This window comes from Kribbella aluminosa (assembly GCF_017876295.1).
In the GTDB taxonomy this organism is placed as follows: Bacteria; Actinomycetota; Actinomycetes; order Propionibacteriales; family Kribbellaceae; genus Kribbella; species Kribbella aluminosa.
Genome location: NZ_JAGINT010000001.1, coordinates 2,838,823 through 3,300,195 on the forward strand (window position 1 = coordinate 2,838,823; position 461,373 = coordinate 3,300,195).

A 461,373-nucleotide genomic window follows, 5' to 3' on the forward strand; every position below is an offset into this window, starting at 1 on the left:
GCGCCGCGAGATCGGCCCGGTCGCCGTCTTCGACCCCCAAGGCCTCGGACGCGTTGAAGGTATCCGCTGGTCACCGGTCCGCGGCTGCGAGAACCCGACGACCGCGATGGTCCGAGCCAGCGGACTCGCCGCCGGCGCCGGCTTCACCAAGGGCGGCGTCACCGACGGCGCGTTCTGGCATGGCCAAACCGAAATGGCGCTCCGCGGCCTGCTGCACGCCGCGGCGATCGATGACGCGGGCATCGCTCAGCTCTACCGATGGGGACTCGAACCAGCCTCGGCCACCGAAGCCGTCACCATCCTCAACCGCTCCGACCAAGCAGCCGAAGGCTGGGGCGACACGCTCGACGGGATCGTCCGCATGGACGGCCGTACCCGCGACGCGATCTGGGCGGGTGTCCGCTCGGCACTGTCCGCGCTCGCCGATCCGGCCGTACGACGATCCTTCGACCCACCACCCGGCGAAGGCCTCGACCCCGCCGAGTTCATCCGCGAACGCGGCACCATCTATCTTCTCGGCACCGGAGCCGGCGCCTCAGCCACCTCAGCGTTCATCGCGGCACTTCTCGAAGACATCACGGAAACCGCCCGCCAACTCGCCGCCCACAACCCCGGCGGACGCCTCGAACCACCACTCGCCCTCGTCCTCGACGAGATCGCCAACCTCTGCGCCGTACCGTCCCTGCCCAGCCTCATGGCCGACGGCGGCGGCTCCGGCATCTCCACCCACGTCGTCATCCAATCCCTCGCCCAAGCCCGCGAACGCTGGGGCGAACAAGCCGCCGCCGCGATGTGGGACGCCGCGACCCTCCGCCTCATCCTTGGTGGCTCCGCCCAACCCCGCGACCTCCAAGACCTCGCCGCCGTCTGCGGCGAACGCGACGAGGAGATCCGCAACTGGAGCCGCGGCCCCGACGGCGGCCGCACCACCTCCACCAGCACGCGCCGCATCCCCATCCTCCCACCCGACGTCATTCGAACCCTGCCCTTCGGCACCGGCATCCTGCTCGCCCGCACCGCCCCACCCATCCTTCTCACCATGACCCCCTGGCACGACCGCCCCGACGCCGACCAAATCCGCGACAGCATCGACAAATCCATCCTCCGATGAACCCCGACGACTTCGTCTTCACGGCCCCCACCGACCCCTACATCGTCTGCTGGCGCGACCTAGACCCCACCAGCACCACCGAAGAGCTCGAACGCCTCGCCGACTGGGTCACCTGGGCCACCACCCGCTACAACCTCGACCACAAAGCCATCCCACCCTGCTGGCCCCACCACGGCGCCATCGTCGAGGAACTCTCCGCCCTCCGCACCTTCTGGGAATCCTGCTACCAAGACGATGCCGCACCCTCGGACCCACTGGCCTTCCACCGAGACCTGACGCTGGCTGTCCGCCGTCTCCGCGACTGGACCTCGGTCCTTGGCTGTAGCAGAACAATCCACCGTCCTGAACAAGTGGTTGAAAGCTGAGAGCCTTTGATCCCAAGGTGCGTGGATGCATCGGGTCGACCTGCGCGGGCATTCCCATTGATACCCAATGTATTAGCGTCAGATATAGATGACTTCTTTATCCGAAAAATGTCGATCGCGCAAGAATGCTGCAACTTGTTGCGCATCACGTAACGGGAGTTGTCGGGGAGCGATATAGCGGTCACTGGCCCAGCCCGATGACCCGCCTAGTTGTCGGTGCCTGTCCCCGGGCCGGCGTTAGGTGGGGTTTGTCATGTCTCGTTCCCGGCGTGCCCGAATGCAGTGGCTGTCTCGTGTCACTGCGGCTGTGGTGTCGTTCTCCTTGCTGGCAACGGCGTTGGAGGTGCAGGATCCTGCGGTTGCGGCTCCGGTGACGGATCCGAAGCCGCCGGTGGCGAGGGTGGATTCGCGGCCGGATCTTGTGTCGGCGGTGGTGTCGGCGCGGTCGCAGGGCTCCCGGGTTGAGGTGGAGTCGCTGCGTTCGGAGACGTCGACGACGTGGGCGAATCCGGACGGGACGATGACGACCGAGGCGCATGCGGCGCCGGTCCGTTTCAGGAACGGCACGGGTGGCTGGCGGTCGATCGACCTGACGCTGGCGAAGGGGAGCGACGGTACGGTCGCTCCTCGGGGTCACGGCCACGGTCTGCAGTTGGGGAAACGGAACGGCGCGGCCGGTGGTGTGTTCGCGTCGGCGACCGCTGGAACGGGCCGTCAGGTGGAGTGGATGGCCCCATGGAAGCTGCCCGAGCCAAGTATCGAGGGCACCCAGGCGACGTACGCCGACGTGCAGCCCGGCGTGGACCTGAAGCTCGACGCGCGCCGTAGCGGGTTTGAGACCGATCTGGTCGTCAAGGAGCGGCCTGCGGCGGCGCCGGTGTGGCGGATCCCGTTGCGGACGAAGGGTTTGACGGCCCGGCAGAACGCCGACGGCGCGATCGAGTTCGTCGATGCGAAGAACGTGGTGCGGTCGCGGATCCCGGTGGGTCAGATGTGGGACGCGGTGCTGGACGAGCACACGCAGATGCCGGTGAACAACGTGCCGGTGAAGATGTCGGTCGAGCAGGCGTCGCCGGGTAAGGCGACGCTCGTGATCGCGCCGGACGCCAAGTGGTTCATGGATCCGGCGCGGGTGTTCCCGGTGACGGTGGACCCGACGTACGCGGTGTCGACGACTTTGCCGAGTTTCGACACGTGGGTGCAGTCGGCCTATCCGGACGACTTGTCGGCGACGATCGATCTGCGGGTCGGGATGAACGGGACGAAGACGGAGCGGACGTTCATGAACTTCGCGACCGCGCCGTTCAAGGGCAAGGACGTGGTGTCGTCGTTCCTGTCGGTATACCAGTACGGCGGCGTCTCCTGCACCCCGACGGTCGTCAATGTGCGGGCCGTGCAGCCGGTCTCGACCGCGACCCGCTGGTCCAACCAGCCCACATTGGGTTCGGTGTACGGGTCGCTGAACGCCACCAAGGGCTTCTCGAGCGCCTGTCCGGCTGCGCGGATCGAGATCCCGATGACCAGCCTCGCGAAGGCCTGGTCGCAGGCGACATATGACACCGGCGGTCTGGCGCTGGTCGCGGCGAACGAGGCCGATGTGAACTCGTGGAAGCGCTTCTACGCCTCGGGCGGCCCGGCCGACCCGTACATCTCGTTCACCTGGAACCGGCCCCCGAACGCCCCCGCGACGGTGGAGACGACCGAGGCGGTCGCGTATGCGGTGAAGGATGACTCGAACTCGTACATGTACTCGCCGTCGACGACCCCGTGGGTGCGGACGAAGGCGACGGATCCGGACGGTAACACGGTGAAGTACGTGTTCGAGTTCTTCACCGGCGACGGACCCACCCTTCACGTCTGGGGCACGTGCACGTCATCGGTGTACGCCTCCGGTACGACGGCTGGTTGCCGGCCCTCGACACCGCTGCCGGACAACATGCTGCTGTACATCCGGGCGAAGGCGAACGACGGCAGCATCGACGGCCCGTGGACGAGCTACCAGACCCGCCTGCGGATCGGCGCTGTGACACCGGCGCAACCGGGCGTCTCGTGCCCGAGCCCGTACGTGATCAACTCCTGGCAGGACAACCCGCCGACGGCGGATGTCGTCTGCACGGTGACCGCCACCGGCGACGGCTACAACGCTCCCGGGTACATCCGCCTGACCGTCGACGGCCAGCCGTACGGCGGCGGTGGAACCGATGGGACGGTGCCTGGACAGGTGAAGATCACGCCGTCGAGCGACCCGGCGATCGCGAGAACCACTGTGACCCTCAGCAAGGGCATTCCTGGGTTGCACCGGATCACCGCGACGGCCGAGACGCCGGCGGGGAACAAGTCGGGCGGGAACTCGTACAGCTTCGGCTGGGGCGGCTCGAACATGACCTCCCCGACGGCGAACCCGCAGATCACCACCACCGACAACATCCAGATCACCGCGTCGGGCCCGCCGAAAGGCCAGTCGTCGACCGTGACCGCGAAGGTGCGCTGGCGGACCTCGGGGTACGGCGGCAGCCCGAACGACACGGTCGGCTGGACCACGGACGCCACGGAGCTGAACGTCAAGGACAACGGCACCGCGGGTGTCACCGTCGATGAGCCGTGGAGCACGAAGAAGGCCACGGTCGACGCGTCCCTGGACTCAGACCCCAACACCCCCGGGATCCAGCCGACGACCTTGAGCGACCGGCTGCCGGTCAAGCTGGACATCCAGGTCTGCTTCACCTACGCGTCCTCGACCCAGTGCACCTGGTCCCAAAACCCCGGCACCACAGTGCAACGCCTTCCGCACGCCTTCGGCAACGGTTTCCCGGTCAGCGACGCCGGCCCCGGCCAAGTTGCGCTGTGGACGGGCGAGTTCAACACCGACGTCACCGACATCTCGGTCCCTGGCTACACCGGCGACCTGTCGATCTCCCGATCACACTCGACCTACGCCGGCCCAACCGACACCATCAGCGGCGTGTTCGGGCCGGGCTGGACCGCGCATTTCGACGGCGCGGAGGCCGGTGCGGCCGGGATGCAGGTGTTCGACTCCAGCCGGGTCGACGGCACGATCGCGCTGATCGACGGCGACGGCACCTCGCTGGTGTACGAGTCGCCCACCGGGCGGCGTACCGGTGCTTCCTTGGCGGCGGGGGTGTGGGTGCCGGCCGATGAGGACACCGAACTCGACGGATCCAAGCTGACCGTCACCGGAACGTCGGCCGCGCCGGTGCTGTCCTACATCCAAGACGACGGAACCATCACCACCTGGACCACGACGACCGCGCCCGTGGCAGGCGTCGACGTGAAGTTCCAGGCCGCCGGCGTCGCCGAGCCCGGCGTCGCGGGCAAGACGACCTTCGCCTACGACAACGGCAAGGTAGCGCGGATCCTTGCGCCGCCGGCCCCGGGCGTGACCTGCGGCGCCTACGTCGCCGGTTCCCCGCTAGCCGGGATGACCCCGGGCTGCCGGGCGCTGCGGTTCGACTACGGCACCAGCGGCCCCGCGAACGGCCGGCTCGTGAACGCCTGGCTCGACATCTACAACCCCGACAAGGCCGGCACCGACAAGATGGACTCGGTCAAGGTCGCCACCTACACCTACGATGCGTCCGGCCGGCTCGCGACCGTGACCGACCCGCGCTCGAACCTGACCACGCAGTACGGCTACAACAGCATGAACCATCTCACCTCGATCACCCCCGCGGGCCAGGTGCCTTACCAGTTGAACTACCTGACCAACGACGACTCCGAGAAGCTCGACTCCGTCACCCGCGCCCGACCGGCCGGTGACCCGGCCGGCGGCACGGCGACCCTCGGCAAGTACATCTACGACAACGTCCCGCTATCGGGCGCCGGGGTGGCGGACCTGTCGACCGACGCGGTCGCGAAGTGGAACCAGAACGCCGCACCGACCAAGGCGTTCGCCGTCTTCGGCCCGGACCATCCGCTCAGTGCAGCACCAACCGCAGACGACTGGCAGTACGCCGACCTGCAATACACCGACTCGCTCGGCTACACCGTCAACACCGCCAAGTACGGCGCCGGGAACTGGCAACTGACCGCGACCGACTACAACGCCCAAGGCAACGTCGTTCGGCAGTTCGACGAGCGTGCCCTGCGCGCGGTCATCGACAACAACACGCCCGCCGACCAGCTCGCGACCATCACCGTCTATAACGACGACATCCTGAACGCAGCCAAAGACGCCGTGGTCACGCCTGCGGGGACCCTGGTGACCGACACCTACGGCCCGGCCAGATCGGTCGCGCTGAGGAACGGCTCGATCGCCTGGGCCCGGCCACGCACCCACACCGACTACGACGAGGACGCACCCAACGCCGGCATCAACCCGGACACCACCCTGCCCTACCGTCTCAGCACCACCGTGACGATCACGGCCGAGGACCCAGGGACCGGCAGCAACCTTGAGACCCTCAGCCGCACCCTCACCGGCTACAAGGACCCCGTCAACAACGACATGTCCGGCTGGGCGCTCAGCCTGCCCGCCACCGCGACGACCGACGCCAACCCGACCGCTCCGCGCGACGACGCAACCGGTGACATCGTCAAGGTCACCCGCTACGACGCCGAGGGCAAGGTCATCGAGACGCGGCAACCCAAGTCGAACGGCGCCGACGCCGGCACCACCAAAACGATCTACTACACGACCGCCGCAAACGCCGGCACGCCCGAATGCGGCGCCAAGCCACAGTGGGCAGGCCTCGTCTGCAAGACCTACCCCGCCGCGGCACCGAGCTCGGGCCCAAGTCTGCCGTCAACCACGACATCGAACTTCAGCTACCTCCTCTCACCCACCCTCGTGGAAGAGAAGTCCGGCGCCGTCACCCGACAGTCGAGCACGACCTACCTGGTCGACGGCCGCACCAGCAAGACCACGACGACCGTCACCGGCCCTGGCCGGGTCGACCCCGAATACCACCAAGACCACGACCTACGACCCGATCAGCGGCCAGCCCACCGTGGTGACTGCGACGAACGCCGACAACACTGTTGCCGGCACGATCACGACCGGCTATGACACCTGGGGACGCCAGGTCTCCTACCAGCCCTCCGGCGACGCGGCCACCACCACCGTCTACAACGCCGCCGGTGATGTCGCTTCGGTGACCGACCCGAACGGCACCACCGCCTACACCTACGACGGCACCGACGCCAACGGCAAAACCGAACACCGCGGCCAAGTCACCAAGGTCGACGTCACCACCGCAGGTTCAACCTGGACCTCCACCGGTGCCTACGACTCCACCGGTGCACTAATCACCCAGAAACTGCCCGGCGGCGTCACCCAAACAAGCGACATCGACAACGCCGGCGAGCCAACAGGCCTGAGCTACACCGGCCAAGTCACGACCGTCAACAGCGACGGCTCGACCACCGTCGACCCCAACGGCCCATGGCTGTCCTGGTCCCTCCAGAACGACGTCACCGGCCGAGTCACCCACGAATGGACACCCGAAGGCAGCGCCTTCACCACCACAACCGGCGGCGCCATCCCATACGACCGCCGCTACACCTACGACAACGTCGGCAGACTCATCCAAGTCAACGACCGCACCGCCCCAACCTCTGGCGCCGACATCAACGACCCGTCGGTCACGGCCTGCGTGACCCGCAGCTACGGCTTCGACGCCAACGACAACCGGCTTGCTAAGTCAACCGCACCGGCTGCAGCTGACGGCTCGTGCACCACCGCCGGCGCTGCGACCGTGACCCGCGCCTTCGACACCGCCGACCGCCCCATCACTGGCGCAAACGGCACCGGTAAATACAGCTACGACGCCCTCGGCCGGACCACTACCTTGCCAGCTGCGGACGCCCCCCACCCAACCGACGGCAACGTCACCCTCGCCCACTACGACAACGACCTCGCCCGCACCATCACACAGGGCGGCACCACGACGAGCTTCACCCTCGACGCACTCGACCGCCGAGCCACCGAAACCGTCAGCAACGCGTCGGGCTCGACGGACACAGTCCGCCACTACGCCAACACCTCCGACAACCCCACCTGGGTCACCCAAGGCACCATCACCCAACGCTACGCAGAGCTCATCGGCGGCGACCTCGCCCTAACTGTCAACCAGACCAGCGGCGCCGACCTCACCATCGCCAACCCACACGGTGACGTCGTCACGACCGTCGACATCCCGGCGGCCGGTACCGCTGCAGAAGGCATCGTCGGTTGGAACAACTACGACGAATACGGCAACGTCACCAACCTGACCGCGAGCACAGGCATCCTGAACTACGGATGGCTCGGCGCTAAGCAGCGTGCAGTGTCAGGAGCAGGACTAATCCTCATGGGTGTCCGCCTGTATAACACGGCAACGGGTGCGTTTGCGTCCATCGATCCAGTTCCCGGTGGTAATGCGAACGCCTACACCTACCCTTCTGATCCAATGAATCAGTTCGATCTCGACGGCAAGAAGAAGTGCTCCGGCTGGAAGAAGTGGGCATGCAAAGTCGGCAAGATCGCGAGCTACGTCTCCTTCATCCCAGGCCCGATTGGAATGGCAGCCGGCCTGATCTCAGCCGCGAGTTATGGCATCGGGGGTGACTACCGCAATGCGATGGGAAGCCTGTTCGCAGCCGCAACTTCGTACGTCGGTGGAAAGTACTTCAGTGCAGCCGCAAAGTTGTACAAGGGTCGCTACGGTCGATCGGCTTGGACTGGCGCGAGCAAGATGGCAAGGCGTGCGAAGCGCGGCCGGATCCATCGGATCCGAACCAGGTATGTGTACAGTGGCCGCATCCGAAGCCCCAGAACCGCAGTTTACGGGGCGATCTGGGGGACGCGCGCCTTCGGTGGTTACGGGTTCGGAATCGACTAGGCCACGCAATTCGACAATGATGGTGATGCATATGTCAATGCCGCAATTTCGCAAGTTGTTCTGGGACTTGGGGTGGGGCGGCCGTGGCATGGACGCACTCTTTGCATTGGCTGTCATTGGTGCAATTATGGGCGGTGGCATTGGGGCCATATTTGACGAATGGCTGCTGGGCGCTGGCCTGGGCCTCCTGGTCGGAATGGCCATCTTCGCTGGTCTAGTCATATGGGCGCACCACCGACGGCAGTCGCCTGAACGCAGACATTGATCTCTCCGGGACTCTGGTCGCTGTGCACGTAGACGACAGGGCTCCGGCACGCTGGTGACCGACACCTTCGGCCCGGCCCGCTGGCGGCATTGAAAAATGGGACGTATGCGGGGTCGCGTTGGCAGTCTCAAGTGCATACGACACAGCACGGCCACGTGCGCCAAGGAAACTATCGTGCGGCGGCGTGGGAGGGGTTGGGTTGGTGAGCTTCGGCGTCGGGACCAAGCTGCGGTATGCCGTCAAGGCTGCCAAGGCCGGGTCCAAGTTGTGGCGTGGCAAGATCAAGCGCAATGCGGAAGCCGCGCGGTAAGCAGTACCTTCGATACCTGAATCGGGCCAGGAAGTTCGAGCATCGATTGCATCGGATCCATCGTTGGGAGCGGCGGCTCCAGTGGGGCGACTACGGCCGTTGGGCTGCCAGCACGGTGAGTGATGCGAGAGGATGGAACTAGCCGTTGCAGAGTCTTGCCGAGGTGATGGTGCGTCAGGGCGCGAAGAGCCACGGTCATGACAGAGTGAACCTCCGTCGGGCCTTGAAAGATGAGGTCGGAGCAACGAACGGGACGCCTCGGCGTGTGCTGCTGACGTGGATGGTTCCAAATGCAGTCTTGCTGACTGTGCCGGGGCTTGCAGTTGGATTGCTCGCAGCACTCGGACTGGTGAAGCTCTTCTCGTTGCCGCCGACACCAGTCTATGCAGCAGCGTTCGCGCTTGGTGTCATACCTCCAATGACCGCGTTTGCGGCGATCGTATGGCTAGTTGCCCTGCACGTAAGTGGCACTGAGGAGAGATTGCTGTCGCTATCGGACCGTGAGTGGATGCGGAGATTTTCGGCGCTGAGTTGGACCGGTATCGTACTCGCGATCGTATGTGGACTTCTCGCAGCTGCACTTGGGTTTGATTGATGACTAGCACATGCCACGGGATGCAGGCGATGCGACGTGAGAAAGATGAGACGTCGATGCCAAATACCCTGCCGCTTTACGGTGTTGAAGGTGCACGGTAAGGATCATTCGGGCATCGCGCGTCGGCGGGGGCTCGAGGATTAGCTGACGAGCTCGCCCTCGGATCGATTAGTTGAGTAGTCGCATTGCACCGGTTGGGTGTCTGTTCGTCGACCGGACAGCGGTTGTTCGTTCTGCCAAGCAGCGGGCCCGCGAGATGCAGCAGCTCAACGATGTGCCCTAAGGCGTCGGAGCGCGCTGGTTGCAGGTTCGAAGAGCTCTTGAATGCGAACGCTGACCTGCCGCGGCCCCCGACCTCGACGGCCCTCGGCGTCGGCACGGCGACACCCGCTCGCTGACCGTCGCGGCAAACTGCAGTACGCAGAACGGTCTGCGCGCCGTGCGCGGGAGCTCTGTCCAGTTTGGCCGCACCACGAACTCAGGCTCTACTGCTCGATCGCTCTCGAGGTCGGTGGGTTGTCAGGGGATGGCGGCCTCGAAGGTGTGACGGTGAGCGATGCGGACAAGCGCTTGTTGAGGAGTTCGTGATGTGCGTGTTGGTCGCCTACAGAGGCGGTCGGTGACGGGCCGAGAGGGTGGTTGCTGGAGATCCGATAGCACTCCCTATAGGCGGCGATGTCGCGGATCAGTTGGCGTTGTTGCGCGATCCCAGAGCGCCGATACCGACTTGACCGGGGAGAACGTCAGGTCGAAGCCGGCGACGGCGTGCTTCGTCTTCTGCCGCGCCGCGGCGTTGCGTATCCGCTCGGTCTCGAGGTCACGCAGGGCGGACGGCAGGCCCGGATCGATGGCGCGCACCTGCTCCGCAGTGCTCTGGCTCGGTGACTTGTAGATGCGGTACGGCTCGCCGAGTGTTGTGCCCGTGATTGGGTCTTCTGCTCGCCCGAACAGCGCGGCCATCTGTTCCTCGGTGACCTCCGATCCCGCGGTGAGCTGTCCGTTGCCGAGCCCGCTCAGTCCACGTCCCAACCACCTGCCTGCCGGGTAACCGGACGCCGCATAGTGCGCGGTGAGTGACGTGGCCATACGCCGGTCGACGTCGCCCGCGGCAACGTGTTTGAGCAGATATGCGTAGCCGTCGCCAGCAGTCATTCGGTGGATGCTCAGCACTCGATACCGCGATCCTCTGACGGCATACCGGCTACCAGATTGCTTGACCGTGGTGCGGCGTTCTGACGCTGAAGGCGGATGATCGCGTGCTCGAGTTTCGCCAGTTCGGCGAGGGCCACCCGAACGCGTTCGGCAACAGCAGCCCGTGGGTCGGCATCGATCGGCCCCAGCAGGATCTCGCGGGCAGCCTGAACGTGCGATGCCGCTAAGAGGCCCTCCTTCGCGGCCACGGAAGAAGCTGACTTCTTCGAGCGCCAATGGCGCAGTCGGCAACGATCCGAGCAGAACCGTTGGTCGGATCGACGGGCGATGAAGAACACGGCGCAGTGCTCGCATGCTCGATCGCTGTTGCGTTCGGAGTTGCCCACGGTGTGGCTCATGAACGCTCAACGCCTGGGCCCGCGTCAGGCTGCTTGAAAGCGTTTCGATGACGGAAGACCGGTAGCCAGTCCAATTCGGCTGTCGCCAATCATCGGTGCTCAACAGTTGGCGTTGGTGATGATTCTTGTCAGGGCCTGTGTGGTGGTAGGGGTCGGCCGGCATGGTCGCCGGCGGCGTAGGTCTTCCAGGTGCTGCCGGCCATCCACTTATTCAGTTGCTGCGGCCCGACCTACAGACCGCGGTCCGACGGGCGGGCGGCCGGGTTGTTCTGCAGTCCGAACTGGGGGCGGATCTCGGTGAACCACTGCTCGAGAACCTCGCTCGTCGACGTCCAGACCGTGAGCACGGAGCCGCGTTTGGTGGTGACCCACGTTGGGCTTTGCCGTGCCGGATGCAGCAGACGCCGTACTCGCCGAACTCCGGCCCGTCGGGGTTAGGGCCGAAATCGTTGGCGTCCAGCATCGCGGTTCCGGTACGGCGGGTGCCGTACCGGAAGGCGATCTTAAAGATCGTCGCGTCCCGGAACGCCGGCAGCCAGTCCTAGTGACCGAGGCGGCGTTGCGAGCGACCCTGGTCGTCGGCGTGGTCAACAGCGCCTGCAACTCGGCTCGGGTGAACGCCCGCCGCGTCGGTTCGGCGTCGGAATCCGCCAGGTGCGCGGCCGCGTCAACCTCGTGAATCACCTGGACGAGGTGCGTCCCGAACCACCGTTCGCACTCGCGCAACCAGCCGTAGGCGGGGTCGGTCATGTAGCGGCACAAGCCGCGGACCGCGACCTGGCAGTTGCGCACGGTCGGGCCCGCGATATGCGCGCATCGCGCGCAGATCACTGAACCACTCATCGACTGGATGCGCCGACCACTGCCACGGAAACGTCTCCGCATGACCGGCGAACGCACGCAACCGAAGCTCACGGGCCGGCACGGTCGAGTAGGCCACATCCCTCGCCAGCTGCTGGTTCGCGAACCCTTGAGTATTGCCTCGAACACCTGCTCGTCGCGGCGAAACAGCGACACGCCATCGACCAGAACCAGGCCGGCCGCGACCGGGATCGCACTCTGATCGTCCACCGAAACCAGCGTCCACCCGCCCCGATCGAATGCGGGATCATCGCATCAGATGCGAGCCGCCGTGAAGACCTCAGCTCAGCAAAGGATCGCAGTTCCCGACCGACTCCCGGTCCGATAGGGTCGCATCTGCACGGCGGCAGTGGACTCCCCGCTGACCAGCAGGAACGTCAGAACCCCGCAACATCTCACACCGTCGCCAGATCGCCTCTAATCGTTTCGGCGACGGGATGTTGGCGGATGCAAGAAGTGTGACGGTGCTGATGAGCTCGATTCTGCGATCAGTGGGGCAGCGCCGTTCGCGAGCGATTGGGTGAGTCGTCAACCGCTTAAATGGAGCGCCCCGACAACGGGGGCAGCGAGAGGAACGACAGCGAGGTTGCGACACGCCGGGCGACGGCACACAGCCACCGCCAACATGGGGTTGTCGTGGCCGGTGGCGGGTAACTTACGGAGTTGCCGGTGGCCGGATTCGACAACTACACCTTGTCGTCGTTCATCAGTCACGCTCTGCCTAACTCAAGTACCTGGTGATGTCGGCGGGCAGGCGCCGGCCCGCGCCGCTCGCGGCGACGACATGCGAAAGGTTTCTCCAGACGAGTAGCCTAATGGGCGTGGCGTTCATCGTGCTCAGCTTCGTCTCGATAGCGGTGGTGTCTCCTGGCATGGATGCCCCGGTTCGACTTGTCGACGCCGGGAAGTCCGTCTCGGTGAGTAGCTTGTCGGGCGGGATGAGCCTGAGCTGCTCTTCGGTCATGGCGGCGTTGACGGAGAAGTAGCAGCCAAGGTCTGCCGCACGTTCCACCTCGTTCGCTGATCCGTTGAACCAGTGGAGGATGACGCCAGGATGAGGATGGGCAGCAATTAGGTCGAGCACGACCCCGGTGCGTCCCGTGCTGTGCACGCTGATGAGAACCGGCTCCGTGCTGCATGCGCGCAGCACGCCGCTGAGTACCCGGTGCTGTGCTGCTTGGTCTCCGCGGCGGTCCAGGCCGACTTCACCCACGACGGCGAATGAGCTCATGGAGGACCTGAAGGTCTCTTCGTCGAACTTGTCTAGCGATGCTGGCACGCCGGGGTGGGTTCCCAGGCCCCAGACGACCGAAGGGGATGCTGCGCCCCCGGCTCTGATGGCGTAGGTGGCCTCGCGCTGGGACCTGGTCATCGCGAAGACCACGCAACCCTTGAGCGCGTTCAGCTGGGTTGGGCTGACGTCGCCCGCAATGTGAGCATGGACGTCGAGCGCAGGCAGGCTAGATGGTTGCATCTAGTGCTCCCAGCAACTCAGCTCGTCCCTTCGCGACGACGTTGAGGTGCGCGTCGTAGTCAGTTCCTGGCGGCCACGGCGCGGCTGCGATGAGGTCGTCGACGGTTGGGGTCTTCTCGCCCCAGGACCGAACTGCCCAGATGTCGGACGCGCGTGCGTTCAGGAGCTTCTTACGGCCTCGGGCCGTAACTCGGTCGAGCAGGTACTCGGTCGGGTCGGGGATACCGGCTCCTAGGAATGCGCCACGGCGGACCAGGCACGCGATGCATAGGCCACAGTTCACGTTGGGGCTGCCGCCTTCGTAGCCGAGACCCCCGTCTAGCTTGCTGCACGACAGCGTGTCGGTGATCAGGTCTGAGAAGCCGTCCAGACCAACGCCAGCTGCGGCAGCAAGCATCTCGCCCTTTGACTGTGCCGCATGCGGATTGCGCGCAGTGACAGCGATGCCGAGCTCGGCAAGCAGCGTGTTGACCTGCAGGAACGTCCAGGGATGGGTGGATTTGGTTGACAGGGCACCGCCTCGACTGGGAATGAGAGGGAGGTTAAGGCTGGTGAACCCATTCTCGGGGATGACTACCTCCGAGGACCCGCGTGCTGTTGCGGCGGCCGTCGCAAGTGCCATGAACATCAAGGAGCGAGTGCGCGTTGAGTGGTCTGCGCTGATGCGAGGGGCGAGACGCAGACGCTGCCAGGTGAAGCTGGACGCAAGCCCGGTGAGCGAGTTCGCTAGCCGCTCCTGGCTGCGGACGACTGCTCCAGTCTGGTCGCGATGGCCCAGGTGCAGCGTCTGCTGCTGACGGTCGAAGGCGATCACGGCTCCGCACAGGCTGTCGAGGCCGCCGGAGAGGAGCATGATGGACTGTCGCTGCTCGACAACTGCCGCTTGGGACGACGCACTCGGGTTGTGCGCGACCGGGGTAAGCGTCCATGCATCGCCTGTAAGCCAGGCGAGCAGGTCGACGACTCTCTGACCCGCGGGACTGAGAAATGCCTCGGGCTGGTCAACGTGCACGACGAGTTCGAGCCGACGGGAGAAGTAGGTGCTCGACCGTTTGACGCTGCGGTCTAGGAGGTAGGCGCCGGCGGCGATGCGCACGAGGTCGCGGGAGAGTGGCGTCGGCATGCCAAGTTGGCTCAGGTCCCAGTCGAGGTCGGTCACGACGTCGGTGCCGCTCTGGCTGGTTCCCCACCGCAGGGTTTGTGCGTCCGGGCGTTGCACCGTGTCGTCGGTTGCCAGGACTTCGACGGCGGTCACGATCCGCTCCGCCGGCCGCCGCGCATGACTCGGAAAACGGTTGCGACGAGGCTGGTGGCTTTCTCGATGAACAGTGCGGGCGAAAGATACCGGCCGGCACTCGACAGCTGATGCTTGGCCTTCTTGAAGATGTACGGCTTGAGCCGGTTGTCGAGCTTGGTCACTGCCTCTCTGCTGAGCTGCCTGTTGGCGTGTTGGGAGGTCAGTTCTACGAGCGCCTGCTCGTAGACGTAGGACGCTAGGAGGTAGTCGATCTGCGCGTCTTGTGCAATGTCGGGATCTGCGGCGATGGCCTTCAGGGTGGCGTGGGTCGCGCGTCGCAGAGCCTCGTCGTCAGGGTGGCCGGGAGCGCCCAGGATCTCGTCAAGGATGCGCTGCTGCTGTTCTCGTGGGCTGAGTGTGCGCAGCTCTGCGAGATCCAGGCCCAGTTCCCGCAACGCGTTCGCGTCGCCGCGTGCCAATGCGGCACCGGCGGAGACAGCGGCTGCCCCGCGTGCGGTCGATTGCCTCGAGCTGCGTCCTGACCTCGGGGTGCTGACGAACTTGCTCGTGCCGCTGTGGACACTACTGCCGCCCGCGACGTACTTCGATGGTCGGACGTTCGCCGGTGTGTAGGTGCTCGGAGCACCCGGAATCGGGCGCCGGTCCTGCCCTTCGATGGCTTCGATGATGTGCGTGATGAGCGAGTCGACCGTGCTGTCACCCTCGCCACTTCCACCATCTGGTGGCCCGTCCGTGGCCGCTGGGCTGTCGGATGCAGGTTGCGCATCTAGGACCGCGGTCTCGTCGGCCGCTTCTTCCCAGGGAGCTGTGCCGCTGCCGCCGTAGGACAGTTGAGTGCCCATCAGACGTTGCCCTCGCTGCTGGCGAGTTCCTCGTCAGCAGCGCCTCGAACATCCTCGTCCAGGCTGGCGGTGGCTGCGACCTTGGCCAGCGTTGCATCTGCGCCTTCGACGAGTCCGATGTCGAGCACGCTTGCGGGAGTGAGATGGGGAAGGGCGAAATCGACGATGGCGCTGTGGAAGGCTCCGGCCGACATCTGGTCGGCCTTCGCAACCTCGGCAGCCGTTTCAATGGCCTGGTCGGCGCCGACTGCTCCGGCGCGCTCGATCAGCCGAGTCACGAGGGCTGCCCGAACGTCGGGCTCGAGCGCTCGGGCCCTGGCTGTTGCTCCACGGCGCACGGGCTCGGAGGCGTCCAGCAACTCGTCGAGAATCTGAAGCGCTTCGGTCGGCAGGCCTTGGCCGGCGCTGACCGAGGTGAACGTGGCCGCGACGGTCAAGTAGGTGTCGATCTTGCCTGAGACAGTCTGGAGGCTGGGCGGCGAGGCCGCCCAGGTCCGCGAATCCTCGCTGATTCCTTCGGGTAAGTCAGGGGCCCCGTTGCTCTTGTCCGATGCGGGCGCCTTGGCCCAGGTCTCCCAGGAGTCGAGCAGGGCACCTCGAGCGTCCGGTGGGCACGCGACGAGCACCTCGAAGTCCTTCGGGAACCGGTCTTCGAGGATGTAGAGCTTCAGCATGGTCGCGAGGTCGAGGTCGGCGCCGCGTGCTGACGCCATCGCCATCCGCACGCCCCAGGCGTTGAGGAAACGCTTGATAGCGCGCGGGCTGCTCCACTTGTCGATGCTGATGCCTTGGGCGATCTGCGCTGCGAGCGCGAGGTCCTCGCCTGCTGGAGCGGGCAGACCGGCTGGGTACGGCTCTCCTAGGTAGGGCCGTTGGCCGGCCCCGCGCCGGTTGGCGACGTGCCGCACGAGTGCGTTGATGTTTGTCTCTCCGCGGCGTTCGGCGAGGAGGAGCGCAATGAAGGTCTCAGCATCGTCGCGTGAGAGGGTGGGTAGCCTGACCGGCAACTGGACGATTTTCTCCAGGTAGCGGTCGGAGTAGGTGGTTCGTGCGCCGGCGTTCTCGCTCCGTTCGATCGCGTAGCGGATGAGCGCTTCCTCCGCGGCGAGGACGAACGCCATCTTCCGGACGGAAAGGAAGACCTTGATTGCCTCGAGGATTGCCACGACCGAGTCGGGGCTGCACCGGTCAAGGTCATCGACGAGCACGATGACCTTGTGCAGAGCGGCACCTTCCATGAGCTTCTCGAACTCGTCGTGGAACCCTGCCATCGACGTGGGTTCCTCAGCGTTGGGCTTGAACGCGTCTGCCAGCTTCTCAACATCTACGGTGCGGGCGAGCACCATGTTGCTGATCGTGGCCCCGACCTTGACCCACGCGACTCGCCGCAGGAGGTTCTCAGCCTTCTTGACGAGTCCGGGCTCGCCCACCAGCCGGTTCAATACCTGACCGATTACGAGTGCGCGGACTTCCGACTTCGGGAGGTCGTCGTACTCCCACGGGTCGCAGCGGACTACGACCACGTTGTCGACCTCGCTGAGCCGCATCTCGATGAGCTTCAGCGCGGAGGACTTGCCGCCGCCCCAGGATGACTGGAGTGCGACCGTCACCGGGTCGAGATCCGGCGAGCACACCGCAGCAGCGACCGTGTCGACGACCGCATCGAATCCGAGCATGTCGAGTTCGGTCGGGTTGTCGTCCCACAACCGCAGCTGAATCGGGTCTACCATCCTGAGCACCTCTCTCGTACATGCATGCTCTCGCAGACCCCTGACAAACTGCGGCCACGAAACGCCCACCAACGCTCACAAACTGCTCGGCATCTGAACTCAGGCTTCTCGATGTCGTGACTGGGATAACCCTGAGTCTGCACGGCCTGCCGAGGTTGCGGAGTCCGCCGCATCCCACGCGCTCGACGAAGAGTCGACTACTCGAAGCCAGTGGTTCTGATTGTCCGACGACAACGACCCGCTGGGGTGTACACCGGCATAGTTGTTGGCTCGAGTGCCGTCCTCTCGTGAGGCTGTCGACGCGTCGTCACGCGGCCTGAAGCCGGAGACCTGCGCGATACTTAAAGCATCGGAGCTTCCGCAGTCAGGCACCGTGTGGGAGGGATGGGCCGTTCAGTGTGCCTTCGACCGCCCTCTTGTATTCGGGCCATCCTCCGTTAAGATCGCCAGCCCATTCCCACTCGTAGCGTTTGGCTCCGAATTCGGTCTGGTCGGGAGGCCTTCCGAGAGCCTCCATGAGCTGCAGGTATCTCACACTGGCGGTTGCGAGGCGAGATCTTTGTCGGTAGCCGTCGGCTTTCGGAAAGTCTGTGATCCTTAGGTTCTCCTCGTATGGCTCGCCTCCTAGTGCTGCGTAGACAGCATCGATGAGTTCGTGTGTCGGCATCGAGAAGAGTCGGACTCGTTGCAGGCTCGGTGGTGCTTTCTCTCCGATGGCGGAGGAGAGTCCGGCGAGATCTCCGCCGAACCAGTGAGTGGCGGCTGTGGCAGCGAAGCGTGCGAACTGTTTGACGGTCGGAGGCTTTCCCTTGACCGCGATGGTCCGATGGACTTCTTGGAAGACTCGGGAGAGTTCGCTGGTCCAGCGTTGTTTGAGGTATTCGTCCAGGTGGCGTCCAGCCCAGCCTCTGCGGTGACGGGTGATGATGTCGCGAAGGATCTCGAAGCCGTCGCGGCGTTCTCCGCCTCCGCTGATCCGGATCCCGACTGTTCCGTTCTCCAGTTGCAGGTGGTGCGTGTGTGTCTCGAGACTCTGCGGTTTGCCTAGATACTTCTCGGCGCCGATGAGTTCGTCGAAGAGGCCCGGATGGATCGGGGTGCCTGCCTCTGCGAGCGCGGCGAGATCTCGTTCGTGGTGCGTCCGGAGACCCTCAAGGGACGTTCGTGAATACGGGCCCTCGCAGATGTACCAGGCGGTCAGGGCGATACCGTGCCAGATTGAGACGGCCGATCCGAACGACTCGGCCATGATCTTGTGTGGATAGGGCTCGGTGACGATCGCGTTCGGCCATCGCGGGAGCGTGGTGCCTTCCCAGTACTGCGCGATATCTGTGAGGAGGCCGGGAGGCAGCAGACGTTGGTAGAGCTGGAACGAAGGGCCCTTCTGATATCCGATCATGTAGTCGGTGTCCTCGACGATGCCCCAGAGAGCATCCATCTGCGAGTTCTGTCTCGCGTGCGCGCTGTCGAATTCCGACCACCAGCGCCGCAGGACCTCCACTCTGCGGTCGACGGGAGAAACGGAGTCGCTCTGCCCGAGGAAGGCGGCGAGCATGGCGTGTGCGTCTCCGACGTCGAGTCCGTGCTCGGCCGCTGCTGCCTTAGCCTTCGAGGCGCCGCCGACGAAGAGCTTCGCGGTGGGGAGAGCGGTCGTGACCTCCTCGTTGGGGTTCGGAGGCAGCCCGAGATAGTCGAGGAACGCCATCCAGTCGCCCCCGAAGTAGGCGGCCAGGGTCAGTTGCAGGGGCTTCGTCAAGGTTTGGCGGGCTAGTGGGGTGCCGCGGATCGCTTTCTGCACGGTTCTGGCGGCGAGAGCTTGCAGCCTTTGGGCCCGGAATCGCGTGACGACTTCAACGAGATTATGGGCGGCGAGTGCGTCGAGGAACGCGGCACGGGCTTGCGCCTGACCGGCGCGGTCGAGACGGCTCCATCCTCCGCCGTAGTCCAATACGGCCAAGGCCGGTGATGGGTTGATACCGATGCGATCGAGGCTGGCAAAGACCTCTGCCCACATTGTCCGCTGGGCATCTGCGGGGTCCGGGGAAGCTGACGCACGAATGAAGATCGGCGCGAAAATCGTGTCGAAGAGCGGGATGAGGAGTGCGAGGGCTGCCAGTGCGTCCGGGCCGGCCGCCAGCCGCATGCGGGCTCGGTCTTCAGAGGCGATGCTGATGGCGTGCCAGGGGTGGTGTCGGACGTATGCCGCGAGATTTATGGATCTGCACTTGAGTGAGGTCTGCTCCGGCAGGAACCATGCCCCGCGGGATTGCTGCTCCTCCACGGTGAAGCTTCTGTCGATGAAGGCCCGCTCGCGTTGCTCGACCGCCACGATCGACAGGTGATTTCGCCGGTTTGGGTCGGGGTGCTCCCGAGCAATATCGATGATCTTATTGCCGTTCAATGCTCTTTCGAGGAGGGCCGCGGCAAGGTCGTCGACGTCGGTGAATCGGTCGGCGCCTCCGGAATTTCTCTCGGCGGCGAGAAGCCCGACCGGGGTCGTCGCGCTGATGGACGTGGCAAAGGCCGACTCAACCATGCATCCTCCGGATCACCGCGACGAAAGCTTCGAACGGCTGGGGTGTGGTCGTCGAGGCCACATAGGCGGCGTAGCCCTGAGCGAGGGCGTTTAGCTCTCTTTCTTCTCTGCGCGCTTCGACCTGGTCGGGGGTATGGAGGAACTGTTGATGGGTGCTGCCCTGTTCCTCAAGGACGACCGCGCTCGCTACTTCCACAACTGGGCTGGTTGATCCGTCGTTGTCCGATGCGCGGTCTGGGACGGGTGCGTCGCCGAAGGCGTCGTCGGTATCCGGATGGGGATCCATGTCGTTCTCGAGGCGGAGGCTCTCCAGGTGAGCGTCTAGTCCGAGTTCGCCGTGGTAGATGACATCCAGATGCTGCGCTTGCTCGCGGGCGGCCAACTCAGGGTCGTGGATCATCCTGATGCCGCGGCCGATGAACTGGTAGAACTCCCCGAAGCTGCCGTATGGGCGCATGGGGATAACCACGGTGATTGCAGGCAGGTCGTAGCCATGACCGAGCATCTTGAGCTGCACCACCGCTTGCAGAGTCCCGGACTCTGATTCGAAGCGGTTCCTTGTAGCGGCGATCTCTGTGTCACTCATCGAGTGGTGCAACGTTTTGGAGATGATGCCGTGAGCGTTGGCGATACGTGAGATCTGCTGAGCATGGTTCTGCCCAAGCGCGGCAAACAGTACGCGCGGCCGCACGGGGAACAGCGCGGTCGTTTGAGAGTCCAGGCATTCGCGGACGACCTGCATGATCTGGTGAATGGGCTGCTCGGAGGTAGCAGTGATCCGGGCGAGTTTGCGTTCGTCGTCCATGATCTCGAGGAGCGCCTGTTTGCCGATGATCTCTTCGCGGGTTCCGTCGGGCCAGGTGATCTCGTATTCGGTCTGCTCGACCTCAGGGCTGAAGCGGTGGGCACGAAGGTGCTTGGCGTGGCCGTCGGCGATCGAGTCGATGAGGCGGTATCGGTAGACGACATCCGCGGTGATGCTCGTGCCGTCCGCTCGGCTGAAACAGGCCGACATCAAGAGCCGGCGCGCGTTGGGGAAATGGTCGAACAGCTTCTGATACGAGGTCGCTGCAGCGATGTGCGCTTCGTCAACGACGATGAAGTCGATATCCTCTGGCCTGAGCGCGCCCAGCAGCCCTTGGCCGTCTCGCGTGCTGTTGAGCGAGTGGAAGTTCGTGACGATGATGTCGGACGACAGCAGCGTATCGCGGCTTACGTCCCGGATAGGGCCGTCCTCGCGGTCCAGAACCGTGGTCTTCGGAGGTCGGCATCCGGGGATAAGAGGACCGTCTCTCAACGTGTAGATCACATTCGCGGCCGAAGATTCGTCCAGTGCGGTGGCGAAGGTTCCTCGTACTACCCGGCCAGGGGTCACGATCAACGCCCTGCGCCTGCTAAATGCCAGTGCCGCGGCCACGCCTAGAACGGTCTTGCCGGCGCCGACCGACATCACGCATGCCGCGTTCACACGGCCCCGCCGATAGTAGTCGGCCAAAGCGGTCAGCGCCTCCCGTTGGCAGCCGCGTAGTGGAGTCATGTCAAATCGCTGCCGGACTTCGTCGAAATAGGATGCGTTCGACGGCGCCTGCGGGGGCGGCGGTGTGGCGAGCAAGAGGGGGTTGGCGTACATGTCATTTGGGACCGGCACGATCGGGTCCGCGATCAGGTGAGCGGCGAGCCATGGGTCTTCTGCCAGAACCGATTGCAGCTGTGAGACACAGCCGGCTGTATGATCACGGATCGCGTCGTAGGAGAACCGCAGCACGGTATAGCCGAGGGTCACCAGGTCGTTCTGTCTGATGCGATCGTGCACGAACGCTTGACGGCTGCTGTGAAACGCGAAGCCATCGAGCTCGACCACGACCTGTTTGTGTAACCCGGTGATTAGGAAGTCCAGCGAGTAGCCTCGGTCTGCGACCGCTACGGGATACTGTCCGACCACGTGCGGAAGGATTCCCTCAGCAACTGCCGGAGCCAGGACCCAACGGACGAACGCTTCCTCAAGGAAGGACGCTCCGGAGATCGCGTGGATAAGCCGCGTACCGCTCACCGGCGTTCTCCATCGAGCGCAGCAACCTTCGCCTCCAAGTCATCACGGAGAAAGGCCTCGCCACCGAAGCGTTGAGCCCTGCGGCTCAACGCATGGGCTTCACGCACTGCGCCCTCCTGCTCTAGGAGAGTCAACAGGATGGCCAACGAGCTGATCCGCAGAAAGCCCTGGGACGGACGGGCGATGTCCACCAACGCAATCTGGGGGACGGCCTCGATGAGAGCCAGATCCGTATAGCCGAAGATCTCGACATGCTGCAAGCCGACCGGATAGGACGCCCGCGCCGCCCACAACCTTGTGACCGCACCCTGCAGAAGAAAGTGGTAGTCGGAAGGCTGCCCGGGCACCTCAAGGCCCTCCCACACCCAATGCACTAGAGCACCGGGATCCATCGAACCCATGTCCACAGAAGAACGTTGCTGCGCAGGTGACGCCGAGGTCATCCCGCCAGAGATCGGCCAGTGCAAGGAACCGTACTCCGTGCTCGGCTTCAAATTCGCCTCAGGGAGGCGAGATCGCTCAATGCCCGGACTGCCATGGAACCGAATCCCCGGGATGTCGGCCATCCGGCCGAACCAGACATCCACCCGCAACCCCCAATGGTCGCTTCGACCTACGATTTCCTACTCCACCAACCGTCTCAGTTTCGTGCCCTCGGTCGTCCATGAGGAACTCTAGCTTGGCTCGGACGTGCAGAGCTGGGTAGTCGGGCCCGCAGGCGCACGCCTGGTGACCCGCCAGAAGTCGCTGCGGTCGTCCAGGCGCCCGACGGCTCGACCTGGAAGGCCGACTGGACCGCGCAGTCCGCCTCGCCGAAGGCGCCGCCCGAGACGATCGTCTGGCCTTCCCTACGTACAAGCGACGACCGCAGCGCGCCATCAACTGTCTCTGGGCGATCGGACAGAGCCTGGATGTGTGCCTGCGAACTCCGTTGACCGGGGTCGAGAGCGCGCGGCGCCCGAGAAAGACAGTTGTCCACATCTCCTGACGCTAAGGTGCATGCATGACAACCGCGAGGCTTCGCGCTATCAAATTGACGGCGTTCAAGTCGTTTCGGGACGAGGTCCTGCCTGTCGACGACGTGACCGTGTTGACCGGCCGTAACAGCAGCGGCAAGTCCAATGCCCTTGACGGCATCGAAGTCCTGTCCCGGCTCGCCGGTGGAGAGGAACTGGCTGACGCGCTGGATGGCCGACGCAGGGAAGGCGGTCCAGTGCGAGGCGGCTCGGCCGCCTGTGCGCCGCATGGCACAACCTCGTTCAAGCTAGGGTGCACGGTCGCCCTCGGGGTGGACATTTACCGTATGGATGTCCACGTTCAGGTCAAGCCTGAGCTGCGAATCTTGGAAGAGACGCTCACTGGCCCAGCGCCGGCGCTTGAGTCTGGCGTGGTCGAGGAACGAGTCTTGCTCGCGACGCGCCCTGCAGAGACCGACGATGCTGTCTTGCATGGCGAGATCTTCAATGGAAAACGTGGCTCGAATCCAGTTCTTCTGTTCCGTGACAACCGTCTACTGACATCTCAGATACCGCTGAGAGTAATCGCTGAGAACCGTACGGACCGAGCTGTTATCAGAGGGGCTGAGGCCGTCATGGCCGCTCTGCGTGGGGTCTTCCATCTCGACCCCATCCCACACCTAATGCGCGGGTTCATTCCGGAGCGCGACAGTGACCTCAGACGTACCGGCGAGAACATATCGGCTGCCTTGCAGAAACTTCGCAGGTCGGACGGAACTACATTCGAACGGATAACTCAGCTCGTCCGTGAGGTCGCCGACGAAAGGATTCGCGATCTGACGACTGTGAAGTCTGACCTAGGGGACGTAATGCTTGCGTTGCGTGAAGGTCAGCAAAAATCGGATATCAGTCCGGCGCGGGAGATGAGTGACGGGCTGCTGCGCTTCATTGCTATCGCGACGGCTTTGCTCACCTCCAATCGCGGGTTGGACATCGATGCGGCTGGGCTATCCTCACATCGGCGGCGCATAGATCCTGGCGTCCTGCTGGTGATCGAGGAGCTGGAGAACGGCCTCCACCCGTCTCAGGCGAGTCGGGTCCTTGGTTTGATTCAAGAAGCCAGTCGTGAACTCGAGACTAAGGTCATGGTGACCACTCATAGCCCGGCCCTTTTGAATGCGATGACTGGGCGACTAAACCGCAGCGTGATTGTTTGCTATCGCGATCGAGAAGATGGTAAGAGTCATCTAACTAGACTCCCTGATCTTCCCGGTTATGCGCAGGCGATGGCGCTTGGTGATCTGGGTGATGTCATAGCTCGTGGCCATTTGGTGGCACCCGAAGAGGCTAGTAGCGATTATTCTGAGTTCAATCGACTGTTGGGTATCGACTGACTGTGGCGACTGTCTATTTCATCGATACCTCCGTCTTTTGTAACATCCTACCCATTCCCGGCAGGGCCCAGGATCGTGACGAGGTGCTCGCCAAGCTTATAGAACTTCAGGAGGCGGCAAAGCTGATTCTCCCTGTTACGGCGGTAATTGAAACCGGGAATTTCATTGCACAGTTACCGAATGGTCGCGAGCGGCGGCAAACTGCCGAGAAATTTGTCGCTGTACTCAGGTTGATCATCCAGGGGCGGGCGCCGTGGGTTCTTCACGAATTTTCCTGGGGCCCGTCGATTCTGGAGAACCTTGTCGATGGGGCAGGGACTGGCCTCGATCTGGTTGAACAAGCCGTCATCAAAGTGGGTGCCGGCGACCTGACGATCTTGGCCGAGCGGAACGCTTACGCACGACGCACCGAGACTGCCACAGTCCTTGTTTGGTCGCTCGACTCAGGACTGAACGCGTTCGCATAGGCGAGCGTCCTCCTGTTGCTCGCCTTCGTTGACGCGAGCCGGATGGGTGGCCTGATCTGCGCGGGAGGTAGTGCAGGGCAAGCTCCGCACTATCTCCCACGCAGATCAGCGGCTTGTCGGCAGGCCCTTGACGTACGGCGGCCCATCTACTCGCCCCAGGTGTGGCCGTCCGCGACCTGACAGATTGGACCGCTGACGTTCGGAATTGGAACCCGGCGGTCACGCTTCGGCGACGTGATCCAGACGCCGTTGCTGGACTAGCTTGACTGGCGATGTTCGAAGCTACGACCTGGAACGTGTTGGGGCGGGCAGGCCCCTTTGACGTGGTAGAGCGCCGGGCTGGACTGCTGGCCGGAGCTAAGATTCGCTCCTGAGGTCGGGCCTCTAGCACGCTCGGAGCGTTGCTTTTGGCAACGTCTTGCTCCGTCACAGCTCCGTGAGGCGATGACAAACGACGATCACGGCCGAGCAACGTTGTGAGACAAACATGCAGGTCAGGCCTGGGTTGGGTGCCTTTGGTGCGAACCCTCCGCGAGGCTGGAACAGATCTACACCATCTTCGGGAACGGGTGTTGCGGATTGCGTCGCAGTTCGCGATTGCGGCGCTGTCCGGAGAGGTGCTCCGACGATGGCTCGCGGTCGTTGTAGAAAAGTTGTTGTTGGCATCCGTTGAGTCGCTGTGGTCTGGGACAGACGTCCTGGGCCGTGGGATCCAGGACTGAACGGAGTGGTCAGGTGGACGAGATGGGTTCGAACGGCGGCGACGCGCGGCGGCGTTTGGTCGAGTTGGTGACTCGGGCTGAGGCGATTGTTGAGGGGATCGAGGCTGCGGCGCCGGATGGGCGGTGGGCGATGACGGCGTTCAGCCGGTATCGGTTGTGTGAGTTGCTGGAGGTCATGCCGTACGTCGGGTACGGCGGTGATCTCGATGCGGATCCGGTGGTGCTGCTGGATGAGTCGGCGGGATTGGTGGATCAGATTGAGGTGTCGGTCGAGGACCTGAGTTGGCGGCTGGCGCTGGGGGATGCGTTGCGGACGGCGGCGGCGGACATTCGGGCGGTTCGTGATGCGCGCGACGTATGAGGATCTGCTCCGTACGGCGAGACGGATCGCGGTGAGTGCGCAGCGGGGGATTTATCCGGACGAGTCTGAGGTGATGGGTGACTGGCAGGCGGTGCTGTCTGCGACGAAGCATCATCTGCACTGGCTGCGTGGACAGCTTCGGACCAAGCCGAGAGGAGAGCCCGCTCCAGCGGAACGTTCGGACAATGCGCTCGGCCGTCTTGCTCAGGCGATCGGTGCCGGTGCCGACGTGCTGGCCGTGCAGGACGCTGCGGCAGCCGCAGCTCTGGAGGTCTCTGACGATCTGATTGCGGCGAGGGCCGAAGTTGCGGCTATCGCCCTGATGGCTGCGAGGGTTGTTGTCCGCAACCCCAGGCCGCGGATTCCGGGGCGCTCGCATCTGCGTCGGGTGATGCAGGAGCTGGCGCAGATTGCCGAGGCCGACGTACGACGCTGTGGGCTCGGCGGTCTGGCGGACCTAGCGGCAGGAGGGCCGGCTGCGCTGGATGATGGTCTGTCTATGGTTCCGGTTGCGGCTGCTCGTTGGGAGAGGGCGCATGCCTCGGTGCGTCCAGAGACCGTGCTGACACGGGATCTCCGGTCGACGACGGCGCAGCTCCGTACCGTTGGTGGCTCTCTGTGGCACGTTGCGAGTCAGCTGCTGTCGTCACCATCTGCTGGCCTTGATCCCGATCAGCGGTGTGGCCTGGGAGAGCTCAGGAGTGTGTTGCGTGACTTTGAGTCCAGTGCCGGCGGCGTCGAACGGGCGTGGCGTCGACGCCTCTCGGATCTGAGTGGGCTGAGTGAGTCGCCGGGCGAGGCGGCGTATCTCGATCTGATGCGAGCGGTCGATGGGGTTCTTCGAGATGATCGTGGGCTTCGCGCTCCGCATGGTCTGGTTCCGGATCGGCGAGCCGCCGTGCGATTGATCGATGCCGTCGATGAGGTGTTGTGGTCCGCCGAGCAGGTCTGCAGGCATCAACTGGATACCGTGCGCTGGCTCATTGGCGCGGGTCGCCTGTTCGTACCGCGGCACGAGGCGGTGCATGCGGATATCTACTACCTGCGCCGCCCGACTGGTGGTTCGCGTCCGCTGCAGGCGAAGTGGGTGCTTACTCACAACGCGGGCTGTTTCGATGAGCTGGCTGCGGACCTGGATGAGTCAGCGGATCGTCTGAAGGCTGCATCGAGGGTGGCGCGTGGTCTTGCTGGGACGTCGGCGTTGTCTCGTCGTACCGCGGAGACGGTAGCGCGAATTCCTCAGCGGTGCGTCGGTGACAGCTACCGGATTGAGGATCCAGGACAGGAGTTTGCCGACCTGGTCCGTTGAGCTGCACAACCGATCCACCAGGAGGTTGCTGTGGGCAAGGGACGGGTACAGGCGGAGGATCTCCATCGCGCACTCGATGCGGAGATCAGCAAGCTGCAGACCGGATCTGACTGGTCAAGGTTGCTGGATGTGGCGGCGCTGTTCCCGACGTACGGCTTCGGGAACAGCGCCCTGATCAATCTTCAGATGCCGCAGGCCAGTTTGGTTGCGCCTGCGGACATGTGGGCGAAGCGCGGTCGGCGCGTGCGTACGGGGGAGGCGATCAGAATCCTGCAACCGCTGCGCTCGCAGACTATCGCCGATGCCCTCGGGGATGCCGGCCGGAGGTACGGCGCTGATGGCCTGGTTGAGCGGCAGGTGATCGGGTTCCGCGTGAGCTCCGTGTACGACGTCACGGCGACTGATGGCGCGCCGATCTATCTGCCGCCCACGCCGTCGCCCGCCGACGCCACGGTGGCAAGGGCGCTGTGGGACGGGCTGGCGAGAGAGGCGGCGTCGGATGGCTTCGCGCTCGATGTGCGGCCGACCGGCGATGGGTCGGAAGGTTTCACCGATCATTTGGCCAAGCGGATCGTGGTCGCGGATCATCTCGACGACTTCCGCGCGGTCTCCCGATTGATGCACGAGGTCGCCCACGCTCGGATGCACTCACCGGAAGGGCTTGTCGAGGTCGGCGGGGTGATGTGTCGCGGAGTACGAGAGGTGGAGGCTGAGTCGGTGGCGTACGTCGTGCTCGGGCACCACGGCGTCAGCATCAAGGCGGAATCCTTCGACCACATCGCCCAGTGGGCGAAGGCGGTAGATCCGGATGAGCCGGCGAATGTGATCAAGGCGAGCGGTGCCCGGGTCATCAACACGGCCCGGCAGTTGATCGAGTCGACGGACAAGCACCTGAAAGTTGAGCGGACGCCGCGAGGTCCTGTTCTGGCTCGTCCGCTCGACTCTGCCTTCCTGGCTCGTGACGTCGACGGCCCGACGCGCTGAGGTGAGGCGAGCATGGGAGCCAGTGAGCGCGTCGCCGCACTGCGGCGCGCGTGAGCGACAGGCGAGGATCGAGGCCGCGACGAATCGAACCATCAAAGGCTCAAACGTCACTCGACCGCGCCGTCGAGGCAATGGCGCTCGCGATCGAGCGGTACGACGAACGGGTCGCCGACGCGGAGATGACGTACGAGGCGGTGATCGCCGAACTCGCACGCATCTGCCGGTCCGCCGAGGCGGCGGCGGAGATCTTCAGCTGTTCGCTCGGTGAGGTTCGTCGTGTCGTGAAGGCTGAGCGGGAACGGCGTACGTCGGCTCAGATATTTCCGGGAGGCGCAGATTTCGACGATTGACTCTGATCCGCTTTGGGACATCGACCGGGTTGCGGCGTACCTGAATGTCCTCAAGCGCACGCTCTATCGGTGGCGAACGCTCGGGTACGGGCCACGGGGCAAGAAGGTCGGCCGGCACCTTCGGTACCGCGCGAGCGACGTCATCGCCTGGTTCGCTGAGCTGAGCGACGAGATACTCGACGAGAGGTGGGATTAAATGTCGGCTCCCAACCAGAGGGCTGAGCGAGTCCAGGATGAGTACTCGCCGCAGTGGGTCGGCCGCCGGATTGCGCGCTTGGACGCGAGTCTGAGAAAGGTCGATCGCCAACTTGAGCAACATTTCCTCACACTGGGCGAGACCTCGGTGGTCGAGGACGTGTGGGCGATCCAGATGCTGACTCGGCGACTCGATATCGAGGAGCAGTTGCGCTACTGGCATGACGTCCGCGAAGGCGAGGTCGGCGGCCCGCTGGCGCACACCCCGGAGACGATCCGTGGGGGCGACTACGTCCGCGTATCAGGGCACTGGCGAAAGGTTGCCAGGGTCAATCAGAAGTCGGTCACTGTCGAGACGGAGGACTGCGGGACAGGTCGTGCGCCGTACGGTGACATCACCGGTCATCGGCCTGCTGACGGCCCGGACGAGCCGCTGCTGTAATCGGCGATCGCATCTGGCTCGTTCGTCACGCGCAAGGTGGTGAAGCTGCGGCGGATCGCGTCCTCGAGCTTCGCAGCGGACGCAGGTACGCCGACGTATTCGACGATCAGGTACTCGCCGAGCCAGGCGCAGACCCGATGCAAGGGTTCGCCTGCTTCACTCATTGGATTGGGCCTGGACGGTCCCGTCGCGGACGGGCTCCAGCCGAGGTCAGATGGCGGGTGGACCCTGTCGCCGTGATTCAGGTCGCTCCACTGCACTGGGTTCCTCCGGATTGTTAGGCCCTGCCACCGACAGGGGAGGCGGTGGCAGGGCCAGCCCTCGCCGGGGGCGGCGAGGGTTGGAAGGGCGCGACCGACGCGGAGGTGAGGCTCACACGCCGGCCTCACCGGTCTAGATCGGGACGTCGGCCGTACTGGCGAGTTCTGCGTCCTCGTCAGCGTCGAACGGATCCGGGTCCAGCCAGCGGATGTCTGACGCCCCGAGGTGGCCGTGTACCTCGAGTAGCTCGGCGATTCCGGGCCAGAACGTCATGCACGGATTGGGCCCGAGCCATTTCATGGCTATCCACTGGTGGCCGTCCTCGTTCGGCGGGAACTCCACGAGTAGTGCGACGACGCCCGTCCCGCTGACTCCCGATGGATCGCGGTACCGATACAGCTCGCCACGGCGCATCACTTCCGTCTCCTTGGTCTACTCGGGTGACGGCCCGACGACGGCGCCGAGCGTGCCTCAAGACTCGCCGGTGGGACACGAACAGCAGAACCCCCGTTCCGGACTTTTACGGACATTTCGTGCTACGGTCCGAGAAGACATTTACAGACATCTACCCATGGGTAAGGGTGGGCGATCCCAGTGAACGACGCGCTCCGGCGGGCGATGTACGACGCGAACCTGACGGACCAGGACGTGTCGGTGAAGCTGACCGTCGACCCCAAGACCGTGCGGAGGTGGATGCGCGGTCAGATTCCACATCGCCAAACTCGCGAAGCCCTGACCCGCCTCCTTGGCGTTGAGGAGGACGCGATCTGGCCTGAGCTCCGAGCGCTGGGGCCGGGCAACGGCCGGCCGGCCGAGATCGCGGGCGTCTACCCGCGACGCGGTTCGATCAGCTCGCAGAATTGGCTGACCTTCTTCGAGTCGGCTCAGTCGGAGATCGGGATCCTGGCCTACAGCGCCCTGTTCCTCGCGGAGGACGCCCGCATCGTGCGGCTCCTGCGCGAGAAGAGCGACAGGGTTCGCATCAGGATCGCGCTCGGCTCGCCGGACGGTACCAACGTCGTCGAGCGAGCCGCCGAAGAGGAGATCGGCGAGGCGATGGCGGCGAAGATCCGCAACTCACTAGCCCTGCTCAGGCCGCTTCTGGAACAGGACGGCGTCGAGCTCAGGTTGCACGACACGGTGCTCTACAACTCGATGTACCGCGCGGACGACCAACTCTTGGTGAATCAGCACGCGTACGGCATCCCAGCGGCGCAGTCGCCGGTCTATCACTACCGCCACTCGGAGGCGAGCGAGATGTTCGACTCGTACGTCGCGAGTTTCGAAGCGGTCTGGTCTCGCGGCCAGGTGAGATCAACCACCTGACGGGGTGTTGCGACCGCCTGCTGCCGTCGTACTGTCGGGAAGATGACGACTGCGGACGAAGCAAGATCGCTGGCTCGTCGCCTGCTGGCGGACGAGCTGCCGCGGCGCTGGGCGCACACCCAAGGTGTCGCCGCCCGCGCACGGAGCCTCGCAGGGATCCTCGGCGACGAGTCTGAACTCATCGAGGTCGCCGCGTTCCTGCATGACATCGGCTACTCGTCCGAGGTCAGCTTCACCGGCTTCCATCCGCTCGACGGAGCGCGCTTCCTGAGGGACGAACTCGCTGCCGAGGAGATGCTGTGCCGGCTGGTTGCGCATCACTCCGGCGCGCTGGTCGAGGCCGAGGAACGCGGGATCCGTGAACTTTCGGTCGAGTTTGCCCTGCCGGATCCAGGACTACTCGACGCATTGACGTACTGCGACCTGACTGCCGCCGTGGATGGCCACCACGTCGACGTTGAGGAGCGGTTGCATGAGATCCTCATCCGTTATCCGCGCGAGCATGTCGTTCACCGAGCGGTTGTACGGTCGGGGCCGTCATTGCGGCGTGCGGCGACGAACGTACAGCAACGCCTGAGTGCCTGATCGCCCGATGTGACAGCCGGCGGGGTCGCGACATCGAGCCCTGAGCTCAGTCGAAGTACAAGGTGGCGCCGGGATCGAGGTAGTGCTCGATCCGGCGGCGCATCGTGGGGTTCATCTGCAGCGTGGTGAGTTCGGCCTGTGGAATCCAGCGGACGCGTGTGCTTTCGCTGCTGGGCGTGGGGGTGCCGCCTGTGGCGCGGCCGCGGAGGAGGATTGAGAACTCCTGGCGAGCTTCGCCGTTGCTTGTGTACAGGATGATGTGTTTCGGGTCGGTGTAGATCCCGAGGACGTCGAGGATCTCGCAGTCGATGCCGGTCTCTTCCTTGGTTTCGCGTACGCCGGCCCGGGACATGGATTCGCCGAGATCGATTGCCCCGCCGGGGAGAGCCCAGTTGCCGTTGTCGGAGCGTTCGATCATCAGGATCTCGCCGACATCGTTCTCGATCACGACGTTGACCGACGGCACCATGCTGTTCGCGGCCGGCGCGTCCGGATCGTCGTAGTAGTCGATTCGCCTTCCCATCACGACTCCGTCATCGGGGTTGAGTTGTCCCACACCCGCTCGAAACTCTCCAGATAGTGGCCTGCCAGCTCGCCGCCGGGAATCTTGCGTAAGTGCCACAGTGGCGCCTGCGCGGCAGGCAGTCCGTAGATGTGGGTGTTGACGAACAGCCGATCATCCGCGCGATAGATGGAGTTGTAGAGCACCGTGCGGTGCAGCCGGAACTCGATTCCGGGCGCAGCCACGAGTCCGCGATAGAGAACCTGTACGTTGCGGATCTTGGCGGCGAGCGCGTCGCCGATGCCCTCTTCCTCGCCGCGTTCTGCGACATTCGCATCGTCCGGATCGCCCAGAAGAATCCGGACTCGGGCGCCGGACTTGGCCTTCTTGCGGAGAATCCGTTGGAGTCCGCTGTCCTCAGCCAGGAACAGGCCGGCGTACACCAGGATGCCAATCTCGGCGTCACCTGACTCGAACAACTGCCGCCATTCGTCGGCGGGAACGTCGGCGCGGTGCGGGTAGACGCGCACGAGCTCGCTCTCGGCGAGGGCTGCGGCCCGATCCCGAGTAAGAGCGTCCGGCCACAGATATGACTCGTCTCTGGCCAATCGAGTTGCCAAGCGGTGGCGGTTGCGCGGGAAGGGGACGATGTCCCCGGCTACCCAGCGTTCGACGGACTTGACGTTGACGCCGAGCTCATCTGCCAGTGCATGATGTGTCAGCCCGTGTTCCACCATCGCGGCTCGCAGTCGTTCGTTAGGCACGAAACCTAATCTAAGACATTTGAGGACATCTTGAGGGATCCAAGACATCCTGGAGATGTCTCGCGATGCCGTGACGCTGTCCGGGGCGCGGCGAGCATCCTTGCATGTATGAAGAAGGATGCCAGGCGGCCCAACGTCCTGCTCCGCCAGGCCCGTGGCCGGATGACACAAGGCGAGTTGGCTGACCTGGTGAGTGCAGAGATCTACCGCGCCACCGGCGAGGAGGTCCTCATCACCGCGAAGGCCATCTCCGACTGGGAGTGCGGCTGGTACACCTGGCCGTCAGCTGTGGCTCGGCACGCTCTGTGCCGGGTGCTCCATAAACCCGATTCTGCTGCCCTCGGGTTCTTCTACAAGAGACACGTCAGCGCGCAACCGGTGCCAGAACCGCTCTCCATTCTTGATCTGGTGGCCGGTGGCTCGTCCTCAGTAGGGTCGAACGCCCTGCGACTTCCCGCTGGCCGGTCGTACGCCGGAGTGGATGTCGGAGCTCACTACTGTGAGGTGAAGCTGCCGGGGGAGGGTTGGCTGATGGTCGACCCAGGGCCGGATGCGGTGCTGAACCGTCCGGACCGTCGTTCGCTCGTCGTAGTTGTTGACGACGAGCATCGGCACTACGTGGCGGACGGACGTCGGTTCGTCGACCGCGCTGGGCGCCGTACCGGCCCGCAGCCCATCTCGTCGGCGATGGTTCTCGACGACCTGACGGCTGGCGTCATCTGGGCAGCGACGAATACGGACGTCGCATTGCTCGCGGACGATGCACGGCTGGCGAGCAGCCAGTCACGGCTGGCACACTACGAACGGCGCCGTACGTCCGACGTGCCCCTGACTGAGGTGCCGGCGCTGAGTCCAGTTGCCGGCCACTGGCTCGGGTCTCGGTTCTGCGCCCGGCACGTCAGCCGCAACCTTGATCGGTTGTCGGGTCAGCCGTTCTTCTGGACCCGGGAGAGCAGGGGCGAGGAGGCGGCGTCGTGGCTGCTGTGGCGGCACAAGTTCGAGTACCTCCGGCGTACGTCGCGGTGGTTCCCGGGAATGCGCCGTGGCTTCTGCATCTCGGGGACGGATGTCGCGGACTCGCCGACGTACGAGCGAGTGCTACTGCTGCTCGCGGTCGCGTTGATGGAGGCGTTCGGGATCACGGTGGTGCTGAGCTCGGAGCCTGAGCACGCCGACGTCGAGGGATTCGTGCTGGGCAATGAGGCAATCGTCGCGAACTGGCTCGGTGGCTCAGGACTCTGGTACGTCGATGCGAGCGCGCCGCCGTCGCGCCGGTCGGTGTTCCGCGACGTCGCCAGCGAGGTCTCCACAGCGTGCGTGGTCGCCGGGCAGACGGCGAAACGTCGGCTGGAGGCGACCGCGAGCTATCTGAACGTCTCGTGGCCGTGGTTCCAGAGACGTTGCGAGGAGCTCACGACAGCAGGAGTCGACGACCTGGCTCATCCACGTAGTCGACTGCTGTCGACGCAGGGCCTGAACACCGCGATTCGGTACGTTGCCTACATCGACGATCTGCAAAGGAGCTGAGCTTGCGCGCCGCTGAACTGACGATGGGCCGGACGTTCGCCGTCCATTTCGACCACGGTGACGACTTCTACCCGGTGCTGGCCGAGTTCTGCGCGCAGTACGGCGTACGGCAGGGCTTCATCCCGATGTTCATCGCCGGCCTGCGCGACGTCCAACTCGTCGGCACCTGCGAAAAGCTCGAGGACCCCAACGCCCCGGTGTGGAGCGCCGTACATCTCGAGAACGTCGAAGCGATCGGTGGTGGCTCCCTCGCGTACGACGAGGCGTCCGGTACTGTCCTGCCCCACATCCACGTGTCTGTTGGTCTGAAGGCCCATTCGGCGACGGCTCACACCAGCCATCTTCTCGGCGCTAGGATCCAGTTTCTGACCGAGATGTATCTGGTTGAAGTGACCGCTCCAGCTTTCTCGCGTCCTCGCGATCCAGGTCTGTACAACCTGCCGTTGCTCGCGTTCGACTAGAGTCCGGGATCTTCTCAGCCGGGTTCAGACGCGGGTCGAACCTGATGAGTCTCGTCTCATGGGTACCAGCGAGGCGAACAGGTTTCGGGTGACTGTTGATGATCTCCGCAGAGCTGTCGATGCGGACGTCCGTCGGAACTGGTCTGATCGGCAGTGGATGCGGTGGCTGGAGGCGTCTGCGATGCTGCGTGGCCAGTCGTTCAGGAACGTTGTGCTGATCAAGTTGCAGTTGCCGGATGCCGTGTGGGTGGAGGGGCGGCAGGGATGGCAACGCAGGGGGCGCCGTGTTGTGCGTGGCGCGTCTGGAATCAGGATCGTTGCGCCGACAGCGGACTTCGATCGTCATGCCGGTCCGGTGCAGGGCCACGGCGTCGCGACGGTCTGGGACGTGAGTCAGACCGATGGCGCGCAGATTGTCCGTTCCTCGCTCGGGCCGGTCGTCAGCGTACGGCCGAGGAACGTCTTTGCGGGGCTGGCGCAGGTTGCGGCTGCTGCGGGATACAGCGTCGAACAGGGATCGTTGTCGGCGGACATGCGTGGGGGAGGCACCGATCGCCGGCGCCGGCGGATTGTTGTCCCTGGCGAGTTTGACGACCCGGTGGTGGCGCTGAGACTGGCTCACGAGCTGGCTCACCTGCGGATGCACAAGCTGTCTCGTGATTCGGGCTGTCATGGTCTGGTCCGATTGGAGGCTGCGTCGGTTGCGTACACGCTGCTCGCGCGATTCGGCGTCGTACCAGGCGGAGTGTCAACGGACCTCATACCCAGCGTCTCGGGAATGGTCGGCAGATCCCCCGCAGCACGACTTGTTGAGACGTTGGGTGGTCGAGTTGTCGCCGTTGCGGGACGCCTGATCGATGCCGCCGAGCGGCACATCCCAACTTCCGAGATGCGCCTCGATAGAGCCGGGTCGAAGTCGATCGACCTAGACGCCGAGACCAGGCAGCCTGATCTCGGCTTGTAGGTCCTGCCGCCGCCGCGGTTCAGAGGAGATCGGGGTCTTCGAAGGCTTGTTCAAGGGCTTGGGCGGCGGCTGGGTTGGCGGCTCGGCGGCCGAGGTAGACGTCTTGGGTGATGGAGACCTTGGCCTGGCCGAGTTGGTCTGCGATCTGGCGTGCGGTGTGGCCTGCTTCGTCGAGGGCGGTGGCGGTGGTTTTGCGGAGGGCGTGGGAGCGGATCCAGGCGAGTTTGTCGGATTCGGTGGGTTGGGTGGCGTCGTGGAGTTGGGCTTGTAGGGCATGGTGGTGGTCGAGTTTGATGCCGCACGTCGCGACGAGGGTTGCGATGAGCTGGTGGTCGACTTTGGCGGTGCGGAGGGCGCGGCGGGTGTTGGAGGGGTCGCGGAAGCCGCCGAGGGTGTCGGCGAAGATGGGGTCGTCGAAGCGGATGCCGGCGGCATGTCTGGTGCGGATCATCGAGCCGGCCCAGAGGGGGAGGTGGAGCAGGCGGTTGCCTGCTCGGGACTTGGTGTTCTTGCGGATCAGGCCCTCGCCTTTGACTCGTGCGATGGTGTGGGTGATCGCGACGGTGCCGGCTTCGAGGTCGACTTGGGACCAGACGACGGCGAGGGCTTCGCCGATGCGGAGTTCGCCGAGGGCGGGGCGGATGTGGTTCTTGAGGGCGCCTTGGTAGTTGTCGAGGGTGGTGGGTGATCGTCTGCCGTCGGCGACAGCTTCCTTGAACTTGCGTTCGTACAGGTCGATGAGGTCGTTGATCTTGTGCATCGCGGTCAGTTCGCCGGCGTGCTTGCCGGTCCTGGCGCGGTCCTGGAGCTTCTTCAGCAGGGCTCGCTCGGACGCCGTCTTGGTCTTACCGAACGCGGACACCGGGCGCACGCGGCCGTCGTGGTCGCGGAATCTGGCTTGCGACTTGTGTTTCACGACCTTGCCGTTGTCGTCGGTCTGTACGGCCCAGGTTGCGATCTCGCCCCAGGTACCGAGGGGTAGTGGTGGCCTCGCCATATCAAGCCCCAACCGGTGGAGTGGTTGGAGGCTCAACGCTGGCCGGGGCCTCGAATCCGCGAGGTCGGCAGCGATGCCAACTGTTGTGATGTGACGCACAGTCACGATCAGATGAGGGCCGAGACAGCAGCTTCGATGGAGTGTGCGCAGGTCGGCTCGGCACCGAGACTCGGGACAGTGGTGCGTAAGTGGTGCGCGCCGGACATGAAGGAGCCCAGGGCACTTGCGTGACCTGGGCTTTTGTGCGCCGCCAGGTGTGCGCCGCCAGGGACTCGAACCCCGAACCCGCTGAATTCCAGCTGAGACCGATTATCACTTGTCAATGTTGCTCGGGGTCCGTTACAGGTAACGGATTCCGCAGCCGCATGTTGCGCGTAAGTTCTCATCGGCAACCATTCTGTCGCGCTGATTGAGGTGCGTAAAGAGGTGCGTTGCCGGTTGGTCGCGCTGTTTGCGGACCTGTCGAAGAAGGGCGTCCCGGCGTCCGTGGGGTGACCTGTTGTCCAGGTCCACCGAGCGTTATCTGGATCCCAGTGCATGGCGCGTGCCTCGCCGCTGATGGGTGGGTCGGGGAAGGCGCTGATCACCGCGACCGCATCGGCGAAGCTGGCTGGGTAGCCGATGGCGGCTGGGCCTCGACGTCGTAGCCATGCCGTGTCTACGCCCCGGACGTTGATCCCGATGCGTTCGTCGCGGCCGGCGCCACTGTGGTCGGCGACGTCCTGATCGGAGCCCGTGCCGGCATCTGGTACGGCGCGGTCCTGTGCGGCGACGGTGACCGGATAGAGATTGGTGCCGGAAGCAACGTTCAGGACAACTGCACATTGCATACCGACCCCGGCTTCCCGCCTCGGCCTGGAACCGGCGTGACGATCGGGCAGCAGCCGTGCTGCACGGCTGCCGGATCGGCGACAACTCGCTTGTCGATGCTGATGACGGCGTACAAGGCCGCCGGTCCGGGGATGGGCGCCGTCGTGATGAACCGCGCCGCGATCGGCCCGGAGTCGATGATCGCCGCTGGAACGGTCGTGCTCGAAGGCACGCCGGTTCCCGCGCGGTCGTTGATCGCAGGTGTCCGTGCGACGGTACGCCGTACGCTCAGCGACGACGAAGTCGCGCGGCCGGCGCCACAGCGCACAAACCTACGAAACTCTCCGCCTCCGCCATGCCGCTGCACGCGCGTGAATGAGCGGCACTTGCACCTACCGCGGTCCTGGGCTGCGCAGGGTGAGCTGGTCAACTGGAGGCTGGCAGGGCCTAACCTCAAGTCCGAGGAGTTCGTGTCCGGAGCAGGACGATCGGCGGCTCCGCTCGGGTGCTGTGGGTCAGGGTTGCTCGTTCAGCAGGGCAGTTGCGCGTGTCTTGGGGACTCCCAGGAGCAGCAGGCTTGTGATTGTCGCGGCTCGGACGCCGAGGGTCCCGTTCGACCGGTCGCTGTCCGCGATGGTGAACACGGCGCCGTAGGCAAGCTGGCTCAGAATGCCTGCCGGCAGATGCTGTGCGAACACATCGCTGTCCTGGCCTCGTTGCACGAGGTCGGAGAGGAGATTGTCGAGTGGTCCGAGCAGGCCGTGGATCGCCTCGCCGTACTCGCCGCGGCGCAGCGCCAGCAGCACTCGGTACCGGTGCGCCACCGGCCAGATGCGGGCGACGAATTCGACCCACGTCGCGTCCGCCTCCGCCCCGGAGGCGTTGATTTCGGTGAGTACGGCTGTCATTTCGGTGACGGCCCGTTCCGTGAGTGTCCGAACCAGGTCGAGGCGCGAGGGGAAATGTCCATAGACGGTACGCCGGACGACGCCGGCCGCGGAGGCGATGTCGCCCATTCCGGCGTCGGGGTTCTCTCCCAGGACAGCGAGGGCGACGTCCAGAATGCGATTGCGTGTCTCGGTCATCGAGCGCGCGCGGGAGGACTCGGTGGACACGACATCATCATTGCACACTGGTGTGCAATGAAGTAGATTGCACACCAGTGTGCAGCGAAGGGAGTTGCGCTGTGCTTCGAAGTTCAGGAGAACAGGTCATGACCGCACCGACGCCGCCCGACTCGACCCTCGTCCATCCGTTCACCGTCTCGATCCCGGATGCGGAGATCGACGACCTGCGGCTGCGACTGGCCCGAACCCGATGGCCGGATCCGGAAACGGTGGACGACTGGTCGCAAGGGGTCCGCGTAGCGAACGCCAGATCTCTGGTCGACTACTGGGAGCACCGCTACGACTGGCGGCGTTTCGAGTCCGAGCTCAATCGCTTTCCCCAGTTCCTGACCGAGATCGATGGGCTGGACATCCACTTCCTCCACGTCAGGTCCAAGAATCCCCACGCGATGCCGCTGATCCTCACGCACGGATGGCCGGGATCGATCGTCGAGTTCCTGAAGCTGATCGGCCCGCTGACCGATCCGGTGTCGTTCGGAGGAGACGCCGCCGATTCGTTCGATGTCGTCGTACCGTCGCTCCCCGGGTTCGGGTTCTCCCAGAAGCCCACGGAGACCGGGTGGACCGTATCGCGCATCGCCGGCGCGTGGGTGGAGTTGATGAAGCGTCTCGGCTACCCGAGCTGGGCCGCGCAGGGCGGCGATTGGGGTGCCGTCGTCACCACCGCCCTCGGGGCCATGCAACCTGAGGGGCTGCTCGGAATTCATCTGAACACCCAGTACGCCTTTCCCGCACAGATCCCCGACGCCTTGTCGCCCGAACAGCGCTACGCCGTGGAGACCGTCGCCCTCTACACCGGCGATCTCGGTGGGTCGAGCCATCTGCAGGGCACGAAGCCGGAGACTGTCGGATTCGCCCTGGCGGACTCTCCCGCTGGTCAGGCGGCCTGGATCTACGAGAAGTTCCAGTCCAAGACCGACAACCACGGGCTCGCCGAGGACGCGCTCAGCATCGACGACATGCTCGACGCGATCTCCCTCTACTGGTTCACCAACAGCGCAGCATCGTCCGGCCGCATCTACTGGGAAAACAAGTCGGCCACCCTCGTTGGCCCGAAACTGACGTTGCCGGTGGCGGTAACCGTCTTCCCGAGAGACATTCCACGCCTGCCACGAAGCTGGATCGAAGACACCTACAGCAATCTGATCCACTACGGCGAGGCCGACAAGGGCGGCCACTTCGCAGCCTTGGAACAGCCAGAGATCCTCGTCAGCGAAATCCGCACCGGGCTACGCCCCCTCCGCTCCGGACGTCGTTCGACCAGACCGAGTCGCTCGACGGGCGATGTTCCGACGCTTCCGCATCGGTAGACCGCGCGTGCGGTGACCCACTCGCTTTACGACATCGAGAAGAACGATCCGTCCAACCTCGTCGCCAGGGCACCGGACGGCTTGGTCGCAGGGTAGGCCCAGATCCTCGCCGGCAGCCTTGGGCCACGCGTGAGGACCTGCGGATCGCGATCGTGACCTGGATCGACCGGACTTATCAGCGACGGCGGCGGCAGGACGTGCTCAGGCGGTTGACCCCGGTCGAATACGAGTTGATCATCACGGCGGCCGCCAGACAGGTCGCCTAACCGGACCCTCCTGACGCAGAGACTCAGGCAGACGGGACATTGGAAGCGCTGTCGCGCTTCGGCAAGGCGACTCGTCTGGATCATGCCTTGATATCGCGATTGACGCCGATGTGTGCGGGATTCGACTGAACCGCGTCCAGACCTCTGGCCGCGGGGTTGTGACACCGCCTACTGTCCGGACGGAGCTTGCCCCCAAGCACCTCATCGGATGCGAGCGCTCGCCCGAATCTCAACCCGACACAGGAGTTCGGACAGATGGCGGAGAAGCTACAGCAGGCAATCCCTCTGACCGTTGCCTTCGGCATCCTTGCATTGGGCTGGATCGAGATCGCACTCAACTTCAGCTTTCACTGGAACAGCAACGGCGATCCCGGCAACGGCCTCGGGCTGCCCGCCAGCCTTTGTCTGGTCGCTCCGGCCGCGTTCGTCGCATGGGGCCTGGAGTTCGCAGCCTGCGCCGACGCGGCGACCGTCATCAAGGTGACGATCGGGTCGATCATCGATTCCGTTGCGGGACGCGTGCTGATGGCTGTCGCGCCTGCTACAGCGGAACTCCCGAACTTCTGGGGCATCGCGCTCGGGGTCGGTGTCCTGGGCTTCGGTGCGGTAATCCTGTCGGTCTTCGACCGGTACTACGCGCCAGCTACGCTCGGGGCGTTCGCTGCAGTGGTGTTCTGCTGGACGGCAACGGGCCTCGACCACTGGGCGCAGAAGGGCGGCGGCGTCGGCAGCGGGCTGAAGTCGCCTGCGGCCCCGGCGGCTGCCGGGCACGGGCGCGTTCGGTGGAGTGCTCTCCACGCCGTACGCCTGGGTCGCGGTGAGCTGCGCGGCCTCTCTTCTCGCCGGCCGCCTTCTCGCCTACCTCAACACGGCTCTCGCGGGTCTTGTCGGCGCAGCCGTCGGCAGCGCCCCTGCCCCTCCGCGGGCGTGGGTGTAACGACGCTGTCCGCCGTAGGTCAGCGCATGCCGGCCCACCGCGGTCGTCGTCTCAGAAGCACGCATCCACTCCCAGCAACCTAGAGGAGCCATGACCGTCGTGAAAGACCGCGTCTTGGACGAGAGCACTGACCGCCGCACAGGCATCTACATTGCGGGGAAGTGGGTCGCACCCGCCAACCGAGCCGTCTTCGCAGTTGATGATCCGGCCACCGGCCAGATCGTCCAAGAACTGCTCGACGCCACGCCTGACGATGCTGTGCTCGCGCTCGACGCTGCGGCTGATGCGCAGCGGTCTTGGGCACTCACTCCGCCCCGCGTCCGCAGCGAGATCCTACGGAGGGCGTTCGAGCTGGTCTTGGAGAAGCGCGATGTCCTGGCGTCCACCATCACGAGGGAGATGGGCAAGTCGCTGGCGGAGGCGCATGCAGAGGTGACCTACGGAGCCGAGTTCCTTCGCTGGTTCGCGGAGGAGGCCGTGCGCGTCCACGGACGATCCATGATCACGCCCGAGGGCACCGGGCTCATCCACGTCAGCCGCAGGCCCGTCGGACCTTGTTACCTCGTCACACCGTGGAACTTCCCGCTCGCCATGCTCACGCGCAAGGTCGGTCCAGCACTCGCCGCCGGATGTACGGTGGTCATCAAGCCTGCTGACCTGACGCCGCTCACAGCGCTCCTGGTCGTAGAGATCCTCGCTGAGGCAGGTGCGCCGGACGGCGTCGTCAACCTGGTCACCACCACGCAGCCGGCGCCCATCAGCACGGCGATGCTCGGCGACGAGCGGCTCCGCAAGATCAGTTTCACCGGGTCGACGCAGGTCGGGAGGATCCTGCTCACTCAGGCAGCCCAACGAGTGTTGCGCTGCTCCATGGAGCTCGGAGGGAACGCTCCGTTCATCGTCCTGGAAGGCGCCGACGTCGACGCCGCGGTCGAGGGTGCGATGCTCGCCAAGTTCCGGAACGTCGGTCAGGCCTGCACTGCAGCTAACCGCTTCCACGTCCACCACTCGCTTGCCGACGAGTTCGCCGCCAAGTTGGCAGCCAAAGCTGGTGCGCTGAAGCTCGGGCCAGGCTCTGACCCGGGCGTGGACCTCGGGCCAATGATCTCGGATGCGGCGGTCGAACGAACGATTCAGATCGTCGACGACGCTGTGCAACGGGGCGCGACGGTCCTGACCGGTGGTCGTCGGCCCAAAGGAGAGGGGAGCTTCCTGGAGCCGACTGTGCTGGCCGACGTCCAGCCGGGAAGTCGCGCGCTTGCTGAGGAGATCTTCGGGCCCGTCGCTCCGGTCGCGAGGTTCGACAGCGTCGCGGAGGCACTGGCTGCTGCCAACGACACCGAGTACGGACTGGCGTCCTACGTGTACGCGCCGTCACTCGACGTGGGCCACGCGTTCGCCAGCGGGCTCGAGGCCGGGATGGTCGGAGTCAACACCGGGCTGGTCTCGAATGCGGCCGCGCCGTTCGGCGGAGTGAAGAGCTCCGGCCTCGGGCGCGAAGGCGGCACCGAAGGCATCGAGGAGTACCTCACAACCCGTTACGCCGCGAGCCCCGAACCACGGCTGCGCTGACCGACCCGAATGGCTCGAGGGCGGCTAGCCATCCTCATTGTGACGAGCGCCACATAGGATACTTTGTGCGGCTCACACGGCCACGGGCCGTCGCCGCCCGGCGAGTGGAGGAGATCCATGAACTTGACGTCGCAGATGGAGCAACTACTCACGACCGGCGACCTGATCGCCGAGCTCGCCGCGCGGGCGCCCAAGATCGGGGGCAACGACGGAGGCTGGCCCGGGCTCACCATCTACCGGTTCCACGAGCCGACCGAGCCCAGCTGGGAGGAGATCCAGTCCCTCTCGATCGGCATCGTCGCTCAGGGCCGCAAGGCGGTGATCGCGGAGGGCAACACCTACATCTACGACCCGTTCAACTACCTCGTCCTCAGCAGCCATCTGCACTTCCAAGCGCAGATCCTGGAGGCGAGCCCCCGCAGGCCGTTCCTTTCCTTCGTGCTGCAGGTGGATCCCGGTTTGGTCAAGAAGGTCTCGACCGACATGATCGATCGTCGTACCGCCGTCGGCTTCCCGCCGGTCAAGACCTCACCGGCGTCCGAGAAGTGCATGGTGTCCGCTCTGGATCCGGAGCTGATGAGCGTCGTCATCCGGTTCCTGCAGAGCCTCGACTCGGGCGCCGACCGTCGGGTGCTGACACCGATCTATCTGCAGGAGATCGTCTACCGCGTTCTGCAACGCGAGCAGTTCGCCCGCATGCTCTACATCGCGGCGAAGCAGGCCGGTGGCAATCCGGTGTCCGCAGCCGTGACGTACATCCGCGAGCACTACACCGAGCCGGTCACCGTCAACGACATGGCTGAGCGAGTCAACCTGAGCTGCAGCTCGTTCTCACATCTGTTCCGTGAGGTCACCGGGCGCTCGCCGTACCAGTTCCTCAAGGAGATCCGGCTAGACCGAGCGCGAGCTCTGCTGCTCGAGGGAAGACTCAGCGTCACCGATGTGTCGCGAGCCGTCGGTTACTCCAGCGCCTCGCACTTCATCAAGGAGTTCCGGACAAGGTTCGGGACGACGCCCAGGGCCTACGTGGATGCGCAGGCCCTGGGCATGCAGATGGTTGCGCTGCGGTCAGAGGCCCACTGACGCAACAGCGGCGACCAGCGCGTCGGCGAGGGGCTGCGACGAGGCTGGGTTCTGCCCGGTGTACAGGTTGCCATCGACAACGACGTGGGCCTCCCACGGGTTGAGTCCCGACCCGAACACACCGCCCGCGGCAGCGAGGCGGTCCTCGAGCAGCCATGCCGCCTTGTCGGCGAACCCGACCTGTCCTTCCTCCTCGTTGGTGAACCCGGTGACCTGGCGCCCACGGAACAGCCATTCGCCCGCGTCGCTCGCCGGCAGCAGGGCCGCCGGTCCATGGCAGACGGCGGCGACGGGCTTGTCGTTCGCGGTGAACGCCCAGAGCAGCTGTCCGAAGGCCTGCGACGAGGCCAAATCCTCCATCGGTCCATGCCCGCCCGGCACGAAGACCAGGTCGTAGTCGCCGGCGTCGACTGTATTCAGGTCGACCGGGTTCGCCAGCTCGTCGTCGATGCTGGCGAGGTAGGAGCGGAATCGGTTGCCGGGTTCCTCAGATCCGCCGTTCATCGCTGCGGTGAAGCCAGCCTCGTCCGCTGCCGGAGTCACGGCTCCTGGTGTGGCGATAGTGACGTCCAGGCCTGCATTGACGAAGACCTCGTGGGGCACGGCGAGCTCCTCGGGCCAGTAGCCGCAGGGGTGCTGGGTGCCGTCCTTCAGGGTCCAGAACCGGGACCCGGTGACGGCGAACAGGACACGGGCCATCTTTTTCTCCTCTCGTGGGATGCGTTGTCTCCGGGGGGCTCGGAGCACGCACACGCTAAGCGGATCGCCCCTTCAGGCGATCGCTTCGAGCCGGTTTCCGACACAAGTTCGCTGGACTGCGATACCGCTATCCGAACTGGCGCGGACTGGACACACATCGAGCAGGAATACATCACCACGGGACCTCGAGTTGGACTTTTCTACGAGTAGTGGCCCCAGTCACGGCTCAAGGAATTCGACCGAAGGAAAACACGATGGCTCGCATCGCCTACCTGGTCTCCAGCGCCACCGAGATCACGCTGGCCGACGGCACGAAGCACCCGACCGGCTACTTTGCAGAAGAGGCGCTGAAGCCCTACGAGCGGTTCACCGCTGCCGGCTTCGAGGTCGTCGTCGTCACCCCCGACGGCAAGGCGCCCACCGCCGACCCGTACGGCCTCAACTGGTTCTTCCACTACCCCGACGAGGACAAGGACTACCTCAACAGCGTCGTCCGGACCTTCGCCTTCGACCCCGACGACATCCGGTTCACATTGCACCAGTCAAGCGAGCTCGAGCTCGCCGCGTCCCGACGGCTGGCAGACTCGCTTCGCGTCAAGGGCCTCTCGGCCGATGGTGCGCACGCTGCTGTCAGCAAGGCGGCCAAGGTGGCGTGGCGGCAGGACCGCCGACTCTCCGACGTCCTGGCCGACCCTCAGTACGCCAGCGGCCTGACCGCCGTTGAGGTCCAGGAGGCGATCGCCGGACAGCAGCACGCCAGTGAGAAGCTCGCGGCCGACCGGAAGGCCAAGCTCGACGGGCTCCCCGGATTCCAGCGTCCGGTTGACCTGGGGAGCCTGACTGGCGACGACCTCGCCTCCTTCGACGCCGTGTTCGCACCGGGAGGTCACGGTCCGATGGTCGACCTGGTCGACAACCCGGATGTCGCGAGGCTGCTCGTCGCCCTGCACGAGCGGACGGCACCGATCGCGTCGTTGTGCCATGGTCCTGCACTCCTGCTCTCGGCTCCGGAGAGGTCAGACGGGCAGTGGCTCTTCGACGGCTATCGGATGACCTGCTTCACCGACGAGGAAGAGGACCAGACGGAGCCCGGCAAGCTCGGGCTGCCCTGGTACGTCGACACCGCCCTGAAGAACGCCGGCGCGGTCTTCGACGACGGTCCCTCGGCCTGGGCGAGCCACGTCGTCGTCGACCGTCACCTGATCACCGGACAGAACCCGGGCTCGACCGAGGCCGTCGCCGACGCCGTGATCAAGGCCCTGACCGCCCGTTCAGCACAGGCCGCCTGACATGTCGTTCCTGGGCAAGACACTCTCACGGACGAGGAGCCCCCAAGTGAGAACTACCAGCACAGACCCGGTCGCGGACTTCCTGACCGGCTTCACCAACGCCGACGTCGATGCCGCGCTGGCGGCAGTGGCGGACGACGTCCGCGTCACCTTCCACGGACTGGGCGTCCGGGGCACCGGCACCGACTCGATCCGCCGGGTCCTCGAGGACATCGTCACGGCCTTCCCGGACCTCCGCGTCACCACCAAGCGCGTCGTGCGGATCGGCAATGTCGTGACCGCAGAGATCAAGGTCGAAGGAACGCAGGCTGCCGACTACGCCGGGGCCATCAACCAGGAGAAACACCTCGACCTCGACGAGGCATGGCGCTTCGAGGTGCGCGAAGGACGGATCGTGGCGGTCGACGCGTACTGGTGCCAGCAGCAACTCTACCGCCGCCTCGGGGTGAAGCGGTTCGACCAGATCGCGATCGTGTGAGGAGCACCCGATGACCATGACAACCCAAGCCCGTAGCGCTTCCGACAACGCCGCCGTCGTCACCGAGTTCTTCGACCGCTACCGCGCCCGGGACGTGCACGGCATGGGGGATCTGTGCGCCATCAACGCGGACTTCTCCTACCCAGCCTTCGAGATGTGGGGCAAGCAGCGCGTCGTCCGCGGTGACGGCAAGGTCGGCACCGTCGGGAAGGCCATCTGGGCCGGCCTGATCCAAGCCTTCCCGAACCTTTCCAACTCCGTCCACTCGATCGAGGCCAACGACGAGGGCGACGTCGTCGTCCAGGTCGACATCGGGGGAACCCAGCAGCTGCCCTGGGGTTTCGTACGCCCCGCCGGCCGGACCTACAGCGAGCCCCACCTGTTCATCTTCAAGGTGAACCAGGACGGGCTCATCAGGTCCCTCACCGCCTACTGGAACAACGCCGGGATCAGCCAGCAACTCGGCCACCTCGAAGTCGATTAGGAGATCAACACACCATGGCACTGCTCAAGCGTGAAGAGTGGCAGGGCTTCGTCCGCGACGTGGACTGGACCCCAACCTACGCCGACGACGAGGCCATCTACCCCGAGTGGCACTCGGGCACCGGGAAGGTCCCGCGGGAGGCGTGGAAGACCTGGGAGGAGTCCTACAAGGTCACATACCCCGAGTACGTCGCCACCCAGCGGGAGAAGGAGGCGTCCGCGTACGCCGTCAAGGCGGCGCTGCAGCGTTCGAACAACTTCGAGATCCTCGACGAGGGCTGGAAGTCCGCGACGAAGATGCACTTCGGCGGGGTCGCGCTCGTGGAGTACCTCGCCGTTCTCGGCGAGCTGAAGATGGCCAGGTTCGGACTCAACGGAGCGTGGCGGAACATGGCCACCTTCGGTCAGCTCGACGAGATGCGGCACGCCCAGATCACGACGTTCTTCGGGCACGAGTTCATCGCCAAGGACCCGCAGTACGACTGGACTCAGAAGACCTTCCACACCAACGACTGGGTGCCGATCTCGGCTCGCAACCTGTTCGACGGGATGATGATCGCGCCCAACGTGGTCGATCTGGCGATCGAGCTCCCCTTCACCTTCGAGACCGGCTTCACGAATCTCCAGTTCGTAGCTCTCTCGGCGGATGCCCTGGAGTCCGGCGACGTGAACTTCGCCAACATGATCTCCTCGATCCAGACCGACGAGGCACGCCACTCCCAGCAGGGCGGTCCCACGATGGAGATCCTGGTTGAGCACGACCCGGTCAGGGCCCAGTGGATCATCGACAAGAGCTTCTGGGGCTCTGCCCGCATCTTCAGCGCCCTCACTGGGCCCGCGATGGACTACTACACGCCGCTCGAGCACCGCAAGCAGTCCTACCGCGAGTTCATGGAGGAGTGGATCATCGACCAGTTCATCCACACCATCGAGGACTACGGACTCAAGAAGCCCTGGTTCTGGGACGAGTTCATGCGCGGCCTCGACACCTGGCACCACGGCCTGCACATGGGCCTGTGGTACTGGCGGCCGACGCTGTGGTGGCGTCCGAAGGCCGGAGTCTCGAAGGACGAGCGCGAGTGGCTGCAGGAGAAGTACCCGAACTGGGAGAAGGTGTTCGGCGACAAGTGGGACGTGATGATCGACCAGGTCAACGCGAACAACGTCGAGGCGACCCTGCCCGAGACGCTGCCCTGGCTGTGCAGCACCTGTCACCTGCCGGCCTGCAACGCGACGCAGTCTCGTGACGGCAAGTGGCGGATCCGGAGCTGGCAGCTGGACTACGACGGCAAGAAGTACCACTTCTGCACCAACGCCTGCCGCCAGATCTTCTGGAAGGACCGCGACAACGTCAACCACGAGACGCTGATCGACCGCTTCCTCGCAGGTCAGATCCAGCCGATGGACGTCGGCGGGATCCTCAACTACATGGGCCTCACGCCCGAGGTGATGGGTGACGACCCCGACTACGCCGCCTGGACGCGCGACTACGTCGGCCGACCCACCACCGGCCTCGCGGCGCCCGCTGGAAAGGTGAGCTGATGACCGAGCAGATCCAGCGTGGCGTCGAGGACCGGGCCCCTGAGCTCGTGCCCCTCAACGCGATCTTCGCCACCGACTTCGTGCAGATCCTGGTGCCGGTGACCACCGCCAGCACGATGAACGAGGTCGCCGCTGCTGTCGCCCATCACGTCGAGGGCAAGCGAGTCCGGGCATTGCCGTTCCCGAAGTTCGTCATTCACAACGGCCGCCATCTGCCTGGTGAGATGACGGTCGCCGAGGCCGGCATTGCGCCCCTTGACCACATCGCCGTCGAGTACGACCTCCCGGAGGGCCAGTCATGAAGAATCCCGTCGGCCCGATCCTGCGCATGGGGGATCAGATCGAGGACGTCATCCAGGCGATCCGCGACGACAACCCCGGTCAGGAGATCGAGGTCATCGACCGCGGCTCCTATGTCCGGGTCCAGGGCGACGCGTGTGTGCGCGTCACCCAGGACACGCTCCGGCACTACCTCGGGGCCGACTACGAGATCCGCTCCTTCGGCACGATGATGTCGTCGTTCGCGGGCCGCGTCGTCACCTCCAGCGAAGAGATCGTCTGGGAAAAGATCAAGCGCGACACTCCCGAAGGAGAACTGGTCCGATGACCGAGATCACCCGCTCACGGGCCCGCCGTACCTTCAGCGCATTCGGCGACGTACGCAAGATGCCGACCGAGTACGAGATCGTGACTCAGGGCCAGAACTACACGACCCGCGAAAACCGAGCCGCGGCCTTCGAGCAGAACCCCTCCTCACCGGCGAACCTGTGGTTCCTGACCTACAGGGATCAGTCGCCACTGCAGGCCGAGAACTGGGAGCAATTCCGGGAGCCCGACAGCCTGACCTACCGGATGTACGTCGGTGCCCAGGCAGAGTCCGAGTCCAAGATCCACGGCGTGGTCGAGGAGTACGCGCTCCTCGGGGCCGAGAAGCGCCTTGCCCCTGGATGGGTCGAGCTGCTCGGCACGCTGTACACGCCGTCGCGCTACGCGGTGCACGGCTTCCAGCAGATCCAGGCCTACATCGGATACATGGCGCCGACGGCATACATCACGAACCCGGCAGGACTCTCCACCGCCGACTTCCTGCGCCGCAACACCACCATCGCCTACCGCACCCGCGAGCTTCAGCTCGCACACCCGGACTCCGCGATCGGAACTGACAGCGAGCGCAAGCACTGGCAAGGCTGCGCTGGCTGGCAGGGCACGCGCAAGGCGGTCGAATCCGCATTGATCAGCTACGACTGGGGCGAGGCCTTCACGGCCCTGAACCTGGTGCTGCTGCCAACCCTGGACGACGTGCTGACCCGCCAGTTCGCTGAGGTAGCCCTGGAGAACGGCGACAACCTCGCCTGGCTGGTCCAGAGCTTCCTCGACGCCGACAACCAGCGTCGCAACCGCTGGAGCCACGCGGTCGCCCAGTTCGCGATCAGCCAGAAGCCGCAGTCCGCGGCCGCCATCGAGAAGTGGGTCGCCAAGTGGTCCCCGTACGCCGACGACGCAGCCGCGGGCCTGGCCACGCTGCTCGAGACGCTCCCGGAGGCCCCGCGTGCGGCGGACGACGTGATCGCCGGCGCACGCGCGGCCCGTGAGGCGTTCATCAGCTCGTTCCTCGGCGACGCCAACAAGGCATCGGCATGAGCACCCAGGTGGCGACCACGCAGTGGCACGAGACGATGCACATCGACGACCTGTGGGACGGCGACATGGCCCCCGTCGAGGTCGACGGAACCAAGGTCCTCCTCGTCAACGTCGGCGGGGACGTCAAGGCCTACCTCAACCGGTGCCCCCACCAGGCCTGGGCCTTGGATGAGGGCGACCTCGACGGTGAAACGCTCACGTGTATCCGACACATGTGGACGTTCGACGTCACGGACGGCACAGGCATCAACCCCGACGACGAGTGCCTGACGACCTTCGGGTGCGAGGTCGGTGACGATGGCGTGATCCGAGTGGACGTCGGCTGATGTCCGTCCGACGCCACGTCATCATCGGCGGGGGTGTGGCTGCTGCATCGGCAGCAGCCACGCTGCGCTCCCACGACTTCGACGGAGAGATCGTGATCGTCAGCGACGATCACACCCTGCCGTACGAACGTCCACCGCTCTCCAAGGAATACCTCGGCCATGACGGTGACGGCAGACCGACCTTGGTGAAGCCCGAGAACTGGTACGCCGAGCATCAGGTGACCGTGCGGCTCAACACCCGGGCCACTCGGATCGATCCTGGTGCGAAACGGATCGAGCTCTCGAGCAGTGAGAAGCTGGAGTACACCAAACTGTTGCTCGCCACGGGAGTCCGGGCTCGGAGCCTGCCCCATGTGACGAGCGATCGGGTCCTCACCCTTCGCTCCCTGTCCGACGCGACACGGATCCGTCAGCTCCTCGCCAAGGTCGACACCGTCGCCATCCTCGGCGGCGGCTTCATCGGCTGCGAGGCGGCGTCGACGGCGATCTCCATGGGCAAGCGAGTGACCATCGTGGAGCGAAGCAGCACCCTGATGGAGGCGGCGCTGGGCGCCACACTCGGCGGTGTCATGACCGACGTCCACCGAGCGGCTGGCGTGCACGTGATGACCGGGTGCGTCGTGCATAACATCGAGCAGACTCCAACCTCCCTTGTCGTGCGGACCGATCGCCGCGTCATCGAGGCCGATCTGGTCCTGGTGGGCGCCGGAAGCCAACCCAACATCGACCTCGCCGAGGAAGCCGGCCTGCGTACGAATGGTGGCATCGTGACCGACGAGTACTCACGCACAAGCGCTGTCGACATCTACGCTGCCGGCGATGTCGCCTCGATCCTCCATCCCTTCTATGGCGCGCACCTGCGCGTCGAGCATCACGACACCGCGATGCACCACGGCGCGTCGGCCGCCAAGAACATGCTCGACCTGAACGAGCCGTTCTCCGAGTCACACTGGTTCTGGTCCGACCAGTACACGCACAACCTTCAACAGGCGGGACGTTCCGAGCCCGGCGACGAGGTCATCGTTCGGGGCTCCCTCGACGACCTCGACTTCTCGGCGTTCTCGTTGCGCGGGGCCCGCATCACCAAGGTCATCTCTCTCAACCGCCCTCGCGACGTCCTCGCCACCAGGCGGCTGTTGTTCTCCGAACACCAGGCATCCCCGGACCAACTCAAGGACGAATCAACTCCGCTCAACCGGCTGGTACCCCGCGAGCGGCCGAACCGAGTGGAGGCCTGATGTCCACCCTCACCGACATCAACGTGCACCAGAAGCAGGTCCGCGTCCCGTATCAGGACGCCCGCGCGGCGCTGGCTCGCGTCGCCGGCGATGATGCCGTCTCGTCAGTCGCCAAGCTTCGCCACGGCCCCGGAGTCACCTGCGAACCCGTCGCTCGGGTCCTGGACCGGGCACTCACCCATGCCACCCAAGACGGACTCGATCCCCACGGCCTCGTGCTCAGCGCATTCGTCGTCGAGCCAGGCGAGGGCATCGTGCGGGTCCGGCGCAAGGCCCACGGCAAGGCCGACTGGATCACCAGCGTCACGAGCGACATCAGCATCGCGCTGACGCCCCGCGGGATCTACGAGTCCGCTGTCGTCGAAGACCCCCCGGACCGGTACGCGGTCGAGCCGACACCTCGCCCCAGCTCGTACGACGCCTCCCATCCTTTGGTCCCCGAGATCCGCGAGCGACTCTTTGAGGTCATCGACCCCGATCTCGGCGTGAACATCGTCGACCTGGGTTTCGTTCGGAACATCGGCGTGGAGAACACGACTGCCGTCATCACCATGACACTTACCTCGGCCGCGTGCCCTCTCGCCGGCGTCATGGAGGACCAGGTTCGCACCGAGCTTCTCGGCGACGACGGAATCGTGGACGACTTCCGCATCGACTGGCGTTGGGCGCCGGCGTGGACGCCCGCCGACCTCTCCGCCGATGGCCGTGAGCAGCTCCGCGCCGTCGGCTTCAACATCTGAAATGGAGACAGTGAAATATGGGACACGTCGTCATCGCGACCTGGAAGACCAAGCCCGGGGAACGGGAGAAGGTGATGGACATCTTGGCGGAGATGACGCCGGGCAACCGCGCCGAGCCGAAGATGGTTCACTTCCAGGCGCAGCTCAGCACCGCCGACCCCGACACGATCATCTTGTACGAGCAGTACACCGATCCCTCTGGCTATGAAGACCACCGGGCCACCGAGGCGTTCCAGACGAGGGTTCTCGGGGAGGCGATCCCGCTTCTCGCCGAGAGGAACGTCCAGACGTTCACAACGATCGATGGCGACTCGACGTCGTGACTGCTCGATCCATGGTCGACCATCCATTGGCGGTGGCTGACCGGAGGTCGCCGGAGCCATCGGCCGTGCACGGCAGCGTGACACTCTCGAGTTCACTCAAGCGTTCATCTGGCTGTGGCAGGTGGAGTCCATTTCGGCCGGCGCGCTGGTGGTTTACGGCGGAGGGCATTGCGTCGGCAGGAGCGGGTCGGGTATCCGGTTGCCGAGTCGCAGTACGCCGGCTCCGGTCAGTGCTGCCGCCAGGGCGCCGCCCCACCAGACGGCGTCAGGTGAGGTTGCGAGCAGCGGGCCGCCGACGGCGGGGCCGAGGGCTACGCCTGCCATGAAGGTGAGGCCGTAGAGCGACAGGTAGCGGCCGAGCAGATGCGGTGGTGCGAGGTCGGCGACGATTGGGCCGAGCACGATGAACTGCGCGCACTCACCGATCGCGATCACGATCGCGACCCCGACCAAGACGGTGGTAGCGGTGAGCGTCGAACTTGTCAGCGTTGCGAGCAGGACCGCGAGCAGGCCGATGGCAAAGAGCGCGCTGGTCGCGGCAAGAGCGTGTGTGCGGCGCATCCGCTTGACGACCCGCGTGGCTGGAATCTGCGCGACGACGATGAGGATGGTGTTGATGAAGATGACGATGCCGATCTCGCCCGGCCCGATGGGGGTGTGCGCTTTCGCGAACGGCGGGAGGATGTTGGAAAAGAACGCGCCGCCGGTCATTGTGAGCACGATGTTGGCGGCGATGAGGATGAGGAAGAGCCGATCGTGGGCGACTGCTCGGAAGCCTGTTCCCCTGCCGCTGGCCGGCGCCGCATTCGCGAGGCGGGGGTTCGGGATCCCGACGAGCACAACGAGCGCGAAGACACCGAAGGTGGCGCCGTCGACGAGGTAGAGCGCCTGGAACGCGCGGAGGTCGTTGGCGGAAGCGATGATGAAGCCCGCAACCGTCGCGCCGCTGCCGAGGCCGAAGTTGCCTGCGACTCGGCGGAGCGCGATCGAGGAGGCGCGCTGCTCCGCTGAGACCAGGGTCAGGCTCAGCACCTGGTTCGCGGTGCTCGCGACGCCGAACCCGGCGCCGCCGACGGCCGAGCAGACGAAGGCTTGCCAGGGACGGTCGACGAATGCGAAGCCGGCGTAGCCCAGTGCGCTCGCGAGATTGCCGGTGATCAGGATCGGCTTGGCGCGGAAACGATCGAGCAGCGCACCCGAAGGGGGCGTGACGACCGCGGCCGTGGCCATGACCGCCGCCAGCACGAGCCCCGCAGTCGCGGTTGGGAAGCCGCGGGCCTGGTGCAGGTAGATGATCTCAAAGGGAAGGACCAGTCCGGTGCCGAAGTAGTTGACCGCGGTCCCAGCCTGAAGAACGATGACAGGCCCTGACAGACCCGTCCGCCAGCCGCCGAACACCCGAGCGAGCGTTCTGCCCGGTTGCTTCCCGCGGTTGGCTGCTTTCCCGTGCATGCCTGAGACTCGCACGCTCATCAGCGCCCGTGGCCGCGCGGATCGAGAACGGCGAACGCCACGCGCCCGGCCGATGCGGACGATGCCATCGTCAACCTCCAGGGTGGTTTCCAGCCGCGGCACGATCCGGTGGGCGGTCGTCCGGGCGGTCGCTAGTGCATACACCGCTGCGCTGGGAAACTGGGCGCCTGCGAGCCGCCCAGTTCGCGCCATGGGCGGTGTATATACCGGGCAGAGGCACGACGCAGACGCACGACGCAGAGGCACGACAAGGTGCGGAAGGAGGGAGCGCGGGATGGTGCCAGCGGATCTGCTCTCACGGGCGCGGGCCGGGGATGGCGAGGCGTTCCGGGAGCTGGCCGAGTCCCACCGGCGGGAGCTGCAGGTGCATTGCTACCGGATGCTCGGATCCTTCGCCGACGCCGAGGACGCCGTCCAGGAGACGATGCTGGCCGCCTGGCAAGGCATCGGCGGGTTCACTGAGGAACGCGCGTCGCTGCGCACCTGGCTGTACAAGATCGCCACCAACCGGTGTCTCAACGCGCGCCGCGCGGCAAGCCGGCGTCCGGCCAGGGGGTGGGATATGTCGCAGTTCCAACCGCCGGTGCCGACCCCGCGCGACGAGGCCGCCTGGCTGCAGCCGTTTCCTGACGCGTTCCTCCTGGAGGGCGCCGTCGACCAGCCGCTCGGGCCGGAGGCTCGCTACGAGCAGAGCCAAGCCATCTCGCTGGCCTTCGTGGCCGCCCTGCAGCTACTTCCGCCCCGCCAGGTTGCCGTCGTCATCTTGCGCGACGTCCTCGGATTCCACGCCAGCGAGGTGGCCGGCATGCTGGAGGTGACGGTCCCATCGGTCAACAGCGCCCTCAAACGGGCCCGCGCTAACCTGCGGCGCCGGCAACAAGCCGCCGGCCACCAGCCGCCGCCCGCCGCAGGTTCGCCCGCCGAGGACGCGATCGTGGCCATGTTCACCCGCGCGTGGGAGTCGGCCGATCTCGACGCCCTGGTCGCCCTGCTGACCGACGACGTCTTCATCGCCATGCCTCCGGAGCCATTCGGATACGAGGGCCGGGACGCCGTGGCCCGCTACTGGGCCCGCCAGTTCGCCGCGGGCCGCCGTTTCGACCTCGTGCCGACCCGAGCCAACGGCCAGCCCGCATTCGGGGCATACCTGCGCGTCCCGGCCGGAATCCGCCACGCGGCCGGCTTCTACGTGCTCACCCTGGACGGCGACCGGATCGGCGCCATGACCCGCTTCGAGGCCAGCGTGTTGCCGTGGTTCGGGCTACCGCGATCGCTCCCGGCCCGGTGACCAGCCCTGGAGCAGCGATAGTGAGCAGCAGCGACCCAGGCTGGGGAATACGCCCTCGAATAGGGGTGTCGGTAAGAAACCGGGCGGCGGTGACGAACCGTCGACCGGCTCGCGGCCGGACGGAAAGCCAGCGTTGGCGACAAGTGCTGCGCGAAGGGCAATCCTGTGCCTGAACTTCCGCCGATCTCCCACTGGATGCTGCAACGCCTGACCGCGCGACTGCGTTGTTCGTGCTGTCAATGATCTCGAAGGACTTCGCAACGCGGCCCGAGCGGGCAGGTACACGCAGGGATCGGCCGACGAGTTCGTGCATGTGCGGTCGACGTCGGTCGGGTCACGGCCCCGGCGGGCAGCCTCTACCTTGCCTGGCCGCGGCGATGACTTGCCTAGCGAGGTCGTGCTCAGCCGCGGGGCCGGTTGCACCGTACGGCGGACCGCGGCAACCACTGGTCGGAGTATCAGCCCTAGACCGCCAGGGGCTGGCGGCCGACGCGGCGCCAGGCGACCGCCAGGAACACCACCAACACGACGAACGGGAGCGATCCGACCGCCCAGCTCAGCGCCAGCGGTGGACCGGGCTGACTGAGGATCGCCACGTCGGCGAGCGCTCCCTCACCGTGTCCTTGTGGCCCGTCGATGGCGAATCGGAAGGTGTAGTTGCCGGCGGCGTCGAACGACTTCACGTCCAGACCCCACGAGTCGAGCTTGCGGGGGTGCCGGACCAGCGGGGTGACGGTTTCGTCGGGCTTGACACCCGGGCCGTCGACGGTCAGAGTCCCGGACTTGCCGCCGATGCCGCCGTCGGGAACGAAGGTGAAGTCCAGCGATTTCATGGCCCGCATCGGCCAGACCGAGAAGCCGACGGTGACCTGGTACGGGCCGGCCTGGACGTGTTCGGTGTGGACGATGTTGACGGGTGCGTAAGCCATCGCGGGGCTGGTCCCGGCCAGTCCGAGAGTGGTCAGAACGCCCACGATGACGCCTAGCCGCCGGAACCAGTTCGTGGTCATGAGGCCACCTTCGGAGCGGGTGCGAGCGCTTGCAGCATGGTGGCGAACCTGAGGCCGAGGTAGCCCGCGAGGGCTCCTAGCGGAAGGCCGAGGAACGAGATCAGCAGTGTCTGGGTTCCCGAGATGTGTGAGGTGGGGTCGGTGAGGTTCTGCTGGGGCGGCAGGCCGGCTGCGACGATGAGGCCGGACACCGTGCCGGCGAGCAGCATCAGGTTCCTCGGGGCGAGCCGTCGGCTGCGGGCCAGCCAGAACAGGGTCTCGACGAGCACCGCCGCGACGATGAGGAACATCGGCATGGCGGCGGGGATCTCCGGTGGCTTGGGAGTGAGGCCGTCACGGAGGGGCAGGTCGCTGGAACGGGCGTAGGTCTCCGCCGCCCACGGCGAGAACCACCAGAGAAACCCTTGCAAGGCGCCTAACGCCGAGGCGATGACGACGGCCCCGCCCGGACGTCGCAGCGTGGCTCTTCCGATGATCAGCAGCATGGACGAGAAGAGGATGATCCCTAGGACGGTCGGGTCGATCGGGATCGGTAGATTGCTGAGTGCGTTGGTCGGGATGGGGGCGAAGGTGATCAGGATCGGGATCGCCAGCACGAGGCCGGCCCGGCCCCAGCGCTCGTCCCGGGCGGCGGCGAAGACGATGAAGCTGCCGATCATGGTCAGCGTGATCGACAGGAACAGGGCGACGTGCGACGGCGTGTTCAGGGTGGCATCGAAACCGTAGATCGAGTGCCAGGCCAGGTCGAGCAGCCCGTAGACGAGGAAGGACGCCGCCCCGACCCCGGAGACGAGATAGCCGAGCGGTGCTGTGAAGACGCCACCGAACACCCGGACCGGCGTACCACCGACGGTCCGTGGCAGTGGGTGGCCGGCTCGCTGGTGGGAGGTTGCCAGCAGCACCATGGCGAGACTGGCGATCCCGGACAGTGCGCTCCCGGAGTACAGGGCAAGGTGGGACAGCGTGAAGAAGGTGTCGGGGCCGACTTCGACGTGCCACTGCACGTCCCAGCTCAGACCAACGGTGGTGATCGCGGTGCCGAGGAGCACGATCCAGGCTCCGGCCTGAGCGGCGGAGCTCGCCGGGACTGCGGTCCGGCTCGTGGTGGCCGCGGGTGGGGGAGCGGCTCGGCCGATCGCGCCCGGTGCTGCGGAAGCGTCCATGAGATGCCCTTCTTCGGTGAGATTCAGTGGACAGAGAGCGGGAGTGTGAGGTGCTCGGCGGTGCCGCCGGCCTCGATCGACACCAGCAGTTCCCAGGGCCCGGCCATCATCAGCGGCACCCCGTCGACGCGGTAGCGATCACCTCCGAGTGGTACCGCCCGGATCGACTCGGTGGCATGACCCATCAGCGGCATGACCGCCTCGAGGTCCACGGCTGTGGCGGATGCGGTACTGGCGGTGCGCGTGGCGAAGGCGAATTCGATGGCGGTGACGCCTGTCAGTGGGTTGTCCACGGTCGCGGTGACGATGTAGCGGGCCGTTCCGGTGTGAAGCACTGTCGGTGCGGGTTGCATTGGCAGGAGGAGGACGAGGAGACTGGCGACGAGGACGACAGCCACGCTTGCCGCGAGGATCATTCGCCGTAAGGGCATCCGGCTGCTCATCCGTGCATCCCCTGGCCCGAAGGCGCCGCTACGTCGATGACGAGCGGGACCGTCAGTACGGCGTACCGGAGTTCGACCTGGGACCACAGCCGGTAGCGGCCGGGCGTGGGGAACGTGTAGGTGAACGGGACGTCCGGGCCGTAGGCGGCGACGGTCTCGTCCGGAGCGCTGTCCCCGTTGACCGGCGTCATGCCGACCATGCCGACCATGCCGCCGCCCGAGTCGGACCTGCCGCTCATGCCGGGCATGTCCATCCCGGGCATGGACGGGCCGGTGCCGGGCATCGAGCCCATGGAGTGGGCGTGGGACCACACCGGCGCGAGCTGCACCGCAGTACCGAGGTCCGCGTCGGTGGGCAGTGGTCCTGCCACGATCAGGTGCCCGAGCATGCCCAGCCAGGGTTGAAGCTGAGCCGTGTCCCCTGCCCGGACGGTGACGGTTGTTGGCCGGCCGGCCACTGGGGTCGTCGTGGTGACCATGACGTGAGTGGCTTCGAACATCGTCATCGCGGTGAGGTGAGCTTTGTCGAGGACGAGGGGAGTCGCGGTCGCAGACGTCGCCGTTCGGCCAGGGGAGACGTCGAGGCCGGTTCGTACCAACTGGACCCCACCGCCGCGCCGCACCAACTCCGCGGACACCGCGTAGTGGCCGGCAACCGGCAGAGTCAGATGCTGCTCGTAGTGGCCGGGCGAGATCCTGATCGGGTGCAGGTGCCAGAGTCGCCCACCGGGGCCGATGAGGAGCAGGTGGATCAGCGCGCTGTCGTGGACGATCAGGTCGTCCACGGGGGCCCCGGTCGCGCCGTCGGTGAGATCCAGGCGGAGGTCCCCAGGCTGTCCGGAGCGCAGTGGTGACGAACCGAGCGTGAGGATCACGGCTGGACGCGAGAAATCGCTCACCGGCGGCCGGTTCACGGCGTACGGATTGCCGACGTTGTCGACGGTCGGATCGACTTGGCTTCCCGGTTGGGGTGGCAAAGGCAACGATCCGGACAGCACAGCTCCGGTCACCGCCACAGCCAGCGAGGCGGTCAGCCCGGCGACGGGCAGCAGCGCCCAGATTCCGCGGCGAGCGCGGGTTGCCACGACCACCGTGACGAGCAGCATGATCCCGGCGCCGAGGAACCCGCCGTAGATCGCGCGTTCGGGTGGCGACGTGACCTGCGCCGGTACGACGTACGGGATCCTTGCCACCCGGTGTCCGTCGCCGAGGGCCACTTCCCAGGGGCCGGGGCGATCGACCTGGACCGAGGTGGAGTAGGCGCCGGGGGTCGTGCCCAGTTCGACGGACGAGTGGGCGGTCGGCAGGCCCGGCGCCGGCTCTCGCGCTGAGCCGGTCGTGATGCCTACCGGTGTCACCGCGAGCGTCAACTCGCCCGGGGCGGTCCCGGCGTGGGTGATCACGTCGATCTGCAGCGGACCCGGCACACTCGTGACGCGGCGGAGGACAACCGTGAGCTCGCGGTCACCCAGGCTCTGCGCGACGGTGACGTCCCCGCCGGAGGACGGGCTGTCGGCATAGGCGGGCGCAAGTCCGGCAGACAGGACCACGACGCACCACAATCCGCTGAGCAGTAGCCTGACGGGTCGCGTCGCTGAAACCATGTCCGCAACGGTAGGAACCACGGGCGGCAAGGTCATCACCGTCGGCGGGGAAGCCGTGACGCACCGTCGGGGGATCTGGAGGTCCCCCGCGTGGGGGGTTCGTGGAGAGCGGGTGACCGAGGATGATCGACAAGTGGCGTGGTCGGCGAGCTCCCCTCTTGCCAGGGCCGGACCTTCAGGCGTCCGTGACCTGAGCAGGTCCCTGGCGCGCCAGTCGTTGCTCGTCGCCGCGGTCTGCATGGTCGCCGATGTCGCGGCGATGCTTGCCACCGGCCTGATGTCGCATCCGGGCCCGGCAGCCTGGGCCGTGCTCGTGTGTGTCGCGTTGGTCGATGCGGCCCTGGCTCTGCCCGCCCGGCTTTCAGGATGGGTCGCATTGGCCCATGCGGTCCTGCAAGTGCTTGCCGCCGGGCTGCTGGCCGGCTCGGCCGGCGGTCATCACGTCTCCGACGCGGGTTCCCTGATCGCCGGGTACCGCGCAGGTGCCTGGTTGCGCGGCCGGGTTGCGATCGCCGCGTTGGGTGTCTTGATGCTGGGAGTCGTCGGGGTGCAGTTGCTCAGTCCGTCCCACGACGGCGAGATCCTTCCGGTCGAGCTGCTCAAGAACGCGTTGCTGCCCTGGCTCGTGGGTCGCTACACCACCTCTCGGCGCGCCTACCTCGCCGAGCTCGAGCAGCAGGCGGACAACCAGCGCCGCGAGGCCCTGGTCGCCGTGGAACACGCTGTGGCCGAGGAGCGCAGCGCCATCGCCCGCGACCTGCACGACGTCATCTCGCACCACGTCAGCGCGATCGGGATGCACGCCGGAGCCGCCCGCCTGGCGATGAACACCGAGTCCCCTGCCGACGCCATCGCCGGCTCGCTGACCGCCGTGGAGACGGCCAGCCGAGCAGCCATGGCCGATCTGCGGCGGCTGCTCGACCTGCTGCACGGCGGGACCACCGACGCGAACCGGCAGCCAGGCCTCGACAATCTCGACGAGTTGCTCGACGGCGTCCGCCGGGCCGGTCTGCCGACCAGATTGAACACCCACGGTCTGGCCCGGCCGATGCCCGGGTCGCTCGACATCGCGTTGTACCGAATCACCCAGGAGATGCTCACGAACGCGTTGCGCCACGGTGACCGCACACCAGTCGAGATCGTCTTGTGCTTCGGCGACAACTCGGTGTCGGTGACCATGCGCAACGGAATACCGGACGAAGCCGTCAGCCGGGATCGGGCCCGCAAACGCGGCGGTGGGGCGCGGGGGCTGGCGGGGATCCGGCAGCGAGCCGCACTGTTCAGCGGAACAGTCAGCTACGGACCGGATGCCACCGGCAGCTACTGGGAGACGGTGGCGGCCTTTCCGCTGGCCGGTGAGCGATGACGGTACGCATCCTGCTCGCCGACGACCACGCCATGTTCCGCTCCGGACTGCGTGCGGTGCTGGACACCCAACCCGACTTCGAGTGTGTCGCCGAGGTGGCCGACGGCCGGGCCGCGGTGGCCCAGAGCACCCGGCTGCAACCCGACGTGGCGATCCTTGACGTCCGGATGCCCAAACTGGACGGTCTGGCCGCCGCCGAAGCGATCCTTGCCGATGGCAACATCAGCACGCAGGTCCTCGTCCTGACGACGTTCGACGCCGACGAGTACGTCTATCGCACCCTGGCCGCCGGGGCGAGCGGGTTCTTGCTGAAGAGTCTGCCGCCGGAAGAGCTCGTCGCCGCGATCCGGATCGCGGCCCGCGGAGAGGCCCTCGTCGACCCCTCGGTGACGCGACGCCTGATCGCCCGGTTCGCGGCCGGGATCGCGCCGGGCAAACCTGCGCCGGGACGGGCGCCCGGGCTCGAGCGGCTCACCAGCCGGGAGAACGAGGTGCTCCTCCTGGTCGCTGCCGGTCACAGCAACGCCGAGATCGGCGCCCGGCTCTACATCGGAGACGAAACCGTCAAGAGCCACGTCTCCCGCATCCTCGCCAAGCTCGAGCTCCGCGATCGCGTCCACGCCGTGATGTACGCCTACCGCCATAACCTGATCTCCAATGGTCCGTAGAACGACGCCGAGCCCGCAGTCGGGTCGACGGTGCCGTCCCGCTTCGCCACGCTGCTCCGGCTGGATGTGATGCAGTGACGCCGTCTTCTGTGCGCCACAGGGGTCGCTGGCCGAACACGTCGTGCTCGGAGGGTTGTCGAGTCAGGGTGGCGGCCGAGGTAGGCCAGGAGCCGGTCGCCGGCGGTCGCGAGCGGCTCGACTGCCAACGGGAGGGCGAACTCGGGCAACCGTGCGTTCGGCGGGACGATCACTGCGGCCAGCTCCCGCACCACTGTCGCGAGCGAGTCGGGAACCGGAACACATCGCTTTCGACGTCGCAGAGGATGTGCCCGACTCCGGCCCATCGAGCAACCTCCTCGCCGATCGAGATCGGGCGCAGGCGTGGGCCGCCGAGCGAGAACGGCTTGTCGCAATCCAGGCCGCGGGTCTTCCACACCCGGGGCCGTACGTACTCCGATCCGACGCGACCCAGTGTGTGCAACCGCGCGGCTGCTGCAGCCGGCCGGCGACGAACTTGGCGCTCCGCTGACGATTGCACCCGCGCCCAGGATCACAACGTCATCTCTAAGGGTCTCTTCGTGGGGCTCAGCGGTACAGGTCTGCGTGTGCAGAGGTGATTGCCTGAAGCGTCTCGATGAGTTCGCCGGCCGTTTCCTCGACTTCGGCCCGTGATCCATCAGGCCCGTTGAACCAGGAGCACACCTCCTGGACAAGCTTGCCCTTGAGCTCCCGCTCTTCTTGCCAGCCGACCGAGCGAACGTGCGCGGCTTCGATCGCCGCGGCATGTTCGGCGAAGCGGCGTGGGTAGTACTTCTCGATCGCCGGCTCGTTCAGCGCGATGAAGCGATCTGCCGGCCATCTGCTGAAGGACGCCATAAGGTCCTCGGCCACATCCGACCCAGACTTGTCGCCGTCGACGACCACCCAGGCCCTAGGGGTGGGCTCGGGGTCATCGGACTTCTGGACGAACAGCATGAAACGCCTCAGATCCTCGAAGACCTTCTTGACGCGGCCAGTGCCACCGGCTGCCAGGGTGCGGAAGCCCGCGAGCTTTGGGACAAACCCGGGGATGAGCACTTCGCGGAAGAATCTCTCGGCGGTACTCTCTTCGAAGATCAACCAACCGATCGGTTCGGTGACGTCATACCCGAGGTCGGCCAGAGCTTCCCGGCGATCAATTGCGCTGTCAACGCGCAGGTACGTCGTGGTCGGCACGCCGCCAGTGGCGTGCTCAAGAGTTGTTCGATACACGACGGCGCCTGCGGCGGAGCCCAGAGTCCGCAGCACGAGATCACTGTGCGTGGAGACCACGACTTGGTAGCCGTTCTCGTCGACGGCTTGGAGGATGACACCGAGCAGTTCACGCAAGGCTTCCGGATGAAGATCGTTCTCGGGCTCTTCGAGCAGGAGGACGCGGCGGCCGGGACTCGCGAGCTCCGCGAGAATGGTGACGACGCCGCTGACGCCCTCACCCATCCGCTCCAGAGAAACGCCCTCGTACTGGCTGATTGGCAGACCAGGCTGCTGTCCATGTTGGGTTGCAAACGTTCCGATCGAGGTCCCAGGGCCGAGGACTCGCTTGACGAGTTCACGATAGCGCCTACCTTCCGCGTGGTCACCGGACAGCGAGTGCAACAACGCGGTCAAATCTCGGTCGGTTACACCGACGCTCCTCGAGCGACTGTCGTCCACACCGTTTTCATAGCCGCTGACCTTGCGTCTTGAGAACACGGGGACGAAGAGATGCCGCGGTCGCCAGGCGGCCAGCTCCCCAACGTTCCGTGCAGCCTCACCCTTGTTCCAGACGAGATGTACGTTCGGGGCATTGCCCGGCGGAGCCGCAACCCTTCGCACCACGTCTGGTGGCAGTGCGGTATCGCCGCCATAAGCCGCCTCAACAGGTTCGACCGACGGTGCCGCAAGGGCCATGTCGACTTGCAATCCGTTCGAACTGCGAAGACGGCGGTCGTCGTCTTGGAACTGTGATCCTCCCTGAGCGAGATACATCGCGCGTAGGAGCGCCGACTTCCCGGAGTTGTTGCGCCCGATGAGCACGGTGACGGGACCCAACGCCAGCATTCCAGTGTTGTCGATCGAACGATAGGACTGCACCGTCACCCAGTTGATGATCAAGCCGACGACCTCCTCAGGAATCGCACCGGCAGGCTACTCCCGTCGTTGACGACCGCAGGCTCATTACGACGGGCACGGGCCTGGTGGATGTGTCGAGTAGGTCGCGAACTCGTCAGTGTGTCTATGGATGTGGGCACGGACGCTCGGAGGGTAGGGGACACCGCGGAGCCGCCATGGGGTTGACGGCGAGCGGCAGGCGAGCAACGCTGGTCACAACATCATTGCTCCCAGCATGAAAATAAGTGGGCGCCCTGGACCAACTGGTGTCTCGCTTGGGCAGTCACCAGGGCTTTGGCTGCCAGCGTGAGAGGTCGAAGACTTCGTGCCGGTAGGTGGCCGGCTGTCCACTGTGAATGGAGGGGATTGTGCGAGCAAGAGCGTTCGGACTTGTCATCGCGGTGGCAGCGCTGGTGGTGCCGGTCGTATCAGCGTCGGCGGCCCACCCGCCGGAGGCAGGTGGATCTCACGGCAACGGTCTGCCGAGTGCGCCCAATGGTTTCACGACAGTCTTTGCCGATGACTTCAGCGGCCCGCGCGGACGTTCGGTCGATCGGAGCGACTGGCGGTTCGACATCGGAAACCAGGGAGGCTACGGCAACGGCGAGGCTGAGTTCTACACCGACAGTACGAGCAACGTCGGCCTCGACGGGCACGGCAACCTCGAGATCACCCCGATCCGCACGCCTGCGGGCGAGTGGACGTCGGGCCGAATCCAGACGAATCGCTCCGACTTCACCGCCGGCGCGCACGGGATCCTCAGAGTCCAGGCGTCCATCCGGCTGCCACAGGTCGGGTCGGGCGTCGGTGCGACCGGAATCTGGCCGGCGTTCTGGATGCTCGGATCACCGCTGCGATCTGGTGGCACCTGGCCGGACGCCGGCGAGATCGACATCATGGAGAACGTCAACGGACGTCCGGAACTCTCACAGACGTTCCACTGCGGCATCATTCCCGGCGGGCCGTGCGACGAGTCGAACGGCAGGGGACACGGCACACCTGCACCCGACCTGCAGCAGAGTTACCACACGTACGCGATGGAACTGGACCGCAGTATCACGCCCAACCAGATTCGCTGGTACCTCGACGGGCGCCTGACTTTCACGCTCAGCCAGCAGGACCTGCAGTGGAACGGAAGCGATCAGCTGTGGCAAGACGGCACGAACCACGGATTCTATCTGCTGCTCAACGTCGCGGTGGGTGGGGCGTTTCCGTGGGCGGAGTGCAACTTCTTCCCGCATCCGGGTGGCTGCAGCTTCTCGACCCCGTTCCCGCAGATGGACACGTCGAAGACTGTGTCCGGCAAGCCCATGTCGGTCGCGTATGTCGCGGTCTACCAGAAGAGATGATCTGGTCGCCGTAACTGCCGGCCTCACCGACAGGCGGAGCAGGCGTGCTACCTGCAGGCGGCGCTGCGCCTGCTCCGCCGCATCTCGATCACGTCAGGTCAACGTACGAAGTCTCCCAACAGACTGCTCGCCGCGGATCCGGGACGGCCTGCCTGCAGGTAAGGAGGTGGGCACGGACGAGGTCGTGATCTGGACTTCGTCACCCCCGTAGAAGCACGGGGCGCGAGGCTGACGAGGTTGGCTTACGTACTCGCAGGCGGTGATGAGCACCGTGCGCACGACCTTGTTCAGGACACCACCACTGGCCACACGTACCAGATGCCGGGCGCCAACGGGCGGATCGAGCCGGCCCGCGTGATCATTTGGACCCGGGTGGTAACGAGCATGTGGAGCCCCCGCGTAGATTCCTCCTCCAGACCGTGAACAGGGACGATCTGTCGGGTTTCGTCGAGCCGATGAACGATCCGGACTTCGTGCCGAGCACCCGAGGTGCGGGCTGCACGTGGACGGTCGTTGACAACACGTCAACGACCACGATGAACGTCTTCGGCAAGGACCCTGTGGCAGCCCACCGGGTGATTGACTCCTTGCAACTCGCGCGCCGGTGACGCAAGCAAGGCGGTCGACTCGACGACCCTGATCGTCCCCGGGGGCTCGCTGTGGATAGGTGCCAGATCTTGTGTTGCCCGCGGCCTTCGATTAGTTTCACCCAGGTTGGAAGTAAGAATCCTGGTTTGATGACGCGCGAGTTCCGGTGCTCATGGAGGCGTGGAGTCGTCCGAGAGCGGAGGCGTGAGGGTGATCGCTGGTGGTCTGTCTGCTCAAGTTGTTGATCTGGTCGGCCTGAGCCTGGTCGCTCCGGGCCGAGAGCGGCCGGCTGGGTCCGAGGAGTCCAGCGACCGGGCGGGCCGTGCGACCGGGTACGTCGACGGTGTCGAGTACAACAGGGCGACGCGGGCGACACGAAAGGGCGACTCCCGGATGCTCGATCACCGGTTGCGCTTGCTTCGCAACGTCGCAGTCGGTGGCGGTTGGCCCGGGCATCCGGACTCGTCGTCGACATTCCCGCAGACGGTGAAGGTCGTCTGTGTTCGGGTGTCCGACGGCCGCGGTCAGACGTGACTCGGCGGGAGTGTCTGCGCCTGTTGCGGATGACGCAGTTCGGCTGGCTGGTTTTGCCCGACAGAGTGTTCCTTGCCCTTTGGCCGATCGAGTATCTGGTTGACGACTACCGGCTGCTGCTGGCGGTGATGATCGGTCCCGAACAGCGCGCGTCGCTGTTCGGGACCGTCGCGACGATTCGGATCGATGCGTACGACGCGGATCGGGCGACGGGATCGTCGGTGACCGTGATCGGCAACTTGACGCCTCTGGCCGAGAAGGATGCCGGTCGGTTACGGCAGTGGAGGGCTGGGTCCGAATCAGGTGTGGCGTTTGCGGAGTTCAGGATCTGGTGGCTAGCGGGCAGCCGCGGGTACCGACGACGATGACTCTATGCCTCGCTGGCCAAAAGCTCGTGGACCGCGACAGCCGCGGCGCCGCGGGCCCAGTCGCGGGGGTCGGTGTCGAGGATCGAGACGTCGATCTGTGGGTCGAAGTCGCGGCCCAGGCTGGTCGACGTGCGATCGGTCAGAATGTTCCAGAAGGGGGAGTCTGGGGGAGTTAGGGCCGAGACATCCTCGCCGCCGAGGATCATTTTCCGGGTTTGCAGTGCGCCGGCGTAGGTGGCGACCAGGTGGCCGAGGGCGACGGAGGCCTCGTTGAGGAGTTGCGCGGCGTCGTCTGGGTTGTTCAGTCGGCCGAGGCGGGGGATCGAGCCGGTGGTGAGTGCGTTCCGGATGGCGGTGAACGACGACTGCTGTGGCTTTCCGGAGACCTCGACAACCGCGCTCTGTCGTTCGAGATAAGCGGCCGCGCAGCCGGTGTGTCCGAGATGGCAGGTTCGATTGCCGCCGATCGGGGAGTGGGTCATGAGGTGCCCGTCGTCGATCCGCTCGGGCAGGCGGCCGAGGTCCGCGGAGCCGAAGCCGATCCCGCGGCCGACGGTGATCAGGCCGAAGTTGGGCGCCAGGCGCCCGTCTCCGAACAGGATGTAGTCGTGGCACAGAGCGGCGACGTCGTTGGCGACCGTGACGGGGACCTTGTCGAACGCAAGTCCCAGCTGGCCGGCGAGGTCGGCATCGGGCGCCCAGTCGAGGAACGCCGATCGTTTGACCCACCGGCTCTCGGTGACGACTCCGCCGATGCTGACGCCGATGGCGTCGAAGGTCGGGAGCTCGTCGGCGATCTGCCGGGCCAGTCCTGCGATCCGTTCGACGACCTTGTCGAACGACTTGCCCCTGCCAGGGACGGACGCGGTCGCACGCGTGACGATGCGGCCCTGCAGATCGCAGCCGACGGCGTAGATCGCCCGATCTTTGATCACGATGCCGACCACATGAGCCGCGTTCGGGTCGATCGACAGCTCACGTTGTGGGCGGCCCAGTCGGTCCACGGTGTCGGCCGACTCCTCGACGGCGAAGCCCAGTGACACCAAACGCTGCGCTGCCCTCGACGACGAGGTGTAGGACAGACCGAGCTCGTCGCTCAAGGCAGCCCTCGTCGACGATCCGTGCACGACCAGCCATCGGATCATCGCCAGCTCGTACGGCCTCAACTTGTCCATGCGAACATATTAATGCAGCCAGAAAGTAACGAGCACCGACCCGCGCGTCGTAGGGAGGCGAGTTCCACGGGCGCAATCCAACGCGGCCGTAACCCGAGGGTAGTGCTCAATCGCAATGTGTGGCAGGCCGCCGTTCCTACAGGGTCTACAAGCGCCTCCGCATCCGATCGTCTCGAGTCGGCGGCTGCCCAGGACAGCAGAAGCGCTGGTCGCCCTGTGGCCTTCCTTGTGCGACCCCTGGTTGTGGGTTGATTAATTTCCTCCTGACTGGAAGAAAAGTCAACGGCTGAGTGCGACACGACTTGCTAACGGAGTAGAGCGCTCTCACACGGGAATCTGGTCGCGCAGCCGCCGCATGCGGGGATGTGGTGGCTGGCTGATCCGAGCCCTTTACATCCACTCTTATCCGAGTTAATTTCACCCTGCTCGGAAAGAAAGGGGAGTGGCTCATGATTGCTCGTCGGCAGGTGCTCGCGACGTTCGCGGGGATCGCGGTGGCGGGGCCGTTGGTGGCCTGTTCGTCCGGCAGTTCGTCGGGCTCGACGGATCCGAATGCTCCGGTGAAGATCTCGATCGGGGATCGCCCGACACCGGACAACGCTGCGGCTTTGAAGCAGTACAACGACACGGTGGCTGCCTTCATGAAGGCGAACCCGAACATCACGATCGACACCAGTGAGACGGTGTGGGATCCCCAGACCTTCCAGGCGCAGGTCGCCGGCGGAACGCTGCCGACGGTACTCTCGGTGGCCTTCACGGAGCCGGCGCTGCTGATGGCCAACCGGCAGTTACCGGACATCACCGACCAGTTGAAGTCCATGGGACTTCTGGACCAGCTGAACCCGGCCGTGCTGCCGACGGTCTCCAGGGACAACCGGATCTATGCGGTGCCGATCTTCGTCTACACGTTCGCGCTGATCTACAACCGTAAGTTGTTCACCGCGGCGGGGTTGGATCCGGACAAGCCGCCGACGACCTGGGACGAGGTACGGGCGGCGGCGAAGGCGATCACCCAGAAGACTGGGAAGACCGGTTTCGGTGCGATGACCACGAAGAACCAGGGTGGCTGGGGATTCACGAACATGGTGTACGGCATGGGCGGCCGGATCGAGTCCGGCGACGGCAAGAAGTCGCGGCTGACCGATGAGCCGGTCGTCAAGACCCTGCAGTTGCTGAAGGACATGCGCTGGACGGACAACTCGCTCGGCAGCCAGTTCCTGTACGACGCGAACGGGGTCACGCAGGACTTCGCGGCCGGCAAGGTCGGGATGATGCTGCACCTGCCGGCTGTGTGGAGCGACCTGGTCAAGAAATTCGGTATGAAGGCCGCTGACGTCGGTGTCGGTCAGTCGCCGCAGGCAGGGACCGACCTGAAAGGCGTGCTGACCGGCGGGAACGTCCGGATCATCAGCATCAAGGCGTCCTCGGAACAGGTCAACGCAGCGCTGAAGTGGATCGCCTACAACGACTTCCGGCCGTTCAGCGACAAGGCGGTCGCGGTTGCGAACGTCAAGGCGACGCTCGCGAACAAGGACTTCGTCGGGATCCCCGGCGTCACGCCGCTGGGAGAGAAGCAGTACGACCAGTACCTCGAGTGGATCAAGCCCTCTGTGAACGTTCCAGCTGCCGGTTTCACGGGGTACACCGACACGGTGAAGAAGATGCCTCTGATCGCCGAGCCGCCGAACAAGGCTCAGGAGGCGTACAAGGCCCTGGACACGGTGGTCCAGAAGGTCATGACCGATCAGTCGGTCGATCCGGCGGCGCTGCTGTCCGATGCCGCCAAGTCGCTCGACAGCAAACTGTCGCGCTGATGCCGGTGAGTCACCTGCGGTCCCCGCGCACCCCTGTGCGCGCGGGGTCTGCGATCGAGAGGCTGGAGGGTCCATGTCGAGGAGTGATGTCGTCAAGGTGCTGGAGGTTGCAGACCGGAGACACAGTTCGCGCCGCGACGGCGCGGTCCGCCGGTGGTTTCGCTCGACCGAACCGGCCGCGATCATCTTCGCGGTGCCGGTCGTGCTCTGCTTCGTGTACTTCTCCTGGGGGCCGATCGTCCGGGGCCTGCTGCTGAGCTTCCAGCGGACAAATCTGGTGCAGGCGCCGCAGTGGGTCGGGCTCGACAACCTGTCGTACGTGCTATCGGATCCGCTGCTGCCCAAGGCCGCGCTGAACACCGCCTGGTTCGCGTTGCTTGCGTTGGTGATCGGGTTCCCGGTGCCGATCTTCCTGGCTGTGTTCATGAACGAGATGCGCCGTACCGGCTGGCTCTACAGTGCCCTGGCGTACCTGCCGGCCGTCCTGCCCCCGGTCGCCGCGATCCTGTTGTGGAAGTTCTTCTACGATCCCGGCGCGGGAGGGATCTTCAACACGCTACTGGGCTTCGTCGGTCTCGGGCCGTTCCCCTGGCTGAACTCGACAGCGATGGCGATGCCGGCCATCGTTCTCGAGGCGACGTGGGCCGGCGCCGGTGCGACGGCGATCATCTATCTGGCCGCGCTCGGCTCGGTCCAGACCGAGCTGTACGAGGCTGCCGAGATCGACCGGGCCGGTATCTGGCGGAAGGTCTGGCACATCACGATCCCACAGTTACGCAACATCATCTTGGTGATGATGCTGCTGCAGCTGATCGGCACCTTCCAGCTCTTCGCCGAGCCGTTTCTCTTCACCGGCGGGGGACCGGACAACGCGACGCTGACGATCATGCTGATGATCTACCAGTACGCGTTCGTCAACGGTGACTTCGGCGCCGCCGCCGCGCTCAGCCTGATCCTCGCACTGTTCCTGTGCGTGCTGTCTGGCGTCTATCAGCTCGTCACCAGAAGATGGAGCGATTGAGATGACCACGAACATCGCCCGGCCCCGGGCGGCGTCGCCGGCTGCCCGGCGTGGCGGAAAGAAGCGGGAAGAGCAGAACGAACGCGGACTGCTGTCGGATTCGGACCGCGGCCGGCCGACGGTGCGGGTCGTGCTGATCTGCATGCAGATCATCGTTCTCGGCGGGCTGGTCCTGGGCGGCATCGGACCGATCGTGTGGGCCGCCAAGTCCGCGGTCTCCACCAGCAACGACATTCTGTCGGCGCCGCTGTCGTGGTGGCCGTCAGGCATCCACTTCGGCAATCTGGCCGAGGCCTGGACCCGGGTCCGGATCGGTAAGGCGCTCGGCAACACGGTGGCTGTTGCCGTCGGGTCGACGCTGACGTCGCTGTTCGTGTCCATCACCGCGGCGTACGTGCTGAGCATCCTTCAGCCTCGCTGGGGCAAAATCCTCAGTGGAATGGTGCTCGCCACCCTGTTCCTGCCCGGCGTGATCACCCTGGTGCCTCTGTACCAGACCGTACTGAAGCTGCCCTTGCTGAACATCTCGTTGCTGAACTCGTTCTGGGCGCTCTGGCTGCCGGCCGGCGCGAACGCCTTCAACGTCCTGATCACCAAGCGCTTCTTCGACGGCATCCCCAAGTCGTTCATCGAGGCAGCCCGGATCGACGGTGCCGGCCCGATCCGCGTGCTGTGGTCGGTGATGCTGCCACTGTCCCGGCCGATCATCGGTGTGATGGCGCTGTTGTCACTCATCGGAGCGTTCAAGGACTACCTCTGGCCCCTGCTCGTCATCCCGAACCCGGACAAGCAACCGATCTCGGTCGCGCTCCCACGCCTGTCACAATCGGCCGAGCTGAGCATCAACCTGGCCGCCGTCTTCCTGACCATCGCGATCCCCGTCGTACTGTTCCTGATCTTCCAACGACAATTCCTGCGCGGAGTCGCGATGACCGGAGGAGTGAAGGGATGACTGAACGTCGTTCGGCGCAGGGTCGGTGGCGATACGGGGCTGAACGATGAGCCTCGCAACTCAATTCATACTCGACATCACCGCGGTGCGGATGCAGCACGGCCGCGACGACCTCCGAGGCGTTGAAGCCGTGCGCTGGGAGAGCATCTCGGCAGTGCGCGAGGAGTGCTCCGTGGGCGACCTGATCTGGTGGATGACACGGGGAGGGGGACGAGCATATGTGCGGCTACCGGACGGCGTACGGGGGCCCAGGATCGAAGTGGTGGACGGACGACGCTTCCACCTCCGCAGCGGACCCGCCGACGACGGCTACGACTGCCTTCTCCGGCTCCCTCGGATCTGACATCAGACCGAGGACCACCCGCTCCTGCCGATGGATACGCGCACATCACACCCGGATCCGCAGCAGGGCGGCCGGGCGCTGGGAGCGGCTCAATGCACGGTTTCGAGCCTGGATGGACGAGGACTGATGATCGGACGCCAAGCGATCACTTGAGCATCTGCTGGTGCCCGCCGTGAGCATCGGGCCCGAGCTGACCTCGGCCAGGCGTGGTGTCACCTCACCACCACGTCCGGGCCTGGCCCGCTCGAACGTCCCCGTCCGTTGGAGTCTCCTGACAGCCTGCGGGCGAGGACCTCGCCGGGGGATGTGGTTGCCCGGCGCACGGGAGGGAGCGGCCGGGGCTATCGAACGTCGGTGGTCCCGGCCTTCCCCGATCGCGACGAGACCCTTAGAGAGACGGAGCGGCGGATGGGCGCGAAGAAGGGACCCAGTCAGATGACGCGGCCGGAGGTCATCTCGCGGGCGCAGTACGACAAGGAGTTGGCCAAGCTGCAACTGGAACTGGTCAGACTGCAGGAGTGGGTCGTCCATCAGGGTCTACGGGTCATGGTGATCTTCGAAGGCCGGGACACCGCCGGGAAAGGCGGCACGATCAAGCGCATCACCGAGCGGCTGAATGCGCGCCACTACCGCGTTGTCGCGCTCGGTCCGCCCACTGAGCAAGAGCGCGGGCAGTGGTACTTCCAGCGCTACATCACGCACCTGCCGGCGGCCGGCGGAATCGCCCTCTTCGACCGCAGTTGGTACAACCGCGCCGGAGTCGAACGCGTGATGGGGTTCTGCACCGACGCCGACTGCGACGAGTTCTTCCGTACCTGTCCACAGCTGGAACGTTCGCTGGTCCGCTCCGGGATGATCCTGATCAAGTACTGGCTGTCGCTGAGCGACGACGAACAGGAACGGCGATTCACCGACCGCATCAACAACCCGCGCAAACGCTGGAAGCTCAGCCCGATGGACCTGGAAGCTCGCGCGCGCTGGGTCGACTATGCCGAGGCCAAGGACGAGATGTTCGCGTACACCGACATCAAGGAGGCTCCCTGGTACGTCGTGAACGCGGACGACAAGCGCACCGCGCGGCTCAACCTGATCAGCCACCTGCTCACGGTCGTCCCCTACCAGGACGTCCCGCATCCGGTGATCGAACTGCCGCCGCGCCAGGTGCGCTCCTACCAGCGATCGCCGCTCGACTCCCAGACCTGGATCCCGAATCGGTACGTCGTGTCGAAGTAGCGGCACCCGCGCACGACATCGATCGCAGGCAGACCTGGACGGCTGGGATACCAAGTACTCAAGGAGGAACAGATGGTCCTGTCGAGGAACTTCATCTGGGGGGTGGCCACATCGGCGTACCAGATAGAGGGCGCGGTCGAGGCCGATGGCCGGCTGCCGTCGATCTGGGACACCTTCTGCCGGATGCCCGGCGCGATCGCGGGTGGCGACGTCGGTGACACGGCCTGTGATTCGTATCATCGCTGGCGCGACGACATCACCTTGCTGAAACAGCTCGGCGTCGACGCCTACCGATTTTCCGTTGCCTGGCCGCGGATTCTGCCGACCGGTCACGGCCCGGTGAACTCCGCCGGTCTTGACTACTACGATCGCCTCGTCGACGAGCTGCTTGCCGAGGGCATCGAACCCTTCGTGACGCTCTACCACTGGGATCTGCCTCAGTTTCTGCAGACGGCAGGCGGCTGGGCGAGCCGCTCGACAGCCTACAGATTCGCCGAGTACGCCGCTGTCACCGGGGGACGGCTGGGGGACCGCGTCCGTCACTGGACGACCCTGAACGAGCCGATGTGCTCGGCGTGGATCGGCCATTGGGAAGGGGTGATGGCCCCCGGCATCAAGGACTACAAGGTCGCGATACGCGCGTCGTACCATCTGCTGTTCGCCCATGGGCTGGGAATCGAAGCCCTGCACGCCTCGTGCGCAGCCCCGCCTGATGTCGGGCTGGTCCTCAACCTGAGCCCCTGTGAACCGGCCACGCCGACGGCCGACGACGAGCGCGCGACGCGAGTCGCGGACGGCCACAACAACCGATGGTGGCTCGACCCGGTCTTCGGACGAGGATTCCCGGCCGACATGCTCGAGACCTACGGCATCGACCTGCCGATCCGCCCCGGCGACCTGGCGACGATCGCGACACCGACCGAGTACGTCGGCCTGAACTACTACTCCAGACAGATCATCACGTCCGACGAATCCGTTCCCGTTCTGGGCCTGCGCCAGGTCGACGAACCGGACCGCGAACGCACGGCGCTCGGCTGGGAGGTCCACCCCGCCGGACTCGAACAGCTCATCCTCCGGCTGGCCCACGAATACGGCGCCTCGAAGATCTACGTCACCGAGAACGGATCGGCCTGGGCCGACCACCCCGACACCAGCACCTTCGAGGTGGACGATCCTGAGCGGACGTCTTATCTCGAACGGCACGTCGGCGCCTGCCGCCGGGCCGCCTCGCAAGGCGCACCACTCGCCGGCTATTTCGCCTGGTCCCTGATGGACAACTTCGAATGGGCCTACGGCTACCAGGCCAGGTTCGGCCTCGCCTATGTCGACTACTCCACGGGCGCTCGCGTGCTCAAATCCTCCGGCAACCGTTACGCCGCGCTGATTGAAGCCCACCGCGAGGACTGGGAGCACACACGATCTGCTGCCCGCCCCGCACCAGGCCGTCGAGTTACCGGAGATCTTCCCCCGCCAAGTAGCTGAGACGACCGACACGCAGCGAAACGCCCGATGCCGACAGGGCATTTCTACGCTGTTGGGCCGCGGCGCCGGCCGCATACGGTGATTCGACATCGGGTTCGAAGGAGAGGCGGCCGTGATTACTGTTGCGATGATCGACGATGATCCGGTGGCCCGGATCGGTTTCGCCGACATCGTCGCCAACGAATCCGAGATCGAGTTGATCTCCAGCAGTCCCTCGGTGGAGTCGTTCGAGGCGAAGGCCGAGACTCCGACTGTCGTCGTGCTGAACCTCGGCCTTCGCGGCGGCGGTGCCTCCGGGTGGGCGGCGGTCGCACAGTTGGTTGCTGCCGGCCACCGAGTGCTCGTCTTCACGATCTCGGACAAGGAAGGACCGGTGCTCGACGCGCTCGAGGCCAAGGCCATGGGCTATCTGACGAAGGAGGCGGAACCGGCGGAAATCGTGCGCGCCATCAAGAGCGTCGCGGACGAGAGGCTGTTCATCTCCGCCACTGTCGCCGGATATCTGCTGGTCAGCCTGCCCAAGCTGACTCCGCGGGAGCGCGAGGTGCTGACGCTGGCGGCATCAGGGGAGACCTCACGGGAGATCGCTCATCGGCTCTACATCGACGAGAAGACGGTCAACGGGACCCTTGACCGGATCCGGGACAAGACCGGCCTGCGGCGCCGGACGCAATTGACGAAATATGCAATTGATCGTGGCCTGCTGTGACACCCCGGCCCGGAGCCGGCCCGCCGAATCAGGATTTGAGGACTGATATCGTGGACGACAGCATTGCGGATTGCCTGGTGATCGGCGCGGGCATCGCTGGACTGACGGCGGCCCATCAGCTGCAGAAGAGCGGCTTTCGCGTTGTCGTGACCGAGAGATCGGACTACGTGGGTGGTCGGCTGCGCACCGTCCATCTCAAGGAGGGAGCCGTCGAGGTCGGCGGTGCCTTCATCTCCGACTTCTACGCGGCGACTCTCGACCTGCTGACCCAGGTCGAACTCGAGAAGAGCCTCTTCACCCGGCCGCAGACTGCGTTCGTACTCAGGAATCGGCAGTCCATGCCAAGTTGGCCTGCGGGCGAGCTCGTCAGGAGCCCGCTTCTGACAGTTGGTCAGAAGATCCGGCTACTCGGCCTCCTCGTGCCTCTCGCCCGGCACTGGCGTGCTCTTGACATCGCGCAGCTTGGGCTGCGAGCACAGGCGCTCGCCACACCGGCGGATGTGCTGGTCGGCAAATGGGCAGGGCGCGCGGCCGGAGAGTGCTTCTTCGGCCCCCTGCTGCAAGGGCTTCTGTACTGGCGTCTACCGGAGACAAGCGCCCATGTCATGTTGGCGATCCTGAAAGCCTTCCTCCGGGGCAAGGCGACATACCGCCTGCGCAACGGTATGGCTGAACTGCCAGCGCGGCTGGCCCTTGAAGCAGACGTGCGGGTCGGTTGGGACGTTCGAGGCATCGAAAGGAACAAGTCCGGCCAGTACGACGTGCAAGCGATGGATTCGACGGGAGCGAGCCGCGCGCTGCACGCCCGTTCGGTAGTCGTCGCTACCCGTGCAGGTGCTGCGATGTCGCTGACCGAGTCGATTGCGCCGTGGGCTGTGGCTTTCCTGCAGAGCGTCGAGTACTCCCGCTCAACCACGTTCACTTTCCGGACCGCGCCGGGGGAAACGTGCCCGCTACCCGGCCCGCTGTTGTTCCCGAGCTCCACACTGCCGGGGGTCAGCAGCATCAACCCCTTGGTGTCCGACGACGGGCAGCCGACCCGGATATTCGGCATCAGTATCAACGCTGACTATCGTCGCCCGGCAGGCGCCGGCCTTGATGCGCTGGCGATGAACGTGCTTCGTGTGGTCTGCCTCTCGCTCGGATCGCCCTGGTGGCTCACAAGCGCGAAACCGGTTCATGTTCAGGACTGGCCGGAGGCACTGCCCAAGTTCGATTCGGGCTATCTCGCTCGACTCCACGACTTCAGGACTGCAATGGCATCGGCCGATACTCCAGTCGCGTTCGCCGGGGACTATCTCGATGCGCCATACATCGACGGCGCGGTACGGAGTGCGACCAAGGCTGCCGACCTGGTCCGGAGCCGGCTCGCCGGCGACGCGGACGCATGACCGGCCATGCGTCCCCCCAGCCGACGCCGAACAGCGTCAGTGGTTCTCGACCTCGTGCGCATCCGGTCGACGGGCGGAGCGTTCGGTCTCGCAGGCATCGGATCCTGGAATCTCGCGCGGTCCGGTGTGGACATCGACGTACCCCGGCACGTCGCGATCGCAGTGGCAGCGTTCCTCGGGATCGCGTTCTGCCAGGCTTTCAACGACGTGATCGATCGCGACCTGGATCGACTTGCGGGCAAGACGAGACCGCTCGCCGCCGGACAGCTGTCCTTGGGGACCGCGCGGTGGGTGAGTGGACTCTGCGCCGTAGGGGCCGTTCTTGTCGTCTCGTTCGATCCGGTGTTGTCGCTGGCCGAGGCTGCCGTCGTCGGTCTGGGTGTGTTGTACTCCTGCCGACTCAGGTCGACCATTCTGGTCGGGAACCTGTTGGTGGCCGCTGTCAGCACCAGCGCCTTTCTCCTCCCGTACCTGAGCGTCGGTGAGATCGGCCCTCCGGCCCTGGCGGGCTGGAGCTTCGTCGGCCTCTACATCTTGGGTAACGAGATTTTCAAGACGCAGGTCGATCGTCGCGGGGACCGCGAGTACGGCCTCAGGACAGTTGCGACCGCCGCGCCGTCAGCCGCATCGTCTGCGGCGCTGCTGATAGCGACCTGCGGCATGGCCGGCCTGGCGACTGTTTTGGCTGCGAGGCTGAGATACGGCTGGCGGGTGGCGTTCATCTGCACCGTCCTGCTGGTTCTGCTGCTGCAGTTGGCATCGCTTGTCAGGCTGCTCATATCGACACGAGAGTGGATCGGTCTCGACTGGGAGGGGGCCCAGACCTGGTGGAAGATCCCGTGGGTTCCGGCTGGTCTTCTGCTGCTGATGGTGAGATAGAGGGGGAGTGTGGGGGTGATGTCAGATGAGGTACGACGTGGTCCGACCGGGCCGTTGCGGCTCGTTGGTGTGGCCGAGAGGACTGGTGCGTGGGCAGCCTCGGCGGGATATCTACAGAGGGGCATCGTTACCGCCGCAACCTGTTGGATCGCCTATCGGCTCGGCTGGTCGGGCTGGATTGTTGCCGGATCCTCAGTGATCCTGCTGGCGTGGAATGGCATTGCCGGACTACGCGCCGCCCGGCACGTCTCGCCGGGCCGCCTCGCCGCGGTGCCGGTCCTGGTCGTCGACATCACCATCATGATCGGGCTTGCGATGTTGGTTGCCGCCGCCCAACCAGCGGGGACCATTCTGAACCACGGCGCGGATCTCGCCGGCCAATATGCGGTCGGCACGACGGTCCTCTGGACAGCGCTCCGCGGGGTCAGTGCCGGCCTGGCGGTTGTCCTGAGCAGTTGCCTCATGCAACTGGTGGCCGTCCTGGTCAACGGAGCGGAGGTCGCGGGCCGCGCCGCAGTGGTCGAACTCGTCGTCCGGATAACCTGGGTTGTCGCGGCATTGACGGTCGCGTCGGCGATCATGGCCTACGCCAACCGGTCATGGCGGCTGGCGTTGTCACTCGGCAACGAGTTGAAGACCTACTCGACCATACAGCGGTACCTGGACAGCGTCCACGACATCGTGTTGCAGGACTACGGCCACATCCTGCGAACGACGGCGCGAACCGACATCTCGTCGCAGCGAGTGCTTGATGACATCGGTCGCTGGGCGCGGCAGTCGATCGCGTTGATCCGTGCGAGATTCGCTCAGGAGGACAGCGACGACAGACGTGTGGGTGTTCGCTTCGATGCGCTGGGGGCGGAGTTCCGGCGTCGCGGCCTCGACGTCGACGTCCGGGTGGACGTCGAAGAGATGAATCCACACGTCGGCGGGATCGTGGTCGCTGGCGTCCGCGAATTGCTGTCGAACGTGCAGGTGCACGCCGGCGTCCGTCGCGCCGAGTTGGCTGTGCGACTCGATGCTGGGTCGCTGGTGGTCGACGTTGTGGACCGAGGCTGCGGCTTCACGCCACGGCGGGACGAGTTCGGATATGGCCTGGCGCATTCGGTCGCCGACAGGTTGTCCACGATCAACGGACGCTTCCGGATCGACTCGCGGGCCGGTCTCGGCACCAAGGTGACTCTGTGGATTCCGATCGACGTTGCACTCCGCGTGTCGACGGAGTCAGGCACTCCTTCGCTCGATCACCTCGTCGCGCGGCTCTCCGCGGCGAGCCGGCTGCCGGGAGGCCAAAGTTGCGATCATCGCCCGTGGTGGAAGCGCGATCTGTCCGAGCCCGAGGTACGGGCCATGGTGCACAACCTGGCGCGGGGCTGGCTAGCCACGCCTGTGCTCGTGTATCGGATCTTTGTCGGCCCGGTACAGGTGCTCACGGGCCTGAGCGAGCCCGGCCTCAGCCCCGGTCGCACCATGGTCGTGGCACTTCTCGGATACCAGGCAGTAGAGATCACGGTGTTGATCCTGGCGATCCGTGGTCGAGCCGGTCGGCTGTTGAAGAACCCCGCCGTGCTGCTGGCTGACTTTTCGATCTGCGCGGTGCTCAACGTCTGGGCGGCGCAGGTCGTCGCGACCGCCGGTCTGCCGTTGGATGTCTCGCACCAGTTCCTGTTTGCTTACACCTACGGTGCTGTCGCGTTATGGACCGTCGTACACGGCTCGCGGACCGGACTGGCTGTTCTCGCGCTCGCGCTGGCGCTCGAAGTAGTCCTGACCGGGATGTCACTCGAGGGATTCACCGTCGGGACCGCGCTGACCCAATGTGCAAAGTTGACGGCGGCTGTCCTGGTTGCGGCCAGTGTGAAATGGAGTTCTGACAGAGCAGTGGCTCGGGCCGTGCAGTCGACTGCGGATCTGGGAAAAGTGAACTCGCGGATCGTGCTCATGCACAAGCTCGGCAGCCGATCGGAGTCGGTGCTGAGCCAAGTTTCGCGTTGACGAAGCGCGAGGGCAGAGACCTCGAGCGCAAGGTAACCGCGATTCGCGCGATCACCCTGACTGAGATAGCCCGCCTTCGCCGGGAGCTTGACAGGCCCGGCGAGCTCTTCGAGTCTTCCGCTGACGGGTGGACGAGCGCTGCAGGCGGAGTCCACCCTCCGGGACAGGATGTGACCGCGGCGGATGGGATACGTCGGGAGCTCGCTACGGCCGGTGTACGGGCCGAGCTGGTGCTCGTCGGCGCGGTGGACGACGCTGACGCCGAACTACTGGCCGCGGTGGCCGAGGTCGCGCATCTGGTCGCCGCGGTCCTGCGAAGTCGCCACCTCGTCGTCATAATCCGATCTGGCGCAGGTCACCTGCAGGCGGTGATCCGCGATCGCGACTCGGAGGCGTCCGAGCTGCTCGGACAGCTACTGCCGAGATTCAGGTCTTCTGCACCAGGCATCGAGGTGACGGCAGTCAGCGATCTGAAGACTGCCGAAGGGCGCGGGTCGTGGTCGACGCCCGGACTGCCCGATCGACGCGCGTGTCAGCGTAGGTGAGCGGCTGTGATGATGACGGCGACCGTCGCCACGGTGAATGTCGCCGCGAGACGGTCCGCGCGGTCCGGCCCCACGACTGGTTGGCGGTGTCGATGGAGGACAGAGCCGAGACGACCATTTTCGCAAGGTGCTTCATCATGGCCTCCTTTCACCATCGAGTGTGCCAACTGCCGCGGATCGCCTGTAGAACAGATCTTCCGGCAGTACGAGGGGCAGTTGACGGCCGAGTACATGGGCGCAACTACACCCACCCGAAGGGCATTTCGACGGGGTCTGAACCGACAACCGCGTGCGATCGGCGCTGGCGCCGGCTGGAAGACCGGGGCGTCGTGCGCCTCGGGGTTCGAGCGATCAAGGTTATCGGCGCGCCCTGGTCGACGGGTCGACTGCTGTGCTCCGCGCGCACGTCATGACCTTGCAGTTGGGCCGGGGCGAAGGTGAGATGTGCGGCAGCAGTGACGACCAGGCGGTCCGGGACAGCCTCGGGACGAGGTCTGTTGAGCCGCGTGCCATTTGTGGCTGGGCGTCGTCGACCTAGCTGAGGTGGGCCTCGACGGAGCCGAACGGGACTGGTGCTGATCGAGCGCTGGGTTGTCAGCGCGTCCAGGCCGGTCCGCCCGGAAAGTTGAAGTGGTGGAGCGCCTCGGACGTCATTTGCGCGCTGTAACCGGGCGTGGAAGGGATCACGTAGTGGCCTTGGTGGATCTGGACCGGGTCGACGAAATGTTCGTGGAGGTGGTCGACGTACTCGGTGGCCCGGTCGGTCGTTGATCCGGTGATGGCGATGTAGTCAAAGATGGACAGGTTCTGGACAAGTTCGCAGAGGCCGACGCCGCCGGCATGAGGACAGACCGGTCTGCCGAACGTCGCGGAGAGCAGGAGATTGCTGATGTTCTCGTTGACTCCAGCGACTCGCGTGGCGTCGATCTGAAGAAAGGACAGCGCCCCGGCCTGGAGGAGTTGCTTGACGATGATCCGGTTCTGGACGTGCTCTCCGGTGGCGATGCGGATGGGCGCGACGGCGCGGGCGATCGCGGCGTGGCCGAGAATGTCGTCGGGACTGGTCGGTTCCTCTACCCACCAGACGTCGTACGGCTTCAGCGCTTCGATCCAGGTGATTGCGTCGTCGATGCCCCAGCGCTGATTGGCATCGACGGCAGTCCGCTTGTGGGGTCCGACTGTGTTGCGGGCGAGCGCGAGTCTTCGGACGTCGTCTTGGACCGAGCCGCCGACCTTGAGCTTGACCTGCGCGAAGCCGTCGGCCGCTGCCTGCTGGCACAGCCGCATCAGCTTGTCATCGGTGTAGCTCAGCCATCCCGGCGTGGTTGTGTAGCCCGGATAGCCGGTTTGCCTGATGAGTTGCTCGCGTTCGGCCTTACCGGACTCTGAGCTCCGGAGGATGTCCAGGGTCTCAGAGCGCCCTCGATGTAGCGGAAGTCGACGAGGTCGACGGTCTGCTCTGGCGTGAGTTCGCAGAGCAGCTTCCACAACGGTACGCCGGCGCGCTTGGCCGCCAGGTCCCACAGTGCGTTGACGACCGCACCGACGGCCACATGTGTGACACCCTTCTCGGGACCCAGCCACCTCAGTTGTGAATCATGCACGAGAGATGGCCAGAACCCGCCGAGATCGCCCAGGAGGTCGTCGACATCGCGCCCGACCACCCAGCTGCGGAGTGACTCGATCGCGGCCCTCTGGACGTCATTGCCCCGGCCGATCGTGAAGACGAATCCGTGACCCTCCAACCCGTCGGGCGCGTTGGTGCGGATGACGAGGTACGCCGCCGAGTAGTCGGGGTCGGCGTTCATCGCGTCCGATCCGTCAAGCTGATCGGACGTGGGGAATCGGATGTCAAAGGTGTCGAAGGCAATGAATGTGGTCGGGCCCATGGTGAGAGCTCCTGTTGCCGGATCAGTTGAGGTCGACGTCGAGTTCGACGACCGGGACGAGTACGTCGGGCCGGCGGCGGGGCAGTCGTAGGACGACGCCACCCGCCGGGCTGATCGGGTACTGATGTGGAACCAGGAGTTCGAGATCGCGCGCGTCGTCGAACGCGATCTCGAGACCGTTGTGGACGAGGTTGGCGTGGCGGACCTTGCCCTCCAGATTCGGCAGCACGAGGTCGCCGCCTGGCCAGTCGAGGATGTGCAGGAACAGGCGACCGTCTCGTTGAGTGGCCAGGCAACCCGCGGGTGGTGCGACGGTGGACGGTGACGCGCCGTGGATAGCCTCCGTGTGCAGGTTGAGCCAATCGGCGAGCTGGTCGAGACGGTCCACGGCCTGCTGCTCGATGGCGCCGCGACCGGTCGGTCCGACGTTGAGGAGCAGGTTGCCTGCGCGGGCAACTGTCTCGATGAGAATCCGCGCGAGAGTCCGGGGTTCGAGCCAATCCTGATAGGTGGGTGCGTAGCCTCACGAGCCGTTCATGGTGCGGCAGGTCTCCCAGGGGAGGTCGGGAGTCGTGCTGCCAGGTGAGTATTCCTCGGGGGTGATGAAGTCGGCTGAGCCGGGAAGGTCGAGGCGGTCGTTGAGGAGTACGTCGGGCGCCAGGTCGCGGATCATCGCGACCAGGTTCTCCGAGCCCCAGTCGTCACGCCCCTTCCCGGCGGGCACGAGCGCGTCGCCCGGATAGGAGAAGTCGAGCCACAGGAGATCGGGCTCGTACCGCGTGAGGAGTTCGCGGACCTGATCGTGCAGATACTCCCGGTAGACGGCGAAGTCACGGGTCGCGTCGATCGGCTGATAACGATCGGGATGGAGGCCGTCAATGGTGAAATGCGGATGATGTCATTCGATCAGTGAGTAGTAGAGGCCGATTTTGAGCCCTTCGGCGCGGCACGCGTCGGCGAACTCGGCCACGAGATCGCGGCCGGCCGCCGGAGCCTGGGCGATCGTGAAGTCCGAGACGGGCGACGGCCACAGGCAGAATCCCTCGTGATGATGCTTCGCGGTGAGTACGGCGAGGCCGTAGTGCATGAACAGGCCGAACCGGGCGGCTGTGAACCACTCGTCGGTGCGCTTGCGAGTCATCGACTGTTTCATGGTTTCCTCGAGACGGTGTGGTCAGCGTCCGCCGAAACCGCTGCTGGCGACGCCCTGGACGATCCAGCGCTGCGCGACGATGTAGATGCAGGTGATCGGTACGGCGGTCATGGCGGCGGCTGCCATCATCAGGCGCCAGTCGGTTCCGATGACCGAGCTGAACGCGAGCAGGCCGGCTGCGATCGGACGGGTACGGTCGGAACTGGATATCAGCAGGGGCCAGAGCAGTCCGTTCCACTGTCCGATGAAGGTGAACACGGCCAGCGTGATGACGGCCGGCTTGGCGAGCGGCAGCATGATGCTCCAGTAGATCCGCCATCGGCCGGCCCCGTCGATCATGGCGGCTTCCTCGAGCTCGCGAGGAATTCCGAGGAAGAACTGGCGCAGCAGGAAGACGCCGAAGGCGCCGAACAACTGCGGCACGATGATCCCCTGGTAGGTGTCCACCCAGCCGATCCGGCTGAGCAGGATGTACACCGGGATCAAGGTCAGCTGGAACGGCACCATCATGGTCGCCAGGTAGACGACGAACAGAACGCGACGGCCTGGGAAGTCGAGCCGGGCGAATCCGTACGCCGCCATCGACGACAGCAGCACCAGACCCGTGGTCACCGACACCGCGTAGATGATCGTGTTGCCCAGGTAGAGGCCGAAGGGCGCCGCCTCGAGAGCGTCGCGGAAGTTCTCGGGATGCCAGCTCTTCGGAAGGACCGTGGGTGGAATCTGGGCGATCTCCGAACTCGACTTGAACGCTGTCAGCAACATCCAGACGAGCGGAACTAGCGTACCCACCGCGAGCAGCAGGGCGAGAACCAGCGGGACAATGTTGGGCGGTGTCCTGAACACCCTCGATCGATCAGTCGTCATAGTGCACCCACCGCTTCTGCAAGCGGAGCTGCATGATGGTGATGCTGAGAATGATCAGGAGCAGGACCAGGCTTGCCGCCGCGGCGTACCCCTGCCGGAAGATCTGGAAGCCCTCCTGGTAGATGAACAGCATCAGCGTGGTGGTCGCGGTTCCCGGCCCACCGCCGGTCAGTAGCAGTACGACGTCGAACGCCTGGAATGTTCCGATCACAGACAGCACGAGCACGAAGAATGTTGTCGGCGACAACATCGGTAACGTCACGTGCCGGAACTGGCTCCAGGCTCCCGCGCCGTCGATGCGTGCCGCTTCATAGAGGTTCGGGGGGATGCGTTGCAGCCCCGCGAGGAAAATGACCATGTTGGAACCGAAGCTCTGCCACGTCGCCACCAGGACGAGGGCGGGCATGGCCCACTTGCTGCTGACCAGCCAGGTCGGGCCGTTCAGACCGACCGTGTGGAGACCGATGTTGAGGAGTCCGTCTGGCTGCAGGAGCCACTTCCAGACCAGGCCGACGGCGGTCGCCGTGACGACCGTGGGTAGGAGGAACACCGCCCGGATCACTGCGACGCCATGGAACCGGCGGTTCAGGAGTACAGCGGTCAGGAGTCCCAGCCCGACGCTGAGCGGAATGGTCCCGAGCGCATAGGTAAAGGTATTCAGCAGTACCCGCTGGAAGTTCGGGTCCTTCACGAGCGCGCCGAAATTGCCGAAGCCGATGAACGACGCAGGCTTGAGCGGCTCCCAGTTCGTGAAGGCCAGGAAGAGGGAGGCGATGATCGGCAGGATGACGAAGAGCGCCATGCCGGCCAGGTGCGGCCCGATGAAGGCGGCCGCCGCGGCCACTTCGCGGCGCCGGCGCTTCCTCCGGCGTACGTCCTGGGAACGCCCTGGAGCCCGTCGCGGACTGTCGGTACGCATCGCCCTTCGTCCGGACGGACCCGCGAGGATGCTCATCAGCCCTTCTTCAGCAGGTCGGTGAACTGTGGAGTGACCTTGGCGAGAATGTCGTCGAGTTTGGCGCCGGGGAGCAGTATCGGCATCAAATCCCGCGACAGCATGGTGTTGATCTGCTGCCAGTTCGGCGTCGTGATGTACGGCCGGGTTCCTTTGGCCGTCATCAGGACACCGATCTCGTTGACGTGGGCGGGCGGCTTGCCACCCTGGCTATAGGAGCTGATCGCGGAGGCACGTGCTGGGAAGGCGCGGCCTGCCGATGCCATGATCTGCTGGGCGGCTGGACTGACGAGCGAGGTCAGTGCAGCGAAGGCCGCGTCGATCTGCTTCACGGTCTTCGCGATGCCGAAGCCGGATCCCGAGACCCAGGTCTGGCTGCCGCCGTCACCGGCAGGGAACGGCATGAAGCCCCACGTGAACTTGAGGTTCTGCGTTCGCAGGTACTGCGCGTCCCAAGGACCACCTGGTGTGAACGCGATGGTGCCGCTTGCGAAGTCCTCCAGCGCGTTCGCCTTGGTCAGATCCTTGATCGGTGCGGCGAGACCGTCGCGGTACAGGGATACGACGTTGTCGAGGCCGGTGGTGGCCCCAGGGCTGCTGAGCTCACATGCCGTGCGGTCGGGGTTCATCATTTCCCCGCCGGCTGACCACACCCACGGGATGAGGTAGTCCCAGGCGGGCGGAGTTGCGTAGCCGTAGCGACGGTTGCCTGATTTCGCGACCTTGCTGCAGATGGTCCTGAATTCCGCATACGTCATCGGCTCGGTGGCGGAGGGCTCGGCGACGCCGACGCTTGCGAGGAGATCCTTGTTGTACCAGAGGAAGCACGGCCCGACGTCGTACGGCAAGAGATACTGCTTGCCGTCCCATGACATAGCCTGCCGGATCGCGTCCGGCCAGTCGCCCGCAGCGACGTGGGAATCGTTCTTGATCCGGTCGTCGAGTGGTTGCAGCAGGCCCCGATCAACGAGTGAAGGCAAGGTGGTGCCTTGAGATGTCATCAGATCCGGGCCGCGACCAGCGACGGTTCTGGTGACCAACGTGTCGTAGTAGTTCGTCGCGTACGAGGCGTCGATGGTCACTGTCGTGCCAGGATGGTCCTTCGCTGCCAGAGCGGCGACCCGGTCCCAGGTCTTCTTCTCGTCGCCAACGCCGGCCCAGGTCGCCCATGTGAACGACTTGCTGCCTGAGCTCTGTGATCCGCCGCCTCCGGTCGAGCAGGCGCCGGTGAGAAGACCGGTGCCGGCCGCACCGACAAGGCCGAGGAACGTCCGCCGTCCGGGCAAGGACGACGCGTCGGTCCGGCGCGTGGTGTTGTGAATGGGCATCTGTTTACTCTCCAAGCCTGGGATGAAAGAGGCGATGACGCAGGGCATAGAACAGCCGTGGATGCCGCGTCGAGCCGGGCACCGACGCAGGGTGTGGGGGAACGACAGTCGCGGTCCGCGAGCTGTGGTCCTCTGATCGTGGTGGCCCGTAGCGAGGCCTCGGAGCGCTGAGGGTGTGTCAGGGAACGGATGTCCGGGCGCGTCCGACCGAACGTACGAGCTCGAGCGACGCTGGATCTGGGACACCGGGGTGCCACAGCGCCATGTTGAGGGTGATCGGGACCGACCTCGCATGGGCCGAGTCGATGAGCGATCGCAGCTGCGACTCTGTGTACGGGGCTCTGTCGAGGTGCTGGCCGGCCTCGTGCACACCCCAGTCGTCTTCGAGCCTCAGCATGCCGTGCTCTTGAAGTCCGGCTCTGGGACCAGCACGACGAGTCCCGTTGCCACCGACAAGAGCACTACCGTAGCTGGGCTCGCCGGTGGAGCCTTCACCGAAGTCGATGTCTTGAAAGTCCGTGTACCGGGGCGCGATCCACGAGTTGATGCTGAGCAGGCGGCGTGGGTTCCCGGCACGTGCCGCCGCCGCAAGGCGTTCGAACGGAGCTGGGTAGAAGACGAGTCCGTCGTCGATGAACCAGCCGGACAGACGGTCGCCGTAGCGCTGCCCGAGTTCGCTGACCACCGACGCACAGTTGTCGAAGAAGATCTGACGGTCGCCGCGACCGGTGAGGCTGAACGCGTCCGGCCATTGCTGCGCTCGCCACCAGTCCGTGGATTTGTACCCGAGGTGGCGGTCCTGACCGGTGTGATAGTAGAGGAAGAACAGCATCCCTCGGTCGGTCACGGCGTGGGAGAGCTCGTCGATGAGGTCACGGTCGGCGGTCAGCCCAGAGCGACGGACGATGTTGTTGACGCTCGGTGCGGGCGCGGCGAGTTCATAGGTCCACCAGGTCGCAGACCAGATGAGGTACTCGGCGCCTGTGGAAGCGATCCAGTCCGCAAACTTCTGGACATCGAATTCGGCCACATGCTGATCGATCGAAGGCTTCTCGCCTCTGTGTGGGTACGACCAAGGGCCGTACTGGAACATCAGGCCAAACCTGGACCTGGCGAACTGCGCGCGAAGCGGCGCAGAGCTGGTTCGGAAGGCTGCCAGACGAGCGTCGTACTCCGACATTTCGTCCTCGTGCAGGAGCTCGATAGCCTTGACGGCCACGTTGTGGCCGGAGTCGCACCACAGGCGAAGCTCGGTCGGGCCTGCCGGCAGGTGGATATCGAGCTTGATGCGATCCCAGCCGTCGACGGCGATCGGCGCCGACGCAGTGGACCCCGTCGAAGGAGCCTCCAGGTGTAGGGCCTGCCCACGGCTGCCCCGTGCCAGGACGGCAGCCTGGTATCTCCCGGAACGGCCTGTCGTGAGCTGCCAGCTCAGAGCATGGCCCGGGCCGCCGACGCCTTCCACCCAGAAGTGCTTCGGCGGCTGATCCGCCCCTAGTACGGATGCGCCCGCCGGCAGTCCTGCGGTCGCGGCGAGCAGGACGTCGGTGCTGTCGGGCCCGGTCCGGAATCCGACCGACGCGACGAGCTGGTCGTCATGCATCTGGCTCCTCCTCGACTGTGGCTGCCACGAAGCTAGACATCGGATGTCTGGGCGTCAAGGCTTTACGTCTACGGGAGCGACAAAAATTTTAGGGAAGCGGTTGCTGTGCGGCCGCGAGTCTGTGCAGGACGGCCAAGGCCGCTCCTTCTGTGGCTCCCCAGACGCCTCGGGCGGAGACTTCGAGGTCAGGCATACCGGACTCGGCAATCAGCAGGGACTCCGAGAGGGATGCTCGCGCCGGGCGGAGGATCCATGGCTCGAGGCGGGAGTAGTGCCCGCCGAGGATGATGACGTCCGGGTCGAGGAGGGCGGCGAGAATCGCGGATCCTCGACCTAGCCAGGTGCCGGCGTCGGTCAGAGCCGCCATGGCGGACGTGTCTCCATCGCTTGCCCGCGCCAGCAGGTGATCGATGGCGGCGGCAAGGCCGGCGGGGCTGGATGCCGACCGTCGCGCGGACGGGTCGGCGGCATCGATCAGCGCGTGGATACCGGCACGAGTCTCGAAGCATCCGTTGCGCCCACAGACGCACGGCAGGCCGGAGGACTCCAGTATCAGATGCCCGACTTCGCCTGCCATTCCGCGGGAACCGCGCCACACCTGCCCGCCGGTCACGATTCCGGCGCTGATGCCGTAGGTCCCGGTCAGGTACACGATGCTCGTGCCCTCGACGCCCGCACGCAGCCGGGCCCTGCGCTCCGCCAGTACGGCGAAGTTGGCGTCGCTGTCGATGATGACCGGCACATCGACCCCCAGAGCCTCGACGACGCCCTTCTGCAGGGCAACATCGTGCCAGCCGAGGCTCGGAACGTACTTCACCGTACCGGTCGAAGCATCAACCAGTCCGGGGACGCTGACGCCGACCCCGAGCAGTTCACGCTGCTCGGCGTTGATTCGGCCCAACGTCTCGTGCAGGACGGCGGCCGCCTGCCGCAACAACGCACGTGGATTGGCGACCTCCGAATCGACGACGTGCTCCTGGCGCAGCAACTCGCGTCCGCGAAGACTGTAGACCGCCACCCGGACACGATCGACCGCGATCTCGAGGCCGGCCAGGGCGAAGTTCGAATCGTCGAGATCGAGCCCTGTGGTAGGCCGGCCGCGTCGGCCGTTGGATTCACCTGGAACCTCGGTCACCAGGCCGCGTCGCCTCAAATCGTTGACCGAACTCGAGACTGTGGCCCGAGCGAGTCCGACCGCCCCGCCGAGCACCGGCCGGCTGATCGGGCCGTGGTCGATCAGCTCCCGTAGGACGGTCAGCACGGTCGCATCCGTCAAGTCGCTGCCCCTTCTCTTTCCTGGCACTGAGAATTTTGTCGTCGGCTCAGCTAATATTCGCCGCTTGAGACATCCGATGTCCAGCGCTTGTTGATCGATCGCCGAACGATACGGCAGCTATTGTCCGGAGTCATGAGCGACTGGTACGACGACCTGGGGCTCGGGGTGTTCATCCACTGGGGACATGCGAGCACCCAGGGCTGGGAGCTCTCCTGGCAGATGACCGGGGGAGTCGAGGGCCAAGCCCCGACACTCGCCGCCGTCGGCTGCGAGGAGTACTTCGACAACGCGTCGACCTTCGCGCCCCCCTCCTTCGACCCCGTCGCCTGGGCCGACCTGGCCTGGCGAGCCGGCGCCAGGTACGTCGTTTTCGTCGCGAAGCATCACGACGGCTTCGCCATGTTCGACACCAAGGTCTCGGACTACTCGGTCGTCAACATCTGGGGGAGGGACATTACTGCGGAGGTGGTCGCTGCCTTCCGGGCTCGCGGGATGCGCGTCGGCCTGTACTTCTCGATGGTCGACTGGCATCACCCCGACTATCCGCGCTTCACCGACGAGTCCGTAACCAAGCCGTACAGAGTCGGGAGCTACCCGCGCGGCTCTGACCGCCAGTGGGCCGCCTACCGGCGCTTCATGATGGCGCAGCTCGACGAACTCCTCACGGGGTACGGTGCGCTCGACATCGTCTGGCTCGACGGAGAGTTCGAACACACTGCCGACGAGTGGCGATTCGACGAGGTCCGTGCGCTGATCAGCGGGAGGCAACCGGATGCCCTGGTCAACGACCGCTGCGTCGGCCACGGTGACTTCGTCACCCTGGAGCAACAGATTCCGTACGCGCCACCCGCGAGCAGGTGGGAGGTCTGCATGACGATGAACAGCACGTGGGGCTACGTGCCGTCGGACGACACGTGGAAGACGCCGCGGAGTCTGCTGCAAAGCCTGGTCGAGATCGTTTCGATGGGCGGCAACCTCCTGCTCAACCTCGGACCCACTGGGACTGGCGAACTGCCGCCACCGGCGGTCGAGAGACTGGAGGCGCTCGCACGCTGGACCGTCGACAACGGTGAGAGCCTCCACTCCGCCCAACCTGGCTTGCAACCGTGGCAATACGCCGGCCCGTCAACTCAGCGTTCGCTGCCCAACGGCCTTCTCCGCACCTATCTGTTCATCCCATCCCAACGGCAGCGGACGGTTGTCGTGCATGGTCTGCCGACGTCACAGATCGCGTCCGTCGCGGCCCTGGCCGACGGCGCCCCACTGCCATGGATCGCGCAACTCGACCCCAGCTCACGCGGCTCGGATCCGACCTTCGGCGGACTCCGCATCGAACTGCGACCAGATGCAGTCGACGAACTCTGCACAGTCGTAGCCATTGACGTCCGTCCGCACAATAGGTAGCCGTACCCGCAGCGCCCCACGCTAGGTCACCACCAGGTTCTCATCGAGGCCACCGGCAACGACGAGCCGCCTGCTCTGCGCGACGAGGAGCGCGGGCTGCTCTCGTTAGCTCAGTCCTCCCGTGTCAAGCGGTCGGCCGGCGGTTGTCCCGGCCGCGGTCGGCGCAGGGACGTTGCCTACAACGGGATGAAGACGGAAGGCCCAGTTTGTATTGGGCTGCACGACGACGGTCCGGTGCGCCAGGCGGTCGGGGACGTCAGACACGCGGCGTAAGCAGAGCTCTCGATGTCTGAGGCAGATCCCAAGGAATGCGATTCGGTGCCCGTCTCGGCCCTCCTCTCTGAATCGAGAGCTCATCGTTTTACTGAACGGAATGGATGCGAAGGTTTGGGCCACTCCAATCAACTACGGTCGGGACCCAACGGAGAGTTTGCAGGTCAGCAGCAACTTTCGGCTGTTGACGCGAACCGGCGCGAAGGCTGGCCCGGTAAAGCGGAGTTAGGGAGTGCCCCCGTATGTGGAGGATGCCTCGAGGGCGGCTTGGTCGCTGTGATTCATGCCTCGAGCACGTTGGCCGAAGAGTCCGCGGACGTCGCCGTCGAGTACGTCGCCGCGTACTGAACGGCTTACGGCGTCGGCCTACCTGGTCCGAGCTGACCCGTGGGCTGGGCTGGCCGCATGCCGCCACGACCACGATTATCCGTCATCCCGCGGGCACCGGCAGGTTGGTGACGACTCCCGAGTATCGGCCCCTCAACGTCGGCCCAGCGGGGCGCACAGCCCTCCAGGATTCGTCCGGGCTGCCTTCTCCCAGCTGGTTGAGCGTCCCTGACCACATCTGTGGGCTGATGGTGTCGGGGAAGGTGTGCTCGGTGGCGTCGTTCCACGGCTCGCCGTTGGATCTGACCTCGCACAGAAGCCGCACGGTCTGCTCGGAGATCTCCTCTGCGTTGTAGACCCACAGCCCGCATGTGACGATCGCACCCGCTTCGCCGGCTGGTAGATCGAACGTCGGGCTGATCACTTCGCGATGAGGATCGACCGGTCCCGGACCGTGGCCGGCGAACAGGCGCTTGGTGAGGTACTCGCGTGGCACGGTGATGGTCGCCGACGTACGCCACCGGGTACCGCAGCTCGACAGGAATCCAGCCCTGCGGGGGCGGATCCCCGATCGTCACCTTCACCTCAGGCTTGGCCTGCTGATGGTTCTGCTCTGCCTGAACATCGCGGACGATCTGGTTCGCCTCCGCGGCGATCTGGTTGGGCGTGCTCGGCTGCCACCGCCTGCTTGCTGGTCGCGCGCCATGACAGGCCGGCGACGATGAGCGTGGCCACGGAGATCACCACGGCGATGATGTTGAACCACGGGGCGAGCACGATGATCCATTTCCCCGCGTTGGCGCCAGTGCGCCGGGGGTAGATCGCGGCTCGTACTGAAGTTCAAGCGAGTGATTGTCGCGGCCGACGATTGTCCGTGGCACTGCCAGCGGCGTGGCGGGTGGTGTAGATGAGTGCGATGAGGGTGCGGGCACGAACTCCAGGCTGGTTCTGCCGCTTGGCCCGACCCCTGATTCGCCCGCCGTCGCCCTGACTCCGAAGCTCATCCAAGACGTATCCATTATCTGTGCTGGCGGGAGTAGACATTGCATCCTCGGCTGTGTAATGTTCCTGCTGTCGACAGAGAAGAACAGCGAAGCTGACGTGGACAGCTACCGATCTGTCCAAGGTTGCGCAGTAGGTACGACGGCGGACTCCGCCGGGCCGATCAGTGAAGGGGCTCGGGTTTCACGCCAAGGTCAGAGCCTGTGGAGCCAGTGGTCGAGCAGGGTTCCAGGCTTGACGGATCGAAATGGCAGTTTGCAGTTAGTAGTTGCAGTAGTAGGCAGTTCGCAGTTCTGTACCCGCAGTAGCAATGCGCAGTTGCTGTTTGTAGTTGAGTACCAGTAAGTAGTAGTTGTTCGAGAGAGAAGGGAACGGATTACGCCGTCGGATCGCCCGCCAGTGCCAGTACGTCGCCGGGCGGGTGCCGTAGCTCCATCAGATGGGAAGGTGGTCTTCGGTTACGCATTCAGCGGTCCCCGCAGCGATGGCCTTCACGTGGCGCGCTGCGGACATGCAAGGCCGGCCTCACGGCCGGTAGATGGTGACAATCCAACAACCCCTGGGCCCCGGTGCTTCGGCACCGGGGCCCTTCGGCACGGAGGTGCGATGACCCCAGATCTGCACACGGAAACACGCACGGAGACCACGATGAACTCAACCCCGGCCGGGACGGCCAACTTCGACGATGACGACTACCCCGCCTTCACGATGGGCCGGGCCGCGGAGATGCTCGGCACCACGCCGGGATTCCTGCGGAGCCTGGACGAGGCGAAGCTGATCAACCCGCAACGGTCCGAGGGCGGTCACCGCCGGTACTCGCGCTATCAGCTGCGTCTGGCAGCTCGAGCCCGAGAGCTCGTCGACCAGGGCACCGCCCTCGAGTCCGCCTGCCGGATCATCATCTTGGAAGACCAACTCGCCGAAGCTCTGCGTATCAACGAGCAGCGAGAGGAACAGGGCTAGCGACCAACCACGGAGGACCCGCCACCCGCCCGACGACGAAACTCGGGCGGAACCCGGCGCTCGATTCCTCGAGGACCTTCTCCAGCGTCTGGTCCACCCAGTGCTGGCGAGTCGTCGCATCGTGCGCGTATCCCCAGGGATCTGCAGCCAGCGCACCCGCGGCCCGTCCGGCGCCGTGCAATCTTCTCCCCAAGAGTTTGCTACCGGCGATAACGGCCCGGATGATCGGGAACCTGCCCGCCGGCGGCTGCGAATCCACGATCGACCGGCCACAACACGTCCCGGGAGATCACGACTGCGATTCCGCCGTTATCGCCTGATCCAGCGCCCCGGCGAGCCTGAACTACCTTTGACTCCGACAGCTCCCAGCCACGCACCCCTTGGCTTGGGAGCTGTCGTAGGTGGGCGACCCGGCCTGCCAACTACGCTCGTTCGCGGCTGGTGGCAGCGGTCTTACCGGCACCCCAAAGAACGCTGGCTGAAAGATCGGGGGGCGAGGACGCGATCGGCTGGAAGATCATCAACCGGGCGCTGGCCGGTGCCGACCGCGTCGACGAGCCCTCCGAGCTGGACGGCCTGGCCGTCGGAGAGGTCGGTGACCACCGACACCCAGGGTCAACATGGCCGGTCGACCCTAGGTCAGGCTCCATACGACGACCTTGCCGTCGGAGCAGCCGGCCGCGAGGGTCTTGCCTGAGCGGTCGTAGGACAGTGAGGTAATCTCGCCGCCGCTTCCCTCCAGCGCGCGGATGGGGCTGGCGGTCGTGATGTTCCACTCGATGACCTTGTGGTCCGCGCCGCCGGTGACTGCGGTACGCCCGTCCGGACTGAACGCCACAGCGTTCACGGAATCGTCGTGCCCGTTGTTCAGGCTGGCGAGCAGTTTGCCGTCCGGGACGCTCCAGATCTTTGCCGTCCGGTCGGCACCGCCGCTGATGAGTCGCGTTCCGTCGGGACTGAACGCGACGGCGCGTACCTCATCGGTATGGCCGTCGCGATCATCTGCGAGTTGCCGGCGTTGGCCGTTGTGGCTGACGTCCCAGAGGTAGGGGTGCGCGTCGGCGCTGCCGGTCGCGAAGTACCGGCCTGTGGGGCTGTAGGCGATCGACATGATCCGCCGTCCGTCGGCGGCTTGGTAGGTGTTGACCAGTTTGTGGCTCGCGACGTCCCAGAAGCGGACATCGCTGCCGTCGGGCCACCGGCGCGTGGCGAAGGTCTTGCCGTCCGGCGCGAAGACGGCCGAGGCCGCGGACTGCTCCAGCCCGCACTCATTGCCGGTCTGGTTCCACGGGCGGCGGCCGTCGAAGAACTGCCAGCACGAATCGCCCGCGGTGAGCAGTTGGCGTCCGGATGCGTTGAAGGTTGCCGAGAGCGCACCGACACCGAGGTCCTTCGCCAGCGACGGAGAGCGGCCGCTCCCGACGTTCCAGACGGCCGTGGCGGAGGCATTGGTACACGCCAGCAGAAACCCGTCCGGATGCATCGCGACCACCGCCGAGTTGTCGGTGTCGTCGCACCCGAATGTCGTGGCCGGCTGCAGGGCCTGGACCTGTTGTGCCGTCGGAGTCTTCGTCGTCGGTTGCGGGGCGGGCTTCGACCGGGGTGATGACGGCGGTGCCCCGCTCTCCGGCCCGTCGCCCGGCGACGTGCGGCCGACGAAGCCGACCACCGCGGACACAACGATCAGGACAGCCGCGATCCCGACGACCATGCCCGTCGTGAGTCCAGCCGGTCTGGGAAACCAGTTGGCGACGACACCGGTCAGGAACACCAGCACGGCCGCGAAGAGAATCCCTGCAAACGCCAGCACGGCCGCCCTCTCAGTAGACCTGAGCCACTACTCTCAGTGCACTCAGCGCCACGACTGTACGGTCCCGGAGGTTCGGCGTGAGGCCAGCTTCGGGAATTCCAGACCTACGTGGCCGACGTGGCCGAGGTGGCCCTCCCTCGCCAGTCAGCGGCGTGCGGCGGCGATCTGGGCGGCGACCTGGTAGCTGCAGTGCCGGTCGAGCGTCACCCGGCTGCGGTTGTACTTCTGCGTGGTGGCCAGGTGCTTGTGCCCGAGCAGGTCGCGCCGGCTGCGCTGATCAGGTCCGCTCGTGCGTCGTTCAGTGCTGCCTCCGCCACGGTCCGGGCGGCGCGTGCCTTGCGCGGCTTCCACAGGGTGTCCTTGCTGTAGGCGGCGTTCAGCTCCATCGCCGCGTCAGCCAGGTGAAGTGCCGCCGTGCGTCGAGTACGGCGCCTCCAAAGCCGCGCTGCGCCCGTACGTCGTCGCGCTCGCCGCCGACTTCGGCCCACGCGGCATCACCGTCACGCCGTCGCCCCCGGACTCATCGACCAGACGCCGTTCTTCGGGTCGCCGCTGTCGGACGAGCGGCTCGAGCTGCGGGCCGCCGAGACCGTCACTGGCCGCGTCGGCGTACCCAATGACGTCGCCCAGGCGTTGCACTGGCTGGCATCGGAGAACTCCGGGCACGTCACGCGCAGGTCATCCAGGTCAACGGCGGCGCGGCAAGCGGCCGCTGACCCGATCCCCACTCGGCGACGTTGTCCAAGGCAACAGCAACCCGAGCCGCGCCGCCGCGACCTCCCCGTAATCGAGGCCGGTGAACTGGCGCTGACCGACGATGAGCCTCCTGTGGCGTGCGCCGGTGAGGTCGTAGGGTTTGGGGATGACTATTGAGTTGGTCAATCCGGGTGACCTGCCGACCCCTCAGACGTACAGCCATGTGGCGATCGCGACTGGTACCAGGCTGGTTTTCATTGCTGGGCAGGAGCCGGAGGACTTGCAGGGCGAACTGGTTGGGCCGGGTGATCTCGCTGTCCAGGCGCGGTTGACGTTTGCGAATCTGGGTCGCGCGCTGGCCGCGGCGGGTGCTCGGCCGGATCAGGTCACTCGGCTCGGGATCTACCTGGTCGGGTACCTCCGTGAACATCAGCCGATCATCCAGGAAGCCCGTTACGAGCTGTTCGGTGAGCACAAGCCGGCCGATGTGATGATCGGCGTCGCGGCACTCGCCCGGCCCGAGCAACTGATCGAGGTCGAGGCCACCGCAGTTATTTGATCCCGACGGACCGGTCAGCAGGCCTCGCCTCCCCGGGGAAGTGGGGGTGCCGGTAAGAACGCTGTCACCAGCCGCAAACGAGGGTCGCTACGCGCTCGCCGTGCTGGCGCGGTGGCGTTCGAGAACTGGGTAGACGGCCCAGAGGTCCCGAACGCGTCCCCAGGGGGCGAACTAGCCGCTCTGCGTCCCTGCTGAGGCTGTTTCCCCAAGGGTGCGGCGGGACTGGTCGTGGATGCTCAAGCAACATCGGCACCAGAGTGATCAACGAGCCGCGTCTGGCGATCTTGCCTCTTCTTGAGCCAAGGAGCGTCAGAGCAGGAGGCTAGCCGGCGGTGCTTTCGCGGATTTCGAGGGTGTAGTTGGCCGGGATTTCGGTGGGGGCGGAGCGGTCGCCCTCGAGGCGATTCAAGAGGAGTTGTACTGCGTTCTTGGCGATCTGGGTCTTGTCGGGGCTGATCGTGGTGAGGCTGGGGGTGCTGTAGCGGCCGTCTTCGATGTCGTCGAAGCCGACCAGGGCAATGTCGTCGGGGACGCGGAGGCCGTGGCTGAGGATGGTCCGGAGGGCGCCGAGCGCGAGGAGGTCGTTGTAGCAGAAGACCGCGTCGGGTGGCTGGGGGAGCGCGAGCAGATCGGCCATCGCGGCGGCGCCGTCGGCGCGGTGGAAGAACTCGGTGGGGCGGACCAGCTCCGGAACGACCTCCTGCCCGGCCGCGTGCAGCGCGGCCCGGTAGCCCTGGGTTCGCAGCAGACCGGTCTGCCGGGTCTCGTCGGCCTGGTCGCCGATCGCCGCGATCCGCTGCCGGCCGAGCTCGATCAGATGCCGGGTCGCGAGCTCGGCCGCGCCGACGTTGTCGATCATGATGTGGTCGAGCCCGCCCTCGACGACGCGCTCACCGAGCAGCACCACCGGCGTCGACGACGGCCGGTTGCGGAGGTCGGCGCCGCCGAGCGCGAGCGGGTTGAAGATCAGCCCGTCGAACATCGCCGCCCGGTTTCCCCGCATCACCAGCTCGCGTTCGCGCACCGGATCGCCGTCGGTCTGGTCGACCACGACCGTGTACCCCGCGGCCGCCGCCTGCTCGATCACGGCCCGGGTGAGCTCGGCGAAGTACGGTACGTCGAGCTCGGGCAGGACCAGGGCGATCAGGCCGGACCGGCCGTTCCGCAGGGTCCGGGCGACCGCGTTGGGCTGGTACCCGAGCTCGTCGAGCACCCGCTGCACGCGGGCCCTCGTCTCCGGCGCGACCTGGGGGAAGTCGTTGACGACGTTCGACACCGTCCGGACCGAGACGCCGGCCCGCGCGGCGACCTCGCGGAGTGTGGCGGCCACTGCGCACCTCGTTTCGTGGACGGTGAAGTCTTGACACTTGCAACGTTGCAACCTTAGCGTCTCCAACACCACTTGCAACGTTGCAAGCACTGCAAAAGTCATGAGGACGCGAACATGACCACTTCCCTGTCTCTTTCCCGCCGCACGCTGTTCCGAGGTGCGGGTGCCGCCCTGGTGGCCGGCGGCCTCGGTGCCTGCGCCCCGGGCGGCAGCACCGGAAACAAGTCGCTGCCGAGCAGCAGCGTGACGAAACCACCGTCCGGCGAGATCACCATCTGGGACCGCACCGGCGACCTGTACAAGGTGTTCGACAAGGCGATCGCGTCGTTCACGGCGAAGTACCCGCAGGTGAAGGTCCACCACGTGGCGGTCGACATCAACGCGAAGCTCCCGGCCACGTTGATCAGCGGTGCCGGCGTACCGGACGGCGCGTTCTACGACGACGCGCTGCTCACCGGTGTTGCGCCGCACCTGTACGACCTGAGCCAGCTGATCGAGCAGTACAAGTCGGACATCGCGCCGTACAAGCTCGGTGTGGTGACCGTCGACGGGAAGGTCGTCGCGGTGCCGTGGGACCTCGACCCCGGCCTGCTGTTCTACCGCGAGGACGTCGTCACCCAGGCGGGCGTCGACCCTGCAGGTCTGACGACGTACGACGCCCTGCTCGGCGCGGCTCGTACCGTCCGCGAGAAGTTCCCGAAGGCGCAGCCGATCCACCTCGAGAACGACCAGTTCCTCGCGCAGCTGTGGATCGACATGTTCGCGAACCAGCAGGGCGGCGCGATGGTCGGTGCCGACGGGAAGCTCACGATCGACTCCGACCCGTACCGCAAGGCGCTGACCTGGCTGGACACGGTGCGGTCGGAGCAGCTGGGGACGCTGGCGAAGTACACCCAGCCGACCGATCTGCAGACGCAGGACAACGGCACCCAGGTGTTCGTGCCGTGGGCACAGTGGTTCGTGTTCGCGCCGCAGCAGTTGCTGAAGGCAAGCAAGGGCAAGTGGCGGGCGACCGCGCTGCCGGCGTGGCAGCCGGGCGGTGCGCGGGCGGGGGTGATGGGTGGTTCGTCGTTCGTCATCCCGGCCAAGGCGAAGAACCCTGAGCTGGCGTGGCGTTTGTACGAGCACCTCGTCTTCAGCAAAGCGGGTTACACCGCCGTTTACGGGCCGAACGACGTGTATCCGGGTGGCCTGAACACGTCGATCCCGTCGTACCTGCCGGCGCTCGATCCGAACACGCCGCTGTTCAAGCCGATCGACGCGTTCGGCGGGCAGGACCTGTGGAAGGTCGCCGTCGAGGCGGGGAAGCAGGTGCCGGGCGGGTACATGATTCCCACCTGGTGGGGGAAGGCCGGCGACTACTTCGGCGTCAACGTGCAGAAGCTGCTGGCCGGACAGATGAGTCCTGACGACGTGCTCAAGACCTCGGCGTCACAGATCCAGAAGAACCTGATGGGGCCCAGCTGAATGGCGACCCTCACCGAAGTGGCCACGACCAGGCGATCCGCTCAGCGGGTACGCCGGCGCCGGGTCCCGGTCGCGCCGTACCTGTTCGTCGCGCCGTTCGTTCTCGTCTTCGCCGGGTTCAGCGCGTACCCGATCTTCTTCGCGCTGCAGTTGAGTTTCACCAACTGGCACGGCGCCGGTGCGCTGGAGATCATCGGGTTCGCCAACTACCGGTACTTGCTGACCAGCCCGGATTTCTGGCAGTCGATGGCGACCTCCGGTGTGCTCTGGCTGCTCGTCGTACCGGCGCAGGTGCTGGTCGCGCTGACGATCGCGGTGGCGTTGCGCAAGGCAAAGTTCCGCGGCGTCTTCAGCGCGGCACTGATCGCGCCGTTCGTGACGCCGCTGGTGGCGATGGCGCAGGTGTGGATCATCTTGTTCGACAAGGACTTCGGCGCGGTGAACCAGGGCTTGTCGTCGATCGGATTGCCGGCAATCGGCTGGTTGACCACCTCCGCCGGAGCGAAGGTGACGGTCGCCCTGCTCGTGCTCTGGCGAACTACCGGGTACGCCGTCATCTTGTTGATGGCCGGATTGTCGACAATCCCATCGGATGTCTACGAGGCGGCGACGATCGACGGTGCAGGTGCGTGGCACCAGTTCTGGTCGATCACCGTGCCGCTGGTGACGCGCACGCTGAGCTTCGTCGTCGTGATCGGCACCCTGACCGTCTTCCAGCTGTTCGCCGAGCCGTACGTCGTGACCGGCGGCGGACCGTTCAACGCGACCAGGACGGCCGGGCTGTACCTCTACAAGCACATCACCAACTCCGATCTCGGACTCGGCGCCGCGAACTCGATGCTGCTTGTCGTCATGGTGCTGGCGTTGTCGCTCGCGTCGATCCGGTTGCTGCGCTCCAGGGAGGATTCATGAAACGCCCGGGGACAGGAACGCAGCTCGGAGCGCTCGGACGCTACGGCCTGCTGACGGTGGCCGCCGTCCTCGGCCTGGCGCCGCTGCTGTGGATGATGGTCTCGTCGCTGAAGCCCGGCGCGGACATCATCTCGAGCCCGTTCAGCTTCGACCCGGGTCGGCTGACGCTGACGAACTTCCGGTCGATGCTGGACACGATCCCGATCGGTACCGGGTTCCGGAACACCGCGATCGTGGTTGTTCTCAAGGGCGCGCTGACGATGATCTTCTGCCCGATGGCGGGCTTCGCCTTCGCGAAGTACGTGTTCCCGGGCAAGCGGCTGTTGTTCGCGACCGTACTGACGACCTTGATGTTGCCGACGCTCGTGCTGCTGATCCCGTTGCTGCTCGAAATGAGCCAGCTCGGCTGGGTGAGCACGTTCCAGGCGCTGATCCTGCCCGGCGCGATCGACGCTTTCGGGGTGTTCTGGATGCGGCAGGTGATCCTGGCGATCCCGGACGAGCTGCTCGACGCGGCACGGGTCGACGGCGCGAACGAGCTGCGGATCTTCGTGAGCATCGTCGTACCGGTGATCCGGCCGGGGCTGGCGGCGCTCGGCGTACTGACCTTCATCAACATCTACAACGACTTCGTCTGGCCGGTGGTCGCGGTGAACGACGAGCAGCACCAGACCCTGCAGGTGATGCTCTCGGCGCTCGCACAGAACATCCGCTCGGGTCAGCTCGGCGCGGACTGGACCAGCGTCTGGGGCCAGTTGCTCGCGGCAAGCACCGTGGCCGCGATCCCGGTCCTGATCGTGTTCGTCGTCCTGCAACGTCACCTCATCAAAGGCGTCATGGCCGGCAGCCTCAAGGGCTGAAAGACACCCCCTGCGCTTCGCTCGGGGAAGCTTGGAGAGACAACAGTGAACACACCACGTCCTGAGTACCCCCGGCCGCATTTCGACCGGTCGGCGCGCTGGCTCAACCTGAACGGCGAGTGGGAGTTCGCCCGCGAACCCGATCAGTTCGGCCAAACCATCGTCGTACCGTTCCCGTGGGAGCACCCTGATTCCGGTGTGGTCGCGCACTGGCTGCCGAGGGCCTGGTACCGGCGGCGGATCGAGCGTCCCGCGGACTGGGCGGGGGAGCGGACCATCCTGCACTTCGGCGCCGTCCATCACCACGCGACGGTGTGGGTGAACGGCGCGGTCGCCGTCGCGCACTCCGGCGGGTACCTGCCGTTCGAGGCGGACATCACCGACCTGCTGGACGGGACCGGTGCCGGCGAGCTCGTCGTGCAAGTGGATGCACCGACTGACAAGCGGTTCATCCCGCACGGGAAGCAACGCAGTACGCCGGCCGACGACTACGACGGCTGTGCCTTCACCCCGTCGAGCGGGATCTGGCAGACCGTCTGGCTCGAACCGCGACCGGCTGAGCACATCTCGCAACTCGATCTCCGGCCGACCGAGATGCTCGACGGCATCGAGGTGACGATGACCGGCCCGTCGCCTGTGCGTCTCGAGATTCCGGGGGTTGTGGTCCGTGAGTACGACGTGTGGCCCGGGACGGTGATGCTGCCGATCGCCGAGCCTCGACTGTGGACTGTTGACAATCCGCATGTGTACGACGTGATCGTGACCGCCGGCGAGGACACCGTGCGTGGGTACACCGGGTTGCGGAAGGTCGAGTGGCAGGGCAGCAACCTGCTGCTGAACGGCGTGCCGACGTACGTCAGGGGTGTGCTCGATCAGGGGTTCTGGCCGACGGGTGGGCACACGGCGCCGAGCGACGAGGCGCTGCGGCGGGACCTGGAGCTCGCGCGGGCGGCGGGGTTCAACCTGGTGCGGAAGCACATCAAGCTCGAGGACCCGCGCTGGCTGTACTGGGCCGACCGGCTCGGCATGCTGGTGTGGGCCGAGCCGCCGTCGACCGGGCGCTTCACGGCCGAGGCGGTCGCCGCGTTCGAGGAGGTGGCCGCCGGAATGGTCGCGCGGGACGGCAACCATCCGAGCATCGTGATCTGGGGTGCGTACAACGAGGAGTGGGGCCTGGACTGGGACGTCCCGGGTGATCCGGCGAAGCAGGACGCCGTACGCCGGGCGTGCCGGATCCTCAAGGACGCGGACCCGACTCGTCCGATTGTCGACAACTCGGGGTGGGCGCATGTCGAGACCGATCTGGTCGACTGGCACTACTACGACGAGAACGTGGGGTCGTGGGCCGCGATCGTGGACCGGCTGATCAACACCGAGGACGGCAGCTTCCCGGTCCGGCTGGGGCCGGACTTCGTGGCGGAGAAGGCGATCGCGGCGCCCGGGTTCGACGGGACTGGCAAGGTGCAACTCAACGGCGAGTACGGTGGCGGGTCGACCAGCGTGGAGCGTGGGTGGCACCTGCGGTGGCAGACCCAGGAGCTGCGCCGGCATCCGCGGAACGCGGGCTACATCTACACCGAGCTGTACGACATCGAGCACGAGACCGTCGGCATCTACACCTACGACCGCCGGACGAAGGACCTCGGCGGCGTCATCCCGTCCGACGTCCACGCGGAAACCGTTCTGATTGTCGACATCATCCCGCAGGCTCCCGGCCGGGACCTCGTGCTCGACGGCAACTCGGCGTCGATCCCTGTGCGCGTTTCGCACACCGGGCCTGAACCCTTGCTCGGCACCTTGAACTGGTCGGCCGGATCCGCACCCGTGGAGGCCAAGCCCTTCACCGTGACCGATCCGGTCGAGATCACGGTGACCGAGCCCGGTCGCCTGCACCTGTGGATCACTGACACGTCCGGCACCGCTGTCGCTCGTACTTTTGTCGACATCACTCCAGTCGACACCTCGAACTGACCTGCACCTCGAACTGACCTGCACCTCGAACTGACCTGCACCTCGAGCTACCGCCCTTCGTCCGAGGAGGTTCCATGTCCATCCGCAGATTGTTGACAGTCTGCAGTCTGATTGTCGCCGCGTTGGTGGCCGTTCCGGTCCCGGCCACCGCCGCGCCACCCGGCAACGTGCTGTACAGCCCGAACCTGTCCACCTACCCGAGCGCCGACGCCAGCTACCCGCGGGCGATCCGGCTCGACCACGACTCCAACTCCGGGCGTACCGTCCTCGCGACCTTTGCCCGTCGCCACGAGTCCGGGCCGAGCAGCTTCCCGGTCTTCCGCAGTACCGACGGTGGCGCCACGTTCGGCGCGAACCCGATCAGCACGATCAGCTCGCACACCGCCGGTTGGGATCTCGGCGCGCCGGTGATCTACGAAGTACCGCGGACCGCGAACGGCCTGACTGCGGGCGACCTGCTGGCCGCCGGCACCGCATGGGTCGAGGGCAACTTCACCGCCCAGAAGATCGAGGTGTTCAAGAGCACGGACCACGGCGCCAGCTGGCAGTACCTGTCCAACTGCACCCAGACGAGCGGTCTCCCGAACACTATCGGCGCCGGCATCTGGGAGCCCTGGTTCCTGCTCGCGCCGAACAACACCCTCGCCTGTTTCATCTCCGACGAGCGCCCGGCCGGCTCACCCACCAACAACCAGATCATCGGCCACTACACGTCGACGGACGGCGGCGCGACCTGGAGCGCGAACATCACGCCTGACGTCGCGTTCCCGGCCGACAACCTGGCACGACCGGGGATGTCGATCATCACCGCATTGCCGAACGGTCAGTTCGTGATGTCGTACGAGCTCTGTCGCGATGCAACCAACGCGGATCATGCGTGCGAGGTCTATCTCAAGACCAGTCCGGACGGTCTCAACTGGGCTCCGACCGACAGTCCCGGCACGCTTGCTCAGACCAGTGACGGCCGCCACCTGCTGCACACGCCGTACGTGGCCTGGATTCCCGGTGGCGGACCGAACGGCACGCTCCTGCTGTCCGGGCAACGCGTGGTTACCGGACCGGCCGGGAACAAGACGGTGATGGCGGAGTCCGGATCGGTGCTGTTGGCAAACACCTCGCTCGGCTCCGGCAGCTGGACCGAGCTGGAGGCTCCCGTCAACGTCAACCCGACGGGCGGGTATGCGTCGGGTGTCCCGAGCTGTCCGGGGTACAGCTCACCGATCGTTCCCTCGATCGACGGTACGTCGTTCCTGTATCTCGCGGCGACGTGGCTCGGCACCGGAAACCAGTGTCAGGTGCACTTCGGCACAGGAGCTGTCGGCGGCCCGGCCGGCGCGATCACCGGGCCGGCTACTGCCGGCAAGTGCCTGGACGTCGACCACAACACCGCGATCAACGGGAACGCGGCACAGCTGTACACCTGCAGCGGCGTACCTGGTCAACAATGGACAATGCTGGCCGACGGCACCATTCGTGCCTTCGGCAAGTGCCTGGACATCGTCGGGAACGGTACGGCGAACCTCACGAACGTCGAGCTCTGGGACTGCGGGCCGGCCGGCGGACAGCAATGGCGTCCACAAGCCAACGGCTCGTTGCTGAACCCGCAGTCGGGCCGCTGCCTCGACAGTCCCGGCGGCGCGACCGCGGACGGGACCAAGTTGCAGATCTACGACTGCAACGGCCTCGACTCGCAGAAGTGGAACGTGCCGGGCTTCCCGACCGGGCCGATCACGGGACCAGCCGCCGCGGGCAAGTGCGTGGACGTCGACACCAACACGCCGACGAGCGGGAACGCCGTACAGCTGTGGACGTGCAACGGCGTACCTGGTCAACAATGGACGATGTCGACCGATGGCAAGATCCGTGCCTTCGGCAAGTGTCTGGACATCGTCGGCAACGGTACGGCGAACTTCACCAAGGTCCAGCTCTGGGACTGCGGCCCGGCCGGCGGACAGATCTGGCAACCTCAGACAAACGGCTCGTTGCTGAATCCGCAGTCGGGTCGGTGCCTGGACAGCCCCGGCGGCGCGACCGCGGACGGGACCAAGCTGCAGATCTACGACTGCAACGGACTCGACCCACAGAAGTGGAAGATCCCGGTGTAATCCGCCGGTCAGCCCCGCGCGCTGCTCTTGTCCTGCTGGCTGCAGCGTGCGCGAGTCGTGGATTTTGGTCGTCGTACAGCGCCAGAACCCACGACTCGGCGGGCTCGCCAGTACGACGGTGAGTTGATCGTGGGCCGGATGCGATTGGTCGACCGGATACGCGCGACACCGGCCGAAACGGCGGACCCATCCAGCTGCCCGGCGTCATGAAGATTCACACCACATGTTTGGACCACGTCGTACTGAACGTCTCCGATCTCGAAGCCAGCAGACGGTGGGCGTCGGTGACGCGGACGACGCGGGACTTCGAGGGCGAGGTGTCGCTCCGCGTCGGCGGGCAGGCGATCCGGTTGCGCGAGGGAACACCCGCGCCTCGTGGTTCGGTGAGTGTCTGCCTGGTCGCGGACGCGTCGATCCACGAGCTGTACGAGCGCGCCGAGCAACTCCACGCCGTACACGGTTCTGTCCATCCACGGACCGGGCCACAGCACCGGCTCAGGCGCTCACCGTGGAGGACCCGGACGGCTATCAGGTCGAGCTCGCCACGTACACCCCCGAAGGTGCACCCGCCGGCTGAAGTGCGACCCGCTGACGGTCGCTCGGGGCGGCTTTCGGGGTGTGTTCACCGAGAACGACAGGTACGTCGTACGGGCCGAACCCCCGGGCCTGGATCCGGACAAGGACGTCAAGGTCGACGTCGCGAACGGGATGCTGACGATCGCCACCATCGACACCTCCAGCCCAGCAGCTGTGGGTTCAGCAAGGGGTGTTGAAGCCCGTGTGGCTGTTCGGCGAGCGATCCGGGGGTCCACCGGTCACGTTTGCTGGATCGCCGGTCAGCGGGTGACGCGGTCGACTCGGTGGCCGTATTGGTCGAAGATGTGGAGTTTGGCCGGGTCCACGCCGAGGTGCACCTTGGTTCCGGTCTCGAGGGCGGGGTTGGGGTCGACTTCGATGACGAGGTCGGCTCGGCGATGGGTCGGCGTTGCGGTTGAGTCGGCGGACTCCGTCGCGGGAGGCCGGCGAAGTAGCAACCTTGCGAGCGACGTCAGCGTTGACCGGCGCGGCGCCGCGTGACGGGTCTGAGTGACGTCGTGGGGTGGGCGTGTTCGTGGTCCGACGAGGTCGGGGTTGAGCATCTCGACACCGCAGTCGACGAAGGCGATCCACTGGTTGCCGTGGAACTCGAGTGTTCTGAGCGTTCCCAGCAGTTGGTCGCTGTCGCCGCGCTCAACAGTGGGTGTGAAGGCGTCGGAGCGTGCGCCGACGATGACGTGTACGCCGTCGTGCCGGCTCAGGATCATCGACCGGCGGTCCGTCGGTGGCAAGGAGATGGTCTGTGCGCCGAGATCGAGGCTGACCCGGTGGTGCGCGGTGACCTGGATGGTGGCGGACATCAGGTTGATCCGCGGCGCGCCCAGGAAGCCGGCGGTGAAGGCGGTCGCGGGGTTGTTGAAGACCTGCGTCGGTGTGCCGACGTCCTCGATCCGGCCGTCGCGCATGACCGCGATCCGGTCGGCGAGAGTGAGGGCCTCGATCTGGTCGTGGGTCACGTAGACCGTCGTCACGTTGAGGTCCCGGACCATGGCGCCGATTTCCTGCCGCAGTTCGGTGCGCATGGTCGCGTCGAGGTTGGACAGCGGTTCGTCCATCAGGAAGATCCGTGGTTGCCGGACGATCGCCCTGCCGATGGCGACCCGCTGCCGCTGGCCGCCGGAGAGCGTGCCGGGGAGGCGGTCGAGGGTCTTGTCGATGCCGAGGATCTTGGCCAGACCGGCCGCCTTGGTGCGTGCCTCGGCGACGTCTTCTCCCGCCATCCGCAGCGGGAACATGATGTTCTCGCGGGCGGTCCGGTTCGGGTAGAGCGCCCCGTTCTGGAAGACCATCGCGACCCCGCGGTCCTTGGGTGACAGGTCGGTGGCGCAGGATCCGCCCAGCCAGAGATCGCCTCCGGTGAGCTCCTCGAGGCCGGCGATCATCCGGAGCAACGTGGTCTTGCCACAGCCCGACGGGCCGAGAAGCACCATCACCTCACCTGCCGGCACATCCAGCGACACGTTGTCCACGGCAAGGTGCCGGCCGCCGTACACCTTGGACACAGCGTCGAGTCTGATGCCGGTCATGGTCGCTCCTCCTCATGTCCGACTACACAACTCCCGCGGCCCGCTTGTCCAGAGTCGAATCCGGATGCGGGATGGTTGCCTTTGGCAAGGTGATGGGACGCTAGGATCTTTCGCGGTTAACGTTTCACTCCGCCGGTTCTTGGTGCTGCCGGCAACCGATGTACGACCGTCCCCGAAAGCTGCATGTCAAGGCGTGAGTACGCCCGGTGATCGCGCCGTCGGTGAACAGGTAGGAGGGCCTACCTGGAGGCTGTGCGGCGCAGGTGCACAGCGGCACAGCGGCGCGGTGGCGCGGTGGTCGGTTCCTGAGCGCATCTGGTATACCAGACGGTGTTTGCTGGTTGTCGACAAAGGAGCAGCCGTATGAGTCTGACCATCCGCAACGTCCGGCCGTGGGGCGGCGCAGCGAGCGACGTCGTCCTCAGGGACGGGCAGATCGCCGAGATCCGGCCGTACGACGCGGCGGGCGCGGTCGACGGTGCGGTCGACCGTGCGGCCGACGGTGCGGCCGACGGTGCGGTCGTGGACGGTCGCGGGCGGTTGCTGGTGCCGTCGTTCTCCGATGTCCACGTGCACCTGGACTCGACCCGGATCGGTCTGCCGTTCCGGCCGCACACCGGGGCGCCGGGCGTGTGGGCGATGATGCTGAACGACCGCGACAACTGGCGTACGGCGGAAGCCTCGATCGCCGAGCGGGTCCGGAACACGCTCGGCGCGATGATCGCCCGCGGCACGACGCGGGTCCGGAGCTACGCGCAGATCGACGTGGACTGCCGGCTGGAACGGTTCGAGGCGGTGCTGGCCGCGAAGGAGCACTTCAAGGACGCGGCGGACGTGGAGATCATCGCGTTCCCGCAGGCCGGGCTGCTCCGCGAGGAAGGTTCGGCCGAGCTGATCGAGGAGGCGCTGAAGGCCGGGGCGACCGTAGTGGGCGGGATCGACCCGTGCATGCTCGACCGGGATCCCGTCCGGCATCTCGACATCGTGTTCGGGCTGGCCGAGAAGTACCAGGTCGCGGTCGACGTCCATCTGCACGAGCCGGGTGAGCTCGCGGTGTTCAGCACCGACCTGATCCTGGAGCGAACGCGGGCGCTCGGGATGCAGGGCAAGGTGACGCTGTCGCACGCGTACCAGTTGGGCAGCGTGAACGAGGCGACCACCCGCCGGCTGATTCAGGAGTTCGCCGAGCTGGACGTGTCGATGGCGTCGATCGCACCGTCGGCGTCGGGACAGCTGCCTCTGAAAGAGTTGACCGAAGCCGGGGTGCGGTTCGGGCTCGGTGAGGACGGGCAGCGCGACTACTGGTCGCCGTACGGCAACTGCGACATGCTCGACCGGACATGGCAGCTCGCGTTCACGAACGGGTACCGCAAGGACGAGCTGATCGAGCACTGCCTGGCAGTCGCGACCGTTGGTGGCGCCAGCGTTCTCGACCCGGAGTCGACCAGGCTGAAGAGCGTCGCGGATCGCCCCGGTGTGGCGGTCGGCGATCCGGCCGAACTGTTGCTGGTCGACGGCGAGACGCCGACGTCGGCCGTGATGGACCGTGGTACGGACAGGACCGTCATCCACGCCGGCCAGGTCGTCGCCGACGGCCTCGCCCTGCTCTAGGCACGAGGCTTGCCCGGTCAGATTCTCAGCGGGCAACCCTGCATCATTCAGGCTTCTCGGCTGCGGCGGCTGCGGCGGCTGCGGAGGTCGGTGAGGGCTAGGGCGGCTGCGGTTGGTAGGGGCTCGACGATCGGGGTGAGGTTGAGTTCGGCGAGGCGGCGGGCGGTACCGGACAGCGGGCCGCCGGCAATGATCACGGCCTCCGCGCCGTCGGCGGCGCAGGCGCGGACGGCGACGGCCAATTCGTGGAACTGACGCTCGGGGTCGGCAGCGAGTACCAGCGGTTCGGACTCGGTCAGGCGGACGCCGGTGAAGGTGTCGCTGTGGCCCCAGCGCGCGACCAGCGCGGTGAGCGAGCCGGCAAGCAGCGGCGTGCTGGTCGCCATCCCGAACCGCCGGCCGCCCCGAGCAGCGGCGAGGATCGACGCCTGGCCGATGCCGATCACGGGCAGCTCCAGTTCGTCCTCGAGCCGATCCCGTCCAGGATCCCCGATCGCCGCGACGATCACCCCGACGACCTCGTCATCGCGGGGCTGACCGTGATCGGCCCGATCCACAGCGAGCCGCCGGCGTACGGCGTCGACCACGTGCGCCTCGGCGGCCGCGAGAACGACGGGATCGGCCAGCATCCGGGGACCGTGCGCGACCGTGATGCCCTCGACCGTCAGCCCGGCGGCGGCCAGCTCCGGACGTACCAACTCGGTCATCATCGCGGTGGTCTGTGCGTTGGTGTTCGGGTTCACGAGCACAACGGTCGGCACGGTGTCCTCCATCAGAGGTCGAGCAGCCGAGCGGGGTTGGTCTTGATCATGGTGTTGATCTCGTCGACGCTGAAGTCGAGGTCGAGCAGCGAACTGATCAGCGTCCGCATGCCCTCGACCGGCGTCGGCCCGGAGCGGATGCCGTAGTCGGTGCCGAGGACGAAGTGCTCGACGCCGATCTCGCGGATCTGCCGGGCCCAGGGCATCACGCCGCTGAACTCCGGTGCGTTGGCGATACCCGCGATCTCGTCGGCCCACTCGCGCTCGACGTAGTAGTTGGTGCGCGGCAGGCCGCGGTGGAACATCCAGTCCGAGACGGCGCCCTCCAGCAGTACGCCTTTGTCCGCGAGCTTTCGCTGCTGCTCGACGGTCATCCGGCCGCGGCACGGGTGGGCGACCACGATCTTCCGGATCCCGGCGTCGATCGCCAGGTCTGCCAGTACCATCGCCTCCTCGACCGAGACGTGCCCGGTGTTGAGGTGGACGTGCGGGTGGTCCGCGATCAGCTGCAGGATCTCGGCCAGGTCGTCCGGGACCGAACCGTCGAGCGGGATCCGGATCGAGCGGTCGACCTCCCGCTGGAACTCGGCGTACCGGTCCTTGAACAGCACCGGCTTCCCGTCGACGTAGCTGCCTTCGTGGGTGGTCATGAAGTGGGTGCAGTGCGCGCCGAAGTGCACGAACCGGGCGCCGGCGCCGTACTGCAGAGCGGTCTTCACCGCGCGTGGGTTCAGTCCACCGAGCACGGAGGTCAGGATGATCCCGCCGTACACGTCGACGCCCGGTACCTGGCGCGTCGTCAGCTGCGACGTACCGCAGCTCATCCCGAGGGTGTGGTCGAGATACATCAGCGCCCGCATCCCGGCGTCCCGGGCCTGCTCGGCGATCTGGAAGGGATCGAGCCGTCCGGGGCACGACCGCAGCCAGGGACCGGCGTGCACGTGGATGTCGATCGCGCCCCGGATCAGTTCGTCCGGAAGCTCCATCGAGCGGTTGTCCCAGGTCTCCGCGAGGTCAGTCATAGGGTCTGTTCCGTCCTTTCAGTTGTGGGTTCCTTGCTGATGAACCTGAAGAGGAGCACCACGGCGAGCAGCTCCACGTCCTGCGCGGCGCGCTCCGTGGTCGTCGACCGCAGCGTTTCTCGCTCAGCCATCGTTCGTCCTCGCGGGGCCGTGTCCTACCGGCCTTTCCCCGAGGTTCCGGGTGGAGCAGATGTGGCGAACGTGGGCGGCGCTGCCGACGATCGAGGCGACCGCTTCGGCGTAGTCGAAGGGCTGCGCCGCATAGGTTTCGAGGTCCGGCAGCTCGCCCGCGGCGATCCGGGATTCGTACCGATGGACGAGTTCGAGGTACGCCGCGAACTCCGGCACCGTCAGATCGGGATGGGCCGCGAGGAACTCCGCTTCGTAGATCTCGAGGAGCCACTTCTCCGGCTGTCGCGGCCGGTCCTCGTAGGACTCGTAGTTCTCGATCGTGAGGTTCAGCGCAGGGTTCGCGTCGAGGATGATCGGGAGTACCTCGCCGAAGTCCACGACCCCCGTGCCGCACGGGCGCAGCTGGTAGTAGAGCCCGTCCTCGCCATGGGCGAGACGAGCGTCCTTGATGTGGCTCTGCCGGACGTACGGCGCGACTCGCCGGGCGGTCCATACCGGGTGCTCGATCCGGTGCAGCGGGTTGGCCGTGTCGTACACGATCCCGGTGACGTCCGGCCCCACAGCCTCGACCAGCCGGACCAGCTCGAAGGAGCTGATCTCCTCGTGGGTCTCGAGGTTCACGTGGATGCCGAGGTCGCGCGCGAACGGCGCCAGCTTCTGCAGGAAGCGCTCGATCGCGACCAGTTGCTCGGGCCAGGTGACGTCGGTCCGGAAGCGGTCCCAGGCGAGCCGGCCGCGGAACTGGGGCTTGAACAACGCCGTGGACGACCACAGCTCGCGGCAGTCGATCGCCGCGCAGGCCTCCATCATCCGCCGGAATCCGAGCAAGGTGTCGCCGTCGCCGATCGCCCGGAGCTCAGGTGCTTCGGGGATCGCGAACGGGTTCACCTTGCCGAGCCCGGTCTCGAGGTACATCCCGAGGTCGTCCGCGCAGGCCCGGGCGGTCCGCAACTCGGCCGCATCGAGGGTCGGGCTGATATCGAGGACCGACCGGAAGAAGACACCCTCGAGGCCGAGCTGATGCGCGTGCTCGATGGTTCCGAGCGGACCGCGCTTGGCCGATTCGGGGATCTTGAGCCCGTCGACGCCGACGCGCGGGAACCGTGGATCAGCTCTCATCATGCAGTTCCTCCAGCGAACGTCCGAAGGTCTCCGGCCCGAACGGAACAGCGATCAGGACGACCGCGCACATCGCGGCGACCAGACTCAGCAGGGCGACCGGTCCGAGGGAGCTGAGCAGCGCCCCGGCCAGCGGCGGCAGCAGCGCGCCGCCGATCATCCCGAGGTTCGAGATCACGCCGATCCCGAACGCGCGGACCCGGGTCGGGTACAGCTCCGGGCACCAGGTCGAGATCGAGCAGTTCGCCCACCAGGAGAAGAACTCGAACAGGAACCCGAGGACGAGGATCGCGACCGCGCCGTGGGCGAGGAACGCGAACGCCAGCGCCGACAGGCAGGAGAGCCCGGCTGCGACGGCGATGGTGGGACGCCGGCGGAACCTCGCGTTCAGCATCGAGGCGAACAAGGCCCCGGTGACCGCGCCGAGGAAGATCACCATCGTGAACCAGAGACTGGTGGCGATCGCGTAGCCCTGCTCGACGAGCAGAACCGGCCAGAAGGTGAGCAGTACGAACTGTGCACCGAACAGCGAGGCCGTGCAGGCGCCGAGCACCGCAGAGTTGCGGCCGAGCCGTCCGCGGAGGATCTCCGTCCACCGTACGCCGGACTGCCCGAGCCGGAGGTTCTCCGGCAGGTAGCTCGTCACGTTCAGGCCGTTCGGGTTCAGCCGGCCCGACGCGAGCACACTGAGCGATCGGTTCGCCTCCGCGATGCGCCCCTTGCTCAGCAGGTACCGCGGTGTCTCCGGCATATGCCGGCGCGTCCAGAGAACGAGCAGGGCCGGCAGGCAGAGCAGAGCGAAGACCCAGCGCCAGGCCGCGTCCGGTCCGCCGAGCCACAGCGGCAGGTCGGGACCGACCACGCCCACGATCACGAAGCCGAACAGATAGGCGGCCGGATTGCCGAGCCCTCCGGCGCCCACCTGCAGCAGCCCGACCGCAGTACTGCGGTACTGCGTGGACGTCATCTCCGCGAGCAGCGCCAGCCCGACGACGAACTCACCACCCAGTCCGAGACCGACGATCGCACGACCGATCACCAGGACCGGGAAGGTCGGCGCCAGCGCACAGACGAGCGCGCCGACGCTGTAGAGCGCCAGGTTGAAGTTGAACATCGTCTTGCGGCCCTTGAGGTCGCTCAGCCAGCCACTGAGCGCGGCACCGACGTACATCGCCCCGAACGTCGCGGAGGCCAGGAAGCCGATCCCGGCGGACGAGACGCCCCATTGCGCCTTCAGGGACGGGCCGACGATGCCCACGGTGTTCTGCTCGATGACGTCGAAGAACGCACCGAAGACGACCACGGCGAGGATGACCTTGTGACTTCGGTTGGTCCCGATCCGGTCCATCACGGAGCCGAGCAGCAGCAGCGCTCGCCGGCCGTCGTCGGACGCCCGGTCGCCAACCGTGCTGGTTGTCGTGGCGAGCAGGACGTCCTGCTCGGGAATCTCTTCTTGCTCAGCCATCGTGCGCTCCTGACCTCTACCGAAGGACGGAATTCCGCATATCGGAAACTTCATTCCGATTGGGTAGAAGGCTGAACCTGGCCACGCCGACTGTCAAGCATGGGACTCATGCAATCCCACAGTTGCGGGGTGTCTATCGGGGACTGAAACTGTAGATTCATCCAGGACTGGAGGTTGTTCATGCTGCTGTCGGAGCTGCTTGATGACGAGGCCCTTGGGCTGCGGATGCTGGTTGGTGCGCCGGGTGCTCTGGTGCAGCCGGTTGGGCGGGTGGTGACGATTGATCTGGTGGAGCCTGGTCGGTACCTGAGTGGCGGCGAGCTTGTGCTCAGCGGTCTGATCTGGCGGCGCGGGCCTGGTGACAGCGAGCGGTTCGTGAGCGCGTTGTCGGGCCGGAACGTCCAGGCGCTGCTGGCTGACAGCGAGCGGCTGGGTGAGATCCCGGAGGACCTGGTCGAGGCCTGCCGGGTGCACGGGCTGACATTGATCGAGGTGCCGGCCGAGGTCGCGTTCACCGACATCGCCGAGCACATCGCCGAGCACGACTCCGAGAGCAGCCATGCCCGTACGTCGGCCAGCCGGGTACGCCAGCGCGAGATGCTCTCGGCGATCGCGGCCGGTCGCAGCCTGGACGAGCTCGCCGATCGGGTATCAGTTGCCTTCGGCCACGTCTGCCGGGTGCTCACGCCGTCCGGCCGGCACGTCGTACCCGGTCCGGCCGAGCTCGATCCCGAGACCGTCGACGCAGTCACCGCAGGCTTTCTCACCGCTGACCGGTTGCCCGCGCCGATCGAGACCGGGACCGCGACCTACAGCGTGTTTCCCGTCGGTTCGACGCTCGGGCAGCGGCTCACGACCTGGCTGGTGGTCGTCGACGGCGACCTGCGGACCTGGCCGCGGGAGGAGGTCGACGCGGTCGGTGAGTTGTCCGCGATCGCGTCGCTCGATCGCTCCCGGCGGGACGAGAGCCAACGCGCCCTGCGCCCGATCGCCGCCGACGCGGTGGCGGCCATCGAGGCGGGCGCACCGGAGAACGACGTACTGGCAGGGATCCGGCAGACCGGTCTGGCCACCGATCGGCCGGTCGCCGTCGTGATCGTCGAGATCGCAGGCAGCGGTCCACCCGAGGGCGCCCCGGCCTTGCTGGAGGACATCGCGCTGACGGTCGGCCGACCGGTGGTGGCCCGTAGCGCAGACGGCACTGCGGTCGCACTCCTGCCACACTCGCCGGCGCTGCCGGACCTGGTGCGCACCGCTTGCGCACGGTTCGAACCAGGCCTGTTACCAGGTACGACGCTGTCCGTCGGCATCAGCGGACCGGCCGAGGCATCCGCTCTCGGCGAGGCGCTGGAGAAGGCGCGGTTCGCGCACCGGGTCGCCCGCGTCGGCGGTACGCCGGTCTGCGTGGTGAGCTCGGAGGACGTCACGTCACACGTGCTCCTGCTGGCCGCGGTGCCTGCAGACGTACGGCGTACGTACGCGACCAGCGTTCTGGCCGCGATCCTCGACCACGATCGCCGTACGCGAGGTGACTTGGTGCTGACGTTGACGACCTTCCTGGACACCGCGTGCTCCTGGGCGCGCACCGCGGAGCAGCTCCACCTGCACGTGAACTCGGTGCGCTACCGGATCGACCGGATCCAGGAAATCACCGGGCGCGACCTGTCCCATTTCGAGGACCGTGTCGACATGTTCCTCGCCCTGAAGTCGCTGTGAGGTCGCTCTGAACTGGAGGATCCGACCAAATCCGGATTTCTGGCTGTTGCGCGCTGTCGTCGTGCCGGCGGAGGTCGCCGGGGAATACGTACGCGGCCAGGCCGGGCTGGCCGTCGTTGACTTGAGCAAGTAGTCCGTCCTCGCCGACGCGGACGCCGGCACCAGGAGCTGAGCGAACGCATCCGGTTCCGCTCGCGCGGGCTCGTCACCGGCGAGCACTTGTGCCAGGCGGCTCACGATCCCAGGCTCCTGGCCTTCGGAAGCCATAGGCACGACACGTAGAACGGTGTCCCCGGAACGATGCGCCATGTCCGTGCGCCGTCGATTTGGGCATTGACGTGATCTGCGCCACGGACCTACCGTGTACGTAGAACGTGCAGATGTACGTCAGGCGTACATCGATCCTTTGTTGAAAGGACCGCGGATGAGGGACCTGCGCAGGAGGATGCGGCTCCTCGAGCTGCCTGTCGCCACGCGACCGAAGGGCAATGACCGGGTATGACCAGTCTTCAGAGCGTTACCTCCACGCCGAGTTCGGCCGTGCCCATGCGGCTCGGGGCGATGTGTGGGGCGACCCAAGGGATCGCGGAGGGCGACTGGCCGGCTGCCCTCGACTACGCCGAGCGCCTCGGGCTGGAAGGTGTCCTCTTCTCCACGCCGAGGGCGGCGAGCATGACCCTCGACCGCGCCGAGCTCGCGGACGTCGGTGCTGCGGCTGCGGAGCGCGGACTGTTTGTCGAGACCGGCATCGGGTTCATAGGTCCGGCCAACGATCCGACGTCGGTCCTCGACGAACTGTTTGCCGCCGCCGATGCCGCGGTGGCGCTCGGGTGCACGCAGTTCTTCGCGTACACGCGGACTGAACGGGGAGGCGGACCGGGGGACCACGGGCATCAGCTCGCGCAGGTCGCAACGACGCTGCGCGCGATGCGTCCCTACCTCGAGGAGAGCGGCTGCCGGCTGAACATCAAGACTCACGAGGATCTGTCCTCGGTGGAGGTGCTCCGCCTCGTCGAGACCCTTTGGGCGGACGTCTTCGGAGTGAGCCTCGACGTCGCGAACCTGGTCGTCCGTGGCGAGGACCCGGCAGCGGCGACGCGGCGGCTGGCGCCGTACGTCTATCAGACGCATCTCGAGGACGTCGCCCTGTACTTCGTCGAGTCCGGCCTGCGACGACGGCTCCGGCCGTGTGGCGACGGGATCCTCGACTGGAGCGGAATACTGCGCAGTCTCCTCGACCAAGCGCCCGCGCAGTACCTCGTTTTCGAGCAGCACCGTGGCCAGTTCGACGTCGACATCTTCGACAGCAGATGGTTCGAGGCCGAGCCGCACGTGCGGCCGGACGAGCTGGCGCGGCTGGTACAGGGAGCGGTGGCCTGCGAGCGGCGCGCTCGCACCGGCGCCGGCCCCACCCTCGACGACCTTGACGTCGAACTCGATGCGGAGGCCCGGGCAGGCCAACTGCGCCGGAGTGCCGCCTACCTCCGATCGGTGCTCGAGTCCATCAGTGGAGAGCCTTCATGACCAGCATCGCACTCGCATCGCCTCGCAGTATCCGGCGTCGTGTCTCCTCCAGTGACAGGATCCTGGTCCTGGCGCTGAGCGCGTTGGGACTGGTGGCTCTGGCTGTCGTCGTCGGACCGCTCGTGTGGCGGTTCAACTCCAATGCCGTCGATCTCGGCGCCCAGTTGTCGCCGCCGTCGAGCAGACACCCGCTCGGCACCGACAGTCTCGGTCGGGACCTGCTCGCACGGGTTCTCGCCGGTGCTCGTACGTCGCTGGGCGCCGGTCTCCTCGTCGCGCTCGCGGGAGCCGTGCTGGGCTGTCTCACCGGGCTGCTCGCAGGTGCTCTGCGCGGGTACGTCGACGTCGCCCTGACCTGGCTGACGAACTCGATCCTGTGCTTTCCCTCGATCATGCTGGCCATGGCCGTGGTGATGGCCCTGAAGCCGGGGATCCCTGCGGTGGTGATCGGTCTGTCGATCCATTCGTTCCCCTGGTACATGCGGACCCTGCGCGGTGAGGTCATGCGGGTCTCGGCCATGGAGTTCGTGAAGTCGACGCGGGCGATCGGCGCCAGCCAGCGCCGTGTCCTGTTCCGGCACATTCTGCCGCACCTGATCTCGACGATCGTGCTCCAGATGGCTGCGGTGTTCGGGGCCGCTGTGCTCGCGCTCGCCGCGCTCGGCTTCCTCGGCATGGGGGCACAGCCACCGACGGCGGAGCTCGGAGCCATGATCACCGACGGTCAGCAGTTCTTCCTGACCGGCCAGTGGTGGGTCGCCGCCTTCCCGGGCCTCGTGCTGCTCGTCGCCGTCACCCTGACCACCATCATCGCCGACCGGGCCCGCGAGATCCTCGACCCGCGCGGCGAGTACATCGTGGCGGACTGAGAGGAATGCCGATGCTGAACCTGGTCTCCAAACGCCTGATGGTTGCTCTCGGCACCATTCTCGGCGCCTCGCTGTTCTCCTTCGTGCTGCTGCGCAAACTTCCGGGCGATCCGGCCAGGCTCGTCGGCGGTGAACTCGCCGACGCCACCACCATCGACAACCTGCGCAGCGCCATGGGCCTGAACAAACCGCTGCCGGCCCAGTTCTGGGACTACCTGTCCACGGTCGGCCATGGGAACCTCGGATTCTCCTACAGTACCGGCCAGAACGTAGCCGACGTCGTCCGGACCCGGCTGCCGGCGACCGTTGAGCTCGGGCTGACCGGCGTGACGTTCGCTGTCGTGTCCGCGGTCGTCTTCGGTGCCGTCGCCGTCTATCGGCGCAAGCGTGGCGCTGACGTGTTACTGCGCGTCGCGTCCTCGCTGGCGATGGGCTCGCCGCCGTTCTGGCTCGCACTGGTGGCCATCTTGCTGCTGGCCGTCAAGCTGGGGGTCTTCCCAGGTCCCGAGGGCCGTCTGTCGCCAGGGATCCAGCCTCCGGCGGCGTTCACCGGCCTCTACACGATCGACGCGCTGAAGGCGGGCCAGTTCTCCACCTTCTTGAATGCTCTTTGGCACCTGGTGCTGCCTGGGGCCGCGATCGCGGTCGGTCCATTCGCGTTCCTCAGCAGGCTCTTCCGGTCGCAGCTGCGCACCACCGTGCGGGAGCCGTTCGTCCTCGTGGCGCGCAGCCGCGGTATCACCCGGTCGAAGGTCTTCGTCCGGCATGTCATCCCGAACTCCCTGCTGCCGCTGGTGGCCGCGACCGCGATGCTTTTCGCCGAACTGATGACCGGCAGCGTACTGATCGAGAAGGTGTTCGGTTGGCCGGGAGTCGGCTCCCTCACCGTCGACGCGATCCTCCAGAAGGACTTCGCGGTCGTCCAGGGAGTGATCCTCCTCAGCGCTGTTCTCTATGTGACAGTGAGCTTCCTCGCCGACATCACGTACGCCGCCATCGATCCCCGCGTCCGAGTTGGAGCCCGGTGACATGACCCGATCAGGAGTCGAGCTCATGAGCCAGACCGCCGTTCCCGAGAACGCACCGTCCGGCGAGAGCCTGCTCGAGGTGCGAGACCTGCGGACCGAGTTCACGACCGCACGCGGCACCGTCGCCGCCGTACGCGACGTCAGCTTCAGCATCCACCGGCGTGAACGGCTCGCGATCGTCGGCGAATCCGGCTCCGGGAAGTCCGCGATGGCGATGTCGATCGTCGGACTGCTGCAGCCACCTGGCCGGGTCGTCGGGGGAGAGGTGCTGCTCGAGGGGCGCAACCTCCGCGGCCTGCCGGACGCGGAGCTCTCCCGCATCCGCGGCCGCCGGATCTCACTGGTCTTCCAGGACCCGATGAGCGCGCTCGACCCGATCCGCAGCATCGGATCGCAGATGATCGAGGCGATCCGTGCCCACCAGGACGTGAGCCGGAAGGCTGCCCGCCGGACGGCCGCCGACCTCCTCGGTGAGGTCGGGGTCGTCGACGCCGCGAGGCGCCTGTCCGACTACCCGCACCAGTACTCCGGTGGTATGCGGCAGCGAGTCCTGATCGCGTTGGCGCTGGCCAACTCTCCCGAACTGGTGATCGCAGACGAGCCCACCACTGCCCTCGATGTCACCACCCAGGCGCAGGTGCTGGAGTTGCTGGACAGGCTTGTCACGGACCGTCGTGCCGCCCTGATGCTGATCACCCACAACCTCGGAATCGTTGCGGGGTACTGCGACTCGGTCAAGGTCATGTACGCCGGCAGACTCGTCGAGGAGAGCTCCAGCCGGGAGCTGTTCCGGGCGCCGGCCCACCCATACTCGCGCGAGCTGATCAAGTGCGTGCTGCGGACCGACCAACGCCAGGAGGGACGCCTGGCGACGATCCCCGGATCACTGCCCGACCCGACGAAACCGTTCGTCGGCTGCGCTTTCGAACCGCGCTGCCCGGTCGGCCACGACAACCCGCTCTGCCAGAGCACCGAGCCCGTCCTCGTTCCGTTCGGCCGGCCCGAGGCCAACCACGCGACCAGTTGCCACTTTCCCGGTGCCACCCGGCAGGAGTCCGTCTCATGACCACCACACCGCGTGAGTCCGCGCTCGACCAGACTGTCGACCAGGACATCCTGCTCCGGGTGCAGGGCCTCACGAAGTCGTACGGCGGTCAGCGAAGCGGAGTGCGGATGCGCCGGGCCAACCAGGTCCATGCCCTGCGCGACGTGTCCTTCGACGTACGTCGCGGCGAGACGCTGGGCCTGGTGGGCGAGTCCGGCTCCGGGAAGTCCACGGCGGCATCGTGCGTACTGCGCCTGGTGGAGCCCGACGGCGGCTCGGTCGAGTTCGACAGCATCGACGTACTCGGGCTGTCGAGCCGCCAGCTGCGTCGGCTGCGCTCCCGTATGCAGATGGTTTTCCAGGATCCCTACGGCTCCCTCGACCCACGGTTCTCGGTGCGCGAGCTGGTGGAGGAACCGCTGCTGATCCACGGCGAACACGACGCCGACGTACGTCGAACACGCGCGCTGGAGATGCTCGAGCGTGTCGGTCTCTCCGCGGACCTGGCCGAGCGCAACGCGCATGCTTTCTCCGGCGGTCAGCGTCAGCGCATCGCCATCGCTCGTGCCCTTGTGCTCAACCCCGAGTTGGTCGTGCTCGACGAGCCGGTCACCGCCCTCGACGTTTCGGTCCAGGCCCAGGTGCTCAACCTCCTCACCGATCTGCAGGCCGAGTTGGGGCTCACCTACCTGTTCATCGTCCACGACCTGGCCGTTGCGCAGTACGTCTGTCATCGCATTGCTGTGATGTACCTGGGCGAGATCGTGGAGCTGGCCGACTCCGACGAGCTGTTCGCCAACCCGCTGCATCCCTACACGGTCTCGCTCCTGCTCGCCGCGCCGGTACCCGACCCTGACGTCATGGTCCAGACCCGGTCCGCGCTGCGCGAGACCAAGGTGCAGCAGGGCGTTGCCGCCTCACATGGCTGCTCCCTCCGATCGCGGTGCCCGGTCGGCGCCGACCGCCCCGAGTGCCTGACGCATCCCCCGTTGCGTGAAGTCACTCCTGGCCACTTCGTGGCCTGCCACTACCCGGGCGAGCTGCAGCAGCGACTCCCCGTCCAGCTCGGCGCCCCCAGCTCCGAGCTGTCCCCGTCCGCTGAAAGGACCGCACGTGACTACAACTGACCGAACGAGGCGGCGCTTGCGCCCCGTCATCGTTTCGACCGGGCTGGCTGCCCTGCTTGCGGTCGGCGCCGCATGCAGCCCCACCAACACCCCAGCGTCCGGAGGCCAGTCCGGCCGGCCCTTCACCGTCAACTGGGCGGCGAGCATCTCCAGCCTGGACCCTGCGTTCGTCTGTCCAGGCGACGACAACAGCCTCGCCAGCAACTTCTACGGGCGGCTGGTGAAACTCTCGACAACCCAGGACGGTGACGGGTTCGCCACCGCCAATCCCGATCCCAGCAAGGTGCGGCCGGACTTCGCCACCAGTTGGCAGGTGTCGGGCGACGGCAAGACCTACACGTTCAAGCTGCCCGCCGGCAAGAAGTTCGCCAACGGTGACCCGCTCGACGCGAGCGCGGTGAAGTACTCGCTGGAGCGCACCGTGAACATGGGCGCCTGCGGTGCACTGTCGCTGCAACTGGGAATTACGGACCCGCCGTTGGTCCAGAGCGTCGAGGCCCCTGATGCGACCACGGTCGTCCTCCACCTGCGGCAGGCCTATCCCGCGATCCTCTACAGCCTGGCCCAAAGCCGAGGGTCGATCTATGACCCGAAGCTCATCGAGGCCAACGGCGGTACCCAACCCGGCAAGCCGAACCAGTGGCTGACCAGCCACACGGCGAGCAGCAGCGGGCCGTATGTGCTCAAGGAGTATGTCCCCGGCAGCTACGCGGTGCTGGAGCGCAATCCCAACTACTACGGAACACCCGCCCGCGAGTCCAGCGTACGAATCAACTTCATCACCTCGGTCCCGACCCTGCTGTTGCAGGCCGAGAACGGCCAGGCCGACGTCACCCTCGGGCTTCCACCCCAGAGCGTCAAGAACCTCAGCCAGAAGAATTGTTGCAAGGTCGTCAGCGCGAGCAGTTCGACACCGGTCACCGTCTCGCTGAACCACAACGGACCGGTCACCGACAACGTGAAGTTCCGTGCGGCGCTCACGTACGCCGTCCCGTACTCGGACATCATCAGCAAGGTCGCCTACGGGTACGGAGACTCCTACTACGGGCCGGTCGTCCCCGGGATGGCAGGCTACAACCAGGCGCTCGAGCCCGCGCGGGCCTACGACCCGGCCAAGGCCAAGCAGATCCTCGCCGACTCGGGTGTGAAGAGTCCGCAGCTGGAGCTGATGATCAACCCCACCGCGCCTGGGGTCTCCGACATCGCGACGTTGCTCCAGTCCGCCTGGCAGAACATCGGGGTCAAGGTCAACATCGTGGCGAAGCCGCCGACCGACTTCAGCACCCTGTTCAACGACGGCAAGTACCAGTCCGCGCTGCTGTTCGAGAACAGCACACCGATCGGCGGCTACGAGCTTCGCAAGAAACTGACCTGCGGCAGCCACTTCAACAACCAGCACATCTGTATCCCGGGCAGCATGCCGCTGCTCCAGCAGCTCAACAACACCGCCGACGCCGCCAAGCAACAGCCGATCGTCGACCAGCTGGTGAAGCTCTGGGTGGCGAACTCGCCCACGATCATCCTGTACCGGGCCCGGTTCACCGCGGTCCTCGGCAAGGACGTCAAGCAGTTCGAGTACGCGGCGAACACTCGCATCGCCGACTGGGGTCGCTGACCCCAGGAGTCTGCCGCCGGACCGACGCCGGCGGCAGGCAACCTCCCACACCTGCGCGAACGTCCACAAGGAGCAAAGATGAAGATCGGTGTCGACGGCCGGAAGATCCCTGGAGCCGAGAACCGGACCCCCCTGGAGATCCTCGACCATGCCCAGAGCCTCGGTATGGAGGGCGTCTACTTCCGCACGGTTCTGGACATCACGCCCACCCTCGACCGCGGGTTGTTGCGAGAGCTTCGCGAACACGCCGACCGCCTCGGCCTGTACCTCCAGATGGGGCTGGGCAAGGTCAACCCGTACGCCGCCGCAGAGTCCCCCGAGATCCGCCGGCTCGGCGACGGCGATTACACCAGCGGCATGCTCAAGATGCTCGAGGCCTGCAGCGAAGGGGCGGACTGCCACGAGCTGTGGGTGGCGTGCGGCAGCTACAAGAGCGACCTGCCCGGCTACTACGCGATCGACCGCTTCCGGACGGACGCGCCGTGGCCCGACCAGTTGCAGGCGATCGAGAAGCTCCTCGGGCTGCTGGCTCCCGCGGTTCGTGACCTTGACTGTCATCTGAACATCGAGACCCACGAGGAGATCACCAGCTGGGAGGTCGTGCGCCTGGTCGAGTCGGTCGGGCCGGACGTCACCGGCATCACCTTCGACACGGCCAACGTCCTGGTCCGCGGCGAGCACCCGGTGGCCGCAGCCCGGCGGATCGCGCCGTACGTGCGCGCCACGCACCTGCGCGACTCGATCCTCGTCCCCACCCAGGACGGGCTGGCCCGGATCTTCTCGCCGTGCGGCCTGGGCATCATCGACTGGACCGAGTTGCTCGGCGCGTTGATGGAGCACACGCCGGACCTGGACGCGTCGATCGAGCCCGCCGGTACGACGCTCGCCGTACCGATCGGACTGCACGACGCGTACTGGCGGTCCCTGCATCCCGATCTTGTCGACGATGAGGTCGCTGCGCTGCTCCGGCTCGCCGACGAGTACGCCGCCCGCGCCGCGCAGGGCGATGTGCCCACCGTCGAGGAGTTCCGCGCGACGCCGTACGACGGGGAGGACTTCATTCGGCGCAGCGCATCCCACCTCCGGTCGACGCTGGCCGAGCTCGAAGCGGCGCCGGAAGACGCCAAGGTCGGTGGCTGATGGGAACAGCAGTCCACGCACGCTTCGTCCTCGGGTTCGACCGGGGTGAGCACGTGCTGCTCGAGGACGCGACCGTGATCTACGACGGGAGTGTCGTGGTGTACGTCGGCCCGCGCCGAGACACCACGGCGGACCGAGTCGTCGAGCTGGGCCAGGCGCTGGTGATCCCTGGGCTGATCGACCTCGATGCCGTCGCAGACATCGACCACGCCCTGCTCGACTCGTGGGCGCCGGCCCACACCGCGTCCGGCCTGCAGTGGTCCGAGGACTACTTCACCTCGCGCCGCACCGACGTGTTCGACCCGGAGGAGCGCACCTTCATCCGTCGGTACGCGCTGGCGCAACTGCTGTTGTACGGAGTCACCACCTGCATGCCTATCGCCTCCGAGGTGCACAGCTCGTGGGCCGAGACCTACGACGACGCGATCGGCATCGCAGAGGCGGCGCGTGACCTTGGAATCCGGGCGTACGTCGGCCCCAGTTACCGCTCCGGCGTCAACGTGCTGCGTGCCGACGGCACGCGAGATGTCCTGTGGGACCACGACCTGGGCCGGGCCGGCCTTGACGATGCCGCACGGTTCCTGTCCTCTGCGGACAACACGCCGGACAGCCTCGTCCGTGGCGCCTTGCTGCCCTGCCGGATCGAGACGATGTCGTTCGAGCTCCTGGAGTCCACTGCGAAGCTTGCGCGCGAGTACGACGTACCGGTGCGACTGCACTGCATGCAGAGCGAGCTCGAGTTGGAGCTGCTGCAGCGCCGGCACGGCGCGGGTCCGCTGGAGCTGATGGAGCGGAGCGGACTTCTCGGCTGTCGGCTCCTCGTGCCCCACGCCGTCCACGGGAGCAGCGACCGCGACCGGCGCTCTCCCAGCGACGGCGAGCTTGCCGCACTGGCAGGAGCCGGCGCGTCGGTGGTGCACTGTCCGTCGACGTCGCTGCGCTACGGAATGGTCCTCGATACCTTCGACCGCTTCACGGAGGCCGGCGTCAACGTGACGCTGGGCAGCGACAGTTTCCCGCCGGACCTCCTGAGGGCGATGGACGAAGGGTCCTGTCTGGCCAAGGTGCTCGAGCGCCGGCTTGATGCCGGTGACCTGGCGACGTACTTCCGGGCGGCCACCCTGCACGCCGCGCACGCTCTCGGCAGGGAGGACCTCGGCAGGCTTGCGCCGGGTGCGCAGGCGGACTTCGTCGCGCTGCGGCTCGACGACTTCCGGCTCGGGGTCGTCGACGACCCACTGCGCACGGTGGTGATGGCCGGCTCGCCCCGTGACGTCGCGCTGTCCGTCGTGGCTGGGCGCACGGTCGTCGAAGACGGTCAGCTGCCCGGCGTCGACCTTGCTGCCATGAAGGCCCGCGCACAGTCGCTCTTCGCGCGGATGCGAGCGGCCTACAGCACACGCGATGCGCTCGGGCGTGACCAGGCTGCGCTGTTTCCCCCGGTTTTCCGGCGCGTCGACCGCGCGCTCGGATCCTGCGTGTCAACGTCGTCATGACCTGGGAAGATGATCAGATGCCACCGCTGCCACACCAACTACCACTACTTGAGGACCGGTACTGATGACTGAGCCAAGGCAGGCCGAGGCGCCCGAGGCTCCGTACTTCGTGACAGCGGTCGCGCGAGCCATGCAGATCATGCAATCGTTCACGGCGGAGCGCCCCGAGCTGTCCTTCACCGAGGTAGGACACCTCACCGGGTTGAGCCGTGCGACGACGCGGAGAATTCTGCTCACCCTCCGGGATCTTGGATTCGTACACTCCGACGACGGGCGTGCGTTCCGGCTCGCCCCTCGAGTGCTCGGTCTTGGCTACAGCTACCTGTCCAGCACGCCGCTGCGAGACGTGGCGCGGCCCCACCTCGAACGGGTCGCCGGCGACCTCTACGAGACCGCGGGGCTGGCGATCCTCGACCTGCCTGACATCGTCTACATCGCGATCGCGATCAGCCCACGTCTCACCGGCGTGCGGATCAATCTGGGCACCCGCTTCCCGGCGCATGCCACAGCGGCGGGTCGTGCCCTGCTCGGCCACCTGCCTGCTGATGCCCTCGACACGTACCTGCACGGGTTACACCTGAACCGATCTTCGTCGACGCTGTCCAAGACGGCCCTGCGCGCGGAGCTCGAGCAGGCCAGGCTGAAACACTGGGTCATCACGACGAGCGAGATCGATGACGACCTCCAGGGAGTGGCAGCGCCGGTGCTCGATCGGACCGGCGTAGCCATCGCCTCGGTGAGCGTGTCGCTGCACAGCAGCAGGCAGAGCCTCGACGGCCTGGAGCACGACTTCATACCCGCCGTCATGGCCGCGGCGAAGCAGATCGAGTCGGACATGGCGGGCCGCATCCACCAATGACAGCGCCGTCGTGACCTGCACGCCCGCAGTCCGGGTGGATGCGCCAGGAACGGCGGATCGGGCGGAGACGCTCCCGTGATACGCCGAGCCGGCGATGATGATGCCGGCAGCATCCTGCAACGCGCGCACCAGTTGCCGCGCGGGTGGCATCCGGTCCGGACCGCACGGATCGTACATCGGCAGCTCCCGCAGGAACCGGCCGGCGAGGGCACGCGGAAGCACGCGCTGGTGGGACGTTGACAGGCGTCGATCAGTGTCGGCCGTCTTGAGCAGAGAATCCCAGCCGTCGTCGCCGGCCCACAACCGGGGTCGGTATCAGGCCCGCTCAGTTGCCCATGGAGCAGCCCGCCCAGCCGGCGAGTTTGAACTGCTCGGGGTGGGCGTCGACGATGCGCTCGACGGTCGCGTCGGGCATCTCCAACAACGAAGACTGGTCGTCGTGGACCTGGTGGTGGCGCCGGTCCCGGGTTGGGGCTGGGGACCGGCGCCGAAACGTACCTTGCCTCTGGCGACGCTCGGCGTGTGGCTCGTGCAGGTTGCACGGGCTCAGTCAGGGGTTAGCCGGCGTTGGCGCCGATGTTAGGTGGGTTGGGGATGGTGGTGGCGTAGTAGTCCAGTCCGCCGTTGCCGGACACGGGGGTTCCTGTGCCGAGGGCAGGCGAGCCGGGTTTGAGGGTGTAGGCCTGTGGGCATGGTTGCGGGCCGGTTCCGGAGGGTGGGGACCAGGTGCAGGTGCCGCCGGCGCCGGGGGAGGTGAAGAGCGGGTCGCCCCAGACGGCGTTTGTTTCGAGGCCTGCGGCGGACCAGGCGGCGAAGGTGGGGTAGGTGGTGCTGCCCCAGCGCCAGCCGGTGGTGTTCGTTCCGTAGTACAGGTTGTTCGCGAGCGTCATGCCTGTCTGGGTGTACGGGTTGTAGTACAGCTGACCGGTCTTGCCGGAGCTGCCTTTGTTGGCCATGTAGCAGATGTTGTCCTTGATCTGCGAGCCGGCGGCCCAGGTGCCTGTGCTGAACCCGAAGTTGAAGCACGCGCTGGTGCCCGTCTTCTTGTTCGTGCTCTGGTCTTTGTTGGTGTAGAAGGTGTTGCCGTAGATGGAGAGCGCGTTCTTCGGCGCGTTCGGTACGACGTCGAGCAGGCCGCCCTGTGCGTTGGCCCAGTCGTCGTTCTGGGAGATGTTGTACCGGTAGGTGTTCGGTCCCCAGACTCGGGACGCCGCGGTCGAGGTGTAGGCGAGCAGGCCGCTGCCGGCGTTGTCGTGGGTGTAGTTGTACTCCACGAGCGAGTTCGTCGTACCGCCGTCGAGGTCGATGCCGTCCCAGTCGCAACCAGCGGTGTACGCCGGGGACGGCTGGACCTTGTACACCTCGTTGTTGCGGATGGTGATGTTGTTGGACGTGTACGACATGATGCCGCTGGTGCCGCCGCAGGAGGTGACGTTCGCGCCGATGTCGTGTACCACGTTGTGCTGGATGATCGCGCCGTCCCAGCCGTTGGCGGACAGTCCGGCCCCGGTGGTCTTGGGGGCCATGCCGAGGTTGTAGACGGTGTTGCCCTCGACCCGGACGTTCGTGATGTTCAGTCCGTATCCCCAGCCGTAGATGCCCGGGCCGGCGCTCGCGGTCACGCTGGCGCCGTGCAGCCTGTTGTTGAGGATCTGTACGTCGCTCAGCGGGCCGTTGTGGTTGTTCACGGCGTACCCGATGACCATGATCTGGGCGCCGAACGCACTCGTACTGCCGGTCGGCGTACCGAATCCGGAGATGTCGGAGTTGGTCACCTTCAGGCCGGTCGTTGCCGTTGACGACGTCTGGTTCTCCAGTAGTACACCCGCCGCGGTCGTGCCGCCGTTAACCAGCTTGACGTTGTTCAGCTGAAATCCGCTGACGTCGTCGGCGGTGACCGCCGCCGAGTAGTCACCCGTGCAGCTGGACTGGAGCGTGGCCTGCCCGGTGCCGGACGAGAAGACCCGGAACGGTGTGGATGCGTCGGACACCGGGACGTTCGTACGGTTGAAGACCAGGCAGCCGGTGAAGGTCTGCCCGCCTTCGAAGTAGATCAGACTCCCCTGCGGATAGACGAAGCTGTTGACCTTTCCGATCGTCTTCCACGCCTGGCTGGGCGAGAGACCGGTGTTGCTGTCGTTACCGGTCGCCGACACGTAGTACGCCGTACCGGCGGCCTGGGCGGGAGCCGTGAGCAGACCCACCAGGAGCACACTCACGAGTGCTTGCACAGCGAGAACCACGAGTGTTCTTGGTTTCATGCTTCCTCACTTAGCTGGGTTGGTGATCGAGGGCTTTCTGGAATTCGTCGCGGATGGTGTCGCCGCCGGCCTTCTTCCACTTGGCGAGTCCCTCGTCCCAGGCGGAGACGGGTTTGCGGCCTTGGAGGATGTCGAGTTCGAGGTCGCCCATGCCGATCTGGTTGCCCTTGCGGACGTTGGTCTCGCTGTAGAGGCTGATCGTCGGGTCGGCGACGGCAGTGGGGACGAGTGTGTCCTGGGCGTCGAACTGCGCTTTGGTGACGTCGGGCGCTCCGGGTTGATAGGTCATCCAGGGCGCGTTCGCGACGTACTCGAGGCCTAGTGCGATCTCGGTGCGTCCCTTGTCGGTCAGTACCGGGTCGGTTCCCTTCAGGGTGTGGTGGACGTCCTTGACGCCGTAGTTCTTGAACAGGTACTCCGAGGTTCCGAACGGGGCGGCCAGGTAGTTGAGGAGACTGAGCAGGGCCTCGACCCGGTCGCTGGCGGTGAGGTTGATCGCGGTGATGTTGATGGTCGGTGCGCCGAGCCAGACCGGGGCCGTGCCGCCGCCCTCGGCGATCGGAGGGGCCCAGGCTGCGAGGCGGAACGTGTCCGGGTGCGGATAGTTGTAGAACGCGTGCCAGGCGCTGAACGAGTCGTCCACCATCAGTGTCGACCCGTTGGCGACCCAGGTCTTCCGGATCGAGCCGGGCGCGGTGAATCCGTCGGGATGGACCACTCCCGCGACCATCAGTTTGCGTCCGGCCTCCAGCGCGTCCTTCTGTTGTTCGGCCTCGAAGGCGCTCACCAGGCGCCCGTTCTGCACGGACCATCCGTTCGGGATCTTGAACATCTGGCGCAGGTACGTCAGCGGCACACGTCCGAGCGCCCACGTGTTGGTCTTGGCGAGGGTCAGCTCCTTGCAGAGATCCTGGAGCTCCTGCAGTGATGCCGGCGGCTTGGTGATGCCGAGCTTGGTCAGCAGGTCGTCCCGCGAGTAGAGGGTCAGTGTGCTCTGGGCTCCACGGGGGATGGGGATGCCGTAGATCTTCCCGTCGTACACCGTCTGCTTCCAGCTGACCGTCGGGACGTTGGCCAGCAGCGGGTACTTCGAGATCGCATCGCCGGACAGATGCGGCGTGAGGTCGACGGCTTTCTTCTGCAGCAGGGCGGGCAGCGACGGTACTTGGCCCGGGTAGATGCTGAACAGGTCGGGGAGCTTGCCGCCGGCAACCGCCGTCTGGAACCGCTGGCCGTAGTCGGTGCTCGGGACGATCTCGATGTCGAAGGTGAAGCCGAGCCGGCGCTCGAGTTCCTGCCAGTAGGCGTTCCGGCCTCTCGCCGGTGGAGCAGGTGAGTTGGTGACGGTGAGGGCGGCGACCCGCTGTCCGTCTCCCACCGGACCGCTGATGGCAGCGACCGGGTCGGCCGGGTACTTGAAGGTCGCGCTGTCGACGCCGTTCTTGCCGGTCAGGTCGGGCGTGAAGTCCTGGTAGGCGATGTACTTGGGCAGCTTGATGCCGTCGGCGCCGCCGGCGTCCGTGCCGCCGCGGCCCTTGTTGCTGCATCCTTGGAGCAACGGGAGGCCGGCGGCGGAGGCTACGGCGGCCAGACTGCCGCCGAGAATCTGGCGCCTGCTCAGTTCGGGCATGTGCACGCTCCTCTGCGTGGGGTTGTTCATCCCTTCACCGCGCCGGTGAGTACGCCCTTGGCGAAGTGGCGCTGAAGGAACGGGTAGATCACGACGATGGGGACGATCGAGATGACCAGGATCGCCATCTGGATGGACGTCTGGGGCGGTAACGCATGACCTGCCGCCCCGAGATCCTCGGCGCCGAGCTGGGTGTTGTCGACGACGTACGTACGGAGGACCAGTTGCAGCGGCCACTTGCTCGAGTCGCTGATGTAGAGCAGCGCGTTGAAGAAGGAGTTCCAGTAGCCGACGCCGTAGAACAGGCCGACGACGGTCAGGGCGGCCTTGGCCAGCGGTACGCCGATGTGCCGGAAGAGCTGCCACTCCGACGCGCCGTCCATCCGCGCGCTGTCGATGATCTCGTTGGGTAGGCCTACGAAGAACGCACGGACCACGACGACGTTGAACGCGGTCACCGACGTAGGGATGATCAGTGCCCACAAGGTGTCGAGCAGGCCGAGCTGCTGGACCACCAGGTAGCTCGGGATGAGCCCGGGGCTGAAGAGCAGACTGATCAGGACCAGGATCAGCAGGTACCGGTTCCCGAACGTGCCCTTGCGGCTCAACGCCCAGCCGAGCATCGCGGTCAGGGTGATGCTCAGCACGGTGCCGACCGCGGTGACGAACAGCGAGATCAGGATGGACCGCGTCACGACGCCGCCGGCGAGGATCGATCGGTACGCGCTGAGGTCGATACCCGTCGGGAAGATCACGAAGCCGCCCGCCCGGGTCACCTGGTCCGGCGACGCGAGGCTCGTGGAGACGATCCCCAGGAACGGGACGATCACGAGCCCGCACGCGACGACGAGTACTGTCGCCTTCGCGCCGCGTCCGGTCACGTCCGCCACGGCGTTGCTGCTCATGCCTTGTACACCCCTTCCTCACCGAACGCATGGGCGACCTTGTTGGCCATGAGAACCAGCAGCAGCCCGATGACTCCCTTGACGAGGCCCACCGCGGCCGCCACGCCCCACGCACCGCCGATGACTCCGTTGTTGTAGACGAAGGTGTCGAGTACCTCGCTGGCCTGGCGCCCGACGGCCGGCTGCTGGAGAAGGATCTGCTCGAAGCCGACGGACAGTGAGTCGCCGAGTTTGAGGATGAACAGCAAGACGATGATCGGCCGCATCCCGGGGAGCGTGATGTGCCAGGTCTGCCGCAGCTTCGAGGCGCCGTCGACGCTCGCTGCCTCGTACAGGGAACGGTCGATCTGCGCCAGTACCGCCAGGAAGAGGATCGTCGCCCAGCCGGTGTCCTTCCAGATGACCTGCGACGTGACCAGGGCTTTGAACGCGTCGGCGTTTCCGATGATGTTCAGTGCCTGGTGACCGGAGGAGCGGAGGTAGTTGTTGAGCAGGCCGGCGCCGCCGAGCATCTGCTGGAACACCGCGACGACGATGACCCAGGACAGGAAATGCGGGAGATAGAGGACCGACTGGACAACCTGCCGGAGCCGGTTCGAGGCGAGGCTGTTCAGGATGAGCGCCAGGACGATGGGTGCCGGGAACACGAAGATCGTCTGCAGTGCCGTGATGGTCAGGGTGTTCTTGAGTGCGTTCAGCAGGTCGGGATCGCCGTTGAAGAGAATGCTGAAGTTGTCGAATCCGGACCAGAGGCTCTCGCGGATGCCGAGGTACGGCTGGTAGTCCTGGAACGCGATCACGTTCCCGAGCAGCGGGTAGTAGTGGAACGTGATGATGACCGCCATACCCGGAAGCGCGAGCAGGAGCACGAACTTGTCGCGTTTCAGTCGGTCCCACCAGGTACGGCGGCGCGGCGCCGGCGGTGACGGGGGTCGCCGCTCGGTGGTGTCGTGCGTCCGCGGAGGTGCGGGTGCGGTGCTCATGGTTCGAGGTCCAGGTCCAGGACACGCAGTGGACTTGGTTCGCCGGGTGCGGTGGGTGCCTGCTGGGCGTAGATCGAGAGCACACCCGTCTGCTGCCATCTGTGCTTGTCGACCCGGGGCTCTCCGACGAAGGATTCGTCGGAGCGGTAGATCTCCCGCCAGGTGCGCCATTCGTCCGCCGCCGAGGCGGTGATCACGTACAGCGGCCCGCCTGAGTCTTTGCCGTGGTAGTCCGGGTCGAACGATTTGGTGAAGACGAGGACCAGGTCGTCGCCGCGCGCTAGTACGGTCGGCTTGCGGCCGAAGTACGGCAGCTGGTGCTGGTGCCAGTCGCCGCGCTCCTCGCCCCAGTGGTGGACGTAACGCCAGGTGCCGAGATCCTCCGACGCTTCGGAAGCGCTCGGGGGTTGCTGCCACAGGACGACGTGGATGCGCCCGCGATCGTCGAGCGTCTGCGTCAGCTGATTCATCATGCCCCAGCCGTACGCGATGTGCCGGACCGTGATGCCTCGTGATCGCAGCTGCATCGGCTCCTGGCCGGTGACACCGATCCGCGTTCCCGCCCAGTTGTTCCACGTGTGCCCGCCGTCGCCGCTGCACGCGTACTGGAGGTCGTGGTTGCTGAACAGGTTGATGCTTTCCCGCCACACCCACGTCGTGTGCAGGCGTCCGGTCGCGTCGAAGTCGAAGCCGTTGTGGTACGCGTTGCGCGACGTACTGTCGACGAAGGTGCCCTGGCCGCTGACGAACGCGCCGAGGATCTTCCAGCCGCCGTCCGGGCGATACTCCGCGAGATGGGTGTCGCCGTCGCCGCTCATGCCGATGCGGTAGTACAACTGCAGCACGCCGTCGGGCATGGTCACGAAGATCGGGTACGTCAGGCTGGTCAGCTCGACTCCGCTCACCAGTTCGGGCGTGATCGCGCCGAAGAGTTCGGTCGACCACTCGGTGCTCTCGGGCGAAGTCGCCGTACCAGGCCGGGAAACCCGGTAGTGCAACGGGCTGTTGTGGTGATCGAAGGCCAGGTGGATCGTGCCGTCGAGCGGGCAGATGCCGAGGACCGGAACGTTGTGTACGTCGGTATGGCTGATCACGTGGTCGTCGAACGCGATCGTCTGCCAGTCGCCGTCCGGCAGATGTCGGCGGCCGACGCACACCCGCCCGAGGAAGTCGATGTAGGTGGTGAACTGCCAGTCGTTCAGTGTGGCCAGTGCGTCGATCTGGAACGTCTGGCCGTTGAACGTCGTGCCGAACTGACCCTCGCTGAGGTTCAGCGCTTTCGGGTCGACCGTCGAATCCTTCATCCTCATATGGGCTCCAGAAGAGAGCGCCTATCACGTGACAGGCGATTGGACTATCACGTGATAGTTGACTAGGGTCAGCAGCATGGCAGCGGATCAGGAGAGGCGCAAGAGTACGACCCGGTCGGATGTCGCGAAGCTGGCCGGGGTGGCGCCGACAACGGTTTCCGCGATCCTGAACGGCCGGGCTGCCGAGCTGAAGATCGCCGAGGCGACGGTCGAGCGCGTGCGCGACGCTGTCCGGGAGCTTCGCTATCTCCCGAACGCGGCCGCCCGGGCCTTGCGCCGGCAAGGATCGCGGACGCTGGGGCTGATGTGGAGCCGTGGCTATCGGGAGACGATCACCGCGGCCGCGACCCATGCGCACGATCTGGGCTACTTCACCGTCCTGATGAATTCGACCGGTGATCCCCGCGACGCGGTGATGGCGGTGCGCGATGCCGGCATCGCGGGGTTGATGTGTCCGACCGGTGGCGATCACCAGGCCTTCGGCGAAGAGCTGCAGGCGGCCGGGATACCGGTGGTGTGGATGGATCCGTACTTCACCGAGGACCAGGGGCTGCCCGGACCGTTGATCGCGATCGACCTCCGGGTGGGTGCCCGTGCGCTCGCCGATCACCTCGTCGAGCGCGGGTGCCGCACTCTCGTCGCCCTCGCGGGTCCAGAAGCTGCCCTGCCGGACCGGCCGACCTCGCCGGCGGCGGCCGGTCCGCGGTATCAACCGCTCATCGAGAGGTTCGGCGACGGATTCTCGGCGCTGCACGCCGACGGCTGGTCCGCCGGCGCGGGGCGCGCGGCGGTCGAGAGACTGCTTGCCGGCGGCAAGCTTCCGGACGCCCTGTTCGCTGCCAACGACCGGCTCGCGACAGGTGCGATGAGTGCGTGTCTCCGGGCCGGATTGAAGGTGCCCGGCGACATCGCGATCGCCGGCTTCGGCGACGACGACGTGAGCGAGTGCCTGACGCCTGCGTTGACAACCGTCGCCTGGCCGCTGGCAGAGTTCGCCGAACGGAGCGTCCAGCTGCTCGTTCGCGCCGTCGACGACGCCGATCACGAAGCCGAACGCCACGTGCTCCGCACCGAACTCGTCATCCGTGAGTCCACCTGATCGTGCAGGCCTCGTCCGGCCTCACTGACCGACGCGACGCGGCGGGCCCGGCGACCCGGAGTGTGGTGCGCACGCTCCAGGTCGCCGGGGGTCGTCGGGCTAGGGCCGGACGGTGAAGTTGTAGGTCTTCTGGCCGGTGGTGATGGGTGTGCCGCCGCTGGTGGTGGCGGTGACTTCGAACGTCGCGGTGTAGGTGCCGGCGGCGTCGAAGGCCCAGTTGGCGTGGGTGTTGACGGCGATAGTGCGGGCGTCGGGCAGGCCGTCCCCGCTGTCGAACCAGATCGTCGGGCTGCCGAGCGAATTGGTGGTGTAGACGCTGACGTCGGCCGGCCCGGTCACCGACACGAGTTTGACGGTGACGGCGTTGCCGGACAGGGCGCCGCTGGGTACGTCTTCGGTGTCGAACCCGGGCCAGACGATGCCGCTGGCCTGGGTCTGCGGCAGGATCCAGACCGGCGATCCCGGCGTACCGAGGACCGCGGTCCGCCCCGAGAAACGCGTGCGACCGGCCAGGGACGATCCAGTTGCCTGCCTGCCTGCCTGCCTGCCTGCCTGCCTGCCGGCGGAAGGCCGCTACCCGATGGCAGTTCTGGGACGTCGGCGGCGCGATGCCGGAGTTCCGCCCGAGGCTGGCCCAGGCGGAGCTGTCGGCCAAGGCGAGTCCATCGATTCAGTCGACGTCCGCCTGACCACTCGCCCGATGGCCACCTTGGGCACCCATCAACCACGCTTCGTGCCGGAATCCGGTTGACCCGTGCTCAAGGGGGGGCGCCGGCCCGGATATGACGATCGCGATCGGTCATGCAGTGAGTTGTGGTCACCGGCGGGCTGGGCTGTCACGCTGGGTGGGGGAGGGGAGGTCGAGATGGCAGGGCAGATTCTCACCGAGGTGAGTGGTGTGGTGGATCCCGGGCGGGTGGCCGAGTTGGTCGACGGGTTCCGGGAGATCGCGGCTGCGGCGCTGCCGGACGGTTTGCTGCGGTCGGAGTTGCTCCAAGGCGATCACGGGCAGTGGCGGATCCAGACGTTGTGGCGCGACCAGGCAGCCCTGGACGCGATGCGCGCCGGCGCGGAGCCGCCCGCGGCGCCGGCCTTGCTTCGGTCGGTGGGCGCGGAGCCGGTACTGCGGATTCTTGAAGTCGTCGGGAGCTTCGTGACCGCGCACTAACACTCCCGCACGACGAACGGCGTGATCCGCTGCTGTGGTTGGACTTTGGTACGAATCCGGTGGAGGGTGTGCCGTATGAGGAGGTTGCCTCGACGGCAGGGCGGCGCCGCCGAATCGCCGCGGCCTGCAGTGGACACCATCTGCGAGGTTCACCCGTCACTTTGTCCCTTCACCAACGGTGTGCGATGGGTGAACGGGCAAGGCGGAAGGTGACCCCTGAGCTTGCGGCGGTTCGGCTTGCTGGCGAGGGGTGTGGCGGCAGGGGTCGGTGTCGGATCGCTTGACTGGGCGGGCGAGCATCCACCGGCCCGGCCGCGACCGCATCGTACGCCCCGAGGCGGGCTAGAGGCCGAACGCGTGGCCTTTGACGAGGATGACGGTGCCGATGCCGATGAGTACGAGCGGGAGGACGAGGTGGCTCGAGCGGGCCAGGGATTTGGCGACGAGGGGGCGGGAGGCGAGGAACCAGCCGATCGCGCACCAGACGGCGACGCCGACGAGGAAGACGGCGATGTAGCCGGTCATGCCACCGACACCGACGAGGGCGAAGACCGGGACGTACACGCCGATGTTGTCGCCCCCGTTGGCGAAGGTCACGATGGCGATCTGTACGACGCCCGCGCCGCCGCGGGATATCGGTGTAGCGTCCGCGTCGCGAGTACTACGGTCGTGCCTGACCGTCCACGCCGCCCGTACGCCCAGCAGCAAAGGGATCAGCCCGAGGTAGCCGATGGCGGCCTCCGGGAGCAGGTCCGCGCCGAAGGCCCCGACGACGGACACGGCGAGGGTCGCGCCGAAGCCCAGGTACTGTCCGGCCACCACCTTGAGTACGGCGGGCCGGTGTCCGGCGGTCTGACCGAAGAACACGGCGAGTACGAGCATGTCGTCGATGTTCGTGACCGCGAACATGCCCGCGGCCTGCCCGAGCAAACCCAGCTCCACCCGTGCCCCGCCTTCCACCCTGATGACGGCCCCGAATCTATCCGGGCCCTCGATCCACGGCCGCGTCAAGGTGGTCCGGTCCTGCCGGGACAATCGCGTGTCCGACTTACGTGAGGAGGACTTCACGGCGAAGGAGCGGGTCGTTCTGGAGCGGGCGATGATGATATCGGGAGTGCTGGTCGTGGTCGGTACGGGCGACTCTGTTCGAGTTGGTGCAGAAGTTGCGTGAGGCAAGCATCGGGCAACCCCGGTGGTGCGCGGTGGCCGTGTGAGTGCCGGTTGTCCAGCTCCCGCGCTCATCCGGGAGGTGACCGCGGCGTCGTTCACCGGCGACGTGTAGCCCGCGCTGCGCTGGCTGACCGCGAGCCTTCGAGACCGGCCTGTAGCCACGTACGACGTACTCCGGCTACGAGCCGTCCGCGGTGTTGGTGATTCGCTCCGCGGCGGCCGTGGTCTCTGCGGAGGCGCCTGACGAGGTACCCGGTTTTCGCGCGTTCCTGGTCGAGGTCGCCGACGCCAACCAGGAAGGAAGGCCTAGCGCCGCACACCGTAGGACGCGCGGGCGATCAAGGTCGTCCAGGCACCGACGGACGACCAGAGCCGCTGACGGCGCCACGCCGGAGACGTCGGCGCACGTGAGCGGTGCACGTGAGTGGTGCACGTGAGTGGTGCACGTGAGTGGTGCACGTGAGTGGTGCACGTGAGTGGTGCACGTGAGTGGTGCGGGTGGGTGGTGCACGTGAGCGGTGCACGTGAGTGGTGCGGGTGGGTGGTGAACCCGGGCGGTGGACGTGGGTGGTGGACCCGGGAGGGGCGTTGACGTGCTCGGATGGTGTTGAGCGGCAGTGGGCTGTGCGTTGACGCGCTGGTGTCGCCTGGGGTGCAGCACGCCTGCGGCGGCGGGCGCCTCGGTGTACTCGGTCTTGTCGGGATCGGGGCGGGGTTGTCGCCGTCGACCGTCAAACGCGACCTGCCCGTGGCGTCGGTTCTACTGGCCGGGTTGGGTCGGGGTGCTCGGCTGGGCGTCGGCGTTCTGGCCGGGGGCCGGGGTTGTTTGGGAGGTGGTCTGATCGGGGGTGTCCAGGGTCTTGTGCCGGTCGCGGCTTGGGCTGAGTTCCTGGTCCCAGACCTTTTTCGCCTTGCCGAGTTGGCGGACCAGGCCGGGGAGTTTGGTCGGTCCGAAGAGCAGAATGACGACGACGAGGATGACGATCCACTCCTCGCCGCGGGGCATCTCGAGCTGGCTGATCACAACGGCACCTCAGATCCGTACGGTTTGTATTGGTTCCCGATGTTACGGCGCAAGTTCCGTGTCGGGGAGGGGTGTCCGGCGGCTGGTTCACCCGCCGGTTGTCGGGTGGTAGGCGCAGGTGGCGTCGAGGTTCTGAGAGGCGGGCGGATCAGCTTGTGCGAGGCAACGACCACCCAGATCCAGCCGACCCCCAGCAGGACGACGGCGATCGTCACGAGCAGGAGCCGGCCCGGGGAGACCGCCAGAGCCAGGACCGCATCACGGTGCGTGAGTCCGACGTACCCGCCGATCAGCAGCAGGCCGGCGCTCACGCTCAGGACGAATGTGCCGAGCCCGGGAGGGGCGCGTTCACGGACCCGAGCCCGGGAGGGGCGCGTTCACGGACCCGAGCCCGGGATGCGCGGGAGCGAGGAGCGTCCGGATGTTGCCTGCGGCATCGTCCTGGCCCGATGGCTGCGGTGCTTCTGCCGCGGGCGGCCGGGTCCGGCCGCCCGGTGCCTGGCGGTCTGGCTTTCGGGTGACATCGCTCCCAGTTCCTGTCGAGACCTGCCCCTGCACTACACCTGACGCGCAGCCTGCGGTCTCGGTTGACGGCCCCGCGCACCTTTCATCAGCAGTCGGTGCTCCAGGCCGCCGTAGTCGGGCTCGTCCAAGGCCTGACCGAGTTTCTCCCCGTGTCGTCCAGCGCGCACCTTCGGGTCACGTCGGCGCTGCTGCACTGGCCCGATCCCGGCGCAGCTTTCACCGCCGTCACCCAACGGCGGACCGAGGCGGCCGTCCTGGTCTACTTCCGCCGCGAGATCGCCGGCGTCGTCGCGGCCTGGACGACGTCGCTGTTCCGGCCCGAGCGGCGCAGCGATCCGCTGGCCAAGCTCGGGTGGTTCATCATCCTCGGCAGCGTACCCATCAGCGTGCTCGGCCTGCTGCTCCAGAACGTCATCGAAACCGCGTTCCGCGACCTGTGGCTGATCGGCGCCGCGCTCATCGTGTTCGGCCTCGTCCTCGGCGCAGCCGACCGGGTGGCACGCAAAGACCAGGCAACTGTCTGACCTGACCGTCGGTCACGCCATCGGCTACGGCCTCGCCACCGCCGCTGACGTGGAGTGGCTCGGCCCCTGCGGTGGGCGCCATCTGAGGGGTTCACCCGTCAGATGGCCCCTTCACCTGTCGTGTGCAGGGGGCGAACGGGCCAGGTGAGAGGTGAACCGCTGAAGTTGGATGGGGGGACCGGCCTGATGCGTGAGGGGTCTGCGCCGGTGCGTGGCTTGGCCCGTGGAATCGTCGGGTCGTGCGTACTGGTTCGTGCCGGGTTTGTCGAGTCGTGGATCGGGGTCGTGGTTCTCGGCGTGTCGTGGACCCGGATCCACGATTCGGTGAGCCGGACCGGTCGGGTGGCGCTGGGGAGGAGGTCGGCTTTCGTTGGCTGGGAGGTGTTCAGCGGACGGGGGTCCGACGGGTGTGCGATGAGTTGGGACGAGACAGGCCGCCCGAGCTTCGCGCCGTGGGCGGGGGAGGATCTTTTACGGGGTCGATCGCCGGCAGACCGGCCACGCGGCGATCTACCGTGCCGCAGATCCAGACGTCGGTCACCAGAGCCTGATGTCGCAGGCTCTTGATTTCACAGGTGTGCAACACCTGGGCAATCTGGGTCGGGGATGGTTGGCGGTATGGATTCGTTGCGTACGACGCTCACCGGCGGGACGGCGTGTGACGTGTGTGGGCGGCTGCCACATCCGCGGCGTCTGCGTCTGACGCTGGCGAAACTGGTCGCGGTGGCGCCGGTGGAGTTGGCTCTGCATGCGGTGGTGCTGGCCGCGCATCCGCCGTACCTGATCTCGGTTGCGGTGCTGGCGAGTGTGACGACGGCGTTGGTGATCTGGGTGGTCGAGCCGTCGACGATGCGGTTGTTGCGGTCCTGGCTGCATGCCCCGACGGTCCGGCCGCGGCAGGGGGTTGGGACGTTGTGGCGGATTCGGGTGACGCTTGATGACCGGGCGGGGTCGTTGGAGGGCGTGACTCGGCGGCTTGCGGTGCTTGAGGCGAACATCTTGGGGTTGCATGTTCACCCGATCGGCGACGGCGTACGGGATGAGTTGGTGGTGTCGGCGCCGGACGGGGTCGCGGCGGCGGATTTGGAGGCCGCGGTCGGGGCGGGTGGTGGGCGTGAGGTGCATGTGTGGCCGACGACGGCGTTGGCGTTGGTGGATGGTCAGACGAAGGCGTTGAGTTTGTCGGCGCGGGTGGTTGTGGATCCGGCTGAGCTGCCGCATGCGGTTGCGGAGTTGCTGGGTGCGCAGTTGGTGACCGATCGTGCGGCGCTGGCCGGTCAGTTGCCCGGTGATGTGTTGAAGGTGCCGTCGCCGTGGACGGGCCTGTTCGTGTTCAGCCGTCCTGGAGAGCCGTTCACCCCGGCTGAGTCGGCGCGGGCACACCGCCTCGCCGAACTGGCTGAAGCAGCACAGACGATCAGCCGCTGAGCAGCCGTTTCAGCGGCCGTTGAGCGGCTCACGTTCGGTCGCCGGTGCGGGTCAGGCGCAGGACGCGGGCGGAGGGTTCGGGGGTCGTGGTGGTTACGCTGAGTCCGTCGGCTGTCCAGGTGTAGGTCCAGTCGTTGTCCGCTGCCGGGAAGAGCGGATCGACGCTCGCCCGGGAGAGCGGGAGCGTGATGGTGGACGGGCCGGGTGCGCGGTGCCAGAGGGTGAGGTACGAGGTGCCGGGGCTGTTCAGGGAGAGGGCGATCCACTCGTCGGTCCAGGTCGGCAGTCCGAGTGGCCAGGCGGGGACGAGCGTGTCGAGATCGTCGAGGATGACGCGGTGCGCGGCCAGGGCGGACCGGATCAGCTCGAGCTCGGCCGGCGCCATCCGGTTGAGGTGGCCGGACAGGTAGAGGCGGCCGGGGATGCCGTTGACGAGGGCGAACGTGAACTCCTCGCGGGTGGTTCCGCTGATCGGGTACGCCCAGTGGCCGGCCTGCTCGGGGAGTACGGCGGCCGGTGCCGCGGCGGAGATCGGTGCGTAGAGCAACGGATGTTCCTGGTCCGAGGTCGATTGCAGGTGCAGGCGGGACAGCATGGCGTAGTCCATCCGCATCGCGCCGGAGGCACAGTTCTCGATCAGCAGGTCGGGGTGGCGGGTCTGGAGGCCGTCGAGCCAGTCGAGCAGGGCCCGGTTGTGTTCCAGCAGCCCGTGGCCGAGCGACGTACCGCCCTTGTCGGTGCCGGGGCCGGTCATCGAGTTGTTGTCGAACTTGAAGAAGCCGATGCCGAACTCGTCGATCAGTTTGTCGACGGTGCTGTCGAGGTGCCCGCGGGCGGCCGGGCTGCGTAGGTCGAGCAGGTAGCGGCCGTTCTCGGCGACGCGCTTGCCGTGACGGGTGAGGAACGCGTCGTCGGGCAGTTCTCCGGCGATCGGCGACCGGACGCCGATGACTTCGGGTTCGAGCCAGAGCCCGGGCACCATTCGGTGCCGGTGGATCCGGTTGATCACTTCGGCGAGCCCGTTCGGGAACCGCGTCGTCGACGGTTGCCAGGCGCCGACGGTGTTCCACCAGTCGCCTTCGGCGTACCAGCCGGCGTCGATGCAGAAGTAGTCCGCGCCGACGTCGGCCGCGGCGTCGATCAGCGGCAGGAGCTTCTCGGTCGTCGGGTCGCCCAGCAACGTGTTCATGTAGTCGTTGAAGATGACCGGCATCCGGTCGTCGGCCGGCCGCCGGTTCCGGATCGCGCGGCGCTGACGCGTGAGCGCCGCGAACACACCGCCGGCGTCGGTCCCCGCGACGAGCGAGACCGGAACGGTCGTGAACGGCTTGTCGGCGGTGACGTCGACGCTCCACTGGTGTTCGTGGTCGGTCGGTCCGCTCAGCAGCAGGTAGCCGCCGCGTCGGGTCTCACCGAGCTCGTAGTGCCACGGGCCGTTGTGCTCGATCTGCCAGCCCAGGGCGTACGGCGTACGCCGGTCGACCAGGACGCCGATGGGCAGCTGTTCTCCGGTGGACCACGAGTTTGTACCGGTCACCGCGTGCCGGCTTCTCGCGACGTGCTGGTGCGAGTCGCTGACGATGTCGGCCAGCACGTCCCGGAGCAGACGCTTCGACCACCGGTTCTCCGCCATCCAGCTGTTGGCGGCGGAGTGCAGTTCGGCGTCGATCGACGCGAGACCGACCACCAGAGACGACAGGAACGTGAGTTCCAGCGAGCCCGGCCCGGTGATCGACGCCTCGGTCCAGGCGCGTACGCCGGCGCGCGCTTCGAACACGCTGGTGACGCGGAGACCCGTGGCCGGTTCTTCCTGGACGATCCGCAGCGTGTTCGGTGTCTCGTCGTGCCGTACGTACCGCAACTGCTGTCCGAGGACGGTGCCGGCCTGGCGGTTGCTGGAATGACCGTGGCCCACTGCGGAGACCTCCACCAAGGGCTGGCTCGGATCAGGCTCGCCACCCGTCGGCTGTCCGGTCTCGCGGACGGCGACAAGCCGGACGGGTCCGTCGTCGAGGGCGAACGTCAAGGCGAGGTCAGGCGTACTCCAGCGCAGCAGGTCGGTCACAAGGCCTCAATTCGTCGTGGGGCGATGCTCGAGGAGGTAGTCCTCGACGGTGAACAGGTGCGCGGCCATCAGGGTCCGTGCGCGATCGGGGTCGTGGCTGGTGAGGGCGGCGAGGATCGAGAGGTGTTCGCGATGCGCGGTCTGGTCGGCGCCGGGCTCGGCGATGGATCGGCGGAGCCGGTCCCGCATCGTGCGTCCGCCGAGGGCGTCGACGAGTGCGGACAGTACGGGGTTGCCGGCCGCTTCGGCGATGATGCGGTGGAAGGCGATGTCGTTCTCGATGACGGTCTCGTGATCGGGATCCGGGAGCGCGAGCTCGGCCTCGTTGCGGCGCAGCAGATCGTCCGCGGCGGCCAGCTTCTCGCTGCCGATGTCGCGCGCCGCCAACGCCGCGCCCTCGGTCTCCAGGATCCGCCGTACGACGTGCAGGTGGTGGGTTCCGGTACCGTCCTGGAGGTCGACGACGAAGCCCATCGGGGCGAGCAGCATGGACGGATCGAGCTTGGTGACGTAGGTACCGTCGCCCTGCCGGGTCTCCAGGACGCCCATGATCGACAGCGCCCGAACGCCTTCGCGCAGTGGATTCCTGGAGACGCCGAGGGCCGCGGCGAGGTCTCTTTCGATCGGCAGCCGATCACCTGGCCGGAGCCGGCCCTCGATGATCATCTGCCGGATGCTCTGCACCACCACGTCGGTCTGCGACGCACCGGCGCTGCGGGGCTGTCCCGGGCTCATGGTCGCTCGCCCGCGAGGCGCGGCGCCCAGTAGCTGCCGTCCGGAAAGCTGTAGGTCTCGAGCGATGCCCTGTACATCTCGGCACTGTATCCGGGTGCGTCCGGCAACACGTACGCCCCGTTCCGGACGACACACGGCTCGACGAAGTGTTCGTGCAGGTGGTCGACGTACTCGGTCACGCGGCGATCGAGACTTCCGGAGACGGCCACGTAGTCGAAGATCGCGAGGTGCTGGACGAGCTCGCACAGGCCCACGCCGCCCGCATGCGGGCAGACCGGCACGTCGAACGAGGCGGCGAGCAAGTAGACCGCGAGTACTTCGTTGACGCTGCCGAGGCGCGCCGCGTCGAGTTGGCAGTAGTCGAGGGCGCCGGCCTGGAACATCTGCTTGAACAGCACCCGGTTCATGCCGTGCTCACCGGAGGCGACCCCGATCGGAGCCACCGCCTTGCGGATCGCCGCGTGGCCGAGGATGTCGTCCGGGCTGGTCGGCTCCTCGATCCACAGCGGCTCGAACTCGGCCAGCGCCTGCACCCAGTCGATCGCCTCGGGCACGTCCCAGACCTGGTTGGCGTCGATCATCAGGTTTCCGTCCGGACCGAGCACCTCGCGGGCGATCCGGCAGCGCCGGATGTCGTCGTCCAGGTCGGCGCCGACCTTGAGCTTGACATGTTTGTAGCCGTCGGCGACGGCTTCCTCACAGAGCCTGCGCAGCTTGGCATCGGAGTACCCGAGCCAGCCCGCCGACGTGGTGTAGCAGGGATAGCCGGTGGCCTCCAGCTCCTCGATCCGTTGCTTGCGGCCACCTTCGCGGGCCGCGAGCATCGTCACCGCCTGCTCCGGGGTGAGGACGTCGCTCAGGTATCGCAGATCAGCCGCCCGGACGAGCTGTTCGGGTGACATCTCGGACAGCAGTCGCCACAGCGGTAGTCCGGCGCCGCGGGCGGCCAGGTCCCACAGTGCGTTCATGACCGCGGCCAGCGCAAGGTGGATCACCCCCTTGTCCGGCCCCAGCCAACGCAACTGGGTGTCTGATTGCAGCTCCCGGTACACCGCACCCAGGTCGTCGCACAGCAGGTCGACGTCACGTCCCACCAGCGGCTCGGCACGTTGCGCCGCCGCGGCCACGCACAGGTCGTTGCCGCGCCCGATCGTGAACGTGAAGCCGTACCCGGACAAGGACGGGTCATCGGTGTGCAGGACGACGTACGCCGCCGAGTAGTCACCGTCCTTGTTCATCGCGTCCGAACCGTCGCCGGTGAGCGAGGTCGGGAAGCGGACGTCGACAACCTCCACCGAGGTGATGCGTGGCATGGTGACCCTCACTGGTCCGAGATAGATAGGACGTTTCTCCATCTTTGATGGCGTTCAGTATGGACCATGCGCTCAGCGGGCGCTACGATCCGGGAAATTCATGGGATTAATCATCGCCACTCGCCAGGTTTATCGATCACCTGGATCGGGAGCGACGCAGTACGGCAAAGGAGGTCTGATGGCAACGCTGACAACCGTCCGGCCGCCCGCGGGTGAGCCGCCGGCTCGCCCGAGGCGACGCCGGGAACGGCCGGGAATCACCGGCCTCCGGCGCAGCCTGCGAAGGCATTGGACGTTGTACCTGATCATGGTCGTGCCGTTGGTCTGGTTCGCGGTCTTCAAGTACGTCCCGATGTCGAACGCCGTGCTGGCGTTCAAGAGCTACAACGTGACCAAGGGTATCTGGGGAAGTCCTTGGATCGGCTGGCAGAACTTCGAGCTGTTCTTCCAGAATCCGGTGTTCTGGACGCTGGTGAAGAACACGTTCGTGCTGTCGGTCTACACCGTGGGAGCGAGCTTCCCGCTCGCGATCATCCTGGCGCTGGCGCTGAACGAGGTCCGGAACGGATTGTTCAAGCGGACGGTCCAGCTGGTGACGTACGCGCCGTACTTCATCTCGACGGTGGTGGTCGTGTCGATGACGATCCTGGTGCTGTCGCCGCGGCTCGGGATCGTCAACGAGGGGCTCGGGTTCTTCGGCGTACCGGCGATCGACTTCCTCGGTAACCCGGACTACTTCCGGCACATCTACGTGTGGTCGGACGTGTGGCAGACCACGGGGTACTCCGCGGTGATCTATCTGGCCGCGCTGGCCGGGATCGATCCGGCGCTGCACGAGGCGGCGAAGGTGGACGGCGCGGGCCGGCTGCGGCGGATCCTGCACGTGGATCTGCCGGGCATCATGCCGACCGCGGTGATCATCCTGGTGCTTGCTGTCGGCAACATCATGGCGATCGGCTTCGAGAAGGCGTTCCTGTTCCAGAACCCGCTGAACCTGAGCCAGTCGGAGATCATCGCGACGTACGTCTACAAGACCGGTCTGCTGAACGCGGACTTCAGCGGGGCGACCGCGGTGGGGTTGTTCAACTCGGTGATCAACCTGGCGCTGTTGCTGATCGTGAACCTGATCGCCAAACGGATCACCGGGAACGGACTGTGGTCATGACAGCTCTGATGGGTACGACGAGCGGCAAGCGGCTCGAACGGCGGGCGGCCCGCGCGCGCCGGATCCGTGAGCCGCGCACGGACCGGGTCTTCATGTTCTGCGTGTACCTGCTGCTGGCGGTGTTCCTGCTGGTCGTGCTGCTGCCGTTGCTGTACGTCGTGGCGAGCTCGTTCAGCAGCCCTCAGGCGGTGTCGGCCGGGCGCGTGCTGTTCTGGCCGGTGGACTTCTCGCTGCGCGGGTACCACGCGGTGTTCGAGAATCCCCAGATCGTCCAGGGCTACCTGAACTCGTTGTTCTACACGGTCGTGGGGACGATCGTCAGCGTCACGATGACGATCGCTGTCGCGTACCCGCTGTCCCGGCGGACGCTGGTCGGCCGGAACGTCGTGATGACGTTGATCCTGTTCACGATGCTGTTCACCGGCGGACTCGTACCGACGTACCTGGTGGTCCAGTCGGTCGGTCTGCTCGACACCCGGTGGGCGTTGATCATCCCGCAGGCGATCGGGGTCTGGCAGGTCATCATCGCCCGTACCTATTTCCGGACAGCGATCCCCGACGAACTGGTCGAGGCGTCGCAGCTGGACGGGTGCGGCGACCTGCGGTTCCTGTGGTCGGTGGTGATCCCGCTGGCCAAGCCGATGATCGCGGTGGTCGCGCTGATGTACGCGATCATGCAGTGGAACTCCTACTTCGACGCGCTGATCTACCTGAAGAGCCCGGATCTGTTCCCGTTGCAGCTGGTACTGCGCAACATCCTGATCCTCAACACGACCAGCGGTGGGGCGGTGGACGCCTCGCTGGTGATCCAGCGCCAGGAACTCGCCGATCTGCTCAAGTACTCGCTGATCGTGGTCGCCAGCGTGCCGGTGCTGCTGATCTACCCGTTCGTCGCCCGCTACTTCACCAAGGGCATCCTGATCGGCGCCGTGAAGGGCTGATCCTCCGCATCCTCAACCCCTGTGAGGGAACAATGTTTGTGAACATCAGCAGGCGGAGGCGTGCCGCGGTTGCCGGCACGAGCCTCCTGGCGCTCGCCCTCGTGGCCTGCTCCGGCGGCGGATCGAACGACCCCGGCAGCAAGCCGTTGCCGACGATCACCGGGAATCCCGCGACCACGCTGACCGTCTTCGCGCCGCAGGCGGCCGACGTGAACCTGGCCACGAACGACTTCACCAAGCTGGTACAGCAGAAGCTCAACCTGACGATCAAGTGGCAGACCACGACGTTCGACGGCGGGCCTGCCAAGGAGAAGCGGCAGATCTCGCTGGCCAGTGGGGACTACCCCGCCCTGTACCTGCTGATTCCGTGGGTCGACCAGTTCAGCCAGGCCGATCTGCTCAAGCTCGGCACCCAGGGGGTCGTCCTGCCGCTGAACCAGTTGATCGACCAGTACGCGCCGAACATCAAGAAGGCTTTGGACGCCACGCCGGAGTGGAAGGCGATGGCGACCGCGCCGGACGGCAAGATCTACGGGATGCCACAGTGGGTGGACTGCTTCCACTGCTCCTACCAGGACAAGCTCTGGATGAACTCGGCGTGGCTGAAGAAGCTCGGCCTGCAGGTGCCGAAGACGACCGAGGACATGCGCAAGGTGCTCGAGGCGTTCAAGACCCAGGACCCGAACGGGAACGGCAAGGCCGACGAGATCCCGCTCAGCGCGTCGGTGGGCAACGCCCTGGTCCCGTACTTCATGAACGCCTTCATCTACGACCCGCAAGGTGCTGCCGCCAACAACTCCTCGACGCTGGTGCTGAACAACGGAAAGGTCGACCTGCAGGCGAACAAGGACGGCTGGCGCGAAGGCCTGCGGTACCTGAACTCGCTCTACAAGGAGGGCCTGATCGACAAGGGCGCCTTCACCCAGAACGGGGACGCTCTGTTGCAGCAGGGCAACCATGCCGGCATGCCGATCCTCGGTTCCGCGACGGTGCTGCACTCGGGCGAGTTCGTCAACATCGGGTCGGCGGACGGACGCGACAAGCAGTACGACGCCGTACCGCCGCTGACCGGACCTCAGGGCGCGAACTACACCGGCTACAACTTCCCGAGCGTGCCGGGCGGCACCTTCGTGCTGACGAACAAGGCAACGCCCGAGCAGCAGATCGCGGCGATCAAGCTGCTGGACTACATCTTCACCGACCCGGGCCAGATCAACGGCCAGTTCGGGATGGAGGGCAAGGCCTGGACCAAGCCCGGCGCGGGCGATGTCGCGCTGGACAAGTCGCTGAAACCTGTGTTCAAGCAGATCCCGCTGAAGCCCGGCTCGACGCCGCGGAACACCGGCTGGGGCGCGCTGGCGCAGTACAACAACACCGCGCACTTCCGGAACTCCGAAGCGATCAGCACCGACATCCAGTCGCAGGCGGGGTACGAGCGCAAGCTGTTCGAGGCGACCAAGCTGTACGCCGGCCACGAGGACAAGGCCCAGATCTACCCGTTCTGGAAGGTGTGGATCGACCCGGCCCAGGCCAGCGAGGTCGCGACCCTGCAGACCAACATCGAGAACTACGTGCAGCAGAACGACCTGCAGTTCGTCACCGGCTCGAAGAGTCTCGACTCGGACTGGGACAGCTACGTCAAGGGCCTCGACAGCCTCGGCCTGAAGCGCTACCTGGAGATCCAGCAGACCGCCTACGACAAGGTCCCCAACAAGTAGCCGGTTCCAACCCTGTGTGAGGAGTTCATCGTGCCTGTCGGCCCCTTCGAGCCGTCGTTCGAGTCGTTGAGGAACTTCGAGTGCCCGGACTGGTTCCGGGACGCGAAGTTCGGCATCTGGTCGCACTGGGGACCGCAGTCGGTGCCGCGGTACGGCGACTGGTACGCGCGGAACATGTACCGCGAGGGCAGCGATCAGTACCGCTATCACCTCCGGACCTACGGGCATCCGTCGGCGTTCGGCTACAAGGACGTCGTACGGCAGTGGAAGGCGGAGCGGTTCGACGCGGAGGAGTTGATGGAGCGGTTCGTCGCGGCCGGCGCGCGGTACTTCGTCGCGCAGGCCGTGCACCACGACAACTTCTTCAACTACGAGTCCAGCCTCAATCGCTGGAACTCGGTGAAGGTCGGGCCGGGCAAGGACATCGTGGGACTGTGGAAAGCCGCCGCCGACGAGCGCGGCATCCCGTTCGGGATCACCGAGCATCTCGGCGCCGCGCTCGGCTGGCTCGCGGTCAACAAGGGCAGCGACAAACACGGTCCGTTCGCGGGAGTCCGGTACGACGGAACGGATCCGGCGTACCGGGATCTGTACCTCGACAACAGCCGGTATCTGGCCGACGCCGAGGTCCCGGACCCGTGGTACTCCGACGATCCGCAATGGCACCGCCACTGGCTCGACTCGGTGACCGAGATGATCGATCGGTACCAACCCGAGCTGCTGTACTCCGACGGACCGCTGCCCTTCGGTGAGGCCGACTACGCGCCGGGACTCCAGGCCGTTGCTCGGCTGTACAACACGAGCGCGCGAGTCCACGGGACGAACCGCGCCGTCTACCAGCAGAAGGACCGCCGGCCCGAGATCAGCGCCGTCGGGGTGATGGACATCGAGCGGAGCCAAACGCCCAGGATCGAGGAGTTCCCGTGGCAGACCGACACCTCGGTCGGCGACTGGTTCTACAACGTCCGGGACGTCTACAAGACCGCAGGCCACGTGATCGAGCTGCTCGTGGACATCGTGTCGAAGAACGGGAACCTGTTGCTGAACGTGCCGCAACGGCCGGACGGCACGATCGATGCCGAGTGTTCGCAGCTGCTCGACGACCTCGGAGCGTGGATGCGGGTGTGCGGCGAAGGCATTTACGGCACGAGACCCTTCCGGGTGTTCGGCGAGGGGCCGTCGGGCGTGGTGATCAAGGGCTTCACCGAGGACCGTGTCCACTGGTCGAGCTCCGACTTCCGCTTCACCCGACGGGACGGGACCCTGTATGCGTTCCAGTTGGCGTGGCCGACCGACGGACGCGCCGTGATCCGCAGCCTCGCCGGGCACGAGACGGTGACCGGCGTCCGGTTGCTCGGCCACGGGCCCGTCCCGTTCGAGCAGGCTCACGGAATACTGGTGGTCCGCCTGCCCGAGACACCGCCCCTCGAGGTCGCCAACTGCCTCGCCATCGACCACCAGGAAGCTTGATGACCACCTACGCGGGCTACCTCTACGTGCATTTCAAACGCGAGTCGGCCAACGGCGAGCAGATCTACTTCGCCTTGAGCGACGGCAACGATCCACTGCACTTCACCGACCTCAACGGCGGGCAGCCGGTCCTGTACTCCGCTTTGGGTGAACGTGGGGTGCGGGACCCGCACGTCGTACGCTCGCCGGACGGTCAGCGGTTCTACCTCGTCGCGACCGACCTGCGGCTGTACGACAGTCTCGACTGGGACCGGCATCAGCGGAACGGGAGCCGGTCGATCATGATCTGGGAGTCGCCGGACCTGGTGAACTGGGGAGAAGGCCGGCTCGTCGACGTTGCGCCGCCCGAGGCCGGCAACGCTTGGGCCCCGGAGGCGGTCTGGGACCCGGACCAGGACGCATACCTGGTCCACTGGTCGTCGACGCTGTACGACGACGCCGAGCACACCGGCCAGAGCTACAACCGGATCATGTGCGCGACCACCCGCGACTTCCGCGAGTTCTCCGAGCCGCGCGTGTGGATCGACCGGGGCTGGCAGACCATCGACGCCACGGTGATCGAGCACGACGGCGTCTACTACCGCTTCCTGAAGGACGAGCGGGGCCGGAGCAGCGACGTACCACTTGGCAAGTCGATCTTCTGTGAAGCCGCGACCTCCCTGACCGCGGCCGACTGGAAGCCGGTTGCCGAGGGCATCGGTCTGGGCGCGATCACCCAAGGCGAAGGTCCGCTGGTCTACAAGTCCAGCACCGAAGACAAGTGGTACCTGTGGATCGACGAGTTCACGCCCGACCGGCGCTATGTCCCCTTCGAGACAACCGAACTGGCCAGCGGCCGCTGGACCCCGTGCGAGACCCACCACCTACCGCCCGACCCCTGCCACGGCGCCGTACTACCCCTGACCGCCGACGAGTACAACCGCCTGGCGAGCCGCGCCGCTCGACCTCCAGCAGGCCCGACTCAGGGCACTAATAGGTAGCGCGGCCGCCGCTGATGTCGTAGAGGGCTCCGGTCGAGAAGGTGACCTCCTCGGAAGCGAGCCAGGACACGAGCGCGGCGACTTCCTCCGCTCGACCGATTCGGCGCATCGGTATGAGGCTCGTAATGTGCTCCAGGACCTCAGGTGTGGTCTGCGCGTTCATCGGAGTGGCGATGACGGCCGGGGCGATCGCGTTGACCAGAACGCCGGTGGTCGCCAGTTCCTTGCCGGAGGACTTCGTGAGCGCGATGACGGCCGCCTTCGACGACGAATAGACGGACAGGTTGGGGTTGCCGTCCTTGCCCGCCATACTCGCGAAGTTCACGACACGTCCCCAGCCGCGCTCGACCATGCCTGGCACGAAGGCGCGCATGGTGTTGACGACCCCGAGCACGTTGACCTCGAAGACGGCCCGCCAGCTGTCCGGATCCGTTTCCAGCAGGGGAGCATTGGGCCCCACGATCCCGGCGGAGTTGACCAGGATGTCCACGGGCCCGATCTCGGTCGACGTACGATCCACCGCTTCGGCGTCTGTGACATCGACTCTGTGGTCGGCGCCTTCGGTGATGTCGACGGTGACGACCTCGAGCCCATCGGCTCGGAGGCGGGCGGCGGTTGCCGCCCCCAGCCCGCTGCATCCACCCGTGACAACTGCTCGTCGTGTCGTGGCCATCGAACCTCCAGGTGGATCGTGCGCGCGGAGCTGCGTCATACCTTTGGGCGCGTTCGGCGTTTGCGCGGGCCGGAGCTGTCGGCCGGAACGGTCGATCGCCGGATGATCAGCTGAGGCTCGAGCAACTGATGCCGGTGGACGTGATCGGGGCCTTCGTCGATCTCGTCGATCAGCATGCTGACGGCAGTACGGCCGAGCAACGCCCGTGGCTGGCGGATCGAGGTCAGCGGGACGACGGCCGCCTCGGCCCAGACCAGATCGTCGAAGCCGATCAGGCTGATGTCGCGGGGCACCTCGATGCCGTGCAGCTGAAGCTCCGCGAGAAGGCCCAGCGCCAGCAGATCGTTGGCGCAGAACAGGGCGTCCGGGCGGTCCTTCGCACGTCGTGCGGCCAGAGCGCGGCCGACCTCGCGTCCGGCTTCCATCGTCCAGGCCGTCGCGTCGACCAGTTCGATGGCGTCACCCGCCGACGCCGTCGAGGTGAATCCTTCGACGAAGCCTCGGTATCTGTCCTGAACTTGGCGGGAGATCTTCAGTGAGCCGACGAACGCCGGCCGGCGTGCGCCGATGCCGGCGAGGTGTTCGCCGGCCAGTCGTCCGCCTCGGTGGTCGTCGGTCGCCAGCCAGCAACACGGCAGGCCCGACGAGACGCGGTCGACGTGCACGATCGGCAGGCCGATCTCCTTGAGTTGACCGAGTCTGGCGTTCTGCTCGTCGACCGGCGTGATCATGATGCCCTGGACACGTAACTGGGCCAGCAGATCCAGGTTCTGCTCCTCGCGACCGGGATCCTCGCCGTTGTGGCAGATCACCATGCCGACGCCGAGTTCCTTCGCCTTGGCTTCCGCGCCCAGGGCGATGTCGACGAAGAACGGATTGCCCATGTCCGCCAGGGCGAGCCCGAGGGTGCGCTCGCGCCCGATCCGGTACTGCCGGGCGGTGCTGGTGGGCGCGAAGCCCAAGGCGGTGATGGCTCGTTCGACCTTGGCTCTGGTGTCGGCGTTCACATAGGACGGTCTGTTCAGCACATTGCTGACCGTGCCGACGGACACCCCGGCCGCTCGTGCTACGTCGCGAATTGTCGCCACTCTGTTTCCTTCACCTACCTTGTGATCGACACACTACTTCGTGAACTCGACCGCGCAGCTGACGAACACCTCGGGCGATGCCACCTGGAAGCTCACGGTGTCATCGGCAACGAGGAAGTCGAACGTCCCGCCGGTCGCCGTATCGACTACCTGTTTCACGTTCCGCCCCTCACAGGCCAGTGTGATCGTGGCCTGCGTGGCCGCGCCCGTGGGCTCCTCGGTCCATTGCAGGACCGAGATCACCACCCGGTCCCGATCGGGCTGGTCGGCTCCGATCACCCAAACATCGGGGTGGGCCTCGGCGGCAAGTCGCGGGCGCAGCTCGAGGACTTCGCGCAGGATCACGGCCAAGAACTCCTGGTGCGCCTCGCTGCGTTCGGATTCGATAGCGCAGGTGGAATAGACCGCCGTACCCGCGCCATAGCGATTCACCACCAGCGTGGGGTTCTCAGGAGATTCCTGCCACGGGGGAGAGGAGTGAATGCTGGCGAAGTCGTGCCCCGGTGCGGAGCGCGGGGTGGGATAGCCGTACGGAAGGTTCAGCGTTGCCAGTGCTTCGCCGCCGCTGAGTCGCACGCGGGGAGTCCAGCCGCGTACGGGCGTGGCCGGAAGGTACGGGTCGGCGCCACTGGCCGCCGTCAGGCTCTCGGTCGCGGGGCGGTAGTAGATCCCCTCCCCGTCCTCGACGCCGATCATCGAGCAGCCGAAGACGTCGGCCAGCAGGAAGTCGTCCAGCCGGCGGCCGTCGGCCTGCAGCAGGCCGGCCCCACCGCTCGCGTACACCGCGCCTCCGCGTCGGACGAACTGCCGGACCACCTCGCACGCCTCATCGGTCAGGCGGACCGCTTCCGGCAGGACGAGGACTTTGAACTTGTCGATCCTGGTCGCGAGCGTTTTGTGCGTCAGTACGCCGAACGGGACGTGCAGCCGGCGCAGCATGCGGCTGATCCCGATGACCGCACGTTGGTGCGGAGTCGACGGGCCTCCGGTGCCTTCGTGGCCGCCGACCTGGGTCGGGTCGATGCGCGACGCGTCGGAGTACAGGACGGCGACATCTTCGAGAGGCTCGCCGCCGGTCCACCGATCGAACACCTTGGTCTTGGTGAAGACCTGGCCGATCCGGTCGTAGGTCCTCGGGTTGAGGTTGCCGCTGGGGTCGATGGCGTCGATGAACAGGAACGCCGATCCGTAGGCCACCGCGGCACAGGCCTCGATCAGCATCTCGTGCTCGGACTTGGTGCTGCAATGGTGATTGAGGTTGGTGGTGCGCGAGGTCATGAACTCGGTCAGCTCGCCCGGGGCCAGGTTGCGCATCAGCGCCAGGACGAAGGTCTCCTGATCCCGCCCGCCGTACAGGTCGCCGGCGGCGAAGGTGTCGAGTTGCGCGTGATCGGACTGCTGCCCGTGGAACCAGCCGTTCAATCCGGGCGCCAGGTTGTGGGTGACCGCGAGGTCAGGTCGCACCTCACGTGCGGCGTCGCGCAGTACGACGAAGAACTCGGCGATCCAGCGCTCGCGGGCGGCCTGGAACGCGCACCAGGTCGAGTCTTGCCAGTCGACCCGTTCGGGCAGTTCCAGCCCGGTCTCCGCGCGGAACTTCGCCGCGCAGGTTTCGCAGACGCAGATCGCCGTCCAGAACGCCATGTCCAGCCAGAGGGCATCGAAGTCGTAGCGCTCCACCAGGGCGGCGATCTGGGTCATTTCGTACTGGCGATACTCGAGGTGGTTGGCGCACATCGTGACGTAGCGTCCCGTCCACCCTCGGGTGGGGTAGGAGTCCATCGGCTGGGTGCGCCATTCCGGGTGCCGTTCGCCGGCCCAGTTGTCGAAGATGACGCTGTGGTAGGCAGCGACGCCGATGCCGCGATCCTCCAGGGCCTGCTTCGTCTCACCGACCAGATCGCGGTGGCCGGCGGCGGGGTGGATTCCGCCGACCGGCGTCGGCCAGTAGCTCAGACCCACATGCGACTTGCAGTAGATCAGAGCACCATCAGCCCCGGCCCGGGCGTACAGTTCGGCCAGGTCTTCCGGCTCGTACGATCGCAGGAAGGCCGGGTCCCAGCCGGGGATGTGCATGTCCAGCAGCATCCGCCGGCGAGCACGCAAGTACGACGGCACCTGGCGCTCCTCTCTGACCGTCATGCAGTGGTCATTGGTTCATTGAACCACCGACCCTAGGCCGTTCTCTCCACAGTCGTCAAGGGCGCCTGGCGGCGTCCGGTCAGCGCGGTTCTCGAATGCGATCCGAACGATTGACGGGGGATCGGCCGACGCCTAGCATCGCGGTTCAATGAACCTATTGGAGGCGATCATGGCGAAGAAAGTGGGGCCGGCGCGGGCACTGGACGCCGGAGAGGGGGTCGTTCGCCTGGCTCCGACCTGGGTGCCGCGCTCGTTCTGTACGCCCGGGCAGCGGATCCGGCTCCATCCCGACGACTACTTCGCGCTCGGCCCGCGGCGAGGTGGCATCAACGAGCGCTGGCTCTCGTCGGCGGTCCGAGCCGACAACGGTGAGCTGACCGGGCCGGATGAGGGCTTGAGCATGGTCGTCGATCCAGAGGGCCTGGTGCCGTTCGACGAGTTCGTCGCGGCTCATGGGGCTGCTCTGGTCGGTGAACGGTTGTGGCGGCAGTACCGGCGATGGCCGATGTACTCGAAGTTCTTCGACAACCAGCGAGCGCTCCCACTCCATGTGCATCACCGCGACCACCACGCTGCCCTCGTCGACAAGCCGGGCAAGCCCGAGGCCTACTACTACCCACCACAGCTGAACGCGACCTTGGGGGAGCAGCCGATCTCGTACCTGGGGCTCCAGCCCGGCACCTCGAAAGACCGGGTCCTCGATCGGCTGAAGGGGTTCGGCCGCGGTGGCGACAACCGGATCACCGATCTCTCGCTCGGCTACCGAACCCAGCTGGGCACCGGATGGGACATCCCCGGAGGCGTCCTGCATGCGCCGGCCAGCGTCTGCACGTACGAACCGCAGGCCGACTGTGACGTCTTCTCGATGTTCGAATCGTGGAGCAACGAGCGCGAGGTGCCAGAAGAACTGCTGTGGAAGGACATCCCCGGCCCTCGACGTGGCGACCACGAGTTCCTGGTCGAACTGCTGGACTGGGAGGCGAACGTCGACCCGGACTTCTTTGCGAACCGGTTCATGGCTCCGCGCCCGACCGTCCAGTCCCGCGCCGACGGCGAGGACGACTACATGGAGAAGTGGATCGTCTATCGATCGCCACGCTTCAGCGCGAAGGAACTCACCGTGTTCCCCGGCCGAAGCGTGACGATCACCGAGACGGACGCGTACGGCGCGATCGTCGTCCAGGGGCGCGGAACGCTCGGATCGTTCGACGTCTCCGCTCCGACGCTGATCCACTACGGCGAACTCACCCAGGACGAGCTGTTCGTGTCGGCGCCGGCGGCATCCGCCGGCATCCGGGTGACCAACACCGACCCGCTCGAATCGCTGGTCGTCCTCAAGCACTTCGGACCAGGCAACGAACAACTCGTCGCGGATCGGCCGACGGCTCTCGTCTCAGCTCCGGACAACGGCACCGGCGGTCGCTGACACGCCACGCGGCGGCGACCTCGAAGGGTGCCCGCGGCGCTTGTGCGACGGCGTCTCCCACCCCTCCGGTGCCGTGAAAAGGGCACGCCAGGACACTCGGCGGCCCGGCTCGATCCGAGGTCTTGACACCCTCTGGCGCCACTATTAATCTCTGGTTCAATGAACCATATCAATTAACCAAAGAGGCTCGATGACGATGCTGCAAACAAGTGATTCTCCCCGCCGGGGCCGGGGTGTGAATTCGTTCGCATCCGCTCGGCGTCAGGTTCGGGAATCCACGTCGGATCGAGCCCTCACGGTCGTCAGCGCCGGTGTGGTCGGCGCTTTTGCGGTGGCGATTCTGTATCCCTTGATCTATGTGATCAGTTCATCGTTCTCTTCCGGCGCGGCGATCAATTCGGGAGCAGTGAAACTTCTCCCGGTCGATCCGAATCTCGACGCCTATCGGCAGATCTTCGACTCCCCGGCATTCGTGACCGGATTCATCAACTCGCTGATCTATTCGATCGCCGGCGCCGTGCTGGGTACGGTGCTCACGGTGCTGGCTGCCTATCCGCTGTCCCGCGCCGACCTCGACGGCCGCAAGACCATCTTGTTCGCCCTGCTCGTGCCCACCTTGTTCTCGGCCGGCATCATCCCCACCTACATGGTGGTCCGGGACCTGCACCTGCTGAACACGCGGTGGGCGATCATCCTGCCCGGCGCGATGAGCATGTTCAACGTGATCATCACCCTGGCGTTCTACCAGGTGACGATTCCCGAGGAACTGCTGGAGGCGTCCAGGCTGGATGGGGCCAACGACTTCCAGTTCCTGCTCCGGGTCGTCCTTCCGCTGTCGAAACCGATCCTCGCGGTCAATTTGCTCTTCTATGCCATCGGGCAGTGGAACGGCTGGTTCACGTCCCTGATCTACCTCACCAACGAGCATCTGTTCCCGCTCCAACTGGTGCTGCGGCAGATCCTCCTGCAGAACCAGGTGACGGCTGACCAGATGGGATCCGACGCGGCCGCCCTGGTGGCTCAGAAGGAGCTGTTCGACAAACTCAAGTACGCGCTGCTGGCGGTCGCGATGCTGCCGCCGCTGATCGCCTTTCCCTTCGTCCAGAAACACTTCGTCCGTGGCGCCTTGCTGGGGTCACTGAAATGACGGCGAGAGACGTGCATCCAGAGGTGTCGAGCTCGCGGCGCAGTCTGGCCCGGCGGCGGATCAAGCGGAACTGGCGTCTGTACGTCATGCTGCTCCCGCCGGTGATCTTCGCCGTGCTCTTCTTGTACTGGCCGCTCTACGGCATGCAGATGGCGTTCAAGGACTTCTCGGTCGCGAACGGGATCAACGGCAGTCCTTGGGTTGGCCTGAAGTACTTCCGGACCTTTGTCGACTCGTATCAGTTCTGGCCGACGATCAAGAACACCATAATTCTCAACTTCTACGAGCTGCTCGCCGGATTCCCGATACCGATCGTTCTCGCCCTGCTGCTGAACTCGCTGCGGTCGGCGCTGTACCGGCGCGGTGTCCAGCTGATCTTGTTCGCGCCACATTTCCTCTCCACCGTCGTCGTGGTGGGCATCATGGTGATGCTGCTCGATCCGCACGGCGGACTGATCAATCAGGCGACCGGGTTCTTCGGTGCCGGGCCGATCGACTTCCTCGGCGAGCCAAGCCTGTTCCGGCACATCTTCGTCTGGTCGGGTGTCTGGCAGTCCGCCGGCTATTCGATGGTGATCTACCTGGCCGCGCTGGCCGGCATCGATCCGCAGCTGCACGAGGCGGCCAAGGTCGACGGCGCGAGCAGGCTGCGGCGAATCTGGCACATCGACCTGCCGGGAATCCTGCCGGTGACGGTGGTCCTGCTCGTGCTGAACATGGGCTCGATCCTCAGTACCGGCTTCGAAAAGGTCCTGCTCATGCAGAACAGCCTGAACGTCGGGGTGTCCGAGGTGATCGACACCTACGTCTACAAAGTGGGGCTGCAGTCCAGCATCCCCCAGTTCTCGTACGCCACCGCGATCGGCGTGTTCAAGTCCGTCACCGCCCTCGCGCTACTGCTCTGCGCCAATTGGCTGGCCCGCAGGATCTCCCGCCACAGCCTGTTCTGATCACAGACCTGACAAGGAACCCCACATGACTATCGATGCATTCCGACTGAATCGGCGCCGCCTCCTGGGCTGGGGGGCCGCGTCCGGAGTGGCAGGCGGCTTGGGGCTGACGGCCACCGGTTGTACCTCGAAGAGCACACCCGACAGTCCGAAGGGCGCAGGGCCGAACGGGGTGAACATGACCCCGGGAGCCGCCACCGAGGGTGTGTTCTACCCGGAGAACTACGTCGGGCCGAGGGCGACGGTCAAGCAGCCCTTCGCCGGGGCCGATGCGCCCACGTTCAAGGTGGTCGTCCCGAACGACGTCACCACCGTCGGTGACTGGAACAAGAACAAGTTCAGCGCCTGGTTGAAGGCGCGGACCGGCCTCAACGTCGAGTACCTGACGGTGTCGATCGACGGCGGGGACATGACCAAGGTGAACGCGATGATCGGCTCGGGCGACCTGCCGGATGCGTTCCTGAACATCCCCTTCACCGCCGACCAGGTATCGCTGTACGGGTCACAGGGCGTCTTCGTTGCCTTGGACGACTATCTGGCGCGGACCATCGAACTCAAGCAAGCGATGTCCGACTACCCGGACCTGGCCACGCTGAGCAAGTCCGCGGACGGGCACACGTACGTGTTCCCGGCCCTGAACGACTGCCGCCAGTGCCGCGCGATCGGCGGCCGGGCCTGGGTGAACCGCACGTTCCTGGACGCGGTCGGGCTGAAGTCGCCCAGCACCACGGCCGAGTTCCGTACGCTGCTGCAGGCGTTCAAGACCAAGAACCCGAACGGCAAGGGTGACGCCATCCCTTTCGTGGCCGGGGCGAACAGCGCGATCGATGTGTTCTTCATGAACGCGTTCCTCTACAACCCCGGCAAGCCCTGGTTGCGACTGGACAACGGCAAGGTGGACTTCGTCGCGGCGAAGGACGAGTGGCGCGAGGGGCTGCGTTACCTCCGCAGCCTCAACTCCGACGGAACGCTCACCCAGGACACCTTCACCATGACGGACCAGGCTTTGCAGAAGCTGGGCGACAACCCCGGCCACGCACTGATCGGCGTGGCCCGCTCCCACTTCTGGGGCAGCTTCATGACCGTCGACCCCAAGCCGGACGCGCGCTGGCGCGACTACGTGCCGATCTCGGCATTGGCCGGACCGGCGAATGTGCGGAACTTCGCCTGGAACCACTACCAGCCGTATTCGGCCGGCGTACTCAGCCAGTTGGTGATCACGAAGAACTGTTCGAAGCCCGAGCTGCTGGTGATGTGGGCCGACTACCAGCTCGAACTCGAAGCGATCATGCGCAGCGCCTGGGGGGACAAGGGCCGCGACTGGACCTGGTCGCCCAAGGGCGCGAAGGATCTGGCCGGTACACAGGCGACGTGGAAGCAGTTCGTCGGCGGATCGGAAGCGTCCGTACGCGCCGGCACCGGCTGGAACCAGCACGGAGTCCTGTACCGCTCGTCGGGCTTCCGGCTCGGCGAGGAGGCGGATCCCAAGAATCCGCCGTTCGCGGCGGTCCTGGACGAGGCGACGGTCAAGGCCTACCAGCCGTACGCCGTGAAGAAGGACTGGCAACTTCCGCCGTTGGTGTTCGAGCAGTCGGCCGCCGCCCGCAACGCCGACATCCTTGCCTCGATGACGAACGAGGTGCAGAAGGCCCTGGCCGAGTTCAGCCTTGGCAAACGCAACATCGACAGCGATTCGGACTGGGCGTCGTACACCGAAGCACTGAAGAAGATGGGCGTCGACGAACTCGTCGGCAACTACCAGAAGGCCTACGACAGCCGCCCGAGGTAGTGACGCGTCAGCAGACCATGCACGAGCACCCGATACGGACGATCGAAGGAGTGGGGCATGAGCGAAACACGTCGGCGGTTCATCCAGCTGACCGGTGGGGCGGTGGGAGCAGTGGCACTCGGCAGCGCCCTTCCCGCGGATGCGGCGCCGCTGAGTCCCGGACGTGGGCGTGGACCGCGCGCGTCCACGACGGCGACGTACGACCTGACACCTCTGTGGGACCAGGAGACCGTGCTGGTCAACCCGCACAAGGGCTGGTACCAGCACTACCTGGACGACCGGGACAACAGCTATCTGGGGACGGTCGCCGAGCTCCAGCAGTTCCCGGGAATGAACCAGATCTACATCCGGATCGCCTGGTCCTTCCTCGAGCCGGTCGAGGGTCAGTACGACTGGCACCTGATCGACGATGCGATTGCGCAGTTCGTCCCGGCCGGGTTCGGCGTGTCGTTCCGGATCACCTGCCGGGAGACCGGTCGTGAGCACAACACGCCCGCCGGCCAACTGGGCTTCGCGACCCCGACCTGGCTGAACGACCTTGGGATGAAGGGAACCTACATCTGCAACTGGGGGTCCGCCGGTCCTGGTGTCCCGGCGGGCCCGACGTGCGACGGCACCCTGACGTACGAACCCGACTACGGCGATCCGATCTTCCTGGAGAAGCTGGAGAACTTCCACCGGGCGTTCGCGGCCCGGTACGCCGACAAGCCGTGGGTGCGGTACATCGACATCGGCAGCTACGGCGACTGGGGCGAGAGCCATACGACGTGGTCCGGCAGCGGCCGGGTGTGGCCGGTCTCGGTCATCAAGGAACACATCGATATCCACAAGCGCTGCTACCCCAACAACATTCTCCTCGCCGGCGACGAGCTGCTGTGGCGGCCCAACGACACGGCAGGGGGGCAAGAGATCCGGCAGTACGTCAAGGACCAGGGAGTGAGCTGGCGGGACGACTCGATCCTGATCTTCTTCAACCCGGTCGTCCAGCGCCCCGAACTGTTCGACGACGTCTACCTCACCCGCCCCACCGTGCTCGAATGCCAGCACTACCCAACGTCCAAGCGGCTGGGCTACTGGCAAGGTCAGGACGGGTCGGTGCGGGGGGCAACCGATCTGATCGCGGGCATCCGGGGGCTGCATGCGTCGTACATCGGCTTCCACGGTAACAACGTCGAGTGGCTGACGGACAATCCGAACCTCACCAAGCAGCTGGCGAACCTGTGCGGGTACTGGTATTTCCCGGCCAGTATCAGCCTTCCGGCGACTGCCCACGGCGGGGAAACCGTCACAGCGCAGGTCGCCTGGGAGAACCACGGCGTCGCGCCCGCGTACAACGTGTTCACGCCGTACCTCCAGTTCGTGGCGAAGCAGCAACCGGCCGCCGGCAAACGGTGCGCGGCTTCGGGGCCGATCCGGCTGAGCGGGTCGAACAACCGTTCCTGGATACCGGACCAGCAGACCATGGAGTCCTATTCAGTGCACCTGCCCGCGCTTCCCGCCGGAACATACAGCGTTCAACTGGCCCTCATCGAAGAAGCTGCGAGTAACCGGCACATCGCGCTCGGACTGGCGGCCGGCACCCAGACCGCGGACAAGTACTACACCGTCGGCGAAATCACCATCAGCTGACGACCTGTTCGACCTACGGAACCAGTACGTCGTTCGCGCCGCCTGCGTCGTGGAGCGACGTACTGGAGCAGCTCGGTCATCGGTCGGTGCGGGCGTACCGGCCGGATCTGTTCGACGAGTCGTGGGATTCGGCGCGCGACACGCCGTACCCTGCGACCCCGATCCACGACTCACGGTTGAGGACACCAGCCAAACGCCACGACTCGGTCCGACGAACGCCCACACCTGCGTCAGGGAGAGCCCGTGAAGTGGCGACGGCCAGCATGTCGTGGTGGGACGTCAGGCCGGGCTCCCTCCATACATCCAGTCCTAGACGTGTGCGCCGAAGAGTTCGTCGATGCGTCGGGCCCAGTCCGGGTACTTCTGCATCTTCTGTGTGGCGATCTCGTAGACGGCCTTGCCGAGGTCCGGGTCAGCGTCGTCGGTGAAGCGGACGGCGCTCATCTTCTCCAGCTTGTCCAGGATCAACTCGTCGCCGTCGAGGTGTACCGGGTCGTGCATGTAGCGCTCGAGTGACTCCAGGTCCGGGATCGCCGCCAGGTAGGAGTGCGTGAACCCGTCCGCCGGGTTGCCGAAGTCCTTGCCGACGGCACCGAACGCGACGGACTCCAGCGACGCGGTCCGCCGCATCACCGTCAGCACCTCCTCCTGCTCCGCGACGGTCACGCCGTCCTTGAACCGGATCCGCAACAGATTGACGATCATCCATCCTCCTATTGTGCACTGGTGAGTGCAGTCTACTGTACGCCGACGTGCAACAAGCTACCCTGTCCGGGTGACGGTCAATCGCGGCAGAATCGACAAGCGCCAGGCGATCCTGGACGCGGCGTTCACGGTGTTCGCCCGGGACGGCTACCGGCAGGCGAGCGTGGATACGGTGGCAGCCACGGCCGGGGTCGCGAAGCACACGATCTACAACCACTTCGGCGACAAGGAGTCGCTGTTCCGCGCCGCGGTCGCCGCGCTCGCCGACGACGCCCTCGCCCGGAACCTGGCGGCCGTCGACTCGCTGCGCCCGGACCGGGAGCCGTCCGAGGCCCTTACCGAGGTCGGCCGGAAGCTGGCCGAGTGCTACTGCGACGAGAAGTCCTGGGCGTTGCGCCGGCTGCTGCACGCGGAGTTCGCGAGCATGCCGGAGCTGCAGGACATCGTCCGGGACCGCGCGACCGACAAGGTGAACGACGCCCTCGCCGACCGGCTGGCCCGCCTGGCGCTGGCCGGGAAGCTCCAGCTCGGCGATCCGGCCGTCGCGGCCGAGCAGTTCGGCGCGTTGCTGACCGCGCCGCTGGAGACCCGCTCCCGCCTCGGCACCCGGAAGCTGCGCAAGGCCGAGCTCGACGAGGTCACGGAGAACGCCGTACGGACGTTCCTGAGCGCGTTCGGGGCAGAGCCGCTGCGTTGAGCGGACGCGAATTCCAGACGCCGGAGGTATCGACGTCCGAGGCTTGGACAGCGGCGTACGCGCGCGTCAGCTTTCCTACTGTGTCTAGTAACAAACTAGACATTAGGACTGATGATGACCGACTCATTGACCTCGATCGAGCAGGCGGGTGGGCCGCGGCGTAGGTGGCCGTGGGCGGCTGGAGGCGTTGCCGTAGTGCTGATCGCCGTCCTCGGGGTGGTGTGGGCGGCGGGATCCGGACGAGGTGATGCGGCCGCCGCGCAGGGCGACGGGAAACCAGCCGCGGGTGGCACGCTGGAGTTCGCGTTGCTCGACTATCAGCGCAGTCCGGATCCGCAGTGGGGTACGAACTACGCCGAGTCGATCATCGGCAACAACCTCACCGACAAGCTCACCTGGCAGGACCCGAAACAGGCGCAGATCCTGCAGTTGCTGGTCGACCTGCAGGCTCGGCTCGGTCTCAGCTACGTGTTCGTCACTCACGACCTCGGAGTCGTCCAGCAGATCGCGGACGACGTGACCGTGATGAAGGACGGTGTGGTCGTCGAGTCCGGCCCGGCCGACCAGGTCCTCCGATCGCCGGCGCACCCGTACACCCGCGACCTCCTCGCCGCGATCCCCGGAGAACGCCGTCCCGAAGTCGCGGCAGAGTCGGCCTAGGGGGATGCCCCGTGAGCTGGAGGGTTGCCCATTCAGAATTTCAGGGGGCATCCCTCCAGCTGAGTGGGCAACCTCAGGCACCGGCATGGATCAGCTCTGCGCGGTGGCTGAGGTGTCGGCGGAGGAGGTCAGTCTGCGAGGGCGTTCAGTTGGGCCTCGCGGACGGCGGCGGTCTGGCCTTGGACGAGGACGAAGAGCGCGGAGCGGGCGTGCAGTTGAGCGGTGTCGTCGTCTGTCAGGCCGTGTCCGGCGCGGGCCACGAGCAGTGCGCGGGTCAACGTCGCGAGGGCTTCGCCGGCGGCGACCTTCAGGGCCAGCCGTTCGTCGACTCGTTGCGGCGCGCCAGGTCCTGCGGTCGTGACCTCGTCGGTGATGGCGTAGGCCTGTTCCCGAATGCGCGCTACCCGTGGTGCCCAGGCGTCGGCCACCCGGCGCGCCGACGGGTGCGAGGACGCGCGGAGCTCGTCGAGAACCGTCGCCGCCAGACCGAAATGGTGTGGGCGAGCATCCGCGGCCGCCGCGACGTCCGCGGCACGCCAGCTGTCGAGATCCTGGACGGCGATGACGTGGCGCTCCGGTACGACGATCCCGCGCAGCGTCACGCGTTCCGTACGGCTCCCAGTCGCCGCGCTCAGCCGCAGCGGCTCCGCGTCGACGCCCGCACCGACTACGCCACCCACCCCGGCCAAGGTGCCAGCGCCGACCGGGATCAGTCCGTAGACCACGCGAGGTCCGGCGGCGTCGCTGTCATCGACGCCGGCCACGCCGAGCCACTCGTTGAGACCCCACCCGCTGACCCAGGAGATCGTCCCGTCGAAGATCCAGCCGTCCGAGGTTCGGCGCGCGGCGACGTACCGGTCGGGATAACGCCGTACGTCGCTCAACGCTGCGCCGAGGAACACCCGGCCGCGCAGAATCCGATCGACCAGGTCGGACTCGAGAGGATCGAGTGTGCGCTCGGCGTCCTCGACTGCCTGCCGGATACGGCCGACCTGCGGACCGTGCTGTGCCCACACGAGCCAGGTGTTGAAGCACGCGCCCGCGATGATCTCGTGCAGCCGGCGATCGTCCGCCCGGTCGAGGTCGGCTCCGCCGTACGCCGTGGGCGCGAGATGGTTCAACGCACCCAGTGCGCCCAGGTCACGGACCGTCCGGTCGGCGACGCCCAGCCGATCCGTCTCCAGCGCGCGTGGCCGCAGATCCGTTGCGGCGTAGGCCCCGACCTCCTCGAGTAGCGACTTCGCCGGCCGCGGTGCATCGTCCACCGTCGTCATCTCGTCTCCCGCCCTTGATCGCCTGATGAGACACGACTCTACTAAGCAACTTATGTCTATAGATTTACTAGACATAACGTGAGACTCGGGGCGAATCCGAAGGAAGTTCCACCATGCGCACATCCAGTAGATCCGTGGCCGCAACGGCCGCACTTGTGGCGGCGGCGTACCTGCTGTCGGCCTGTGGTGGATCGTCCGCGGGCAGCGAGATCGCAGCCGGCAGCCCCGTCTCGGGCGGCACGCTGACGTTCTACGACCCGATCCAGTACGTCGCCTGGAACGCGACCAACTCGACCTGGTCGAACAGCAACGTCACGGACAACCTTGCGGAGCGGCTGATCTGGCAGGACCCGGCCACCGGCGACTTCAAGCCGTGGCTGGCGGCGAGCTGGGAGATCAGCCCCGACCATCTGGTCTACACGTTCCACCTGCGCAAGGGTGTGACGTTCAGCAACGGTGATCCGCTCGACGCGGAGACCGTCAAGCTGAACTTCGACCAGCACGGTCTGGGCGACACGAAGCTGGCGATCCCGCCGGACTCGTTCTGGGCCAACTACAAAGGCACCAAGGCGATCGATCCGCAGACGGTGCAGGTGACGCTCACCAAGCCGAACGCGGGCTTCCTCCAGGTCCTCTCGAACTACCGCGCGAGCTCGATCCTCGGCAAGCCGTACCTGAAGCAGGACCTGAACGGCCAGAGCAAGTTGGAGAACTGGGTCGGCACCGGCCCGTTCGTGGTCGAGAAGGTCGACGGCACCACTGGTGTCACGCTGAAGCGGCGCGACGACTACAACTGGGCGCCCGAGGGCTCGGGCCACCAGGGCAAGGCGTACCTGGAGAGCATCGTCTTCAAGACGGTTCCCGAAGCCGGCACGAGGGTCGGTGCGCTGCAGTCCGGCGAGGCGCAGATCGCCCGCAACATCGCGCCGTACGACGAGCAAACCGTGGCAGCCGGTGGTGGCAAGGTCGACGCGATCCCGGTGCAGGGCGAGACCAACAAGCTCGCGTTCGAGCTCGACGCGAACCCGCTGACGCAGGACAAGAACATCCGGTTGGCGTTGCAGGCGGCAACCGATCGCGAGGAGATCAACAAGACCGTCCTTTCGCCGAGCTACCCGGTCCCGACGAGCCTGCTGGTGAAGGGTACGCCGCTGCGCGGTGACTCCAGCAAGTACCTGACCTACGACCTGGGCAAGGCCAACTCGCTCCTCGACGCCGACGGCTGGACGGTCGGCCCGGACGGCATCCGGAACAAGTTCGGCAAGCGTCTGCACTTCGACATCTGGGTCTCGCCGTACTACCAGGTCTCGCAGCCGGTGCTCGAGCTGCTGCAGTCGCAGTGGAAGAAGGCCGGCGTGGAGCTCAAGATCAACAGCGCGTCGCTGACGGAGTACCAGGCCCTCGAGGCGGCCCGTGGCGACAAGTGGTCTTTCGTCCAAGGACAGACCTCGACCGGTGAGCCCAGCGTCCTGCGGGCCTCGTACGGCAGCGACCGCTACAACGTGCTGCACAGCCCGAAACCGGACGCGAAACTCGACACACTGCTCACTGCGCAGGCGCTCCAGTTCGCGCCGGCGAAGCGCAAGGCTGCGATCCAGGCGATCGAGGACTACATCCTCGGGCAGGGATACGTGATCCCGCTGTACGACGAGACGCAGGTGTTCGGCCTCGGCCCGAAGGTGCAGGGCTTCGGTACGGAGTCGACCGGCCGGTCCTGGTTCTACAACACCTGGCTGTCCAAATGACGGCGTACGTCGGGAAGCGGCTGGGGCAGGCCGTGCTGGTGCTGTGGGCGGCGTACACGTTGTCGTTCGTCCTGCTGAGCGCACTGCCCGGCGACTCGGTGCACAACAGGATCCAGAACCCCGAGGCGCAGATCTCGCCGGAAGCGGCCAAGGTCATGCTGCAGTACTACGGTCTCGACCGCCCGCTTGCCGAGCAGTACCTGCATGCGCTCGCGGGTGTCTTCCGGGGTGAGTTCGGCTACTCGTTGAGCAGCGGGAAGTCCGTTGGTGAGCTGATCGGTGACGCATTGCCCAGCACGCTCCAGCTGACCGGGTTCGGTCTGGTGTTCGGCGTGCTGTTCGCAGGCGCTGTGGCGGTGCTGATCAACTACGGCCGATGGCAGTGGTTGCGTTCGCTGGTCACGTTGGTGCCGTCGCTGTTCGCGTCCGTGCCTACATTCGTGGTGGGCATCGTGGCCCTGCAGTACCTGTCGTTCCGGCTGCAGCTGATCCCGTCGGTCGACGACGGCACGTTCCGCGCGTTGGTCGCGCCGGCGGCAACTCTCGGCCTGGTGGTCGCCGCGCCGCTGGCGCAGGTGCTGGCGACCTCGATGCGGGCTACCCGCCGGCAACCCTTCGTCCATGTGGTGCAGGCGAAGGGGGCGGGGGAGGGGTACATCTTCCGCAAGGACGTACTGCGCAACTCGTCGCTGCCCGTGCTGACGCTGCTCGGCTTGGCGGTCGGTGAGCTGATCGCGGGTTCGGTGGTGACCGAATCCGTCTACGCCCGGGCTGGGATCGGCCAGCTGACGGTCAGCGCGGTGAACACGCAAGACCTGCCGGTGGTGCAGGGCGTGGTGTTGCTGAGTACGGCGGCGTACGTGGTCGTCAATCTGGTCGTCGACCTGGCGTACCCGTTGGTCGATCCGCGGATCCTTGTGGACGGCGGATCGCGGCGAGGCACCTCGCGGCGGGTAGCAGCTCAGTCAACCGAAGCAGTCGATCCGGCTCGGCGGCGGCTCCCGGCCGAGGTGGCGATGCCGTGAGCGAGGTCGTTGCTGAGAGCACCGAGTCAGGCGATGCGCGGGTGAGCGCACAACCTCGCGTGCCGAGTGCTGGGCGCGGCGCCGGTTGGAGTGCACGGGTGCTTCGCTGGGCCGGCGGACATTGGAGCCTGCTCCTTGCGGCCGCGGTCGTGGGGCTGGTACTGCTGTGGGCGATCGTGCCGGGGCTGTTCACGTCGTACGGGCCGACGCAGGTCGATCCGGCCGGCAAGCTGCAACCTCCGTCGGGAGCGCACTGGCTCGGGACGGACCAACTGGGGCGGGACCAGTTCGCCCGGCTCGTCTACGGTGCGCGGGCCTCGCTGAGTGGATCGGCGATCGCGGTGCTTGTCGGGGTCGTGGTGGGATCGCTGGTCGGCGCGGGGGCGGGGTGGTTCGGCGGCGTCGTCGACAGCGTGGTGATGCGGCTGATCGACGTACTGCTGTCGATTCCGGGCTTCCTGTTCGCGATCACGATCGTCGTACTGCTCGGGTTCGGGATCGTGCAGGCGGCGATCGCGGTCGGGCTGACGTCGGCCGCGACCTTCGCCCGATTGATCCGGGCGGAGGTACTGCGGGCCCGCGCGAGCACGTACGTCGAGGCCGCGGTCACGAGCGGCGCGTCGACGTACTCGATCCTGCTGCGGCATGTGCTGCCGAACTCGATCGCGCCGACGGTCGCGCTGATCACCGTGCAGTTCGGGATCGCGATCATCTGGATCGCGTCGCTCAGCTTCCTCGGGCTCGGTGCACAGCCGCCGGATCCGGAGTGGGGCCGGCTGGTCGCGGACGGCCGCAACTACATCGCGACCCGCGGCTATCTGACGCTGTGGCCCGGGCTGACCGTTGTCGCCGTCGTTCTGGCCACCAACCACATCTCTCACCACCTCTCGAGGAGGCGGGACGCATGAGTGCATTGTTGACTGTCGACAATCTGACTGTCGGCTATCGAGTGAAGGAAGGGCTCCGGCCGGCTGTCGCCGACGTGTCGTTCGAGGTCGGTCCCGGTCAGGTCCTCGCGCTGGTCGGTGAGTCGGGTTCGGGCAAGACCACGACCGGGCACGCGATCCTCGGGCTGCTCGCGGGCAACGGGGTCGTCACCGGCGGTTCGATCCGGTACCGGGGTGAGCCGATCCACGACCTGCCTGCTCGCAAGCTGCGCGAACTGTTGGGTACGTCGATCAGCCTGATCCCGCAGGACCCGACGGTGTCGCTCGACCCGGTCCGGCGCATCGGTCGGCAGATCGAGGACGTACTGCGGCTGCACACCGAGCTGGACGTACAGCAGCGGCGTACGAGAGTCCTGGAGCTGCTCGAACTGGTGGGCTTCGCCGATGTCGAGCGACGGTTCCGGCAGTACCCGCACGAGCTGTCCGGCGGCATGCGGCAGCGCGTACTTGTCGCCGCGGCGGTCGCGGCGGAGCCGGACCTGATCATCGCCGACGAACCGACCTCCGGTCTCGACGTGACGGTGCAGGCGCAGGTACTCGACCTGATCGACGAGTTGCGTGCCCGCTCCGGCACCGCCGTCGTACTGATCACCCACGACCTCGGCGTCGCCTCGGATCGTGCGGACCTGATCGGGGTGATGCAGCAGGGTGAGCTGGTCGAGCTCGGGCCTGCCCGGGAAGTGCTGGACGATCCGCAACACCCGTACACGCAGCAGTTGCTGGCCAGTGTCCCGTCGCGGCTGGAGTTCGCCCGGACGCCTCGCAGTACAGACAGCGACCCGGTGATCGAGGTGCGGAACCTGCGGAAGGAGTACGGCGGGTTCGTCGCGGTCGACGATGTGTCGTTCACCGTCGAGGCGGGGCGGACGTTGTCGATCGTGGGGGAGTCCGGCAGCGGCAAGACGACCACCGCACGCGTCCTCACCGGGCTGACCGAGGCGACCTCGGGCAGTGTGTCGCTGCTGGGGAAGGAGCTGACCGGGCTGTCCCGCAGGGACTTCCGCCCGCTGCGTCGCGACGTGCAGATCGTCTTTCAGAACCCCTATGCGTCGTTCGATCCCCGGTTCGGCGTGTACGACGTGGTGGCCGAGCCGTTGCAGTCGTTCACGCCTGGTCGGACATGGCCGCCGCGACGTAGCCGGCGTACCCACGAGGCACGGGTGGTGCAGGCGCTGGAAGCAGCGGCCTTGCCTGCGGACTTCGTCGATCGGCATCCGCGGGAGCTGTCCGGCGGGCAGCGGCAGCGGGTCGCGATCGCGCGAGCGCTGGTGCTCGAGCCGCGGATCGTCGTACTGGATGAACCCATCTCGGCGCTGGACGTCTCGGTGCAGGCACAGATTCTGGAGTTGCTGCGTGACCTGCAGGAGCGGCTCGGGCTGACCTGCGTGTTCATTTCGCACGACCTGGCCGTCGTCCGGGCGATCTCGGATCAGGTTGCGGTGATGCATCGCGGCCGGATCGTCGAGTACGGCGACGCGGAGCAGGTCTTCGGCGCACCGACCGCCGACTACACCGTTCAGTTGTTGAGCGCGATCGCCGGCAAGGAGCTTGCCGGTGTGACCCCGGGCGCCGGGAAGGAAACTAGATGACCGACATCACCACATCACCGACCGCAACGAACCCAGCCCCCGAGCCCGGATCTACGCCCGGAGCTGTGTCCGGAGTCGGGGCGGGATCCGGGGCGGGAGTAGGCGCTGGCGTTGGTGCGGGGGCGCCGACTCTGGAGGAGGCGCTGTCTGGCTTCCGGGCTGTCTTCGAGCGGTTGGCGGAGGGCGCGGGGGAGCGCGACCTCACCCGGACGCATCCGTTCGAGCTGGTACGTGAGCTCGCGGACGCGGGGTTCGGGCGGCTGCGGGTGCCGGTCGAGTACGGCGGGTACGGCGTCGATCTGCCCACGCTGTTCGATCTCCTGGCCGAGGCAGGTCAGGCCGACTCGAACGTGCCGCAGATCCTCCGCGGGCACTTCTCGGCGGTCGAGATCCTGCGAACCAGCGACGACCACGAGGGCGCCGGCTACTGGCTCCGCCGGATCGCGGAGGGAGCCGTCTTCGGCAACGCCCAGTCGGAACCTCCAGGCCCCGCTCAAGCCGGGGAGTCCGGGGGAGTCGATCCCGTTCGGACGGGTACGGGATTCGAGATCTCGACTCGACTGCATCGGGTTGGTGGGCAACTGGTTGTCTCTGGCACCAAGTTCTACTCGACCGGGTCACTGTACGCGGACTACATCCGGGTCGCGGTGCTCGACGAGGACGGGCAGCGGGCGTTCGCCGTCGTACCGGCGCGCCACGAAGGTGTCGTGCACGCCGACGACTGGGACGGCATCGGGCAGCGCCTGACCGGCAGCGGTACGACGTACTTCGAGGCCGTGCCGATCGCCGAGCACGGGCGTCTGGGCCTGGTCCGCGAGGCGCTGCGTTCGTTGCCTGCGTTCTTCCAGATCGTCCATCTGGCCAACCTGGCGGGAATTGCCCGCAGCCTCCGCGAGGAGACGATCGCGCTGCTGCGCTCCCGGCAACGGACGGGTCTGCACGCGCTGTCGACCGAGGCGACGTCGGATCCCGAGGTCCTCGGTGTCATCGGCTCCTTGCACGCGCGCTCGCTGACCGCCGATACGCTGCTCCGCCACGCCGCGGAGGGGCTGGAGGCGGCCAATGCCGCAGGCACTCGCGAGGCGTACGCCGCCAACTTCGCCGACGTGTCCGCCGCGCAGATCGCGATCATCGAGGCCGTCCTGGATGCGGCCACCATCGCGTTCAACGCGGGCGGCTCGTCGGCCGTCCGCGAGCGGACCCACCTCGACCGGCACTGGCGCAACGCTCGAACTCTCGCCTCGCACAACCCGGTCATCTACAAGCCCCGGGTGATCGGGGCGTACCTCGTCAACGGCACGCCGCCGGACAGCTCGTTCGACCGCGTGCTCGTCGATCGGAAGGACCTCAACCCATGAGTCGTGAACTGCATCTGAACGTGAACATCCTCAACGCCGGCGTGTTCGGCGGCTCCTGGCGCTTCCCGGGAACCGACGCGACCGCGAGCTATACCATCGACCACTACACCGACATCGCGAAGAAGGCCGAGGCCGCGCAACTGGACGCGATCTTCCTCGCCGACGGGCCGGTGCTCGACCCGCAGGTCCGGCACCGCCCGGGCAACAACCTCGAGCCGACGACGGTGCTTGCGCGGATCGCAGCCCAGACCGAGCGGATCGGCCTGATCGGCACGTTGTCGTCGTCGTACAACGATCCGGTCGAGCTGGCCCGCCGGGTCGCCGACCTCGACTACGTTTCCGGCGGGCGCGTGGGGTGGAACGTCGTGACGACCGCCGGACCTGTTGCCGCGCGCAACTTCGGGCGTGACGGCGAGCCCGATCACGCGCTCCGGTACCGCCGCGCGGCCGACTTCGTGGAGCAGGTGGTCGCTACCTGGGCCGAACATCCCTCACCACAAGGCCGCCCGGTCGTCGTGCAGGCGGGCGGATCCAGTGATGGCCGCCGGCTTGCCTCGCGGATCGGTGAGGTGATCTTCTCCGCGGACCAGGATCTCGACCACGCGCGCGCCTTCCGCGACGAGATCCGGATCGGCGCCGCCGACTTCGGACGCCGTCCCGAGGAGGTCGTCGTACTGCCTGGCCTGTCGACCGTTGTCGGTAGCACCGAGGCCGAGGCGCGGCAGCGGCGCGAGCAGTTGGACGAGGTACTGCCAGACGCCTATGCCCGCGGCCGGCTGTCCGGTCAGCTCGGGTTCTCCCTGGACGGGCTGGACGACGACAAGCCGATCCCGGCCGAGCTGTTGGTCGAGCCGGACGAGGCGGGCGGTTCGCAGACGTTCTATCGCGTGGTCAAGGCGATCATCGACCGCGAGGACCCGACACTGCGGCAGTTGCTGAAGAAGCTGAGCGGTGGCGGCGGTCATCGGATCGTGGTCGGTACGCCGGAGCAGATCGCCGACGACATCGAGCGCTGGTTCCACGCGGGTGCCGCAGACGGGTTCAACGTGATGCCGGACGTACTGCCGTCGGGATTCGACCACTTCGTCGAGCAGGTCGTCCCCGAGCTGCGTCGGCGTGGGCTGTTCCGGCACGAGTACGCCGGTACGACGTTGCGGGACCATCTCGGGCTCGGCGTACCGGACGTTCCGCGTGGTGTGTGGGGACCTTTGGAGGCGGCACGATGAGCGTTCCTGTCCTGCTGGAGTTGGCCGTCGGCCGGCCGATCGAGGGTGCCGGTCCGGATTCGCCGCTGGTGACCGATCTGAGCGATGCTGTGCGGATCGCGCATGTGGCGGAGGCTGCCGGCGTCGCCGGTCTTCGGGTGCTCGACGCGGTTCCCGGTTTCGAGGTCCTCGATCCCACGGTGGTCGTGGCGTTCCTTGCCGGGCGTACGTCGGCGCTCGGTTACCTGGCGGATGTGCCGACCAGCCATCATGCGCCGTACAACCTCGCCCGCCGGATCCTGTCGATCGACCGGGCGACGGATGGGCGGGCGGGGCTGGTGCTGCGCCCGGGTGAGGGGGACGAGGTGACGGGCGCCGTCGTACCGGATGCGTCGGCGGTGGATCCGAAGGAGCGGTGGTGCGAGTACGCCGAGATCCTGCGGCGGTTGTGGGACTCGTTTCCCGCGGAGGCGCTGGTGGGGGATCAGGAGTCGGGGATCTTCGTCCGCGACGAGTTGATCCGTCCGGCCGGCTTCGACGGGCGGTTCTATCGAGTCGCCGGTGCGATCGACGGTCCGTCGTCGGTGCAGGGCCGGCCGGTGCAGGTCGCGGCGGTCACCGACGCCGCCGAGATCGCCTGCGTGGTAGGCCATGCCGACGCAGTCATCGTCGACATCGCCGCGGCCCCGCTCGCAGACGCGGCGCTGACGACCGAGCTGGAACGACGGGGTCGCACGCGGGCGGAGGTCGCATTGCTCGGCCGGATCCAGGTGCCGCCGGGAATCGACGCGGACTGGCTCCACGAACAGGTCACGAGACAATCCCTGGACGGACTGGTGCTGACGCTGAACGGTTCCACCCACGAACTCCGCACGCTGATCGAGACCACAGTGTCGAGGCTCGTCGCCCCGAGGAGCACACGCAGCCTCCGCGAGGCGCTTGGCCTCCCCCCGGCTGCGACTGGTGTGGGTGCCGGACGGGAGGGGGCGGCATGACCGCCACCGTTCCGACTGCCGTGGGGGTGCGACTGACTGTCGGCGGGATTCGGGCGGGGGTTGCTCCGATTCTGGAGCGGCTTGCCGCGACCGCCGGCGATCGCGAAGGCACTCGCGACTATCCGTTCGAGGAGGTCCGGGCGCTGGCCGAGCAGCGGATCACGCTGATCGGGATCGCGGTCGAGGACGGGGGCGCGGGCGGGACGCTGCGTGATGTCGTGGAGCTGGTCATCGCGATCGCCCGGGCGGACTCCAACGTCGCCCAGGCGCTCCGTTCGAGCTTCCTCACGGCGGCGAGTGTCATCGCTCGCCAGGACCTCCCGCATCGGGAGCGCACCGTGGAGCGGCTGCGGAACGGCGACCTGTTCGCTGGTACGGCCAACGAACGCGGCGGCGCGGCCGGCGCGGTGGCGACCCGACTCCTCCGCAAGAGTGACGGCGAGGTGCTCACCGGCGCCAAGTACTACTCGACCGGAGGCCTCTTCGCCCAGTGGTTCGGCGGCACCGCGGCCGACGAGGACGGCAAGATCGTCCGGTTCACGGTGCCGACCGACCGCGAGGGCGTCGAGCGGCTGGACGACTTCGACGCGATCGGGCAACGGCTGACCGCGAGCGGGACGACCCGGCTCAACGACGTACGGGTCTATCCCGACGAGCTGATCCGGGCCGACGAGGCGCCGCCGCGGAACCCCTGGCAGGGCTCGTTCGCCCAGTTGTACCTCGCGTCGATCGAGGCCGGGATCGCCGGCGCCGCGTTGGACGACGCGGTCAGGTTCGCGCGCGAGAAAGCCCGGCCGATCAAGCACAGTACGGCGGACCGTGCCGTCGACGATCCGTACGTCCGGCATGTCGTCGGCGAGATCGCCGCCCGCGCAAACGCTGCCCGAGCCGTCGTCCTCCTCGCAGCCGAAGATCTCGGCGCCGTGCCGTCCGCGTCCGACGGCGAGGTACGCGGTACCGGCGCCCGCGCGGCGCTCACGGTCGCACAGGCGCAGTACGTCGCCGTGGAGTCGGCGCTCCGGGCGGCCGAGCTGGCGTTCGACGTCGGCGGTGGATCGGCGACGGATCGCGGTACGGCGCTCGACCGGCACTGGCGCAACGCCCGGACGGTCGCCAACCACAACCCGCGCAACTGGAAGGCCGCGGTCGTCGGCGGCTTCCACCTGACCGGCGAGGAACCGCCCACCTCCGGACTGTTCTGAAGGGATCCCATGACACTCGAACCCATCCGCCGCCTCGGTCGCACCGGAGTCCTCGTCCCGCCGCTGACGCTGGGCACGATGAACTTCGGTCGCTGGGCCGAGGAAGACGAGAGCATCGAGATCATCCACGCTGCGATCGATGCCGGTATCACCGTGCTCGACACGGCCGACGTGTACGGCGACGGGCGCTCCGAGGAGATCGTCGGCAAGGCCATCGCGTCGTCGCCGACCCGGCGTGAGGATCTGTTCCTGGCGACCAAGTTCCACGGCCAGGTCGGCGACAACCCGCAGCACGCGGGCAACAGCAGGCGATGGATCACGCAGGCGGTGGAAGACAGCCTGCGCAGGCTTGGCGCCGACTACCTCGACCTCTACCAAGCACACCGGCCGGACCCGGACACCGACCTCCTGGAGACGCTGCAGACACTCGACGGTCTCGTACGCGCCGGCAAGATCCGGTACTACGGAACCTCGGTCTTCCCGGCCCACCAGTTGGTCGAGGCGCACTGGCTCGCGGAGAAGCACGGCCTGATCGCGCCGCACACGGAGCAACTTCCGTACTCGCTCCTGGTCCGCGGTGTGGAGCGCGAGGTGTTCCCCGTCGTGCAGAAGTACGGCGTGGGCGTGATCAGCTACGGGCCACTCGCGGCGGGGTGGTTGTCCGGCAAGTACCGTCTGGGCGGTGAGCAGCCGGAGTCGGCGCGTGCCGAGCTGATCGCAGGCCGGTTCGACATCGCGCTCGAACGCAACCAGCGCAAGCTGGCCGCCGCCGACGCGTTGGCACGGCTTGCCGAGGGCAACGACCTGTCGCTGGTCGAGCTCGCGATCGCGTTCGCCCTGAATCACCCGGCCGTCAGCAGCGTCATCATCGGCCCGCGCACGCGGGAACACCTGGATGTGTATCTGGGCGCGGTCGACGTACAGCTCAACGACGAGCTCCTCGACCGGATCGACGAGATCGTCGACCCGGGGACCCAGTTCCTGGAGCGGGACACCGGCCGCGACACCCCGTCCCTGCAACCGAGCGCACTGCGCCGGACAACCAACTGAGAGGTATGAGATGACCTACAGCGCCGTCCCGGACAGATACGAGACGCTTCCCTACCGCCGTACCGGTTCCTCAGGGCTCGTGCTCCCGGCGGTGTCGTTCGGCCTCTGGCAGAAGTTCGGCACCGACTACGCGTACGAGACGCAGCGCGAGATCATCCTGCACGCGTTCGATCTGGGCATCAGCCACTTCGACAACGCGGACCGCTACGGCCCGCCGCACCGCGCCGCGCAGGAGACGTTCGGCCGGGTGCTGACCACGGACCTCGCGCCGTACCGTGACGAGCTGATCCTGTCCACGAAGGCGGGTAACCCGATCGGTCCGAGCCCTTATCTGACGGGCGGTTCGCGGAAGTCGATCCTGACGTCGCTCGACCACAGCCTGCGCGACCTCGGGACCGACTACGTCGACATCTTCTATCACCACAGCCCGGACGTGCAGACGCCGTTGGAGGAGAGCGTCGGCGCGCTGGTCAGCGCAGTACAACAGGGCAAGGCGTTGTACGTCGGGATCAGCAACTATCTGCCGGACCGGGCGCACGCGGCGGCCGAGCTGCTGCGCGAGGCCGGCGTACCGCTGCTGATTCACCAGACCCGCTACTCGATCTACGACCGGCGCCCCGAACAGAACGGTCTGCTCGAGACGGCGGATCAGGACGGGTTCGGGGTGATCGTCTACAGTCCACTGGCCCAAGGCCTGCTGACCGACAAGTACCTCGACGCCATTCCCGACGGCGCACGAGCCCAGAACAGCACCTTCCTCTCACCCGAGGTCATCGACGACACGTACCGGCGTCGTACGACGGAACTCAACAAGCTGGCCGAGTCGCGAGGGCAGTCGCTGGCGCAGCTGGCCCTGCAATGGGTGCTGCGCCGGGGCGAGGTCACGTCGGCGTTGATCGGCGCGAGTTCGACCGCGCAGCTCGACCACAACCTGCAGGCCTTGACCTTCCCGCCGCTGACCGACGAGGAACTGGCGCTCATCGACGAGCACGGCGTACACGGTACTGGGCTGAAGCTGTGAGCGATGCGTTGACCGCCCGGCGGATCGGCGCGGGTGTGGAGGACGGCCGGCCGTTTCGGCTGGGGTTTCTGCTGCATCTCGACAACGACGGCGCGCCGGCGGCGGCGTACCGGCAGGCGATCGAGTTGTTCCGCGCCGCGGAGGAGCTCGGCTACGACTCCGGGTGGGTGATCCACCGGCACTTCCGGCAGGGCAACGAGCACGTCTCGGCGCCCCTGGTGCTGCTCGCCGCGATCGCGGAGCACACCAGCCGGATCCATCTCGGTACCGGCGTGTACGTCCTGCCGCTCGAGGATCCGCTGGTCGTCGCCGAGGCGGCCGCCACCCTCGACGAGCTGAGCGGCGGACGGCTGCAGCTCGGGGTCGGCTCGGGCCCGTTCCCGGGTGCCTGGGAGGCGTTCGGCAGGGAACTCGACGATCGGCACAAGCTGTACGACGCGGGCGTGACGAGCCTGCAGCGGTTGTTGTCCGGGCATCCGGTGAACAGTCTGGGCGAGGTGCTGCATCCGCCGGCCCGCGGTCTGCGTCGCCGGCTGTGGCAGGCGACGTCGTCCGATCCGGCGGTCGCGGTCACCTCGGCACAGGCGGCGGGCCGTGCGGGCGACGGGTTGCAGCTGTCCCGGGCGACCTCGTTCAACCGGCAACAGACACCTCAGCGGCAGGCGGAAATCGTCGGGGCCTTCCGGGAGGCGCACCATGCGGCGGAGCCTGGTGCCGTCCCGCGCGTGCAGGTCTCGCGGGCGATCTATCCGCACCCGGATCGCGCGGCAGCCGTGGCCGCGGTCGCGCCGGGCGCAAGCCGCTGGCAATCCTGGATCGCCTCGCGCCGCGGCCTGCCGGAGCTCACCGTCGAGGAGTTCCTCGAGCGGGACAACGCCTTACTCGGTCCTACGGACGCGATCGCTGCGGGCCTCGCCGCGGACCCGGCCCTCGAGCATGTGACGGACCTCCTGGTCAGCTTCGTGCCCGGCGTACCGCCGTTGGACGAACATCTCCGATTGTTGCAGGCGGCAACCGATGTCGCGCGTCTGCTCGGCTGGCAGGAGCCATCATGACCTTCCATCTCATCGCGTCGCTGATGACGCCGGGGCACTTCCGGAGCGCCTGGCGGTTGCCGGATGCCGACCCGCACGCGTACCTCGATATCGACTACTTCCGCGGACTCGCGCGGATCGCCGACGAGGTGGGTCTGGACGCGATCTTTCTCGGCGACGCACCCGCGCTCGGGCCGGAGATCGCCACCAATCCGGGCACCGGCATCGATCCGTTGATCCTGCTCGGTCATCTGGCGGCCGTGACCGAACGCGTGGGCGTGCTGGTGACCAGCTCGACCAGCTACAACTCGCCGTACAACCTGGCCCGCCGGTTCCAGGCCCTCGACATCGTCACCAAGGGACGCGCCGCGGTCAACCTCGTGACGACGTACGCGCCGGCCGCGGCGGCGAACTTCGGGCAGACCGAACCCGCCGCGAAGGAGACGCGGTACCGCCGGGCGCACGAGTTCCTCACGGTGGTACGCCGCCTGTGGGACAGCTGGGAGCCGGGCGCGATCGTCGCCGACAAGGCGAGCGGGCGGTACGTCGATCCCGGATCGATCCACGCGGCCGACCATCACGGCGAGTTCTTCTCGGTCGCCGGACCGTTGCCCGTACCGGGTGATCATCCGGTGGTGGTGCAGGCGGGTGGATCCGAGGGTGGTCTGAATCTCGGCGCAGAGCTGGCCGATGTCGTCTTCACCGTCGCACAGACCCAGGCGAAGGCGATCGCGTTCCGCGACGACATCCGTCGCCGGGCCGTCGCGGCCGGACGCGGTGCGGACGACGTGAAGATCTCCTTGGGTGTCATCGTGCTGATCGGCGAGACCGAGGACGATGCCCGTACACGAGCCGACGAGCTGTACGCGACCCTCGGGCTCGACCAGCTTGCCAGAGGCGTGCTGGCCGCGCTGGGCCTGGGCGATCGCGACCTCGACGAGCCGATCGGGATCGCCGATCTCCCGGAGGTCCCGGTCGCCGAGGCAGGCTCGGTCGGCTTCCAGGTCAGCACGCGCGCTCTGCTGGCCGAGCGGCCGCTGTCGGCCCGGGAGCTGGCACGCCACGCACCCGGCAGCGGTCACCGGCTCGTGGTCGGGACCGCCGAGCAGATCGCGGACGACCTCGAATCCTGGTACCGCGCGGGCACCGCCGACGGCTTCACGATCATGTACGCCGACACCGCCGTCGACTTCGAGCGCTTCGCCCGGCTCGTCGTACCGTTGCTGATCGATCGTGGACTCTTCAGGCCGGCCGAGTCCGGCTCGACCTTGCGGGACCGCCTTGATGTGCCGCAGTACGGACAGCGCCGTACCGGCAACGCTGCTGTGGCAGGCTGACGCGGCCCGGAAACCACTCGACCACATCCTGCACTTCGACGTCTGGTGATGCCTGAACGACCGACAGCCGTCGCTCAGGACGCAAGGAACGAGGTGATTGCGGAGGCGAGGGCGTCCGGTTGTTCGAGCGGGATGATGTGGCCGCAGTCCGGGACGGCGGTGTGGGTGAGGTTGTCGGCGAAGGGGACGAGTTGTGAGTGGATCGCGTCGCCGACGATGCCGCCGCTGATTGCGAGCGTGGGGACGGTGAGCCGGGTGGTTGTCAATGCGTCGTGGATTTGTGCGGCGCTGACGGCCGATTCGCGGTACAGGTCGAATCCGGCGCTGAGGGCGTCGCGGCCGGTGTAGGCGGCGATGAAGTTCGCGCGGGCGTCGGCGCCGATGTCGCGTCGTATGCTCGGGCCGGTCAGGAACCAGTCGAGGTAGTCGGCTTCGTGTCCGAGCAGCACGGTCTCTGCGAGGCCGGGTACCGAGTGGAACCCGAACCACCACGGTGGCCCGAGGTCGTTGGCGACGCCTGGGAGGAGCCCTTCCATGAGGATCAGCCGCGAGACTCGGTCGGGGTGCTGCAGTGCGGCGAGGAACGCGGGCGGTACGGCGGCGTCGATCGCGACCACTGCTGCCTCGTCCACATCGAGGGCGTCCAGCAGCCGGATCACGTCGGCGGCCAGCGTTGCGGCGTCGCGGCCGCTGTTTGTGCGTTCGCTGGCTCCGAGGCCTCGGAGGTCCGGTGCCACGACGAGGCGGTTTCGCGCGAGCGGCGGGGCGATCCGGTGCCACAGGTAGGAGGTGTGTGGCCAGCCGTGGAGGAGCACCACCGCCGTACCTTCGCCTGCTACGACGACGTGGAACTCGAGGTCGTCGATCGCCATCCGCTTGGACTCCATGCTGTAACCGCCGTTCATCAGGTAACCTCTGGTTACCGGCTAGCCTCGCCGGAACGGGAGCAGTCGGCAAGAAGGCACTTTCGCGAAAGGTGGTGAGCCGGTGGTGACCGAGCGCCCGGGTGACCTGTTTTCGGCCGATTGCCCGACGCGGCATCTGCTGGACCGGATCGGCGACAAGTGGACCTCGATGGCGGTGAAGCTGCTGGCTGAGCTGTATCCGGAGGCGGCGCGGTTCTCGGAGCTCAGGCGCGCGATGCCGGGAGTGAGTCACAAGATGCTGTCGCAGACCCTGCAGCGTCTGGCCGCCGACGGCCTCGTCAGCCGGCGGGTCGAGGACTCGGTCCCTCCCGCGGTGTACTACGCACTGACCGAGCTGGGCCGCTCACTCGACGAACCACTGGCCGCACTCCGCGACTGGGCCGAGACCCACATGTCCGAGATCGAGGGCCACCGCACTCACGGACGCCACGACCGCCACCCGGACAACTGACGACGAAGCCCTGTGCCACAGGGGAATGTGGCACAGGGGACTGTGGCACAGGGCTTCGGCGCTGGCATTCGGTTGAAGCTGCGGTCGGGGCGCGTTGGCGCAGATGGCGACGTGGTCGGAGGAGGCTCCGAGCCGGCTGTCGAAGGTGAAGTCGTACTGCGCTCCCGCGATGTAGGCGTTGGCGCGTTCGCGGGGGACGTCGTACGGGAGGTAGTCGTCGTACCGAAGAGGTCGGGGTCGGTCAGCGTGTTGAAGGCGATCCGGAACAGATCGTCGACGACATCCGCCGTCGCGTCCAGCGCGCGAAACTCGGCAACGCGGAGGTGCCACGCAAGCTCACGCCCAGGAGACGGAAGAGATCAACTCGTTCGGCGTCGCCGAGTAGCCCTCAGCAGCCACGGCGTCGGGGGTGCGGCGAGGTCTTGACAAGTTTGTGCAAGTTGGCGCAATCTTGGCGAAACCTTGGCGCAATCTCCGGGAGCCGTTGTGAACCCCACCTTGACCGATGTCGCGCAGCGCGCGGGTGTGTCGTTGTCCACTGCGTCGCGGGCGTTCAGTGACCCGGACCGGATCGGGCGGGACACGCTGCGGCGGATCGTCGAGGCGGCCGAGGAGATCGGGTACGTCGCGTCGGCGGGGCGGCAGTCGCGGGCGGCGGGGATGCCGACGCGGTCGGCGACGGTCGCGGTGATCGTGCCGGACATCGGCAACCCGGTGTTCGCGAGCTTCGTGAAGGCGGCGCAGGCGCACGGCTGGAACCGCCGGCAGACCGTCGTCCTGACCGACACCGACGGCAGCCCGGACCGCGAGCGGGAGATCATCGGCGAGCTCCAGGAGCGTGTCGACGGTTTCATCGTCTGTTCTCCCCGGTTGCCTGCGCACGACATCGCCGAGCTGTGCGGGAACACGCCGCTGGTGCTGGTCAACCGCACGAGTGACGAGACGAACAGCGTCGTACCGGATGCGGCCGACGGCCTCCGGCAGGCGCTGGAGTACCTGCGCGTCCTCGGTCACGAGCACGTCGCGTACGCACAGGGCTCGCCGCTGTCCTGGTCGAACCAGAACCGGGTCGATGCGATCCAGAGCCTCGCCGAGCAGTCGGACATCGAGCTCGTACTGATCGGCTGGCAGGCGGAGACGGTCGCGGGTGGCCAGGCCGCCGCCGCGAGTGTCGTGGCCTCGGGTGCGACCGCGGTGATCGCGCACAACGACCTGATGGCGCTCGGGATCATCACCGGGGCGACCGCGCTGGGGATCGAGGTTCCCGGCGATCTGAGCGTGATCGGCATCGACGACACGCCGCTCGCGGAGGTCGCTCGGCCGACGTTGACGAGTATTCAGGTGCCGATGTCGCGGGCGGGCGTGATGAGTGTCGACATGTTGCATCAGCAACTCACGGCAGAGGCCGGCCAGCCGGCCGCCGCGCCGCGGGTCGTCACGCTGCCGACACAGCTGGTCGTCCGGCAGAGCACCGGTCCGGTCGCCGGCTGGACGCCCGCGCGCCGCGAGCGGAGCGACGGATGAGAGTCGTCGTCACGGACCCGAACCTGCTTCCGCTGCGCGACGAGCTCGAGTCGCTGTTGCCCAAGGCAACCGAGGCGGTCTGGCTGCCGGACGACGTTCCCGGCGCGTTGCGGACGGCGGACGTGCTGGTCGGCCCGGCGTTCACGCAGGAGATGGCCGACGCGGCGCAGCAGCTACGACTTGTCCAGGTCGCAGGCGCCGGGACGGACCGAATCGAGGCGTCCGGCGTACCGGTCGCGAACACGTACCACCACGAGGACTCGATCGCGGAGTACGTCGTTTGGGCGCTGATCGGCCTGCGCCGCGAACTTCCGGCCGCCGACGCCGCCCTGCGCCGGAACCGCTGGCGGTCGAATGTCTACAATCCAACAATCCCGCAGCCGGACACCCTGGGCAGTGCGCGGGTCGGCTTCCTCGGCTTCGGCCACATCGGCCGGGCCACCTGGCGTCTCCTGCAGGCGTTCGACGCGCAGGCGCAGGCGGTCACCGCGAGCGGCAAGGCCGCCGCGGACGGGCTGAACTGGGCGGGGGACACGAGCCGGCTCGGCCGTCTCCTGGACGAGTCAGACGCACTCGTGGTCTCCGCGCCGCTCACCGGGACCACCCGCGGCATCATCGGCGCCGCCGAGCTCGAGCGGCTCGGGCGCGCCGGCGTACTCGTGAACGTCGCCCGCGGACCGCTGGTCCAGCAGCAACCGTTGTACGACGCCTTGCGGGACAGGACGATCCGCGCCGCCGCGCTCGACGTCTGGTACTCGTACCCGACGACCGGCGACCGGGCGGCTCCCGCCGACGCCCCGTTCGGCGAGCTCGACAACGTCCTGCTGACGCCGCATCTGTCCGGGATCACCCGGCAGACGTTCCGCGGCCGCGTCCAAGACATCGCAGCCAATATCAACGCCCTGGCCGACGGCCAGGAACTGCGCAACGTCGTGAGGCACTGACATGACCGATCGCATCATCGCCGCCGAGGTGATCCTGACCAGCCCCGGCCGGAACTATGTGACGCTGAAGCTGCAGACCGCCGACGGTGTCACCGGGTACGGCGACGCCACCGTCAACGGCCGGGAACTCGCCGCCGCGAGCTACCTCCGCGACCACGTCGCGCCGCTGCTGATCGGACTGGACCCGGCACGGATCGAGGACACCTGGCAGTACCTCTACCGAGGGGCGTACTGGCGGCGCGGCCCGATCACGATGGCCGCCGTCAGCGCCGTCGATCTGGCCTTGTGGGACATCAAGGGCAAGGTGGCCGGGATGCCCGTCTACCAGTTGCTCGGCGGCGCGGTCCGCGATCGGGTCCTCGCCTACACGCACGCCTCGGCCTGGGAGTTGCCCGAGTTGCTCGACGCGGTCGACGCCCGGCGAGCGGACGGGTTCCGGGCGGTTCGCGCGCAGTCCGGCGTACCGGGGTTGGAGACGGTGTACGGCGTACATCGCGACGCCGGCGGCGGATACGAGCCGGCCAAGCGGGGCGCCGTACCGGTGACGGAATCGTGGGACACCGACGCGTACCTGCGCCATGTGCCCGCCGTACTCGCCGCCGTTCGCGAACACGTCGGACCCGATCTGGCCCTGCTGCATGACGCGCATCACCGGCTCACGCCGCAGCAGGCCGCGCGGCTCGGGAAGGCCCTCGAACCCGCGGACCTGTTCTGGCTCGAGGACGTGACCCCGGCCGAGAACCAGGAAGCCCTGCGACTGGTCCGGCAGCACACGACGACGCCGCTGGCGATCGGCGAGGTCTTCAACAGCATCTTCGACTGCAAGGACCTGATCACCGAGCAGCTGATCGACTACGTCCGGGTCGCGGTCGCACACGCCGGCGGGATCAGCCACCTGCGCAGCATCTTCGCGCTCGCCGACCTCTACCAGGTGAAGGCCGCACCGCACGGGCCGTCCGACGTCTCGCCGGTCTCGTTCGGTGCGAGCGTGCACGTCGGATTGTCGACAATCAACTTCGGCATCCAGGAGTACATGGGGTACGACGCGCTCGCGCACGAGGTGTTCCCGCACGCGTGGTCGTTCGCGGACGGCTACCTGCATCCGGGGGAGGCGCCGGGACTCGGCGTCGAGGTGGACGAAACACTGGCGGCGAAGTTCCCGTACGAGCCGGCGTACCTGCCGGTCGCGCGCCGTCTCGACGGCAGCATGACCGACTGGTGACCGCGATGAAACGAGCAACGGTCCCCGAACATCTGCTGACCGCGAGACCGGCAAGCACAGGCATCGTGCATCTGGGTTTAGGCAACTTCCATCGCGCGCATCAGGCCGTCTACACCGCTCAGGCGGGCGACGGCTGGGGAATCCTCGGCGTCGCGAGCCGCTCGACCGCGGTCGCCGACGCGATGAACGCCCAGGACGGCCTCTACTCGGTGCTGGAGCTGTCGCCCGAGGGATCGTCGATCAGCGTCCCCGGCGTGCACACCGGCGCGATCGTTGCTGCCGGCAACCCGGAGGCGGTGGTCGCGGCGATTGCCGCCGAGCAGACCCGGATCGTCTCGACGACGGTGACCGAGCACGGCTACTGCATGGATCCCAGCACCCATCGCCTGGACCTGGACCGGGTCGCCGCGGATCTGCACGCGACCCCGCAGACCGTCATCGGCCAGATCGCCCGCGCTCTGGAACGCCGCGCCAGTACTCACCTGGCCCCGATCACCGTCCTGAACTGCGACAACATGCAGTCGAACGGCACCCGGACCCGCGCCCTCGTCCTGGAGTTCCTGCAGGTCGCCGGCTCGCCCGCGATCGACTGGGTCGCCGGCAACGTCACCTTCCCGAACTCGATGGTCGACCGCATCGTCCCCGCGACCACGGACGGCTACCGCGCGGCGGCGGCCGAACTGCTCGGGGTCCGAGACCGGATCCCGGTACCGGCCGAGCCGTTCACGATGTGGGTACTGGAGGACCGCTTCGCGGCCGGACGCCCGGCCTGGGAACGCGGAGGCGCGGTCTTCACCGACGAGGTCGAGGCCTACGAACTGCTCAAACTGCGGCTGCTCAACGGGACCCACTCGCTGATCGCGTACCTCGGTGCACTCGACGGCCGCGCGACCATTCCGGAGGCCCGGGCGGCCGGCTTCATCGAGTCCGCCGCCCGCTCGGTCCTCGAGGACGACTACCTGCCGACAGTCACGCTGCCGCAGGGCTTCGAGGTGAAGCCGTACGTCGCCTCGCTGTTCGAGCGCTGGTCGAACCACGCACTCGGGCACCGCACCCAGCAGGTCGGTAGCGACGGCTCGGTCAAGCTCCCGCAACGGGTTCCCGAGCCCGCGGTGCAGCTGCTGAAACAGGGCGTGATGCCCGAGCACCTCGCACTGACCGTGGCCGCTTGGATGTGTTGCGTCGTACCGCTGCCCGGGTTCGACCCCGGGCCGCACGCCCGGGCGATGGTCGACCCGGCCCGCGAGCGGCTCGGGGCGCTCGCGGCGACGTCCCGCAGTACCGAGGACCTGGCACGAGCCGTCCTCGACCAGGTGTTTCCCACTGAACTTGCCGAGAGCAACGACTTTGCCCGGCGTGTTGCCGAGTACGTCGCCGTCGTCACCCGCGACGGCGTCCGCGCCGCGGCCGGTCTGGCCGCCCGCTCCCGAACGTCCCGGTCGCACGCCTCGCCCGCGGCCTGAGACCCCCGAAGGATCCGCCATGGAAACGAGCAGTTCACACCCGGAGCCATCCCGCCAGGAAGTCCGTAGGGCCGCGCTCGCCGGCCTGATCGGCACCGCCCTCGAACAGTACGACTTCGTCATCTACGGGACCGCGTCGGCGCTGGTCTTCAGCCACCTGTTCTTCCCCAACATCTCGGCGACGGCAGGGCTGCTCGCCAGCTTCAGTGCCTACGCGGTCGGGTTCTGTGCCCGGCCGCTCGGCGGCATCTTCTTCTCACGGTACGGAGATCGCCTCGGGCGCAAGTGGGTTCTGGTGGCCACCTTGACCCTGATGGGCGTCGCGACGATGGCGATCGGCGTCCTGCCGACGTACCAGTCGGTGGGAGTGTGGGCGCCGATCCTGCTCGTGCTGAGCCGTTTTCTGCAGGGCTTCGGCGCGGGTGCGGAGCAGTCCGGCGGTGCGACGCTGCTCACCGAGACGGCGGTCCGGGGCAAGCGTGGCCGGCTTGCGGCGTTGGTGATGACCGGAGCGGCCGCCGGTACGGCGCTCGGCGCCGGGGCCTGGGCGCTCGTACAGTTGCTGCCCGACGACCAGTTGATGTCGTGGGGTTGGCGGGTCGTGTTCCTGAGCAGCGCGTTCGTCACGATCGCGGCGTACGTCCTGCGGCGCCGGTTGAAGGAGACGCCGGTGTTCGCGGAGATCAAGGCCGAGCGGGCGGCCTCTGCCGCGCCGGTCCGTGAGGCGTTCCGGAACGGCAAGAAGGCGGTTGCCCTGGTCATGCTGATGACGGTCGGCCTGAGCGTCCAGTCGTACACGTACCAGGTGTTCATGGCCTCGTACCTCAAGGGCACGGTCAAGATCGACGCCCACGCGATACCGGAGATCCTGCTGGTGGGAGCGATCTTCGGCGGTATCGGCGCGATCGTCCTCGGCTACCTGTCGGACCTGTTCGGGCGCCGTCCGGTGTTCCTCGGCATCACCGGGCTGCTGCTCCTGCTGCCGGTGCCGACGTTCCTTGCCTTGAGCACCGGAAATCTCACGCTCATCTACCTCGCGATGATCGTCGGCTTCGTCTTCGCCTGCCAGGGCGGGGTCGCGGTGACGATGAGCTACTTCCCGGAGCTGTTCGGCAGCCGCTACCGGTACGCCGGTGTCACGCTGGGCCGCGAGTTTGCCGCCGTACTCGGTGGCGGCTTCGCCCCGCTGATCGCGGTCGCGCTGATGGGCGCCTTCGACTCGTGGGTACCGGTCGCGATCTACATGACGGTCGCGATGGCGATCACGTTCGGCGCCGGGCTGCTCGCGCCGGAGACCAGGGACCGCGACCTGCTCGCGCCCGAGAACGCGACCGACGGTGCGCTGCTGACCCGTTCGGCGACCGCTGCCGCCACGGCCTGAAGGAGAAACCATGAAGGCGATCGTCATCCAGGGCAAGCTCGAGCTCGTCGAGGTCGAGCTGCCCACGCCGGAACCGCAGCCCGGCCAGGTCCGGCTCCGGATGGCGTACGGCGGCATCTGCGGATCCGACCTGCACTACTACCACGAGGGTGTCAACGGCTCGTTCGTCGTCCGCGAGCCGTTGGTACCAGGCCACGAACTGTCCGGCACCGTCGACCTCGACCCGGCGGGCGAGCTGGCCCCCGGTACGCCGGTCACGATCCACCCGGCCACCTTCGGAACGCCGGAACCGGGGATCGAGGACCGGCCGCACCTGTGGCCGAACGGCGCCTACCTCGGCAGCGCGTCGACCTGGCCGCACACCCAGGGCGGGATGAGCGAGTTCCTTGTCGTGAGCAACGACATGGTCCGCGTCCTGCCGACGACCTTGCCGCTGCGCCGCGCTGCCCTGGCCGAACCGCTGGCCGTCGCACTGCACGCCGTCGAGATCGCCGGTGGAGTCGAGGGCAAGCGCGTCCTGGTGTCCGGGTCAGGCGCGATCGGCCTGCTCACCGCCGCCGCAGCCGTGACGGCCGGCGCGACCGAGGTGGTCACGACCGACGTACTCCCGGGACCGTTGCAGCGCGCCCGCGATCTCGGCGTACACAGCACCCTGCAGGTCGGCACCGACGAGATTCCACGTCAGTACTTCGACGTCGTCCTCGAATGCACCGCGGTCCCCGTCGCGATCACGACCGGTCTCGACGCAGCCCGTCGCGGCGGGATCGTCGTACTGGTCGGCATCCCGGCCGACGAGCCCCGACCCGTCAACCTCGCACCCGTCGTCGCGCGCGAACTCCAGGTCCGCGGCACCCTCCGCTTCAACAACGAGATCGACCACGCCATCCAGCTGCTCGACGCCCAGCCGCACCTCGAACAGATCATCACCCACGAATACCCAGCCACCCAGGCTGTCGAAGCCTTCACCACCGCCACAAACTCCAACACCTCCGGCAAGGTCCTGCTCACACTCTGGCCGCCTGAGATCGCCGGCCAACATTCGGGCCGGCGATCGTCGCTGCAGTGATGGACAACGACGCGGCCCACACTCGATGAGCGGGAATCTGCGTCTGCTGTCGCGAGGTATCGACAGGTGCGACGGCACGTCAGCGGACGAGATCATTCAGGGCGGTCTCGGCGAAGTGAGGCCACTGGTCGGCGTGGGTGTGGGGGATGGCGACCCAATCCTTGAAGGGGCGATGTTTGCCGGAGGGGTCGAAGAGCTCGGCTCCGGGGAGAGTGAGTGCTTCGGCATGGACGGGGGTGCCGTCGCCGAGCCGGAAGGCCAGGCTGTCGCCTTTGAGACAGGCGAAGGCCTTGCCGCGGGCTTTGAGGGCGCGTTTGCCGAACATCGCGCCTGCTGTGGCGCCTCGGGATGCGAGGTCGGCGGCGATGTCGTCGAAGAGGACGTCAGGGGTCATGATCCAAGTCCTTGCGCTGGTGGAGTGAGCTGGTCGCGGCGGCGGGCCAGATACTGGCGTTCGATGTCGTTGCCGACCATGGCGACGGCCTGGTCGTAGGCGGCGATGGCCTCGGCGGTGCGGCCCAGGCGACGCAACAGGTCGGCCTGGGCTGCGGGCAGCAGGTGAGATCCAGCGAGCTGTCCGGTGTCGTCCAACTGGTTCAGCAGCCGCAGGCCTGCGGCGGGACCATCAGCCATGGCGACAGCGATAGCCCGGTTGAGTTCAACCATCGGTGACGGGTCGAGGCGGGCGAGGAGTCCGTACAGGGCGGTGATCTGTGGCCAGTCGGTGGTCTGACTACTGGGAGCGTCGGCGTGGACGGCGGCGATCGCCGCCTGCAGCGCGTAGCGACCCGCCGGCCGCGTCTGCAGCGCACCGAGTAACAGTTGACGTCCCTCGACGATCAGGTCGCGGTTCCAGGCGGCACGGTCTTGATCCTCCAGAGTGACGAGTTGTCCTCGGGAGTCGAGCCGGGAATGTCGGCGGGCTTCGGTCAGCAGCAACAGCGCGAGCAGGGCGGTGGCCTCAGACTCGTCGGGCAGCAGCCCGTGCACGCCCCGGGCCAGGCGGATCGCCTCCGTGCAGAGCTCGGCTCGGATCTGAACCGGACCGGTGGTGGCTGCGTATCCCTCGGTGAACAGCAAATAGAGCACGGCCAGCACGGCAGGCAGCCGCTGCGGCAGTTCGGTGCGGCCGGGGACCCGATAGGGGATGACGGCGTCGCGGATCTTGCGTTTCGCGCGCACGATCCGCTGCGCGACTGCCGACTCGGTGGTCAGGAACAGCCGGGCCACCTCGACGGTGGTCAGGCCACCCAGACAGCGCAAGGTCAGCGCGGCCTGGGCCGGGCGGGCCAGGGCCGGGTGGCAACAGGTGAAGAACAGCCGCAGCCGCTCGTCCGGAACATCGTCGTCCAGGTCGGACGGCATGAGGGTGTCAGTCATGACAGTCTCCGTGCGCAGGAGGGCGAGCTTGCCGGTCAGGGCCTTCTCGCGACGGATCTTGTCGATCGCCGCGTTGCGGGCCACCGCGGTCAGCCAAGCAGCTGGGTGGTCGGGAATACCGGAGTCCGGCCAATGCCGGACCGCCTTGAGGCATGCGTCGGCCAAGGCTTCCTCGGCGTCGTCGATGTCGCCGAGGAAGCCCACCAGCCGGGCCAGGACCCGGCCGTGCTCGGCGCGGAAGATCCGGCCGAGCTCGTCCTCGGTTCCGGTCAGGTCGGCATCACCGGACGCAACTCGACCGTGCCGTGGCTCGCCCCCGGGCAACGCGCAGCCCACTCCAGCGCCTCGTCCAAATTGGCGCACTCAAGAACGAAGAAGCCGCCCAGCTGCTCGCGCGCTTCGGCGAACGGCCCATCGGTGACCAGCCGTTCGCCGTCACGAACAGCTACCGTGCTGGCGGTCACGGAGGGCTGGAGCTTCTGCCCACCACGCATCACGCCGGCCTGCGCGACCGCGGCGGTGTACTCCTCGTACTCCTGGCCGAGCTTGTCCCAATCGACCTCGCCGTCCTTGGACTCGTCCCGGTAGATCAGCACCAGATATTCCACGTGTCAGCGCCCTTTCAACATCGTTCCTGCAGTGCCCGGTCGGCCACCTCGCTGAAGGAGACGAACCGTTCAGGCCGCGATCGACACCGACCAACAACAACGCGCTGTGACGCCGGTCACTCAAATTCGGTACGCCCGCACCACGCCGATACGCCAGGACAGAGCGATACGGCCAGTGACCAAGGGTAAGCGAACCGGGGGGTCTTGCTGGAACAGCTGTGGCCGTTGCTGGGCCATGTCGGTCCACCGGTACGGTGCCGCTCTCCTCGCCGCCGACCTGCTGGACTGATCTGCAGAGGTCTAGGCGAATCTTCCCGGGAAGGCATGGCCGGACGGCAGCGGACCCACGATGGGTTCGTCAGTCAGTCGCATGATCGAGAGGATGTGCTGTGAGGATTCGTCTGCTTGGGACCGTGGCGTCTGCTGCCGCGGCGATGATCGGGGTCGCGGTGGCCGCGCCCGTTCCGGCCCAGGCGATCATCGGTGGTCAATCGGTGGTCGAGAACTACTCATTCGTGGTTTCCATTCAGCGGGCGTACAACGGAGACCCCAACACGCAGTACTGCGGTGGTGCGCTCGTGGCACCGCATTGGGTGGCTACTGCCGCGCACTGTGTCACCAAGCCTGGGACGAACGGAGCGCCGTACACGGTCACGCCGCCGTCGACCTTCCATGTCCGGGTCGGTTCGAACGACCGCACCGTGGGCGGAGTGACCGCGAACGTCACCGACATCGTGCTGCCGCCGAACTGGGTGAACAGCGCGGACCGGAACAACGGCGACGACATCGCGCTGATTCGGCTGGACCACTCGCTGTCGCAGGCAGTCGCTCCGCTGGCCCGGGACACTCCGGACGTGGGCGCGCAGACCCGGCTGATCGGCTGGGGCTACACCAGCGTCGACCAGAACAGCCCGGTCCAGCTTCCGAAGGATCTGCAGCAGCTGGATTCGCCGATCGTGTCGCCGAGTACGCCGTCCTGCGTCACCGACCCGGTCGACGGGGACGCGTACGGCATCCGCGCCGGTGACTTCTGCACCGACTACCCGGACAGCACGTCGGGTTCGTGCGGTGGAGACTCCGGGACGCCGGTGATCTGGAAGGTCAAGGGCCGCTGGCAGCTGGTCGGCGTCCAGAGCCGGGCGCCGGGCGAGGTGTGCGGCGCGACGCCGGACATCGACACCAGCGTTCCCGACCACCTGAACTGGCTGCTCTCGATCATCAAGTGATCGCGACCGGGCCGGGGATCACCGGTGATTCCCGGCCCGGCCGTGAGCGGTTCGGCGCGATCTCAGCGTTGTCAGGTTTGTCAGGTTTGTTAATGCGTAACATACCTGTCGGTACGAGCGTAGAGACGTTACGTTCCTGACACGCGCAGCACACACCATGTCCTTACCTTCTTGGTCAGCAACCCGTTGCCCAGTGAGGAGAAGGCATGGCGCAGACCAGACGTCAGTTTCTGCAGCAGGTCGGGATCACCGGTGGAGCCGGGGTCCTGTACTCCACGATGTCGGCGCTCGGCCTCACCAGCGTGGCCGAGACTCCGGCGTACGCCGCCCCGAATCGGGTGGAACTGAACGGCCGCAGCAAGCACGTCGTCATCCTCGGTGCGGGCATCGCCGGCCTCACCTCGGCGTACGAACTGCTCAAGGCCGGCTACAAGGTCACACTGCTGGAGGCGCGGAACCGGCCGGGCGGGCGCAACTGGACGGTCCGCGGCGGCACCACGGAAACCGATCTGGCAGGAAACACCCAGCGCGCCTCGTTCTCGCCCGGCCAGTACATGAACGCAGGCCCGGCCCGCTTGCCGCAGCACCACGTGACGCTCGAGTACTGCCGCGAACTCGGCGTCGCCATCGAGCCGTTCGTCAACCAGAACGCCGACGCGTACCTCTATCGCGAAGGCACCACAGCCCTGTCGAACAAGGCGATCCGGCACCGTACCGCCAAGGCGGACGTCTACGGGTACGTCGCCGAACTGCTCGCGACGGCCACCGACCAGGGCGCGCTCGACTCGCTGCTGACGGCGACCGACAAGCAGGCGCTGATCGGGTTCCTCAGCGGCTTCGGGTCGATCGGCGACAAGGCATCCGGCTACGCCTACACCGGTACCGACGGCCGCCGCGGTTACACGGTGGAGCCCGGCGCCGGGCTGGAGGCCGGTACGACGGCGGCGCCGTTCTCCTTGAGCGACGTGTTCGCCAGCGGCGTCGGAAACTACTTCTCGTTCGAGTTCGGCTGGGACCAGGCGATGATGATGTTCCAGCCGGTCGGCGGGATGGACCGGATCCCGTACGCGTTCGAGCGGGCGATCGGCAAGGACAAGATCCGGTACGGCGCGGAGGTGACCGGTCTGCGCAACACCACGTCGGGCGTCGAGGTCACCTACACGAGCGGGTCGCGAACCCGGGTACTCACCGCGGACTACGCGATCTGCGCGTTGCCGCCGCACCTGGCCGCGAAGGTGCCGTCCAACCTGCCGGCACCCATCCTCGAGGCGCTGCGGTACGCGCGCCCGACGAACGCGGGCAAGATCGGCATCGAGTACGGCCGGCGTTGGTGGGAGGAGGACCACAAGATCTACGGCGGCATCACCAACAGCTCGCTGGACACGGTCAACACCTGGTACCCGTCGTACAACTTCCACGGCGACCGCGGGACGGTGATCGGCTACTACAACACCGGCACGAACGCGAACTCGTACGGCGCCCTGAAGCCGGCGGCCCGCCTCGAACGCGCGCTCGCACAAGGGGCCAAGGTCCACGGCGACGTCTACACGAAGGACGTGAAGGCGGCGTTCTCGGTGAACTGGATGGGTACGAAGTACTCCGAGGCGTCCTGGGTCAGCTGGCCCTCGCAGACAGACGGCATCTACGCGCGGCTGCTCGATGCCTCCGGCAACATCTACTTCGCCGGCGATCACCTGTCGCACGTCATCGCCTGGCAGCACGGCGCGATCACGTCGGCCCGCGCGACGGTGACCGCATTGCACAGCCGAGTGGCGGCGGGCCGATGAAGACGCGGATGATTGCCGGGGCCGTCGCGCTGGTGGTGTCGTTCACCGCCGGTGCTGGTACGGCGGCCGGCTGGTGGGACAAACCGCGACCGCCGAAGCCCGGCACCGTCGTCCCCGCACTGCCCGCCGGTCAGGCCAACCCGATGATCGCCACTGGTGTCGGCATCGGCGCGAACACACCGGTCTACAAGACCAGCGGGATCGGCCCATCGGCCCTGAACACGGCCGCTCCGGCCGGGTCGGAGGCGTCGTACATCGACACTGCCGTGTTCCCGGGTGGGACGCTGCCGGCGGGGGTCACGATCACGGAGGCCCAGGGCATCAACGTACTGCGCCGGATCGGCGAGAACCTCGCAGCGGTGGGGCTGTCGTACGCCGACGTCTACACCATGCGGGTCTTCCTGCAGAACTCGTCCGGCGCGGCCGCCGCCGACTTCGCCGGCTGGAACCGCGCGTATCGCCAGTACTTCGCGAACACCGACCTCACCACGGGCAAGTACGTCCCGGTCCCGCTGGGCTCGGCGCCACCCGCCAAGCCCTTCGTGGTCAACAAGTCCCGCCCGTCCCGCTTCGCCCTGGAGATCGAGAACCTCCCGGTCGCCGGCTGGTTGGTCGAGGTCGAGGTGGACGCCGCGTACCCCACCAAACAATGACGAGCCCGGTGGACGCGGCCGCCAACGACCGCGTCCACCGGCATTCCGTTTCGGTCAGAACGTTGTGGTCATGCCACCGTCGACGGCGAGGGCCCTCGTCAACCCGTCCAGGGCGGCCTCGGCGATCGGATAGGCGACGTCACCGGTTCGTCCGAGTTGTCCCATCACCGACGAGACGTTGATGATGCGCCCGGGTTGGCCGATCCGCCGATCCCGTCCAGGACGGCCGCAGAAGGCGCGGCGTCAGTGGTCGAGGGCGCGGGCCAGCCAGTCGACGGTGTGCTCGATCTGGCCGGGGTCGAAATGATGGGCGACGTGGGCCAGCCGGATGTGTTCGAGGTCGGCGGTCTTTCCGGCCGCGGCGTACTCCGGCCGAAGCCGGGCCTCGAAGCGGTCCACCTGGTCGGGGGTCGCCGTCGGGTCGTCCGAACCTGAGATGAGCAGCAGCGGGCGCGGGGCGATCGCGCCGGCCAGGGGACCGAGCAGGCTGTTCGCCTGCACTCGGGGTGTGTCGGCGAGCTCGTGGAACGGCTCGAGTGCCGCTGCGTCACACAGCGGCATGATGCCGACGCCGCAGGCGATCCGGGGGTCGCCGGACATCTTGAGCAGGGCCTGAAGCCCGCCCCACGACTGCCCGACGACGGCCAGCCGGCGCGGGTCGTCGATCACGCCGAGGGCCAGTGCGCCGTCGACAAGCGCGGTGGCTTCTGACCTGGACCGGGCCAGCAGGTCGTCACCGGCTCCCTCGAGACTCGCCCGGATCAGGTCCTCCGGGCTTTCCCACTGCCGCTTTCGCGCGCCATGCGCCGGGTTGTCGGTGGCCAGCACGGTGTGGCCCGCGTTGAGCAAGGCCGCGATGATGGCCGCATCGATGTGGTTGTCCCGGGTGGCCGGCTGCACCGCGGCAGCCACCGAGCCGTTCATGCCGGTCAGATACAGAACCAGAGATGGCGCGGACACCGGAGCTTCGTGAAACAGCAGGACTCCGGGAATTGGTTCGTCCCCGTCCGTGGGAAGGAAGACCTCACGGCGGTGCGGCCAGGGCAACCACGGTGACGCGGCACCAGCCGGGCCTGCGATGCTCGACGCCTCACGGACCGCGTCGGTGATCGCCTCCGCCACCCAGAGGCCCAGCATCTCGCTTGGTCTGAACGCCGGGAGGGACAACACCAGATCCGTGGGTTCGGCCGGCGCCAGACCTGAACCACAGGAAGCGGTGGCGATCGTCGCCTGTGCTTCCCGGGCCCGCTCTGTGGCGCGGGTGACCACGATGTCGTTGCCGGACGGTGCCAGCAGCAGCACGACTGCCCCCGACGGCAGACCTGTGGCCCGGAGCTCCCAATGGGCCGGTACTGCGGACGCAGCGCAGGGGACGGCCAGCGCCTGAAGCTCGGCGGCCAGCAGGTTTGCTCCCGCGGCAAGCTCCGGGGACGACCAGATCTCGACGGTGCTGGCATCCCGCAGCGCATCGGCCAGATCCGGGAGGGAGGCATCCGCTCGGATGCCCCGGTAGACCGAGGACGCAGGCCCGGCCGCCGAAGCGGGCGTGCTGCTCGCCTGCTCGTCGCCGGCGAAATCGTGTGCGATCCCGAGCCGGAGTGCTGGGTACCCCTTGAAGCCGATGCTCTTCGCGAACCGCGACAAGGTCGGTTGGGCGACCCCGCACAGCTCGGCGAACTCGCTGATCGAGAGCGCGATGGCCGAGCCGGGGTCGGCCAGGATCGCCTCTCCGACGCGTCGTTCGGAGGGAGCCAGCGATTCGAGCGCCGTCTCGATCCGCTGGAGCGCTGCCGTACGCGTTCCGGGAACTGGGGCTTGACGTAGCAACGACATGAGTGAATATTACAGACCACCGCATTGTATAGTCAATACGAAGCCACTCCGCCGGGTCTGCTCGGCAGTGAGTCCGGAGGTTCACGTGTCGTACCGAGGAATCCCGTGGTAGCCGCACGGCCGTCGGACGCCGCCACGGCAGCGGCGCCGGACGTGGACGGGGCCGGCCGGCCGAGCCCGGATCGCGGGGAGACTGGCGCGGCCGGCGCCCGCGCGCCGGGGCACGGACGAGCCGGGGGAGACCGTGACCGGGGCGATGGGCAGGACCCTGTCCGGGCGTCACGCCGGCGCGCTCCGGGAGGCAGGCGTCGGCTGCGGCGGGATCTGGTCCTGCTGCTGATGGGAGCGCCGGCGCTACTGGTGCTGTTCGTGTTCCACTACCTGCCGCTGGCCGGCCTCGCGATCGCCTTCGAGGACTTCCGTCCGTCGACCGGCATCTTCGGCAGCCATTGGGTCGGCCTCGCCAACTTCCGGTACCTGCTCGCCGGCGGCGACGCCTGGCGGATCACCCGGAACACCGTGGGCATGAACGGCTTGTTCATCGCGGCCAACCTGGTGGTGTCGCTCGGACTGGCTGTCCTGCTCAACGAGCTCCGTGACCGCTCGCGGTGGCTGAGCCGTGTCTACCAGTCGACGATGTTCCTGCCGTACGTGCTGTCGTACGTGGTGCTCACCAACTTCGTACTCACCTTCCTGGAGAGCAACACGGGCATCGTCAACCACCTCCTGCGAGCCTTCGGCGGCAACGGCGTCGACTTCTACAACTCGCCCGGATGGTGGCCGCTGATCCTGACCGTGGTGGAGGTCTGGAAGGGCGCTGGATTCTGGGTCGTTGTGTACCTGGCCGGGATCATGGCGATGAACCCGCAGCTGTTCGAGGCGGCTGCGCTGGACGGCGCCGGCCGCTGGGCGCAGATCCGGCGGATCACGCTGCCGCTGCTGACGCCGCTGATCATCATGAACGTGCTGTTGTCGGTCAGCCATATCTTCAACGCCGACTTCGGGCTGTTCTTCCAGGTCACCCTGAACAGCCCCACTCTGTATCCGACCACGGACGTGATCGACACCTACGTGTACCGGTCGCTGACCTCGACCGGCGACATCGGCATGGCCGCGGCCGCGGGCTTCTACCAGGCCGTCGTCGGCTTCTTGCTGGTCGTCGGAGCCAACTGGTGGGTACGCCGGCGCAGCGGTGAGAACGCGCTGTTCTGAGCGGTTCCAGTGCTCCGCCGACGCATGACCCGTCATTGAGAGGAAGGACCCAAGGCATGGCTCAGCAGGCGTCCACACTTGACCGGCCCCGACCGGCGGTCCGGTCCCGGCCGCGGGTCGACGTACCGAGAATCGTCATGCACGGCATCCTGACCCTGGTCTCGCTGGCCTTCGTGATGCCGCTGCTGATCATCGTGTCCGCCTCGTTCTCCAGCGAGTCGGCCATCAGCGCGAACGGCTACTCCGTGCTTCCGCGGCAGTTCTCCACCTTCGCGTACCGCTACGTCCTCGACGATCCGAGCGCGATTCTCCGGGCGTACGGCGTCTCGATCCTGGTGACGACGGTGGGTACGGTCGCGTCCCTGGCGGTCATGTCGATGCTGGCCTTCAGCCTGGCCCAGCGCTCCTACCGGCTCCGCCGGCCGCTGTCGTTCTACGTACTGTTCACGATGATCTTCAGCGGCGGCCTGGTGCCGGGGTACATCCTGATCACCCAGTACCTCCATCTGCAGAACACGCTGCTCGTCCTGATCCTGCCGTACCTGGTGTCCCCGTGGTTCGTCCTGCTGCTGCGGACGTTCTTCTCGCAGCTGCCGGACGAGATCCTCGACGCGGCACGGGTGGACGGAGCCGGGGACTGGCGGCTGTTCACCAGGATCGTGCTGCCGCTGTCGAAACCGGCGCTCGCCACGGTCGGGCTGTTCGTCGCGCTGGTCTATTGGAACGACTGGTGGCTCGGCCTGCTCTACATCACCAACGACAAGCTGATCCCGGTGCAGCTGTTCCTGTATCGCATCCTGACCAACATCGACTTCGTCACCTCGCAGAGCCAGTTCGCGGGGCAGTCCCTGGATGTGCCCATCCAGACGCTGCGGGCCGCGATCGCGGTTCTGGCGATCGGCCCGATCGTCGTCGCCTTCTTCTTCGTCCAGCGGTTCCTGATCCGTGGCATCACCGTCGGCGGGGTCAAGGACTGACCGTCGCGTTACCGTCACGAACCTCGAAAGGTCCCAGCATGTCTGCATTCTCCCGTCGCGCCCTGCTCAAGAACACCGGCCGGCTGGCCCTGGCCGGTGGCGCCGTCGCGCTCTCCGGACCGCTGTTGTCCGGTTGCTCCTCGGGCAGCGCCAAATCGTCCGGTGGCGGTATCGGGTTCCAGTTCATGGGTAATACCAACGAGTCTGACTCAGGTGTTGTCCAGGACGCGATGAACGCCTATCTGAAGAGCAAAGGCAAGGACTTCAGCATTGTCCTCAGCCCGGTGCAGAACTACAGCCAGGCCATGACCTTGGCGATGGCGGCCGACTCCGAGGCCGACGTGTTCTTCACAGCGCCCTGGGCCAACGACTACTACCGCAATGTCGGCAGCGGGAACCTGCTGGCGCTGGACGATCTGCTGCCCAAGTACGCGCCGAAGCTGTGGAAGAGCATGCCGTCCGGCGTGTGGGACGCAGCGCGGGTGAACGGCAAGATCTACGGGGTCATCAACCAGCAGCGGTTCCCCAAACTGTGGGGATTCGTGGTGCAGCAGAAGCTCGCCGAGCAGCACAAGCTGGATGTCGGCGCGGTGACGTCGTTCGCCGAACTGGAACCGTTCCTGGCGGCGGTCAAGCAGTCCGGGAACGGAATCACCCCGTGGGCCACCGACCTGAGCTCCGACTGCACGGTCTTCCACCCGGAGCTGTACGGCTGGGACCCGGTCGCGTCGGCGTACGGGATCGCTGTCCGCTACGACGACACGGGACTGACTGCCTTCAACATGTACGACACCCCCGAGTTCCGCACCGCGTGCGCGCTGATCCGCGGCTGGCAGCAGAAGGGGTACGCCGTGGCGTCGCCGCCGTCGCAGGGCGACATGAACGCGCGGATGAGCGCCGGCCGGATCGCGGTGAACAGCGGCCAGGTGGCCCCGACCAATCCGCAGTACTGGCAGTTCCCCACGCTGGGCAAGAGCTTGGTACCCAAGCCGATCCTGAACACCGACGGGGTGTGCGCAACGCTGAACGGCATCCGGCACAACGCCTCGCGCCCGGAGCAGACGCTCGAGTTCCTGGAGTTGCTGAACTCCGACAAGGAGTTCTACAACCTGATGTGCTTCGGGGTCGAGGGCAAGCACTACGTCTTCACCGACAAGGCGCTCGGCGTGGTGGGTCCGCCCGCCGGGCAGACGGCGGCGACCAGCAAGTGGAACCCCAACATGGACTGGGCCTTCGGCAACCAGTTCAACGCCTACTACCGCGACCTGGCCGACGCGAAGGCGAAGCGCTGGCAGGTGGAGGCCCAGGTCAACGCGAAGGCGGTGGTGTCGAAGGCGATCGGCTTCTCGCTGGACACCACCAAGGTGAAGACCCAGGTTGCCACGGTGAGTGCCGCCATGGGGGAGTACCTCAAGCCGCTGATGAACGGCCTGGTCGATCCGGCCAACGGGCTCTCCACACTGCTCAGCCGGGTGGACCAAGCCGGCCTGCCGGCGATCTTGAAGGAAGTCCAGGCCCAGCTCGACAAGCTGAAGTCCGCGAAATGACAGCCTGGAGGCCGTACTACGACCTCGAGCGCTGGACCGCCCGGGAGGGCACCGGATCGTTTCCGCGGCCGCCGTTCACCTACTCGCCGCGGCCCGGCGACGCCCGGCAGGCGGTCCGTGCCGCGCTGCTGTCACAGGTGCCGGAGATCCTGGTGAGTTCTCCGGCCTTTGCCTACCCGTACCTGGTTCCGGGTGCGTCGTACGACCAGTTGTGGACCTGGGATGCGTACTTCACCGGGCTGGCGGTCCAGCAGCAGCACCCGGAGGCGTTCGCGGGATCCCTGCGCAACCTCCTGTCCGCGGTCACCGACGAAGGCCGGCCGCCGAGCTTGATCGACGCTGCCGGAGTTCCGTCGTACCAGCACGTCGCGCAACCGGTACATGCCCAGTGGGCGCTGGCCGTACTGCGCCTGGGACGGCTGGAAGAGTCCTGGTTGCCGACTGTCTGGCCAACGCTGGTAGCCATCCGGAACTGGTGGGATCGGCACTGCCTGAGCAGACACCACCTGTACACCTGGATCGACGGGGCCGGCTCCGGCATCGACAACGATCGCGCCATCTACGGACGTCCCGGCGGCGACGTCGCGCTGGTGGACATGAACTGCTTCCACGTCCGGGAGCTCCGGGCGATGGCCCTGCTCGCCGATCGGCTGGGTGCCAACGGGGGCGACGAGTACCGTGCTGCGGCAGCAGAGCTGACGGAGTCGATCAACACCTACATGTGGGACCCGGTTGACGAGACCTACTATCACCTGCACCTGCCTCCGCGTCAGGGAACCACTCTGCAGCAAGTGACGTGGGAGCTGCCCTACAAAGTGCAGAGCTGGGGCTGTCTGTTCCCGCTTTGGACCGGAGTGGCCGACCACGGACGGGCCGATCGCCTGGTCCGTGCGCAGGTGCTGAACCCGGACCGGTTCCTGTCCGGCTTCGGGATCCGCTCCACGCCGGCCGACGACCGGATGTACAACAACCTGCCGATGGCTGATCCCTCGAACTGGCAGGGACCGGTCTGGGGCCTGAGCACGATGCTCACCTGCTACGGACTGGCCCGCTACGGCTACCGGGCAGAGGCTCTACGAGTGGCAGGGCGCTTCATCGGCCTGCTGGCAGCCGATCTGGCCGCCAACGGCACCATCCACGAGTACTACGACGCGGAATCGGGCCGGCCGGGATTCAACCCGGGCTTCCTGTCCTGGAACCTGCTGGCGCTACGGATCCTTTCGGATGTGGAGAACGGCGATGACCCGACCGAGCTCTGAGCGCATCGAGTTGCCGGCAACGGCCGGTACTGCGGAACCGCCGCGTTGGGCTGTCCTCCAGCGCCGGCTGTTCGACCTGATGGACCGCGGCCGCCGCGAGTTCACGGCCCGGTACACGACTGGTGACGGCCGGCTGAAGTTCCCGTACACCTTGAACTCCCGCGACGGCGTCGATGACTTCTACGAGTCGTTCTTCAACTGGCCGACGCTGTACCTGCTGGGCGGCGCGGACGACCTGCTCGACAGCACCAAACACCACTGGCGTGGGGTCACGGCGCAGCTGACTGAGCTCGGCATGCTGATCGACGAGTTCGAGCGCGGCTACGACTGGTTCCACCAGGGTGAGTCCCTGCTCCTGTTCTTCGGTCTGTGCGCGGCCGACCCGGACGACCAGGCCTTCGCGGAACGGGCCGATCGCTTCGCCCGGCTGTACCTGCCGGAATCCCCGAGCGGCAACTACGATCCCGGCCGCCGGATCATCCGGGCTCCGCATACCGGCGCCGGTGGTCCGCGTCGAGGGCTGGGGGAGGGCTGGAGCAGCTACCGGCACAACTCGGGGATGCGGCACTGGGGTCTGCCGCTGTACGACCTGCCCGGGATCGCCGAATGGGACGACCTGGCCGACCCGGTGAACGCCCGGCGGATGGGCGCTGCCCTGCAGAGCCGGCTGGGACGCGGCGACACCGTCGTGAATCTGGGCGCCACCAGTCTGGTCACCAACGCCTGGCTGTTCACGGGCGCTGATGACCTCGGCCGTTGGGTGCTGGACTACACGGACGCCTGGCGCGAGCGGATGTCGGCCGCGGGGATCCTGCCCGACAACGCCGGGCCGTCCGGGCTGGTGGGCGAGCTGCACGATGGTGCCTGGTACGGCGGGCACTACGGCTGGACGTGGCCACACGGCCTGCACAGTGTCGGTGCGGCCGCGCTGGTCGGCGCGCTCAACGCGGTCCTCGTCGACGGCGATCGGAGCCGTTTCGATCTGGCCCGCAACCCGCTCGAGGTGACCTGGGCGCAGGCGAAACAGGGCGTGATCGCCGACGAACCGATGAGCCTGCGCGACATCTGGGCCGCTCATCTGGGCGAAGACCTGGACGCCAAGAGCGTCCTGGTACCCAACCGGCACCGGCCGAGCGGCTGGTTCGACTTCCAGCCTCCGCCGGTGCCGTTCGCGACCTGGCTGTGGCACGCCTCGGCCGAGCGCCAGGACGCGCAGCGCCTCACCGACATTCGGGCTGCCAGCGGATACGACTGGCGAACCGTTCGGCCGTTCCGGGACAAGATGGAGTCGGGCCACGAGGAACCGTGGCTGGAGTACCTGGCCGGCCGGAACCCCGACTTTCCCGAGCGCATGCTCGGTGTCGCGCTCGCCGAGGTCGATCGTCGGATGTTGCTCATGGACCAGCTCGGTGAACCCAGCGGGCCGGAGGAACTGCACTTCTGGCAACAGCTCAACCCGGTGCTCACCGAGGCCTTGCTGCAACTGACCACCGGGACGCCCCAGGTGCTGTACAACGGGGGTCTGCTGGCCGGACGGCTGAGGCACTACGACCCCGACCGCGGCCGTCCCGGACTGCCGCCCGACGTCGCGGCACTCGTCACCCGGGTCGACGACCAAGGCGTCGGCCTGCACCTGGTCAACCTGTCGACGAGCGCCACCCGACGGGTCGTCGTCGCGGCCGGATCGTTCGGCGAACACCGGATCACCGCGGTCCGGACGCCGGCGTCCGCCGTACCCGCGTTGCCGCGGACCCGCGACCACCACGCCGGCATCGACGTACCGGCGGTCGAGGTGGTTCTGCCGCCGAGGCATCAGCTCGTCCTGGATCTCACGCTGCGATTGCGAGTGGTTCGGCCACGCCATCAAAGCATCCGAACCGTGTGCTGACACGCCGCCCTACAACAGAAGGATGCGCCGTACCGATGACTGCACAAACTGAAGCCGCTGCGGCTTGGCCGATTCCGGTCCACGGCCCGGAGTTCCACCGCGCCGATCCCGGCCACGTCCGCGCCCTTGGCGACCTGAGCGCCGCCACTGCCAGCGCGAAACTGCGTTCCGCCGGAATCCGGAACGCCTTCATCGACGGGCCGCGCCCGTTGGAGCCGCGCACCGAGACCAGGATCGCCGGTCCGGCGGTCACCTTGCAGTTCATGCCGCAACGTGAGGACGTCTACTCCGGTCTGGCCCAGGAGACCGTCGAGCGGGGTACTGCTCTGTGGGCTGTGCTGGAGACCATCCAGCCGGGTGATGTGCTGGTGGTGCAGGCCAACGGCAGCAGCACCACCGGCTGCCTGGGGGAGATGCTGGTTCGGTATTTCCGCAAGCGGGGCGGGGCCGGGATCGTCGTCGACGGCTGCATCCGGGACGCCTCAGCGGTCCGTGCCCTCGGCGTACCGCTCTGGTGCACCGGCGTGACACCGAACTACGCCTCTCAGTCCGAACTGTTCCCTTGGGCGTACGACGTACCGATCGCTGCCGGCGGTGCGCTGGTCCTGCCCGGCGATGCCATCGTCGCCGACGAGGACGGTGCGGTGGTCGTGCCGAAGGCGCTGGCATCCGAGGTCGCGACAACCTCACTGGAACACGAGGAATGGGAGCGGTTCTCCCGGCTCCGCATCGAGGAGGGCGGCCGGTTGGCCGACTACTACCCGGTCTCCGAGTCGAACTGGGACGAGTACCAGTCCTGGAAGGCCGGCCAGTGATTGGTCTGGCGGTTGTCCTCGATGCGCATGTGCACGTCTGGGACCTGAGCCGCCGCCCGTACGACTGGATCACTGCGGCGGTGTTGCAGCGCAGCTTCGGGCTGGACGACTACGTCGGTACGGCGAAGGAGGTGATCCTGGTCCAGGCGCTGACCGATCCGGCCGAGACCGCCGACCTGCTCGCGCTGGCCGACGAGCGTCGGAGCGTGGTGTACGGCGTGATCGGGTCGCTGGGGTCCGGCGACGCCGCGGCCGGCCGATTGGCGGCGTTGGCCGCCGGTCCCGGGGGAGACCTGCTGGTCGGAATCCGGGTGCCCGCAGCTGCCCTGACCCGGTCCCTGCTCAGGCTGGCCGGATCGGCCGGGCTGACTGTCGATGTCCTCGCGAATCCGGTCGATGTGCCGGCCGTCGTCTCGAAGGCCCGGCAGCATCCCGAGGTGGTAGTGGTGCTCGACCACCTGGCCGGCCTGGTCGTCGGCGGGACCGCGTGGCGGAGCGAGCTCGCCACTCTCACCACAACCGGAGCAACGAACGTGAGCTACAAGTTCTCCGGCCTGACCACCCGGGGCCCTGGCGGGCGAACGCCCGACCGCGAACTCCTGGCCGAGGCGACGGCAACTCTGTTGACGGCAGTCGGCGCCGAACGTCTGCTGTTCGGCTCGGACTGGCCGGTCGCTCTGCTCGGCACCAGCGACCCGTTCGCGTTGGCCCGTACGGCGCTGATCGACGCGGGAGCCGACTCCGCCGTGGTACGGCAGGTCATGGGCGCAACGGCCCGCGCTGTCTACCGAGCGGCCGTATCCCCCGAACCGCTGATCCCTGCCGGCCTCTCCGAAGGACACGACCTGTGACGCCCAGAACAAGTGACCTCGTGCCCGGGCCGGATTCGGATCGGCGATCCGGTGGCAACCGGTTCGCCGCCGGGCTGGCGGGCCTGCTCCCTCCGGACGAGCTGGCCCGCGCGTTGACCGCCGGCGGCCGATGGCAGCCGTATCCAACGGTGAACCAGCGACCGGCCTGGACGGCTGTCGACCAGGACTTCGGGAAGCGTCTCCTGGCCGAGGTCGAGAACGAGCACGCCGCCCCATGGCCCGAGCTCACGGCGTCCGGGTACTTGCGGTTCAGTGTCGACGGCAACCGGCAGTTGTTCGAGACGCCGTACCTGCAACGCCGGGACCGGCTGGCCCGCACCGTACTCGCGACCGCCCTCGCCACCTCTCCGGCCGACCGCGCGCGGTACCTGCTGTCGGCGATCGACGGCATCTGGTTGCTGTGCGAGGAGAGTTCGTGGTGCTTTCCGGCCCACGAGCCGCGTCCGTTGCCCGACCAGCAAGCGCCGACCCTCGACCTGTTCGCCGCCGAGACCGGAGCTCTGCTGGCGTACGCCGCGTCCGTACTCGGGCCGGTGCTGCGAACCGAGCACCCGATGGTTGCCGACCGCATCAATCGTGAGGTGCGGGCCCGGGTGCTCCTTCCGTACCGGGACGCGGCGGAAACCTTCTGGTACGACGCGGGCAACAACTGGAACCCCTGGATCCACTCCAACGTTCTGGCCGCCGCACTCCTGGTCGAGTCGGACAGCAGCGGCCTGGTCGCGACAGTGCTCCGCATCCTGCGCGGGTTGGACCACTATCTCGCTCACGTCCCGGCGGACGGCGGATGCGACGAAGGAATCACCTACTGGTGGTGTGCCGGCGCCACCCTGTTCGAGTGCATGGAGATCCTGTACGCCGCTACCGCCGGAACCTTCGACGCCTTCGCTCTGCCGCTGCTGGGCCGAATCGCGCGATACCCGGTCGTCGCGCACATCGGTGGCCCCTGGCACGTGAACTTCGCCGACGGGTTCGCCCTTCCCCGGCCCGGGACCGTGGTGCCTGGACTGCTGCACCGGTTCGGGCGGGCGGTCGGCGACTCGGACGTGATCGCACACGCCCGTGCACTGGCCGGACCGTTCGGTCGCTGTCCGATGCCGGTGACTCCTGGCGCCTCGCTGGGACGCAGCTTGGGTGTGCTCTTCGACGCGGACTGGGCAGCGACCTCCGTTGACGACTTCCCCTACCCGGCCCAGGCCTGGATGCCGGACACCGAAGTACTGGTTGCACGCGAACACCCAGGCTCGGCCACCGGACTGTTCCTGGCCGCGAAGGCCGGCCACAACGCCGAGAACCACAATCACAACGACGTCGGCAACTGGATCGTCGCCCATGACGGAGTGCCGGTGATCATCGATGTGGGAGTGGGCAACTACACGGCCCGGACCTTTTCGGATGAGCGGTACGACATCTGGACGATGCGCAGCAGCTACCACAACCTTCCCACGGTCGACGGCGTCGAACAGGCCCACGGCGCTGCCCATCGGGCGGCACAGGTCGTCGCCACGGTCGATCGGGCAGGTGCCGAGCTACGGCTGGATCTCGGCCCGGCGTACCCGTCGGCCGCCGGCGTCAGGTCGTGGTCGCGGTCGGTACGGCTGCAGCGCGACGGCGACGAGCCGTGGATCGGTGTCGACGATCAATGGGATCTCGATCGCGATCCGGACGAGCTCGCGTTGCACCTGATGACAGCAACTCCCGCCCGGTGCGATGCGCCAGGCGTACTGACCATCGGGCCGCTCCTGGCCCGCTTCGACCACGACCGGTTCGACGCCCGGATCGAAACCGTCGACCTGACCGACGACCTGCTGACCCGCGTCTGGGGTCGCGCGGTCCACCGGGTCACCCTGACCGCCCGGACAGCGGGCCGGGCGGGAAGCCACCGGCTGCTGATATCCGCCGCCGAAACCAGTCAACCGTCACCACGTTCCGCCCCACCAACTGCGAGGAGAGACCAGTGACCAACACCTCGACCGACTCGAAACCCCAGACTGTTTCGGCGGTCTCCCGACGATCGTTCCTGACCACGGCCGGGCTGGTTGCCGCCGGTGCGGCCGCGGCGAGTGTGTGGCCGGCGACCACGGCCGACGCGGCTCCGGTCCGGTTGGACACGGTGCCGGCCGACCAGCCACCCGTTCTGTACAGTCGCCAGGTCCGCTCCGGACGCTCGGGCGAGGCCTTCCTGATCGCCGGTGCCGGATTCAGCTCGGCGGCCTCGGCGCGGGCCTGGCCGGTACCGAACGGCACCGTGACGATTCCGGCCACGCCGCCGGTCGCGGCGGTGACCACCACCGTGCCCTCGGTCACGGATGACAGCATCGCGCTGGTCATCCCCAGCGCGTCGCCGACCGACGTGTACGCGATCTACGTGTCGTCGGCGGACGGATCGTCGTACTCCGCCCCGTTCCTGCTGAACGCCGCGCAGGCCTGGTTCCTCGACGTACAGCAGGCTTCTCCAGGAGATCAGGTCACGGTGTACGGCGACAACCTGACGCTGGACAACGCGGCTCCCACGGTCGAGCTGGTGGCCGGTTCGACGGCGTCGTCCGTCTCGATCGTGGACACCGATCCCTATCACGTCACGTTCAAGATCCCCGTGTCGACGGCCACCGGCACGTACGCCGTCAGCGTGTCCAACGGTCACGGTGGGACGCCCGGCCACGACCAGTCCCTCAGCCTGGCCGTCGTCACCCCGGCGGCTCCTCCGGCGACGACCATCGATGTCGTCGCCGATCACGGTGCCGATCCGACCGGAGTGGCGGACTCGACTTCCGCTGTGCAGGCTGCCCTCAACGCCGCCGCGGCCAGCAGCACCGGAGCGCAGGTGACGGTTCCCGCCGGCACGTACACGATCTCCGGCAAACTGAACCTCGGGGCCTGCCTGGGGCCGGTCGTCGTCCGAGGTGCCGGGCGGACCGTGACGACGATCCGAATGAGTGATTCGTCGGTCTTCAGCCCGAGCATGCCGCGCTCCGCTGCCACCGACACGTACGGCGTCTCCGCGGCCGACGACAAAGGCATGCTTTACCTGGCTCCGTCCGACCTTCCGGTGACCGTCGCAGGAGTCACGTTCGACACCAACCAGCGCCGGCTCATCGGCGTCGAAATCGATGGCCGTCACAACGTGACGCTGTCCGACGTCGGGGTCGAGAACGTCGACTATCCACAAGACGTCTGGTTGTACGTCGGCTGCTACGGGCTGATCGCCCAGAACTCGCGCAACCTGACAGTCTCCAACTGCGACTTCCACTGCGCCAACGGTGCGTTCCTGATCGCCGTGACCGATGTCCGGATCCAGGACAGCACGTTCCGGCTGTTCTTCCCGCGGCCCGCGGGAGCGAGCAACAGCCCGCAGCGGCAGGCCGACGACTCGGGCATCAAGGTCTGGGGCGCCAAGCGTCTGACCGTGCGACGTAACAACTTCCAGCGCGGGTCGACGACCTACTACTACGCCCGGGCCGTGCAGACCGGCGCCCTCAAGGTACCGGCGTCGGTGTTCGGCACACCCGACGCCGGTGGGGTGGAGGACGTCTACTGCGGCCAGAACACCGTCGTCGGCGCCGGTGAACCGGCCACCAACTGTGGGGAGTCGATCGTCGGCGATCAGTTCAACGCGGTGCAAGGCGGCCGTCGCGCGCTCACCACCAGCGCGGCCACCGCGACCACGATCGAGACGACCGACGTCACCTTCGCGCTGGCCAGCAACCTCGATCCGCGCGGGGCGACCGTGGTGATCACCGCCGGCACCGGCTCCGGCCAGCTGCGCAAGGTCGTGCGCAACACCACAAGCGCCTTGACCGTCGACACGGCGTGGGACGTCGTCCCCGACACCACCTCGGTTTTCGTGGTGACCGTGCTCCATCAGCGTCAGCTGTACGTCGGCAACACGATCACCGCCAGTCCGAAGTACCTGGGCAACTACGGTCCGAGTGCCCTGTGCATCGCCGCAGGCAACAATTTCGACATCACCGGCGCGGTGGTGGCCAACCCGCCGGGTACCGACGGCGCCGGCATCGCCTTCTTCGGGATGAACACCGGCTACGCGCAACCACTACTGGACCTGTGCCTCTACACGCAGATCAACGACAACCAGGTCGCAGGCGGCCACATCTCGTACCTCAGCATCCTGTGGGCCGACAACGGCACCCCCACCGGCGCCCTCCCCGCAGCCCAGCTGCTGTACGGAAATGTTGCTGCGCGCAACACGATCAGCAATGCTTCGTTCGGAGTCCGGGTCGGCGGTTCCCCGGCCAGTAGTCCCTACCCGCTGGGTACCTTCGGCTCCCGAACGTTGGCCGTCAACAACACCATCACCTCGACGACCACGGTCAACACCCAGATCCTGGCCCGCCAGGACCACTCGGTCTATCAGGGCCCGGCCGGCGGTCTCACCGATGCCGGCACCAACACTGTCACCGTCTAACCCGCCCGATGACGCCCCCAGCAGCCATACCGGAGGTCTGATGAGCGGTGCAGCTAGCGGACTTTGGCACGGAGGACCTGCCGTCGACCGCCTGGCGCTGGGCGGTGCACCGTTCGGCGGCCTGTACGAGGCGATGTCCGGCGAACAGGTCGCCGCGGTCGTGGACGCGGCGTGGACGGAGGGGATCCGCTACTTCGACACCGCACCCAGGTACGGGAACGGCGTGTCCGAGACACTGATCGGCCGCGCCGTACAGAGCAAGCCCCGAGCGGAACTGGTCCTGTCGACGAAGGTCGGCTGGCAGCTCACCGATGGGAGACCTATCGCCGACTTCACCGCCGACGGCATCCGCCGATCTCTCGAACAGAGCCTGCAACGGCTCGGCCTGGACCGAATCGACATCGTCTATCTTCACGATCCGGACGAGTACCGAGCACAGGCGCTCGACGAGGCATACCCAGCACTGCGGGAACTGCGCGACCAAGGCGTCGTACGAGCCATCGGCCTCGGGGTCAACTGGCCCGCGCTGCCGACCTGGTTCGTCCAGCGCGCCGATCTCGACGTGGTCCTCCTGGCCGGCCGGTACACCCTGCTGGACAGAAGCGCCGGCGAGGAGCTCCTGCCCCTGTGCCTCGAGCGCGAGGTGGCGGTGGTCGCAGCTGCGGTCTTCAACTCGGGAATCCTGGCAGACCCGTCACCCGGTGCTCGGTTCGACTATCGCCCGGCCACCCAAGACGTGCTGACCCGGGCCCAACACCTGCAGACGATCTGCCGCCGTTTCGGGGCAGAGCTTCCAGCAGCAGCACTCCAGTTCCCGCTGCAGCATCCAGCCGTCGCCACCGTCCTGATCGGCGCCACCACCCCCGCGGAGGTCACCGCGGACCGTCACTGGATGGACACACCGCTCCCGTCGGCCCTGTGGGCGGACCTGGCCAGCGCCTGAGCCAGGCCGACGGGCGTGAGTTTCGGTGGGGGGTTGCGTCAACGCGTTTGACGAGTTCAAGCTCGCGGCAAGTGGTTGACGGCAATCGTTTGACGGATGGTTGAGATGGTGACTTTGCGCGACATCGCCGAGCAGGTGGGTGTCTCGGTGTCCTCGGTGTCGCTGGTCCTCAACGAGCGCGGCCGGGGCCGGGTGCGGCCGGAGGTGGCGGCGGAGATCCGGCGGGTCGCGGCCGAGTTGGGGTACGTACCGAACCTGCTGGCTCGCGGTCTGAAGACCAAGCAGTCGCTGACCATCGGGCTGATTTCCGATGGCGTGGCGTCGATCCCGTTCGCCGGCCAGATGCTGGCCGGTGCGCAGCTTGCGGCGGCCGACGAGGGATTCCTGCTGATGCTGATCGACACCGTGGGACATCCGGAGGTGGAGGCGCCGGCGGCCAGGGCGCTGCTGCAACGCAACATCGAGGCTCTGGTCGTGGCGGCCGAGTTCCACCGGGACGTGGAGCTGCCGCTGGTACCGAACGCGCTGCCGATCGTCGTCCTGGACGGGCGGCCGAAGGATCCCGGCGCCCGGGCGGACTGGGTGGTACCGGACGAGGTCGGCGGGGCACGGACCGCGACGGAGCGGCTGATCGCGGCCGGGCACCACCGGATCGCGTTCTGCAACGTCACCGATCCGGTGTTCGTCGCGCGCGAGTTGCGGCGTACCGGGTACGAGAAGGCCTTGCGGGAAGCGGGCATCGACGTCGATCCGGCGCTGGTCGTGGAAGCGGCCGTTCCGAGCGCCGAGGCGGGCCGGGCAGCGGCGTACGAGCTGCTCGGCCGCACCGACCGGCCGACGGCGGTGTTCTGTTTCTCCGACAAGATCGCGATGGGGTTCTATCAGGTCGCGCAGCAGCTCGGCCTGGAGATTCCGCGGGAGCTGTCGATCGTCGGCTTCGACAATCACCAGTTCGTTGCCGAGAGCATGCTTCCCGGGTTGACCACGATCCAGTTGCCGCATCGTGCCATGGGGGAGTGGGCGGCCCAACAGGCCATCGCCCGCAGCCGCGGCCTCACCGGCGACAGTGGTGCACCGGCCCACCGGCTGATGCCCTGTCCGTTGGTCGAACGATTGTCCGTCGCACCACCCGGATGACACCGCCCCGTTGACAACACCGTAACCGCACCCTGCGCACAGCTGTGCCGCTGGGTCGGTCAGTCACGCCCTGAAGGAGTCTGTCGTGAAAGCAACGCTGAAAGCCCGTATTGCCGCGGGCCTGGCCGTCGTACTGCTCGCTGGTGCCGCCGGGTGCGGTGGTGGATCGGGGGGAGAGGCCGGCAAGACGTTCAAGATCGTGCAGTACGAGACGCCGTCGACCGCTCAGGGCCAGGGCTGGCAGAAGGCGCTGGAGATCTTCAAGGCCAAGCACCCGGACGTGAAGGTCGAGTTCCAGCAGACCAGCTTCGACGCGTTCCGGCAGAACGCGAAGATCACGCTGTCCGGTAACGACGTACCGGATGTGGTCGAGTTCAACAAGGGCAACGCCGACGGCGGTCAGCTGGCCGCGCAGGGGCTGCTGGAGCCGCTCACCGATCAGGTGACGAAGTACGGCTGGGACAAGAAGGTCACCGGGTCGATGGCGGCGTTCGCGAAGTATGACGAGAACGGGCACGCCGGCTCCGGCGACTGGTACGGCGTGCCGAACATCGGTGAGTACGTGATGTTCTACTACGACAAAGCGAAGTTCCAGCAGGCCGGGATCACCAAGCTGCCGACGACGCTCGCGGAGTTCGAGGCCGCGATGGACAAGCTGAAGGCGGCTGGGCAGATCCCGATCTCCAGTTCGGCGAACACCAGCCAGGGCTTCAACCAGATGTGGATCTGGTACTCGCTGGTCTCGGCGCTGGCGACGCGGCAGCAGGTCGACGACTTCATGTTCGTGAAGGCGCCGGTCGACTTCCACTCGGGTCCGTGGAAGGACGGGGCGGACAAGTTCCAGCAGTGGATCGACAAGGGGTACGTCGGGGACAAGCTCGGCGGGCTGTCGTTCGAGCAGGCCACGGTGAACTTCCTGAGCGGGAAGACGGCGATGCTGATCTGGAACAACGGCGAGTTCGCCCGGATCCGCAAGGACGCGAAGTTCGGCTGGGGCTACTTCACGCTGCCGGGTGCGCAGCTGTCGATGGGGTCGTCGGGGCACCTGTGGGGTGTGCCGGCGAAGGCGAAGAACAAGGATCTGGCCTACGACTGGATCAACACGACGCTGAGTCCCGAGGTGCAGAACGTGATCGGCCAGCAGGGCGGGTTGCCGTTGGCCGGTGACACCGCGAAGATCACCGATCCGGTCACGCGCCAGTTCACCGAGCGTTTCGACCAACTGGTGAAGGCCGACACGCTGTCGTTCTACCCGGACTATCCGGTGCCGGGTTTCCTGGACTTCATCCAGACGCACATGCAAGCGATGTCGAACAGGAACGAGACGGCGGCGCAGTACCTCGACGCCCTGCAGAAGTTCTACGACGACGGCACCAAACGATGAAACGTGGCTATTGGTGGTACCTGCTACCGATCGGCCTCGGGTTCACCGCGGTCGTCGCCGTACCGTTCGCCGCGAACGTGGTGCTCAGCTTCTTCCGGTGGAAGGGCGGGATCGCGCCGCTGCACTGGAACGGCCTGGGGAACTACAGCGACCTGTTGCACGACGCGAACTTCTGGCTGTCGTTCCGGAACTCGGTGTTCATGATCGTCGCGATCGTGGTGATTCCCACGGGTCTCGGGATCCTGCTCGCGGCAACGCTGGTCGACTATCTCGGTAAGCGCTTCGGCGCCCGGGCGGCGAGTTTCCTGCGGGCGACGTACTACCTTCCGCAGATCCTGCCGATCGCGGTGGCCGGGTTCATCTGGAGCTGGATCCTCGATCCGGGCAGCGGGTCGATCAACACGTTCCTGCGCTCGGTCGGGGTGAGTGATCCGCCGGACTGGCTGGGCAGTCCGAACCTCGCGCTGTACTCGGTCATGCTGATGCTGGTCTGGCTGCAGCTCGGGTACCCGCTGGTGATCTTCATGGCCGCGCTGTCCCGGGTCGATCCTGAGTTGTACGAGGCGGCCGCGATCGACGGGGCCGGCTGGTGGCGGCAGTTCGGGGCGATCACGTTGCCGACGGTACGGCCGGAGATCTTCATCGTGGTGCTGACCGCGACGGTCGCCGCGCTGAAGGTGTTCGCGCCGATCCTGATCCTCACCGGTGGCGGTCCGGAGGGGTCGACGCTGGTTCCTTCGTACTACGCCTACCGGAACTTCTTCGAGCTGTCCCAGGTCGGGTACGGCTCCACGATCGCGACCGTGATGTCGGTCGTCATCTTCGGCGTCGCCGCCGTACTGCTCGGCTGGCAGCGCCGCTCGGAACGGAGGGCCTGACAATGTCGATGCTTGCCGCTGGCAACCGGACCCGGCGCCGCCCGCTGACCTGGGTCGTCCTCGTCCTGGCCGGGCTGCTTGCCCTGGTGATGTCCTCGCCGTTCCTCCTGATGGTGCTCAACGCCTTCAAGACCGGTGCCGACTACTCCAGCCACGGGCCGATCGCCTGGCCGCGCAGCCTCAGCCTCGACGCGTTCAGCAACTATCTGTCGCTGGTCGACTTCCCGCTCGCACTGTGGAACTCGGTGCTGATCTCGACGCTGGTCGCGTTCGGCGGGGTCGCGCTCAGTCTGCTCAGCGCGTACCCGATCGGGGTCGGCCGGGTCCGGGGGAGCGGGCTGATCCTCGCCGTACTGCTGCTGTCCACGATGCTGCCGCACGAGGCGCTGATCTACCCGTTGTTCTACGGCGCCCAGGCGACGCATACCTTCAACACGGTGTGGTCGGTCATCATCGTGTTCGTCGTACTGCAAGGGGCCTTCGGCACCTATCTGCTCGCCAGCCTGATGGGCACGATGCCGAAGGAGATCCTCGAGGCGGCCGCGATCGACGGCGCCGGCCGGTGGCAGATCCTCTGGCGGATCGTCCTGCCGATCCTGCGACCGACCCTCTCCGTGCTGATCGTGTTCTTCTTCATCTGGACCTGGAACGAGTTCTACATCCCGGTCGTGCTGCTCGCCGACCAGTCCTCCCAGACCGTCCCGATCGCGCTGTCGACGCTGCGCGGCCAACACTCGATCGACATCACCGTACTCAACGCCGGCTCCCTGCTGTCGCTGCTCCCGACGCTGGTCTTCTTCCTGATCTTCCAGCGCACCCTCAACCGCGGCGTCACCGCCGGCGCCGTCAAATAGCCCGAAAGGACCATCAATTTGTTTTCCACCCTCGGTGTCCCAGTCTCGATACCCGGTGTCCGCAGCCGCTCGATCAACGCGGAGAATCCGACCGGCGCGCGCGGTGCGGCCGCCCGGACCGCGTCGGCGCTCGGCGCCGGGCGCAAAGGGTCGCCGGCCGTACGGCTCGCGGCCGGCGAGACCGTGACACTGGCCGAGATCGAAGGGCCGGGTACGATCCGGCACATCTGGCTGACCGTTGCCGACAGCACCGAGAGTGGGCCTTTCGTACTGCGTGACCTGGTCCTGCGGGCCTACTGGGACGGCGCCGGCGATCCGTCGATCGAGGTTCCGCTCGGGGACTTCTTCTGCAACGGGTTCGCGACCCGGGCACTCGTCACCTCGGTACCCATCGTGGTGGCTCCGACCGGTGGGATGAACTGCTACCTGCCGATGCCCTTCCGGGAGGGTGCACGGATCACCGTCGAGAGCCAGCACGCGGGCGACGTACCGGCGGTGTTCTACCAGATCGACTACACCGTCGGTGACGCCCACTCCGCGGAGACGCCGTACCTGCACGCCCAATGGCGGCATTCCGACGGTACGGCGCCACTCGGCACGGACCACGTCGTCCTCGACGGCGTGGCCGGCCGCGGTACGTACGTCGGCACGTACATCGCCCTCACCTCGCTGCACCGCTACTGGTGGGGCGAAGGGGAGGTGAAGTTCTTCCTCGACGAGGACGAGGAATTCCCCACGCTCTGCAGTACAGGCCTCGAGGACTACGCCGGCGGTGCCTGGGCTTTCCAGGACGAGCTCCGCTCCACACCCGATCCGGAGATCCTCACGTTCAGTGCGCCGTACTGCGGGTACCCGTTCCACTCGACGCGCGACCGGACCAAAGCCTCGCCGTTCGCCACAGAAGCCCTGCCGATGCACGGTCTGTACCGATGGCACCTGCCCGATCCGATCCACTTCGAACGCCGCCTGAAGGTCACGCTTCAACAGATCGGCGCCTGGGACCATGGCCTGTTCGAACGCCAGGACGACCTCGCCACCACCGCGTACTGGTACCAACAGCAGCGCAACGAACCGTTCCCACCCCTCCCCCCAGCCCGCCACCGCTGGCCACGCTAAACCTCCGAGTGATGTCTAGACCGTGATCGTGCCGCGGATCAGCGTGGCCGTGGTGCCGCCGATCCAGATGGTGCCGCTCGGGTCGGTGGTGATGTGTACGGTGCCGGTGCGGCCGAGGCGTGTGCCTTGCGAGACCTGATACGTGGCGGGTGCGGTGCCGGTGGTGATGAGCCATTGGGCGACCGAGGCGTTCATGCTGCCGCAGATCGGGTCCTCCGGTACGCCGGCGCCGGGTGCGAAGGTGCGGAGTTCGAACGCGTGCCTGGATCCCTCGGGATAGGGGCCGATGGCACCGATCATGGCGTCGGGGATCCGCGAGAGGTCGGGTTCGAGCGCGAGTACTTCGTCGGCGCTGCCAAGCCGTACGACGGCCCAGCCGGGGCCGTTGTCGACCCATTGGTGGGCGAGGATCCGGTCGCGGGTGATGCCGAACGCGGTGCCGATCCGGTCGAGGTACTCCTCGTCGAGCGGCCCGTCGCGGACCGTCGGGGGAGCGGCGAACGACAGCCTGTCCTGGGCGTGCCGCACCACGACCAGGCCGGCTGCGCATTCCTGGACGACGCGATCGGCGTACCGCGGAGTGCCGCCGTTCTCCAGCCAGGCGTGCGCCGAGCCGAGGGTGGGATGTCCGGCGAACGGGAGTTCGCCGCCGGGTGTGAAGATCCGCAACCGGTAGTCCGCGTCCGTGGTGGTCGGCGGCAGGACGAAGGTGGTCTCGGACAGGTTCGTCCAGCGTGCCACCTGCTGCATCCGGTCGGTGCTCAGTTCGTTGCCGTCGAGTACGACGGCCACCGAATTGCCGAGGTACGGCGTCGGGGAGAACACGTCGACCTGCCAGAACGGGCGCGTCATCGGTGCCAGGTTCCGTCGACGGGGAAGCCGGCCGCGACGGCGACGTGGTCGCGGGACTCCAGCAGGCGGGTCCTGAGAGCGGGCAGGTCGACGCCGAGGAGCTGGCCCGCACGCTTCACCACGCGCCCGGCGACGAGAACGGTGTCGACGAGCCCGGGATGTGCGGCGGTGACGATCGTGCCGACCGGGTTGTTGAACGGGAAGACGGCCGGGTCGTCGGTGCGCAGGAGGATCACGTCGGCGGCCTTGCCGGGGGAGAGGCTGCCGGTCGGGAGACCGCACGCGTCGGCGGCGTTCACGGTGGTGAAGGCGAGCAGGTCGCGGGATGTCAGTCCGCCGTCGAGTCCGCGCTGGGCGGCGTACGCGGTCCGCATCGTGGCGAACAGGTCGCCGGCCGCCGCGGGTACGTCGTCCGCGGACAGCGTCGGCCGGAGTCCGGCCGCGAGCATCCGCCCGGTCTCGGGCTGCCCGAATCCCATCTTCAGTTCGACGTCCGGGCTGATCGAGACCGAGCCGCCCGAGTCCGCGATCAGCCGGATCTCCTCGTCGGTCAGCCCGTTGGCATGGACGTACGTCGTGGTCGCGCGGAGCAGGCCGTGCTCGTGCAGGGCGGTGATCGGGCGGTGCCCGTCGAGGCCGTCGACGTGCACGCTTGCCCGCAGACCGAGCTCGTCCGCCAGTTCGAGGTCGGCGCGGACGTTCGCCATCGTGGTCTCGTCGGGTCCGCGCAGGCCGAGCGCCATCGCGTCGTCGGGGAGCAGCGCGCGCACCCGGCGTACCTCGGTGTCGACGGGCTGATCGGTGCGGTAGCCGGCGCCGTAGCAGAAGATCGAGCGGCCGGGCGCGGCCCGCAGTCCGGCGATCGCGGCGTCGGCGTGCTCGGGCGTCTGCGCGGCGTGGAACCAGTCGAGCATCGTGGTCACACCGGAGTTCAGCGCCTCGACCCGGCCGAACAGGTTGCCGATGTAGACGTCTTCGGGCCGGTACTGCGGCTTGAGCATCCCGTGGATCACAGCGGCGTAGTCGGCGAACGTCCAGTCCGCGCCGACCCCGCGGAACGCGGTCTGCCAGGTGTGCCGGTGGTTGTCGACGAACCCCGGCATCACGACCCGGTCGGACGCGTCGATCACCTCGGTCGTCCCTGTCGTCCCGGTGTCCGGTAGGTCGATCCGCGCGGCCACGTCGACGATGACGCCGTCCTCGATCAGCACGTCGCCGCGTTCGATGTCGCCGATCGCGGCGTCCATGCTGATCACACCGCCACCGGTGATGAGGGTCTTCATCGGTCGAGCGCCTCCACTGCGTTCAGTACGTCGGCCACCAGGTCGGCCGTGTCCTCGGTGCCGGCGGCCAGCCGGACGAGTCCGAGCGGTACGCCGGAATCCGCGATCTGCTCGTCGCTGAGCATCCCGCGCCACATGGAAGCCGGGTGGACGGCGAGCGACTCCACGCCGCCGAGGCTGGCCGACCGGCGCGCGTAGCGCAGCCGGCCAAGGAATGCGTCCGCCGCCTCGAACCCGTCGGCGAGCTCGACCGCGAGGACGCCGCCGAAGCCGCTCAGCTGGCTCTTCGCGAGCAGGTGCTGCGGATGCGTTTCCAGGCCGGGATAGTGCAGCCGGGTGACTGCTGGGTGCTCGTTCAGCGCCTCGGCGAGTGCCTGGCCGTTGGCGTTGTGCCGTTCCATCCGTAGCGGCAGAGTCCGCAGTCCGCGCAGCAGCAGCCACGCGTCGATCGGTCCGAGGACGGCGCCGGTCAGCACGCCGACATCCCAGATCCGGTCCAGGAGTTCGGCCGGGCCCGCGAGCACACCGGCGGATACGTCAGAGTGGCCGTTCAGGTACTTCGTCGCGCTGTGCCAGACGAGATCGATGCCAAAGGCAACTGGCTGCTGGTTGACCGGGGTCGCGAACGTGTTGTCGGCGAGCGTCAGTACGCCGTGTGCCCGGGCCAGCTCCGCGACGGCGGGCAGATCGGTGACCTGCAGGAGCGGATTGCTCGGCGACTCGACCAGGATCAGGCGGGTCCGCGACGTCAGCGCCTTCTCGAACGCGTGGACGTCGGTCTGGTCGACCAGCGTCGTCTCCACGCCGAGGCGCGGCAGCAGGTTCATCAGTACCGACGCGGTCCCGCCGTACGTCGACTTCTGCCCGATCACGTGGTCGCCGGCCGACACCAGTGCGAGTACCGCGGTGGTGAGCGCGGCCATCCCGGACGCGGTGACCATCGCGGTCTCGGTGTGCTCCAGTTCCGCGACCACGGCGGCGACCTGTGCGTGGTTCGGGTTGCCGTAACGGGTGTAGAAGTCATGGCCCCGCCGCTCGACGGCGACCTGCGCGAAGCGTTCGCCGTCCTCCGCGCCGAAGGCCGCGGTCTGGTAGATCGGCCGCGCGACCGCCCGGCTCGGATGGACCTCGCGGTCGGCATGGACCGCGATCGTGCTGTTCCCGGTCATCGTGCGCTCCTTTCTCGACGGCATCAGCTTGGCCGAGCGCTGCAGCGGCAGGAGCCGATCTGGGCAACTTTGGCAGCAAATTGCTCAACTCGGCGAAGCGAACGATGTGCTAGTGGTGTCTGTTGCGCAATAATCTGCCGCGTGGACGAAGTCGATCGCGCGATCCTCGGCGTACTCGAGACGGACGGCCGGATCAGCAACGCCGACCTGGCAGCCCGGGTCGGGTTGTCGCCGTCGCCGTGCCTGCGCCGCGTGCAACGGCTCGAGCGGGCCGGGGTCATCCGCGGCTACCGGGCGCTCATCGATCCCGCCGCGATCGGACGTGGGCTCCGGGTGCTCGCCGGTATCCGGTTGGTCCGGCACGCGCGTGATGACGTCGCCGCGTTCGAACGTGCCGTCGTCGAGCTGCCCGAGGTCGTGTACTGCCATCACGTCACGGGCAACTTCGACTACCTGCTGCAGGTCGAGGTCGCCGATCTTCCGGCCTACGAGGAATTCCACGCCCACCAGCTCGCGGCTTTGCCCGCGGTGGCGACGGTCACGAGCTACGTCACGATGAAGACGCTGGGCTGAGGGCGAGACACCCGCGGGACAAGGGTGTGGCGGGCTCGTCGAAGCCGAGGACTTGAGCCATCCTGGGAGTATGAGCATGTTCAGTCAGATCCTTCGGGTGCACCAATGGATCTACGAGCACACCGACGGGCTCCTCGGCCACAAGCTGCTGTTCGGCAACCCGACATTGTTGCTGCGGACGACCGGCCGGCGAAGCGGCGTACAGCGGACCAACGGACTCACCTATGCCCGGGACGGCGACGCCTACCTGGTGGTCGCATCCAAGGGCGGGTCGGACAAACCGCCGGCCTGGTTGCTGAACCTCGAGGCCGACCCGAACTGCGAGATCCAGGTCGGCCGCCGACGGTACGCCGTCACAGCCCGCCCGACCTTGCCCGACGACCCCGACTACGCCCGCCGCTGGGATCTCGTGAACCAGAACAACCACGACAGGTACCGCGAGTACCAAACCAAAACCACCAGACCGATCGCACTCGTCGAACTCCGCCCGAAACCCCTCAGCTGAGGAACTCCACGGCGCAACCGGGGCTGCTGCTACGAGAGCTGGAACTTCTCCCGAGGTGAGCGGCCGGCGGTACTTTCGCGGATCGTCAGTGACCACGGTACGTCGACCTGTACGCCGTCGTCGCAGCCGTCGGTCAGGAGTCCGACCGCGCTGCGGACCAGCGCCTCCACGTCGGGCGTGATCGTGGTGAGCGACGGCGTACTGAACGCGGCCTGCCGGATCCCGTCGAAACCGGCGATCGCGATCTCGTCCGGAACTGCCACGCCGGCCTCGTAACAGGCCCGGATCGCGCCGAGAGCCATCAGGTCGTTGAAGCAGACGACGGCGTCCGGACGTTCGTCGCACTCGAGCAGCGTCGACATCGCCCGGCGGCCGGATTCCTGGTCGTACTTGCGGACGCCCAGCAGTAGTTGCCGGTCGAAGGCCAGGCCCGCGGCGTCGAGTGCGTCGATCACGCCGCGGAAGCGCAGCAGCCCCGTGCCGATGGTCCGGTCGTGTTCCCAGTGCCCGATGACCGCGATCCGTTTGCGGCCGGTGGCGATCAGGTGCTCGGTCACGGCGCGCGACGCCGCCACCGAGTCCACCGCGACGCGCGACCAGCCTGGCGGCGGTTCGCGCTCGCCGAGCAGCACCATCGGCTGGCTCGGTGAGCGTTCCGCCAGCTCCGGACCGGACAGGCTCAGCGGTGAGAACAGGATGCCGTCGATCATGTGGGTCTGCGCGCCGCGCAGTACCAGCTGCTCGTGGTGCCGGGTCCCGCCGGTGCTCTCCAGCAGTCCCAGGTAACCACGTTCGACGCACACCTGCGTGAAGAGCGCGGCGAGTTCGGCGAAGTACGGCGCCTCGAGTTCGGGGACGACGAGAGCGAGGAAGCCGCCGCGGCCGTACTTGAGCTGGCGTGCGGAGAGGTTCGGCCGGTATCCGAGTGCGGTGATCGCCTCCAGGACGCGGGCTCTGGTCGCGGGCCGGACATGCGGTTTCCCGTTGACGACGTTCGAGACAGTTCGCACCGAGACGCCGGCCTGTACGGCGACATCGCGCAACCTCACGGCCATACAGGGATTCTAACGATGAAGATTTCTGGTGGCCGAGCCGTTGACAGGCTGTTTGCACCCGTTGCAAACTTCACGCACCGCGGGCGTTACATCGTTGGAACCTCGTGTGAGGACGGTCCATGATCACTTCCACGATCGATCCGGCGTTCACCGTCGGTCAGGTCAATTCGCTGCTGTTCGGAACCTTCGTCGAGCATCTCGGTCGGTGCGTCTACACCGGGATCTACGAACCTGCCCATCCCACCGCCGACGCCGACGGGTTCCGGGGTGACGTCGCGGCGCTGGTGCGCGAGCTCGGCGCCACCGTCGTGCGCTACCCCGGCGGCAACTTCGTCTCGAACTACCGCTGGGAGGACGGCGTCGGGCCGCGCGACCAGCGGCCGCGGGTGCTCGACCTGGCCTGGCGTTCGATCGAGACCAACCAGGTCGGCACCGACGATTTCCTTGCCTGGTGCAACCGTGTCGGCATCCAGCCGATGCTTGCCGTCAACCTCGGCAACCGCGGCCTGGCCGAGGCGGTCGACTATCTGGAGTACGTCAACGGCACGGCCGGGACGCGGTATGCCGACCAGCGGGTCGGCAACGGCTACGCCAAGCCCTGGGACGTCCGGCTCTGGTGCCTCGGCAACGAGATGGACGGCCCGTGGCAGATCGGGCACAAGACCCCGCTGGAGTACGCGCGCGTCGCACAGGAGGTCGCGCGGGCGTACAAGACCTTCGACGCGGACCTCCAGCTGGTCGCCTGCGGCTCCTCGAACACCACGATGCCGACGTTCGGCGAGTGGGAACGCGTCGTCCTCGAGCACTGCTTCGACGACGTCGAGCTGATCTCCGCGCACGCGTACTACGAGCCGGTCGGCGGCGACGAGGTGTCGTTCCTGGCCGCCTCGACGCACATGGACCGCTTCATCCGGGACGTGGTCGCGACCGCCGACCACGTCGCGGCGATGCGGCGTTCGGAGAAGCGCATCAACGTGTCGTTCGACGAATGGAACGTCTGGTTCGCCGCGCGGCACGGAGAGCAGGAGGTGGAGCGGACCGAGGCGTCCGAGGCACCCGAGCTCATCCAGGACGTCTACAACGCGCTCGACGCGGTCGTGGTCGGATCGTTGCTGATCACGCTGCTGCGCAACACCGATCGAGTCGGAGTGGCCTGCCAGGCGCAACTGGTGAACGCGATCGCCCCGATCCTCACCGTCGAGGGCGGGACCGCGTGGCGGCAGACGATCTTCCATCCGTTCGCGCTGACCGCGAGGCATGCGCGCGGCACGGTACTCGTGCTCGCCGGCGACCACGGCCGGATCGACACACCGGCGTACGGCGAGGTCGAACAGGTCTGGGCCGTCGCGACGTACGACGCCGAGTCCGGCGACCTCGCGGTCTTCGCGGTCAACCGGTCGCTGACCGACGCCGCCTCCTGGACGGTCCGGCTCGGCGCGTTCGGCGACCTCCGGCTGGTCGAACACCTGACCCTCGCCGAGGACGACCGCAACGCCGTCAACTCCGAGGACGCACCGGACCGGGTGGTCCCGCACCCGGGCGTCTCCGCAGTTGCCGGTAGCAACCTCGAGGTCACGTTGCCGCCGGCGTCGTGGCACTGCATTCGGCTCACGAGCCGTTGATCCCCTCAGAAAGGTCCTGACGATGAATGCACCAGATCCTGTGCGGCTCGGCCGCCGGACGCTGCTCGGTGCCGCCGGCGCCGCCGCGGCCGGTCTGACGCTCACCGCTTGCGGCGGCAGCCACGGGCCAGGCCCGGCCGGCGCAGCGCCCGCGACCGGCAAGGGCGGCGCGGACGGGTACGACGGCCCGAACGTCGAGTTGCAGTACTGGAACGGTCTGACCGGCGGCGACGGCCCGGTGATGAAGAAGCTGGTCGCGAACTTCATGGCCGCGAACCCGAAGATCAAGGTCACCACCACGTCGATCGCGTGGGCCGATCTCTTCCAGAAGCTGCCGGCCGCGGTGCAGAGCGGCAAGGCTCCGGACATCTGCCTGATGCACACCGCGGACATCGCGACCAACGGCGCCCGGCGGGTGATTCAGCCGATCGACGACGTGGTGAACGGCCTCAACCTGACGGCCGCCGACTACGCGGACGCGGTCTGGAAGTCGGCGCACTACAAGGACTCGCAGTACGCGATCCCGCTCGACATCCACCCGGCGGGGCTCTACTACAACAAGAAGGTGCTGTCCCAGGTCGGTGCCGATCCGGCCAAGCCGCCGACCACCAAGGACGAGCTGATGGCGGTCCTGGACAAGTGCAAGTCCAAGGGCGTCCAGGGTTTCTGGGTGAGCGCACTGAGCATCGGCGGGCTGGTCGCCCAGTCGATGATCTTCCAGAACGGCGGCTACATGATCAGCGACGACGGTACCAAGACCGGCTTCGGTGATCAGCCGGCGATCGACTCGATCACGTTCTTCAAGAGCCTGATCGATCAGGGCCATTCACCGCAGAACGCCGCCGGTGACGGCGACTGGGTGTCGTTCAGCAACAACAAGTCGGCGTTCATGATCGTCGGTCCGTGGATGGTGACGCCCTGCAAGACGACGAAGGGCCTGGACTGGGGCTGCGCGCCGATCCCGGTGCTCGGTTCCGAGCAGCAGACCTGGGCCGGTTCGCACTGCTTCACGCTGCCGCGCCAGGTGCAGGACGACAAGGACAAGGCCGCTGCGTCGCGGTTCTTCATCAACTGGATGAGCCAGCACTCGGTCGGCTGGGCCGAGGCCGGCATGGTGCCGGCGCGCAAGTCCGTCCGGGAGTCCGCGGACTTCGCGAAGTACACCGAGGTCAAGCAGTTCGAGAAGATGATCGACTGGGCGCACTTCCCGCCGAACGTGCCGGGCATGTCCGACACCGACCCGGAGTGGACGAAGGCCGTGAGCCTGGCGATGACCGGCAAGCAGCCGATCGACCAGGCCCTGCGCAACGCGGCGCAGAAGGGCGATCAGATCCTGACCTCGAACAAGAAGAAGTACGGGTGAGCCGGGCATGAGTCGGACCGCGCTGCGGCATTATCGACCGTGGACGCCGTACCTGTTCGTCGCCCCGTTCGTCCTGCTGATGCTGACGTTCCTGATCTGGCCGGCGATCCGTGGCGTCTGGATGAGCCTGCACAACTGGGACTTCATGCTGCCCGGCAAGCCGTGGGTGGGGTTGCAGAACTACCGTGACCTCTTCGACTCCGGATCGGTGATCTTCCAGCCGTTCTGGAACGGGATGCAGAACACGTTCCTGTTCGTCCTGATCAGCGTGCCGTTCCTGGTCACGGTCCCGCTGGGGTTGTCGCTGCTGCTGAACCGGAAGTTCCCCGGCCGGACGTTCTTCCGCGCCGTGATCTTCACGCCGTTCGTGCTCGGGGTCGCCGTGGTCGGTGTCCTGTTCGGGTACCTGTTCGACCCGGAGGTCGGCCTGGTCAACGGCCTGCTCTCCGGGATCGGGCTGCCGAAGGTCGCCTGGCTGTCGAGCCAGCCGCAGGCGTGGATCACGATCCTGATCACCACGATCTGGTGGACGATCGGCTTCAACGCGGTGATCTTCCTGGCCGGGCTGCAGTCCCTGGCGCAGGAGCTGTACGAGGCGGCGGAGCTCGACGGCGCCGGTCGTTGGGGACAGTTCCGGCACATCACCCTGCCGGGTCTGCGGAACGTGTTCGTGTTCGTGCTGACCACGACGATCCTGGCCAGCGCGAACCTGTTCGGCCAGCCGTACCTGCTGACCCACGGCGGGCCGGGGGACAGTACGACGACCGCGATCATGGCGATGACCAACGAAGGTCTGCGGGGCTTCCGGATGGGTACGGCGGCCGCGATGAGCTACGTGCTCGCGCTCGCGCTGGCGCTGGTGTCGATCGCCAACTTCCTGCTGATGAGGGAGCGCAAGTGACGACTCTTCAGGATGCGGCAGCCGACCGGACCACGACGCAGCCCGACGGCGGTGCGGGGCGCCGGCAGCGAGCCTATTCGCGGACCCGCGTCGGACCGCTGACGTACGTCGCGATGACGCTGATCTCGCTGATCTTCGTCCTGCCGCTGCTGTGGATGCTGCTGACGACGTTCAAGACCGAGACCGATGCCAGGTCGATCCCGATCCACATCATGCCGGGCCAGTGGACGCTGCGGGCGTACCACCTGATCTTCGCCGACGCGGCGAACCCGGTGTATCTGTGGCTGGCCAACTCGTTGATGGTCTCGGTCCTGCACATGCTGCTCGTGGTCGCCGTCGCCTCGATGGCGGCGTACGCGTTGTCCCGGATGGAGTTCGTCGGGCGCAAACTGCTCTTCGGCGTACTGATCGCGACACTGTTCGTCCCGGGCTTCATCTTCTTCATGCCCAACTACCTGACGATGAGCACGCTCGGTTGGCTGGACAGCATCTGGGCGCTGGTGGTGCCCGGAGCCGCCAACGCGTTCGGCGTGTTCTTCCTTCGGCAGTTCTTCCTGGCGATCCCGCGGGAGCTGGAGGAGAGTGCGCTGATCGACGGGGCGAACTCCTGGACGATCTTCACCCGGATCGTGCTTCCACTGTCGAAGCCGGCCCTGGTGACGCTGGCGGTGCTGAGCTTCCTCGGAGCCTGGAACGACTTCGTCTGGCCGGTGTTCGTGCTGTTCAGCCCGGACAAGATGACGCTCGCACCGGGCCTGGCGACACTGCAGGGCGCCTACACCACCGACTACCCGGTCGTCATGGCGGGCGCGACCCTGGCCGCCATCCCGGTGCTGATCCTGTACGTCGTCGTCCAGCGTTACGTCATCGAGGGGGTCGCCAACAGCGGACTGAAGGGCTGACCGCTCAGGGCACCTGGTGGCCCGCCGCCCTGAAGAGCTCGTACCACTCTGCACGGGTCAGCGGGACGTCGGAGCCTTGTGCGGCGCCCGCTACGCGTTCGGGCGTGGTGGTGCCGAGGACGACCTGCATTTGTGCGGGGTGCCGCGTGATCCAGGCGGTCGCGATCGCGATCGGCGGTACGTCGTACTGCTCGGCGAGGCGGTCGATCACGGCGTTCAGCTCCGGGTAGTCCGGGGAGCCGAGGAACGGTCCGGTGAAGAAGCCGGCCTGGAACGGGGACCAGGCCTGGACCGTGATGCGGTGGATGCGGCAGTAGTCGAGGACGCCGCCGCCGTCGATCACGACGGACTGGTCGAGGCCGGCCATGTTCGCCGCGACTCCCTGCGCGATGATCGGCGCGTGCGTGAGTGACAGCTGCAGCTGGTTGACCACGAGAGGCTGCCGTACGGCGGTCTTCAGCAGCTCGATCTGCAGCGGCGTGTGGTTGGACACCCCGAAGGCACGGACCTTGCCGCCCGCCGCCAGGTCGTCGAAGGCGCGCGCGACCTCGGCGGGCTCGACGAGGGCATCGGGGCGATGGATGAGGAGTACGTCGAGGTAGTCGGTGCGCAGCGCCCGCAGCGAGTCCTCGACGGAGGCGACGAGGTGCTCGTAGGAGGAGTCGTACCCAGCGGCCGGGTCGATGCCGGCCTTGGTCTGGAGGGTGATCTCGGCGCGCTCGGAGGACGTCAGCCGGAGCGCTTCCGCGAACCGCTCCTCGGCGCCGTGCAGCGCACCGCCGTACACGGCGGCGTGGTCGAAGAAGTCGATGCCGGCGTCGCGGGCGGTGCGGACGAGGGTGCGGATCTCGTCGTCGGTCTTGTCGCCGATCCGCATCACGCCGAGGGTGACGTTCGGGACGGCGAGGTCGGTGGTGCCGAGAGGCACGGTCTTCATCGAGGGTCCTTACGGGTCGTTGTGCCGATGACGACGCGAGCCTACGTCCACACCACCGGAGCCTCCTCCGGCCGGGTGGTCAGTTCCAGCTGTCGGTGATCGGTACCGCGTTGGCGGCGGCGCCGGCGTGCGGCAGGTCGTACATGTCCTCGACGGTGCGCAGTACTCGGAAGTGGTCGATCCGCTCGCTGTAGCTGCCTGCCTTGACCTGCTGGCCGTTGAAGATCGTCGCGATCCGGTTGCCGCTCGTGTGGTCGTCCTCGTCGAACGTCGTGATCAGCAGGCTGTTGTGCGTCTTGGCCCACTGCACGTACCCGTCCAGGTGGCTCTTGAGCCAGCTGTCACCGGTCGCGACCGAGCAGTCGTGCATGTCGTTGCACAGGTTGGGGATGACCCACGACACCGTGGGGAGCTGGCTGTAGTCCGTCGGGAAGGCGGTGAACGGCTTGCTGTCCGCCGCCGGCACGTTCGTGAAGTTGACCCACGGTGCGTGCTTGCGGGCGTAGCGCCCGGATGTGCACGCGGTCGACCCGGTGGACGGCAGGTTCTCCGAGTAGCCCGCGAACGTGAGGCCCTTGGCGATCAGCTGAGCGCCTTCGTTGTCGGTCGAGAAGCTGTGCGGGCAGGAATCGTCGGTGACGCCTTGGTTCGAGCCCGAGAACAGGTCCAGGTAGTTGGGCTGGCTCGGGTGCTCGATCGCGTACGAGCTGGTGAAGTTCGCTCCGCTCGTGGCGAGCTGGTTGAAGTACGGCGCCTGAGGGTTGCCGATGATCGATCCGGCGGACGTGTTCTCGAACAGCACGATCACGACATGATCCGGCCGCGGCACACCACCGGCCGCGACAGCGGGTGCTGTTGCGGTCAACGGCGTACAGAGACCGACGATCGAGGCGAGTGCGACTACGGGGCGGAGGATGCGCACCAGGAACTCCTTTCGGGAGCGAACGGTTGGACGCCAGCGTTCGGTACGACGCCGACGACCAACCCACCATGCCTCGAACGACACTCCGACACCAGGTGAACACGGTCGGTAAATCCTGAGGATCCTCTCAGCTACGCCACCAGCTCAACAGGTGCGGGTCGACCTCCCCGGCGATGTGCGATCGTGAGTGTCGCAACTCGGAGTTGCGGTGGAGGGGTGGAGATGCGGATCAAGGACGTGCTGTACAAGTTCTCGACGAGGCTGCACGTCGCGGTGTTCTTCCGGTCGAAGGGGCGGGTGTTCGGCCGGGCGATGGGGATGCCGATGGTCGGGCTCGTGACGGTCGGGCGGAAGACCGGTCAGCGGCGTACGACGATGCTGACCGCGCCGATCGCCGACGACGAGCGCATCGTGCTGGTGGCGTCGTTCGGCGGCGACGACCGCCACCCCGCCTGGTACCGGAACCTGCGCGCGAACCCCGACGTACAGGTGCTGCTGCGCGGCCGCACCCGATCTGTGCACGCCCGTACCGCAACAGGAGCCGAGCGGGAAGCGCTGTGGGCGAGGATCATCAAGATCCACGGAGGCTACGAGCGCTACCAGCGACGTACCGATCGCCAGATCCCCGTGGTGGTACTCGAGCCCTGAGGCGTGCGGCGGCGAGGAGGGTTGCCGCCGTGAGGGGGAGCCAGAAGGTGGCCTCGCTGTGGGAGGCGAGGGTGGTGATGACCGCGGGGGAGACGGCGAGGCTGAAGCCTGTCGAGAGTTGGAAGCGGGAGAGGGCGCGGCCGAGGAGGTGAGCCGGGGCGAGAGCGGCTCAGGGAGGCCGAGGCCTTCTTCGACGTTGCCTGGGCGGGCGTCGCCGTACAACTCGCGACCGATCTGCGGGTGAAGAACGACCTGCTGCGACCACCGGCGCCGGCGTCACCTTCCTCCGCCGCGCCACCCCCTCGCCTCCGAACGCGAGGGCGGCTACGTCCGCTACACCGTCAACGTCCCCGACCTGGCAACGCTCGGCTCGGACCTGTTGGCAGCCGTACTCCGCTGACCAACTCCGGCCGGCGAACCCGCATGCTCGAGATGGCCAGTACGGCGACAGCCGCGAGGGCAGCGATCAGGTATGCGTTGCCGACGAAATGCTGCCCCAGTGTCCAGGCATACTCGCGGCCGGCGCTTCGGGGCACCCACCGGAAGGGGGCGACGATGAAGAAGCCGAACCAGCCGGCAGCCACCGTGGCCCTGAGGAGCGGCCGATCGGCGGACACGACTCTCGTCAGGGCAACGCCCAGCGGGATCATCCACACCCAGTGGTGGTTCCACGAGATCGGAGCGCAGAGCAGCCCCATCGTCGCGCAGACCGAGAGACTCGCCAGCGGTTGCCCTTGGTCGTACAGCCGCCGGCTCAGCCAGAGGCCGACGATCACGGTTGCCAGGACCGCCACCATCCACGCCGATCCGCCGGAGGGCGCGCCGAGCCGGACGAACAGGCCGTTCCAGGACTGATTGCCGGCGAACTCCGCCGGGCCGATCCGGCCGGAGTCGAAGACCAGCCGCGTCCAGTACTGCCAGGATGCGCCTGGTGCCGCTGCGAAGCCGATCAGTACCGTGCCGCAGAAGGCCGCACACGCATACCTGAGGGCGCGCCATTGCCTGGTGACGAGGAGCAGCGCGACGAAGACCAGCGGCGTCAGCTTCATCCCCGCCGCGATCCCGATCCAGACGCCGCGGCCGTGGTGCTTCCGGTCGAGCACGTCGTACATGACCAGCGCGCAGAGGAAGAGATTGATCTGACCGTACGACAACGTCTCGCGTACCGGCTCCGTCAGGACACAGGCGGCGACTGCCGGCACCATGACCGCGGTCCGAGTCCGCCGGTGCAGCGCGTGCCGGACGACCACCCACACAGCCGCGACGGAGCAGACGATCCAGACCCAGTAGGCGAGTCGCCAGGGCAGCGGAGCGAACGGTACGAAGACCAGACCGGCGAACGGCGGATAGGTGAACGGCAGCAACAGCGTCGGCAGCCGTACCGAGTAGAGCGTCGCCGGGTCGGTCAGCATCGTGTCGCCGGCGAGGCGGTAGACCATCAGATCCGCCCCTGTGCGATCCCACAACAACGGCAGCAGGACACTGACCGCCAGACAGGCAAGTACGGCCGAGACCCTTAGCCAGCTTTGCTTTGTCAACCCGGTTCTCCCCCGCATCAACACCTCCAGCATCCTCGCCGGGCCGGATCGTCGCCAGCGGCGGGCCAGGAAATATCGTCCGGTGATCGGGCAATCCAGTCCAAGGACTGTCGCCGTACCGGGAACGGCGAGACGTCAGCGGGATGAGCAACATCTTTCTCTCGGTCCCGCCCGGTGCGGGCAGCAACAGCTACTGGGTCGGCCTGAACGATCGGCTCGGGGTCGACCTGAAGCTGCGGATGGTGCCGGCGGACTACGAGCAGCGTCTACCAGCCGGGCCGGCCGCCGACGTACAACACGCGTACCAGACGAAGGTACTCGCGAAGGCCGCGGTCAACCCGACCGTTGGGTTGTTCTCGAACACCAGCGGCGACGCGATGCGCGAGGAGTACGAGACGCAGTTGCAGAACCGGTTGACCTACGGGTTGGCCGCCCAGGCGAACGCCACGAAGCCGAAGGCGGCGGCGACCGACAGCAGGATGACCATCGCCGTGGTCACGCGGTATGTCCGGCGCGTACGGAGATACTTGTCGACTCGTGCCACCCGCAGCAGCGCGTTGCGGTACTCCTGGAGCCGTGAATCCACAACGGCGCGTACTGCGTTCAGCTTCGCGGCCGCTGCGCGCGTTTCCTCGTCGGGCGCGGCCGCGATCTTCTTCTCCGCGTCGTACGCTGCGTCCTTGAGCTCGTGGTACTCGACACGTACCGCGTCGAACGCGGTCATCAGCGCGCTGAGGCTGCCCGTGCCGCGGTGCAGTGTGCTGTCGCGCTCCACCTGGCTCCGGAGCCGCCCGTTCAGCCCCCACCTGCGGGTCTGCCCGGCGAGCTTGGTCAGGCGGCTGAAGTCCGTGTTGATCGGTGCCTGCGCGTAGTACAGCAGGCCGATGGCGATCAGGATGGCCGCGACGGCCGCGGTGACGCCGATCAGGGCGGTGAGCAGGCGACTGTGGTCCGCGGTCCAGCTGAGTTTGCCGATGCTGGAGAGCTGGCTGCCGGCGATCATCGCGGCAGCGACGGCCGCGAGCGCGCCGATCAGCCAGTTGACGGCCGTCCGCATCTGGTTGAGCGCGTCGGCGTGTACGTCGCCCCGGTCGACGCTCGTGGTGTCCGCGGGCTTCGCCGGAGCGGGGGTCTCGGCCGCGACCGGCGCGAGCCTTGCTCCGAGCGCCTGCAGGGCGGAGCCGAGTATGCCCCGAGCCCGGAGGAACAGGCTCACCGGTGTCACGGCGACGCTTCGGTTTCCCCGGTGTACTCGGCCTGCAGCTTGCCGTCGACGAAGATCCTGATCGTCACCTCGTTGGCCTCGGCGACCGCACCGAGATCCTCCTCGGCGACGTCCGCGCCCTCCGGGACCTGGACGTCGATCCGCAGCGCGCCCTCGTGATCGGCCAGCCAACTGCCGACGCGCGCTCCGGACAGGCTGTGCGCACCGCGGACCGTGAAGATCTCGCCCTCGTCACCCGCATCGTCCGGACCGATGATCCGATAGGCGAAGATCTCGTCGTCGTCGCCGTCCTTGTCGCTCATGTTCCCCCCACGCCTGACCGGCGAGTCCGTCCCCCGTCCAGGGTTGCCCCAGTGTCACGCGCTGTCAACAGGCTCGCCGGCTACTTGAGGCCGGCGAGGCGGACGCCGTTGACTATGTAGCGCTGGAAGATGAGGACCAGGACGATGGTCGGGAGGGCGGCCAGGGTGGAGCCGGCCATGAGCATGCCCCAGTCGTTGCCGCGGGACGAGCGGAACGTGGCGAGGTACTGCATGATCTGGGTCAGGTCCGGGTTCGACACGACGAGGACCGGCCAGACGTAGGAGTTCCAGTACGCGAGGAACGAGCCGATGCCGACGACGACGTACGGGCCGAGGGACTGCGGTACGAAGATCCGCAGGAAGATCTGCCAGCGGGTGGCGCCGTCGATCAGGGCGGCTTCCTCCACCGCGGCCGGCATGTTCAGGTAGAACTGCCGGAGGAAGAACATCTGGGCGCTGGACGCGACACCGGGAACGATCAGCACGGCCAGGGTGTCGAGCATGCCGAGCTTGCTCACGACGACGAACGACGTCAGCAGGATCGCCATCGCCGGAATGAACATCGGGGTGATGCAGACGATCCACCACAGCCGTTTGCCGGCGAACTCGAGCCGGGCGAACGCGTACGCGGCTGTGGAGTTCACCACCAGGCTCGCGATCGTGAAGATCACGGCGCCGGCGAACGTGATGGCCATCGCCCGGACGAACGCCGGGTCGGCGAGGATCAGCCGGTAGTTCTCCACCCGCCAGACGTCGGGGAAGAACTGGAACGGGCTGCGCAGTACCTCGGTCTGGCTCTTGAAGCCGGACATCGCCATCCACGCGAGCGGGAAGAGCGCGGTGACGGCGATGCCGGCGACCAGCAGGTACGACAGCAGCCGGCGCGGGGCGTACCACGAGCGGTTCATCGAAAAGGTCCTTTCGGTGACGCCTCAGGCGTCCGACGACTTCTCGGAGCTGACGACCCGGAAGATGATGATCGAGATGGTGCCGATGACAACGAAGAGCAGCAGCGCCGCCGTCAGCGAGTAGCTCGTCGCGTACGGCGTACCGTCGCGGAAGCTGTTGAAGATGTAGAGGTTCGGCGTGTTGGTGGCGCTCACCGGGCCGCCGTTCGTCATCACCAGCGGCAGCTGGAACTCCTGGATCGTCAGCGTCAGCCCGGTGACGAGCAGGAACAGGATGACGTTGCGCAGCGACGGGATCGTGATGTACCGGGTCCGCTGCCAGAAGTTCGCGCCGTCCAGCCGGGCCGATTCGAAGTAGCTCTCCGGGATGTCGAGGATGCCTGCGAGCATGATCAGCGTCGAGACGCCGAAGCCGAGCCAGATCGCGGGGATCGCCACCGCCGGCAGCGCGGTCGCGGCCGTGTTCAGCCAGGCGACCGGTCCGTGACCGAACAGCCCGATGAACCAGTTCGCGACGCCCTCGTCCTGGTAGATGAAGACGAAGATGATCGCGGCGACGACGCTCGAGACGACCGCCGGCACGTAGACGGTCGTCTTCATGAACGCCGCCAGCCGCTTCGACAGCGTCGCGATAAAGCTCGCGAGCAGCAGCGCGAGGACGAGGACCGTCGGCACCACCATCACGGCGAGCTTGAGGCCGACCCACAGTGACGCGTAGAAGTCCGGGTCCGTGAGCACGTACTGGTAGAAGTCGAACCCGACGAACTTGGCGTCCTTGTAGAAGGACATCTCGAAGAAGCTGAGATAGAACGCGTAGACGAGCGGCCAGATCACGAAGATCCCGAGCAGCACGACCATCGGCGCGATCATCAGGTAGGCGGTCAGATGGGCGCGCAGGTGCCGCGGCACCTGGTCGGTGACCTTCGGGCCGCGGCGGCGGGTCCGGCGCGACGGGCCGGTCACCTGGGTGACCTGGCCCGCCGGTTGTGTCGAGGTGTCGAGCATCGTTCGGTCAGCCCTTCGGTGCCGTGCCCTTGAGGTGCTGCTGTTTGATGACGCGGTCGATCGCGTCGCTCGCCTTCTGGGTCGCGGACGGGATGTCGGACTTGCCCTTCATCACGGATTCGATCGCGGTGGCGAAGGCGAGCGAGATGTCGAACGGGTACGCCGGTTCGGCCTTGCCGGTCGCGACGACCTTGTCGCTGATGATCTTCATGAACGGGTCGGACGTGGCCGCCGGGTCGCTGGCCAGCGCCTTGTCGACGGAGGTACGGACGGTGTACTTCGAGAAGCCGCTCTGCCGGAAGAAGTCGGCCATGATCGCCGGGTCGCCGGCGAGCAGGTAGTCGATGAACTTGGCCGCCGCCTCCTTCTGCTTGGACTTGCCGTCGACCGTCAGCGTCCAGCCGCCGAGCGTCGCTGTCGGCTTGCTCGGGTCGCCGTCGACGGACGGGAACGGCGCGACCATGGTGTTCTTGATCATCGCCGGGAAGCTCTGCTTGAGCTGGCCGACCGCCCACGAGCCGTCCGCCATCATCGCCACCTGGCCCTGGCCGTACGGCGAGGCGTCGGCGTACCCGACCTTCGGCTGCTGCGGGATCCAGCCCTTCTGGAACAGGGTCTGGTACAGCTGGAAGAGCTTGGCGTAGCACGGGTCCTTGGCGTTGGCGGCGGACCAGTCGTCGTTGATCGGCAGGTGGCCGCACGCGTTGTACTGCAGGCCCCAGCTCGACCAGCCGAGGTCGGGTGCGACCGAGGCGATCGACATACCCTTCACGGTGCCCTTGGTCAGCTTCTGCGCCCACGTGAGGAGCTCGTCCCAGGTCTTCGGCGGCGAGTTCGGGTCGAGCCCGGCGGCCGTCACCAGGTCCTTGCGGTAGTAGAGCACGGTCGAGGGCTCGACGAGCATCGGGTACGCGTAGTGCTTGCCGTCGACCTTGACGAACCCGCTGACGTTGGGCTTGATGTCGTCCCACGCCTTGCCGGGCAGCAGCCCGTCGAGCTCGGCGAACTGGCCGTTCGCGACGCCGGCCGGGATACCGCCGTAGTTCGTCGTCGCGACGTCGGGCTGGGTGCCGGCGGCCTGCGCGGCCTTGAGCTTCTGCGTCCAGGTGTCGCCGGGGACCACCTGGTACTTGACCTTGACGGCGGTCTGCGACGCGTTGAACTTGTCGACGTACGTCTTGAACCACTTCTGCTGGTACGGCTCGAACTGCTGCTGCCAGAAGGTGATCTCGGTCGTACCGCCCTTTCCTCCGGAGCTCCCCGAGTTGCCGGACGAGCCGCAGCCGGCGAGGGCGAGGGTCGCGGCCACTGCTGATGCGACGAGGATCCTGAGTCTCCGGTGACGCATGTTCATGCTCCTTGTGATCTGTGATAGGTGGTGCCGGGTGCCGGTCACTTCGCTGACGGCTGCTTCACGAGGTCGGCGCGGTACCAGAACACGTTGTAGGGACCCCACTGGGAGATCGAGAAGTAGATCGTCCGGCCGCCGTTCGCGACGTACCTGGGATGCAGGTACGGCGAGTAGACGCCGGGCAACTCCTCCTGTGTGACGAGGGGTTTCGGGTCGCCCCACGGCCCCCAGGGCGAGATCCCTTCGCGGATCGTCGAGCCCGCGCCCGACCCGTCGGTCGCGGTCATGATCCAGCGGTCGAGGTACTCGCTCCACATCACCGAGAGCTCGCCGACGGTTCCGTCGACGATCTGGGCGGCCGCCGCCGGGTCCTTGCCCCAGGTCGGCTTGCTGTCGCGTACGCCGGTGAAGTACTCGTAGGCGTTCTGGTGCTCGACGTCCGCCTCCGCGACCCGCATCAGGGCGACGCCGCCGAACCGGCCGTGCGTGACGCCCCAGAAGTACAGCGTTCCGTCGACGTTCGTGACGCTGACCTGGACGAAGTTGCTGTTGCCGTCCCAGCGCGGGGAGTCGAGGGTGGTCCAGTTCTGGCCGTGGTCGGTCGACTTCGCGAGGCCGGCGTAGTTGGTCTCCCATTCGCCCGGGTCGCCCCAGTGCCGCACGGACATGTACGCAAGGTACATGGCGCCGTTCGCGGCGAAGCCGTACGTCGGGATGATCGTCATCTCGTCGTTGTCGACCTTCTTGCCCGGGATCAGTTCCTTCGCCCAGCCGGTGTCGTCGGTGACGTAACCGCCGAACGTGATCCCGTCGGCCGGGTTGCTGTCGGTGGTCCACGCCATCGTGTTCGACCGCCACTCGGTGCCCCCGCCACCGGTCAGCCCGGCCTCGCGCTGCCCGAAGGTGTCACCGAACACGAACCAGGTACGCCCGTCGGCGTCGAACATCGACCCGAGATCCTGCCCGGCCACCTCGACGGCTCCGGTGTGGTTCATCGAGTCGTGACCTGTCAGCTGGGCTACCTTCGTCAGGTGCTCGACCCCACCGAGCCGGAAGGGCGCGCGCTGGTCGCCGTCCAGCCGCGGATCGGCCGTGGAGGGGGTCCCGCTGCAGGCAGCAGTGCTCGACAGTGCCAGCGCGGCCAGCCCAGCCAGCCCCGCCACCACACCCACCCTGCCCACGCTGTTCATGCGGGGGAGTTTGGCAGAAATCGATTTCCCGCACAATGGGTCAAGGAGCGATGGCGAGGCAACGATCTGGGCACGACGGGTGGCTGCACCGTGGCCGCTGCGGAGCGAATTCGTGGGCTGACGTGGCGTGTACCGTGCACCTGTGCCGGGACCGGGCAGGTGCACGGGTGACGGGGCCGGACGTCGGCTTCGGGCGAATTCGCGCTTAGGAGGCTGACGAGTCGGTACGGCGGGCGCTGGAAACTGAGCCGAAGCTGAGATCACCCCTTCGGTTGGCTGTTGCCCTCAGCCGCGAGTCGTGGATCGGGGTCGCAGGGTACGGCGTGTCGCTCGCCGAACCCCACGACTCGACGAACCTCTCTCAGTTAGGAGCGGGCGCCGGCCTCGGTTATCACCTGGCGGGCTTCGGGTGGGAGGTTGTCGTCGGTGATCTGGGTGTTGCCGGTCACCTGGTTGTTGTAGCCGGGGCCTTCGGGGTTGCGTTCCGGGCCGACGTCCCACCAGTTGCCGGTGACCAGGTTGTCCTTGGTGTTGAAGGTGTCCGGGTTGCCGGCGTCGGAGTTGATGTAGACCCAGCGGCTGCTGCCGAGGAACACGTTGTCGCGCATCACGACGTACCGGGTGCCCTGGTCGATCAGGGCGCCGAACGTCACCTGGCTGTCGTACACGTAGTTGCGTTCGATCACGGTGCCCGGGCTCGCGGACAGTGTGTAGATGCTGCCGCCGTCGTGCATCGCCTGCTTGGTGTCGTGGATCAGGTTGTACGCGACGTAGTTCTCGCGGAACGTCGTCGGCGTCCGGTAGATCGGCTGGTAGTTGTACAGCCCAGCCTTCAGGTAGTACTGGTTGCCGCCCGGGTCGTTGATGCCCCAGCCCCAGCCGATGTCGACGCCGTCGTACGGCAGGTCGGTGAGCGTGTTGTGCGTGATCGTCGCCCGGGTGACGTACGTCGACAGGATGCCGGCGTTGTCGCGGTACTCCTTCGACACGCCGCTGATCGTATTGTCGACAATCCTAATGTCGTGGTTCGTCATCCGCGGGTCCCGCGGGTGGTGGGCGCCGGGCTGTACGCCGCCGACGACGATCGCCGAGGCGGCGCTGCTCGTGAAACTGTTGCCGCGGACATCGATCTCGGAGGCGCCGTACCCGGTGCCGGAGGTGTGCGCGTTCGGGTCCATGCCGAGGCCGAGCCCGACCGATCCGAGCTGTTCGAAGCTGTTGCCGTCGAAGCTCACGTGCGCGGCGGCGGACACCTGGACGGCGGCCGGGATCTGGTGCCACTCGTTGCGGGTCTTCTCGAACTCCGGGCAGCCGTTCTGGCAGCTGGTCAGGAAGTCGGCGGGTTTCGGGTACTCGCCGACCGCGTGCGCACCGCTCTGCTGGTCGACGTACCCCTGCGGGCCGCTCGGGAAGTTCCAGGTGCTGTGCGCGAACGTGATGTTGCTGAAGGCAAGGTTCTGGACGGGCTCGGAGTAGCTCCCGCTGATCCGGACGAGGGACTCGAGCCGCGGGAGCCGGACGTCGGTCGTGGTCATCGACCGGCCGTCGGCGGGGCGGTAGAAGAGCTTGCCCTTCGCGGAGTCGAGGTACCACTGGTTCGGGCCGGAGATCAGCTCGTACGCGTTGTTCAGGTAGATCGCGCCGCGGGCGTACGGCGACTTGAGCGTGTCGTACCCGAAGTTGTTGTTGTCCCAGGCCGGCTGCTCCATCACCAGGGTGTTGCCGTCGACCGAGTGGACGGGGGAGTAGCGGTCGGTGAACGAGCCGAGCTCCTCGATCTCCAGCGCGCCCGGGTTGGACAGGCCGGCGATCTGGGCGGCGAGTGCCGGGTCGTTGATGGTGAGGCCGCGTTCGCTGAAGACCAGGTTGCCGCGGGTCTTCTTGGACTCGGCCAGTAGTAGTTGGGTCTTCTGGGCGAGCTTGCCGTCGACGTAGAGCTGGCGCGATTGTGTGCCCGCGGGGACGGTGGCGGACCAGATGTTCTTGGTGGGGTCGGTCAGTTTCCAGCCGGTGATCCTGGAGCCACCGGAGAGTACGGCGCGTTGGCCGGGGACGCTCTGCCAGCTGACGGTGTGACCGTTGCGGCCGCCGTCGCGGGTGCCGAACTGGAGTGGGGCGGGCAGCTCGTAGGTGCCGCCGGCGAGGAGGACGCGGACGTCGGTGGTCGAACTGCGGGCGCGGACGAGGGGCCTGGGCGGCGCCGAGGGTACGGACGACCTGGTCGGCGTCGAGGTTCTTGGGCTTCTTGCCGTCCGGGGCGACGACGATGACGTCGGTCGATCGTGGGGCGGCGAAGGTCGGGGCGGCGAGGGCGACTGCGGCGAGCGCCAGCGCGGAGGCGGCAGCGAGCACTCGGACCGGACGATGTCGGGTCATCCAGAACTCCTATGTCGTCTGTTGTCTGTTATCTGTCAGCGGCAACGTAGAAGTCCCGGAGATGGTCGTCAAGGGTCTATGACCGAATCCGGCAACGGTAGGTGGACAAGCGGAGGGGAGGAAGCGAGCGCCGCGGTACCTGCAGCGGGAGAGGCCCGGCGGGCGTCAGGCGGGCGGGTGTCGTGCGGGTCAGGCGGGTGGGAGGGGGCGGCGGCGTTGCCAGGCGGAGCGGATGTGGTTGGTCATCGCGGTGGCGGCGCCGGCGGGGTCGCGGGCGAGGATGTGGTCGAGGACGATCCGGTGTTCGGAGTTCGTCGTACGGACGTCTTCGACGCTCGGGTGCCCCTGGTACCGCATGCTGGTCCGCGCCTGGCTGTGCACCGTGCTGACGATCGACCGCGCCAGCCGATTCCCCGACGCCGCCATGATCCGGTCGTGGAACTCGACGTCGGTCTGGATGAAGACCTCCGGCCGCGACGTATCGGCCTCCAGCCGGTGGAAGACCGCCTCGATCGCGGCCCGGTCCTCGTCGGTCGCGTGCTCCGCGGCCAGCCCGGCCAGGTTCGACTCGAGCGCGATCCGGACGCCGACGAGCTCGTCGAGGATGGTCAGGTTCGCATCGTTCCGCATCGCGGACGCGAGGACGTCGGCGTCCAGCAGGTTCCAGCTGGAGTCGTCCTTGACGACTGCGCCGACCCCGCGCCGGACCTCGACCAGACCCTTCGCCTCGAGCAGCTTCACCGCCTCCCGGACCGTGATCCGGCTGACCTGGAACTGCTCGGAGAGTGCCGACTCGGGCGGCAGCGCGGCGCCCGGCCGGATCGCGCCGGACACCACCCCGTCGAGGACCGACTCGACTACCAGGTCGGCCAGTCGTGCCGGGCGGCGGGCCGCCGCCGCGGGCGCGAGTCGCACGGTTGCCTGTCCGGGGTCCGACATCACTTGCCTCCCAGCTCCGATGTGCCGATGCGTACACGGATTGTCGCTCATCTGTCAGCAGTCAACAAACTCTTGACAACAGACAACAGACAACTAACATCTTGCCACAACAGGAGCCCATGAACTCGAACGAAGAACGAAGGAGGGCGTGATCATGCCGAGCGCCTCAGGCCATGTCTGGCAATTCCGCCGCGGCTGGATCGCCGCCGCGCTCGTCCCGGCGCTGGCGCTCGTCTCCGCCGCCTGCGGTGCGGCCGCCCCGCAGAGTCAGGCGGGCAGCGGAGGCAGCACCGGATCCGGCAAGCTGGTCGTCTGGGACTGGCACTCCGGCGACGCCACCACCAAGGACTACTACGCGAAGGCCAAGTCCGACTTCCAGGCCAAGCACCCCGGCGTCCAGGTCGAGTTCGTCGCGCAGCCCTACGACCAGTACTACACACTCCTCGGTACGGCGATCCAGGCCGCCAAGGGCCCGGACATCTCGATGTTCAACGGCGGCGCGCAAATGCGCGAGCGGGCCACGGCGCTGCTGCCGCTCGACGACAAGCTCGGCGACCTGAAGGACCGGCTCGTCGGCTGGGACGCGTTCCGCAAGGACAAGACGACGTACGCCGTGCCGGTCACGCTGCAGGGCTTCCCCTTCTACTACAACAAGGCCGTCTACAAGAAGGCCGGCCTCGACCCGAACAAGCCTCCGGCGACGGTGACCGAGCTGCAGACGGACTGCGCCGCGATCAAGAAGTCCGGCAACGCCTGCTTCAACCTCGGCAACAAGGAGGGCCTCGGCATCGAGTTCTTCCTGTCCGGGTTCGGCCCGGGCGTCTTCAGCCCGGCGCAGTACGACGACTGGCTGGCCGGCAAGCGGGACTGGAAGTCGCCCGAGGTCAAGCAGATCTTCGAGCTGTGGAAGAAGACCAACGACGACGGCTGGTACAACAAGGGCGTCAACTCGACCGCCATGTTCAACGACCAGTTCACGATGTTCTCCGGCGGCAAGGGCGGCAACGTGATCGGCCTGATCTCGGACACCGCGCACTGGAAGTCCTTCGACGAGTTCCTCGGCCCGGACCTGGGCGTCTACAAGGCGCCGATCTCGGACCCGGCGAACGTGAAGTCGACGTTCCTCCCGGCCGAGGGCGGCATCGGGTACGGCGTGATGAAGTGGACGAAGGATCCGGCCCTGGCGATGGACCTGGTCAAGAGCCTGGCGAGTACCGACGCGGAGAAGCTCTTCTTCGAGAAGGCCGGCGCGATCGCGGCCGACAAGACCATCGACACCAAGGCGGTCGACGTACCGGCGGCCGGCGAGATCGTGTCCTGGCTCCCGGACAGCAAGCCGCTGCTGCACACCGCGCTGTCGGCGAAGACGCTCGACCTCATGCACCGGCTGTCGCAGCAGCTGATCAGCGGTGACGTGACCGTCGATCAGGTCCTCACACAGCTGGCAGCGTCGGACAAGTGACCGTGTCCGAAGAACACACCGTGATCCAGGAGCCTCAGCAGGCGCCCGCAGCTCGGCAACTCCAGCCTGCGACGACGGCCCGGACGACGGCCACCCGCCGCCGGCGCCTCGGCGAGCATCAGATCGCTGCACTGGTGCTGGTGACGCCGGCGCTGTTGATCATCGTCGGGTTGCGGGTCGTGCCGCTCGTCCTCGGTGCGCAGTACTCGCTCACCGGGGACGGTGACCGCAACGGCTTGTTCGTTGGTCTGGCCAACTACCGGACGCTGGCCGCGGACCCGGTCTTCCGGACCGCGGTGAAGAACGTCGGGCTGTTGTTCCTGGCCCTGCCGGTCGCGGTCGCGATACCGGGGATCCTGGCCACGTTCCTGTTCCTGAAGGTGCCCGGCCATCGGTTCTACCGCAGCGTGTACTTCTTCCCGGTGGTGCTGTCGCCGGTGATCATCGGCGCGATCTTCAACATCCTGCTGTCCGTCGACGGGCCGTTGAACCAGTTGCTCGGCGTGATCGGTATCGGCCCGGTCGACTGGCTCGGCAACCCGCACCTCGCGATCGTGTCGGTGATCGGCGTCCACATCTGGGCGACGTTCGGGATGGCGCTGGTGATCTTCATGGCGGGCTTCTCGACGCTCGACCAGTCGCTGCTCGACGCGGCCCGCTGCGACGGCGCGAACCTGCCGCAGACCATCCGGCACGTGGTGGTCCCGGAGCTCAGCCAGACGATCCAGTTCGTCTTCGTCACCACGATGATCGGGATGCTGACCGGCATGTTCGGGCTGGTCTACGTGATGACCGCGGGCGGTCCGGGCGGCGCGACGTACCTGCCGGAGTTCTACATCTGGGTCACCCAGGGCCAGCTGAACAGCCCGGCGCTGGCGTCGGCCGCGTCGATGGTGCTGTTCCTCGTGATGCTGGTGGTCGGGCTCGCGCAGATCCGGCTGATCAAGCGCGCCACCAAGGAGGTGTGACCGATGCGTGAACGCGGTTTCACCCGGTGGATCGTCGCCGTACCGATGTGCCTGCTGGCGCTGGCCACGATCTACCCGATGCTGTTCACGCTGAACGTCGCGATGAAGTCGCGCCGCGAGTACGTGCTGAACCAGTTCTCGCTGGCCGACCACCTGACCGCGGCGAACGTCGCGGACGCGTGGAGCTCGTCGGGGCTCGGCCGGTACACGCTCAACTCGATCGTGGTCACCGCCGGCGCGGTCGCGTTGTTGCTGCTGCTCGGCTCGATGGCCGGGTACGCGTTCAGCCAGGTGACGTTCCGCGGCCGGAAGTGGCTGTTCCTGGTCTGCCTGGGCGCGTTGATGATTCCGTTCCAGGTGATCATGGTGCCGTTCTTCCGGGTGCTCGGCCAGGTGCACCTGCTGGACACGTACCCGGGTCTGATCCTCGCGTACACCGGGCAGTTCCTGCCGTTCACGATCTTCCTGATGACGAGCTTCTACTCGCGGATCCCGGCCGAGGTGGTCGAGGCGGCCCGGGTCGACGGCAGTACGACGCTCGGTGTGTACCGCCGGATCATGCTGCCGCTCGGCCGCCCGGCGCTGCTGTCGGTCGGCATCCTGAACGCGTTGTTCTGCTGGAACGACGTACTCATCTCGCTGCTCGTGATGCAGTCCGAGCAGCACCGCACGCTGATGGTCGGGGTGACCGCGCTGCGCGGGCAGTACTCCGACAACATCCCGCTGTTCGCCGGCGGGGTACTCGTCGCCGCCGTGCCGGTGATCGCGATCTACCTGTTCTTCCAGCGCCAGATCACCGACGGTGTCACCGCCGGCTCGACCAAGGGATAGCCATATGCGCATCACGGGATACCGCACGCTGAGCACGGTGCACGACTGGGGCAGACCGATCGGTGACGCCAACGGGACGGTCGGTTCCGGCCGTACGTCGGTGCCGATCGTCGTACTGACCACCGACACCGGGCTGGAAGGGATCGGGCTGGGCTCGCACGATGGCGTCGACGCGCTGTTCCCGGCGCTCGACGGGCAAGACCCGCGGGCGGTCGTGGCGCTGTACGACCGGATGCTCGCGTGGGTGTTCAAGCGGGGGCACACCGGCGCCGTGTTCGGTGCCATCGGTGCTCTCGACATGGCGTTGTGGGACCTCAAGGCGAAGGCGGTCGAGCAGCCGTTGTGGCGGCTGCTCGGCGCCCGCGATCACGTCGTACCGGCGTACGCGTCGGGGCTGGACGGGCCGTTGCCGGACGACGAGCTGATCCGGCTGCACAAGCAGTTCGCGGAGCGTGGGCTGCAGGCGGTGAAGCTCAAGGGCGGCCTCGACGTGGCCGACGACGTGCGTCGGCTCGATCTGTTGAGCGAGCTGTATCGGGAGCAGATCGGGTCGGCGCCTGCGCTGATGCTGGATGCGAACGAGTCGTGGGCGCGGAAGGAGGCGGTCCGGCACATCCGGCGGATCGAGGAGCACGTGGACCTCGCCTGGGTCGAGGAGCCGGTACGGCGGTGGGACGTCGACGGGCTCGCGATGGTGACGCGGTCGGTGAAGGCGGCGGTGGCGACCGGGGAGAACCTCACCGGGCTTGAGCAGTTCCGTCCGTTGCTGGCGGCGAACGCTGTCGACATCGTGCAGACCGGGAGCGTTTGGGGGATCACGCACTTCCTGCGGGTGTCGGCGCTGGCGCATGCGTTCGATCTTCCGGTCAGCCCGGTCGGGTACGACGTGAACCCGCTCGGCCATGCGGCGGCCGTCGTACCGAATCATTTGTCGATCGAGATCCAGGACCTTGGTATGCCGGTCGGGATCCGCGCGGACCAGGAGGTCGTCGACGGTCATCTGGTGCTGGGGGAGGCGCCGGGGCTCGGGTACGTCGTCGACGAGGACGCGATCGCCCGGCTCGCCGGACCCGGCAGCTGGGACGAGGACGCGGGCCCGCACGTTCGCCCGGACCGCGCGGGCCGTCGCCTCGTGGTCAAGCCCGCGATCCGCAACGGGGAGGCCCGATGACGCTCGGCGGCCAGGACCCCGCGACCTCGGCCGTAGGCGAGCCGGCGGCGGCCGCCTTACCCGACGGAGCGGTGAGGTCGGCGGTGGTGACTGGCGCGGGAGGTTCACTGGGGCGGGCGATTGCGTTGCGGCTGGCTGCAGACGGGTACGGCGTGGCGCTGCTCGACCTGCCTGGCGAAGGGCTGACCGAGTCCGAGGCCGTGCTGAAGTCGGCGGGCGCCACGGTCCGCGCACTGCCGATCGACCTGCGCGACGCCGCGGCGATCGTCCACACGATCACCGCCGCCGAGGACGCACTCGGCCCCCTCGACGTGCTCGTGAACAACGCCGCGATCTACCCCGCGACGCCGTTCCTCGACATCCCCTTCACGGAGTACGACGACGTCGTCGCGGTCAACCAGCGCGCGTACTTCGTCGCCGCCCAGGCCGCGGCCCGCTCGATGCGATCCCGGCAGACCGGCTCGATCGTCAACCTCGCGTCGATCACCTGGCACGGCGGCTGGGACAAACTGGCGAGCTACGTCAGTACGAAGGGCGCCGCCGTCTCCCTGACCCGCGCCCTCGCCCGGGAGCTGGGCCCGGAAGGAATCCGCGTCAACGCCGTCTCGCCAGGCGCCTTCCCCACGAAGGCTGAGACGATCCACGAGAACCCGGAGGCCTACTCGGAGTTCGTCCTCGACCACCAGGCGATCAAACGCCGCGGCGCACCTTCCGAGATCGCCGCGGTGGTGTCGTTCCTGACCGGCCCGGACGCGTCGTTCGTCACCGGGCAGACGATCAATGTCGACGGCGGATGGGTGATGGCGTGAACATCTTCGGATCTGAGGTGTCGGTGGCCGCGTTGCGGGAGCGGACCGGGGACCTGGCGAGTGTTGCCGGGGTTCGGGAAGTTGTGCTGGGCAACGGGGTCGAGCGCGGCGTACGGGCGGTCCAGCTGCGGAGTGCTGCCGGGCTCGAGGTGGAGGTGCTGGTCGATCGCGCGCTCGATCTGGGAGGTGCCCGGTTTCGCGGCGTACCGTTCGGGTGGCGGTCGGGGAACGGGTTCCGGCATCCGGGGCTGCACGAGCACAGCGACGAGGGCGGGCTGTCCTGGCTGCGGGCGCTCGACGGGCTGCTGGTGTCCGGCGGGCTCGACCACACGCTGTTCGGGAACGAGGTCGACGCGACGCAGTACCGGTATCCGCCGAAGCGGACCGTGGCGCACGGGCTGCACGGCCGGCTCACCGCGATCCCCGGGCGGCTGCTCGAGGCAGGCGAGGTGTGGGACGGCGACCGCTGCACGTTGCGGGTGCGGGGCGAGGTCGTGCAGGCGACGTCGTTCGGTGAGCACCTGCGGCTGACCCGGACGATCGAGGTCGACTTCGACGGGCTCGAGATCCGGCTGTACGACGTGGTCGACAACGTCGGGTACGAACGGACGCCGCACATGTTCCTGTACCACCTGAACTTCGGCTGGCCGGTGATCGACGCCGGGACCGAACTCGTCGCGCCGATCGCCGAGACGACCTGGCAGAGCGACTCGGCGGCCGTGCAGGGCGTCTCGTACCGGGTGCTGCCAGACCCGCAGCCGGGGTTCGTGGAGCAGGTGTACGAGCACCGCCTGGTCGCCGACGAGGACGGTCGGCACCGGGTCGCGCTGATCCGCGGCGACAGTACGTTCGGGGTCGAGGTGAGCTGGGACGCGGCCACCATGCCGAGCTTCTTCGAATGGCAGAACCTGCGCAGCGGCCAGTACGCCGTCGGCCTCGAACCGTCGACGCACCACGTCACCGGCGACGCAGCCGCCCGCGAGGACGGGTCGATGACGTGGCTCGAGCATGGCGAGTCCCGGTCGTACCGCACCACGATCCGCGTCCTCGACGGCGTCGAGGCGACCACCGCCGCCCGGGACGCCGTACGCCGCGTGGCCGGGCAGCCCGAAGGGAGCAACCTATGACGCGCAGCATCCTCGACGGCTATCGGGTGCTCGACTGCTCGATCGCGATGGCGGGGCCGTTCGCCGCGCAGCGCCTCGGTGACCTCGGCGCCGACGTGGTCAAGGTCGAGCCGGTCACCGGCGAGTGGCAACGGCACGCCGCGGCCGGCGGCGCGCAGGGGAACGCGATCAACGTGTCGTTCCTGTCCCTCAACCGGAACAAGCGCTCACTCGCCGTCGACCTCAAGTCGGCAGCCGGGAAACAGGTGCTGACCCGCCTGGTGGAGACCGCTGACGTGTTCCTGCAGAACTACCGGCCCGGCGTGGCCGAGCGGCTGGGCGTCGACTATCCGACGCTGTCTGCGGTCAATCCGCGCCTGATCTACGTGTCGATGTCGGGGTACGGCGAGGACGGGCCGCACCGGAATCTGCCGGGCCAGGACTTGTTGCTGCAGGCAAGGTCTGGGGCGATGCTGTCGACCGGCCGGCACGGCGAGCCGCCGCAGCCGGCCGGGCAGTACCTCGTCGACGCCGTGACCGCGTCGACCGCGTTCGAGGCGGTGCTCGCGGCGTTGCTGCATCGGGAGCGGACCGGCGAGGGGCAGCTGGTGAAGGTGAACATGCTGGACGCGATCACCACGCTGCAGATGCAGGAGCTGTCGGTGTTCACCGCGGGCGGGATCCCGCAGCAGCGGGGGTCGGAGCCGCATGCGCACGTCTACATCAGGGCGCCGTACGGGACGTTCAAGACCGCGGACGGCTTCCTCGCGCTGGCGATGCCGGACCTGCCGACGCTCGGGCGGGTGATCGGCGAGGACCGGTTCCTGGAGATGGACTCGGAGGTACACGGCTGGACGCATCGCGACGAGCTGTTCCGGCTGACCGCCGAGCGGCTGCTGCTGCGTACGACGGACGAATGGCTGACGGCGTTGACCGAGGCCGGGATCTGGTGCGGGCCGGTGTACGACTACCAGCAGTTGGTCGACGATCCGCAGATCCGGCACAACGGAACCTTCGTCGAGTACGACCACCCCACCGAGGGCCGCGTCAAGACACCCGGCTTCCCGTACACCTTCGAGAAGACCCCCGCAACGGTCGAGCGCGGCGCACCCCTGGTCGGCGAACACACCCGCGAGATCCTGACCGAGGCCGGCCTCACTCCAGACGAGATCACGGAGCTGCTGGACGACGGGACAGTCGCCGAAACCCGCCTGGAGGACGCCGGCAGGCGCTCGCCCGCCCCTGACACCCGCTCGGCGGGCGTGGCCCCCGATATCGGGGTGCGGTGATGGGGTCTTACCGCGGGTTGACCTGGGATCATCCGCGGGGGCGGGACGCGCTGGTGCAAGCGTCTGTGCAGCGCGGGATCGATCTGGTCTGGGACGTGCATCCGTTGAGCGGGTTCGAGTCCACGCCGATCAGCGAGCTGGCCGAGCGGTACGACGTGATCGTGCTCGACCACCCGCATCTCGGCGACGCGACGGAGTACCTGCAACCGGTCGACGACCTGCTGGACGGCGAATTCGTCGGGCCGAGTGTCGCGTCGTACCAACTGGACGGCCACCTCTGGGCGCTCCCGCTGGACGCCGCCACCCAGGTCGCCGCGACCCGCACCGACCTCGCCGGCCCGCCGCCGCGGCTCTGGCCGGAGGTGATCGCCCTGTCGCACCGGGCACCGGTAGCCCTGTGCGTCGCCGGTCCGCACGCGCTGCTCACCTACATGTCGATCTCGGTAGCGCTGGGGGAGGAGCCCACCTTCACCCCCACCGCCACCGCCCAACGCGCGCTCGAACTGATGACCGACCTGGCAACCCGCGCGCCCAAGGACACCCAGACCCTCGACCCGATCGGCCTGCTGGACGCGATGGTCTCCGACGACACCGTCGCGCACTGCCCGCTGGTCTACGGCTACGTGAACTACTCGTCCACCACACTAACGCGCCGCGTCACCTTCACCGACGCGCCATCGGAGTACCCAGGATCGAGGCCGGGTTCGACGATCGGCGGCACCGGCCTGGCGATCACGCGCCGTTGCCCGGCCACCCCCGAGCTCCTCGACCACCTCCGCTGGTTGCTGTCGGCAACAGCACAGGAGACGTTCGTACCGGCGTACTCCGGCCAGCCCGCCCGACTCAGCGCCTGGACCTCGGACACGGTCAACGCACCCGTCGCCGGCTTCTACCGATCGACGCTGAGCACCATCACGTCAGCCTGGGTACGACCCCGCAACCCCGGCTACATCGAGTTCCAGACCGCGGCCGGCGAGTTGATCCGGGACATCGTGTACGGCGACGTCACGACCACCGCGGGCCTCGACCAGCTCGCGACCCTGTGGAAAGGCATCGGCAATGAGTGAAGAGGTGCAGTTCGAGCAGCACGGCCAGGTCGCCGTCATCACCCTCGACCGGCCCGCGAAACTGAACGCGGTGACCGCAGGCATGTCCGACGCGCTGGTCGGACTGGCCCGGCACTGCAACGATTCCGACGACGTACGCGCCGTCATCCTGACCGGCACCGGGCGCGCCTTCAGCGCCGGCTCCGACATCGCGGAGCTCGACAAGTACCCGACCCCGTGGGCGTTCCGGAACCGCGCGGACTACTGCGACGCGCTCAAGGTCCTCCGGAAACCGATAGTTGCCGCAGTCAACGGGTTCGCCCTCGGCGGCGGACTCGAAACGGCGCTGATCTGCGACATCCGCCTGGCATCGAGTACGGCGGTGTTCGCGGCGGCCGAGGTGAAGCTCGGATGGATCGGCGGCGGCGGGATGTCCGCGCTGCTGACCCACACCGTCGGTCCGGGAAACGCCGCGCTGATGCTGATGACCGGCGACCCCGTCGACGCACAGCGCGCGCTGACCTGGGGGCTGGTCAGCGAGGTCCTCGAGCCGGACGCCCTGCTGCCCCGGGCGCTGGAACTCGCCACCACGATCGCCTCCCGCGCCCCGATCGCCGTCGAGACCGCGAAGGCCAACGTGTCGGCCGCCCTGAACATGCCGCTGGAACAGGCGGTCGCCTACGAACGCGACGTACAGACGATCTGCTTCGCAACCAGCGACGCCGCGGAGGGCCGCGCAGCCTTCGCCGAGAAACGCGCCCCCCGCTTCACCCGGACCTAGCACCGCCCCATTGCGCGAGGCGCGCGACCTGTGCGCCACGCGGGATGGAGCCCCGGGGCGCCGGTGGCAGCCGCACCCCACCGCGCTGAGCATGCGGATCTGGTCCACAAGGGCGACCCACACCGTGCCGTCCGTGTGCAGGGCCGACAGGTAGAGCACCGGCGGGACACCGTACGCGCGATCCCGATCACGCTCAGGTGCACTACCCGACCGGTCGACACCTCCTGTTGAGAATGCACACCACCTGGCAACAACCACCCGCACAGGCAACATAAGTTCCGGTTGACCCGTAAGTTGGTGGGTTGTCCCGCCGTGCAAGGGGTCAACCCACCAACTCACGGGTCAACCCCGCGCTGTTTAGGGCGGAGGTGGCAGCACCATGAGCTCCTCCTCTCGGAGCAGCGCCAGTTCCCTACGCCGGACGTTCGAGTCAGGTGCATCGCCGGCCCCCGCCGCACCTCGCCGTGGAGCTGATCGGAACCCCACCTTGGGCACCCATCAACCACCTTCCGTGGCGAAATCTGGTTGCCCCATGCCCAAAGCGCCAGCAGCACCGTGGACTCGCCCGGGCGGGGGGCGTGGGTGCCCAAGTTCGGCTCGGCGAGTGGCAGGGGCGTGTCGTCGGCAATCGTTTGCGGACGGCGAGGTGGCGACATTCGGCGTGGATCCGCCGGGTACGGGCGGCCTGTGGTCCGGTCGATGCGAGGTTGGGGCGGCGCTAGGGTTTTAGGGTTCGGCGGATCCAGTTCTCGATGCCGGCGACGTGGGTGAGCGACAGGGCGGCGGCGACGCTCGGCTGGCGCTCGCCGATCGACAGGGCGATCGCTCGGTGCTCGCGCTGGGTCTGCCCGAACGCGTCCTCCTGAGTGACAGCTCGCCACGCCCGCGCCTGGTGCGTCCGACCGGCGACGCTGTCGATCAACGAGCAGAGCACCGGGTTGCTGGCGGCCGCCGCGATGCGGTGGTGGAACTCGAGGTCGTTCGCGACCAGCTCGCCGATCGGGCTGTCCGGGTCGACGGCCTCGGTCAGCGCCAGCAGTCCGGCCGCGTCGTCGTCGTTCATCAGCCGGGCCGCTTTCTCGGCCGCCATCGGTTCGAGTGCCCGGCGTACCTCGAACAGGTCGAGGATGCTGGAGTCCTGGTGGAAGTCGATGATGAAGCTCATCGTCTCCAGCAGCAGGTCGGGCGTCAGGCTGGTGACGTAGGTGCCGTCCCCGCGCCGTACGTCGAGGATCCGCAGCATCGACAGCACGCTGACCGCCTCGCGCAGCGGGCTCCGGGAGATGCCGAGCTGCTCCGCGAGGTCGGCCTCGCGGGGCAGCTTGTCACCCGGCTGCAGCCGGCCGTCGAGGATCATCGCCTTGATCTTCTCGATCGCGACGTCGGTCAGCGCCATGTACTGCCTTTCGGTCTTCCTGCGGCCCCAGTCGTTCGGCCCAGTCGTTCGGCCCCAGTCGTTCAGCCCGGTCTTCCGGCCCGGTCTTCCGGCGTCAGTCTTTTGGACGCAGCCGCAGCGTAGCCATCCCGCCGTCGACGGCCAGCGCCGTACCCGCGGTCGAGCCGGAGGACGGCCCTGCCAGGTAGACGATCGCGAGCGCGACCTCCTCGGCCGCGACCAGTCGGCCGTGCGGCTGGCGAGCGTCGAGCGCGGCGCGCTCGGCCACCGGATCCGGTGCAGCGTCGAGGAGGCGCTGGACCCAGGGTGTCGCCGCCGTACCGGGGTTCACGCAGTTGACCCGGATCCCTTCGCGGAGGTGGTCCGCGGCCATCGCCATGGTGAGCGACTGCACCGCGCCCTTCGTGGTCGAGTACAGCGCGCGCTGCGGAATACCTGTGGTCGCGGCGACCGAGGCGACGTTGACGATTGCGGCGGCAGGCGACTTCCGCAGGTACGGCAGGGCGGCGCGGCTGACCCGGACGGCGCCCATCACGTTGACGTCGAACACCTTGTGCCACTGGTCGTCTGGGTTGTCCTCGACCGTGCCCTGGGCGCCGATGCCGGCGTTGTTGACCAGTACGTCGATCCGGCCGAACGCCTCCACGACCTGCTGCACCGCCGTACGCACGCTCTCGTCGTCGGTGACGTCCGCCTGGATCCCGAGTACGCCGTCGGGGGCGCCGGACGGGTCGAGGTCGAACGCCGCCACGCGCGCGCCGCGGGCCGTCAGCTCGCGGGCCGTCGCCGCGCCGATCCCGGAGCCGCCGCCGGTGACGATCGCGACCAGGTCGTCGTACTCCGCGCCGCTCATCTGCGGGCCTCGTACGCGACGTACTCCTGGCGCTGCCGGCCGAGACCGTCGATCTCGACCTCGACGACATCACCCGGCTGCAGGTACGGGAACCGGCCGGAGAGTGCGACGCCTTCCGGCGTACCGGTCATGATCAGGTCGCCAGGGTCGAGCACCATGTACTGGCTCAGGTGGTGGATCACGGTCGCCACGTCGAAGATCTGGTCGGCCGTGCTGGAGTCCTGCCGCGGCTCACCGTTGACGAAGCTGCGCAGCGTGAGCTTCTGGTGCTCGACCTCGTCGGGCGTGACCAGCCACGGACCGACCGGGCTGAAGCCGGCGGCGATCTTGCCCTTGCTCCACTGACCGCCGGACTGCTCGATCTGGAACGCCCGCTCGGACAGGTCGTTCGCCACCACGAACCCGGCCACGTGGTCGAGGCTGTCCGCGGGAGAGTCGAGGTACGACGCGCGCTTGCCGATCACGACGCCGAGCTCGACCTCCCAGTCGGTCTTGGTGCTGCCGCGCGGGATCGTCACCGGGTCGTTCGGGCCGGCCAGCGTGTTCGGGGCCTTGAAGAAGATCACCGGCGACGACGGCGGCTCGGCGCCGGACTCGGCGGCGTGCGCGGCGTAGTTCATACCGATGCAGACGATCGCACCCGGCCGGCTGATCGGGGCGCCGATCCGGAGGCCGTCCGCGTTCTCGACCGGCGGCAGTTCACCGGCGGCCAGCGCGGCCGCGACCCGGGCCGGTCCGCCGGACTCCCAGAACCGGGCGTCGAGGTCCGCGGTGATGCCGGTGAGGTCCCGTACTCCGTCGCCGGTGACGACGACCGGCACCTCCGCGCCGACCGGACCTAAGCGGGCGAACTTCATCTACTCCTCCAGAGATCTTATCTTTAGCCGCGTCGCTGGCGGTTAAGGTGGCTTTTGCTCACCTTGACACCTGAAACATGTGATGTCTAGCGTCGTGCTCACAGTTCAGACACCGGGAGCAGATGTGATCGACGTACCGCGGTTCGGGCTCGGGTGCGCGCCGCTCGGCAACCTGTTCGAGGAGTTCTCCGACGAGCAGGCCGACGCGATCCTGACCGCGGCCTGGGCGTCCGGCGTCCGGTACTTCGACACCGCGCCGCACTACGGCCTCGGCCTGTCCGAGCAGCGCCTCGGCCGCTTCCTCGCCACCAAGCCCCGCGACGAGTACGTCGTCTCCACGAAGGTCGGCCGGCTGCTCCGCGACAACCCGTCCTGGGACGGTACGGCGATGGACGCGACCGGCTTCGTCGTACCGGCAAGGCTCCGACGGGAACTCGACTACTCCGCGGCCGGCGTCCGGGCCTCCGTCGAGGACTCACTCACCCGACTCGGCCTGGACCGGATCGACATCCTCTTCGTCCACGACCCCGAACTGTCCGGAGACCCGCGCGCAACGGAGTCCGCCCTGACTGCACTGGCCGACCTCCGCACCGAGGGCCTCGTGGACGCGATCGGCACCGGCTCCCTCGGCATCGACGCCCTACTGACGACGGCCCGCTCCGGCCTCGCCGACGTACTGATGGTCGCCAACCGCTACACGCTCCTGGACCAGAGCGTCGCCCCCGACCTCCTGTCGGCCTGCGACGACCACAACGTCCGGATCATCGCCGCGGCCGTCTTCAACAGCGGTCTCCTGGCGACCACCCCACACCGAAACGCCAAGTACGACTACTCCGCCGTACCCGACGAAGTCCTCACCCGAGCCCTCACCCTCAACACCATCTGCACCAGCCACGGCGTCCCCCTCCCCGTCGCCGCCCTCCGCTACCCCCTACAAGACCCCCGAGTCCTCGCGGTAGTAGCCGGCGCCACCACCCCCACCCAAATCCACCAGAACCTCGCCCACCTCACCACCCCAATCCCCCCAGCCCTCTGGCAGGACCTGGCCAACCACGGCCTGATCCCTGAGCTGAGACGCGTCCCCGGGTAAGCGCTCCAACGGGTCGTGAGACAGGTTGTGGTGGGTTGGGACCTGGTATTACCTGTCTTCTGTCACCAGTGCCTGTCCCCGGCCCCACCGTCGCTCCGCAGTGAGACGACCGTGACGTGTCGATCCGGCTGCCGTGCCGCACGGAGCGAGGTTGCTCGTCCCGGGTCACGCCGAGCCGGTTCACCTTTGAGATTGCCCGTTCACGCCCTGCATACGGTTGGTGAAGGGGCACGGTGATGGCTGAACCTCTCAAATGGCCTCCGCTGTCAGGGGTCGAGCAGTCGTTTGGCGCGAGCGATCGATGGGGTGGACGCGGTGAGGTTCGCCCCGCGTCGGGCGGCGGGCTGCACCAGCAGGATGGCGATGCCGCTGCCGGCGCTGCGGACCCGCTCGACGGCGCGAAGTTCGCCATCGGCCTCGAGTTGACCGTCCGCGCTCGCGCCCGCGTGCAGCCAGCGTCATCCCGCGCACGTGTACCTGCGCGAGGCGGCCACTGCGATCATGCCGGGCGAGAGTCCGGAGCGCGACGAGGTCTACTGCGGGTGGCCAGCCGCCCCGAGGTCACCTAGCAGCACGGCTACTTCCACGCCGGCGCCACCAGCTCGATCCGCCTCGCCACGCCGTACGTCACTGCCTCGGCACGCCGTAGGTCACTGCGTCGGCACGCCGTAGGTCACTGCGTCGGCACGCCGTAGGTCACTGCGTCGGCACGCCGTAGGTCACTGCGTCGGCACGCCGTAGGTCACTGCGTCGGCACGCCGTAGGTCACTGCGTCGGCACGCCGTAGGTCACTGCGTCGGCACGCCGTGGGTCACTGCGTCGGTGCAGAAGGAAAGCTGCGGGGGCCGGCGGCGCGGCGGAGGCGGTTGGATATGGCTAGGCCTAGGCCTTGTTCTGGTGGGAGGGTGGCGAGGATCAGGTCGCAGCCTTGTTGGTCGAGGGTGCGGAGGTAGGAGAAGAGGCCTCGGGCGTAGTCGGCGAGGGAGTCGGGGAGGGGTACGACTGCGTGGGCCTCGATAGGAGTGCCGGCCAGGGGCGGTGGGAGGAGGACGCCGACCTTTTCGCCGGTATGGCGGGCGGCTTCGGCGACGAGGTCTTCCGGTTCGACCAGTACGACGCGTGCTCGGGGCGCGTAGTGCGACGGGTGCTGGCCAGGCACCCGGACCGGGCTCGTCGACGGTACGGCGAGGGGGTGTCCGAGGGCAGCTTCGAGGTCCTCGCGGGTGACGCCGCCGGGGCGGAGGACGGTCGGGGTCGCGCCGGTCACGTCGACGATGGTGGACTCGACGCCGACACCGCACGGGCCGCCGTCCAGGATGAAGTCGACGTCGTCGCCGAGCTCCGCGCGGACGTGCTCCGCTGTGGTCGGGCTGACCGAGCCGAAGCGGTTGGCGGACGGTGCCGCGACGGCGCCGCCGAACGCGGTCAGCAGCTCCAGCGCGACAGGATGGTCGGGCACCCGGATGGCGACCGTCTCCAGCCCGCCGGTGGTCTCGAGCGGCACCCGGCGGCCGCGCCGCAGGACCAGCGTCAGCGGACCGGGCCAGAACCTCTCGGCCAGCAGGCGGGCGGTGTCCGGTACGTCGTGGGCCCAGTCGTCGAGCTGCTCGGCGCTGCCGATGTGGACGATCAGCGGATGCGACGGCGGCCGGCCCTTGGTCTTGAAGATCCGGCCGACGGCCTCCGGGTCCTCGGCGTCGGCGGCGAGGCCGTAGACGGTCTCGGTCGGGATCGCCACCAGGCCCCCGGCACGCAGTACCTCGACGGCCTTCTCGATCTCCTGGGTTCCTGCCGGCACGCCCACCATCGTCTCACGGGCGGCGGACTGTTCTGAAAGGGTGGGGGCATGACTGATCGCCCTGTGCTCGTGCCGCCCGCCGGTTTGCGTGGCGAGAACCTCGAGGTCTGCTACGCCGCGGCGCTGCACAATCTGCTCGACGTCAACACGATCTCCGACGGAAGTACGGCGTACCTGCGCGCCGGCGGCGGGTACTCCGATCCGTGGACCCGCGACGCCGCCATCAACTCTTGGCACGCGGCGAGCCTGCTGTCGCCCGAGGTCGCCAAGCACACGCTGCTGAAGGTCTGCACCGACGGACTGGTTGCCCAGGACAACCAGTGGTGGGACCAGATCATCTGGGGCATCGGCGCCCGGCACCATCTGCTGGTGACCGGCGACACGGCCTTCGCCGCGGACGCGTTCCGGATCGCGGCCGCCTCGCTCGACATCCTCCGCCGGGACCGCTTCGACGCGTCGACCGGCCTGTACCGCGGCCCGTCGCTGATGCAGGACGGCATCGCCGGCTTTCCGGAACCGCCGTACCAGCCAGGCAATCCGTCGTCCTTCGTCCTCGACCACCCAGGCGCCGCGGAGCTCCGCTGCCTGTCGACGAACGCCGTGTACGTCGGCGCGCTCGGCGGTCTCGAACAGCTCGCGGCCGAGGCCGGCGCGGACCCGGCGCCGTACGCCGCGCAGCGGGCCGAACTCGTTGCCGCCGTCAACGAGCAGCTCTGGTCGGACGAGACCGGGCAGTACGGCTACTTCCTCGGACCGGACGGGCTGGACCTGCACCAGGAGACCGCCGGGCTCGCGCTGGCCGTCGAGTTCGGCATCGCCGGGCCGGAGCGTGCGGCCGGGCTCGTCGCGGACATCCACCACGAGCCGTTCGGCGTGGTGAACGTCTGGCCGCACTTCCCGCGTTTCGACGCCGACCACCCGGGTCGTCACAACGCGATCTGCTGGCCGATGGTCATGGGCCTGTGGGGGTACGCCGCAGCCAAGGCCGGGCAGGCGGCGGAGTTCGGCCGGACGGTCGACGACCTGGTCAGGTTGTTCCGCTCGAGCGGTGACGAGTTGTTCGAGCTCTACAACGCGACCACCGGCGAGGTAGACGGCGGCTGGCAGGTGGGCCGGCGGTGGGAGTCGCTGCCGCACCAGACGTGGTCCGCCACCGCACTGCTACGGCTGGTCCACGAGGGTCTGTTCGGGCTCGAGTTCGGCACCGACGGCATCACCGTGCGCCCCACGGTGCCCACGGCGTACGCCGGTGAGTGGTCGCTGCGGTCGCTCCGGTACCGGGCAGCGACGCTCGACCTCACCGTACGCGGCGAAGGCACCGAGGTCCGCTCCGTCCACCTCAACGGCCGGCCGCAGGACGCGCCACACGTACCGGCCACGCTCACCGGCCACCATCACCTCGAAGTCGTCGTCAGCTGATCACCGTGATCTCGGGCGGCGCGGTCACCTCGGTCGGGCCGCCCGACACCGCACGGACCTCCAGCGGGCCGTACGGCGTCGGCACCGAGGCCTGCGCCCAGTCGAGACCGCCGAGTTGCGGCGCGACCCTGACCGTCGTCATCCCGGGCGCCGTCGGCCGGACGCCGAGCAGCGTCGCGACGTAGTGGTACAGCGGGTGCGCGCCCCAGGCGTGGCAGTCGCTGCGGGTCGGCTCAGGGTGCTCGATCACGGTGCGCAGGCCCCGGTCCAGCAGCCCGTACCAGAGGCCGAGCCGTTCGAGCAGGACGTCGGTCCGCCCGATCCTGTGGAGCGCCTCGAACAGGTAGTGGTCGAAGTACACGGTGGTCCGCGACAGCGATTCGTGCAGCATCGTCCGGACGGCCGTCTCGCCGTACTTCGCTCCCGCGAGCAACGCCAGCGATTGCGCATGCTCGCTGAAGGCGGTGTGCTCCAGGTCGTCGGCGTACAACCCGCGGTCGGCGTCGTAGAAGGCTTCGTCCGCCGCATCGAGCAGCTGGTCGGCCAGCTGTGCGTATTCGGCGCCTGACTTGCCCGTCCAGGTTTCCAGGTCGGCCGCCTGCCGCGCGACCAGGGCCAGTTGCAGCTGCAGCACGGCCGACACACCGTGCCCCGGGCCGGGCCAGTCGGCGTGTACTTCGCCGTCCTGGACGATCCCGGGCGGGCAGCCGGCGTCCCAGCCCGGCACCCAGTCGGTGAAGTTCCAGCCGTGCAGGGCCCGGAAGATCCCACGGTCGTCGACGGTACGGCGGTGTGCGTCGAGGGCGGCGCGGACACCCGGCATCAGCTCGGCGACGAAGGCGAGATCGCCGCGCCACAACGCGAAGTCGTGCACCATCGCCACCCACCACAACGTGAACGGCGGGATGGGAGACGACTGCCGGGACGGCGTCCGCGACAGCACCAGCCCGTCGTCCTGCTGGCTCCTGGCGAAAGCGCGAAGTGCCTGCCGGGCGAGGGCGTCGTCGCCGGTGGCGGCATACGCGATCAGGCATTGGAGCCGGGTGTCGCCGGTGTACTGGAGCTGCTCGTAGTACGGGCAGTCCATGGTCGTCTCGTGGCTGCACGCCTGCAGCGTCCGGAACGCGAGCGCGCCGACCTGCGCGAGCCGCGGGTCGCTGGCGGTGAAGCCGAGCCGGTCTTCGTACGGGTAGTGGGTCTCGCGGAAGCGCAGCCCGGTGATCGTCAGCGGTTCGGCGGCCGTGGTGACGAGGACCTCGACGTACCGGCCGGACTGCCACCACAGGGTGCTGTGTTGCTCGCGTCCCCCGCCGGCGATGAAGAGGTCGCCGATACCGTCTTCCTCGAGACCCGGCCGGCCGAAAAGCTTGCCTTCGACAACGTCGCGATGTCCCTTGCCTGCTTGGGGTTCCGTCTCGTACAGGGACTCCTGCCAGTGCACCCGTACTTCGGCGTCGCGTCCGCCGTCGAGGTCGAGGACCGGGTACGCGCAGACGTACTGGTCGAGGTCGATCAGCACCCGACGGCAGGTCCCGGGCGGCAGGACCAGCGCCGTACCGTCGAGCAACCGTTGCCAGTCGCCCCCTTCACCGTCCAGGTGGTCCGCCGGATCCACGACCCGATCACGTGTCGGCTCACCGGCCGGATGCTGCGCGATGTGACGGACGCGTGCGCCGTCGGCCCACCGCTGCGCGGGCGCGGGCAGGCGTGCCGGCACCAGCCGGCGTACGCCACCGCTCGGCAGCGCAGCGTCCCAGCCGCCACGTCCCGGATCGCCGTCACGTTCTGGATCGCTGCGGCGTCCTGGATCGCCGGCCGTGGCGGTCTGCCAGTCGAGGCTGTCTGTGCCGGTCTGCCAGCCCCACGGATAGGTACGGCCGTCACTGACGTGCCTGGCGCCGCATCCGTACCCGTCGCCCTTGGGACGTCGGCCGTGGCCGGGTAGTACAGCCGCTTGCCAGTCGGCGGTGCCGGTGTCGAGGCCGGGCGCTGCGAGCAGGAAGGTCGGCCCGTCTCCGAGGCTGAGCTGTGCCAGCGGTGCGTCGTCGCCGAGGCTCCACACGCGGGCGGCGAGCCAGTGCCCGCCGGCCGGCAGCCGGAGGCGGTAGCTCTCGAACGACCAGTGGCCGACCTCGCCCCGCGACGGGCCGCGGCCGACGAGGTCGCCGTCCAGCCACAGTTCGTACCGCTCGTCGGCGGACACGTGGACGACGGCCTCGGTTGCCTCCGCGCACTCGACCCGGAGCCGGAACCCGGCCACGTCCCCGCCCTCCGCCGCGCGGATCCAGCGCGCCGGCCAGGCGGCATCTCCCGTGAACGGGTCGTCGTCGAGCTGCAACCAATGGACGTCGGCGGTTTCGTGGATCGGCACCGGTCAATGGTGCCAGCGGCGCCGGTCATCGGGGTAGCCTGATCGCTGCCAGGCGAGCTCCGACGGAGAACGGCTGTGGAGGTGCGATGCGACTGGACGGCAAGGTCGCGTTGGTGACCGGCGGGTCTGCGGGGATCGGCGCGGCGGTGGTGGACGGCCTCGCCGCGGCCGGGGTACGGGTGATCGTGCACGGGCGCGACGAGGAACGCAGCGCGGCCGTAGCTCAGCGGGTCGGTGGTGCCGTCGTCCTCGGAGATCTGGCCGTGCCCGGCGCGGCGGCCGATGTTGCGGACGCCGCGATCGCCGTTCACGGGCAGGTCGACGTACTGGTCGCGAATGCCGGGGCCGGCTGGTCCGGTCCGTTCACGGGTCTGGGCGGCGACGAGCTGGACCGTCTGGTCACGCTCGACCTGCTCGCTCCGCTGCACCTGGTTCGTTGCCTCCTGCCCCCGATGATCGAACGGCGGAACGGTCACGTCGCTCTCGTCGGATCGGTTGCGGGTCGTACGGCGGTGGCGGGCGAGGCCGTGTACGCCGCCACCAAGGCAGCCCTCGACATCTTCGCGGAGAGCCTGCGCCTGGAGCTTCGTGATACAGGTGTTGGTGTGAGTCTCACCGTCCCCGGCGTCGTGGACACCGGGTTCTTCACCGCACGCGGCCGGCCGTACGACCGGAAACGTCCGCGGCCGGTGCCCGCCGCCGTGGTCGCGCGGGCGCTGGTCGATGGCATCACCAACGACCGCGCCGAGATCTGGGTGCCGGGCTGGCTGCGGGTCGCGCCGGCGGTCCGCGCGCTGGCCCCCGGTGTGTATCGCCGGCTGTCCGCCCGGTTCGGCGAGCAGGTGGTGTCAAGATGACCGGGATCGTGGTGCCGTCGGCCGACGCGTTCTTCCTGCATGTCGAAGGGACGGGCACGGCCCAGCACGTCGGAGGTGTCGTCGCCCTCGAACCGGCCGATCGGCGCCCGTCGATCGAGGAGGTACGAACGCTGGTCGCCGACGGATTCGCCCGGCTGCCGAGGATGCACCAGCGACTCGGACCATCGTCACGGTGGCGCCGGCTGCGCTGGATCGAGGACGAGCACGTCGACCTGGACTGGCACGTCACCGAGTACCGGTCGCCGGACGGCTGGGCCGGGCTGCTGCGTCTCATCGGCGACCTCGCCGAGCAGCCGATGCCGCGGGACCGGCCGCTGTGGCGGATCGTGCTGGTCCGCGACGTCGGCCCGGGTGGTGCGGACGCGCTCGTGGTGCTGCTTCATCATTCGATTGCCGACGGCATCGGTGCGGTCCTGCACACGTTCAGCCTGTTCGAGCCGCGCCCGGCGTTGCCGGCACCGGTGGGCCCGAGGCCCGGCCGGCTCGCGCGGGCAGCGGCCGTCGCCGTAGGCCTCGCCCAGCTCGCGACCGACGGCCCCGCCCGGCCGTTGCCGCCCGGTTCGCTACGTCGTGAGTTCGGCGTCGCCGAGGTCGAGCTGGAGGTCGTACGGCGGGTCGCTGCGGATCGTGGCGTCCGCGTGACCGACCTGCTGATCGCCCTGCTCGCCGACGGGGTGTACGCCGTGTCGACAGGGCTTCCGCGGACCCTGCGGATCTCGGTGTCGACGGTGGTGCGGACCTCGGACAGCGTCGTAAAGGGCGATGCGGTCGAGGGCAACGCGATCGGCGCGACCATGGTCAAGGTGCCCGTCGACGGGCGGCCGTTCGAGGAGCTGCTGGCCGAGGTGTCCGCCCGGAGCGAGCGACTGCGCCGCTCGACGCGAGCGCTGGCGGCCCGCTTCGTGATGGCGACCGGGCTGCGGGCGGTGCCGGAGCCGTTCGTCCGCTGGTTCGCGCAGACTGTGTACGGACCACGGTTCCTGCACGGGGTGGTGTCGAACATGCCCGGCCCGACGGTGCCGATGACGTTCGCCGGGGTGCCGCACCACCGCGTGTACCCGATCCTGCCGCTGGCGCCCGGTACGCCGCTCTCCGTGGGTGCCTTGAGCTGGGGAGGTGTGCTCGGGATCGGGCTGGCGACCGACCCGGAGCTGATCGACGCCGCCGCGCTGGCCGACCACGTGAACCGCGCGCTCAGGCGGTTATGGGCCGGGCCACTCGAGGGCGAGGAAGAGGCGAGCGCGTGAGTCGGGGTCGTCCAGGCGTTCGCCGTACAGGGTCCTGAGCCGTGCCATCCGGTAGCGCACGGTCTGCGGGTGGATGCTCAGCTCGTGGGCGATCGCCTGCCGGTCGCCGAAGTGCCGCAGCCAGCTGGCGAGGGTTTCGGCGAGCCGATCGCGGGCGGCGTCCGTCTCGCCTCCGAGCGGCGCGAGCATCTCGTCGCGCAGCGCGGCGACCAGCGCCTCGTCGCGCCAGACGATCAGTGCGTCCAGGTGCTCGTCGGCGAACACCGGGTCGTCGGACAGTACGCCGGTGCTCCGCAGCCGAACGGCGATCCGGGCGATCTCCAGGCTGCGCGGCAACTGCGCCAGCGTGACGGCGTTGCCGACCACCGCGCCCATCCCGGCGAGCTCCCGGCTGAGCTGCAGCCGGCGACCCGGACCGGACGGCTCCGGGACGATGGCGCCGACGACGAGACCGTCGCGCCGGATCGGCAGTGCGCCGGGCTCGAGCCTGGCGACCAGCGTGGTGGCGGCGTGGTGGTCGCCGCTGTAGATGACGACCGCGGCGGTGTCCGGGATCCGCCAGGCCGCCTGCGCGGCCGCGGTCCGGATCGCCTCGGCGCTCGCGCGGCCGGCGAGCAGCAGGTTCGCGAGCTCCTCGCGGCGGCGCTCCCGGGCCACCGCGTCGTCGATCTGCTCCTGCAGGTACCCGTTCGCGGCCGAGAACGAGAGCTGGTTGACGAAGACGAACACCGAGTCCGCCAGCGCCGCGAGGTTGTCGGGTGCGAACTCCAGCCGGAGCGCGGTCGCCGCGACGTGCCGCCACGCGACCCGGGCGCCGAGCTGGAAGGCGGTCAGCAACCGGGTCAGGTCGTTGCCCTCCCGGAGTTGGCGGCGGCCGATCTCCTCGAACACCGGGCGGACGGCCGCGTCGGCGCGTTCGGGTGTGGTCTCCTCGGGGTTGCTGAGGTTGGCGAGCGACATGTCGAGCAGCCGGTGCACGAACAGCTCGGCGGGCCCGAGGACGGCGTCCCGGTTGGTGTCCAGGAAGGCCGCGTAGTCGGGCCAGTGCTCGGCCAGCCGGTCGCGGACCTCGGCGAGCAGGTCCGGCAGATCGTCGAGCAGGGCCTTCTCGAGGCCGGCGCGATCGAAGGTGGCGATGGTCATGTGCCCTCCGCGGCAACTGTAACGCCGTGACAAGTTTCGGCCGCCGGAATGTTGACCAGCGGGGCAGAGTTGGCAGGAAACCGCTTCCGATGATGGAAGCGTGCATCCAGACGGACTGCAGAGCGCACTCGGCAGGAGGGAACACGGGGAGAACTTCCCTGTCGCGTTGAAGGTCCTCCCCGGTGGGCCGCGGGACGGACTCCATGCCATCTACGCCTACGCCCGTACGGTCGACGAGCTGGGCGACAGTTACCCGGGGGACCGGACGGCCGCGTTGCAGGCTTTCGCCGCCGACCTGGAGCGGATCTGGTCGAGCGGGCAGCCGGTGCATCCCGTCCTGCGCCGGCTGCTCCCGGTCGTTCGCGCCCACGACCTCCCGGCGGACCCGTTCCACCGCCTGATCCAGGCCAACCTGCAGGACCAGACGGTCACGCGTTACCAGACCTTCGACGACCTGCTCGGCTACTGCCGGCTGTCCGCCGACCCGGTCGGCCGGCTGGTGCTGGGTGTCTTCGGCGTCAACGATCCCGAGACCGAGCGGCTGTCGGATCTGGTGTGTACGGCGCTGCAGCTGGTCGAGCACTGGCAGGACGTCGGCGAGGACCGCCGGGCCGGGCGGGTCTACCTGCCGCAGGAGGATCTGACGACGTACGGCGTCCCCGAAAGTGATCTCGACGACGCCGAGGCGTCCGCGTCGCTGCGGCAGCTGATGATGTTCGAGACCGAGCGGGCCGCACAGCTGCTCGGCGAAGGGGCCGTGATCGTACGGCGGCTGCACGGCTGGGCGCGGGTGTCGGTGGCCGGGTTCGTGGCCGGCGGGCAGGCGACGGTCCGGGCGTTGCGGCGTACCGGCGGCGACGTGCTGGCCCAGGAGGCGCGGCCGTCGAAGGCTGAGACGATCCGGCTGCTGATCAGGGCGGTGGCGCGATGACGGTTGCGGAGGCGTACGTCGCGTGCCTGGACATCACCCGATCGGAGGCGCGCAACTTCTACTACGGCATCCGGTTGCTGCCGCCGCCGAAACGCAACGCGCTGTCGGCGTTGTACGCGCTGGCCCGGCGGATCGACGACATCGGCGACGGCGCCCTGCCGCTGGCGGACAAGCGGACCGCGCTCGCCGAGGTCCGCAAGGATCTGGGCCGGCTCGACGACCTGAGCGATCCGGTGTACGTCGCGGTGGCCGACGCCGCCCGCCGGTACCCGGTCCCGCTCGGCGCCTTCGAGGAGCTCGTCGCGGGGGTCGAGACCGACCTGGGCGACGTACGCGTCGGCGACTTCGAGGAGCTGGTCGTGTACTGCCGCCGCGTGGCCGGGTCGGTCGGCCGCCTGTGCCTGTCGATCTTCGGTACCGCGGACGCCGACTTCGAGACGCTCTCGCAGTACGCCGACCAGCTCGGCATCGCACTGCAGCAGACCAACATCCTGCGCGACATCCGGGAGGACTTCGGCAACGGCCGGATCTACCTTCCGGCGGACGAGCTGGAGCGGTTCGGCGCGCGGATCGCGCTCGACGAGCACGGCGTACTCGAAGACCCGCAAGGCCGACTGGCCGGCTACATCCGGTACGCCGCCGGCCGCGCGCAGGACTGGTACTCGCTCGGCTGGCGGTTGCTGCCGTACCTCGACCGGCGCAGCGGCGCCTCGTGCCGGGCGATGTCGGGGATCTATCACCACCTGCTCCGCCGGATCGGTGCGAACCCGGTGCTCGTGTACGACCGGCGGCTGTCGTTGTCGGCCGCGGAGAAGGCCCAGGTGGCGCTGGCGTCGTTGGCCGGGGTGCGCTCGTGAAGCGCGTGGCCGTCGTCGGCGGCGGTCTGGCCGGGATCACCGCGGCGCTGGAGCTGGCCGACGCGGGGTGTGCGGTGGTGCTGTTGGAGGGGCGGCCGAAGCTGGGTGGGCTGACGCACTCGTTCGAACGGAGCGGGCGGTGGATCGACAACGGGCAGCACGTGTTCCTCCGGTGCTGTACGTCGTACCTGCGGCTGCTCGATCGCCTGGGGGTGCGGGACCAGGTGCACCTGCAGCGGCGGCTCGACGTACCGGTGCTGAGCGGTCGGCACTCCGGGGTCGGGCGGATCCGGCGGAACGGGATGCCGGCGCCGCTGCACCTTGGCCCCGCGTTGCTGTCGTATCGCTGGCTGACTGTGGCGGAGCGGATTGCGGCCGTACGTGCGGCGCTCGCGATGAGGCGGGTGGACCGGACAGCCGCGGAGGTCGACGCGCAGTCGTTCGGGGACTGGCTGGCCGCGCACGGGCAGGACGCGCGGGCGGTGGAGGCGCTGTGGGAGCTGATCGGGATCGCGACGCTCAACGCCCGGGCCGAGGACGCATCGCTGGCGGTGGCGGCGACGGTGTTCCAGCTCGGACTGCTCGAGCGCAGTGATGCCGCGGACATCGGCTGGTCGTCGGTGCCGTTGCAGCAGTTGCACGGCGCCGCCGCCGCGCGGGCGTTGACGGCGGCGGGTGCCGCGGTGCGGTTGCGGGCGCGGGTCCGGGTGCTGGACGAGAAGGATGGTGGATGGGCGATCGAGGGCGAGACCTACGACGACGTCGTACTCGCGGTGCCGCCGGCCGATGCGGCGGCGTTGCTGCCGGATGGTGCGGTGGAGCTGCCGGGAGGATGGGCGGAGGCACTCGGTAGCTCGCCGATCGTCAATGCGCATGTGGTGTTCGACCGGGTGGTGCTGGACGAGCCGTTCGTCGCCGGTGTCGACAGCCCGCTGCAATGGGTGTTCGACCGTGGCACCGAGCCGGACGGCCAGTACATCGCGGTCTCGCTGTCCGCGGCCGACGCACTGATCGACGTCCCCGTCGCGGACCTCCGGGACGTGTTGGTACCCGCCCTCCGGCAGCTGCTTCCCGCGGCTGCCGACGCGCGTGTGAAGGAGTTCTTCGTGACCCGAGAACGCAATGCCACCTTCCGGCCGGCGCCCGGATCTGGCCGGTTCCGTCCCGGTGCGACGACGAATCGCGCCGGCCTGCACCTCGCCGGCGCTTGGACCGCCACCGGCTGGCCCGCCACGATGGAGGGCGCCGTCCGCAGTGGTGAGGCGGCTGCCGCGTCGGTGCTCAACGCCGCGGCAGTACCTGTTCCGGACGCTGCCTCATGACCGCCGTCGACCCGATGCCCTCGGCAACCAAAGCTCCGGAGCTGCTGGCCCGCGGGCGTGACCTGGTCGAGCCGTCGTTGCGGCAAGCCCTGGGCCGGCTCGACGACCACACCCGGCTGATCGCGTCGTACCACTTCGGCTGGTGCGACGCGGACGGCCGGCCGATGACCGGCAGTTCCGGCAAGGCGATCCGTCCCGGGCTGACGCTGCTGGTCGCCGAGGCCGTGTGCGGTACGCCGGAACCGGCCGTTCCCGGCGGTGTCGCCGTCGAGCTGGTGCACAACTTCTCGCTGATCCACGACGACCTGATGGACCGCGACACCCGGCGCCGGCACCGGCGTACCGTCTGGTCGATCTGGGGCGACGCGACCGCGGTCCTGGTCGGGGACGCGCTGGCCTGCCTCGCCGACGAGGTCCTGGACGAGTGCGACTCGCCGTACGCCGCTTGCGCCGGTCACGCGTTGGCGGTCGCGACCAGGGAGCTGATCCGCGGCCAGGTGCTCGACCTGGCGTTCGAGCAACGCGACGACGTCGGGATGGACGAGTGCGTCGACATGGCCGTCGGGAAGACCGGTTCGTTGCTCGGGGCATCGGCCGAGCTCGGCGCGATCCTGGCCGGTGCCGATGCGGCGGCCTGCGAGGAGTTCCGGAGCTACGGGCGGGAGCTGGGACTGGCGTTCCAGCTCGTCGACGATCTGCTGGGGATCTGGGGTGAGCCGGAGAAGACCGGCAAACCGGTGTTCTCGGATCTGCGGGCGCACAAGAAGACGCTGCCGGTGGTGTGGTCACTGGAGTACGGCGGGACGTACGGGCAGGAGCTGGCCGAGTGGCTCGCGAAGCCCGGCGTACCGTCCGAGGACGACGTGCAGCGGGCCGCCGTACTCGTCGAGCGCGCCGGCGGGCGTGAGTGGGCGCTGGCCGAGGCGGGGGAGCGGGTGCGGAGGGCCGGACGGGCCTTGTACATGGCGGGTGTCGACTCGGCCGGACGTGAGCAGTTCGACGAGCTGTCGCGGTTCGTCGCGGAGCGTCAACTGTGACGGCCTCGCGGTTGGCCGCGGACACACCGGTCGACGTTCGGGTGCAGGAATGCCTGGACGCGGCGGTGTCGTACCTGCGGTCTCTGCAGCATGAGGACGGGTGGTGGAAGGGCGACCTGGCAACCAACGTGACGATGGACGCCGAGGATCTGATGCTGCGGCACCTCCTCGGTGTGGCGACGGCTCGGACCGACGCGGAGACGGCGCGGTGGATCCGGTCGCAGCAGCGTGAGGACGGCACGTGGGCGACGTTCCCGGGCGGGCCTGGCGATTTGTCGACGACCGTCGAGTCCTGGGTCGCGCTGCGGATGGCGGGCGACGATCCGGCAGCGGCGCGGCTGGTCAGTGCCGCCGAGTTCATCCGGTCCGCCGGAGGTGTCGAGAAGGCGCGGGTGTTCACGCACATCTGGCTCGCGCTGTTCGGGCTGTGGTCCTGGGACGACTGCCCGGACCTTCCGCCGGAGCTGATCTTCCTGCCGAGCTGGGCGCCGTTGAACGTCTACAACTGGGCCTGCTGGGCCCGCCAGACGATCGTCCCGCTGACCATCGTGAGCGCGCATCGGCCGGTGCATCCCGTGGACTTCACGGTCGGCGAGCTGCGGTCGGGTACGCCGTCGGCCGCGCACGCGCCGCTGTGGCGACTCGACGGGGCGTTCCAGCGGCTGGACGTCGTACTCAACGCCTACACACGTTGGGGACCTCGCGGGCCGCTGAGCTGGCTGCGCCGGCTGGCGCTGCGGCGCGCGACCGAGTGGATCGTGGCGCGCCAGGAGGCCGACGGCGGGTGGGGCGGGATCCAGCCTCCGTGGGTGTACTCGTTGATCGCGTTGCAGCTGATGGGGTACCCGATCGACCATCCGGTGCTGGCCGCGGGGCTGCGCGGGCTCGACGGGTTCACGGTGCACGCGGACACCGCCGACGGTCCGGTGCGCTGGCTCGAGGCATGCCAGTCGCCGGTCTGGGACACCGGGCTGGCCGTGGCGGCGCTGCTCGACGCCGGGGTCGACGCCGACGACGAATCGGTGCTCAAGGCAACGGACTGGCTGCTCGCGGAGCAGATCGACGCGCCGGGGGACTGGCAGGTACGGCGACCGGACCTGGTCGGCGGGGGATGGGCGTTCGAGTTCGCGAACGACGGGTATCCGGACACCGACGACACCGCCGAGATCGTGCTCGCGCTGCGCCGGGTGGCGCACCCTGAGCCCGAGCGGTTGCGGACCGCGCTCGACGACGCGGTGACCTGGACGACCGGGATGCAGTCGGCCGACGGCGGCTGGGGTGCGTTCGATGCGGACAACACGGACACGACGGCGTTGAAGCTGCCGTTCTGCGACTTCGGCGCGGTGATCGATCCGCCGTCGGCCGACGTCACCGCGCACGTGGTCGAGCTGCTGGCCGCGGAAGGAAGGACCGAGACGGACGAGTGCCGGCGCGGGGTGCGCTGGTTGCTCGCCGCGCAGGAGGACGACGGGTCGTGGTTCGGTCGTTGGGGGACGAACCACGTGTACGGCACGGGGGCCGTCGTCCCCGCGTTGATCGCGGTCGGGATGCGGCCGGACGATCCGGTCGTCCGGCGGGCGGTGCGCTGGGTGGAGGAGCACCAGAACGCCGACGGCGGCTGGGGCGAGGACCTGCGCTCGTACGCCGATCCGTCGTGGATCGGCCGCGGCGACTCCACACCGTCGCAGACCGCGTGGGCCCTGCTGGCGCTGCTCGCGGCCGAGCCCGGCGGGGAGGCCGTCCAGCGGGGTCTCGCCTACCTGGTGGACACGCAGCGCGCGGACGGCGGCTGGGACGAACCTCGCTACACCGGTACAGGTTTCCCCGGCGACTTCTACATCGGCTACCACCTGTACCGCCTGGTCTTCCCGATCTGGGCGCTTGGCCGCTACCTCAGGACCACCCGATGACCGGCGTCGTCTGCACCCCGCTGTACGCCGAGTGGCTCGCCCTCCGAGCGGCACACCCCGTCCACACGGGTCGCTCCCGAGGCGCGCACCTCGAGGGCCCGACCCTCATCGCAGGAGTCGCCGGCGCCCTGATCGAAGGAATCGCCCCAGGCGACCTCGTCGTGGCAACGGAAATCCAACACGCCACCCGAACCACCCCAGGCGCGGAAGCAGCGGACTTCCGCCCGGGCCGGGAGGGGGCGGGCGTTCGCTGGGGGCGGAGTGTGTCGTGTGATGCGGCGGTGCTTGTGGCGGGTGAGCTGCGACGGCGGGGGTTCACCGTTCATGCCGGGCCGGTGGTGACCACTGATCATGTTGTCGACTCGGCGGCGGAGCGGGCTGGGTTCGCCGCGCGCGGGGCTGTTGCTGTTGATACCGAGTCGGGGCTGTTGGCGGGGGAGGGCGGGCGGAGTGTGGTGGTTCGGGTGGTTGTGGATACGCCGGGGCAGCCGTTGCGGGGGATCGGGATGCCGTGGCGTGGGGTGCGGGCCTTGCTGGAGTTGCGGCCTACGGCGGGGGTGATCAACGCGTGGAGCGCCGCCACGGGTGAGCGGGAAGTGTTGCTCGCCGCGCCGCGGTCGTTCTGTGCCGGTGTGGAGCGGGCGATCGAGACGGTCGAGCAGGCCCTGGAGCGGTTCGGCGCGCCGGTGTACGTACGCCGGCAGATCGTCCACAACCGGCACGTCGTCGGCGACCTCGAACGGCGCGGCGCGGTCTTCGTCGAGGAGGTCGACGCGGTCCCCGAGGGCAGCGTGCTCGTGCTCGCCGCGCACGGTGTCGCGCCGACGGTCCGCGCACAGGCCGCCGAGCGTCACCTCCGCGTGATCGACGCCACCTGCCCGCTGGTCTCCAAGGTGCACCAGGAAGTACGACGGTACGCCGGCAACGACAACACCGTCGTACTCATCGGGCACGCGGACCACGAAGAGGTCGTCGGCACCACGGGCGAGGCACCCGACCACGTGCTCGTCGTCTCCAGCCCCGCGGAGGCCGCGACGATCCAGGTACCCGACCCAACCCGCGTCGCCTACGCGATGCAGACCACGCTCGCCGTCGAGGATGCGTCCGAAACCGCGGCCGTCCTCCGCCGGCGCTTCCCGGCACTCAAAGGTCCCCGCACCGACGACATCTGCTACGCCACCAGCAACCGCCAGGCAGGCCTCCGCGCCATCGCCCGCCGGTCCGACCTGGTGATCGTCCTCGGATCCCAGAACTCCTCCAACTCCCACCGGCTCGTCGAAGTCGCCGAGGCCGCCGGCACCCCCGCCGTACTCGTCGACGACGCCGGCGAGCTACCCCTCGACCGCCTGGCCGGCGCGAACAGAATCGGCATCACCGCCGGCGCCTCCGCCCCGCCGGCCCTCGTCGACGAACTCGTCCGCTGCCTGTCCGGCCTCGGTCCGATCACGGTGACCGAGACCGGCGAGCCGACCGAGGACGTCCGCTTCGTGCTACCGAGAGAGGTGACCCAGCCGTGAGCATGCCGCTACGGCAGACCGTCCGCCTGGGCGGATACCTGATCAAGCAGAAGCTCAGCCGGCGGGAGAAGTTCCCGATCCTGCTCGAGCTCGAGCCCCTGTATGCGTGCAACCTGAAGTGCGCCGGCTGCGGCAAGATCCAGCAGACCCACGACTGGCTGAAGCAGCGGATGCCCGTGGAGCAGGCGATCGCGGCGGCCGAGGAGTGCGGCGCGCCGATGGTGTCGATCGCCGGCGGCGAACCGCTGATGCACAAGGAGATCGACGAGATCGTCCGGCAGTTGCTGGCCCGGAACAAGATCGTGTTCCTGTGCACCAACGCCGTACTGCTGCCGAAACACCTGCACAAGTTCACGCCGCACAAGAACTTCGCGTGGATGGTGCACATCGACGGACTCCGCGAGCGGCACGACCGGTCGGTGTGCAAGGACGGGGTGTTCGACGAGGCCGTGGACGCGATCAAGCAGGCGCAGGCTGCGGGCTTCCGGGTGATGACCAACACCACGTTCTTCGACACCGACAGCCCGCAGGACGTCATCGACGTCCTCGACTACCTCAACGACGACCTGCAGGTCGACAACATGCAGATCTCCCCGGGGTTCGCGTACGAGAAGGCACCCGACCAGGAGCACTGGCTCGGGCCGGAGGAGACCCGGCAGCTGTTCCGGAAAGCCTTCGGCGACGGGCGCCGGAAGAAGTGGCGGCTGAACCACTCGCCGCTGTTCCTCGACTTCCTGGAGGGCAAGGTCGACTTCGACTGCACGGCGTGGGCGATCCCGCTGTACTCGCTGAAGGGCTGGCAGCGTCCGTGCTACCTGATGGACGACGGGTACGTCGCGACGTACCAGCAGCTCCTCGACGAGACCGACTGGTCCAGCTACGGTCGCGGCAAGGACCCGCGCTGCGCCAACTGCATGGCCCATTGCGGCTACGAACCGACTGCGGTGGTCGCGACCCTGGGCTCGCTCCGGGAATCGCTGCGCGCGGCAGTGAGCTGAGCTGCTGGGCAGCCCAGCCACGCCCGTAGTTTCAGGAGTTGTCCGGCTCGTGTGCTGCATGTTTGGGCGGAAGGCGCGGCCGATGGCCCAGCTCATCCGCCGTTGCGCCCGATATGTCCAAGGTCGCCCGGACCGTTGATCGCGGTTGGGGAGGATCGCCCTCCCGGAACAGGAATCCTCCCCAACGCCAGGCCTCGGGCGGTCCGTGGGGCAGGGGCGACAGGTAGTGCACCGGCGGGACACCGTACGCGCGATCCCGATCACGCTCAGGTGCACTACCCGACCGCTGTTTGAGGGGTTCACCTGTCAATTGGCCGGTTCGCCTGCTGCACACCAGAGGCGAAGGGGCAATCCGGCGGGTGAACCCCCGAGATAGCGTTGGTTGCGAGGAACCTGGCAGTGGCAGCGCCTTGCCGTTCACGGATCCGGTTCGGAGGGCGTCTGGGAACTCTGCGCCGAAACGTGACAGGGGGCTCCTGTCGTGTCACGCCTTGTGCAGCGAGTAGCCTTGGCCGTTGGACTGGCGGACGGCGTGGTGGGGTACAGGGACGGATGTTGATCGGGGAGCGGTACCGGCTGGGCGCGTCGCTGGGGCGTGGCGGCATGGGTGAGGTGTTCCGGGCGACCGACGAGTTGCTCGGGCGCGAGGTCGCGGTGAAGCTGATGCTGCGGCCCGGCGACGACACCTCGGCCGTCGAACGGTTCCAGCGCGAGGCCCGGGCCGCGGCGCGGTTGAGCGACGCGCACATCGTCGCGGTGTACGACTTCGGCCAGTCCGACGACAACTTCTATCTGGTGATGGAACTCGTCGAGGGCCGCTCGGTCGCGGGCGAGATCGACGAGGACGGCCCGGTCTCCTGGGACCGCGCGCTCGCGATCGTCGAACAGGCCGCGGCCGGTCTGGCGGCGGCGCACGCGGAGAACGTCGTCCATCGCGACATCAAGCCGAGCAACCTGATGGTGTCCGCGGAAGGCATCGTGAAGGTCGCGGACTTCGGGATCGCGGCCATGCCCGGCGCGGAGACCAGCGAGCTGACGATGACCGGCCAGATCATCGGCAGCCCGTACTACCTGTCGCCGGAGCGCGCGCGGGGGCTTAAGGGCGGCCCGGAGTCGGACGTGTACGCGCTGGGCTGCGTGCTCTACATGTTGCTCACCGGCCGCCCGCCGTTCATGGGCGACCATCCGACCGCGGTCCTGTACCAGCACGTCGACACCGACCCGGTCCCGCCGAGTCGGCTCCGTCCGGAGCTCGCAGGTCCGTACGAGGGACTGCTTCTCCGGATGCTCGCCAAGGACCCGGCAGACCGCCCGACCGCCGTGGAACTCACCTCTGTACGGTCAGCTGCCGAGCGGTATCCCACCGTCACGCAGCGCACTCAGCCCGCTCAGCCCACTCAGCCCACTCAGCTGATCGCCAGACCGCCTGTCACCCGGCCTCCGGCTCCGCCCGCTCGCGAGCCCCGGAAGCCCCTGCTGATCGCCGCCGTCGCCGTACTGGCCGTGGGCGGCGCCGTCGCGGCAGGCATCGTCCTGCACAACACCAGCGGCAAGAACCCCCCGACCGTCGACGTCGGCCCTCAGGCGGGCACCAGCACCGGTACGCCGACCACCACGCCGACCGCGGACCCGTCCCGCTCCGACGGGGCAACCAACGCAAACCGCAGTACGACGAACACCCCGTCGTCGACTTCGTCCACCCCGAGCACCACCCCGTCGTCAACTCCGTCGACGCCGACGACCATCCCGACGACAACGCCCACGTCGACCCCGACGAAGTCCACCCCGACACCAACGCCCACTCCGACGAAGACGATCACCTCGACGCCGTCGTCCACGCCAACGTCGACCCCACCCACCACGTCGACGCCCCCCACCGGCTCGACCACACCACCCCCCTCGAGCACCCCGACGCCGTAGCAGTCGCGATGTGAATCAGTTCGCCGGCGAGGACAACCGAGGCCGGACGGTTCGCGTCAACTCCTGAGAGGGCGACGGAGAACCCTGCACCTACTCCGGGGCAGAGTTCGCAGACGCCCTCTGAGGTTCAGGTACTGACAGGATCGGGAGTCGATGTCGCACAGTCTGCCCACAGGCCACCGTCGGGGTCGGTTCAAGCATCGGGGGCGGCGGGCCCGTACGGCCTCGCGAGCGATCGGGCTGACGGTTGTCAGCGCGGCGGTTCCGGGGCTGGGGTTCTTGATCGGGGGACGGCGGAAGTTGGGGGCCGCCGTGCTTGCGGTGAGTGCCGGGCTGCTGGCGCTCGGTGTGTACGTCGGCCTGGCGCAGCGGGACTCGGTGATCGCGCTCGCGCTGTCGCCGTCCGGGTTGCTGGTGGCGACGGCGACCGTTGTCGTACTCGGTACGGGCTGGATCTGGGTCGTCATCAGCTCGCACAAGCTGCTCCGGCCGATCAGCATGTCCTACACCGGGCGGTTGACGGGGGCGCTGGTCGTCGGCCTGCTCTGTTTCGGGATCGCCGTACCGACGACGGTCACGGCGCAGACCGTGATGGCGCAGCGGGACCTGATCGGCAGCGTCTTCAAGTCGCAGGGGAGCTCGCGGAGCGCGACCCGGCCGACCGTGAACGCGAAGGATCCCTGGGCGCACATCCCGCGGCTGAACATCCTGCTGCTCGGCGGTGACAACGGCAACGGCCGGACCGGGACCCGCACCGATACGGTGATGGTGGCGAGTATCGACACCAAGACCGGCAACACCGCGCTGATGTCGCTCAGCCGGAACTGGATGCGGATGCCGTTCCCGGCGAACTCGCCGTTGCACGCGAAGTACCCGGACGGCTTCTGGGACCCGAGCCTCGGTAACGTCGAGCAACCCCAGTACTACCTCGACGCGATGTACGACACCGTCCCGAAGAAGTACCCCGGGCTCCTCGGCCAGACCGACAACGAGGGCGCCGACGTGGTGAAACTCGCGGCCAGTGCGGCTTTCGGTCTGGACATCGAGTACTACATGCAGGTCAGCCTGCAGGGGTTCCAGAAGATCATCGACGCGCTCGGCGGGCTGACCGTGAACATCAACTACCGGGTGCCGATCGGCGGCGAGTACGGCACCGGGCCGGGCGCGAACAAGGCGAAGTTGCCGTCGGGATACCTGCAGCCGGGACCGAACCAGAAGCTGAACGGCCACGATGCCCTCTGGTTCGCCCGCGGCCGGTACGGTCTCAGCGATCCGTCACGCCAGGAGCGGCAGCGGTGCACGATCCACGCGCTGGTGAACAGCGCGGATCCCGCCACGCTGGTGACGAAGTACCAGCAGATCGCCGCCGCGGGCAAGGAAATGCTCCGCACCGACATCCCGCAGGAGCTGCTGTCGGCGCTCGTACAGCTCGGCCTCAAGGTCAAGAAGGCGAACGTCACCAACATCGACCTGAACAGTGCGAAGAACTTCCCGTCCGGCAAGAACCCGAACTACTCCGGCATGCGCGAGATCATCCGCAATGCCCTGAGCGCGCACCCGGCGACGACGACGCCGGCGACGCGGAAGCCGGCCACCCACAAGACCACCCCCAAGCCGACCACGACCACGACCCCAGGCACCGCGCAGAACCTGAACGACGCCTGCGCCTACCACCCGACCACCGGCAACTGACCCAGAGCAGTAGGCGCCCGCGGGGGGAGCGGGCGCCTACTTTGGTGGAGAGGCTACTTGGCGTCGGTGACGAAGTCGGTCACGAACGCATTCACCACCTTCTGTACGGCGTCCTTGTTCGCGTCGACGTACGCGCAGTCCATGTACAGGGACGCGGCTGGGGGCGCTCCGCGGTCACCGCGGACGTCCGCACTAGGAGCTCACGTTTGAGTGGTTCACCCCTGAGGTGGTCCGTTAACAAGCCGCATGCAGGCGGCAAACGGACCACTTCGAAGGTGAACCACTCAAACGACGACAACCACCTGGTCCGACGTCGACTGACGCAGTACGACCGGCTGCAAGGGGTGCGGGCTACTTCTTGCGGACGTCGATCGCCAGGCTGATGCTGAACGCCGCGATCACCAGCACGCCGCCGAGCAGCGTGAGTGCGGTGTCGTTCAGGGCGCCGGTGAGCATCACGATCACCAGGACGGCGAGCGTGCTGACGATCGCGACCGCGATCTTCCAGTCGTCGCCGATGATGAAGTCGTACCAGAACTGGCCGAAGGCCTTCAGGAACTTCACTTCTGCACCTCCACCGGTACGACGGGGCTCGGGACGGCGGGCTTGCGGAGGACGGCGACGAAGACCCGGCTGAGCACCAGCCACGCCGCGATCAGGACCAGGATCATCAGGTCGTGACCCGGCCAGCCCAGGCTCTCCCGGCCGCTCCGGAAGATGCCGATCCCCTCGACCGCCCAGTACGTCCCGAAGGACGCGAGCAGCAGGCCGACGCCGTACTTGAGCAGGTTCTCGTTGATCATCGACAGCGGCCGCCGGAGCGCGATGGCGATCGCGAGTACGACGACCACGGCCGCCGCGGCGCCGGCGCTGGCGACCGGGATGTTGTTCGCGTTCAGGCCGAAGGTGAGGACGATGAACACGACCTCCATGCCTTCGAGGAACACGCCCTTGAACGAGACCATGAAGCCGAACAGGTCGATACCGCCCTTGGACTCACCGGCTGCCTTGGCCGCTTCGACCTCCTCGCGGTAGATCGCGTCCTCGTCGTGGACCGCCTTGCGTCCGGACGATCTGAGGATCGCCTTGCGGAGCCATTGCAGGCCGAAGATCAGCAGCAGGCCGCCGATCGCGAGCTGCAGCGCCGACTCCGGCAGCCAGGTGGCCAGCGCGTAGCCGGCGGCCACCGTGACCACTGCGAGTGCGGCCAGGGCCGCGAACGTTCCGGCCATCGCCGACCGCCAGCCGCGGGTGTACCCCATCGCCATGACGATCGTGGTGGCCTCCACCATTTCCACGAAACACGCGACGAACGTCGCGATGATCAGTCCCCACGTTGCCGCGTCCATCTCTCACTTCCTTCGGTGCAGATGAAACATATGCTGCACGAAACGATAGTTACAAACGGGGTGGGGTGTCAATCGGAGACGACGAAGACCCGGTCAAGGCGACCGGGTCTTCGGTGGCGGTCTTCGGTGGGGGTGAGGTCAGGCCTCGCCCTCGGTGCGTTCGTAGACGTCCGCCTCGAACTCCTCGAGCAGCCGCTCGCAGTCCGCGACCTTGTTCCGGGCCAGCTCCTTGCCGTCGGCACCCATCCAGTCGCGGCCCTCGACCTTGGTCAGCCAGCGCCGGAGCTTCTCCAGGTCCTGCCGGATCTCCTCGGCCTCCTCGAACGTGTAGTTCTCCCGGAACCGCTCGAACTCGATCTCCTTGACGAACTTGGTGTCGCACTCCTCGACGATCTCGGCGTACTCCTTGGCCGACTGGTCGCGGAAGCCCTCGGCGAACTGCTCGCGGACGTCGTCCTCGACGTCGTTGAGCGTCAGGAAGACGCTCGACCCGCCGAGCTCGGTCACCCGCGCACGAACCTTCTCCATCCCGGCCCGCAACTCCTCGCGATCGGGCAGCACGCAGACCGCCTGCTGGACGTAGAACCCGCCGAGCCGCTTCAGCTCGCGCCACACCGCCACCCGGGCCCGCGACGAGTCGCTGGGCACCTTGTAGATCAGCAGCAGCCAGCTCTCCGGCTTCTTCGGGTTCGTACGTCGGGTCGCCATGAGGACAGGCTATCCAACGGGTGTCAGGACAGGCCTGTGCCGACCGCGAGGCCGATCGCGAACGTGACCGCCGCCGACAGTCCGCCGAGCAGCAGCTGGCGGCCGCCGCCGTACCAGAACGGGCGGGCGGTGATCTTGCCGACGATGCCGCCGGTGATCACCAGGCCGAGCGCGCTCAGCAGCAGTGCGGGCAGGATGCTGCCGACGCCGAAGACGAACGGGATCAGCGGGATCAGCGCGCCGACCGCGAACGCGGCGAACGACGAGCCGGCCGCGACCCACGGTGACGGCAGGTCGTTGGGGTCGACGCCGAGCTCCTCGCGGACGTGGACGTCGAGCGCGACGGCGGGGTTCGAGGTCAGCTCGCGGGCCACCTCGGCGGCGAGCTCGGGCCGGAGACCCTTCGCCTCGTACATCAGCGCGAGCTCGCGCTCCTCCTCGGCCGGGTGGATCTCGAGTTCGCGCTTCTCGACGGCGATCTCGGCCTGCATCAGCTCGGCCTGCGACGAGACCGAGGTGAACTCGCCGGACGCCATCGAGCACGCGCCGGCCACCAGCCCGGCCAGGCCGGTCATCAGCACGACCTTGCCGGTCGCCCCGCCGCCGACGACGCCGGCGACCAGGGCGAAGTTCGACACCAGGCCGTCCATCACGCCGAACGTGGCGGGCCGCAGCCAGCCGCCGGTGACATCGCGGTGCGAGTGGTGGATCTCAGGGGACTGCTCCGCGAGTTCCGCGGTCATAAGAACATCCTTCCGGACTGAGGTGAGCCTTGCCGAACTGAGGTTTGCGTAACCTCAGTTAATCTGAATCACCTGTTACATCAGTCTATTCGTTACCGAAATCATCGGCAAGAAAGCTCACCTGACCGGCCACCAGCGTGGCCAGCACCGGCAGTGCACGCAGGTCGGCGTTGGACAACGTCGCGGGGTCCTCGGGGACCAGGACGAGATCGGCGGGGTCACCAACGATGAGCTGCCGCCGGCCGCCGGCGGCGGCCTTCAGGGCGGCGGGCAACGGGATCGCCTGCTCGACGTGCCACGGCGGCCGGTCGTCGTCGGTGCGGTGCACGGCGTCGGCGATCGCGTGCCAGGGATCGGGTTCGGCCACCGGGGCGTCGGACCCGAGCTCGAGCGTCGCCCCGGCGCGGAGCAGCGAGCCGTACGGGAACGCGGCCGCGGTCCGGTCCGGCCAGTGCCGGTCGGCGACGTCGCGGTCACTCATCGCGTGCTGCGGCTGGATCGACGTGATCAGGCCCGGCCGGGCGAACCGGGCCGCATCGGCGGGCCGGACCAGTTGGGCGTGCTCGATCCGGCCGCGGCAGCCGACCCGGTCGAACGCGTTCAGCGCGATCGTGTTCGCGCGATCGCCGATGGCGTGCACGGCGGGGTCGAGTCCGTTGCTGGAGGCAAGGGTCATCAGCGTGACCAGTTCGTCCTCGTCGATCAGCAGGAGTCCGTGCCGCTCACCGGCCGCGGCCTCCGGGTACGGGTCGTGGCAGTACGCCGTCCTGGTGTTCAGCGAACCGTCCGCGACCAGCTTGAACGGCCCGACCTCGATCAGGCCGTGACCGCCCGGCACCGGGTCCCCGGTGTGCAGGCCGAGTTCGATCGCCTCGTCCAGCCAGGGCCGCCAGATCGAGGTCTTCACCCGGACAGGGACCGGGCCCTGCTCCGAGCGGCGCACCCAGTCGGTGCGGTTGTCGGCGTACTCGAAGTCGATGATCGAGGTGATGCCGCGGCGGGCGGCGGCGCGGGTTGCCTCGAGCACCCAGCGGTCGACGAGTTCGGGCGGTAGGTCGCGGGACAGGTCGTAGTTCACCTGGACGCAGTCCTGCTCCCGCAGTACGCCGGTCGCGTCCTCGCGGCCGAGGTGCTGCAGCAGCGCGGGGCTGAGCCAGATCGCGTGCAGATCCTGGCTCATCACCGCGACCCGTACCCCGGGCAGCGCCGATTCGAGCAGGTCCTTGTGCGGCGGCGTCGTCCACAGCCCGTCGCGGAAACCGTGTGCCATCACGACATCGCTCGCGGACACCGGCGGACGGTCTCGCAGCGCGGCGGCGACGAGCTCGACGGCCTCGGACGCCGAGCGGGCGCGCTGTACGTCGATCCGGCGCCGGCGCTCGGCCCATTGCGCGGTGTGCACATGGCCGTCGATCAATCCGGGCAGCAGTGTCGCGCCGCGGTGGTACAGCACCGCGTCGCCGGTCTCCGGGATGACCTCGCCGATCGCGGCCAGTCGATTGTCGACGATCCGCACGTCGACAATCGGACCGTCGCTGCCCAGCCGGACCTGCCGCAGCACGACCGGCTTCGCGCTCATCGGCCCACCCCGTAGGAGCGCATCGTTGCCGCGAGCTCCGGATTCGCGTGCACCTGATCCGCGTCGAGTCCGGTCAGTACGCCGGCCTGGTCGGCGGCGGGTTTGTCCTGGCTCAGCTTGGCTTTGGCGACGACGCGGGACGGCACCAGCCGGAACCCGGTCGTGTGCGGAGCGAGCTGTTGGGCGTACTGCGTCACCTGGTCGAGCCGGAACGGCTTCGGTCTGGCCTGCTCGTAGTGGTCGACGGTTCGGCTGAGTACGTCGTACGTCTCATCGGCGGTGAGCAGATCGGGCCGGCCGTGCAGGTGGCAGACGACGAAGTTCCAGGTCGGGACGTACGGGCCGCCGACGTACCAGTCCGGGGTGATGTAGCCGTGCGGGCCTTGGACGATGACGACGACATCGTGTTGTCCCAGCTCGTGGCTGTCGGCGTCAACGCGGGCGAGGTGGCCGACGATCGAGTGGTCCGGTTCGGCCAGGATCGGGGCGTGTGAGACCACGAGTCCGGTCGGCAGGTGGCTGACAAGGGTGACCCAGGAATGCCGGGTGACGAGGTCCTGGATGCGGGCGGTGTCGGTCAGGGCGTAAGCGGGGTTCTCCAGCATGCGAGAACGGTAGATTTCCGGCACCGGCCCCGGCTTTGTCGCGCGGCAACGATTGTCGGCGGGCGGTTGTCGGGGACGACAGGCAAGGACCAGTCAGTCGATCAACCGCAGCAGTCGCAGTTGCAGCCAGGTCGCGAGGATCTGGTCGCCGTCCTCCAGCGAGAGGTCGAACATCGTCTCGATCCGCCGGATCCGGTACCGCATGGTGTTCTCGTGGATGTTCAGCGCCTCGGCGGCCCGGACCGCGTCCCCGAACGAGCTCAGGTAGGTCAGCAGACTCGCGGCGTACTCCGTCCCGTGCAGCTGATCGTGTTCGCGAATCGCGCGCACCGGTCCGAGCAGTTGCCCCTCGACGGCGGCGCCCTGGTTCGCGACCATCCGCAGCACCACCTCGGTGCGCACCTGCTCGACGCTCGCGACCCGGGGTGTGGGTTCACCGCGGGAGGACCGCCCGCTGAGCACCGCGAGCACCCGGTCCGCCATCGCCCGTGACTCCGGTACGTCGGCGAGGCCGGCCGCGCAGGACCCGATGCCGACCAGTACGTCGAGGCGTCCGGAACGCTGGATCGTCGCCGCGAGGTCGTCGGCGAGCTTGAGCAGCCGCGGCGACGGCTCGTCGGTGGTCCGGGTCGGGAGGAGCGCGTAGACGACCCCGGAATCCGTGACACACAAGGCGCTCGAGTGCCACGCCTCGCAGTACAGCGTGACCAGGTCGACGATCCGCGACGCGGCCAGGATCGGCTCTACGTCGTCGCCGACCGGCGCGATCACCAGCACCAGGCTCGGCGTGTCCGGCTTGATGCCCAGCTGGGCGGCCGCGCTGCGGGGCGCGACCGCGCCGTCGAGCAGCAGCCGGAGGGCCTCGGTCCGCCGGGCGCGCTCGGGATCGCGTTGCCCGCGGGCGCGGAGCAGGTGCAGCGTGGTCGCCCGGGCGGCGTCGGCCAGGACGCGTTCCGCGCGGGCGACGACCGGCGGCCGGTCGGTCAGGACCCAGATCAGCCCGAGCGCCTCGGTGCCGGCCCGGACCGCGATCGCCATCCGGCTCGCGTACTCGGGGGCCGGGCTCTCGAAGTACACCGGGCTCTCCGAGCGCAGTACCGCCTGGTACTCCTCGTAGTTGGTCGGCCGCTCCGGGGTCTGGCGGCCGAGGATGCCGAGCCGGCGGATCTCGTCGATCTCCTGGTGCGGGAGGTTCGAGTACGCGATCACCCGGCCGGTCGGGTCCTCGATCGTGATCGCGCCGCCGACCGAGGTGGCGATCGCGTTCGCCAGCGCGAACAGGTCGCCGATTCCGATCGCGGCGAACCGGTCGGTGGCGTCGGAGAAGGCCGGCTCCTTGCTGGAGCTGATCAGCGCGTCGAGGTGCCGCCAGGCCATCTCGTCCGGGGTGCTCAGCAGCGCGATCCCCGCCTCGTCGGCGGCCTGCGCGAGCCTGGCCAGATCGTCCCCGAACGCCTTCACGACGACCGCCCGGTAGCCGGCGGCCCGGGCGTCGTGGACGGTGCCGGCGGCCTGGGTCGACGGGCTCCCGGTGAGCAGCAGGATGCCGGCGTCGGCCGGCGGCAGCGGCTCGCCCGGTCCGTGCACCACGACCTCGCGGACCTTGTCCGACAGCCGGCCGCCGGCGGTGATCACGTGCAGCGCGTGCGGGCCGAGGGTCTCGACGATCCGGTCCAGGGTCCGGTCCGGCGCGTCGGCGGGCGGTTCGACGGGCACGACAAAGGTCGCCGACGGGATCGACGACTCCGGGCTGGACCGCCCCTGTATCCGACCGTGCATACAGTGAGAATAGACGTCCTGGCCGAGATCGCTTTGTCGGATCCGACAAAGCGACCGATCATTCTGGTTGCATGGACCAAGGCCCGCCGACCCTTCGCCGACCCACTATGAGAGGCCCGTCCGGACGATCGAGGAGGCGACCCGGGTGCTGCCCGCGTGGCTGGAGACCGAGCTGCAATCCGTCCCGGAGATCGCGGTGTTCAGTACCGCCGACGAACTCGTCGCGGAGCTGACCCGCCTGCACGATCTCCACCCCGAACTGACCTCGTTGCGCCGGATCGGGACGTCCCGGCTCGGCGACCCGCTGTTCTGCCTGACGATCGGGTCCACCGGCCCTGACGCGTTGGTGTTCGGGCTGCCACACCCGAACGAACCGATCGGCGGCCTGACCGCGCTGCACCTGGCCGACCGGCTCTGCGCGGACGATGCGCTGCGGGAACGGCTCGGCCACCGCTGGCACATCGTCGCGTGTATCGACCCCGATGGGCTGCGGCTGAACGAGGGCTGGCTGAAGGGCCCGTTCACCCGCGAGCACTATGCGCGGAACTTCTACCGCCCGGCCGGCGACGAGCAGATCGAGTGGACGTTCCCGCTCGACTACAAGACGGCGTACTTCGACCAGGTGCTGCCGGAGACGGCGGCCTTGATGCGGCTGATCGACCAGGTCCGCCCGCAGCTGATGTGTTCGCTGCACAACACCGAGGTCGGCGGCGCGTACTACTACCTGTCGCGGCCGGAGCCCGACCTGCATGGCGTGCTGCAGGAGATTCCCGAGCGGCTGGGGCTGAGCCTGGACCGGGGTGAGCCCGAGTCGCCGTCGATGGAGCGGTTCGCCGACGGGATCTTCCGGATGCCGGACATCGAGACGATCTACGACTACTACGTCGAGCACGACGACCCGCTGCCGGAGAAGCTCGGCGGCAACAGCAGCCACTCGTACGCCCGCCCGTACGGCACGTTGACGCTGCTCAGCGAGCTGCCGCACTGGGACGACGCGCGGGTGAGCGACGCGTCGCCGACCACGACGACGTACGCCGAGGTGCTGCGCGAACAGGCGGCCGGGTTCCGCGACCTGGTCGGCTGGATGGAGGAGATCCTGGCCGCGACCGGGGACGAGCTGACCGCGGCGTCGGCCTACGTCCGGGCCAGCCGCTACTACACGCGGGTGCTCGGGCCGTCGCCGGACGGGATCGAGAAGCGCGCGGCGGAAGCGGAGGCCCAACGTCCCGCGACGGTCGCCGAGCTGGCCTCGGTCCGGGACTCCGTGCACATGTTCCGCCTGCGGTACGCCGGGATGCTGCTCCGGGCCCTCGACGGAGAGGTTGCCATCGGCAACGCTACGCCCGCGATCCGGGCCGAGCAGCGACGGCTGGCCGCGCAGTACGACGCCTGGCTCGCGGAGGCTGCGGAGGCGGCGTCGATGGTGCAGATCCCGATCGGCTCGCTGGTCGCGTCGCAGTACGCCGCGCTGGCCGCCACTGCCGAACACCTCGCCCGGACCCGTGCCCGTTAGCCCGCGGATCGAGCAGCTCCGCCAGGACCTCGCCGGAGGACCGACCGACGGCGTACTCGCGCGCTTCTGGGCCGAGGTGGCGCTGACCGGCACACCGCTGATCGAGCCGTACGACGAGGAGCAGCGGCTGGTCACCTTCCTGTGGAGGGAGGAGAAGCCGGTCGGGACCGTCGCGGTGATCGGCGGACCCGCGTTGTGGTGGGAGATCCCTGACAACCAGCTGGAGCGGCTGGACGGTTCGGACGTGTGGTTCCGGACGTATCTGGTGTTGGCGGATCATCGGGCGCGGTACGTGCTCTCGCCGGACGACTCGTTGCAGCCGCTGGCCGCCGCCGGTACGCCGGAAGCGGTCGCGCGAGCGGCGACCTTCGTACCGGATCCGTTGAACCGGTCGCCGTTCACGCTTCCGGGCGTCGTGGGCGACTCGGTCAGTCCGCCGCAGCACTTCTCCACCTTCGCGCTCGACCAGGCGACGCCGCGGGACTGGTGCGCGCCGCGGGCCGGCGTACGGCGTGGGGCGATCCGCGAGACGACCGTCGCTTCGGAGGTGCTGGGGAACGAGCGGACCCTCTGGCTCTGGGAGTCGGCGGTGCAGGGGCCCGATCCGGCGTTGCTCGTACTCCTGGACGGGCGCGACTGGAATGCGGCGTTGCCGATCTTCCCGACCCTCGACAACCTCGTCGACGCGGGCGAGCTGCCGCCGCTGGTCGCCGTACTGCCGGACAGTGTCGACTTCACGACCCGCGCCCGGGAACTGCCTTGTCACGAAGGGTTTCTGGGGTTTCTCACGGACGAGTTGTTGCCGTGGGCGCGCACATTGACCGGGGCGACGAGCGATCCGCGGCGGACGGTGATCGCCGGGAAGAGCTACGGCGGTCTGGCGTCGGTGTTCGCCGGGCTGCGGCGGCCGGACGTGTTCGGGACGGTCATCGCGCAGTCGGGCTCGTTCTGGTGGAGCCCGCCGGGCGAGGAGCCCGAGTACCTGCTCCGGCAGGTCGACCACGAGTTGTCGGTCCGGTTCTGCCTGGACGTCGGGCTGCAGGAGGGAGACTGGATGATCCCGCAGACCCAGCGCCTCGCCGACGCCCTCGACCAGTACGCCGACGAGGTCGTCTACCGCGAGTACAACGGCGGCCACGACCTGAACTGCTGGCTGGCCGAACTTCCCACCGAACTCCACTGGGCCTTCAGGCGTTAGGCCCACCAGTCGCGGCCGGCGATCGTGCCGATCCGGCGTTCGTTGTCCCAGCGGAAGACCTCGTGGCCCCGCTGGTAGGCGAGTTCGACGCGCTGCATCGGGTCGAGCGGGTCTCCGGACCAGATGCACAGGTCGGCGTCCTTGCCCGGGGCAAGGGATCCCAGCCGGTCCGCGATGCCCAGCGCGCGGGCGGGGTTGAGCGTGACGGACCGCAGCGCGACGTCCCGGTCGAGGCCTTCGCGGACGGCGTACGCGGCCTGGACGATCAGCAGGTTGGCCGGGATCACCGGGTGGTCGGTGACCAGCGACAGCTCGATCCCCGCCTCCGCGAGCAGTCGCGCGTTGCGGAACGCCCGGTTCCGGAGCTCCACCTTCCCGCGGCCGACGATCAGCGGACCGAGCAGCACCGGGATGTCGCGCTCGGCCAGGAGATCGGCCACCAGGTGCGCCTCCGTGCCGTGGTCGATCACCAGGTCGTACCCGAACTCGTCGGCCAGCCGGACCGCCGTACGAATGTCGTCCGCGCGATGGCAATGCTGCCGCCACGGGATCTCCCGTCGCAGGACCCGGCCGAGCGCCTCCTTGCCGAGATCGACCGGCGTACCGTCGTACTGCCGCGCCTCCGCCAGCGCCTGCCGGATCACCGCGGCGATGCCCATCCGGGTGGCCGGCAGCCGGCCGGCGTCGCCGTGGTACCGCTTCGGGTTCTCGCCGAGCGCGGACTTCATCCCGGCGGGGGAGCGGAGCACCATGTCGTCCACGGTCCGGCCGGTGCAGCGGACCGCGACGGTTTCGCCGGCGATCGGGTTGCACGATCCGGGGTTGATGCCGACCGCGAGCACGCCGCCGCCGACCGCGTCCCGGAACCCCTCGTCGGCGGGGTTGATCGCGTCCAGCGCCCGCAGCTGCGCGGTCACCGGGGTGGTTGCCTCGTCGTGGTCGTCACCGGCCCAGCCCTCGCCCTCCTCGAGCGTGCCCATGTGGGTGTGCGCGTCGACCAGGCCCGGCAGCACCCAGCGGCCGCGGGCGTCCACGACGGTCGCGTCCTCGGGTACGGCGACCGTGGCGCCGACGGCGACGATCCGCCCGTCGTCGATCAGCACCGTCCCGCCGGGGATCGGAGGTCCGTCGATCGGGACCACGGTGGCGCCGTGGATTGCCAGCATCGTCATGGTCAGCATCCTGTCCGGATCGGCCCGGCCTTGAGGCTGTCGATCTCGACAACATCCGCGCGCCGAATCTGACCTGTCCGATAAGGCTGGGCATTCCCGGTGCCGCCCAGGATGGGGCAGACCGATCCCCTGGAGGCACCCCATGACCGTAGTTCCCGCGGCCCGCGGCAGGCGGCGTGTGCTCGCCGTCCTCGTGGCCGTCTCTATGACGGTGCTCGCCGCCTGCGCCGGGAAGAGTTCGGCCAGCGACGGGGGCCAGAGCTTCGCCGTCGGCATCCCGGCGTTCTTCGTGCAGAACCTGACCCCGGGCAGCTCCGGCAGCAGCTACGTCGACTACGCGATCTGGTCGCCGCTGACCCGGGTCGACGGGCAGAGCGGCAAACTCGAGATGCTGGTCGCGGACTCGATCGAGTCCACCGACAACGTCAACTGGACGATCAAGCTCAAGCCCGGCTGGACGTTCCAGGACGGCAGTCCGGTCACCGCGCAGTCGTTCGCGGACTCCTGGAACGCGACCGCGCTCGGCGCCAACGCGCTGACCAGCAACGCCTCGACCTCGATCTTCGCCGGGTACGCCGCGATGAACCCGCCGAAGGGCAAGCCGGCCGCGAAGACGTTGTCCGGCGTACACGTCGTCGACAAGTCCACACTCGAGGTCACGCTGGTCAAGCCGAACGCGCTGCTGCCGTACATCCTGTCCTCGACCACGTTCGCGCCGCTCCCGGCGAGCGCGACCAAGGACCTGAAGAACTTCGGCACCCACCCGATCGGCAACGGACCGTACAAGACCAGCGGCTGGGACACCGGCGCGCAGGACATCAAGCTCGAGCGGTACGACGGTTACGGCGGCACCAAGGCCCTTGCCAGCGGCATCGATCTGCACGTGTACCAGCAGACCGGCGCGATCTACACCGACTTCCAGGCCGGCACGATCGACCTCGCGCTGCTCGACGGCGCCGACCTGTCCAAGGCCAAGAAGGACACCCCGAGCCAGGTCGTCGACGTCCAGTACCCGGCCGTCGTGTACCTGAGTTTCCCCTTGTACGACAGCCGGTTCGCGAACCCGCAGCTGCGCAGGGCGATCTCGATGGCGATCGACCGGGACGCGATCGTCAAGTCGCTGCTGGCCGGCAACGCGAAGGCCGCCACCGGACTGGCGCCGCCGACGCTCACCGGCGGCGGTGAGGCGAAGTGCGACGCGTGCAAGTACGACCCGCAGCAGGCCAAGGCCGCGCTCCAGGCGGCCGGCGGCTGGAACGGCCCGATGACGCTGTACACGTACCAGGATCCGACCAACGAGAAGGTGCTGCAGGCGATCGCGAACCAGCTCCGGACGAACCTCGGCATCCAGAAGGTCAGCTTCGAGTCGCAGCCGATCGCGCAGCTGTACCAAGGCCTCGGCGGCAAGTCGATCAAGGGCCCGAGCCTGCTGTACTCCGGTGCGCCGTACCCGCACATCTACGCGCTCGCGGACCAGATGTTCTCGGCCGGCGCGCCGCTGAACGTGACCGGGTACGACTCGAAGGTGTTCGCGGGCCTGATCGCCCAGGCGGCGTCGAGCAAGGACGCCGACGCGACCACGAACTACGCCAAGCAGGCCGCCGAGCAGGCACTCACGGACCTCCCCGTGGCGCCGCTGTACTGGCCGGTCGGCGGGCTCGTGCATTCCGACCGGCTGAGCGGAGTGGTACCGGAGGTGCTCGGCGGCGCCCGGCTGTCGGTCGTCAAGGTCGGCTGATGGCCGGCTACGTGATCCGCCGGCTGGCCGGGATGGTCCCGGTCGTGCTCGGTACGACGCTGCTGATCTTCGCCGCGGTGTACGCGCTGCCGGGCGATCCGATCAAGGCGCTGGCCGGTCCGGGTCGGGTGCTGTCGCCGTCGGTCGAGGAGGCGCTGCGCGAGCGGTTCCACCTGGACCAGCCGTTGTGGGCGCAGTACGGGCACTATCTCGGCGGGCTCGTCCGGGGTGATCTCGGGATCGACCTGCAGGGGCACGAGGTGTCGGACCTGGTCGTCCGGGCGTGGCCCTACACGTTGCAGCTCGGCCTCACCGCATGGGCGATCATGGCGGTGGCCGGGCTCGCGCTCGGGACCTTCGCCGGGATGCGCCAGGGCGGTACGGTCGACTGGATCGTGCTGACCGCGACGACGGTGGTGGTCGGCGTACCGTACTTCGTGATCGCGTACGTCGCGCAGATCCTGCTCGGGGTGAACCTCGGCTGGTTCCCGACGTCCGGCGTACGCGAGGGCTGGCCGGCCAGCTACCTGCTGCCGGCCGCCGTGCTCGCGCTGTTCGGGATCCCCGAACTGGTCCGGCTGACCCGCGCCAGCATCATCGAGAACCGGTACGCCGACTACGTGGACACCGCGATCGCAAAGGGCCTGCCGCAACGGACGATCGTGGTCCGGCACATCCTGCGGAACTCGCTAGTCCCGGTGGTGTCGGTGCTCGGGCTCAGCCTCGGGTACATGCTCAGCGGCACCGTGCTGATCGAGGGCATCTTCAACATCCCGGGACTCGGGTACGTCGTGTTCAACGGCATCTCGCAGCAGAACGGCCCGGTCGTGGTCGGGGTCTGCAGCCTGCTGGTCCTGGTTTACCTGATCATCAACCTGCTCGTGGACATCGTCTACGGCCTGCTCGACCCGAGGATCAGCCTTGCCGGCCGCAACTGAGGTCGTCGTCGCCGTCCCGCGGGTACGGCGGCGGCTGCTGCGCAAGCCGCGGATCGCGATTCCGCTCGGCGTGGTCGTGCTGATCCTGATCGTGGCCGCCGTACCGGGGCTGTTCGCGCCGACCGATCCGCGCGCCTGCGACCTCGGCAACAGCGGAAAGGGTCCGCTCGCGGGGCACCCCTTCGGCTTCGACATCCAGGGCTGCGACCTGTACAGCAACGTCGTGTACGGGACGCGGTCGTCGGTGACGATCGGCCTCACGGTCACCACCGGGTGCGTGCTGATCGCGTTGGTGCTCGGCTGTCTGGCGGCGTACTACCGCGGCGCGGTCGATGCCGTGATCAGCCGGACGATGGACATCTTCTTCGGCTTCCCGGCGCTCGTCGGGCAGGTCGTCATCCTGAACACGCTGCACCAGCGGAACGTCGTGGTGGTGTCCTCCGTCCTGATCCTGTTCGCCTGGCCCGCGATGACCCGGCTGATGCGGTCGGCCGCGCTCGCGACCGTCGACCTGGACTTCGTGAAGGCGGCCCGCGGACTCGGCGCCGGACCGGTGCGGGTGATCGCCCGGCACGTGCTGCCGAACTCGTTCGCGCCGATCCTCGCGGTCGCCAGCCTCGGCGTCGGCGGGATGATCACCGCCGAATCCGCGCTGACGTTCCTGGGCGTCGGCCTGCGGGCGCCGTCGATCTCGTGGGGCGTCCAGCTGAACCAGGCGCAGGACTCGTTCCGCGATCACCCGCATCTGCTGCTGTTCCCGTCCTTGTTCCTGTCCGTGACCGTGCTGGCGTTCGTGATGCTCGGCGACGCGTTGCGGGACGCCTTCGATCCGAGGTCGCGATGACAACACTCCTGGAGGTCTCCGACCTGACCGTGGAGTTCCGGACGTCGCGGGGCTGGAACGTGGCCGTCGACGGCGTCGATCTCTCGCTCACCCCGGGGCGGACGCTGGCGGTGCTGGGGGAGTCCGGGTCGGGCAAGAGCGCGACGGCGCGGGCGATCATGGGCGTCCTGCCGGCTGGCGTCGGCCGGGTCGGCCGGGGTCGCGTGGTGCTGGACGGCCAGGACCTGTTGCAGTTGCCGGCGGAGAAACGCCGGAGAGTCCGGGGCGCTCGGGTCGGGATGGTGTTCCAGGACGCGCTGTCGGCGTTGAACCCGGTGCTGCCGGTCGGGTACCAGATCGGCGAGGGGTGCCGTGTGCACCTGGGGATGTCGCGGCGCGCGGCCCGGAAGCGTGCGCTGGAGTTGCTGGACCTGGTCGGTATCCCCGATGCGGCCCGGCGGATCGACGACTATCCGCACCAGTTCTCCGGCGGGATGCGGCAGCGGGTGATGATCGCGACCGCGCTGGCCGCCGACCCGGAGATCCTGATCGCCGACGAGCCGACGACCGCGCTGGACGTCACCGTGCAGGCGCAGATCCTGCAGTTGCTCGCGTCCCTGCAGGCGGATCGGCAGATGAGCCTGATGCTGATCACCCACGACATGGGCGTGGTGGCCGGGATGGCGGACGACATCCTGGTGATGTACGCCGGACGCGTCGTCGAGCAGGGTCCCGCTGACGACGTGTTCGAACGGCCCGCGCATCCGTACACGCGGGCACTGCTGGATTCGATCTGTACGGCGGACCGGAAGGGCCAGCCGCTCCGGGTGATCAGCGGGCAGCCGCCCGACCTCGGGAACCTGCCGTCCGGTTGCGCGTTCCGTACCCGCTGCGCCCAGGCGGCCGACATCTGCAGGACGACGCCGCCGGTCATGGCCGTCTCGCCGGTCCATCAGGCCGCATGCCACTTCGCGGGAGGTGCAGGATGACCGCAGTACTTCGAGCCAGCGGCGTACGGCGTACTTTCCGGATCGGCGGACTGCTGGCCGGGCGGCGGGGGACCGTGCATGCGGTGGACGGGGTCGATCTGGAGCTCCGCAGCGGCGAGACGCTCGGCATCGTCGGCGAATCGGGGTCCGGGAAGTCGACGCTGGCGCAGCTACTGGTCGGGATGGAGCGCCCCAGCGCGGGCGAGATCGAGTTGCTCGGCGAGCCGCTGCACACGATGCGCGGCCGGCGGCTACGGCGGGCGCGGCGCGACATCCAGCTGGTGCACCAGGATCCGTACACGTCGCTGGATCCGCGGATGACGGTCGGCGCGATCGTCCGCGAACCGCTGGAGATCCACCCTGACGTCGTACCGCGCGGCGACCGGACGAAGGCGGTCGCGGAGTTGCTGGAGATGGTCGGGCTGAACCCGGACCAGTCCGAGCGGCTGCCGCACCAGTTCTCCGGCGGCCAGCGGCAACGAGTCGGTATCGCGCGGGCGCTGGCGTTGCGGCCGAAGGTGCTGGTGTGCGACGAGCCGGTGTCGGCGTTGGACGTGTCGGTGCAGGCGCAGATCGTCAACCTGCTCGAACAGCTGCAGCGGGAGCGGGGCATTGCCTACGTATTCATCGCGCACGATCTCGCGGTGGTGCAGCACATCGCGGACCGGGTCGCGGTGATGTACCTCGGGCGGTTCGTCGAGGAGGGGGATTCGGTGCAGGTGTACGACCGGCCGCGGCACCCGTACACGAAGGCGCTGCTCGCGGCGGCGCCGGTCCCGGACCGGTCGGCGCGGCACCGGCCACCCGAGATCGTGCTGCGCGGCGAGCCGCCGAGCCCGCTGGATCCGCCGTCCGGCTGCCACTTCCGCACGCGGTGCTGGCTGGCCGAGGACCGCTGCGCCGCCGACGATCCCGCGTTGCTGCGGATCGGGGCGAGTGCGGTGGCGTGCCACTTCCCGCTGGCCGAACCGTTGCCGGAGGCAACCCATGCCGGATGACGGCGGGCTGACCGCAGCGGAGGCGGCAGCCCGATCGGCCGTGGTGTCGGTGACGTCGTACGACGTGACGCTCGACCTGACCGGTCTGCTCACGGGGGAGTACTTCGGGTCGCGGAGCGTCGTGGAGTTCACGTACGACGGGACCGGCGGGCCGGGGATGACGTGGATCGATCTGGTCGCCGACCGGGTCGAGCAGGTGCTGCTCGACGGCGTGCCGCTCGACCCCGACGAGGTTGTCCGCGGCGACCGCCTCCGCCTCGCCCCACTCGGCGGCCCACACCGGCTCGACATCCAAGCCCGCCACCACACCGCCTCAGGCCGAGGCCTCTCGAAAACCACAGACCCCACCCCACCCACAGCACCGACGGCACCCACCGCACTCACGGCACCCACCGCACTCACGGCACCCACCGCACTCACGGCACCCACCGCACTCACGGCACCCACCGCGCCCGCGGCACCCACCCCACCCGCGGCACCCACCGCGCCCGGGGCGCCCGCGCCAGCCGCGTCCACGCGCACGGCGCCCGTGGCGCCGCCCGCGCCCGCTGCTGGGTGCGTGGGGGATGGTGTAGATGCGGTGTATGCGTGGACGCAGTTCCAGCCGTTCGACGCGCGCCGGGCGTTTGCTTGTTTCGATCAGCCTGACCTGAAGGCGACGTTCGCGTTCGAGGTGCGGGTGCCGCCGAACTGGCACTGTGTGAGCAACCAGCGGGAGACCGAGGTCGTCGAGGACGGGGACACCGCGGTGTGGCGGTTCCCACCGACGCCGCGATTGCCGACGTACGCCACGGCTGTGTGCGCGGGGCCGTTCCACGTCGTCAGGTCCGAGGGGATGGCCGTCTTCGCGCGCCGCTCGCTGGCGGAGCCGTTGGAGGCGAACGCCGGCGAGATCTTCGACCTGAGCAGGCGGGCGATGGTGCTCTTCGAGGACGCGTTCGGGGTGGCGTTCGACGGCGATTCGTACGACCACGTGTTCCTGCCCGACCAGCCCGGTGCGATGGAGAACCACGGTTGCGTGACCTGGAACGACCAGGTCCTCTACCGCTCCGAGCCGACCGCCGAGCAACGCCGCCGGCGGGCGCTGGTACTGCTGCACGAACTGTCACACATGTGGTTCGGCAACCTGGTGACGCCGCAATGGTGGGACGGCCTCTGGCTGAGCGAATCCTTCGCCGACTGGGCCGCCCTATGGGCCGCCGCCGAACTCGGCGTCCTGGACCGCCGCTGGTCGGTAGCAACCGCCCTCGAAAAGGAACGCGCGGCCGACGCCGACCTGCTGTCCTCGACCCACCCGGTCAGCCGCCCGATCCCCGACATCGCCACGACCGAAGCGAACTTCGACGCGATCACCTACGCCAAGGGCGCGTGCATGCTCCGCCACCTGGTCACGCTGATCGGCGAGAAGGCCTTCCTCGAAGGACTCCGTATGTACTTCACGCAGTACGCCGGCGCCAACGGCAGCCTTCCCGCACTACTCACCGCCGTCCAGCCCTTCACTCCCGTCGACCTCCGCAGCTGGTCAAGATCCTGGCTCGAGTCGAGCGGCATCAACACACTCTCCCTGAACGGCCGCACTCTGGAGCAGGACAACCCGTCCCGGCCTCACACCCTTTCCATCGGCGTCTACGCAGGCGCCCCGCTCAAGGAAATAGACCGAGTAGATGTCACGCTGACGGAAGCCCGGATCGACCTGCCCGCGGGCGTGCCGTCCGCGCCGTTGCTGCTGCTCGACGACCGCGACACGACGTACGCGATCCTCCGCCCCGACCAGCAGTCGATCCGTACCCTCGTCTCCGCCGGCGCCGAGCTGACCGACCCAGTCGCGCGCAACACGGCCCGCCGCACCCTCCGAGGCCTCCTCCTCACCGGCGAACTACCCGCAGCCGACGCGGTCACCTACGCAGCCACATCCCTGACCACCGAACCAGACCCCATCCACCTCAAAGCCCTGGCAACCCTCGCCACCGAAGCAACCACCATCTACGCCAACCCCACCCAACGACCACTCCTCGAACACCAACTAGCCACGGCAATCCTCAACAGACTCACCACGCGTGGCGTGCTCGCCGTTCCAGCCGCCTCCGAGGGTGCCGGCGCGTGGCTTGTGCTGGTCGAGGCGTTGGGTGAGTCTGCTGGGACCGGGGATCAGTTGGAGTTGGTGGAGCGGCTGCTGGAGGAGGCCGACCTGCCACAGTCGGTCCGGTGGCGGTTGCTCGCCCGGCTGGTTGCACTCGGGTTCGCCGGGGCCGAGGAGATCGAAGCCGAGCAGACCCGCGACCCCGACCCGGACGCCGACTGGCAAGCTGCGGCGGCCCTCGCGGCTGCGCCTACTGCGGCCGCGAAGGACCACGCGCTCGACCTGCTGCTGACAGCCCCCGGCATACCATCCGCCATACTGCGAACCTTCGGGTCAGCACTCTGGCACCCCCGCCACACGTCCCTCCTCGCCACCCGCTCACTCGACTTCCTCGAGCGACTCGTCCCGTTCGCCAGAACCACCGACTGGCCCACCGCAGCCCGTGTCGCCCGCTACGCCTTCCCGACCTCCGGCATCAGCCAACCGCTGATCACTCGTATCCACGAGCTCACCCCCGACCTCCCCCCGCTCCTCCGCCAAACCCTGCAAGACCAGGCCGAACTCGCCACTCGAGCACTCCAAGCCCGCCCAACCGCCCCATAGGCATCGAACCTGAGCGTCTCCCGCTTCGCGAACCTGTTCCGAGCAGCAGCCATCGATCCTCACTGCCCAGACACCCCGACGACGGCTGCGCCTGGATGCCATGACCGACTATTACCAGGCGTAGCCGGTCATGAGATCCGGTGGCATGCGTGTCGACGACGCTCGAAAACGAGGCCATAGCGACGGACCGGCCTCAGATCCGAGGGTTGCCGACAGGGTGGATGATCGGTGGTTGCAGCCGAGCGCGGTGTGCGAGTGCGTGCTGGGCGCCTCACAGTTGAGCTGAGGCACGGCGTCGAGGCCTTCTGATCGGATTGCAGCCCGCGTTGAACACGGTGATGAACGCCTTGGGCGACAGCGGTGGGTGGGGACCGCCCTCGGATCCGCCGTCAAGTTGGGACCCGGGTAGCCGGGGTGCGGGCGGTGCCTGCGGAGATGCACACTCGCCCTGACCGTCTGGTCCGGCTTCCTCCGGTTTGGTCCGGCTGGCCTCCGGCTTCCTCCGGCCTCCGGCTTCCTCCGGCCTCTGGCCTCCGGCTTCGTCCGGTTTCGTCCGGCTTCCTCGAACTTCCTCCGGTTTCGTCCGGCGTCCTCTGGCCTTCGGCTTCGTCCGGCTTCGGGCCGGGGCTCTGAGTGGGTCGCCGGTTGTGTGTCCGGGCCTGGGTGCGCTGTGGGCCGCTCAGGTTTGGGCGAACGGCGGGCCTGGGCCGGCTTCGGTCTCCTGACCGGTCTCGGCCGGGGTGGTGGTGGTGCCCCAGACCGCGAACCGCGCTGCCTCCGCGAGGGTCGTGTCGTCGGACTTCCAGCGGCCGGTTCGTGCTGCTATCGCCGAAGCTGCGAGCGAGGCGGGTGTGTTGCACGGCTCGGCTGCCCGCGTCGTGGTGCGAGGGCCGGGAGTACCGGTGGATCCGCGTGCGTCGCCTGGCCCATCGAGACGTACGTCGGCCGTGGGCGTTCGACCGGCGTCGGAGTGGCCGGGCGGTGGTGATGCCGGGGCCGGGGCTGGTGATGGTGCCGGCGGTGATGCAGGTGGTGCCGGTGATGGTGCCGGTGATGGTGGTGGTGTCGGTACTGGTGCAGGTGTCGGTGCAGGTGTCGGTGCCGGTGCCGGTGCTGGTGCAGGCGGCGGTGCAGGTGCTGGTGCTGGTGGTGATGCGGTGTCCGGGGGTGGGCCTGGGTGGGGTGGTGGGTCGGCCCAGGTGGGGCGGGTGACGTGGACGGTGTTGCTGGTGATGGTGATGTTCCAGTGGCCGGCGTGGAGGTCGGTGTGGTGCCGGCGGCAGAGCAGGACGAGGTTTGTCAGGGCTGTCGGGCCGCCGTCTATCCAGGAGATCAAATGGTGTGCGTCGCACATGACTGGGGGTGCTGCGCAGACGACGCAGCCGCGGTCGCGGGTGTTCAGGGCGCGGCGGATGGCTTTGGTGACGAGGCGTTCGCGGCGGCCGACGTCGAGGGGTTCGGACTGTGAGCCGAGCACGATGGGGATGATGTTGGCGTCGCAGGCGAGGCGGCGGATGGTGGCGGCGGACAGGCCGTTGCTGTAGACGGTTTGGCCGATCGCGTTCGCGGTGGCTGCTTTGAGGTCTTGCAGGTCGATGGTGACGGTGATGTTCGCCTTCGCCCCGAACCCAGGTACCACGTCATCAGCCGAGCGGGTTGTCACACCAGCACCTGCAGGAGTCGTCGCCGTGGCACCGGTGCCGTGTATACGGGTTGGCGCCCAGTTCCCCGGGTCGGCGGTTGCATCGTGGGCCGGGTCGGGTGTGGACGCGTTGTTCGTGGGGGTTGGTGCGGTGCGGGGGTCTGCTGTGGTGGGGGTGTTTGGGTTGGGGGTGTTTGGGGTGGGGCGGGGGATGGTGGGGGGTGGGGTGCCTGCGTCGAGGGCGGTGGCGGCGAGGGTCAGGGTTGTGGTGAGGGCGTCGGCTTGGCGTTTTTCGCGGGAGCGGGGGTCGGGGGTGCCGTCGAGGGTTTTGTGGGGGCGGGCTCCGGTGGTGATGAGGGTGCGGAGGAGTTCGGCGTTTTCGTTGGCGAGGTAGCCCTTGAATTTCACGCCGCGGTCGATGGAGGCGAGGGTGAGGGTTTCGCGGGCGGCGGCTTTGTGTTCTTCGGGTTCGGGGCCGTCGGTGTCGAGGATGTTGCGGGCTGCGACGGTGGCTTTGCGGAGTTCGGCGGGTGGGAGGTGGGTGAGGGCGGCGAGTTCGCGTTCGGCGCATTCCAGGTCGGCGACCGGGACGGTGTTGGGGGTTTTTTCGAGTTCGAGGACGATGGCTTCGGCTTGGGCGGGGCGTAGTACGACGTCGGCGGTGAGGTCCCCAGGGAGGTCTGCGGGGAGTGCGGCGGTGACGGCGGGGTATTTGGGTAGGGCGCGGGCGAGGTGGACGTCGCGGTGGGCGCGGTAGTGGTCGAGGCGGTAGCGGTACTGGATGTATTGGGTGGTGTTGCGGGCGCCGGTCTTTTCGGCGTGGCCGGTGTTGTCGAGGGCGGCGATGAGCCGCAGGCGGCGGGTCTGCCGGCGGGCGAGGTCGGCGTCGGCGTCGTCGAGGGCGCGCACGAGCTCGTGCTCGCTCATCAGCTCGGGTGGCCGCTCGCCGAAGTCTTCCATGCCCCAAACTCTAGACACGGCCTCCGACAGTTTTCAAAGCCGGATCCCCTTCAAAACAAGGGAAAATGTTATCCACAGATTCGCACGACCGCGACGACCCTGTGGATATTGCCTCAGGCAACCATTAGATCGGGCGGGCCGCGGTGTGGCGCGACTTCCACCAAGGTGCTGGCCTGGCGCAGGAGGCGGAGTCCAGGCTGTTGCGGGCACGGCTGGAAGGATGCGCTCGCGCCCAAGTGGTGGCGGGGGCAGGGAGTGGAGTACGTCGGCATTCCGGGCCTGCGCGCCTTGCGTACTGGCCGGAGCGAGCTTGGGCTTCGGGTGGCCCATCGCGTTGAGGTGGGGGATGGGGAGGCGGTGGCGAGGTTGTTGGCGGTCGTCGTGGCTGCTTCCGGGTTGTTCTCGGGGAGAGTTCCTTCAGCAGGATGCGGGAGCGGTCTTGGTCGCCGAGGTTGATGAGGAGTATGCCGAGTCGCGCGGGAATCGGACGGGGCGTGGCCCGAGTTGTACGCGAGCAGTAGGTGGAGTGTCGGTGTCGTTGCGTTCGGCACTCATCCGGCCGAGGGCGATCGCCGTCTTCGCCGGGCGTCGGGTGCTCGGGTTGTCGATCGCGAGGTGCAGTTGCTCGACGACCTCGGGCTCTCGGCCGGGATGCAGGAGCAGCAGGGCGCGGCGCAGGGCGAGGTCGGGTTCCGCGTCGGGCCGGTCAGTGCAAGCCCCGGCCGGCACCGCCATCGAGTTCGAGTGTGCGGAACGGCCGGCGCCAGGAACAGGAGACCGATCCATTACACGCGCCGCCGGCCAACTGCGGTGGCGCCGCGTCCCTTGCCGCGCAGCATGCGGCTTCAGAGCAGGCTGGGAACCCTGCCCCTGCTCGCTACGGCGCAGGGTTCCCAGCGGGCAACCAGAGCGGGCGCGCCGTACCCCTGCCCCTGCTCGCTACGGCGCAGGGTTCCCAGCGGGCAACCAGAGCGGGCGCGCCGTACCCCTGCCCCTGCTCGCTACGGCGCAGGGTTCCCAGCGGGCAACCAGAGCGGGCGCGCCGTACCCCAGCCCCTGTCAGTGGCAGGTGCCGCCTCCCCAGGGTTCGGACCAGTCGATGCCGAGGGTGTTCTGGGTTTCCCAGTAGAAGCGGCCTCGGGTGCGTTGCCGGGGGGCTAGCTCGTTCAGGGTGGCGGCGTCGTACAGGCGGCCGTTGACCATGGTGGAGGTGACGCTGGTGGAGTTGGCGATGTCGTCCAGCGGATTGCGGTCGAGGACGAGGAGGTCGGCCAGCTTGCCCGGTTCCAGGGAGCCGAGCTGGTGACCGACGCCGAGGCTCTCGGCGGTGTTGAGGGTCGCTGCGCGGAGGACCCGATGCGGACTCATGCCGCCTGCGGCGAGCAGCGCCATCTCCCAGTGCATGGCGAGCCCGGGGAGCTGGCCGTGCGATCCGGCATTGATGCGTACGCCGGCGTCGTCGAGCTTCTTCACGGACCGGGAGACCGCGAGTACGCCGATGTCGTAGAGCTCGTCGGCGACGTGGATGGTGGTCATCGCGCGCGCGTGCGGCGGCGCACCGTACGGCGTACCGAGCGGGCTGTAGCCACTCAGACAGGCCTGGACGAACGTACGAACCCGGGGGTCCCGCCAGGCCTCGGTGTGCTGGTACGCCCAGTTCTCCCCGAACAGCTCGCCGAAGGCGACGACGAGGGTCGGGGTGCTGGAAACACCGGAGGACTTCACGAGCTGTACGACGTCGTCGTAGATGGTCGCGACCGGGAAGTTGTGCTCGAGGTTGGTGTGGCCGTCGAGCACCATGCTGACGTTGTTGTAGAAGTGCGTCTCGCCCTCGACGACGATGTTCACCTCGTGCTCGCGCGCGGCCTTGACGAGCATCTGCCGGTGCCGGCGTTCGGGCCACTTGTAGCTCTTGACGCTGATCGTCCCCAGCTGCTTCTTCTGACCGACGATCCGTTCGGCGTCGGCGTACTCGGCGATCGGTGTGTGGAGATGGAAGAAGTTGTGGTCTCGGCCGTGGATCGCACTCCCGGTACCGATCCAGCGCGGTCCGGTCATCAGCCCGGCCCGGGTGAGCTCGGCGCTCTCGTAGTTCGGCAGCTCCGAGGAGAACGGGTCGAAGTTCGTCGTGACCCCGAACGCCAGCGCCGCGAACCGGGAGGCCTGCTTCTGCGGCGTGACGCCGTCTCCGGCCGCGCCGTCGATGTGACCGTGGCCGTCGACGAGGCCGGGCATCAGGGTCTTACCCGCGCAGTCGATCACCCTGGCGCCAGAAGGAACCTCGGTCGACCCGGTGTCGCCGACCGCGACGATTCGGTTGCCCTCGACAACGACTGTCCCGGGGGAGTGCACGAGGTCACCGGCCATCGTGATCACGGTGCCGCCGACGAGGGCGATCCGCCCGTCCGGTACGTCGGCCGGAACGCGCAGGTCGACCACGGCCACCCTGGGCTCGCCGACCGGGCCGTGGGTACCGATCTCGAGGCTGTAGATCGCCGGACCGACGCACCAGTGCAGGGTGCGGCTGTCCGGAGCCCAGGTCAGTGCCTGCCCACCGTGATCGGCGATCTGGAAGCAGATGGTCTCCGTGGTGTCGGGGGTCACCGGCATGACGTGGCCGGTGTCGCGGTACGGGACGAGGTAGTAGCGGTGCTGTGACCGGAACGCGAGCCAGCGTCCGTCCGGGCTGAGCCGGAGTTCGTAGGTGTCGACGTCGGCGGTGCGGGCGTGCTCCCGGCGATCCTTCCCGTCCAGGTCGACGCTGAAGAGCACCTCGGCAGGTTCACCGGCGGTGCTGTCGGTGGCGACGGCATAGACCCGGTCGCCGCCGGGGCCGAAGGAAGGCGCGTCATCCGCGAGCGTCAGGTACCGCGGCTCGCCGCCGGCGACCTCCACGACGTACACCCCGGGCCGGATCCTGGCGCCACCGAGCTGTACGTCGTGCGGCTGGATCCGGTACACCAGCTTGGTGCTGTCGGGGCTGAACGACGGCTGCCGGACGACACCGGTCGTCGTTGTCACGACATCGACGGTCTCGTGGTCGGTCAGGCAGAGGCTGCTCCCGCGCTCGTCGTCCCATTCGACGTACACGACCCGATCACCTTCGGCGCTGTACGCCGGCTCCGCGGCATGCCGAGCGTGGTCGCCGATCGGAACGGGCGCGGTGTCGTCCAGGGTGCTGCGCCACAACCGCCCGAGCGCCACCAGCGTCGCGGTCTGCGCCTTGGGCGGGAAGGCGAGGTGCCGGATCGCGCGGACCCGGACCTCCGCCGGCGCGAGATCGTGCCGGGGCCGGACCGGTGTGGTCAGCGTCTGCCGGTACGTCGCCTCGAACGGGATCGGCGTGGCCCGCCCGGTCTCGACGTCGACGCGCAGGATCGCTCCGCCGGCCCAGATCGCCACTTCGGTACTGCCGGGGAACCAGGAGAAGCGCGGGTAGTAGTTGCCCTGGATCTCCCACACGGCCTGGTTGTCGCGGTCGAGCCCGTCGAAGACCGGCCGTTGCTCACCGGTGGCGAGTTCGAGGCAGAAGAGCACCGTCTTCTCCTTCACCCGGCGCAGGAACGCGAGCCGCCGCCCGTCCGGCGAAGGGCACGGCCGGATGGCGCCTCCGAAGCCGCCGGCCACCGTCTCGACCCGGCCGTCCGCGAACCGGTGCCGCTTGATCGCGAAGTTGGCGTGGTTGGCGTCGACGTACAGGTTCGGCCGGACCAGGCGCTCCGCGTAGTACAGCCACTGGCCGTCAGGGGACAGCGCCGGTTCGAGTACGTCGCGGCCGCTCGCCGGTACGTCGACCAGCAGGCGGCCCTCTCCGGACCCGTGCTCGTACAGCCGGATCTGCGAGGAGAACAGCTTCCGATGTGCACGGAAGATGCGGGGGGCAACGATGCTGCGGCTGTCCGGTCCCCAGATCGGTTCGGTGAGGATGTCGTGGGTCTCGAAGGTCAGCTGGGTGTGGTTCGAGCCGTCCGCGTCGCAGCGCCAGGCGTTGTCGTAGCCGTCGGCATCGCTCAGGTACAGGAGTTGTGTGCCGTCAGGGCTGTGGACCGGCATCCGGTCCATGGTCGGACCTGTACGCAGCGCCGTGGCGCGGCCGCCCGCCGCCGGAACGGCGTACAGGGTGCCGAGCAGGTCGAAGACGATGCTCTGCCCGTCCGGGCTGACGCTGACCGACATCCAGGTCCCCTCGTTCGTGGAGAACGAGACCTCGTGCGTTGGTTGCCCGGTGTCCGTGACGTCCCAGCCGCTCATGCCGCGAACTCCAGCCAGCGGGACTCCGTCACCTGGCAGGGCTTCCCCTCCTGCACAATCAGGCTGGGTCTGGTCAGGTCGAAGGTGAGCATCATCTTCGTCTCCCATCGATTCGTCACGTCGGCATCGGCCCGCGGATGCGCGCAGATGGGTGCACCGTCCTCCCAGTGCGAGACCAGCCCGCGTGCCCACGCGGTGCGATCTGCCCCGGTCAGAGCGGTGCTCAGCCGTCGCAGCGCCGCCAGGCGTGGCACTGTGTCGTCTCCGACGGCGACCAGGCGGTCGCCGGTGGCCAGTTCGGGGTCCAGGAAGTGGTTGGTGTGCAGGAGATAGCCGTCGCCCACCGGCCGTAGCTCGGCCGATCCCGCGGGGGACAGCTCGACGACCGCGGCGTCGCAGCGGCCGCCGTTCCAGGTCACCACGGTGAGCGCCGCCGAGGCCGTGACCGGTGCCGACCGGGCGGTCTCGATCGCCTGCGCGACGGTGGTGGCGTTGTCCAGTACGCGCCGTACGACGGCATGGACGGGCACTCCCGTGGTGGTGCCGTCGGAGCTGTGGCAGAGCAGCGTGAACAGGACCCCGAGCCCAGCGCTGTTGACGCCGACCTTGCCGACCACCCCGTTCTCCGCGAAGGTCACGACTCCGAGGCCGGCAGTCGAGGTGTACCGGAGGATCGTGAAGTTCTCGGCCTGCGGTATCCAGTCCCAGGTCTGCAGGACGCGCGGGGGCCGGTCCGGTACGGCGAGTGCGGCGGTGGTGCACTCCTTCAGGCCGGCGATCTTTCCCCGGACGAGGATCTCGGTCCGGGCGGTCAGCGCGGCGGCCCGCCAGGTCGGCAGGCCGGCGCCGGCGGCGATTCCGCGAATCTCGGTCGCGAGCTCAGGCTCCCAGGTGTGCAACGCGTCGAGACACTCGCCGGCGATCCGGCGTACCGCGGGCTCGTCCAGCCCGGCCGCCTGGAAGAGCCAGTCGTAGTCGCGTGCGGTGGCCTGGATCCGGTCACGCCACCGGCTGCCGATCTCCCGGCCGCGCCCGGCCGGGTCGGTGGTGGTGGACACGTGGATGTTCAGCGACATGCCGCCTCCGTCAGAACGAGAGGTGCTGGCCGATGGGGACCACCATCGGCGTGTGTGAGACCGGGTCCTGGACGACCTTCGACTCCAGGCCGAAGACGGACCGGACCAGGTCCTCGGTCACGACCTCGCCCGGCGCACCCTCGGCGACGATCCTGCCCTCTCGCATCGCGATCAGGTGGTGCGAGTAGCGGCAGGCAAGGTTGAGGTCGTGGAGCACCACCGCGATCGTCCGGCCGGCATCGCGGTTCAGCCGGACCAGCAGGTCGAGCACCTCGATCTGGTGATGCACGTCGAGGTACGTCGTCGGTTCGTCGAGCATCAGTACGCCGGTCTCCTGCGCCAGCGCCATCGCGATCCAGACGCGTTGCCGCTGGCCGCCGGAGAGCTCGTCGACGCCGCGATCCGCGAGTTCCGCCGTACCTGTCGCCTCCAGGGCCCAGGCCACGATGCGCTCGTCGTCCGGGGTCCACTGACGGAACCACTTCTGGTGTGGATACCGGCCGCGGCAGACGAGGTCGGCGACGGCGATGCCCTCCGGCGCGGACGGGCTCTGCGGGAGGATCCCGACCTTCGTCGCCAGGTCCTTGGTCGACATCGTGTGGATGTCGTGCCCGTCGAGCATCACCGACCCGGATCGCGGCTTCAGCAGCCGGGCCAAGGCGCGCAGTGTGGTCGACTTGCCGCACGCGTTCGCGCCGACCAGCATGGTGATCTTGCCGGATGGGATGTCGATGTCCAGGTCCGGCACGATGTCCGCGCCGTCGTACCCCAGCCGCATGCTCCGGCCCGACAGGCGCTGGCTGTCCGTCCGGTCCGTCGTACGTTCTTGATCGGGCTTCACGATCGTCATCGGCCCTCCTGTCTCAGTTTCCTCGTCCGGACTTGTTCGTTCTGGCCAGCAGCCACAGCAGGTACGGCGCGCCGGCGATCCCGGTGATCACGCCGACCGAGACCTCGGAGCTGGAGAGTGCGGTCCGGCCGACCAGGTCGGCGACGCTGACCAGCGCCGCTCCGGTCAGCGCGGCCTGAACCAGGGCGGCCGAACCCGTGCGGGTCAGCCGGCGCGCGATCGGCCCGGACACGAAGGCGACGAACGCCACCGGGCCGGCCGCACCGATGGCGGCGCCGGCCAGCGCGACAGCCGCCAGCAGCAGAAGGGCTCGCGACCGCTGCACCGCCAGCCCGACGGCCGCGGCCGTGTCGTCACCGAGCTCGAGCACTCCGAGCCGCTTGGCGAGCACCAGCGTGGCGGGGACCGCGACGGCGAGCATCACCAGAATCGGCCAGATGCTCTCCATCCCGCGGCCGTTCAGGCTGCCGCTCAGCCACAGCGCCGCGGACGCGGCGTCGTACGTGTGCGCCCTGGTCCAGAAGAACTGAATCAGGGCGAGGGCGATCGCTCCGACGCCGATCCCGACCAGCACGAGCCGGTAGCTCGAGAGGCCCTGACGGTAGGCGAGCACATAGATCAGGACGGCCGTGACGAGGGCGCCGCCCGTTGCCGCGAACGACAGGAACAAGCCGCTGAGGCCCAGCACCGTCAACCCGACCACCGCGCTGAGGCTGCCGCCCGCGGTGATGCCGAGAATGTCCGGACTGGCCAGCGGGTTCCGGGCGAGCGCCTGGAACACGGCGCCCGACATACCAAGAGCGGCACCGACGGGCAGCGCCAGGATCGCCCGCGGCAACCGCAGATGCTGTACGACGAGAACCTCCGCGGCGTCGCCGGACCCGACGACGTCCGAGGGAACGTGCCAGATCGGAACCAGGAAGTCGCCCAAGGACAAGCTGAGCAAGAAGGCGAGTACGACGGCCAGTGCCAGGGCGGTGGTGACCCGGCGGACCCGGCCCGTGGTGCGGGCGCGTGCCTTGGTGACGTACGCGAGCGACGCGGGGGACGCGGCGAGCTGGGTCATAGGGGTCATAGGGACCGCACCTGCTTCCGGCGAACGATGGCGATGAAGACCGGAGCGCCGAGGATCGCCGTCACGACGCCGACCTGGAGCTCGGCCGGTGCGACGACAAGCCGTCCGAGGATGTCGGCGCCGAGGAAGAGCAGCGGCGCGAGCACTGCGCTGTAGGGAAGGATCCACCGGTAGTCCGGCCCGACGAGTGCCCGCGCGACGTGCGGCACGGTCAGCCCGACGAAGGCCACCGGTCCGACCGCGGCGGTCGCGGCGCCGGCCAGGATCATCACCGCAGCGCCGCAGATCAGCCGGGACCGTTCGACTCGGACACCCAGCGCCCTCGCGACGTCATCGCCGAGCGCCAGTGCGTTGAGCATCCGGCTGGTTGTCAGGGCGAGCACCGAGCCGATCACGATGAACGGCCAGACGGCGTCCGCGACGTCCGCGCCGCGGCCGGCCAGCGAGCCCACCGACCAGGCACGGAACGCGTCCATCGTCCGGACGTCCATCAACTGCACCAAGGTGGTGAGGGACCCGAGCATCGCGGTGATCGCCGTACCGGCCAACGCGAGCTTGATCGCGGTCGCGCCGTCCCGGCCGATGCTCGCGATCGCGTAGACCGTCACGACCGCCACGCCCGCCCCGGCGAACGCGAACCACACGTAGCCGCTCAACGTCGTGGCACCGAAGAAGAAGACTCCGATCAGGACCGCCAGTGCGGCGCCGGCGTTGATGCCGAGGACGCCGGGATCGGCCAGCGGGTTCCGGGACACTCCCTGCATGACGGCTCCGGCGAGACCGAGCGCGACACCGGCCATCAGCCCGATCAGCGTCCGCGGAACCCGGAGCGTCAGGACGACCGTCTGCTCGGCGTTGGTGTGGTCATGGTGCAGGAAGGCGTCGACAGTCGTCTGCAGCGGGATGTATCGGGACCCGAGCGTCAGACTGGCCAGCAGGACGACCACGAGCAAACCGGTGATCAGCAGCAGCCCGAGCGGTCGTGTGGTTGCCCCGAGTAACTGGTGGCGCTGCGGTGTGGGTGCCGTGGTGGTGACGATCGCCGTCATCGTCAGACAGCCTTGGCCTTGGTCAGGATCGCGGTCAGTTTCTGCAGCCGCGCGGTGTAGTCCTGGTAGTTCAGCGACACCCGGACCCACTCGCCGACCTGGCCAGCCTGGACCGCCTTGATCTCGTTCCAGGTCGGATACTTCTTGAGCTGGTCGACGCCGAGCGTGTAGCCGCGGGTGTCGACCAGGACGACATCCGGCTGGTACCTCGCGGCGTTCTCCCAGCTGACGGCCTCGTAGTACGAACTGACCAGCTTGCCGGTCGGTTTCATCACGTCGACGCCCCAGGCCCGCAGGTCCAGCAGGTCGGGGAAGAGATCGGGTACGGCGAAGAACACCTGGTCCTGAGCCGGGGTGACGGCGAGGACCCTCAGCCCGGGATGGGCTTTCACCGCGGCCTTGAGATCGTCGACCGCGGAGTTCCAGGTCGCGACCTGCCCACTGTCCACGGTCGCGCCGAGGGCCTTGGCCAGTGCGGAGAAGCGCTGGATCACCGAGGACGACGGCTTGGTCGAGTCGAGCGCGAGGATCGGGGCGATCGCCTGGGCGTCGTCCTGCATCTTCTTGGTCTGGAACCCGTAGACGCCGCCCGGGAACAGGACTCCGTCGCCGGTGTAGAACGTCGACACGATCACGTCCGGGCGCAGTGCGGCGAGCTTCTCCATCTTCACCTCGCCGAAGACCTCACCGACCGACTCGATGCCGCCGGTGTCGAGGCCCTTCAGCATCGGGTTGCTGCCGAGCGGCGCACCGCCGAAGATGCCGACCGGCTTGATCCCCAGGTGCATCAGCGCGTTGGCGGCGTCCTCCTGAGCCACGACGCGAAGGCCCGACTTCGGCTTCGTGACGGTGACGCCGCGGTCGTCGGTGAAGGAGAACGAGCCGCTGCCCGTTGCTTTCGGGGCCTGCTGGGTACCGACGCCGCACGCGCTGGTGGCCAGGACGGCCGCGACCATCAGCCCGGCCAGCCCGGATCGGAGGCGGCGGAACAGGCCTGTCGGATTTCTCATCTCGATCGCTCATTTCCACGGTGTGGACGAAGGCGAGCCGGTGGGGCGAACCGCTCGCGCGGAGGACTGTCGTTCGGAACAGGCACCGGAGGGTCGGTCGCGCTGCTCGTCGAGTGCGCCGGAACGTTTCGGCACATCGAAGCACCGGATTTTCCGCGCTGTCAAGGACTCGGTGAGGTTCGTTCCGGTTCTCTCAGCCGGAGGTGCCGAATCGTTACGGCATCAGTGCCGCCGTGTGTCCGCGGTGTGTCCGCGGTGCGTCGGTCAGCGCGCGCCGGCGGTGGATCGCCGTACGACGAGCTCGGTGCTGACCAGGGTCGGACCGGGAGCGTCGGCCCCGGAAACGCGGGTGATCAGCAGCTCGACCGCTGCCTTGGCGATCCGCATCGGCTGCTGGTCGATGGCGGTGACCGGTGGCTGTGAGACGAGCAGCGTCTGGCTGTCGATACCGGCGATCAGCTTGAGATCCGCGGGTACGTCGACGCCGGCCAGCTCGGCGGCATCGAGGACTCCGAGGGCGCTGCCCTGCGGAAGCGCGAGGATCGCGTCCGGTGGGTTCTTCAGGCGGAGCAGCGAGTGCACCGCCTGGGCGGCGGCCGTGCGTGGATCGTCCGCGTCGATGGTCCGGATCAGCGGCCTGCGCCGGTGCTCGGCGCACCAGGCCCGATAGGCGGCGGTCGTGTCGGCGAACCAGGACCACCGTGCATCCGCGGTCAGCAAGGCGATTCGGACGGCGCCGCGGCCGGCGAGATGGTCCAGGGCCGAGGTCGCGCCGCCGGCATTGTCGGTGCCGACCCACCACGTGTCGGCACGCCGGATGTCCCGCTCGACGGTCACGGTCGGGATGCCGGCCTGGTCGAGGATCCGGAGCGCCGGATCGCGTTCCTGCGGGTCGGCGATGATGACGCCGTCGACGTCGAGCCGGGCGAGATCCTCGAGGTCCGTCGGTCGTGGTGCGAGCAGCAACTGACGGCCGGAGTCGACAGCGGCCGCCGCGCAGGCCGCGACGAGTGCCATGTCGTAGTCCGCGTTCAGAAGCCAGTCCTGTACGCCGTGCTCGCGCCGGGGGAAGCAGAGCGCGAAGATGCCGGTCTCGCCGGATCGCAGTGCCCGTGCGCTGCGCCGCGGCCGCCAGCCGACGTCGCGGACCGAGTCGAGCACCCGCTGCCGGGTGGACGGATCGACCCGCCCCTTGCCGTTGACGACATCGGACACGGTTGTCATCGAGACACCGGCGTGGCTGGCCACGTCCCTGATGGTCACGGTGCGGCGTGCGGTCATCGGCTGCTCTCTGGGTGCGGACTGCGCCGCACGGGTGCGGTCGCAGTGTGTTGACTTTAGCGGAGCTGCCTTCCTACGCTATGCCGAAACGTTTCGTCAATCGAGCGGATTCCCTGTGTCCTCCCTCTCCCCGCAGGTCACGCCGGCGAACTGGCTGCAGTGGCCGCAGCTCCGATCAAGCTTTCAGCACGTGAGCGAGCTGGTGCCGACGGCACCGGTCGACCGTGGTCCGGACGCCCCGTGGTTCCTGGACGGCTGGTCCGCACAGGACGGTCCGGGCCCCGCACTGGGAGCAGCGAACGTGTCGCCCGCCGGTGGGCAGCGGGTCGCGCTCGACGACTTGCTGACCGACTCGCAGACGGACGCGTTCGTCGTACTGCATCGGGGTCGCGCGCTGCACGAGGAGTACCGGCACGGCATGGGACAGCGGGTCCCGCACCTGGCGATGTCGGTGTCGAAGTCCGTGTCCGCCAGTGCGGTCGGTGCGGTGGTGGATGCGGGGGAGCTGCACCTCGACGCCGAGGTGGCCGAGCTGATCGGCGAGTTCCGCGGTACCGGGATGGAGGGCGCCACGGTCCGGGACGTGCTGGACATGCGAACCGGTACCCGCGAGGAGATCACCACGCTGGAGCAGCAGCGGGCGTACTACGCGAACGTGCAATGGGCTCCGGCGTCCGAACGCGTGGCCGACGAGAACTCCCGGACCCACTTCTGGCGGATGCGCCGCACGAGACCGCACGGAGGCGACTTCGAGTACCGCTCGACTCTCACCTGCGTCCTGGCCATGCTCGCGGAACGCGCCACCGGCCGCAGCTTCCCGGACGTGCTCTCGACGTACCTCTGGTCACGGCTCGGGGCGGAGTACCCGGCCGCGATCACGGTGGATCGGGACGGCAACGCGCTTGCGGACATCGGGTTCTGCTGCACGGTCCGCGACCTGGCGCGGCTGGGGGAGGTGTTGCGGCGCGACGGGATCCGGCCGGACGGCGAACGGCTGCTCTCCGCGGAGTGGGTCGCCGATACGCTCACCGCCGCGCCGGGCCAGCTGTCGGCGTTCCGCGAGCGGGGTACGGCGTACCTCCCGATGGCGACGGCGTACTACCGCAACCAGTGGTGGGTGGCCCGCGGCCGTACGCCGGGACGCCGCGACGGCATCTACTTCGCGCTCGGGATCCACGGGCAGTTGCTGATGATCCACGAAGCGGCCGAGGTCGTGATCGCGAAGTTCTCGTCCTGGCGGCAGACCTGGGAGGACGACCTGGCCCAGGCGACGATCCGCGGATGCATCGAGCTCGCCGAGCAGCTCGCTCAGAACTGAAGACTCGCTCAGAACCGAAGACTCGCTCAGAACCGAAGACTCGCTCAGAACCGAAGACAGGGCCCGGCGTGGACGGCGTCGTACGGCGTGCCGGGCCAGTACTCGACTCGTCCGGTGCGGGGTTCGAGGCGAACGCTGAGCAGGGTCTGCCAACGCTGAGTCGGTGGCAACGAGGGATCGGCCTTCATGCAGATCGGTGCGGAGTCACGCGACGTCCCGCACAGCTGATCCGCAAGCGCAGCCAAACCGGTTGTCGCGGCCGGTCGAGCCGCGGCGAGGTGCTCGAAACGCTGCGCTGAGGTGCTGAGCGGCGGAATCACGCCGCCGGCACGCAGCTGTGGGTCGAGGAAGTGGTTGGTGTGGACGAGCCATTCGCCGGCCGGTTCGACGGCTGCCACTCCGGCGGGCGAGATCTCGATCGCGGCCGCCGCGGGCGATTCGTTGCCGGCGGCAAGGGTGGCAAGGGTGGTAAGGGTGGCGAAGGTGGCAAGGACAGTGATGACGCTGGACGCGCTCACCGGCGCCGACCGGGCCAGTTCGCACGCGTCGTCGACGGTCCGGGCTTCCTCGAGGATCCGGCGCGCGACCACATGTACGGGAACGCCGCCGGCTGACGAGTCCGACGTGTGATGCAGGATGTTGAAGTTGACCGAGAGCCCGGCGCTGTTGAGACCGATCTTCGCGGGCATGCCGGGCTCGGTGAAGGTCTTGACCCACTGGCCGTCCGCCGTGGTGCTTCGCCACCACAACGCCTCCGGGACCAGTTGCGGATGCCAGTCCCAGGTCTGGAACGCGACCGACGAGCCGAGATCTACGAGAGTGGAGCATTCACCCGGCCCGGACTCATTCGCCGCGGCGAGGACTTCGGTACGGGCGGTCAGCATCGCGATGTCGTCCGTGGGGATGCCCGCGCCCTCGGCCGTCGCGACGAGCCGGTCGGCCTGCGACGGCCACCAGGCGGCGGTCGCCTCCAGCGAGGAGCGGGCCACCCGGCGTACGACGGGGTCGTCGATCCCGAGCAGCCGGTAGTGCTCGCGATAGCCGGCCGCTGCCGTCGAGATCGCCGCCGACCAGTCCCTGCCTAGCTGCCGCGCGGCATCGAGCGGTGGCGTCGAGCCGCTGTCGTACCGGTGGACTCTCAAGCTGTGCCGTCCTCCATCCGTGTCATCAGTTCGACCAGGTCGGGATGGGTCCGCGGACCGCCGGCCAGGTCTTCCCGGACTCCGCTCCTGGTGGCGGGGCTCATGTCCTGGCTGAGCTTGAACATCGACTGCTCGCCGGTGACCCGGATACGGAACGCGGCGACACCCCGCACGATGCGTTCGAAGTACTCGCGCGACGGCGACGGATCCCACCGTCGCGGTCGCCTCGACTCCAGCGCTTCGATCGTGGCCTCGACGACCTCGAGCGCTTGCTGCTCACCCTCGAGAAGCTCGACCTCACCGGTGAGGTGGACGGCTGCGTAGTCGAGGGTCGGCGCGGCAGGCGCGAAGTCGTACACCTGCGGGGAGACGTAGCCGTGCGACGTACTGAAGATGACCAGGACGGGTGACGGCGTCCGGAACAGCTCCCAGTGCGGGTTCTTCCGGCCCATGTGTCCCAAGAGCGTCCGGCCGACCAGGGGCGCGTCCGGGTCGATGTCCGGCGGAAGGATGACCGGGAGGTGCGAGGCCACCGGCGGCTGGCCGTCGACGGCGCTGACCACGGTGGCGAACGGTTGGGTCCGGACGAGCTCGACAACGGCACGCTGACTCGGCGCCGCGAACCGTGGATAGACGTGCATAGGGCTCCTCTGCCTCCGCGGACTGCTTACGCTAACCCGGACCGCTGCCCGTCGGCGATGGACGAAATGCCCACGTCGACGCATTCGCGCAGCTTTTTGCCTACGCGAGGCCCCGACCTCGTAGCGCGAGCCACAGTTGACTGGTTTGGTCGGCGTCGTCCAGGTCGATGCCTGCGACCCGTTGGGCGTTGGTGATCCGTTGCCGCATCGTGTTGCGGTGTACGCCGAGCAGCGCCGCCGCGCGGTCCCAGTGCCCCGCACAGCGCAGGTACGCGACGACGGCACCGATCAGATCGCTGCGCGAATGCGCCAGCAGAGCATCGATCTGGTCGGTGGCTCGCGACCCTCGGCGCTCATCGTGGATCTCGCCCGGCGCCGTTCGGGCCAGCGCCACCGCCAGCAACATTCGATGCGTCGGTAGCGCGTCCAGGGCCGCGACCGGTCCGGCGACGATCCTGACGTCCTGCAGTTCCAGACCGCGGAGTGTCTCGAGTACGGCGGTCGTGTGATCCGGGCGGGCCAGGATCCACAGGCAGTCGTCCTGCTGGGCGAGCCAGGTGGACCGCAGTACGACCGGCTGCCGAGCCCATCGGTCGAGGAGATCGTCGGCGCTCACGGCGGTCGTGGGGCCTGCGACGATCACGCGGACGGCGGCCGGCAGCCGCGACCCGATCTCGGAGCCGAGTACCTGAGCGGCGTCGGTGTGTCCCGCCAGGGCGAGCAGAACCTGGCAGTGCCGCTCGGTGCGGTGCCGGCTCACCGACTCACGGCGCTGCTCCAGTCGCATCGTCAGCAGCGCGCAGGCTGCCAGGACGACCTGCTCGTCCGGGCGCCGGGCGTCGCGCGGCCAGGCGGTGGCAACGAATCCGCGCACCTTGTTCTGGCCGGCGAGTGGGTGCGCGACGACGTCCTCGTCGTCCAACGGGAAGGTCGCCGCCGAATGCGGGCCGGCACCTCGGAGCCAGTCGATCTCCTGCCGGATCCGCTCGGCGCGCGGCCGCGCGGCGTCCGGCCACACCTCCAGCGGCGTGCCGTCCGCGTCGAGGTACGCCGCCCAGCCGCCGGTGGACTGGGCGAGCAGCTGGACGATGGCGCGCGCCGGATCCGGTTCGCCCGCTGCCCGGATCAGCGCCCGGTGCGCGTTCAGCGCGAGGCTCAGCTCGGCCCGGCCCGCCACCAGTTGGAGCTCCCAATAGGCGCGCGTGATCACCAGGAACGGCGTCGGGGCCGGGACCCGGAACAGCGGCAGACCGGCGGCGTCACACGCCCGGACGACGGCGACCGGGACCTCGGCGTGCACGGGACCCAGCCCGAACCCGAGACCGCTGATGCCGTGCCGTGCCAGTCTCGCGACGTACGCCCTGGCCTGGCCGGCGTGTCCGCTCAACGGCATGCCGGTCGTGAGCAGGAGCTCGCCGCCGGACAGGTAGGTGGTGGGATCCTGGAGCTCGCTGATGTGGACCGCACCGAGCTCGGTCGCGGGCAGGTCGCACTCGTTGACTAGCTCGAGATCGGTCCCGAGCACCTTGGCCAGGTCGGCGAGCTTGGGCATGACGGTCCTCGCGATATGTGGGCGATTCGTCCAGCTGTCCGGACCACCTGAGCATATCGTCCACAGTGCCGCGAACGCCTCCGCTCGTACGCTGACGGCATGACAGAACAGCGGCGGAAGCTGGTCTCCGAGGTTCCAGGCCCCCGGTCACGGACGTTGCAGGCGTACCGCGAGCAGCATCTCCCACCGGGGCTCGGCAGCACCCTGCCGGTGTTCGTCGAGCGGGCCGACGGCGGTGTCCTCGTCGATGTCGACGGCAACCATTTCGTCGACCTCGCGAGTGGCATCGCGGTGACGAGTGTCGGCGCCCGGGCGCCGGAGGTGGTCGAGCGGGTCCGCGATCAGCTGGATCGCTTCACCCATACGTGCTTCCTGGTGACGGAGTACGAGTCGTACGTCGAGGTCGCCGCCTGGCTGAACGAGCACACGCCGGGCGCGCATCCCAAGACGACCGCGCTGTTCAGCACCGGTGCGGAGGCGGTGGAGAACGCCGTGAAGATCGCCCGGGCCGCGACCGGACGTCCCGGTGTCGTGGTCTTCGAGCACGCGTTCCACGGCCGCAGTCTGCTGGCGCTGGCAATGACCGCCAAGGATGTCCCGTACAAGGCCGGCTTCGGTCCGTTCGCCGAGCAGGTGTACCGCGCTCCGCTGGCCTATCCGCTGCGCTGGCCGACCGGGGCGGAGAACGCGACCGCCGAGGCGCTGTCGGCACTCGAGGAACTGCTCGCCGGCGTCGGGCCCGAGACCGTCGCGGCGGTCGTGATCGAGCCGATCCAGGGCGAGGGCGGATTCGTCGTACCGTCGGCAGGATTCCTGGCGGGCGTGCAGGAGATCGCGCGGCGGCACGGGATCGTGTTCGTGGCGGACGAGATCCAGACCGGGATCGCCCGGACCGGGCGGCTCTTCGCGAGCGAGTACGACGCCTTGGAGCCGGACCTGGTGGTGACGGCGAAGGCCCTCGGCGGCGGGCTTCCGCTGGCCGCCGTGACCGGCCGGTCCGACATCATGGCGGCGCCGCGGCCCGGGAGCATCGGCGGCACGTACGCCGGCAGCCCGCTCGCGTGTGCGGCCGCGCTCGGTGTCTTCGAGGCAGTGGCGAAACGCGACCTGGTCGGTGCCGCCCAGCGGATCGGGGCGACGATCCGGGACGTGGTCGGACCGGTGGCCGACGCGGCTCCGCACGCGGTCGAGCTGCGGGGCCGCGGCGCGATGATGGCCGTCGAGTTCGCCGTACCAGGCTCGCTGGAACCGGCGGCGGAGGTCGCCGCGCGGATCAGTGCGCACTGTCACCGGGAAGGTGTGCTGACCTTGCTCTGTGGGACCTACGGGAACGTCGTCAGACTCCTGCCGCCACTGGTCATCGACGACGACCTGCTCCGGGAAGGTCTCGGCGTCCTGACCCAAGCCATCGAGGAGTACGCATGACGATCGAGCTGAGCCACGACCCGCGCACGGGGGCCGCCGTCGACGGGCCGCCGTACACCTCGCCCGACGGCGTCGATGTCCACGTCAAGGCTGCGGATGCGGCGTTCCCTGCGGTGAGTACGGCGCATCCCGCGGAGCGCAGGCGGTGGCTGGACACTGTCGCCGACGCGCTCGACGACGCGGTCGACGAGCTCGTGGCGCTGGCGGACTCGGAGACCGCACTCGGCGAGGTCCGGCTCCGGGGCGAGCTGACCCGCGCAGCGGTCAACATGCGGTACTACGCGGCTGCGGGTGAAGCCGGCGACTGGTTGCGGCCGATCGTGCAGACCCTCCCGGGCGTCAACTTGTCGCGGGCAAACCTCCCGCTGGGACCGGTCGCGGTCTTCGGTGCGAGCAATTTCCCCTTCCAGTTCGGCGTTCTCGGGCACGACACGTGTTCCGCCCTGGCCGCCGGATGCCCGGTCGTGGCGAAGGCTCACCCCGCGCATCCGCGGCTCAGCGTCCGGCTGACCGAGATCGCCGTCGACGCGTTGACACGGGCCGGTGCACCGTCGGGGACACTCGGCCTGGTGGTCGGCTTCGACGCCGGTACCGCGCTCGTCGACCATCCGGCGATCACGGCGGTCGCGTTCACCGGCTCGTTGCGCGGTGGGCAGGCGATCGTCGAGCAGGCACGGCGCCGTTCCCGCCCGATCCCGGTGTACGCCGAGATGGGCACGGTCAACCCGGTGGTCGTCACGCCGGCCGGCGTTGCGCGGATGGCGGCGATCGCGGAAGAGTTCGCGGCGTCGTTCACCTTGGGCGTCGGGCAGTACTGCACGAAGCCGGGCCTGCTGCTCGCGCCGCGCGGGAGCGGCGTGACGGAGGCGGTGGCCGCGTCCGTGCGGGACCGCCAGGGTGCGTGGTTGCTGACCGACGGGATCGCCACGGCGTACCGCTCCGGCACTGCGGCCATGGCGGACGGCGCCGAACTGCTGGCCGAAGGACCCTCGGCGGTGGGCGGGTACGGCGTGGGTCCGGTCGCCTTGCGGGTCGACCCGGATCGCCTGCAGCCGGGCTCTTCCTGGCTCGAGGAATGCTTCGGCCCGGTCGCGCTGGTCGCCGAGTGCGACGACCTCGACGAGGTACTGGACGTGGTACGCCGGATGCAGCCGTCGCTGACCGGAGCCGTGTACGGAGGCGGCGCCGACGATCCCGATGTCGCCCGAGTGGTCGCCGTACTCGCGGGGCAGGTCGGCCGGGTGGTCGTGGACGGTGCGCCTACCGGTGTCGCCTGCGTCGATGCGATGCACCACGGCGGCCCGTGGCCCTCGACCAGTGAACCTGGGACGACCAGCGTCGGTGCGCGGGCACTCGAGCGCTTCACCCGGCCGGTCGCGTTCCAGAACGTTCCGGACGCGGCCCTCCCGCCGGCGCTGCAGCAGGCGAACCCATGGAATCTGAGGCGGGACGGGTGACGCTCGGTACGCCGCTCGCCTCGATCCGGGTGGCGGACTTCACCCGAGTGCTCGCGGGGCCGTTGGCGACCATGACGCTGGCCGACCTCGGAGCGGACGTGATCAAGGTCGAACGGCCCGGCAGCGGCGACGAGACCCGGTCCTGGGGCCCGCCGTGGTCGGCGCACGGATCGACGTACTTCGAGTGTGTGAACCGGACCAAACGCTCGATCGCGCTGAATCTGCGCGATCCGGTGGATCGTGCGACCGCGCTCCGGATCGCGCAGGACGCCGACGTGGTGATCGAGAACTTCGCGCCGGGCACGATGGAGCGGCTGGGCCTGGGGTACGACGCCGTGTCGACCGGGAACCCGGGCGTCGTCTACTGCTCGATCAGCGGATTCGGCAGCGCGGCACCAGATGGCCTGCTCGGCTACGACTTCGTGGTCCAGGCCGTCGGTGGACTGATGAGCATCACCGGTGACCCGGACGGCGTGCCGACGAAAGTGGGTGTCGCCCTGGTCGACGTCCTGACCGGCAAGGACGCGGTGATCGGGATCCTGGCCGCGCTCGAGGGGCGCCGCCGGACCGGCCGCGGCGACCGGATCGAGGTCTCGTTGCTGAGCAGCCTGCTCGCCGGCCTCGTCAACCAGGTCCAGGCCGCGCTGGAGACCGGTCGTCCCGGGCAGCGGCTGGCGAACCGGCATCCGAGCATCGCGCCGTACGAGACGCTCCGGTGTTCCGACGGTGTCGTCGCTGTTGCCTGCGGCAATGATGCGCAGTTCGCCCGGCTGACCGGCGTACTCGGGCTGCCGGAGTTGGCGACCGACCCGCGGTTCGCCGGTAACGCCGATCGGGTGGGTCATCGGGACACGCTCGCCGAGCTGCTGGAGCAGCGACTGCGGACCGGTTCGGCCGCCGCGTGGGTCGAGCGCCTCACCCGGGCGAAGGTTCCGGCGGGGAGGGTGAACACGATCCCGGAGGCACTCGCGTTCGCCCAGCAGGTCGGGCTCGATCCCGTCGTCGACGTCGGCCCCGGGCATACCCGGCAAGTACGTCCGCCGATCCGCTGGACGGCGTACTCCACTCGTCCGCCGACACCACCACCTGCCCTCGGCGCCGATACCGGGGCCGTTTTCGGGCTCACGAAGGAGATGTTGTGACCGCTGCAGCGCCGGCCGAGCAGTACGACCTGCTGGCCATCGACACGTTGCTGTCGAGCGACGAGAAGGACGTGCGCGCCTCGGTCCGCCAGTTCTGTGACTCGGCCGTCGACCCGCACGTGGCCGAGTGGTTCGAGGCCGGTGACCTGCCGTCGATCCGCGAGCTGACCAAGGCGCTCGGCGACCTCGGCGTACTCGGCATGCATCTGGACGGGTACGGGTGCGCCGGCATGAGCGCGGTCGAGTACGGCCTCGCCTGTCTCGAACTGGAGGCCTCCGACTCGGGTATCCGGTCGCTCGTCTCCGTTCAGGGGTCGCTGGCGATGTACGCGCTGTGGCGCTGGGGGAGCGACGAGCAGAAGGCCGAGTGGCTGCCGCGGATGGCCGCCGGGCTGGCGATCGGCTGCTTCGGGCTGACCGAGCCTGATCACGGGTCGGACCCGTCCGGGCTCCGGACGCGGGCTCGGCGCAGCGGTGCGGACTGGGTCCTGTCCGGTACGAAGACCTGGATCACGAACGGCTCGATCGCGGACGTCGCGATCGTGTGGGCGGATGCGGGCGAGGACGGCGGCATCCGGGGATTCGTCGTACCGACCGACAGCGCGGGGTTCACCGCCCATCCGATCGAGCACAAGCTGTCCCTGCGAGCATCGGTGACCAGTGAACTGGTGCTGGACGAGGTCAGGCTCCCGGAGTCGGCGGCACTGCCGGGTGTCACCGGGCTGCGCGGTCCGCTGTCCTGCCTGGGCGAGGCCCGGTACGGAATCGTCTGGGGTGCGATGGGGGCTGCACGGACCGCGTTCCGGACCGCCCTCGACTACTCACTGACCCGGCAGCAGTTCGGCCGGCCGATCGCGGGATTCCAGCTCACCCAGGAGAAGCTTGCCCGGATGAACCAGGAGCTTGCCCTGGGCACCTTGCTGGCGTTGCACCTCGGTCGGCTCAAGGACTCGTCGGGCGTGCGGCCGGCTCAGGTCAGCGCCGGCAAGCTCAACAACGTCGGCAAGGCCCTCGAGATCTGCCGCACGGCCCGGACGATCCTCGGAGCCAACGGCATCTCCCTGGAGTACCCGGTGATCCGGCATCTGACCAACCTCGAGTCCGTGCTGACGTACGAGGGGACGGCCGAGATCCACACGCTGACCGTCGGGCAGGCGCTGACCGGGATTCCGGCCTTCCGGTGATGCTCAGGCGATCCGGCCGTGCTCCGCGTGGACGGCGCCGGTGCGGGGCTCGATCCAGGCCTTGATGCGGGCCCAGGAGTTGCGCCAGTTCGTCAGGGCGGCTTCGCGGGCGGCGTCGGGGTCGCGGGATTCGAGCGCGCCGAGGATCAGGAGGTGTTCCTCGTACGCCTCCTTGCGGATCTGTTCGTCGCGGAAGGCGGCGCGTTCGATCCGGCGGAGTTCGACTTTGAGTTGTTCGAGGTAACCGATCAGCACCGGGTTGCCCGCAGCCAGGTAGTACACGTCGTGGAACTGCTCGTCGAGTTCCTGCGCGCGGGCGACGTCCTGCTGGTCGGCCATCTCGTCGACCATCGCGCGGAGGCTGGTCAGCTCCGGCCCGCCGAGGGTGGTCGCCGCGATCTCGGCGGCGTGCGCGTCCAGCACCCCGCCGAGGTCGTAGAGGTGCACGGCGCGGTCGAACTGGAGATCCGCGACCCGCGTGCTGCGGCCGCGCGCGATCTCGACCAGCCCCTCCTGGGAGAGCCGGATCAGCGCCTCGCGGACCGGCGTACGGCTGACGCCGAGCATCTCCGCGACGTCGGTGTCGCGGACGTTCTCGCCCGGTTCCAGCGGGCCGTTGACGATCCAGTCCCGCAGCCGCTCGTACGCGATGTCCTGGGCATTGACCCGGATCGGCAACTTGTCGCCGCCTGGCAACGGCATGTCAGCCCGCCCCCTCGTCGTTCGGTGCTGAGTCAGTGTGCACCATCCCCGGACCAGGGACGCGCGGATCTGGTACGACGGACCGCGAGATGCTGACGTGGACTGCGGTCCAGCCGCCGGCGACGCACTGGTTCACCTGCACGCGGGCGGCGGCGCCGAGGAGTTCGTACGCCTCGACCCTGGTCAACCGGTGGCCGGTGCGCAGACGCTCGATGAGGTCGGTGAACGCGTGCTGCAGGTTCCGTTCCAGCGGGGCGCCGAACTCGCAGCCGATCGAGCCGAGCGTGGTCGCGGTGTCGAGCCGCGGCGTCACGGGTTCGTCGCCGGGGTGGTCGGCAGCCTTCAGGATGTCGACCGTGATGTGTACGTCGGCGTTCGTCTCCAGCGCTGTACCGGTGACCTCGGCGTCGCCCATCGACGCGTGCACGTCGCCGAGGAACAGCAGCGCCCCGGGGACGTTGACCGGGAGCATGACGGTCGAGCCGGTCGTGATGCTCGGGCAGTCGACGTTGCCGCCGTGCCGCGGTCTGAACTCCAGCGAGCTGGCGGCACCGGCGGCGGGCGCCGTACCGATCGATCCGACCATCGGGCGCACCGGCAGCCTCAGGTCGCCGACACCGGTCGGGAAGATGACCGTGTCGCCGTCGAGCGGGCAGATCCGGGTGTCGGGCAGCCCGTCGTCGAGCGGGCTCCAATGACCGCCGCAGACGCCCTTGGAGTCCCCGGTGACCAGCGTGGCGGCGTACGGCGCGAACGTGCCGAGCTCGATGCGGTCGATCCGGACCGCGAGCCGGTCGCCCGGCTCCGCGCCGTCGACGTACATCGGGCCGGTGACGGGGTTGTACTGCCCGATGAGGTCGAGCAGCTCGTGCTCGCGGCCGAACAACTGTTCGCTCGACGACACCTTGTTCGAGAAGCAGTCGTACGTCTCGACCACCAACGACGTTCCCGCTCCAACCCGCACCACCGGCTCCACCCCACCATCAAAGGCAAACCCGTGCGCGGCCCGCGGCACTCGGACACTCGTCATCGCTCCCCGCCCCCGAACACGAGACGGCCCGCACTCATCGTCAGTACCGGGCGCGCGTCGGCGATCCGCTCCGGCGGGAGCTCTCGGGGGTCGTCGCCCAGGGCAACAAGATCGGCGTCGTACCCCACCGCAACCTTCCCGCGCCGCCCACCGGCACCCGCGGCGATCGCGCCGCTCGTGGTTGCGCAAGCCAGCGCCTCCGTGACCGTGATGCGCTGCTCCGGCTGCAGGCCCTCCCGGGTCACCGCAAGCTGTACGGCGACCAGCGGATCCGTGTCGCGCTGGTCGACCCGAAGCCCCAGCCGCCGATCGGACCCGATCGTGACGACCACGCCCGCGTCCAGCAAGGCACGGTACGGACTGAGCATGCTCTGGAACTCGTCGCCGCCACGCGCCGCCAGCACCGGGCCTTGGGCAACGATCTCCCACGGCTGCACCTCGACGGCAACCCCCAGCGCGGCCAGCCGGACGACGTCCTCACGGCGGACCCGGCGCGCATGGATCACCCGATGCGGCGGCAGCGCCGTACCGGCCCGCGACGGCAGACCGGACAGTACGTCGAGCGCCTCCGCGACGCCCAGATCGCCCATCGCGTGGATCGACAGCGCGGCACCGAACGCGTCCGCGCGTTTCCCGAGCCGTCCCGCCTCCTCGGCGCCGGGGTAGCGGAACGAGTCGATCCGCGGACCGCCCGGCTCGGAGTACCAGCCGTTGTCGAGCGACATCTTGAACCCGGCGAACGTGATCAGCGGCGAGGAGGTCTGCACAGCTGTGACGTCGCCTGTGTAGTCGTCGACCCGCCAGATCGACGGCCGGAAGCTGTACCGCAACGGCAGCTCGCCGGCCAGCGCGTCGATCAGGCCGAGGTCGGTGAACGAACGCTCCAGGTGGATCGGCGTCCGGCGGTCCTCGACCGGGTACGTCGCGATGTCGTGCACCTCGGTGATCCCACGCGCGGACAGGTCGGCGAGCAGGTCCCGCAGTTCCGCGAGCCGCCGGGCCCGGTTCGGAGGCGGTACGACGCCCGCGGCCAGGCGGCTCCAGATGGCGGTTCCCCGCAGTACGCCGGTCGGTGCACCGTCGTCGTACCGCTCGATGCGGCCCCCGGCAGGGTCCGCGGTGTCGGCGTCGATGCGGGCGCGCTGCAGGGCGACCGTGTTGAGGATCGCGATGCTGTGGTCGAGGCTGCGCAGGAACAGCGGGCGGCCGTCGGTGGCCTGGTCGAGTTCGCCGAGCGTTGGGAGTTCGGGCTCGGGCAGGCTGCTGGGGAGCCAGTCGCCGCCGGTCACCCAGTCGCCGGGCGTGACCCGGGCGGCGACGGTACGGAGACTGTCGAGCGCCTCGTCATGGGTCGTCGTGCCGGACCAGTTGATCGTCCAGCGGTCCTCGGCGCTCCAGCCGAGGTGGGTGTGACTGTCGACGAAGCCCGGCAGGAGGACGGCACCGTCGAGGTCGACGACCCGCTCGGCCGGCGGCTCCGGCTCGCCGTGGTGTCCTACCGCACTGATCGAACCGCCCGTCACGGCGACCCACGTCAGGCCCGCCGAGCCGTTGAGGATTCTTGCCTCACGCAACAAGATGTCAGCCATCGAGCTCCTCGATCCGGGCGGGGTGGGCGTACACGTCGGGCCGGTCGTGCTGCAGCGAGCGGAGTTCGTTCCGCCGTACCCGCACCGCCTCCGGATCGAGGTCGACGGTGAGGACGGCGGGCGCGTCGTCGGCCCGCGCGACGACGGTGCCCCACGGGTCGACGACCAGGCTGTGGCCGTACGCCGAGAACCCGGTCGAGTCGGTCCCGATCTGCGCCGGAGCCAGTACGTAGCAGAGGTTCTCGATCGCGCGGGCGCGGAGCAAGGCCTCCCAGTGCGCGGGCCCGGTGTACGCCGAGAAGTTGGCGGGGACGCTCAGCACGGTAGCGCCGGCGGCCGCGAGGTTCCGGTAGAGCGCGGGGAACCGCAGGTCGTAGCAGATGCTCAGCCCGAGCGTGATGTCCCCGGCCCGGACCACCGCGGTGTCGTCACCGGGCGCCGTGAACGCCGCCTCGTCGTCCGCCGGCTCATCCGTCCGGTCGAGCCGGAACAGATGCACCTTCCGGTACCGGGCAGCGATCCGCCCGGACCGGTCGAACACGAGGCAACTGTTGTACGCATGCGCGGCATCGCCGGACGGCGTCCACGCCCCACCGAGCACCACGGCCAACCGCAACTCCCGGGCGAGCCCGGCGATCCGGCGCAGTGCAGGCCCGTCGTCCGCCTCGACGTACGCCGGATCGTACGGGCCGCGGTAGATGCTTGCCTCCGGCAAGAACGCGAACGCGCTCCCGGCCCCGGCCGCCGTCCGCAGCGACTTCTCGATCGCCTCCAGATTGGCGCCCCGATCCGCTCCGGACCCCAGCTGTACGACGCTCACCCAGGTCATAGGGCCTCCCGGCCTGGGCTGAGGAGCGGCGGGAGCGAAGCGACTTTTGGGGCGAGGGCATACGGGATGCACAGCGGGCTGCCGGTGCGGGGGTCCGCGATCACGTCGGACTCGATGCCGAACACGTCCCGGACCATGTCCTGGGTCAGTACCTCGTCCGGGCGGCCGTTCGCGTAGACGTCGCCACCGCGGACGGCGACCATCCGGTCCGAGTACGCCGCCGCCTGGTTCAGGTCGTGCAGCACCATCAGGATCGTCGTACCGTGCTCGTGGTTGAGCCGCCGGAGCAGCTCCATCAGTTCGAGCTGGTACGCGACGTCGAGGAACGTGGTCGGCTCGTCCAGCAGGATGATCCTGGTGTCCTGCGCGAGCGCCATCGCGATCCACGCCCGCTGCCGCTGCCCGCCGGACAGCCGTTCCAGCGGACGGTGCGCGAGGTCGGTCATCCCGGTCTGGTCGAGCGCCCAGGCGACGGTCTGCCGGTCCTCGTCGGACTTGATCCCGAGGAACTGCCGGTGCGGGTAGCGCCCGTGCTCGACCAGGTCCATCACGGTCATGCCTTCCGGCGCCGTCGGCCCCTGCGGGAGGATCGCGAGTTGCTGCGCGAGCGTCCGGGACGGGATGGTGGCGATCTCCTTGCCGTCCAGCAGCACGCGACCGGAGCGTTGGTCGAGCAGCCGTCCGATACAGCGCAGCAGCGTGCTCTTCCCACAGCCGTTCCGGCCGACCAGGCTGGTGACGGCGCCCTCCTCGATCTCGAGCGACAGATCCGGGATCACCACGAGCGGTCCGTAGCTGAGCCGCAGGTTCTCGGTGCGGAGGCGGCTGGTCATGGGGCCTCCCGGCCTGGACTGAGGAGTGGAGGGAGCGAAGCGACCGGAACGACGAGGGAAGGCCGGGAGCAACAGCCCCATGACCCGCCGCGACGGAGTCGCGGCATCAGTAGAGTCATGCGCGCAGTCCTTTCCGGAGTTGGAGCAGGAAGTACGGTGCGCCGAGCACCGCGGTGAACAGGCCGACCGGGATCTCGGCGGGCGGCAGGATCGCGCGGCCGAGGGCGTCCGCGACCACCACGAGGAGCGCGCCGACACACGCCGACGCCGGGATCAGCAGCCGATGCCCGGGGCCGACCAGGCGGCGGCACAGGTGCGGTGCGAGCAGCCCGACGAACGCGATCGTCCCGCCCACGGCCACCGCCGATCCGGCCAGTGCGATCGCGATCCCGAGCAGCCCGAGCTTCACCCGCTCGAGCCGGGAGCCGAGCGCCCGCGGTACGTCGTCGCCGAGCCCGAGCAGGTTGAGCTGGTCGGACAGCAGCCACGCCAGCGGCAGCAGTACGAGCGTCCACGGCGCGACCTGTTCGACGTGGATCCACGTCCGGCCCCAGAGACTCCCGGTCAGCCAGCGCAGCGCGGCCTGCACGTCGCCGGTGAACGACGTCGTCACGATGATCAGCTGGATCAGCGCAAGCGAGAAGCCGCCGAACGCCACCCCGATCAGCGCGAGCCGGCCAGGGTTCACGATGCCGTCCCGGCGAGACAGCAGGTACGTCGTACCGCCCGCGACCGCCGCGCCCGCGAAGGCCGCGGCCGGCACCTGCCAGATCGCGGCCGCGCTGCTGGAGAAGCTCAGTACCAGCAGCGCGGCCAGCCCCGCACCGCCGTTCACGCCGACGACCGCGGGGGAGGCCAACGGATTGCGGGTGACGGCCTGCAGGATCACGCCGGACACCGCCAGGCTCGCGCCGACACACAGGCCGACGACGATCCGGGGCAGCCGGAACCCGATCACGATCCGGTGGTCGGCGAGCGTTCCGGTGCCCGTCAGCGCCCGCAGAATCCGGCCGAGGTCGATGTGCACGGCGCCGATCCCGATGCTCACCACCGCGACCGCGACCAGCAGCGCGAACAGCCCCGCGACGACGAGCAACCGGCGATGGGCGACGTGCCGCAGGATCGTTGCGGAGGGCAACACTTCGGTGAGGGTCGTCATACGACACCCCTTCCACGGCGAGCCAGATAGATGAAGTACGGCGTACCGATGACCGCGGTGAGGACCCCTACGGGTACCTCGGTGCTCGGGATCGCGATCCGGCTGATGACGTCGGCGCCGACCAGCAGCGCGCCGCCGTACACGGTGCCGAGGCCGAACACCCGCAGGTACGACGTACCGACCGACCAGCGGACCATGTGCGGCACCAGCAGCCCGACCATCGCGATCGGCCCGGCGACGGCCACCGCGGCACCGGCGAGGACGACCACGAGCGCGAGCGCCTGCAGCCGCACCCTTTCGACCGGGAGGCCGAGGCCGCGGGCGATGTCGTCGCCGAGGGACAGTACGGTGACCGACTTGGCGAGCAGGAACGCGCCCCCCAGCCCGATGACCGTGTACGGCAGCAGCGTGCGGACCCCGGACCAGCTGGCGCCGTCGACGCCGCCGACCAGGTAGCGGAGCAGGAACTGGATCGCGTTGTCGTTCAGTACGACGACGCTCATCACCAAGGCGTTCGCGAGCAGCGCGACGGTGACACCGGCGAGCGCGACCCGGCCCGGTGTCATGTCGACGCCGGCCACGATCACGAACACCAGTGCCGCCGCTGCCGCCGCGCCGGCGAACGCGACGAACGGCATCAGGCCGATCCCGCCCAGGCGCAGCGGGCCGACCGTGTACGTGACGAGCGCGACCGCCAGCGCGGCGCCGGCGTTCACCCCGATGATCGACGGCTCGACGATCGGGTTCCGGGTGACGCCCTGGATCAGCGCGCCGGACACGGCGAGCCCGGCGCCGATCAGCAGTGCGATCACGGTCCGGGGCAGCCGGAGACTCAGCACCGCTGCCGTGAGTTGTGGGTCGGCGTGCCCGGTCAAGGCCCCCAGGACCTGACCGGGCGACGCCGTCCCGGTCGAGCCGACCATCAGACTGAGCCCGCACGCGACCACCAGGACGAGCACGCCGGCGCCGAGGGGGATCCGCAGGGGACGGAGGCGGTCGACGGCTGGTGCTGTCAGTGTCTGCGACATCGGGGTCAGCCCTTGGTGAAGGCGTCGACCGTCTGCTGGACCATCAGCGGCACCGAGAGCGCGCCGCGGCCCACCGACCAGATCCCGCGGTCCACGGTGTGCACCTGCTTGCTCTGCACCGCCGGGATCGAGTCCCACAGCGAGTTGCCCTTCCAGGTGTCGGTGACCACCTGCGAGCCGGGATCGACGGTCAGGAACATCACGTCGGGCTTCGTCTGTGCGAGCGATTCGAGCGGCGCCTGCTCACTCAGCTTGCCCGGAACCTCTTTGTAGGCGTAGGTCAGGCCGAGCTCGGTGAGTACGCCGGCCTGCATCGAGTTCGCGGTGAACGCGAAGAACTTGTCGGGCGTCGGTACGCCGATCAGTGCCCGCTTGCCGGCGTCCGCGGCGAGCTTCGCCTTGCCGTCGGCGATCGCGCTCTTGACGGTCTTCTCCACCTCGGCGGCCTTGTCCGCCTTGCCGACGGCCTGACCGAGCTTCTGCAGGTTCGGGTAGAAGTCGGCCCAGCTGGAGGTGTCGAGGATCAGCGTCGGAGCGATCTGCGAGAACTGCTGGTAGTCCTTCAGATGCTCGCTCTTGTCGGCGACGATCAGGTCGACGGGTTCGGCGGACAGTACCTCGAGGTTCGGCGAGATGCGGCTGCCGAGCGAGGTGTACTTGCCGAGCTTGTCCTTGAACTGCGGCGGCAACGGATTCCCGCTGCCGGGCTGCTGCTCGTCGGCGATCATCACCGGCTGTACGCCCAACGCCAGCAGGTCTTCCACGAACTGCCATTGCATGACGGCGACCCGGACGGCGGGCTTGGGCAGTTTGACCGGTCCCGACGCGGCCTGGACCGTGACCGCCTGTCCACTGCCTTGCGCGGCGGCGTCGGTCCCCGAACCGCTACCACCACAGGCGGCCGCTGTTGCGGCCAACACGGCTGCGCCGGCAATTGCCAGCAGGGCTCTGGCATTCATAGGTGCTCCTTAGAACAGGGGAGGAGACTCCGGGACCTTTGATATGCGAATGCTGTATATCGCATGAAGGTAGGACTGCCCGAGGCCCGTGTCAACGGATTGAGCAAGTTTGCTTTTGCAACAGTTGCTACAGCCCGACCGCTCATCGGGAGGCGTGGCGCGCACGGGTGGACGAGTCATGAGCGCCGGAGTTGGAGCGCCTGCGCGCTCTTCGAGTTGTTGAGTACGACGCAGGCCGCCGGACAGTCGCGGCTCTACCAGACGGTGAGCGCACCGATTCGTCGACGATGAGCTGATGCCGGCGCGGTGCGGGCTCGGGCGACCATCACGCTGTGGTTCGGGAGGGGATCGTCCGTCAGCAGCCCGTCGTACACGCGCCGGCCAGCGCACGCCGGCGAAGGACGTGCGGTCCCTCCAACAAGCGTCCTCCGCTGCGTGCGGCCACTGCGCCGCGCCCGATCAGGTGCTACCCCGAGCAGCTGCTGCCGCAACCTTGGGCACGGGCCAACCAGATTTCGGCAGTCCGCCTGGTTGGTGGGTGCTCAAAGTGGGGCTCTGATCAGCTCGACGCCGAGGTGCGGCCGGGCGCCGGCGATGCACCGGTGGGCTTATGACACGAACTTCCGACTCGGGAACTAGCGGAAGATGTAGAAGCCGGTCACAGCTGTCGGGAGGACGCCGAGCACGAGCCAGAGGGAGATCAGGCTCCGGCGGTGGATGGCCAGGATGCCCGCCGCGGTGAGGATGCCGATCACGCCGGACATGATCCACAGGCCGACGCCCTTGCCGAAGTCGCCGTGCGAGACGCCGATGCTGTAGACCGCGAGTGTGACGGCGGGGACGCTGCCGACGTGGAAGAGGATGACCGAGACGACCCAGCGCTGGACCGTCTCGATGTTCATCGGCCGCGGGGTACGGCGGCGGACCGGGCGCCGGGGGCGCGGTCGCTGGTCGGCGTACGGTGCCTCGTCCATCAGTCCTCACCTCGGGGTGCTGGGCCTGCGTTCCGCGCGGCGGCGATGACGCGGGTCAGGCGTTCGTGGAGTTCCATCAGTTCGTCGAGGTCCAGGCCGAGCCGCGCGACGATGGCCGGCGGGACCTCGAGCGCGTCGTCGCGCAGCGCCCGGCCCTGGTCGGTGAGCGCGACCGCGAGCGAACGCTCGTCCCGGGTGTCGCGGTCGCGGCGCAGCAGGCCGGCGCTCTCGAGCCGCTTGAGCAGCGGGGACAGCGTCGCGGGCTCGAGCTGGAGCATCCCGGACAGGTCCTTGACCGAGACCGGCTCGAACTCCCAGAGCGCCAGCATCACGAGGTACTGCGGATGCGTCAGCCCCAGCGGTTCGAGCACCGGCCGGTACAGCCCGATCACGCTCCGTGCGGCGATCGCCAGCGCGAAGCACACCTGGTGCTCGAGCGCCAGCGGGTTCGCCGGCATCGTCCGTTCCGTGGTCACAGGCCGAGGATAGCAATAGTTAGTGCACTAATGGTTAGTGAGTTAGGTAACGTCGTGCGGCCGGAGCCGGGTTACTTGACCGGGGGCATCAGGACGCTGTCGATCAGGTAGACGGTGGCGTTCGCGGTCTTGACGCCGCCGCAGATCACGTTCGCGCCGTTGACCTTGAGGGTGTCGCCGGAGCCGGTGACGGTGAGGTCTTGCTTTTCCACGGTCGGGTGTTTGCCGATCACCGCGGTCGGGTCGAGTTGTCCGGGGACGACGTGGTAGGTGAGGATTTTGGTGAGCAGGGCGCTGTTGGTTTTCAGTGTGTTGACGGTTGCGGCCGGGATCTTCGCGAATGCGGTGTCGACCGGTGCGAAGACGGTGAAGTCGCCGCCGTTCAGGGTGGAGACGAGGTCGACCTTGGGGTTGAGCTTGCCGGAGACGGCGGCGACGAGGGTTTTGAGCAGTGGGTTGCCGGAGGCGGCGGTGGCGAGTGGTGCGGCGGCCATGCCGTCGATCGAGCCGGCGCCGGACGGGTTGGCCTTCGCGTACGCCGCGCAGCCCGGTCCGACCATGCCGCCCGAGGCGTTGCTGGCCGACGGGGTCGTGCTCGGGGTCTCGCTGGGCGTCTCCGCGGGTGCCGAGGACGACGTGCTCGTCGAGGGCGAACTGCTCGACGTGTTGTTGCTACTGCCGCAGGCCGCGGCCGTGAGGACCAGGGCCAGGGTGGTCGCGGTGAGGCCGGCGCGGACGAGGATGCGGGACATGAGGTTCTCACTCTCGATCTAGATGCCAGATGTTCCGCGAGCGGGCTGCTCACGGCTGTCATCGAGGGATTCGCAGCCGTCCGGCCGGCGGATGGGTGGGATCGGCAACGAGTTCGCGGACCCAGCGACCCATCCGGGGAGCGCGTCGCCGCGAACTGCTGGTGTCTCGCCCATCAACCATCGTTGGAGTGCCGGCATGCTCACCCTCGCGTTCATCGGACTGATCGGTGGCCTGATCACCGGCGTCTCGCCCTGCGTCCTGCCGATGTTGCCGATCATCTTCTTCGCCGGTACGACGGGACGCCCCGAGCCGCTCGGGAAACGGGCCGAGGGCAACGTTCTGGTCGGGGAACGGAAGCGTGCCGCGCGGGACTGGCGGCCGCTGCGGATCATCGCCGGGATCGTCGTCAGCTTCAGCCTGTTCACGCTGACCGGATCGGTGATCCTGTCGGCGCTCGGGCTGCCCGACGACTTCCTCCGCTGGGTCGGCCTGATCGTGCTCGGCCTGGTGGGCCTCGGGCTGATCTTCCCGGCACTCGGGCACCTGATCGAGCGGCCGTTCTACCGGCTGCCGAAGATCAACCGGAAGGACAGCGGCGCGTTCGTCCTCGGTCTCGGCCTCGGCACGCTGTACGTCCCGTGCGCCGGGCCGGTCCTGGCCGCGATCACGGTCGCCGGTGCGACCGGGCACATCGGCTGGCGGACCGTCGTACTCACGATCTCGTTCGCGATCGGGGCGGCGCTGCCGCTGCTGGTCTTCGCGTCCGCCGGGTCCCGGATCGCGCAACGGGTGAAGGCGTACCGGGACCGGGCGCGCGGGTTCCGGATCGCCGGCGGGGTGGTGATGCTGGTGCTCGCGGTCGCGCTCGCGTTCAACATCACGGACGTGATCCAGCGGGCGTTGCCGTCGTACACCAGTGGGCTGGAACAGAGGGTCGCGGAGAACAAGACCGTGCAGGGTGCGCTCGCGCCGGCGATCGGCAACGCGTCCACCGAGCTGTCCAAGTGCACGCCGGGCGCGGCCGTGCTGGCGCAGTGCGGTACGGCGCCGGCGATCCAGGGCACGCAGCAGTGGTTCAACTCCACGCCTGTGACCTTGTCCGAGCTGAAGGGCAAGGTCGTGCTGATCGACTTCTGGGCGTACTCCTGCATCAACTGCCAGCGCGCGACACCGCATCTGCTCGCCTGGGACACGGCGTACCGTGGCCTCGGGCTGCAGATCATCGGGATCCACTCGCCGGAGTTCGCGTTCGAGAAGGACGCCGGAAACCTGGCGGCCGCGATCCGGTCCGCGGGCATCCGGTACCCCGTTGCCCAGGACAACAACCTGGCGACCTGGACGGCGTACCGCAACCAGTACTGGCCGGCGAAGTACCTGGTCGACGCGAACGGCGTCGTACGGTCGATCAAGTTCGGCGAAGGGTCCTACGGGCAGACCGAGAACCAGCTCCGCGAACTGCTCACCCAGGCGCATCCGGGGCTGAAGCTGCCGGCGCCGGTGGACGGCACGGTCAAGGCCGACGTCGCGGGCAAGGACCTGACCCCGGAGACGTACCTGGGCTACTCGCGCTCGGAGAACCTCAAAGGCACCGGGTCACTCGCGCCGCGGAAGACCGCGACCGTGTTCGGCCTGAACGCGTACCAGCCGAACGACACTTACAGCCTCGGCGGCAACTGGATCGTCGGCACCCAGAACGTCACGTCGACCGCGGGATCGCAGGCGCGGCTGAACTACAACGCCGCGAAGGTGTACCACGTGCTGTCCGGCCACGGCACCGTCACGGTGTCGATTGCGGGCCGGCCCGATCGGACGATCACGGTGAACGGTACGCCGAACGCCTATCAGATTGTTGACAATCCGACTGTCGAACGCGACACGGTGACGCTGACGTACTCGCCGGGCGTCTCGGCCTTCACGTTCAGCTTCGGGTGAGTCCGTCCGGTACCTGTTCGATGCGGGTCCAGCCCTTCCAGCCGCGCTCCTCCAGGATCGCGAGCAGCCGCACCGATTCGGGTGCGGACTCGAGCATGACGGCGTCCAGCAGCTCGACGAACTTGTCGTCGAAGGGCTCGTCACTCAGGTGACCAGCCTCGAAGGCACGGACGTACATGCGTTCCAGGATGTCGGCGATCTCGACGAGCAAGGCTTCGTCGCCCTGGTTGTCGACCGCCTCGCTCACCAGGCTGTAGAGCTTCTGCGCGTCGGGATCGTCCAGCTGTTCGTGCTTCGCCGCGATCACGACGTCGATCGCATCCGGTACCAGCGCGGCGACCATGATCCACGCGTCGCGCTCCATCTCCACGTAGCGCTCGCTGACGCCGAGACCACGCAGCCGCTCGAGATAGCCCACAACGCTCTGCGGGAGCGCGAGGTGGTCGCCGGCCGCGAGTCTGGCGAGCCGTCGGCGGCTGTCCTGCAACCGCCGGACCTCCGCCCGCAGCTCCTTGTCGATCTCCTGTACGCCGTCCTCGAAGTCCTCCGGCGCGGCGTCGAGGAGCTCCTGTACCCGGGCCAGCGGGACCCCGGCATCGGCCAGCGTGTGGATCCGGATCAGCCGGACGACGGCGGCGGAGTTGTACGACCGGTAGCCGGAGCGGTCGCGTCCGGGCTCCGGCAGCAGCCCGATCTTGTGGTAGTGCCGGACGGCCCGCACCGTCACCCCGGCGTACGCCGCCAGCTGGCTGATGGTGAGCATGGGTCCAGCCTGCCTCAGGCGATCTTCCGGCGGTAGACGACCATCGCGAGGACGTACGCCACGACGAGCACTCCCGCGCACCAGGCGAGCGCGGTCCAGATGCTCGAGCCGACCGGTTGCTGCGCGAACAGCGCGCGGACCGTGTCGACGATCGACGTCACCGGCTGGTGCTCGGCGAACCACCGCACCGGCCCCGGCATCGTCTGCGTGGGGACGAAGGCCGAGCTGATGAACGGCAGGAAGATCAGCGGGTACCCGAACGCGCCGGCGCCCTCCACCGACGACGCGGTCAGCCCGGGGATCACCGCGAGCCAGGTCAGCGCCAGCGTGAACAGGAACAGGATGCCGGCCACCGCGAGCCACGGCAGTACGCCGGCCCCGGTGCGGAAGCCCATCAGCAGCGCGACGCCGAGTACGACGACGAGCGAGATCAGGTTGGCGACCAGCGAGGTGAAGACGTGCGCCCACAGCACCCCGGAGCGCGCGATCGGCATCGACTGGAACCGTTCGAAGATCCCGGTCTTCAGGTCCATGAACAGCCGGAACGCCGTGTACGCGACGCCCGACGCGACCGTGATCAGCAGGATTCCGGGCAGCATGTAGTTCACGTACGCCTTCGAGCCGGTGCTGATCGCGCCGCCCAGGACGTAGACGAACATCAGCATCAGCGCGATCGGGGTCAGTACGGTCGTGATGATGGTGTCCGGGCTGCGGACGACGTGCCGCAGGGTCCGCAGGGTGAGGGCGACCGTGTCGCCGACGACGTGGGTGCTCATCGCTTGTCTCCAATGATCGCCAGGAAGATCTCCTCGAGCGTCGGCTGCTTCTCGACGTACTCGACCTTCGCCGGGGGCAGCAGCTGCTTGAGCTCGGCGAGGGTGCCGTTCGCGATGATCCGGCCCTGGTGCAGGATCGCGATCCGGTCCGCCAGTTGCTCGGCCTCGTCCAGGTACTGCGTGGTGAGCAGCACCGTCGTACCGGAGCCGGCCAGCTCCTTGACCAGCTGCCACACCTCGATCCTGGCTTCTGGGTCGAGGCCGGCCGTCGGCTCGTCGAGGAAGATCACCGGCGAGTCCCCGATCAGGCTCATCGCGATGTCCAGCCGGCGGCGCATGCCACCCGAGTACGTCGCCACCCGGCGGGCGCCCGCCTCGGTCAGCGAGAACCGCGCCAGCAGGTCGTCCGCCACCGTGCCCGGGTCCGGGAGGTGCCGCAGTTTGGCCACCAGTACGAGGTTCTCCCGGCCGCTGAGGATCTCGTCGACGGCCGCGAACTGCCCGGTCAGACTGATCGACTGCCGTACGTCGTCGGCGTGCTCCGCGACGTCGAAGCCGTTGACCGTGGCGGTCCCCGCGTCCGCCCGCAGCAGGGTCGCGAGGATCCTGATCGTCGTGGTCTTCCCTGCGCCGTTGGAGCCGAGCAACGCGAAGATGCTGCCCCGCGCCACCTCGAAGTCCACCCCGCGCAGGACCTCCTGTTTCCCGTAGGACTTCTGCAATCCACGCACCTGGATCGCCGCATCAGCACTCATGGCGATCAGCATGAAGGGTTGACCCTGCGTCAAGGTCAAGGCAGCACGTCCGATCAAGCGCTCGCGACAGACGATCAAGCGCACGACGCCTCCGGTCGCCAGGCTTGGAGGGTGTCTACTACCTGTGCATCTCAGACGGCAGTCCGCCGTTCCGGCCTCGTGTCCTTGGTCGCTCTTGATCTCGGGATCTGCCTGCTGGTGGCGAGCGAGTTCCTGCCGGCCAGCGTGCTGCCGCGGATGGCAGCCGACCTCGGGGTCTCCGAGGGGACGGCCGGGCTGGCGGTGGCCGCCACCGCGATCGCCGGTGCGGTCACGGCGCCGTCCATTGCGGTGCTGCTGCCGCGGACGGACCGGCGGCTCGTACTGATCGGACTGCTCGCGGCGGCTGCAGTTTCGGACCTGGCGGTGGCTCTCGCGCCCGCGTTCGCCGTGGTGCTGGTGAGTCGCCTGGTGCTCGGGGTCGCGATCGCCGGCTACTGGTCGTTCGCGTTCGGCGCCGGCGTACAGGCGATGCCCGGCCGCGAGCGGTTGGTGTCGACCAGTCTGTCGGTCGGAGTCAGCCTGGCGACGATCGTCGCGATACCGCTGGCGTCCATCGGCGCGGACACCGCCGGGTGGCGCGTCGTGTTCGGGGTGGCGGCTGCTTTCACGGTGGTGAGTCTGGTGTTCCTGGTCGCGGTGTTCCCGGCGGTGCCGGCGCATCCGTCGGCGGGGCTGGTGATGATGCGGAGCGCGCTGCGCAATCCGTTGCTGATCGCCGGCCTGGTGATGATCGTGCTTGCCGCACTCGGGAACTTCGTGGCCTACCCGTACATCCGGTTGGCGATCATGCGCGTCACGCCGGGGGATTCGGCCTGGTTGCTGCTCGCCTGGGGATTCGGTGGGCTGCTGGGCAATCTCGCGGCCGGTGCGCTGGCGACCCGGTTGCGGCTGGCGTCGGCTGCCGCGCCGCTGCTGCTGTCCGCGAGCCTTGCCGTCACGGGGTACGCCGTCGGCGTCCCGATGCTGGTGGTCGGCGTGGTGAGCTGGGGGATCGCGTTCAGCATGATCCCGGTCGCGACCCAGCTATGGGTGGCGCGGGCCGAACGTGAGCACACCGAGTCGGCGATGAGCCTTCAGGTGACGGCGTTCCAGATCGCGATCACCGTGGGCTCGGCGGTCGGTGGCACGGTCGTCGACGGTCACGGTGTCGCGGCGGCGCTCACGGTCGGCGCGGTCTGCGCAGTACTCAGCGGCATCGGCTTCGCGGCGCTGCGCCCATCCAGGAGTCCGGCCTGAAGCCTGTCCTGATGTACGTCGGCCCGCCAGGACTGCGGCGAGGATCCGTGGTCGGCGGCGAACGCCCGGCTGAACGCGGCGATCGACCCGTAGCCGCAGCGGGACGCGACCGCCTCGACCGGGAGGCGGGGGTCGGACAGCAGCCGCCGCGCCTCGCCCATCCGGACCTCCCGGAGCATCCGGACCGGGCTGCGGCCGAGCGCCTTCTGGAAGCGTGCGCTGAGCGCGGACCGGGACAGGTGCACGAGACTTGCCAGCGACTCCACGCTCCACTTGTTCGCCGGGTCCGCGACCACCGCTTCGAGCACCCGTGCCACGAGCGGGTCGCCCGCGTCGGTGGCGGGCCCCTGGTCCTGCAGCCAGGAGTCCGTCATCGCGGCGCCGATCAGCGTGCCGTACCCGTCCGCGAAGACCGTAGCGCGGCAGACACCGTCGAGCGGACAGCCCCGGACCAGATCGGCGACACCCGCATGCCGGTCGGCGAACCCGCGAATCACGAGCGGACTCGGCACGGGATCCGCCGCGACCACCACCCGCAGATCGCCGATCGCGAGCTTGGCGCCGTCGTCCGAGGCGACCGCGAACGCCGTCCGCGCGTCGACCCAGACCGCGTCGCCGACCACGAGCGGCGTACTGCCGCCGGCCGTCTCGAGGTACGCCGTACCGTCGAGCACCAGGAACCACCTCGGTCCGGGCACGCTCAGCGACGCGCGCCTGCCGAGCACCTGGTGGGTGAGCTGACCGAGGTCGAACCGGGTCGCCGTACGCCGAGAACCAGCCATGAACGTGAGAACAGCGGGAGCAGCTCGACCTATTCCACAGTGGTCGCTGTCGATCGGGACAAGGCCTGCCCGCAGCGCGGGTCTGCTCGTTAGTCTCGAACAATGGTGCGAGATCCGAGTGGCGAGGTAGCGGCGGTCACCACCGAGCCGGGCGTGGTTGCCGACGACGCAGCCGGCGAGCTGGCTGCCGCGGAGACGAGTGATGCCGAGGACCCGACGTCGACGACGGCGCTGGAATCCGGCCTTGAGAACCTTGCGGGCGCCGCGCAGGCGTTGGAGGAGGACTGATCAGCGGCTCGGGCTGAGCTGTACGGCGTACCAGGCGCTGGCCAGTTCGGCGGCGTCGTGCGGGTCCGAGAGGGTACGGCCGGTGAGCTCCTGCAGCCGGCGGAGGCGGTAGCGGACGGTGTTCGCGTGGCAGTGCAGGACGCGCGCCGCGTGCTCCGCCGAGCCGTCGTGGTTCAGGTACTCGTGGAGCGTGTCGAGCAGGACCGTGCGGTCGTCGGAGGGGAGCGCGAGCACGCTGCCGAGGACGGCTTCGGCGATCCGCCGGCCTTCGTTCGGGTCGATCGCGATCAGCGCGGCCAGCGGGCTCGGGTCGAACCGGCGTACCTCGGTGCGACTGACCGGGACCGTCGCCATCGCCGTTCGTGCGAGCTGCAGCGCCCGCGGGGTGTCCGACAGGTTCGAGTACAGCGGGCTCACGCCTGTCCGGGCGGTCACGCCGTCGCGGAGCAGCGTCAGTACGAGATCCTCCTGCTCGGCTGCGACCGCGACCAGGCCCAGCTGCAGCGCCGGTGTCAGCCGCCAGCCGGAGACCACACCGCGCTCGGACAACCGCCGCTCGATCCCGGGCAGGCTCTCCGCCGCCAGCGCGCGGGTCTCCGCCGCGACGACGAGCAGTTGGCCGCCGGGCGGAAGGCCGAGCAGCGACGCGGCCTCCCACGGCCCGCCGTCGGGGCCCGGCTGCCCCGTCAGCAACGCCTCGACCAGCGCGGCCCGGCGCCGCTGCCGGGCCAGCATCAGCTCGGCGGTGGCCGCCCGGTACGCCTCGGTGACTGCGAGTGCGTGTTCGTCGGTCACCTGCCAGATCAGGCTCGCAGCCGACAGCAGAGCGTCCGCCGCGGACGGGTCACCGATCTCCCGGGCGCGGGCGAGCAGCGCGTCCCAGAGCGTCGCGAAGCTGATCCGGTACGCCTGCAGTACTTCGGGCAGCGGCGCCGACTGCTGCGCCCGCCGGCGCCCGGTCTCCCGCGGCGTGTCCAGGTCGAGCGGCGCCAGCGGTTCCCGGATCGCGCCGACCAGGAACCGCAGGTTGTGCCCGACCGAGCGGCGCAGGTCCGCGATCGAGACCACCGCGCCGTTGCGGTAGAACGGCATCTTGGCAACGATCGCCGTACAGGCGTTCTCGGCGAGCTCGGGTAGTTGCCCCTCGGCCCAGGCGGCGAGTTGCGCGAGGTCCGGCTCGGTGTGGGTCATGACCTCATCTCAGCACACCTGTCGCCTGGTGACACTGACCTGCGACCCGTTCTCCGGCGGTTGGCTGGCGGTTCGGACAACCGGGGCGGTCGCTTCGGACAAAGACCCGGGCGATCCGCCGCCGGGCCTGCCGCCCGGCGGTAGCGTCCGGCACGTTCCCGGCGAACTGCGGTCCGGGGGCCCGGCGCAGTTCGATGTCCGGGGCCGATGCTTGGGGCAACGACCGTGCCGGGGAGCGGATCGAGCACGGACGGAGGCTGAGATGGCGAAGGCGGTCGGTATCGACCTCGGGACCACCAACTCGGTGATCGCGGTGGTCGAGGGTGGTCACCCGACGGTGATCGCGAACGGTGAGGGATCCCGGACGACGCCGTCGGTGGTGGCGTTCACCGAGGACGGAGAGCGGCTGGTCGGCCAGCTCGCCCGACGGCAGGCGATCCTGAACCCGAAGGGCACGATCTACTCGGCGAAGCGGTTCATCGGCCGCCGGTACGACGAGGTCACCAGCGAAATGACCGCGGTGTCGTTCGACGTGGTCGAGGGCGCCGACGGCTCGGTGCGCTTCGACGTCCGGGGCAAGCTCTACGCCCCCGAGGAGATCTCCGCGCTGGTACTGCGCAAGCTCGTCGAGGACGCGTCGAAGTTCCTCGGCGAGAAGGTGACCGAGGCGGTGATCACGGTCCCGGCGTACTTCAACGACACCCAGCGGCAGGCGACCAAGGACGCCGGGAAGATCGCGGGGCTGGAGGTGCTGCGGATCATCAACGAGCCGACCGCGGCGGCGCTGGCGTACGGGCTGGACAAGAAGGAGAACGAGACCGTCCTGGTGTTCGACCTGGGCGGCGGAACCTTCGACGTCAGCATCCTGACGGTCGGCGACGGTGTGGTCGAGGTGCTGTCGACGTCGGGTGACGGGCACCTGGGCGGCGACGACTTCGACCGGCGGCTGGTGGACTACCTGGCCGACGAGTTCAAGAAGGCCGAGGGCGTCGACCTGCGGGACGACGCGCAGGCGCTGCAGCGGTTGTTCGAGGCGGCCGAGAAGGCGAAGGTCGAGCTGTCGTCGGTGACCCAGACGCAGGTCAACCTGCCGTTCGTGACCGCGACCTCGACCGGGCCGAAACACCTGGTGGTGACCGTGATGCGGTCGACGTTCGACGAGATCACCCACGACCTGGTGGAGCGTTGCCTCGGGCCGGTGCAGCAGGCGATGGCGGACGCCAAGGTGACCGCGAACGACCTGGACGAGGTGATCCTGGTCGGCGGGTCGACCCGGATCCCCGCCGTCCAGCAGCTGGTCCGGCGGCTGACCGGCGGCAAGGACCCGAACATGACCGTGAACCCGGACGAGGTGGTCGCGATCGGAGCGGCGACCCAGGCCGCGATCATCAAGGGCGAGCTGAAGGACGTGCTGCTGCTCGACGTGACGCCGTTGTCGCTCGGCGTCGAGACGCTCGGCGGGATGATGACGAAGGTGATCGAGCGGAACACCACGATCCCGGCCCGGCGGACCGAGACGTTCAGTACCGCGGAGGACAACCAGAACGCGGTCGACATCGTCGTACTGCAGGGCGAACGTGAGCGGGCCGCGGACAACCGGGTGATCGGGCGGTTCCGGCTGGAGGGGATCCGGCCGGCCGGCCGTGGCGAGCCGCAGATCGAGGTCACCTACGACATCGACGCGAACGGGATCCTGAACGTGTCCGCGAAGGACAAGGACACCGGTGTCGAGCAGACGATCACGATCACCGAGAGCTCCGCGCTCGACTCGTCCGAGGTGGACAGGATGGTCGCGGACGCCGAGCAGCACCGGGCCGAGGACACCCGGTTGCGGGCCGATGTCGACGCACGGAACGAGCTGGACGCGGTGGCGTACCAGGTCGATCGGCGGCTCGGTGAGCTCGGCGACACGGTCGCCGTGCACGAGAAGGCCCGCGCGGAGACGCTGGTCGCGGATGCGCGGCAGGCGGTCAAGGAGGGCGCCGGGGTGGATCGGGTCCGGCCGCTGACGCAGGAGCTGCAGCAGGTGTACCAGAGCCTGCTGGCGAGCGGGTCCGCGCAGCCCGAGCAGCCGCCGAGCAGTGCCGATGACGACGACGTGATCGACGCCGACTTCACGGTGGACTGATGAGCGAGGAGACGGAGCAGCGGGTCGGGGAGCTCGAGGATCAGCTGCTCCGGACGGCGGCCGACCTGGACAACCTGCGGAAGCGGTACCAGCGCGACGTCGAGCGGGCGCGCGCGCTCGAGCGGGCTGAGCTGGCCGCGGTCTGGTTGCCGATTGTTGACAATCTGCAGTTGGCGCTGCAGCACGCGGACAGTGATCCCGCGGGAGTGGTGAAGGGCATCGAGGTGATCCGCGAGCAGGCGGTGGCGGCGCTGGCGCGGCTCGGGTACCCGATGTTCGACCCGACGGGGGAGCCGTTCGATCCGGTCCTGCACGAGGCGGTGAGTACGTTGGCGTCCGAGGAAGCTCCGGGGACGGTGCTGGCCGTCGTACGGCCCGGGTACGGCACGGCGGACGCGCTGCTGCGGCCGGCGTCGGTCGTCGTCGCGAAACCGAAGCAGTAGCACCATGGCCGACTTCTACGAGTTGCTCGGGGTTGGCCGGGACGCGTCGGCCGACGAACTGCAGCGGGCGTACCGGAAGCTGGCGCGGAAGTACCACCCGGACATCAACAAGGACCCGGGGGCGGAGGAGAAGTTCAAGCAGGTCTCCGAGGCGTACGACGTACTGTCCGATCCCGGGCAGCGGAAGCGGTACGACGCCTTCGGCGACGACTTCCGCCGGGTGCCGCCTGACGTCGACCCGGAGACTTGGGCGCGGGCACAGCGTGCCGGCGGTGCACGAGGTGGAGCGCGAGGTGGTGCGCGAGGTGGAGCGGCTCGCGGGGCCGCTGGAGGTGGCTGGAGTACGCGCGGGTGGAGTACGGGTGATCCCGCCGGAGCCGGCTTCGGGGCGGATGTCGATCTGGAGGATCTCCTCGGCGGGATGTTCGGCGGATCGCGCGGCTGGGGGCCGATCCCGGGGGCCGACCAGGAGGTCGAGCTCGAGCTGTCCGTGGACGAGGCGTACCAGGGCGGGCATCGGCGGCTGACGGTGTCCGGTCCGGACGGCGGCCGGACCGTGGACGTGACGATCCCGGCCGGTGTCACCGACGGGCAGCGGGTCCGGTTGGCCGGGCAAGGTGGTCGGGGGAGTGGCGACGCGCCGCCCGGCGACCTGTACCTGATCGTCAAACTGCTGCCTGACAAGCGATACCGGGTCGAGGGCCGGGACATCTACGCCGACCTGCCGGTGTCCCCGGCGGAGGCCGCGCTCGGTGCCCAGGTGGCGCTCGAGACGCCCGGTGGTCAGGTGAAGGTCCGGGTGCCCGGTGGTACGTCGAGCGGCAAACGCCTGCGCCTGAAGGGCCGCGGCCTGCGGAACGGTGACCTGTACGCCGAGATCCGCATCGTGTTGCCCGCCAAGCTCTCCGACGAGGAGCAGCACCTGTACGAACAGTTGGCCGCGGCAACCACCTTCGATCCGAGGAGATCGCGATGAGTACCGCGTTGGCCCGGCCGCTGCTGCTCGACCTGGAGGCTTTCGCGCGGGCGAGCGGCGTACATCCGGACCTGATCCGGCGGCTGACCGCGCTCGGGTTGCTGGAGCCCGCGCGGGTGGGGGCCGGGCGGGTGTGGTTCCGGTACGACGATGTCGCGGCCGTCGCGCGGATCCAGCGGCTGCGGGCCGCGTTCTCGCTGAACTACGCGGCGATCGGGCTGGTGATCGATCTGCTGGACCGGCTCGCCGCCCAGGAAGCAGCACTCCGTACCAGACACCCACTCCGTACCAGACACTTCGGAGACCGGACATGGACCTGAACCACCTGACGCAGAAGTCGCAGGAAGCGCTGCACGACGCGCAGACCAAGGCGCTCCGCTTCGGGCACACCGAGGTCGACGGCGAGCACCTGCTGCTCGCCCTGCTCGACCAGCCCGACGGCCTGGTACCCAAGCTGCTCGCCCAGGCGGGCACCGACCCGGACCGGCTGCGGACGGACCTGGAGGCCGACCTCGGCCGCCGCCCGAAGGTGACCGGTCCGGGCGCGCAACCCGGCCAGGTGTACGTGACGCAACGGCTCTCGAAGCTGTTCGACACCGCCGAGCGGGAGGCGAAACGGCTCAAGGACGAGTACGTCTCCGTCGAGCATCTGGTGATGGCGCTGCTGGAGGAGGGCGCCGACACCGCGGCGGGTCGGCGTACCCGTGAGCAGGGGCTGACGCGGGACAAGTTCCTTCAAGCGCTGACCGCGATCCGCGGCAACCAGCGTGTCACCTCCGCGATGCCCGAGGCGTCGTACGAGGCGCTGGAGAAGTACGGGCGGGAACTGGTCGCCGATGCCCGGACCGGGCGGATGGACCCGGTGATCGGCCGGGATCAGGAGATCCGCCGGACGATCCAGATCCTCTCCCGCAAGACCAAGAACAACCCCGTACTGATCGGTGAGCCCGGCGTCGGCAAGACCGCGATCGTGGAGGGCCTGGCGCAGCGGATCGCGAACGGCGACGTACCGGAAGGGCTGAAGGACCGCGCCGTGTTCGCGCTGGATCTCGCCGCGCTGGTCGCCGGGGCGAAGTACCGCGGTGAGTTCGAGGAGCGGCTGAAGGCGGTGCTCAACGAGGTCAAGGCGGCCGAGGGCCGGATCCTGCTGTTCGTCGACGAGCTGCACACGGTGGTCGGTGCAGGGGCGACCGAGGGCGCGATGGATGCCGGCAACATGCTGAAGCCGATGCTGGCCCGCGGTGAGCTGCACATGATCGGTGCGACCACGCTCGACGAGTACCGCAAGCACATCGAGCCGGACGCGGCGCTCGAACGCCGGTTCCAGCCGGTGGTCGTGGACGAGCCGTCGGTCGAGGACGCGATCTCGATCCTGCGCGGGCTGCGCGAGCGGCTCGAGGTGTTCCACGGCGTGAAGATCCAGGACGGCGCGCTGGTCGCGTCGGTGGTGCTGAGCCACCGCTACATCACGGACCGGTTCCTGCCGGACAAGGCGATCGACCTGGTCGACGAGGCGTGCGCGATGCTGCGCACCGAGATCGACTCGATGCCCGCCGAACTGGACGAGCTGACCCGCCGGGTACGGCGGCTGGAGATCGAGGACGCCGCGCTGGCGAAGGAGGACGACCCGGCCAGCAAGAACCGGCTGGAGGAACTGCGCAAGGAGCTGGCCGATCTGCGCGCCGAGTCCGACGCGATGCGGGCGCAGTGGGAGTCCGAGCGCCAGGTGGTACGCCGTACCCAGGAGCTGCGCGGGCAGATCGAGCAGGTGCGGCAGGACGCCGACCAGGCGGAACGCGAGTACGACCTCAACAAGGCCGCCGAACTGCGGCACGGGCAGCTGCCCGAGCTGGAGCGGCGACTGCTGGCCGAGGAGGAGCAGCTCGCGACGAAACAGGGCTCCGGGCGGTTGCTGCGCGAGGTGGTGACCGAGGAGGAGATCGCGTCGATCGTGGCGCGCTGGACCGGCATACCGGTCAGCCGGCTGCAGGAGGGCGAGCGGGAGAAGATCCTGCGGCTGGACGACGTACTGCACGAGCGGGTCGTCGGTCAGGACGAGGCGGTGCAGCTGGTCGCGGACGCGATCGTGCGGGCCCGGTCCGGGATCAAGGATCCGCGGCGGCCGATCGGGTCGTTCATCTTCCTCGGTCCGACCGGGGTCGGGAAGACCGAGCTGGCGAAGGCGCTGGCGGCGGCGCTGTTCGACTCCGAGGACAACATCGTCCGGATCGACATGAGCGAGTACCAGGAGCGGCACTCCGTCAGCCGGCTGGTGGGCGCGCCGCCCGGGTACGTCGGGTACGAGGAAGGCGGCCAGCTGACCGAGGCGGTACGCCGGAAGCCGTACTCGGTGGTGCTGTTCGACGAGATCGAGAAGGCGCACGCGGACGTGTTCAACACGCTGCTGCAGGTGCTCGACGACGGCCGGCTCACCGACGCGCAGGGGCGGACCGTCGACTTCCGCAACACCGTGATCATCATGACGTCGAACATCGGATCGGCGTACCTGCTCGACGGCGTCACGCCGGACGGGCAGATCAAGGAGGATGCCCGGGAGGCCGTGCTGGCCGATCTGCGGCACCACTTCCGCCCGGAGTTCCTGAACCGGGTCGACGAGATCGTGCTGTTCAAACCGCTGACGCTGCCGGAGATCGAGCACGTCGCGGAGCTGATGTTCGGCGACCTGCGGTCCCGCCTTGCGGACCGGCAGATGACGCTGGTGGTGTCGCCGGAAGCCTTGCAGTTCATCGCCGAACAGGGCTTCGATCCGGTGTACGGCGCGCGTCCGCTGCGGCGCTTCATCGCCCGCGAGGTCGAGACCCGGGTCGGCCGGGCGTTGCTCACCGGCGAGGTCCTCGACGGTGCGGAGGTCGACGTGACACTGTCCGGCGACGGGACACTCGCCGTCAGGTACGAGAATCCGGCCGTGTGATGGCCGGCGTCGTCAGCTGTCCGCACTGCGGCCAACGGAACCGGGTGCCCTCGGCCGGTGCCGGCAAGCCGGTCTGCGGGAAGTGCGGCAAGCCGCTGCCGTGGATCGTCGACGCCGGCGACCCGGACTTCCGCGAGGTGGTCGAGGCATCGACCACACCGGTCCTCGTGGACGTCTGGGCGCCGTGGTGCGGGCCGTGCCGGATGGTCAGCCCCGTCCTGGAGAAACTCGCCGCCGAGAAGGCGGGCGAGGTCAAGCTGGTGAAGATCAACGCCGACGAGGCACCCGAGGTGTCCCGCCGGTTCGACATCCGATCCATCCCCACGCTCATGGTCTTCCGGTCCGGCGAGGCGGTCGCGACGCACACCGGTGCCGCGCCGGCCACGGTCCTTCGGCCCTGGCTGGAAGATGCCCTGAGCAACAACTCCCGCCCCGTGCCGTGATCCGCAGGAGGCAGCCATGCTGAACCACCGACGGGATCTGCAGTTCACCTGTCGTCCGGCCCGTCCGGACCTGAAGTCCGCCGGCCGGCTGGGGCGCGTCCTCGGCGTCCAGTACTCCGAGATCGACGTCGCCGCGCACTACCTGAGCGGCTGGACAGGCGCCGTACCCGGGCACTACCGCGACACCTTGGTGCACGTCGGCGTGGACCAGGTCGCGATGATCGAGATGCTCGCCACGATGATTGCGCGGCTGCTGGACGATGCTCCGGCGGAGAGGGTCGACCGGGTTCTGCGGACGCATCCGACAGTGGCGGCCGTGATGGGTGGCACGGACCTGGAGCGTGCCCTCGAGCCGGCGTGCGGCCCGTGGCGCCGGGAGAACACCTCGGACCGGCAGAACCTGCTGGCCGACTTCCTTGCGAACGCCCGGGCCGAGCGGGACCACCTGGCTCTCGTCCACGAGTTTCGCGATCGTAGCGACGACCCGGACGTCAGGCTGCTGCTCTCGTACGTGGTGGCCCGCACCGACACGCATCGCCGCGAGTGCGCCGAGGCCGTCGCGGCGCTGACCGAGGAGCCCGAAGAACGTGTCTACGCGGGGAAGCCGCGTCGAGCTGACGGGACTGGAGCAGCAGATGAGTGACGATCAGTTGCAGCACGATGTCAACGATGCGATCTTCTACGATCCGAAAGTCGACAGTGTCGCGATCGTTTCGGCGATCGACAAGGCCGTGGTCACGTTGCGCGGGACGGTCGGCAGCCTGCGCGAGAAGGTCGAGGCGGAGAACGACGTACAGCATGTCGCCGGGGTCGTCGAGGTGCGGAACGAGCTCGTGGTGACAGCGCTGAACGCCGCGCAGCGGGACGACGCGGACCTGCGGGGCGCCGTACTGCAGGCTCTCGTGCTCGACAGCGGCGTACCGTCGACTGTTGACGTGAAGATTGTCGACAGTTGGGCGACGTTGAGCGGTACGGCGAGCTGGCAGCACCAGCGCGCCGAGGCGGAGACCGTGGTCAGCCGGATGGAATCGGTCAAGGGTGTCACCAACGACATCCAGCTCGTACCGACCGAGCCGATCGCCCCCGACGTCCGGCAGTCGATTGTCGACGCTCTGCAACGCAACGCCCGGGTCGACGCGAAGGGCATCACGGTCGAGATCGACGGCACCACGGTCGTGCTCGGCGGGACCGCGACCTCACTGGCCGAGCGGCTCGAGGCCGCCGGGGCCGCGTGGGCGTCGCCGGGCGTCACCGAGGTGATCAACCAGATCGAGATCGTGAACTGACCGCTGCGGGCGGGGCGTCGAGGAACTCGGCGGCCGGTACAAGAACAGGCTGCCGGTGGCCGCGGTCGAGAAGTCGAGCCCGGCCGGGAAGATTGGTTGCTCCAGGCCAACGGGGTTGGGCCGCCACACCCCATCCCTGTCCGGACCGCCAAACCTCGCTGGCCGCTCGGACAACCGTTAAGCGTTCGACTACAACTTCTCGTGGCAGCAGGACCGTTCTGCCACACTCGCGGCACCCGTCAGCTCGACCAGAAGGGTTCCGCCCATGCCCTCGAAACTGTCCCTGCGGACAACCGTCGCCACACTCGCGATCGGCGGCCTACTACTCGCCGCACCACCGGCGACCGCCTCCAGTCAACTATCCACCTCCCCGACCCAAGCGTCCGTCGCCGGTGTCACCTTGAAGCTGCCCTCCGCGGTCGCCGGAACCCTCGGCGCCGGCAGCAAATCACTCGTCGACACCGTTGCCGCCGACGTCCTCTCCCGCTCGCACGACGCCAAGGGCCTCGCCCCGGCAGTTGCTGTCGGCAAGCTTTCCGCCCAGGGCCGCAAGGTCGTCGTCGATGTCCGCACCGCCACCACCGGCTGGGCCCGCGGCGTCGCGTACGTCGAGGCACCCCGCACCGCCGAAGGCAGTCCGGAGGGCTGGCTCTACATCGCCCGGAACGTCGACGGCCGCTGGGTCGCGGGCCTCGAAGGTGACCGTACGTTCGCCACCTACGTCGCGACCTCACCGCTCGTCGGTCAGGCAGAGCGGCAGACGATGACGGCGTACGCCGACCACAAGGCGAACGCCACCGCCGCCAACACCGGCGATCTGCTGCTCCCGTGGATGCCCGACTACTACATGAACCTGACCGGCGGTCCGCACGCGAACGACGGCGCGACCGGCTACTGGAGCAGCCTCGACTTCTCCGGCGGCAACGCGAGCGGCCGGGTCCGTTCGTCGGGCAGCGGGACCGCGACCTCGATGTGCGGCGCCGGCGGCGGCTGGACACGGGTGATCCACCCGAACGGCTTCTCGACGGACTACTACCACATGTGGAACGCGACGTACTACAACGCGACGCCGGTCGGCAGCAGCGCGCTGCTCGGCAACATCGGCATGGACACCTGCGCGGGCGGCTCCGCGACCGGCGCGCACGTGCACTGGAGCCTCCGGACGTACGACGCCAACTACAACGGCACGTACACCTGGCTGAACGGTCGTACCATCGGCGGCTGGACGTGGTGGAACGGCTCCAGCCAGTACACCGGCTGCGCGACCCGCCTGGGCGTCACGGCCTGCCCGGGCAACGACATGTACAACCGCGTGAGCTGATGCCCAGAGGGTCGGCGCGTGCCTAGAATCTGCTGTGGCGCGCTATCAGCTCGAGCCGGGGGACTACGGACTGGTGCGGTTCGTGGTGTCCCCGCTCACTGAGCTCGGCAACTCGCTGCGGGCGTTGCGCGCGCCGACCTCTTACCCCTTGCAGGCTCCTTGGTACGCCGCCGTGTGCGGTGTCCGCGACCAGCTCCCGCTCGACGTACTGCGCGGGTTGATCGGGCCGACGTTCGACACGCCGGACCTGTTCAACCCGCGGGCCGGCGTACCGCTGACGATCACCGCACAGCTCGCGTACCTGCGCGACCAGGACCTGCGGACCCTCGGCGCGGACATCGAGTTCGCGGTCGGCGGCGTACCGCGGGGGCTCGGGGTGGGCGGGCGGTCGTTCGGTCACCGGCTGGCGGACGCGCTGGCCGCGTACTGGCGGTTGGCGTTCCAGCCGCACTGGTCGCGGATGCGGGCGGTTCTCGACGCGGACGTGGCCTACCGGGCGAGATCCCTCGCGGCCGAGGGCGTGATCGCCACGCTGAACGGCTGCGGGCCGGGCGTCCGCGCGGACCGGACGTCGATCACCGCGCACATCCTGGGACGCGGCGACGACGACCTCGTGCTGTCCACTCGCGGGCGGCCGTTGTTCGTCGTACCGTCGCTGTTCACGCTGAGCAGTTCGACGCCGCTGGCCGACTCCGACCCGATGGTGATGTACGGCGCGAGCAACCAGCGCTCGATGTGGACCGACCTTGGGGATCACGGCGGTACGGCGCTGCTGAGCCCGCACCGCCTGCGCTATCTGCGCGCCCTCGGCACCGGCCGGACCACGACCGCCCTGGCTGAGCAGTTCGGCGTCTCGCCGTCGGCCGCGAACCAGTCGCTCCGCGCGATGACCACCCAGGGCCTGGTCCGCGCCCGCCGCGACGGCCGCACCGTCGTCTACGAACGCACCCCACTGGGCGACCAACTCGCCGACCTACCCTGACTGTCCCAGCTATCGCTCGGCGCAGATACACGGTCCGGCAAATGGCTCGACCGCGGCGTCGGCGGGTTCGGCTATCGCTGGCTCCGCGTCACGTAGGCGGCGGTGCCTGCGGCTGCCGCGGCCAGGGTGGTGAGGAGCGTGCGATGGCGCGAGGCCCAGACCTGGTAGCTGCGGGCGGTGGAGCGGTCGTCGAAGACGCCGTGAGCGCCGTAGTCGCGGCCGCGGCTGTCCGCTGGGCTCCAGAGGTTCGCGGCCTGCTCGTTGGGCAGGTCGGTCTGCTGCGACTGGTACCCGGTCCGCGCCAGGTAGCGGTCGAGGAGGCCGGCGGCGAACTTGTTCGCGACGATGGTCAGCGCCGTCGGACCGCCGACCCAGTACTCGCGGCGTCGCGGATGGTCGGCCGCGTAGACGATCGCGTCCGCGGCGACCTCCGGCTGGAAGATCGGCGGTACGGGTTGCGGATGCTTCGGCAGCCGTGACAGGACCCACGAGAACTGGGGCGTGTTCACGGCCGGCAGTTGCACCATCGTCACGCGGACGTGCGACTTGTCGTGCAGCAGCTCGCAGCGCAGCGAGTCGTGGAAGCCCTGGATGGCGTGTTTCGCCCCGCAGTACGCCGACTGCAGCGGGATCCCGCGGTAGGCCAGCGCCGACCCGACCTGCACGATCGTGCCGTGGTCGCGGGGCTTCATCCGGGCCATCGCGGCCCGGGTCCCGTACACATACCCGAGGTAGGTGACCTCCGTGACCCGCTTGAACTCGCTCGGGTCGATCTCGTCGAACGGCGCGAACACCGACGTGAAGGCGACGTTCACCCAGACGTCGATCGGCCCGAGCTCCTTCTCGACCTGGTCGGCCGCCGCCTGCACCTGACCGTGGTCCGCGACGTCGAGCGGGATCGCCAGCGGCACGCCGCCCGCGTCCGCGACGTCGCTCGCCGCACCTTCCAGCCCTTCGCGGCCCCGGGCCAGCAAGGCGACCCGGTCCCCGCGCCGGGCGAACTCGACAGCGGTCGCCCGCCCGACACCGCCACTGGCTCCGGTCACCACAACTACCCGTCCCACGTGCTCCTCCTCAGTGAGTCCTCAGTCAGTCAGCGGCCTGGCGTTCGAAGATCTCGGTGATCTCCTCGACCGACAGTTCCTTGGTCTCCGGGATGAACGAGTTCACGAACAGCAGCGCGATCGCCGACAGGACGGCGAACAGCACCATCAGCCAGGCCAGCCCGAAGCCGTTCAGCATCGTCGGCACCAGCAGGATCAGTGCGAAGTTCGCGATCCAGTCCGCCGCGGCGCCGAGTGCGGCGGCCCGGCCGCGGACGGCGGTCGGGAAGTACTCGCCCTGGATCAGCCAGCCGGTCCCGCCGACGCCGATCGCGAACGCGGCGATGAAGACGTCCAGCCCGATCATGATCAGGATGATCCGGGTCAGGCCGCCGGTGAACGCGACCCCGGCCGCGCCGATCAGCATCGCGACCGACATCACGGGCCCAGCCGGTCCGAGGTCGGGCCGGCGGCGAGCGCGCCGATGGACGCGCCGGCCACCAGGTAGCCGAGCGCGAGCGAGCCCAGGCTCCAAGGCAGGAAGTGTTGACGACGGACCCGATGCTCGTGGTGTCGTACCCGAACAGGAACCCGCCGACGGTGGCGAGCAGGGTCAGCGACCAGTAGAACGAGGTCGGCACCCGGGTGTCGAGGTGGTCCAGCACTCCGGTGGCCGATTCGTGGTGCGGCGCCACGATGCGCCTCCTTCATCGATCCGGTATCGCCCTCCCGGTTGACCGCTAGGGAGCACTCGAAACGCGTTTGCTGCAATGTGCCCCGGGTACCGGCCGGACGGTCGAGGTCTGGAGGTCGCAGGTGGCGATAGACGTGGAGATCGACAGCATCCGCACGCCCGACTGGTTGCGGGGCGCCCTGGAGGCGGCTGTCGACGGCGAGGTGCGGTTCGATGCCGGGTCGCGGGCGACGTACTCGTGCGACTCGTCCAACTACCGGCAGATACCGCTGGGAGTCGTGGTGCCGCGGACGGTGGACGCCGCCGCGGTGGCGGTCGAGGTGTGCCGGAAGGCGGATGTACCGGTGTTGTCGCGGGGCGGCGGGACCAGCCTGGCCGGGCAGACGACGAACGCCGCGGTGGTGATCGACTGGACGAAGTACTGCGACCACGTGGTCTCGGTCGATGCCGCCGCGCGGACCTGTGTCGTCGAGCCGGGGATCGCGCTGGACGACCTGAACCGGGCGCTGGCTCCCGACGGGCTGATGTTCGGGCCGAAGCCGTCCACACATCAGAGCTGCACGATCGGCGGAATGGTCGGCAACAACTCGTGCGGTGCCAGTGCGCAGGCCTACGGGAAGACCGTCGACAACGTCCGGCGGCTCGAGGTCCTCACCTACGACGGTGTCCGGATGTGGGTAGGTCCAACAGCTGAGATTGTCGAGGGCAACGACCGGCGGGCGGAGATCTACCGCGACCTGATCGCGTTGCGGGACCGGTACCTCGGCGAACTGCGGACCGGCTACCCGCACATCCCGCGCCGGGTCTCCGGCTACAACCTCGACTCGTTGCTGCCGGAGAACGGCTTCGACGTCGCGAAGGCGCTCGTCGGCAGTGAGGGCACCCTGGTCACGGTGCTGCACGCGGAGCTCGACCTGGTACCGGTTCCGAAGTACCAGGTGATGGTCGTGCTCGGCTACCCGAGCCTGGAGGACGCCGGTCGCGCCGTACGCCGGATCCTGCCGCACCAGCCGTGGCAGCTCGAAGGGCTCGACCAGGTGCTGATCGACCTCGAGCACGACGAGCACACCGTCGACACCGCGATCGAACGGCTGCCGGAAGGCCGCGGCTGGCTGACCGTACAGTTCGCCGGCGACACCTTCGAGGAGGCCGACCGGGCCGCGCACCGGCTGATGGACGACCTGAAGGACGACGAGGCAACGATCAGCTATTTCGACGATCCGGGCCGGGAGCAACAACTGATCGAACTCCGGGAGGCCGGTCTCGGCGCGACCGCCCACCCAGCCGCGAAGCACGACAACTGGGAGGGCTGGGAGGATTCCGCCGTCCATCCGGACGACCTCGGCGACTACCTGCACGATCTGCGCGAGCTGCTGAACCGCTTCGGGTACGACGAGACCGAGACGTCGCTGTACGGCCACTTCGGGCAGGGCTGTGTGCACACCCGGATCCCGTTCGAGCTGCGCACCGCGGACGGCATCGCGCAGTACCGCGACTTCGTCCAGCAGGCCGCGCGGCTGGTGAAGCGGTACGACGGGTCGCTGTCCGGGGAGCACGGCGACGGGCAGTCCCGGGGTGAGCTGCTGACCACGATGTTCGGGCCGGAGCTGGTCCGGGCGTTCGGCGAGTTCAAGGCGATCTTCGATCCGCGGAACCGGATGAACCCGGGCAAGATCGTCGACCCGAACCCGCTCGACTCGCACCTGCGGCTCGGGACCGGGTTCGCGCATCCGCCGCTGCCGAGCGAGTTCGCGTATCCGCACGACGACGGGAAGTTCAGCAAGGCGACGATGCGCTGTGTCGGGATCGGGCTGTGTCGATCCAAGACGGGCCGCCAGTCGTCATCGGCGGACGGCGAGGTGATGTGCCCGTCGTACCTCGTGACCCGCGAGGAGGAGCACTCGCCGCGGGGGCGGTCGCGGCTGCTGTTCGAGATGGTGCGGGGTGAGGTGATCCCGGACGGCTGGCGGTCGACCGAGGTTCGCGACGCGCTCGATCTGTGCCTGGCGTGCAAGGGCTGCAAGGTCGACTGCCCCGTCGGGGTGGACGTGGCGACGTACAAGGCCGAGTTCCTGTCGCACCACTACCGGCACCGGCTGCGTCCGATGGCGCACTACTCGATGGGCTGGTTGCCGTTGGCTGCGCAGCTCGCGAGTCGCGCGCCGAAGCTCGTGAACGGTGCCACTCAGACGCCGAAGCTCGCGACGCTGCTGAAGCGGGCGGGCGGGATCGCGGACGAGCGCGCGTTGCCGGCGTTCGCCGAACAGTCGTTCACCAGTTGGTTCTCGGAGCGTCCGCCGCGGCCGGGACGCCGGATCGTGCTCTGGCCGGACACCTTCACGAACTTCTTCCATCCCTCGGCCGGGCGCGCCGCGGTCCAGGTGCTCGAGGCGGCGGGGTACCACGTGACAGTCCCGGAGCGCCCGGTGTGCTGCGGGCTCACCTGGATCTCGACCGGTCAGCTCGGCATGGCGAAGCGCGTGCTCCGGCGGACGGTCGACGTACTGCGCGACGACATCCGTGCCGGCGTACCGGTCGTCGGGCTGGAGCCGTCGTGCAGCGCGGTGTTCCGGTCGGACGGGCCGGAGTTGCTGCCGGACGACGAGGACCTGCGGCGGTTGTCGGCCCAGTTCGTGACGTTCGCCGAGCTGCTCAAGGACTGGGATCCGCCGCGGCTCGACGTCCACGCGATGGTGCAGACGCACTGTCACCAGCATGCCGTACTGACGTCCGACGCGGACCTGATGCAGCGCGCGGGTATCGACCGTGAGCAGCTGGACTCCGGGTGCTGCGGCCTGGCCGGGAACTTCGGGTTCGAGCGCGGGCACTACGACGTCTCGATGGCCGCGGCCGAACGGGTGCTGCTGCCGAAGGTACGGGCCGCGGGCAACGACACCGTGATCGTCGCCGACGGCTTCAGTTGCCGAACGCAAATAGAACAAGCCACCGACCGGCGGGCCGTACATCTCGCCGAACTCCTGGCAGGAGGATTGCAATGAGCACGACAGTTGCCGATTTCGTACTCCAGCGCCTGCGCGAGTGGGACGTCGACCACGTCTTCGGGTACGCCGGGGACGGTATCAACGGGCTGCTCTCCGCCTGGCAGAAGGCGGGGAACGAGCCACGCTTCGTCCAGGCCCGGCACGAGGAGATGGCCGCCTTCGAAGCGGTCGGCTACGCCAAGTTCACCGGCCGGGTCGGCGTCTGTACGGCGACCAGCGGGCCGGGCGCGATCCACTTGCTGAACGGGCTGTACGACGCGAAGCTCGACCACGTGCCGGTGGTCGCGATCGTGGGACAGACGGCCCGCAGCGCGATGGGCGGCAGCTACCAGCAGGAGGTCGACCTGCACACGCTGTACAAGGACGTCGCGTCGGACTACTGCGAGACCGTGATGGTCACGGAGCAGCTGCCGAACGTGCTCGACCGGGCGATCCGGATCGCGGCGGCCCCGCCGTACCGTGACCGCGCTGATCATTCCGTCGGACCTCCAGGAGCTCGAGTACACGCCGCCGTCGCACGCGTTCAAGATGGTGCCGTCGAGCACGGACCTGAGCTGGTCGGCGCCGGTGCCCGCGGCGGATCAGCTGGACCGTGCGGCGGAGATCCTGAACGCGGGCTCGCGGGTCGCGATCCTCGTGGGGCAGGGTGCGCGGGGTGCGGCCGACGAGGTGACGGAGCTGGCGGAGCTGACCGGCGCCGGGGTCGCGAAGGCGCTGCTCGGCAAGGACGTGCTGCCTGATGCGCTGCCGTGGGTGACCGGCTCGATCGGGTTGCTCGGCACGCGTCCGTCGTACGAGCTGATGATGGACTGCGACACGTTGCTGATGGTCGGATCGAACTTCCCGTACACGCAGTTCCTACCGGAGTTCGGCAAGGCCCGGGCGATCCAGATCGATCTGGATCCGACGATGATCGGGATGCGGTACCCGTTCGAGGTGAACCTGGTCGGCGACGCGGCGGGGACGCTGCGCGCACTGATCCCGCTGGTGCAGCGCAAGACGGACCGGTCGTGGCGGTCGGGGATCGAGAGCAACGTGCGGCGCTGGTGGGAGGTCATGGACCGGCGTGCGCACACCTCGGCGGACCCGATCAACCCGGAGCTGGTGTTCCACGAGCTGTCGGCCCGGTTGCCCGCGGACGCGATCCTGGCGTCGGACTCGGGGTCGGCGGCGAACTGGTACGCGCGGCACATCCGGATCCGTGGCGAGATGCGTGGCTCGCTGTCCGGGACGCTCGCGACGATGGGGCCCGGGGTGCCGTACGTGATCGGCGCGAAGTTCGGGCTGCCGGACCGGCCGGCGTACGCGCTGGTCGGCGACGGCGCGATGCAGATGAACGGGATCAACGAGCTGATCACGATCGCGAAGTACTGGAAGGACTGGGCGGACCCGCGACTGGTGGTCGCAGTCCTGCACAACAACGACCTGAACCAGGTGACGTGGGAGCTCCGGGCGATGGGCGGGTCGCCGCAGTTCCTGCCCTCGCAGGAGCTGCCGGAGTTCCCGTACGCCGGGTACGCGAAGCTGCTCGGGCTGCACGGGGTGATGGCGGAGAAGCCGGAGGAGGTCGTGCCCGCGTGGGAGGAGGCCCTGGCGGCGGACCGGCCGTGCGTCGTCGAGTTCCGGACCGATCCCGCCGTACCGCCGATCCCGCCGCACGCGACCTGGGACCAGCTCGAGAAGGCGCTGGAGTCGATCGTCCGCGGTGACAGCGATCGCGGCGCGATGATCAAGGAGGGCGTGAAGTCCAAGATGCAGGAGTTCCTGCCCGGCAAGTCATGATCGAGTCCGTGACCGCCTCGGCGTACACGATTCCGACCGACGCGCCGGAGGCCGACGGGACCTTCGCCTGGGACAGTACGACGCTGGTCCTGGTGGAGGTCTCGGCCGCCGGCGTGACCGGGACCGGGTGGACGTACGGGTCGCCGGCTTGCGCCACTGTCGTCGCGCATGACCTGGCGTCGGTGGTGCAGGGCCGGGACCCGATGGACGTCGGCGGGTCCTGGAACGCGATGCGGTCCGCGCTACGGAACATCGGCCGGCCGGGCGTGGCCGGGATGGCGATGTCGGCGGTCGACTGCGCGCTGTGGGACCTGAAGGCGCGCCTGCTCGGGCTGCCGTTGCACCGGTTGCTCGGGGCGGTGCACGAGAGCGTGCCGGTGTACGGCAGCGGCGGCTTCACGACGTACGACGACCGGCAACTCGCGGACCAGCTGACCGGGTGGGTCGCGCAGGGGATACCGCGGGTGAAGATCAAGATCGGGGAGAGCAGCGGGGCGCGCGAGGACCGGGACATGGTGCGGGTCGCGCTGGCGCGGGACGTGATCGGCTCCGCGGCCGAGCTGTACGTGGACGCGAACGGCGGGTACACGGTCGGCCAGGCGTGCCGGGTGGCTTCCCGGCTGGCGTCGTACGGCGTGACGTGGTTCGAGGAGCCGGTGTCGTCGGACGATCTCGCCGGGCTCGGGGCGGTGCGCGATCAGACCGGGATCGACGTGACGGCGGGGGAGTACGGGTACGACCTGGCGTACTTCTCGCGGATGTGTCCAGTTGTCGATTGTCTACAATCGGACGTGACCCGTTGCGGCGGGATCACCGAGCTGCTCCGGATCGCCGCCGTCGCCGAGTCCCACGGCCTGCAGTTGTCCGGTCATTGCGCTCCCGGGCTGCACCTGGCCCCGCTGTCCGCCATACCCAACCTGCGCCACCTCGAGTGGTTCCACGACCACACCCGCATCGAGTCGATGCTGTTCGACGGCCTGCCCACCCCGTCCAACGGCACCGCGACCCCACCGGACTCGCCCGGCCACGGCCTGACCTGGCTCCCACCGGCGGCCACGACCTACCGGGTCGCCTGAGCGCCCAGCCGATCGCAGGTGGCTTCACGTCGTCGCTCACCAACCCCACCAGCCACCGCCGGCCGCTCCCGCCGCAAACCCCGGGCCGGGGGACCTGACCGAGCACCTGCTGTGGTGATCCGGGTGGCCGCCGATCTGCGGGCGCCGATCGGGCCACTCGGGTGGGGTGTTCCTGTCAGCCGACCTCCCAGCCCGAGCGGCCTCGAGGCCGCGCACGCTGTGGAGGCGTTGCACAGGTACTGGTGTGCGCACGTCCAACACAAGAGTCGCAATAACCTGTCCAACGTCCGCGGCGCGCGGGTCCACCCCCGGTCCCGGCGCGCGGGTCCACCCCCGGTCCCGGCACGATTGCACCCCACAGCGCTCCACCCACCGGCACCGGCCCACCGGCAAACGGCTCGCCCGGGCCTCCCCGCTCGCACCGCCTCGCTCGCGCCGCCCCACTCGCGCCGCCTCGCTCGCGTCGGCTCGCTCACGCCGTACCCGTCGTACCCCGCCTGCCGTGTGCGGGGCTGGTGCCACTTGCGCGACCTTGCCTCGGCAGTCACGGTCGGTACGGCGGCCGGTGTACTGCCCGGGATCGCCCGCACCGCCCGGAGTACTCGTCTCTGTCGGCCGACACCCCTGGCCGAGGCAACCTTGTGCACCAGGTCCATGCGGTACGGCGCTCGGCGGACTCGGTGAACTCGGCACGGACGGGGGTGGGCTCTCGGCGTCGCGACGTGGGGTTGGCCGGGCGAGCATTCTGTGCGGTCGGCCAGCTGCGCAAAGCAGGTGAGGCGGCGGGGTCGGGTGTTAGGTAGCGCGTTTGTTCTGCGGTGCAACGAGCCGTTGTTGTGAGGTCAGTCGGCGAGGAGGGTGCCGAGGGGGCCGAGGTCCAGGTTGAGGTCTTCGGGGGTGAGGTCGAAGCGGGTACGCAGCGACGTGACGGCCTCTTCGAGGTGCATCAGGCCGAGACCCAGTTGCTCGATCTGGTCCGGAGTCAGGCCACCGTCGTCGATCCGGCGCAGGGCCTGGCGCTCCATGAGCTGGCGGACCAGTTCGACGATCGTCAGCACCAGCCGGAACAGTTCGCGTTCGACGTTCTCGGGGTCGGCTTCGATGCGTTGCGGCAGCCTCATCGGGCCGGCTCCCCGGTGATCGACCCGGTGCTCGTTTCCGTGCTCGTGTCCGTGCTCGTTTCGGTGCTCGCCTGGGTGATCGTCCGGATCAGCGCGGCCAGCCGGATCTCGACCAGGTCGACGTCGGCCAGCGAGATGACGATGTCGCCGGCCAGCACGACGCCGGAGCCGAGCAGACGGTCGAGCAGGTCGACCAGTGCGATCTCTCTCACGCCGGCTCCAGGGATGTGAAGGAGTACGGCGGCCACGGACCGTCCACGGTCAGCCGGACCTCGGGTCGGTGTCCGGCGAACTCATCGACGGCTGCCCGGAACAGTTCGGAGTCCCGGTCGTCGACCAGGTAGGCGCCGTTCAGGATCATCGGCTCGTCGTACCCGGTCAGTCGCCGGTCCTGCGGCGGCAGCCGGCGGCATGCGTCGGCGGAGCTCGCGATCCGGTGATGGATGTCGTCGGCAACGGCCTGTGCATCCACGGCGGATCGGTGTCGCTGGCCGAGCTGGTCACGGCGGCGCATCAGGTACGCCGTACCGCTCGCGGGCCGGGTACTCGCCGCGGCGCTGGACTCCGCGGCAGGCTCCGGCGTGAGGAAGGCCTTGACGGTCCATTCGCTGCGGCCCGCGACGCGGTCCAGGGCGGATGCGAGTTCGTCGTACAGCGAGATGAGCCGGGTCCGGACCGCCTCGTCGGTCGTGCAGATGGTCGCGAGCCGGAACGGAGCGACGGCACCGGTCGCGGACCAGGCCGCCCGGACCACCCGATCGTGGACCCGCGCCACCTCCTCGAGCCAGCCGAGATCCTCGAGATGCTGTCGCAGCGGGACCTCGCCGAACTCCTCGAGCTCGACAGTGCTCACGATCGCCTCGAGGTCCTGCCAACCGACGACGCGCAGTGGTGCGTCGCGCAGCCCGTGCAGTCCGGTGAGATCGCCGACCGCGCGGCCTGCGGCGTAGATGTACGAACCGGTGTCAGTCCTGCCCGTCACGTTCGGCCTCCAGTTCGCCGACCCGGCGGCGGAGCCGCTGGAGTTCTTCGGCGTCCGCCGAGCCGGACAGCATCGGATCGCGGGTCCACCAGTCGATGCCCATCTCCGCCGCCTTGTCGACCGAGACCAGCAGCAGCCGGATCCGGATCGTCAGCAGTTCGATGTCGAGCAGTTCGACCCGGATGTCACCGGCGATCACCACGCCCTTGTCGAGGACGCGTTCCAGCAGATCCGCGAGGCTCTCGGGTTCGGGCCGGGCCATTCCATACCCGCCGTACCCGCCCAACGGCTGTCTCTGAACGGTGCTCATGGTGTCACTCCTCGATGTGCCCGCGGACGTAGCGGGTCAGCCGGCGGTAGGACAGGAGCTCGCCGTTGCTGCCGGCAACCAGCTCGTAGACCGCGAGGACGTCGGTGGTCTCCGGGATCCGGTGCGACTCGACCACCTCGACCTGCACCTTCCACGTACGATCGCCGTCCCGCTCGACGGCGACGACGCCTTCCGGCCGCTGTCCGATCAGGTCCGCGAGCTCGCCGGCCGACCGGAGCACGACCTCCCGCAACGGCACCCCCTTGCTTCTGGGCGTATCCGAAGTGCCAGGACGTGCTCTGGCCGGCGCACGGTTCGCTGCTGTCTTCTTCGCCGTGGACTTCCGCGGAGGCGCCATGTCCGATCACCCTGCCCTTCCGGTGCTGCCCTCGATGAGCCTGTCGACCAACTCCTCCTCGAGCGCGTCGGCCTCGGCCTCGTCGAGCACGCCGGAGGCGCGCAACCGGTCGATCTCGTCGAGTTGCTGCCGGATCCGGTCGGGGTCGTAGTACTCCTGCAGGGCCTGCCGGCGAAGCTGATCTGCGACCGCGACCGTCATCCGGATCGGTGCCAGTGGCAACAGCAGTACGCCGGTCAGCAGTCCCATGATCAGAGCTCCGTGACGAAGTCGTACGGCGCGGTCGGCCCGACCAGCTTGATCCGGACGCGCCCGTGGAGGGCGCGGGCGACGGCTTCCGCGGCCTGATCGAACTGTCCCGCCCGGCGGTCCTCGACCAGGAACGCAGCGTCGACCAGCCGCTCGACATCCGTGGTCGGCTGCCGCACGCTGTGCGCGACGGCGTGTTCCGCGATCGGCTCCAGCACGATCGGTGCGTCGGCCGCGCGCTTGTCCTCCAACGCGGCCGCCACGAGTTCCCCGAGCCGCAGCCGGGCGTTCAGCGTCATGTCGTCCGACGTACCACGGGTCTGCCGGTGGAGGTCGGCGATCTGCGGGTCGTCGGCAACGATCTCGGCCAGCACCTGCTGCTCGTCGTACCGTGCGTGCAGCGTGTACTGCGACGTACCGGTCAGACTTTCGAGAAGCGGCACGAGCCGGTCCTCGGCGGCATCGAGCAGTTGTACGGCGGCCGGGCGGTCCTCGACCACGGTGCCGAATCGGAGCGGGACGATCGCGGCTCGTTGCGCGACCGCGTCCAGCACCTGGCTGTGAGTCAGCAGGTGCCGTCGCCGCCCGAGCCGGTGGTCGGTGGGCAACTCGCTGACGACGGCGGCCAAGCGGCCGCTGCGTACGATGTCCACCGGCCGGTCGTCGATGCCTTGCAAGTCTTCGGGCGGTTTCACGTCGTCGAACGCGACGCCGTACACGTAGAACAGGCCGCCGGTCATTCGTCCGACCTCCTCCTGCGGGATGCCGACGGGCGCGGTCTGCGCCGCGGCCGGCGTTCCTCAGGTTCCTGCTCCTGCTCCTCGTCGTCGTCCTCGCCGAACAGAGCGTCCTTGGCCGCATCCTTGGCGCCGCTCAGCACGCCGCGGGTGCGCCCCTCGGCGCCGCCCTGCTGCATGCCCTCGACCGCCTCCGGCAGGCTCTCGCCGCCGTGCTCGTACAGGTCGAGCCGGTTCGTGGCCTCCGCGAACCGCAGGTACGTGTCGACGCTGGCGATGACGATCCGGGCGTCGACGGTGACGAGTTCGATGCCGACCAGGGAGACCCGGACGTAGGCGTCGATCACCAGGCCCTTGTCCAGGATGGTGTCGATGACGTCGGCCAGGCTGCTCGGTGTGGGCCGCTCGAGATAGCCGCCGGAGCGGCGCTGTCCAACCGCCGAAACGGTCATGAGTTCCTACCTCTTCCAGTCGTTGTCCAGTCGTAGTGGTCAGCTCGCCCTGCGGGACGGCCGGTCGTCCTCGTCGTACTCCGAGTCGTCGTACTCGTCCGACTCCTCGTCCTCGTCGTCATAGCCCTCGTCGTCCTCGTCGTTGACCTCGTTCTGGTCCTCGTCCTCGTCCCACTCGTCGTCCGGCTCGCCCTCGTCCGTACCGTCGTCGTAGCCGTCGTCGTAGTTGTCCTCGTCGTCGTACTCGTCGAGGTCCTCGTCGTCCTGCTCGTCGGCTTCGTCGTAGCCGTCGTCGGCGTCGTCAGGGGCGGATTCGGGCTCCTCGCCGTGGCCGCGGGTGACCTGGGAGTCGTGGATCTCGCCGCGCCAGCCCTCGAGCTCGTCCTGCTCGAGGATCGTCCGGGTCATCACGTGCCGGCGGAAGTGCTTCAGCTCCAGCCGGGCGCGGCGGCCCTGGGCCCGCCAGATGTTCCCGACCCGTTCGAACAGGCCGCGCGGGTAGTACTCGAGGACCAGCAGGATCCGGGTCAGGTTCGGTGCGAGGTCGTGGAACGTGACGCTGCCGTCGACGTGTCCCTTCTGGCCCTCCGACCGCCAGACGATCCGCTCGTCCGGCACCTGATCGAGGATCGTCGCGTCCCAGCTGCGGTGCGACCAGACGATCTTCGCCCGCCAGGTGAGCTTCTCGTCGGATTTCTGCTCGACGCTCTCGACCTTCTTCATGAAGTCCGGGAACTCCTCGAACTGCGTCCACTGGTCGTAGGCGACATCGACCGGTACGCCGACGTCGATCTGCTCGATGATGCTCGTCGCCTTCGTGGCCTTCCCGGAGCTGTTCCCGCCGCTCCCGGAGCCGCCGCCGAGCTTGTCCTTGACTCCCGCGACGCCGCCCTTCAGCGCGCCGGCGATCATCGAGCCCTTCAGCCCGCCGCCGGAACCGCCGCCGGAACCGCCCCCGAAGCCGCCGCCGCCCGCGACGTCCGTGAGCCGATCGGTGAGGTCGCCGACCTTGTCGGCAGCCGCGTCGATCGCCCGCTCGGCAACCGCCGCCAGCGCATCCTGCAACTCGTCCTTCAGCCGGTCGACCGGCAGTTCGTCGACAAGCGAGCGCACCCCGCCGGCACCCGCCCCATCGCCGGCCGCTGCTTGACCCCTGCCGCTGTCCCTGCCTGTGTCCCTGCCTGTGTCCCGGTCCCTGCCGCGTTCCCTGTTACCGCCGTGGTCCCTGCCCGAGTCCCGGTCTCCGCCGCGTTCCCGGTCACTGCCGCGGTCCCTGATGCGTTGTCCGGCCATGTCCGGTCACCTGCGCTTCCGGGAGGAGGCGGTCGCCTTCTTGGCCGCGGTCTTCTTGGCCGCAGTCTTCCTGGGCGCGGCAGACGCCGTCTTCTTCGCCGGAGCCTTGCTGGTGGACTTCCGCGAGGAGGTCTTCTTGGCGGCGCTCTGCTTCGCGGGCGGGCGTTTCGCCGTGTTCGAGCTACTCGACCGCTTCGAAGTCGAGGCGGCCGTGGTCTTCCGGCTCGTCCGCTTGCGAGCGGGAGCCGCGTCCTCCGCGGCATCACCGCGAGCCGATGTCCCGCGGCCCGATCCGCCCCGAGCTGACGCTCGGCCGGATCTGTCCCGGTTCGACGTTCCCCGGCCGGATCCGTCCCGGTTCGACGTCCCGCGGCCTGATCCGCCGCTCCGCCGACCGGAACGCCCGCCGCCGTACGCGTTACCGTCCGCGTCATCCTCGGCGTCGTCCTCGGCGTCATCCTCAGGGCCGTCCGCCTCGGCGTAGACCTCGTCGGCCGTGTCGTCGGGTTCCTCGTCGTCGTATGGCTCTTCGGTGTCGTCGTACTCGTCCTCCGACTCGCTGTCCGACGATCCACCCGACAACAGGCGGTCGGTGCGGGTATGGATCGAGTCGCTGACCCGGTTGAGGCCTTGGCTGGCGGCGGCGACCGCTGCCTCGCGGCCGGCGTGGAGCAGTTTGCCCCGGACCTGATCGGACAGCCGGGACAGTTCGGGGTTCCGTTCGACGAGTTCGGCCAGCTGGCCCGCGATGGCGCGCGGATCGGTCGCGATCCGCTTTCCGGCCAGCAGCCCGCCCACCATCACAGCCATCCGGAGCTTCTTGGTCCGGCCGAGCAGGTACCCGCTCGCGACCGCCGCGGCGATCTTCGCGGTCGTTTTCATCGCATTCTCCTCACGAATTGTTGCCCAAGGCCACAGATGGCCTACTCGTCGATGTTGCGTCGCTCCCGGACGGACACGTGACCGGTGTGTGACCACTGGCTCGCGAGCACCCCGCCGAGGGCGAGAAAGAACATCGAAACTCCGATCCCGATCAGCGGCTTGTACCGTTGACGACCCCCGTGGTCCGAAATCTGCGGTACCCGGAGAATCCGGCCCGAAACGCCGTCCGGAGCACTTGGAAACCGGATAGTTCAGGACTCGCTCGTAGCTTCACGCAATGTATTCAGTGGGCATTTGTTTGTTTCATACGATCGTTTTCCCGGAATGCCGCCAGAACCCGATCCGGATGTCCGCATGATTGAAAGTCCCTGGCATCGGCCCGGCCAGCCGTGCGCGGGTGGCGGGAGCGACGTCGATCCCGTACTGCGCGGCGACCTGGCTGACCGCGGCACTGGTCGTCAGGAGTACGACGTTCCGTCCGGGGCAGGCGGCCGGGCCTTCGCTGAATGGGATGATCGGCCACGGTCCGTCGGTCCGTCCGTCGAGCCATGCCGCCGGCTCGAAGTCGTTCGCGAAGTCGAGCGCCTCGTCGTCGCGGTGGAACACCGAGCTGACGATCGCGAACTCGGTCCCGGCCGGTGCGATCCGGTCCCGCCAGACGGTCGGCTCGAGCGCCTGACGAAGTACGACGAGGGTCGTCGGCCAGAGGCGCAGTGACTCCTGCACCGCGGCACCTGCCTGCGCGAGCAGCGGCGAGGCCTCCGGGCGGCGTGCCTCCGCGACGATCGTTTCGAGCAGCGACGGACGGGTTCCGAGTACTGCGAACAGCCGCCAGAGCGCGATGCCGGCCGCGTCGAACGCGAACAGCCAGTGCGGTACCTGGCCGGCGGGATCGAGGGCCTGGGGGCGCCGGTCGAGGGATTCGACAAGGCTCCCCGGCTCGGCCTTGGCGACGTACTGCGTGACACCGCTGAGAAAGCGGGTGCGGAGTTCGTCGTGGTTCGGGCCGAACTGGGCCCAGTTCGCGTCGGCGCGCAGCCGGTCGAGGTGCGCGGTGAGTTCGACGTCGTCGCGGGCCGCGTCGCCGAGGACGATCCGGCGTACGACGCGGGACCAGATCGCGCGGAAGTCGTTCCAGCCGAGCGTGGCGTGCAGGCCGTCGAGTTCCTCCTGGACGACGTCGACGAACCGATGGCCGTGGTGATGGACCGGTTGGTGGCTGTCGAGCGCTTGCTCGTTCAGCTCCCGGCGCGGGGCGCGCAGCGACGAATGGGTGACCAGGACCGCGTGCGGCTGGAAGTGTGTCAGCGCGCCGACCTTCTCGCCGGTCGCGGCGGCGAACGGTTCGGGCGTCTCCGCGAGCAGCCGGTGCACGTCCTCGGCGGCGAGCACGAGCGCGATCGTGCGGCCCGGAAGGCGGAGCAGTACCGGACCGTCGCCGTGCTTGTGCCGCAGCTCCCGCACCCGGCGCAACGCGCGGTCGTCGGCGTGCAGCCGCTCGGCCAGGGTCCCGAGCCGGGGTCTGCGAAGAATTGGTCCCTGGGCGACGACCGGTCCGATCACGTCCCGCAGGATTCGGCCGCAGTCCAGTGTGGAGGCAAATGGCAGAAGTGTCGGCATGTCGCTCAGGTGTCCGGTCAGCGAGCGCCGAAACACCTGGGTTTACCCCGAACCGGCCCGGGCACCGGAAATCCCGGCACGGGGATTCGACCCGCCGGGATACTCCCGGCTCAGCAAAGGGGAAGGGCCATGGGATTCATTCTGTGGATCATTGCCGTCATTCTGGTGATATCCGGGATCGTGTCGATCTTCCGTGGCGCGGTGCTGTGGGGCATTGCGCTGATCGTCATCGGTCTCCTGGTCGGACCGGGCGGCGTCAGCATCTTCACCTGACCGCGCCCCCGCCGGCTCAGGCCCGAACGCCTTCTCGTTCAGCTTCACGGTCATACCCGACCGGTGCCCGGCTACGCCGACGACCAACCCGACGATCGACCACCGCACGTCAGGCTGGTTCTGACGAGGACAGGTTGGGCACCGGAGGGCTGCCGGCGGTGCCGGCCCTGAACCCGGAGGCAGACATGACCGACACGGTGGCCAAGGCTGACGAGAATGCGCACATGCCGTCGGACGTCTCGGGGCGGCCGGGATTCTTCGACCGGTTCGCGACCGCGGCCTCGAACTTCGCTTCCCGGGCCTGGTTCTTCGGGCTCTGCGTCCTTCTGGTCGTGGTGTGGGCGCCGTCGTACTTCGTCATCGGCACGCTGGACACCTGGCAGCTGATCATCAACACCGCGACCACCATCGTCACGTTCCTCCTGGTGGCGCTGCTGCAGAACTCGCAGAGGCGGTCCGACGAGTCCGTGCAGGACAAGCTGAACGCCGTTGCGGCGGCGATGGCCGCGCTGATGGAGCAGCAGGCCGAGAACTCGCCGGACCTGCGCGACGCGTCTCGGGAACTTCGTGATGCGGTCGGCCTCGAGGACCGCGAGAAGAGTTCCTGATCGGTTTGAAGGAGCTGCAGCCATGAACCACGACGAGAGCCCGGTGCTGGACGCCCTGGCGGCCTACCACCGGCAGGACTACGCGAACTTCTGCCCGCCCGGCCACAAGCAGGGCCGGGGCGCCGACCGGCCGGTCCTGGAGGTCCTCGGCGCCGACGTCTTCAGGTCGGACCTGCTGGCGACCGGTGGGATGGACGACCGGCTGAGTCGCGGCAAGGTGCTGGAACGGGCGCAGGAACTGATGGCGGACGCGGTCGGCGCCGAGCAGGCGTTCTTCTCGACCTGTGGCAGCTCGCTGTCCGTGAAGAGCGCGATGATGGCCGTCGCGGCACCGGACGACGTGATGCTGATCGGGCGGGATGCCCACAAGTCGGTGATCGCCGGCCTCACGCTGACCGGGATTCGTCCGGTGTGGGTGCGGCCGCGCTGGGACGCCGAGCTGCACCTCGCCCATCCGCCGTCGCCGCACGCTTTCGAGCAAGCGTTTGAGGAGCATCCGGACGCGGTCGGCGCGCTGGTCACGAGTCCGTCGCCGTACGGGACCTGCAGTGATCTCCAAGGGATCGCCGAGGTCTGCCACCGGCGCGGGAAGCCGCTGATCGTGGACGAGGCGTGGGGTGCGCACCTGCCGTTCCACGACGACCTGCCTACCTGGGCGATGGACGCCGGCGCCGACGTCTGTGTGGTGTCGATCCACAAGATGGGAGCCGGGTTCGAGCAGGGGTCGGTGTTCCACCTGCAGGGCGGCCTCGTCGACCCGGTCCGGCTGAAGCAGAGCGCCGACCTGTTGTCGACCACGAGCCCGAACGTGCTCTTCTTCGCGGCGATGGACGGCTGGCGTCGGCAGATGGTCCGCAACGGAACCGAGTTGCTCGGTACTGCGTTACGGCTGGCGCGGTCGGCGCGCGCCGAGATCGATGGGCTGCCGGGCCTGAACGTGCTCGAGGAGCGGCTGGTCGCGAAAGAGGCGTCGCACGACCTCGACCGGCTGCAGATCATGATCGACACGCTGGACGCCGGGATCTCCGGCTACCAGGCCTCGGACTGGCTGCGCGCCGAGCGTGCGATCAACGTCGGCCTGTCGGACCACCGGCGGATCATTGCCCAGTTCACTTTTGCCGACGACGAGAAGTCGGCGGACCGGCTGGTGACCGGGCTCAGGGATCTCACCCGTACGTCGCTGCCGACGCCGCGGTCCGTTGTACTGCCGCGGCCGGAGGATCTCGAGCTGGAGTCGGTGATGTCGCCGCGGGAGGCGTTCTTCGCCGCACAGGAGGCGGTTCCGTCCGGGGATGCGGTCGGCCGTACCGCCGCGGAGCAGCTGACGCCGTACCCGCCCGGCATCCCCGCGATCCTGCCGGGGGAGCGGATCACCGCGGGCGTCGTGGACTACCTCCGCACCGGCGTCGCCGCGACGATGGCCGTGCCGGACGCCGCCGACCCGTCGGTCCGCACGATCCGGGTGGTTCGCGCGGGTTGAGACGCGTCGCCGCGCGCCGGACGGGGACCGGCTGGACCTGCGATTCGACGGACGGGTGATCGACCAGCTGCGGCGACGTTCTTCGACTCCGACGGCGTCGGCGGCCTCGAGGGCGTGCCCCGAAGCTCCGCCATATCCGCGCGGGTCGGCGCGGACACGGTCTGGCTGCAGCAGTTCTACGTCTCGTCGTACCTGGATTCCGGGTACGACGTGGTCGACCATCGCGACGTCTCCGCGCGGTTCGGGACGATGGCGGACTCAGAGAACCTGGCCGAGCGATGCCATCGGCTCGATCTTCGGGTGATCGTCGAACTCGTCGTACCGCGACTACTACGTCGGGCGGCCGAGTCGCGCGACGATCCGGCGTTGCCCGGGCCGGTGCTCCCGGGGGTCGAGGACTCGATCTGGACGTACGACGAGCACGCCGGAAGGTACTACCGGCAGACGTTCTACCGGCACGAGGCGGACCTGGACGTCGGCCGACCGGAGGTCCGCGCGGAGATCGCCGGGATCATCCGGCACTGGCTGGACCGCGGCGTGGACGGCGTCCGCGTGGACGCCGTGCCCTACATGGTCCCGCAGGCGGCACTGACCGACGAGCGCGAGGACGGCTACTGGTTCCTCATCGAGCTGGCACCCGGGTGGTGGCGTCCGCCCTCCCTGCGGTCGCCGGATCCGACTACCTGCAGCTGATCTACGCGTATCCGCGGCATGCCGCCGAGAAGAACGAGTAGCGCTCACCGGCGTGTCCTCGGGTCGTCGCGGGTACCGGCATGGGGCGATCCGAGGAAGGTGAGGCGGCAGTGAGGTTCATGACGTGGAACGTCTGGGGACGGCTCGGTGACGGCTGGTTGCGCCGCCAGCGGGCGATCGCCGAGACGGTGTGTGGGCAACGACCGGATTTCGTTGCCCTGCAGGAGATCTGGAGCAGCGACGGTGAGGCGCAGGCCGGTCTACTCGGGCTCGCGCTCGGTATGACGCCGGTCTTCGCACCGTCCAGGATGCCGCAGGACCCCGATCCCGGCGTACAGCTCGGGCTGGGAACGGATAGCTTGCGCTTCATCACCGGTTGCCTGGACTGGGAGGGGGACGATCAGCGGGAACGCTCCGCCCAGGCCACCTCGCTGGCCGCACTGGTGTCGGAGCTCAAGACCGGTGGCGACGAGGACCACGGCCGCCCGCCGTCGGACCACTACGCGGTCGTCGCCGACGTACCGGTCGGCTGAGCATCATGCGACTGCGCCGCAGCCATCCGGACTCCGAAGGTTTCCGCCGCCGGCGCCGCGGAACGGGGTTCAGCTACCTCGATGCCGAGGGCAACGTGATCGACGACACCGACGTCGTCGAGCGGATCCGGACGCTGGCGATCCCGCCGGCCTGGACCGAGGTGTGGATCTGTCCCGTTCCGAACGGGCACATCCAGGCGGTCGGGACCGATCAGGCCGGGCGGCGGCAGTACCTGTACCACGACGACTGGCGGGTGACGCAGGACGCGGACAAGCACGATCGGGTCCGTCAGCTGGCCCGGAAGCTGCCGGCCTTCCGGGAGGCGGTCGACGCGGACCTCGATACGAAAGGCCTGCACCGGCGGCGCGTGCTGGCGGTCGCGTTGCGGATGCTGGACTACGGCGTTTTCCGGACCGGCAACACGCGGTACGCCGAGGAGAACGGCAGCCGGGGCGCGGCCACGTTGCTGCGCCGGGACGTCCGGGTCAGCCGGGGCCGGCTGGTGTTCGACTTCCGCGCGAAGGGCGGGCAACGCCGTACTGTCGAACTGGACGACGACAAGCTGGTGGCGGCGGTGCGTTCGCTGAAGCGCGGCCGGCATCAGAGCCCGCGGCTGCTGGTCTTCCGCGACTCCGACGGGTACCACGAGATCGACGCCGGCATGATCAACGAGCGCTTCCACGAGCTGGTGGGCGACGGCTTCACGGTCAAGGACCTGCGGACCTGGACCGCGACGGTACATGCCGCGGTGGATCTCGCCGAGGCCGATCCTCCGGCCACGAAGCAGGCGCTGAACGCAGCCGTCAAGGACATGCTCGAGGAGGTCTCGGACCACCTCGGCAACACTCCGGCGGTGGCGCGTTCGTCGTACGTCGATCCGCGCGTCGTCGAGCAGTTCGAGCACGGCCGGACGATCGCGGACACGGTACGACGCGTCGGCGACGACCTCGGCGACGAGGACGCCCGGGCGGGCCTGGAACGATCGGTGAACAAGATCCTCGACCAGGACGCCCGCGAGTAGGTGAGGGGGGTGGCCCACGATCTGGCACTCGGCGCGGCCTTCGCCGGCACCGTTCCCGGAACCATCGGGCTGGAGGAGGAGCTGCTGCTGGTGGACCGGAGGAGCTGGCTGCCTACTGCGGCTGCGGACATGCTGGACGACATCGGCGATCCGCGGATCAAGCAGGAGCTGCCCGCCTGCCAGGTCGAGATCGCGACCTCCGTGTACAAGGACCCGTCCGTCGCGGTCGAGGAACTACGCCGGTGCCGGACGCGGCTGTCGAAGGCTTGCGGCCCGGGGCAAGCCGTGATCGCTGCTCCGGTTCATCCGCTGGTCGACGGTCCCGTCGAGCTGTCGGCGACGGCGCGAGCAGGCGGCCTCGGCGGCCGGTACCGCGAGATCATCAGGCGGCAGTTGGTGTCGTCGTTGCAGGTCCACCTGGCCTTCGGTGACGCCGACTGCACCTTGGCCGTCTACCACGCGCTACGAGATCTCCTGCCGGAGCTGGCTGCCCTGGCGGGCACCGCGCCCTTCGCCGCCGGGCGGGACACCGGGCTCTGCTCGGTGCGTCCGGTGATCGCCGGGCAACTGCCGCGCCAGGGTGTGCCGCCGATCATTTCGTCGTGGGAACAGTTCGCCGAGGACCTGGAGTGGGCGGTCCGCGGAGGAGCCGTGACCGATCCGTCGGAGTGGTGGTGGGAGCTCCGCCCGCACGTCCGCTTCGGCACACTCGAGCTGCGGGTTCTCGACGTACCGGCGACGACGGAGCGGGCCGGCGCGATCGTCCGGTTCGTGTACGCCCTAGCCGTCAGGCTCACCGACCTCCATCATCTCGGCGAGCTCCCGGCGCCGGCGTCGTCCTGGCGGATCGCCGAGAACCGCTGGGCCGCGCTGCGGGACGGCGTCCACGGCGAGTTGCTCGACCTCCGCACTGGCGCGGCTCGCTCCACCCGGCGATGCCTGCACCACCTCGTCGACGCCGCGGAGCTGTACGCGCCGGGAGGGCTGGACGACGTACGGGCGCTGGTCGACAACCCGCCGGTGGATCACCTGCGAGCACTCGGCCCACATCGGGTCCTGCCGTGGCTCGCGGACGTGTTCGGCGGATGAGGCTGCTCACCCCTTCCTGGCGTCTCCACCCCGATCTCCGACTCGCGGATGCTGACTGAGCGGCAGGGTGTGCGTGCCGTCGCAGAGCGGTGGGATCGCGGTGCGGCCGCAGCGGCACAGGGCGATCGTACGGCGAGCCGCCGGGAGCGGGTCGCCGGTCTCGTCCAGGAGCTCGAAGTCGCCGCGAACCAGCAGCGGCCCGTCCGGGTACGCGCGGATCTCAGTCATGTCCTTGCGGTACCCAGCTGTGGGCGAATCTACGAGATTCCGGCGGGTACCGGTCGAGGATGCAACTACCACCGGCCCGTGGGCCGCTCAGTACCTGGATGATCGACAGTCTCACGCGGGCCGATGCCGTTGCCGTCGAGACCGTCACTTCCACCCGTCCGTACGAGGACGACGATCTTCAGCTGGCGCTCTGGATCGCCTACGAACTGCAGTACCGCGGCTTCGACGACGTCGATCCCGACCGGCAATGGGATCCGGACGTCATCGCCTTCCGTTCGCGGCTGGAGCAGCCGTGGGTCGACTGGCTGGAAGCGACCTGCCGGGTCACGCCGGGTACGCGACCGGTGCCGGTGCAACTGCGGTCGTTGATCGACGGCGCCGACGGTCCGCGACTGGCGCCGTACCTGCGCCGGCATGCGACCCGCGACCAGTTCCGCGAGTTCGTGCTGAACCGCTCCGTGTACCAGCTCAAGGAGGCCGACCCGCACAGCTTCGGCATCGCACGCCTCGACGGAGCTGCCAAGGCGGCGTTGGTCGAGATCGAGGCCGATGAGTACGGCGGCGGCCGGTGCGAGCGGATGCACTCGGAACTCTTCCGTACGACGATGCGCTGGCTGCTGCTCGACGACAGCTACGGCCGCTACGTTCCCGACGTATCGGCTGTCACCTTGGCCGTGTCGAACGTGATGTCGCTGTTCGCCCTGCATCATCGCTGGACGGGCGCGCTCGTCGGCCATCTCGCGGCGCTCGAGATGACGTCCACGCTGCCGAACCGGCAGTACGCGACCGGCGCGATCCGGCTGGGCGCTTCGGAGGACCAGGCCCGCTACTTCACCGAGCACGTCGAGGCCGACGCGGTGCACGAGCAGATCGCCGCGCACGACCTGTGCGGCGGTTACGTGCAGGAACATCCCGAGGCGATCGGCGATGTCCTGTTCGGCGCGCGCTGCGCCCTGACGGTCGACGATCTCTTCGCCGGTTATCTGCTCTCGCGGTGGACCGGCCCGGTCGAGCGGCGGTGCGGGTGAAGGTCACAGACATTCACGAGCACCTCGCAGCCGCCGTCCGGGAAGCGGCCGGCGGCGGTAGTCGGCTTGATCGTTGCTCCCGTGGTCAGCTCACCGTGTGTTCGAGGGCGCGCGCGAGCGGTTCGGCGGCGTGGAGCGCGAGCACGTGGGCGACGGTGATCGAGTCCGGGTCGAAGCCGTGCGGCGCCTCGTCGTACCAGGTGAGAAATCCGATGGTCCCGCCAACGGTGTCCAGACGCGAGCTCAGCACGTTCCGGAGGCCGAGTTCGGTCATCGGGCGGTTCCAGGCCGGCCATCGGGACTCGCGGGCGGTGTCGTCGACCAGGATCTCGGCCGGACCGTCCGGGCGGGCCAGGGACGACCAGCACGGACCCTGCCGGACGGCGACCTGCAGGTGGTCGGCCCGGGCTGCCTCCGCGTCGGTCGCTCGCCCGCACCGCAAGGTCCGCCCCCGGCCGCACAGCATCAGGCCGGCATGGCGACATCCGACCGTGGGGGCGGCGAACTCCACGATCGCGTCGAGGAGCTCACCCGGGTCCCGATCCCGCAGTCGTGCCGCCGTCTCGGCGAACTCCCGCGCAAGCTGACCGTGCATAGCTGTCGATCCTCCGAAGGCCGGACCGGTGCCGGCGAGCTGCTCGAGCCCTACTGGAGCCCGCAGAGAGCGCCGTTGCTGTTGGCAACGTCCCGAAGCTGACGATCACCGGCCGCTGAAACCCCGCACTGTTGGAGGATCCGTCTCCATGAGACAACCGAACCCACCCGCCGTCAAGCGCACTTTCGTTGTCATCGGGTAGCAGTTCGTTTGTCGGAGACCGCTGCCGGGCACGGACGCGGACCAGCCGGTCACACCTGGGAAGGGAGTCGCTCATGTCTGTCGAGAAGCCGATCGCCAGACCGTGGAGCGTAGGCGATCTGAAAGCGTTGGAGCGGTGTGCCACGGCCGTGCTGCCCGCACTCGTCATCGCGCTGAAACTGGGCCGCGGCGTCCTCGCTGTACAGGGCAAGCGGCCGAGTTCGGCGTACCGCCGGTCAGAGACTGGTCAGAGAATCGTCGACCGGATTCGTCTGAGCTCAGGCTCATCCGGGTGGGTCAGTGCTTCAGTTCGCCGTTATGGGTGACGAGCATCAGGATCGGTCCGGCGATCGCGACGACGCAGATCACGGCGTACGACAGCCAGGCCATCGGTCGCGCGACGATCCCGCTGGCGTGTTCGCCCATCACCTCGCGGTCCTGCGAGACCCGGACGATCGGATAGAACGACAGCGGCATGGCGAGCGCCGAGACGATCACGGCGTACTCCGTCAGCTGGACCGGATGCACGCGGGTCTGGACGACCGCGAAGCCGATACCGGCCGCGGCCAGCATGGTCGCGAACCAGCGCGGCGCGCCGCGGATGCCCTTCGTCTCGCCCCACGGCCAGCCCTGGTGCTGGGCGAGCGCATACCCGCAGGAGAACGCGCTGTCGATGGTGGCACCACCGATCGCGGCGAAGGCCCCGATGGCGGCGGCGTAGAACCCGATCGGCCCGAGCTCGTGCAGGGCCTGCTGGAGCACGGTCGCGAGGCTGTCCGGGGTGAGCCCCAGTGGCATCAGTTGCTGAGCGGCAACGATCGTCAGGCTGGCCGCGATCAGCCCGCCCAGCGGGAACCCGAGACCCGAGTTGGCGCGGTTGACCGGCAGGTCCTTGGTCGTCCACTTCTCCTCGATGGCGCCGGAGGAGTAGAAGTAGATCTCGTACGGCATGATCGCGGCCGCCGTCATGCCGACCACGAAGTACCAGTACTGCGGCCCGCCGCCGCCCGGCACGAACCCGCGGCCGATCTCGTGCCACGCCGGCCCGTGATGGAACATCGCGATCAGATAGACGACCAGGCCCAGGCCGGCGTACCCGAAGACGCGCTCGATCATGCCGAACGACAGCAGCAGACTGGACGCGACGACGATGAGCAGACCGACGAGCGTGAAGAAGCCTTCGTTCCAGCCGAGGAGATAGTGCAACAACAGTCCGAGGCCGCCGAGCTCAGCGGACAAGGTGATCAGGCACACCGCCAGACCGGCCACCAAGGTCGTCGTGGACAACCATCGGGGGTAGCGGTCGCGGACCAGATCGAAGTTCGCCTTCCGGGCGACGATCGCGACCCGGCCGCTGAGCTCGGCCAGCACGACACTGACGATGACGCCGACCAGGACGGCCCACAGCGTTCGATAGCCGAAGAGCGCACCGGCCTGGCTGTTGAACACCAGCTCGCCGATGTCGACGAAGCCGCCGAGCGCCGCGATGATGCCGAGGGCAACGCCGAAGAGCCGCTTCATGGCGTCATCCTGGCGGCGTCGGCGGCGAGCCGCAGCAGCGTCGCGCGGGCGCTCTGGGCGAGGGAGGTGTCGTCGGGCCGGGTCGCGATCGACCCCAGGGCGGCTCCGATCTGATCGGCGAGCTGCTGCAAATCGTCGTACCGCGGGAGCCGCTGGTCGTAGACGTTCTTCTCGATCTGGCTCGTGTCGTCCTGCAGTTCCTGGGCGTGCGCCCGGGCGAACGTCGGTCCGGCCCGGCCCGCGACGATCTCGCCGGCCAGGACTGCCCCGTCGACGGCGTCGGTGTGCAGGCTCTGCGCATTGATCTGCACGCGGTCGGCGGTCGACTCGCAGCCGGTCACCACCAGCAGGCAACCGAGGCACACGGCAACGACCTTCATGGAGAACCAGTTCCCCGGCGTCACACCCTTCAACCGGCGACTGCGCGGTACCCCGACGGTACCGGCGGGCACCCGGAAGATGCGCGACCTGGATGTCGGCGCGCTGCCGATCTGCGGCGAGGACAACCGGCTGAAGGGCATGCTGACCGACCGCGACATCGGTCGTGAAGTGCGTCGCCGACGGTACGGCGCCGTGGTCCGGGTCTGTGAACAGGTGCCGGTGCCGTTGCACCTGGTATTTCCTGTCCCGGGCCACCACAACCTGTTCAATGCCTCCGGACTCGGCTAGTTGCCTGAGACAATTCCGGCGCTGGTGACTGATGTGTGGGATCCTCCGCGATCCACTGGGCGGAGGTGACGTGGCCGGGGTTGCCGGTCGAGCTGGAGGGTTGCCCACTGAAAATATGAGTGGGCAACCCTCCAGCTTTGTGGGCCGGCCAGCTCAGTGGGCCACATTGCGTCGACGTCGTTGTCGGGTGCTCATCTGCGGACTCACCCGGAGGGACCGGGGACCGACGGGGTTGTTTGCGGGGCTGACGTCGGCGTGCGGCTAGGTCGAGTTCTTGCCGACGTGGAAGTGTTGTTCGTAGACGGTTCGGGCCTGGTCGAGAAGGGGCGGGGTGATCCGTGCCAGCGGGCGGACGTTGACGAGCAGTGGCTCGTGATCCGGGCCGTATCCGGCGATGTCGCCGGTGAGCAGCCACGGGTACCGGCCTTCGGCGTCGCCGAGTTCGGCGTACTTGAAGAGCCGCCGGGCGGTCCACTGGATGGTTGCCCGCGGCCACCACGGCTCCGGCTCGACGGTGGTCACGGACAGGCCGGAGAGGTCCACGTCGGCCTCGTAGTCCCGGCTCGGTCCGGCGCGTGCGTCGGCGTTCGGTCCTTCGGAGTACCGGAGGAACACCTCGCTGCGGGTCGCGACGAGGTCGACCAGGGCCGCGAGGTCGTCGATGTCCGGCGGCTGCGAGAGCGTTGCGCCGGGTGCGAACAGTCCTTGCATGTACTCGCGGCACCCGTGGCGCAGGGTGCATACGCCCGTACGCCGTAGGCACCGACGCAGCACGATCTCGACCTGGGAGGTGCGTCATCGGCGTCGCGGTAACCGCCGTACTGCTCGTCACCGTTGTCCGTATCGCCCAGCACTACCGGACCCTGGATGCCGACCGGGTCCGCGACCCGCGCGGGTGACGGTGAATCCCGCGCTGCTTCCGGTGGCGGTGGTGTTGCCGATCGGCGGCGCCGTACTCGCTCCGCTGCTCAGCAGGGTGTCATCACAGGCACCGCCGAGCCGTTCGGCCTGACCTACGCGTTGCTCACCGCCATGGTCGGGAACCTGCTGTTGCCAGCTGCACGCGCCGGCCGGCGATCTTCGTACGGCGGACCTGGTGGCGCTTGGGTTGTTGCTGGCCGGATTCGGGACGAAGGCCGGGCTGATGCCGTTCCACTGCTGGCTGGCCGACGCACACTCCGCGGCTCCAGGTCCAGTGTCGGCGATCGCCGGCGCCGGATCGCTCACGGCGGTCACCGGGTTCGTCTACCACTTGATCGACCACGCATTGTTCAAGACGCTGCTCTTCCTGTGCGCCGGCGCGATCGTGCACGCCACCGGGATGACCAGGCTGTCGCAGCTGGGCGGCCTGGCGCGTTCGCGGTTCTGGCGGGCGGTTGCGGCGCTCGGCGTACTGCCGTGCGGTAGTCACTGCCCGAAACACCGGTTTTCGGGATTTACCCTCACCAGCTGGTAAGGGTACCGCTCAGACGGTCGGCAGGCGGCGACTGTCGATCAGCTGCTGGGCGACCTCGCGGAGTTTGGTGTTGGTGTCCTGGGAGTAGCGCCTGAGCACCTGGAAGGCCTGCTCGCTGTTCAGGTTGTAGCGCTCCATCAGGATGCCCATTGCCTGGCCGACCAGCTTCCGCGCGTCGACCGCGACCTTCAGATGCTCCTCGCGCCGGGCGGCCGCCACCGCCACCGCGGCGTGCCGGGCCAGGATGTAGGCGACCGCCTCCTCGTCAGGGCCGAAGGCGTCCGGTTGCTTGCTGTAGAGGCCTAGGACACCGACGGTGCCGGCCCCGGTCCACAGCGGTACGTCGAGAACGCTGCGGACCCCGAGGTCGAGTACCTTCTTCGCCCAGTCGGGCCAGCGTGCCTCCTGCACGAGGTCCGGTATTGCGACCGTCGCGCGTTCCTCCATGCAGAGCACCAACGGGCCGTCCGCGCCGGCCATCTGGAACTGGTAGATCCCGGCGACGGTCGGATCGGTGACCGCCGGCACCTCCGGACGGCCGCCGGCGGTGCGCAGGGCGACGCCGGCGTACTCGCAGTTCAGTGCCTGGATCGCGAACTCGACCACCGCCTGGACGGTCTCGTCCACACCGTCCGCCTGGTGCATCTCGAGCGCCAGCCGGGAGAAGACGTCAGCGGCCTGCCCGAGGTCCGACCGCACCGGAGGCTCCCCGTCAGGACCTTCCGCACCGATTCTTCGCCGATCGATGTCGTTCACCTGTACATCATGCATCGCGTCCGCCCGCCGGCCCAGACATACCGCTGACCGACGCACTCCGGCGTGGGACGGGCTCGTGCCAGCTCAGGTGCCTTCCCGGAAGTCGAGTCGACGGGTGACGATCTGGTCGGCGATCTCGTTCATGGTCGCGTCATGGGCGAAGGCGTGCGCCCGCAGGATCGCCAAGGCGTCCTCCGGCGCTACTCGCAACTGCACCACGACCATCCCCGTCGCCTGATGAACCACGGACCTGGCAGCCCAAGGCCCGTCGTCCCGCTCCCGCGAAGGGGTGTCGTGCAGTACGGCGGCACCGACCGCGTCGGCGAGGAACTGGACGACGTCGGCGGGCTGGTGCAAACCGATCTCGGTGTAGATGCTGTAGACCCCGAGCGGCCGGCCCGTCGGCCGCATCGGGAAGCAGTGGATGGTGACGTCACCGGCCGTCTCCAGGGCGGACCGGGTGAACTCGGGCCACAGCCGGTCGGCGGCGCCCTGCAGACCGGTGACCACGGGTTCGTTGCGCCGGTAGGCGTCCCGGCAGGGGCCTTCGCCGAGGACGTCCTGGAGGCTCTCGAGCTGCGCGGCCACGCCGTCGGTCGCTGCCAGCGTCATCCTGTTGCCGACGTCGTCGCTGTTGATGCTGATCGAGCTGCCCCGGCCGCCGGCGAGGACCCGGCTCGCCTCGCACAGCCTGACCGCGAGTCGCCGCCGCGGGTCGGTGGCAGCGACGAGCCCGGCAAGGCGCCCGAGCACCGCTGCCCGATCCACAACCGTCGTCTCCCGTGAGTCGATCCGGGCCGTCCGGCCCGGCCAGTTGTGTTCTCCTGTGCCCTTGTTCGCGCCGGTCACACGTCCCGCGGCCGGTGTCAGGCCGACAGCGCGAGTTGGAGGTGGCCGATGATCGTCCGGAGCCGCCGGGAGACCTGCATCTGGCTGACTCCGATCTCGGCGCCGATCTCCGCCTGCGTGTAGTGGTCGACGAAGCGTCTGCGCAGGATCAGCTGATCCCGCTCCGGAAGGCGGTCGACGACCGGCAGGAGGGAGTGGAGTTGGTCGACGAGTTCGTAGGTGTTGCCGGGCTGGGCAACTTCACGCGCCGGTACCGGGGTGCCGGCCTCCGTGGTCCGCTCGGCGTCCAGCGACGTCGGCTGGAAACAGCCGCGGGCTTGTTCGGCCTCGACGATCTCGGCGACGTCGACACTGATCGCCTCGGCGAGCTCGGCATGGTCCGGCCAGTGCCCGAGGGTGAGTGCGAGCGTGGTCTGTACCGCGTTCACCCGGGACTGGATCTCCTGCAGCCGCCGGGGGAGTTTGATCGCCCAGGCGTTGTCGCGGAAGTGGTGCCGGATCCCGCCGCGGATCGTCGGTACGGCGTACGACCGGAAATCCGAGTCCAGGGCCGGCCGGTAGTTGCGGACGGCCCGGATCAGGTGTTCGACGGCGATCTGCTCGAGGTCTTCGTTGTCGACCCCGCGACCGCGGTACCGGCGGGCGATCGTGCGGGCGAGCGGTACGCCGCTGACGATTGCCTCGTCGAGGAGTTGCGCACGGCGTTGGCCGCGGCTGACGTGGGCTGCCCGGAGGAGATGCTCTGTCCGGGCGGACTGTTCGGCGTGGGACGCCTGGACTGGACTACTCGTTGCCATTGCGGGTTGTCCTGCCTGTGTCCGTCCCGGCCGAGTGCGGCGCATGGTTTGGACCGCAACCGGGACCACCAATGGGTACCCGCCGTTTCCGCCGGTGAATCATCGGTGTTTGTGCCTGACGTACGCCGGGATCGCCAGCCAGAACGCCAGGAACCAGACCAGCACCCCGGCCACCACCGCAACAGCGGCACCACGGGGGAGTACGACCTCCAGCGCGATCAGCAACCCTCCGCACATCGAGATGACGAGGAACGCCATACCGCCGCGGGCCAGCCGGTCGGTGATCGCGACCAGGCGATCACGCATGCCCTGCTGGTAGAGGACCCGGTGGAAGGCCACAGGTGCCAGGAACAACACGACCGCGAGCGCTGCGGCGGTCAGTGTGCACGCGTAGACGGCGTGCGTGAACCCGTCCGTGCTGTGGAACTGGTTCTGGAACGCGATACCGAGCAGGAAGGCGAACAGGATCTGCGTGCCGGTCTGCATCAGCCGCAGCTCCTGCAGCAGCTCGTTCCAGTGCCGATCGAGCCGCTCACCGGACGTCTCACCGGCGCGCTGGTACGTGAGCGAATCCTTGAGCGAATCCATGACCGCCCGCCTTCCGTCGTACCGGGCCGGTACCCGGCAGGACACCCCCGACACCTGCATCACCAGCCACCGGATGCCTCAGCACTTGATGCTCTCGACCGGCGGCGACGGCTGTCGCACAATAATGCTGGCTAGGGGAGACGGTGACTGGGGAGGTGGTGGGATGCTGGGCTCTGATCCGGACGTGGCGTCGGCCTTCGCCCGGCTGGCGGTCGAGCTGCATTCGGTCTCCGGGATCGACGAGACGGCCGACGCGGTGGCTGTCTTCGCCCTGAGCGCCGTCGGGTGCCGGTACGTCGCGATCGAGCTGGCCCGGGCGGGTGGCGGTGCCGAGATCGTGGCGGCGACGGATCCGGTGGTCGAGCGGATCCTGCAGTGGCAGTTGACGATCGGTGACGGGCCGATGCTGCACGCCTTGTCGACCGGCGTGGCCGTGCACGTGGCCGATCCCGCGACCGACACCCGCTGGCCGTTGTGGAGCAGGTTCGTGGCCGATCTCCCGGTCGGCAGCGTCCTGCACGTGCCGCTGACCACCGGCGAACCGCTCGGCGTGCTGTCGCTGTACCACGCGAAGCCGCAGGGCTTCACTCTCGACGACGAGGCGATCGCCGAGATCCTGGCCCGGCACACGGCGATCGCGGTCGCGACCGCCCGGCACACGACCGCGCTGGTGGACCAGATGGACGCCCGCCGGCTGATCGGCCAGGCGATGGGCATTCTGATGGAGCGCTTCGGCCTCAACGGCGACCAGGCGTACGCGATCCTGCGCCGCTACTCCCAGGAAACCAGAACCAAACTCCGCGACGTCGCTCTCGAAGTCGTCAACACCCGCAACCGGTGACCGACCGGGGGATCACCCGCCTCCTGCCGACGTCGGGAGGTGGGTGACCGCGGGCAGCGGGGCGTGGCCGGCGGCCGCGTGGACGAGGCGTTCGAGGGCGGTCGTCCAGAAGATGTCGTAGTGGTGGAGGCGGCCGGCCGAGATGCCACCCTGCGTCAGGATCAGGTGGGAGCCGCTCCGCGCCGGGACCACGTCCACGAGGACCGTGCTCGGTCGATGCGGCGGGTCGTTGAAGTCTGCCTGGAAGTAGTGCGGTGGTTCGCAGGTCGTGACGATGCCGGTCTGCTGCGCATGGTGCGCGATCGCGACCAGGAAGCCGCCGTACTGCGTGTCACTCAGCAGCGTGGCCCCAAGCCAGCTGCTGAGGAGTTCCGGCCTGGTGATGAGGTTCCACAGGCGGTCCGCGTCACAATTCAGCGTCCTGACATATCTGAGCTGTGGCGCCCTAGCCGTCCGTTCTGGGTGCGTTGTGTGCGCCATACGTCCCTAGTGCCCATCCATCGCTCCTGGTAGTCGCGGCTACAGGGCCTCGCGGGCGTAGATGATGTAGGCGACCGGGGTGCCGATGAGCATGGTGGCGGCCAGGAGGAGGATCAGGATGTTGCGGAAGCGTTCTACGCCCAGGGACGTGGTGTAGAAGGAGTCCGGGTTGCGCTGGTCGTAGACGATATCGACCTTGTCGCCGATGTGCCGGGCGTGGCTCCACAGCTGCGGGGTCTGGGTCGTGGTGTGGAAGCTGCCGTCGGCGGATCTGAAGCCGATCGTGACCTCGGTGCCGCCGCCCGTTCCCTGGGGCTCGGACGGGAGTTTGTGGGCGGCGACGATCTCGCCGCGCGCCCGGGCCTGGTGGTCGGCCAGGTCGCCGAGGTCGTTGATCCGGTGGACGCCCCAGAACAGCGTGACGATGCCGACCGTGAACATGCCGACCGCCATCGCAGTGAACACGGTCCAGGTGACGACGACGCCGAGTTGCCTCCGGCGGGTCAGCCGCCGCGCCGAACACTGGGTGCTCACAGCTCTCAAGAGAACTCGGCGTCCGCGTTCTGTCCACTCGAACCGGCGCGCCGCGTCGCGGTACCGAATGCCTGAATCTGCCTGTCTTCAAGCCTTGACGAGCAGTTCTGCGCAATGGCTAACTGTCGGCACCCGCCTGTCCGAGGAGACTCGATGCGCCTGCTCCGGTCTGCTGTCTGCGTGCTCGCCCTGGCCGCCCCGTTCGCGATCGCGCCGCCCTTGGCAGGCGCCGCCCCACCACCAGCCGTCTCACTACCCGTCGCCGTGTCCCCCCAGCCGCAGCAGCTCGTGCAGCGCGACGACGGCTTCCCGATCACCCCGGTGGTCGGTCTCGTCCGTACGGCGCGCACCGATGCCGACGCCGAGCGCGTCGTACGGCAGGCGCTGGCCCGCGCCGGCGTGAAGACGGTCCGGACCACCGACGGCGCCGACCCCGGTACGCCGACCACGATCTGGCTGGGCCGCGACGCGCAGGTGCTCAACGCGCTCCGCGTCAAGGACAGCACCGGGCTCCCCGCCGAAGGGTACGTACTGGCTGCCGGTCGCGGCCGGGACGACCGGGCCCAGGTAGTGCTCGACGGCGTCGATGCCGACGGCACCTACTACGCGGCGCAGTCGTTCGCCCAGCTGATCCAGGCTCACGCCGGACGCGACCGGCTGCCCGGTGTCGCGATCCGCGACTGGCCGACGATGCGCTACCGCGGCGCGATCGAGGGCTTCTACGGTACGCCGTGGTCGCAGGCCGACCGGCTGGACGAGCTCAGCTACCTCGGCGAGCACCGGATGAACACCTACGAGTACGCGCCGAAGGACGACCCGTACCACCGCGAGCAGTGGCGCGACCCGTACCCGGCCGACAAGCTCGCGCAGCTCGCCGAGCTGGTCACCCGCGCCCGGCAGAACAAGGTCGACTTCACGTTCGCGCTGTCGCCCGGCCTGTCGATCTGCTACACGTCCGAGGCCGACTTCCAGGCGCTGATCGCGAAGTTCGAGGCGTTGTACGACGTCGGCGCGCGTTCGTTCAACGTGCCGCTCGACGACATCGACTACAACAGCTGGCACTGCGACGCGGACAAGGCGAAGTACGGGACGGGCGGTGGCGCCGCCGGGCGGGCGCAGAGCGATCTGCTGAACCGGGTGCAGCGCGAATGGGTGCAGACCAAGCCGGACGTCGCCCCGCTGCAGATGGTGCCGACCGAGTACTACAACGTCAGCGAGACACCGTACAAGCAGGCCCTGCGCGACCAGCTCGACAGCCACGTCGTCGTGCACTGGACCGGGATCGGGGTGGTGCCGCGGACGATCACCGCGGCGCAGGCGGCCCAGGCGAAGGCGGTGTTCGGCCACGACATCCTGATCTGGGACAACTACCCGGTCAACGACTACGCGGCCGGCCGACTGCTGCTCGCGCCGTACACGGGCCGCGAACCGGCCATCGCGGACAGCGTCGCCGGCGTCATCTCGAACCCGATGAACCAGGCCGCGGTCAGCAAGGTCGCGCTGTACTCGTTCGCCGAGCTCGGCTGGAATCCCGCGAAGTACGACCCGCAGGCGTCCTGGCGTCGCGCTCTCGCCGAACGGGCGGGCGGCGACCCGGGTGTGACCGCCGCCCTCCAGGTGTTCGCCGATCTCAACACGTACGACGGCACGCTGCACCCGGAGAGCGCTCCGGTGTTCGCCGCCGCGGTCGACCAGTTCTGGCAGCTGTGGCGGTCCGGCCGCCGTCCCGAAGCGATCGCGGTACTGCGACCGAAGGTGAACGCGATCGCCGCCGCTCCGGCCACCATCCGCGCCAAGGTGGTCGACCCCGCCTTCGCCGTCCAGGCCGAATCGTGGCTCAAGGCAACGGAGCTGTGGGGCCAGGCAATGAACAGCGCCATCGATCTGCTGGCCGCCCTGGATGCGGGTGACGGAGCGCGCGCCTGGACCGCGCGCCAGCAGGTGAGCGCACTCGTCGCCCAGGCGAAGGCGATCCGCGACAGCCGGCTCCCGCACAGCGGCACCTATCCGCGGATCGGCGAGGGCGTCGTCGACGAGCTGATCGCCGAGACCGCCCGCGTCCAGGACCGCTGGCTCGGCGTCCAGCCCGGACGTACGGCGACGACCAGCCTCGGCACGTACCAGGACAACGGGCCGGCCCGGATGATCGACGGCGACCCGAACACGTACTACTGGAGCAACGGCTCGCCGAGCTCCGGCTCCGAGATCCGCGTCGATCTTGGTCAACTGTCGACAATCGGATCGATCACCATCCTGATGGGCAAGTCGTCGAGCCCGAACGACTACATCCACTCCGGAGCGCTCGAGTACTCGGCCGACGGCACCCGCTGGACCGAGCTCACCCGCGCGACCACGGCCGAGGTACGTGCCACGGCCCCGGCGGGCACGACCGCGCGCTACGTCCGGTACCGCTCGTTGAGCTCGAGCGACTACTGGCTGGTCGTCCGCGAGTTCACGGTCGAGACGATCGGCGGGCGGACGACCACCCTGACCGCGAGCGGTACGCCGGCCCCCGCCGCGGGCTCGTCGTTCCAGCAGGCCGTGGACGGCAACCTCGACACCGCCTACGTGCCGTCGACCGCGCCCGTCGCCGGCGATGTGTTGACAATCGGATTGTCGACACCGCGGGAGCTGGCCGGTCTCACGGTCCTGCAGCGGACCGTCGGGTCGGCGGACGTCGAGGTTCAGGTCGGGGGAGTGTGGCAGCGCGTCGGCTCCGTGTCGTCGGCGTACGCCGAGCTTCCGGTAGCGGACCTGAAGGCGGAAGCCGTGCGGCTGGTGTGGACGGGCGGTACGCCGGCCGTGGCCGAGGTGGTTCCGCTGTGGTCCGACACCCCGTTGGCCGCGGTGCGTGTCGACGAGAACCGTGCCGACGTGGTCCGCGGCCAGACCTCGACCTTCACCGTCGACGTCGCGGCCGAACGCGGCGCCGACGTCAGCGGCACGCTCGCCATCACGCCACCGACAGGCTGGACGGTCGACGCGGCGTCGTCCGTCAGGGTCAAGCGCGGCTTCACCCAGTCCGTCCCGGTCAAGCTGACGCCACCCGCCGACGCACCCCTCGCCGACGTGGACATCCCGGTAAAACTCACCGTCGGGCGGACCGTCTTCGACGCAGTGCTACCAGTCGCCGTCCGTCCGCGGACCGCGACGACGAACATCGCCCTGCACCGCCCGGCCGTTGCCTCCAGCATCGAGCCCGGTACGTCGTTCACCGCAGACCTGGCCGTCGACGGCAACCCCGGCACCCGCTGGGCCTCCGGCTACGACGACGCCTCCTGGCTGCAGGTCGACCTCGGTACTCCGACCCGCCTCGGCAAGGTCGTACTGCGCTGGGAGACGGCATACGGATCGGCGTACCGGATCCAGGTGTCCGACGACGGGACCACCTGGACGACCGCGACCGAGGTCGCGAACGGCGACGGTGGTGTCGACACGCTCTGGCTCGATACCACCGCCCGGTACGTCCGCCTGCAGGGCATCCATCGGGCAACGCAGTACGGCTACTCGCTCTACGAACTGGAGGTCTACCCCGCGACCTAGCAGATGAGGCGCCGGATGAGAGGACGCTGAGAGGGGCGTGTGTGGGGCGCACCGGCGACCTACCGTGGAGTGGTGCGTACGGGTGGGCACGGGGTCCGGCTGCTGACGCGGCTCTTCGGCGTCAGTGCGCTCGCCGGCGCCCTCGCGGCCGGCCTGGTCGTGCCGATCGCGGGCTTCGTCGGCGTCGCCAGCGAGGCGGTGGTGGACACGCTGCGCAGCCTGCCGAAGGCGTTGAACAGCCGGCCCGCCGACGTCGGGACGCGGATCCTGGCCGCGGACGGCAGCCTGATCGCGAACCTGTACGAGGAGAACCGGGTCCCGGTCGGGCTGGACAAGGTCGCGCCGGTGATGCGGCAGGCGATCATCTCGACCGAGGACTCGCGGTTCTATCAGCACGGAGCGATCGATCTGCAGGGCACGATGCGCGCGCTGATCCGCAACCACACCCAAGGCACCGAGCAGGGCGGCTCGAGCATCACTCAGCAGTACGTGAAGCTGACGCTGCTCGAGAACGCCCGGACCCCGGCGGAGCAGCGCGCCGCGACGGCCCCGACGTACCAGCGGAAACTCGTCGAGCTGCGGTACGCGATCGCGGTCGAGCAGCAGCAGTCCAAGGACCAGATCCTGGACGGGTACCTGAACCTCGCGAACTTCGGCGACGGGGCGTACGGCGTGCAGTCGGCCGCCCAGCACTACTTCGGCGTGAACGCCGCGGACCTCAGCCTGCCGGAGGCTGCGATGCTGGCCGGGCTGGCGAAGAACCCGAGCGGGTACGACCCGGTCACCCACCCCGCGCAGGCGACCGACCGGCGCGCGACGGTGATCCAGCGGATGCTGCAGCTCGGCGTCATCTCGCTCGCCGAGGCGAACTCGGCCCTCCGGTCGCCGGTGATCGACCTGTCCCAGATGCACCTGGTGCCGAACGGCTGCGGCAACTCGGCGTTCCCGTTCTACTGCGAGTACGTCGTCTCCAAGCTGCTCGCCAACCCGGCGCTCGGCGCGACGGTCGCGGTCCGCGACCAGTACCTGAAGACCGGCGGGCTGACGATCCGGACGTCGCTCGACCCGCGGATCCAGGCCGCGGCGCAGAAGTCGATCGACGAGCACAGCAAGCCGACCGACAACACGATCGCCGCGCTCACGGTCGTCCAGCCGGGCACCGGGCTGGTCAAGGCGATGGTGCAGAGCACGCCGTACGGCGAGGGGCGCCACGAGACGGCGTACAACTACAACGTCGAGAAGTCGTACGCGGGCGGGTACGGCGGGTTCCAGAACGGCTCGACGATGAAGGCGTTCACGATCGCGGCGGCGATCCAGCAGGGGATCCCGATCGACTACAAGATCGACTCACCGAAACAGATCGACCTGAGCATGGTCCCGTTCCGGACCTGCACGGGGTGGACGCGCGACCAGAACTACCAGCCGAAGAACTCGTTGAAGAGCGGCAACTTCACCATGGTCGACGGCGCCCGGTACTCCGTGAACACGTACTTCCTGCAGCTGTCCCGCAAGACCGGGCTGTGCGCGCCGGCCACGATCGCGGCCAAGCTCGGGATGTACAACGCGCAGACGTTGCAGCCGCTGGAGCAGGTCGTCTCGTTCACGCTCGGTGTCGGGTACGTGACCCCGCTGATGCTGTCGAACGCATACGCGACCTTCGCGGCCCGCGGCGTGTACTGCGAGCCGCTGCTGGTCACGTCGGTCATCGACCAGAACGGCAAGTACCTGTCGACGCCGGCCCAGTCCTGCAAGCAGGCCATCGAACCGTGGGTCGCCGACGGCGTCAACCGGGTGCTGAGCGCGGTCATGCAGCCAGGTGGGACCGGTGGGAACCTGAAGTTCGGCAGCTGGGACCTGGCCGGCAAGACCGGCACGATCAACCAGAACCTGGCGGTCTGGTTCTCCGGCTACTCCCCGAACCTCGCGGCCGCCGCGGTCGTCGCCGACGCGACCCCGCCGTACACGAACCTGATCGGGCAGACGCTGGACGGCCAGACCATCTCCGACCCGACCGGCTCCGGCACCGCCGGCCCGATCTGGGAGACCGCGATGCGCGGCGCCCTCGAGGGCCTGCCCCGCGACCACTTCACCGCCCCACCGTCCCGCGTCCTCGGCAGCCTCGGACCGTAACCGCAAGCGAGTGGACCTCCAGGCACGCAAAACCCCCGGAAACGGGGTGAATTCGGGCCTTTCGGGCGGGTTCTGCCTGCGTGCAGGTCCGCACTACCCGGGCGGGACCGGGTCGAGCCCGGGTCCAGGCGCTGATCGGGTACACCGACCCGACGCCGGCCAACCCGACGCCGGCCAACCCGACGCCGGCCAACCCGACGCTGGCCCGTCCGATGACGCCCGGCGGCCGGTGCTGTGTCAGGTGCTGCTTTCCAGTAGGGACAGCGAAGCAGCGGCAGCGGTGGTGCTGTCGCCCGCTTCGATGGCGGCGGCCAGGGCTTCGTGCCAGCTGTCCTCGCCGGACGAGAAGACCTGCAGGCACTTGTCGTCGCGGACGCTTTCGGCGAGGGCCCGGGCGAAGCTCGTGTAGAGCTCGATGAGGACCGGGTTGTGCGAGGCGCGGGCCACGCACAGGTGGAACTCGACGTCGTTGGTGACGAAGGCGGCCTCGTCACCCGCTTCGCCGGCAGCGGCCCGTGCCATCAGCGCCCTGTCCAGCGCGCGGACGTCGGCGCTGGTACGACGGGACGCGGCCAGCCCGGCGGCCACGATGTCGAGGCCGCGGCGGACCTCGACCACGTCGCTGTGTTCGGCCACGCCGAGCCGGCGCCGGATCGCGACGTCGGTGGCGTCCCGGGCGGTCACGTAGGTGCCGTCGCCCTGCCGGGTGGCGAGCAGGCCGGCATGCACCAGGCCGCGCACCGCCTCGCGGACCGACGCCCGGCTGACACCGAGCTGACCGACCAGTTCGGTCTCCGACGGGATGCGCTCACCGACCGACCACCGGCCCGCGGTGATCTCCTCGCGGAGCTGGGTTCCGACGGACTCGACCAGAGAGACCCGCTCGACTTTTTTCATCGCAGCCTCTTCCTCAAACATCAGATGACTGGTAATCCTATCACCAAGCAACCCCGAGATCCCGGCTCGGTTCCGACGAACATCCTCCTGAGGAGGTCGGTCCGATGCACTCGACTGAATCACCGAACCAGCTCGCCTCCGAGCAGGTTCGCCAGACCAAGCCTGCTCCTGGGCCTGCTCCTGGGCCTGCTCCTGGGCCTGACCCTAGGCCCGGCTCCGGTTCCGACGCGGTGTCGGTGGTCGGTCGCGTCCTGGACGCGATCCCGTTCAACCGTGCGCACCGCCTGATCCTGCTGATGGTATTGCTCGGCGCGTTCTTCGACGTGATGGAGGAGAACTCGCTCGGCGCCGTCGGCCCGGCGCTGAAGTCGGTGTGGAACATCTCCACGCCCGAGCTCGCCTTCCTGCAGACCGTCACGATCGGCGCGATGATCATCGGCAAGGTGGTCACCGGCGCGCTCGGCGACCACAAGGGCCGCCGGTTCGCGCTCGGGTTCAACCTCGCCATCTACTGTCTCGGCGCGCTGATCTGCGCGCTCGCCCCGGGGTACGCCGTACTCGCGATCGGCCGGTTCATCGTCGGCGTCGGCCTCGGCGGCGAGATCGCCGCCGGGATGACGATGCTCAGCGAACTGGTGTCGACGAAGTACCGCGGCGCGGTGGTCGCCTCGCTGAACGTCGGCGCCGGCGGCTTCGGCAACGTGGTGTCGTTCGGCTTCGCGGCCGTCATCCTCGGGCCGCTCGGCAACTTCTTCGGCGGCCCGCACAACAGCTGGCGGTGGATGTTCGGCCTGCTGGTGCTGCCCGCGCTGCTCGTGCTCGTGTACCGGCGGTTCCTCCCGGAAACACCGCGCTTCCTCGCCTCGCGGGGCCGGATCGACGAGGCGAACGGCGTCCTCACCCGGCTGGCGAACGGCCGCCTGAAGGACACCGGCGGCCCGGTCACGCCGTACATCCAGAACCCCGGTGCCATGGCGGCCCCGGTCGAGAAGGTGCGACTGTCCGAGGTGTTCCGCGGCGTCCTGCTCCGGCGTACGGCGTCCCTGGCGGTGATCTCGTGGATGACCTTCGGTGCGCAGGTGACCGTACTGGTGCTGATGCCGACGATCCTCGTCGAGCAGGGCTACACGATCACCAAGAGCCTCGCGTTCACGATGGTGATGAACCTGGGCAGCCTGTTCGGCGCCGCCGCGGCGACCTGGGCGGCGCTGCGGCTGCCGCGCCGCGCGGTGATCACCGGCGGTGCCGTCGCGGCCTGCCTGGCGGCGCTCGCGTTCGGGTTCCTGGCCAAGTCGCCGGCGCTGGTGCTGATCCTCGGCGCACTGTTCCAGTTCTTCGTGCTGCTGCTGAACAGCACGATCTTCGCGTGGGCCCCGGAGCTGTATCCGACCCGGGTCCGCGCGTTCGGCACCGCGATGGTGGCGGTCCAGGGCAATGTCGCCGGGGCGTTCGTCCCGATCGGCGCCGGGCTGCTGCTCGACCACGCAGGCGTGGTCGCGGTGTTCGTCCTGATCGCCGTCATGTACTGCGTGATGGCGGTCGCGAGCCGGTTCGCGCCGGAGACGCACGGCCGCTCGCTCGAGGACATCAACTCCGAAACAACATCCCAAGGAGTCTCACAATGACCCGTCTACACGTCAGCGCCACCTCGCACTGGCCGAACTACCTCCCGGAGTACGTCGCCCGCGAGCTCGGGTACTACGAGGCCGAGGGCCTGGAGTTCTCCCGGTCCGCGCCGGACGACTGGACGCAGGTACTGCGGGACCTCGAAGGCGGCACCGCGGACGTCGTACTGGGCGGCCTGTGGGTGCCCGCGATGTACCACGGCCGCGGCCGCGAGTACCGCGCCTTCGCCCAGCTGAACGCGCGCAACCCGAAGGCGCTGGTGACCCGTGAGCCGGTCGCGGACTTCGACTGGAAGGACCTCGAGGGCAAGATCGTGCTCGCACCGGGCGCCGGCGGCACCGCGCCGTTCGTGCACACCGCCGGGCTGATGCGCGCGGCCGGTGTCGACATGTCGAAGGTGCGCTGGGTCCGCGACCTGTCCGGGTCCATGCTGACCGAGCTGTTCCTGGGCGGGATGGGTGACGCGCTCGTCACCGACCTGGTGAACGCCCAGTTCCTCGAGCACCGCCGGCAGGCATTTGTTGCCGTCCGCCACGATCGGGCCGGCGGCCTGATGCCGAACAGCGTGTACTACACGACCGACGACGTACTCGCCCGCGACGACCAGGTGGTGCAGCGGTTCTACCGCGCGCTGCAGAACGCGTACGACTGGCTGAAGGCGCACGAGGCGGCCGAGCTGACCGACCTGCTGGCGCGGGAGTGGCCGTCGCTGGACACCGGTGTCCTGGTGTCGATTGTCGACGATCTGCGCGCGAGCGGGATCTGGGACGACCTGCGGATCAGCGAGGACGGGTACGGCGAGTGGATGCGGATCCTCGTCGAGGACGGTCTGCTCGACGAGTCGCCGGCGTACGACGATCTGGTCTGCAACGACATGGTGCTGCCATGAGCATCGGCAGGCCGATCCTCGCGCTCAGCCGGGCGGAGATCGCCAAGACGCTGGAGATGCCGGCCGTCATCGACGCGGTGGAGAAGGCGCACGCCGCGCTGTCCACCGGCGGCGCCGTGCAGGCGGAGCGGTCGACGGTCCAGGTTCCCGGCTGTACGACGTTGCTGGTGCCGATGACCGCGGCGATCGGGTCGCAGTCCGCGGGCATCAAGCTGCTCACCGACACCCCTGCCAACCTCGCCCGGAACCTGCCGGTGCAGCAGTCGACGATCCTGCTGGTGGATCCGGAGACCGGTACCTGTGAGGCGATCCTGGACGGGCCGGCGCTCACCTTGTTCCGTACGGCGGCGGCCTCGGCGGTTGCCACCAAACATCTCGCACGCCGGCAGGCGCGGACGCTCGGGCTCGTCGGCGCTGGTGCGCAGGCGCGGGCTCATCTCGAGGCGCTGTCGTGTGTGCTGCCGATCGAGCGGGTCGTGGTGTGGAGCCGGACGAAGGAGCGGGTCGAGGCGTTCGTCGCGTATGCCCAGGACCGGGTCGGAGAGGTTGTTGTTGCCGAAGGCCCCGAACAGGTTGTCCGGCAGGCCGAGGTGCTGTGTACGTTGACGCCTTCCAGGGAGCCGATCGTGCGGGGGGAGTGGTTCGCTCCGGGGCTGCACGTCAATGCCGTGGGGGCGCCGCCGCGGCCGGATCATCGCGAGATCGACAGCGCGGGGATCGCCCGCAGCAAGGTCGTCGTGGACAGCTACGACGTCGTACGGCGGGAGTCGGGCGACGTACTGGTTCCGCTCGCCGAGGGGCTGATCACGGAGGAGCACTTCAGCACCGAGCTCGGTGACGTGGTCGCCGGCATCCGGCCGGGTCGCCGTACGGACGACGAGATCACGCTGTTCGACTCGGTCGGGCTCGGCCTGCAGGACATGGCCGCCGCCCGCCTCGCCGTCGACGCCGCCCGCCGTACCGGCCTGGGCGTCGAGCTCCGCCTCAACTAGACGTGTGACCCGCCGCTCGCCGGGATCGAGACGGCGGGTCACACCCCCACTCATCGACCAGAGGAAGTGACACCGGATGCCCACACCGAGCCCCGGATACTCGATCACCGCACGGGTCGAGGCTCCGGCCTCGCCGCACATCACCACCGCGCTGACCACCGCGATCGGTGAGGCCGGCGGCGCGCTGACCGCGCTGGACGTGGTGGAGTCGCGCGCCGACCGGATCGTCGTCGACGTCACCTGTGACGCGATCGACGCGAACCACTCGTCCGCGCTGGAGAAGGCGCTCGGTGCGGTCCCGGGCGTGGTCGTCCGCAAGGTCAGCGACCGGACGTTCCTGCTGCACCTCGGCGGCAAGCTGACGGTGGTGCCGAAGGTGCCGCTGAAACACCGCGACGACCTGTCCCGCGCGTACACACCCGGCGTTGCCCGGGTCTGTCAGGCGATCGCGGAGAACCCGGCCGACGCCCGCCGGCTGACGATCAAACGGAACACGGTCGCGGTCGTCACCGACGGCTCGGCGGTCCTCGGCCTCGGCAACATCGGTCCGGCCGCGGCGCTGCCGGTGATGGAGGGCAAGGCCGCGCTGTTCCAGCAGTTCGCCGGCGTGGACGCCTGGCCGGTCTGCCTGGATACCCAGGACACCGACGCGATCGTGGAGATCGTGCGTGCGATCGCGCCCGTGTACGGCGGAGTGAACCTGGAGGACATCGCGGCGCCGCGCTGCTTCGAGATCGAGAAGCGGCTGCGGGAGCTGCTCGACATCCCGGTGTTCCACGACGACCAGCACGGTACGGCGATCGTCGTACTGGCGGCGCTGCAGAACGCGCTGCGAGTGGTGGGTAAGCGGATCGAGGACGTCCGGATCGTGGTGTCCGGGGTCGGCGCGGCCGGCCATGCGATCATCCGGCTGCTCGCCGCGCAGGGTGCGGGCGAGATCGTCGGCTGCGGTCGCACCGGCGCGGTGCACTCGGGGCAGACGGGACTCGACGAGTACCGCGGGTGGATCGCCGCGAACACCAACCCGCGTGGCGAGACCGGCACGCTGACCGAGGTACTGCCCGGCGCCGACATCTTCATCGGCGTCTCCGGGCCGGGGCTGCTGACCGGGGACGACATCGCCACGATGGCCGACGACGCGATCGTGTTCGCACTCGCCAACCCGGACCCGGAGGTCGACCCGGCGGAGGCCGGTGAGCACGCCGCCGTGGTCGCGACCGGGCGGTCCGACTACCCGAACCAGATCAACAACGTGCTTGCATTTCCCGGGTTCTTCCGCGGCATGCTCGACGCCGGCGCGCACCAGATCACCGATGCCGTGATGCTGGCCGCCGCGGACGCGATCGCGAACTCGGTCGCGGCCGAGGAGCTGAACGCGACGTACATCGTGCCGAGTGTGTTCGACGCGGCCGTCGCCCCGGCGGTCGCGGCTGCGGTCCGGCAGGCGGTGACCAATGCCTGAGATGCTGACCCCGGAGGCGGTGGAGTTCGTCCACGAACTGCATCGCGAGTTCGGTGCCCGGCGCAACGAACTGCTGGCGGCCCGGCAGGTCCGCCGGGCCGAGGTGGCGCGCAGCGGGCGGCTGGACTTCCTGCCCGGGACGGCCGCGATCCGGGCCGGCAACTGGACGGTCGCCCCGGCGCCGGACGACCTCCGCGACCGCCGCGTCGAGATGACCGGCCCGACCGACCGGAAGATGACGATCAACGCGCTGAACTCGGGCGCGCGCGTCTGGCTCGCAGACCAGGAGGACGCCAGTACGCCGCACTGGCACAACGTGATCGGCGGCCAGCAGAACCTGTACGACGCGATCCGCCGGACGATCACTTACACCTCCGAAGCCGGCAAGGAGTACACGCTCGCCACAGACCACCGGCTCGCGACGATCGTGATGCGGCCCCGCGGCTGGCACCTGGACGAGCGGCACGTCGAGGTGGACGGCGAACCGGTGGCCGGCGCGATCGTCGACTTCGGGCTGTACTTCTTCCACAACGCGGCGGAGCTGATCGCGCGCGGGAGCGGGCCGTACTTCTACCTGCCGAAGCTGGAGAGCCACCTCGAGGCCAGGCTGTGGAACGACATCTTCGTGCACGCCCAGGACCGGCTCGGCATCCCGCAGGGCAGCGTCCGCGCGACGGTGCTGATCGAGACCATCCCGGCCGCGTTCGAGATGGACGAGATCCTGTACGAGCTCCGCGACCACGCCTCCGGGCTGAACGCGGGCCGCTGGGACTACCTGTTCAGCGTGATCAAGTACTTTCGCGACTCCGGCCCCGACTTCGTACTCCCGGACCGGAACGCGGTGACGATGACCGCGCCGTTCCTGCGTGCGTACACGCGGTTGCTGGTCCAGACCTGTCACCGCCGCGGCGCGTTCGCGATGGGCGGGATGGCCGCGTTCATCCCGAGCCGCAAGGACCCGGAGGTGAACGAGCTCGCGTTCGCGAAGGTCCGCGCGGACAAGCAGCGCGAGGCCGGCGACGGGTTCGACGGCTCCTGGGTCGCGCACCCGGACCTGGTGCCGATCTGCCGGGAGGTGTTCGACGGCGTCCTCGGCGACCGCCCGAACCAGCTGGACAAGCCGGTCGAGGACGTCGTGATCGCCGCGGCCGACCTGATCGACCTGCGCTCGACGCCCGGTGAACCGACCGAGGCCGGGCTGCGCAACAACGTCCGCGTCGGCCTGCTGTACGTCGAGGCGTGGCTGCGCGGGAACGGTGCCGTCGGCATCGACAACCTGATGGAGGATGCGGCCACCGCCGAGATCGCGCGCTCGCAGATCTGGCAGTGGGTGCACAATCAGGTGAAGCTCGACACCGGCGAGCAGGTCACCGCCGGCCTCGTCGAGCAGATCATCGTCGACGAGCTGGAGGCGATCCTGGAGTCCGTTGGTGCGGACACGTTCCGGGCCGGCCAGTTCGGCAGCGCGCGGCGGATCTTCACCGACGTCGCCCTCGCCGACACCTACGCCGACTTCCTCACGCTCCCGGCGTACGACGCCGTACTGGAGGCAGAATGCGCATCCTGATCGCGAACGTCAACACGACGCAGGCGATGACCGAGACGATCCGTGCCTCGGCCGCGGCGTCCGCGTCCGAGGGGACCGAGATCATCGGTCTCACCCCGGACGTCGGACCTGAGTCCGTCGAGGGCAACTTCGAGAGCTACCTGGCCGCGGTCGCGGTGATGGACGCGGTCGTCCGGTACGACGGCAAGTACGACGCCGTGATCCAGGCCGGGTACGGCGAGCACGGGCGGGAGGGGCTGCAGGAGCTCCTCGACGTACCGGTCGTCGACATCACCGAGGCGGCGGCCCAGGTCGCGATGCTGATCGGCCGGAGCTACTCGGTGGTGACGACGCTGGACCGCGCCGTACCGCAGATCGAGGACCGGCTGCTGCTGGCCGGACTCTCCGCACGCTGTGCATCGGTACGGGCCAGCGGTCTCGCCGTACTGGAGCTCGAAGCGGACCCGGAACGGGCGGTCGACGCGATCGTCGAGCAGTCGGTCAGGGCGGTGACCGAGGACCGCGCCGAGGTGATCTGCCTGGGCTGCGGGGGAATGGCCGGTCTGGACCGCAAGGTCGCTGCAGCCACCGGGGTGCCGGTGGTGGACGGGGTGGCGGCGGCGGTGCAGCTGGCGGAGTCGCTGGTGCGGCTCGGCCTGTCGACCAGCAAGATCCGCACCTATGCCACACCGCGGCCGAAAATCGTCACCGGCTGGCCGCTGGGCACGTAGCAACAACTGACTTTCCAGAATCCCTTGAAACGTCAGACGACTGGTAATCATACTAAACGCACCGAGATCCCGGCTCGATCGTCAGCAGCATTCCTTTCCCCTCAAGGAGGTCGGCCCGATGCAATCCTCGGACTCACGAACCACCGCAGTACCACAATCCAACGGCCGCCTCTCGGAGGTGATGGACCGGATCGGCTGGACCCGCGCGCACTGGATCGTGGCCGGCCTGGTCCTGGCCGGGATGTTCTTCGACGCGCTCGAACAGGACACCACCGGCGCCATCACCGAAGGGCTGAAGGCCTCCTTCGGGATGGGCACCGCGGATCTCGCCTTCCTGAACACCGTGATGATCATCGGTGGACTGGTCGGCCGGCTCGCCACCGGCTACATGGCCGACCGCAAGGGCCGCCGGTATGCGCTCTCGTTCAACCTGTTGCTCTACACGCTCGGCGGCATCCTGAGCGCGATCGCGCCGAACCAGGCCTTCCTCGAGGTGTCCCGGTTCATCGTCGGGATCGGCCTCGGCGGTGAGTTCACGGTCGGGCTCGCGCTGGTCACCGAGATGGTCGCGACGAAGTACCGCGGGACCGTCGCAGCCTCGCTGAACATCGGCTCCGGCGGTGTCGGGAACTTCGTTGCCTTCGGCCTCTTCCTGATCGTGCTCGGCCCGCTGAACGACGTGCTCGGCGGGACCTCGGCGAGCTGGCGCTGGCTGTACGTGCTGCTCGCCGTACCAGCGCTGCTGATCGTCTTCATCCGCCGGTACATGCCCGAGTCGCCACGGTTCCTGCTCTCCAAGGGCAGGCTCGACGAGGCGAACGAGGCACTCACGGCGTTCGCGTCCGGCAAGCTGAGCCGCAAGGGTCGCGGTCCCGTCACGCCGTACCTGACCACGGCCGACATCCCCGACGTCGTCGGGCAGTCGGTTCCGCTGCGGACGCTGGTGTCGATCGGCTCGCTGCGCCGTACCGCCGCCATCGGGGTCGCGTCGTGGATGTCGTTCGGCGCGCAGATCACGCTGCTGGTGCTGATGCCGAGCATCCTCGTCGCCCAGGGCTACAGCATCAGCTCCAGCCTGGCGTTCACGATGGTGATGAACCTCGGCAGCCTGCTCGGTGCCTGCGTCGCGGCACTGGTCGCGCGGAACGTCGGCCGGCGTACGACGGTCGTCAGCGCCGCGGTCCTCGGCTGCGGGGCGGCGGTCGCGTTCGCCACCTTCGCCCACGGCACGACGCTGATCCTGCTGCTCGGCGGCACGTTCCAGTTCTTCGCTCTGTTGCTGAACACGACGCTGGCCGCCTGGTCGCCGGAGGTCTACCCGACCGAGGTCCGCGCGCTCGGGACGTCGATCGTGAACGGGATCGGCAACGTGTCCGGCGCCGTGATGCCGCTGATCGCGGTCCCGATCTTCGCCGCCTTCGGCATGAGCGGCGTGTTCCTGATGCTCGCGGTGATGTACGTCGTACTCGCGATCGCGGCCCGGTTCGCGCCGGAGACGTACCGCCTGTCGCTCGAGCAGATCAACCAGACTCAAGTGTGAGAGGGAGTAACTTGTGAGGAAGTACAGCACCCCGGTCGACTACAAGCGGATGGAGTCGCTGCTCGGCGGTTTCGAGCCGAGCTTCGACTTCGAACCGGCCGGCCAGATCACCGAAGCGGAGTACGCCGACCGGATCGAGCGGCTCCGCCGGGAGGCGACGGTGGCGGGCCTCGACGCGCTGCTCGTGCACGCCAGCCTGGTCGGCTGGTACCACACGTCGAACCCGTTCCTGCGGTACCTCTGCGACTGGATGCGGGAAGGGGTGCTGATCCTTCCGACGGATGCCGATCTCGACCCCGAGCTGCTGTCGTTCTGGACCGAGTCCGCGGTCGTACCGCCAGGCGGCGAGCCCGTGCTGGTCGGCGACATCTGGCAGATCTCGCCGTTCGGCCGGGAGAGCGTGAACCGTCCGGGATCCCCGCTGCAGAAGACGATCGACGGCTGCGTCGGCGTACTGCGGCGGCTCGGGCTCGCGGGCGGTTCGCTCGGCCTGATCGGTGACGACACCGCGGCGACGTTCTTCGCCGGGCTGCGGGAGGAGCTGCCGCGGACCGCGTTCACGAACGCCACCGACACGATCCTGCGGATGCAGCGGATCCGGTCGGCGGCGGAGATCGACATCATCCGGTCCGCGGGCGAGCTGATCGACATCGGCTGGGAGGCCCTGTGTCACGTCGTACGTCCCGGTGTCACGGACTACGAGGCGTACGCGGCGTTCTCGTACGCGCAGCTGGCGCGCGGCGGTGAGACGGGCGACGGGTACCAGATCGGCGCGAACCGGTACGGGACCCTGTGCGGGAAGCCGTACGGGCACGTCATCACCGACGGCGACCTGCTCAACCTGTACATCTCGAACGTCACCTACCTCGGGTACTGCGCGCAGGCCGCGCGGATGATGGTGATCGGTACGGCGACCCCGCAGCAGGACGAGGTCCTGGAGATGACGGTCGACGCCGTCCGGCGGGCCGAGGCGCTGATCAGGCCGGGCGTGAAGTTCAGCGAACTGCACGACGCCGCGTTCGAGGCGTACGTCGAGCGCGGGTACCTGAAGTCCAAGGAGACCCGGACGATGCCGTTCAACTGGGAGGCGATGCCGGACGGCTCGCCGCGGCAGGTGAAACGCCAGCACGTCGAGGACGCGGACTGGGAGGCGCAGGGCCGGCGGCTGATGCACGTCTGGCCGGCGGCGCCGGGCCCGCACAACCCGAACCTCGGGCACGCGATCGGGATGCCGAAACTCCCGCAGTACAACGTCACCTCGCACAACACCGACCGGATGGAGCCGGGGATGGTGTTCGTCCTGCACGCGCAGTGGGTCGACCCGCTGGTCGCCGGGTCGAACCTCGGCGACCTGTACGTCGTGACCGAGGACGGCTACGAGAACCTGACCTGCCGTACGTCGGTCGAGCCCTACCGAACGGAGACCTCCGCATGACCACGCTCAACCTCAGCTCGATGGCGCACGGGCTCAACTACCTCCCGGAGTACGTTGCGCGCGGCAACGGAATCTTCGCCGCGAACGGGATCGAGGTGCCGGACACGCAGCACGATCCGTGGGACGGCATCATGCACGCGCTCGCCGACGGAACCGCCGACGTCGCGCTCGGCGGGGTGTGGGTGCCCGCCATGTACTCGGGCCGGTCTCGGCTGCCCAGCAAGGACTTCGTCGCGATCGCGCAGCTCAACGACCGGTTCCCGATGTGCATCGTGACCCGGGAGCGGGTCGACAACTTCGAGCTGTCCTGGCTGCGCGACCGCACGATCCTGGTCCCCGGCCAGGGCGGCACGGCACCGGCCGAGTTCACCCGCGGGCTGATGCGCGAGGCCGGCCTGGACCCGTGGCAGACCCGGTTCGCGCACGACCTGTCGATGCCGATGCTGTACGACCTGTTCGTCGGCGGCCTCGGCGACGCGTTCCTCACCGACCTCGTCACCGCACTGGAGTTGCAGCGCGCCGGCCTCGGCCACCTCGCGTACCTGCACGCCGAACGCGGCGGCCGGATGCCGAACAGCGTGTACTACGTGCTCCGCGAACGCCTCGACGAGCTGACGCCCGCGCTGGTCCCGTTCGTGAAGTCGATCGACCAGGCGATGCAGCAACTCCGCGAAGGCACCGTCGCCGACCTCAACGGCCTCTTCGCCGCCGAGTGGCCGACGGCGGACCCGTCCACCCTCCTGGCCGCCACCGAACTTCTCATCAAGCACGGCGTCTGGAACACCGCCCGGGTCGACCGTGCCGCCCTCGAACGCTGGACCGGCATCCTGCACACCGCCGGCCTCACCGTCAGCCAGGTCAAGTACGACGACATCATCGACACCCGCGCCATGCTCGAATGAGCTCGAGTGACCGTCAGTCGGGGACGAAGAAATCCATGTCCTGCCAGAGGGTGTCCACGTGGGCGATCGCGGACCGGCTGCGCTGGGGCTCGATGGCGATCAGCGCCGCGGCCAGGCCGTAGGCGAGGCTGGTGGCCACGGTCATCGAGCGGAAGTTCGAGATGCCCTCGGCGGGGATGACCAGCACGTGGTCGGCGTGGTCGGCGGCGGGGGAGTGCCGGGTGTCGGTGACCGCGCAGGTGGTCGCGCCGACCTGCTTGGCGAACCGGAGGGCGGCGACGGTCTGCTTGTAGTGCTGCCAGAAGCTGAACGCGACCACGCAGTCGTCGTTGGTCAGCCGGGCGAGCGCGTTCGCCAGATGCGCGCCGCCACGGTCCTCCAGCGTGATGTCGTACCCGCGACTGGCCGCCATCATCGCGAGGCCCTGCGCGGGTAGCGCGTGCGTCCCGGTCGCCACCACCAGCGTCCGGGGCGCCGCGTGGATCGCCTCCACCACCGCGGCGCCGGCCGTGAAGTCGAACGAGTGCAGACAGGACTGCAGGTTCTCTGCGTCCCTGGCGAACGCGGTCGCCAGTACGCCGGCGTGCCCCGTCGTGGGTGCGCCGGCGTCGACGTCGTACCGGCGGACGACGTACACGGAACGGAACTCGGCCTGGAACTGCGGCCAGCCGGCGAACCCGAGCGACTGCGCGAACCGGACCACGGTCGCGCCGTTCACCTCCGCCCGCTCGGCCACCTCGGCGGCGGTCGCGTACGACGCGAAGCTGGGCTGGGTGGCCACCACGTGCCGGACCCGCTCGGCCTTCGGCCCCAGCCGTGCACCGTCGGACCGGGTGTCCAGCCACTCGCCCACCGTATGGACCTGGTCAGTCATCTTCCCATTGTGCCGGATGCACGAAATATTGCACCAGCTATTGCATGCATGAATTCATGCATCTACTGTCCTGGTCATTCCCTGCTGAAGGAGGCTCCGATGACCACGGACATCCCCGCGTCCGGCCGGACCTTGCTGGATCGCCTCGAACGCCTTCCGCTGTCCCGTCCGCACCTGATGCTGCTGCTGATCGGCGGCCTCGGGATCGCCTTCGACGGGATGGACGGCTCGCTGGTCTCGTACCTGCTGCCGGCCGTCAAACCGCTGTGGCAGCTCGCCCCGTGGCAGATCGGCCTGGTCGGGAGCTCGCTGCTGATCGGCATCCTGGTCGGCGCGCTCGGCGCCGGCATCATCGGTGACGCGATCGGCCGCCGCAAGGTGATGATGTACGCGCTCGCGCTGTACTGTGCCGCGACCCTGATCGCGGCGTTCGCGCCGTCCTGGGAGCTGTTCTTCGGCGCCCGGATCGTCGCGGGCATCGGCGTCGGTGCCGAGGCCGCGATCATCCCCGCGTTCATCGCGGAGTTCATCCCGGCGCGGTCCCGCGGACTGCTGGTCGGTGCGGTCGCCGGGTTCTTCTCCGCCGGGTACGTCGTCTCCGCGTTGCTCGGCCGGTTGTTCGTACCGGCGTTCGACAACGGCTGGCGGGTCGCGCAGGTGCTGACCGCGCTGCCGGTGCTGATGCTGCTGTGGTGGCGCCGCGGTCTGCCGGAGTCGCCGCGCTGGCTGATCCAGCAGGGCCGGTACGCCGAGGCGGGTGCGGTCGTGGGCGCGCTGGAGGACGCCGTCCGCGCGTCCGGCAAGGTCGTCCCGCCGGTGCCCGCGCAGGCGCCGCAGACCACGCTCTCGGTGCCACGGGCGACGAGGCCGGGCGCCGGGCTGATCCTGATGTGGCGCGACGGCCTGGCCCGGCGTACTGCTGTGCTGTGGTTGTTGTGGATCTCGATCACCTTCGCGTTCTACGGGTTCTTCACCTGGATCCCGTCGCTGCTCGTCGAACGTGACCTGACGATCTCGAAGAGCCTCAGCTACGCGTTGCTGATCACGATCGCGCAGATCCCCGGGTACTACTCCGGCGCGTACCTGAACGAGCGGCTGGACCGGAAGTGGACGATCGCGTTCTACCTGACGGCCGGTTCGGTGTCGGCGCTGCTGATGGCCAACGCCGGCAGCAACACGCAACTGCTGGTCTACGGCATCCTGCTCTCGTTCTTCATGAACGGAACGTACGCCGGTCTGTACGCGTACACGCCCGAGGTGTATCCGACCGCGATCCGCGCGACCGGGATGGGTACGGCGTCCGCGGTCGGCCGGCTCGGCGGGATCAGTGCCCCGATCCTGATCGGCGTGCTGTTCACGTCGATCGGGTTCCTCGGCGTGTTCTCGATGATCGCGGCCGCGCTGCTGTTCGGTGCGCTGGCGATCCTCACCCTCGGCCTGTCGACCCGCGGCCGGCGGCTGGAGGACCTCGACCCGGGGCGACCGGTCGCGCACCCTGAGGCGGCGGTGGCGTCCGAGGTGGTGAACTGATGGACACGGTCTTCGTCAACGCGACCGTCCTCGACGTCCGCAACGGCGCCTTGGCCGAGGACCAGGAAGTTGCCGTCCGCAACGGAAAGATCCGCACCGGCGGCCGCCGCGGAGGGCGGCTGATCGACCTGCACGGTCGGATCCTGATGCCCGGGCTGATCGACTCGCACGTCCATGTCACGCAGGGCAGCGAGAGCTTCGCCGAGCTGAAGTCGTGGCCGGCGTCGTACGCGGCGATCCGGTCCGCGAAGACCCTGAACGACATGCTGCACCGCGGTTTCACCACCGTCCGGGACCTCGGCGGCGCCGAGGCCGGGCTGGCGCGGGCGCTCCGCGAAGGGCTGATCGAGGGGCCACGGTTGCTGTTCGGCGGCCCGATCCTGGCGCCGACCGGCGGGCACGTGCTGACCCGGACCTGCGACGGCCCGGTCGAGCTGCGGCGCGCGATCCGCGAGCAGTTGGCGCAGGGCGCGCACCACATCAAGCTCACGCTGAGCGGCGGCGTCGTCTCCTCGATGGCGCTCGACGCGCTGGCGTACTCCGAGGAGGAGATCCGCGCCGCCGTCGAGGAGGCCGGCTTCGGCCACGGGTACGTCGCCGGGCACGCGTACTCCGCCGCGTCGGTCAACCGCGCGATCCGGTACGGCGTTCGTACCGTCGAGCACGGGAACCTGATCGACGAGGAGAGCGTCGAGCTGTTCCTGGAGCACGACGCGTTCCTGGTCCCGACGCTTGCGACGTTCGATGCGCTCCGGCGCAGCGGGGCCGAGCACCTGACGTCCGAGGGCAAGGGCAAGCTCGACAACATCCTCGAGCGCGGGTTGCAGGCTCTCGAACTGGCCGACCGTGCGGGTGTCGCGATCGGCTACGGCACCGACCTGCACGGAGCGTTGCACGCCCATCAGCTGGACGAATTCACGCTGCGCGCCGAAGTACAGAAGCCTGCCGACATCCTCCGCTCCGCCACCGTCGTCGGCGCCGAGATCACCGGCCTGACCGGCGAGGTCGGCGAGATCCGGGACGGCGCCTGGGCCGACCTGCTCGTCGTCGACGGCAACCCACTCGAGGACATCGCCGTACTGACCGAACCGGAACGCCGGCTGCGCCTGATCATGCGGGGCGGCCGGATCGTCAAGAACACCCTGGACAAGGAGATTCCCTGATGTGCCGTGACCAGGACGAGATCGAGCCGCTGCCGAGCTCGGTCAGCCGCCGGGGTGTGCGGTACGTCGGACTTCTAACAGGACGTCGGCCTGCGGGCGCTCGGTCCGTGGGCGCCGGGCGTCGTTCCGCGGATGCGGGCGACCGGGACGTTCGTCACGCCGGACCTCGGTACGACGATCATCGGCGACCCGGCGCTGGCCCCGCTGGCCGGCGGGGTGCGGACGCCACAGGAGCTGCGCTACCTGACGTCGGTCGACCTCGATCGGGGCGTCGACTGGATCAAGACCCGGGTGAACCCGCGCGCCGGGATCCCGGACCAGGATCCGCTGGTCCAGGTGTACGACTACGAACAGGTGCGGGCGATCGTCACCGAGGCGGGCAAGCGCGGCGTCGGGGTGATGTGCCACAGCTACAGCGAGAAGGCGATCGACGATGCGGTCCGGGCCGGGATCCGGTCGCTCGCCTGCTGCACGAGGCAGGGCTCCCCGCCCTCGACGCGATCCGCGCCGCCACCACGGGGCAGTCCGCCTCCTCGGCCTCGAGCACACCGTCGGTAGGTTGCACCGCGGCTACGCGGCCGACCTGATCCTGGTCGACGGCAGCCCGCTCGACAACCCCGCCGTACTCGAAAAGCCCCACTTGGTGATCTCGAACGGCACCGTCGTCAGCGGGTGATGCGGTCTACTCGGTGGCCGGTGTGGTCGAAGAGGTGGATGTGGGTGGTGTCGAGGGCCAGGTGGACGCGGGAGCCGCGTTGGAGCGGGGTGTCGACCGGGAGTTCGACGACCAGGTCGGCGCGGCGGTGGGTCGGGCCGTGGGCCTCGCGTGCGGGAGCGGGCGGGGCGCCCAGGCCGATGCGGGTGCGGAGCCGGGTGAGGAGCGAGGGACCCGGGTCGGCCGCCGGGATCGCGTGGGCCGGTGTGGGGCGGCCGATGCGGTCGGGGTCGGCGACCTCGATGCCGCACTGGACGAACGCGATCGACTGCTGGCCGTGGAACTCGAAGGCGCGAATCGTGCCGGTCAGCTGGTTCGGCGCGTCCTCGGTCGTGATCAGGCTGAACGCGTTCGAGCGGGCGCCGACGATCACCGGGGCGCCGTGGTGGTGCCGCAGGATCAGCGAGCGGCGGTCGGTCGGGTCGAGGCCGATCGACTGACCGCCGAACTCGAGCCGGACCCGGTGGTGGGCGGTCACGTTCACGGTCGCGGACAGCAGGTTGATCCGCGGCGTCCCGAGGAAGCCGGCCACGAACGCGGTGGCCGGGTCGTTGTAGACCTGCGTCGGCGTACCGACGTCCTCGATCCGCCCGTCGCGCATCACCGCGATCCGGTCCGCGAGCGTCAGCGCCTCGACCTGGTCGTGGGTGACGTACAGCGTGGTGACCTTCAGGTCGCGGGTCATCGCGCCGATCTCCTGCCGGAGCTCGGTCCGCATCGTGGCGTCGAGGTTCGACAGCGGCTCGTCGAGCAGGAACACCTCCGGCCGCCGGACCAGCGCCCGCCCGATCGCCACCCGCTGCCGCTGGCCGCCGGACAGCGTGCGCGGCATCCGGTCGAGCACCGACTCGATGCTGAGGATCTGCGCCAGCCCGGCCGCAGTCGTGCCCGCCTCGGCGTCGCCGTGCCCGGCGATCTGCAGCGGGAACATGATGTTCTCCTGGACCGTCCGGTTCGGGTACAGCGCGCCGGTCTGGAACACCATCGCCACGCCCCGGTCCCGCGGTGCCAGCTGGGTACCGTTGGTCCGCCCGAACCAGACCTCGCCCTCGGTCACCCGCTCGAGCCCCGCGATCATCCGCAGCAGCGTGGTCTTCCCGCACCCGGACGGCCCGAGCAGCACCATGAACTCGCCGTCACCGATCTCCAGCGACAACTCGTCCACGGCCACGTGTTCGCCCTCGAACACCTTGGACACCGCGTCGAGCCGGATCGCCGTCATGTACGCCTTATACGGGACACACCGGGCCACCGGCAAGCACCACTGCATGTAGATGCAGGTTTTTGCTGAGCACTTGACTGTTGCCTGAAGCAATTAAAAGCCTACTGGCTGACGATTGAGCCGTTCACGATCACCCTGGTGAGGGTGCCCAGCGGGCTGGCAGGGGTTGGCGTGAACTGGAGGAGGTCGGCCCGGGCGCCCGGTTCGAGGCGGCCTCGGTCGTGGAGGCCCAGGAGGTTGGCGGGGTTGGTGGTTGCCATCGTCACGGCGACTTCCAGGGGGAGGTGGTTCGTGGCCCAGCGGAGGCAGTCGAGGAGGGACGCGCCGCTGCCTGCCAGGTACGGCGTGCCGGTCAGGCGGAGGCCGCCGTCGGGGGTGACCGTGACGGCGCCGCCGACCGCGGTCCGGTAGTCGCCGGGCGCGCATCCCGCGAGCGCGGCGGCGTCGCTCGTCAGGACGCAGCGGCCGGCACCTTTCGCACGGACCAGGGCGGTGAACGTGTCGGCCGGGAGATGGTGGCCGTCGGCAATCAATCCGGCGGTCAGCGCGTCGTCGGTGAGCTGGGCCCAGATCGGGTTCTGGTGGCGGTCGATCTGCGCCGGCAGCCCGTTGCCCAGGTGCGTCGACAACCGCCCGCCGGCCGCCGCGAACGCGTGCACCTCCGCGGAGCTCGCCAGCGAATGACCGACCGACGGCAGTACGCCGTTCGCCGCGAGGTGCCGGGTGAACTCGATCGCGCCGGTGCGTTCCGGTGCGATCGTCATGATCGCGATCGCCCCGTCGGCCGCCGCCTGCCAGCGATCGAACTCGGCCGCGTCCGGGTCCCGGATCACGGCCGGGTCGTGCGCCCCGCGGGCACCCTCAACGGACGAGATGTACGGACCCTCCAGATGCAGACCGGGTACGCCGTACCGCACGACCGGATCGTCCGCGCGTGCAGCCGCGGCCGTCTTCACGAGGGTGGTCGTGGTCGCGTCGTCGGCGGAGATGATCGTCGGGCAGACCGTGGTCACACCCTGCGTCCAGAGCCTGCGGACCAGCTCGGGCAGCTCGCTGGCCGCCGGGTCGTTCACGTCCAGGCCGCCGTACCCGTTGAGCTGGATGTCGACCAGGCCGGGGATCAGCAGCAGGTCCGGCGCCGACGGGTGGTCGGTGACCTCCTCGATGCCGGCGGGGGAGTACCGCACTCGCACGCCGCGGCCCGTCGCCGTACGGCCTTCCAGGACCTCACTCGTCACAGCGCGCCTCCACAGGCTCGGGGTTCCGGACCAGGTAACTACATCTTGGGACTGACGGCAGAATCTGCTAGTTTGCTGCAAACGTTTGTAGCTTACCTGACCGTCCCGAGGAGCGCATAGTGCCTGTCACCCAGATCGAGGATCTCCGCCTCGAAGTCTTCGCCGCCACCGCGGACATGGCCGCCGCGGCCGCCGCCGGCACCGCCGGGGTGCTGACCCGTGCGGTCGCCGAGCGCGGCACCGCCCGGGTCGTGATCGCCACCGGCAACTCGCAGCTCGCGTTCGTCACCGCCCTGACCGGGTACGACGTCCCGTGGCCGAAGGTCACCGTCTTCCACATGGACGAGTACGTCGGCATCGACGCGAACCACCCGGCGTCGTTCCGGCGCTGGATCCGGGAGCGGATCGCGGAACCGTTCGGCCCGGCGCGGGTCGAGTACATCGACGGCGAGGCGACCGACGTCGAGGCCGAGTGCGCGCGGTACGAGGCGCTGCTGCGGGCGGCGCCGATCGACCTGACCTGTATGGGGATCGGCGAGAACGGGCACCTCGCGTTCAACGAGCCCGGGCAGGCGGACTTCGACGATCCGCGGTGGGTCAAGCGAATCACACTGACGGCCGAGTCGCTGCAGCAGCAGGTCGGCGAGGGGCACTTCCCGGACGTCGCCGCGGTACCGCCGACGGCGATCTCGCTGACGGTGCCCGCCCTGCTGAGCGCCCGCGAAGTACAGGTAGTCGCCCCCGAGCAACGCAAAGCCGCCGCAGTCCGGAACACACTGACCCTGCCGATCGACACCACCTGCCCGTCAACCATCCTCCGCCGCACCCCCCACGCCAAGCTCTACCTCGACGCCGCCTCCGCCACCGCCTCCCTCGACCTACTCCCGGCAACCGCCTGACCCATCCGCGCAAACCCTCCAGCTCAGGGGTCATCCCCCGAACTGGAGGGTTGCCCCGTGAAATTCCGGGTGGGCAAGCCTCCAACTGATGGGGCAACCCCCGCATCCCCCCGCGAACCCTCCACCTGAGGGGTTGCCCACTGAAGTGGATGGTTGCCTGTTCGGAATTTCACGGGGCAACCCTCCGGGTGAGGGGGCAACCCATGTCAGGCCAGGAGGTGGGGGAGGTTGACGGGGCGGTGGGTGGTGGAGGACTGGATGAGGGCGTCGCCCATTGCTACGGCGTACGCCGCCTCCGTGCTGGTGGCCATCAGGCCTAGTGCGACGGATTCGGGGCTCGGGCCGGCGAAGAGGTCGTGGCGCATCAGCGGGTCCGCGCCGCCGTGGCCGCCCGCCTCGGCGGTGACCTCGACGACGCGGGTCGGGCCGAAGAGTTCGGCGACGGTGATCCGGTCCGAGCCGGGGAGCGCGGCGCCGTCCACCGTGCGTCCGTGCAGCAGGTCGATCGATCCGTGCGTACCGGCGATGCTCAGCCGGAAGCCTTCCCAGGTGCTGGAGAAGTCGATCGAGTACGACAGGATCGCCCCGCCGGGGTAGCGCGCGACGGCGCTGTACGTGTCCTCGATGTCGATCTCGGCGTCGTAGATGTACAGCGGTCTGTCGGCCGGATACTGGTCCGGGTAGTGCAGGCCGAACAGGTCGGCGCGGGGCGCGGAGTCCTCGTCGGGGAAGACGCCGGAGCCCTGCTGTGCAAGGAAGTACGGGTCCTCGGCCCGCTGCGCCCGGTGCGGGCTCGACGGGCCGTAGTAGTTCAGCGCGCCGTACCCGAAGAGCTCCTCGGGCGTCTCGCCGATCCACCAGTTGAGCAGGTCGAAGTGGTGCGACGACTTGTGCACCTGCAGCCCGCCGGACAGTGCGCGGCGGCGGTTCCACCGCAGGAAATAGCTCGCGCCGTGCCGCAGGTCGACGTGGTAGTCCATCACCACGCGCGCGACCCGGCCGATGGTTCCGGCCTGGATCAGCCGCTTCACCTCGCGGTGCGCGGCGGCGTACCGGAGGTTGTGGGTGACCTGCACGCTGCCGCCGGATGCGCGCTCGGCGGCGAGGACCTCCCGGGCGGCCGCGGCGGTGGTGACCATCGGCTTCTCCGTGATCACGTCGATGTCGTGCCGGAGCGCGCCGTGGATGTACTGCTCGTGCGTGTGGTCCGGCGACGTGACGATGACTGCGTCCGGTACGACGGTCTTGAGCATTTCCTCGTACTCCGCGAAGAACGGGATCGGTGCTCGGCCGAGCGCCTCGAGGGAGCGGTTGAACTCGGTGACCCGGTCCGCGTCGGTGTCGACGATCGCCACCACCTCGGCGTACCCGGACAGGTCGTCCTCGTCGCTGCCGTAGCCGAATCCGCCCTCGGCGGTGCGGTCGGTCCGATCGGTGAGGCCGAGGATCGGCAGGACGAAGCTGGCGAGGCCGCGGGCGGACAGACCGCACACGGCGTACCGGCGGATGGCGGGCATCGGGGCTCCTTCAGTCGAGCAGCCGGCAGCAGGCGCTGTCGGCGGCGAACAGGCCAAGACTCTCGAACAAGGTCCGTGCGATCACCCGGTGGCCGCGGCCGCTCGGGTGCGTCGGGTCGGCCATCCACTCGGCCGGCGCCCAGCCGTCGCCGGCCGCGGTCCAGCGCGCGAAATGGTCGACCAGTGGTACGTCGTGCTGTTCGGCGACGGCGCGGATGGCGTCGGCGTACGCCGGGAGGTGGTCGCCGAGGTTGTACCGGCAGGTGCGCAGTACGGCGGTGGGCGTCTGCGCGACGACGAGTGCGCCGGTGTCCAGGATCGTGGTCAGCAAGGTGCCGTAGCGCTCGGCGAACCGCGTGACGCCGTCGGCGCCGGCCTTCGCGTCGTTGGTGCCGACCCCGATCACGACCAGGTCGGGCGCGAGGTCGAGCGCGGCCGGGAGGCGGCCGAGAGTGTCCTCGGTGTTCGCGCCGGAGACGGCCCAGCGGACGAACGAGTCGCCGTACCTGGTGAGCTCGTACCGGACGCGTTCCTCGAGCAGCTGGACGTAGTCGCGCTCGGCGCCGGTCCAGTGCGCGCCCTGGGCGATGCTGTCGCCGATCGTGGACCAGCGGATCGGCTCGTTCGACTGCAGTGCTGCCTGGATTCCGGTGCTGTTCAGCATGGCGACTACGATAGCAAGATTCTCTGCTATTGCGACAAACGTTTGCAGTCCGTATCGTCCAGCGCACCCCGCTCCGTCGCAGAGGAGTCCGCCCATGAACGAAGTACCCGGAATCACCCGCCGCAGTCTGCTGGGCGGCGCGGCAGCGACCGCCTTTCTCGCCGCAGGTACGACGCCCCCGGCAAACGCCGCGGTGTCCGCTCTCACCCTCCCGAACCCACCCGCCGACGGGATCGGCCGCGGGCAGGTCTTCGACAACTCGATCCCGGACCGCTCGGTGTACGCCGGGCTCGTCCAGTTCGTCTGGGGCGCCTCCAGCCTGGCGCAACCGGCCGGTGCGGTGCCGTCGGCGTACATGCCGGCGTTCCGCGACTTCGACAAGACGCACACGCTCGCGTGGTACCAGGCCAACCACCCGGACTGGGTGGTGTACCTGGCCGATCGGACCACGCCGGCGTGGGAGTTCGGCAACACGACGTACGTGCCGATCGACTTCCAGAACCCGGACGTGCGCACGTACTACTGGAACGCGTTCATCCAGCCGAAGATCGACGCCGGCTACCCGATCATTGCCCTCGACAACGTCGGCACCTTCAACGGGTTCCTGAGCGTCGGGCACTGGCGGGGGAGTACCTGGATCCAGCAGTACTCCGGGGACCGGGTCGACACCGCCTGGTCCGGCGCCGTACTGGACTGGCTGTCGTACCTGTCCGGCCGGCTGCACGGGCTCGGGATCGGGCTGGCCGCCAACATCACCTGGAACGGGTCGGTCGTCCTGTCCGACATGCTCGAGGCGGTCGGGCTGGTCGACGTGTACGTCGACGAGCAGGGCTTCACCGTGCACCGGCCGGGGAACTACAACGACGCCGCCTGGCTGAGCAAGTACAACTTCACCCGGCAGATCGCGGCGCAGACGCTGCACTTCGCGATCAACGAGACCACCGAGGCGACGCTCGCCACCGCCACCCAGGAGCAGCTGGACTGGGCGGTCGCGAACTATCTGCTGTACCGCGAGCGGAAGAGCATGATGACGCTCTGCGGGCTCGGTGAGTACCACGTCTGGGTGGACTGCCCGCAGCTGCACACGAACATCGGGCGGCCGTCGGGGTCGCCTGCCGCGGATGCGTCGGGCGCCTACACCCGCTCGTACCAGGGTGGTCTGACGTTGGTGAATCCGTCGTCGACGGCCACCGCTGTCGTCACGCTTCCGGCCGGGACCTTCACCGACCTGCACGGTCACACGGTTTCCGGTCAGCTGTCGATGCCGCCCAACTCGGGCAGCGTATTAGCTCAGTGAAAGGACTGTCCATGCGAATCCGCCGAATGTCCTCGGCCGCGGTGATCGTCGCCGTCGGCCTGGGAATGCTCACGACGACGGCGCGGGCGGACGAGCCCGCGGGTGGTGGATCGGCTTCGGCCGGTGGGACCTGCGCGCGTCCGGCGTCCGGCCTACCGCTTCCGGTGACGCGGGATCACGGCGTACTGCAGGCGCAGGTGTTCGACCGGCAGGTGCCGGATCCGTCGGTGTACGCGGGGCGGGTCGGGTTCGTCTGGGGTGCGCTGAAGGCGGCGCAGCCCGCTGGGGTGCTGGCCAGCTCGTACGTCACCGCGTTCCGGAACGCGCCGGCGCGGCAGTACACGCCGGAGTGGTTCAAGACGAACCACCCGGACTGGATCGAGTACACCGCCGACCGGACCACGCCGGCGTGGGAGTTCAACAACCAGGTGTACACGCCGATCGACATCAGCAACCCCGAGGTGCGGCAGTGGTTCACCACGAACCTGATCGACCCCGCGCTCGCCGCCGGGTTCACGACGATTGCCGTTGACAACATCGGCGTACGGAACGATTTCCACGTTAGCGGGCACTACGACAAGGACGGGAACTGGGTGCAGCAGTTCGGCACCGACCCGAAGGATCCGGCGTGGGTCGCGGACGTGCTCGACTGGCTGCGGTACCTGCGCGACTACGCGCACGCGCACGGCGCGTCAGTGGCGTTCAACCTGACGTTCAACGGCTCGCTGCACGACGAGTTCCAGGACAAGTCGCCGGAGTACCTGGCGGCGTTGGACCAGATGATCGACATCTCTGACATCTGGCTGAACGAACAGGGCTTCACCGTGCACCGCACCGAGAACGTCGTCGACGACGAGTGGCAACTGATGTTCGACCTCCTCCGCCGCCACCGCTGCAAGCCGTCGGTCATCCTGAACAAGCTCCCCACCGACTACTGGAACCAGGCAACCCCCGAACAACGCCAGTGGGTGGTCGCCAACTACCTCCTGTACCGCGAGTCTCCCGCCATGCTGGAGAGCACCGGCCGCAAGGACTACGCCACCTTCAACGAAATCCCCGAAATGTCGGCAGACCTGGGCACGGCCATCACCCCACCGGTACGCCGAGGCCCCGTCCTCTGGACCCGCCTGTACCGCGAAGGCATCACAGTCGTCAACCCAACCTCATCCCAAACCGCCCAGCTGACCCTCCCGTCCGGCACGTACACCGACCTCCACGGCGCCCAGTACTCCGGCAAGATCAACATCCCCGCCAACACCGGCCTGGTCCTCAAACGCTCCTAGAAAGCAGCGGCTCCCACCGCCCCCACACCGGGGCGGTGTGGAGCACGCTGATTGAGGTGCATGCCGACGTATGCGCGGATCAGCTTCCGCACTACTCGGTCGAGCGGTTCGGGGAGCAGCTTGCGCGGCACGCGTCGGATCCCGGGTGGGAAGTTGTCATCGGGTACGACGCGGAGGAGCCGGTGGGGTTTGCGTACGCGAACAGCCTCACACCCGACGATCGCTGGTGGCGCCGGATGACCACTCCGCTGCCCGACGCTGCGCAGAAACGCCGACCGCGGCGGTGAAGGAGATTATGCTGCGCAAGCCGTGGCGGGGTCTCGTTGGTAGTGAACCATCGCAGGCCTCACCACGTGCAAAGTCACCTGAGGTTTTCTGGGGGGATGCCGGTGGAGCCTCGGATTACCAGGCGGGTTTCCAGTTTTATCGTCGGCGGGTCGGTGGGGGGTTCGCCGTCGCGGAGTTGGTCCAGGAGGAGGTCTACGGCGGCGGAGCCCAGTTCGGCGGCGGGGACGTGGATTGAGGTGAGCATGGGGTGAGAGACGGTGGAGAGGGGGCTGTCGTCGATGCCTATGATGCTGATTTCGCGGCCGACCTGCATTCCGCGTTCGGTGAGGCGGGACATGACGCCGAGGGCGATCAGGTCGTCGTACGCGATGGCGGCGGCTACCTCGGAGGACTGCAGGAGATCGGCGGCTCGCATGCCGGCCTGGATCTGGGGTTCGAAGGGGCCCAGCTCGCGGAGCTCCACGTCGTTGTCGGCGCAGGCCTTGGCGAGGGCGTCGCGGCGTTGCTGGTTGGACCAGGAGCGGCGCGGGCCGGCCAGGTACGTGATTCGGCGGTGGCCGAGAGAGACCAGGTGCTCGACGGCCTCTTGCATTCCCTCGTTCTCGTCGATGACGACGCTGCCGGCGCCGTCGACCTCGCGGTTCACGAAGACGACCGGGAGTTGCTGCGCGAGCCGGGTCAGCTCGGCCGGGGCGGTGCGCGGTGAGGCCAGGATGAGGCCGTCGACCTGGCGGCTGAGGCTGCGGGCGAGCTCCAGCTCGTCCGCGACGTGCTCGTCGGTGTCCGCGATCAGTACGGCGTACCGCTTGTCGCGGGCCCGTGCCTGGACGGACTTGATGATCGGCGGGAAGAACGGGTTCGCGATGTCCGGGACGACCAGGCCGACGGTGTCGGTGCGTCCGGACACCAGTGACCGGCCGGCCCGGCTCGGTGCGTAGCCGAGCTGCCGGGCGACCCGTTCGATCCGGGCCCGGGTCTCGGCATTGACCTTCTCCGGATCGGTCAGCGCCCGTGACACGGTCGACGTCGACACGTTGCAGGCCGCGGCCACCTCCGCCAGCGTGACAGCCAAGGCAAGCTCCCCAAGTCGCGTACGGATAGATCTTGGCATCGTAGCGCAAACGATTGCCGCTGCTCTGCACCCTGGTTGTAACCACTTGGATGAGTTCCACTGCAAATGGTTGGTTCTTGCTGCAAACGTTGGCAGTCTCATCCCACCCCGGCCGATCCGGCTCGACGTACTGCGGTTGTTCGCAGACCTGTGTGTGCGGGACGGGCTCGTGATGCTGTGCATCACGCACGACATCGTCAGCGCCCAGTACTTCGCCGACGAGATCAACGTGATCAACGCGGCCCGGATGGACAGGTGGACGCCGGTGGCGCGCTCGGAGACGTCGAGGGCGGTCCGGCGGAGGAGGTCACGCAGCACCCGCGGCACCCGTACACGCAGCTGCTGCTCGAGTCGTCGCCGGACCCCGACCGCGAGGGTGAGCGCAGTAGATTGCCGATTGTCGACAATCCGAACGAGCCGGTCGACCGCGAGCAGGAACTCGCCGGCTGCCCGTTCGCGGCCCGCTGTCCCCACGCGATGCCGGTCTGTACCGAGAAACCCCCGCCGGCCGCCACGTTCGCCAACGGTCACTGGTCCCGCTGCTGGTTAGACCAGGAGTAGCGCCTAGGTGACTGCTGAGGTGAGGGTTACGTCGACGGTGGTGCGGTTGAGGTAGTCGGTCCAGGCTTGGGCCAGGCGGGTGACGCCCTGGGTCAATGTTGCCGGGGGCAACGCGTAGGGCAGGCGGGTGTGGTGGTCGGTGCTGCCGTCGGCGGAGAAGACCGCGCCGGGGAGCAGCGCGACGCCGTACCGGAGTGCGATCTGGGCGAAGTGGGTGGCGTCGCCGTGTGGGAGGCGGACCCACAGCGACGCGCCCGCCTGCGGGTCCTGCCAGCTCCAGTCGGGGAGGTGCCGGCCGAGCAGCTCGGTCAACGTACGCAGGCCGACGGGAAGGGCAGTACGGCGTTCGGTCTCGGCGGTGGCGCGGTGGTCCAGCAGCCGGAGCGCGACCTCCTGCGCGACCAGCGAGCTGCCGAGGTCGGTGATCCCGCGGACGCGCGCGAACCGCGAGACCACCTGCGGTACGGCGCGGATCCACCCGAGCCGGAGCCCGCCCCAGAACAGCTTGCTCATCGAGCCGATCGTGATCAGCCGCTCGTGCGTCCCCAAGGCAGCCGGCGTCGTCCGGCCGTCGAACGCCGTACCGGCCAGCGACGTGTCGTCGACGAGCACCACCTCGTGCTGGTCGAGGAGCTTGGCAAGCCGCTGCCGCCGATCATCGGCGAGCACGACACCAGTGGGGTTGTGCGCGGCGGCCTGCACGTAGACGAGCCGCGGCGACTCGTTCGTCAGCAGTCGCTCGAGGGCCGCCACGTCCAGCCCTCGCTCGTCGATGCGGACGGTACGCAGCCGGCTCCCGGTCCGCGCGAATGCCTCCAGCGCCCCGCGGTACGTCGGTTGCTCGACGATCACGCCGTCGCCCGGCTGCAGGCACCCGCGCGCCACGAGTTCGAGCGCCTGCTGGGCACCGGACGTGATCAGGATGTCCTCGGGCGCGGTCGCCGTACCGGCGTCGCTGTACCAGCGGGCGATCCGCTCGCGCAGTGCGGGCAGGCCGCGCAGGTGGTAGCCGTGATGCGTACTGGTCAGCCGCAGGTAGTCGTCCCGGGTGAGGCCCGCGGCGACGTCGGCGACCAGGTCAAGGCTCGGCAGCGCCGCGGTGGCGAAGTCGATCGTTGCCAACGGCCCGCTCAGGAACTGGCTTGCCGCGTGGTCGCCGGCGAGCCCCGACACGGTCTCCCGGTTGCGGTCGGGCGCGACCCGCGTCCCGCTGCCCTGCCGCCGTTCGAGCTGCCCCTTCTCCCGGAGTGCCTGGTACGCCGCGACCACCGTCGTACGGCTGACCGTCAGCGCCTCAGACAGCGCCCGCTCGGGCGGCAGCGCGGACCCCGGCGGCAGCTCGCCGCGCTCGATCAGCTCGGCCAGGCTGTCGCTCAGCTGCCGGTACAGCGGCCCGGACCGGGCGCCGGTCCCGACCAGCCTGCGCGCGAGCTCGTCGGCGGAGAATCTGAGGCCATTACCGTCCTGGATCACGAACAGAGTCCAATTTCGTCGCTGTGGCTATAGATGGCATCGAGTTTCGCACGCCAATCTAGGGCGCTATCAGACTATCGGGGAGCGTTGCGATGAGCGTGACCTATCAGTTCGAGTACGCCGAGCGGCTGCGCGCCGCGTTCATCGGCGCGGGCGGGCACTCGTACCGCAACGTGTATCCGGCGTTCCAGTACGCGCCGGTGGATCTCGTTGCCGTGTGTGACGTACAGCTGGACAGGGCGGAGACGTATGCGCGGCAGTTCGGGGCTGCGGCGGCGTACGACGACCATCTTGAGATGTTGTCGGTGGAGCGGCCGGATGCGGTCTTCATCGTCACGTCGTACACCGACGGTGGGGATGTGCAGGCGACGGTGCTGGCCGAGGACTGCCTCCGGGCCGGGGCGCATGTCTGGATGGAGAAGCCGACCGCGGCCGGGATCGCGCAGCTCGACCGTTTGCAGGCGGCGGCCGACGAGACAGGCCGGACGGTGATGACCGGCCTGAAGAAGATCTTCACGCCCGCGGCCGAGAAGGTGAAGGCGATCATGGGTACGCCGGAGTTCGGGGCGGCGTCCTCGATCTCGGTCCGGTACCCGCAGGCGCTGCCCGCGCCCGGCGATCGGTCGGACGACGTACGGATGATCGGGTTCCTGGACCACATCTTTCATCCAGCGGCGATCCTCACGTACCTGATGGGGCCGGTACGGCGGTTGAGCTACGAATGGGAGCCGCGGACCGGGGCGAGTGTGTCGAGCCTGCTGTTCGAGTCGGGGGCGGTCGGGACGCTGCATCTCGCGGCGGGCTCGGCGAACGGTGCGCCGCTGGAGCGGGTCGAGGTGATCGGCGAGGGCGCGAACGTGGTGGTCGAGAACGGCGTACGGATCACGTACTACCGGGCCGGGGCGGATCTCGGGTACGGGCGGGCTTCGTCGTTCGTGACCGACGACGCGGTGGCGCCGCTGCGCTGGGAGCCGGAGTTCTCGCTCGGCCAGCTCTACAACAAGAACCTGTTCTACCTCGGGTATGTGCCCGAGATCGTGCACTTCTGCGAGAGCGTGCTGGCCGGGAAGCCGGTCGAGAAGGGCACGCTGGCGGATGTCCGGGAGATCCTCAAGTTGTACGAGTTGTACCGCCGGCTGCCCGCCGGTACGTCCGCGACGATCGGGAGCTGACCATGGGAGAGAAGAGCCGGGTGACGGCCGCCGACGCGGTGACGGTGGAGGACCAGTCGTGGGGACGCCTGGAGTGGATGGTCTCCGCCGCACTGGGTAACTCCGGCACGATGACGGTCGGCCGCTGCTACATCCGCCCGGGGGAGCAGAACCCGCGGCACTACCACCCGAACTGCGACGAGGTACTGCACGTCCTGCAGGGCACGATCGAGCACACCGTCGACGACGACAAGGTCACAATGCGCCCCGGCGACACGATCAGCATCCCCTCCGGCGCCCTCCACAACGCGCGGAACCTCGGCGCGGACGAGGCGATCTTCGTCATCTGCTTCTCCACCCCCAACCGCGAAACGATAGGGGAGTAGAACGCCGTCCGCGGCTGGCGTGGTCTCCATGCGTCCGAACGCGCTGACCATCCTGGTCCACGCGGCGCGGATTCGAGCGTTTCTGGGGGACGATCAGCGGAGCAGGCAGCTACTTCCAGCCGACCACGCCTCGGTGCCGATCCAACCCGCCTGAGAGTCGCGTCAGCGTGTGCCGTAGTCGGGTACCTGGACCTCGGCACCACCCTGCAGCGCGGACTGGTGGGCACAGATCCCGGGTGCGGTCCACGTCGCCGCCGTCCGGGCATCCACCCTTGGCGCACGGTCCTCGACGATGCTGGACACGAACTCGTGCACCAGATATGGATGCGACCCGCCGTGCCCGCCGCTGGTGAACCGTCTGATGGCGGCCGGCAGCAACTCGGGCGCGCCGGACGGCTCCACGTCGACGGCGGTCACCTCGCGGCCCCGCCGGGCCTCGGTCAGCGGCGCCATCCGGAACTCCTTCATCGGCCCGCCCTCCAGCTGCGGCCACTCCAGTGCACCTTGGTCGCCGTACACCGAGAACCCCTCGAGATAGCTCCGCCCGAGCTGGAAGAACGACATCGTCACGTTGGCCACCAACGCCTCGTCCCCGGCCAGCTTGAACAACCCCGCCTCCGTCCCGAACCCGTCACCCGCGACCCCGACGTGCTCCGGCGTGAGCCGACTCGACCCCAGGCACCGCACCGACTCCGCCCGGGTATCCGCCAGCGCGAGCGCGGGGGAGAGCGCATGGGTGACGTAGTGCATCGGCGGGTAACCACGCCAGTACTCCGGGAACCCGTCGAGGTTCTGCAGATGGTCGCCCTTGAAGTAGCTGAGCCGACCCAGCCGGCCGTCGTCGAGGAGCCGCTTGGCGTGGAAGAACTCGCGGGAGTACACCGCGGTCTCCATCATCATGTAGTTGCGCCCGGACTCGTCCTGTGCCGCGATCAACGCGTCCAGGTCGTCGAGAGTCGTCGCCATCGGCACCGCGGACGCGCAGTGCCGGCCGGACCGCAGTACCTGCTGGACCTGCTCGGCGTGGAACCGCACGGGCGTCAGCAGGTGTACGGCGTCCCACCCGTCCGCGGCCAACGCCTCCTCGAGCGATGCGAACCGGTCCGCGATTCCGAGCCGGTCCGCGACCGCCGCTGTCCGGTCCGGATCCGCATCGACCACCGCGACCCTGCCGACGTCCGGATGCGCCTGGTAGATCGGCGCAAAGTCGGCCCCGAACCCCAGCCCGACCACAATCACGTCAATGCTCATACCGCTACTATCGCGCGATCGCGGTGCCACACTCAGGTGTCCAGCAGTTGCAGGGCCTCCGTGATGGACCCACTGACCGGTGCGCCCGTGGTCAGCAACGCCTGTCGGGTCATGGCGCCGGTGGTGACGAGGACACACTGCGTACCAGCCGCCTGTGCCGCGTGGGCGTCGTCAACGACGTCCCCGATCAGTACGACGCCTGCCGGGTCCAGTTGCTGATCCTGGAGGTGCCGGACCAGGCTGTCCGCCTTCGAGCCGCCGCCTACCTCACCAGGCAGCCCGTCGACTCGGGTGAAGTACTGCGTGAGACCGTACTGCTCCACGGTCGGCGTGAGCCGCGAGTGGAACCACATCGACAGCAACGACTGGGTCCGCCCGTTGGTGGCACAAGTCCGCAGTACGTCGTGGGCACCGGTGGCGAGCTCACACGTGTGCAGGAGCGCGTCGTACCGGTCGTGGTAGAGCTTGTCGACCTGCGCCCACTCCTCCTCGTCGAGCGTGCGCTGCAGGACCTGCTCGTACGAGACCCGCATCGGCCGCGCGTACGCGGCCTGCCACTCGCTCCACGTCAGCTCGGGCCGCCCGAACCCGGTGCAGACCTCGTTCACCGCGGCCAGTACGGCGTGGTTGTCGTTGAGGAGCGTGCCGTTCCAGTCCCACACCACATGCGAAATCACGCGCATCACTGTAGTGCGGGGTGAAAGGATGTTCCGCATGGCTTTCGTCACCGCGCAGGAGCTGTCGGCCGGGTTCTACAGCGAGGTGGTCGCACCTGTGCTCGGCAGCGCCGGTCACGCGGCCGGTCTGTTGGGCTGGGGCTCCGATGTGCTCGGCTACGACACCGCACGCTCGATGGACCACGACTGGGGTCCGCGGTTGGTCGTGCTGGTCGACGAGCCTGAGGTTGTCCGCAAGCAGATCGAGGCGGTGCTTCCGGACGAGTACCGCGGCTTCCCGGTCCGGTTCGGCTCGTCTGTTCATGCCGTGGAGCACCGTGTGACCGTGGCGTCGCTGAGTGACTGGCTGAATGGGCATCTGGGCTTCGACGCGTCGCAGGGCGTCGGTGTGGACGACTGGCTGGTCACACCGCAGCAGCAGCTCCTCGGTGTGGTCAAGGGACAGGTGTACGCCGACGACGGGCGACTCGCACCGGTGCGTGCGGCTCTGGCCTGGTACCCGGACGAGATCTGGCGGTGGCTGATGGCCTGCCAGTGGACCCGGATCGCGCAGGAGGAGCCGTTCGTGCAGCGGACCCACGAGGTCGGCGACGAGCTAGGGTCCCAGGTGGTCGCGGCGCGGCTCGCCCGCGAGGTGCTGCGGCTGGCGCTGCTGCAGTCCCGCGAGTACGCGCCGTACACGAAATGGCTGGGTACGGCGTTCGCCCGGCTGGGGCATCCGGACGGGCTGGACCAGGCGCTCGCGGATACGGTTGCCGCGGGCAACTTCGCGGACCGGGAGCGGGCGCTGGTGACGGCGTACCAGCTGGTCGCCCGGCGGCACAACGCGCTCGGGATCACGCCCGCGCTCGACCCGGCGCCGCGGCCGTTCTTCGACCGTCCGGCGCTGGTCCTGGACGCCGCGCGGTTCGCCGAGGCCTGTCATGCGACGGTGTCGGATCCGCAGCTGAAGCGCGTCGGGCCGATCGGGTCGATCGACCAGTTCGTGGACAGCACCGACGTACTGAGCAATCCGTCCGCCTACCGCCGGCTCGTGGAGGTCTTCCAGTGACACTGCCGAAACACACGATCAGCTCGGTGACGACCGTGCAGCTCGGGTACGAGTACCTGCGGACCATCGGCCGGAACTCGTTCCTCGGCAGCCACGGGAGCGGCGGCAGCTTCACGGCGTACGTCGTGGAGACGGACCGCGGCGCGACCGGCTGGGGGCTGCCGCTGTCGGACGGGGACCCCGGGCCGTTGATCGGACGGCCGCTGGCGGAGCTGATCGATCCGGACCGCGGGGTGATCGACCCGGCGGCGGAGTTCCTCGACTACCCGCTGCACGACCTGGCGGCGCGGATCCTCGAGGTGCCGGTGTACGCGATGCTCGGCGGCGCCGGGTCGCCGCGGGTGCGGTGCTACAGCGGCGGCATCTACTTCGACGACCTGGACGGCGGGCTCGATGCGATCCGCGCGAACCTCGCCCAGGACCACGCGTTCGGGTTCCGCGACTTCAAGCTGAAGATCGGCCGCGGCCACCGCTGGATGGAGCCGCGGGCCGGCCTGCAGCGGGACATCGAGGTCACCCGGCTGACCCGCGAGCTGTACCCCGACGCCGCGATCCTGGTCGACGGCAACGACGGCTTCACGCTGAACGGCCTCTTCGAGTACGTCGACGCCGTCGCGGAGTGCGACCTGTACTGGATCGAGGAGCCGTTCCCCGAACGCCGCCCCGACCTGCGGGCCCTGCGCGAACACCTGCACGGCGGACCGACTCGCATCGCCGACGGCGAGTACGACCCGAACGTCCAGCACATCCTCGACCTGGCCGCCGAGGGCCTGGTGGACGTGGCCCTCATGGACGTCATCGGCCACGGCCTCACCGCCTGGCGCCGCACCATGCCCCTTCTGAAGTCCGAAGCCTCACCCCACGCCTGGGGCCTCCCGCTCAAGACCCTCTACGCCGCCCACCTCTCGGCCGGGCTCGCCAACACTCCCATTATCGAGGGCGTCCCCGGCCCGAACGCCTACACCCTCGAAGACGGCTACCTAGTCCTGTCCGAGGAACCCGGCTTCGGCCTGACGCTGCCGCTACCAGGCTGACCGCTCAAGGTGGAACGACTGTCCAGCGCGTCGAGTGCGGTCAGCGAAGCGCGGTACCACCTCACGCTCTGCTGGAACACGGACTGGAAGAGGTTGCTGAACACCGAGAACCGGAAGTCCCAGCTGCAGAGCTCCCAGCTGTACTCCGGTACGTCCAGGGCCTTCCAGTAGTGCCGCAGCAGCTCCACGGCGTCGTGTTGCCGGGACGGGAGTGCGCTGAGCGAGTAGGCGAGGTCATGGGGTGCGAGGCCGGGCTTCAGCTCCGACCAGTCGATCACCTTGGGTCGCGGGTTCCCGGCGGTGAAGAAGATGTTGCCGAGGAAGTGGAAGTCGCCGTGGATCAGCGTGAGCTGCTGGCGGCCCGCGACACGTGCCTGGAACTGGGGCTCCCAGCTGGTGAGCACCTCGTCGAGAACCGCACGCTCGGACCGCTCCAGCCCGGTCGTCGCGGCGAAGAACTCGTCCGCCGCTCGGCGAACCGCCGCGGCGTGGCGGGTGATCGCGTCCGGCGGCCAGGCCTGCGAGGAGCTCGTCACCGAGGGCTCGAACTCCGCCGGCGCAGTCCAGTTCCAGAAGTGTGCGTGCACGCCGGCGACGACGTCGATCGCTCCGTACAGCTGCTCGTCCGACACCTCGGTGCCCACCACGCGGTAACCGGTCCGGCCGAGATCCTCGGTCAGGAGCAGTACTGCGTCGCCGGTGTCGTGAGCGCCGAGGTACTGCGGAGCCGGATGCGGCCAGCCGGGTGCGAGCTGCTCGAAGAACTGCACCTCGCGGCGGGCGGCAGCGAGACCGTCCCCAGTCGCCAGCTTGGCGATCACCGTGAGGTCGGCACCGGCAGTACGCACCAGCAAGCGGGCGACCTCCGCGGCGGAGGCTTCGAAGGTCTCGACAACGTCAACAGTGCGCACTGGCGTACCCAAGGCGGCGCCTACGTCCCCAGCTGTGACGGTCACGCCTGGCCCCGCTCGGGCAGGTTCTTGAGGTACGTCGCTACCTGGCTCAGCGCCTTGTTGTCGGCCCAGGACCAGGAGGGCGCCGGTGTTGACGGGCCCTCGTACGGGAGGTCGGCGTAGTGCGCCTGTAGTTCCGTCAGGCGGGTGGTGAGCGCTGCACGGGTCTCGGCGTACGCAGGGTCGTCGGCGACGTTGGTCAGTTCGGCTGGGTCCTTCTGGAGGTCGTACAACTCCCACTCGGACTCGAAGAGGCGGTCCGACGAGCCCGGCACGCCAAGACCGGCGCCGTAGTAGTGGATGAGCTTGTAGTCCTTCGTCCGTACGCCGTAGTGGGCCGGGGCGTGGTGGATCGGGTCGTCATGCTCCCAGTACCGGTAGTAGACGGCGTCCGGCCAGTCCGGGACCTCCTCGCCGCGGAGTAGCGGCAGGAAGCTCCGGCCCTGGGACGTGGGGAGTGCTGACGCAGCGTCGAGCCCTGCCATCTCCAGGAACGTTGCCGCGAAGTCCACGTTGGTCACCATGTCGTCGCACGTGCTGCCGGCCGGGATCACCGACGGCCAGCGGATCAGCATCGGCATCTGCAGGGACTCGTCGAACATCAGCCGCTTGTCGAACCACCCGTGGTCCCCGAGGAAGAACCCCTGGTCGGACGTGTAGACGACGACCGTGTTCTCCGACAGGCCCTCCTCGTCCAGTACGTCGAGGAGCCGGCCGACGTTGTCGTCGATCGACTGCACGCACTGCAGATAGTCCCGCAGGTAGCGCTGGTACTTCCACCGCATCCGCGCCTCCCGGTTCTCCGGGCCGCGCAGCTCGTCCGGGAGCTTCTCGTTGAGCTCCTCCGCCGCGAGGTCGTCGGCGACGGACATGTGGACGCCACGGACAGCCTGGCTGCGGGTGCTGTGGTCGTCGAACAGCGTGCTCGGCTCCGGGATCGAGCCGACCGGGTAGAGGTGCTTGTGCTTCTCGTCCGGCACCCACGGACGATGCGGTGCCTTGTGGTGCACCAGCAGCAGGAACGGGCGCTCCGTGTCCCGCTGGCGGATCCAGTCGATGCTCTGGTCCGTGACGATGTCCGTCGCGTACCCGGGCACCGTCTCGGCGCCGTCCGGCCCGATCATCAGCGGGTCGACGTAGGCGCCCTGGCCGGGGAACACCCGCCACGCGTCGAAGTTCCGCGGCGCGGACTCGGGCTGCTCGCCCAGGTGCCACTTGCCGAACAGCGCGGTCTGGTACCCGGCGTCCTGCAGCACCTCCGCGATCGTCGGCACCCGGTAGTCGATCTCGGTCCAGATCGACGCGACCCCGTTCACGTGGCTGTAGGTACCGGTCAGGATCGAGGCCCGCGACGGCGAGCAGATCGAGTTCGTGCAGTACGTCGCGTCCATCCGCACGCCTTCCTGGGCCAGCCGATCCAGGTGCGGCGTGTTGTTGACCGTGCTCCTCGTGCCGTTACCGTACGCCGAGATCGCGTGCGCAGCATGGTCGTCGGACATCACGAAGACGATGTTCGGGCGGGACATCAACTCACCTTCCGGAGGGCCTGATCGATCTCGTGCATCATCTCAACCGTCACTCCGGGATGCGCGGCGAACACCTCGAGCAGGGGAGCGGTGGGGTTGAGCCGCCGCATGCCGTCCAGTCCGGCGGCGATGTGATCGGGGAGTACGTCCGGGTGCCGGTCCAGCAATTCGGCGAGGCTGAGCGTACGCAGCGGACTGTCCGGTTTTAGGTCCTCGCGACGTGCAGAGGGCTGTAGCGCTCGCTGTACCTGCTCCCACTGATCCTTGATCAGTAGGTGCTCAGCCAGCACAGGACCTTCCAACGGCAGACCCAGGCGTTCGTACTGCTCGGGTGGGGCGTCGTTGGCGCGCATGAGGTCGACCATCAGGCCAGCCAGTTGTAGCTCCAGTTCCTCGTCCTGAAGCGGGTTCTGCTGGTGCGGGTCGTCCGTCAGGTCGAAGAGGAGCGACCCGTGCCACCAAGGGTTCCCGACGGATGGGCACTCGACTCGTAGCACTGGGGCGTCCTTGGTGAAGGGGAGTGGGGGGTGGAGCTGGGCGTCCTGGAGTTCGGTGGGGGTGAAGCGGCCGCGCATGTGGGTCGGCATGAGTGTGTAGTTGTAGAGAGGGGAGTTGGACGGGTCCGCACACGCTCGCATGTAGACATAGCGGCCGTCTGTCACGTTCACGTGGCCGCCGTGGGCTCCGAACAGCGCTCCCGCACGCTGCTGACCACCGGCGAGCGAAAGACCCTGCATGTCCTCAGGGGCGTCGACACCGAAGTAGTCGAGCAGTGTCGGTGCTATGTCGATCGTCTGCACCAAGTCGTCCCGCCGTACCCCGGCTGCCCGCTCCCGCGGGTCCCACACGAACAGCGGGGTGTGGATGGTCTCGTTGAACCACGGCTGCACGCTCTTGCCCCACCAGCCCCGCTCACCCAGCAGAAACCCGTGGTCGGTGCAGACGATCAGCATCGTGTCCTCCCACAGCCCGTGCCGGTCGAACAGATCCAGCACCCGGCCCAGCGACCGGTCGCACATCGCCAGCAGCGACAGGTACTCACCACGCGCCCGCTCGACCTCCTCGGTCGACTCCACCACCCGCCGGTACGACGGCCAGTCGAACACGGGCGCCTCGGTGTCCACGCCCAGCAGCCGCCGGTACTCGTCGTAGCTGAAGAACGGCTCGTGCGGGTCGAACGTCTCGATCTGCACGAACCACTGGTCCTCCGCCCGGTTCGTCTCGATGAACTCGATCCCGGCGTCGAACGTCAGCGTCTGGCAGTGCTGCGCCTCCTCCTGCATGTACTGCCGGTTCACCCAGTCCTGCCGGCTCAGGAACGTCGTGGCATTCAGGGTCTCCGGTACGTCGGGCTCCCGCACCTGCCCCTTCCACCGGTCACCCTCCTGCCCGCGGAAGAACTCGTACGTCGAGTACCGGTTGTGGTAGGTCGCCCCGCCGTCCTCCCAGTAGTGCTGGTGGTCGGTGGCGAGATGCGTGTGTACGCCGTTCTGCCGCAGCAGCTCGGGCATGGAGTCGTCGTACGGCTCCAGCGGGCCCCAGGAGCGGTGCAGGAAGTTGTACCGGCCCGTGTGCAGCTCACGGCGTGCCGGCATGCACGGCATGCTCCCGGCGTAGCAGTTCTCGAACAGCGCCGTACGGCCGGCCAGGCGGGTGAAGTTCGGTGCGTGCACGTTCTCGGCGCCGTACGGCGGCAGCATCCGCCGGTTGAGCGAGTCGTACATCACCATCACCGCGCGGCTCATACGATCGCCTCGAGCAGCTCGCGGCGTTCCTGACGGCGGATCGCCTGCCGGTCCGGATCCGGTATCGGCGCAGCCATCAGCAGGCGCTTCGTGTACGGGTGCTCGGGCCGCTCCGTGACGTCGGCGGCGTCGCCGTACTCGACGATGGCGCCGCGGTAGAGGACCGCGACCCGGTGACTGATGTGCCGGACCACGGCGAGGTCGTGCGAGATGAAGAGGTAGGCCACTCCGGTCTCCTCCTGGATCGAGATGAACAGGTCGAGGACGCGTGCCTGCGTGGACAGGTCCAGCGCGGACACCGGCTCGTCGCAGACGATCAGCTTCGGCCGCAGCGCCAGCGCCCGGGCGATCGCGATCCGTTGCCGCTGCCCGCCGGAGAACTCCCGCGGCAGCCGGTGTACGGCGTCCTGCGGCAGCCCCACCTGGTCGAGCAGCGCCCGGACCCGGTCGGTCGCCGTACGACGATCCACCGATCCGCGCGCGACCAGCGGCTCGACGAGGATGTCCTGGACGGTCATCGACGGGTTGAGCGAGCTGTACGGGTCCTGGAACACGACCTGGATGTCGTCGCTCAGCCGCCGTCGTTCGCGGCGCGGCATGCCGACCAGCTCCTGCCCGCCGAACCGGATCGACCCGGAGCCGACCGGGACGAGGCCGAGGACTGCGCGCCCGATCGTGGTCTTCCCGGAGCCGGACTCGCCGACCAGGCCGAGGGTCTCGTGCGGCTTGATGTCGAACGACACGTCGTGCAGGGCCCTGAAGCCCTTCGAGCGCCAGCCGCGACCGGCGTACTCGACCACGACATTGGTTGCCTCAAGCATGGTTCACCTCCAGGCGGGCCCGTGGCGCGCTGTCCTCGAGCGTCGATCCGAGCAACGTCTGCGTGTACGGATGCTGCGGGCTCGCGAACAACGGCCGGACGTCGTTGACCTCGACGATCCGCCCGTCCTGCATCACGGCCACCCGGTCGCAGACGTCCGCGACCACCCCGAAGTTGTGCGTGACCAGCAGCATCGCCATCCCGAACTCGGTCCGCAGCCCGCGCAGCAGGTCGAGTACGTCGGCCTGCACGGTCACGTCCAGCGCGGTCGTCGGCTCGTCCGCGATCAGCAGGTCCGGCTTGCCCGACACCGCGCCCGCGATCAGCACCCGCTGCGCCATCCCGCCGGAGATCTCGTGCGGATAGGCAGCGAACGTCCGCCGCGGCTCCGGAATCCCGACCCGCTCCAGCAGCTGCAGCGCCTCCGCCACCGCCGCCCGCTTCGACAGACCGCTGACCACCCGCAACGGCTCCACCAGCTGGTCCCCGACCCGAAAACACGGATCGAGATTCGACATCGGTTCCTGGGGGATGTACCCGATCCGCCGGCCACGCAGGGTCCGCCGCTCGGCCTCGGGCAGCCGCGCGAGCTCACGACCGTCGAACACGATGCTGCTCCGCCCCAGCAAGGTCCCACCCGGCGACAGCAACCCGAGCACCGAGAACGCGGTCTGCGTCTTCCCGGATCCAGACTCACCGACCAGTCCCATCACCTCACCCTGCCGTACGTCGAGATCCACGCCGTGCACCACTTCGCGATACCCGTCTGGGCTCGGGTACCCGACCGAGAGGTCGGTGATCCGAAGCAACGGTAGATCGGCGGTGTCGGGTGCCGTCGGCGCGACCTTCGGCGGTGAAGGTGGTTTGCGCGGCCGCTCGGTGCGCTGGATGACGTCCCGGATCGCGTTGCCCAGCAGCACCAGCGAGGCGACCGTCAGCGCGATCGTCGTACCCGGCCACCAGATCGCGACCGGTGACGTGTAGATGTTCGTGAACGCGTCCTGCAGCATCCCGCCCCACGTCGGCGTCCCCGGATCGCCGAGCCCGAGGAACTCCAGCCCGGACTGCACGACGATCGCGATCCCGGCCACCACGGCCGCCTGGATCACGATCGGTGCCCGGACGACCAGCAGCACGTGCCGGCCGATGATCCGCGGGTCGCTCAACCCCGACACGCGCGCGGCGTCGACGTACAACTCGTGCTTGACCGCCATCACCTGACCGCGGACCAGCCGATGGAAGCCGGGCGCCAGCATCACCCCGAACGCGACCATCGCCAGGTAGATCGACGAGCCGAGCGCCTGGAACAGGGCCAGCAGCACGATCATCGTCGGCAAGGCCATCAACAGGTTGGCACCCCAGCCCAGTACGCCGTCCAGCAGACCACCGTAGTACCCACCGAGCAGCCCTGACACGACACCGAGCACGAGAGCGACCGAGAGCGCAATGACCGCACCGGTCAACGTATTGCGGCCCGCGTGCAGCAGCCGGCTGAAGATGTCGCGCCCTGCCCCGTCGCCGCCGAGCAGGTACCCGCCACCAGGCCCTGCGTTGATCTTGTCGAGCCGCAGCGCAGTAGGACTGTGCGGAGCGATCAACGGCGCGAAGATGCTCCCGAGCACGATCACCAGCAGGATCGCCAGCGCCGCGACCGCCAACGGGTTGCGGAAGACCTTCCGGATCGTCATTGCACACGCACCTTCGGGTTGACCCAGCCGCTGACGATGTCGATGACCAGGTTGACGACGACGACCAGGACGACCAGCGTGACCACGACCCCCATCAGCACCGGTACGTCGCCCTGGAGCGCCGCGTTGATCGTGAGGGTGCCGAGGCCGGGGATCGCGAACACCTTCTCGACCACGACGGCCCCGCCGAGCAGCGCGATGAACTGCAGCGACAGGACGGTCAGTGCGGGTGTCGCCGCGTTCCGCAGTGCGTGCCGGAACAGTACGGACCGCGGGCTGATGCCACGGGCCCCGGAGCGTGCGGACGAAGTCCTGACGCAGTACGTCGATGACTGCGCCACGGACCTGCTGCGCGGCCGACGCGGTGCTCCCGATCACCAGAGACGCCACCGGCAGTACGAGGGCCGCAGCCCAACCGCCTGGTGACTCCGAGAGCCGTACGTAGCCTGTCGCGGGCAGGGCCCCGAGCGTGACCGAGAAGAACACCACCAGCACCAGAGCGACCCAGAAGTTCGGCAGGGCGAACCCGGCGACGCTCAGCACCTGAATGACCCGGTCCAGCCAGCCGCCACGCACAGCCGCGGCCACACCGAGTCCGACACTGATCAGTGCGGTCAGGGCCACCGCAAGAACCACCATGGACAACGTGACAGGGAGCCGGTTGGCAATTGCCTGTGCCACAGGCTCATTGGTGAACCAGGAGATGCCCAGGTCTCCGCGGAGTGCGTGCTGAGCCCATGTGCCGAGTTGTGCGAGCAGGGGTTTGTTCAGACCGAGCTCCGCGTTCTTCGCGGCCAACTGGTCCGGAGTCGCGTTCTCACCGAGCAGGTTGCGTGCGACGTTGCCGGTGCCGGAGAAGGCGAGCATGAACGTGATGCCCGCGATCACGACCACCAGGACGACACAGGCGACCAGCCGGCGTCCGATGAAGCCGAACATGCCGTCACTCCTTCGGGGCGAACGAGCCGATGCTCGGCGCCACGTTGTAGGCCTGCATGGTCACCGCGGTCTTCGCGTCGCTCAGGTAGACACTGTTCTCGCGGTACCAGGGATCGAACCATGCGTTGTCGACAATCCACTTGCTGACCGCCTTCATCGCCGCCGGCAGTGTGGCCGCCGGAGCGTTCTGCGCCGCGGCGAGCAGCTTGTCGAGCTCCGGGTCGCCGGCCTTCAGCGGGTTCCACGGCGACGTCCGGGTGACCGCCTTCTGGATGTCCTGCCACGCGGACTGGCTGCCGAGTGTCATGAACACGACCGGGTACTTGCCGGAGAGGACCTCCGGGATGACCGCGTTCGCCGGCACCTTCACCCACTTCACCGTGATGCCGATCGCGCCCAGCTGCTGCTCGATGATCGGGTTGTACTGCGCGAACCCGGGCGACTCGGGCATCGTGATCGAGAAGCCTCCGCCGTACCCCGCCTCCGCGAGCAGCTGCTTGGCCTTCGCGGGGTCGTAGTCGTAGATGCCGTCCAGAGACTTGTCGTACCCGTCACCGGCCGCGTTGAAGATCTGCGTCGTCAGCGCACCTGCGCCGTGCGACACGTTCTTGAGGATCGCCTCCCGGTCGAACGCGTAGTTGATCGCCTTCCGCACCCGCAGGTCCTTCAGTGCCGGGACCAGCTTGCCGTCCCGGTCCATCAGCAGCAGACCGTTCCAGTTCACCGGGGTGGTGCTGACCGTCAGCCCGCTGCGCTCGGCGTCGGCGAGCGAGTTCGTGTCGGTGAGGGTCGCGTTCAGCTGACCGGCCTTGAGCGCGTTCAGCCGCGCAGTCAGGTCGGTCATCGGCTTGATGACGACCTTGTCGTACGGGAACGCCGCGGCGTTCCAGTAGTCCGGGTTCCGCTTGTAGGTATAGGTGCTACCGGCAACGGTCCCGGCACGGTCCAGCACGTACGGCCCGCAGCCGACCGGCGTGGTCGCGACGTCCTTCGCGTGCAGCGACCTCGGGCTGGCCATCGCCCCGCCGACACTGGCCAGGTAGTCGATCAGCCCCGGGTCCGGTGCCTTCAGCTTCAGGTTGATCGCGGCCGGGCCGACGATCTGGTACGTCGCGATCGACCGGCTCATGTACGAGTTCTGCCCGGTACCGGCCGCCAGGTTCGTCAGGTTGTCCTTGACCGCGGTCGCGTCGAACGGCGTACCGTCGGTGAACTTCACGCCGCTCTTCAGTGTCAGGCTCAGCGTGGTGCGCTTCGCGTCGTACTTCCAGGAGGTCGCGAGCCACGGCTGGAGCCTGTTGTCCTTGTCGCGGGTCAGCAGCGTGTCGAAGACCGGCGACCAGTACTGCATCTGGTTCCCGATGTTGAGCTGAGTGGGGTCGAACGAGTTGTTGTCGAGGACGTTGCCGATGGTCAGCGTCTTGGCGGCGGCGGAACTGGCGCCGGCGCCGGAACAGGCACCGGCGCCGACGGCAAGTGCGGCAGCGGCCAGTACGGCGCTGCAGCGGCGGATGAGCATGGGGGCTCCTTAGCGTGGTGCTGTGACCGGGACGTCCGGGCTGGGCTCGTAACCGAGCCGCCAGGCCTTGACCCAGATCGGTGCGGATGGGACGAACGGAGCGGTGTACAGCTGCCAGCTACGGCTGTCTGCCGTGCTGTCGGCTGTGCTGTCTGCCGTGGTGTCTGCTGGGGGAGGGTCGTTGGTCCAGCCGATGACTGCGCCGGCCGTCGCGCACGTGAGCGCCACCAGGCCGTCACGGTGTTCGACTGCGGGCTCGGCTGTCTCTGGGCGACGGCCGTTCGGGCGCCATTCGGCGAGCAGCTCACGTTCCGGTCTGCTGCCGAGATCGCCGGTCTCGGCCAGCCAGTTGTCGAGTGCATCGGACAGCCGCTGTTGCACCTCGGCGTACTCGGGCAGCCCCGCGAGGTTGTGTTCCTCGTGCGGGTCGGCCTCGACGTCGTACAGCTCCTCGGGCGCACGCTTGCTGGCGGCAACGATCGAGCGCTGCAGATCGGTGAGGATCGACGGCGGCTCGCCGAACGCCAACTGCTGCTGGGCTTCCTGCGCGAACAGCCGCCGCAGCTCCTTCCACGTCCACAGGTTGTCCGGGTACTCCGTGTGGCCCATCGGCGACCGGTCCGGATGCAGGTGCCGCGTGTACCGGAACCGGCGGTCGCGGATCGAGCGTGACGTGTCCTCCGCCTCGCCCATCCGGTCCCGCGCGCTCACCACGTACCCGGACCGTTCCCGCGGTACGCCGTCCGCGTCGATCAGGACCGAGCCGTGCATGTACCCGGGGACCTCGAGCCCGCACATTGCCAGCATCGTCGGCGCCAGATCCATCAGCCCGACCGGCTCTGCGTACGTCGTACCGCCGGTGATCCGCGCCGGCCAGCGGACGATCAGCGGCTCGCGGAACCCGAGCTCGGTCGCCCAGCGCTTGCCGCGCGGCATGCCCAGCCCGTGGTCGCTCCAGAAGACGACAATCGTATTGTCGGCAATCCGATCGTCTTCGAGCTGATCGAGGATCCCGCCGGCCCAGTGGTCCATCTGGCTGATCAGTTCGAGGTAGCGCCGCCACGAGGTCCGGTACACCTCGGTGTCCGGGTGGTACGGCGGGACGTCCGCCTTCTCCACCCGCTGCGCGTCCGGGGTCTTCCGGGCGAACTCCTCGTCGCTCAGGTACAGCTGCGACTCGTGCGTGATCAGGCTGTGGAACGCCATGAAGAACGGCTGCTCCGGATCGTCGCGCAGCCGCCAGTGGGCGTGGTCGCCGAGCGCGTCGTACGTCGGTTCCGGCACGTCGAGCTGGAAGTCGGTGAACGCGGTGTTGCCGGTCCAGTAGCCCGCGGCCCGGAAGTACTCGGGCAGCAGCCGCACGTACGGCGGGGGAGTGGCGCGGGTCCGCATGTGCATCGTGCCGATCGCCGGCGGGAAACACCCGGTGACGATCGCGCTCCGGGAGGGGCCGCAGACCGGTGCCGCGGAGAACGCGCGGTCGAACCGCAGCCCGTCCGCGGCGAGCGCGTCGAGACGTGGAGTGGAGGCTTGTTCGGCACCCGGCCAGATCCCTGTGTAGCAACCGAGATGCGGATTGATGTCGTGCGTGCTGATCCACAGCACGTTAGGCCTGGATTCGGGCATGGCTGTGCTCCTGAAGGGGCGACCGCGCCTGCCGGTGCGGTCAGTCGATGGCGCGGATGCGCCGTTGGGAGCCGCGGCGCTGCAGCTCTTCGCGGAGCTCGATGCACCAGGCGACGTGCTGGTCCATGAAGTGCGAACCGAGCTCGTGCGTTCGTTCCTCGACGAGGGCCTGGAGCTCGGTGTCGAACGGGATCTCCGGCTCCTGCGGGATCGTCCGGTCCCGGTCCCGGAAGCGCTTGATCTGCAGCTGCCGGGCGAGGATCTCCCGATCGAGCAGCTCGATCACCTGGTCAATCCGGAGGAACCCGCAGAACGCCATCCGCCCGTAGAACCCGGGGTCCCGGGTGTAGATGGTGGTCGGGGAGTACGGCGCCGTGAGCCAATCCATGAACACCGTGATCCCTTCGTCGGTGACGCGGTACGTCTTGGCGTCCTGGGCGCCCGGGCGGGGCTGGACGGTGTGCCAGACCCAGCCGCGGCTCTCCATCGCGGCGAGCACGCGGTAGACCTGGCTCATCTGGGTGTTGGGCCGCAGGAAGAGTCCCTGGGCGTCCATGTAGCGCTTCAGGTCGTACCCGGTGCTGGGGCGGGTCAGCAGCACGCCGAGAAGGATGTGCTCGAGCTTCACGATCGCCCTCCGAGGTATGACACAAGTGGAATACCCGAGAGGACACCACAAGTGGAATACCCCGTCAAGAGTTCGGATCTGGACACCGCTTTCCTGCGGCGGCCGGCGGGCGTAGGTTTACCGGTCATGGCCATGTTCGACCTTTCCCTCGACAAGCTCCGCGAGTACCGGCCCGAGGTGGCCGCGCCCGCCGACCTGGTCGACTTCTGGCGCCGCTCGATCGAGAAGGCGCGCACCGACGACCTGTCCGCCACGTTCACCGCGATCGACAACAAGCTCGCGGTGGTCGACACCTACGACGTCACCTACGCCGGCTTCGGCGGCGCCCCGGTGAAGGGCTGGCTGCATGTGCCGGCCGGCGCCGAAGGCCCGCTGCCGACCGTGGTGCAATACCACGGCTACAGCGGCGGCCGGGGGCTGCCGCACTCGACCACCCTGTGGGCGCAGGCCGGGTACGCGCACTTCGTGATGGACACCCGCGGCCAGGGCTACAGCCAGGGCGGCTTCGACAGCACCCCGGACGACACGCCGTACGCCGGTCTCAACCACACGCCTGGCTTCATGACCGCGGGCATCACCGACCCGGAGACGTACTACTACCGTCGCGTGTACATCGACGCGGTCCGGGCGCTGGAGGCCGCTCGGACGTCGCCGTTCGTCGACCCGGACCAGCTGATCGTCAGCGGCGGCAGCCAGGGCGGCGGCATCTCGATCGCCGCGGCCGGCCTGGCCCCGCTGGCCGGGATCGACCTGGTCGGCTGCGCTCCCGACGTACCGTTCCTGTGCCACTTCCAGCGCGCGCTGCAGATCACCGACAAGGACCCGTACGGCGAGATCACGCGGTACCTGAAGGGTTTCCGGCAGAACGTCGACACCGTCCTCAACACGCTCAGCTACTTCGACGGCGTGAACCTCGGCGCCCTGGCCACGGCCCCCGCGCTGTTCTCGGTGGCCCTGATGGACGCCACCTGCCCACCGTCGACGGTGTTCGCCGCCTTCAACCACTACGGCAGCTCCGACAAGAGCATCGAGGTGTACCACTACAACGAGCACGAGGGCGGACAGACGTACCAGCAGCTCGCCCAGCTCGACTGGTTCGCGGGGATCTTCGGAGTTGCTGGAAAATAGTCCGGAGAAGTCATCGATGCACCGATGAGTTTCCGGCCGCACGTCGTTACACGGTTATTGACGCCGGTCGCACCCGACCGGCCTGAACTGGTCACGACGTGGAGGACGCAGATGGACTGGAAGCTCGAGCTCGTGATCGTGCCGGTGTCGGACGTGGACCGGGCGAAGAAGTTCTACACCGAGCAGCTGGGGTTCGCCGAGGACGTCGATCACCGGGTGGGCGACTCGTTCCGGGTCGTGCAACTGACGCCACCCGGGTCGGCGTGCTCGATCTCGATCGGGATCGGGCTGACCGCGGCCGCCCCAGGCAGCTACCAGGGGACGCACCTCGTGGTGAACGACATCGAGGCGGCCCATGCCGAGCTGGTCGGGCGGGGCGTCGAGGTGAGTGAGCCGTTCCACTTCGGGCCCCAGGGCAAACAGCCGGGGGTCTCACCGGGCCGCGGCGACTTCGAGACGTTTCTGTCCTTCGAGGACCCGGACGGCAACGGCTGGACGGTCCAGGAGGTCGGACGGACCAGCTCGTGACAACAGTCGAGGAGGCGGCGTTCGCGGGCGACGAGGCCGCGTTCGCCGACCTGTCCGGCCTGTACCGGCGGGAGCTGCACGTGCACTGCTACCGGATGCTCGCCTCGTTCGACGATGCCGAGGACGCGGTGCAGGAGACGTTCCTGCGGGCATGGCGCAGCCGGGACCAGTACGACGGGCGCACCTACTTCCGCGCCTGGCTCTACCGGATCGCCACGAATGTCTGCCTGGACGCCACCCGGCGGCGTTCCCGGCGGACGGCGGCGGGGGTAGTGGACTCGCCGGGCGACCTGGTGTGGCTCCAGCCGTATCCGGACGACCTTCTCGACGAGATCGCGCCGCCGAAGGATCAGCCGGACGCGGTCGTGGTGGCCCGGGAGACGATCGAGCTCACGTTCCTGATCGCGCTGCAGGCGTTGCCGGCCAGGCAACGGGCGGCCTTGATCGCGCGTGACGTGCTGGGCTGGTCGGCCGCGGAGACCGCCGGGCTGCTCGACACCAGCGTCGCGGCGGCGAACAGTGCCTTGCAGCGGGCCCGGACGACGATGCAGCAGCGGCTGCCGGTGCGTCGAGCCGAGTGGAGCGTGCGGCCGACCGCCGAGGAGCGGGAGGTGCTGGCCCGGTTCATCGACGCACACGAGCGGTGCGACGCGGAGGCGGCGATCGCGATCGCAGGCGAGGAGCTTCGCGTGTCGATGCCGCCGGACCAGTTGTCGTTCAACGGGCTGCGCGCGTGCCTGCCGTTGTTCGAGCGGGCCTTCGGTCCGGAGCGGGACGGCGAGTGGCGGCTGGTGCCGACCTCGGCGAACCGGTTGCCCGCGGCAGCGTCGTACCTCAAGCGTCCGGGGGACACGTGCTGGCGGGCGTTCAAGCTCGACGTGCTGTGGGTCGACCACGGCGTGATCCAGGAGATCACGACATTCGGAGCCTCGCGTTTCCCGGGCTTTGGCCTCCCCGACCGGTTGACACGCTAGCGTGGTCGGCATGCTCGGACTACCTACGGGGATCCAGGCCTGTTTGTTCGACCTGGATGGCGTGCTCACTGATACGGCTGCTGTCCACGCTGCGGCGTGGAAAGAGATGTTCGACGAGTTCCTCCGCGAGTACTCGGCGCGGCACGGCATCGCGTTCGTGCCGTTCGACGCCCGCGCGGAGTACGACGCGTACGTGGACGGTAAGCCGCGGGCCGATGGCGTGCGGGACTTCCTGGCCGCGCGGAACATCACGCTGCCGGACGGCAGTGCCGGCGATCCGCCGTCGGCGATGACCGTGAACGGCCTCGGGAATCGGAAGAACGAGGCCGTCCAGCGGCGGATCCGGACCGAGGGCGTGCACGTCTTCGAAGGCTCGCGGCGGTACCTCCAGGCCGCCGTCGAGGCGGGCCTGCGGAGGGCGGTGGTGTCGTCCAGCGCGAACACCCGCGAGGTCCTGGACGTCACCGGTCTCGCGCAGTACGTCGAGGAGGTCGTCGACGGCGTGACGATCCGCACCGAGGGGCTGAAGGGCAAGCCGGCGCCGGACACGTTCCTCGCCGCGGCCGAGCGGTTCGGTATCGAGCCGTCCGCGGCGGCCGTCTTCGAGGACGCGCTGGCCGGCGTGTCCGCGGGCCGCTCCGGACACTTCGGGCAGGTGGTCGGCGTCGACCGCGTCGGCCAGGCCGCCGACCTGAAGTCGCACGGCGCCGACATCGTGGTCAAGGACCTCGCAGAGCTGCTGGAGGACAAGTGATCGATCGAGGACATCACCCGGTCGAGCCCTGGCGGCTCCGCGAGACCCGGCTCGCGATGGACAAGCTGGCCCAGTCCGAGTCGCTGTTCGCACTGTCGAACGGGCACATCGGCCTGCGCGGCAACCTCGACGAGGGCGAGCCGTTCGCGATCCCCGGCACCTATCTGAACTCGTTCTACGAGCAGCGCCCGCTCCCGTACGCCGAGGCCGGCTACGGGTACCCGGAGTCCGGGCAGACGCTCGTCGACGTCACCAACGGCAAGCTGATCCGGCTGCTCGTCGACGACTCGCCGTTCGACATCCGGTACGGCTACCTGACCAAGCACGAGCGCTCGCTCGACTTCCGGACCGGCATGCTCGAACGCGACGTCGACTGGACCTCACCCGGCGGCAAGCGGATCAAGGTCCGCACCCGTCGCCTGGTGTCGCTGACCCAGCGCGCGGTGGCCGCGATCGAGTACGTCGTGGAGCCGGTCGACCAGCCCGCGCGGTTCGTGATCCAGTCCGAGCTGGTCGCGAACGAGACGCAGCCCAAGCTGTCCGACGACCCGCGGGTCGCGGCCGTGCTGGACAACCCGTTGCACCCGGTCAGCCACGACGGCGGCGAGCACGGCACCGTACTGATCCACCGCACCAGCCGCAGCCAGCAGCTGATGGCCGCCGCGATGGCGCACGAGGTCGACACCTCGGTGCGGTACGCGATGGACCAGGACGTCCGGGAGGACTGGGCGCGGACGACGGTGATCTGCCAGCTGCAGCCGGGCGAGAGCCTGCGCGTGGTGAAGTACCTGGCGTACGGCTGGTCCAGCCTGCGCTCGGAGACCGCGATCCGGGATCAGGTCGCGGCCGCGCTCGCCAGTGCCCGGTTCTCCGGGTGGGACGGGCTGACCAAGCAGCAGGTCGAGTTCCTGGACGACTTCTGGGACGGCGCCGACGTCGAGGTGCAGGGCCACCCCGAGCTCCAGCAGGCGGTACGGTTCGCGCTCTTCCACGTGCTGCAGGCGGGCGCGCGGGCGGAGCGCCGGGCGATCCCGTCCAAGGGGCTGACCGGTGCCGGGTACGACGGGCACACGTTCTGGGACACCGAGGGTTTCGTGCTGCCGGTGCTGACCTACACGATGCCGGACGCGGCCGCCGACGCGCTGCGCTGGCGGCACTCCACCCTGCGGATGGCCCGGCAGCGCGCCGAGGAGCTGGGCTTCAAGGGCGCGGCGTTCCCGTGGCGGACGATCCGCGGCCAGGAGTGCTCCGGGTACTGGCCGGCCGGTACGGCGGCGTTCCACATCAACGCCGACATTGCCGAGGCGGTGATGCGGTACTACCGGGCCACCGGCGACGAGGACTTCCTCGACGAGGTCGGGCTGGAGCTGCTCGTCGAGACCGCACGGTTGTGGATGTCGCTGGGCCACCACGACCGCGAAGGCCGCTGGCACCTGCCCGGCGTGACCGGCCCGGACGAGTACAGCGCCGTTGCCGACGACAACGTTTTCACGAACCTGATGGCGGCCCGCAACCTGCGGTCCGCGGCCGAGATCGCCGCGAAGCTGCCGGCCCGGGCCCGCGAACTCGGCGTCGACGCCGAGGAGGAGGCATCCTGGCGGGACGCGTCGGCGGCCGTCTATGTGCCGTACGACAAGGACCTCGGCGTACATCCGCAGTCCGAGGGCTTCACCGGGTACGCCGTCTGGGACTTCGTGGGCTACAAGGACAAGTATCCGCTGCTGCTGCACGCGCCGTACTTCCAGCTGTACCGCACGCAGGTGGTGAAACAGGCCGACCTGATGCTGGCGACGTACTGGTGCGGTGACGCCTTCACCGACGAGGAGAAGGCGCGGAACTTCGACTACTACGAGCGGCTGACGGTGCGGGACTCGTCGTTGTCGGCCTGCGTTCAGGCGGTGATGGCGGCCGAGGTCGGACATCTCGACCTGGCGTACGACTACGCGTACGAGGCCGCGCTGATCGACATGCGGAACCTGCACCACAACACCGGCGACGGGCTGCACATGGCGTCGCTCGGCGGCGCGTGGAGCGCGCTGGTGGCCGGGTTCGGCGGGCTGCGCGATCAGGAGGACACGCTGTCGTTCGACCCCGCGCTGCCGATCGGGCTGGCCGGGTTGAGCTTCACGGTCCGCTGGCGCGGCGTCCGGCTGAAGGTGGAGATCGATCCGGTCGCGGTGAAGTACAGCGTGCACGACGGGTCGAACGCTTCGATGACCTTGCGGCACGCGGGCGAGGAGCTCACCGTGACCGCGACGCAGCCGGTCGTCCGGACATTGCAGAAGCGCCGCCCCCTGCTGCCTCGGCCGCCGCAACCGCTGGGCCGTGAGCCACGGCCGGCGATGGCGGTCAACGAGGACGGCTGAGGGGGCGACGCTCCGGGGAACTAGTTCTTGCTCTTGGCGGCCAGCGACTCGGCGGTCCCGACCAGCATCACGGACGAGATCACCGCGACGACGAAGCCGATGATGTTCAGCTCGAAGATGCCGCCGGTGCCGAGGATGCTCGCGATCGTGCCGCCGATCACCGAGCCGGCCAGGCCGAGCAGCAGCGTGGCGAGCAGGCCGAGCTTCTGCTTGCCGGGGGTGAACAACCGGGCGAGTGCACCGATGATGAGACCGGCGATGATGAAGCCGAACATGGCTGGGATCCTCCGAGGTGTCGAACGGTAGGCCTCAAGTCTCCCGGCGGAACGCCGTCGGCGGCAGTGGAGTTTTCCCTGACCGGACCCGGACCCGACCCTGGCCCTTGCGACGCGGCGGTCAGGAGCCGGCGGTCGTGGTGAACAGCGGGCTGTTCGGGATCAGCCGCGGCACACCACCGAGGCGACTGAGTACGGCGGCGCCGAGTTGGCCGGCCGCGCGTTCGTCTTCGTTGAGCAGCGCCTTGTACCCGGCGCGGCAGGCGGTTCGGGGGCCGAGGATCTCGACGTACAGCTCGATGTCCGGCAGCTCCGGTGATGCCTTGAGAGTGCTCGCGGTGCCGCGTGCGCAGCGGATCAGGGTCTGCCGGCTGCGGTCCGCGCTGACCTTGAGCAGCAGTTGGTCCGCGAGCGCCTTGGCGACGAAGTACTGCGCACTCGACGTCCGGTCCTGGAGATAGCGCACACTCGCGGTCTCGCGCAGGTTGTCGGTCAGCGCGCAGATCGCCCACTGCGGCGGCAGCGTGACAACCTGGGACTTCGGCACGTACGCCGGGATGCCGGGCAGCTCGGCGGAGATGCTGTTGTTCACCGCGATCAGCGCGTTCCGCGACGCCGCGTCCTGCGGGTTCGCGGACGGCGCGGCGATCAGCCGGCTGCTGAAGTCCGCGTCCGGTACGACGACGACCGTCATGCCGCCGGTGTTCTTGAGCAGCAGCGACGTGCGGCTCGGGTCGGTGCTGGCGGCCAGCTGCACGCCGTCCGCCTCTGACACCGGCGGCAGCGGCTCGGTGGACTGGCCGCAGTCGGCCGCGGGTTTCTGCGCCGCCGAGGGCAACGGGGCGACGATCGACGGCGTCGACGGCGCGGGCACGTCAGAACCGTTCGCCGCCGAGCATCCGGCGACGAGCAACACCACAGAGGGCAGGATTGCCCGACCACGCACCATCACGACGTACCCCCTGAAATCCCGAGCCCTGGTCCCCACCCGCTCGGCTGCCTACGTCTCCAACAATACTGTCCGAGCGCGGCCGTAGTCTCGCCTCGTGACTGTTCATCAGCTGTCGAGACGCGACGCCAGGCGGTTGGCCGTGCGCGCGCAGCTGCTCACCCGCGAGCGGCCGGCCGACCTTTTCGACGTGGTCCGCGGGCTGAATGCGGTGCAGCTCGACCAGACGCCGTACGTCGCTCCGAATGCGGACCTGGTGGCCTGGAGCCGGCTCGGTTCGTCGTACGACCCCGGCGAGCTGGCCGATGCGCTCGCATCGCTGGAGCTGCTGGAGCTGCGCGGGTTCGTCCGGCTGCCGGAGACGCTGGCGTTGTACAGCGCGGAGATGGCCGCGTGGCCGGCCGACGGCGAGCCGCTCGACTGGCAGGAGTACCGCCACGACTGGGTCCGGGCGAACGAGGGCTGCCGCATCGACATCCTCGAGCGGCTCCGCCAGGACGGCCCGCTGGTGATGCGCGAGCTGCCCGACACCTGCGTGCAGCCGTGGAAGTCGAGCGGCTGGACGAACAACCGGAACGTGTCGAAGCTGCTGGAGTTCATGATGCAGCGCGGCGAGGTGGCGATCGCCGGTCGCGAGGGCCGGGACCGCCTCTGGGACTTGGCATCCCGGGTCTACCCCGACGATCCGCCGGTGCCGCTCGCCGAGGCGGTCCGGACCCGGAACCGGCAGCGCCTGAAGTCGATGGGCCTGCTGCGGGCGACAGGCCCGGTCTGCCCGGGCGAGCCGCTGGACGCCGGCGAGGCGGGGGAGCCGGCAGTCGTGGACGGCGTCCGCGGCGAGTGGCGGGTCGACCCGGAGCTGCTCGACCAGCCGTTCACCGGCCGGACGGCGATCATCTCGCCGCTCGACCGGTTGGTGTACGACCGCAAGCGGCTGACCGAGATCTTCGAGTTCGACTACCAGCTCGAGATGTACAAACCGGTCGCGAAACGGCGCTGGGGGTACTTCGCGCTGCCGATCCTGCACAACGACCGCCTGGTCGGGAAGCTCGACGCGATGTCCGACCGCAAGGCCGGCATCTTCCGCGTCGACGCGATCCACGAGGACGAGCCGTTCTCGAAGACCCTGACCGCCACCGTCCACCGCGAGATCCGCGACCTGGCGAAGTGGCTGCGGTTGGAGCTGGTCATCGGCTGAGACCTGCCGCAGGATCCGTCGTACCTCGGCCGCCTCGGGTGAGCCGTACGTCCCGAATCGTTGCAGCGCCTCGCCGGTGCGTGGTGTCTCCCCGCGCCTCGCGGAAGACCCGGTGTGCTCGCGCCACACCGAGCAGCGAGCTGGTCTCCTAGTGGATGGCCAGGGCCTGCTCGCCGGAGTCGATCGTGGCGTCGGTCCGGCCGAGGGCGAGGTGAATGCGCGCGAGGTCGACGTACGCGTCGCCCTCGCGCAGCCGGTACGTGCCTGCAGCCAGGAGGATCGCTCCCCGGGCCAGTGACTCGGCCAGCGCCAGAGAGGATTCCGCCAGCTCGACCAGCGCGAGCCCGGGTACGGCATGCGCCCGGTGCTCACGGAGCAGGTCCGAGTCGGTCAGCGCCAGCACCTGCTCGAACTCGTTCCGCGCAGACCTGGCATCGCGGAGCTGCAGGTGTCTTACAGAGCAGGTGTGGCGGCGTCTTGATCCCTGGGTCGGCGCCGCACCGAACCATCCGTGCTCAATGCGAGGCTACGGCTGATTGAGCTTCCTGAATGAGATCCTCGGCATCCGCACAGACGAAACTGTCGTCCCAGACCACTCTGGCTGTCGACAGCCTCAGCGCGATCTCACATCTCCGATGTCACCGCCAATCTGCAGCTTGTTGCAATGCTGCGGCATAGCGAACCGTCTGCGTGGACACATAGATTCGAACCACCAGTCGGAGGGGTGAGATTTTATCTCCGATGCATGGAGGAAATCATGCGCCCCAGACGCGCCGCCGCCGCGTTCGCCTTCGTTGCCGCGCTATTGTGCGGATCAATCGCAGCCGTACCTACGTCAGTTGCTGCACCGTACAGCGATCCGGCCAACGTCAGCACTGTTCATGTCGAGTCCAGCTCTGCACCTCAGTACCGGTCGTCAATCGACCTCAAGTTCGACCAACCTATCTCCGTGCAGGCTGCCAATGGCTACGCGAATCAGCTGGCCGATTCGCTCCGCCCTGTCAAGGCCGCTCCGCAGCTCGGTCCGGAATACATCTCCTGCGGTGGAAGTGGGAAGTGGTCGGACACCAACGGAAGTCTCACTCTGCAATACACGTGCTCCACTGTCGATCGCCTTGCCTGGAGCTACGCGATCTCCGCCGCGGTCAAGGCGATCATTGTCAGCAACATCAACGAGCAGGGATTGGACTGGTGGGTCAACGGTGTGAAGAAGCCCAGGAATGCCCCGCACCCCAGCGTCCCCAAAGAATACCTTCTCCACGGTACGATGAGTGGAGCGACAACTGGAACCCAGGTAGACTACCAAGACTATATTACCTTCCGTCATAACCTCGGCGGCGGTGGGACGGGCTCTATTACGTGGGCCGGACGGGTTCACACGCTGGAGGACTAGTTTCAGTGGATTTTCTTCAAACGGCGCTGCAGTTGGTGCTCCGGGATCTCCGGAGTACCAACGGCATTGCTTTACGTCTTCTGGATGAGCCGTCGTCGAGCGATCCGGAGTATGAATCGATGGTGATGCTGTCCAGCAGCAAGTCGCGGACCGGTCTGCTTGCTCCCCTCGATATGGAACAGCCCGAACGGGTGGTTCACGTGGCCGACCAGGTGCAAGAGTTTGTTCACGAGGAGCTGAATTGGCTTGGCCTGCCTGTTGTCTGGCCGGAATGTCCAGAACATCCGGGGTCGCACCCACTCACGCCGATCCTGGTAGCGGACAAGCCTTCTTGGCAGTGCCCGAGGTCCGGTCACACCATCAGCGCCATCGGCGAGCTTTAGTGCACGGACCCGACAGATCGTCCTGTACTCCAGCCGTAGATCGTGACCTTTTTCGGCGTCGGCAGTTGCAGAGTCGGGCGCGGTGAGGTGGCGGATTTCGTTGCAGGTATGGGGGATCAGCTGGTCGTTGGCGGTCGGCGTGGCAGCGGTAGGCCAGCTCGCCGGTGCACACCCCACCGCGTGGGTGGATGGCGTAGCTCGCGGCCGTACGTAGGTCCGGGTTGGGGAGGGTATTGTGCGCCGAATCGGACGTGTGAATCGACAAAGTCCGGCTGTAGTACTAGGCCGAGCCGCCGTTGCTTTTCAGGAGTTGGCCGTTGACCCATTGGCCTTGGGGGGAGAGGAGGAAGTCGACGAGGTTGGCGGTGTCGGTGGGGGTGCCGAGGCGGCCCTAGTGGGGTGGCTTCGGTGCAGGCGGTGCGGAGGTCGGGGGACATCCAGCCGGTGTCGATCGGGCCGGGGTTGATCACGTTCGCGGTCAGGCCGAGGTCGGACAGTTCCTGGGCGGCGGCCAGCGTGATGCGGTCCAGCGCGCCCTTGCTCGCGCCGTACGGGAGGTTGTGGACCGTGTGGTCGCTCGTCAGCGCCACGATCCGGCCGCTGCCGTGCGGTACGGCGAACCTCGCGGCGTACTCGCGGATCAGCAGCCAGGTCGCCCGCGCGTTCACGGCGAAGTGCCGGTCGAAGCTCTCGACGGTGGTGTCGCGAATGCTGGAGTCGACGCTCTCGCAGTGACACATCACCAGCGCGGTCACCGGCCCCAGCCGGTCCTCCGCGGCGGCGAAGATCCGCTCCGGCGCGCCCGGATCCGCCAGGTCCGCCTCGATCGGTACGGCGGTCACGCCGAGGCCGGTCAGCTCCGCGGTGATCTCCGCGGTGGCGCCGTCCTGCACGCCCCACTTCATCCGTTCGTCGTACGCCGTCCAGTACGTGAACGCGACGTCCCACCCGGACTCGGCGAGACGGCGGGCGATGCCCGCGCCGATCCCGACTGTACGGCCGACTCCGGTGACAAGCGCGACAGGTCGTTCGAGCATGCGGGCGATCCTGCTCGATCCCGCGGCGGACGGCAATCGAATTGCCGGACCTCAGATGACGATGAGTGGCAGGCCAGGATCGAGCTTACGGAGGTCCTCAGGGTCGGACGTCACGACTGGACAATGACCAAGGTGTTGGGCGCAGATCGCAACGCACGCATCGACCACATCGGCGGTGCCGCTGCGGCCCAGCAGAGCACCGATCTCAAGAGCCGCCGGGTAGTCGAGCCCTGCGAAGCGCAGGTACGAGTCGGCAAGGAACCGCCTCAGGTTGGCCTGACGTCCGCCTTCCCGGACGACCTGAGCGACGACAGGCGTCGGGATGACGACAGACGCCTCGCGGGCGCGGGCCGCGCGGAGGAGTTCCTGAATCTTCCCCGAGCGGCGCTCGACTGCGATCAACGCTCCGGAGTCGAGCACGAGTGCCTTGTTCACGCGGCGCTGTCGCCTCTGGCGTTCTTGGCTTGCTCGGCGAACACCCGCTCCAACTCCTGGTCGGCCCATGCTCTGTCTTCCGCAGCGGGCGCGCCGCGATCGGCGTCCCACTCGGCGAACAAGGTGTCCATGACAACTCCCGGGGCGAGGCGAGATGCGATGTACGACGACACCGACCTCGCTTCGCCGCGATCCACGGCGGCCTTGATCGTCTCGATCAGGTCCTCTGGAAGGGTGATCGAGATCTGACGCGTTTTACTCATGATTCCATCATAGGGGACTTTGGCCATCGACCACGGTTGCAGCCTGAATCCGTGGAGGCCGGCCCGCCGACCTCCGACAAACTCACCGGGCTACACGCTGAGGTTCTACATCTTCTGGGTCGGCTCTCCGCCGGGATGCACGATGTGTGCGTCCGGGCCTGGGAAGAACAGCGTGTCGGTGTCGGTGTCCGTCCAGTGCACGCGGTACGGCGGTGCGCCGTTCGGGTCGGGCACTTCGACGATCTGCCCCTCACGCCGATGGGCCGCCAAATGACTGCTTTCAACGACAACCTGGTCGCCAGCTACCGCTTTCACCACACCCACCTCCTTCACTACCCAGCTTGATCCCGCAGGGCGTCGGACACCACCCCTCGCGGTCAGTTCGGGAGGGTGATGGTGGCGGTGGTGCCGCCGGTGGGGGCCGAGGTGAGCGTGATGGTGCCGTGGTGGGCGCGGGTGATCTCGCGGGCGATGGACAGGCCTAGGCCGGAGCCGCCGCTGGCCCGGGAGCGGCTGGTGTCGAGGCGGACGAAGCGTTCGAAGACGCGCTGCCGGTCCGCTTCGGGGATCCCGTCGCCGTCGTCCTCGACCGTGATGACCGCGGCGCCGTCCCTCTCGGCGGTCGTCAGCCGGACCGTACTGTGCGCGGCCCGGGCGGCGTTGTCGACGAGGTTCCGCAGTACCTGACCCAACCGGCCCGGATCGCCGGTCACCCGCACCGGGTGCACGTCGCCCTTGACCGTCAGTTCGGGCTTCGAGCTGCGGAGCCGTTTGATCTCCGCCTCGACCAGGTCGTCCAGGTCGACATCGGTCTGCCGCATCCGGATGCCGCGGTCGTCGGCTTTCGCGAGCAGCAGCAGGTCCTCGACGAGTTGCCGCATCCGGTCGGTCTCGGTCTCCATCACCTGCCGCAGCTCGCGCCACGCCTTCCCGGTGGTGTCCGCATCGATCACCTCGAGCGCGGCGGTGAGCGTGGCGAGCGGCGAACGCAGTTCGTGGCTGGCGTCCGCGACGAACGCCCGCTGGGTGGTCTGCCCGGTCTCGAGCCGGTCGAGCATCTCGTTCATCGTGACCGCCAGCCGGGCGATCTCGTCCCGCGTCTGCGGTACCGGGACCCGCTCGGTCAGGTCCCGGCTGCCGATGCCCTGCACCCGCGAGCGGATCCGCTCCACCGGCCGCAGCGCCTGCCCGATCATCAGCCACCCGGCCACCCCGACCACGAACAGCAGCACCGGGAACCCGATCAGCAGGTATTGCGTCACGGTCGACACCGTCTGCCGCTGGGTCTCCACCGACGACGCGACCACCACCGTGTACGTCGTCCCGTGGTAGGCCGCGCCCTCCGCCACGATCAGGAACGAGTGGTCGTCGTCGATCAGCGGCATCGCGCCGACCTGGGCCCGCAGCAGCGCGCCGGCCGGCGGGCGGAGATCGGTGAGCGGCGAGTTGCCGACCCGGGACGAGGAGGCGGCGACGATCTTCCCGTTCGGATCCAGCACCTGAATGAGCTGGCTGGCTCGGGTGGTGTTGGCCAAGTCGTGCCCGAGCCCCTTGGTGCCCTCGGTACTGACCTGGCGGGCGACGTCCGCGACCCGGCCGTCGGCGGCGTCGGACACCTCGGTGATCAGTGCCCGCTGCAGGAGCAGCAGCAGCGCGGCGGCGCCGATCAGCAGCGCGACGGCCACCACGATCACGGCAGCAGCGGTCGACCGGCTCCGCACACTGGCCTGTCGCAGGCCACTGGCGGTCCGGTACCACCCGTCAACGCGACGTCGCACGACCGTGCTCACCCCACCAGTTTCGCAGGTCCGTCCTCAGAAGGCTCTCAGCGCGGCTCTGTGGCCGTCAGCCGCCTTCCGGGTTGAGCCGGTAGCCCATCCCGCGAATGGTCTCGATGGCGTGCCGCGCGAACGGCGTGTCGATCTTCTTCCGCAGGTAGCGGACGTACACCTCGACCACGTTCGGGTCGCCGTCGAACGCCGGATCCCAGACGTTCTGCAGGATCTCGGTCTTGCTGACGGTGTCGCCGCGGTGCCGCATCAGGAACTCCAGCAGCCCGTACTCCCGCGGCGTGAGCGTGATCTCCCGCCCGTTCCGCTCCACCCGCCGCCGGGCGACGTCCAGCGACAGGTCGCCGGCGATCAGTACGACGGGACGCTCCGGGCCGCCGCGCCGGATCAGCGCGCGCAACCGGGCGACCAGTACCAGGAAGCTGAACGGCTTCGTCAGGTAGTCGTCGGCGCCCAGGTCGAACGCGTCGGTCTGGTCGTACTCGCCGTCCTTCGCGGTCAGCATCAGCACCGGCGTCCAGATCCCGCGGGCCCGGAGCAGCTCCAGCACGCGGTACCCGTTCAGCTTCGGCAGCATGATGTCCAGCACGATCACGTCGTAACTGTGCTCGGTCGCCGCCCAGACCGCGTTCTCGCCGTCGTGCACCAACTCGACCACGAACCCGGCGTCGGTCAGCCCGCGGTGGACCGTGTCGGCCAGCCGCAGTTCGTCCTCGACCATCAGCACTCGCATCCACACAGTGTCACCGCAGGGGGCTGAGAATCCGCTGAGGGTTCCCGGATTGACGCCGGTGACGGCCCCGCCTAGCGTTGTCGAAGCGCTTCGACACTCTCTCTGGAGGCCGGCAACCATGAAGTTCACCGACGGGTACTGGCAGCTGCGACCGGGGTTCGCCCGCCTGCGGCCGGCCGCGGTCGAGAGCGTCGAGGCGGGGACCGCGAGCTGACCGTGTACGCGCCCGCTCGGCGGATCGAGCGCCGCGGCGACACCCTCAACCAGCCGCTGTTCACGATCACGTTCGGTTCCCCGGCCCGCGGGGTGATCGGCGTCCGGATCGCGCATCACGTCGGCGGCGCGCCCGCGCGTCCGGCGTACCGGCTGAACACCGACGACCAGCATCCGGTGAAAGTGGAGGTCGGTCCCGCCGAGGCGCGGCTGACCTCGGGCGAGCTGAGCGTCGTGGTCGGGCTCGACGGGGCGTGGGACGTCCGCTTCGAGCAGGACGGGCGCGAGTTGACGAACTCGGGGGAGCGGAGCGTCGGCCTGGTCACCGACGCCGACGGCCGGCGGTACGTCCACGAGCAGCTCGCGCTGGGCGTCGGCGAGACGATCTACGGCCTCGGCGAGCGGTTCGGGCCGCTCGTGAAGAATGGTCAGATTGTCGACAGTTGGAATGCAGACGGCGGTACGTCGAGCGAGCAGGCGTACAAGAACGTCCCGTTCTACCTGAGCAGCAAGGGATATGGCGTACTTGTCGACAATCCTGCGATGGTCTCGTTCGAGGTCGGCTCGGAGGTCACGTCCCGCAACCAGTTCAGCGTCGAGGGCGAACAGCTCCAGTACTACGTGTTCGCCGGCCCGACCCCGAAGGACGTACTGCGCCGCTACACGGGCCTCACCGGTCGCCCGGCGCGGGTGCCCGCGTGGTCGATGGGTTGTGGCTGTCGACCTCGTTCACCACGGACTACACCGAGGAGACGATCGGCTCGTTCGTCGACGGAATGGCGGAGCGCGACCTGCCGCTGAGCGTCTTCCACTTCGACTGCTTCTGGATGCGCCAGTTCCACTGGTGTGACTTCCTCTGGGACCCGGTCGCTTTCCCCGACCCGGCCGGCATGCTGCGCAGGCTGAAGGACCGCGGGCTGCGGATCAGCGCGTGGATCAACCCGTACATCGCGCAGCGCTCGGTGCTGTTCGAGGAGGGCCGTCGGCTCGGGTACCTGCTGATGCGCCCGGACGGCTCGGTCTGGCAGTGGGACATGTGGCAGGCCGGGATGGCGATCGTCGACTTCACCAACCCGGACGCGACCGCCTGGTTCCGCTCGAAGCTCCAGGCGCTGATCGACATCGGCGTCGACTGCTTCAAGACCGACTTCGGCGAACGCATCCCGACCGAGGACGTCGCCTGGTACGACGGCTCCGACCCGGAGCGGATGCACAACTACTACGCACAGCTCTACAACGCGGCCGTCTTCGACCTGCTGGAGGAGAACCGCGGCGCCGGCGAGGCAGTACTGTTCGCGAGATCGGCGACGGCCGGCGGCCAGCAGTTCCCGGTGCATTGGGGCGGCGACTGCGAGTCGACGTTCGAGGCGATGGCCGAGTCGCTCCGCGGCGGCCTGTCCCTGGCGGCGTCCGGCTTCGGCTACTGGAGCCACGACATCGGCGGCTTCGAGGGCACCCCCGACCCGGCGATCTTCAAGCGCTGGGTCGCCTTCGGCCTCCTCTCGTCCCACTCCCGCCTGCACGGCTCCTCGTCGTACCGCGTCCCGTGGGCGTTCGACGACGAGGCGGTCGACGTCCTCCGCAAGTTCACCAAGCTGAAACTGTCGTTGATGCCGTACCTGATGACGGCGGCCGAGGAGGCGCACCGCGACGGCGTACCGATGATGCGCCCGATGATCCTGGAGTTCCCGAACGACCCGGCAACCGCCTACCTGGACCGCCAGTACATGCTCGGCCCCGACCTCCTGGTCGCCCCCGTAATGAGCGCCGACGGCGAAGTCTCGTTCTACCTACCCGCCGGCCGCTGGACCTCGCTCCTGACCGGCGAGACGTTGACCGGCCCCACCTGGGTCCACCAGACCCACGCCTTCGAGACCCTCCCTCTCTTCGCCCGCGAAGGCGCCGTAATCCCCTTCGGCACAACCGACAACCACCCCGAATACGACTGGTCGAACAACGTCGACCTCCACTGGTACGCCCCCTCGAACGGCACCACAGTCACCCTCCCGTCCGGAGCCGTGATCGAGCTCAACTACCAAGACGGCGAAGCACAGTCCCGCGTCCTCAAAGGCTCCTGCGAGAACTACACGGTCAAGACCTGCTGAGCGACCAGTCCGCCCGGTTCGCGATCCGGCCACGGGTTATCGCAGGTACGACGTGGGTGTGGCTCGCGACGCGCACCTCGTACGTCTGCTGCGCGAGGGCAACTTCCCGAGGACGATCATCCGCGCCGCCCCCGACGAGATGCACTCCTCGCCGGTCGGCCGGCCCGAACGCGTAGACCCTCCAGCACAACGCCGGCCGCAGAGAAGACCGCATAAAGGGTGGGCAGCCGCGCCGGCTTCCAGGCGTGCGCAGACGTGTTCGTGGCGCCAGTGGGCCTATACGTACTGTCGAGCTGCAGTTCGCCGGCGATCGAGATGAGGTGGTCCGAGGGCGGCACGTGCAGGGTGCTCAGCAGTTCACCGTGCAGAGGATCGTCCAGGCGTAGCTCGATGGTGGCGGCTCGGTCGCCGTGGTTGGCGACCTGCGCCTGGTACTGCGCCGGCTCGAGCATGATGGTGTCGAACGCCAGCCAGGCTTGGGGTTCAAGAGAGATGACCGCGTCGCCGCGTTCGGGGGTCGCGGTGGTCAGTGTGGTTGCGCAGTACTCGTCGAAGCTCGTTGCGGTGAGGTGGTCGAGCGTCCGTGGCGGTATCCGTTCGCCGGTGACGCTGAGGGTGGCGGTCAGCCGGAGGTCCGTGCACGAACGGCCGACCATGACGCTGTGCCGCGCCGACTCGACGCAGTGCCGATCACGCGTCACGTCCCAGAAGCCGAGGTCCCGGGCGGCGATGGTCAGCTCCACCTGGGCGCTCTCGCCGGGAAGCAGCGACACCCGCCGGAACCCGCGCAGTTGCCGTAGCGGTTGCTTCACCCGTGAACGCTGCTGATGCGTGTAGAGCTGCACGACTTCGGTGCCGGGGCGATCCCCGGTGTTGGTGACGGTGCAGGTCACCCGGACCTCGCCGTCCGCCGGGATCGACGAGGTACTCAGCCGCAGGTCGCCGTACTCGAAGGTCGTGTAGCTCAGGCCGAAGCCGAACGGGTACAGCGGTGTCCCGCGGTAGTAGAGGTACGTCGCGTCCGTCCCGATGATGTCGTAGTCGAGCAGGTCGGGAAGGTCCGCGGCGGAGTGGTACCAGGTCTGCGTCAGCCGGCCCGCGGGATCGGCGTCGCCGAACAGTACGTCGGCCAGCGCCCGGCCGTACTCCTGCCCGCCGTGCGCCGACCAGAGAATCGCCGGCAACTGCTGCTGCGCCCAGCCCACCGCGAACGGGTAGCTGCTGCTCAGCACCAGGACCGTGCGCGAATTGGCCGCGTGGACCCGTCGGACCAGGCGGTCCTGCGCCGCCGGGAGGTCGAGGCTGGTCCGGTCCTCCGTCTCGCGACCGTTCACCAACGGGTGGTTGCCGGCAACAACGATCGCGACGTCGGCCCGGGCCGCGAGCTCCGCCGCCCGGGCCGCCCCGTCCAGCAGCACCTCGAGCTCGAACGTCGTCCCGTGGTCATCCAGCTCGACGGCAGCATTGTCGACCGACAGGTACCGGCCGCTGTGCAGGTGCTGGAGCAGGACACCGGCCGCCGTGTCGACGAACCGGAAGGTCTGCTTGACCTCCCAGCCGCTCGGGCCGCACTGGTCGGCGACGAGTTCGTCGTCGGTGAACGTCAGGTGCCACCCGTTGTGCACAGAGCGCAGCGCACATGCGCCACCGCCCCAGTCGAAGAGATCGAACTGCCGCGCGGTCCCGTCCTCCTCCGCGGCCCGCAGTACGGCGTCCGGCCCGATGGTCAGGTACGACGACGTACCGGCGACGCGGAGTGCGATCCGGTCGACGCCCTCGCAGTACTCGACCCGATCGCTGCCGAGGCGCTCGACGATGCCGTCCAGCGCCGTCACCTGGTAGGGCAGCGTGCCGGCATACCAGTCCGCCGAGACGATGCCGGCCAGTGGACCGACCACGGCGATGCGGGTGATCGCGGCAGCCGTGATCGGCAGCACCTGGCATTCGTTCTTCAGCAGCACGATCGCCTGGCGGGCAGCGTCCTGGGCGAGCTGCCGATGCGCGGGGCAGTTGACCAGATCCGGCTCGGGCGAGCGGTACGGGTCGAGCTCGGGCGGGTCGAACTCGCCCAGCCGGAACCGGAGCGTCAGGATTCGCCGTACCGCCGCGTCGAGGTCCGCGGGGGTCAGCAGGCCGCGGTCGAGCGCGTCGGTGACCCGTTCGATCGTCGGCGCGGAGTCGGTGCCGTCCTGGGTGAAGCTGTCCACGCCGGCTCTGATCGCGGCCGCGTACGCCGACGGGCCGTCGGGCAGATACTGCTGCAGCCCGAAGAGATTGGCCGGCGCGTAGGCGTCACTCACGACCAGCAGCTCCGTCGTGGACCAGGCGCGGAGTACGTCGTTGATCAGCGGGCTGAGGTGCGTGGGCCGTCCGTTCACCAGGTTGTACGACGGCATCACCGCGACCGCGGCACCGGACTCGATCGGCTCGCGGTAGGCCGGCAGTTCGTAGTCGTGCAGCACTCGTGGTGGAAGGTTGCTCGAGGTGGTGCACCGGTCGGTCTCGTTGTTGTAGGCAAGGAAGTGCTTCAGGGTCGGCGCGGTCTTCAGGTACGTCGGATCGTCGCCGGCCAGGCCGCGGGCGTAGGCGGTGGCGATGGTCCCGGTCAGCCAGGGGTCCTCGGCGTACCCCTCCTCGTTGCGGCCCCAGCGCGGGTCGCGCAGCGGGTTCACGACCGGGGCCCAGACGTTCAGGCCGACCTCGACCGGATCCTTGTGGTGGAAGACGCGGACCTCGTCGCCGACCGCGGAGCCGACGGCGCGGACCAGGTCCGGATCCCAGCTTGTGGCCAGGCCGATCGCCTGCGGGAAGACCGTCGCCGGCCCGCGCCAGGCCACGCCGTGCAGGGCCTCTGTGCCGGTGCGGAACGTCGACAGGCCGAGTCGTTCGACGGCTCCCTGGTACTGGTGCAGCAACGCAGTCTTCTCGGCCGGGCGGAGCCGGGCGAGCAGGTCCTCGACCCGTTCGCCGAGCGGCAAGGCGGGGTCGCGGAACGGGAGCTGCGGCGCTGGAGTGCTCATCGGCGATCGACTCCATGGACGGTCTGTGTCGAAGCGCTTCGACGACTGAGCAACTGATCGAAGCGCTTCGACAAGGGCGTGAACAGAGGGTTGCATTCCGCGCACGCGAGGTCAAGAGCGGGCGGGGGTTCATCAGGGCCGGGGGAGGCGACCTTGGGTCAGGGGGGAGAGGGCCTGGGCGGTGGCGCCCAGGGGAGTGGCGGTTTGGGGGAACGAGGAGACCGCGAGGCGGCAGCCGCCCGCGTCCGGGGCGATGGTGGCGTCGCGGAGTGCCTTGTCGACGGCGGGGACGAGTTGGTCGGCCAGCAGGGCGTACGCGCCGCCCAGGACGACTACCTCCGGGTTGAGTGTGTTGACCAGCGCGGCGATCCCGTGGCCGAGGTGGCTGCCGGCCTCGGCCAGGACCTTGGTGACGGTCGCATCGGCGGCCTGCGCGCGCTGGATCAGCTGGTCGAGCTGGAGCTGCGGATCGCCCTCGTCGAGGCCGTCGATGCGGGACAGGATGGCGGGCAGACTCGCCAGGGCCTCGAGGCAGCCGCGCCGTCCACAGCCACACGCCGGCCCGTCCGCGACGAGCCGGAGATGGCCGATCTCCCCGACGTACCCACGATGACCGGAGAGCGGGCGGCCGTCGGCGATGATGCCCGCGCCGACGCCGGTGTCGCCGGTGACCTGGATCAGGTTCGCCGTGCCCGCGAGCGGGCCGTACAGGTGCTCGGCCAGCACCGCCAGCGAGGCGTCGTTGTCGACGGTCACCGGAATGTCCGGCCGCCCGAGCGCGGACGCGAGCTCGGCGCGCAACGGCACGTCGCGCCACCCGAGCCCGGCGGCCAGTACGACGGCGCCGTCGCGGTCGACCAGACCGGGTACGCCGACCGAGATCCCCAGCACCTGCCGCCCGGACGCCTGCACGGTCGTGATCGCGCGGCGGGCCAGTGCGGCCAGCGCGGAGATCGTCCGGCCGGGCCCGGCGTTGCCGCCCGGCCCGGCGCGATGCCAGCGCAGCACCTGCTCGCCGGCGGCGTCGCATCCGAGCGCGGTCAGCCCGCGTCCGCTCACCTCGAGGCCGATCGTCGCGTACGCCGACCCGTCGAGGACGAGCAACGTCGCGGGCCGTCCGACGTGGTTCTGGGTCTGCTGGGTCTCACGGACCAGCCGGCGGTCGAGCAGGTCGCCGACGATGCTCGTCACGGTCGCCTTGTTCAGACCCGTCCCGGCCGCGATCGCAGCCCGCGAACAGGGCGCCGCGCGGCGCAGGTGGCCCAGCACCGCGGCCAGGTTGGTGGCGCGGATATCGGTGTGATCCGCCGTCTGTGTGCTCAAGGCCCGTCCTGTCGAAAGAAAGTTCTGGCTCAGTTCTACACCTTGTCGCGCTGTCCGCTGTGCGTTAATTTGTTTGGCTACTAGCCCAACTAAGTCTAGGGGATGCGACGTGACCGGACCAGTGATCGGCGGCGCCAGCCGCCGGACCTTCATCTCCCTGCTCGGCGCCGGTGCGGCGGCGGCCGCGGGCGGGGTCACCCTGACCGGCTGCTCGAACGGCAAGGCGGCGACGACGTCCGGCCGGGCCGAGACCGAGGACAAGCTGGCCGGGCTGCTGCCGAAGTACGTCGGGTACGAGCCGGTGCAGCCGGACCTGCCCGGCCAGTACGGCGCATCGCCGGGTTTCTCGCACTATCCGGCCGAGCTGAAGCGGGCAGTGCCGGGCACGATGGTGCCGAGCGGCAAGGAAGTGTCGGCGATGACGCCGCTGTGGAGCCCGATCCCGCCCGGCCTCGGGAACAACTCGTACTACGACGCGAACAACGCGCGGATCGGTGCGCCGGTCCGGTTCAACATCCTGAACGGCAACGACTACGGCGACAAGCTCGGCCCGATCCTTGCCGCCGGCAACGTCCCGGAGCTGCTCTGCATCCCGGGCTGGAACATCGCCGGCCTGACCCGGTTCGGCCAGGCCGCGGACAAGCTGTTCGAGGACCTCACGCCGTACCTGGCCGGCGACAAGGCGGCGGCGTACCCGATGCTGGCCAACCTGCCGACCCGGGCCTGGGCGTACGGCGTCTGGAACAACCAGCTGAAGGCGGTGCCGTTCCCGTCGGACGGCTTCCCGTGGATGATGATGTACCGCAAGGACGTCTTCGACCAGCTCGGCGCGCGGCCGCCGAAGACCGCCGACGAGCTGCTGGCGCTGGGCAAGCAGCTGACCGACGCGAAGGCGGGCCGGTGGGCGTTCGGCTCGGTCGCCGACGAGGTGGCGCGGATGTTCGGGGCGCCGAGCAGCTGGCGCAAGGACTCCAGCGGCAAGCTGGTCCATAAGATCGAGACGCCGGAGTACGCGGAGTCGGTGGCGTTCGTCCGGCAGCTCTTCCAGTCGGGCTACGTGCACCCGGAGGTGGTCGCGAACGCCGGCGCCGACGAGAACGCGCTGTTCGAGGGCGGCAAGTTCCTGATCCGGCAGAACGGCCTGGGTGGCTGGCACGAGTCGCTGCAGCGGCAGCAGACTGTCAACCCGAAGTTCGACCCGCAGCCGGTGCTGCCGTTCGCTCACGACGGCGGTACGCCGATCACCTGGGGCGGCGAGCCGGCCGGCATCTTCACGTTCGTCAAGAAGGGGGTCGGCGCGGACCGGGTGAAGGAGTTGCTCGGCGTCCTGAACTACACGTCGGCGCCGTTCGGGACCGAGGAGTACGTGCTCTACAACTACGGGGTCGAGGGCAAGCACTACGTGAAGCAGCCGTCCGGTGCGCCGAAGCTGACTCCGCTGGGACAGAAGGAGGTCTCGCAGACGTACATCTTCCTGGGCGGCCGGCCGACGGCGATCACCGAGAGCGAGTACCCGGGGTACGTGCAGTCGATGAGTACCTGGCAGAACGCGGCCGCGAAGGTCCGGGAGAAGCTCCTGTTCGACGGGATCCGGGTCGAGCAGCCGGCCAAGATGGCGGCGCTGAACCAGCCGTTCGACGACGCCCTGCAGGACATCTTCCGCGGCCGCAAGCCGATCGGCGAGCTGAAGGCCGCCGTCAAGCAGTGGCAGGACAACGGCGGCAACGAAGGCCGCGACTTCTACGCCAAGGTCCTCAGTGACAACGGTCGGTAGGGTCCGGGTCCGGGGCGCCGCCCGGGTCGCCACGAGGGCCGGTGGGATGAGTTTCCGGCATCGGTTGCGGCGGGACTGGCCGTTGCTGCTGATGGTGTTGCCAGTGGTGGTGCTGCTGGGCGTGTTCCACTACTTCCCGACGCTCGGGAACGTGATCGCCTTCCAGGACTACTCGCCGTACGCCGGGATCCGGGGCAGCGACTTCATCGGGTTCGCGAACTTCAGCCGGATGTTCTCCGAACCCGCGTTCTGGAAAGCGGTCGCGAACACGCTCTCCATCACCACTGTCCAGCTGATCTTCTTCTTCCCGATCCCGATCGCCCTGGCGCTGCTGCTGAACAGCGTGCTGTCGGCCAGGATCCGCGGCCTGATCCAGGGCGTGGTGTACCTGCCGCACTTCTTCTCCTGGGTGCTGGTCGTGTCGCTGTTCCAGCAGATGATCGGCGGCGCCGGCCTGCTCGCCCAGACCCTGCGCGACCACGGCCACTCGGCGGTCGACCTGATGACCAAGCCCGACACATTCATCCTGCTCGTCACCGCGCAGTCGGTCTGGAAGGACGCCGGCTGGGGGATGATCGTGTTCCTCGCCGCGCTGTCGACCATCAACCCGGCGCTCTACGAGGCCGCCGCGGCCGACGGTGCGAACCGCTGGCGCCGGCTGTGGCACATCACCCTGCCGGCCCTGCGGCCGGTGATCGTCCTGCTGCTCATCCTGCGCCTCGGCGACGCGCTGACCGTCGGCTTCGAGCAGTTCATCCTGCAACGCAGCGCGGTCGGCGGCGGCGCCGCGGAAGTCCTCGACACGTACGTCTACTACCAGGGCCTGCTGGTCGGCGACTTCGGCTACGGCGCCGCCGCCGGCCTGTTCAAGGGCGTCGTCGGTCTCGTTCTCGTCCTGGCGGCCAACCGATTCGCCCACCTGGTGGGCGAGCAGGGGGTGTATTCGAAATCATGACGGCTCGAGCTGTCTGGGAGGAAGAGCCGACCGCGGTCGGCCGGGTGGGCAAGCCGGTGGTGCTGGCGTTGATCGCACTCGCCGTCGCGTTCCCGCTGTACGTCGTCGTGGTGACGAGCCTGTCCACCACCGAAGCCGTGACCCGTGCCGGCGGGCTGGTCGTGATACCGCGGGAGCTGACGATCGCGGCGTACGTGCAACTGCTCTCCGGTGGTGTGGTCACCCGGGCGTTGGTGATCAGCGTCGGGATCACCCTCGTCGGTACGGCGTTCAGCCTGGGGATCACGGTCCTCGCGGCGTACGGGCTGTCCCGGCCGGGGTCGTTGTTCCACCGGCCGCTGTTGTTCGTCGTACTGCTGACGTTCCTGTTCGGGCCGGGCATCATCCCGAGCTACCTGGTGGTCAACTCGCTCGGACTGATCGACCACTACGCGTCGCTGATCCTGCCCGCGGCGATCTCGGGGTTCAACCTGATCGTGATGCGGTCGTTCTTCATGGGTATCCCGGGCGAGCTGATCGACAGTGCGCGCATCGACGGGGCGGGTGAGTTCGCGATCCTGCGCCGGGTGGTGCTGCCGCTGTCGAAGGCGGTCGTCGCGGTGGTCGGGCTGTTCTACGCCGTCGGGTACTGGAACGCGTTCTTCAACGCACTGCTCTACATCAACGACAACTCGAAGTGGCCGCTGCAGATGGTGCTGCGGACCTACATCGTGCAGCAGCAGCCGCTGCCGACCGGAGCCGGTGGAGTGGCGTCCGGTGTCGGCCTCGGCCTGCAGGCGGCCCCCGGGCTGGCGATCAAGATGGCGATCGTGGTGATTGCGATCGTGCCGGTCCTGCTGGTCTACCCGTTCATCCAGCGGCACTTCCAGAAGGGCGTCATCATCGGCGCGGTGAAGGGATGACCATGGCGCTGTCACGGAGGACCTTTGTTGCCCTAGGCACCGGTACGGCGCTGGCGGCCGCGGCCGGGCCTGCCGATGCAGTCGGCGCCGAACGGCCGGATCGGTACCGCTGGCGGAACGTCGAGATCGTCGGCGGCGGCTTCGTCACCGGGATCGTGCACCATCCGCGCAAGCGTGGCCTCGTGTACGCCCGGACCGACATCGGCGGCGCGGCGCGCTTCGACCGGCGGACCCGGCGCTGGGTGCAACTCCTGCACTGGATCGGCTGGGACGACTGGAGCTGGACCGGTGTCGAGAGCCTCGCCGTCGATCCGGCGGATCCCGGCCGGCTGTATCTTGCCGTCGGCACCTATACCAACGAGTGGTCGCCGATCAACGGCGCGATCCTGCGTTCCCGCGACCAGGGCCGGACCTTCGAGCGCACCGATCTCCCGTTCAAGCTCGGCGGCAACGAGCCCGGTCGCTCGATGGGCGAGCGGCTGACCGTCGATCCCCGCAACGGCCGTGTCCTGTACTTCGGCACCCGGAACCAGGGCCTCTGGCGCAGCAGCGACCGCGGCGTCAGCTGGGCCCGTCTCGACAGCTTCCCGGTCAGAGGTGCAGCGGGAATCGGCATCGGGTTCGTGTTCGCCGATCCGCGCGACGGCACGGTGTACGCCGGCGCCGCGGATCCGGCAGCCCCGCTGCATCGCAGTACCGACTCCGGCCGCACGTGGGCAGCGGTTCCGGGACAACCCACCGGGCTGCTCCCGCACCACGGCGAGTTGGGTGCCGACGGCAACGTCTACGTGACGTACGGCGATCTGCCCGGACCGTACGAGATGTACGACGGCGCCGTCCATACACTGAACACCGCATCGGGGAAGTGGACCGACATCACCCCGCTCCACCCGAACACCGGCGGCGAGGCCGGATTCGGGTACGCCGGTCTCGCGACCGATCCGCGCCGCCCGGGAACCGTGATGGTATCGACGATGGGCCGCTGGGGACCGGTGGACGACGTGTTCCGGTCCGTCGACGGCGGCCGGACCTGGCACTCGATCGGCGAGCGGATCGTCCTCGACACGTCCGGAGCGCCGTACCTGAACTTCCACGGCACGCCGAAGCTCGGCTGGATGATCGGGGCGATCTCGATCGACCCGTTCGACTCGGGCAAGGTTCTGTACGGGACGGGTGCGACGATCTTCGGAACCGACGACGCGACCGAGGCCGAGGCAGGGCGCGCCACGCACTGGTCGGTCCGCGCACAGGGGCTCGAGGAGACCGCCGTCCTCGACCTGATCAGTCCGCCGTGGGGGCCGCCGTTGATCAGCGCCCTCGGGGACATCGGCGTCTACCGGCACGACCGGCTGGATGTCGTACCGGCCGACGGGCAGGCGTCGAACCCGGTCAGTGGGACGTCTCCGAGCCTGGACTACGCGGCGCTCGCCCCCGGATTCGTCGCCAGGCTGGCGAACGCGGCGGCCGGCGAGCGTGGTGCCTACTCGACCGACGCCGGGCGCAGTTGGCAGCCGTTCGCGGCCGAGCCTCCCGGTATGACGCAGACGGGGCGCGTCGCGGTCGGCGCCGACGCCCGGACGATCCTCTGGGCGCCGGGTGACGTCGTCGCGCACTACTCCCGTGATCGTGGCGCGACCTGGGTCGCCGTCGCCGGTCTGCCCGCCGGCGCGGTGCTCGCCGGAGATCGGGTCGACGGGACCGTGTTCTACGGGTTCGATCCGGCCACCGGTACGGCGTACCTGAGCACGAACGGCGGCGCCACCTTCGCCGCGACGGCAACCGGACTTCCGACGGGGGCCGGGAAGCTGGAGACCGTACTGGATCGGGCCGGGCACTGCTGGCTCGCGGCCGGTGCCGGTGGGCTGTACCGGTCCGTCGATCGCGGTTCGACGTACTTGCCGGTGACAACGATCGAGGAGGCCTACACGATCGGCTTCGGCAAGGCGGCGCCGGGGCACCGGGAAATGGCCGCGTACACGTCCGGCAAGGTCGCCGGTGTCCGCGGGATCTACCGGTCGGACGACGGCGGCGCCTCCTGGGTGCGCGTGAACGACGACCGGCATCAGTACGCCTCCACCGGTGACGCGATCGCGGGTGATCCGCGGGTCTACGGGCGGGTGTACCTGTCCACGAACGGATTCGGGATCCCCTACGGTGAGCCGCTATGAGACGACTGTGGTACGGCGGCGACTACAACCCCGAGCAGTGGGATCCGCAGGTGTGGAAGGAGGACGTCGCGCTGATGCGGCAGGCCGGCGTGAACCTGGTGACCGTCGGGGTGTTCTCGTGGTCGTCGCTGGAGCCCGCGCCGGGGCGGTACGAGTTCGGCTGGCTCGACCAGGTGCTCGATCTGCTGTACGACGGTGGCGTGAGCGTCGACCTGGCCACCCCGACGGCGTCGCCGCCGCCGTGGTTCAGCCGGCTGCACCCGTCGGCGATGCCGGTGACTGCGGACGGCGTACGCCTGACGCACGGCAGCCGGGACACGTACTGCGCGTGCGCGCCGGCGTACCGCGACGCCGCACGAGGGATCGCGCGGGCGCTGGCCGAGCGGTATCACGATCACCCGGCGCTCGCGATGTGGCACGTGCACAACGAGTACGGGACCGTGTGTCGTTGCTCGCTGGCGGCGGGGCGCTTTCGCGAGTGGCTCCAGGAGCGGTACGGCGACCTCGACCGGCTCAACGAGGCGTGGACGACCGCGTTCTGGAGCCAGGGGTACGCCGACTGGACGGACATCGAGCCGCCGCGGAAGACGCAGTACCTGGTGAATCCGGCCCAGTTCCTGGACTACCGGCGATTCTGGTCCGACGAGCTACTGGCCGCCTTCCTCGAGCAGAAGGCCGAGCTGCGGACGTTCTCGGAGCTGCCGATCACGACCAACTTCGTCTTCGGCGGCTGGGTGCCGGTGAACCACGCCAAATGGGCCGAGGCGGTCGACGTCGTGGCCATCGACAACTATCCGGATCAGACCGGGATCGGCGCGGAGGAGCAGACCGCGTTCGCCGCGGACCTGGCTCGGTCGTGGGCCGGAGGCAGGCCCTGGCTGCTGATGGAGCAGGCGGCCGGGACGCTCAACGACGGTCGCCGGTTGCAGGCGAAGGAGCCGGGCCGGATGGCTCGGCACAGCCTGTCGCACATCGCGCGAGGCTCGCAGGGCGCGTTGTTCTTCCAGTGGCGGGCGTCGCGCGGCGGGTCCGAGACGTACCACTCGGCGATGGTCCCGCACGCCGGGCCCGACAGCCGGATCTTCCGGGAGGTCGCGGAGCTCGGCGCGGTGCTGCCACAGCTGGCGGAAGTTGCCGGGAGCAAGGTCGAGGCCGAGGTCGCGATCCTGTGGGACGCCGAGTGCTGGTGGGCGATGCAGGGTACCCACCTGCCGTCGTCGGCGCTGGACTACCTCTCCGCGGCCCGATCCGCGCATCGGCACTTCTGGCGCGCCGGTGTGACGGTCGACTTCGCGTCCCCCGGCGCGGACCTCTCGTCGTACAGGACAGTTGTCGTCCCCAGCCTGTATCTGGTGAGCGACGAGGTCGCGGCGGCGCTCACCGCGTACGTCGAAGGTGGCGGGCGGCTGGTGATCGGCTATTTCAGCGGGATCGTGGATCCCGAGCTGCGGGTGCGGCTCGGCGGGTATCCGGGTGCGTTCACGCGGCTTCTCGGCGTCCGGGTCGAGGAGTTCCACCCGCTGCCGATCGACGGCGAGGTCGCTTTGTCGTCCGGTGGGCGCGGGCGCGTGTGGAGCGAGGACGTGCGGGCGGTGTCGGCCGACGTGATCGATCGGTACGCCGGTGGCGTGCTGGACGGCAAGCCCGCGATCACGCGTCACGAGCTGGGCGCGGGCGTCGCGTGGTACGTGTCGACCGAGCTGGACGACGAGACCGCCGCGAGGCTGCTCGGCCTGCCTGTGTCGCTGACGTCGCCGGTCGAGACGGTACGGCGGCGGTCCGGCGAGACCACGTGGACGTTCATGATCAACCACGGTGACGCCGAGGTCGCCGTACCGGCAGAAGGGGGCGAGCTGGTCGTGGGGGAGCTGCCGTTGCGGCCTGGTGGTTACGCGGTGGTGAGATCGTGCTGAGGGGCCTGGCAGCTGCTCTGCCGGGGCGCGAGCGCCGGTGGCAGCAGAGTCAGCGCGGGGACCTCGCCGCCGTCGAGCTTCGTGATCAGCGACTCGACCGCCTGAGCGCCGATCCGCTCGGCCGGGATCGAGACCGACGACAACTGCGGAACCTGCCGCTCGGCGACGTCGTCCGCGCAGATCGCCACCAGCGACATGTCTTCGGGCACCCGGCGGCCGAGCCGGCGCAGGACGTCCAGCAACGGCCCGATGATCGGCTCGTTCTGCACCACCAGTCCGGTGATGTCCGGGTGCTCGGCGAGCAACTGCCGGACCGTGTGCAGGATCGCGTCGAAGGTGTGCTCACAGGGCGTTTCGACGCCGAGTACCCCGCGCTGTCCGGCGGCCTCCGCGAAACCGGTCAGCGTACGTTGCGCGAAGCCCGTCTGCCGTTCGTACACCGCGGACGGCGTACCGAGCAAGGCCAGCGAGCGGTGGCCGAGGTCGGCCAGGTGGTCGACACAACGCGCGCCCGCGGCAACGAAGTCCAGGTCGATACAGGTGAGTCCGTCGGCGTCGTCGGGGTAACCGATCAGCACCGAGGGCATCGGCAGCTCCCGCAGCACGGGGACCCGTGCGTCGTGGAGCTCGATGTCCATCACCACGAGCGCGTCCACCAGCGAGCTCTGCGCGACCCGCTCGAGGCCTTCCGGTCCTTCGTCGGCGGTCAGCAGCAGTACGTCGTGGTCGTACCGGCGGGCCGTGGTCACGACCGCGGTGGCGAACTGCATCATCACCGGTACGTGCATGCCGGTGCGCAGCGGGATCACCAGCGCGAGCACGTTGGACCGCTGACTGGCCAGCGCGCGGGCGCTCGCGTTCGGGCGGTAGCCGAGCGCGTGGACACTGCGCTGCACGCGCTCACGGGTGTCGGTCGAGATCGTCCGCTTCCCGCTCAGCACGTACGAGACCGTGCTGGCCGCCACGCCGGCGTGCCGCGCGACATCCGCGATCGTGACCACGTCGTTCCCTTTCCCGAGCTTGTCCCAGTTCTACCCCAGTCGAAGCGCTTCGACACCCCCTTGGCTTCCCCTGCGTTCGCCCAAGGCCCGGCCGCCGGCCGGGCTCGACGAGAGGAACGGAAATGCAGAGATGGTGGAAAGCAGCACTCGCGGTACTCACAGTACTGGCCGCCGGCCTGGTGACCGCGGCACCGGCCCACGCGGCGGCGTGGTCGTCGTCGGACAAGTTCGGCAGCTGGTCCAACGGCGGATACACCGTCCGCAACGACGTCTGGGGCAGTGGCGCCGGACCGCAGACCATCTGGGCCAACTCGTACAGCAACTGGGGTGTCTGGGCCGACCACCCGAACACCGGCGGCGTGAAGTCGTACCCGCACTCCGCCCGGAACATCGGCAGGCAGATCAGTGCCCTCGGCACCCTGACGAGCAGCTTCAACGTGACGCGGCCCGGGAGTGGGTCGTACTCGTCGACCTATGACATCTGGGCCGGCAACAACGCCTACGAGATCATGCTTTGGATGAACAAGCAGGGCGCGGTCGGCCCGATCGGCAGCAAGCAGACCACCGTCTCGGTCGGCGGCCACACCTGGGACGTCTACCGCGGCAGCAACGGGGCCAACGCGGTCTTCTCGTTCGTCCGCACCGCCGGCACCAACTCCGGCTCGGTCGACGTCAAGGCCGTCCTCAACTGGATTCGCGGCCAGGGCTGGATGGGTGACACGACCGTCGGCGAAGTCCAGTTCGGCTTCGAGATCACCTCGGCGTCCGGCGGCCTGAACTTCACCACCAACTCCTATTCCGTCACGTCCAGCTGACCAACGCGAGCGACCGGAGACGGCGGGGTCGTCCTGACTTGGCTGAACGTGATGCCGAGCAGTATCAGGGCGAGCCCGCCGACCTGCCGGAGCGTCAGTACGTCCCCGGAGACCAGGACCCCGAGCAGTACGCCGGTGACCGGGTTGAGCAGCCCTATGAGGCCCACCGTCGTGGCGGGGAGTCTACGGAGGCCCGCGAACCAGGCCGTGAACGCGAGCGCGGTCGCGACGATTCCGACGTACACGAAACCGGCGACCGCCGGGAGGCCGAGGTGTGGTGGTCTGCCCTCGACCAGGACCGCGAACGGGATCACGACCAGGCCGCCCGCGATCAGTTGCCAGGCGGTCGTGGCGACCGGTCCCTCGTCGGCGCGACCCCACTTCTTGGCCAGCACGTAGCCGAACGAGGACATCGTCAGCGCCGCGCCGGAGGCTGCGACCCCGCGGAGGTCGACGGCCGCCGATCCGGTGCCGAGCAGCAGTACGACGCCCGCGATGCCGGCGGTCGCACCGGTGAGGACGAGAACGGTCGGGCGCTCCGCGAGCAGCCCCCAGGCGAACAGCGCCATCGTGAAGGGCGCCGCGGACATGATCGTCGACGCGAGGCTGACCGGGAGCAGCTGCGACGCGAGGTAGATCAGCGCGAAGAACGCGCCCATGTTGCAGATCCCGAGCACCAGCGAGCGCCACCACCAGACGCCGTGCGGGAGTTGCCGGGCGAGTGCGAGCAGCAGGAGCCCCGCGGGCAGGGCACGGAACACCGCGCCGTACAAGGGATGTCCGGCCGGCAGGTACTCGTGGGTGACGAAGTAGTTGGTGCCCCAGGCGATCGGTGCGACCGCGGTGACCAGTGTCCAGCGGAAGGTATCTTCCATGGAAAACACTATATCTTCCCGGGAAGATATAGTGGAACCCGTGGACCACGTGGCAAGAATCCAGGCGGAGTGGCGGGCCGAGCGGCCGGACCTGGACACCGCTCCGCAGGGCGTGATCGGCCGGCTGCACCGGATCGCCAACCAGCTGACCGCCGAGCTGACGCTGCTCTACGCCCAGTTCGGGCTGACCGAGGGGGAGTTCGACGTGCTCGCGGCGCTGCGCCGGGCGGGAGCGCCGTACGAACGGGCGCCGGGGGAGATCGCGCTGCACACGATGGTGACCACCGGTGCGGTCACGAAGCGGGTCGACCGGCTGGAGACCGCCGGTCTGGTCCGGCGGCGGCGCAGCGACGCGGACGGCCGCGGGCGGGTGGTGCGGCTGACTCCCGCGGGGCGGCGCCTGATCGACAAGGCGTTCACCGCCCACATGGCCAACGAGCAGCGGCTGCTCGGTAGCCTCGGCCCCGCCGAGCGGGCGCAGTTGGAGGCCTTGCTGACGACCTGGCTCGGACATCTCGAACCGCCCGGCTGAATCGCCGGGCCGAATCACAGCGCCGGCACGTGCGGCAAAGGTGCGCCGGTTTGCGTACTAGTCGTATATTGCCTGCTCAGGGCCACCGTACAGCCGGTGTCCCGTTGAAGTTTCAGGAGTGTGAGTGGGCGGACCACATGTCGTCATGCTCGTTGCGAACGACATCACCAACGACACCCGGGTACTGAAGGAAGCCGTCGCTCTGGGGAAGGCGGGCTACCGGGTGACCCTGCTCGGCGTGACGACCGCCGGGCGTACGTTGGTGGACACCATCGAGGGCGGGGTCGTGATGATCCGGCTGCCGGGGCGGTTCGTGCTGCGCGACGAGCGGAACCGGCGGCGGTTCGAGCGCCGCAGCCGGCGGCTGCTCGGGGTCCAGGCGGACCCGGCGCGCTCGGCCCGGATCGCGGCGCGGGTCGCGGACCTGCGGGCAGAGTCCGGACGGGCACTGGCCGGCCGCCGCTCCGGCACGATCGGGCGGGTGGGCTTCCAGGCCGGACGGGTCGCTCGCGCCGTACGCCGCCGCCGTTGGCAGCTGGCGCAGACGGCGTTGTCGTCCGGGGCGTGGCTGACCGACTACGAGAGCCGGAAGGCCTCGGACCTCTGGCAGTGGTGGGACGGCTGGCTGCCGGCCCGGCGCGGGATGGTGAACTGGCGTTCGATCATCCCCGAGGCGGACGACTACGAGGCGATCTTCGCCGACATCCTCGACGACCTGCATCCGGACGTCCTGCACGCCCACGACATGCACGTGATCGGTGTCGCATCCCGCGCCGCCGGCCGGGCCGCGCTGCGCCGGCGGACCGTGAAGGTCGTTTACGACGCCCACGAGTACGTCGCCGGCCTGTCGGAGTACGGCGGCCGTACGCCGCGCACGATCGCGGCCTGGGCGCAGCACGAGCGTGAGTACATCAAGACCGTCGACCGCGTGGTCACGGTCAGCCCGGAGATCGCGCGGACGCTGCACACGAAGTACAAGCTGGACCGCGAGCCGACCGTCGTGATCAACAGTCCGCAGCTGTCCACGGACGCCAGGTCCGCCACCGACATCCGGACTGCGGCCGGGCTTCCGGACGACGTACCGCTGCTGGTTTACAGCGGTGGAATCACCCGGGCGCGCGGGGTCGAGACCGCGGTCGCGGCGCTGCCGTCGCTGCCGGGCGTCCACCTGGCCGTGGTCTGCGTACCGCACGCGGGGACGCGCCCGGTCGCGGAGCTGCGGGACCAGGCGGCCGAGCTGGGCGTCGCCGACCGGGTGCACCTCCTGGATCCGGTGCCGACCTCTGAGGTGGTGCCGTTCCTGCGTACCGCCGACATCGGCCTGATCCCGATCCTGCGGTACCCGAGCCACGAGATGGCCCTGCCGAACAAGGTATTCGAGTACACGTTCGCCGGTCTGCCTGTCGTCACCAGCGACATGCCGACGCTGGTGGAGTTCGTCGGCAAGACCGGGATCGGCGAGGTGTTCGCGGTCGAGGACCCGGACGACCTGGCGGCCGCCGTACTGCGGATCCAGCGCGACCCGGCGGCGTACCGGGAGCGGACCACGGATCCCGGGCTGCGCAAGGAGATGTCCTGGGAGGCGCAGGCCGGTCACCTGCGCGACCTGTACGCCGAGCTGGCCGGGCCGCCGGAGCGCGCGGAGGAGCCGGCCAAGCTGGTGATCGGGCCGATGGGCGCCGCTGCGGCCGAGGTGTGGGCCCGCGAGCTCGGCCCGGTCGCGAGCATCCGCGAGAAGGTCACGCTGCGCGACCTGGACGGCATCACGCATCTGCTGATGGAGGACTGGCAGTCGATGCTGGAGAGCGAGCAACTGGTGACCGACCTGCCGCTGCTCGCGGCGGCCCGGGTCAAGCACGCGGTCGTCGTGTACGGACGCGTCGATCGGGAACAGGTCCGCCGGAAGGCCAGGGCGTACGGCGGAACCGTCTTCGTCACCGATCGCGTCATCGCGGACGATGTCACCGGCACTCGGTGGTTGCCGGCAGGCCCCGCGGGGACCGAAGTGCTCCGGGCCTTCCTGGCCGAGTGACACGCCGGGACCCGGCCTGTCGCCAGGTGAGCCGATAGGAGATGATGCCGACCGTGACCGGACCACAACGCGAGCTCGCGCTGACGCCGTCGGAGGCCGATCCGGCCATCGCCGGCCTGACTGTCGGGCTCGGTGGGCCGTCCGGCCGGTTCGCCCGGCTGAGTTCGTCGTGGTGGACACCGCTGCGGATCGCGCTGGCCGTCTGCACGATCACCTTCGGCCTCGGCGTCCTGCAGAAGGCGCCGTGCATGGAGTCCGGCTGGGACCGGCAGAGCTGGCGGCCGTTCAAGGCGCTCTGCTACTCCGACATCGGGTTCCTCTACCAGGAACGTGGCTTCGCGGAGGGGAACCGGCCGTTCCTGGACACCGGTAACTACCCGGTCCTGGAGTACCCGGTGCTGACCGGCGGCTTCATGGAGGTCGCGGCGCAGATCACCTGGCTGATGACCGGCGACCCGAAGCAGGACATCACCGTCGAGCAGAAGCGCGACGCGGCGGGTGTGTTCTTCGTGGTCAACACCGTGATGCTGTTCCTGTGTGCGTTGCTGATCGTGGGTCTCACAGTCGCCACCGCGCGCGGCGTCGCGACCCGCCCGGGCGCGGCCCGCGGGCAGCCGCTGAACGCCCTGTACGTCGCCGCGGCACCCGCGCTGGCGTTGACGTCGACGATCAACTGGGACCTGTTCGCGGTCGCGTTGACGGCCGGGGCGATGTGGGCCTGGTCGCGCGGGAAACCGATCTGGTTCGGCGTACTGCTGGGGCTCGGGACCGCGGCGAAGTTCTACCCGTTCCTGCTGCTCGGGCCGTTGCTGATCGTGTGCCTGCGTGGCCGGAAGCTCGGGTCGTGGTTCCAGGCGACGATCGCGGCGGCGGTCGCCTGGGGGTTGGTGAACGCGCCGATCTACCTGCTGGCGAAGAACGAGTGGCTGTCGTTCTGGCAGTTCAACGACCAGCGGGAGAGCGACTACGGCTCGATCTGGTACGTGCTCAAGCTCGCCAAGCACGAGGTCGCCGACGTCAACCAGCTGAACCTCGTGATCTTCGCCGGGCTCTGCTTGTCGATCGCGATCCTCGGGCTGATGGCGCCGCGGCCGCCGCGGTTCGCACAGCTCGCGTTCCTCGTGGTGGCGGCGTTCCTGCTGATCAACAAGGTCTACTCACCGCAGTACGTGCTGTGGCTGCTGCCGCTGGTCGCGCTGGCGCGGCCGCGGCTGCGGGACTGGCTGATCTGGCAGGCCTGTGAATGCTTCTACTGGATGCTGGTGTGGATGCATCTGGCGCAGTTCCTGCAACCGGGCGATCCGAACGTGCCGGACCGGATCTACTGGTTCTCGGTGCTCCTGCGGATGGCCGGCACGCTCTGGCTGATGCTGGTGGTCGCCCGCGACATCCTGCTCCCGGAGAAGGACCCGGTCCGGCAGGGTGACCTGGTCGACGACCCGTCGGACGGCGTCGGGTCACGGGCGCTCGCGACCGCCTGATGAATGTCTACTAACTAGATCATATTTCGAGACAAAGGCTGGGCGGGGTCCGCGGCGATCTACCGTCGGTGTCATGAGGCCGACGCTGACCGTGATCGTGGATCCCGCCGACCGCTGGATGAGCCGCGCCGCGTGTATCGGCCAGGCGCCGGCGTACGACGAGACCGCGTCGCGCTGGGAGCAGACCAAGGCGCGCGAGCTGTGCCGGTCGTGCCCGGTGCTGGAGGAGTGCCGCGAATGGGCGCGGCGAACGAAGTACACCGGAACGGCCGCCGGCGAAACCCTCCTCTACGGGCGTCGCCGGGGCCACCCGGAGTCAGCTGCGAGTTAGAGCCGTCCGGCGACTGCGGCTGCCAGTTTGTGGACGGCGGCGGGGGACTGCTGGAAGAACAGGGACGGCTCGATGAGTTCGATCTCCATCAGCAGGAACCTGTGGTTGACCACGACGCCGTCGACCCGGGCGTAGACCGGAGCCGGGCCGGAGGCGGTCAGGGCGGCGCGCGCGCCCTCGAGTACGGCGGCGGGCGGGTCCGTGAGGGCGGTCTGGCCGCCGTACGACTCCTGGACCCGGTAGTCGCCGTCCGCGGGGCGCTTCACGACCGCGTGGCTGAACTCGCCGTCGAAGAACAGCAGCGACCACTCACCCTCGGACTGGATCTCCGGAACGAACGGCTGCACCAGGTACACCAGGTCCGGCAGGTCGGCGAGCGTCTGCTCGAGCTCGGGGGAGCCTGCGACGCCACGGACCGTGTGCAGGGCGTTGCCGCTCACCGTCGGCTTGATCACGATCTGCCGGCCGGTCAGCCCGGCGACGACCTCGCGCAGCAACGCGCCTGCGGCGACCTGCGACGGGACGATGGACACGCCGCGCTCGCGGAGCTCGAGCAGGTACTGCTTGTCGCTGTTCCAGCGGACCAGTCCGGTGTCGTTCAGCACCG

At 68.2% G+C, this 461,373-nt stretch carries 413 protein-coding genes and 3 pseudogenes (2 of these 416 cut by a window edge); 236 read left to right on the forward strand and 180 right to left on the reverse strand.

Features of this window, described 5'->3' with window-relative positions; all coding sequences use genetic code 11:
• From JOF29_RS13765 to JOF29_RS45285, 4 genes are all read left to right on the forward strand, one after another.
• Positions 1–1,111 carry the 3' portion of a type IV secretory system conjugative DNA transfer family protein gene (locus JOF29_RS13765; protein WP_209694586.1) on the forward strand. The gene continues 140 nt to the left of window position 1, outside the view, so 1,111 of the gene's 1,251 nt are visible here — the last part of the coding sequence; the start codon falls outside the window, past its left edge; it ends in the stop codon at positions 1,109–1,111.
• The gene (locus tag JOF29_RS13770; RefSeq protein WP_209694587.1) at positions 1,108–1,476 is read left to right on the forward strand and encodes a hypothetical protein; all 369 of its coding nucleotides are present in this window, start codon (positions 1,108–1,110) and stop codon (positions 1,474–1,476) included. Before JOF29_RS13765 ends, JOF29_RS13770 begins: the two co-directional genes overlap by 4 nt.
• Before the next feature lie 370 nt (positions 1,477–1,846).
• On the forward strand, positions 1,847–6,502 hold the full coding sequence (locus tag JOF29_RS42990) for a DNRLRE domain-containing protein (RefSeq protein ID WP_307863315.1): 4,656 nt from the start codon (positions 1,847–1,849) through the stop codon (positions 6,500–6,502).
• A complete protein-coding gene (locus JOF29_RS45285) occupies positions 6,447–8,315 on the forward strand; it encodes an RHS repeat-associated core domain-containing protein (protein ID WP_307863316.1) in 1,869 nt (622 codons plus the stop codon). The genes JOF29_RS42990 and JOF29_RS45285 overlap by 56 nt, the downstream gene beginning before the upstream one ends.
• A 1,833-nt stretch (positions 8,316–10,148) precedes the next feature.
• Here the strand turns inward: JOF29_RS45285 and JOF29_RS13780 are convergent.
• The 9 genes from JOF29_RS13780 to JOF29_RS13820 all read right to left on the reverse strand — a co-directional run bounded on the left by JOF29_RS13780 (position 10,149) and on the right by JOF29_RS13820 (position 22,373).
• The gene (locus tag JOF29_RS13780) at positions 10,149–10,637 is read right to left on the reverse strand and encodes a relaxase domain-containing protein (protein WP_209694588.1); all 489 of its coding nucleotides are present in this window, start codon (positions 10,635–10,637) and stop codon (positions 10,149–10,151) included.
• 11 nt (positions 10,638–10,648) lie between these two features.
• On the reverse strand, positions 10,649–11,035 hold the full coding sequence (locus JOF29_RS13785) for a hypothetical protein (RefSeq protein WP_209694589.1): 387 nt from the start codon (positions 11,033–11,035) through the stop codon (positions 10,649–10,651).
• A 1,582-nt stretch (positions 11,036–12,617) separates the two neighbouring features.
• Positions 12,618–13,370, reverse strand: a complete 753-nt coding sequence (locus JOF29_RS13790; RefSeq protein WP_209694590.1) for a TatD family hydrolase — start codon at positions 13,368–13,370, stop codon at positions 12,618–12,620.
• Positions 13,357–14,625, reverse strand: coding sequence for a hypothetical protein (locus JOF29_RS13795; protein ID WP_209694591.1), 1,269 nt, complete (start codon positions 14,623–14,625; stop codon positions 13,357–13,359). The genes JOF29_RS13790 and JOF29_RS13795 overlap by 14 nt, the downstream gene beginning before the upstream one ends.
• Positions 14,622–15,470, reverse strand: coding sequence for a Qat anti-phage system associated protein QatB (locus JOF29_RS13800; protein ID WP_209694592.1), 849 nt, complete (start codon positions 15,468–15,470; stop codon positions 14,622–14,624). Before JOF29_RS13800 ends, JOF29_RS13795 begins: the two co-directional genes overlap by 4 nt.
• Entirely contained in the window at positions 15,470–17,269 is a 1,800-nt protein-coding gene (locus JOF29_RS13805; protein WP_209694593.1) for a KAP family P-loop NTPase fold protein, read from the reverse strand. Before JOF29_RS13805 ends, JOF29_RS13800 begins: the two co-directional genes overlap by 1 nt.
• A 295-nt stretch (positions 17,270–17,564) precedes the next feature.
• Positions 17,565–19,736 (reverse strand): hypothetical protein, encoded by a 2,172-nt coding sequence (locus JOF29_RS13810; protein ID WP_209694594.1) that lies wholly within the window; start codon positions 19,734–19,736, stop codon positions 17,565–17,567.
• Positions 19,729–21,786 (reverse strand): DEAD/DEAH box helicase family protein, encoded by a 2,058-nt coding sequence (locus JOF29_RS13815; protein ID WP_209694595.1) that lies wholly within the window; start codon positions 21,784–21,786, stop codon positions 19,729–19,731. Before JOF29_RS13815 ends, JOF29_RS13810 begins: the two co-directional genes overlap by 8 nt.
• Entirely contained in the window at positions 21,783–22,373 is a 591-nt protein-coding gene (locus JOF29_RS13820) for a hypothetical protein (RefSeq protein ID WP_209694596.1), read from the reverse strand. Before JOF29_RS13820 ends, JOF29_RS13815 begins: the two co-directional genes overlap by 4 nt.
• Before the next feature lie 416 nt (positions 22,374–22,789).
• Here JOF29_RS13820 and JOF29_RS13825 point away from each other — a divergent pair, with 416 nt between their 5' ends.
• From JOF29_RS13825 to JOF29_RS13860, 8 genes are all read left to right on the forward strand, one after another.
• Positions 22,790–24,136 (forward strand): AAA family ATPase, encoded by a 1,347-nt coding sequence (locus tag JOF29_RS13825; protein ID WP_209694597.1) that lies wholly within the window; start codon positions 22,790–22,792, stop codon positions 24,134–24,136.
• 2 nt (positions 24,137–24,138) lie between these two features.
• A complete protein-coding gene (locus JOF29_RS13830) occupies positions 24,139–24,603 on the forward strand; it encodes a hypothetical protein (RefSeq protein WP_209694598.1) in 465 nt (154 codons plus the stop codon).
• Positions 24,604–25,338: 735 nt separating this feature from the next.
• A complete protein-coding gene (locus JOF29_RS13835; protein ID WP_209694599.1) occupies positions 25,339–25,686 on the forward strand; it encodes a hypothetical protein in 348 nt (115 codons plus the stop codon).
• 31 nt (positions 25,687–25,717) lie between these two features.
• On the forward strand, positions 25,718–26,995 hold the full coding sequence (locus JOF29_RS13840; RefSeq protein ID WP_209694600.1) for a hypothetical protein: 1,278 nt from the start codon (positions 25,718–25,720) through the stop codon (positions 26,993–26,995).
• A gap of 30 nt (positions 26,996–27,025) precedes the next feature.
• The gene (locus JOF29_RS13845) at positions 27,026–27,979 is read left to right on the forward strand and encodes a M78 family metallopeptidase domain-containing protein (RefSeq protein ID WP_209694601.1); all 954 of its coding nucleotides are present in this window, start codon (positions 27,026–27,028) and stop codon (positions 27,977–27,979) included.
• A gap of 131 nt (positions 27,980–28,110) precedes the next feature.
• Entirely contained in the window at positions 28,111–28,329 is a 219-nt protein-coding gene (locus JOF29_RS13850) for a hypothetical protein (RefSeq protein WP_209694602.1), read from the forward strand.
• A gap of 19 nt (positions 28,330–28,348) precedes the next feature.
• On the forward strand, positions 28,349–28,525 hold the full coding sequence (locus JOF29_RS44465; RefSeq protein WP_307863559.1) for a helix-turn-helix transcriptional regulator: 177 nt from the start codon (positions 28,349–28,351) through the stop codon (positions 28,523–28,525).
• 78 nt (positions 28,526–28,603) lie between these two features.
• The gene (locus JOF29_RS13860) at positions 28,604–28,966 is read left to right on the forward strand and encodes a hypothetical protein (protein WP_209694603.1); all 363 of its coding nucleotides are present in this window, start codon (positions 28,604–28,606) and stop codon (positions 28,964–28,966) included.
• On the opposite strand, the gene JOF29_RS13865 is transcribed toward JOF29_RS13860, so the two are convergent.
• Together JOF29_RS13865 and JOF29_RS13870 are read right to left on the reverse strand one after the other, a co-directional pair.
• The gene (locus tag JOF29_RS13865; protein ID WP_209694604.1) at positions 28,927–29,130 is read right to left on the reverse strand and encodes a hypothetical protein; all 204 of its coding nucleotides are present in this window, start codon (positions 29,128–29,130) and stop codon (positions 28,927–28,929) included. The two genes, JOF29_RS13860 and JOF29_RS13865, sit on opposite strands and share 40 nt — an antisense overlap.
• 229 nt (positions 29,131–29,359) lie before the next feature.
• Complete coding sequence (locus tag JOF29_RS13870) at positions 29,360–29,641, reverse strand: hypothetical protein (protein ID WP_504739545.1); 282 nt, start codon at positions 29,639–29,641, stop codon at positions 29,360–29,362.
• 180 nt (positions 29,642–29,821) lie between these two features.
• Here JOF29_RS13870 and JOF29_RS13875 point away from each other — a divergent pair, with 180 nt between their 5' ends.
• A complete protein-coding gene (locus tag JOF29_RS13875; RefSeq protein WP_209694606.1) occupies positions 29,822–30,553 on the forward strand; it encodes a helix-turn-helix domain-containing protein in 732 nt (243 codons plus the stop codon).
• Between the two features lie 42 nt (positions 30,554–30,595).
• On the forward strand, positions 30,596–31,138 hold the full coding sequence (locus JOF29_RS13880) for an HD domain-containing protein (RefSeq protein ID WP_209694607.1): 543 nt from the start codon (positions 30,596–30,598) through the stop codon (positions 31,136–31,138).
• A gap of 46 nt (positions 31,139–31,184) precedes the next feature.
• Here the strand turns inward: JOF29_RS13880 and JOF29_RS13885 are convergent, their stop codons facing one another.
• Entirely contained in the window at positions 31,185–31,661 is a 477-nt protein-coding gene (locus JOF29_RS13885) for an NUDIX hydrolase (protein ID WP_209694608.1), read from the reverse strand.
• A complete protein-coding gene (locus tag JOF29_RS13890) occupies positions 31,661–32,404 on the reverse strand; it encodes a helix-turn-helix domain-containing protein (RefSeq protein ID WP_209694609.1) in 744 nt (247 codons plus the stop codon). Before JOF29_RS13890 ends, JOF29_RS13885 begins: the two co-directional genes overlap by 1 nt.
• A gap of 108 nt (positions 32,405–32,512) precedes the next feature.
• Between JOF29_RS13890 and JOF29_RS13895 the strand changes: the two genes are divergently transcribed.
• Genes JOF29_RS13895 through JOF29_RS13905 form a run of 3 tightly spaced genes read left to right on the forward strand, consistent with a single transcriptional unit; the run spans position 32,513 to position 35,356 of the window.
• Complete coding sequence (locus JOF29_RS13895) at positions 32,513–33,931, forward strand: hypothetical protein (RefSeq protein WP_209694610.1); 1,419 nt, start codon at positions 32,513–32,515, stop codon at positions 33,929–33,931.
• A gap of 2 nt (positions 33,932–33,933) precedes the next feature.
• Positions 33,934–34,392, forward strand: a complete 459-nt coding sequence (locus JOF29_RS13900; RefSeq protein WP_245357576.1) for a PPC domain-containing DNA-binding protein — start codon at positions 33,934–33,936, stop codon at positions 34,390–34,392.
• A gap of 58 nt (positions 34,393–34,450) precedes the next feature.
• Complete coding sequence (locus JOF29_RS13905) at positions 34,451–35,356, forward strand: hypothetical protein (protein ID WP_209694611.1); 906 nt, start codon at positions 34,451–34,453, stop codon at positions 35,354–35,356.
• A gap of 19 nt (positions 35,357–35,375) precedes the next feature.
• Here the strand turns inward: JOF29_RS13905 and JOF29_RS13910 are convergent, their stop codons facing one another.
• From JOF29_RS13910 to JOF29_RS13920, 3 genes are all read right to left on the reverse strand, one after another.
• Positions 35,376–36,353 carry a tyrosine-type recombinase/integrase gene (locus tag JOF29_RS13910; protein ID WP_209694612.1) on the reverse strand — a complete coding sequence of 326 codons (978 nt, stop codon included), beginning with the start codon at positions 36,351–36,353 and terminating at the stop codon, positions 35,376–35,378.
• A gap of 808 nt (positions 36,354–37,161) precedes the next feature.
• A complete protein-coding gene (locus tag JOF29_RS13915; RefSeq protein WP_209694613.1) occupies positions 37,162–37,395 on the reverse strand; it encodes a hypothetical protein in 234 nt (77 codons plus the stop codon).
• Positions 37,396–37,678: 283 nt separating this feature from the next.
• The gene (locus JOF29_RS13920) at positions 37,679–38,278 is read right to left on the reverse strand and encodes a TetR/AcrR family transcriptional regulator (protein ID WP_307863318.1); all 600 of its coding nucleotides are present in this window, start codon (positions 38,276–38,278) and stop codon (positions 37,679–37,681) included.
• Between the two features lie 98 nt (positions 38,279–38,376).
• Between JOF29_RS13920 and JOF29_RS13925 the strand changes: the two genes are divergently transcribed.
• The 5 genes and pseudogenes from JOF29_RS13925 (at position 38,377) to JOF29_RS13940 (ending at position 43,458) form a co-directional block, all read left to right on the forward strand.
• Complete coding sequence (locus JOF29_RS13925) at positions 38,377–39,600, forward strand: epoxide hydrolase family protein (protein WP_209696120.1); 1,224 nt, start codon at positions 38,377–38,379, stop codon at positions 39,598–39,600.
• A 110-nt stretch (positions 39,601–39,710) separates the two neighbouring features.
• A pseudogene (locus JOF29_RS43005) lies at positions 39,711–39,866 on the forward strand (IS3 family transposase); the annotation flags it as partial.
• A 255-nt stretch (positions 39,867–40,121) separates the two neighbouring features.
• Entirely contained in the window at positions 40,122–40,886 is a 765-nt protein-coding gene (locus JOF29_RS13930; protein WP_209694615.1) for a hypothetical protein, read from the forward strand.
• Between the two features lie 7 nt (positions 40,887–40,893).
• Positions 40,894–42,375: an NAD-dependent succinate-semialdehyde dehydrogenase gene (locus tag JOF29_RS13935; RefSeq protein ID WP_209694616.1), complete on the forward strand. Its 1,482-nt coding sequence runs from the start codon at positions 40,894–40,896 to the stop codon at positions 42,373–42,375.
• 117 nt (positions 42,376–42,492) lie between these two features.
• Positions 42,493–43,458 (forward strand): AraC family transcriptional regulator, encoded by a 966-nt coding sequence (locus JOF29_RS13940; protein ID WP_209694617.1) that lies wholly within the window; start codon positions 42,493–42,495, stop codon positions 43,456–43,458.
• On the opposite strand, the gene JOF29_RS13945 is transcribed toward JOF29_RS13940, so the two are convergent.
• A complete protein-coding gene (locus JOF29_RS13945; protein WP_209694618.1) occupies positions 43,444–44,157 on the reverse strand; it encodes a type 1 glutamine amidotransferase domain-containing protein in 714 nt (237 codons plus the stop codon). The two genes, JOF29_RS13940 and JOF29_RS13945, sit on opposite strands and share 15 nt — an antisense overlap.
• Positions 44,158–44,411: 254 nt before the next feature.
• On the opposite strand from JOF29_RS13945, the gene JOF29_RS13950 reads away from it, so the two are divergent.
• Genes JOF29_RS13950 through JOF29_RS14000 form a run of 11 tightly spaced genes read left to right on the forward strand, consistent with a single transcriptional unit; the run spans position 44,412 to position 52,217 of the window.
• Positions 44,412–45,446, forward strand: coding sequence for a type 1 glutamine amidotransferase domain-containing protein (locus JOF29_RS13950; RefSeq protein WP_209694619.1), 1,035 nt, complete (start codon positions 44,412–44,414; stop codon positions 45,444–45,446).
• Positions 45,447–45,492: 46 nt separating this feature from the next.
• Positions 45,493–45,924 (forward strand): nuclear transport factor 2 family protein, encoded by a 432-nt coding sequence (locus tag JOF29_RS13955; RefSeq protein ID WP_209694620.1) that lies wholly within the window; start codon positions 45,493–45,495, stop codon positions 45,922–45,924.
• A gap of 10 nt (positions 45,925–45,934) precedes the next feature.
• On the forward strand, positions 45,935–46,408 hold the full coding sequence (locus JOF29_RS13960) for a nuclear transport factor 2 family protein (protein ID WP_209694621.1): 474 nt from the start codon (positions 45,935–45,937) through the stop codon (positions 46,406–46,408).
• Positions 46,409–46,422: 14 nt separating this feature from the next.
• Entirely contained in the window at positions 46,423–47,949 is a 1,527-nt protein-coding gene (locus tag JOF29_RS13965) for a ferritin family protein (protein ID WP_209694622.1), read from the forward strand.
• Positions 47,949–48,251, forward strand: coding sequence for a toluene-4-monooxygenase system B family protein (locus JOF29_RS13970; RefSeq protein WP_209694623.1), 303 nt, complete (start codon positions 47,949–47,951; stop codon positions 48,249–48,251). Before JOF29_RS13965 ends, JOF29_RS13970 begins: the two co-directional genes overlap by 1 nt.
• A complete protein-coding gene (locus JOF29_RS13975; protein ID WP_209694624.1) occupies positions 48,248–48,556 on the forward strand; it encodes an MmoB/DmpM family protein in 309 nt (102 codons plus the stop codon). Before JOF29_RS13970 ends, JOF29_RS13975 begins: the two co-directional genes overlap by 4 nt.
• On the forward strand, positions 48,553–49,590 hold the full coding sequence (locus tag JOF29_RS13980; RefSeq protein ID WP_209694625.1) for a ferritin family protein: 1,038 nt from the start codon (positions 48,553–48,555) through the stop codon (positions 49,588–49,590). The genes JOF29_RS13975 and JOF29_RS13980 overlap by 4 nt, the downstream gene beginning before the upstream one ends.
• Positions 49,587–49,916, forward strand: a complete 330-nt coding sequence (locus JOF29_RS13985) for a Rieske (2Fe-2S) protein (protein ID WP_209694626.1) — start codon at positions 49,587–49,589, stop codon at positions 49,914–49,916. Before JOF29_RS13980 ends, JOF29_RS13985 begins: the two co-directional genes overlap by 4 nt.
• Complete coding sequence (locus JOF29_RS13990; RefSeq protein ID WP_209694627.1) at positions 49,916–51,154, forward strand: NAD(P)/FAD-dependent oxidoreductase; 1,239 nt, start codon at positions 49,916–49,918, stop codon at positions 51,152–51,154. The genes JOF29_RS13985 and JOF29_RS13990 overlap by 1 nt, the downstream gene beginning before the upstream one ends.
• Entirely contained in the window at positions 51,154–51,894 is a 741-nt protein-coding gene (locus JOF29_RS13995; RefSeq protein ID WP_209694628.1) for an iron-sulfur cluster assembly protein, read from the forward strand. The genes JOF29_RS13990 and JOF29_RS13995 overlap by 1 nt, the downstream gene beginning before the upstream one ends.
• A gap of 17 nt (positions 51,895–51,911) precedes the next feature.
• A complete protein-coding gene (locus tag JOF29_RS14000) occupies positions 51,912–52,217 on the forward strand; it encodes a putative quinol monooxygenase (RefSeq protein WP_209694629.1) in 306 nt (101 codons plus the stop codon).
• Positions 52,218–52,370: 153 nt separating this feature from the next.
• Here the strand turns inward: JOF29_RS14000 and JOF29_RS14005 are convergent, their stop codons facing one another.
• A complete protein-coding gene (locus JOF29_RS14005; protein ID WP_209694630.1) occupies positions 52,371–53,615 on the reverse strand; it encodes an MFS transporter in 1,245 nt (414 codons plus the stop codon).
• Positions 53,616–53,964: 349 nt separating this feature from the next.
• On the opposite strand from JOF29_RS14005, the gene JOF29_RS14010 reads away from it, so the two are divergent.
• Positions 53,965–54,978 (forward strand): RNA polymerase subunit sigma-70, encoded by a 1,014-nt coding sequence (locus JOF29_RS14010; RefSeq protein WP_209694631.1) that lies wholly within the window; start codon positions 53,965–53,967, stop codon positions 54,976–54,978.
• 464 nt (positions 54,979–55,442) lie between these two features.
• On the opposite strand, the gene JOF29_RS14015 is transcribed toward JOF29_RS14010, so the two are convergent.
• The 4 genes from JOF29_RS14015 to JOF29_RS14030 are packed head-to-tail and all read right to left on the reverse strand — an operon-like array spanning position 55,443 to position 59,198.
• A complete protein-coding gene (locus JOF29_RS14015) occupies positions 55,443–55,988 on the reverse strand; it encodes a hypothetical protein (protein WP_209694632.1) in 546 nt (181 codons plus the stop codon).
• A complete protein-coding gene (locus JOF29_RS14020; RefSeq protein WP_209694633.1) occupies positions 55,985–57,151 on the reverse strand; it encodes a hypothetical protein in 1,167 nt (388 codons plus the stop codon). The genes JOF29_RS14015 and JOF29_RS14020 overlap by 4 nt, the downstream gene beginning before the upstream one ends.
• A 23-nt stretch (positions 57,152–57,174) precedes the next feature.
• Positions 57,175–57,594 carry a hypothetical protein gene (locus tag JOF29_RS14025; protein WP_209694634.1) on the reverse strand — a complete coding sequence of 140 codons (420 nt, stop codon included), beginning with the start codon at positions 57,592–57,594 and terminating at the stop codon, positions 57,175–57,177.
• Positions 57,591–59,198, reverse strand: coding sequence for a DUF8832 domain-containing protein (locus JOF29_RS14030; RefSeq protein ID WP_209694635.1), 1,608 nt, complete (start codon positions 59,196–59,198; stop codon positions 57,591–57,593). Before JOF29_RS14030 ends, JOF29_RS14025 begins: the two co-directional genes overlap by 4 nt.
• Before the next feature lie 112 nt (positions 59,199–59,310).
• On the opposite strand from JOF29_RS14030, the gene JOF29_RS14035 reads away from it, so the two are divergent.
• Together JOF29_RS14035 and JOF29_RS14040 are read left to right on the forward strand one after the other, a co-directional pair.
• A complete protein-coding gene (locus tag JOF29_RS14035; protein ID WP_209694636.1) occupies positions 59,311–60,564 on the forward strand; it encodes a sensor histidine kinase in 1,254 nt (417 codons plus the stop codon).
• Positions 60,561–61,232, forward strand: coding sequence for a response regulator (locus JOF29_RS14040; protein WP_209694637.1), 672 nt, complete (start codon positions 60,561–60,563; stop codon positions 61,230–61,232). The genes JOF29_RS14035 and JOF29_RS14040 overlap by 4 nt, the downstream gene beginning before the upstream one ends.
• A 585-nt stretch (positions 61,233–61,817) precedes the next feature.
• Here the strand turns inward: JOF29_RS14040 and JOF29_RS14045 are convergent.
• Positions 61,818–63,365: an ATP-dependent nuclease gene (locus JOF29_RS14045; RefSeq protein ID WP_209694638.1), complete on the reverse strand. Its 1,548-nt coding sequence runs from the start codon at positions 63,363–63,365 to the stop codon at positions 61,818–61,820.
• Positions 63,366–63,730: 365 nt separating this feature from the next.
• On the opposite strand from JOF29_RS14045, the gene JOF29_RS14050 reads away from it, so the two are divergent.
• From JOF29_RS14050 to JOF29_RS14065, 4 genes are all read left to right on the forward strand, one after another.
• Complete coding sequence (locus JOF29_RS14050; protein WP_209694639.1) at positions 63,731–64,711, forward strand: family 16 glycosylhydrolase; 981 nt, start codon at positions 63,731–63,733, stop codon at positions 64,709–64,711.
• A 419-nt stretch (positions 64,712–65,130) separates the two neighbouring features.
• Complete coding sequence (locus tag JOF29_RS14055; protein ID WP_209694640.1) at positions 65,131–65,319, forward strand: hypothetical protein; 189 nt, start codon at positions 65,131–65,133, stop codon at positions 65,317–65,319.
• Between the two features lie 190 nt (positions 65,320–65,509).
• Positions 65,510–65,833, forward strand: a complete 324-nt coding sequence (locus tag JOF29_RS14060) for a LamG domain-containing protein (RefSeq protein WP_209694641.1) — start codon at positions 65,510–65,512, stop codon at positions 65,831–65,833.
• Between the two features lie 29 nt (positions 65,834–65,862).
• Positions 65,863–66,201, forward strand: coding sequence for a hypothetical protein (locus tag JOF29_RS14065; protein WP_209694642.1), 339 nt, complete (start codon positions 65,863–65,865; stop codon positions 66,199–66,201).
• Between the two features lie 2 nt (positions 66,202–66,203).
• Here the strand turns inward: JOF29_RS14065 and JOF29_RS14070 are convergent, their stop codons facing one another.
• Complete coding sequence (locus tag JOF29_RS14070) at positions 66,204–67,376, reverse strand: ROK family transcriptional regulator (RefSeq protein ID WP_209694643.1); 1,173 nt, start codon at positions 67,374–67,376, stop codon at positions 66,204–66,206.
• Positions 67,377–67,825: 449 nt separating this feature from the next.
• Here JOF29_RS14070 and JOF29_RS14075 point away from each other — a divergent pair, with 449 nt between their 5' ends.
• From JOF29_RS14075 to JOF29_RS14120, 10 genes are all read left to right on the forward strand, one after another.
• Positions 67,826–69,190, forward strand: coding sequence for an extracellular solute-binding protein (locus JOF29_RS14075; protein ID WP_209694644.1), 1,365 nt, complete (start codon positions 67,826–67,828; stop codon positions 69,188–69,190).
• A 73-nt stretch (positions 69,191–69,263) separates the two neighbouring features.
• Positions 69,264–70,211, forward strand: coding sequence for a carbohydrate ABC transporter permease (locus JOF29_RS14080; protein ID WP_209694645.1), 948 nt, complete (start codon positions 69,264–69,266; stop codon positions 70,209–70,211).
• Position 70,212: 1 nt separating this feature from the next.
• On the forward strand, positions 70,213–71,163 hold the full coding sequence (locus tag JOF29_RS14085; RefSeq protein WP_209694646.1) for a carbohydrate ABC transporter permease: 951 nt from the start codon (positions 70,213–70,215) through the stop codon (positions 71,161–71,163).
• A 778-nt stretch (positions 71,164–71,941) separates the two neighbouring features.
• Entirely contained in the window at positions 71,942–72,739 is a 798-nt protein-coding gene (gene ppk2 / locus JOF29_RS14090; protein ID WP_209694647.1) for a polyphosphate kinase 2, read from the forward strand.
• A gap of 72 nt (positions 72,740–72,811) precedes the next feature.
• Positions 72,812–74,221 carry a GH1 family beta-glucosidase gene (locus tag JOF29_RS14095; protein ID WP_209694648.1) on the forward strand — a complete coding sequence of 470 codons (1,410 nt, stop codon included), beginning with the start codon at positions 72,812–72,814 and terminating at the stop codon, positions 74,219–74,221.
• Positions 74,222–74,333: 112 nt separating this feature from the next.
• A complete protein-coding gene (locus JOF29_RS14100) occupies positions 74,334–74,930 on the forward strand; it encodes a LuxR C-terminal-related transcriptional regulator (protein WP_209694649.1) in 597 nt (198 codons plus the stop codon).
• A gap of 50 nt (positions 74,931–74,980) precedes the next feature.
• Positions 74,981–76,321: a protoporphyrinogen/coproporphyrinogen oxidase gene (locus JOF29_RS14105; protein ID WP_209694650.1), complete on the forward strand. Its 1,341-nt coding sequence runs from the start codon at positions 74,981–74,983 to the stop codon at positions 76,319–76,321.
• A 39-nt stretch (positions 76,322–76,360) separates the two neighbouring features.
• A complete protein-coding gene (locus tag JOF29_RS14110) occupies positions 76,361–77,200 on the forward strand; it encodes a UbiA prenyltransferase family protein (RefSeq protein ID WP_209694651.1) in 840 nt (279 codons plus the stop codon).
• A gap of 195 nt (positions 77,201–77,395) precedes the next feature.
• Positions 77,396–79,195 (forward strand): sensor histidine kinase, encoded by a 1,800-nt coding sequence (locus JOF29_RS14115; RefSeq protein ID WP_209694652.1) that lies wholly within the window; start codon positions 77,396–77,398, stop codon positions 79,193–79,195.
• On the forward strand, positions 79,192–79,740 hold the full coding sequence (locus JOF29_RS14120) for a hypothetical protein (RefSeq protein WP_209694653.1): 549 nt from the start codon (positions 79,192–79,194) through the stop codon (positions 79,738–79,740). The genes JOF29_RS14115 and JOF29_RS14120 overlap by 4 nt, the downstream gene beginning before the upstream one ends.
• 594 nt (positions 79,741–80,334) lie before the next feature.
• Here JOF29_RS14120 and JOF29_RS43010 read toward each other — a convergent pair.
• From JOF29_RS43010 to JOF29_RS14155, 8 genes and pseudogenes are all read right to left on the reverse strand, one after another.
• Positions 80,335–81,027, reverse strand: a complete 693-nt coding sequence (locus tag JOF29_RS43010) for an enolase C-terminal domain-like protein (protein ID WP_245357581.1) — start codon at positions 81,025–81,027, stop codon at positions 80,335–80,337.
• Positions 81,028–81,047: 20 nt separating this feature from the next.
• On the reverse strand, positions 81,048–81,629 hold the full coding sequence (locus JOF29_RS43015) for an enolase-like domain-containing protein (RefSeq protein ID WP_245357582.1): 582 nt from the start codon (positions 81,627–81,629) through the stop codon (positions 81,048–81,050).
• A 22-nt stretch (positions 81,630–81,651) separates the two neighbouring features.
• A pseudogene (locus tag JOF29_RS14130) lies at positions 81,652–82,782 on the reverse strand (alpha-L-fucosidase).
• Between the two features lie 21 nt (positions 82,783–82,803).
• On the reverse strand, positions 82,804–83,547 hold the full coding sequence (locus tag JOF29_RS14135; RefSeq protein WP_209694654.1) for a carbohydrate ABC transporter permease: 744 nt from the start codon (positions 83,545–83,547) through the stop codon (positions 82,804–82,806).
• Positions 83,548–83,638: 91 nt separating this feature from the next.
• Positions 83,639–84,604: a carbohydrate ABC transporter permease gene (locus JOF29_RS14140; RefSeq protein WP_209694655.1), complete on the reverse strand. Its 966-nt coding sequence runs from the start codon at positions 84,602–84,604 to the stop codon at positions 83,639–83,641.
• Positions 84,604–85,980 (reverse strand): ABC transporter substrate-binding protein, encoded by a 1,377-nt coding sequence (locus JOF29_RS14145; RefSeq protein WP_209694656.1) that lies wholly within the window; start codon positions 85,978–85,980, stop codon positions 84,604–84,606. The genes JOF29_RS14140 and JOF29_RS14145 overlap by 1 nt, the downstream gene beginning before the upstream one ends.
• A gap of 130 nt (positions 85,981–86,110) precedes the next feature.
• A complete protein-coding gene (locus tag JOF29_RS14150; protein ID WP_209694657.1) occupies positions 86,111–87,397 on the reverse strand; it encodes a hypothetical protein in 1,287 nt (428 codons plus the stop codon).
• A 226-nt stretch (positions 87,398–87,623) separates the two neighbouring features.
• On the reverse strand, positions 87,624–88,811 hold the full coding sequence (locus JOF29_RS14155) for an ROK family transcriptional regulator (protein ID WP_209694658.1): 1,188 nt from the start codon (positions 88,809–88,811) through the stop codon (positions 87,624–87,626).
• Positions 88,812–88,931: 120 nt separating this feature from the next.
• Between JOF29_RS14155 and JOF29_RS14160 the strand changes: the two genes are divergently transcribed.
• Positions 88,932–90,215: an alpha-L-fucosidase gene (locus tag JOF29_RS14160; protein ID WP_281067234.1), complete on the forward strand. Its 1,284-nt coding sequence runs from the start codon at positions 88,932–88,934 to the stop codon at positions 90,213–90,215.
• A 703-nt stretch (positions 90,216–90,918) separates the two neighbouring features.
• Here the strand turns inward: JOF29_RS14160 and JOF29_RS14165 are convergent.
• Positions 90,919–91,239, reverse strand: a complete 321-nt coding sequence (locus JOF29_RS14165; protein ID WP_209694660.1) for a hypothetical protein — start codon at positions 91,237–91,239, stop codon at positions 90,919–90,921.
• 1,226 nt (positions 91,240–92,465) lie between these two features.
• On the opposite strand from JOF29_RS14165, the gene JOF29_RS14170 reads away from it, so the two are divergent.
• A complete protein-coding gene (locus JOF29_RS14170) occupies positions 92,466–92,780 on the forward strand; it encodes a helix-turn-helix domain-containing protein (RefSeq protein ID WP_245357583.1) in 315 nt (104 codons plus the stop codon).
• 634 nt (positions 92,781–93,414) lie between these two features.
• Here JOF29_RS14170 and JOF29_RS14175 read toward each other — a convergent pair.
• The 3 genes from JOF29_RS14175 to JOF29_RS14185 all read right to left on the reverse strand — a co-directional run bounded on the left by JOF29_RS14175 (position 93,415) and on the right by JOF29_RS14185 (position 95,229).
• Positions 93,415–94,590 carry a WD40 repeat domain-containing protein gene (locus tag JOF29_RS14175; protein WP_209694662.1) on the reverse strand — a complete coding sequence of 392 codons (1,176 nt, stop codon included), beginning with the start codon at positions 94,588–94,590 and terminating at the stop codon, positions 93,415–93,417.
• A 144-nt stretch (positions 94,591–94,734) separates the two neighbouring features.
• Positions 94,735–94,941, reverse strand: coding sequence for a hypothetical protein (locus tag JOF29_RS14180; protein WP_209694663.1), 207 nt, complete (start codon positions 94,939–94,941; stop codon positions 94,735–94,737).
• Positions 94,942–94,983: 42 nt separating this feature from the next.
• The gene (locus JOF29_RS14185) at positions 94,984–95,229 is read right to left on the reverse strand and encodes a hypothetical protein (RefSeq protein ID WP_209694664.1); all 246 of its coding nucleotides are present in this window, start codon (positions 95,227–95,229) and stop codon (positions 94,984–94,986) included.
• A gap of 223 nt (positions 95,230–95,452) precedes the next feature.
• On the opposite strand from JOF29_RS14185, the gene JOF29_RS14190 reads away from it, so the two are divergent.
• Positions 95,453–95,845, forward strand: a complete 393-nt coding sequence (locus tag JOF29_RS14190; protein ID WP_209694665.1) for a RidA family protein — start codon at positions 95,453–95,455, stop codon at positions 95,843–95,845.
• 322 nt (positions 95,846–96,167) lie between these two features.
• On the opposite strand, the gene JOF29_RS14195 is transcribed toward JOF29_RS14190, so the two are convergent.
• Positions 96,168–97,175 carry a LacI family DNA-binding transcriptional regulator gene (locus tag JOF29_RS14195; protein ID WP_209694666.1) on the reverse strand — a complete coding sequence of 336 codons (1,008 nt, stop codon included), beginning with the start codon at positions 97,173–97,175 and terminating at the stop codon, positions 96,168–96,170.
• Between the two features lie 114 nt (positions 97,176–97,289).
• Here JOF29_RS14195 and JOF29_RS14200 point away from each other — a divergent pair, with 114 nt between their 5' ends.
• The 5 genes from JOF29_RS14200 to JOF29_RS14220 all read left to right on the forward strand — a co-directional run bounded on the left by JOF29_RS14200 (position 97,290) and on the right by JOF29_RS14220 (position 104,490).
• Positions 97,290–98,642 carry an ABC transporter substrate-binding protein gene (locus tag JOF29_RS14200; RefSeq protein WP_245357585.1) on the forward strand — a complete coding sequence of 451 codons (1,353 nt, stop codon included), beginning with the start codon at positions 97,290–97,292 and terminating at the stop codon, positions 98,640–98,642.
• 18 nt (positions 98,643–98,660) lie between these two features.
• Positions 98,661–99,554: a carbohydrate ABC transporter permease gene (locus tag JOF29_RS14205; protein WP_307863323.1), complete on the forward strand. Its 894-nt coding sequence runs from the start codon at positions 98,661–98,663 to the stop codon at positions 99,552–99,554.
• Positions 99,551–100,414: a carbohydrate ABC transporter permease gene (locus tag JOF29_RS14210; protein WP_209694667.1), complete on the forward strand. Its 864-nt coding sequence runs from the start codon at positions 99,551–99,553 to the stop codon at positions 100,412–100,414. The genes JOF29_RS14205 and JOF29_RS14210 overlap by 4 nt, the downstream gene beginning before the upstream one ends.
• Positions 100,415–100,459: 45 nt before the next feature.
• The gene (locus JOF29_RS14215; protein WP_209694668.1) at positions 100,460–102,385 is read left to right on the forward strand and encodes a glycoside hydrolase family 2 protein; all 1,926 of its coding nucleotides are present in this window, start codon (positions 100,460–100,462) and stop codon (positions 102,383–102,385) included.
• Positions 102,386–102,459: 74 nt separating this feature from the next.
• Positions 102,460–104,490, forward strand: coding sequence for a ricin-type beta-trefoil lectin domain protein (locus JOF29_RS14220; RefSeq protein WP_209694669.1), 2,031 nt, complete (start codon positions 102,460–102,462; stop codon positions 104,488–104,490).
• Between the two features lie 836 nt (positions 104,491–105,326).
• Here JOF29_RS14220 and JOF29_RS14225 read toward each other — a convergent pair.
• The gene (locus tag JOF29_RS14225; protein WP_209694670.1) at positions 105,327–106,613 is read right to left on the reverse strand and encodes an ABC transporter ATP-binding protein; all 1,287 of its coding nucleotides are present in this window, start codon (positions 106,611–106,613) and stop codon (positions 105,327–105,329) included.
• Positions 106,614–106,976: 363 nt separating this feature from the next.
• Here JOF29_RS14225 and JOF29_RS14230 point away from each other — a divergent pair, with 363 nt between their 5' ends.
• Positions 106,977–108,224, forward strand: coding sequence for an amidohydrolase family protein (locus JOF29_RS14230; protein WP_209694671.1), 1,248 nt, complete (start codon positions 106,977–106,979; stop codon positions 108,222–108,224).
• Positions 108,225–108,271: 47 nt separating this feature from the next.
• Here the strand turns inward: JOF29_RS14230 and JOF29_RS14235 are convergent, their stop codons facing one another.
• The 5 genes from JOF29_RS14235 to JOF29_RS14250 are packed head-to-tail and all read right to left on the reverse strand — an operon-like array spanning position 108,272 to position 112,723.
• Positions 108,272–108,985, reverse strand: a complete 714-nt coding sequence (locus tag JOF29_RS14235) for an aspartate/glutamate racemase family protein (protein ID WP_209694672.1) — start codon at positions 108,983–108,985, stop codon at positions 108,272–108,274.
• Between the two features lie 11 nt (positions 108,986–108,996).
• Positions 108,997–110,007 (reverse strand): DUF6282 family protein, encoded by a 1,011-nt coding sequence (locus JOF29_RS14240; protein ID WP_209694673.1) that lies wholly within the window; start codon positions 110,005–110,007, stop codon positions 108,997–108,999.
• Entirely contained in the window at positions 110,004–110,138 is a 135-nt protein-coding gene (locus tag JOF29_RS44470; protein ID WP_281067236.1) for a hypothetical protein, read from the reverse strand. The genes JOF29_RS14240 and JOF29_RS44470 overlap by 4 nt, the downstream gene beginning before the upstream one ends.
• Positions 110,131–111,261: a sugar phosphate isomerase/epimerase family protein gene (locus tag JOF29_RS14245; protein ID WP_209694674.1), complete on the reverse strand. Its 1,131-nt coding sequence runs from the start codon at positions 111,259–111,261 to the stop codon at positions 110,131–110,133. The genes JOF29_RS44470 and JOF29_RS14245 overlap by 8 nt, the downstream gene beginning before the upstream one ends.
• Positions 111,248–112,723 carry an MFS transporter gene (locus JOF29_RS14250; protein WP_209694675.1) on the reverse strand — a complete coding sequence of 492 codons (1,476 nt, stop codon included), beginning with the start codon at positions 112,721–112,723 and terminating at the stop codon, positions 111,248–111,250. The genes JOF29_RS14245 and JOF29_RS14250 overlap by 14 nt, the downstream gene beginning before the upstream one ends.
• Before the next feature lie 180 nt (positions 112,724–112,903).
• Here JOF29_RS14250 and JOF29_RS14255 point away from each other — a divergent pair, with 180 nt between their 5' ends.
• The 10 genes from JOF29_RS14255 to JOF29_RS14300 all read left to right on the forward strand — a co-directional run bounded on the left by JOF29_RS14255 (position 112,904) and on the right by JOF29_RS14300 (position 125,142).
• Positions 112,904–114,439 carry a PucR family transcriptional regulator gene (locus tag JOF29_RS14255; RefSeq protein ID WP_209694676.1) on the forward strand — a complete coding sequence of 512 codons (1,536 nt, stop codon included), beginning with the start codon at positions 112,904–112,906 and terminating at the stop codon, positions 114,437–114,439.
• Positions 114,440–114,937: 498 nt separating this feature from the next.
• The gene (locus tag JOF29_RS14260) at positions 114,938–115,963 is read left to right on the forward strand and encodes a sugar phosphate isomerase/epimerase family protein (RefSeq protein WP_209694677.1); all 1,026 of its coding nucleotides are present in this window, start codon (positions 114,938–114,940) and stop codon (positions 115,961–115,963) included.
• Complete coding sequence (locus JOF29_RS14265; RefSeq protein WP_209694678.1) at positions 115,960–116,832, forward strand: ABC transporter permease; 873 nt, start codon at positions 115,960–115,962, stop codon at positions 116,830–116,832. Before JOF29_RS14260 ends, JOF29_RS14265 begins: the two co-directional genes overlap by 4 nt.
• A gap of 11 nt (positions 116,833–116,843) precedes the next feature.
• Complete coding sequence (locus JOF29_RS14270; RefSeq protein WP_209694679.1) at positions 116,844–117,860, forward strand: ABC transporter permease; 1,017 nt, start codon at positions 116,844–116,846, stop codon at positions 117,858–117,860.
• Between the two features lie 25 nt (positions 117,861–117,885).
• Positions 117,886–118,926 (forward strand): ABC transporter ATP-binding protein, encoded by a 1,041-nt coding sequence (locus JOF29_RS14275; RefSeq protein WP_209694680.1) that lies wholly within the window; start codon positions 117,886–117,888, stop codon positions 118,924–118,926.
• A complete protein-coding gene (locus tag JOF29_RS14280; RefSeq protein WP_245357586.1) occupies positions 118,923–120,032 on the forward strand; it encodes an ABC transporter ATP-binding protein in 1,110 nt (369 codons plus the stop codon). The genes JOF29_RS14275 and JOF29_RS14280 overlap by 4 nt, the downstream gene beginning before the upstream one ends.
• 16 nt (positions 120,033–120,048) lie before the next feature.
• On the forward strand, positions 120,049–121,647 hold the full coding sequence (locus tag JOF29_RS14285) for an ABC transporter substrate-binding protein (RefSeq protein WP_209694681.1): 1,599 nt from the start codon (positions 120,049–120,051) through the stop codon (positions 121,645–121,647).
• Between the two features lie 78 nt (positions 121,648–121,725).
• A complete protein-coding gene (locus JOF29_RS14290; protein WP_209694682.1) occupies positions 121,726–122,787 on the forward strand; it encodes a sugar phosphate isomerase/epimerase family protein in 1,062 nt (353 codons plus the stop codon).
• Complete coding sequence (locus tag JOF29_RS14295) at positions 122,787–124,283, forward strand: chlorohydrolase family protein (RefSeq protein WP_209694683.1); 1,497 nt, start codon at positions 122,787–122,789, stop codon at positions 124,281–124,283. Before JOF29_RS14290 ends, JOF29_RS14295 begins: the two co-directional genes overlap by 1 nt.
• 64 nt (positions 124,284–124,347) lie before the next feature.
• Positions 124,348–125,142: an IclR family transcriptional regulator domain-containing protein gene (locus JOF29_RS14300; protein WP_209694684.1), complete on the forward strand. Its 795-nt coding sequence runs from the start codon at positions 124,348–124,350 to the stop codon at positions 125,140–125,142.
• 557 nt (positions 125,143–125,699) lie between these two features.
• Here JOF29_RS14300 and JOF29_RS14305 read toward each other — a convergent pair.
• The 5 genes from JOF29_RS14305 to JOF29_RS14325 are packed head-to-tail and all read right to left on the reverse strand — an operon-like array spanning position 125,700 to position 132,231.
• The gene (locus JOF29_RS14305; RefSeq protein WP_307863326.1) at positions 125,700–127,361 is read right to left on the reverse strand and encodes a right-handed parallel beta-helix repeat-containing protein; all 1,662 of its coding nucleotides are present in this window, start codon (positions 127,359–127,361) and stop codon (positions 125,700–125,702) included.
• Positions 127,362–127,413: 52 nt separating this feature from the next.
• The gene (locus JOF29_RS14310) at positions 127,414–129,033 is read right to left on the reverse strand and encodes an extracellular solute-binding protein (protein ID WP_209694686.1); all 1,620 of its coding nucleotides are present in this window, start codon (positions 129,031–129,033) and stop codon (positions 127,414–127,416) included.
• A gap of 26 nt (positions 129,034–129,059) precedes the next feature.
• Positions 129,060–129,938, reverse strand: coding sequence for a carbohydrate ABC transporter permease (locus JOF29_RS14315; protein WP_209694687.1), 879 nt, complete (start codon positions 129,936–129,938; stop codon positions 129,060–129,062).
• Positions 129,935–130,921 carry an ABC transporter permease gene (locus JOF29_RS14320; protein ID WP_245357587.1) on the reverse strand — a complete coding sequence of 329 codons (987 nt, stop codon included), beginning with the start codon at positions 130,919–130,921 and terminating at the stop codon, positions 129,935–129,937. The genes JOF29_RS14315 and JOF29_RS14320 overlap by 4 nt, the downstream gene beginning before the upstream one ends.
• Entirely contained in the window at positions 130,918–132,231 is a 1,314-nt protein-coding gene (locus JOF29_RS14325) for a BNR repeat-containing protein (RefSeq protein WP_209694688.1), read from the reverse strand. Before JOF29_RS14325 ends, JOF29_RS14320 begins: the two co-directional genes overlap by 4 nt.
• A 76-nt stretch (positions 132,232–132,307) precedes the next feature.
• Here JOF29_RS14325 and JOF29_RS14330 point away from each other — a divergent pair, with 76 nt between their 5' ends.
• Positions 132,308–133,330 (forward strand): LacI family DNA-binding transcriptional regulator, encoded by a 1,023-nt coding sequence (locus tag JOF29_RS14330; RefSeq protein ID WP_209694689.1) that lies wholly within the window; start codon positions 132,308–132,310, stop codon positions 133,328–133,330.
• Between the two features lie 99 nt (positions 133,331–133,429).
• Here JOF29_RS14330 and JOF29_RS14335 read toward each other — a convergent pair whose 3' ends face one another.
• A complete protein-coding gene (locus JOF29_RS14335) occupies positions 133,430–133,843 on the reverse strand; it encodes a choice-of-anchor M domain-containing protein (RefSeq protein WP_209696124.1) in 414 nt (137 codons plus the stop codon).
• A 352-nt stretch (positions 133,844–134,195) separates the two neighbouring features.
• On the opposite strand from JOF29_RS14335, the gene JOF29_RS14340 reads away from it, so the two are divergent.
• Positions 134,196–134,498: an antibiotic biosynthesis monooxygenase gene (locus JOF29_RS14340; RefSeq protein WP_209694690.1), complete on the forward strand. Its 303-nt coding sequence runs from the start codon at positions 134,196–134,198 to the stop codon at positions 134,496–134,498.
• A gap of 342 nt (positions 134,499–134,840) precedes the next feature.
• Here the strand turns inward: JOF29_RS14340 and JOF29_RS14345 are convergent, their stop codons facing one another.
• Entirely contained in the window at positions 134,841–135,440 is a 600-nt protein-coding gene (locus JOF29_RS14345) for a cadmium resistance transporter (protein WP_307863327.1), read from the reverse strand.
• 988 nt (positions 135,441–136,428) lie between these two features.
• Complete coding sequence (locus tag JOF29_RS14350; RefSeq protein WP_209694691.1) at positions 136,429–136,692, reverse strand: twin-arginine translocase TatA/TatE family subunit; 264 nt, start codon at positions 136,690–136,692, stop codon at positions 136,429–136,431.
• A gap of 587 nt (positions 136,693–137,279) precedes the next feature.
• Here JOF29_RS14350 and JOF29_RS14355 point away from each other — a divergent pair.
• Both JOF29_RS14355 and JOF29_RS14360 read left to right on the forward strand, forming a co-directional pair.
• On the forward strand, positions 137,280–137,741 hold the full coding sequence (locus JOF29_RS14355; protein ID WP_245357588.1) for an undecaprenyl-diphosphate phosphatase: 462 nt from the start codon (positions 137,280–137,282) through the stop codon (positions 137,739–137,741).
• A 618-nt stretch (positions 137,742–138,359) separates the two neighbouring features.
• Positions 138,360–139,169, forward strand: a complete 810-nt coding sequence (locus JOF29_RS14360; protein WP_245357589.1) for an ACT domain-containing protein — start codon at positions 138,360–138,362, stop codon at positions 139,167–139,169.
• Between the two features lie 28 nt (positions 139,170–139,197).
• On the opposite strand, the gene JOF29_RS14365 is transcribed toward JOF29_RS14360, so the two are convergent.
• Genes JOF29_RS14365 through JOF29_RS14375 form a run of 3 tightly spaced genes read right to left on the reverse strand, consistent with a single transcriptional unit; the run spans position 139,198 to position 143,282 of the window.
• Entirely contained in the window at positions 139,198–141,234 is a 2,037-nt protein-coding gene (locus tag JOF29_RS14365; RefSeq protein ID WP_209694692.1) for a glycoside hydrolase family 36 protein, read from the reverse strand.
• 6 nt (positions 141,235–141,240) lie between these two features.
• Positions 141,241–141,969: a FadR/GntR family transcriptional regulator gene (locus JOF29_RS14370; RefSeq protein WP_209694693.1), complete on the reverse strand. Its 729-nt coding sequence runs from the start codon at positions 141,967–141,969 to the stop codon at positions 141,241–141,243.
• Positions 141,966–143,282, reverse strand: coding sequence for an L-fuconate dehydratase (locus JOF29_RS14375; protein ID WP_209694694.1), 1,317 nt, complete (start codon positions 143,280–143,282; stop codon positions 141,966–141,968). Before JOF29_RS14375 ends, JOF29_RS14370 begins: the two co-directional genes overlap by 4 nt.
• 178 nt (positions 143,283–143,460) lie before the next feature.
• On the opposite strand from JOF29_RS14375, the gene JOF29_RS14380 reads away from it, so the two are divergent.
• From JOF29_RS14380 to JOF29_RS14400, 5 genes are read left to right on the forward strand one after another with little or no spacing between them, the layout of a single operon-like run.
• Positions 143,461–144,447 carry an ABC transporter permease gene (locus JOF29_RS14380; RefSeq protein WP_209694695.1) on the forward strand — a complete coding sequence of 329 codons (987 nt, stop codon included), beginning with the start codon at positions 143,461–143,463 and terminating at the stop codon, positions 144,445–144,447.
• Positions 144,444–145,388: a carbohydrate ABC transporter permease gene (locus tag JOF29_RS14385; RefSeq protein ID WP_245357590.1), complete on the forward strand. Its 945-nt coding sequence runs from the start codon at positions 144,444–144,446 to the stop codon at positions 145,386–145,388. The genes JOF29_RS14380 and JOF29_RS14385 overlap by 4 nt, the downstream gene beginning before the upstream one ends.
• Positions 145,389–145,426: 38 nt before the next feature.
• Positions 145,427–147,106, forward strand: coding sequence for a type 2 periplasmic-binding domain-containing protein (locus tag JOF29_RS14390; RefSeq protein ID WP_307863328.1), 1,680 nt, complete (start codon positions 145,427–145,429; stop codon positions 147,104–147,106).
• Positions 147,107–147,136: 30 nt separating this feature from the next.
• Positions 147,137–148,576: an alpha-L-fucosidase gene (locus JOF29_RS14395; protein ID WP_209694697.1), complete on the forward strand. Its 1,440-nt coding sequence runs from the start codon at positions 147,137–147,139 to the stop codon at positions 148,574–148,576.
• Positions 148,576–149,556 carry a glycoside hydrolase family 43 protein gene (locus tag JOF29_RS14400; protein ID WP_209694698.1) on the forward strand — a complete coding sequence of 327 codons (981 nt, stop codon included), beginning with the start codon at positions 148,576–148,578 and terminating at the stop codon, positions 149,554–149,556. The genes JOF29_RS14395 and JOF29_RS14400 overlap by 1 nt, the downstream gene beginning before the upstream one ends.
• On the opposite strand, the gene JOF29_RS14405 is transcribed toward JOF29_RS14400, so the two are convergent.
• From JOF29_RS14405 to JOF29_RS14415, 3 genes are read right to left on the reverse strand one after another with little or no spacing between them, the layout of a single operon-like run.
• A complete protein-coding gene (locus JOF29_RS14405; protein ID WP_209694699.1) occupies positions 149,546–150,229 on the reverse strand; it encodes an SDR family NAD(P)-dependent oxidoreductase in 684 nt (227 codons plus the stop codon). The genes JOF29_RS14400 and JOF29_RS14405 overlap by 11 nt on opposite strands.
• A 35-nt stretch (positions 150,230–150,264) precedes the next feature.
• Entirely contained in the window at positions 150,265–151,317 is a 1,053-nt protein-coding gene (locus JOF29_RS14410) for a LacI family DNA-binding transcriptional regulator (RefSeq protein ID WP_209694700.1), read from the reverse strand.
• Positions 151,318–151,350: 33 nt separating this feature from the next.
• Positions 151,351–153,459 (reverse strand): alpha-amylase family protein, encoded by a 2,109-nt coding sequence (locus JOF29_RS14415; RefSeq protein WP_209694701.1) that lies wholly within the window; start codon positions 153,457–153,459, stop codon positions 151,351–151,353.
• Positions 153,460–153,628: 169 nt separating this feature from the next.
• Here JOF29_RS14415 and JOF29_RS14420 point away from each other — a divergent pair, with 169 nt between their 5' ends.
• The 5 genes from JOF29_RS14420 to JOF29_RS14440 all read left to right on the forward strand — a co-directional run bounded on the left by JOF29_RS14420 (position 153,629) and on the right by JOF29_RS14440 (position 160,400).
• Positions 153,629–154,885, forward strand: a complete 1,257-nt coding sequence (locus JOF29_RS14420) for a cupin domain-containing protein (protein WP_209694702.1) — start codon at positions 153,629–153,631, stop codon at positions 154,883–154,885.
• 190 nt (positions 154,886–155,075) lie between these two features.
• Positions 155,076–156,032, forward strand: coding sequence for a carbohydrate ABC transporter permease (locus JOF29_RS14425; protein WP_245357591.1), 957 nt, complete (start codon positions 155,076–155,078; stop codon positions 156,030–156,032).
• A complete protein-coding gene (locus JOF29_RS14430; RefSeq protein ID WP_209694703.1) occupies positions 156,029–156,982 on the forward strand; it encodes an ABC transporter permease in 954 nt (317 codons plus the stop codon). The genes JOF29_RS14425 and JOF29_RS14430 overlap by 4 nt, the downstream gene beginning before the upstream one ends.
• A 178-nt stretch (positions 156,983–157,160) precedes the next feature.
• Positions 157,161–158,771: a type 2 periplasmic-binding domain-containing protein gene (locus JOF29_RS14435; protein WP_209694704.1), complete on the forward strand. Its 1,611-nt coding sequence runs from the start codon at positions 157,161–157,163 to the stop codon at positions 158,769–158,771.
• 57 nt (positions 158,772–158,828) lie between these two features.
• Positions 158,829–160,400, forward strand: a complete 1,572-nt coding sequence (locus JOF29_RS14440; RefSeq protein WP_209694705.1) for a DUF4832 domain-containing protein — start codon at positions 158,829–158,831, stop codon at positions 160,398–160,400.
• Positions 160,401–160,709: 309 nt separating this feature from the next.
• Here the strand turns inward: JOF29_RS14440 and JOF29_RS14445 are convergent, their stop codons facing one another.
• Positions 160,710–161,105: a Dabb family protein gene (locus JOF29_RS14445; RefSeq protein ID WP_209694706.1), complete on the reverse strand. Its 396-nt coding sequence runs from the start codon at positions 161,103–161,105 to the stop codon at positions 160,710–160,712.
• Between the two features lie 70 nt (positions 161,106–161,175).
• On the opposite strand from JOF29_RS14445, the gene JOF29_RS14450 reads away from it, so the two are divergent.
• Together JOF29_RS14450 and JOF29_RS14455 are read left to right on the forward strand one after the other, a co-directional pair.
• Entirely contained in the window at positions 161,176–161,802 is a 627-nt protein-coding gene (locus JOF29_RS14450; RefSeq protein WP_209694707.1) for a TetR/AcrR family transcriptional regulator, read from the forward strand.
• A 111-nt stretch (positions 161,803–161,913) separates the two neighbouring features.
• A complete protein-coding gene (locus tag JOF29_RS14455; protein ID WP_209694708.1) occupies positions 161,914–162,462 on the forward strand; it encodes an ABC transporter ATP-binding protein in 549 nt (182 codons plus the stop codon).
• Between the two features lie 128 nt (positions 162,463–162,590).
• Here the strand turns inward: JOF29_RS14455 and JOF29_RS14460 are convergent, their stop codons facing one another.
• On the reverse strand, positions 162,591–163,736 hold the full coding sequence (locus JOF29_RS14460; protein WP_209694709.1) for an acyl-CoA dehydrogenase family protein: 1,146 nt from the start codon (positions 163,734–163,736) through the stop codon (positions 162,591–162,593).
• Positions 163,737–163,870: 134 nt separating this feature from the next.
• Between JOF29_RS14460 and JOF29_RS14465 the strand changes: the two genes are divergently transcribed.
• The 12 genes from JOF29_RS14465 to JOF29_RS14520 all read left to right on the forward strand — a co-directional run bounded on the left by JOF29_RS14465 (position 163,871) and on the right by JOF29_RS14520 (position 178,244).
• Positions 163,871–165,481, forward strand: coding sequence for an ABC transporter substrate-binding protein (locus tag JOF29_RS14465; protein ID WP_209694710.1), 1,611 nt, complete (start codon positions 163,871–163,873; stop codon positions 165,479–165,481).
• Positions 165,478–166,506, forward strand: a complete 1,029-nt coding sequence (locus JOF29_RS14470) for an ABC transporter permease (RefSeq protein WP_209694711.1) — start codon at positions 165,478–165,480, stop codon at positions 166,504–166,506. Before JOF29_RS14465 ends, JOF29_RS14470 begins: the two co-directional genes overlap by 4 nt.
• Positions 166,507–166,604: 98 nt before the next feature.
• A complete protein-coding gene (locus JOF29_RS43020) occupies positions 166,605–167,414 on the forward strand; it encodes an ABC transporter permease (RefSeq protein WP_209694712.1) in 810 nt (269 codons plus the stop codon).
• Positions 167,411–169,042: a dipeptide ABC transporter ATP-binding protein gene (locus tag JOF29_RS14480; protein ID WP_209694713.1), complete on the forward strand. Its 1,632-nt coding sequence runs from the start codon at positions 167,411–167,413 to the stop codon at positions 169,040–169,042. Before JOF29_RS43020 ends, JOF29_RS14480 begins: the two co-directional genes overlap by 4 nt.
• On the forward strand, positions 169,039–170,400 hold the full coding sequence (locus JOF29_RS14485) for an acyl-CoA dehydrogenase family protein (RefSeq protein WP_209694714.1): 1,362 nt from the start codon (positions 169,039–169,041) through the stop codon (positions 170,398–170,400). The genes JOF29_RS14480 and JOF29_RS14485 overlap by 4 nt, the downstream gene beginning before the upstream one ends.
• On the forward strand, positions 170,397–171,626 hold the full coding sequence (locus JOF29_RS14490) for an LLM class flavin-dependent oxidoreductase (protein WP_209694715.1): 1,230 nt from the start codon (positions 170,397–170,399) through the stop codon (positions 171,624–171,626). Before JOF29_RS14485 ends, JOF29_RS14490 begins: the two co-directional genes overlap by 4 nt.
• Positions 171,623–172,600 (forward strand): LLM class flavin-dependent oxidoreductase, encoded by a 978-nt coding sequence (locus JOF29_RS14495; protein ID WP_209694716.1) that lies wholly within the window; start codon positions 171,623–171,625, stop codon positions 172,598–172,600. The genes JOF29_RS14490 and JOF29_RS14495 overlap by 4 nt, the downstream gene beginning before the upstream one ends.
• The gene (locus JOF29_RS14500; RefSeq protein ID WP_209694717.1) at positions 172,597–173,802 is read left to right on the forward strand and encodes an acyl-CoA dehydrogenase family protein; all 1,206 of its coding nucleotides are present in this window, start codon (positions 172,597–172,599) and stop codon (positions 173,800–173,802) included. Before JOF29_RS14495 ends, JOF29_RS14500 begins: the two co-directional genes overlap by 4 nt.
• Positions 173,803–173,811: 9 nt before the next feature.
• On the forward strand, positions 173,812–174,852 hold the full coding sequence (locus JOF29_RS14505; protein WP_209694718.1) for an aldo/keto reductase: 1,041 nt from the start codon (positions 173,812–173,814) through the stop codon (positions 174,850–174,852).
• A gap of 10 nt (positions 174,853–174,862) precedes the next feature.
• Positions 174,863–175,873: an aldo/keto reductase gene (locus JOF29_RS14510; RefSeq protein WP_209694719.1), complete on the forward strand. Its 1,011-nt coding sequence runs from the start codon at positions 174,863–174,865 to the stop codon at positions 175,871–175,873.
• A complete protein-coding gene (locus JOF29_RS14515; RefSeq protein WP_209694720.1) occupies positions 175,870–176,928 on the forward strand; it encodes an LLM class flavin-dependent oxidoreductase in 1,059 nt (352 codons plus the stop codon). Before JOF29_RS14510 ends, JOF29_RS14515 begins: the two co-directional genes overlap by 4 nt.
• On the forward strand, positions 176,925–178,244 hold the full coding sequence (locus JOF29_RS14520; RefSeq protein ID WP_209694721.1) for an NtaA/DmoA family FMN-dependent monooxygenase: 1,320 nt from the start codon (positions 176,925–176,927) through the stop codon (positions 178,242–178,244). The genes JOF29_RS14515 and JOF29_RS14520 overlap by 4 nt, the downstream gene beginning before the upstream one ends.
• A gap of 74 nt (positions 178,245–178,318) precedes the next feature.
• On the opposite strand, the gene JOF29_RS14525 is transcribed toward JOF29_RS14520, so the two are convergent.
• On the reverse strand, positions 178,319–179,149 hold the full coding sequence (locus JOF29_RS14525) for an alpha/beta fold hydrolase (protein ID WP_245357593.1): 831 nt from the start codon (positions 179,147–179,149) through the stop codon (positions 178,319–178,321).
• Positions 179,150–179,231: 82 nt separating this feature from the next.
• Here JOF29_RS14525 and JOF29_RS14530 point away from each other — a divergent pair, with 82 nt between their 5' ends.
• The 7 genes from JOF29_RS14530 (at position 179,232) to JOF29_RS14560 (ending at position 187,221) form a co-directional block, all read left to right on the forward strand.
• Complete coding sequence (locus JOF29_RS14530) at positions 179,232–179,621, forward strand: winged helix-turn-helix transcriptional regulator (protein WP_307863330.1); 390 nt, start codon at positions 179,232–179,234, stop codon at positions 179,619–179,621.
• A 486-nt stretch (positions 179,622–180,107) separates the two neighbouring features.
• Positions 180,108–181,145 (forward strand): LacI family DNA-binding transcriptional regulator, encoded by a 1,038-nt coding sequence (locus JOF29_RS14535; protein ID WP_209694722.1) that lies wholly within the window; start codon positions 180,108–180,110, stop codon positions 181,143–181,145.
• Entirely contained in the window at positions 181,142–182,089 is a 948-nt protein-coding gene (locus JOF29_RS14540) for a 2-hydroxyacid dehydrogenase (protein ID WP_209694723.1), read from the forward strand. Before JOF29_RS14535 ends, JOF29_RS14540 begins: the two co-directional genes overlap by 4 nt.
• A 1-nt stretch (position 182,090) precedes the next feature.
• Complete coding sequence (manD, locus tag JOF29_RS14545) at positions 182,091–183,311, forward strand: D-mannonate dehydratase ManD (protein ID WP_209694724.1); 1,221 nt, start codon at positions 182,091–182,093, stop codon at positions 183,309–183,311.
• 5 nt (positions 183,312–183,316) lie between these two features.
• Entirely contained in the window at positions 183,317–184,774 is a 1,458-nt protein-coding gene (locus JOF29_RS14550; protein WP_209694725.1) for a mannitol dehydrogenase family protein, read from the forward strand.
• A gap of 19 nt (positions 184,775–184,793) precedes the next feature.
• Entirely contained in the window at positions 184,794–186,155 is a 1,362-nt protein-coding gene (locus JOF29_RS14555; RefSeq protein ID WP_209694726.1) for an MFS transporter, read from the forward strand.
• Between the two features lie 10 nt (positions 186,156–186,165).
• Positions 186,166–187,221 carry an L-idonate 5-dehydrogenase gene (locus tag JOF29_RS14560; RefSeq protein ID WP_209694727.1) on the forward strand — a complete coding sequence of 352 codons (1,056 nt, stop codon included), beginning with the start codon at positions 186,166–186,168 and terminating at the stop codon, positions 187,219–187,221.
• A 79-nt stretch (positions 187,222–187,300) separates the two neighbouring features.
• On the opposite strand, the gene JOF29_RS14565 is transcribed toward JOF29_RS14560, so the two are convergent.
• From JOF29_RS14565 to JOF29_RS14575, 3 genes are read right to left on the reverse strand one after another with little or no spacing between them, the layout of a single operon-like run.
• Positions 187,301–187,615, reverse strand: a complete 315-nt coding sequence (locus JOF29_RS14565) for a hypothetical protein (protein WP_209694728.1) — start codon at positions 187,613–187,615, stop codon at positions 187,301–187,303.
• A complete protein-coding gene (locus tag JOF29_RS14570; RefSeq protein WP_372446279.1) occupies positions 187,612–188,937 on the reverse strand; it encodes an RNA polymerase sigma factor in 1,326 nt (441 codons plus the stop codon). The genes JOF29_RS14565 and JOF29_RS14570 overlap by 4 nt, the downstream gene beginning before the upstream one ends.
• Positions 188,871–189,209 (reverse strand): YciI family protein, encoded by a 339-nt coding sequence (locus JOF29_RS14575; RefSeq protein ID WP_209694729.1) that lies wholly within the window; start codon positions 189,207–189,209, stop codon positions 188,871–188,873. Before JOF29_RS14575 ends, JOF29_RS14570 begins: the two co-directional genes overlap by 67 nt.
• A 389-nt stretch (positions 189,210–189,598) precedes the next feature.
• Between JOF29_RS14575 and JOF29_RS14580 the strand changes: the two genes are divergently transcribed.
• The 3 genes from JOF29_RS14580 (at position 189,599) to JOF29_RS14590 (ending at position 192,875) form a co-directional block, all read left to right on the forward strand.
• A complete protein-coding gene (locus JOF29_RS14580) occupies positions 189,599–190,435 on the forward strand; it encodes a S1 family peptidase (protein WP_209694730.1) in 837 nt (278 codons plus the stop codon).
• 206 nt (positions 190,436–190,641) lie between these two features.
• Entirely contained in the window at positions 190,642–192,222 is a 1,581-nt protein-coding gene (locus JOF29_RS14585) for a flavin monoamine oxidase family protein (protein ID WP_209694731.1), read from the forward strand.
• A gap of 8 nt (positions 192,223–192,230) precedes the next feature.
• Complete coding sequence (locus JOF29_RS14590; protein WP_245357594.1) at positions 192,231–192,875, forward strand: Rid family hydrolase; 645 nt, start codon at positions 192,231–192,233, stop codon at positions 192,873–192,875.
• A gap of 54 nt (positions 192,876–192,929) precedes the next feature.
• Here the strand turns inward: JOF29_RS14590 and JOF29_RS14595 are convergent, their stop codons facing one another.
• Entirely contained in the window at positions 192,930–193,079 is a 150-nt protein-coding gene (locus JOF29_RS14595) for an SDR family NAD(P)-dependent oxidoreductase (protein WP_307863560.1), read from the reverse strand.
• A 39-nt stretch (positions 193,080–193,118) separates the two neighbouring features.
• Positions 193,119–194,708, reverse strand: coding sequence for a hypothetical protein (locus tag JOF29_RS14600; RefSeq protein WP_209694733.1), 1,590 nt, complete (start codon positions 194,706–194,708; stop codon positions 193,119–193,121).
• A 339-nt stretch (positions 194,709–195,047) separates the two neighbouring features.
• Here JOF29_RS14600 and JOF29_RS14605 point away from each other — a divergent pair, with 339 nt between their 5' ends.
• The 15 genes from JOF29_RS14605 to JOF29_RS14675 all read left to right on the forward strand — a co-directional run bounded on the left by JOF29_RS14605 (position 195,048) and on the right by JOF29_RS14675 (position 214,013).
• The gene (locus JOF29_RS14605) at positions 195,048–195,920 is read left to right on the forward strand and encodes an ABC transporter permease (RefSeq protein ID WP_209694734.1); all 873 of its coding nucleotides are present in this window, start codon (positions 195,048–195,050) and stop codon (positions 195,918–195,920) included.
• 56 nt (positions 195,921–195,976) lie between these two features.
• Complete coding sequence (locus JOF29_RS14610; RefSeq protein WP_209694735.1) at positions 195,977–196,897, forward strand: carbohydrate ABC transporter permease; 921 nt, start codon at positions 195,977–195,979, stop codon at positions 196,895–196,897.
• Positions 196,898–196,935: 38 nt separating this feature from the next.
• Positions 196,936–198,444, forward strand: a complete 1,509-nt coding sequence (locus JOF29_RS14615; RefSeq protein ID WP_209694736.1) for an ABC transporter substrate-binding protein — start codon at positions 196,936–196,938, stop codon at positions 198,442–198,444.
• Complete coding sequence (locus tag JOF29_RS14620) at positions 198,441–199,703, forward strand: amylo-alpha-1,6-glucosidase (RefSeq protein WP_209694737.1); 1,263 nt, start codon at positions 198,441–198,443, stop codon at positions 199,701–199,703. Before JOF29_RS14615 ends, JOF29_RS14620 begins: the two co-directional genes overlap by 4 nt.
• Positions 199,684–201,591: a DUF8034 domain-containing protein gene (locus tag JOF29_RS14625; protein ID WP_209694738.1), complete on the forward strand. Its 1,908-nt coding sequence runs from the start codon at positions 199,684–199,686 to the stop codon at positions 201,589–201,591. The genes JOF29_RS14620 and JOF29_RS14625 overlap by 20 nt, the downstream gene beginning before the upstream one ends.
• Before the next feature lie 35 nt (positions 201,592–201,626).
• On the forward strand, positions 201,627–202,406 hold the full coding sequence (locus JOF29_RS14630) for an RraA family protein (protein ID WP_209694739.1): 780 nt from the start codon (positions 201,627–201,629) through the stop codon (positions 202,404–202,406).
• On the forward strand, positions 202,403–203,257 hold the full coding sequence (locus JOF29_RS14635; protein ID WP_209694740.1) for an amidohydrolase family protein: 855 nt from the start codon (positions 202,403–202,405) through the stop codon (positions 203,255–203,257). Before JOF29_RS14630 ends, JOF29_RS14635 begins: the two co-directional genes overlap by 4 nt.
• A complete protein-coding gene (locus JOF29_RS45290) occupies positions 203,254–205,239 on the forward strand; it encodes a heparinase II/III domain-containing protein (protein WP_209694741.1) in 1,986 nt (661 codons plus the stop codon). The genes JOF29_RS14635 and JOF29_RS45290 overlap by 4 nt, the downstream gene beginning before the upstream one ends.
• On the forward strand, positions 205,236–207,701 hold the full coding sequence (locus JOF29_RS14645) for a glycosyl hydrolase family 28-related protein (protein WP_209694742.1): 2,466 nt from the start codon (positions 205,236–205,238) through the stop codon (positions 207,699–207,701). The genes JOF29_RS45290 and JOF29_RS14645 overlap by 4 nt, the downstream gene beginning before the upstream one ends.
• A 40-nt stretch (positions 207,702–207,741) precedes the next feature.
• Complete coding sequence (locus JOF29_RS14650) at positions 207,742–208,644, forward strand: aldo/keto reductase (RefSeq protein WP_209694743.1); 903 nt, start codon at positions 207,742–207,744, stop codon at positions 208,642–208,644.
• Positions 208,645–208,749: 105 nt separating this feature from the next.
• Positions 208,750–209,781, forward strand: a complete 1,032-nt coding sequence (locus tag JOF29_RS14655; protein WP_209694744.1) for a LacI family DNA-binding transcriptional regulator — start codon at positions 208,750–208,752, stop codon at positions 209,779–209,781.
• 85 nt (positions 209,782–209,866) lie between these two features.
• Entirely contained in the window at positions 209,867–211,165 is a 1,299-nt protein-coding gene (locus JOF29_RS14660; protein WP_209694745.1) for an ABC transporter substrate-binding protein, read from the forward strand.
• A complete protein-coding gene (locus JOF29_RS14665) occupies positions 211,162–212,043 on the forward strand; it encodes a carbohydrate ABC transporter permease (protein ID WP_209694746.1) in 882 nt (293 codons plus the stop codon). Before JOF29_RS14660 ends, JOF29_RS14665 begins: the two co-directional genes overlap by 4 nt.
• A gap of 2 nt (positions 212,044–212,045) precedes the next feature.
• On the forward strand, positions 212,046–212,897 hold the full coding sequence (locus JOF29_RS14670; protein WP_209694747.1) for a carbohydrate ABC transporter permease: 852 nt from the start codon (positions 212,046–212,048) through the stop codon (positions 212,895–212,897).
• Positions 212,898–212,915: 18 nt separating this feature from the next.
• Entirely contained in the window at positions 212,916–214,013 is a 1,098-nt protein-coding gene (locus JOF29_RS14675) for a glycoside hydrolase family 172 protein (protein WP_245357595.1), read from the forward strand.
• A 15-nt stretch (positions 214,014–214,028) separates the two neighbouring features.
• Here JOF29_RS14675 and JOF29_RS14680 read toward each other — a convergent pair whose 3' ends face one another.
• Genes JOF29_RS14680 through JOF29_RS14690 form a run of 3 tightly spaced genes read right to left on the reverse strand, consistent with a single transcriptional unit; the run spans position 214,029 to position 217,317 of the window.
• Positions 214,029–214,865 (reverse strand): PhzF family phenazine biosynthesis protein, encoded by an 837-nt coding sequence (locus tag JOF29_RS14680; RefSeq protein WP_209694748.1) that lies wholly within the window; start codon positions 214,863–214,865, stop codon positions 214,029–214,031.
• Positions 214,862–216,148, reverse strand: a complete 1,287-nt coding sequence (locus JOF29_RS14685; RefSeq protein ID WP_209694749.1) for an amidohydrolase family protein — start codon at positions 216,146–216,148, stop codon at positions 214,862–214,864. Before JOF29_RS14685 ends, JOF29_RS14680 begins: the two co-directional genes overlap by 4 nt.
• Complete coding sequence (locus tag JOF29_RS14690; RefSeq protein ID WP_209694750.1) at positions 216,145–217,317, reverse strand: trans-sulfuration enzyme family protein; 1,173 nt, start codon at positions 217,315–217,317, stop codon at positions 216,145–216,147. The genes JOF29_RS14685 and JOF29_RS14690 overlap by 4 nt, the downstream gene beginning before the upstream one ends.
• A 141-nt stretch (positions 217,318–217,458) precedes the next feature.
• On the opposite strand from JOF29_RS14690, the gene JOF29_RS14695 reads away from it, so the two are divergent.
• Both JOF29_RS14695 and JOF29_RS14700 read left to right on the forward strand, forming a co-directional pair.
• Positions 217,459–217,890 (forward strand): Lrp/AsnC family transcriptional regulator, encoded by a 432-nt coding sequence (locus tag JOF29_RS14695; protein WP_209694751.1) that lies wholly within the window; start codon positions 217,459–217,461, stop codon positions 217,888–217,890.
• 70 nt (positions 217,891–217,960) lie between these two features.
• Positions 217,961–218,395 carry a nitroreductase family deazaflavin-dependent oxidoreductase gene (locus tag JOF29_RS14700; protein ID WP_209694752.1) on the forward strand — a complete coding sequence of 145 codons (435 nt, stop codon included), beginning with the start codon at positions 217,961–217,963 and terminating at the stop codon, positions 218,393–218,395.
• A 29-nt stretch (positions 218,396–218,424) separates the two neighbouring features.
• On the opposite strand, the gene JOF29_RS14705 is transcribed toward JOF29_RS14700, so the two are convergent.
• Positions 218,425–219,450 carry a LacI family DNA-binding transcriptional regulator gene (locus tag JOF29_RS14705; protein ID WP_209694753.1) on the reverse strand — a complete coding sequence of 342 codons (1,026 nt, stop codon included), beginning with the start codon at positions 219,448–219,450 and terminating at the stop codon, positions 218,425–218,427.
• A 119-nt stretch (positions 219,451–219,569) separates the two neighbouring features.
• On the opposite strand from JOF29_RS14705, the gene arfA reads away from it, so the two are divergent.
• Genes arfA through JOF29_RS14725 form a run of 4 tightly spaced genes read left to right on the forward strand, consistent with a single transcriptional unit; the run spans position 219,570 to position 224,238 of the window.
• On the forward strand, positions 219,570–221,072 hold the full coding sequence (gene arfA, locus JOF29_RS14710) for an arabinosylfuranosidase ArfA (RefSeq protein ID WP_209694754.1): 1,503 nt from the start codon (positions 219,570–219,572) through the stop codon (positions 221,070–221,072).
• A 22-nt stretch (positions 221,073–221,094) separates the two neighbouring features.
• Complete coding sequence (locus JOF29_RS14715; protein ID WP_209694755.1) at positions 221,095–222,435, forward strand: ABC transporter substrate-binding protein; 1,341 nt, start codon at positions 221,095–221,097, stop codon at positions 222,433–222,435.
• A 7-nt stretch (positions 222,436–222,442) separates the two neighbouring features.
• Entirely contained in the window at positions 222,443–223,336 is an 894-nt protein-coding gene (locus JOF29_RS14720; protein ID WP_209694756.1) for a carbohydrate ABC transporter permease, read from the forward strand.
• Positions 223,333–224,238 (forward strand): carbohydrate ABC transporter permease, encoded by a 906-nt coding sequence (locus tag JOF29_RS14725; protein WP_307863333.1) that lies wholly within the window; start codon positions 223,333–223,335, stop codon positions 224,236–224,238. The genes JOF29_RS14720 and JOF29_RS14725 overlap by 4 nt, the downstream gene beginning before the upstream one ends.
• A 4-nt stretch (positions 224,239–224,242) precedes the next feature.
• Here the strand turns inward: JOF29_RS14725 and JOF29_RS14730 are convergent, their stop codons facing one another.
• Together JOF29_RS14730 and JOF29_RS14735 are read right to left on the reverse strand one after the other, a co-directional pair.
• Positions 224,243–225,175: an aldo/keto reductase gene (locus JOF29_RS14730; RefSeq protein WP_209694757.1), complete on the reverse strand. Its 933-nt coding sequence runs from the start codon at positions 225,173–225,175 to the stop codon at positions 224,243–224,245.
• 79 nt (positions 225,176–225,254) lie between these two features.
• Positions 225,255–226,097 (reverse strand): alkaline phosphatase family protein, encoded by an 843-nt coding sequence (locus JOF29_RS14735; protein WP_307863334.1) that lies wholly within the window; start codon positions 226,095–226,097, stop codon positions 225,255–225,257.
• A gap of 222 nt (positions 226,098–226,319) precedes the next feature.
• On the opposite strand from JOF29_RS14735, the gene JOF29_RS14740 reads away from it, so the two are divergent.
• Positions 226,320–226,745, forward strand: a complete 426-nt coding sequence (locus JOF29_RS14740; protein ID WP_209694758.1) for a nitroreductase family deazaflavin-dependent oxidoreductase — start codon at positions 226,320–226,322, stop codon at positions 226,743–226,745.
• A gap of 341 nt (positions 226,746–227,086) precedes the next feature.
• Here JOF29_RS14740 and JOF29_RS14745 read toward each other — a convergent pair whose 3' ends face one another.
• The 9 genes from JOF29_RS14745 to JOF29_RS14785 all read right to left on the reverse strand — a co-directional run bounded on the left by JOF29_RS14745 (position 227,087) and on the right by JOF29_RS14785 (position 237,579).
• Complete coding sequence (locus JOF29_RS14745) at positions 227,087–228,283, reverse strand: glycosyltransferase 87 family protein (RefSeq protein WP_209694759.1); 1,197 nt, start codon at positions 228,281–228,283, stop codon at positions 227,087–227,089.
• 418 nt (positions 228,284–228,701) lie between these two features.
• A complete protein-coding gene (locus tag JOF29_RS14750) occupies positions 228,702–229,499 on the reverse strand; it encodes a hypothetical protein (RefSeq protein ID WP_209694760.1) in 798 nt (265 codons plus the stop codon).
• 5 nt (positions 229,500–229,504) lie between these two features.
• A complete protein-coding gene (locus JOF29_RS14755; RefSeq protein WP_209694761.1) occupies positions 229,505–229,810 on the reverse strand; it encodes a hypothetical protein in 306 nt (101 codons plus the stop codon).
• Positions 229,811–229,890: 80 nt separating this feature from the next.
• Complete coding sequence (locus JOF29_RS14760) at positions 229,891–230,718, reverse strand: carbohydrate ABC transporter permease (protein WP_209694762.1); 828 nt, start codon at positions 230,716–230,718, stop codon at positions 229,891–229,893.
• Positions 230,719–230,742: 24 nt separating this feature from the next.
• Positions 230,743–231,723: a carbohydrate ABC transporter permease gene (locus JOF29_RS14765; RefSeq protein ID WP_209694763.1), complete on the reverse strand. Its 981-nt coding sequence runs from the start codon at positions 231,721–231,723 to the stop codon at positions 230,743–230,745.
• Positions 231,724–231,730: 7 nt separating this feature from the next.
• Positions 231,731–233,071: an extracellular solute-binding protein gene (locus tag JOF29_RS14770; protein ID WP_209694764.1), complete on the reverse strand. Its 1,341-nt coding sequence runs from the start codon at positions 233,069–233,071 to the stop codon at positions 231,731–231,733.
• A 44-nt stretch (positions 233,072–233,115) separates the two neighbouring features.
• Positions 233,116–234,264, reverse strand: a complete 1,149-nt coding sequence (locus JOF29_RS14775) for a glycoside hydrolase family 183 protein (protein ID WP_209694765.1) — start codon at positions 234,262–234,264, stop codon at positions 233,116–233,118.
• Positions 234,265–234,629: 365 nt separating this feature from the next.
• A complete protein-coding gene (locus JOF29_RS14780; RefSeq protein ID WP_209694766.1) occupies positions 234,630–235,973 on the reverse strand; it encodes a right-handed parallel beta-helix repeat-containing protein in 1,344 nt (447 codons plus the stop codon).
• A gap of 856 nt (positions 235,974–236,829) precedes the next feature.
• Complete coding sequence (locus JOF29_RS14785) at positions 236,830–237,579, reverse strand: FadR/GntR family transcriptional regulator (RefSeq protein ID WP_209694767.1); 750 nt, start codon at positions 237,577–237,579, stop codon at positions 236,830–236,832.
• Positions 237,580–237,733: 154 nt separating this feature from the next.
• Here JOF29_RS14785 and JOF29_RS14790 point away from each other — a divergent pair, with 154 nt between their 5' ends.
• From JOF29_RS14790 to JOF29_RS14830, 9 genes are read left to right on the forward strand one after another with little or no spacing between them, the layout of a single operon-like run.
• The gene (locus JOF29_RS14790) at positions 237,734–239,041 is read left to right on the forward strand and encodes an ABC transporter substrate-binding protein (protein ID WP_209694768.1); all 1,308 of its coding nucleotides are present in this window, start codon (positions 237,734–237,736) and stop codon (positions 239,039–239,041) included.
• Positions 239,038–240,009: a carbohydrate ABC transporter permease gene (locus JOF29_RS14795; protein WP_209694769.1), complete on the forward strand. Its 972-nt coding sequence runs from the start codon at positions 239,038–239,040 to the stop codon at positions 240,007–240,009. Before JOF29_RS14790 ends, JOF29_RS14795 begins: the two co-directional genes overlap by 4 nt.
• A 3-nt stretch (positions 240,010–240,012) precedes the next feature.
• A complete protein-coding gene (locus tag JOF29_RS14800) occupies positions 240,013–240,840 on the forward strand; it encodes a carbohydrate ABC transporter permease (protein ID WP_209694770.1) in 828 nt (275 codons plus the stop codon).
• A 4-nt stretch (positions 240,841–240,844) separates the two neighbouring features.
• Positions 240,845–242,011, forward strand: coding sequence for a mandelate racemase/muconate lactonizing enzyme family protein (locus JOF29_RS14805; RefSeq protein ID WP_209694771.1), 1,167 nt, complete (start codon positions 240,845–240,847; stop codon positions 242,009–242,011).
• Complete coding sequence (locus tag JOF29_RS14810; RefSeq protein ID WP_209694772.1) at positions 242,008–242,820, forward strand: SDR family NAD(P)-dependent oxidoreductase; 813 nt, start codon at positions 242,008–242,010, stop codon at positions 242,818–242,820. The genes JOF29_RS14805 and JOF29_RS14810 overlap by 4 nt, the downstream gene beginning before the upstream one ends.
• Positions 242,817–243,947, forward strand: coding sequence for an aldose 1-epimerase family protein (locus JOF29_RS14815; protein ID WP_209694773.1), 1,131 nt, complete (start codon positions 242,817–242,819; stop codon positions 243,945–243,947). Before JOF29_RS14810 ends, JOF29_RS14815 begins: the two co-directional genes overlap by 4 nt.
• The gene (locus JOF29_RS14820) at positions 243,944–245,215 is read left to right on the forward strand and encodes a CaiB/BaiF CoA transferase family protein (protein WP_209694774.1); all 1,272 of its coding nucleotides are present in this window, start codon (positions 243,944–243,946) and stop codon (positions 245,213–245,215) included. The genes JOF29_RS14815 and JOF29_RS14820 overlap by 4 nt, the downstream gene beginning before the upstream one ends.
• The gene (locus tag JOF29_RS14825; RefSeq protein WP_209694775.1) at positions 245,215–246,282 is read left to right on the forward strand and encodes an ABC transporter substrate-binding protein; all 1,068 of its coding nucleotides are present in this window, start codon (positions 245,215–245,217) and stop codon (positions 246,280–246,282) included. The genes JOF29_RS14820 and JOF29_RS14825 overlap by 1 nt, the downstream gene beginning before the upstream one ends.
• Entirely contained in the window at positions 246,275–247,042 is a 768-nt protein-coding gene (locus JOF29_RS14830; protein ID WP_209694776.1) for an enoyl-CoA hydratase/isomerase family protein, read from the forward strand. Before JOF29_RS14825 ends, JOF29_RS14830 begins: the two co-directional genes overlap by 8 nt.
• 718 nt (positions 247,043–247,760) lie before the next feature.
• On the opposite strand, the gene JOF29_RS14835 is transcribed toward JOF29_RS14830, so the two are convergent.
• The 3 genes from JOF29_RS14835 to JOF29_RS14845 form a co-directional block, all read right to left on the reverse strand.
• Positions 247,761–248,438 (reverse strand): FadR/GntR family transcriptional regulator, encoded by a 678-nt coding sequence (locus JOF29_RS14835; RefSeq protein ID WP_209694777.1) that lies wholly within the window; start codon positions 248,436–248,438, stop codon positions 247,761–247,763.
• 94 nt (positions 248,439–248,532) lie between these two features.
• On the reverse strand, positions 248,533–249,291 hold the full coding sequence (locus tag JOF29_RS14840) for an SDR family NAD(P)-dependent oxidoreductase (RefSeq protein WP_209694778.1): 759 nt from the start codon (positions 249,289–249,291) through the stop codon (positions 248,533–248,535).
• The gene (locus tag JOF29_RS14845; protein ID WP_209694779.1) at positions 249,288–250,148 is read right to left on the reverse strand and encodes a fumarylacetoacetate hydrolase family protein; all 861 of its coding nucleotides are present in this window, start codon (positions 250,146–250,148) and stop codon (positions 249,288–249,290) included. Before JOF29_RS14845 ends, JOF29_RS14840 begins: the two co-directional genes overlap by 4 nt.
• Positions 250,149–250,272: 124 nt before the next feature.
• Here JOF29_RS14845 and JOF29_RS14850 point away from each other — a divergent pair, with 124 nt between their 5' ends.
• A complete protein-coding gene (locus JOF29_RS14850) occupies positions 250,273–251,238 on the forward strand; it encodes an aldo/keto reductase (protein WP_209694780.1) in 966 nt (321 codons plus the stop codon).
• An 811-nt stretch (positions 251,239–252,049) separates the two neighbouring features.
• On the opposite strand, the gene JOF29_RS14855 is transcribed toward JOF29_RS14850, so the two are convergent.
• Positions 252,050–253,036: an L-threonylcarbamoyladenylate synthase gene (locus JOF29_RS14855; protein WP_209694781.1), complete on the reverse strand. Its 987-nt coding sequence runs from the start codon at positions 253,034–253,036 to the stop codon at positions 252,050–252,052.
• 48 nt (positions 253,037–253,084) lie between these two features.
• Between JOF29_RS14855 and JOF29_RS14860 the strand changes: the two genes are divergently transcribed.
• Complete coding sequence (locus JOF29_RS14860) at positions 253,085–254,455, forward strand: MGH1-like glycoside hydrolase domain-containing protein (protein WP_209694782.1); 1,371 nt, start codon at positions 253,085–253,087, stop codon at positions 254,453–254,455.
• On the opposite strand, the gene JOF29_RS14865 is transcribed toward JOF29_RS14860, so the two are convergent.
• A complete protein-coding gene (locus JOF29_RS14865) occupies positions 254,448–256,826 on the reverse strand; it encodes an alpha-L-rhamnosidase-related protein (RefSeq protein WP_209694783.1) in 2,379 nt (792 codons plus the stop codon). The two genes, JOF29_RS14860 and JOF29_RS14865, sit on opposite strands and share 8 nt — an antisense overlap.
• 86 nt (positions 256,827–256,912) lie before the next feature.
• Here JOF29_RS14865 and JOF29_RS14870 point away from each other — a divergent pair, with 86 nt between their 5' ends.
• Together JOF29_RS14870 and JOF29_RS14875 are read left to right on the forward strand one after the other, a co-directional pair.
• Complete coding sequence (locus tag JOF29_RS14870; RefSeq protein WP_209694784.1) at positions 256,913–257,683, forward strand: SDR family NAD(P)-dependent oxidoreductase; 771 nt, start codon at positions 256,913–256,915, stop codon at positions 257,681–257,683.
• On the forward strand, positions 257,680–258,951 hold the full coding sequence (locus JOF29_RS14875; protein WP_209694785.1) for a WS/DGAT domain-containing protein: 1,272 nt from the start codon (positions 257,680–257,682) through the stop codon (positions 258,949–258,951). Before JOF29_RS14870 ends, JOF29_RS14875 begins: the two co-directional genes overlap by 4 nt.
• Here the strand turns inward: JOF29_RS14875 and JOF29_RS14880 are convergent.
• Complete coding sequence (locus JOF29_RS14880) at positions 258,907–260,094, reverse strand: PucR family transcriptional regulator (protein ID WP_209694786.1); 1,188 nt, start codon at positions 260,092–260,094, stop codon at positions 258,907–258,909. The two genes, JOF29_RS14875 and JOF29_RS14880, sit on opposite strands and share 45 nt — an antisense overlap.
• Before the next feature lie 100 nt (positions 260,095–260,194).
• Here JOF29_RS14880 and hpnC point away from each other — a divergent pair, with 100 nt between their 5' ends.
• The 9 genes from hpnC (at position 260,195) to JOF29_RS14920 (ending at position 272,278) form a co-directional block, all read left to right on the forward strand.
• A complete protein-coding gene (gene hpnC, locus JOF29_RS14885; protein WP_307863338.1) occupies positions 260,195–261,025 on the forward strand; it encodes a squalene synthase HpnC in 831 nt (276 codons plus the stop codon).
• On the forward strand, positions 261,022–261,882 hold the full coding sequence (gene hpnD / locus JOF29_RS43030) for a presqualene diphosphate synthase HpnD (RefSeq protein WP_245357600.1): 861 nt from the start codon (positions 261,022–261,024) through the stop codon (positions 261,880–261,882). The genes hpnC and hpnD overlap by 4 nt, the downstream gene beginning before the upstream one ends.
• Complete coding sequence (gene hpnE / locus JOF29_RS14890) at positions 261,879–263,204, forward strand: hydroxysqualene dehydroxylase HpnE (protein ID WP_307863339.1); 1,326 nt, start codon at positions 261,879–261,881, stop codon at positions 263,202–263,204. Before hpnD ends, hpnE begins: the two co-directional genes overlap by 4 nt.
• Entirely contained in the window at positions 263,201–264,241 is a 1,041-nt protein-coding gene (locus JOF29_RS14895) for a polyprenyl synthetase family protein (protein ID WP_245357601.1), read from the forward strand. Before hpnE ends, JOF29_RS14895 begins: the two co-directional genes overlap by 4 nt.
• The gene (gene shc, locus JOF29_RS14900) at positions 264,238–266,151 is read left to right on the forward strand and encodes a squalene--hopene cyclase (protein ID WP_209694788.1); all 1,914 of its coding nucleotides are present in this window, start codon (positions 264,238–264,240) and stop codon (positions 266,149–266,151) included. Before JOF29_RS14895 ends, shc begins: the two co-directional genes overlap by 4 nt.
• Positions 266,148–267,668 carry a 4-hydroxy-3-methylbut-2-enyl diphosphate reductase gene (ispH, locus tag JOF29_RS14905; protein ID WP_209694789.1) on the forward strand — a complete coding sequence of 507 codons (1,521 nt, stop codon included), beginning with the start codon at positions 266,148–266,150 and terminating at the stop codon, positions 267,666–267,668. Before shc ends, ispH begins: the two co-directional genes overlap by 4 nt.
• A 2-nt stretch (positions 267,669–267,670) precedes the next feature.
• Positions 267,671–268,666: an adenosyl-hopene transferase HpnH gene (gene hpnH / locus JOF29_RS14910; RefSeq protein WP_245358759.1), complete on the forward strand. Its 996-nt coding sequence runs from the start codon at positions 267,671–267,673 to the stop codon at positions 268,664–268,666.
• Positions 268,667–269,218: 552 nt separating this feature from the next.
• A complete protein-coding gene (locus tag JOF29_RS14915) occupies positions 269,219–270,586 on the forward strand; it encodes a protein kinase domain-containing protein (protein WP_209694791.1) in 1,368 nt (455 codons plus the stop codon).
• 321 nt (positions 270,587–270,907) lie between these two features.
• Positions 270,908–272,278, forward strand: a complete 1,371-nt coding sequence (locus JOF29_RS14920; RefSeq protein WP_307863340.1) for an LCP family protein — start codon at positions 270,908–270,910, stop codon at positions 272,276–272,278.
• A gap of 351 nt (positions 272,279–272,629) precedes the next feature.
• Here JOF29_RS14920 and JOF29_RS14925 read toward each other — a convergent pair whose 3' ends face one another.
• The 7 genes from JOF29_RS14925 to JOF29_RS14955 form a co-directional block, all read right to left on the reverse strand.
• Positions 272,630–272,842, reverse strand: coding sequence for a hypothetical protein (locus tag JOF29_RS14925; RefSeq protein WP_209694792.1), 213 nt, complete (start codon positions 272,840–272,842; stop codon positions 272,630–272,632).
• Positions 272,839–273,627, reverse strand: a complete 789-nt coding sequence (locus JOF29_RS14930) for a COG4280 domain-containing protein (RefSeq protein ID WP_209694793.1) — start codon at positions 273,625–273,627, stop codon at positions 272,839–272,841. The genes JOF29_RS14925 and JOF29_RS14930 overlap by 4 nt, the downstream gene beginning before the upstream one ends.
• A gap of 138 nt (positions 273,628–273,765) precedes the next feature.
• The gene (locus JOF29_RS14935) at positions 273,766–274,335 is read right to left on the reverse strand and encodes a Chromate resistance protein ChrB (RefSeq protein ID WP_209694794.1); all 570 of its coding nucleotides are present in this window, start codon (positions 274,333–274,335) and stop codon (positions 273,766–273,768) included.
• Positions 274,336–274,358: 23 nt separating this feature from the next.
• Positions 274,359–275,078, reverse strand: a complete 720-nt coding sequence (locus JOF29_RS14940; protein WP_209694795.1) for a VIT1/CCC1 transporter family protein — start codon at positions 275,076–275,078, stop codon at positions 274,359–274,361.
• An 85-nt stretch (positions 275,079–275,163) separates the two neighbouring features.
• Positions 275,164–276,657 carry an amidohydrolase gene (locus tag JOF29_RS14945; RefSeq protein ID WP_209694796.1) on the reverse strand — a complete coding sequence of 498 codons (1,494 nt, stop codon included), beginning with the start codon at positions 276,655–276,657 and terminating at the stop codon, positions 275,164–275,166.
• Positions 276,654–277,262 (reverse strand): FMN-binding negative transcriptional regulator, encoded by a 609-nt coding sequence (locus JOF29_RS14950; RefSeq protein WP_209694797.1) that lies wholly within the window; start codon positions 277,260–277,262, stop codon positions 276,654–276,656. Before JOF29_RS14950 ends, JOF29_RS14945 begins: the two co-directional genes overlap by 4 nt.
• 93 nt (positions 277,263–277,355) lie before the next feature.
• Positions 277,356–279,041, reverse strand: a complete 1,686-nt coding sequence (locus JOF29_RS14955; RefSeq protein WP_209694798.1) for a PucR family transcriptional regulator — start codon at positions 279,039–279,041, stop codon at positions 277,356–277,358.
• 145 nt (positions 279,042–279,186) lie between these two features.
• Between JOF29_RS14955 and JOF29_RS14960 the strand changes: the two genes are divergently transcribed.
• Together JOF29_RS14960 and fes are read left to right on the forward strand one after the other, a co-directional pair.
• A complete protein-coding gene (locus tag JOF29_RS14960) occupies positions 279,187–280,554 on the forward strand; it encodes a M14 family zinc carboxypeptidase (RefSeq protein ID WP_209694799.1) in 1,368 nt (455 codons plus the stop codon).
• Entirely contained in the window at positions 280,544–281,752 is a 1,209-nt protein-coding gene (gene fes / locus JOF29_RS14965; RefSeq protein ID WP_209694800.1) for an enterochelin esterase, read from the forward strand. The genes JOF29_RS14960 and fes overlap by 11 nt, the downstream gene beginning before the upstream one ends.
• Here the strand turns inward: fes and JOF29_RS14970 are convergent.
• Positions 281,749–282,924: an amidohydrolase gene (locus JOF29_RS14970; protein ID WP_209694801.1), complete on the reverse strand. Its 1,176-nt coding sequence runs from the start codon at positions 282,922–282,924 to the stop codon at positions 281,749–281,751. The two genes, fes and JOF29_RS14970, sit on opposite strands and share 4 nt — an antisense overlap.
• A gap of 142 nt (positions 282,925–283,066) precedes the next feature.
• Between JOF29_RS14970 and JOF29_RS14975 the strand changes: the two genes are divergently transcribed.
• The 6 genes from JOF29_RS14975 to JOF29_RS15000 are packed head-to-tail and all read left to right on the forward strand — an operon-like array spanning position 283,067 to position 291,093.
• The gene (locus JOF29_RS14975; RefSeq protein WP_209694802.1) at positions 283,067–284,662 is read left to right on the forward strand and encodes a peptide ABC transporter substrate-binding protein; all 1,596 of its coding nucleotides are present in this window, start codon (positions 283,067–283,069) and stop codon (positions 284,660–284,662) included.
• On the forward strand, positions 284,662–285,600 hold the full coding sequence (locus JOF29_RS14980; RefSeq protein WP_209694803.1) for an ABC transporter permease: 939 nt from the start codon (positions 284,662–284,664) through the stop codon (positions 285,598–285,600). Before JOF29_RS14975 ends, JOF29_RS14980 begins: the two co-directional genes overlap by 1 nt.
• The gene (locus JOF29_RS14985; protein ID WP_209694804.1) at positions 285,584–286,444 is read left to right on the forward strand and encodes an ABC transporter permease; all 861 of its coding nucleotides are present in this window, start codon (positions 285,584–285,586) and stop codon (positions 286,442–286,444) included. Before JOF29_RS14980 ends, JOF29_RS14985 begins: the two co-directional genes overlap by 17 nt.
• Positions 286,441–287,412, forward strand: coding sequence for an ABC transporter ATP-binding protein (locus tag JOF29_RS14990; RefSeq protein ID WP_209694805.1), 972 nt, complete (start codon positions 286,441–286,443; stop codon positions 287,410–287,412). The genes JOF29_RS14985 and JOF29_RS14990 overlap by 4 nt, the downstream gene beginning before the upstream one ends.
• Positions 287,409–288,410, forward strand: a complete 1,002-nt coding sequence (locus JOF29_RS14995; RefSeq protein ID WP_307863343.1) for an ABC transporter ATP-binding protein — start codon at positions 287,409–287,411, stop codon at positions 288,408–288,410. The genes JOF29_RS14990 and JOF29_RS14995 overlap by 4 nt, the downstream gene beginning before the upstream one ends.
• A complete protein-coding gene (locus tag JOF29_RS15000) occupies positions 288,400–291,093 on the forward strand; it encodes a M1 family aminopeptidase (protein ID WP_209694807.1) in 2,694 nt (897 codons plus the stop codon). The genes JOF29_RS14995 and JOF29_RS15000 overlap by 11 nt, the downstream gene beginning before the upstream one ends.
• 679 nt (positions 291,094–291,772) lie before the next feature.
• Here JOF29_RS15000 and JOF29_RS44480 read toward each other — a convergent pair.
• From JOF29_RS44480 to JOF29_RS15045, 9 genes are all read right to left on the reverse strand, one after another.
• Positions 291,773–293,695, reverse strand: a complete 1,923-nt coding sequence (locus JOF29_RS44480) for an HNH endonuclease signature motif containing protein (RefSeq protein WP_209694808.1) — start codon at positions 293,693–293,695, stop codon at positions 291,773–291,775.
• Between the two features lie 417 nt (positions 293,696–294,112).
• Positions 294,113–294,430, reverse strand: coding sequence for a hypothetical protein (locus JOF29_RS15010; protein WP_209694809.1), 318 nt, complete (start codon positions 294,428–294,430; stop codon positions 294,113–294,115).
• A gap of 324 nt (positions 294,431–294,754) precedes the next feature.
• Positions 294,755–297,946, reverse strand: coding sequence for an amidohydrolase family protein (locus JOF29_RS15015; RefSeq protein WP_209694810.1), 3,192 nt, complete (start codon positions 297,944–297,946; stop codon positions 294,755–294,757).
• On the reverse strand, positions 297,943–299,022 hold the full coding sequence (locus JOF29_RS15020; protein ID WP_209694811.1) for a C45 family autoproteolytic acyltransferase/hydrolase: 1,080 nt from the start codon (positions 299,020–299,022) through the stop codon (positions 297,943–297,945). The genes JOF29_RS15015 and JOF29_RS15020 overlap by 4 nt, the downstream gene beginning before the upstream one ends.
• A 10-nt stretch (positions 299,023–299,032) precedes the next feature.
• Entirely contained in the window at positions 299,033–299,872 is an 840-nt protein-coding gene (locus JOF29_RS15025) for an ABC transporter ATP-binding protein (protein WP_372446285.1), read from the reverse strand.
• 13 nt (positions 299,873–299,885) lie between these two features.
• A complete protein-coding gene (locus tag JOF29_RS15030; RefSeq protein WP_209694812.1) occupies positions 299,886–300,947 on the reverse strand; it encodes a FecCD family ABC transporter permease in 1,062 nt (353 codons plus the stop codon).
• The gene (locus tag JOF29_RS15035; RefSeq protein WP_209694813.1) at positions 300,944–301,996 is read right to left on the reverse strand and encodes a FecCD family ABC transporter permease; all 1,053 of its coding nucleotides are present in this window, start codon (positions 301,994–301,996) and stop codon (positions 300,944–300,946) included. Before JOF29_RS15035 ends, JOF29_RS15030 begins: the two co-directional genes overlap by 4 nt.
• 2 nt (positions 301,997–301,998) lie before the next feature.
• Positions 301,999–303,006 (reverse strand): ABC transporter substrate-binding protein, encoded by a 1,008-nt coding sequence (locus tag JOF29_RS15040; protein WP_209694814.1) that lies wholly within the window; start codon positions 303,004–303,006, stop codon positions 301,999–302,001.
• A gap of 264 nt (positions 303,007–303,270) precedes the next feature.
• Positions 303,271–304,287, reverse strand: a complete 1,017-nt coding sequence (locus JOF29_RS15045; RefSeq protein WP_209694815.1) for a LacI family DNA-binding transcriptional regulator — start codon at positions 304,285–304,287, stop codon at positions 303,271–303,273.
• Positions 304,288–304,477: 190 nt separating this feature from the next.
• Here JOF29_RS15045 and JOF29_RS15050 point away from each other — a divergent pair, with 190 nt between their 5' ends.
• Entirely contained in the window at positions 304,478–305,605 is a 1,128-nt protein-coding gene (locus JOF29_RS15050) for a serine hydrolase domain-containing protein (RefSeq protein ID WP_209694816.1), read from the forward strand.
• Between the two features lie 44 nt (positions 305,606–305,649).
• On the opposite strand, the gene JOF29_RS15055 is transcribed toward JOF29_RS15050, so the two are convergent.
• The 3 genes from JOF29_RS15055 to JOF29_RS15065 form a co-directional block, all read right to left on the reverse strand.
• Positions 305,650–306,747 carry a C45 family autoproteolytic acyltransferase/hydrolase gene (locus JOF29_RS15055; protein ID WP_209694817.1) on the reverse strand — a complete coding sequence of 366 codons (1,098 nt, stop codon included), beginning with the start codon at positions 306,745–306,747 and terminating at the stop codon, positions 305,650–305,652.
• The gene (locus tag JOF29_RS15060) at positions 306,744–307,388 is read right to left on the reverse strand and encodes an FMN-binding negative transcriptional regulator (RefSeq protein WP_209694818.1); all 645 of its coding nucleotides are present in this window, start codon (positions 307,386–307,388) and stop codon (positions 306,744–306,746) included. Before JOF29_RS15060 ends, JOF29_RS15055 begins: the two co-directional genes overlap by 4 nt.
• A gap of 100 nt (positions 307,389–307,488) precedes the next feature.
• Positions 307,489–308,940 carry a PucR family transcriptional regulator gene (locus tag JOF29_RS15065; protein WP_209694819.1) on the reverse strand — a complete coding sequence of 484 codons (1,452 nt, stop codon included), beginning with the start codon at positions 308,938–308,940 and terminating at the stop codon, positions 307,489–307,491.
• 99 nt (positions 308,941–309,039) lie between these two features.
• Between JOF29_RS15065 and gabT the strand changes: the two genes are divergently transcribed.
• The 4 genes from gabT to JOF29_RS15085 are packed head-to-tail and all read left to right on the forward strand — an operon-like array spanning position 309,040 to position 314,148.
• Positions 309,040–310,365 (forward strand): 4-aminobutyrate--2-oxoglutarate transaminase, encoded by a 1,326-nt coding sequence (gene gabT, locus JOF29_RS15070; protein WP_209694820.1) that lies wholly within the window; start codon positions 309,040–309,042, stop codon positions 310,363–310,365.
• Entirely contained in the window at positions 310,362–311,822 is a 1,461-nt protein-coding gene (locus tag JOF29_RS15075; RefSeq protein WP_209694821.1) for an aldehyde dehydrogenase family protein, read from the forward strand. Before gabT ends, JOF29_RS15075 begins: the two co-directional genes overlap by 4 nt.
• The gene (locus JOF29_RS15080; protein WP_209694822.1) at positions 311,798–312,964 is read left to right on the forward strand and encodes a CaiB/BaiF CoA transferase family protein; all 1,167 of its coding nucleotides are present in this window, start codon (positions 311,798–311,800) and stop codon (positions 312,962–312,964) included. Before JOF29_RS15075 ends, JOF29_RS15080 begins: the two co-directional genes overlap by 25 nt.
• Positions 312,961–314,148 carry an acyl-CoA dehydrogenase family protein gene (locus tag JOF29_RS15085; RefSeq protein ID WP_209694823.1) on the forward strand — a complete coding sequence of 396 codons (1,188 nt, stop codon included), beginning with the start codon at positions 312,961–312,963 and terminating at the stop codon, positions 314,146–314,148. The genes JOF29_RS15080 and JOF29_RS15085 overlap by 4 nt, the downstream gene beginning before the upstream one ends.
• A 3-nt stretch (positions 314,149–314,151) precedes the next feature.
• On the opposite strand, the gene JOF29_RS15090 is transcribed toward JOF29_RS15085, so the two are convergent.
• From JOF29_RS15090 to JOF29_RS15140, 11 genes are all read right to left on the reverse strand, one after another.
• Entirely contained in the window at positions 314,152–314,850 is a 699-nt protein-coding gene (locus JOF29_RS15090; RefSeq protein WP_209694824.1) for a GntR family transcriptional regulator, read from the reverse strand.
• Position 314,851: 1 nt separating this feature from the next.
• Entirely contained in the window at positions 314,852–315,880 is a 1,029-nt protein-coding gene (locus JOF29_RS15095; RefSeq protein WP_209694825.1) for an acetamidase/formamidase family protein, read from the reverse strand.
• Positions 315,877–317,469: an amidohydrolase gene (locus JOF29_RS15100; protein WP_209694826.1), complete on the reverse strand. Its 1,593-nt coding sequence runs from the start codon at positions 317,467–317,469 to the stop codon at positions 315,877–315,879. Before JOF29_RS15100 ends, JOF29_RS15095 begins: the two co-directional genes overlap by 4 nt.
• Positions 317,462–318,298: a nitrilase-related carbon-nitrogen hydrolase gene (locus tag JOF29_RS15105; protein WP_209694827.1), complete on the reverse strand. Its 837-nt coding sequence runs from the start codon at positions 318,296–318,298 to the stop codon at positions 317,462–317,464. Before JOF29_RS15105 ends, JOF29_RS15100 begins: the two co-directional genes overlap by 8 nt.
• Positions 318,295–319,131, reverse strand: coding sequence for an ABC transporter ATP-binding protein (locus tag JOF29_RS15110; RefSeq protein ID WP_209694828.1), 837 nt, complete (start codon positions 319,129–319,131; stop codon positions 318,295–318,297). Before JOF29_RS15110 ends, JOF29_RS15105 begins: the two co-directional genes overlap by 4 nt.
• Before the next feature lie 115 nt (positions 319,132–319,246).
• A complete protein-coding gene (locus JOF29_RS15115; protein WP_209694829.1) occupies positions 319,247–320,290 on the reverse strand; it encodes a FecCD family ABC transporter permease in 1,044 nt (347 codons plus the stop codon).
• Complete coding sequence (locus tag JOF29_RS15120) at positions 320,287–321,318, reverse strand: FecCD family ABC transporter permease (RefSeq protein WP_209694830.1); 1,032 nt, start codon at positions 321,316–321,318, stop codon at positions 320,287–320,289. The genes JOF29_RS15115 and JOF29_RS15120 overlap by 4 nt, the downstream gene beginning before the upstream one ends.
• A gap of 5 nt (positions 321,319–321,323) precedes the next feature.
• Entirely contained in the window at positions 321,324–322,277 is a 954-nt protein-coding gene (locus JOF29_RS15125) for an ABC transporter substrate-binding protein (RefSeq protein ID WP_209694831.1), read from the reverse strand.
• 635 nt (positions 322,278–322,912) lie between these two features.
• Complete coding sequence (locus tag JOF29_RS15130) at positions 322,913–323,251, reverse strand: hypothetical protein (protein WP_209694832.1); 339 nt, start codon at positions 323,249–323,251, stop codon at positions 322,913–322,915.
• On the reverse strand, positions 323,251–323,727 hold the full coding sequence (locus JOF29_RS15135) for a MarR family winged helix-turn-helix transcriptional regulator (RefSeq protein ID WP_307863346.1): 477 nt from the start codon (positions 323,725–323,727) through the stop codon (positions 323,251–323,253). Before JOF29_RS15135 ends, JOF29_RS15130 begins: the two co-directional genes overlap by 1 nt.
• A 71-nt stretch (positions 323,728–323,798) precedes the next feature.
• Complete coding sequence (locus tag JOF29_RS15140; protein WP_209694833.1) at positions 323,799–324,479, reverse strand: fasciclin domain-containing protein; 681 nt, start codon at positions 324,477–324,479, stop codon at positions 323,799–323,801.
• A gap of 196 nt (positions 324,480–324,675) precedes the next feature.
• On the opposite strand from JOF29_RS15140, the gene JOF29_RS15145 reads away from it, so the two are divergent.
• Positions 324,676–326,412: a cytochrome c biogenesis protein CcdA gene (locus JOF29_RS15145; RefSeq protein WP_209694834.1), complete on the forward strand. Its 1,737-nt coding sequence runs from the start codon at positions 324,676–324,678 to the stop codon at positions 326,410–326,412.
• On the opposite strand, the gene JOF29_RS15150 is transcribed toward JOF29_RS15145, so the two are convergent.
• From JOF29_RS15150 to JOF29_RS15160, 3 genes are read right to left on the reverse strand one after another with little or no spacing between them, the layout of a single operon-like run.
• Entirely contained in the window at positions 326,399–327,175 is a 777-nt protein-coding gene (locus JOF29_RS15150) for a MerR family transcriptional regulator (RefSeq protein WP_209694835.1), read from the reverse strand. The genes JOF29_RS15145 and JOF29_RS15150 overlap by 14 nt on opposite strands.
• A gap of 14 nt (positions 327,176–327,189) precedes the next feature.
• Positions 327,190–327,951 carry an ABC transporter permease gene (locus tag JOF29_RS15155; protein ID WP_209694836.1) on the reverse strand — a complete coding sequence of 254 codons (762 nt, stop codon included), beginning with the start codon at positions 327,949–327,951 and terminating at the stop codon, positions 327,190–327,192.
• The gene (locus tag JOF29_RS15160) at positions 327,948–328,706 is read right to left on the reverse strand and encodes an ABC transporter ATP-binding protein (protein WP_209694837.1); all 759 of its coding nucleotides are present in this window, start codon (positions 328,704–328,706) and stop codon (positions 327,948–327,950) included. The genes JOF29_RS15155 and JOF29_RS15160 overlap by 4 nt, the downstream gene beginning before the upstream one ends.
• A gap of 165 nt (positions 328,707–328,871) precedes the next feature.
• Here JOF29_RS15160 and JOF29_RS15165 point away from each other — a divergent pair, with 165 nt between their 5' ends.
• The gene (locus JOF29_RS15165; protein ID WP_209694838.1) at positions 328,872–329,984 is read left to right on the forward strand and encodes an MFS transporter; all 1,113 of its coding nucleotides are present in this window, start codon (positions 328,872–328,874) and stop codon (positions 329,982–329,984) included.
• Here JOF29_RS15165 and JOF29_RS15170 read toward each other — a convergent pair.
• Complete coding sequence (locus JOF29_RS15170) at positions 329,888–330,766, reverse strand: AraC family transcriptional regulator (RefSeq protein WP_209694839.1); 879 nt, start codon at positions 330,764–330,766, stop codon at positions 329,888–329,890. The two genes, JOF29_RS15165 and JOF29_RS15170, sit on opposite strands and share 97 nt — an antisense overlap.
• 102 nt (positions 330,767–330,868) lie before the next feature.
• Here JOF29_RS15170 and JOF29_RS15175 point away from each other — a divergent pair, with 102 nt between their 5' ends.
• Positions 330,869–331,054 carry a hypothetical protein gene (locus JOF29_RS15175; RefSeq protein ID WP_209694840.1) on the forward strand — a complete coding sequence of 62 codons (186 nt, stop codon included), beginning with the start codon at positions 330,869–330,871 and terminating at the stop codon, positions 331,052–331,054.
• Here JOF29_RS15175 and JOF29_RS15180 read toward each other — a convergent pair whose 3' ends face one another.
• Entirely contained in the window at positions 331,055–332,245 is a 1,191-nt protein-coding gene (locus JOF29_RS15180) for a PucR family transcriptional regulator (RefSeq protein ID WP_209694841.1), read from the reverse strand.
• Positions 332,246–332,507: 262 nt separating this feature from the next.
• On the opposite strand from JOF29_RS15180, the gene dnaK reads away from it, so the two are divergent.
• The 10 genes from dnaK (at position 332,508) to JOF29_RS45295 (ending at position 342,756) form a co-directional block, all read left to right on the forward strand.
• Entirely contained in the window at positions 332,508–334,373 is a 1,866-nt protein-coding gene (gene dnaK, locus JOF29_RS15185) for a molecular chaperone DnaK (protein WP_209694842.1), read from the forward strand.
• Positions 334,373–334,816 carry a nucleotide exchange factor GrpE gene (locus JOF29_RS15190; RefSeq protein WP_209694843.1) on the forward strand — a complete coding sequence of 148 codons (444 nt, stop codon included), beginning with the start codon at positions 334,373–334,375 and terminating at the stop codon, positions 334,814–334,816. The genes dnaK and JOF29_RS15190 overlap by 1 nt, the downstream gene beginning before the upstream one ends.
• Positions 334,817–334,820: 4 nt before the next feature.
• Entirely contained in the window at positions 334,821–335,792 is a 972-nt protein-coding gene (locus tag JOF29_RS44485) for a DnaJ C-terminal domain-containing protein (protein WP_209694844.1), read from the forward strand.
• Positions 335,789–336,112: a chaperone modulator CbpM gene (locus JOF29_RS15200; RefSeq protein WP_209694845.1), complete on the forward strand. Its 324-nt coding sequence runs from the start codon at positions 335,789–335,791 to the stop codon at positions 336,110–336,112. Before JOF29_RS44485 ends, JOF29_RS15200 begins: the two co-directional genes overlap by 4 nt.
• A complete protein-coding gene (gene clpB, locus JOF29_RS15205; RefSeq protein WP_209694846.1) occupies positions 336,103–338,724 on the forward strand; it encodes an ATP-dependent chaperone ClpB in 2,622 nt (873 codons plus the stop codon). The genes JOF29_RS15200 and clpB overlap by 10 nt, the downstream gene beginning before the upstream one ends.
• 44 nt (positions 338,725–338,768) lie before the next feature.
• Positions 338,769–339,167, forward strand: a complete 399-nt coding sequence (gene trxA, locus JOF29_RS15210; RefSeq protein ID WP_307863349.1) for a thioredoxin — start codon at positions 338,769–338,771, stop codon at positions 339,165–339,167.
• Between the two features lie 16 nt (positions 339,168–339,183).
• Positions 339,184–339,810, forward strand: coding sequence for a manganese catalase family protein (locus JOF29_RS15215; protein ID WP_209694847.1), 627 nt, complete (start codon positions 339,184–339,186; stop codon positions 339,808–339,810).
• Complete coding sequence (locus JOF29_RS15220; protein WP_209694848.1) at positions 339,803–340,453, forward strand: BON domain-containing protein; 651 nt, start codon at positions 339,803–339,805, stop codon at positions 340,451–340,453. The genes JOF29_RS15215 and JOF29_RS15220 overlap by 8 nt, the downstream gene beginning before the upstream one ends.
• Positions 340,454–340,718: 265 nt before the next feature.
• The gene (locus JOF29_RS15225) at positions 340,719–341,774 is read left to right on the forward strand and encodes a M23 family metallopeptidase (RefSeq protein WP_209694849.1); all 1,056 of its coding nucleotides are present in this window, start codon (positions 340,719–340,721) and stop codon (positions 341,772–341,774) included.
• A 34-nt stretch (positions 341,775–341,808) separates the two neighbouring features.
• Positions 341,809–342,756 carry an ArsR/SmtB family transcription factor gene (locus JOF29_RS45295; RefSeq protein ID WP_209694850.1) on the forward strand — a complete coding sequence of 316 codons (948 nt, stop codon included), beginning with the start codon at positions 341,809–341,811 and terminating at the stop codon, positions 342,754–342,756.
• Between the two features lie 71 nt (positions 342,757–342,827).
• On the opposite strand, the gene JOF29_RS15235 is transcribed toward JOF29_RS45295, so the two are convergent.
• On the reverse strand, positions 342,828–343,820 hold the full coding sequence (locus JOF29_RS15235; protein ID WP_209694851.1) for an SDR family oxidoreductase: 993 nt from the start codon (positions 343,818–343,820) through the stop codon (positions 342,828–342,830).
• A 25-nt stretch (positions 343,821–343,845) separates the two neighbouring features.
• The gene (locus JOF29_RS15240) at positions 343,846–344,238 is read right to left on the reverse strand and encodes an MFS transporter (protein ID WP_209694852.1); all 393 of its coding nucleotides are present in this window, start codon (positions 344,236–344,238) and stop codon (positions 343,846–343,848) included.
• A gap of 377 nt (positions 344,239–344,615) precedes the next feature.
• On the opposite strand from JOF29_RS15240, the gene JOF29_RS15245 reads away from it, so the two are divergent.
• Genes JOF29_RS15245 through JOF29_RS15255 form a run of 4 tightly spaced genes read left to right on the forward strand, consistent with a single transcriptional unit; the run spans position 344,616 to position 350,353 of the window.
• Positions 344,616–347,492: an FAD-binding and (Fe-S)-binding domain-containing protein gene (locus JOF29_RS15245; protein WP_307863352.1), complete on the forward strand. Its 2,877-nt coding sequence runs from the start codon at positions 344,616–344,618 to the stop codon at positions 347,490–347,492.
• Positions 347,489–348,235 (forward strand): thiamine pyrophosphate-binding protein, encoded by a 747-nt coding sequence (locus JOF29_RS43065; RefSeq protein ID WP_245357603.1) that lies wholly within the window; start codon positions 347,489–347,491, stop codon positions 348,233–348,235. Before JOF29_RS15245 ends, JOF29_RS43065 begins: the two co-directional genes overlap by 4 nt.
• Complete coding sequence (locus JOF29_RS45300) at positions 348,132–349,277, forward strand: thiamine pyrophosphate-dependent enzyme (protein ID WP_307863562.1); 1,146 nt, start codon at positions 348,132–348,134, stop codon at positions 349,275–349,277. The genes JOF29_RS43065 and JOF29_RS45300 overlap by 104 nt, the downstream gene beginning before the upstream one ends.
• Positions 349,274–350,353 carry an enolase C-terminal domain-like protein gene (locus JOF29_RS15255; RefSeq protein ID WP_209694853.1) on the forward strand — a complete coding sequence of 360 codons (1,080 nt, stop codon included), beginning with the start codon at positions 349,274–349,276 and terminating at the stop codon, positions 350,351–350,353. The genes JOF29_RS45300 and JOF29_RS15255 overlap by 4 nt, the downstream gene beginning before the upstream one ends.
• 842 nt (positions 350,354–351,195) lie before the next feature.
• Here JOF29_RS15255 and JOF29_RS15260 read toward each other — a convergent pair.
• From JOF29_RS15260 to JOF29_RS15310, 11 genes are all read right to left on the reverse strand, one after another.
• On the reverse strand, positions 351,196–351,474 hold the full coding sequence (locus JOF29_RS15260; RefSeq protein WP_209694854.1) for a gas vesicle protein K: 279 nt from the start codon (positions 351,472–351,474) through the stop codon (positions 351,196–351,198).
• On the reverse strand, positions 351,471–351,686 hold the full coding sequence (locus JOF29_RS43080) for a gas vesicle protein (RefSeq protein WP_307863354.1): 216 nt from the start codon (positions 351,684–351,686) through the stop codon (positions 351,471–351,473). The genes JOF29_RS15260 and JOF29_RS43080 overlap by 4 nt, the downstream gene beginning before the upstream one ends.
• A complete protein-coding gene (locus tag JOF29_RS15270) occupies positions 351,683–352,456 on the reverse strand; it encodes a GvpL/GvpF family gas vesicle protein (protein ID WP_209694856.1) in 774 nt (257 codons plus the stop codon). The genes JOF29_RS43080 and JOF29_RS15270 overlap by 4 nt, the downstream gene beginning before the upstream one ends.
• Entirely contained in the window at positions 352,440–352,766 is a 327-nt protein-coding gene (locus JOF29_RS15275) for a gas vesicle protein (RefSeq protein WP_245357604.1), read from the reverse strand. The genes JOF29_RS15270 and JOF29_RS15275 overlap by 17 nt, the downstream gene beginning before the upstream one ends.
• Positions 352,767–352,770: 4 nt before the next feature.
• Positions 352,771–353,124 (reverse strand): gas vesicle protein GvpO, encoded by a 354-nt coding sequence (gvpO, locus tag JOF29_RS15280; RefSeq protein ID WP_281067238.1) that lies wholly within the window; start codon positions 353,122–353,124, stop codon positions 352,771–352,773.
• Between the two features lie 6 nt (positions 353,125–353,130).
• A complete protein-coding gene (locus JOF29_RS15285) occupies positions 353,131–353,373 on the reverse strand; it encodes a gas vesicle protein GvpG (RefSeq protein ID WP_209694858.1) in 243 nt (80 codons plus the stop codon).
• A 2-nt stretch (positions 353,374–353,375) separates the two neighbouring features.
• Complete coding sequence (locus tag JOF29_RS15290) at positions 353,376–354,113, reverse strand: GvpL/GvpF family gas vesicle protein (protein ID WP_209694859.1); 738 nt, start codon at positions 354,111–354,113, stop codon at positions 353,376–353,378.
• Positions 354,110–354,562: a gas vesicle protein GvpJ gene (gvpJ, locus tag JOF29_RS15295; RefSeq protein WP_209694860.1), complete on the reverse strand. Its 453-nt coding sequence runs from the start codon at positions 354,560–354,562 to the stop codon at positions 354,110–354,112. Before gvpJ ends, JOF29_RS15290 begins: the two co-directional genes overlap by 4 nt.
• Before the next feature lie 39 nt (positions 354,563–354,601).
• Positions 354,602–355,675: an SRPBCC family protein gene (locus JOF29_RS15300; RefSeq protein WP_209694861.1), complete on the reverse strand. Its 1,074-nt coding sequence runs from the start codon at positions 355,673–355,675 to the stop codon at positions 354,602–354,604.
• Between the two features lie 186 nt (positions 355,676–355,861).
• Positions 355,862–356,737 (reverse strand): hypothetical protein, encoded by an 876-nt coding sequence (locus tag JOF29_RS15305; protein WP_209694862.1) that lies wholly within the window; start codon positions 356,735–356,737, stop codon positions 355,862–355,864.
• Positions 356,738–357,040: 303 nt separating this feature from the next.
• The gene (locus tag JOF29_RS15310; protein ID WP_209694863.1) at positions 357,041–358,300 is read right to left on the reverse strand and encodes a cytochrome P450; all 1,260 of its coding nucleotides are present in this window, start codon (positions 358,298–358,300) and stop codon (positions 357,041–357,043) included.
• Between the two features lie 186 nt (positions 358,301–358,486).
• Here JOF29_RS15310 and JOF29_RS15315 point away from each other — a divergent pair, with 186 nt between their 5' ends.
• The 7 genes from JOF29_RS15315 (at position 358,487) to JOF29_RS15345 (ending at position 364,055) form a co-directional block, all read left to right on the forward strand.
• The gene (locus JOF29_RS15315) at positions 358,487–358,630 is read left to right on the forward strand and encodes a GPGG-motif small membrane protein (RefSeq protein ID WP_209694864.1); all 144 of its coding nucleotides are present in this window, start codon (positions 358,487–358,489) and stop codon (positions 358,628–358,630) included.
• Between the two features lie 185 nt (positions 358,631–358,815).
• On the forward strand, positions 358,816–359,238 hold the full coding sequence (locus JOF29_RS15320) for a low affinity iron permease family protein (protein WP_245357606.1): 423 nt from the start codon (positions 358,816–358,818) through the stop codon (positions 359,236–359,238).
• A 22-nt stretch (positions 359,239–359,260) separates the two neighbouring features.
• On the forward strand, positions 359,261–360,718 hold the full coding sequence (locus tag JOF29_RS44490) for an aminotransferase class I/II-fold pyridoxal phosphate-dependent enzyme (RefSeq protein ID WP_281067239.1): 1,458 nt from the start codon (positions 359,261–359,263) through the stop codon (positions 360,716–360,718).
• A 42-nt stretch (positions 360,719–360,760) separates the two neighbouring features.
• Entirely contained in the window at positions 360,761–361,411 is a 651-nt protein-coding gene (locus JOF29_RS15330) for an alpha-amylase family glycosyl hydrolase (protein ID WP_443667598.1), read from the forward strand.
• A gap of 119 nt (positions 361,412–361,530) precedes the next feature.
• Positions 361,531–361,944, forward strand: coding sequence for an endonuclease/exonuclease/phosphatase family protein (locus JOF29_RS15335; RefSeq protein ID WP_245358791.1), 414 nt, complete (start codon positions 361,531–361,533; stop codon positions 361,942–361,944).
• A 5-nt stretch (positions 361,945–361,949) separates the two neighbouring features.
• Positions 361,950–362,966, forward strand: a complete 1,017-nt coding sequence (locus tag JOF29_RS15340) for a DNA topoisomerase IB (protein ID WP_209694867.1) — start codon at positions 361,950–361,952, stop codon at positions 362,964–362,966.
• A 9-nt stretch (positions 362,967–362,975) separates the two neighbouring features.
• Positions 362,976–364,055, forward strand: coding sequence for a carboxylate-amine ligase (locus JOF29_RS15345; protein WP_209694868.1), 1,080 nt, complete (start codon positions 362,976–362,978; stop codon positions 364,053–364,055).
• Between the two features lie 6 nt (positions 364,056–364,061).
• Here JOF29_RS15345 and JOF29_RS15350 read toward each other — a convergent pair whose 3' ends face one another.
• Complete coding sequence (locus JOF29_RS15350; RefSeq protein WP_209694869.1) at positions 364,062–364,283, reverse strand: CDGSH iron-sulfur domain-containing protein; 222 nt, start codon at positions 364,281–364,283, stop codon at positions 364,062–364,064.
• 98 nt (positions 364,284–364,381) lie between these two features.
• On the opposite strand from JOF29_RS15350, the gene JOF29_RS15355 reads away from it, so the two are divergent.
• Positions 364,382–365,311 carry an iron-containing redox enzyme family protein gene (locus JOF29_RS15355; protein WP_245357607.1) on the forward strand — a complete coding sequence of 310 codons (930 nt, stop codon included), beginning with the start codon at positions 364,382–364,384 and terminating at the stop codon, positions 365,309–365,311.
• Between the two features lie 85 nt (positions 365,312–365,396).
• Here JOF29_RS15355 and JOF29_RS15360 read toward each other — a convergent pair whose 3' ends face one another.
• The 3 genes from JOF29_RS15360 to JOF29_RS15370 all read right to left on the reverse strand — a co-directional run bounded on the left by JOF29_RS15360 (position 365,397) and on the right by JOF29_RS15370 (position 368,008).
• Complete coding sequence (locus JOF29_RS15360) at positions 365,397–365,906, reverse strand: GAF domain-containing protein (RefSeq protein ID WP_209694871.1); 510 nt, start codon at positions 365,904–365,906, stop codon at positions 365,397–365,399.
• A gap of 498 nt (positions 365,907–366,404) precedes the next feature.
• Positions 366,405–367,628: an NRAMP family divalent metal transporter gene (locus JOF29_RS15365; protein ID WP_209694872.1), complete on the reverse strand. Its 1,224-nt coding sequence runs from the start codon at positions 367,626–367,628 to the stop codon at positions 366,405–366,407.
• The gene (locus JOF29_RS15370; protein ID WP_209694873.1) at positions 367,625–368,008 is read right to left on the reverse strand and encodes a hypothetical protein; all 384 of its coding nucleotides are present in this window, start codon (positions 368,006–368,008) and stop codon (positions 367,625–367,627) included. The genes JOF29_RS15365 and JOF29_RS15370 overlap by 4 nt, the downstream gene beginning before the upstream one ends.
• Between JOF29_RS15370 and JOF29_RS44495 the strand changes: the two genes are divergently transcribed.
• Positions 368,007–368,297 (forward strand): CBS domain-containing protein, encoded by a 291-nt coding sequence (locus tag JOF29_RS44495; protein WP_281067240.1) that lies wholly within the window; start codon positions 368,007–368,009, stop codon positions 368,295–368,297. The genes JOF29_RS15370 and JOF29_RS44495 overlap by 2 nt on opposite strands.
• 261 nt (positions 368,298–368,558) lie before the next feature.
• On the opposite strand, the gene JOF29_RS15380 is transcribed toward JOF29_RS44495, so the two are convergent.
• Positions 368,559–369,008, reverse strand: a complete 450-nt coding sequence (locus tag JOF29_RS15380; protein ID WP_209694874.1) for a DUF6098 family protein — start codon at positions 369,006–369,008, stop codon at positions 368,559–368,561.
• A gap of 385 nt (positions 369,009–369,393) precedes the next feature.
• On the opposite strand from JOF29_RS15380, the gene JOF29_RS15385 reads away from it, so the two are divergent.
• Complete coding sequence (locus JOF29_RS15385) at positions 369,394–369,753, forward strand: proton-conducting transporter transmembrane domain-containing protein (RefSeq protein ID WP_209694875.1); 360 nt, start codon at positions 369,394–369,396, stop codon at positions 369,751–369,753.
• Between the two features lie 9 nt (positions 369,754–369,762).
• Here the strand turns inward: JOF29_RS15385 and JOF29_RS15390 are convergent, their stop codons facing one another.
• The 4 genes from JOF29_RS15390 to JOF29_RS15405 form a co-directional block, all read right to left on the reverse strand.
• A complete protein-coding gene (locus JOF29_RS15390; protein WP_307863355.1) occupies positions 369,763–370,509 on the reverse strand; it encodes a GAF and ANTAR domain-containing protein in 747 nt (248 codons plus the stop codon).
• 84 nt (positions 370,510–370,593) lie between these two features.
• Positions 370,594–371,358: a GAF and ANTAR domain-containing protein gene (locus JOF29_RS45305; RefSeq protein WP_307863356.1), complete on the reverse strand. Its 765-nt coding sequence runs from the start codon at positions 371,356–371,358 to the stop codon at positions 370,594–370,596.
• A gap of 17 nt (positions 371,359–371,375) precedes the next feature.
• Complete coding sequence (locus tag JOF29_RS15400) at positions 371,376–372,155, reverse strand: sigma-70 family RNA polymerase sigma factor (RefSeq protein WP_209694877.1); 780 nt, start codon at positions 372,153–372,155, stop codon at positions 371,376–371,378.
• Positions 372,156–372,254: 99 nt separating this feature from the next.
• Positions 372,255–372,743: a DUF6328 family protein gene (locus tag JOF29_RS15405; RefSeq protein ID WP_209694878.1), complete on the reverse strand. Its 489-nt coding sequence runs from the start codon at positions 372,741–372,743 to the stop codon at positions 372,255–372,257.
• A gap of 163 nt (positions 372,744–372,906) precedes the next feature.
• Here JOF29_RS15405 and JOF29_RS15410 point away from each other — a divergent pair, with 163 nt between their 5' ends.
• Positions 372,907–373,584 (forward strand): GAF and ANTAR domain-containing protein, encoded by a 678-nt coding sequence (locus JOF29_RS15410; RefSeq protein ID WP_209694879.1) that lies wholly within the window; start codon positions 372,907–372,909, stop codon positions 373,582–373,584.
• A 12-nt stretch (positions 373,585–373,596) separates the two neighbouring features.
• Here JOF29_RS15410 and JOF29_RS15415 read toward each other — a convergent pair whose 3' ends face one another.
• On the reverse strand, positions 373,597–374,064 hold the full coding sequence (locus tag JOF29_RS15415; RefSeq protein ID WP_209694880.1) for an SRPBCC domain-containing protein: 468 nt from the start codon (positions 374,062–374,064) through the stop codon (positions 373,597–373,599).
• A gap of 39 nt (positions 374,065–374,103) precedes the next feature.
• A complete protein-coding gene (locus JOF29_RS15420; protein ID WP_209694881.1) occupies positions 374,104–374,598 on the reverse strand; it encodes a DUF3592 domain-containing protein in 495 nt (164 codons plus the stop codon).
• 153 nt (positions 374,599–374,751) lie between these two features.
• Between JOF29_RS15420 and JOF29_RS15425 the strand changes: the two genes are divergently transcribed.
• Positions 374,752–378,141, forward strand: a complete 3,390-nt coding sequence (locus JOF29_RS15425; RefSeq protein ID WP_209694882.1) for a beta-N-acetylglucosaminidase domain-containing protein — start codon at positions 374,752–374,754, stop codon at positions 378,139–378,141.
• Between the two features lie 72 nt (positions 378,142–378,213).
• Entirely contained in the window at positions 378,214–380,271 is a 2,058-nt protein-coding gene (locus JOF29_RS15430) for a transglycosylase domain-containing protein (protein WP_307863358.1), read from the forward strand.
• A 237-nt stretch (positions 380,272–380,508) separates the two neighbouring features.
• On the opposite strand, the gene JOF29_RS15435 is transcribed toward JOF29_RS15430, so the two are convergent.
• Positions 380,509–381,168 (reverse strand): FadR/GntR family transcriptional regulator, encoded by a 660-nt coding sequence (locus JOF29_RS15435; RefSeq protein WP_209694884.1) that lies wholly within the window; start codon positions 381,166–381,168, stop codon positions 380,509–380,511.
• A 104-nt stretch (positions 381,169–381,272) separates the two neighbouring features.
• On the opposite strand from JOF29_RS15435, the gene JOF29_RS15440 reads away from it, so the two are divergent.
• The 9 genes from JOF29_RS15440 to JOF29_RS15480 all read left to right on the forward strand — a co-directional run bounded on the left by JOF29_RS15440 (position 381,273) and on the right by JOF29_RS15480 (position 392,291).
• Positions 381,273–382,793 carry an MFS transporter gene (locus JOF29_RS15440; protein WP_209694885.1) on the forward strand — a complete coding sequence of 507 codons (1,521 nt, stop codon included), beginning with the start codon at positions 381,273–381,275 and terminating at the stop codon, positions 382,791–382,793.
• Complete coding sequence (locus JOF29_RS15445) at positions 382,790–383,683, forward strand: ABC transporter substrate-binding protein (protein ID WP_209694886.1); 894 nt, start codon at positions 382,790–382,792, stop codon at positions 383,681–383,683. The genes JOF29_RS15440 and JOF29_RS15445 overlap by 4 nt, the downstream gene beginning before the upstream one ends.
• Positions 383,680–384,675 carry an ornithine cyclodeaminase family protein gene (locus JOF29_RS15450; protein WP_209694887.1) on the forward strand — a complete coding sequence of 332 codons (996 nt, stop codon included), beginning with the start codon at positions 383,680–383,682 and terminating at the stop codon, positions 384,673–384,675. The genes JOF29_RS15445 and JOF29_RS15450 overlap by 4 nt, the downstream gene beginning before the upstream one ends.
• A gap of 76 nt (positions 384,676–384,751) precedes the next feature.
• Positions 384,752–386,137 (forward strand): NAD-dependent malic enzyme, encoded by a 1,386-nt coding sequence (locus JOF29_RS15455; RefSeq protein WP_209694888.1) that lies wholly within the window; start codon positions 384,752–384,754, stop codon positions 386,135–386,137.
• Complete coding sequence (aceB, locus tag JOF29_RS15460) at positions 386,130–387,704, forward strand: malate synthase A (RefSeq protein WP_209694889.1); 1,575 nt, start codon at positions 386,130–386,132, stop codon at positions 387,702–387,704. Before JOF29_RS15455 ends, aceB begins: the two co-directional genes overlap by 8 nt.
• On the forward strand, positions 387,692–388,414 hold the full coding sequence (locus JOF29_RS15465) for an aspartate/glutamate racemase family protein (protein WP_209694890.1): 723 nt from the start codon (positions 387,692–387,694) through the stop codon (positions 388,412–388,414). Before aceB ends, JOF29_RS15465 begins: the two co-directional genes overlap by 13 nt.
• Positions 388,415–388,532: 118 nt before the next feature.
• Positions 388,533–389,954, forward strand: a complete 1,422-nt coding sequence (locus JOF29_RS15470; RefSeq protein ID WP_209694891.1) for an MFS transporter — start codon at positions 388,533–388,535, stop codon at positions 389,952–389,954.
• Positions 389,955–389,967: 13 nt separating this feature from the next.
• Complete coding sequence (locus JOF29_RS45310; RefSeq protein WP_209694892.1) at positions 389,968–391,389, forward strand: M24 family metallopeptidase; 1,422 nt, start codon at positions 389,968–389,970, stop codon at positions 391,387–391,389.
• Positions 391,386–392,291, forward strand: coding sequence for an ABC transporter substrate-binding protein (locus JOF29_RS15480; RefSeq protein ID WP_209694893.1), 906 nt, complete (start codon positions 391,386–391,388; stop codon positions 392,289–392,291). The genes JOF29_RS45310 and JOF29_RS15480 overlap by 4 nt, the downstream gene beginning before the upstream one ends.
• Before the next feature lie 13 nt (positions 392,292–392,304).
• Here the strand turns inward: JOF29_RS15480 and JOF29_RS15485 are convergent, their stop codons facing one another.
• Positions 392,305–393,165, reverse strand: coding sequence for a MurR/RpiR family transcriptional regulator (locus tag JOF29_RS15485; protein WP_209694894.1), 861 nt, complete (start codon positions 393,163–393,165; stop codon positions 392,305–392,307).
• Between the two features lie 99 nt (positions 393,166–393,264).
• Here JOF29_RS15485 and JOF29_RS15490 point away from each other — a divergent pair, with 99 nt between their 5' ends.
• The 4 genes from JOF29_RS15490 to JOF29_RS15505 all read left to right on the forward strand — a co-directional run bounded on the left by JOF29_RS15490 (position 393,265) and on the right by JOF29_RS15505 (position 396,534).
• The gene (locus JOF29_RS15490; protein ID WP_209694895.1) at positions 393,265–394,695 is read left to right on the forward strand and encodes an MFS transporter; all 1,431 of its coding nucleotides are present in this window, start codon (positions 393,265–393,267) and stop codon (positions 394,693–394,695) included.
• Entirely contained in the window at positions 394,695–395,858 is a 1,164-nt protein-coding gene (locus JOF29_RS15495; RefSeq protein WP_209694896.1) for a metal-dependent hydrolase family protein, read from the forward strand. Before JOF29_RS15490 ends, JOF29_RS15495 begins: the two co-directional genes overlap by 1 nt.
• A 132-nt stretch (positions 395,859–395,990) precedes the next feature.
• Entirely contained in the window at positions 395,991–396,416 is a 426-nt protein-coding gene (locus JOF29_RS15500) for an amidohydrolase family protein (protein ID WP_209694897.1), read from the forward strand.
• 1 nt (position 396,417) lies between these two features.
• Positions 396,418–396,534: a hypothetical protein gene (locus tag JOF29_RS15505; protein ID WP_209694898.1), complete on the forward strand. Its 117-nt coding sequence runs from the start codon at positions 396,418–396,420 to the stop codon at positions 396,532–396,534.
• On the opposite strand, the gene JOF29_RS15510 is transcribed toward JOF29_RS15505, so the two are convergent.
• Both JOF29_RS15510 and JOF29_RS15515 read right to left on the reverse strand, forming a co-directional pair.
• Positions 396,524–397,795 (reverse strand): ABC transporter ATP-binding protein, encoded by a 1,272-nt coding sequence (locus JOF29_RS15510; protein ID WP_209694899.1) that lies wholly within the window; start codon positions 397,793–397,795, stop codon positions 396,524–396,526. The genes JOF29_RS15505 and JOF29_RS15510 overlap by 11 nt on opposite strands.
• 101 nt (positions 397,796–397,896) lie before the next feature.
• A complete protein-coding gene (locus JOF29_RS15515; RefSeq protein WP_209694900.1) occupies positions 397,897–399,033 on the reverse strand; it encodes an N-acetylglucosamine-6-phosphate deacetylase in 1,137 nt (378 codons plus the stop codon).
• A gap of 119 nt (positions 399,034–399,152) precedes the next feature.
• On the opposite strand from JOF29_RS15515, the gene JOF29_RS15520 reads away from it, so the two are divergent.
• Positions 399,153–399,932, forward strand: coding sequence for a glucosamine-6-phosphate deaminase (locus tag JOF29_RS15520; protein WP_209694901.1), 780 nt, complete (start codon positions 399,153–399,155; stop codon positions 399,930–399,932).
• Positions 399,933–400,138: 206 nt separating this feature from the next.
• Here JOF29_RS15520 and JOF29_RS15525 read toward each other — a convergent pair whose 3' ends face one another.
• Positions 400,139–401,449 (reverse strand): Gfo/Idh/MocA family protein, encoded by a 1,311-nt coding sequence (locus tag JOF29_RS15525; RefSeq protein WP_209694902.1) that lies wholly within the window; start codon positions 401,447–401,449, stop codon positions 400,139–400,141.
• Positions 401,450–401,459: 10 nt separating this feature from the next.
• Entirely contained in the window at positions 401,460–402,113 is a 654-nt protein-coding gene (locus JOF29_RS15530; RefSeq protein WP_209694903.1) for an SGNH/GDSL hydrolase family protein, read from the reverse strand.
• A 94-nt stretch (positions 402,114–402,207) separates the two neighbouring features.
• On the opposite strand from JOF29_RS15530, the gene JOF29_RS15535 reads away from it, so the two are divergent.
• From JOF29_RS15535 to JOF29_RS15545, 3 genes are read left to right on the forward strand one after another with little or no spacing between them, the layout of a single operon-like run.
• Positions 402,208–403,410, forward strand: a complete 1,203-nt coding sequence (locus JOF29_RS15535; protein ID WP_209694904.1) for a hypothetical protein — start codon at positions 402,208–402,210, stop codon at positions 403,408–403,410.
• Positions 403,411–403,421: 11 nt separating this feature from the next.
• On the forward strand, positions 403,422–404,693 hold the full coding sequence (locus tag JOF29_RS15540; RefSeq protein ID WP_209694905.1) for a putative glycoside hydrolase: 1,272 nt from the start codon (positions 403,422–403,424) through the stop codon (positions 404,691–404,693).
• Positions 404,694–404,749: 56 nt separating this feature from the next.
• Positions 404,750–404,980: a hypothetical protein gene (locus JOF29_RS15545; RefSeq protein ID WP_209694906.1), complete on the forward strand. Its 231-nt coding sequence runs from the start codon at positions 404,750–404,752 to the stop codon at positions 404,978–404,980.
• Between the two features lie 74 nt (positions 404,981–405,054).
• Here JOF29_RS15545 and JOF29_RS15550 read toward each other — a convergent pair whose 3' ends face one another.
• Positions 405,055–406,053, reverse strand: a complete 999-nt coding sequence (locus JOF29_RS15550; protein ID WP_209694907.1) for a LacI family DNA-binding transcriptional regulator — start codon at positions 406,051–406,053, stop codon at positions 405,055–405,057.
• A 294-nt stretch (positions 406,054–406,347) separates the two neighbouring features.
• Here JOF29_RS15550 and JOF29_RS45315 point away from each other — a divergent pair, with 294 nt between their 5' ends.
• Entirely contained in the window at positions 406,348–406,653 is a 306-nt protein-coding gene (locus JOF29_RS45315) for an oligopeptide/dipeptide ABC transporter ATP-binding protein (RefSeq protein WP_209694908.1), read from the forward strand.
• Between the two features lie 3 nt (positions 406,654–406,656).
• Here the strand turns inward: JOF29_RS45315 and JOF29_RS15560 are convergent, their stop codons facing one another.
• Positions 406,657–408,126 (reverse strand): aminotransferase-like domain-containing protein, encoded by a 1,470-nt coding sequence (locus JOF29_RS15560; protein WP_209694909.1) that lies wholly within the window; start codon positions 408,124–408,126, stop codon positions 406,657–406,659.
• Between the two features lie 92 nt (positions 408,127–408,218).
• Here JOF29_RS15560 and JOF29_RS15565 point away from each other — a divergent pair, with 92 nt between their 5' ends.
• Both JOF29_RS15565 and JOF29_RS15570 read left to right on the forward strand, forming a co-directional pair.
• On the forward strand, positions 408,219–409,298 hold the full coding sequence (locus tag JOF29_RS15565) for a Gfo/Idh/MocA family protein (RefSeq protein WP_209694910.1): 1,080 nt from the start codon (positions 408,219–408,221) through the stop codon (positions 409,296–409,298).
• A gap of 2 nt (positions 409,299–409,300) precedes the next feature.
• Positions 409,301–409,663, forward strand: a complete 363-nt coding sequence (locus tag JOF29_RS15570) for a cupin domain-containing protein (RefSeq protein WP_209694911.1) — start codon at positions 409,301–409,303, stop codon at positions 409,661–409,663.
• Positions 409,664–409,825: 162 nt separating this feature from the next.
• Here the strand turns inward: JOF29_RS15570 and JOF29_RS15575 are convergent, their stop codons facing one another.
• Both JOF29_RS15575 and JOF29_RS15580 read right to left on the reverse strand, forming a co-directional pair.
• Positions 409,826–410,914 (reverse strand): Gfo/Idh/MocA family protein, encoded by a 1,089-nt coding sequence (locus JOF29_RS15575; RefSeq protein ID WP_209694912.1) that lies wholly within the window; start codon positions 410,912–410,914, stop codon positions 409,826–409,828.
• A gap of 32 nt (positions 410,915–410,946) precedes the next feature.
• Positions 410,947–411,591 (reverse strand): HAD family hydrolase, encoded by a 645-nt coding sequence (locus JOF29_RS15580; protein WP_372446289.1) that lies wholly within the window; start codon positions 411,589–411,591, stop codon positions 410,947–410,949.
• Between the two features lie 37 nt (positions 411,592–411,628).
• Between JOF29_RS15580 and JOF29_RS15585 the strand changes: the two genes are divergently transcribed.
• Together JOF29_RS15585 and JOF29_RS15590 are read left to right on the forward strand one after the other, a co-directional pair.
• Positions 411,629–412,642 (forward strand): DUF4037 domain-containing protein, encoded by a 1,014-nt coding sequence (locus JOF29_RS15585; protein WP_209694914.1) that lies wholly within the window; start codon positions 411,629–411,631, stop codon positions 412,640–412,642.
• Entirely contained in the window at positions 412,639–413,676 is a 1,038-nt protein-coding gene (locus tag JOF29_RS15590) for an enolase C-terminal domain-like protein (RefSeq protein ID WP_209694915.1), read from the forward strand. The genes JOF29_RS15585 and JOF29_RS15590 overlap by 4 nt, the downstream gene beginning before the upstream one ends.
• Here the strand turns inward: JOF29_RS15590 and JOF29_RS15595 are convergent.
• The 10 genes and pseudogenes from JOF29_RS15595 to JOF29_RS15630 all read right to left on the reverse strand — a co-directional run bounded on the left by JOF29_RS15595 (position 413,619) and on the right by JOF29_RS15630 (position 425,120).
• Entirely contained in the window at positions 413,619–414,587 is a 969-nt protein-coding gene (locus JOF29_RS15595) for an aminoglycoside phosphotransferase family protein (protein WP_209694916.1), read from the reverse strand. The genes JOF29_RS15590 and JOF29_RS15595 overlap by 58 nt on opposite strands.
• A gap of 41 nt (positions 414,588–414,628) precedes the next feature.
• Entirely contained in the window at positions 414,629–416,155 is a 1,527-nt protein-coding gene (locus JOF29_RS15600) for a sulfatase family protein (RefSeq protein WP_209694917.1), read from the reverse strand.
• Positions 416,155–417,900 (reverse strand): sulfatase, encoded by a 1,746-nt coding sequence (locus JOF29_RS15605; protein ID WP_209694918.1) that lies wholly within the window; start codon positions 417,898–417,900, stop codon positions 416,155–416,157. The genes JOF29_RS15600 and JOF29_RS15605 overlap by 1 nt, the downstream gene beginning before the upstream one ends.
• Positions 417,897–418,721, reverse strand: coding sequence for an ATP-binding cassette domain-containing protein (locus JOF29_RS15610; protein WP_209694919.1), 825 nt, complete (start codon positions 418,719–418,721; stop codon positions 417,897–417,899). Before JOF29_RS15610 ends, JOF29_RS15605 begins: the two co-directional genes overlap by 4 nt.
• Positions 418,714–420,408, reverse strand: a complete 1,695-nt coding sequence (locus JOF29_RS43115) for a dipeptide/oligopeptide/nickel ABC transporter permease/ATP-binding protein (protein WP_245357610.1) — start codon at positions 420,406–420,408, stop codon at positions 418,714–418,716. Before JOF29_RS43115 ends, JOF29_RS15610 begins: the two co-directional genes overlap by 8 nt.
• On the reverse strand, positions 420,405–420,749 hold the full coding sequence (locus tag JOF29_RS43120; RefSeq protein WP_245357611.1) for an ABC transporter permease subunit: 345 nt from the start codon (positions 420,747–420,749) through the stop codon (positions 420,405–420,407). Before JOF29_RS43120 ends, JOF29_RS43115 begins: the two co-directional genes overlap by 4 nt.
• A 10-nt stretch (positions 420,750–420,759) precedes the next feature.
• Positions 420,760–421,347 (reverse strand): annotated as a pseudogene (locus JOF29_RS45955) (ABC transporter permease); the annotation flags it as partial.
• 4 nt (positions 421,348–421,351) lie between these two features.
• Positions 421,352–422,866, reverse strand: coding sequence for an ABC transporter substrate-binding protein (locus JOF29_RS15620; RefSeq protein ID WP_209694921.1), 1,515 nt, complete (start codon positions 422,864–422,866; stop codon positions 421,352–421,354).
• Between the two features lie 9 nt (positions 422,867–422,875).
• On the reverse strand, positions 422,876–424,492 hold the full coding sequence (locus tag JOF29_RS15625) for a sulfatase family protein (protein ID WP_209694922.1): 1,617 nt from the start codon (positions 424,490–424,492) through the stop codon (positions 422,876–422,878).
• Between the two features lie 40 nt (positions 424,493–424,532).
• Entirely contained in the window at positions 424,533–425,120 is a 588-nt protein-coding gene (locus tag JOF29_RS15630; protein ID WP_209694923.1) for a PadR family transcriptional regulator, read from the reverse strand.
• A 126-nt stretch (positions 425,121–425,246) separates the two neighbouring features.
• On the opposite strand from JOF29_RS15630, the gene JOF29_RS15635 reads away from it, so the two are divergent.
• The 5 genes from JOF29_RS15635 to JOF29_RS15655 all read left to right on the forward strand — a co-directional run bounded on the left by JOF29_RS15635 (position 425,247) and on the right by JOF29_RS15655 (position 430,870).
• Positions 425,247–426,248 (forward strand): acetylxylan esterase, encoded by a 1,002-nt coding sequence (locus tag JOF29_RS15635; RefSeq protein ID WP_209694924.1) that lies wholly within the window; start codon positions 425,247–425,249, stop codon positions 426,246–426,248.
• 111 nt (positions 426,249–426,359) lie between these two features.
• Positions 426,360–426,776, forward strand: a complete 417-nt coding sequence (locus tag JOF29_RS15640; RefSeq protein WP_209694925.1) for a glyoxalase superfamily protein — start codon at positions 426,360–426,362, stop codon at positions 426,774–426,776.
• The gene (locus JOF29_RS15645; RefSeq protein ID WP_209694926.1) at positions 426,773–427,750 is read left to right on the forward strand and encodes an RNA polymerase subunit sigma-70; all 978 of its coding nucleotides are present in this window, start codon (positions 426,773–426,775) and stop codon (positions 427,748–427,750) included. The genes JOF29_RS15640 and JOF29_RS15645 overlap by 4 nt, the downstream gene beginning before the upstream one ends.
• 10 nt (positions 427,751–427,760) lie before the next feature.
• Positions 427,761–428,504: a beta-phosphoglucomutase family hydrolase gene (locus JOF29_RS15650; protein ID WP_209694927.1), complete on the forward strand. Its 744-nt coding sequence runs from the start codon at positions 427,761–427,763 to the stop codon at positions 428,502–428,504.
• Complete coding sequence (locus tag JOF29_RS15655; protein ID WP_307863364.1) at positions 428,501–430,870, forward strand: glycoside hydrolase family 65 protein; 2,370 nt, start codon at positions 428,501–428,503, stop codon at positions 430,868–430,870. The genes JOF29_RS15650 and JOF29_RS15655 overlap by 4 nt, the downstream gene beginning before the upstream one ends.
• A gap of 20 nt (positions 430,871–430,890) precedes the next feature.
• Here JOF29_RS15655 and JOF29_RS15660 read toward each other — a convergent pair whose 3' ends face one another.
• Both JOF29_RS15660 and JOF29_RS15665 read right to left on the reverse strand, forming a co-directional pair.
• The gene (locus JOF29_RS15660; protein ID WP_209694928.1) at positions 430,891–431,145 is read right to left on the reverse strand and encodes a GlsB/YeaQ/YmgE family stress response membrane protein; all 255 of its coding nucleotides are present in this window, start codon (positions 431,143–431,145) and stop codon (positions 430,891–430,893) included.
• Positions 431,146–431,266: 121 nt separating this feature from the next.
• Positions 431,267–432,064, reverse strand: coding sequence for a hypothetical protein (locus JOF29_RS15665; RefSeq protein WP_209694929.1), 798 nt, complete (start codon positions 432,062–432,064; stop codon positions 431,267–431,269).
• A gap of 127 nt (positions 432,065–432,191) precedes the next feature.
• Between JOF29_RS15665 and JOF29_RS15670 the strand changes: the two genes are divergently transcribed.
• On the forward strand, positions 432,192–433,292 hold the full coding sequence (locus JOF29_RS15670) for a DNA glycosylase AlkZ-like family protein (RefSeq protein WP_209694930.1): 1,101 nt from the start codon (positions 432,192–432,194) through the stop codon (positions 433,290–433,292).
• 148 nt (positions 433,293–433,440) lie between these two features.
• Here JOF29_RS15670 and JOF29_RS15675 read toward each other — a convergent pair whose 3' ends face one another.
• The gene (locus JOF29_RS15675) at positions 433,441–433,695 is read right to left on the reverse strand and encodes a hypothetical protein (protein WP_209694931.1); all 255 of its coding nucleotides are present in this window, start codon (positions 433,693–433,695) and stop codon (positions 433,441–433,443) included.
• 342 nt (positions 433,696–434,037) lie between these two features.
• On the opposite strand from JOF29_RS15675, the gene JOF29_RS15680 reads away from it, so the two are divergent.
• Positions 434,038–434,685: a hypothetical protein gene (locus tag JOF29_RS15680; RefSeq protein ID WP_209694932.1), complete on the forward strand. Its 648-nt coding sequence runs from the start codon at positions 434,038–434,040 to the stop codon at positions 434,683–434,685.
• A gap of 5 nt (positions 434,686–434,690) precedes the next feature.
• A complete protein-coding gene (locus tag JOF29_RS15685; RefSeq protein WP_209694933.1) occupies positions 434,691–435,068 on the forward strand; it encodes a hypothetical protein in 378 nt (125 codons plus the stop codon).
• A gap of 116 nt (positions 435,069–435,184) precedes the next feature.
• Here the strand turns inward: JOF29_RS15685 and JOF29_RS15690 are convergent, their stop codons facing one another.
• The 6 genes from JOF29_RS15690 to JOF29_RS15715 form a co-directional block, all read right to left on the reverse strand.
• Positions 435,185–436,105 (reverse strand): SDR family oxidoreductase, encoded by a 921-nt coding sequence (locus tag JOF29_RS15690; RefSeq protein WP_245357612.1) that lies wholly within the window; start codon positions 436,103–436,105, stop codon positions 435,185–435,187.
• 51 nt (positions 436,106–436,156) lie between these two features.
• On the reverse strand, positions 436,157–436,507 hold the full coding sequence (locus JOF29_RS15695; protein WP_209694934.1) for a type II toxin-antitoxin system VapC family toxin: 351 nt from the start codon (positions 436,505–436,507) through the stop codon (positions 436,157–436,159).
• 29 nt (positions 436,508–436,536) lie between these two features.
• Positions 436,537–436,803 carry a hypothetical protein gene (locus JOF29_RS15700; RefSeq protein WP_209694935.1) on the reverse strand — a complete coding sequence of 89 codons (267 nt, stop codon included), beginning with the start codon at positions 436,801–436,803 and terminating at the stop codon, positions 436,537–436,539.
• A 105-nt stretch (positions 436,804–436,908) separates the two neighbouring features.
• Complete coding sequence (locus tag JOF29_RS44510; RefSeq protein WP_307863365.1) at positions 436,909–437,121, reverse strand: DUF1918 domain-containing protein; 213 nt, start codon at positions 437,119–437,121, stop codon at positions 436,909–436,911.
• A 59-nt stretch (positions 437,122–437,180) separates the two neighbouring features.
• Positions 437,181–438,188 (reverse strand): sensor histidine kinase, encoded by a 1,008-nt coding sequence (locus JOF29_RS45320; protein ID WP_372446331.1) that lies wholly within the window; start codon positions 438,186–438,188, stop codon positions 437,181–437,183.
• Positions 438,189–438,648: 460 nt separating this feature from the next.
• Positions 438,649–439,326: a response regulator transcription factor gene (locus JOF29_RS15715; RefSeq protein ID WP_209694937.1), complete on the reverse strand. Its 678-nt coding sequence runs from the start codon at positions 439,324–439,326 to the stop codon at positions 438,649–438,651.
• Positions 439,327–439,542: 216 nt separating this feature from the next.
• Here JOF29_RS15715 and JOF29_RS45325 point away from each other — a divergent pair, with 216 nt between their 5' ends.
• Positions 439,543–440,340: a hypothetical protein gene (locus JOF29_RS45325; protein WP_307863366.1), complete on the forward strand. Its 798-nt coding sequence runs from the start codon at positions 439,543–439,545 to the stop codon at positions 440,338–440,340.
• Positions 440,238–441,644 carry an alpha-xylosidase gene (gene yicI / locus JOF29_RS43135; protein ID WP_307863367.1) on the forward strand — a complete coding sequence of 469 codons (1,407 nt, stop codon included), beginning with the start codon at positions 440,238–440,240 and terminating at the stop codon, positions 441,642–441,644. Before JOF29_RS45325 ends, yicI begins: the two co-directional genes overlap by 103 nt.
• Before the next feature lie 116 nt (positions 441,645–441,760).
• Here the strand turns inward: yicI and JOF29_RS15725 are convergent, their stop codons facing one another.
• Both JOF29_RS15725 and JOF29_RS15730 read right to left on the reverse strand, forming a co-directional pair.
• Positions 441,761–444,664: a glycoside hydrolase family 3 C-terminal domain-containing protein gene (locus JOF29_RS15725; protein ID WP_209694938.1), complete on the reverse strand. Its 2,904-nt coding sequence runs from the start codon at positions 444,662–444,664 to the stop codon at positions 441,761–441,763.
• A gap of 132 nt (positions 444,665–444,796) precedes the next feature.
• Complete coding sequence (locus JOF29_RS15730; protein WP_209694939.1) at positions 444,797–445,987, reverse strand: ROK family transcriptional regulator; 1,191 nt, start codon at positions 445,985–445,987, stop codon at positions 444,797–444,799.
• A 109-nt stretch (positions 445,988–446,096) separates the two neighbouring features.
• Between JOF29_RS15730 and JOF29_RS15735 the strand changes: the two genes are divergently transcribed.
• The 5 genes from JOF29_RS15735 to JOF29_RS15755 are packed head-to-tail and all read left to right on the forward strand — an operon-like array spanning position 446,097 to position 453,699.
• Positions 446,097–447,761 (forward strand): extracellular solute-binding protein, encoded by a 1,665-nt coding sequence (locus JOF29_RS15735; RefSeq protein WP_209694940.1) that lies wholly within the window; start codon positions 446,097–446,099, stop codon positions 447,759–447,761.
• A gap of 46 nt (positions 447,762–447,807) precedes the next feature.
• Positions 447,808–448,716 (forward strand): ABC transporter permease, encoded by a 909-nt coding sequence (locus JOF29_RS15740; RefSeq protein WP_209694941.1) that lies wholly within the window; start codon positions 447,808–447,810, stop codon positions 448,714–448,716.
• Entirely contained in the window at positions 448,713–449,618 is a 906-nt protein-coding gene (locus tag JOF29_RS15745) for a carbohydrate ABC transporter permease (protein WP_209694942.1), read from the forward strand. The genes JOF29_RS15740 and JOF29_RS15745 overlap by 4 nt, the downstream gene beginning before the upstream one ends.
• Before the next feature lie 2 nt (positions 449,619–449,620).
• The gene (locus tag JOF29_RS15750; RefSeq protein WP_209694943.1) at positions 449,621–451,786 is read left to right on the forward strand and encodes a WD40/YVTN/BNR-like repeat-containing protein; all 2,166 of its coding nucleotides are present in this window, start codon (positions 449,621–449,623) and stop codon (positions 451,784–451,786) included.
• Positions 451,783–453,699, forward strand: a complete 1,917-nt coding sequence (locus JOF29_RS15755; RefSeq protein WP_209694944.1) for a beta-galactosidase — start codon at positions 451,783–451,785, stop codon at positions 453,697–453,699. The genes JOF29_RS15750 and JOF29_RS15755 overlap by 4 nt, the downstream gene beginning before the upstream one ends.
• Here the strand turns inward: JOF29_RS15755 and JOF29_RS15760 are convergent.
• On the reverse strand, positions 453,675–454,700 hold the full coding sequence (locus JOF29_RS15760; protein WP_209694945.1) for a LacI family DNA-binding transcriptional regulator: 1,026 nt from the start codon (positions 454,698–454,700) through the stop codon (positions 453,675–453,677). The genes JOF29_RS15755 and JOF29_RS15760 overlap by 25 nt on opposite strands.
• Before the next feature lie 122 nt (positions 454,701–454,822).
• Here JOF29_RS15760 and JOF29_RS15765 point away from each other — a divergent pair, with 122 nt between their 5' ends.
• Positions 454,823–455,515 carry a glycoside hydrolase family 12 protein gene (locus JOF29_RS15765; RefSeq protein ID WP_209694946.1) on the forward strand — a complete coding sequence of 231 codons (693 nt, stop codon included), beginning with the start codon at positions 454,823–454,825 and terminating at the stop codon, positions 455,513–455,515.
• On the opposite strand, the gene JOF29_RS15770 is transcribed toward JOF29_RS15765, so the two are convergent.
• Positions 455,494–456,390 (reverse strand): EamA family transporter, encoded by an 897-nt coding sequence (locus JOF29_RS15770; protein ID WP_209694947.1) that lies wholly within the window; start codon positions 456,388–456,390, stop codon positions 455,494–455,496. The two genes, JOF29_RS15765 and JOF29_RS15770, sit on opposite strands and share 22 nt — an antisense overlap.
• A gap of 40 nt (positions 456,391–456,430) precedes the next feature.
• Between JOF29_RS15770 and JOF29_RS15775 the strand changes: the two genes are divergently transcribed.
• From JOF29_RS15775 to JOF29_RS15790, 4 genes are all read left to right on the forward strand, one after another.
• Positions 456,431–456,922, forward strand: a complete 492-nt coding sequence (locus JOF29_RS15775; RefSeq protein WP_307863368.1) for a MarR family winged helix-turn-helix transcriptional regulator — start codon at positions 456,431–456,433, stop codon at positions 456,920–456,922.
• A gap of 124 nt (positions 456,923–457,046) precedes the next feature.
• Positions 457,047–458,954, forward strand: a complete 1,908-nt coding sequence (locus JOF29_RS15780; RefSeq protein WP_209694949.1) for a glycosyltransferase family 4 protein — start codon at positions 457,047–457,049, stop codon at positions 458,952–458,954.
• A 44-nt stretch (positions 458,955–458,998) separates the two neighbouring features.
• Positions 458,999–460,435 (forward strand): glycosyltransferase family 87 protein, encoded by a 1,437-nt coding sequence (locus JOF29_RS15785; protein WP_209696150.1) that lies wholly within the window; start codon positions 458,999–459,001, stop codon positions 460,433–460,435.
• Between the two features lie 73 nt (positions 460,436–460,508).
• Complete coding sequence (locus JOF29_RS15790; RefSeq protein ID WP_209694950.1) at positions 460,509–460,766, forward strand: WhiB family transcriptional regulator; 258 nt, start codon at positions 460,509–460,511, stop codon at positions 460,764–460,766.
• Here JOF29_RS15790 and JOF29_RS15795 read toward each other — a convergent pair.
• A protein-coding gene (locus JOF29_RS15795; RefSeq protein ID WP_209694951.1) for an ATP-grasp domain-containing protein crosses the window boundary here: on the reverse strand, positions 460,763–461,373 show its 3' portion. Its footprint extends 238 nt past the window's final position; only the last 611 of its 849 coding nucleotides appear in the window; its start codon lies off the right edge, out of view; the stop codon is at positions 460,763–460,765. The two genes, JOF29_RS15790 and JOF29_RS15795, sit on opposite strands and share 4 nt — an antisense overlap.

What these genes read in the sequence shown, in the direction of transcription:
- JOF29_RS14075 (WP_209694644.1), top strand. Translation starts at nt 67,826, where the DNA reads ATGATTGCTCGTCGGCAGGTGCTCGCGACGTTCGCGGGGATCGCGGTG.
- JOF29_RS14480 (WP_209694713.1), top strand. Translation starts at nt 167,411, where the DNA reads ATGAGTGCATTGTTGACTGTCGACAATCTGACTGTCGGCTATCGAGTG.
- JOF29_RS15045 (WP_209694815.1), bottom strand. Translation starts at nt 304,287, where the DNA reads ATGACCGCACGCCGCACCGTGACCATCAGGGACGTGGCCAGCCACGCC.
- JOF29_RS44470 (WP_281067236.1), bottom strand. Translation starts at nt 110,138, where the DNA reads ATGGCTGAGCGAGAAACGCTGCGGTCGACGACCACGGAGCGCGCCGCG.
- JOF29_RS14265 (WP_209694678.1), top strand. Translation starts at nt 115,960, where the DNA reads ATGACCAGCATCGCACTCGCATCGCCTCGCAGTATCCGGCGTCGTGTC.
- JOF29_RS14290 (WP_209694682.1), top strand. Translation starts at nt 121,726, where the DNA reads ATGAAGATCGGTGTCGACGGCCGGAAGATCCCTGGAGCCGAGAACCGG.
- JOF29_RS14170 (WP_245357583.1), top strand. Translation starts at nt 92,466, where the DNA reads ATGAACTCAACCCCGGCCGGGACGGCCAACTTCGACGATGACGACTAC.
- JOF29_RS15290 (WP_209694859.1), bottom strand. Translation starts at nt 354,113, where the DNA reads ATGACCGGCGGCCTGTTCTACGTGTACGGCGTCGCGTTCGACGACGTG.
- JOF29_RS15425 (WP_209694882.1), top strand. Translation starts at nt 374,752, where the DNA reads ATGCGCCTGCTCCGGTCTGCTGTCTGCGTGCTCGCCCTGGCCGCCCCG.
- JOF29_RS14950 (WP_209694797.1), bottom strand. Translation starts at nt 277,262, where the DNA reads ATGCTGGAGAACCCCGCTTACGCCCTGACCGACACCGCCCGCATCCAG.
- JOF29_RS14065 (WP_209694642.1), top strand. Translation starts at nt 65,863, where the DNA reads ATGACGCAGTTCGGCTGGCTGGTTTTGCCCGACAGAGTGTTCCTTGCC.
- JOF29_RS15160 (WP_209694837.1), bottom strand. Translation starts at nt 328,706, where the DNA reads ATGAGTGCTGATGCGGCGATCCAGGTGCGTGGATTGCAGAAGTCCTAC.
- JOF29_RS14790 (WP_209694768.1), top strand. Translation starts at nt 237,734, where the DNA reads ATGCCGAGCGCCTCAGGCCATGTCTGGCAATTCCGCCGCGGCTGGATC.
- JOF29_RS15715 (WP_209694937.1), bottom strand. Translation starts at nt 439,326, where the DNA reads ATGCGAGTGCTGATGGTCGAGGACGAACTGCGGCTGGCCGACACGGTC.
- JOF29_RS14470 (WP_209694711.1), top strand. Translation starts at nt 165,478, where the DNA reads ATGACGGCGTACGTCGGGAAGCGGCTGGGGCAGGCCGTGCTGGTGCTG.
- JOF29_RS15350 (WP_209694869.1), bottom strand. Translation starts at nt 364,283, where the DNA reads ATGACTGAGATCCGCGCGTACCCGGACGGGCCGCTGCTGGTTCGCGGC.
- hpnH (WP_245358759.1), top strand. Translation starts at nt 267,671, where the DNA reads ATGCCGCTACGGCAGACCGTCCGCCTGGGCGGATACCTGATCAAGCAG.
- JOF29_RS15215 (WP_209694847.1), top strand. Translation starts at nt 339,184, where the DNA reads ATGCTGAACCACCGACGGGATCTGCAGTTCACCTGTCGTCCGGCCCGT.
- JOF29_RS14880 (WP_209694786.1), bottom strand. Translation starts at nt 260,094, where the DNA reads ATGACCATCGCCACCTTCGATCGCGCCGGCCTCGAGAAGGCCCTGCTC.
- JOF29_RS15110 (WP_209694828.1), bottom strand. Translation starts at nt 319,131, where the DNA reads ATGACCAGCCGCCTCCGCACCGAGAACCTGCGGCTCAGCTACGGACCG.
- JOF29_RS14440 (WP_209694705.1), top strand. Translation starts at nt 158,829, where the DNA reads ATGAGCGAAACACGTCGGCGGTTCATCCAGCTGACCGGTGGGGCGGTG.
- JOF29_RS14490 (WP_209694715.1), top strand. Translation starts at nt 170,397, where the DNA reads ATGAGTCGTGAACTGCATCTGAACGTGAACATCCTCAACGCCGGCGTG.
- JOF29_RS14620 (WP_209694737.1), top strand. Translation starts at nt 198,441, where the DNA reads ATGACAGCCTGGAGGCCGTACTACGACCTCGAGCGCTGGACCGCCCGG.
- JOF29_RS14500 (WP_209694717.1), top strand. Translation starts at nt 172,597, where the DNA reads ATGACCGCCACCGTTCCGACTGCCGTGGGGGTGCGACTGACTGTCGGC.
- JOF29_RS14015 (WP_209694632.1), bottom strand. Translation starts at nt 55,988, where the DNA reads ATGACCACGAACTGGTTCCGGCGGCTAGGCGTCATCGTGGGCGTTCTG.
- JOF29_RS14315 (WP_209694687.1), bottom strand. Translation starts at nt 129,938, where the DNA reads ATGAGCAGCAACGCCGTGGCGGACGTGACCGGACGCGGCGCGAAGGCG.
- JOF29_RS15335 (WP_245358791.1), top strand. Translation starts at nt 361,531, where the DNA reads ATGACGTGGAACGTCTGGGGACGGCTCGGTGACGGCTGGTTGCGCCGC.
- JOF29_RS14320 (WP_245357587.1), bottom strand. Translation starts at nt 130,921, where the DNA reads ATGAGCACCGCACCCGCACCTCCGCGGACGCACGACACCACCGAGCGG.
- JOF29_RS14040 (WP_209694637.1), top strand. Translation starts at nt 60,561, where the DNA reads ATGACGGTACGCATCCTGCTCGCCGACGACCACGCCATGTTCCGCTCC.
- JOF29_RS14000 (WP_209694629.1), top strand. Translation starts at nt 51,912, where the DNA reads ATGGGACACGTCGTCATCGCGACCTGGAAGACCAAGCCCGGGGAACGG.
- JOF29_RS14370 (WP_209694693.1), bottom strand. Translation starts at nt 141,969, where the DNA reads ATGAGCCCGGGACAGCCCCGCAGCGCCGGTGCGTCGCAGACCGACGTG.
- JOF29_RS15640 (WP_209694925.1), top strand. Translation starts at nt 426,360, where the DNA reads ATGGACTGGAAGCTCGAGCTCGTGATCGTGCCGGTGTCGGACGTGGAC.
- JOF29_RS14935 (WP_209694794.1), bottom strand. Translation starts at nt 274,335, where the DNA reads ATGGCGACCCGACGTACGAACCCGAAGAAGCCGGAGAGCTGGCTGCTG.
- JOF29_RS14025 (WP_209694634.1), bottom strand. Translation starts at nt 57,594, where the DNA reads ATGAGCAGCCGGATGCCCTTACGGCGAATGATCCTCGCGGCAAGCGTG.
- JOF29_RS14540 (WP_209694723.1), top strand. Translation starts at nt 181,142, where the DNA reads ATGAGAGTCGTCGTCACGGACCCGAACCTGCTTCCGCTGCGCGACGAG.
- JOF29_RS14145 (WP_209694656.1), bottom strand. Translation starts at nt 85,980, where the DNA reads ATGCCCTGCGTCATCGCCTCTTTCATCCCAGGCTTGGAGAGTAAACAG.
- JOF29_RS14295 (WP_209694683.1), top strand. Translation starts at nt 122,787, where the DNA reads ATGGGAACAGCAGTCCACGCACGCTTCGTCCTCGGGTTCGACCGGGGT.
- JOF29_RS15535 (WP_209694904.1), top strand. Translation starts at nt 402,208, where the DNA reads ATGAACGAAGTACCCGGAATCACCCGCCGCAGTCTGCTGGGCGGCGCG.
- JOF29_RS14995 (WP_307863343.1), top strand. Translation starts at nt 287,409, where the DNA reads ATGACCGCAGTACTTCGAGCCAGCGGCGTACGGCGTACTTTCCGGATC.
- JOF29_RS14730 (WP_209694757.1), bottom strand. Translation starts at nt 225,175, where the DNA reads ATGAAGACCGTGCCTCTCGGCACCACCGACCTCGCCGTCCCGAACGTC.
- JOF29_RS14690 (WP_209694750.1), bottom strand. Translation starts at nt 217,317, where the DNA reads ATGACCGGGAACAGCACGATCGCGGTCCATGCCGACCGCGAGGTCCAT.
- JOF29_RS15060 (WP_209694818.1), bottom strand. Translation starts at nt 307,388, where the DNA reads ATGCACGTCTATCCACGGTTCGCGGCGCCGAGTCAGCGTGCCGTTGTC.
- JOF29_RS15075 (WP_209694821.1), top strand. Translation starts at nt 310,362, where the DNA reads ATGACGATCGAGCTGAGCCACGACCCGCGCACGGGGGCCGCCGTCGAC.
- JOF29_RS15565 (WP_209694910.1), top strand. Translation starts at nt 408,219, where the DNA reads ATGAGCGTGACCTATCAGTTCGAGTACGCCGAGCGGCTGCGCGCCGCG.
- JOF29_RS13965 (WP_209694622.1), top strand. Translation starts at nt 46,423, where the DNA reads ATGGCACTGCTCAAGCGTGAAGAGTGGCAGGGCTTCGTCCGCGACGTG.
- JOF29_RS15680 (WP_209694932.1), top strand. Translation starts at nt 434,038, where the DNA reads ATGGAGGAAATCATGCGCCCCAGACGCGCCGCCGCCGCGTTCGCCTTC.
- JOF29_RS15755 (WP_209694944.1), top strand. Translation starts at nt 451,783, where the DNA reads ATGAGACGACTGTGGTACGGCGGCGACTACAACCCCGAGCAGTGGGAT.
- JOF29_RS14435 (WP_209694704.1), top strand. Translation starts at nt 157,161, where the DNA reads ATGACCCCGGGAGCCGCCACCGAGGGTGTGTTCTACCCGGAGAACTAC.
- JOF29_RS14770 (WP_209694764.1), bottom strand. Translation starts at nt 233,071, where the DNA reads ATGCGTCACCGGAGACTCAGGATCCTCGTCGCATCAGCAGTGGCCGCG.
- JOF29_RS15510 (WP_209694899.1), bottom strand. Translation starts at nt 397,795, where the DNA reads ATGACGGCGATCCGGCTCGACGCGGTGTCCAAGGTGTTCGAGGGCGAA.
- JOF29_RS15465 (WP_209694890.1), top strand. Translation starts at nt 387,692, where the DNA reads ATGCGCATCCTGATCGCGAACGTCAACACGACGCAGGCGATGACCGAG.
- JOF29_RS15305 (WP_209694862.1), bottom strand. Translation starts at nt 356,737, where the DNA reads ATGAAAACGACCGCGAAGATCGCCGCGGCGGTCGCGAGCGGGTACCTG.
- JOF29_RS15090 (WP_209694824.1), bottom strand. Translation starts at nt 314,850, where the DNA reads ATGCCGTTGCCAGGCGGCGACAAGTTGCCGATCCGGGTCAATGCCCAG.
- JOF29_RS14785 (WP_209694767.1), bottom strand. Translation starts at nt 237,579, where the DNA reads ATGTCGGACCCCGGACAGGCAACCGTGCGACTCGCGCCCGCGGCGGCG.
- JOF29_RS13990 (WP_209694627.1), top strand. Translation starts at nt 49,916, where the DNA reads ATGTCCGTCCGACGCCACGTCATCATCGGCGGGGGTGTGGCTGCTGCA.
- JOF29_RS15435 (WP_209694884.1), bottom strand. Translation starts at nt 381,168, where the DNA reads ATGAAAAAAGTCGAGCGGGTCTCTCTGGTCGAGTCCGTCGGAACCCAG.
- JOF29_RS13825 (WP_209694597.1), top strand. Translation starts at nt 22,790, where the DNA reads ATGACAACCGCGAGGCTTCGCGCTATCAAATTGACGGCGTTCAAGTCG.
- JOF29_RS15635 (WP_209694924.1), top strand. Translation starts at nt 425,247, where the DNA reads ATGGCCATGTTCGACCTTTCCCTCGACAAGCTCCGCGAGTACCGGCCC.
- JOF29_RS13785 (WP_209694589.1), bottom strand. Translation starts at nt 11,035, where the DNA reads ATGAGCCACACCGTGGGCAACTCCGAACGCAACAGCGATCGAGCATGC.
- JOF29_RS15125 (WP_209694831.1), bottom strand. Translation starts at nt 322,277, where the DNA reads ATGAATGCCAGAGCCCTGCTGGCAATTGCCGGCGCAGCCGTGTTGGCC.
- JOF29_RS15025 (WP_372446285.1), bottom strand. Translation starts at nt 299,872, where the DNA reads ATGACGATCGTGAAGCCCGATCAAGAACGTACGACGGACCGGACGGAC.
- JOF29_RS14765 (WP_209694763.1), bottom strand. Translation starts at nt 231,723, where the DNA reads ATGCTCGACACCTCGACACAACCGGCGGGCCAGGTCACCCAGGTGACC.
- JOF29_RS14975 (WP_209694802.1), top strand. Translation starts at nt 283,067, where the DNA reads ATGACCGTAGTTCCCGCGGCCCGCGGCAGGCGGCGTGTGCTCGCCGTC.
- JOF29_RS15785 (WP_209696150.1), top strand. Translation starts at nt 458,999, where the DNA reads ATGCCGACCGTGACCGGACCACAACGCGAGCTCGCGCTGACGCCGTCG.
- JOF29_RS15095 (WP_209694825.1), bottom strand. Translation starts at nt 315,880, where the DNA reads ATGACGAGTGTCCGAGTGCCGCGGGCCGCGCACGGGTTTGCCTTTGAT.
- JOF29_RS15765 (WP_209694946.1), top strand. Translation starts at nt 454,823, where the DNA reads ATGCAGAGATGGTGGAAAGCAGCACTCGCGGTACTCACAGTACTGGCC.
- JOF29_RS15035 (WP_209694813.1), bottom strand. Translation starts at nt 301,996, where the DNA reads ATGACGGCGATCGTCACCACCACGGCACCCACACCGCAGCGCCACCAG.
- JOF29_RS15275 (WP_245357604.1), bottom strand. Translation starts at nt 352,766, where the DNA reads ATGAGCACCGTTCAGAGACAGCCGTTGGGCGGGTACGGCGGGTATGGA.
- JOF29_RS15740 (WP_209694941.1), top strand. Translation starts at nt 447,808, where the DNA reads ATGAGTTTCCGGCATCGGTTGCGGCGGGACTGGCCGTTGCTGCTGATG.
- JOF29_RS14650 (WP_209694743.1), top strand. Translation starts at nt 207,742, where the DNA reads ATGAGCGGTGCAGCTAGCGGACTTTGGCACGGAGGACCTGCCGTCGAC.
- JOF29_RS15750 (WP_209694943.1), top strand. Translation starts at nt 449,621, where the DNA reads ATGGCGCTGTCACGGAGGACCTTTGTTGCCCTAGGCACCGGTACGGCG.
- JOF29_RS14260 (WP_209694677.1), top strand. Translation starts at nt 114,938, where the DNA reads ATGACCAGTCTTCAGAGCGTTACCTCCACGCCGAGTTCGGCCGTGCCC.
- JOF29_RS14495 (WP_209694716.1), top strand. Translation starts at nt 171,623, where the DNA reads ATGAGCGTTCCTGTCCTGCTGGAGTTGGCCGTCGGCCGGCCGATCGAG.
- JOF29_RS14250 (WP_209694675.1), bottom strand. Translation starts at nt 112,723, where the DNA reads ATGGCTGAGCAAGAAGAGATTCCCGAGCAGGACGTCCTGCTCGCCACG.
- aceB (WP_209694889.1), top strand. Translation starts at nt 386,130, where the DNA reads ATGCCTGAGATGCTGACCCCGGAGGCGGTGGAGTTCGTCCACGAACTG.
- JOF29_RS14610 (WP_209694735.1), top strand. Translation starts at nt 195,977, where the DNA reads ATGGCTCAGCAGGCGTCCACACTTGACCGGCCCCGACCGGCGGTCCGG.
- JOF29_RS15625 (WP_209694922.1), bottom strand. Translation starts at nt 424,492, where the DNA reads ATGCCCGAATCCAGGCCTAACGTGCTGTGGATCAGCACGCACGACATC.
- JOF29_RS14585 (WP_209694731.1), top strand. Translation starts at nt 190,642, where the DNA reads ATGGCGCAGACCAGACGTCAGTTTCTGCAGCAGGTCGGGATCACCGGT.
- JOF29_RS15315 (WP_209694864.1), top strand. Translation starts at nt 358,487, where the DNA reads ATGGGATTCATTCTGTGGATCATTGCCGTCATTCTGGTGATATCCGGG.
- JOF29_RS15745 (WP_209694942.1), top strand. Translation starts at nt 448,713, where the DNA reads ATGACGGCTCGAGCTGTCTGGGAGGAAGAGCCGACCGCGGTCGGCCGG.
- JOF29_RS14445 (WP_209694706.1), bottom strand. Translation starts at nt 161,105, where the DNA reads ATGATCGTCAATCTGTTGCGGATCCGGTTCAAGGACGGCGTGACCGTC.
- JOF29_RS14430 (WP_209694703.1), top strand. Translation starts at nt 156,029, where the DNA reads ATGACGGCGAGAGACGTGCATCCAGAGGTGTCGAGCTCGCGGCGCAGT.
- JOF29_RS14555 (WP_209694726.1), top strand. Translation starts at nt 184,794, where the DNA reads ATGGAAACGAGCAGTTCACACCCGGAGCCATCCCGCCAGGAAGTCCGT.
- JOF29_RS13910 (WP_209694612.1), bottom strand. Translation starts at nt 36,353, where the DNA reads ATGGCGAGGCCACCACTACCCCTCGGTACCTGGGGCGAGATCGCAACC.
- JOF29_RS14415 (WP_209694701.1), bottom strand. Translation starts at nt 153,459, where the DNA reads ATGACGGTCAGAGAGGAGCGCCAGGTGCCGTCGTACTTGCGTGCTCGC.
- JOF29_RS13880 (WP_209694607.1), top strand. Translation starts at nt 30,596, where the DNA reads ATGACGACTGCGGACGAAGCAAGATCGCTGGCTCGTCGCCTGCTGGCG.
- JOF29_RS14505 (WP_209694718.1), top strand. Translation starts at nt 173,812, where the DNA reads ATGACACTCGAACCCATCCGCCGCCTCGGTCGCACCGGAGTCCTCGTC.
- JOF29_RS14625 (WP_209694738.1), top strand. Translation starts at nt 199,684, where the DNA reads ATGACCCGACCGAGCTCTGAGCGCATCGAGTTGCCGGCAACGGCCGGT.
- JOF29_RS15790 (WP_209694950.1), top strand. Translation starts at nt 460,509, where the DNA reads ATGAGGCCGACGCTGACCGTGATCGTGGATCCCGCCGACCGCTGGATG.
- JOF29_RS15145 (WP_209694834.1), top strand. Translation starts at nt 324,676, where the DNA reads ATGCTCACCCTCGCGTTCATCGGACTGATCGGTGGCCTGATCACCGGC.
- JOF29_RS15455 (WP_209694888.1), top strand. Translation starts at nt 384,752, where the DNA reads ATGCCCACACCGAGCCCCGGATACTCGATCACCGCACGGGTCGAGGCT.
- JOF29_RS14245 (WP_209694674.1), bottom strand. Translation starts at nt 111,261, where the DNA reads ATGATGAGAGCTGATCCACGGTTCCCGCGCGTCGGCGTCGACGGGCTC.
- JOF29_RS15150 (WP_209694835.1), bottom strand. Translation starts at nt 327,175, where the DNA reads ATGCTCACCATCAGCCAGCTGGCGGCGTACGCCGGGGTGACGGTGCGG.
- JOF29_RS14385 (WP_245357590.1), top strand. Translation starts at nt 144,444, where the DNA reads ATGACAGCTCTGATGGGTACGACGAGCGGCAAGCGGCTCGAACGGCGG.
- clpB (WP_209694846.1), top strand. Translation starts at nt 336,103, where the DNA reads ATGGACCTGAACCACCTGACGCAGAAGTCGCAGGAAGCGCTGCACGAC.
- JOF29_RS14330 (WP_209694689.1), top strand. Translation starts at nt 132,308, where the DNA reads ATGGCAGCGGATCAGGAGAGGCGCAAGAGTACGACCCGGTCGGATGTC.
- ppk2 (WP_209694647.1), top strand. Translation starts at nt 71,942, where the DNA reads ATGACGCGGCCGGAGGTCATCTCGCGGGCGCAGTACGACAAGGAGTTG.
- JOF29_RS14835 (WP_209694777.1), bottom strand. Translation starts at nt 248,438, where the DNA reads ATGGCGCTGACCGACGTCGCGATCGAGAAGATCAAGGCGATGATCCTC.
- JOF29_RS13930 (WP_209694615.1), top strand. Translation starts at nt 40,122, where the DNA reads ATGGCGGAGAAGCTACAGCAGGCAATCCCTCTGACCGTTGCCTTCGGC.
- JOF29_RS14080 (WP_209694645.1), top strand. Translation starts at nt 69,264, where the DNA reads ATGTCGAGGAGTGATGTCGTCAAGGTGCTGGAGGTTGCAGACCGGAGA.
- JOF29_RS15105 (WP_209694827.1), bottom strand. Translation starts at nt 318,298, where the DNA reads ATGACCTGGGTGAGCGTCGTACAGCTGGGGTCCGGAGCGGATCGGGGC.
- JOF29_RS14990 (WP_209694805.1), top strand. Translation starts at nt 286,441, where the DNA reads ATGACAACACTCCTGGAGGTCTCCGACCTGACCGTGGAGTTCCGGACG.
- JOF29_RS14360 (WP_245357589.1), top strand. Translation starts at nt 138,360, where the DNA reads ATGGATTCGTTGCGTACGACGCTCACCGGCGGGACGGCGTGTGACGTG.
- JOF29_RS14940 (WP_209694795.1), bottom strand. Translation starts at nt 275,078, where the DNA reads ATGACCGCGGAACTCGCGGAGCAGTCCCCTGAGATCCACCACTCGCAC.
- JOF29_RS14210 (WP_209694667.1), top strand. Translation starts at nt 99,551, where the DNA reads ATGAAACGCCCGGGGACAGGAACGCAGCTCGGAGCGCTCGGACGCTAC.
- JOF29_RS14310 (WP_209694686.1), bottom strand. Translation starts at nt 129,033, where the DNA reads ATGCCCGAACTGAGCAGGCGCCAGATTCTCGGCGGCAGTCTGGCCGCC.
- JOF29_RS14010 (WP_209694631.1), top strand. Translation starts at nt 53,965, where the DNA reads ATGGTGCCAGCGGATCTGCTCTCACGGGCGCGGGCCGGGGATGGCGAG.
- JOF29_RS14280 (WP_245357586.1), top strand. Translation starts at nt 118,923, where the DNA reads ATGACCACCACACCGCGTGAGTCCGCGCTCGACCAGACTGTCGACCAG.
- JOF29_RS14860 (WP_209694782.1), top strand. Translation starts at nt 253,085, where the DNA reads ATGACTGATCGCCCTGTGCTCGTGCCGCCCGCCGGTTTGCGTGGCGAG.
- JOF29_RS15190 (WP_209694843.1), top strand. Translation starts at nt 334,373, where the DNA reads ATGAGCGAGGAGACGGAGCAGCGGGTCGGGGAGCTCGAGGATCAGCTG.
- JOF29_RS14270 (WP_209694679.1), top strand. Translation starts at nt 116,844, where the DNA reads ATGCTGAACCTGGTCTCCAAACGCCTGATGGTTGCTCTCGGCACCATT.
- JOF29_RS15690 (WP_245357612.1), bottom strand. Translation starts at nt 436,105, where the DNA reads ATGCTCGAACGACCTGTCGCGCTTGTCACCGGAGTCGGCCGTACAGTC.
- JOF29_RS15340 (WP_209694867.1), top strand. Translation starts at nt 361,950, where the DNA reads ATGCGACTGCGCCGCAGCCATCCGGACTCCGAAGGTTTCCGCCGCCGG.
- JOF29_RS13945 (WP_209694618.1), bottom strand. Translation starts at nt 44,157, where the DNA reads ATGGCCCGTGTCCTGTTCGCCGTCACCGGGTCCCGGTTCTGGACCCTG.
- arfA (WP_209694754.1), top strand. Translation starts at nt 219,570, where the DNA reads ATGATCACTTCCACGATCGATCCGGCGTTCACCGTCGGTCAGGTCAAT.
- JOF29_RS15605 (WP_209694918.1), bottom strand. Translation starts at nt 417,900, where the DNA reads ATGAGCCGCGCGGTGATGGTGATGTACGACTCGCTCAACCGGCGGATG.
- JOF29_RS13940 (WP_209694617.1), top strand. Translation starts at nt 42,493, where the DNA reads ATGAACTTGACGTCGCAGATGGAGCAACTACTCACGACCGGCGACCTG.
- JOF29_RS14755 (WP_209694761.1), bottom strand. Translation starts at nt 229,810, where the DNA reads ATGAGCGACAAGGACGGCGACGACGACGAGATCTTCGCCTATCGGATC.
- JOF29_RS15500 (WP_209694897.1), top strand. Translation starts at nt 395,991, where the DNA reads ATGCGGGCGACCGGGACGTTCGTCACGCCGGACCTCGGTACGACGATC.
- JOF29_RS14780 (WP_209694766.1), bottom strand. Translation starts at nt 235,973, where the DNA reads ATGGAGCAGCCGGCCTGGGACAACAACAACTTCGGGTACGACACGCTC.
- JOF29_RS14945 (WP_209694796.1), bottom strand. Translation starts at nt 276,657, where the DNA reads ATGAGCGCGAAGCCGGTCGTGCTGCGGCAGGTCCGGCTGGGCAGCGAC.
- JOF29_RS15020 (WP_209694811.1), bottom strand. Translation starts at nt 299,022, where the DNA reads ATGTCGCTGAACATCCACGTGTCCACCACCACCGACCCGGCCGGGCGC.
- JOF29_RS14915 (WP_209694791.1), top strand. Translation starts at nt 269,219, where the DNA reads ATGTTGATCGGGGAGCGGTACCGGCTGGGCGCGTCGCTGGGGCGTGGC.
- JOF29_RS44485 (WP_209694844.1), top strand. Translation starts at nt 334,821, where the DNA reads ATGGCCGACTTCTACGAGTTGCTCGGGGTTGGCCGGGACGCGTCGGCC.
- JOF29_RS15255 (WP_209694853.1), top strand. Translation starts at nt 349,274, where the DNA reads ATGATCGAGTCCGTGACCGCCTCGGCGTACACGATTCCGACCGACGCG.
- JOF29_RS15490 (WP_209694895.1), top strand. Translation starts at nt 393,265, where the DNA reads ATGACCACGGACATCCCCGCGTCCGGCCGGACCTTGCTGGATCGCCTC.
- JOF29_RS14325 (WP_209694688.1), bottom strand. Translation starts at nt 132,231, where the DNA reads ATGAGGATGAAGGATTCGACGGTCGACCCGAAAGCGCTGAACCTCAGC.
- JOF29_RS15440 (WP_209694885.1), top strand. Translation starts at nt 381,273, where the DNA reads ATGCACTCGACTGAATCACCGAACCAGCTCGCCTCCGAGCAGGTTCGC.
- JOF29_RS14705 (WP_209694753.1), bottom strand. Translation starts at nt 219,450, where the DNA reads ATGGCCGTGAGGTTGCGCGATGTCGCCGTACAGGCCGGCGTCTCGGTG.
- JOF29_RS13770 (WP_209694587.1), top strand. Translation starts at nt 1,108, where the DNA reads ATGAACCCCGACGACTTCGTCTTCACGGCCCCCACCGACCCCTACATC.
- JOF29_RS15700 (WP_209694935.1), bottom strand. Translation starts at nt 436,803, where the DNA reads ATGAGTAAAACGCGTCAGATCTCGATCACCCTTCCAGAGGACCTGATC.
- JOF29_RS15610 (WP_209694919.1), bottom strand. Translation starts at nt 418,721, where the DNA reads ATGCTTGAGGCAACCAATGTCGTGGTCGAGTACGCCGGTCGCGGCTGG.
- JOF29_RS13780 (WP_209694588.1), bottom strand. Translation starts at nt 10,637, where the DNA reads ATGACTGCTGGCGACGGCTACGCATATCTGCTCAAACACGTTGCCGCG.
- JOF29_RS43010 (WP_245357581.1), bottom strand. Translation starts at nt 81,027, where the DNA reads ATGCGGCTGTGCCAGCAGGCAGCGGCCGACGGCTTCGCGCAGGTCAAG.
- JOF29_RS15220 (WP_209694848.1), top strand. Translation starts at nt 339,803, where the DNA reads ATGAGTGACGATCAGTTGCAGCACGATGTCAACGATGCGATCTTCTAC.
- JOF29_RS15400 (WP_209694877.1), bottom strand. Translation starts at nt 372,155, where the DNA reads ATGGCAACGAGTAGTCCAGTCCAGGCGTCCCACGCCGAACAGTCCGCC.
- JOF29_RS15485 (WP_209694894.1), bottom strand. Translation starts at nt 393,165, where the DNA reads ATGACTGACCAGGTCCATACGGTGGGCGAGTGGCTGGACACCCGGTCC.
- JOF29_RS15120 (WP_209694830.1), bottom strand. Translation starts at nt 321,318, where the DNA reads ATGTCGCAGACACTGACAGCACCAGCCGTCGACCGCCTCCGTCCCCTG.
- JOF29_RS14740 (WP_209694758.1), top strand. Translation starts at nt 226,320, where the DNA reads ATGCGGATCAAGGACGTGCTGTACAAGTTCTCGACGAGGCTGCACGTC.
- JOF29_RS44490 (WP_281067239.1), top strand. Translation starts at nt 359,261, where the DNA reads ATGAACCACGACGAGAGCCCGGTGCTGGACGCCCTGGCGGCCTACCAC.
- JOF29_RS15570 (WP_209694911.1), top strand. Translation starts at nt 409,301, where the DNA reads ATGGGAGAGAAGAGCCGGGTGACGGCCGCCGACGCGGTGACGGTGGAG.
- JOF29_RS14300 (WP_209694684.1), top strand. Translation starts at nt 124,348, where the DNA reads ATGACTGAGCCAAGGCAGGCCGAGGCGCCCGAGGCTCCGTACTTCGTG.
- JOF29_RS14550 (WP_209694725.1), top strand. Translation starts at nt 183,317, where the DNA reads ATGAAACGAGCAACGGTCCCCGAACATCTGCTGACCGCGAGACCGGCA.
- JOF29_RS14380 (WP_209694695.1), top strand. Translation starts at nt 143,461, where the DNA reads ATGGCAACGCTGACAACCGTCCGGCCGCCCGCGGGTGAGCCGCCGGCT.
- JOF29_RS13905 (WP_209694611.1), top strand. Translation starts at nt 34,451, where the DNA reads ATGGGTACCAGCGAGGCGAACAGGTTTCGGGTGACTGTTGATGATCTC.
- JOF29_RS15225 (WP_209694849.1), top strand. Translation starts at nt 340,719, where the DNA reads ATGCCCTCGAAACTGTCCCTGCGGACAACCGTCGCCACACTCGCGATC.
- JOF29_RS15495 (WP_209694896.1), top strand. Translation starts at nt 394,695, where the DNA reads ATGGACACGGTCTTCGTCAACGCGACCGTCCTCGACGTCCGCAACGGC.
- JOF29_RS15030 (WP_209694812.1), bottom strand. Translation starts at nt 300,947, where the DNA reads ATGACCCCTATGACCCAGCTCGCCGCGTCCCCCGCGTCGCTCGCGTAC.
- JOF29_RS14340 (WP_209694690.1), top strand. Translation starts at nt 134,196, where the DNA reads ATGGCAGGGCAGATTCTCACCGAGGTGAGTGGTGTGGTGGATCCCGGG.
- JOF29_RS14510 (WP_209694719.1), top strand. Translation starts at nt 174,863, where the DNA reads ATGACCTACAGCGCCGTCCCGGACAGATACGAGACGCTTCCCTACCGC.
- JOF29_RS14875 (WP_209694785.1), top strand. Translation starts at nt 257,680, where the DNA reads ATGACCGGGATCGTGGTGCCGTCGGCCGACGCGTTCTTCCTGCATGTC.
- JOF29_RS14400 (WP_209694698.1), top strand. Translation starts at nt 148,576, where the DNA reads ATGACCACCTACGCGGGCTACCTCTACGTGCATTTCAAACGCGAGTCG.
- JOF29_RS13970 (WP_209694623.1), top strand. Translation starts at nt 47,949, where the DNA reads ATGACCGAGCAGATCCAGCGTGGCGTCGAGGACCGGGCCCCTGAGCTC.
- JOF29_RS15660 (WP_209694928.1), bottom strand. Translation starts at nt 431,145, where the DNA reads ATGTTCGGCTTCATCATCGCCGGTCTCATCATCGGTGCACTCGCCCGG.
- JOF29_RS15065 (WP_209694819.1), bottom strand. Translation starts at nt 308,940, where the DNA reads ATGCCCAAGCTCGCCGACCTGGCCAAGGTGCTCGGGACCGATCTCGAG.
- JOF29_RS15040 (WP_209694814.1), bottom strand. Translation starts at nt 303,006, where the DNA reads ATGAGAAATCCGACAGGCCTGTTCCGCCGCCTCCGATCCGGGCTGGCC.
- manD (WP_209694724.1), top strand. Translation starts at nt 182,091, where the DNA reads ATGACCGATCGCATCATCGCCGCCGAGGTGATCCTGACCAGCCCCGGC.
- JOF29_RS15285 (WP_209694858.1), bottom strand. Translation starts at nt 353,373, where the DNA reads ATGGGACTGCTGACCGGCGTACTGCTGTTGCCACTGGCACCGATCCGG.
- JOF29_RS15650 (WP_209694927.1), top strand. Translation starts at nt 427,761, where the DNA reads ATGCTCGGACTACCTACGGGGATCCAGGCCTGTTTGTTCGACCTGGAT.
- JOF29_RS15200 (WP_209694845.1), top strand. Translation starts at nt 335,789, where the DNA reads ATGAGTACCGCGTTGGCCCGGCCGCTGCTGCTCGACCTGGAGGCTTTC.
- JOF29_RS15445 (WP_209694886.1), top strand. Translation starts at nt 382,790, where the DNA reads ATGACCCGTCTACACGTCAGCGCCACCTCGCACTGGCCGAACTACCTC.
- JOF29_RS14455 (WP_209694708.1), top strand. Translation starts at nt 161,914, where the DNA reads ATGATGACCGACTCATTGACCTCGATCGAGCAGGCGGGTGGGCCGCGG.
- JOF29_RS14760 (WP_209694762.1), bottom strand. Translation starts at nt 230,718, where the DNA reads ATGAACCGCTCGTGGTACGCCCCGCGCCGGCTGCTGTCGTACCTGCTG.
- JOF29_RS15365 (WP_209694872.1), bottom strand. Translation starts at nt 367,628, where the DNA reads ATGAAGCGGCTCTTCGGCGTTGCCCTCGGCATCATCGCGGCGCTCGGC.
- JOF29_RS14870 (WP_209694784.1), top strand. Translation starts at nt 256,913, where the DNA reads ATGCGACTGGACGGCAAGGTCGCGTTGGTGACCGGCGGGTCTGCGGGG.
- JOF29_RS15405 (WP_209694878.1), bottom strand. Translation starts at nt 372,743, where the DNA reads ATGGATTCGCTCAAGGATTCGCTCACGTACCAGCGCGCCGGTGAGACG.
- JOF29_RS14615 (WP_209694736.1), top strand. Translation starts at nt 196,936, where the DNA reads ATGTCTGCATTCTCCCGTCGCGCCCTGCTCAAGAACACCGGCCGGCTG.
- dnaK (WP_209694842.1), top strand. Translation starts at nt 332,508, where the DNA reads ATGGCGAAGGCGGTCGGTATCGACCTCGGGACCACCAACTCGGTGATC.
- JOF29_RS15080 (WP_209694822.1), top strand. Translation starts at nt 311,798, where the DNA reads ATGGAATCTGAGGCGGGACGGGTGACGCTCGGTACGCCGCTCGCCTCG.
- JOF29_RS15010 (WP_209694809.1), bottom strand. Translation starts at nt 294,430, where the DNA reads ATGGCGGTGCCGGCCGGGGCTTGCACTGACCGGCCCGACGCGGAACCC.
- JOF29_RS15360 (WP_209694871.1), bottom strand. Translation starts at nt 365,906, where the DNA reads ATGCACGGTCAGCTTGCGCGGGAGTTCGCCGAGACGGCGGCACGACTG.
- JOF29_RS14680 (WP_209694748.1), bottom strand. Translation starts at nt 214,865, where the DNA reads ATGACGCGCCCGTTCTGGCAGGTCGACGTGTTCTCCCCGACGCCGTAC.
- JOF29_RS15130 (WP_209694832.1), bottom strand. Translation starts at nt 323,251, where the DNA reads ATGGACGAGGCACCGTACGCCGACCAGCGACCGCGCCCCCGGCGCCCG.
- JOF29_RS14655 (WP_209694744.1), top strand. Translation starts at nt 208,750, where the DNA reads ATGGTGACTTTGCGCGACATCGCCGAGCAGGTGGGTGTCTCGGTGTCC.
- JOF29_RS13865 (WP_209694604.1), bottom strand. Translation starts at nt 29,130, where the DNA reads ATGAGTGAAGCAGGCGAACCCTTGCATCGGGTCTGCGCCTGGCTCGGC.
- JOF29_RS15540 (WP_209694905.1), top strand. Translation starts at nt 403,422, where the DNA reads ATGCGAATCCGCCGAATGTCCTCGGCCGCGGTGATCGTCGCCGTCGGC.
- JOF29_RS14070 (WP_209694643.1), bottom strand. Translation starts at nt 67,376, where the DNA reads ATGGACAAGTTGAGGCCGTACGAGCTGGCGATGATCCGATGGCTGGTC.
- JOF29_RS15155 (WP_209694836.1), bottom strand. Translation starts at nt 327,951, where the DNA reads ATGAGCACCCACGTCGTCGGCGACACGGTCGCCCTCACCCTGCGGACC.
- JOF29_RS15115 (WP_209694829.1), bottom strand. Translation starts at nt 320,290, where the DNA reads ATGACGACCCTCACCGAAGTGTTGCCCTCCGCAACGATCCTGCGGCAC.
- JOF29_RS14485 (WP_209694714.1), top strand. Translation starts at nt 169,039, where the DNA reads ATGACCGACATCACCACATCACCGACCGCAACGAACCCAGCCCCCGAG.
- JOF29_RS14220 (WP_209694669.1), top strand. Translation starts at nt 102,460, where the DNA reads ATGTCCATCCGCAGATTGTTGACAGTCTGCAGTCTGATTGTCGCCGCG.
- JOF29_RS14830 (WP_209694776.1), top strand. Translation starts at nt 246,275, where the DNA reads ATGAGTGAAGAGGTGCAGTTCGAGCAGCACGGCCAGGTCGCCGTCATC.
- JOF29_RS14825 (WP_209694775.1), top strand. Translation starts at nt 245,215, where the DNA reads ATGGGGTCTTACCGCGGGTTGACCTGGGATCATCCGCGGGGGCGGGAC.
- JOF29_RS14085 (WP_209694646.1), top strand. Translation starts at nt 70,213, where the DNA reads ATGACCACGAACATCGCCCGGCCCCGGGCGGCGTCGCCGGCTGCCCGG.
- JOF29_RS14525 (WP_245357593.1), bottom strand. Translation starts at nt 179,149, where the DNA reads ATGAACGGCGGTTACAGCATGGAGTCCAAGCGGATGGCGATCGACGAC.
- JOF29_RS14665 (WP_209694746.1), top strand. Translation starts at nt 211,162, where the DNA reads ATGAAACGTGGCTATTGGTGGTACCTGCTACCGATCGGCCTCGGGTTC.
- JOF29_RS14240 (WP_209694673.1), bottom strand. Translation starts at nt 110,007, where the DNA reads ATGACTGACCTCGCGGAGACCTGGGACAACCGCTCGATGGAGCTTCCG.
- JOF29_RS13790 (WP_209694590.1), bottom strand. Translation starts at nt 13,370, where the DNA reads ATGCAACCATCTAGCCTGCCTGCGCTCGACGTCCATGCTCACATTGCG.
- JOF29_RS13800 (WP_209694592.1), bottom strand. Translation starts at nt 15,470, where the DNA reads ATGGGCACTCAACTGTCCTACGGCGGCAGCGGCACAGCTCCCTGGGAA.
- JOF29_RS15450 (WP_209694887.1), top strand. Translation starts at nt 383,680, where the DNA reads ATGAGCATCGGCAGGCCGATCCTCGCGCTCAGCCGGGCGGAGATCGCC.
- JOF29_RS14135 (WP_209694654.1), bottom strand. Translation starts at nt 83,547, where the DNA reads ATGTTGCTGACAGCGTTCAAGTCGAGTTCGGAGATCGCCCAGATTCCA.
- JOF29_RS15725 (WP_209694938.1), bottom strand. Translation starts at nt 444,664, where the DNA reads ATGAGCACTCCAGCGCCGCAGCTCCCGTTCCGCGACCCCGCCTTGCCG.
- JOF29_RS15415 (WP_209694880.1), bottom strand. Translation starts at nt 374,064, where the DNA reads ATGGCGCACACAACGCACCCAGAACGGACGGCTAGGGCGCCACAGCTC.
- JOF29_RS14700 (WP_209694752.1), top strand. Translation starts at nt 217,961, where the DNA reads ATGAGCATGTTCAGTCAGATCCTTCGGGTGCACCAATGGATCTACGAG.
- JOF29_RS13925 (WP_209696120.1), top strand. Translation starts at nt 38,377, where the DNA reads ATGACCGCACCGACGCCGCCCGACTCGACCCTCGTCCATCCGTTCACC.
- JOF29_RS14190 (WP_209694665.1), top strand. Translation starts at nt 95,453, where the DNA reads ATGACTATTGAGTTGGTCAATCCGGGTGACCTGCCGACCCCTCAGACG.
- JOF29_RS15525 (WP_209694902.1), bottom strand. Translation starts at nt 401,449, where the DNA reads ATGCCCGCCATCCGCCGGTACGCCGTGTGCGGTCTGTCCGCCCGCGGC.
- JOF29_RS15620 (WP_209694921.1), bottom strand. Translation starts at nt 422,866, where the DNA reads ATGCTCATCCGCCGCTGCAGCGCCGTACTGGCCGCTGCCGCACTTGCC.
- JOF29_RS14670 (WP_209694747.1), top strand. Translation starts at nt 212,046, where the DNA reads ATGTCGATGCTTGCCGCTGGCAACCGGACCCGGCGCCGCCCGCTGACC.
- JOF29_RS13885 (WP_209694608.1), bottom strand. Translation starts at nt 31,661, where the DNA reads ATGGGAAGGCGAATCGACTACTACGACGATCCGGACGCGCCGGCCGCG.
- JOF29_RS14460 (WP_209694709.1), bottom strand. Translation starts at nt 163,736, where the DNA reads ATGACGACGGTGGACGATGCACCGCGGCCGGCGAAGTCGCTACTCGAG.
- JOF29_RS14955 (WP_209694798.1), bottom strand. Translation starts at nt 279,041, where the DNA reads ATGCACGGTCGGATACAGGGGCGGTCCAGCCCGGAGTCGTCGATCCCG.
- JOF29_RS15240 (WP_209694852.1), bottom strand. Translation starts at nt 344,238, where the DNA reads ATGTCGGTCGCGATGCTGATCGGCGCGGCCGGGGTCGCGTTCACCGGC.
- JOF29_RS15370 (WP_209694873.1), bottom strand. Translation starts at nt 368,008, where the DNA reads ATGAAGGTCGTTGCCGTGTGCCTCGGTTGCCTGCTGGTGGTGACCGGC.
- JOF29_RS14820 (WP_209694774.1), top strand. Translation starts at nt 243,944, where the DNA reads ATGACGCGCAGCATCCTCGACGGCTATCGGGTGCTCGACTGCTCGATC.
- JOF29_RS13935 (WP_209694616.1), top strand. Translation starts at nt 40,894, where the DNA reads ATGACCGTCGTGAAAGACCGCGTCTTGGACGAGAGCACTGACCGCCGC.
- JOF29_RS15180 (WP_209694841.1), bottom strand. Translation starts at nt 332,245, where the DNA reads ATGACCCACACCGAGCCGGACCTCGCGCAACTCGCCGCCTGGGCCGAG.
- JOF29_RS43015 (WP_245357582.1), bottom strand. Translation starts at nt 81,629, where the DNA reads ATGGGCCCGACCACATTCATTGCCTTCGACACCTTTGACATCCGATTC.
- JOF29_RS44495 (WP_281067240.1), top strand. Translation starts at nt 368,007, where the DNA reads ATGGAGAACCAGTTCCCCGGCGTCACACCCTTCAACCGGCGACTGCGC.
- JOF29_RS15175 (WP_209694840.1), top strand. Translation starts at nt 330,869, where the DNA reads ATGGTGCGAGATCCGAGTGGCGAGGTAGCGGCGGTCACCACCGAGCCG.
- JOF29_RS15170 (WP_209694839.1), bottom strand. Translation starts at nt 330,766, where the DNA reads ATGGCTGGTTCTCGGCGTACGGCGACCCGGTTCGACCTCGGTCAGCTC.
- JOF29_RS15585 (WP_209694914.1), top strand. Translation starts at nt 411,629, where the DNA reads ATGGCTTTCGTCACCGCGCAGGAGCTGTCGGCCGGGTTCTACAGCGAG.
- JOF29_RS14520 (WP_209694721.1), top strand. Translation starts at nt 176,925, where the DNA reads ATGACCTTCCATCTCATCGCGTCGCTGATGACGCCGGGGCACTTCCGG.
- JOF29_RS14970 (WP_209694801.1), bottom strand. Translation starts at nt 282,924, where the DNA reads ATGACGATGCTGGCAATCCACGGCGCCACCGTGGTCCCGATCGACGGA.
- JOF29_RS13980 (WP_209694625.1), top strand. Translation starts at nt 48,553, where the DNA reads ATGACCGAGATCACCCGCTCACGGGCCCGCCGTACCTTCAGCGCATTC.
- JOF29_RS13810 (WP_209694594.1), bottom strand. Translation starts at nt 19,736, where the DNA reads ATGGTTGAGTCGGCCTTTGCCACGTCCATCAGCGCGACGACCCCGGTC.
- JOF29_RS14980 (WP_209694803.1), top strand. Translation starts at nt 284,662, where the DNA reads ATGGCCGGCTACGTGATCCGCCGGCTGGCCGGGATGGTCCCGGTCGTG.
- JOF29_RS14845 (WP_209694779.1), bottom strand. Translation starts at nt 250,148, where the DNA reads ATGAAGTTCGCCCGCTTAGGTCCGGTCGGCGCGGAGGTGCCGGTCGTC.
- JOF29_RS15320 (WP_245357606.1), top strand. Translation starts at nt 358,816, where the DNA reads ATGACCGACACGGTGGCCAAGGCTGACGAGAATGCGCACATGCCGTCG.
- JOF29_RS15410 (WP_209694879.1), top strand. Translation starts at nt 372,907, where the DNA reads ATGCTGGGCTCTGATCCGGACGTGGCGTCGGCCTTCGCCCGGCTGGCG.
- JOF29_RS45320 (WP_372446331.1), bottom strand. Translation starts at nt 438,188, where the DNA reads ATGCCGCTGATCGACGACGACCACTCGTTCCTGATCGTGGCGGAGGGC.
- JOF29_RS13950 (WP_209694619.1), top strand. Translation starts at nt 44,412, where the DNA reads ATGGCTCGCATCGCCTACCTGGTCTCCAGCGCCACCGAGATCACGCTG.
- JOF29_RS15355 (WP_245357607.1), top strand. Translation starts at nt 364,382, where the DNA reads ATGATCGACAGTCTCACGCGGGCCGATGCCGTTGCCGTCGAGACCGTC.
- JOF29_RS14605 (WP_209694734.1), top strand. Translation starts at nt 195,048, where the DNA reads ATGGGAGCGCCGGCGCTACTGGTGCTGTTCGTGTTCCACTACCTGCCG.
- JOF29_RS13960 (WP_209694621.1), top strand. Translation starts at nt 45,935, where the DNA reads ATGACCATGACAACCCAAGCCCGTAGCGCTTCCGACAACGCCGCCGTC.
- JOF29_RS14630 (WP_209694739.1), top strand. Translation starts at nt 201,627, where the DNA reads ATGACTGCACAAACTGAAGCCGCTGCGGCTTGGCCGATTCCGGTCCAC.
- JOF29_RS15575 (WP_209694912.1), bottom strand. Translation starts at nt 410,914, where the DNA reads ATGAGCATTGACGTGATTGTGGTCGGGCTGGGGTTCGGGGCCGACTTT.
- JOF29_RS13975 (WP_209694624.1), top strand. Translation starts at nt 48,248, where the DNA reads ATGAAGAATCCCGTCGGCCCGATCCTGCGCATGGGGGATCAGATCGAG.
- JOF29_RS14805 (WP_209694771.1), top strand. Translation starts at nt 240,845, where the DNA reads ATGCGCATCACGGGATACCGCACGCTGAGCACGGTGCACGACTGGGGC.
- JOF29_RS14200 (WP_245357585.1), top strand. Translation starts at nt 97,290, where the DNA reads ATGACCACTTCCCTGTCTCTTTCCCGCCGCACGCTGTTCCGAGGTGCG.
- ispH (WP_209694789.1), top strand. Translation starts at nt 266,148, where the DNA reads ATGACCGGCGTCGTCTGCACCCCGCTGTACGCCGAGTGGCTCGCCCTC.
- JOF29_RS14840 (WP_209694778.1), bottom strand. Translation starts at nt 249,291, where the DNA reads ATGAGCGGCGCGGAGTACGACGACCTGGTCGCGATCGTCACCGGCGGC.
- JOF29_RS14715 (WP_209694755.1), top strand. Translation starts at nt 221,095, where the DNA reads ATGAATGCACCAGATCCTGTGCGGCTCGGCCGCCGGACGCTGCTCGGT.
- JOF29_RS14140 (WP_209694655.1), bottom strand. Translation starts at nt 84,604, where the DNA reads ATGAGCATCCTCGCGGGTCCGTCCGGACGAAGGGCGATGCGTACCGAC.
- JOF29_RS14420 (WP_209694702.1), top strand. Translation starts at nt 153,629, where the DNA reads ATGGCGAAGAAAGTGGGGCCGGCGCGGGCACTGGACGCCGGAGAGGGG.
- JOF29_RS43065 (WP_245357603.1), top strand. Translation starts at nt 347,489, where the DNA reads ATGAGCACGACAGTTGCCGATTTCGTACTCCAGCGCCTGCGCGAGTGG.
- hpnD (WP_245357600.1), top strand. Translation starts at nt 261,022, where the DNA reads ATGACGGTTGCGGAGGCGTACGTCGCGTGCCTGGACATCACCCGATCG.
- gabT (WP_209694820.1), top strand. Translation starts at nt 309,040, where the DNA reads ATGACAGAACAGCGGCGGAAGCTGGTCTCCGAGGTTCCAGGCCCCCGG.
- JOF29_RS13895 (WP_209694610.1), top strand. Translation starts at nt 32,513, where the DNA reads ATGAAGAAGGATGCCAGGCGGCCCAACGTCCTGCTCCGCCAGGCCCGT.
- JOF29_RS13870 (WP_504739545.1), bottom strand. Translation starts at nt 29,641, where the DNA reads ATGCGCCGTGGCGAGCTGTATCGGTACCGCGATCCATCGGGAGTCAGC.
- JOF29_RS14895 (WP_245357601.1), top strand. Translation starts at nt 263,201, where the DNA reads ATGACCGCCGTCGACCCGATGCCCTCGGCAACCAAAGCTCCGGAGCTG.
- JOF29_RS15260 (WP_209694854.1), bottom strand. Translation starts at nt 351,474, where the DNA reads ATGAGGCTGCCGCAACGCATCGAAGCCGACCCCGAGAACGTCGAACGC.
- JOF29_RS15000 (WP_209694807.1), top strand. Translation starts at nt 288,400, where the DNA reads ATGCCGGATGACGGCGGGCTGACCGCAGCGGAGGCGGCAGCCCGATCG.
- JOF29_RS14255 (WP_209694676.1), top strand. Translation starts at nt 112,904, where the DNA reads ATGCTGCTGTCGGAGCTGCTTGATGACGAGGCCCTTGGGCTGCGGATG.
- gvpJ (WP_209694860.1), bottom strand. Translation starts at nt 354,562, where the DNA reads ATGACCGTTTCGGCGGTTGGACAGCGCCGCTCCGGCGGCTATCTCGAG.
- JOF29_RS14030 (WP_209694635.1), bottom strand. Translation starts at nt 59,198, where the DNA reads ATGGTTTCAGCGACGCGACCCGTCAGGCTACTGCTCAGCGGATTGTGG.
- JOF29_RS14560 (WP_209694727.1), top strand. Translation starts at nt 186,166, where the DNA reads ATGAAGGCGATCGTCATCCAGGGCAAGCTCGAGCTCGTCGAGGTCGAG.
- JOF29_RS14600 (WP_209694733.1), bottom strand. Translation starts at nt 194,708, where the DNA reads ATGTCGTTGCTACGTCAAGCCCCAGTTCCCGGAACGCGTACGGCAGCG.
- JOF29_RS14405 (WP_209694699.1), bottom strand. Translation starts at nt 150,229, where the DNA reads ATGGCCACGACACGACGAGCAGTTGTCACGGGTGGATGCAGCGGGCTG.
- JOF29_RS14775 (WP_209694765.1), bottom strand. Translation starts at nt 234,264, where the DNA reads ATGAACAGCGTGGGCAGGGTGGGTGTGGTGGCGGGGCTGGCTGGGCTG.
- gvpO (WP_281067238.1), bottom strand. Translation starts at nt 353,124, where the DNA reads ATGGCGCCTCCGCGGAAGTCCACGGCGAAGAAGACAGCAGCGAACCGT.
- JOF29_RS15480 (WP_209694893.1), top strand. Translation starts at nt 391,386, where the DNA reads ATGACCACGCTCAACCTCAGCTCGATGGCGCACGGGCTCAACTACCTC.
- JOF29_RS13995 (WP_209694628.1), top strand. Translation starts at nt 51,154, where the DNA reads ATGTCCACCCTCACCGACATCAACGTGCACCAGAAGCAGGTCCGCGTC.
- JOF29_RS14720 (WP_209694756.1), top strand. Translation starts at nt 222,443, where the DNA reads ATGAGTCGGACCGCGCTGCGGCATTATCGACCGTGGACGCCGTACCTG.
- JOF29_RS14095 (WP_209694648.1), top strand. Translation starts at nt 72,812, where the DNA reads ATGGTCCTGTCGAGGAACTTCATCTGGGGGGTGGCCACATCGGCGTAC.
- JOF29_RS14225 (WP_209694670.1), bottom strand. Translation starts at nt 106,613, where the DNA reads ATGACCGGCATCAGACTCGACGCTGTGTCCAAGGTGTACGGCGGCCGG.
- JOF29_RS14810 (WP_209694772.1), top strand. Translation starts at nt 242,008, where the DNA reads ATGACGCTCGGCGGCCAGGACCCCGCGACCTCGGCCGTAGGCGAGCCG.
- JOF29_RS15770 (WP_209694947.1), bottom strand. Translation starts at nt 456,390, where the DNA reads ATGGAAGATACCTTCCGCTGGACACTGGTCACCGCGGTCGCACCGATC.
- JOF29_RS15100 (WP_209694826.1), bottom strand. Translation starts at nt 317,469, where the DNA reads ATGGCTGACATCTTGTTGCGTGAGGCAAGAATCCTCAACGGCTCGGCG.
- JOF29_RS44480 (WP_209694808.1), bottom strand. Translation starts at nt 293,695, where the DNA reads ATGGAAGACTTCGGCGAGCGGCCACCCGAGCTGATGAGCGAGCACGAG.
- JOF29_RS15140 (WP_209694833.1), bottom strand. Translation starts at nt 324,479, where the DNA reads ATGTCCCGCATCCTCGTCCGCGCCGGCCTCACCGCGACCACCCTGGCC.
- JOF29_RS13850 (WP_209694602.1), top strand. Translation starts at nt 28,111, where the DNA reads ATGGCGCTCGCGATCGAGCGGTACGACGAACGGGTCGCCGACGCGGAG.
- JOF29_RS15530 (WP_209694903.1), bottom strand. Translation starts at nt 402,113, where the DNA reads ATGCTGAACAGCACCGGAATCCAGGCAGCACTGCAGTCGAACGAGCCG.
- JOF29_RS14685 (WP_209694749.1), bottom strand. Translation starts at nt 216,148, where the DNA reads ATGAAGACCCTCATCACCGGTGGCGGTGTGATCAGCATGGACGCCGCG.
- JOF29_RS43115 (WP_245357610.1), bottom strand. Translation starts at nt 420,408, where the DNA reads ATGACGATCCGGAAGGTCTTCCGCAACCCGTTGGCGGTCGCGGCGCTG.
- JOF29_RS14930 (WP_209694793.1), bottom strand. Translation starts at nt 273,627, where the DNA reads ATGGACGCGGCAACGTGGGGACTGATCATCGCGACGTTCGTCGCGTGT.
- JOF29_RS14590 (WP_245357594.1), top strand. Translation starts at nt 192,231, where the DNA reads ATGATTGCCGGGGCCGTCGCGCTGGTGGTGTCGTTCACCGCCGGTGCT.
- JOF29_RS15015 (WP_209694810.1), bottom strand. Translation starts at nt 297,946, where the DNA reads ATGAGCGGCTGGGACGTCACGGACACCGGGCAACCAACGCACGAGGTC.
- JOF29_RS15600 (WP_209694917.1), bottom strand. Translation starts at nt 416,155, where the DNA reads ATGTCCCGCCCGAACATCGTCTTCGTGATGTCCGACGACCATGCTGCG.
- JOF29_RS14800 (WP_209694770.1), top strand. Translation starts at nt 240,013, where the DNA reads ATGCGTGAACGCGGTTTCACCCGGTGGATCGTCGCCGTACCGATGTGC.
- JOF29_RS14565 (WP_209694728.1), bottom strand. Translation starts at nt 187,615, where the DNA reads ATGACCCCTGACGTCCTCTTCGACGACATCGCCGCCGACCTCGCATCC.
- JOF29_RS14020 (WP_209694633.1), bottom strand. Translation starts at nt 57,151, where the DNA reads ATGGACGCTTCCGCAGCACCGGGCGCGATCGGCCGAGCCGCTCCCCCA.
- JOF29_RS14375 (WP_209694694.1), bottom strand. Translation starts at nt 143,282, where the DNA reads ATGCCACGCATCACCTCGGTGGAGGTTGTCGACGTCCGCTTCCCGACC.
- JOF29_RS14230 (WP_209694671.1), top strand. Translation starts at nt 106,977, where the DNA reads ATGAGTCTGACCATCCGCAACGTCCGGCCGTGGGGCGGCGCAGCGAGC.
- JOF29_RS13985 (WP_209694626.1), top strand. Translation starts at nt 49,587, where the DNA reads ATGAGCACCCAGGTGGCGACCACGCAGTGGCACGAGACGATGCACATC.
- JOF29_RS14275 (WP_209694680.1), top strand. Translation starts at nt 117,886, where the DNA reads ATGAGCCAGACCGCCGTTCCCGAGAACGCACCGTCCGGCGAGAGCCTG.
- JOF29_RS14425 (WP_245357591.1), top strand. Translation starts at nt 155,076, where the DNA reads ATGACGATGCTGCAAACAAGTGATTCTCCCCGCCGGGGCCGGGGTGTG.
- JOF29_RS15470 (WP_209694891.1), top strand. Translation starts at nt 388,533, where the DNA reads ATGCAATCCTCGGACTCACGAACCACCGCAGTACCACAATCCAACGGC.
- JOF29_RS15380 (WP_209694874.1), bottom strand. Translation starts at nt 369,008, where the DNA reads ATGCAAGGACTGTTCGCACCCGGCGCAACGCTCTCGCAGCCGCCGGAC.